Genomic DNA, 461373 nt, shown 5'->3' on the forward strand with positions numbered 1-461373 from the left:
AAGCGGTTTGCCTTCGCTGAATTCCTGTTCGAATATTTTACCTTCGCGGTGTACTTCGGCGCGCAGATGGATCGATAGCGCGTTCACGCAGGATACACCTACCCCGTGCAAACCACCGGAAACCTTATAAGTATCTTTGTCAAATTTACCACCGGCGTGGAGAACTGTCAGTACAACCTCCAAAGCAGATTTATTCTCTTTGGGGTGCATTCCGGTGGGGATACCGCGACCGTTGTCTTTAACGGTGATGGAATTATTTTTTTCTATCGTAACATTGATGGTATCGCAGTAACCTGCCATCGCCTCATCAATGGAGTTGTCAACAACCTCCCAAATCAAGTGGTGCACCCCTTTGAAGCCAGTGTCACCGATATACATCGCCGGACGTTTACGAACGGCCTCTAAACCTTCAAGAACCTGGATATTTTCAGCCGAATAGCTGTTTACTTCTAGCACTGCTTCGTTTGACATATAGTTTGTTTTACACTTGGATAAAAAGAACCATTATCTGGCTTTTTAAGCACGTAAAGATACGAATTTTTTATGGTTTTACCTAGCAGAACCCATCGCAAACCTGCCATTTTACATGCCTTTCGAGGCAAATCACAGCCAGGAGGCGCCGGACGCCGAAATATGACATTTCTGTGTTATTGAATAAGGGCCCAAAGATAACATCGTCTATTATCCTGCGCCTGGGGCGGGTTAATATCCGGTTCCTGAAAGCTATTTCAATGCGTATCCGTGGGCGGTACAAACGAGTTGCCTGCCAATCCGGTAGAATGTCTTCTGCCCGGCGCCCGAGACATCCAGAATGCCCAGATCGTAGATACCCGGGTCCAGATCTTTTTCGCGCAGCAAAGTATTGAAACCGTTTTTGTAGTAATTACCGGTTGTGACAATGTTTTTCCGCGTCTCCGTTTTCGGATTGCCGTTCATGAGGGATATGGAGCCGGTTGACGTATCCTTAATAACAAGGAAACGGTCGTCCCAAAAGTGTTTTCGCCTGGGAGACGCATTACTGGAAACAAAGTAGAAGATAATGTCGTCGTTGCCTTCCCGCAGGACACGGTGAATGTCCCAAGTTTCAATGTACAGTCCCTTATCGACCACCGGCCCTTTTGCCGCAAACATCGAATCCAGTTCCTTTTTCTCTACGACGGATTCGGGAACCCAGAAGTAACCCTTTTCATAGGCCGGAAACAGGTAAAATCCTCCATAATTGACAATAGACCTCTCCACAGAATACATGCTGCGGTTATTACGCCAGTTATAGATGTCGGCTAGATAAGTCGTTTTCTTCGCTGCGACCGTCCCTGTAAATCGGTAGTGCGAATAGCCCCAGTAAAAAACACTCAACGCCAGAACGGCTGTATAAACCCATTTTTTACGAAAGAAATCGGTATAGAATACCAGAAACAGGTAGAAAATAGCGGTCGAAAGTGAGGCATAAAGCTGAAAGCGGCTCGCTACGGTCGTGCCGGCCCAGGACCTGAACACGGCGATTACCGTACTGGAAATAAAAATGAATGCAAAAAGCGTGAGTAATTCGATCGTGCCTGGCTTGATCGCCGCGGGCTTTTTGAAATAAACACTTGCAACACGAAATGTTACCAGCACCATGCAAACCACAATCACGAATCCCCAAACGGCCGAGGAAAGCTCCGGCATAGCCCAAAGCGACATCGCAGACCCCACAAAACCGAAGAGAGACGAAAAGAATTGAACCGCATTTTTGGGCAAATTACCAGCCTGCCCCGGCTCGTAACCCGCGAGATAAATGCCGAGACATAGAAACATAAAAACGCCCGTCAGAATTGCCTTGCGGAAATCTTTATAGCACAGGAAGAAGAATATGATCGCCGGAAAGGAAAGAATCCCGTTACCATGGGTAAAAGTGGCCAGAAAACAGCACAGCATCGCTCCGTAAAACGCAGGTTTCGTACCGCGGGAAACGAGGATAATGGCCGTCACCGTAAAAGCTGTCAGATACGAATGCTGCATCCCGGTGAGCGCCCAGCCGGACACTTCGTGATACAGCGGATGAAAGAACAGAAAAGGAACCGGGAGGAAATAATAGAGCGGCAGCTTCGCCTTGCAAAAATTGAGGTAAAGAAAATAGAAGATATAAGTTAAGTTGAGCGACACCAGCACGATATAAAAACGAAGGTGCAGACGGCCGGTCAGCCAGTAGTCAAGCAGGGAAATAAACCTGGGCACCACCGCCTTATGATCATTGAAAGTGCGGAACATTTCCTGGATCAAACCTGCAAAACCTACTTTGCCGTCAGAAATGGCATGAATAAATTGAACGAATAAAAAATCGTCCTGGAAAGGAAAATCGACGGAAAAATGGAAATTATAAAGAAAGAATAACAGGATGACGGTACAAATGGCGACAATTGGTAAAAATCGAAGCATGATTCGGGTTGTAACGTATAGTTATGTAGTAGATTTAGGATTCAGGATGGCGGGTAATGGTTGTAAAATACAAAGAGCGGAAGAAAAATCACCCGCTCTTTACTAAATAATATTCAAACTACTCCTCTCAGGCTCACCTCTTTTCCATAGGATGGTCTTTCAGAAGCTGCTCGGGTGAGTAAAAATCTTGCTTGCTTTCGGTAGCAGCACGGACCTGCTTCACTTTTTCAGGCGAGATCGCCGGCCCCTTGTTTCCAAACGAATTTCGTACATAGGTGAGTACCGCAGCTACTTCGTCGTCCTTCAACAAACCTGCGAACGGCGTCATCGGAACCTGGCCGGGGTATTTCTTGCCGTTTACTTCAATCGGCCCGAGTAATCCTTTCAGGGCGATCTTGATCAGCCGCTCGTCGCTTCCAGTAATCCATGGTCCCGAAAGTGGCGGAAAACCGGATGCTTCCAAACCTTTACCGTCGGGCTGGTGGCAGGTAGTGCAATACCCTTCCTTGGCATAAATCTGCCGGCCCTGGTTGAAAAGGATCAGATCATTGCCTTTCAGGCTCGTGGCAACGACAGCCTGTTTTTCCCTTTTTACATTCTCCCCCTTCAAATGCGCCTCGGCCGCTTCGAACGCGTGGATTGTCCAGTCGTCAAGTTCCATTTTTTTGGCTTCCGCTAAAATCGGCAATCCTTTTTCTTTACCGATCCACGATGCTGCTACAATGGCCATCAACCGCACGCGGCTATTCTCGTCACGCGCCGCCTGCATCAGCAGATCGGCCTGATCGGGCACCTGGTGGCCTGTGTAGCGCACCACCTGCACCGCCGCGGCACGTGCGTGGTAGTCTTTTGCTTTCAATACCTGCTTCAACAACTTCTGATCTACTTTGTCCATACCCCAGCTCACCCAAAGACCTTCCAGCAAATGGTGCTCGTAACGCGGGTCTTTTTTGTCCAGACCAGCCACCCAGGTATTCAGTTTGGCCAAAACCTGCGACGCGTCGCGCCCGCGCAATTCGCGGCGGGTGCGGTAGCGGGTGCGGTATTCCGGAAGTTTAAGGTTATTCAACAGTTCATCGATACTCGCCCCATCGACCTTCGCGGGCGTCACGAGCGGGCGCGAAGGGTAGGTAATGCGGTAGATACGCCCGTGAGAGTGGTCACGCAACGGGTCACGCGCATTGTGCTGCATGTGGCCTATGAGGATATTATGCCAGTCGATCACGTACAATGAGCCATCGGGGGCAAATTCCATATCCACCGGGCGGAAATTGCGGTCTTCGCTGACCACCAGGTCCTGGCGATGATGGCTCTTGTAACCGGTACCTTCGTCGGTAAGGGTATGTTCTTTTGTTCCAAGAAAACCGATCGTATTGTTGATCAGGAAATCACCCTGGATATCATCCGGGAAATGACGGCTCGACACGAATTCGAGACCCGATGTCGGACGAACGCGGTGTTTGTCCTCCACCAGCTGCACCGATTTGTGCGTTGCTTCACCGTAACGCGGCAAAACACTGCCAGGTAGCATCCAGCGAACGTCCGGGCTTGATGTTTCAGCGAAAAATGGCTGTCCCCAATCATCGAAAGCGATACCCCACGGGTTCGGGATCGAAAGCTGGGCAGTCCGTTCCAGTTTTTTCAATTGCGGTGCATAACGGTAGAAACCGCCATTGGTTGCACGTACTGGTCCGTAAGACGTCTCTACATTGGTATGCAGGAAAACACCTTCACCGGAGTAGATAGCACCCGATGGGTCCACCGTAAATGCATGGCTGTTGTGGTGCGTATCGTGGTCGTCGAAACCGCTCAGCAGGATTTCTTCCTTGTCGGCCTTTCCATCGCCATTTGTATCGGTCAGCAGTTTCAGGTTGGTACCCTGCGAGACGTAAACACCTTCTTTGGCAATTTCAAAACCCAATGGCAAATGCAGGCCATCTGCGAAGACGGTTTGCTTGTCGGCTTTACCGTCGTTATTGGTATCCTCAAAAATGATAATCTTGTCGTTCGGCTTCGAATCGCCGGGTTTATAATGCGGGTAACTAGGCATCGTAGCAACCCAAAGGCGGCCCTTATTATCGAACGACATCTGCATCGGTTTCGCCAGGTCAGGGAATTCCTGCTCCGAGGCAAAAAGCTCGATTTTATAGCCTTCCGGCACTTTCAACTTCGCCAATGCCTCATTTCCGTACAAATAAGTGAGGCTACCATTTTTTTCAGGGTTAAAATTGGTTTTTACCTGAGGCAATGTCCTGGTATTTTTATCAGCCGCAGCCAGATCCGTTTTCTCGCCCTTTGAAGCAGCAAGCCAGATTGCCTGGTCACGAATGTCGGTCAACTGGCGGATTTTCTCAATTTCGGCAGGATAGTTATCCGGTCCGAAGGGATTGTACCGGCGGCCATAGACGTGTACCCCGTTCGGGATTTTGAAGTCGTTGTGCCACATCCAGTTTTTTTCGTCCACGGCGGCATGCACCAGCTCTCTGTTTTTGGCTTTTTCAGCGGCTTTTCCAAAGATTTTATCAACCAGTAAAACACCCAGTTTCTTATAACCTTCCGCGTTCAGCTGAGAACCGTCGATCGTGAGGTCCTCTTTCGTTTCGGCATACCACTTTTGAGAAGGGGCGAATGCGTCAACGAAAAGAACTTTATTCTGGTCGGCCACTTCCTTCATTGCTTTGGTATACAAAAGGAGATTTTCGTTCTCCTTCTTGCCATTCGGCAGATCATATTTAGCAGAAAGGTCTTCAAAAGCGATCGGCGAGACGACCACCAGTTGAGGTGCCGAGGTGCCGTTATACTTCTGCTGTAATGTCCATTTAATGAAAGCATCCAGCTCTGCCTTGTAGTTGGCCAGGCCGGCTTTCCCTTCAAAAGATTCATTATACCCGAAAAAGGAAATAATAACGTCCGTTTTTAAGCGGGTGAGCCATTGATCGGGCGTTTCCAGGTGGCCCTCACTTTGCGAAGGATTGGCAAGTTCGGTCTGGAATTTCTCAGCTCCGGGGAACGCCCACGGCGTGTTGCGGCTCGCATGCGGGCGGAAGCCGGGCGTATCGCCCCCGTCACACATATTGCGGATAACAAGGTTATCGTCCGGGTAACGCATATACAATTCCGTTTCGAAATTGTCATAATTCATCATCCGGGAACCGAGGTTATTACCTATCAGGGAAATGTGCGTTCCCTTGCCGATTTTGACCGGCGCGGGCTGATTCAACTGGAACGCGCTGAATGCAATAACTGCCAGTCCAAATGCAATAAGCAAAAAATAAACGCTGATTTTTTTGGGTTTAGACATTTGAAAAGATTTTAGGTTGGGTTCTGGTAGCGTTATTTGAAAGTTACTTGGCTTCGCGATATGGGACCTGGATATTCATTTTCCCTTTCCATTCTTTCGGAATTTTCAGGCCCAGTTCATAGTGGATGGCATTGATAATGAGCCGCTGGAATGGTTCGAGCTGAAAATCTTCCGGGTGCCCGAGCGTTGTCATGAACACTTTGCCGCCAAACGAGTTAGTACCCGTCCAGGCAACGGGATTTTCGATCGCCTCTTTATCAGGGTCCACCGATTTACCCATCAACAACCAGGTCGAACCTTTGGTAGGATAGTCGGGCAGCACGCGGTACAACCACGAGCGGGCGTGGAACGGACCTTTTACGCCGGTCAGGATTGGATTTTTGGCTTGCTCAGGAATCACGGTCACGTCCGTGCTGCTCTTATGCCCATAATGCGTATGTTTGGCCGCTCCGCCCCATCCCGGAGGGGCATTCAAAGCAAACTCGCCGAATGCATTCCATTTTTCGCTTTCATGTCCTTTCGGGAAGTTGAATGCATGGGTGGTTGTGCGGAAGCCCATCACAGGCTTGCCGGTTTTTAGATATGCTTCGATAAGCGCAAGCTGATCGGGCGGCAACTGACGCCAGCGGAGGTAAAAAACCGCCAAATCCGCATCCTTCAATGCTTCGAGGCCCGGTATGTTCTTCTCGCTGTTATGATCGGGATAGGCTTTGAGGACGATCGTGCGCATGCCGTAGTTCTTTTCGAGCTCGGCCGCCACGATCGGCAGCGTTTCTTCGCCACTGTATTCATGATCGCCCGTGACGAACACAACCAGCGGAGCTTTTTTGTCTTTTTTAGAGGATTGCGCGATCGACAAATGTGCACTGACCATCACTGCAAATGCTGCCAGAACAGCGCAAATGCAGAATTGTTTCAATTTCATGGTGAAAGGATTAAGGTTCAAGCTTTATGAGCAAAGGGGTATATTGAGAAGACTGTTTAGTGCAAATTTTCCCCTAGTTAATGATAAATGAAATATAACGTATCCTGTGTTGTCCTGCTTTGGGTAATACCAATGGCACATCACAGCTTTCAGATGACCAATTTGTCCTTTTCGGTCGGTGTGAAGTATCGTTTACGGACGTCATCGAAAATGAACAAGATGAGAAACAGATGTTTGTAAAGAGCTACTTTCTCCTCGTCTCCGGCCCATTCTTCAAGCCTGGCCTTCAATTCCCTGAAATTTAATTGACTGAGTTCGGGGAATTCCGAGGCAATTTTAAGCAGTTTGTCACGCTGCTGCTGCAACGTTTGAACCTGTTGTTCTGTATCCTCAAACGACTGTTCACCACTTTTATGTCTTTTAATTGGTGGGCAGAAATAGACTGAACACGTGTGAGGGCGGGGTTTATCATAAATCGTGCAACATGTCGAAAAATGGTGGCACGGGAGGTTGAAAAACAATGTTTCCTTAATTTTCAAAGTGACCATTCCGCAATCATCGGCCACTTTCCTATCCGCTTCATCCCGAACGAAGCCTCTCGCAAACAACGTACCATCACAGCACATTCCGCAGCTCACACACAACTCCGAAACCTCCTTTTCGCTATTCGACATATCAAGTTAGAATGAAGACCGGTAATTTTAGCGATAATACTTCAAAACTCCAATCCGCTCAGTATTGTCCTTTCGACACCAGGCATTCAGGAATGGATGCTTGGTTTGGTTGATAATGATATCTCAATCCAAATTGGTACATTTTCGCCAAACTATCACATTGGAACAATCTTAAACAATCTATTATTCCTGAAGATCAATTCATACCGTTGCAACACAACAGTATCGCCCGAAAAATCCACGTATTCAAAAAAAGGATGCTGCCGAACGCATTTCTCAATCTGCCTCTTCGAGAAATTAGTGGTGTTCACAATGCAGACAATCGCTGCCAGCTCTTCTTCTGTCCTTTTGTAACCATCCTGCATGTAGGTAATCGTGAATGCCTGATCTGTAACGATGTACCCGGCACCTGCAATCGCGACCATCAGCACAAGTCCGGCCAAAAAACCAAAAATTGATTTCTGCTTTTTGCTAAAAGGCATTTTGACAAGTATCAAAAAAGTTGAAGGCTAGTTTGCTTGGCACCTATCGAAATGATGAAGCTGTTGCATTGATCATCCTTGTAAATGCTCTTTCAATTCTTCTTTCAGTGCATAATAGTATCTCAATTTATGCACAATAATATCCTTCTCCGTGATTCGCGGCCGGGTGTTTCGCGGCGGATCGTAATCACCTCCGACCACGGTTATCTGGATCGTATCGCCGGGTCGTAACTCCGTTTTTAGCCAGTCCACATGTACGTCGTCAACACTGTCGAGCCCACTTATCGTAATGTCTAGCTCCTCCTCAAAACTATCTCTCCGCAGTACAGCATTTAAAATACAGGTTACGACATAGTTTTCTGCACCTAAACCCGCCCGAATCGGCTGTTCATCGTTTATCTTAACTTCAAAACCGTGCCCCATTTTTGTATTAATCAAATTCTTAACAAACGTTTGGTCTTGCTGAATGCTTGAAGGAGCTTATGATTACTTCGTGGATCTGGAAAATCCCCAAAGGACCGTTGCTTGGGATACCCGTTTCGAATCTCAAAATTATTCAACGCTGGCACTTCAATCGTCAGGAAATCACAAGCATACGATGAATAGGTTCTCCAAAAATAGCCTTCCGGAACCGGCCTTAAATCCATTTAAGCATCCTGCCAAAAGTAAAATAACCGAATCCACCTCCCTAAAAGGCGATACTTGCAACGGAAATTACTTTATGAGGAAGACAATTCGTCGGAGAAATGAATCGCTATACAGGCTAAGTTACCTATCGGATCACAAAAACCGAAACCCAAGCGTGACCGAGAACCGTGAAAGGTCCACACTGTCATCCTTCGACAAATGCAATGTCTCCGTGCTGAACTCGGTTTTGCGTTGAAGGCGGTAGATGGCGCCCATCATGGCGGTTCCGGTGAGGTTGAGGGCGAATTTGGGACTAATGGGTTGCTCAATTCCTACGCTGACGCCCCAATTCATCGTTTTGCCTGAGAATGTGAGCGGCTGGGCGAGCACGACACTTCTATTTTCGTACGGTTGATAGCCGAGCAGCAATGAGGTGAGGATAGCTGTTTTGCCGTTTTTTAGAAACGACCGGTGGATCAACGCGCCACTCAGGTGCTGGATAGTTACCTTTTCGCTTTGTACGCTGTCCATTTTAGCATTACCCTTGTACATTTCATAACGCAAACCAAGGCCGACGTGCTTCCAGGGGAAATAAGCGATATCGCCGCCGAATGCGATGCCGGATTTGAGGTCTTTGATGTATTCCTGCTCGTCGTGGCTGAATACCATTCCTGCGCGGAACAAGCGGTAGGCATAGCCGCCATTCAGGCCGAAACTCCAACGCGGAATGTTGTTTTCCTTCGTTACCTTTTTCCGTATGGCCGGTTTTACAGGCTTATCCATCACCTCTTCCCGGTCCTTCCTCCATTCGGTGATGGAGGCTTCCTGGGCGCTGGCACTTTGGCCGAGCATACCCAAAACCATTAACAAAGCGGCAAACGATCTGACCATTACTTGCGGAACGCGGCGATTTTAAGAACCCAAAACTACTATTTTCGGGTCATATTCAGCCTTCCGATTCTCAGAAATTGTCATATTGCGGGTTTCACACCGGCCTTTTTGAGTTTTTCAAGGATGAATGTGCCAATGGCCCTGCCTTGCTCCTGGCCGTTTTCGATGGCATCGCGGAAATGGATCCCGCCGTAAAGACGCGAAACCGCAGCCTCCTCCGAGGCCTGGCGGAATGATTTAAAATCCCTTACCGGCAACTCGAATATGACTTCGGTGTCGTCCCGGAAAGTGAAATTATCGCCCAGCAAAAAGGTGAGTGTTTCTGCAACAGCTGTCGAAACTACGCTATGCCCGCTGGTGTATTCGGGGAAGGGCGGGGTTTGCAACAGCGGCTGCCACTGCGGATCGAAGAGCCGGTTGATAACCGTCTCAGGCCTTACCCGGTTGCTGCGGTACTTCTCGTCCCAGCAACTGATGAACGCGTCCATGAGTGTTGCGGCCACGAGCGAATGTACCATAATGCCTTTATCGAGATCGAGTTTGGCTTTGGAGCTGGCAATGCCGGTAATGTTCATCCAGTGACCGCCCGGGCTGATTTTCTTGAACCCGATATTCATGTGCCCCGAAGTATTGATCGCAAACGGGTTACAATCCCAGTACGAAGCAATGAAGCGTTGCTGCTCCGTCAGGTTTTTGCCTACCTCATAAACCTCTTTTGCCAACTTGTAAAAAGCACTGCTACTATCCTTACTGAATTCCACCGGCCGCTTTGGAACGAACTGGCCGCAGGAATCTATCAGTACCGGGCGAATCGTTTTCCAATGCGGCTCTACGCCCTCGATATAACCTGGCGGGGTCGGGTACCAGTATGCGTCCCCTTTCTTCGGACGGTACCGCAGGCGCGTGCTGAGTTTGAGATAACCATCCGTAGAGGCGTCGGCGGCGACTTTTTTTGCCACCTCCTGTGCCACGGCGATCGATTTGTCGATCGTCGCCTGCGAATGCCCTTCCCGCAGCAGCGCGATGATCAGCTTTTTCTGGTCCTCTTCGAGCATATAGCCGGATGGGATAATAATCCGCCCCGTTTCGAGAATGCAATACAGTGCCGCGATCCGGTAATCATAATCCTTCGTGCCGATTGCAACAGGGTTAATGCTTTTTGTAAAATTAGTAGGAGCTATAATCTGCTTGTTGTTCCGGGCTACGATCTCGTGCGCGCCCAGGAGACAATAGGTGTAAAAACGGCTCGCCGCGGGCGGGTTCACCACATCGTGGATCATCACCATAGTTACCGAAAACACAGCCGGCTGCAAATGCTTACGCAGCTCCTCTCCGGCTGGTTTGGCAAAAACAGATTGGCTAAATATCAAAAGGAAGAGCAGGGTCCGGCGCATCACTTTCTGGAATTTTTATAAAACTGCAATGGCTCATTGAATGCCCCGATAACTATAAAAGGCTGGCCTCCGATATTCACCTGCACAGCCGATTTCACGTCGCCGGTTACGGATAATCCTGTGTTAGATTGTTCCACGAACCGGAAGCCGTCTTTGCCATCGCCCGCGAAAAGACTACCGTAGTTGGCGTCCATACTGCCCAATTTGAGCCGGTTATCCGTTTTGTTCCCCAAAAGAAGCAAGTCTTTCCGCCCGTCGTGGTCGAAGTCGCCGGTGAGGATCGTGCATACGGGCCCGAACTGTGCGCGGGCGGGCATTGCGAATTTTTCAAACTGGCCGTTCCGATTCATAAAGCACAGGCTCCGAAGTTCGCGTGCTTCGAGTCTGCCGGCTTTGGCAAGCTCTGCGGCGGGGATAATGTCGGGCATCGTTGCATTGGCATAGTCGCGGTAGAACGAAAACTTCTTGCGCATCGGGTAAATCTGATCGTTCAGTTCATCCCGGCTTACGAACGGATAGGATTTACCTTGTACATAAAAGTTAAAAAATGGGTCAATGGAGCCATTCTTGTCAAAATCTGCGAAATACAGCTCCGCGGGCTCCTTTTCCGAGGCTTTGATCTGCGAGTTCTGTCCGAGGTTACCGGCCAGTATATCAGGCCTTCCGTCGCCGTCCAGATCTTCTATTTGAATGGTATTCCAAAAACCGCTCTCCTCGCTTTTGAAATAATCGGCTGTTTTGTCTTCAAAGTCCTTTCCATTATAGGTAAAAACCTTCACAGGCATCATTTCGCCCACAATCACTATTTCTGCTTTGCCATCACCATTCAAATCACCCCACTGGGCGTCGGTAACCATCCCGATTTTAAAAAACGGTGATTCACGCACTTCGAAACGGCCTTTTCCATCATTTACCAATAAGAAAGACGCAGGTGATTCCGGGTAACGGCCAGGGATAATGCGGCCGCCCACGAACAGGTCGAGGTCGCTGTCTTTATCAAAATCAAATGGACGGACACACGACTTACTGCTGGCCTTCATATTTGGTAGCGAGAGTACCGACAAGCTCAGCCCGCCCCTGCCGTCGCTAAGGTAAACCTCGTCTTGCAGCGACACGGTATTGGGCTCAAAAAGCGAGTAGCCGCCTTTCGCGATGTACAAATCATCAAAACCGTCACCGTTGGCGTCAAAAAATACAGCGGCCGAAATCGCGGACGTATTCTCATCCCCGATCGCAAAACCGGGCATTTCGCGAAATGCGCCGTCTTTCTGTTGCAACCATATTTTCGCCTGCTTGTTCTGGTCGCCACTGACGAAAATATCGTCCAGGCCATCCTTATTCAGATCACCTTTCGCCACCACGGGGCCTGTTTGCGAATACATCGAGAGCATCAGCGGCTGGCGTTTGAAATCATTTTCGCTGAACCCTTCGTGCTGGTAGGTAATGGCAGGGGTTTCTTTCTGGAATAGTGTCTTTGAAATGCGCTCCTTACCGGCTTTGTCAGTCTTTTTCCCGCTTTTTTCAACTACCAGCAGCTGATTCCCCTTCACATTCTCGAAAATCTGGGTAGTACCATCCGGCCATAGGATTTGTACTGTATCTGCTGCCGTCGCTTCTCCGAGCCCGAAATGCAGGCGCAATGGTGTGCATGAGAGATAACCGCGGTTCGGGCTCACCTCCTGGTATTGAAGTGCTCCTTTGGTCCTGAGATAAACCCTCGCCCCTATTCCACCTGCATTCGCGCCGTTCTGTTTCAGTTTCAATTGAAGCCAGTTGACATTCTTTGCCTCACTGGCCGTGTTTTGGTAGACAAATGCGGGTTCATTGATATTGTTTACAACCAGGTCAAGGTCGCCATCGTTGTCCAGGTCCGCGTACACGGCACCACTGGATACCGACGCATGTTCGAGTCCCCAGGGCTGCTGCATCTTCGAGAAGGTCAGGTCGCCGTTGTTTTTGAAAATATAGTTGGCCAACGCCGTGGAGGGCATTGCCTTCACGAGGTCCATCAATTGGAAAGGCTCTTTATCGACGGCCCTTTTAATCTTATAATCGCCCCAGTATTTTAAAAAATCCTTGTTGGTATAATCCCTCAGATAGCCGTTTGAAACAAACAGATCCTTGAAACCGTCGTTATCGAAATCGGCGAAAAGCGGTGTCCAGCTCCAATCGGTGTTGGAAACGCCGGCATATTGCGCTATCTCACTGAATGTGCCGTCACCGTTGTTGAGCTGCAACATATTGCGCATGTATTGCTTTTGCAGATCCTGACGCACCATGAGCTCAAACGACTCATAGTTTTCCTGCAATTGAAGGAGCTTTTGCCGCTGGTTGTCCTCCGGCAACATGTCGAGCGACATAATGTCGGGTAGGCCGTCGTTGTTGAAATCGGCGATATCAATGCCCATCGAAAACTGCGCCAGATGCCGGAAAGACTGCCTGGTCACGTCCTTGAACGTGCCGTCGTGGTTGTTAATGTATAGGTAATCGGGCTCGTTGTAGTCGTTGGTCACATAAATGTCCTGCCAGCCGTCCTGGTTCACGTCCGCAATGGCAATGCCCAGGCCGAATGTGAGGGGATACTGATGAATGCCGGCCTTTTGGGTGACTTCTACAAAATGATTTTTCTGGTTTTCAAAAAGCTTGTTGCCTGCGAGCTCGTCCGTCTGCGTACGGAACTTGGCAAGCTCCATATTGTCGATCTTCTTCGTGGTATGGTTGAGCAACATCATATCCAGATCGCCATCGTTGTCGTAATCGAAGAAAGCGGCCTGGGTGCTGTATGAGATATTGTCCAACCCATATTCCTTCGCCTGCTCGACGAACCTGAGGTTGCCCTGATTGATAAAAAGCTGGTTTTTACGGTCTTCGTCCTTCACTTTGCCCGAATAACAGATATGGATGTCAAGCAAGCCGTCGCCGTTTACATCGGCCATGGTCACGCCCGTTTTCCAGCCACCCTTCCTGCCTTCGAGTCCCTTACCCGCCGACGAAGTAATGTCTTTGAACTTCATCTTCTCCCCTTTCGCGCCCAGGTTTAGGTAGAGCTTGTTGGAACCCATATTCGACGTAAAAAACAGATCGTCGAAACCGTCACTATTGATATCGCCCACCGCTACGCCACCGCCATTGTAATAATATTCGTAAGACATCACATTCTGATTCTCCGTTTCGCTGATGGGATTCACGAAATCGATCCCTGTCTGCTTGCCTTCGAGCAGGCGGAACAACCTGCTCTGCGCCTTGACGCTGGTGAAATGTAATGTCAGCAGTAAAATGGAAAGCAGGTAAAAGAGGCGACCCTTATGATTCATTGATAGTGCAGTACCGATTTAGAGAGGAAGAATTACTGCTAAAATAAAAAACTCCAACCAAAAGTTGAAGTTAAGATTATGCCCTACAATAAAAAATTGGGATGGCAGATTGCCATCCCAATTTTAAAAGACATTGCAGTTTAAATATTAAAAGTTTGCAGCTTTCCCGGTATCCCACCACAGACGAGTAGCGATATCATCTTTCGCACCCGTACCCATTTTTGACACTGCATCCGCAACAGCAGCCGTATTACCAGTTCTTTCTGCATTAACAAACGGCATTCTTTTGATCCATTCGTTCGCCGTAATTACCCCCCAATCGCCATTGCTATCGTTTTTAGCCACAGGCGGAATTTTGGGATAACCTGTACGTCTGAAATCCACCCATGCCTCCTGCGTATTGGTGAAGGTATTCAGGTATTTCTGGGTAATGATCTTTTCCAGTTTCAACTCGTTCGAATCCGCATTGTTCCAGGCCACGGTGATGGTGGAAGCAGCAGTAAAGTTGTTGCGGGCGTCGATCGGATCCACATAGCTGATCGGCTTGCTGGTAGCATCGGCGAGGTAGGCATCTACGCCACCCGCTCCCCAATCGGCAAACGACAGCTTGATACCTTCCTCATAGTTAGTTTTAGGATCACCGGCACCTGTCCAGCCTCTCAATCCGGCTTCGGCTTTCAGGAACGCTACTTCTGCTGCGGTGAAGTTCCTTCTGGTTTGGACAGTCTGGAAATCTTCACTCACTTTCGAGAAAGGAACGTGGTCCGCTTTTGCTTTAATATAAGCACCATTTCGAACACCTTTGTAAGGAACAGAAGGGTGATCCGCATACAAAGCCGCGTTGGTCATGGGGGCAAAATACTTGGAAATCCGGCCGTCTTTCAAGCCCACCAGAAACGATTCCATCACGGCGCCCATACGGGTATCATCCCATTCATAGCAAATCTGGGCAACAGGTATCTTATTACCATTCAATGAATTGATAAAGTTATCAGCATTGGTGGTAATCAAACCGGCAGGGTCGGCTAATGCTTTTTCACCCTGGGTTTTGGCCATGGCGGGATCCACTTTTGAAATACGCATAGCCAATCTCAGACGCAACGAGTTCACCAGTTTCTGCCACCGAGGAATGCTACCACCATACTGTGACGGATCGAATTTTTTGTACCCAGTATACTCCTTATTAGCGTTAAAATCTGTCTGGATAGAATCAAGCTGTTTGAAGAAAAGCGGATAAAGGTCCGACTCCTTGTCATACGCGATGGAGTTGGCCGTGGTACCATACTGCGAATAAATAACCGGCCCGTGTACACCTGTCAATTTGGATACAGCGAAAATACGGATCAACTTGGCCCAGGTCGCAAACATGGGCAGATTGTTGTCTTTGGCCAGCTGGATCACCTGTTTCGAGGGTGACATAACACTGCCATACACACGGTTCCAATAGGTATTCCAACGGATATAGTAAGTAGTGTTATTTACGTTACCCACAAAGTCCGTCGGCGTACCCATGTACCCCATCCAGTTATCGGAACAAAGGTCCTCTTCGATCTGGTGACCGTTGAGGTTGAAGATCATATTCGAAAAAGGGGAGCCTACGAGGTTAAAGTCCTGCTTGAGAAGCTCGTCTGAAATCTGATACGGATTCTGGTTTGTCTCAATAAAATTATCAGTACAAGCCGCGAATGCGATCAGGGTTACCAATGCTATTACTATTTTTTTCATGTCAATAACTTTAGAGTTTTTAGAAAGAAACCTTCAGGTTCAACCCGTAAGATCTTGTAGATGGCAAACCAAACACGTCGGTCGATTGCAAACTGTTGTTGGTACTCATAGCTTGCTCAGGATCGAAAGGCGCTTTTTTGTAGAAGAAGAACAAGTTCCTTCCTACGAAAGAAATAGAAGCATCTTTAAACACGGTGCCTTTGCTCTTAAAGTTGTAGCCCAGAACCAGCTGGCCTAACCTCACATTTGTTCTTGAATACACATAAGGTTCCATGATCTTGTTTCTGTCGCCCACAGCAGAGTAATAAGTGTAAGGGGCAATAGAAGTAACGGCTGTTCCCTCGGGTGTAACCGCATTGATAGAAACTGACCCCGCATCCCTTGCTTTCGCTGTTTCTTCACTCACACCATAGGAATCCAGGAATGCTTGCGTTTTGGAGAATGCAACCCCACCGAATTTACCGTTTACGAGCACGCTCGCAAAGAAGTTACGATAGTTAAAATTGTTACTCCATCCGAGCAAAAGCTTAGGGTTTACGTTACCCACTTTGGTTTGCGTAGCCGCCTTGGTTGGAACGCCGTTTTTATCCAGGAGGATCTGCCCTGCGTCGTTGCGTGCGAAATGATAAATAAAAACGTCATTGAATGAACCACCCGCTTTGATGATCGATGCAAAACCCTCGTCGTCGCCGCCCACCTGATAGTTAGGATTTGATGCAATCAGCTCTACGATTTTGTTTTTGTTCTGAGAGGCGTTAATCGTCGTATTCCAGCTGAAATGATCCGTACGGAAAGGCTCCGCATTAAGCGTAAGCTCAAATCCGCTGTTTTCAATCCTTCCCGCATTCACATAATAGGTTGTATAGCCCGAGCCCGAAGGTGCTGCCAGTGAAAGGAACTGGTTGGTGCTGACGCCATTGTAATAGGTAAAGTCAAGTCCCAACTTGTTGTGGAAGAACTTCGATTCCAGACCGTACTCATTGGCTACGATTTTTTCAGGCTTCAAATTCGTAAAAGGTACCTGCGTAGGTCTGTTGATACCACCGATACCGCTTGGGCCACCGGCGCCGCCGATCGTACTCAATGGAAGAACCCTGTTATAAGGCACTTCGTTAGCCGTTTGCGAGAACGATGCCCGTACTTTCAGCAGTGAAATCGCCTGGGGCAAATCAAACATCTGGCTGATCACAGCAGATCCACCGATGGATGGGTAGAAGTAAGACTGGTTACCGGTAAGGGCCAGTGTAGAAGCCCAGTCGTTACGTCCAGCCAGATCCAGGAAAAGGTAATCTCTGAACCCGAGAGACAAGTTGGCAAATGCACCTTGCTTGATGGTATTGCTATAATTCGGGTGGTTATTGAAAATCACGTTGTAAGGCATGTTCGAAAACGTGAATACATTGGGATACTGCAACGATACCGTTCCGTTGTTCACGGTCATTCCATCGTAGTATTTGTTTTTCTGGTAACTAAGACCCGCCAATGCATTCAAACTGAAATCACCCAGGCTCTTGTTATACGTAAGAATACCATCCGTATATATGGACTGATCTGTATATTTGGCGTAGTTCCAAGTGCCGTTCGGGCTTACACTTACGGAGTTTCCACCTGCCGCGTAGCGCTTGTCGTCCAACACATCGTTATAGTCAATGTTAGCCCTCACCTCAAATCTAAGATTCTCTACAATATCGTACGCGAGCTTTACATTGGCGATGAGTCTTTTGTAGGACTGCAGTTTTGGGTCCTTGTAAAGTTCCCAGTACGGGTTGTTCTGCTTCTCTTCGGTGGAATACCAGTTCATTTTGTCCATATTCCGCTCCTTATTAAACACCGCGTAATTGTCTTTGTAGCTTTGGAAGTCGCGGTCCCTGGCGAACAGGTACAAACCGGTCAACGGGTTGTTGTAGTAGCCCGCACCCGGACGGTTCTTAGAGACTTCCGAAGACAGGATTACACCAGAGCTGATGGTGATCTTGTCTTTCAGCATTTTGGTGCTTTGTCTGAACGAGAAGTTGTTTTTCCGGTAGGTATTGGTTGGCATGATACCTTTGGAAGAAACATTTGCATAGGAGAAATAAACATTCGTTTTCGCGTTCCCGCCTGTGATAGCCACCGAGTTGGTAAAGGTAGCACCGGTCTGGAAGAAGTCTTTGATGTAATCTTTCTGATAATTGCTTCCTTTAACCTCCGCAGTTCCGGTGGGAGTCCAGCTGTAATCGCCGCCCACAGTTCCATAGCGAAACTGAAAATCGGGAAGACCGGATACTTTTTCTAAAACGGCGCTCGAGTTGAAATCCACGGACAGCTTGCCTTCCTTACCCTTTTTAGTAGTAATCAAAATTACACCATTGGCTCCCTGGCTACCATAAAGGATAGAAGCGTTAGCCCCCCTCAATATGCTGATACTTTCGATATCATTAGGGTTAATCGAGGAAAGACCGTCTCCACCGTCCGTTCCACCATAAGAACCCGGTTGGCCGCCTTTGTTGTTAACCATCGGAATACCATCGATTACATAAAGTGCCTCACTCGACCCCTGCAGCGATTTGTTCCCCCTAAGTACAGCCCTGGTAGAACCACCTGCACCTGAGCTACTCACTTTGATATCGATACCCGCTGCCTTACCATTCAGCGCGTCGACGAAGTTGGTGTTCGCCGCTTGCCGCAATTCTTGTCCTCCGATTTGCTGCGTAGCATAGGTCAACGCCTTCTTGTCACGCTGGATACCCAAAGCTGTTACGACAACCTCTGCAAGATTGGCAGCATCGGGTAGCATTTTTACGTCCATCGAGGTGCGGCCGCCCACAGTCAGTTCTTGCTTTACATAACCAATGGAGCTGAACATGAGAATATCGCTGTCCTTCAAACTTGATAGTGAGAATTTACCCTCCGCATCCGCGGTCGTTCCTTTTGTTGTGCCTTTCACCGTCACTGAGACACCAGGCAGGCCCTGGTCTTTTTCATCTGTTATCTTGCCGGTTACTGTCCTTTCCTGAGCAGAGGCGGATAACGATGTTAAAAGCAAAATAAGCCCGAGCGGGATCATTCCTTTCCCTAAGGCTTTAAGTAATTTTTCTTTCATAATTTAACAAATTAGTAAATTAAAAATTGGTTAAAATTGGTATCGACCGAATAACTGCTAAGCAATTATCCGAGCACAGCAAATATCCTAAAATATCGATAATTAACTATTGATAATTAAAAAATTTTAAAAACCAGCGGATTTATTTACTCCGATACCGGCATTTTGGATGTGTAGCCGACCAGCGGCAAGGTCATGTTCCGGCATCGTTGGCCCCGGGAAGCCCGACACCACCGTCCTCGCTCACTCTCCCTATGACCTTTCGGTACCGGGTGTGAAATGTGTTAATAGATAGCACCGCAGACTGAGGCGTCGACAGCACAAACTGAAAGGTTCTGCGCATAGATACGTTGGGTTTATTTGGATTTCGTAGAAATTTAAATCTATTAACTCAGATAAGCAATTTATTCGGCCGATTTTAATTGCACTAAACTAATATTCCACTTGTAGCGCATTTAAAAGTATTTAAAACATGTATTTCACATCATGGTGAAATATTATTTGTTCAAAATACAATTATAAAAACACATAGGATTTGGTTGCGTGCTCGAAACACAAATGTATATTCGGCGTTTTTACTTTTTCACGAACCATCTTGGAAGAGCGTAACAAAATCTACAAAAGGCGAGAATTACCACGACAAAAAAGTACTACGCAGCGACGGTGACACCGGACGCCAACTAGTATAAAAGTAAGATTGGAAATAGAGAAGCTACTCGTATTTGCGCCACGCGCCGAGGATCGCACCCGTGAGTGAATATACGATCACGCTTACGCCGCCATTGATGAGCGACAGGGCCAATGCTCTCATCGAAAACATGTCTTTGACGATCGTTTCAAACAATACGAAGACGATGCCGAACAAAAGCCCGATGAGAAAGCCCATGACCAGTGACTTGACAGGGACTTTGGTGAATATCCAGGCCATGGTGTAGGCCATGAAGGAAGTGGAGACAATGCTGGCAAGGTAAGGGACCGGACTGGTGGCCGACTTGATCTGCTCCATCGTGAAGCCATTCAAAGCCATCCATTGTTCTGAAAAAATGCCGTACCACAACGCTGGTACTATCTGACCTATCACTACACATACTAGCACGGCCCAAAGATTGACAGATTGTTTTCTCATTGTATTGAGTATTTTATTCAGTCATCGAAAGGTACTCCCAGCCCAAATATAAGAGGTTTCAGATATAATTGTGCTTTTTATTCATCGGATATAACAAATTCGATATTACGCTTTAAACCGGCATATTTGGCCCTTTTCACGGGCGATCTTCGGAATATTTCGCGAAATACTTCTTCTGTGATTTCCCGCCAGTCGCCATTTGAAAACCCGGCAAGCTCCTGGGGTAAATTGAATTGCGGTGTCGTGTGCGGGCGCGCGAAACGGTTCCAGGGACAAACGTCCTGGCAGACGTCGCAACCGAAAATCCAGTTGTTGAATTTACCTCTTACTTCTTCGGGTATCGCGCCCTTCAATTCGATCGTATAATAACTGATGCATTTACTGCCATCTACTACAAAAGGCCCGGTAATAGCATCAGTCGGGCAGGCATCGATACATTTGGTGCAAGTGCCGCAATAATCTCCGGTCGCACTGTCGGGCGCCAGGTCCAGGTCACATATGATCTCGCCGATAAAGAAAAAACTGCCCATTTCGCGGTTCAGCAAATTGGAATGTTTTCCGATCCATCCCAAACCGCTTTTTGCAGCCCATACCTTATCCATTACTGGCGCCGAATCGACGAAAATGCGGCCATTTACCTCTCCTACTTCTTCCTGAATGGCCGTCAGCAATGCACCGAGCTTTTCCTTTAATATATAATGGTAATCGGTACCGTAGGCATATTTGGAAAGTTTGAGGTCGTCGTCGCCTTCCGGGAGGCGCTCTTCGGGATAATAGTTAAGCAGGACGGAGATTACACTTTTCGCGCCTTCTACCAGTTTGGTGGGATCGAGGCGCTTGTCGAAGTGGTTGGCCATGTAAGCCATAGCCCCGTGGTGGTTGAGCGAAAGCCACTTATCGAGTCGCGGAGCTTCGCTTTCTAGGAATTCCGCTTTTGAGATACCACAAAAATCAAAGCCGCATTCAAGCGCCTTCGTCTTAACAAACCGACTTCTCTCCTGCCTTACGATATCTGCTGCCGTCATACTGCAAAGTTACAAATTGATTGTAAAATGCCATCTTGTCAGTAATTTAGCCGTGGCAAAGTAATTTAGGAGAATAATGGCTGTTGCAAAAGTCACGTAACTGCGAAGAACCATGCCGGAAAATACAGAATTCAACATAGATCAAGACAAAAATTACGAAATGAACGAGGATAAAGCTTCATTGGAAACTGACAATCTGGTAAACGAAGAAAATTCCGAAATTTCCAACAATGTGCCTCTGGACAATGCAGGGCAGGAAATTACAGGGGAGGCACCCTCCGGTGAGGCACCCAAAGCCGACCCACTCGATGCTGCAAAGGCCGAAATCGCCGAGTTGAAAGACAAATATCTGCGTCTTTACGCGGATTTTGAAAACTTCCGCCGCCGCACCGCCAAGGAGAAACTGGAAATGATCTCGGGAGCAAGCGCCGACACGGTGAAACTCATTCTGCCGATCGTCGACGATTTCGAACGCGCCAAAGTTTCTTTTGATTCTTCTACTGAAATAGATGCGCTGAAAGAAGGGGTGGACCTGATTTACACCAAACTTTACAAAGCCCTGGAATCCAAAGGCCTGAAAGCCATGGAATCCAAAGGCGCCGATTTCGACGCGGAAATCCATGAGTCCATCGCGCAGTTCCCGGCACCGTCGGAAGACCTGAAAGGAAAGGTGATCGATGAAATTGAAAAAGGATATTACCTGAACGACAAGGTCATTCGCTACGCCAAAGTAATCGTAGGCGCTTAATGCACTCAACCTTCCTTACGGGATACATCAGTAATTAAAAATGGCAAAAAAAAGAGATTATTACGAAGTCCTTGGCGTGGACCGCGGCGCTTCCGCGGATGAAATCAAGAAGGCTTACCGCAAGCTTGCGATCAAGTTTCACCCGGACAAGAATCCCGATGATCCTACTGCGGAAGACAAGTTCAAAGAAGCGGCAGAGGCTTACAGCATCCTGAGCGACGAGAACAAACGCCAGCGCTACGATCAGTTCGGGCACGCCGGTGTAGGCGGCGCTTCCGGCGGCGGAGCAGGTGGTTTCGGCGGCGGCTTCACGATGGACGATATTTTCTCGCAATTCGGTGATATTTTCGGGGATAGCAGCCCATTTGGTGACATTTTCGGTCGCCAGGGTGGAAATGGCCGTCGCGTTCGCAGAGGCTCCGACCTTCGGATCAAACTGAAACTGAACCTCGAAGAAGTTGCCAATGGCGTTGAGAAAAAAATAAAGGTAAAAAGACATGTTACCTGTAACACCTGCGGTGGCAATGGTGCTAAAAACGGCACGTCGCTGACTAACTGTAACGGCTGTAACGGAACCGGACAGGTACGTAAAGTGGTGAGTACCATGCTCGGCCAAATGGTTTCGACTGCCACTTGCCCTACTTGTAATGGTGATGGCAAGATTATCAGCGAACGCTGCGACTCCTGTGCCGGCGAAGGACGCCTGCTGCAAGACGACCTGATCACGCTGAACATCCCGGGTGGTGTGGCGGAAGGCATGCAACTCTCGATGTCCGGCAAAGGAAATGTCCCTGCGCGCGGAGGCGTGGCGGGCGACCTACTGATCGTCATCGAAGAAGAAGAGGACTCATTGTTGAAAAGAGACGGCAATAATGTAATATTCGATATGCATTTGAGCTTTATAGATGCCGCGCTTGGAACGTCGGTCGAAATACCCACCATCGACGGCAAAGCACGCATTACGATCGAGTCGGGAACGCAAGCCGGCAAGATATTGCGCCTCAAAGGCAAGGGTATCAAAGACCTGAATGGCTATGGGAAGGGCGACCAATTGGTACATATCAATGTATGGACGCCACAGCAACTGACTTCCGACGAGCGCTCTACCCTCGAATCGCTCCGTCACTCGCCGAACTTCCAGCCGAAACCTGGCAAGAACGAAAAAGGCTTTTTCGATAAAATGAAAGATTTCTTCCATTGATCATGCCTGTTCAATAAATATTACAAAAGAGCTGCTTCATTACCGGAGCGGCTCTTTTTGCTTGACACCAATAGCGGCCCGCCGCAACTCATCATCGATCATTAAACAACCAAAAACATTTTCTCAATGAAATCTCTGATGCTTACCGGCGCATTACTTTGTCAGGGGCTAGCCAGCCCCGGATTGCTCGTGGCGCAAACCGAATCCGTGCCCCCTTCTACTGTTACATTTGCCACTTACAATGTGAGTATGGAGGCCGAAAACTACTTCCCACGCGGCACTCCCGGCAATTCCGAAAAGGTATTGATTAAAGAACTGGCTTCCGGCTCCAACCAGCAGATCAAAAACATCGCGCAAATCATCAAGACCGTGCGTCCTGGTGTGATTCTCCTGAATGAGTTCGATTATATCAAAAACCCGCAGGAAGGAGTAGTCCAGTTTGTAAAGGCCTATTTAAAAGAGGATTCGAATGGGGTGAAAGGCATCGATTACCCCTACTATTATTATTCCACCGTCAACACCGGCCAGCCGACTCCATATGACCTCGACAGAAACGGCAAAACGGAACAATACGGCTCCGATGCCTGGGGGTTCGGCAACTACCCGGGCCAATACGGAATGGTGCTCCTCTCCCGCTTTCCAATCGATACCAAGGCTGTCCGTACGTTCCAGCATTTCAAATGGAAGGACATGCCTAATGCATTAAAAACCACTACCGAGGACGGCTCCGCCTGGTACGCCCCGGAAGCCTGGACTCAATTCCCGCTTTCGTCCAAATCGCATTGGGACATACCCGTAAAAGTCGGCAACAAAACCATCCACGTTCTGGCCAGCCATCCTACCCCACCCTCATTCGACGGCAAGGAAGACCGCAACGGCAAGCGCAACCACGACGAAATCCGTTTCTGGAACGACTATATCACCGAAGGTAAAAGCAGCTACATTTACGATGATAATGGCAAAAAAGGTGGTCTCACCGCAAATGCCTCGTTCGTTATCCTCGGCGACCAAAATGCCTCACCTGACGAAGGCAGCGCCATCGCCGACGGTATTCGCCAGCTCATCGCCAACCCGGCCGTAAATGGCGGCACTGCCCCGGCCAGCAAAGGTGGCTCCGAACATTCACCGAGCAATGCATTTGCTAAAAACCACACTGCATTCTGGCGTATGCGCGCGGATTACGTACTACCGTCGCGCAAAGGATTTCAAATTATCGATAGCGGCGTTTTCTGGCCTGCGAAGGGCGAGCCCCTGGCCGAGCTGGTGGAGAAACGTGAGTCGAGCTCGGATCATAGGTTGGTTTGGGTTAAGTTGAAGGTTAAGTAATGCACCCCTTATTAAAAAAGAAAGCGGCCCCGGAAATCCGGGACCGCTTTCTTTTTTAATAAACTAATATTACTGCCCTCCGCCATACATATTAAACGCAGCCAGATGCTTCTGGAAAATCGCTTCGTATTTCTTCGCAGCAGCTTCCTGCTTCGCGTCGCGGCATTCCTGGACGATCACTTGCATAATGTACAGATAAACGTTGCTGTCGCGGCGGCGCGTGGTAGCGTTGTTCTTGGCCCAGGTCAGTACTTCGTCGGCGCGTTTGGCCATTGTTTCGGCGATTTCCAGGGCTCTTTTGTTTTCGCCCAGGTCGAACAATGGGCCGATGAAGTTGGCCGAGAATTGGTCGTATGGAATGCTCTTATCCGGCATCGTCGTCAGTGAGCGTTCGATGGCTTTCTTCGCTTCTTCCTTGCGGCCATCGGCAATCAGCTGGCCTGTGAGGCGAAGGAATGCGATGCGCGCGGTTGCTACCGGTGAGCCCAGGTAGGTATTGTCATAATAAGTGTTCGGATTGTCGAGCTCACGCCAGAACATCTTCGTCATCAGATTATTGTACATCACATCCGCATTCACATATCCATCGCTTGCACCGGGTACCTTGACTGGCAACAGGCGGTATGCGTAGCCTTCGAGCTGCATGTACTCTTTCAGGTTCAAGTAGCTCGATCCGCCCAGGGTCGATGAGAAGTAAATAGGACGTTTCCAGTCGTTGGATGCGATGATATCGAGCATGATCAGGTCTGATTTATACAAATCTCCCTTACCGATCGTCCAGCTGATAGAATCGCTCACGAATGGAACGAGGTCGCTTTTAATGATATTCATCTTCTTCACGGCCTCCGCATCCACCGGCAGGAACAATACCGAAGACGGCAGAATAGACGTCATATCGCCGCTCGTCAATGGCACCTGAATAGCCTTGTTTTCCTGTTTTACCAGTCCAAGGTATTCTTTCAGGTTGATACCTGCTTTCACGCTTGGTATTTCATAGAAAGGCACGATATCGTTCTTTCCGAATGCATAGTTGTTCTTGTCGAGCGAAATCGGTAATGCTTCCGACAGGTAAGTCTTGCGCTTCATCTGGTCGATGTACCAGTCTGTCCCCAGAAGGCTCAGGTTACATACACGCACGTCCGTACGGAATCCCTCCACTTCCTGCACATACCACAAGGGGAATGTATCGTTATCACCTCCAGTAAAGAGGATCGCATTCGGTGCACACGAGTTCAGGAGGTTTTTAGCAAAATCAACCGAGTGGTAACGGTGGTCGCGGTTATGGTTATCCCAACCTTTGGTACCCATAATCGCCGGGGCAACCAGGCCGAGGGCCGTAGCAACACCCGCACGGGCCGTACCGCTTTTTACAAACTTGCTGATCGCATCTGCAATGGCAATGACGCCGTAGCCGATCCAGATACAGAAAATATAGAATGAACCCACATAAATGTAGTCACGCTCGCGTGGCTCGGTGGGCGGGGAGTTGAGATAAACCACCAGAGCTACACCGGTCAGGAGAAACAAGAGTCCCAATACCAGCAAATCGCGTTTCTGGCGGAAGTAGCAGATGACAATACCGAACAATCCGAGCAGGAATGGCAGCATAAAATAGTTGTCGTGTGCTTTGTTTTTCGCAATCGGCTCGGGATATTTTGTAGAAACATCCCACGGAGTCATATTGCCTGCACCTTCCTCGTCGCTTTCGCGTCCCACGAAATTCCACAGGAAATAGCGCCAATACATGTGCCCGATCTGGTACGAGAACATAAACGAAAGGTTATGCGACATGGTCGGTTTCTGGCCTTCAGCCAGCCCGGTCATTTGCATATACAACTGCGGGTGACCCGGCTGCGTGCTGTACATACGCGGAAGCAACATATTCGCGCCAGGCTCATATTCGTACTCCGGACGGTAATCGTAAATAGCATACTTGCCATCCTGCTTGCGGTACATCGGCGCGCCGCGTTTCTGACTCACCGGACGCGATACGAACGACGGTCCGTACAGCAACGGACGGCTACCATACTGCTCACGTTTCAGGTAGGAAACGAAGCTCAGGACGTCGTTAGGGTTGTTCTCGTTAATCGGCGGGTTGTATTCGGCCCGTACCAGTACCATCAGGTAGCTGGCATATCCGATCAATACAAATGCCAGTGAAAGCAAGCTGGTATTCAGCAGCACATTGCCTTTCTTTTGAGAGTAACGAATCCCCCAGATCAGCGCCCCGATAAACAATATGATAAAGAAGATCACCCCTGATTTGTAAGGCAATCCCAATGTATTAACAAAGAATATCTCAAATTTACCCGCCATGCTCGGCAAGCCAGGAATGATACCCGAGTTGATGATCCCCAAAACGACCAGACCGCCAACAAAGGCCAGAATACCGCCTAACACGCTGGTTTTCTCGTATTTTTTAAAATAATAAACCAATGCAAGTGCAGGAATCGTAACAAGGTTCAGCAAGTGAACACCGATAGAAAGTCCCACGAGATAGGCGATCAGGATGAGCCAGCGGTTTTCAGCCGCAGGATCCTGGATACGCTCCCATTTGAATACAGCCCAGATCACGATAGCTGTAAAGAAGGATGACAACCCGTAAACCTCAGCCTCCACAGCCGAGAACCAGAACGAATCCGACCAGGTATAAGCGAGTGCGCCAACTATACCGGCACCCATTACCAGCAGTGTATCTGCCTGAGTAAGCTCTTCATCGTTTTTGGCAACCAGTTTGCGAACCAGCAAGGTAATGGTCCAGAACAGGAACAGGATCGTAAATGCGCTGCTCAACACGGACACCATGTTGATCCAGTAAGCCACTTGCAACAAATCGCCTAATGCGAAAAGGGAGAAAATACGGCCGATCAGCAGGAAGAAAGGTGCGCCGGGAGGGTGAGGGACCTGCAATTTGAATGCACAGGCTATGAATTCCCCGCAATCCCAAAAACTGGCAGTACGTTCGACTGTAAGGGCATATGTGATGAATGCAATAGCAAAGACAATCCAACCCGTAAGGTTGTTGGTACGGTTGAAACGGGTCATCTGAAAGACGGTAAATTTGAAAAAGTTATATGCACAATGCGCAAAGATGACGACTCTTTTTGAGCAGTTCTATCATTGATCGGCCAAAATTAGCAAAATAACCACAACGGCAACGGTTTGGGAATCTTAAAAAACGTTAAAGGGCAGGGCCGCGACCCGACAGCCGACAATAGACCGCCGACCGCTCACTTATAAAATATCCACTTCACCAGCTCCTTATAACTAACCTTCTTCCCGTACATGAGGATACCGACGCGGTAGATGCGGGCGGCGATCCAGGTGGTGCCCATGAAGCCTAATATGAGCAGCACCATCGATAGCGCGATTTCCCAGGCCGGCACGCCGAACGGAATGCGGACCATCATGATGATCGGCGAGGTGAACGGGATAATCGACGTCCAGAATGCGAGCGTGCCATCCGGGTCCCGGAGGACGAATTGGGCAAAAACGAAGGAGAAAATAATGGGTAATGTAATGGGAAGCATGAATTGCTGGGTGTCGGCGTCGTTGTCGACAGCCGCTCCTACCGCGCCGAACAATGCACTGTAGAGCAAATAGCCGCCCAGGTAGTAGAACAGGAAGCAGCCGATGATCAGGGGGATATTCAGACTGGCTACTGCGCCGAGCACTTCGGTTACAGGATTATCGACGTTGCCGCCGGGCATTCCCTGGCCAGGTACCTGCGCTTTGTTCATCTCTTTTGCCACCTGAACCGATTCCTTGGATAACTGGCTGCCTATTATGGCCGACGTTGCGCTCGTCAATGCCGTGGTAAGCAGTATCCAGAGTACGAATTGCGTTAAGCCAACCAATGCCACACCGATGATCTTGCCAAGCATCAGGTGGAATGGTTTGACGGACGAAATGATCACTTCCACGATCCGGCTCGTCTTTTCCTCGGTGATCCCCCGCATGACCTGGGTGCCGTAAATAAATACCGACATATAAATCAGGAAAGCACAAATTCCCCCGATGACCGTGGCCGCGCCTGAACTGCTCGTTTTCTCGCCTTCTTCGCTCAGGCTTATCGTTTCGGAATTGATATTGACCCGGGAATCTTCCAAAATTTTATGCGTAATGCCTGCCTCTGCGAGTTTGATATCTTCAATTTCTTTCTCGATTACCTTTTCAATATCCGATTTCAAATCCAGGCTTACATTTTTGGCCGCGTAAATGCGGACGCTCTTCGGGGCTTTGATCACATTGGCGGGAATGTAAACCAGCGCATTGGCCTCGCTGCTCGGGAATGCGGCTTTGGCAGAATCGATACTCTTGTCCGTGAACACGAATTTCAGGGTTTCCGAGTCCTTGAATTTGTTACGGAACAAGCCGCTTTCGTCGAGCACCTGTACGGTTTTGGTATCTACCGAGCTTGCAGCAGCCCAGAATACCGTCCCATAGAAAGCTACAAAAAGTAGCGGTCCCAGCACGGTCATCACCAGAAACGACTTCTTTTTGACCCTTACCAGGTATTCTCTTCTAATGACCAGAAATATATTTCGCATGGGTTTCGGATTAATAACGGTAAATGGAATGCGCCCCGGTTACGCTTCGGGAACTTCATTAACGGCCTTCATAAAAATATCGCTCATGCTCGGGATGTTTTCACCGAACGCACGGATCTCCACTTTCGACAGCAGATTGAGCAGCAACGCATTGGCATTTGTCTCTCCCCCCAGATGAATATCCGAACGGAAGTAGCCGTCTTCGGTTACTCTCCGGTCGAGTATCTGGTAAATGGGGTCCAGTTCGTCGAGATGGCCTTTGTATTCGACGAAATAGGTATGCGTCTTGAACTGCTCCTTGATCTCCTTTTTGGGGCCGTCGAGTACTTTCCTCGACTTGTGGATCAATGCAATATGGTCGCAAAGCTCCTCTACGGTTTCCATTCTGTGGGTGGAGAAAATAATGGTGCTTCCCTTCTGTTTAAGTTCCAGAATTTCATCACGGATGAGATTGGCGTTAATCGGGTCGAATCCGGAGAATGGTTCGTCGAGAATGATCAGATCGGGCTCGTGCAGGACGGTAGAAACGAACTGTACTTTTTGCTGCATTCCCTTGGAGAGGTCGCCGATCGTTTTGTCCCACCAGGTTTTGATATCGAACTTAATGAACCAGGTTTTCAGCTTTTCCATCGCCTCCTTTTGCGAAAGGCCTTTTAGCTGCGCCAGGTAAAGCAACTGCTCCCCTACTTTCATCTTTTTGTAAAGCCCGCGTTCCTCCGGCAGGTATCCGATCCTCGAAATATGATTGGGGTTAAGCGGCACGCCGTCGAACAACACTTCTCCGCTGTCGGGACCGGTGATCTGGTTGATAATGCGGATCAGCGACGTCTTCCCTGCACCATTCGGCCCCAACAGCCCGAAAATACAACCTTTCGGAATGGATAAACTGACGTTATCCAGGGCTGTATGGCTGGAATATTCCTTCGTTACATTCCTTACCTCTATGATGTTCATAATCTCTAAACGGTGTAACCGCAAATATGCGAAGTAATTTCCCGGGTCGCGGTAACCACAGGTACAAAAGCCTCATTTGGCTGATCAATGGCAAAAATAAAAAGCGGGCGGAATAATCCGCCCGCTTTGCCCGGCACATGTCCGTTAATATTATGCGTATTTTTCGCGGATCTGGAACAATACCCAGAAACCGATAATTCCTCCAATGATGAAACCGAGAATACTCAACTGGATAAGGTTACTGATCAGGCCAACCAGCAGCGCATAATAGAGCAGGTTCCATCCAGCTCTTTTGCGTGCTTTGAGCGGCGAAAAGGCCATCAGGTACATGACCAACGTAACGATACCGAGTGCGATCCCGACGTAAGCATTGAACGCAAGACCTGCCGAAAGCCCCCCAGCCCCTAAAACCGCGCCACCTACGCCCAACGCCGTGACCAGGCCCAATACCCCGAGAACAGAGAGCACAAGGATAATGTAAGGGCCATATTGTACGAGAAATTCTTTAACACTCTCTGAAAACGGCGGAAATTTTTGAAGGAAAATTGGTTCGAGTTCCTTCTCGAGAAGTAGTTTAGATTCCATAGACGGGGGATTTTTTTAGCTGAGTTTCAAATTATTAATTTATAAAACTAAAACAAAATCCGGGAACCCGATCCCCACAATCTAGTAAGCGTTCCAACTGTTTATTTAGCGGCCTGTCAGCAATTTTCAATCGACATCCAGCCGCTAATCTTCGGGATAAGGCACATATACGAAACCCGAAAACTCGCCTATCAATGCAAACAGACAGCAGAACTCTTCCGGATTCTTGTAATTTTCCGTAAAAAGCAGCACCGATTCCGGTGCGATAAGATTGCGGTCGACAAACTCCTGCATATACGACGCCTTGTAAACATAATTGTTGGCCAACTCCGTCGAATCGATCAGCAGTACGCCGAGATCGACCTCATTGTTGGTAACGGCAAAGATCGGGTATTCCGAAAACCCGCGTTTACGTATCTGGTAAGAGGCTTCTTTGAGTTGGTCGGCGACCTTGATAAAATCCTGCGATATGTATCCCATCAATTTCTGATTCAAATCCGGAGAATTTGCATCATCCATCAGGGCATTTTCATTACTATTGTTGATCATATGGTACTTCGGCCTTTGGCTATCGGCCGTCGGCTTTTTTGTTAAATACTAGAAATTCAAAAGGCCGACAGCTAAAAGCCGACAGCCGGAAGCTCTCACATTCTCGCCGCTAACAACAACGTCAAATCCTTATAACGCATATTAAAGCTGCGGGCGATGTGTGAATTGGTTAGGGTGCCCTTGTGACAATACACTCCCTTCATAAACCAACGATTGGCATAAATCATTTCCTCGATGCCTCCGATTGTCCCGGTTTGAAGCAAAAACGGCAAAAATACGTTACTGAGAGCCGTGCTCGCCGTGTGCGCCACGCGCGACGGGATGTTGGGTACGCAGTAATGAATGACCTCACTGTATTTGAAAATCGGGTTTTTGTGCGTCGTCATCCGTGACGTTTCGAAGGACCCGCCCTGGTCGATGCTCACATCGATGATCACCGAGCCCGGTTTCAGCTTCGATACCATTTCCCGCGTTACCACCATCGGGCTCAGGCCATTTTCGGCCCGCATCGTGCCGATCACCACATCTGCACGGCCGATCGCCTCTGCCAGCGTTTCGGAGTCGATAATGGAAGTGTACAGGTTTTGCCCGATCGAGTATTTCAACCTTTGCAGGCGGTAAATATGTTTGTCAAAAACCTTTACGTCGGCGCCCAGGCTCAGGGCCGCGCGTGTGGCATATTCGGCTACGGTACCGGCGCCAAGGATCACGATCTTCGTCGGCGGCACACCGGTAATACCACCGAGGATCACGCCCCGCCCGCCGTTTGGCGTGGAAAGGTATTCAGCGGCGATCAGCAGCACGGTGCTGCCGGCGATCTCGCCCATCGCCCGGATAATCGGCTTTCCCCCTACCTTATCCTCGATCAGTTCGTAGCCGATGCCGGTTATTTTCAGCTCATTCAGTTTCTCAAAATATTGCTTTTCCAAAGCGGGCAGATTGAGGGCCGAAATCAACGTCGTTCCGGCTTTCACATAACCGAACTCCTCTTCCACCAGCGGCTCCACTTTCAGGATTACATTGGCCTGGTAAACTTCCTTGGGGCTGCTGACGATCTTCGCACCGGCTTCGCTGTATTCATGGTCCGACAGGTTGGCTCCTTTGCCGGCATCCTTTTCTACCCACACTTCGTGCCCGTTCCTAACCAGGATCCCGACCGCGTCGGGTGTGAGCGCGATGCGGTTTTCCTGTAACGAAACCTCTCTCGGCAGGCCTATATGCAGTGAATTCTGGTCCTTTCGGACGGCCATTAACGATTCCTGGGGGTACAGCACCGACTGCTTGGCGAGCTCTTCAAAACCGGTAATCTGAGGTTGTGCCATTGACTAGCAAAATGAAAGTGAAACTGTAACTAACTAAATGTGACCTCTTATACCCTGGTGACTTCCAATATTCTCATGCCACTTTCATCCGCTTCCAGATGAAGTTGCATATAATTCAGCGGCCAAAGGCTCTCAACCTTCCCCGGCCACTCGACAAAGCAGAAATCCCCCGAATCGAAATACTCCTCCACGCCCATGTCCAGGGCTTCTGTTTCGTCCTTAATCCTGTAAAAATCAAAATGGTAGATTGTTTTGCCGCCCGCGTCATATTCATTCACCAGGGAGAAAGTGGGGCTTTGCACGTGCGTTGTAACCCCGAGATGGCCGCACAATGCCTTGATGAGCGTCGTTTTACCGGCTCCCATCTGACCTTCGAAGAGCCAGACGGGCGTCTCCGCGCCAAGCCTCAGCAGCGCTTCGGATACATTTGCAAGCTCGTCGAGTTCTTTAAAACGAATAACCGTGGGCTGTCCAATCATGTTGCAAAAATACACAATTTGGAAAAACCCGTGACAATTTTATGCCTTCCGGCGCGTCATACTTTCCATTCTTTTCGCATCGACCGGCCCAACAGCTCGTTCGCCTTTTTATCTCCTTCAAATTGTTCCTTCACCGGGTCCCATTTCAGCGAACGCTCCAAGCCGTACGCGATGTTGCCGATATTGCAAACCGACGCCGTCCGATGCCCGGTTTCGACATCGCAAATCGGCGGTTTCCTTGTCCGGATCGCATTCAGAAAGTCTTTATAATGGTTGGTACTGACATAAACGCCGGCATCACCCGCATTGACGGTCTTGTCTTTCAATGGCTCGGGCGTCGTTTTCAGCTCTCCGCGGGCTACAAATACTTCGCCGTCGGTGCCTACAAAATGGCAATGCTGCTTGCCTTCCATTGGTCGGTGGATTACCTCTACGCCGTTGGCGTATTTGTAAACCAACCCTTTTCCAGGTTCTGAATAAACCAATTCAGTAGGTCCGCTCGCGTCCATATTCAGGCCCCATTGCGCAATGTCGAACATGTGTGCGCCCCAGTCGGTCATGCCGCCGCCGCCGAATTCGACGTAATCGCGCCATTTAGGCCAGAATTTAGCATCCATAGCCGGGGCGAGTTCATTGTTATAAGGTCTTTCAATCGTATTTGGACCCATCCATAGGTCCCAGTCGAGACCTTCCGGCTTGGTTTCGCCTTGCAGATCCCACACTTTCGGCGGGCCACCTACATTGACATATACTTTTTTCACAGTTCCGATAGCCCCGCTGCGTACCAGCTGCACGGCTTTTGTGAATTCAGGCGCCGAGCGCTGCATACTTCCGGTTTGGAAAACCCGGTTATGATTTCGAGCCGCATTTACCATTGCCCGGCCTTCCTTAACCGTCAGGGAAAGTGGTTTTTCACAATAAATATCCTTTCCTGCCTCGGCAGCACGGACGGCCATGGCAGCGTGCCAGTGGTCGGGTGCAGCTATCACCACCGCGTCAATATCTTTGCTCGAAAGCAACTCCCGGAAATCCTTCATGCCGACAGCCGCCTTGTAAGTGCCCTGACCCAGCTTTTCGGAATACCATTTATTGGCCGCATTCACAAATGCCTCCTGCTTGACCGCATACACATCCGAGGCTGCGACAATGCGTGTTTCCTGCGTATCCAGAAATCGGTTACGCAAGCCTCCGCTCTGCCGCCCGCAGCCGATGAAGCCCAGGGCAATCATGTCGCTCGGCGCTTTGTAACCACGCCCGAGCACATGCCGCGGCACGATCATAAAGGAAGAGATAACAGCACCTGCTTTCAGGAAATCGCGGCGGTTCAGACGTTCGGCATTCATATTTTTTCAGGAATTTGTACTAATTGAATTTAAATTAAAGGCCGAAGTAAGTGATTCTACTGAATATTGGAGTCTTATAGTTAGGCTACATTCAACTTCCTAAACCACAGCCGTTATGATCAGACTACTACTGGCGTTTGCCCTGGCGATAGCATTGTCCGGGGGCGCCCAGCCTGCGGGCGCACAAGTCACCCAGCGAAACATTCTCGCCCGGAAGTACAGCCAGAGCGCATTCAGCGAAGCACTCATTCCGCTTGATCAATGGGCACCCTACCCCAAAACACCCGAAGAATGGCGCAGCAAAACCGACCCGGCCGAACTCGCGAAAATCATCAAAGCAGGTGAAGAGGCCTTGGAAAAGCCTATTCCAATGGTTACGGCAAGCCTTTTGCTCGATTTTACCCGCAGCGGCGACCGCGAGCGACACGCAGCCGCGTCGTTCGGGCGTAGAAACCAGTTGATGAGCCTCGTGCTCGCCGAGGCTGTGGAGGGCAAAGACCGTTTCATGGAAGCCATTCTGAACTCGGTATGGGCTATTTGTGAAGAAACCTACTGGGGTGTACCGGCGCATTTGAGCGTGCAAAAAGCCAAAAACGGCCTGCCCGACGTACAGGATCCGACCGTCGACCTTTTCGGCGCCGAAACCGCAGGCGTATTGGCACTTACTGATTATTTCCTGGGAGCGAAACTGGATAAAATGTCCCCCCTCATCAGGCCGCGCATTTACTTTGAAACCAATAAAAAGATATTCGAACCGCTGAAAGACGCCAAACGCTACGGCTGGCTAAGCACTACCAATCCCGTGAACAACTGGAACCCGTGGATCGTATCCAACCTGCTGATTGCCGATTTGCTATTGGAAAAAGACGCCCAAAAACGCAGCGATAATGCGTATCAGTATATGGTGTTCCTCGACCGGTATTTCAATAGTCTAGGCGACGACGGTGGTTGTGACGAAGGCCCCAGCTACTGGTTTGCCGCCGGTGCCAGCGCCTATGATGCACTCGCGATTCTGGAAAGCGCTACCAGTGGAAAAATCAATATTTATGACAATGATCTGATCCGCAAAATGGCGGCTTACGTTTACAAAGTGCATATTGCGAACGATTACTTCGTCAACTTCGCCGATGCCGACCCGAAGCTGAAACCGGACGGGTTAATGCTCTACCGCTTTGGAAAGGCCGTTCAGGACCCGGAACTGACTGCGCTAGGCGAATGGGCTTACGGCCAGTTCGGCGCGATTACCGGCGGCAATGGTTACCAGCGCCCCAGAAAAGTATGGAACCTTCTCACAACCTCCGAATTGAAGCCAGATCAATCCAAAACTTACAAGCAAGTAGCACAATCATGGCTTTCCGACATTGAAGTGCTAACCGCCCGCTCCGACAACGGCCTGTACCTGGCCACACACGCCGGCCACAATGCCGAAAGCCATAACCATAATGATGTCGGCGATTTTATTGTGTATGCCGATGGCGAGCCCGTGATCGTCGATGCCGGCCGCGGTAACTATACGGCGCGGACGTTTTCTTCCAAAAGGTACGAGCTTTGGTTTACCCAATCCAAATACCATAATCTGCCGGTCATTAATGGGTTCGGACAGCCGGCCGGTAAGCAGTTTAATGCGAGGAACGTTAAAAGCAATATTTCTGAAAAGGAAGTTTCGCTGGCAATGGACATCGCTCCGGCCTATCCGCAGGAGGCTGGCATACAAAAGTGGAACAGGCTGGTAAAGCTCAATCGCAGTAAAAATGCGGTCGAAATCTCCGATGATTACACCCTGAAACAGAAACCGGACTCATTACAGCAAATATTCATGACCGTCTGCAAAGTCGATACCGGCACACCCGGCAAAATCATCCTGACGACCTCCGGTAAAAAAACCGTTTCGCTCACTTATGACCCGAAGACCTGGACCGTTTCCACCGAATTACCATCCACCGAAGGTATGGAATATAATAGTTTCAAAACCAAATGGGACGGCAATCCGGTTACCCGCATTGTACTCACCAGCAAGGCATTAAAGCCAAAAGGCAAACACATTTTCATCATTACCAAATCCTGAACAAGCCCATGAGCCTATCCCGCAGAGAATTCCTCATCAATAGCACCCTCGCCGGCACCGTCATTCCTTCGCTGGCACAAGAATCGTTTGCAAACCCGGCCAATAGGGCGGCGGATGATTTGAAAGTCAATATATTTTCCAAACACCTGCAATTCCTGAACTACCAGGATATGGCCGAGGTGGCCAAAGAGCTCGGTTTTGACGGTATTGACCTGACGGTGCGCCCGAAAGGCCACGTATTGCCCGAAAAAGTGGAAACAGACCTTCCGCTTGCCGTGGAAGCGATGAAAAAAGTAGGGCTTGCCCCGCAGATGTTTTGTACGGCCGTCGAGGACGCCGCAAATCCCGTTGATAAAAAACTGCTGGAAACGGCGGCTAAGCTGGGTTTCAAGTATTACCGCATGAACTGGTACCGATACAATGAGCAAAAAGCGATTCCTGAGCAGCTTGGGGAGTTTGGCACCAAAATGGCTGGGTTGAGTCAATTGAATGATAAACTGGGCATCCATGGTTGCTACCAGAACCATTCGGGCCGGATGGTGGGCGCCTCGATGTTCGAGATCTGGCAAATACTTCAAAAAGCTAATCCAAAAACCATGGGTGCGCAATACGACATCCGCCATGCCACTGTCGAAGGCGGCCTTTCCTGGCAGACGGGCTTCAACCTGATCCGTCCGCATATCAAGACGATCGTGATCAAGGATTTTTATTGGGACAAAAACAGCAGTGGTAAATGGGCGGTGAAAAGCGTGCCGCTGGGCGAAGGAATGGTGGATTTCAAAACCTATTTCAAACTGCTGAAAGACCTGAAAGTGGATGTGCCGATCTGCCTTCACCTCGAATACCCGCTGGGAGGTGCCGATCAGGGTGCATATGAAATTACGGTAGATAAAAAAGTGGTCTTCGACGCGATGAAGCGCGATTTGCAAAAACTGAAAGAACTCTGGGCAGCCGCTTAACAACCAGCCGCATTCCATGAAACCAAACCCCGTTCTTCTGTCGGCATCGTTTGCTGCGCTATGCGGTTTTGTGATCAGCACCCATTCTTCCGACCAGAACTGGCCGGAGTATAACGGTAACGGCGCGCGTAGCCATTACTCTGCCCTGAACCAGATCACGAAGGAAAATGTAGCGCAACTCAAAGTCGCGTGGACGTACGCGTCCGGCGGTGCCGATACGGCGCGCAACCGTACGCAAATGCAATGCAACCCGATCGTGATCGACGGCATTCTGTACGGCGTCTCGGCAGGGACGCAGGCATTCGCATTGAATGCCGCGACCGGACAGCAAATCTGGAAAACCGATATTGCCGACAATGGCGGCACGACGAGCCGTGGCGTTACCTATTGGTCGGGTGGTAACGAAAAGCGCATTTTCTTCGGGGCCGGGAAATGGATTTATGCATTGAATGCGAACGACGGGTCATTGATCACCAGCTTTGGTGAAAATGGCCGCATTAATCTAAAAACCGGTCTCGAACGCCCTGGCGCGGATGATTACATTACGCCGAATACCCCCAATACGATTTACAAAAATCTGCTGATAACCGGTGCCCGTGTCAATGAAAACGAAACCGCGCTGCTCGGGGACGTGCGTGCGTATGATGCGCGTACGGGAAAGCTGGCCTGGACGTTCAGGACAATACCAGCGAAAGGCGAATATGGTGCCGAAACCTGGCCTGTGAACGCGCGCCAGAATTTCGGGGGAGCAAATGCGTGGGCCGGTATGGCCATCGACCGGGACCGCGGGATCGTCTACATTCCGACGGGATCGGCGGCATACGATTTTTACGGAGGCAACCGGCCAGGCAACAACCTCTTTGCCAATTGCCTCCTCGCCCTGGACGCCGCAACAGGAAAACGCCTGTGGCATTACCAACTCGTGCATCACGACATCTGGGACCGCGACCCGCCCTGCCCTCCAAACCTGGTGACCGTCACGCACAAGGGTAAGCGTGTCGATGCCGTAGTGCAGGTCACAAAGCAAGGTTATGTATTCGTCCTCGACCGCGTTACCGGCAAACCGCTGTTTCCAATCAAGGAAACCCCATTCAATTTCCCGGGCATTGAAGGTGAAAAAGTAAGCGCTACGCAGCCTATTCCCACATTACCGGCCCCATTTGCGCGCCAGACATTCAACGCAGGTGATTTCAATGCATTCGTAGCCGACCGCGATTCGCTCGTGGATGTGCTTTCCAAAGCCAAAACCGGCAGCGCCTACATTCCGATCACTTCCAGCATGACCGTCTTCTATCCCGGCACCGATGGCGGCGCACAGTGGGGCGGCGCGGCTACCGACCCCAGTGGCGTCATGTACGTTCCAGCCAAGGAAATACCAGTTTATACTTCACTGATTAAAAAAGAAATCCCTAAAAACACGGCCGGCGTAACCGGCGCTCAGTTATATCAAATAAATTGCGCCGCCTGCCATGGAGCCGATAAGATGGGCAACCACGACGGCTCCTACCCCTCGCTCGCTAACCTCGAAAAACGCCTCAAACCTGCGCAAGTAGAGACAATTCTGCAAAACGGACGCGGCATGATGCCATCTTTCACGCACATCTCGGACGCCGAACGAAAGTCGATCATCGCCTATCTCAGCAACCAGGAAAATAAGGAAAGCGTTAAAATCGATTCCAAAACGCAGGTTCCTTATCAGCACACCGGGTATAACCGCTGGTACGACCGGAATGGCTATCCGGTAAGCCAGCCGCCCTGGGGCACTTTAACGGCTATCGACCTTAATACCGGTCGGAGGAAATGGCAGGTACCGCTCGGCGAATACAAGGAGTTAACAGCCAAAGGCATTCCCCCAACCGGTACTGACAATTATGGCGGCCCATTAGTCACTGCCAGCGGTTTGATCTTCATCGCAGCCAGCCGCGACGAGCAGTTCCGCGCATTCGACAAGGAGACTGGTAAAATTTTATGGCAAACGGCATTGCCTGCTGCGGGATACGCCTCGGCAAGCACCTATTCAGTGAATGGCAAGCAATATGTCGTCATAGCCTGTGGTGGCGGTAAGCTGAATACGAAGTCGGGTGACAAGTATGTGGCGTTTTCATTGCCTTGATGCACATTTTACTTCGCCATTTTAAATGTAAGACTAACTTTGTGAGCATTAGGATAAGCTCATTACCTTTTTCAATCTAAAACTATGCCTTCAAAAATTCTCAATGTTGGTTTAATCGGTTTCGGTTTGTCGGGGCGGTATTTTCATTCGCCATTCCTGAGTACTAACCCGAATTTCAAGATCAAGACCGTGGTCGAAAGGTCCAAAAACGAGGCGCAGGAGTTTGACCCGACGATCGGCAATGCGCGGTCCGTGGAAGAATTGCTCAGCGACGAGGAAATCGACCTGGTTTTTATATGCACGCCCAACGATACGCATTTCGAGTACGCGATGGACGCGCTTGAAAACGGCAAGCACGTAGTGATCGAGAAACCTTTCTCCGCTACTGCCGACGAAGCCCGTCAGCTGGTGAAACTGGCAAAAGAAAAAGGCCTGGTACTGACAGCATATCAAAACCGCCGCTGGGACTCCGACTTCCTTACTATTCAGAAATTGCTTGAAGAAGGAAAGTTGGGCGATATTATCGAATACGAATGCCGGTATGACCGCTATCGTGAGGCGGTGGCCGGTTCATGGAAAGAACGCGCAGTGCCGGTGGGCGGCAATGTTTATAACCTCGGCCCGCATTTGATCGACCAGGCATTGGTATTGTTCGGCGAGCCGGAAACCGTGACCGCGGATATCCGTATCGTCCGCCCGAACAGCGAAATCGACGATTATTTCGACATTCGCCTAGGTTATGCCGATAAATCGGTAATCGTGAAATCGAGCCTGATGGTGTATGAAAACCACCTGCGCTATGTCCTGCACGGAACAAAAGGCTCGTTCATCAAAGGAGGCCTCGACCCACAGGAAGAGACTTTGCGCAAGAATGTCCTGCCAAGCGAAAAGCCTTGGGGCGTGGAGCCGGAAGACCGCTGGGGTAAGCTGTACAGCGAAGCGTACACGGGCATTGTAGCGAGTGAAGCGGGCGATTATATGCCGTTCTACCAGAATGTTTACGACGCCATTGTTCACGGCGCCGAGCTGGCGGTGAAGCCCGAGGAGGTGTTGCGCACCTGCCGTGTCATCGACCTGGCATTCCAGAGCAGCAACGAAAAGAAAGTGTTGGCTTACTAAAAGCCGCCATAAATAGCAAAAGGCAGTCCGGAATATCCTGACTGCCTTTTTTCATGCCCTAAGGGCTTGTATTATTTGATAACTGCTGTTACCTGACGTTTTGTTTCAGTCGAGATCGCGAATGGCTTTGTAGAGATTTCGCTGCCATTGTTGATGATGAAGCTGTAATTTCCGTCAGCCAGGTTCGACAGGTCGAAGATCTTAGTGTAGTTTTCAGACTTAGGGATCGAAGTGCTGTAAACGATTGTTCCTGTGTAGTCTTTGATAACGAGTGAAGATCTTTCTTTTACGTTTTCAAGGGACAATTTGAATTTCAATTCTGCACCGGAAACAAGCTCGATAGATGCGTTGTTTTCTTTTACTTTATCAGCAGCGATTGAAAGATTTGCAGTTGATACTCCCACCAAAACTGCGATTGCCAAGATAGTTTTTTTCATTTTATTCTTAATGTTTAAAGTCTGATTCAATGTTACCAATTTGTACTTTTCAGGCTTTTACCTGATCAAGCTCTCGAAGCATTCTCTCTTTTTAGATTTTTGCTCTTTGGACATTACAAAGGTACCCAACATTGTGATTAAAAGTCAATAAGGGCAATTTCGAATAGTGAAAGTTCTTTTTAGTGCAGTATATAAATATTGAAATAATTATATGTTTCTACAAAAAGTACAGCAAGTCGTTTGAAATTTGACAGTATTGTTAGAAAAGTACAAATGACCATTTGTTGTACTTTTTAAATATTTTTGAATAGTATACTGGGTTAATGGATTTTACGACGAAGGCACGATTACCCACAAAGCCTTTGATTTCCTGCTCCTTCGCGGTCCACTACTGCGGTGCTTTTGTGACAGAAAAATCTTGTTACCCGTTAAAGTATTTCCGAAAGTCAGCCGTCTGCTAACCTGTAATAGTTTAAAAGTCCGTTTGTCGCAGAAAAAGCCAAATATCATCCAAACCGTCGCATCCTATGGCAAGCAGTTGCTGGGGTTCATCCGGCAACGCGTCAATACCGACGAGGATGCAGAAGATATTTTGCAGGACGTATGGTACCAGCTGAGCACAGTTCCGGAGATAGAGGCGATCGAACAGATGAGCAGCTGGTTGTACCGCGTGGCACGCAACCGGATCATCGACAAATACCGCAAACAGAAGCCGGAATCGCTCGAAGATTTCAGCTACGAAGATGAGGATGGTGAATTTCATTTCAAGGACATTCTCCTCGCCGACGACAATACACCTGAAACCGCTTATTTGAAGGATCTTTTCTGGGAGCAGTTGAATATTGCCCTGGACGAGCTCCCGGAGAACCAGCGGCAGGTGTTTATCTGGAACGAACTCGAAGACCAGACTTTCCAGGAGATCGCCGATCGCACCGGGGAGAATATCAAAACCTTAATTTCCCGCAAGCGCTACGCTGTCCGTCATCTTCGTGAACGGCTCGAAAGCGTGTACCGGGAGTTTGTAAATTATTAAATTTGTCGACCATGATGAACCCGCAAAACAGAGGTAGAAGATTTCGGCTTGCGCTGCCGGTTTTTGTCCTGATCGCAGCATTCGCATTCGGAGCAGTTGTGCAATGGCTCTGGAATGCCATTTTGCCCGCTGCTGCCAACTTTAATCCTATCAGCTACTGGCAGGGAGTAGGCCTGTTCATTTTATGCAAAGTACTCTTCGGAGGTTTCAGAGGGCCGGATCATCACCGGCATCATAACAAATGGGAGCGATTCAACCGACGTTTCGGTCGCGGGCACCGCGAAGAGATGCTCGCCTGGAAAAACAAATGGATGCATATGACCGACGAGGAACGCAGCAAGTTTCGGCAGGAAATGCGGAACCGGTGGAGGAAGCCACCTGAGCATATGTAATGTATAACAAACCCGGCCCCGGCAGCCGGGTTTTATTTTTGACACATTTAAAGTAATTTCTTTAATCAGACGTCTGCAATGATGTAGGCGCAAATGGCGCACAATTATTCATCAAAAACCAGACAAGATCATGTTCATCGTCATTCTAAAATCCATAGGGGCCGCGGTTCTGGCAGGTTTGTTCCTGTTTGCACTCCCATTCCTGATATTCAAGGCTATATTTTTCTTCCTCTTCCTTGGGCTGATTTTCAGGCTCATTGCCGGAAGAAGGCGCTACCGTAGATGGCGGCATTACCATTCGGGCTTTTACGGTTATCCTAATGCCGATTTCGGCGGACATCAGCGCGAATACCTGGCCGACCCGATAGACCCAATGCCTCAAAAAGTTTAAAACAATTCATTCATCAATAAACAATCAAAAACTATGTGTGATAACAGATTCGGACGTCGTGGTTTTGGAATGCGCCACGAGCATTATGGCAGACATTTCGGGCCGCAACGAGAATTCCGGGTGCCGGTCAACATTGTCAAGCACGATGAGAGCTACGAAATGCTCATTTTCGCGCCCGACCGCAATAAGGAAGATTTCAAAATCAATGTGCAAGGGTTGGAGCTCACAATTTCCTATGAAGTGAAAGACAACCTCAATGAGAAGCGCAACTGGATACGGCAGGAATTCAGCAAAAGCTCGTTCCATCGGACATTCATGATAGACAATACCGTCGATACCGAAAACATCAGCGCTCAATATAACAATGGCATCCTCCAACTGATGCTGCCGATCGTACCGGGCTCGGAGAAGCCTGCGCAGGAAATCAACGTAAATTAGGGTTATCCCAAAAACTTCATCAACTAAGAAAGCCCCCGCATTTTCGCAGGGGCTTTTCTGATTACAAACGCTTAACAAATACTGGTTCTAACTAACCAAATCATTTATACGCAGGGTCTTGTGTGAGCGTAGCTGCTCCGGCTTTGTACGACCGGTCGATCGCTTCCTGTGGAATCGGGAAAAACTCGTTCTTACCTTTTGTAAACACTGCACCCTTTTTGTAAACTCTTTTATTGGCTTCGACAGCCACATAGGCATTCAATACCTCTGCCGCAATTCCCCAGCGTTGCAGGTCGAAGAAACGGTGGCCTTCCATCGCAAATTCTAGGCGGCTTTCGAAACGAACGGCTTTGCGTGCAGTAGCTGCATCTGTCCATGCCTGGTCATAAGTTTTAATCACATAGTTTGCCGCCGGCTCATTCATGACGGTATAGTCATCCCTCGATTTAGAGCCCTGAACGGCTTTTTTCACAAAACCCGCAGGATTAGCAGCACGTGTACGGATTTGGTTCACAAGCTTCCTTGCATTTTCCAGGTTACCCAATTCCACGTCGCATTCGGCAAGCCAGAGCAGTATCATACCGTATCGCATAATGCGGTAATTATTGCTGGAAAGGTTACCCCAGCCATTGATACCAAAGCCCGCTTTCTCGGAAATGTGCTTTTTAGGAGAATAGGGCCCTGCGTAAGTCTGGTCGCGGATGAAGTCGCTGCCGTGGATCTTGAAATCCTTGAAAAGAATGCCGCGACGGCCAACGGTCTGATCCAGACGCGGATCGAGCGTTCCTGTGTAAGGTTCGAAAGGATCGCTGTATTTCAAACCCTGGTCATTTTTCACATCGCTGTCATTGAAATTATCCAGCATCGGCAAACCGGTAGCAGTCGTTTTAAATGCATTCACGAGGTTTTGTGAAGGCTGGTAAAATCCGCAGCAGCCCCACGGGTCGATGTACGGGTGCGCCAAACCTACACCCGCGTCAGCCGCGTCACCCGACGCGCTCGAAACGGCATACTGGATCTCGAAAATCGATTCGGCATTATTGCGGGTCGCGATCAGGAAGTTATCCTCAAACTTGGGAGCCAGCGAAAACTTGCCCGAAGCAATGATCTGTTCCAGAATTGGTTTCGCTTTTTGCAAAACAGCCACATTGGCCGCACCGGTAGAAATATTCCAACCCTGGTACATGTAAGCCTTGGCCAGAAAAGCCAGCGCTGCCCATTTGGTAGGCCGTCCTACCTGCGATTGTGCTTCGGGAAGTCCCTCCGACGCCGCTTTAAAATCAGCTTCGATCATCGGCCATATGTCCTTGTCGTTCGGAATTTTGGTACTTTCCAAATCATCGAGTTTGTAAATGGTCTCGTCGATATAAGGGACTGTTTTCCACATTTTCTTGGCTTCGAAGTGAAACAATCCGCGCAGGAAGCGTGCTTCGGCAATAATCTGCTTTCTGCGCGCGTCGGCAACTTCCGGCACTTCCGCCAGGGTGTTGATCACGTCGTTGGTACGGGCAATGCCTTTATACAATCCGCGCCATTTGTTTTTGATGTGGTTGTTGGTAGGCTGAAAGTCCCATTTCTCGATGAACGATTCTTCGGGCTGGTCACCGGCGTCGGTACCTTTATAGGAATCATCAGAGGCAATCCCGCCGAAAACCCAGCTCTGGATGTCGTTGTTCCACGGATCCTGACCGTCGAGGCCCTGCCCGTCGATCATCGCGTAGGCGCCTACAAGCAAGCCTTCGACACCGGAAGGTGTTTTGAGGGCCGTAGGGCTATATTGTCCTTGCGGATCGCGGCTCAGGAATGAGTCTTTACAAGCCGAGACAATCCCGATTGCCAGACCCACCGATAGCATGTATTTTACAAGTCTTGAATTCATATATATCGAATTTTTAAGATCAGAGAAAAACCGGTTGTCAGAATGATACGTTAAGGCCGAGCAGGAATGTCCGGGACACCGGCATATAACCCCCGTCAAAGCCGAGCGTACGGTCCTCGCCAGTCTGGATTTCGGGGTTCAAACCAGTGTATTTGCTGACTGTGAACATATTCTGTCCCTGTATGTAGATCTGCGCATTGCTGAAACCGATCTTGGCGGCAATCGGCTTGGGCAAAGAGTAAGTAAGCTGCACGTTTTTCAAACGGAAGTAGGTGCCTTTTTCGACAAAATAGCTGGAAGGGCGGCTACTGATCTGGTCATCCGCATCCATAATGGGCACGGTACCTTCTTTGTGAGTCGGCTGCCATGCATCATACAACGCACGTTTGGCGCGGTTACCCTGGAAGGTGTTGAAGTCGGTAAAATAACGGAGGTAGCTGAATATTTCGTTACCCACCACGCCATTACCAAAAACAGTCAGATCGAAGGCTTTATAGCCGATATTCACGTTCAAGCCATAAACAAAATCGGGGTGCGGGTTACCGATAACGGTCCGGTCGTCGTCAGTAATTTTGCCGTCGTTATTAATGTCCGCGATTTTGAATTTACCTGCCTTATTATAGGAACCATATGGCGCCCAGGCTTTGGCTTCCTCGTCGGACTGGAAGATCCCCAATACTTTATAACCATAGTAAGACGAGATCGGCAGTCCTGCTTGCGTAAGCGTCACCGCAGGTACGCGAGATCCTGCACCGAAGTATTTGGTATTCTCGCTTTCGTCGAGCTTATCTACGGTGTTACGGTACATCGAGTAGTTGAACGACGCTCCATAGCGCAACTCGCCTTTCATTGCGGTGTTACGATACGAAATACCAAGGTCGATACCCTTGTTCGTCATCTGGCCTACGTTGAAAGAAGGGGCATTCGCGTCACCCGCCGTAAATGTGATCGGCGTCGAGAAAAGCATATCGGTGGTTTTGCGGTTCCAGAAATCGAGTTCGAGGGTCAATGCGTCGTTCAGGAATGTCGCATCGAGACCGATGTTATTGGAAGTCGTAGTTTCCCATTTCGCATTGGGGTTACCAAACGAAGAGGCGTCATAACCGATCGTTGGCTGGCTTCCCGAACCATCGATAGGATAACCTGCATGGAAAATGTCCGCCCGGTAAGTGGTGTAGGCATTGTAGTCCCCGATTTTCTGGTTACCTGTTTTACCCCAGCCGTAACGAAGTTTCATGTCGTTGATAAAACTCACCGATTTCATGAAGTTTTCGTCCGACAAACGCCAGCCCAAACTAAATGCAGGGAATACGGCATTTCTGGAAGCCTGCTGGAAACGGGAGGAGGCATCGTTACGCAAAATAAACTGGAACAGGTACTTATCCGCAAAAGCGTAGTTAACTTTTCCAAATTGCGAATAAAGGCTGTAATCCCGGTTCACGCCACCGTAGTTGGTCGCTTTGGTAGCGTCTCCAAGATTCAGGTAGTTGATAATGGAAGGTATTTCAAATGCATAACCTGAGCGGGAAGCACCAAACTCTTCGGCAAATTCCCGGATGGCTTCAACCCCAATGTACGCATCCACTTTATGATTTGTACCAAAATTGCGAGAGTAGCTCAAAGTGTTCGTCCAAACCCATTGATAGGAATAATAATCGGTGGCAGTGGAGCCGTTGTTGAAGCTACCTTCCACATATTCGGGGTTGGCGCGACCGATGTAGCGGCCCCGCTGGCTTACCCCATCGATACCAAGGCTCGTCTTAACGGTTAGGTTTGGAATAATGTCGAACTCCCCGTATACGTTACCGAATGCGCGCAAGCGATAAGTGCGGTTATCTTTTTCACGAAACAGCGTCGCGTAAGGATTGGAGTTATTTCCGAGGTTCAACCCGCGGGAACCGGCAAAATTTCCTTTGATATCATAAATAGGAAGCAACGGGTGGTGCTTGTAAGCACCCGATACCGCATTTTGTTCCTGGTTATTACCAAACCCCCCTTTTCTGTTATCAAAAGACACCGCAAGGTTCTCCCCTACGCGGAACCGTTTGTTAGGGGTAGAGAATTCGGTGTTCGCCCGAACGGTGTAACGGTCGTAACCGATGAATTTCACGACCCCGTCCTGGCTGAAATACCCAACGGACAGTGCATATCGGCTGTTCTCAGTACCGCCACTCGCCGATAGCTGGTAATTTTGAATGGGTGCTGAGGAAGTAAGTTCTTTCCACCAGTTGGTGTCGGCTGCTTTGGTAATGGCATAGATATTTCCCGGCACGAGCGAGTATTTCGCAGGGTCGACGTCCGGTGTTCCCTCTTTTCCTTTGCTTGGGAATACGTAATCAGGCAATGTAATCTCTCCATTGGGCCCGTAGGTGTACTGGCCGTGTGAAGGGGTTTTACCTGCATATTTATCTGCCAGATAGAGGTATTCACCCAGTTCCCTGGCATTTAATGCTTCTACGTCCTTATATGCTTTCTGCGTTCCGTAATAAGCATTGAAGGAAATCACCGGCTTACCGATCTTTCCTCTTTTGGTAGTGATGATCACAACCCCGTTTGCCGCCCGCGAACCGTAAATGGAGGCCGACGAAGCGTCTTTCAGGATTTGGATTGTTTCGATGTCATTCGGGTTAAGGTTACCCTGGTTTTCAGTCGGCACGCCGTCGATGATAAACAGCGGGTCATTGTTACCAATCGTACCGAAACCCCGTATACGTACAGTTGCGTTTCCACCCGGCGTAGCATCGTTTACAATATTCAAACCCGACGCACGGCCTTGCAATTGCTGTGCGAAAGTGGTTGCCGGAACAGATTGAAGATCTTTCGCATTTACGGTAGTTACCGAGCCGGTAATATCACGCCGCGACTGCGAACCGTAACCGGTCACAATCACTTCTTCGAGCGCGCTGACGTCGCTTGTCATTGACACGTCTATAACCGTTCGATTGCCAATCGCCACATCCTTGGCACTGTAACCGATAAATGAAAATACCAGAACCTGGGCGCTGGAAGGCACTTTAATGGAATATTTGCCGTCCGCGTCCGTAGTGACGCCAATGGTCGTCGAACCTTTTAGTGTGACCGAAGCTCCCGGCAAGCTCGAACCGGATTGTTCATCCATGACCTTTCCGGTGATGGTGATATCCTGAGAAAAAGCTGTGAGGGAGATGAGGAAGAGAAGCATGCAAAAAACCGGCCGGCTTCCCAGGCGAAGGTAGTTTTGTTTCATCGTATTTAGTTAGGTTAATATAGATTCTACCCAAAAATATTCAATTGAAATCATTAAATAATCTAATATAAGTAAAATATATTCAATCTAATATAGAATTGTATTATTTTATCATACAACCCAGACAGGAATTGATCTTTTCTAAGAAATAGCGCTCTTTTGAAATGAATTTTAATCTAATTTTAATCTCCATTAAATTAAGTGTCAACCCTACAAATAACACAAAATCAATACTTTAAAGTAAATGATCAGTTACAAAACGTGTTACTTGCTAATGCTAGAAAAAGATAAAATATCTATATTGAGGTGGTAGAGGCAATGCGACGCTATATCCAATTTAATTTATATAATTAAATTAAATATCTCAATTTTCAGGCGAGATAAAAAGCACCACAAATTGGAAAATTTATATTTCAACAAAAAGGCCGCTGTGACCTCGAATCCGGGCAAATGCCCGTCGGTCACAGCGGCCTGCTTTTGTTAATAAGGTCATTTCAACTCTCTTTTGTTTCCTTTGGAGTCAATGGCGGTGATCGCCGAAACATAATCGGGCAACAACAGTGCGTGGCTCGATTGCGACAGGAACGACGAGCCGTAACCGGGTTCGTCCCGCCTTGATTTTCCATTCTTCAAATGCAGCACTACGGATGTTTCGCCGGCTGCGAGCGCCACTTTCCGCATCGGACGGTTAGCTTTGTGGAAGCGCAACAGTTCGCGGTTCTGTGAGGTAACCGAAAGCCACTTGCCGTCGGATGAAGCAAGGCGCACCAAGCCTTTCATATTGCCGTTAGCCATATAGCCACTTTCGGAAATACTGAGCGGGCGAAAACCGCCTTTGCCGTCGCCTTTCAGCACAAGCCCATACATGGCGTCGTACCGCCCTACCGACACTTCTGAGCCGTAATCATTTCCCGACAGCATCAGGTCGAGATTGCCATCCTGATCAAAATCGTCCGCTATCATTCCAAAAAGCGGAGCAAACTGCGCCTGAACTGGCAACTCACGGATTGCAAACTTGCCCCCGCCCTGATTTTCGATATAACTGCTTTTCAACCAGGTGGCCGACAAATGCAATGCATCTTTCAACTCTTCCGGTTTCAGAATATCCGGTAAACCCGACTCGGCAAACTTCCCATATTCCTGGAACCGCTGCCGCACCTGGATCACCTGCTTGCCCATGTCGTCGCGCGTGTTGTAGGGAAACTCCTTGTAAGTATCATCCTGGGCCTTGTAAAAGACCGTCGGTATCGCATCGAAATAGCCGTCATTATTAAAATCCTTCGCATACACGCTCACAGGACGACTTTCAGAAGCTCTGCTGAGCGTATTTGTTCCAAGGTTCCCACCGATATAATCCATATCACCGTCGTTATCAAAATCCCCCGCGACGAGGCTTCCCCACCATCCTTTCTTCGCTTCCAGCCCGGTAGTAACCTTTTTGAATTTGCCTTTCTCATTTTTCAGGAATGTCAATGGCATCCATTCTCCCGCCAGCAAGAGGTCTGTCCAACCATCATTGTCGTAATCGGTCCAGAGCGCATCGCAAACCAGCCCGATTCCCGCCAGTTCGGGCGCCACAGATGTTGTGACATTTGAGAAACGTACTGTGCCGCCATTAGAATCGTTGCGCAATAGGTAGCTAGAAACCGGTTTAGGGTACTTACCAGATTCCACCCTGCCGCCAACAAACAGGTCCAGGTCGCCGTCGCGGTCGAAATCAACCGCTTTTACGCACGAGCCATTCACCAGAAATCCGGGCAGTGCAGCCATATCGTGTGTAAAGTGCCCTTTTCCATCATTGAGATACAATGCATTCTTCAACGCATCCGAGCCTTCCTTGATTTCGTAGCTGCCACTGACAATATATAGATCCAGGTCCTGGTCACGGTCTGCGTCGAAAAGCAGTACCCCCATATCCTCGGATGTTTTTTCAAATCCTTCCGGACCGGGCAGTAAATCCGCAACCGTAAATTTACCATCAGGCCGTTGCAGCAAAAACCGGCCTTTATGCAAATAGGCACCGCCTACAAATACGTCGTCCAACCCGTCGCCATTCACATCTCCTGCCGCAAGCGCCGGTCCGAACTGCGACATTTTGTGTGGTAACAGCTTTTGAATGTTAAAATCGATAATATCCATTTCCTCGTGGCGATAGGACACACTTAGATCGGCCGTAATATCGGTAAAAAGCTGCGTAACTGGCGCTCCGGCGGGCGTCGGAACCATCGCGGCATCCTTCTCGCTCACAACCAGCAACTGATTGGCGTTAATGTTTTTCAATACCTGGCTTTTTCCGCCCGGCCATGTGACTTTCACCTCTTTCAGGGCCTTCTCCGTCCCTAATCCGAAATGCAAAACCGGCTCCACCGTCGACAGATAGCCGCGATAAGGTGAGTTTTCTCCAATCTGCTTTCTCCCGTCTGCATAAGTAATTTCCGCAATAGCGCCGATTCCGGCATTGTTGTAACGATCCCCTTTAAACGCAATGCGCAAATAATTACTTTCCGTCGGCCTCAGCTGAATGCTATTATTGCGATAGACCATTGCCGAGTCGTTGATGTTATTAACGACATAATCAAGATCTCCGTCGTTGTCCAGGTCGGCATACGCAGCCCCACTCGAAAACCCCGGAGTTTCGATGCCCCAATCACTGGTCACGTCGTCGAAAGCGAGGTTGCCTTTATTCTTGAATGCAAAATTCCTGATCCGCACGCTTGGAATGTAATCCAGCATCATCATCGGTGCCATAATGCTCGATACCTCGTTGCGATAAGCGATGAAGTCGAGGTCGGTAATGTCCCTCGGAAAACCATTTGTAATAATAATATCACGAAGACCGTCATTATCGAAGTCGGTCACCATCGGCGTCCAGCTCCAATCCGTCTCGGCAACACCGCTAAGCAGTCCTATTTCGCTAAAAACGGGCGATTTGCTGTCTTTCGAAGCACTTCCCATGTTGAGTTGCAAAGTATTTCTGGCCACCTGGTACTGATAACCGAACAGGTCATTGTTCTGGTATGTCACGTAACTGTTGGCAGGCGTCATCATTTTCTTTCGGCGGTTTGTCGCCGGCATCATGTCCACGGCCAGCACGTCCACCAGGCCGTCATTATTGAGATCGGCCACGTCATTGCCCATCGCCGAATGCGAAGTGTGTTTGAAATAGGTGGCAGCCTGGTCTGTGAAAGTACCATTGCCGTTATTGATATAGAGAAGGTCGTTGGTGAGGTAATCGTTCGTGATATACACGTCCTTCCAGCCATCCTGATTTACATCCGTCACATTGATCCCCAGGCTGTACCCTTCAATCAGAATGCCCGCTTCTTTGGATACATTGGTAAAAACCGGGTGATTCGACTTCGCGTCCCAGTCGTTCCGGTACAGCCGGTCGGTGCGACGAGAGGAGCCGTCGACGATCTTTTTGTGGTATTTATTTGGAAAATTATTGTCATCCATTTCATTGACGATCAGGAACAAATCCAGGTCACCGTCATTGTCATAATCGAAAAACGCGGCATTCGTCGTGTGCGTTGTATCCGCGATGCCATACTCCTTCGCCATTTCCTTAAAAACCGGCACTTTGTCCTTGCCCAGCCCCTGGTTTACATACAGCAGGTTCTCGCGTTGCTGCGGCACCTCACGCACGGACGCGCACACGTAAATGTCCAGCAGTTTGTCATTGTTAATGTCCACCAGAGCTACGCCGGTCGACCATTTATTTTCAGGTGCGACACCAGCCTTTTTGGTCACATCCTCGAATTTAAAATCCCCCTTGTTTAAGTACAGCTTGTTCGGAACTGTGTTACCTGTGAAGTACACATCTGGCAGGCTATCGTTGTTGAAGTCGCCCAGTGCCACGCCTCCTCCATTGTAGACATATTCAAATGCCAGGATATTCATCGTATCGTTTTCAGCGATGCGATTGGAGAAGCGGATGCCTGTTTCACCGGCAGGTAATTCGGTAAACGTTTTGAGATCTTTTTTGCAGGATACAAGCAGGGCAGTTCCTACTAATAAAGGAAGTAAGTGCTTCACGAACATTTGCCAGGTGCAATAAGTTGACAGAATCAGGATATTTCGAAATTAAGAAAAGGAGATGGTAAATACATACCATCTCCCCGGGAAATTAGTCAGGTTTGAAATGCTTAGAAACCAGGGTTCTGTTTCAGGACATCCGCGCCCTGAAGGTCAATCTGGCCTTGCGGTATCGGTAATAATTCATATTTGGTTGCAAACTTGGCATTACCTAATGCCCCGGTCAGCTTTTTCGATTCATAAGTGAGATATGCATTGAGTTCCTTGTCGGCAACGCCCCAACGCACGAGGTCATAGAACCGGTGGCCTTCCAGGTTAAGTTCGAGCTTTCTTTCGAAACGAACCGCCGTTCGTGCAGCCTCTTTATCCGTCCATGCGGTTTTATAAGTACCAATCACGTATTGCGCCGCAGGAGCACCGCCTTTCTTCACAAAACCATCGGGATTTGCCGCGCGGGTGCGCACCATATTCACATACTCCCGGGCCTTTTCCAGGGTTCCGGCTTCCACTTCGGCCTCAGCAGCCATCAGGAGCACATCTGCAAAGCGGATCACCGTGTAGTTGATCGCCGTATAGCCTGGGGTCCAGGAGCTGTTATCCTGCAAAGAACCCACATCTGTTTTGTAATAAGCATACTTTTTGGGGCTATACGGACCGCCATTTGCCTGGTTACGGATCCAGTCGGCACCGGGGTGATCGATCCAGTCAAGGAATGGGATTCCGCGACGGCCTACCGAGTGATCGAGGCGTGGATCGAGGTTACCGGCGTCAGGGGTGAATTTATCCTTTGACAGCAAACCCATATCCGATACCACCGCATTCTTGTCCGAATTGTAAGACCCATCGAGCAATGGCAGGCCACTGGCATCTGTACGGTGGGAGTTCACCATTTCGAAGCTGGGTTGGAAGAACCCGCAGCAGTTACCCGGGCCGTTGGCACCTGTATTATAAGGCCAGTTAAGGTCAAATTCGGGGTTTGCATTGTTTACGCTACCTGTATTGGCTGCGGCTTGTACTGCGAATACAGATTCCGTGTTGTTGTCATTCGAAGCGCGGAACACGTCGGCGTATTTCGGCACAAGCGCATATTTTTTACCGTTGGTCGTCTGTCCGCTGGCGATGATCTGATCGAAAAGCGTTTTGGCCTCAGGAAATTTTTTCTGATAGAGATACGCCTTGGCCAGGTAGGACGCGGCTGCCCATTTATTGGCGCGGCCCACTGCATCCTGGCTTACAGGTAAGTTATCAAATGCAAATTTGAAGTCCGCCTCGATCTTCGGCCAAAGGTCCGCATCGTTTTTTACCTTTTCGATGCCCGAGCCGTAATCCACCGATTCATCCACATAAGGAGTGTTTCCAAATGTCTTTTTCAGCTCGAAATAGTAATGTCCGCGCAGAAAACGTGCCTCCGCGATGATCCGCGTCTTGGTCGCGTCCGTAACCTCGGCATCGGCCTTCGCGACAAGGCGAAGTACGGCATTGGCGCGTGACACACCTTCGTAATTGCCGGCCCATTTTTCAGAAATAACACCTTGCGTGCTCAGGTATTCGTAGCGCTGTATCGGGTTGATGTCGCTGTAATCACCGGGGTCGGTACCTTTGTTGGCATCACCTCCGCGGATACTTCCCCAAACCCAGTTGCTGGGACTTGCCATCCTACCCCCGGCACCCTTGCCGTTGATCTGCCCATAGACGGCGATCAGCGCACCTTCAAGCCCCTTTGTAGAAGTAAGAAGCCCCTCGCTCACCGCGCCCGTCGCCGGTTTTTCCAAAAAACTCTCTTTGCAGGAGAAGAACACCGTCATCAGAACGGTGATGATCGCCATACTATTAGTGAATATCTTTTTCATCGATTCAGAATATTAATGATTCATTCAATGTAGAAACAGCCTGATTAAAGATTAAAAACCGAGGTTTAGACCGAAAACCCAGCTTCTTGTTACAGGATAGTTACCTACATCAATCCCGAATTGCGTGTCGGCATTACCACCTACACCGGGGTCAAGTCCCTGATATTTGGAAATCGTGAAAATATTGTTGGCTGAGGCGTAGAGTCTCAGTTTTTGCATTTTCAGTTTGGCCAGCAATGTTTTGGGCAGGTTATAGCCCAGTGAAATGTTCTGCATTCTCACATAATTGCCGTTTTCCACATAGAAAGAGTTGGCTTGTGTGTTGGTACTGAAATTAGAAGCGCTTTCAAAAATGGGTATGGTAGCGCCTGTGTTCGATGGCGACCATGAATCTTTCACCCTTTCGCTGATGGCTGCGCCTGCAAACGAAGGATAGAAGTCAGTAAACCATTTCGAAGCGTTAAATATCTTGTTACCAACCGAGGTGTACATATAAGTTTCCAGCTCGAAGTTCAGGTAAGTCAGTTTCAGATTCAAACCGCCTGTGAATTTTGGAACCGGGCTACCCAGGTACGTACGGTCATCGGCATTGATGAGGTTGTCGCCATTGATATCCTCATAGCGGAAGCGGCCGATCCCTTTTCCATCCTGTGCCGGCGCGCGGTCCACTTCTTCCTGAGTCTGGAAGAGGCCAGTTACCTTATAGCCATAGAATGCCGAAAGCGAATAGCCGAGTTGGTTGCGGATAGGTTGCAAACCACGGTACCCCGGGTTGATGCCGGCCAGGTATTTGTCACCGCCAAGATCACCAATCTCGTTTTTGAGGATACCCCCCGTTACGTTCAGCTCGTAGCCCAGCTTGCTGCCGACTTTGCCTTTGGTGATGATCTGGAAGTCGATACCCTTGTTGGTAATCGTTCCCGCATTCACGTACGGAGGCGTTGCTCCTGAGCCCACAACGGCTGGGACACCTTTCTGGAACAGAAGGTCTTTGGAATCTTTCTGCCACAAATCGAGGATCACGTCCAACTTACCATTGAAAAATGTCGCATCGAAACCGATGTTTTTGGTAATGCTGGTTTCCCATTTGGCATCGGCATTCCCGAGCTTGCTGCGGTAATAACCTTCCGCAGCACTGGTATTGGAGCCGGTAATATCATAGGCCGATGTTCCGATACCTGCCGAGTAGAGGCTGTACTGGTTGTCGGGACGTACCGCGTTGGAGTTACCCATTGTACCGTAACCTCCGCGGATTTTCAAGTCGCTCAGGAAGGTAACGCCTTTCATGAAGTTTTCGGAAGTAACGCGCCATGCTACCGATACCGCCGGGAATACCCCATAACGGTTGGCCGCACCGAAGCGCGAAGAACCGTCGCGACGTAACACCCCGGATACAATGTACCGGTCATTAAATATGTAGTTCAAACGACCGAACAGAGAGTAGAACGTCACCCCATTGCTGAGCTGGCTGTTGGTTACTTTCGACGACACGTTCGACATGTTTACATAGTTGATGTCGTTCGAAAACGGGTTCAGACCGGATGCCTGCAAATCGCGGCTCACGCCCGTATTCAATGCTTCCTGGCCTACCAAAACATCCAGATTGTGCAAACCGAATGTCTTCCGGTATTGTGCCGTGTTGGTAAATGTCCAGGCGAAGCGGTATCCCGAACCTTCGCCATAACCTACCGCAGAGTTGTTTTCCGAGTTTTCGTACTGACGGCGTGAATAGTTCCAGTAGGTATAGTTGTTATACTGGCCTCCAAGGCTCGACCGCAAGGTCAGATTCTCGATCGGATCGAATTCCAGATAGACGTTACCGAAACCGTTGGCGTTGAATGCATTATTATTTTTCATGCCGTCACGGGTAGCTACCGGGTTTCTTGGGTTGTTGAAACCTTTTGCCGCTGTTCCCGCATAGCCGCCAAATTCGTCATAAACCGGAATGATGGAAGGCATACGGAATGCGCTCAGGATATCGTTTTCGTCGTTTGCTACACCCTGACCGTTGTTAGCTCCTCCGATACCCAGCACCTGGCGGTATGTACCCTGGATATTCTCTCCGAATCGCAGATTTTTGAGGATATTAAACTCGGTGTTAACCCGGAAAGAGTAACGTTTGAAGCTGTTGTTCAAAAGAATACCTTGCTGGTCCTGCAAGCCTAAGCCAACAAAATAACGGCCGTTTTCACCGCCCCCTGAAAAGCCCAGCGAGTGCCGGGTCACGGGCGCCGTTCTGGTGATCGCGTCGTACCAGTCGGTGCCGGCGCGATTGGCCCTTACCACCTGATAAACCGACCCTGCAGTAGGGTCAACGTTGTATTTTTTACGTTCTGCTGCCAGATCGACATTGCCGGTAACACCATAGGTACCACCCACCATGAGGTAGTCGGGGATCACGGGTTGTGCACCTGTGCCGAATTGTGGGTGTGTCCAGTTCTGATCGCCCGGTTTCCAGCCCGAATTCCGGAATGCATTCCAGGTCCAATCGGCAAAGTCCGTCGGGTTCATCATTTTCTGGCCATTACCCGGGGTTGTAAAACCGACCAGGCCATCATAAGTCACGCTCAGCTTTCTGTTGCGGGTACCTTTCTTGGTTGTATAAACGACCACACCCGCCGCGGCGCGCGCTCCATAGATAGATGCTGCGGCTGCATCCTTCAACACAGTGGTCTGGTCGATATCATCGGGGTTAAGAAAGTCGGTCGAACCCACAGGCACCCCGTCCACGATATACAACGGTTCGTTGGCTTCGAAAGAGCCGAAACCACGAACGCGAATCTGGCTGTTGGTACCGGGCTGGCCGTTGGTGATCACCGTCACACCCGCCACGCGTCCCTGCAACTGCTGTTCCACGTTTCCGGACGGAACCGCCGTCAGGTCTTTTGCTTTTACGAGCGCTACCGACCCGGAAGTTTCGCGGCGTTTGTCGGTCGTATAACCGGTCACAACTACTTCTTCCAGCGCCGCTACGTCGTCTTCCATTTTCACATCGATCACCGACTGGTTACCCACGATGATCTCCCTTGTTTTGTAGCCGACAAAGCTGATCACAAGCACATCTTTGTCTGATCTGACATTCACGGCAAAACGCCCGTCGGCGTCCGTGTTCGACCCGATCTGCGTACCCTTGATCAGAATGGTAGCTCCGGGGATTCCTGTGCCAGCGGGATCAGACACAACGCCAGTCACCCTTCGATCCTGTGCAATAGCTGAAAAAATGGTCAGAAACAGAAGGAGGAAAGTGAGCCAATCCCGCATGGGATTCTTGTAGATTATTTTCATATTCCTTAGCTAGGTTAATATTTATTAGGCATAGTAAATTTATCATTATTTTATCAAATAATTACATCTATAAAAGTATTGCTTTTATTTTTTGACAGAATAGTGCTAAAAATGGATAAAATAGTGTCACTAAATGTCTCCATTGGTTACTTAATATTTTTGCATCCTAAAAGCACCTTAATCGTTTAAGGAGTGAGTATTGTACGATATTACCCCATTTTCAGTTATAACAAGGTGACAAAGCCGCCAGCACCAGCCGTATTTCTTCCACGCTGCTATGGCTGCTCAGCGAGTGGCGGTATCTGCAAACATTTTACGGGAACTATATACGCAAAGTAATGCGGTGATCACTCGTCACGTTTCCAGTCGGCGGGCAGAAGGTTGGAGAAACGATCGTTGCCCAGGTCGCCGGCGATCTCGAAACCCATCGGCATTACTACCCATCCTTGCGGAGTGGTGACCATATAGCCTTGCGGAAGGGTGATCTGGGTATAAGCATAAGGCATATCGGCATAGGGCGACCTGCCATTTCTATTCATATTAAATACTTCCAGCTGTGTGCGCGACACCACCAGCCGCTCGGTAGGCAATTCACCCGGGCGTACCAACCGCATACCGCGCACAGGTTCTATCCGGTTGTGAACGTGGTTCGCAATAGTATTATATCCATTAACGCTCCTCACAGATTTGAAAATGCGGAGTGAATCGGGAATAACCTGAAATACCTTGAAACCCTGTTCCTGCAAGCTATCCGCCACCATGCTCGTCAGCAAATGTTTAAGTGAACCTTTATAAGCTTCTTTTTGATTGGCCCGCCACAACTTGCGTTGCGCATCATCCTTGGGTACAAGTAGTTCAAAGCGCGTGGCTCCGCCATAGTAAACTTTTCCATTGAAATAATCAAAGTCATCGAGGTCCTGGTGAATGCGGTAACCCAACGCGTAGTTCTCAATGACCAGCGGCTTGGTGGTCTGTGCGCCAAGATGCCCGTCGTCGTCTTCCGAAATCCGCAACGCCTCGGGGTTCAGCACTTTACACAGCTTGCTGAATTTACCTCTCCCCAACAGTTCCCGGATAATGATCTTCAAATGCTTCTCACGCTTCTTATTCTTTTTGGCTACAATAGTAACTCCTTTCAGCTCCTGCCCTTCCCGTAGCTTAAATACGACCGTCCTGGTGCCCGGCTGTTCAAAGCGGAGTGTTTGCTTCACAGTTTCATAGCCCAAAAACGACACCACGAGTTCCAGGTTACCGACCGCCAGATTCGGCAAACGGTAGTTCCCGTTTTCGTCGGAATTGGTCCCAATTGTTGAATTATTAATAAAAACATTAGCAAACGGGAGCGGTTTACCGGTTTTTTCGTCGGTAACCTTGCCAATAAGGGTAACGGTTGCCGCCTGCTGCGCGTACGTTCCTGTACGCGCGAGTACGGCCAGGATTAATATCAGTAAGCAACGGGTAAGGGATATGCAGTTCAAAACAGGGCGCATCAATATTCAAAGCTTTAAACCTCAAAGATAAATGAGGAGTTTGTAAACGTTGCATATCCCTTTCACTTACGGCTTCGTTTTGAGCGTGGCGCTCTTCCTGGACGAGGCTAATGCATTCTCCGCAATGACCTCCGCAAAAATCACCGAAGTAATGTTCTTCCCTTTCGGCGCCGTGATGGGCACTTTCATGACGTAATTCCGGAGTTCTGCATCATATTTCTGCGCTCCCGCAGGTACGGTCGCAAGAAGCGTCTGCGAGCCCGAGGCAGTCGGTGCCGAGTAAAATTTAAACTCCTTCACGGCAACTTCCGAGGTATATTCAATATTCACGTTCACCGTGCTGAGCGAATCCACCGTAGTCGTGGTCTGCAACACGCCAGCCGCATTATAAACCTTCGAGTCGCCCAGCCAGACTACGGCTATTTGGGCCACTTTCCCATTACTGACCAGCAGGTCTTCAAACAGATCCGGCTCTTCATAGCAGCTTGTGAGCAGCAACGTGGCAGTCAGGCTGGAAAGCATATATGTTAATATCAGTTTCATAATTTCTCAGTTTGATAGGTAAAAGCTACTTGGTGATCAGCCACATGGCCACTCCGGGGTCTTTCTGGTTGGCCAGCACGGTTTTGGAGTTGCGGGTGATTTCCGAATCGGGATATTTCATACGCTGGATCCGTTTGCCCTGCAAATCGGGGTTAGGGTTGGCGGGCATTGGGAAATCAAGGTAGTCGTATTTACGGATGTCCGTCCAGATGTCGCCGATCAGCAGCATGGATTTGAATTTCTCCGTAATGATTTGCTTCGCAGTCAGTTTCGAAGCACCTACGTTGATCCGCGTGTCTTTCAGGAATTTGTCAATCTCCGCGCCCTCAACACCGACTTTCTTCATATTGGCAGACATCATTTCCTGATAAGCCGCATATCCGGCTGCCGACGTGCCTGTGCCGCCATGCTGGGCCAGCCTCGCCTCCGCCTCTATACCTTTCAATTCAGAGTAAGTCATCATCGTCAGCGGCGAGTTGATGTTCGAATGCCATGCTTTGTTATTCAAATCGACCGTCGAGCCGCTGCCCGAGCCCGGTATTACTCCGGAATAGACGGTCTGGTTACTCTTTATACCTATCACTTTCGACAAACGCGGGTCGGCAACGCCTTGTGTGGCACCATTAAAAAGATCTACGATCGTGTTCGTAAACGTGACCGAGAGATTACCGGTAGTATTGGGGATCGCAACTTTGCTGTACCACGGACTCAGGTTTTTGGAATTGTACTGTAATTGAAAATCATCCTCATTGCCTTTCATGCCCTTTTCCAGCGCGGCAAGCGCGCCTTCCGCGGCTTGCTGGGGATTCCGCAACGAGCCATGCCACAGGTAGCGGGCACGCAGCGAATAGGCCAACCGGGCCCATTTGCTTAGGTCACCCTGATAAATGAGGTCGTCCTGGCCGGGTTTTGCGCCCGTGCCGGCAGCGAGTTCCGTCACCGCCTCGTCGAGCAATTTGAGAATAGTTGCGTACACCTGTTCCTGCGTGTCGTAGGCGGGTGAAAAATTATTCTGATCGGCTTTGCTGTAAGGCACATTCTCCCAATTTACTGTCGCTAGGCCCAGGTTATAGGCGGTCAACACCTTGGCAATGCCCATATAAGCCGGCGAGACTTCCTCCTGCCCTTTCTTAATGATCGTATTGAGTTGCGGCAAAGCATACAGGTAAAGGTTCGACCAACCCAGCGTATTGTCGGTTTCGGCATATGTATCGATCCCGTTGGCACCTAGCGCGCTGCCCAGCTGCTGCGCATATTGGCAGGCGACGTAAGCCTGCTGGAAACTCGCCTCGGCTGTGTAAAACTGCGCAGTAGGAAGCAATTCCTGCATTGTTGCATCGCCTTTGAGGGTCCCATCCGTATTGACGTCCAAGAACTTATCGCAGGCCGTCAGCAGCAGACCCAGCAAAGGCAGTATTTGGAATATATATCTGATATTTTTCATGTTCCTAAAAATTGACATTAATACCCAATTGAAAACTGCGTGTTGCCGGATTGTTCCGCCCGACAAAACCGATGATATTCGTGCCGGAACCAAATGTGAGCGCTTCCGGATCATACCCGCGGAACGGCGTGTTCAGAAACAGGTTGGTACCCGTAAAATTGAACCGCACACCGCCTTTGAAAACCGACTTAGCCAATGCCGCCTTGGGGATCGCATAGGAAAGGCCCAACGTCCGTAGCCGCAACCAAGAGCCATCCTGAATGTTGAACTGCGCCGAATTGCCCATGTAGCGTGCCGTGGACGGGTTGTAGAAGGAATCATCGAGGATAACCGCTTTGGTGTTGGGCACGTACGTTACCGAATTATCCGCACCCGTTTGCTCAACCACCCCTTTAAATACGACCTGCTCATAGCGCCGTCCGGTAATCGCGATCGACCCGGCCCGGAACGCATTACGCTCACCGAGATCTACCACATCGCCTCCCTGCCGCCATTCGAGCAGGAAAGAAAGACCTATTCCCCGGTAATTGAAGGTATTGGTTAAACCGGCTGTCCAGTCGGGCAATGCATTGCCCCAGGGTACGGTCACCTGGCTCGTAAGCGGCAAGCCGTTTGCTTGGATGAGCAGCTGTCCGTCCGGCGCGCGCAGGTAATCGAGCCCCCAGAGTTCACCGAGCTTGCTGCCTTCCCTCACTTTCAAAACGCCCCGGCTGCCGTTATCGAAATAGGCGATTTCTTCCAGCTCATCAGGCATTTCAATCACTCTGCCAGACATTTTTGTAAAATTCAATGACATATCCCACGTAAACCGCGCCGTGGTCACCGGCTTGAAAGTGGCTAGTAATTCGACACCCCTGTTACGTATCAAACCGATATTGGTATAGTAAAATGAATAACCCGAGACATTGGACACCGGAGCGCGGACGATCTGATCTTTGCTATCCATGGTAAAATAGGTAGCATCGAGCATCAGGCGGTTCCTGAAAAAGCGCAGCTCCGTACCGAATTCAATGGAAGTTGTCCGCTCCGGTTTGAGATTATCCGCAGCCGTAGTGGAGCGGCGAACATAACCAGGTACCGTATTCCCGAACGGGAAGTTATCGGCCAACTCATAATACACGCCTATCACGTACGGGTCGGTGCCCTTGCCCACCTGCGCCCACGAGGCGCGGAGCTTTCCGTAACTGAGAATATTGTTTTGGGGAAGATTTTCCGTGAATATGTACCCGGCGCTAAATGAAGGATAAAAGAACGAGTTGTTTGCCTTGGGAAGCGTCGAAACGATGTCGTTCCGGCCTGTTGCATTCAGGTAGAGCATTTCCTTGTAGCTCAGTTTGGCGTCTGCGAAGAAGCTCACGATCCGGTATTGCAAGGGGGAGTAAAAGCGCTTTTGGACATTGCGGTAACTGCTCATCTCGTCGGTAAATGGTGCTTTCCAGCCTTCGCCTCGCTCATAATAACTGTCGGGGCGCTTGCTGCCTACTACCGAGTTACCCACCAGCAGGGAGCCGTTCCAGTTTTCATTGAACTGCTTTGTGGCAGTCAGATATAAATTGGAGTTGATCTCGCGATAATTGATGTTTTCTTTGATCAGAAAGCCCTTCACTGCCGTCCCAACATCGAAAGTACTATCGACCTGCCGCATCCGCCGCTCGTTGAAAGCGTCCATCGTGATCTGGTATTTAGCAGTAAGCCAGTCGGTAATATTGTAGTTCAATGTAAGATCGGCGATGTAGCGGTTCACGGCGTCGACTCGCGGGCTCTTTTTGACCAGGTAAACTGGATTATCGGTAAAACCCGGCAGCAGGTTCTTGTAAGATCCGTCGGGATTCAGGTAGTCGTTGACGTCGTAGGTATTCGGCCAATACGATAATGCGCTGAATACTGATTTATCGCCGGCAGGCGGGCGCTTGCCGCCGGAGCGGATGTAGTTGAATGAACCGGAGGCCGAAAAGCGCCTGGTGAAATTGTACGTACCGGCGATCTTGGCAGAAATCCTCTCGAAATAGGTGGCAGGCACGATCCCCTGCTGATAGTTATGGCCTGCCGAGACGTAAATATTACCTTTTTCACTTCCTTTGGTCAGGGTGATATTGTTGTTGGTGCGAAAACCAGTTTGATAAAACCCGCGAAAATTGTCGTAAATGCGGTCGGTAGTGTTGCCGATAACCGATGGCCCGAACGATTGATAGGGCGTCCGCTGGCGCACTTCGGTAGGCGAAATAAATTCTCCGAAACGCCCTTGCAGGAAGCGCGTTTGAATATCCGGAGATTTGCCCAGTATGTCTACGCCCCCCGACAGCGAAACCGATACATTCAGCTTACCCGTTTTACCACGTTTGGTAGTGATGATAATCGCCCCATTGGAAGCGCGCAGCCCATAAAGTGCCGTCGCGGCGGGGCCTTTCAGGACCGATATACTTTCCACGTCGTCGGGATTAATATCCGCTGCGCGGTTGGTATTCGCAAATTGTTCCGAAGCTCCCGGAGAAGCAGACCCTGCGCTGGGCAGCGGATTCCCGGCGGTGGTAGCATTACTGATGACAATACCGTCGATCACAAACAGCGGCTGGTTATCGGCGCTGCCGCTGAGCGAGGTAATGCCCCTGAGGATAATATTCACCCCGGCACCGGGCGCCCCGCCCGAACCGGTGATCACCGCTCCCGCAATCTTGCCCTGCAATGCGCCTACCATATTGGGGTTCCCCGATTCCCTGAGCTCGTCGGATCGGATGGACTGCACCGAATAGCCGATCGCCCGCTTCTCCTGCGTCTGCCCGAGCGCGGTTACTACCACCTCATCGAGCATCGACACATCGGCTTCCATTTGCACGTTGAGTTGCGAGCGTTGATTGCCGAGTAAAAGCTCCTGCTTTTTGAAACCGATAAAACTGAACACGAGCGTCTCGCCAGGTCCCGCCTGAATGGCATACACCCCCTTCTCGTCGGTCAAAGTTCCCTGCGAAGTTCCTTTGATACTTACGCTCACGCCGGGAATTTCAATTCCGTCCTTGTCCGTGACCCTCCCGGATACTGAACCGTTTTGTGCCCGTGCGGCATTCCAGCAAATCGCCAATGCCAAGCACAGCAACAGCAGGTTGTTGTGAAGTAGTTTTTTCATCATTAATTAGCTAGGTGTCGTTATATGATATCTGTAATTTACAATTGGTTCTTTAAAAAGTATCACTTGAAGTCACAATAAGACAACAAAAGGTAACATATCGATTAGCCTGCGGCGGCAAATGATGTCCCTGAGGCTCCATATTTCTTTCAATTTTCACTTAAAAAAATATTACTACTAGAAAAATAGTTTGTTAACTATAAAAATAGTTTTAATATTTGCGACATGGAACTGGAAAAACTCACCAACAAGGAAGAAGAAGTAATGCAGGTTTTATGGAAGCGGGGCGCCGCATTTGTGAAGGACATGCTTCCGCTCTTCACCGGACCAACGCTACATTACAACACTCTTTCGACCATTATCCGGAATTTGGAAGAAAAGGGTTATGTATCGCACCGGCAGTTTGGGAATACATATGAATATTTTCCGGTCGTGAAGCAGGAGGACTACCAGAATCAGTTTGTACTGAGCAAGGTCGTTGGTGGGTATTTCAACGACTCTTATAAAGACCTCGTCGCTTATTTCGCCAAGCAGGAAAAAGTGACGCCGGACGATTTGCGGGCGATCATCCGGATGATCGAAGAAGGAGAATAAGTATTGATGTACCACATTAATCCGCCGACTTTATGCTGATCCCTTACCTTATGAAAGTGAGCCTCGTGCTGGCTCTGCTCACACTGGCCTACCGCTGGCTGATCCAGTTTGAAACATTCTCGAAACTAAACCGTGTACTGCTCTGGCTCAATGTAGCTGCTGCGTGGACATTACCATTGATAAGCCTGCCCAGATGGGGGCCGGTGGAAGTACAAACGAGCTTTCACCACAGCATTCCGAAAGTGGTGGGAAAGCTGCCGATGCTCAGCGAGCCGATCGCAACCATTCAATCACGGCCTTTCACAACTCCGGCGGAAGCCGCGATACCCGAAATGACAGCAATCGACTGGATCAGCACCATTTACCTCGCTGGTATGCTCGCGATGGCGGCCTATTTCCTTTTCCAGATCGGTCGTCTGTTTTTTGTAGTAGCCAAAGGCCGCAATGAAGAACATCAGAACGGCGCTGCCATTGTGCATGTGGCGGGCGCTTCGCCCTACTCTTTCTTCAAATGGATCATTCTGGATTTATCGAAGCATTCCGGCAATGAACTGCATAATATCATCGCGCACGAGGCTGAGCACGCGCGGCAATGGCATAGCGCCGATTTGCTACTGGCGGAAATCCAGAAAATAGGTCTGTGGTTCAACCCGTTTGCGTGGGTCCATCAAAAATTAGTGCAGGAAAACCTCGAATACCTCGCCGACCGTGCTGTGCTGGATAGCGGTTTTGAGAAAAAGCAATATCAGTACAATCTACTGAATGCGGTCCTGCGAACCCGTGAGCTGCCTTTAACCAATTCGTTTGCCCAGTCGCTCCTTAAAAAGCGCATTCAAATGATGAACCGGAAGCCTTCGCATTACCTGGTTTGGGTAAAATATGTAGTGGTGCTTGCATTGGTGTACATTTCATCGGCATTCGTGGCGCCTTATCGCGAGCAGATCGTTGAGCTGACGCCCGCGAAAATCCGGCCATTTGTTCAGCCCCTGATAGGCGAAGTGATGATAACGGTTCCCGCAAAAGACTTAACCGAAAATCAACAGAAGAAGAAACCAAATCGGGAAACAGAACCTATAAAGAAGCAAACAGTTTTAACAGGCGATACCATTCAGACGGTATTAGTCTCCCAACCGAAAGTGAAAGGAATATTGGTGGTTAATCAAACCTTATATTGGGCTATTACGCCACTCACGACCTGGGAAGAGATCAATGAAATTAAAGATGCGGTGCAGAAATTCGGTCAGGATTTTCAGATCAATAAAATACAATTCGATCCTTTGCAACAATATATTACGGCCATATCGGTCCGTGTCAAAACAAAAAGCGGCGGTGGTGGTACGGGAGAAGAGCACGGCAGCACCGAATTTGAGCCCATGAAAGGTTACTCGGGGTACATTACCGGGCAAGGGCATGGAATGGGCCAGATCCCGCCCGACCCGCTCCATAAGGAAATGGAGCAGGATTACGAGAAAGCGCTTGCCATTGCCAGGAAAAATGAAGTTGCCTATTTCGAATACAAGCTCGGCCAGAGCCTGGGAACGCATACCGCCATGACATTCACCCACAAACTCCTGGCCGGGCCAGACGCTGAACAGTTTTATAACAAGACCGGTCTTGGCAAATCAAAGAATAATACCCTGCGAGTCTCGGAATACCACAAAAACGCAACTCTTTACCTGAATACGAACCCATCCACCTTTACCGAACTGAATGATGTCCCGTTTTCAAAAATCGAACGGGTGAGCCTGCTGGAAGATAATGCGAGGCGAAAATACATTGTTGTGTATGCCACATTATAGCAGAAGGCGGCCCGAATGAGCCGCCTTCGCATTTATTTCCCAATCAATAGGTCTTATTTCAAATTCAGCTCCTCGCCGATCGCTTTCACCTTCTCTTTCAAAGAAGCATAAACGCTGTCGAAGTCTTCATTCTTTTCCAGCGCAGCGCGTACGCCCACGTAGAACTTGATCTTCGGCTCGGTACCGGATGGGCGGCAGGTGAATTTCGTACCGTCTTCCGTGAAGAATTGCAGCACATTCGACGATTCGATACCCATTTCACCTGATGGGATAGAAGCCGTATTGCCCGACTTGAAATCGGTCGTGGTCAATGCTTTGTAGTCGTCCATTCGCACAACAGGCGACCCTGCGATGGTCTTCGGCGGGTTAGCGCGGAAATCGGCCATCATTTGCTGGATCTCGTCCGCGCCTGATTTTCCTTTTTTGGTCAATGAGATCAGCCCTTCGTAATAGAAACCAAACTGCTTGTAGATTTCCATCAGCATATCGAAAAGGCTCAGGCCCTTATCCTTCGCATAGGCCGTCAGCTCGGCGATCATCGCGCAGGAGGCAATTGCATCCTTGTCGCGCACCGCGTCGCCGATCAGGTAACCATAACTTTCTTCGCCGCCGCCGATGAACTGTTCCTTGCCTTCTTTCTCGCGGATAACCTGCGCGATATATTTGAAGCCGGTGAGCGTGTTGTAGCATTTCACGTCGTAAGCCGCCGCCATTTTATCAATCAGGTCGGTGGTAACGATGGTCTTGCACACGAACTGGGTTCCGGTAAGTTTGCCTGCGTCTTTCCATGCATTCAGGAGATAGTAAATGAGTACGCTGGCCGTCTGGTTTCCGTTCAGCAGCTGAATTTCGCCATGGTGATTTTTCACCGCGATACCCACGCGGTCCGAATCGGGATCGGTACCCATTACCAGATCCGCATCAATCTGTTTCGCCTTTTCGACGGCCTTGGACATTGCTTCGCTTTCCTCGGGGTTAGGATAAACCACGGTCGGAAACTGGCCATTACCTTTCGGCTCCGCTTGCTCTTCGATGATCGTTACCGCTTCAAAACCCATTTTAGCCAGCAATTGCGGCACGAGCGTCACGCCGGTGCCGTGCAACGGCGTATACACGATTTTAAGCCCTTTCTGACGCTCCAATGCACCTTTTGAGATCGAAAGCGACAGAATGTGATTGATATATTTGTCGTCGACTTCCGTTCCGATCTTCGTGATTTTCGAGCTATCGCCGTCAAATTTCACCTCGTCGATCGACTGGATCGCATTTACTTCATTGATAATATTAGTATCGTGCGGCGCCACTACCTGAGAGCCGTCGTCCCAGTAGGCTTTGTAGCCGTTATATTCTTTCGGGTTGTGCGAAGCCGTTACTACCACCCCGCTTTTACAGCCCAGCAAACGGATCGCAAATGAAAGCTCAGGCGTTGGACGCAAGCCTTCGAAAAGGTAGACGGAAATACCATTGGCAGAGAAAATATCCGCGATGATCTTCGCGAACTCGTCCGATTTGATACGGCTATCGTAAGCTACCGCTACGCTTTTCGCTTCGTTCGGGAATGCTTTGTTAAGGTAATTCGCCAAGCCCTGTGTGGCCGTACCTACCGTGTAGCGGTTCATACGGTTGGAACCGATGCCTATCAGCCCTCTCAACCCGCCTGTTCCGAATTCGAGGTCTTTATAAAATGCATCCGTCAGTTCAGTATCGTTGCCTTCATCGATCAGTTGTTGAATGGATTGTTTTGTATCGATATCGTAATCACCGTTGAGCCAGCTGCTCACCTTGGTCATCACATTCGGTTCCAATTTTGCAGTCATAATTAAGTTAAATAGAATTTATTAAGAGAATTTAAAATGTTCACATTGCACCTATTTACTGATCTCCACTTCCTCTTTCTCGATCTCTGAAAAAGATTCCTTCGCGGTTTTATGGATCAGCTCTGCTACCAGACCTGTCCAACCCGTCTGGTGACTTGCGCCACAGCCCCGGCCGTTATCTCCATGGAAATATTCGTAAAAAAGAACGTGGTCGTTGAAATTAGGGTCTTTCTGCATTTTCTCATCCTGACCGTACACTGCACGTCTGCCTTCCGAATCCTTTTTGAAAATATCGATCAGGCGACAGGCAATGGCTAATGCAGCCTCCTTGATCGTCGTAAGGTTACCGGAATTGGTCGGGTACTCGATCATGAAATCCTCGCCGTAATAGCTGTGAAATTTCATTAATGAGTCAAATATGAGATAGTTGAGCGGAAACCAGATCGGCCCGCGCCAGTTGGAGTTACCACCCATAATATCGGTAAGCGCTTCCGCCGGCGTGTAATCCACCTGCAAAACCTCGCCGTTGATATAAAACTTGTAAGGATTCTCTTCGTGGTATTTGGACAATGCCCGCACGCCATAATCCGACAGGAACTCGCTCTCGTCGAGCATCCGTTTCATGATCATCTTCATCCGGTGCCCGCGCAGGATCGACAGCAGCCTGTTTTCCCCTTTCCCCGATTCAAACCAGCGGGAAATCAGCCGCGCGAGGTCGGGGCGATTTGCCAGTACCCATTCGACACGCCGTTTGAAGACAGGTAATTTGTCCAGAATCTGGGGATCAAGGATCTCCACTGCAAAAAGCGGTATTAACCCTACAATCGAGCGAACCTTCAGGAGGATACTCTGGCCGTTGGGAATGTGAATCACATCATAGTAAAACTGATCTTCTTCATCCCAAAGGCTGATCGACGAGCTCTTGCCTCCGATCGACTCCATGGCGCCCGCAATGTGCAGGAAGTGTTCGAAGAATTTAGACGCCATATCCTGGTAAACCCCGTGTACAAGCGCCACTTCGACCGAAATACGAAGCATATTGAGCGTGTACATCGCCATCCAGCCCGTCGCATCCGCCTGTTGCAGCTTCCCGCCGAAAGGCATAGGTGTCGAGCGGTCGAATACCCCGATGTTATCCAGGCCGAGGAAGCCGCCACTGAAAATATTATTGCCGGTGTCATCCTTCTGGTTGACCCACCAGGTAAAGTTCAGGAGCAGTTTGTGGAATATCTTTTCCAAAAATTCAATGTCGCCAACTCCATTGTTCTGCTCCCGGTCGATCTCATAGACTTTCCAGGTCGCCCAACCATGTACCGGCGGATTTACGTCGGAGAAGTTCCACTCGTATGCGGGTATCTGCCCGTTGGGGTGCATGTAATACTCGCGCAGGAGGATTTCGAGCTGCCTTTTGGCAAAACCGGCGTCTACCCTCGCCAACGGCACACAATGAAAAGCCAGGTCCCAGGCTGCAAACCAGGGGTACTCCCATTTATCGGGCATCGAAATGATATTGGCGGCATAAAGATGTTTCCAGCCTGAGTTTCGCCCCCATTTCCGGCCCTGGTTAGGCCCTGGTTGAGCAGGATCACCTTTCAGCCATTCATACACATTATAATAATAGAACTGCTTACTCCAGAGCATTCCGGCATACGATTGCCGCTGGATCGAGCGCAGGTCGCTGTCGGCCACGTCGCGCTGCAGGTCGTCATAAAACTCGTCGGCCTCGCGGATCCTTTTATTGAAAAAGTCTTCAAAACCGCCAAAGGGCTCCGAGATGGAATGGTTCACAAAACGCATGCGAAAAGTAGCGCTCTCGCCCCCCTTGATCGTTTTGGTAAAACGCGCAGCAGCTTTTGTACCGATATTGTTCGGATTGACCGTATTCGTTTTCTGGCCGCTTACAATATAGTCGTTGATCCCGTCTTTCGGATAGGCCGTATTGTTGGCCGTGCCGTAGAGCTTTTTGAAATTCGTCTCATTCTCGCAGAACAGCAGTTCATCCGCGCCGTCGAGGTACAGGTTATATTTCCCGTGCTTCCGGTGGGTTACTTCGATCAACCGGTTGGAGATACCGTTCATGATCGGCTTGTAATTGAAAGCCTCGTAGCCCCATGACCAGGTGTTCCGGAACATGATTTGCGGCAGGACGGTAATGGGTGCCTCATTCGCACCGCGGTTGAAAACCGTCACTTTCATCAGGATATCCTGCTCGTCGGCTTTCGCGTGCTCGATGAAAATATCGAAATACTCGTCGTTGTCGAACACGCCGGTGTCCATGATCTCGTACTCCGGGTCCTGCTTGCCGCGGCGTCCGTTCTCCTGGCGCAGCTTTTCATAGGGAAACGGCTGCTGCGGATATTTATAGAGCATTTTGGTATACGAATGTGTAGGGGTACTATCGAGGTAATAATACATTTCCTTCACATCTTCCCCGTGATTCGACTCCCGGTTGGTAAGACCAAATATCCGTTCTTTCAATATTTTGTCTTTATGGTTCCAGAACCCGAACGAAAGACATATATGTTGCTTGTTATCAGAAAAACCACCGATTCCGTCTTCGCCCCAGCGATATGCTTTCGAAAGGGCCATTTCATGGGTAATATAGTTCCAGGCATCGCCATTTCCACTATAATCCTCCCGTACCGTACCCCATTGGCGCTCCGACAGGTAAGGTCCCCACTTCTTCCATCCCTTATTATCTTTCTGAAGACTTAACCTAACTTTTTCAGCTCCTTGTGCCATTAATCCGTCAATTTTTCGAAAGGAATGAATTTCAATAATTACCCAATTTAGAAAACCGGTTTTCAAAAACACCAGAAACCGGAAGAAAATTGAAAAAATTTAACAATCCGGCAATTGGTAATCGGCGGCTACAAAAGAGTGCATAAACCACTCATAATGAGCCATAATAAGTAACCCGAGAATACTTCCAATTATAGTACCGGATTGTCTATTAAGACAATGTCGTAAGAAACTTCTCCTGCGAAAAAGCGGGTAAGGGCTGTTGCCTTTTGCGAGGTTTCTACCAACAAAGGATGACGCTCCGCATGCAGCAGCTCCTCTACATCCGAAACATATTCCTTGAACATCAATGGATTGGGAAGCTTATAGAACCGGCCGTCGGCGGATTTGAGCACCGGCACCGGGGTCACCTTTCCTCCTGCATTCAGGAGGCCGTAACGGCGCCTCGCTTCTACATATGCCTCGTCGGTAGCGTCAAAAACAATGTTTTCTACCGGTTTCACGGTTGCGATGCCCGCAGCAATCTGACGATCGAGTGTTTCGAGCAATGCGCGAAGTGCCCACGTCTGCTTACCCGAGCGTATGCGCTCGCGAAGCGACTGCCGCACCAGATAGGTCAATGCCTGTGTCACGTTCAGACCTATTTCCGCCATTTGCTTGAAAATGAAAGAGGTGGGCGACATTCCCGGAATCGTATTCGGGTCGTGGAGCAGGATCGTGCCGTCTTCGGTCAGGAAGCCGTCAATCCGCACGCAGGCATTAATGCCCAGTTGCTGGAACGTCGCGGCGATCATTTGCTGGATTTCCTGGTTCTTTTCCAGCGTGGTATCCACGGGAATGCGCTTGCGGCTGGCGCCAGGCTTATATTTTGCATTAAAATCAAAAACCTTCACCATTTTGATCACCTCGCTAGGTGGCAATGCAAGCGGCGAACCGTCGTCGAACTGAATACAGCCGCAAGAAAACTCCTGCCCATTCACAAACTCTTCGACGAGTACCTGGTCTTCGGCATTGGAACTGCTCAGCAGTACCTGGCTATTTCCTTCTGAAAAGTATATTTCCAGCTCGCTGATCAATGTGGTAGGGTGATAGATCGTTTTTCCGTCCAACACAACTGGGAAACCAATACCTTCGTCCAGATTGGCAATTTTCTGCCCCCAGGCCAGTTTTTCGGCCTGGTCAAATTCCTTCCAGGTATCGGCATTCAGCTCGATCTGGAAAAAGCACTGGTTAACGGCGGATACGAATTCTTCCAGCGAATCGTCCTTCACAATAGCAACGCCGATGGAGGAGCCCTGATGCGGCGCTTTGATCACCAACGGCAGCCCCAGATGCTTTTTCAAAACCTGGAAAAGCAATGGGTAATCTTTGGGCACCCACTGGCTGTATTTGAGCGTCCAGCTTTTTTTTTCCTGCCCGTTTACAAGGGCGATCATCTCATTTTGCAGTATTTTATCAATTCCAACAGCAGAACCCATCAAACCAGGACCGCTATATGGGATTTTATACCATTCAAGCAAACCCTGAATCGCCCCGTCCTCGCAATCAGGACCGTGCATGGCCAGAAATACGAAGTCGAAATATTCTTTGAACTCAGAAGGGGCTATTAGCTTTCCGGTGTCGGCAGGCACGTCGGCCACGGCCAGTTCGGGAAAGGATTCGATGTAAGTTTTGAAGCTATCCTTTTGAATGCCAGGAGCGGGGTAAAAATCGCGGATTTCGGTCGAATACATGAGCTCGTTTTGCAGCAGGATAAACCTTCCGAAGCTATCAACAAAAACCGGTACCGGCTCAAAAAGTGACTTATCGAGGTATTCAAATGCTGTTTTACCGCCCGCAAATGATATCTCCCGTTCGCGGGAAGGACCTCCAAAAAAAATTCCGATACGCATATTTGACATTCCTGATTAATGCATTCAATGATGCCCGCAATATAAGCGACTAATCGGGAGGAATCAATTTATGGTTAGTTACCGCGGAGATTAAAAACGCAAAAAGCAGCTGCCCGTACAGGAAACTGCTTTTAACCAATATCTGATATGCGTTTTCCGCTACTATGCCAGTTCAGGCACATTCGAGGAAACAACCTTATTAATGTAGGGCACCGCTTTGCGGATCGATTCTTCGAGACCGGCGCGGAAAGTCATTGCGCTCATCGGGCAGCTCTGGCAAGAACCTTGTAGTTCCAGCTTCACAACCAGGTCGTCCGTCAGCTCCACCAATTTCACATCGCCTCCGTCTGCATGCAAATAAGGACGCACCGTTTCGAGCGCCTGCTCGATCAATTCTATGGTTTTTTCTTTTGAATCCATTTTAAAAAAGTCTGTCTGCTAAGATGCAAGATTATATCCAAAAAATCAAATCATTCAGTTACTAACTACTAAACCTGTATTTCCACAGGTTTGGTTCGCTCACGCGACGCATTGCGGATCGCCACCTGCTGCGCCAATGCCTCCGCCGCATTCAAAAACGCCTCATTGACGATCGGATTGGTATCCATTACCGCCGGCCTTCCGTCGTCGCCCGCCTCGCGAATGCCTTGTACCAACGGGATCTGGCCCAGTAACGGCACTCCGAATTTATCTGCCAGCAATTGTCCGCCACCTTTTCCAAAGATATGGTATTGGTGATCGGGCAACTCTTCCGGGGTGAACCAGGCCATATTTTCGATTACGCCCAAAATCGGCACATTGATCTGCGGCTGTTTGAACATCGATAAGCCTTTGATAGCATCGGCCAGAGCCACTTTCTGCGGTGTCGTTACCACCACTGCGCCCGTTACCGGTACAGTTTGCACGAGCGTCAGGTGAATGTCGCTGGTACCGGGAGGCAAATCGATCAGCAGGTAATCCAGATCGCCCCAGTCGGTATCGCCAAAAAACTGGCGCAGCGCCTGGCTGGCCATCGGTCCTCTCCACACTACCGCGCTATCGGGAGGGGTCAGAAACCCGATCGACATCATTTTAATACCATATTGCCGGATCGGATTGATAAAATTCTTGCCATCCTTCGGAGTGATCGTCGGCTGCATATCCTCCGCACCGAACATCACCGGGATAGAAGGCCCGGAAATATCCGCATCGATAATACCTACTTTCGCACCCGAGCGATGCAATGCCATGGCAAGGTTGGCGGTAACTGTCGATTTCCCTACTCCACCCTTTCCGGAAGAAATCGCAATCACGTTCTTCACGCCGGGAATCAAGGGGCCTGTGTGACGGGTTGTCGTTACGTTTGCAGTGAGCTTGATAATCACCTCCACATCCGGGCTCAGATGCTCATGGATCGCATTCTCGCAATTCTTCTTGATCAGTTCTTTAAGAGGGCAAGCGGGGGTTGTAAGCACTACCGTAAACCGTACCTGGTTTACGCCGATTTCTATATCCTGGATCATACCGAGCGTAACCAGATCCTTTTTAAGATCAGGCTCCTCCACAGTACTCAATGCCTGCAATACTTTTTCTTTATTGATTGTAAATTCTCCCATTATTATGGTTGGTACTTTGACTTGATATTATGCAACACGAAATGACACCAATGAGTTTGTCACATTCCCGGAAATTCTCCGATTCTCCGCTCCACCTCTTCCATTTCCGAAGACACGTCCACGCTTCTTGAAATCGCATTAAGCTTGCTCCACAAAGATTTCAGCATTTTGAGATGCCCGGACGTAAAGCCATGTAATGGCCGGTGTGCCAGGCTATCCCGCACCGACGCCCATTCCTTCATGAATTTCAATGCATCCGGTTCCATATATGTTTGGGCAAATGCATTAAATATGTATTCTTCCGCAACCGCACTGGGGTGGATCAGATCTTCCTTATAGAACCGATAATCCCGCAGTTCGTCGACCATGATCTCGTACGACGGAAAGTAGTCTACGTGCTTGTATTTCTCAGAAAGCCGGTGTGCTACGAGCCGCAAGGTCGATTTACTCACCTGATTAAGCGGGAGCGTATCGCGGGTGTGACGCACGGGGCTAACCGTAAGCATGATGCGCAACTTCCGGTTATAGGGTATCAGTTTTTGTATTAATTGCTCAAATGCGATCATGATCTGATCGAAATGCAGGAGCTCTTTGATGAAACGGTCACTGGGTACTTTATGACAATTGCCCACGATCAGGTTTGTCTTCCGGTGCCGGTATGCATAGGCGGTTCCCAATGTGATTACCAGTAAATCCGTCTCGCTCAGAAATTCTCGGATTTCGTCCAATTTATCCGAAAGCAGGGCATCCAGCGCGCCTTGCCCATGGGCCCATTGCGACGAATGGAAATCGTGGTGCAGCCAGATTTGGTCGGGATTTTGCAGGAACAATGCAGGATTAGGCCTTTTCTCCTCTACCGCGCTATCCAGAATCTTGCAAATAGTTAGCGGGTTGAACACCGTACCCATCGGGTTATTGAGCACATCGAACTTGAAATCACCAAGCTGATTGCCTAGCACCTCAGCAAAACAGGAGCCGATGGTCAGTATTTTAGTGTGGTGATCAATCTTCCAATCGGGGACTTCCTGGGCAACTTCCGTACTCAACTTTATTTCCTTCATTACATTAAAACGACAAGCGGGCTACAAAATTAAGCATGAAAACCACAGGATTTCACTAAATACTGGGGTTTAGCAATTTATAATTTGGGTTAAAAGGAATTTTTATATGTTTGAGAGAGAATATCAGGCACACTATAAGTCGTTAAATGTATGAATGAAAAGGGCTACCCGTTTGAAATCGGCGTTGATGGGTTAATTTATAAGTTTGAGAGTGTTAGTGCGAATAAAAAGATTGTTAAAACTGTCTCATTCGAAAGGCTCGGCAAGGCAGTATTTTCAATCTCGCGTTACTCGATCCGTTAGAAAATGGTGAATTGAGCGATCAGGTGGAAAGCAGGAATGGCGATCTCCAAGTAGTGTTAACCACTGTTTTCCAAATCGTGTGTGACTTTCTGACCAAATCTCCCGATGCGATTGTTGGTTTTCGAGGGAGTGATGCCCGTCGGCACTGATTGTACCGCATTGCCATTTCAAGGGAAGTGAAAAACTTATCTGGACAATATGAGCTATTCGGCATTACAGCTAACGGGGCTGTGGTTTTCCTTGAACCGAATGTAGATTACAACCACTATCTTATCAAAAAAATACAGCTATGAACAAGAAATCAGATTTCACATTGACTCCTGAGCAGCAAAAAGTAGTTGACAAAAAAGTAAGGGATCTTGCAGAAGCCGTCAAAAACATCGACTTCAACAACCTGCCAAAACGAGAAAATCATCCCGAGGCTTCCAAGCCGGTAAGCGGTTCGAACCCTGCGAAAAAAGTATAACATGCGGGCAACTATCACTTCTTTCAATCGACTTACAGCAGCAATTTGTATCAACGCACTGTCTACTGCGGTCGGCTGCGCCCAGCCATCAACAATTCCCAAAGCTGACAAACCACATTACGCCTTCGCCCCCACCCCATCCTGGCAGGACGAGTTCAACTACACCGGCAAACCCGATCCCGCCAAATGGAGCTATGACCTGGGCGATCGTGGCTGGGGTAATAATGAGCTGGAAAATTATACCGACAAAATCGAGAATGCCAAAGTAGAGCATGGCAATCTGGTGATCACTGCTATTAAGGAACCGTCGGGCAAGCAGCAATATAGCTCCACACGGCTGGTTTCGAAGGGTAAGGGAGATTTTACGTATGGCAAATTCGAAATCCGGGCCAAACTGCCAAAAGGACGCGGAACGTGGCCGGCTATCTGGATGTTGGCGAGCGGGAACGAATACGGCAACAAAGGCTGGCCGGATAATGGCGAAATCGATATTATGGAACATGTAGGGTTCGATCAGGACCGGTTGCATGGCAATATCCATACGAAAGCATTCAACCACGCTATCAAGACGAACAAGGGAAACAATGTGGTCGTGAAAGGACTCTCGGAGGATTTTCACGTGTATACGTGCGAATGGACGCCCGAGGCGATCACAATCCTGGTGGATGGAAATGCCTATTTTACGTTCAAAAAGGAGGCTGCCTACCAATGGCCCGAATGGCCCTTCGACAAGCCTTTTCATTTAATTTTAAATATCGCCGTCGGTGGCAATTGGGGTGGGCAAAAGGGCGTGGATGACAGCATTTTCCCGCAAAAAATGGAGGTCGATTACGTGCGTGTTTACCCGCTCGTGACGAAGTAACGGCTTTGAAAATCCAGTGCGCGGAAGTATCTTGCACCATGGATCATTTCGTTGTTTCGGCCAGGAAGTATCGTCCCGTCACCTTTGATTCGGTAGTGGGGCAGTCACACATCACTACCACTTTGAAGAATGCCATTCGTACCAATCACCTCGCGCAAGCTTTCCTTTTCTGCGGCCCCCGCGGTGTAGGTAAAACGACTTGTGCGCGTATTTTGGCCAAAACCATCAACTGCCAGAACCTGGGCGACGATGCGGAGGCTTGCGGCGAATGCGAGTCTTGCGTGAGCTTCCAGAACAACGCTTCTTTCAACATCCACGAGCTCGACGCGGCTTCCAACAACTCGGTGGAGGACATCCGCAACCTGATCGACCAGGTCCGTTATCCGCCCCAGACAGGGAAGTACAAGATCTACATCATCGACGAGGTGCACATGCTTTCGCAGGCTGCATTCAATGCGTTTCTGAAAACATTGGAAGAGCCGCCTTCCTATGCTATTTTCATCCTTGCAACGACAGAAAAGCACAAAATCCTCCCGACGATCCTATCGCGCTGCCAGATTTTCGACTTCAACCGCATTCAGTCGAAGGATATTGCCCACCACCTGGCAGATATTGCCCAAAAGGAAGGCATTCATGCAGAGCACGAAGCCCTCGAACTGATAGGCCAGAAAGCCGACGGGGGTTTGCGGGATGCACTTTCGATGTTCGATTTGAATGTAACGTTTTCCACCAATAACCACCTCACCTACGCGGCGGTGCTGGAAAACCTTCATATTCTCGATTACGACTATTATTTCAAAATCACCGATGCGCTTACTGCGGGCAGTATTGCTCGGTCGCTGGTGCTGTTCGATGAAATATTAAGGAAAGGATTCGATGGACACCTGTTTGTGATTGGTCTTCTGGAACACTTCCGTAACCTGCTTGTCTGTAAAGACCCCTCAACAGTTACGTTGTTACAGGTTTCGGAGTCGGCCGAGCGGAAATACCTGGAACAATCATTAATGGCGGATCTCAGTTTCCTGCTTTCGGCGCTGAGCATTACCGGGCAATGCGATATCAATTATAAATCGGCGAAAAACCAGCGATTGCATGTGGAGATTTGTCTCATGAAACTCGCCAATTTGCCCCAGGTTCTTCAACTTCACTCTCTTGCCGCCGTTGATGAAACGGCAAAAAAAAAAGTTGAGCCCCAACAATCCCTGAATCATACGGCGACTCCGCCACTGGCAACCGCGCCGCAACCTGCCGCGCCTGCGAATGGCCAATCGAACGGAAATGCCTACGCGAACGCGCCTGCACAACCTGCGACCGCGTCACAGCAAGCAAGTCCCCAGCAGTCAGCAGCACTGCAGCAAGCTGCGCCTTCGCGACTAAAAAGTACCGTTTCGCTTACTCAATCGCTGACGCCTCCTGTACAGCAACCTGCCAAGCAAAGCAATGCCGAACCTTCGGCTGATTATGCCACTGTTCCTAATGGTGCAAAAAGAGAAGAATTGACGTTAGCAAATCTGCAACGTTTCTGGTACGAATTTTCTCAAAAACGCCTCCAAGCAGGGAATTCAACAACGGAGCAAATCACATTGAACCGCGAAATTCAACTGAATGGTACCACCATCGAAATTGCGTTGGATAATGATCATCAGCAAGATGCGGTAATGAATATGCGATATGAGTTGCTGGGCTTTCTGAAATCACGGCTCGATGCGCCCAAACTCGACATTAATCCCCGTGTAGCGCCGCAGGAAGTAAACAGGCTGCCTTACACACCTGCCGAGAAATTTAATTTTATGGCAGAAAAAAACCCCTACCTGCTCGAACTAAAACAAGCGTTGGGGTTGGATGTGGATTTTTAATGTCTGGAAGATCTCGCCTTCAGGAAAGTATCATGCAAATGCAGGACTTGTGGTATCAGCTCCGAAGCATCGTCGTTATTCACAATGTAATCAGCTATTTCGCGCCTCGATTCATCCGAAACCTGCCGTTCAATAATTGCCCTGATTTCCTGCTCCGTGCGGTTGTCACGCTGCAATATCCTTTGAACGCGTAATTCGACGGGTGCTTCCACCAAAACGACATAATCCACCGCATTCGCCTGGCCCGCTTTGGCCATAATAGCTGCCTCCTTCACCACATAGGGTGCGCCTGTACGTTGCCCGGCCCACTCTTTCGTATCACGAAGCACGACAGGATGGATAATCGCATTCAACGCTTTCAGTAAAGGCTCATTTTTGAAAACACTGGAAGCGACAAACCGGGTATTGTACAGCCCTTCACGATCATAAGCCTCATTTCCAAGCAATGCAACCACCTTTTCACGAATTTCCGGGTCATTATTCGTCAGCCATTTTGCACGGCTGTCGGCGTAGTAAACGGGGATATCCAGGCACTCAAACAACCTGCAAACCATGCTCTTACCGGAACCTATGCCTCCGGTGACGCCTATCAGAAGTGGAAGTTCCATGGTGTTTCGGTTAAAAGCTATTGCTGCGGTGGCGCACTGAGGAACTGTGCAACTTCGAAGCTCACATACACGTCGCGGTGGCTCACTTCGACAAGCGGGGAAACGGGCAATGGTATAGGCAGGCTTTCGTCGTAATTGTTCTGGATTTTCGGCGTTGGCACCCGCACTTTAATCGTATCCGGATAGGATTTGATCTGCGATACAGGCCCGTCTACCGAAATAAGCGATGGCGATACATTGATAAAACTCGAAATCACGTATCCTTCGCGAATATCGATTCCCGTGCTGTCGACACGAATAGGAATGATTTTCCGGATCTTGGGTTCGAAACTAAGTTCAAAAGTGTCGGCTACGACGTAGTTGACGTGCAGGTTAGGGAACATTTCAGTAATCTGTTCCGTAAGCGTGGTAGAATTGATAAAACTGGCCACAGTCGGATTTTGCACGCGGTATACCACGGGGTTGGCATTGAAATTCAGCCACGACTTTTGAAGCAATGTCCAGCCGTCCCCCGTTACATTCACCGAAATCCTTTTGGGAAGTGGCTGCATCGGCACATAAGCAGAATTATCGTATTCGATCGACAATGGATAATTCAGTTTGAGAGAATAATTGTCCTTATTGAGGACATTCATTAACCAAAAAAAGGATGCCGCAAGCAAGCATCCTATAAATGTTTTGATCCTATTTTGGTTGGGTGGGACTTGACTCACAACAATTTTGAAAATGCATGCATTGGCGCCAATGCATGCCGTTCATGATTAGTTTACCCGGCGATGGTACGCGAAATGGCAGATTTCTCGACCGTCAGCTTGACACCTTTATCCAGCTCAAGCGTAACCGTAGATTCTTCTACCGTGTAGATCCTGGCGTGGATTCCGCCGATTGTCACTACCTGATCGCCCTTTTTCAGGTTAGTAAGCAATTCTTTTTGTTCTTTTTGTTTTTTCTGCTGCGGACGGATCATAAAGAAGTAAAATACCCCGATGATACCAACCCACATTACGACCTGGTAAATCATACCTTGTGAGCCGCCGGCTGCTTGTGCTAAAATAGAAAAATTCATTGTAGTAGATGGGTTGTATAAATGTTACTTCTTCGCAGTTACTGAATCTGCTGCTACCGGCTGAGGAGCTGCATTTACAATACCTTTCAGCCTTATTTCTATATTTGCCGGTTCTGTATTGGCATAAACCGTGATGGTTTTAACCTGCGGCCCGGCCTTATGCTTGCTATCGAAACGAACCTTAATGCTCGAAGTTTGCTTGGGTTCGATCGGATCTTTGGGCCATTCGGGCGTCGTACACCCGCACGAAGAACTGATATTATTGAGGATCAGCGGGTATTCGCCATCATTGCGGAATTTAAATTCGTGCTCCACAATGGCGCCTTCCTGGATCGTCCCGAAGTTATACTCCGTGCTATCGATCAAAGTAAAAACAGGCAGTTTTGAATTTGCCTGTTTTTCTTCGCCTGTCTTTTCATTTTTTGAGCAACCGGAAAAAGCAACCGCAAATCCCAGAATCGCGAAAAGGGCTATTTTTTTCATAAAGGTCATTCGCTGGCCTGGCCCTTGATCTGTGCCATCAGGCGGTCTACATCTTCGAGAAGCTTTTCCGCCTTTTCACGGGCGTCATTCACGACGCGCTCTCCTTCCGTTCGGGAGAAATTATCGGGCTGGTCTTTTTTATCTACCAGATCCTGAATCACTTCTTGCAGTTTTTCCCTGTATTTCGACAGTCTGTATGTGAGTTGTGTCCTCAGAACCTCTCCTTTGTCGGGAGCGTAAAGGATACCCAAAGCTGCGCCGGTGACACAGCCTGTCAGGAATGCGATTAAACTATTACTGGTTTTACTCATGATTTCTGCTGGTTTTTTGCTGCAAACGGGTGTCAGCTCATTTTATTTATAATGGCCTCCAAAAATTGTTCCACTATACCCGGCCCCAATTTCGTCAGCTTTTACTTATTATCAATCAAACCGCGCCCGCTTTTTCTGATCACGCCTTCCTTAGCAAGTTTGACCGAAAGCACGTCCAGGACGCCGTTCACAAACTTACCACTTTTTGGGGTACTGTACCTTTTTGCGATCTCAATAAACTCGTTGATGGTGACTTTCACAGGGATACCCGGAAAATGGATGAGTTCCGCAAGGGCTGTTTTGAGGATAATAAGGTCCACCAGCGCGACCCTTTCAAGCTCCCAGTTTTTCAGCTGGTCTTCCAGGTAAACATCGTACTGATCGCTTTCCTTTACTACGATTTTGCAAAGTTCTTCCACAAATGCCCTGTCCTCTTCCCAATCCTTGGTAAGCGGCGCGAGCTGGAATGTGTGGGCAAAATCGGCAGTACGCAAGGTTTTGATCGCCAGGCTCCGGATCAGTTCGCTGTGGTCTGCCCAATAAAGATCACGTTGCTCGAGGTAGTCGAGCGAAACCTCGTGTTTGAGGATAACCTGGCGCAAGATATGCTGAACAATCTCCTGGTCTTCCTCCGGCGTATGCGACGCCGACCTGCAATAAGCTTCGTAAGTTTCGTCCTTCCGCAATGCCTCCCGGTAAATTTTCCGGATCAGGTTCATTTCGTTGGTCCAGTTGATGCCGCTGCGGATAATCTCCTCTTCAAGCGGTTTATCTTCCTGCAAAACCTTGATCACCCGATTGCTATCCAACCCTGAATCTTTGGGAAATGGTGCCTCCGGATCTTCGTACCTGCGCTCGCGATCGATTTTTGACTGATGCGAAAGTTCGATCAGCATCGACAAGATCCTGATGAAGTCGACGTAAATCGTTTCCGTCTCATTCAGAACCCTTCTAACGAGTTTTTCTCCATCCGTATTAGTCTGCCGGTTGTACGCTTCATAAGCGGTTTGGGCCACTCTCAACACCCGGTCGGGCAATTCTTCATCGCCATTCGGCTTGCCGTTCTTAATGAACTCGTCGAGCGTCATGTTCGCGAGCCGCTTCATGCCCGAGAGTTTTTTCTTGTCCTGAAACTCCATGGAGTTGAGGTCTGGTGCAAATGCCTCTTCAATGCGGTCAAGTGCCAGTAAACGGTTCGCATCTGCTGTGAGCTGCCGCGCATAAAGTGCCTGAACCGCCTTGGTTCTTAGTAATCTTCTATTCAGCATAAGCCGGAATACTATTTGGATAAAAGGTACAGTAAATCAAAGAACGTGTCCGCGTGTATTGCAGGAACATTTCTGTATGTGCCCTGCATTTGGTGTTTTTAAAATTGACCGCAAAATTAGACTATTTTGTTCACAATCGGAAAATTGAGACGCGTCGTTTTAATTTTTGCAACGATTTGGCAAAATAGGATGTTGCTCAGAAAGCGTCCTGCGCCGTCGACAAAAAACTGAACAGGTGAAAGCATTAAAATCCCTAAACAAATATTTGTGGAAGTATAAATGGTACCTCATTCTCGGAATCATTTTTACGATCATATCCAATCTTTTCGGCATTATCCCTGCCCAGCTCGTCCGTTACGCACTCGACCTGGTGATCGAAACGCTCGACATTTACTACCTCTACAATGGCGTATCGCTGCAAAGCGATATGTATGACATTTTCGCGTTCAGCATTCTGCTCTACGGCTTTCTGATCCTGCTCATGGCGCTGCTGAAAGGCATATTCCTGTTCCTGGTAAGGCAGACGATCATCGTCATGTCGCGCCACATCGAATTTGAGCTCAAAAACGATATATACGCACATTACCAGACGCTTCCTGCGGCATTTTTCCGTCGCCACAGCACAGGCGACCTCATGGCGCGCATCTCGGAAGACGTGAGCAATGTCCGCATTTACGTCGGCCCGGCGTTGATGTATGGCATTAACCTGATCGTGTTGTTTTTCCTGGTTATCTCTTACATGATCTCAGTCAGCCCGAAACTGACCCTCTTCGTTTTACTACCCCTACCTGTGCTTTCGATAAGTGTTTACGTGGTGAACAGCATGATCATGAAACGCTCACAGGAGATTCAGAAGCAACTTTCGGCGCTTTCAACTTATGTGCAGGAAGCATTTTCGGGCATACGCGTCATTAAGTCGTTCGTTCAGGAAGACCGGTCTTTTAGTAATTTTCAAAAGGAGGCCGAAGTTTTCAAAACCAAGTCGCTGGGCCTTACCAAAGTAGATGCGTTCTTCTACCCTATTATTCTCCTTTTGATCGGCCTGAGCAACATTCTGGTCATTTTTATTGGCGGTCAGGAAATTATCAATGGCCGCCTCACGCCGGGTAATATCACCGAATTTATACTGTACGTCAATATCCTGACCTGGCCGGTAATGGCTTTGGGGTGGACAACCAGCCAGATCCAGCGTGCAGCCTCGTCGCAGCTCCGGATCAATGAGTTTTTGAATCAGAAAACGACGCTTGTTTCTGAAAAGAATATCAGCAGGGCACTGAATGGCAAAATTACCTTCCGCCATGTGGGTTTTATCTACCCCGATTCGGGCATCAAAGCATTACAGGATTTTGATCTTACAGTTGAAGCAGGTGAATCGGTAGCGATACTGGGAACGACCGGCTCGGGAAAAAGTACATTGGCACATTTGCTATGCCGGCTATACGACCCGACCGAGGGCCAGATATTGATCGACGACATTCCGATGAAGGACTACGATGTAAGCGGGTACCGTCGCCAGATCGGCTACGTGCCGCAGGATGTGTTCCTCTTCTCGGACAGCATTCAGAACAACGTGCGGTTCGGCACCGAGGATATGCCTTTTGAAAGAATTGAGCAAGCTGTGAAGGATGCCGATCTTTACAACAATATCAAAGATTTCCCACAGGGCTACGACACCATGCTCGGCGAAAGGGGTATTACACTCTCCGGCGGCCAGAAACAGCGGCTTTCGATTGCCCGCGCCATCGCCCGCGATCCGAAAATCCTCGTCCTCGACGATTGCCTTTCCGCGGTAGATACCAATACTGAAAACATCATCCTCAACAACATGAAGCGGATCATGGACCAGCGTACCTCGGTGATTATCTCCCACCGTGTCTCTTCCGCCAAACTGGCCGACAGAATCGTAGTCCTCGACGACGGCCATATTGTTGAACAGGGCACACATGCGCAGCTAATGGCACTGAACGGGGCATACAAGGAGCTTTATGAAAAGCAGTTGATTTCGGAAGAGGTGTAGTGTTTTACGCGCTTGCCAAATCCATCCGACCCGCAATAATTAAGTAGCCCTACTGAACCAGCCTCTTCACCTCCTGCCGAAGTTCCCGCATTTCCTGATGCAGGCTCTGTAAGCTGATTTCGGTTTTGTCCGCTTCCAGGTTGAAAGACAATTTACTGTTGACTTGCCAAATTTCGCGGATATCGTTACGGTCGACGCGGATGGGTGCATACTCAGGGTTAAGCGATATAAGGTTTACAAAAGCCGAATCCTTCTCTTTCTTCACTTTCTTTACCAGCACGCTATCGACGGTCACTACCACATACATATTCTTATCACTCAACCCATCCCAATCGTCCACCGCACGGGCCCAGATCCATTCTCCCGACTGTATGGCCGGCGTCATACTGTCGCCATCAACCTGAAACCCCCGGAATGTCGCATTGCGGTATTCGGGCAGCGGGATGGTAAAGGCGGGTAACGCTTCAAACCATTGTGCGTCGCCGATATTGTTGGGATAACCCGCGGCTGCTTTTGCACTCACGAGTACAATGTTATCCTTACCGGACTGATCTACCGTCACGACTTTCGGATGGACAAATACTTTATCCGCATAAAGGTATTTCTGTGCACTGTCCCCAAATAGCCAGAGCGGATTGATGTGGTATTTTTTGAGCAGTTCCTTCACAACCTGCCCGGGTATGCGCGTACGCCCCCGCTCGATATCGGCGGTGGTCGCACTGATTCCCAGTTCCTCGGCAAAGGCCGCCTGGGTGAGATTGAGCTCCTCCCTTATCTGTTTAAAACGTCTGAATTCTTCATCAATCGCCATAAGCATGTTCGATGGGTTGCTGGTTGACCTTGCATTGATATTTCAAACTTACAAAAATTTTGGAATAATTCCTTTTAACAAATGGATATGATCCATATATTTGGAATAAATCCATAATTTTGTAAAAAATCCAAACAGTAGTGGACCGTGCGATATTACATTTTGATTTGGATACCTTTTTCGTATCTGTAGAGCGCAAGCAGGATAGTCGGCTTGAAAAAAAGCCTATTCTCGTCGGCGGAACCGGCGACCGGGGGGTAGTGGCTGCCTGCAGCTACGAAACCAGGCAGTTTGGTGTGCATTCGGGCATGCCGATGAAGATGGCGCGGATGCTGTGTCCGGAGGCGACGGTCATTCGGGGAAACGGGGAAACTTATTCCAAACATTCAAAAGAAGTAAGCGAAATCATCAGCCAAAATGTACCTGTATTTGAGAAGGCAAGTATTGATGAGTTTTATGCGGATTTGTCGGGTATGGACAAATATTTCAATTGCTTTGGAATGGCCAGCGAGCTACGGCAGCGCATTATCAGGGAAACCGGCCTCCCGATTTCGTTCGGGCTGTCAACCAACAAGCTCGTTTCCAAAGTGGCGACCGGGGAGGCGAAGCCTAATAACCAGTTGCAGGTGGAGGCCGGCACCGAAAAAGTCTTTCTCGCCCCAATGGAGGTTCAGAAAATCCCGATGGTAGGCGAGAAAATGAACCAGACGCTCAACAATCTGGGAATCAGATATGTGAAAACGATCCAGGAAATGCCCATGGAAATAATGGGACAGGTTTTAGGCAAAAACGGCGTTGCGCTCTGGAACCGTGCCAACGGACTCGACAACTCTCCCATCATTCCGTTCCACGAGCGCAAATCAATTTCCAGCGAACGGACTTTCGGAAAGGATACGGGCGATGTGCGGAAAATGCGTGAAATGGTGAGAGCGATGGCCGAAACGCTGGCTTTCCAGTTGCGGACGGGGGAAAAGCTCACCTCCTGTGTTTCGGTAAAAATCCGCTATTCCGATTTCAATACATTCTCAAAGCAGCTGAAAATCGCCTATACGTCGGCCGACCATGTGCTTATCCCGCATATCGAAAGGTTGTTTGACCAGCTTTACAACCGGCGTATGATGGTGAGATTGGTCGGAGTCAGTTTCAGCGATCTCGTGACGGGCAACTATCAGATCAACCTCTTTGATGATACCGAGGAGCGGCTGAACCTCTATCAGGCCATGGATTACATTAAAACCAAATACGCCTACAATAAGGACGGCGATCAGATCCTGACCTGGGCCAGCACAATGGGCATCTCGGATATCGGCGCCATGGGAAACCCGTTCAACGGCGAGCCACCCATTATCCCGGCACATCGGAATGCTTAGTAGCTGTCTCAACTCTCTACCGGGCCACGTTAGTAGCGCCAAAGTAAGTACTCCGTTCCGTTCTTTCAAATACTCATGTTACTCAACTGTCACTCTTTTTTCAGCCTTCGCTTCGGGACGATTCCTGAGGATGAACTCCTTGCGCTTTGCAGGGAGAACGGATACGACTGTGTCGCGCTGACGGACATTAACAATACGTCGGGATGTCTGAACTTTATCCGCATGGCGCCCAGGTACGACGTTAAGCCCATTGTCGGGATCGATTTCCGTAATGGTGTGACGCAGCAGTTTGTGGCCCTGGCGAAAAACAACAGAGGCTTTCAAACATTGAATGCCTATTTGTCGGCTCAGAAACTTACGGATGTCCTGTTCCCCGATCGTGCGCCGGAAATGGAGGACGTTGTATTTATCTATCCCTTCGAAAAGCTGAACAAAGAGCGGCGCGAACAGTTCCGGCCGAACGAGTACATCGGCATTTCAATGCAGGACCTTGACAAGCTGCATTACTCGCCGCTCCACCGGTTTATGGATAGGCTCGTTATCCAGCAGCCGGTTACGTTCCGGAACAAAAAGGATTTCAATGCGCACCGGCTGCTGCGGGCTATTGATGGCAATACGCTGCTGAGCAAGCTTTCGGTGTCCGAAACGGGGAAGGAAAACGAACAGATCGTGGCGGCAAAAGTGCTGGAATATCAATTTAAACAAAAAGATTTCCGGGCTATCCTCGAAAACACCCGCAAGCTGATGGATGAATGCAATATCCATTTCAGCTTTGGCGAGGAACGTGAACACCAGAATCTGAAAGTATTTGGCAAAAACGAAGAAGAGGATTTCAAACGGCTAAGGTCGATGAGCTATCAGGCACTTGGCTACCGTTATGGCGATAATATTACCGACGATATTTTCGACCGGATCTCCAAAGAGCTGGAAATGATACGATTACAAAACTTTGTTCCGTTCTTTTTGGTCAACCAGGATATTGTGAACTACGCACGGCAGAAGGGCTATTACTATGTCGGCCGTGGCAGCGGGGCGAATAGCATCATCGCCTATTTGCTCAACATTACCAACGTCGACCCGATCGAGCTGGATTTGTATTTCGAGCGGTTTATCAACCTTCACCGCAAAAATCCGCCCGATTTCGACATCGATTTCTCCTGGCGCGACCGCGAGGATGTGACCAGGTATATTTTCGATACCTACGGAAAAAATGGGCAGGCAGCACTGCTGGCGACGTACAGCACATTCCAGCACAGCTCGGCCGTGCGCGAACTCGGGAAGGTTTTCGGTTTACCGGCCTATGAAATCGACGCATTGAGCAACGGAAAATACGACCCGAAAAAGCTTGACCAGCTCTCAGGGCTGGTGATCCGGTACGCCGACTATTTACAGACCAACAACCAGCCAAACCATTTGAGCATTCATGCGGGCGGTATACTCATTTCGGAACGGCCAATGCACTATTTTACGGCAACGGACGTCCCGCCGAAAGGCTTTCCCACCACGCAATTCGACATGGTCATTGCCGAGGATGTGGGGTTGAACAAATATGACATCCTGGGTCAGAGAGGGCTTGCGAAGATCAAGGAAACACTTGAAATCATTCGTTACAATCGCCCTGAGGCAACCGATTTTGACATTAACGATGTACGGAAATTCAAAACCGACCCGAAAATCAATGATCTGATCAGGCAGGCGCAATGCATTGGCTGTTTCTACGTGGAGTCGCCGGCGATGCGGATGCTGCTGAAAAAACTGGAAGTGGACAACTACCTCGGACTCGTAGCAGCCAGCTCCATTATCCGGCCGGGCGTAGCCAAAAGCGGGATGATGCGGGAATACATCCTGCGCCACCGCCATCCCGAAAAACGGAACGAAGCGCATCCCCGCTTGCTGGAACTGATGGAGGAAACCTACGGCATCATGGTGTACCAGGAAGATGTGATCAAGGTCGCGCATTATTTTGCCGGCCTGACGCTCGGTGAAGCCGATGTGATCCGCCGCGGAATGAGTGGCAAATTCCGTGGGCGCGAGGAGTTTGAGCGGGTGAAAAAGAAGTATTTCAAAAACTGCCGGAGCAAGGGTTACGACGAGACAATGACGATGGAAATCTGGAACCAGATCGCCAGTTTCGCCGGATTTGCCTTCGCCAAGGGGCATTCGGCCTCCTATGCCGTCGAAAGCTATCAGACGTTATTCCTGAAAGCCTATTTCCCGTTGGAATTTATGGTAGCCGTCCTCAACAACGGCGGCGGCTTCTACGCGCCAGAGCTGTACATCCACGAGGCACGGATGCTCGGCGCGCTCGTACATGCACCCTGCGTGAACCATAGCGAAGCGCAGGCGACGATCGAAGGAAGCCAGATTTACCTCGGCATGCAGTTTCTGAATGCGCTGGAAGAGAAAACCATCGAGCGGATACTCAGCGCGCGCAAGCAGGACGGCCCGTTCACATCCCTGAACGACTTTCTCGACCGTGTACCGATTTCGATCGAACAACTCACGATCCTGATCCGGATCGACGCATTCCGGTTTACAGGCATCGGCAAAAAAACGCTGCTTTGGAAAGCACATTTCCGGCTTAGTACTACGCCGGTTAAAGTACCGCAAAAACAGCTGTTCCATACCGAAATCAAGGATTTTGAACTCCCTGAGTTTCATTCGTCCATTCTCGACGATGCCTATGACCAGATCGAGCTCCTCGGCTTTCCGCTTTGCAGCCCGTTCAATCTGCTGAAAAACCCGTTACCCAAAAGCGTGATGTCGCGTGATTTACACAATTATGTGAATCAGGAAGTTGTACAATATGGATATCTGGTCGCGCTCAAAAACACCCGGACAACGCGCGGCGAGTCGATGCAGTTTGGAACCTTCCTGGATTATGAAGGACATTTTATCGATACTGTCCATTTTCCCACGGCGGCCGCGAAAGTGAATGGTTCGATCAAAGGCGTCTACAAGATCCGAGGCGTGGTGACGGAAGAATTCGGGTTTCTGACAGTCGAAGTGGCGGAAATTACGCGGATGGAATCTGCCGCGCGCTGACACCGCGCCTGTTGCGTACGGACGCGATGTCTGAAACCAATTCCCAGAACAGCCATATCAGAAGGCCGTTCCGGATGTTCAGGATAACCACCATCTGCAGTTGCTTTGAAATCAAGCTGTAATAATGTCCCGGGAATATCAAAACAGTCAGCATCAGCACCACTGTGAAGATCAACGACGCCCTGACCCTGCAAAAAGGGATCAGTGGCAACAGCCAGATCAGGTATTGCGGGGAAAGAACCTTGTTGAGCAGGATAAATAAAAGTATCTGTCCCGCGGCCGCCGCGTTCAACCGCCGGAATGTAATGCCACCCGAAGCTTGTGCCCGGTAAAATGTCAGGCATAGAAAGATCATCATCGCCAGGAAACAAGCCGGTATCAAGATGTTGATGCATTGCAAAACAGCACCCGAAAGCGGCGTAACCAGATGCATGGCTCCGAAACTATGCTTAACATCGAGCGTGATCAGCCCGGTTTGTTCCAAAAGCAGTAAAATACCCCCTGCAAGGCTCTCGATTTGAATGCCGCGCAGCATGTGGTAATACATAAAATCGGAAGCAGCGTCCATCCCGATCCAGGCAATGCATCCGAGTATCGCAGCACAAATGCAACAGGCACCGGCCGCCAGCTGAAACAAGCCCCTCCCATTCCGGTTAAAAATACAATACACTCCGAAAACAGGGATCAGAACAATGCTATATAGTTTCGCTGCGATGGAGACCATCAGCGACATTCCCGAAATGAACGGTTGGCGTGAAACGTATGCAATGGCGAGCAACGTAAGCAGCGCCGGAAAGGGATCAAAGCGAAAAAGGAAAATGGGAAGGAAAAACAGCGTCGCTATCAGAAAGCGGGGCAGCGCGCTGCCGCTGGCGTCCAATCGGTTAATAATCCAGGCCATGGCTGCCCCCAGCATCAGGTTTTGCACTATAAACCAGCAAACATAACTTTCGAACGATCCGCCTCCCAGCTGGCTGAGAACACCCGGAAGCAGAATTGGAATAATCGAAAAAAGCGGGTACTCGATGCGAAAATCACGATATGGCACCTGCCCGTTCATTATTTTTAAAGCAACGCTTTGGTACAGCGACAAATCCTGGATGTGACCATGGAAACGGAATAATAAGTAATAGCTTTCCAGAACAAGGTAAACCAGGATCGCCGACAGCACCAGAACATGGCGCGGACTTTTTGTAAGGTACTTTCTTAGAACAGCATTGTCTGCGACAAGCTGCACGCCGGGGATTTTGAATTCAGACATTATCGGGACGGGGGTTTACATCCTTAGGGTATGGGTATGCAAAATTGATAATGCGTCCGGATAACTCTCCGGGTACATTTCCGTTTGTTAGTCTGTTTTTGAAGAAATTATTTAAAACTAGCAACTCCCGTGCATTTTCAAAACAATTAATTTTCGGAGCTGTTGCCATACGGTTGTCAACAGGCGGCTGTTTATTGCATCCATTGTCAACCTGAAACCAACAGAGCTATGGAAAAACTGGATCTTGCCAGGCATTACAAAAGTTACTACACCGCCAAGGGGAAACCTGAGCTGGCTTACATCGAAAAGGCGCAATACCTGTCTATTCAGGGTAAGGGCGACCCTTCGGGCGAGGAGTTCATGCAGAAAATCCAGCTGATATATCCGGTTGCCTATGCATTGAAATTCGCATTCAAAGCACAAGGGAAAGATTTTGTGGTGGCCAAACTGGAAGGTTTGTGGTGGTACGACGAAAACCGTTTCAGGAACGCTACCATCGACAATGCCCCTCAAACCGTTCCCCGTAGTGAATGGGAATACCGGCTGGTGATCCGCATTCCTGAATTTATCGGGAAAGAAGATGTGGAGTCAGCCGTCGCCCAAACGGTGGCAGGAAAGGGATTAACCAAAGCCCGCGAGGTCACTTTTTTTGAAATGGCGGAAGGGAAAGTCGTACAAATGCTCCATACGGGCCCATTCGATAGCGAACCCGAAACACTGGCGAAACTGAACGATTTCATTACGGCCAATGCGTTTGGCCGTAATGGGCTGCACCACGAAATTTACCTGTCCGATTTCCGCAAAACACCCCCGGAGAAGCTTAAAACCATTCTGCGCGAGCCAGTTAAATAGCATATCAGTTGCGCCATTTGAGAAAAACAAACCGCCGGTGTTTCGTTTACGATACCGGCGGTCTTTTTACAAAACATTTCCGCTACACCCTTTGCAATCGCAATCTTTAACAATATATTTCGCCCCTCCTGAATTTTATCAAAATTAAAATTAGCAAAATGAAAAAGGCGTTCATAGCATTATGCTTGGCCGGATGGGGTGTGGTTTCTGTTGCGACAGTGCATGCACAGAACCTGAGCACTCAAAAAATCCCTCTCGATCCCAGTGTAAAGACCGGAAAACTGAAAAACGGAATCACCTATTACATTAAAAAGAACGCCGAACCCAAGAACCGGGCAGAGCTCCGGCTTGCTGTAAAAGCGGGTTCTGTACTGGAAACGGACGCACAGCAAGGGCTGGCGCATTTCATGGAGCATATGAATTTTAATGGGACCACGCATTTTCCGAAGAATGAGCTGGTCAATTTTCTGCAAAAAACCGGCGTGCGTTTTGGTGCCGATTTGAATGCGTATACGGGTTTTGACGAAACCGTTTACATGCTGCCCATTCCAACCGATTCGGCCGGCTTGCTCGAAAAGGGTATCCAGGTGCTCGAAGACTGGGCAAATGGCGCACTACTGGATCCTTCCGAAATTGAAAAGGAGCGCGGTGTGGTTTTGGAAGAATCCCGCATGGGTCGTGGCGCACAGCAGCGCATGCGCGACAAGTTTCTAAAAGTGATCCTCAACAATTCGCGCTATGCCGAGCGGCTGCCGATCGGAAAAGACAGCATTCTGAAAAGTTTCAAACCGGAGACAATCAAGGCATTTTACCAAGACTGGTACCGGCCGGACCTGATGGCCGTGATCGCCGTCGGCGACTTTGATGTTGCGAAAGTCGAGGCCCTTATCTCGCAGAAATTCGGCTCCATTAAGCCGCCTGTCAATCCCAAGAAAAGGACCCGTTATGATATTCCGCTTGACGGATCTACCAAAGTGGCGATTGTAACCGACCCTGAGTACCCGCAGAACCTCATTCAGTTGATCTACAAACAGCCGAATACCAAGGAAAAGTCGTTACAGGATGTGCGGAACAACTTTGCGCAGGAACTGTACAATTCGATGATGGGCCAGCGTATCCAGGAGCTTACCCAAAAGGCCAACCCGCCATTCCTCTACGGGGCGAGCCAGTATGGTGATTTTCTCGGAAACCTGGATTCCTACACTTCCATCGCGCTCGCCAAAGACGCTGCCTCAATGAAAACTGCGTTGACGACACTGCTGGAAGAGAATGCAAGGGTCCAGAAATTCGGTTTTACACAACCTGAACTCGACCGTGCGAAGAAAGACTTTTACAACGCGATAGAGGAGGATTATAAAGAGCGGGACAAAACGAAATCAGCAAACCATGTGCAGGAATACCTGAACCACTTCCTCCATGAAAAGGCATTTATGGGTGCGGAAGCATATTTCGAGTTTGCCAAAAAGCACCTCGAAGGCGTGACGCTGGCGGAGATCAACGGTCTTGCTAAAAAATACATTACTGATAAAAACAGGGCCGTGGTGATCATGGGACCAGAAAAAAGTAAGGATGCACTTCCTACCGAAGCGGAGATCCGTTCCTTGCTCAACGAGGCTGGCAAGGAAGTGACGGCCTATGTGGACGACGTTGTGGACGCACCATTGCTGAAAACCGAACCCACACCCGGCAAGGTCACAGCTGAAAAGACATTGGATAAACTTGGCGTCACAGAGCTCACGTTATCGAACGGCGTGAAAGTGCTTTTGAAACCAACCGATTTCAAAAATGATGAAATCCTGATCAAAGCGACTGCAAAAGGTGGATATTCGCTTTTCGCGGGTGAGCGCGAGACCGGGATTTTCACCAGCTACCTCGTACAATCGGGCGGCGTGGGGCCTTACAACCAGACACAACTGCAAAAATTCCTCGCGGGCAAGACCGCAAGCGCAGGCCCGTACGTGAGCGAGTTGACGGAGGGTATCGGCGGCAATACCAATCCCAAAGATCTGGAAACGACGTTACAACTGATCTACGCCTATTTCACGGAGCCACGTAAAGATGCCGATGTAGTAACCGGCATATTGGCAAACCAGAAAGCTTACCTGGAAAATATGCAAAAAACACTGACTCCGGAGAAAGTGTATTCCGATTCACTGAATGCGGTATTGACGAGCCACAATCCGAAACGTCAGCCTCTGAAACCCGAAAGTATCGACAAAGTGAGCCTCGACCGGGCATTTGAAATTTACAAAAACCGCTTCGCCGACGCGTCAGATTTCGTGTTTACCATTGTTGGCGCTTTCAAACCGGAGACCATTAAGCCGCTGATCGAGAAGTACCTGGGTAGCCTTCCGTCGAGTGATCGCGACGACAGTTTCAAACATCCTGACATTTTTCCACCAAAAGGACGCATCGAAAAGGTGATTTATAAAGGTTTAGAGCCTAAAAGCCGGGTAACATTGGTTTCGAGCGGCGAATACGACTACAACCCTGAGAACAACATCCAGATCGAAGCATTGCAGGAGATTTTACAAATTAAGCTCATCGAATCGCTGCGGGAAGAAGAAAGCGGCGTGTATGGGGTAAGCGTTTCGGAAGGAACTGATAAGTTTCCGACCGGCCACTATCGTTTTTCAATCGGCTTCGGCTGTGCGCCCGAAAATGTAGATAAACTGGTAAAAAGAGCGCAAGAAGAGATCAGCAAGATCAAAACAAACGGCGCGGACCAGAAGGATATCGAGAAATTCGTTGCCGAAACACAGCGAAAAACAGAAACCGCACTCAAAACCAACGGGTTCTGGCTTGATTACCTCGACGACAACACCTTCCTCGGCGACGATCTGAATGAGATTTTCGAGCAGGACAGGCTGCTCAAATCAATAACCGTTGCGAGCACCAAAGCCGCTGCGCAAAAATACTTCAATGACGACAATTTCATCAAAGTGGTGCTGATGCCCGAGAAGAAGTAACAGTATCCCCGACTTTGGCTAAAGCCGGTCATGTGCTATGACGTCTAACCCAGGGCTGAAGCCCTGGGTTAGCATAGATGTTCGAGAGACGCTCGGCATCTCTACCCACCTTATGGATCTGCTATCCCGGGACTGAGCCACGCAATACAACCCACACCCCAGGGCTTCAGCCTTGGGATACAGCCCGTCGCAGGACATCGCAGTCAGCCCCTGACATCCATCCCAAAGCGCTACACGCAACGCCCGGGCACCGCCGCACCATCGCCCACAACCCAAGGCTTCAGCCTTGGGGATACAGCGCCCCGCTACTCAGGACATCGCATACCAACCCCGGACATCCATCCCAAAGCGCTACACGCTACGCCCGGGCACCGCCGCACCATGGTCCACAACCCAAGGCTTCAGCCTTGGTATCACAGCTCCCTCCAGCTACTCGGGACATCGCATATCAACCCCGGTCATCTATCTCAAGCGCTACACACACAACGCCCGTGCACCGCCGCCCCATGGCCACAACCCAGGGCTTCAGCCTTGGGATACAGCGCCCCCGCTACTCAGGACATCGCATATCAACCCCGGTCATCTATCTCAAGCGCTACACACACAACGCCCGTGCACCGCCGCCCCATGGCCACAACCCAAGGCTTCAGCCTTGGTATCACAGCTCCCTCCAGCTACTCGGGACATCGCACACCAGCCCCGGACACCAATCCCAAAGCACTACACGCAACGCCACGGCAGCGCCGCGCAATGGCCACAACCCAGGGCTTCAGCCTTGGGATACAGCGCCCCCGCTACTCAGGACATCGCATATCAACCCCGGTCATCTATCTCAAGCGCTACACACACAACGCCCGTGCACCGCCGCCCCATGGTCCACAACCCAAGGCTTTAGCCTTGGTATACAGCGCCCCTCGCTACGCAGGACATCGCATACCAGCCCCGGACATCTATCCCCACAGCGCTACACACTACGCCCGGGCGCCGCCGCCCCATGGCCCACAACCCAAGGCTTCAGCCTTGGGTCACAGCCGCCCCTGACTCCGGCTTTAGCCAAAGTCCACACCATCGTACCCGATGCCCCTTGCAAAGGCTCCAAACTCCTCCTGAAAGCTGCGCTTTCCATGGTGCACCTGCTGATTGTCGATATACCTTCTCACAAATGGAAGCCTGCTTTCGCTGACGGACGCTGCAAAATATTTGTCAGCCCATTCGAAATTGCCACTCACCAATTTCATTTTGTTAGCCCAAAAGGCACTTTCACCTTTCAGAAGCTGCATTTGTTTGGATATGCCATACTCACTTTTCAGCAGCATCAGCACGTGAATATGATCGTGGTAGCCGTTAATCCGATCAATGTATATCTCCTTGCTCTTCGCGTTTTTCTGGATATGCTGGCAAAATTGCGCCAGAATTGGCGGTTGCAAAACGGGTGATCTGCGTTTGGTCCCCCAAACCGCGTGGATACAGATTTTCACGTAAGACATTAATGTACGGGATGGATAGTGAATCAATAGTTATCATCCCTTTATACGCAAGAATCCAAAACGGTGACACTTTGTAGAATACCGGCGCAATTTGCTTCCTGAGAGCCGGACAGCCTATATACACGCACGCCCCCGGGGCCTTGGCTCCGAGGGCGTGCGTAATACTTGTGTAAAATAAGACTATGCCATTTTTCTCAGCCCCTGAATCAGAGACTCCAACCCATTCATCTTGATTTCCAGCATGGTACCCAGTAACATACCCAGCTTGCCGGACGGGAAACCTTCGCGATAGAACCATTCGAGGTAGGATACCGGGAGGTCCGCGATCACTTGGTCCTTGTATTTACCAAATGGCATTTTGTAGCTGATCAGATCTTTGAGGATCTCACTGTTCGGATGTGTTAACTCTTGCATACTCAGTTATTTCACGCCTCGTTGCCGGCGCGAAGTTTAAAAATCAAGTTGGTTTTTAATTCAAATAAATCCTTTTCAAGCCCTACCGGATAGGTATGCGGGTTTACAAATCGTTTAATTCCCTTATAAAAATGTGCCAGCTGTTCCTGCAAACGCTTGCGCGTGTCATGAACGGACGGCAGTTTGTAGACCAGCCGACCTTGCGCGAAAACGGGGACGAGCAAATCCTCGTGATGCACTGACTCGTCAAACGACCGATTTTTTGTAAAATCATACGGGTCCACCATCGTAGCTTTCCCGATCAGCGGCGTTTCGGTATTAAATATCATATCCGAAACAAAACCGCTCGCATCCCTGAACCGACGAACCTGCTGAATACCAGGCGTAGATACCTTGATTGCCTGCTCCGACAGTTTCAATTTGTAGTCCCACTCGCCCGATTCGCCGCGGATCGCCGCGAGCTTAAAAACACCGCCTAATGCAGGCTGATCATAAGCCGTGACGAGTTTTGTACCGACCCCCCACACATTTATTTTCGCGCCCTGGATCTTCAAACTGTCCATAATGTACTCATCGAGGTCGTTACTGGCCACAATGTTCGTTTTCTCGAAACCAGCCTCGTCCAGGATTTTCCGCGCTTCGATACTCAGGTATGCAAGGTCGCCCGAGTCGAGGCGGATGCCTGCCAGATCATGGCCGTGGGCGCGCAATTGCTTGCCCACCTCTACCGCATGCCGCACGCCATTCAGCGAATCGTAGGTATCCACGAGCAGCGTCACATTGTTCGGCATATGCTTCGCATAGGTTTCAAAAGCTTCCAGTTCGTTATCGAAAGACATAACCCAGCTGTGGGCGTGCGTACCTTTCACAGGAATATCGTGTAGTTTTCCGGCAAGCACGTTAGAGGTAGCGTCGAAACCGCCAATGTAAGCGGCCCGGCTTGCCGTTACGCCCCCGTCAGGTCCTTGTGCCCGGCGGAGGCCAAACTCGAGCAATGCATCGTCTTTCGCGATCAGCCGCATCCGGGCTGCTTTGGTAGCTACCAGCGATTGAAAATTGATCAGGTTCAACAGCGGCGTTTCCAGGAGCTGGCACTGCAATATCGGCCCCTGAATACGAAGGAGCGGCTCGTTAGGGAACACGATCGTTCCTTCCGGGATGGCATCGATGCTGCATTGCAGCTCCATTTTGCGGAGGTAATCAAGAAAGCCTTCATCAAACAGCTTGTTGCCATCGCTGCCCGCGAGCGAGCCGATATAGGCCAGGTCTTCGTCGCTGAAACGGTACTCCTGCAAATATTCGATTACGCTGCTGAGCCCGCAAGCGACCGTAAATCCGCCCTGAAAAGGGTGTTTCCTGAAATAGAGGTTGAAGACCGCCTCCTGTTCTGCCTTACCCGATTTCCAGTAGCCATAAGCCATCGTGAGTTGATACAGATCAGTCAGAAGGCTCATCGAAGTATCGTATAGCTGGTTGATCATCTCTTCTGTGGTTGGTGTCTTAAAGCCGCCTAATTACTAAAAAAACGGCATTATAGCTACCAATAGTGAGTTTGCAGCGCAACCATTGACCGAATGGTAATGGGTTTATTATAAATAACAAAAGCGGGGCCGCTACGAAAGCAACCCCGCTCCTACTATTACTTAAATGAATCAGATCGCTTCGAGAATGCGCTCGATTGCTACCTGATAACCGATCTTCTCTTTCAATTCACTGATGTGGACGCGCTCCTGCTCCATCGAATCGCGGTGGCGGATGGTAACGGTATCATCTTCCATTGTCTGGTAATCCACCACGATGCAGAACGGCGTTCCGATAAGGTCCTGACGGGTGTAGCGCTTACCGATCGCTGCATTGTCGTCGTAGACCGTGCGGAACGACGATTTCAGCGAGTTAGCGAGCATCTGCGCTTTTTCAGCAAGTCCGTCCTTTTTAACCAATGGGAGCACAGCCGCCTTGAATGGCGCCAATGCGGGGTGCAGTTTCAGGAAAGTACGTTCTTTCGCGCTGTCACCTTCGCCTACCGATTCCACCGTGTAAGCATTGCAGAATGTGGCGAGGAACAGACGGTCGGCACCAACGGATGTTTCCACTACGTAAGGAATGTAGTTACCGTACGGCTTGCCATTCTCATCGAGGTCGGCGTCAAAATACTGTTGTTTCTTCTTAGAAAGCTCCTGATGGTTGCGCAAGTCGAAGTCGGAACGGGAGTGGATACCCTCGATTTCGCGGAAACCGAACGGAAATTCGAACTCGATGTCCACGGCTGCTTTCGCATAATGCGCAAGCTTGTCGTGGTCGTGGTATTTCAGTTTTTCAGCGGGCAGACCTATCGCCTGGTGGAATTTCATCCGTCCTTCTTTCCATTTGTCGTACCATTCTTCCTCAGTACCGGGCCGCACGAAGAATTGCATTTCCATTTGTTCGAACTCACGCATACGGAAGATGAACTGCCGCGCCACGATCTCATTACGGAACGCTTTTCCGATTTGTGCGATACCAAAAGGCACCTTCATACGGCCGCTTTTCTGCACATTGAGGAAGTTCACGAAAATTCCCTGCGCGGTTTCAGGGCGAAGATAAATCATACTGGACTCTTCGGCTACCGATCCTACCTGCGTGCTGAACATCAGGTTGAACTGGCGAACTTCCGTCCAGTTGGTTGTACCTGATACCTGGCATTTAATGTCTTCCGCAATGATCAGCTCGCGAACACCATTCAGGTCTTCGGCGCTGAGCAAACGGCCCATTTCGGCTAGCAATGCTTTCGCCTTTTCTGGCTGGCCGTCCTTTTCATATTGCTCTGCCTTGCCTTCCAGGAGTTGGTCTGCGCGGTAGCGTTTTTTGGAATCCTTGTTATCGATCATCGGATCGTTAAAGCCGTCCACATGGCCCGATGCTTTCCAGGTAAGCGGGTGCATAAAAATCGCAGCGTCGATACCGACGATATTGTCGTTCAACTGCGTCATAGCCTTCCACCAGGCGGCTTTCAGGTTATTTTTCAACTCGACGCCGTTCTGACCATAATCGTAAACGGCTTGTAATCCATCATATATTTCGGAAGAAGGGAATACAAAACCGTATTCCTTCGCGTGCCCAACAATGTCTTGCAAAGAGGTAGCAGGTGCCTGGCTCATTCTATTTGTTTAAAATCAATAAGAAAAAAGACTATTAAATCCATCAAAATCATGAATTTGGCAAAATTAGGGATTTTGACGGCATTGCGCATTCATCCCGGGACGGAATTCCGGTGTTAATTTTCCCCTGCCGTGCGTGCGCCGTTGAACAGGAATGTCCGTTAGCGAACATCAATACGCGTATTTTTCAATATAAATCACTAATAATCAAGCACAAACACCATTGGCATATAATTTATTTGTTTAGTAGTACTGACTAACAAACCTGCTTCCCCATGCTCTTCAACTACCTCAAAATATCGATCAGGAACTTCCGCAAGCAGCGGCTGTTCAGCGGGCTGAATATCCTGGGACTCGGGATCGGCATCGCCGCCGTCTGGCTCATGGTGCTGTATGTGGCCGACGAACTGAGTTACGACCGTTTCCACGCCAAAGCCGACCGCATTTACCGCGTGACGCAGGAAGCCGAATGGGCTACCGGGAGTTTCAAACTCGCGCCTACCTCGGCGCCATTTGCGCCGGCATTGCAAAACGAATATCCTGAAATCGAAAAGACGGTCCGAATCAGTGCGGAGGGCGGCGGCAAGATCCGCTTCGGTGAAAAGCAGGTTGATGCGTACGATATTTTTTTCACCGACGGTTCTGTTTTTGACATATTTTCCTACCCATTTCTCTACGGAAACCCGGCAACAGCATTGCGCGAGCCTCAGAAAATCGTTCTGACCAAAACCCTCGCAACCCGCATATTCGGTGATGCTTCAAAAGCAATGGGGCAAACCGTGTTTTTCTCCAATAATTTCCCCAACGTAGTTACAGGTGTAATCGACGACGTACCGGGCAACGCTCACATGAATTTCAGCGCGTTGAGGTCGCTGCCTCCGGATTTTACCGGCGGCTGGCAGGACGGGGACATTTACACTTATTTGTTATTAAAAGAAGGTGCGGACGCAAAGAAGCTCGAAGCCAAATTTCCCGCTTTTTATACTAAATACCTGCAGAAACAAATGGGTGATGCGGATTACCACCTGAATCTGCAACCGCTCACGTCCATTCACTTGCATTCGAACCTGGATTACGAGATCGGTACCAAAGGAAGTATCAAAACGGTTTACATTTTCTCCGCCATTGCATTGCTGATCCTGATCATCGCCTGCATTAACTATATGAACCTTTACACGGCCCGCTCGCTCAAACGCGTACGTGAGGTAGGCGTGCGCAAGGCCATCGGATCGCAGCGTTTCCAGCTCATCGGGCAATTTCTAACGGAGTCGTTCTTGATGACGGTACTAGCCGGGTTTGTAGGTTTTATTCTGGCTAAAGCGGCATTACCGTTCTTCAACCAGCTTGCCGAAAAATCGCTGAACCTGGATTTTCATGACAACAGCATGACCACAGTCGTTATCGGTGCCGCGTTTCTGCTGCTGATCGGGCTGCTCAGCGGGTTGTACCCTGCATTAATGCTCTCGGGTTACCGCCCGGTTATCGCATTGAAAGGGCAGTTGGGCAGCCAGTCGGGCGGCGCGGGATTCCGGCAATCGCTGGTGGTATTCCAATTTGCGGCCACCGTCGTGATGATCGCCTGCTCGGGCATTGTCTACCGGCAGATCCAGTATGTCAATGACAAGGATCTGGGCTTTAATAAAGACCAGGTTCTCACTTTCCATATCGATAAAAACGAGGTTCGCACGCAGGTAAGCGCACTGAAAGAAAAACTGGAACAAAACCCGGTCATCGAGAGCGCCGCATCCGCTAGTAATCCCATCGGCAACAATGCCATCGGCTCGACTGCATTATTCGTAGAAACCAATAATGGCGATATTCCTTCCACCACTCAAATGACGCAGCGCTTCATGGCCGACGCCGATTATCTGCGCACAATGGAAATCAAGCTTTTGCAAGGCCGCGATTTCATTAAAAGCTCGCCCGCCGACCTGGCCGGCTCAGTTCTTGTGAATCAAGCATTAGTCAAGAAACAGGGCTGGACAAACCCTATCGGAAAAAAAATGCGCTACCCTGCGGATAAGGATGGCAATGTACGAGAGCTGACCATTGTGGGTGTAACCAAAGACTTCCACATCTATTCCCTGCAACACAAAATCGAGCCGCTGGTGATCCAGCTCGCTCCTCCGATGGAACAAGATAATATGTATGTGCGCATCAATGCCACCAAAACGTCCGAAGCATTGGCATATATCAGCCAGGTTTACAAGACCTTCGATGCAGATGCCCGCCCCGAGTTTCAGTTTCTGGATGAGAATTTTGCCAAACAATACCAGGCAGAACAGCGCCAGGGCAACGTATTGCTGGCATTTGCCATACTGGCCGTTGTGATCGCCTGCCTCGGCCTGTTTGGCCTGGCGGCATTCGCTGCCGAGGCACGAACCAAGGAAATCGGTGTCCGGAAAGTGCTCGGCGCGAGCGTACAGGACGTGGTACTCATGCTTTCACGCGACTTTGTAAAATTAGTGCTCATCGCGATTGTGATCGGCACGCCCATAGCCTTCTACGCCATGACCCAATGGCTGCAAAACTTCGAATACCGCGAAACATTATCGTGGTGGGTCTTCGCACTGGCAGGCGTCGTCGCAATCGTCATTGCGCTGGTAACGGTAAGTTCGCAGGCGCTGAAATCGGCATTGACTAACCCTGTGAAGGCTTTAAGAGCGGAATAAGCGGAATTAAAGGGAGGATGGTTTTCTTTTCCTTCCTCCCTAAAACAAAAACATTATGCTAAAAAACTACCTGAAAATCGCTATCCGCAACCTCTGGAAGCACAAGCTGTTTTCTTTCATCAACATTACCGGCCTGGGTCTGGCGATGGCGTTCTGCTTTATGCAGCTGATCCAGGTGCAAAGCAGTTTTGAAAAGGACTCCTTCCATCCCTATCCCGACCGCACCTTCCGCATTCTCACCGATGCTACGGATAATGTCGGCGAAAAGCACTCGCTCGCTTCTACTCCGTTTCCGCTGGGTCAGAAGCTGGGCGATGGGCAAAGTGTGATCGAAAAGACGGTGCGCATTAATCGGTCATTCGGTACAAATCTGAGCAATGGCATCAAAACGCTCCGCACTTATGGGCTTTATGTAGAGCCGGGATACTTTGAAATCTTCGGGTTTCCGCTGGAAAAAGGGAAACCAGCCACGGAACCCTGGACGGCCGTGCTTACACACGAGATGGCGGAACGTTTTTTCGGCGACGCCAACCCGATAGGCAAAACACTCACAAACAGTGAGGTAGGCACATTCACTATTACCGGTGTTTTCAAGCCGCTCAAAAAATTCCGGACGCATTTGGATGCTGATATGGCGATATCGATGGCTACCCTGCCGCTCGTACGCAAGGATTTCAAAGCCGACGACTGGCTCAGTTACAATACCTACACATTTGTATTCCTTACCAAAGGCTCCACCCGCGCCGACCTCGACCAGGCACTGGCTCGTGTTTCCGCCGAGAATCAAAAGGCCGTCCGTTTCAAGGACATCAAATCGCATTCATTCCGCAGCCAGGCGTTGTCTGAGATTTCTCCGGACTGGGAAGGGCTGCTGGACAATCCCGATGTTGAGCCGATCTGGAAAATGGGCGTTAGCTTGCTAATTCCGCTTGTAATTATCGTCCTGGCGGGTTTCAACTACATCAACCTCACACTTACACGGTCGCTCAGCCGCGCGCGTGAGGTGGGCGTGCGCAAGGTCGCGGGCGCGAAAAAGTTTCAGCTGATCAGTCAATTCTTGGTCGAAACGGTTGTGATAGCACTGCTCGCTTTCGGGCTCGGGTACCTGGGGCTGTTGCTGCTGAAAGAATATATTCACGTAGGCTGGCTGACATGGGAGGTGAGTGATACGCGCATGCTTTGGGCGATTTTTATCGGTTTTACATTGTTTACCGGCTTTCTGGCGGGCATTTTGCCGGCACGGATACTGTCGTCCTATCAGCCTGTTCAAATCCTGAAAGGCGAATTGGCACCCACGGGTGTCGGTAAATTTGGTTTCCGGAAAACGCTCACTATTATCCAGTTCGTGGTCGCATTGGTTTTCATGACCGGTACCGGCATTATGAACAGCCAGTTTGAGTATATGGCGACCGACAACCAGAATTTCAACCGGAAGAATATCCTGAATATTCCACTGGTGCCCGACAGCGATTTCAAACTTCTGGCCAATGAAATGAGCCGGGAAGCGGGCGTGAAACGTGTAGGACTCACCTCCGCCACGTTGAACGAAGGCGCAGGAAAGGCTAAACTCGCGCCGCTATCACAACAAAACCCCGCCAATTCAGTAGAAACCTACATTTACGCCTCCGACCGGAATTTTATCTACAATATGCGGCTGCAATTCATAGCCGGCGAAAACGTCCCTGCATCCGCCGATACAACCGTCCATTTTGTCGTGTTGAACCAGAAAGCGGCGCAGTCGCTTGGCTGGAAGAATCCAAAGGAGGCAGTGGGGCAAACTATCCTCCTGAATGAAACTCAGGTGATCGTATCGGGGATTGTGAAAAACTTCTGCTTCATGCGCTACGAATTGCCGGTGGTACCACTGATACTGGCATTCGATCCGCGGGAAATAAAGGTCCTTTCGCTGGAAGTTATGGAAGGAACCGACCGTGAACACCTCGCTTCCGTATTGGAAAAAACCTGGAAACGGTATCACCCGCGCGAATCATTTGTGTATTCATGGTATGAAGACCAACTCTATGAGGACTATCTGGAAAATGAAGATCAAAAGATCATGGATTTGTTGGTGTTGGTCGTGTTCACGATCGCGGCGATGGGTTTGCTGGGAATGGTCACCTACTCCACCGCCAAACGCGTGAAAGAAGTGGGCGTGCGCAAAGTAATGGGTGCCAGCACCGCGCAGATCATGCGGCTGCTGTCGGGCTCGTTCGTGAAACTGATGCTGATCGCTGCGATCATCGCAATGCCGATCGGCTACGGACTTGGATCGCTGTTTCTCAACATTTTCACGTACCATCCCCACCTCGGTCCGGGCGTGTTCCTGACCTGCATCGGAAGCCTCGGGCTGATAGGCCTGCTCACCATTGGCATCCAGACCTACAAAGCGGCCGTTACCAACCCCGCCGAGACTCTACGGAATGATTGAAAAGGGAGTTTGCTATCCTCCCCTTCCTCCTTATTCGCTGTTAAAAATAGTTAAACACCCCGCCCCTCAAAATCAGCCATTTAAAAAACGCCTAGCTTTGAAGTATGTTAAAAAACTACTTCAAAATCGCCTGGCGGAACTTGCTGAAACGCCGCTTTTATGCACTGGTGACGATCGTTGGCCTTGCCGTCGGGATGACGTTCACGTTCCTGATGATGAGCTATATCCGGGGCGAACTTGGCGTGAATGCCGATCTCCGGAATGCGAAGAACCAGTACATCATCCGCAGCAAGTGGACCGACCCGAATATGGGTCTGGACCTGACGACCCTCGGGCCGCTTGGGAAAGCATTGAAGACAGATTACCCCAACCTGGTTGCCAATTATTATCGCTACGACGCCATAACCGTAGCCGTATCGCACGGAGACAAGCATTTCAGAGAGGATGTGCAGACGGGCGACTCTACGCTGCCGGCCATGTACGGCTTCCCGCTCCTGCACGGAAATGCGCAAACGGCATTGAATACCCCTAATTCAGTTGTTATTACCGAAAAAAAGGCCATGAAATATTTTGGCCGGACGGACGTCGTGGGCGAGTCGCTTACGCTTCACAATTTCATGGGCGGCAAACAGGAATACCAGATTACCGCCGTGATGAAAAACCCTCCTTTCAATTCGGTCACCCATTTGCTTACCACCGAGACGGAGATCTTCTTTCCGTTTAGCAGCCTGGAAGGCCGCAAAGGCTCGGAGGACAACTGGAATTTTGCCATCATGGTTACCTATATTGAACTGAAAGACGGCGTTACCCCTGCCGATCTTGCCAAGCCGATTGCGCGGGAGCTCGTCACACATGCACCGGAGGCCATCAAAGCTAATCTCAAAGTGTACCTGACCCCGCTCGGCGAGTATTACCGCGAGGCGAACAATGGTGTCGTCAATAAAATGATGCTGACACTTTCGGGCATTACCGTATTTATTTTATTAATGGCAATCGTCAATTTTGTCAACATCTCTATTGGCAGTTCCTCGTCGCGCCTGAAAGAAATAGGTGTACGAAAAGTATTGGGCAGCCTGAAACGGCAGCTCATCGGGCAATTTTTGGCTGAATCCATCCTGCTGTCGCTGTTGGCGATGGTACTTTCGCTGGGAATGTATGAATTGTTACGACCGTTTTTCAGTGATATTTTAGGCAAAGAAGTGGCGTCGCTCTGGTCGCTAATACCTTATGCGCTGGTCGTTCCGATATTGATTGCCCTGCTCGTAGGTATTGTCGCGGGTTTGTATCCGGCCCTGGTACTTTCGCGGATTCCGTCCGTAGAGTCTATGAAGGGAAAACTGAAATCGGTCAGGGATAATATCCTGTTCCGGCGCTCGCTCATTGCAGTCCAGTTTGTGATTGCATTGTTTGTGTTTGCCGGGGCGGGCATTGTGGCGCGGCAGGTCGACTATTTTTTCAATAAAAACCTTGGGTATAACAAAGAATCGCTCGTTACCCTCGGCGTCCCCCGTGACTGGACGCCCGCCGGGGAGGCCAAAATGGAACAGGTACGCGACGGGCTAGCCGGGCTCAAAGAGATTAAGGACATCAGTCTTTCCTATGAGATCCCGAATGGAAATGGGGGTGGCAGCAGCTTCTACAAACCCGGCCAGGATTCCACAGAGGCTGTTCAGGCTACATTGCTGCGCACGGATGTTGCCTATGCAAAAACGTACGATGTAAAATTGCTCGCAGGCGAGTTCCTTCAACCGCCGAACACCGCCTACCAGCCCGACCGCATCGTCATGAACGAAACGGCCGTCAAATCCCTCGGGTACGCAGGTGCGCGCGAGGCGCTTGGGCAACAGGTACGGGTACATGGTTATCCGAAACCGTTGACCATCGTAGGTGTAGCGCAGGATTTCCATTTCGGGTCCATGCACCAGGCGATCAAGCCACTTGTATTTGCCGATGTCCGCGGCACCAACTTTTACCGTTACCTGAGCATCCGCCTGAATCCGGGCAACATTGGTAGTTCCATCGCAGCCATCCAACAGAAATGGCACGAACTCATGCCCGATGCCCCATTTGAATATGTATTCATGGATGAAACCCTGCAAAAACTATATCAGTCTGAAATCCAGCTAAAAAAGGCCTCTCGCGTCGCAACGTTTCTTTCCGTGATCATAGTGTTCCTGGGTATCCTGGGAATGGTTTCGCTCAATGTAACCCGCCGGACCCGGGAAGTGGGCATCCGCAAGGTACTGGGCGCAACCAGCCTGCACGTAGTAATGCTTTTCCTGAAAGAGTTCCTGGCAATCCTCGCCGCGGCCATCCTGATCGCATTTCCATTAGCTATCCTGCTGGGAAATCGATGGTTGAAAACCTATGCTTACCGTGCGGAAATTGGCTGGGAAGTGTTTGCGGGAATAGCGATGCTATTCGGAATGATGATCACTGCGCTGGTTTGCGTACAGACATATAAGGCCGCGATAACCGACCCGGTGAAGAGTTTGAAAAGTGACTAACTCAACTTCACCGAAAACAAATCCTTCGAGCGCAAGTATACCCAGGTCACCACGACGAGCGTGAGGACGCCTCCCATCATGACCGATGGTACCGTCCCGAATGCCTTCGCCATTACGCCGGATTCGAAGGCGCCGAGTTCATTGGAGGAGCTTACGAATATACCATTGACTGCTGCCACCCGGCCTCGCATTTCGTCCGGCGGATAAATTTGAAGGATCGTTTGGCGTATGATAACGCTTACACTATCGAACACGCCGGTCGCAAAGAGGGCTGCACAGGAAAGCATGAAACTGGTGGAAGCGGCAAAAACGAGTGTAAATACCCCGAAACCGGCCACTGCGACCAACATATTGCGCCATGCATTATGTGTGGGCGGGAAATAGGCCATGGCAAACATCGTCAGCATGGAGCCTATGGAGGGCGCCGCGCGCAGCAGGCCGAGCCCTTCCGGACCTACTTTTAGAATGTCTTCCGCAAAAATGGGTAACAAAGCGATGACGCCTCCGAAAAGCACCGAGAACAAATCTAATGTCATGGCATACAGCACAATGCGTGTTTTGAAAACGAATTTAAAGCCCTCTTTCAGGCTTTCCATGATCGGCGTCACGATCTTTGGAAATTCGGGGCGGGTTTTAATCATACCCAGCAAAACCCAGCAGATCAGGAAGATGACTATAACGATCAGCAATGTGTTGGTGAGGCCCAGGTAGGCATATAGAAAACCCGCAGCAGCCGGACCGATAATGGCACCTGCCTGCGAAAAGGAACTGCTCCAGGTCGATGAATTATGGTAGATCGTTCGCGGTACAAGGAAAGGTTTCAGCGAGCTTGCCGCAGGCGAGTAGAAGCCTTTTGCAAAACCTATTAACCCAAAAACAGCATAAATGACCGCCAGGTGCTGCCATTCCGCCAACCTGTTGTAAACTCCTGGCTGGAAAGCCGTATATAATATCCCCGAACCCAGCAAAATCACCACCAGACTAACGTGCATGATCGTGATCTTGTTCTTCTGATCGGCCACATACCCTCCAAACAGCGACGTAATAATGAACGGGATAGCCTCCGCCAAGCCGATGAGTCCCAATGCGAGCGGGTCGTGCGTGGTTTTGTACAGTTCATAGCCCACAATCACTTCCTGAATGCGGATCGTGGCAGAAAAAAGAAAAGAATTGGATACAAAGAACCGGAAATCAGAATAGCGGAGCGCTGCGTACGGGTCGTTGGATGCTACTGTTTTCAAGTGAGCGTTTTAATGATACATGTTTTACATTTTGTTTACAATGTTTTACAGGCATTAGTTCGTAGAGCTGGGCCATGTCGGTATTTTTGACCGAGTTCATTGTATTCACCCAAAACAAAGCGTATATGCATTTCAAAGCCATTAAAATCATCCCTGCTATGGTGTTGTTTTGTTCCTTACAAGCTTCGGTTGCACTACCGAAATCGGCAGGCCCGGCTCATAGCAATCCAGTGCTGTTAAATGGAAAAGTAGTCACCATCGAACAGCTGACTTACGTCACCCGTGGTGTATTGACGCTCATGAAGGGCGACCCGGCTTCGGAACGGAAAACAAATATCCCGTTCCTGATATACCTGAGACGCGGCGGTAAGATCGTGGATGCGCAGGCAGATGCGCACAACCACGCGGTAATGTATTATGAAATCGCCGAAATACTGAAATCCGCCCAAGCCGGCGATCAACTGGTGATCGACCCCGTGCAGCCCAGCGATAAGGCAGCTCAAAAAGTGATTACGATTAAAAGCACGCAAATTGTTCCTCAATTCAATTGGTTTTATGGTTTGAACAAGAAAAAGGACAATTGCTGAAATTCGTTAAATTTGATCATTGGTTACTGGCTGTATGATGGCGTATATGAATGTCATTTTTAGAAGATTTGTGTTGCTGGCTGGCTTTTGTACCGGGCTTTCCGTTACTGCCATGGCCAATAGTGATGCGGTACGTTTTTCTGAAAATGTCAACCTGGCGCTCAGACGAACCGCTGACGTGCTGCTTCGGGCCAATGGCGATTCCCTGTCGGTGATCCCGCCGGTAAAGCAATCGGATGCGAACACCTTTTCGGTCCAAATGGATCGGATGTTCGATTATGACAAACTCCCTGAAACGTTACAACGGTCACTCACCTCCTACCATATTGATCGCCCGTACAGCGTGGCCGTGCTGGACTGCGAAACCGGCGAAGTAAAACTTGGCTATCAGTTCTTCGACCTGAATCAGCCCGACGGCATCCCGTGCAAGGGCCGTTCGCGCGATGAGGGGTGCTACACAGTGCAAATCCGGTTCACACCCGAAGCTCCGAAACCCAAATCTGCCGGCAATACCTGGCTCCTGGTTTCATTTGGCGGTACACTGGCCGGGCTCGGTTTTATCGCCTGGAACCGGGCACGGCATAAAAAAGTGCCCGAAACCAAGCCGCAAGATGTGCCCGCTCCGCATTCCCGGCTTACATTCGGCAATTCGTGGCTCGATACCGCCAACCAGACGCTCTATAACGGTGAATCCATTCAAACGCTGACATTCAGAGAGGCCAAATTGCTGGCCGTATTTGCCAGAAACATCAACCAGGTGCTGGAAAGGGACGCCATTCTGAAATCGGTTTGGGAGGATGAGGGCGTCACGGTCGGCCGGAGTGTCGATGTATTCGTTTCGCGTCTGCGCAAAATGCTGTCTGCCGATCCGCAAGTCAAAATCTCCGCCATACACGGCGTAGGATACAAAATGGAAGTCTATTCCTAACAAAATCCATGTTCAAAATCTTTTTTAAAATCGCAGCGCGTCAGCTCTGGCAGGGGCGGCTGTATGCGATGATCAATGTCGCCGGACTGGCGGTTGGTAGCGCTGGGATGCTGTTCGCGGTGCTCTATATCAGCGACGAAAGCAGTTTCGATCGCTTCCACCGGAATAGTCCTAACCTTTACCGCATCACCAGCACCTACCGCGAGCGGGGCGAAATTATCAGGACCGGCGGTACCGGGCAGGTACAGGGTCCCGCTTTTCAGGCGCGCATGCCCGAGATCACGCATTATGCGCGCGTCATGGGCGGGGATATTTACGGCGATGTACGTTATGGACACAATGCATTTAAGTTACAATTGCTCTTCGTAGATGCTTCCTTTTTTGAAGTCTTTACATTCCCATTGCTGCATGGCGATGGCCGTACCGCGTTGCAGAACGTCAATTCGGTAGTCATTACCCGACGAACAGCCCTCAAATTCTTCAACCGCACCGATGTGGTGGGCGAGCTGCTGCAAATGGATGCCGATCCGTCTGCGATGCGGATCGGGAAGCCGCTGGTCGTTACAGGCGTCGCAGAAGACCCGCCGGCGAACTCCTCTGTTCAGTTCGACATCCTCTTTCCATTCGAGTTCATGAAGGTGTCGTTCGACGATACCAGCTGGCTGAATGCTTACCTGGGCACATTCGTCGTGCTGCGTCCCAATGCCCAGCCCGGCCAGGTAATCGGCAAGTTCAACCGCATTGCGGGCGCATTATCCCAAACCCAGCGCAAAGACCATCCCGAAGCTTCCGCGATTACTTATGGCCTGCAAAAAATGACCGATATTCACCTGAACGGACAGGAAATACCAAATCAGAACGGCGAGTCGGGCATTGTCAATAGCAGCAGGCCGCTTTATTCCTACATTTTCGCCGGTATGGCTGGGTTCATATTGCTAATGGCCAGCATTAATTTTATCAACATCCATATTGCTTCGTCGTTGAGGCGAGCGAAGGAAGTAGGTATCCGAAAGGCTACCGGCAGCGGCACGGCGACCATTATCGTACAGTTCCTCGGAGAATCGGCCCTGCTGATCGCCGTGGCCATGATCATCTCCCTGTTACTCGTGTTTCTGCTCATGCCCGCGTTCAACCATTTGTCGCAAAAAACAATCCAGTTTAGTGCGCTCTTGAATGTCGGCTTGCTTGGTTCCATAATTGGGATATTCCTGATGAATATCGTGTGTGCGGCGCTATATCCGGCCTGGCTGGTTTCCAGGTTGAGCCCGGTTGAAACACTTTATTCAAAAATCAGGCTGGCAGGCAGAAGCCGCATGGGGAATATGCTGATGGTCTTCCAGTTTGCGATGGCCATTCTACTGGGCATTGCGAGTGTGGTATTTTACAGGCAAATGCATTTCATCAGGTCCAAAAACCTTGGTTACAATCCCGATCAGGTGGTCAGAATAGCTATCCAGGGTGTGAGGGATGTGCATCAGGTTCACAAGCGCTTTCAAAACGAGCTGGCAGGTGACCCTGCGTTCGGGGCTATTTCTCTTGCAGGTGAATTTGGGAACCGTGATGTGGTAGTCAACGGCCAAAAAATGCTTGCTAACGTGCGTACGGTTGATGCAGACTATCTGCCGATGTTGGAAATGAAACTGCTGCAAGGCCGTAACTTCTCTCCTGCCTTCCCTTCGGACGAAACGTTCGGTGTGTTAGTAAATGAAGCCTTTGTCAAAAAAGCAGGCATTACCGATCCGATCGGCCAAAGGTTGATGCCCGACGACTATTTCGGCAAGCAAAGTCTAAGCATCCTCGGCGTAGTCGGTGATTTCCATTTCAATTCCCTCAAAGAACGCATCGGGCCGATGATCATGCCAATGAGCACGCATTACGGAGGCGGCGAGCTTTGGATTAAAATCGTCCAAAACAGGGAGCATTATGCGATTGAAAAGCTTCAAAAAACGTTCAAAAAGGTGCTGCCCGATGCCGTTTTCGACTACGCCTTCCTGCACGACGCCAACGCCCGCGCCTATGCGTCAGAGCTGCGCTGGCAACAGATTATCACCATCGCAACCATCGTGGCAGCCATTATTTGCGGCCTGGGCCTATTCGGCCTCGCACACCTTGCCATCTCGCAACGCAGACGCGAGACGGGCATTAGGGTCGTGCTCGGTGCCACCGGTTACGACATTGCGCTTGGCTTTTCCAAAAACTTCGTCCGGATCATTTTCACAGCCATCCTCATCGCATCCGCTGCCGGATATTATCTGATGCATTCCTGGCTCGACCATTTTGCTTACCATGCAGGCTTGCCCTGGTGGGTGTTTGTGTGCTCGGGAGCTGTGGCGCTGTTGCTCGCGCTATTCACAGTATTCGCCCAGGCGTTGCGGGCAGCGGCGGCCGACCCTGTGAAGGTTTTACGGTCCGAATGAGCGCCTTTTTACAGCATTGCAAAGTTTTCGCAACCGCGTCCGATTGCGTACACATTTTGTACGGTATCGGACGCGCCCATATTCGCATCAATTCAAAACCATATGAAAATCAACCAATTACTCTTCTGGCAAGGCTTTTTAAAATAGGACTGGCATAAGAGATGCGGATGTAAGCATTTGTTTTTAAAACAGGTTGTCCGTAATTACATACCAAATCTCAAACTCCCAATTTTTTATGATCCAGTTAGAAAAGATATCCAAATATTACCCGGCAGGTTTTGGCAAAACATACGTGTTGCGCCACATTGATTTGAACATTAAAGAAGGGGAGTTTATTTCGATCATGGGTCCCTCGGGCTCGGGTAAATCCACCCTGTTACATATACTTGGCTTGCTCGAAGAACCCTCCGAAGGCGAGTACCTTTTTCTCGACGAACCGGTTCAGAAATTGACCGAAAAGAAACGCACTGAATTGCACCGTCACCACATCGGTTTTGTGTTCCAGGCCTATCACCTGATCGACGAACTGACGGTTTATGAAAACATCGAAACACCGCTTTTGTACAAAGGCACGTCGTCGTCAGAGCGTAAAAGCCGCGTTGCGGAACTGCTCGACCGCTTCAATATGGTAGCGAAAAAGGATCTGTTCCCACACCAGCTTTCGGGCGGCCAGCAGCAGCTTGTAGGCGTTGCCCGGGCGATCGTGCATAACCCGAAAGTGATTTTCGCCGACGAACCGACCGGTAACCTGCATTCGGAGCAGGCGATCGAGATCATGGAATTATTTCAAAAACTTAACCAGGAAGACAAAGTCACCATCGTTCAGGTAACCCACTCGGAGACGAATGCCAGTTACGGCAACCGCATCGTACGGTTGAAGGACGGCTGGTTGGCATAACCTAACTCAATCTATTAGCCATGAAACGTTTTATTTTACTTTTCTGCCTCCTGCCTTTGCTCGGGCAGGCGCAAACCAAACTGGGCCTGGCCGACTGCGTCGACCTGCTGGCAAAAAACAACCTTATTTACCAGCAGGGAACATTACAGGCAGAAGCAGCACAAGCCCAGCTGCGGCAGACAAAGTCACAAATTTTCCCGCAGATCTACATTACCGCAGATCAAAGCCTTAACCTCGGCCGGAGTATAGACCAATACACCAATGCGTATATAGATCAGCTTTACAGCTACAATTCGATCAGCACCGGTTTTCAAATGCCGGTTTTCCAGGGTGGCAAGCTTGCAAACCAAACGCGCCAGGGCACATTGCTCAAAGAATCGGCGATGGAGAACCGCACCGCCGTATTGAATGCACAAACCATTCTCCTCATGCAAGGCTATGTGAATGTGCTCGCTACCAAGGCATTGCTCGAAGCGGCCGACCAGCAGGTCGCATCGTCGCAGCAGCAGGTTGATAAGGTACAAAAGCAAGTCGACGCCGGAACTGCCGGAAACAACTTGCTGGCTGAGATTAAGGCCCAATTTGCAAACGACAAATTCTTACAGGTAACTGCACTCAGCAATTATCGTACAGCGAGGCTTGCATTGTTTCAGCGGATGAATATCACACCCGACGACAATGTAGAATTTGAACCTTTACTACCTAAGGAAAGCATAGCACCCGCCGCTGCCAATGCATCGGAACTCTATGAAAATGCTTCCAAATCGTTCCCGGAAATCCGCAGCGCGGAGCTCAACCGGCAAAGTTACAAGTACCTGGTCAAGTCGATCAAAGCACTGAATATCCCGTCGCTGAACCTCAGTACCAATGTGCGGGCGTTCTATGCTTCGACCAACGACAACCTCGACTATTTCAAACAGTTGAATGCGACGCGTAACGGATACGTGAACCTTGGCCTGAATATCCCGATCATGGGCCGCTGGGTAACCCGGCCACGCATCGAGCTAGCCAAAGTACAGGAGCGCCAGGCGCAAAACACGCTGGACATTACCAACCAGCAACTCCGCCAGGCCATCGAGACAGCCGTATTGAACCTGAATGCCATGGCCGATAAACATACGGCGGCCGAAGGACAGGTCGAATCGCTGGGAGCGGCATTCGCGGTGGTCGAAAGCAAGTTCAATGCTGGGGTATCAAGCATCTTTGAATACACCCTTTCCAAAGCCAAACTCGCACAGGCACAAGGCATCGCTATTCAGGCAAAATATGATTACCTGATGCAACAGAGATTATTACAATACTATCGCCAGGGCCATTGGCAAGGGGTATTCTAGGCGGCATAAAAAACATTAAAGACTGTTAGGTTAAATTTGGTATCGGTAATTTTTAGAGGCAGCCAGCGCATTGGCTGCCTCTTTTTGTTAAATAAACCTAAATAATTAGGTGGTTACATTATGGTGTGTAAATTAGGTCTCCAAACTAATTTTACGGACCATGAAAAAACTTTTTCTATTGTTACTGCCGGGGATGTTGTTGCTGGCAGGAAGCGCGGAGGCGCAGTTGCAGAAAGGGACTGTCCATTGGGGTACGACAATAACCGCCAATGGGAACAACATGAAAAATGAGGCACCGAATGAATCGGAATCCAAAAGCAGTGTGACCAATATTTATCCTTCGCTGCAAACCGGCTGGTTTACGCGGGACAATTTCATGTTCGGTTTGCGGCTTTCGACTTCACATGCCTTTTTCAAGACTTCCTACGATTATCCCGGCTCGAGTGGGCGGAACAGTGGTAACTCACTTGCGGTGAACCTGACTCCTTTTATACGGAAATATAAGCCTATCAGCCCTAAATGGGCACTGTATCTGCATTCAGGTGTCAACCTTGCCTACCTGCGTTCCAAAATGCCGATGGAAGGCGGAACTAAGTACGATAATGGCTATTCGGGAGGTGTGTATATCAATCCCGGAGTGGTGTTCTGGGTTACCCCGCGTTTTGCTCTCGAATCGGATTTCAACGTGCTTTCGCTTTCAGCAAACTACGTAAGCTTTCGGGACCAGAATCAGTTCAATTTGAATGCAGGCGTGACGTCGTCAATCTCACAATACTTCGGAATCAGGGCAGCCTGGTATTTACAACCCAAATAAGCTCACCGCTATGAAAAACATTACATTTTTGGTCCTGGCTGTGCTGACCTGCGTATCTGGCGGGGCATTCGCTCAATATGAGGGCAAACGGTTTCTTACCGGTAGCCTTTCGCTCGATTTTAACAATACCAATCCGGATATCTCGAAAGCTACACATAGTTATGGTTACAATGTTTCCACCGGCATTGGCCGGTTCAAATCCAACACACGCGCTAATGTATGGAACCTGAGCACATCGCTTCGCGCCGGAAAGGGCTATCTAACCGACAATAGCGGCGAAACGACCACCATTAGCGGAATAAGCAGCGTGGGATTCGGAGTGGGACATGCCTGGCAGTTTTACAAACACTTTAATGATAAGGTCGGCGTATTCGCAAGTCTTGGACCCGACCTATCCTATCTATATGGGAAGCAACGAGAAAATAATGAAAATTATAGCTGGGACGTCAAAAGCCATGCTTTTTCGCTGTCGCTAGGCGTGTCGGCCGGCGCTTATTACCGCCTGGACGAGCGTTGGTGGCTCACGGCTTCCATCGGATTTGCACAGCCGGTAGCAGTGCAATTTACCCGGCGAAATACGCAGGAACGCGCCACGGGCGCCCGTTCCCACAGCAACCAATTGAATTACGGTTTCAGCCCGTCTATCACGCTTCCCAGTGTAGGGCTTGGCTTGCGCTATTTTTTGAAAGACTAGCGCCGCTTTGAAATAGTTAAATCCAAACACATTAAAACCCCCGTGGATATGGCTTTTAAGGCCATATCCACTTTCTATTTATAATGAAAAAACATTTTCTGATTGTCCTTTTCGCTGCACTCAGCGCTTGCCATAAACCACAAACAACCAACCTCGCCGGACCGTGGGAGCCCGATTACGACATTACCCGGTCGGAAAATGCCATTAAGGAATTCGAGAAAAAAGACGTGGAACATATGCCGGCGCCCGGTGGGATAGTTTTCACAGGCAGCTCTTCATTTACCAAATGGCCGAATGCAGTGAACGACCTCGCGCCACTTCCCATTATTAACCGCGGTTTCGGAGGTTCTACATTGCCCGAAGTGATCTATTATTCGGATCGTGCAATTTCCAAATACAAGCCAAAGACAATCGTGATCTATTGCGAGAACGACATGTTCGGCAAAAAACCGAAGTCGCCCGAGCAGGTGCGCGACGCGTACGTGACGCTCGTGAAAAAGCTCCGCGACAAGCAACCCGAAGTCCGTATTTACGGTGTGTCGCTGAAACCCTCGCCGTCGCGCTGGGCGAAGCGCGAGGATGTGATCAAGGCTAACAAACTCATTCAGGATTTCATTAGGAAGGACAAGAACCACCACTACATCGACGTGTGGCCCGTGATGCTCAAAAACGGTCGGCCCGACGGCACTATCTTCGTGAGCGACAGCCTGCATATGAATGAGGAAGGTTACAAAAGATGGACAAAAGTGTTCCGCCCGATACTGGAAAAATCAGTCTGAAAGTATCCTGCACTTTGTGGTTTTTTACAAAGATTTTAAAAGAATAAATAAGGGTATTGGTTTTAACGTAAAGTCACTATATTGACCGAAAAAATACATTTCCGGGTAAAAAAGTGATATTCCAGTAATGAAAGTAACAGCCGTTTTTGATATTGGCAGGACCAATAAGAAGTATGTACTTTTCAACGAAAAGTATGATATCGTTCATGAGTTTTCAGAATCCCTCCCAGAAACAGTTGACGAAGACGGCTTCCCTACCGAAGATTGTGAATTGTTGACCAAATGGGTTCAGGACCGCTGGGCGGAACTTCTGGCCAATCCGGAATTCGACATTAAGGCAGTGAATGTAGCTGGCTACGGTGCAAGCCTGGTACACCTGGATGCCGCAAACCGGCCGCTTACCCCTCTGTATTCGTACCTCAAACCGTTCCCGGAAGATCTTTTAAAGGAATTTTACAGCACCTACGGCGACCCCACGCGCATTTCGCTGCAAACCGGCTCACCGGCAATGGGCATGCTCAACTCGGGTATGCAGCTGTACTGGCTCAAACATACCAAACCGGAGATTTACAGCCAGATCGCCACGACTTTACATTTACCGCAATACATCCTGTACCTGCTTACCGGCCGCAAAGTGAGCGATTATACGTCGCTGGGCTGCCATACCGCATTGTGGAGCTTCGAAATGTGGGATTACCACGAGTGGGTGAAGCAGGAAGCCATTCATAAGAAATTGGCGCCGGTACTGGCGTCGTCGTCGTTCATTTACCGCCATGGCGACAAGGGTATTCAATCGGGCTTCGGCTTGCACGATAGTTCTTCGGCATTGATACCTTACCGCATGGCCGTTAAAAAGCCGTTCGTACTGCTTTCGACCGGCACCTGGTGCATCAACTTCAACTCATTCGCATCGAAACCGCTGACTTCCTACCAGCTCGAACGCGACTGTATGAATTACCTGACCCCCGAGGGCAGCGGCGTTACCGCGTCACGCCTGTTCATGGGTCGCGAACACGATTACCAGGTGGCACGCATTGCTGAATACTTCCAGGTAGCACCCGATTTCTACAAAAAAGTAGCGCTTGACGACGAGATTCTCAAACAGGATACACCTAAATTTTATACTGCCTGTATGACCGGCAATGGTCCTTTCCCTGAGCCAAATACGCAGGAATGGCAGATCAGCGCTTTTGGTTCGGCAGAAGCCGCATACCATCATTTAATAAAAGGACTGGCCGAGTTGCTATTCGTTTCACTGAATCTGGTGAATGTCAACGATGTGCATGCTATTTATGTAGACGGCGGATTTGCCCGGAACGAAATATTCACTAAGCTCCTGGCCCGGAATTATCCAAACCACAAAGTTTACGTGTCCGATCTGCCTTACGCAACCTCGCTCGGTGCAGCATTGCACGTGACGCGCCCGCAGACTTATGAGTTCGCCAATGAGATCCGTGAAATAAAACCTTGATTAACTGATCCGACTCCAGTTGGTTTCTTCCTTGCGCAGGTTTTCAAGATGGCTGCGGATAGGTTGGTAAACCGGCTGGAGTAGGTCGGGATCGGCTGTAAGGATCTCCTCCGCGGAGGCGCGCGCAGCCTTCAATATCTCCCCGTCCTGGGCCAGGTTGGCTACCAATAAATCCACCAATCCGCTTTGCTGCGTTCCTGAAATATCGCCGGGGCCGCGTAATTGCAAATCCACTTCCGCTATTTCAAAACCGTCGTTGGTACGGCACATGGTTTCGATACGCAGCTTGGTATCCTTGCTGAGCTTGTAATCGGTCATTAGAATACAATACGACTGCTCAGCACCTCGCCCTACCCTTCCGCGCAGCTGGTGCAATTGCGACAGCCCGAAGCGCTCCGCATTCTCGATCACCATCACCGATGCATTCGGGACATTCACACCCACTTCGATGACCGTCGTCGCAACCATGATCTTCGTTTCGCCGCGCACGAAACGGCCCATTTCGAAATCCTTGTCCTGCGAACGCATTTTACCGTGCACAATACTCAGCGGCACGCCGGGAAATGCCCTTGCGACGCTTTCATAACCATCCATTAAATCCTTCAAATCCATTTTTTCGGACTCTTCGATCAGCGGATACACCATATAAACCTGCCGTCCCTTCGCAATTTCTTCTTTCAAAAAACCGAAAACCGAAAGCCTGTGCTTATCAAAACGGTGCACTGTTTTAATAGGCTTGCGGCCGGCGGGCAGCTCATTAATAGCCGAAATATCGAGATCGCCGTACAGCGTCATCGCGAGCGTGCGCGGGATGGGTGTGGCCGTCATCACGAGCATATGCGGGTTAATGTGCTTGTTTTTAGCCCAAAGCTTGGCACGTTGCGCTACGCCGAACCGATGCTGCTCATCGATAATGCAAAGGCCGAGGTTTTTGAACTGCACCGCATCCTCGATCAGCGCATGGGTACCGACAATGATATGCAATGTGCCATTCAGCAGCTCACGGTGAATGACGTCCCGCTCCTTCTTTTTGGTAGAACCTGTGAGCTTCGCAATAGTAATCCCGAGCAGGTCCGCAAACTTTTTGAGGCCCTGGTAATGCTGGTCGGTCAGGATTTCTGTCGGCGCCATCAGACAGGCCTGGGCGTCGTTATCCAATGCAAAAAGCATCGTAATGAATGCCACGATCGTCTTTCCGGACCCCACGTCCCCTTGCAGGAGGCGGTTCATTTGCTTTCCGGTTTTCAGGTCTTCGTGGATCTCGTGCAACACACGTATCTGTGCGCCTGTGAGTTTGAAAGGCAAATGCTGCTCGTAAAACTCCTTTACCAGCAAAGTCTTATCAAATATCAGCCCCGGATATTCAGTCTTATGCAGCAGCTTGTTTTTGATCAGCCGGAACTGGTTGTAGAACAGCTCCTCGAATTTCAGGCGTCGCTGAGCCTGGTGCAATGTCCTCGCATCCTGCGGCAAGTGGAAATGCCAGAGCGCCTGTGCCTTGGAAATCAGCCGATATTTTTGGGTGAGCGGCTCGGGCAATGTCTCGCGAATGTGCGTGTGCGAGATTTCCAGCAGACTCCGCACCATCTTGCTGATCGCCTTGCTGTCCAGAAACTTCTTGCGCAGTTTTTCAGTAAGCGGATAAATCGGCTGCCAATAGCCTGCCGTCGCGTTTTCCTGCGTCAGCACCTCTATTTCCGGGTGGGTAATGCTCCACTTTCCGCCGAAAAGCACGGGGTTTCCGTAAACGATATATTCCCCACCTCGTTTCAGCCACTTCTCATACCAGGAAATGCTCTGGAACCACACAAGCTCCAAATAGCCCGTTCCATCCTGAAACTGGCCAACGAGCCTTTTCTTATTACCTTCTCCTATCAACACAAAATCGCGCAAACGTCCTTTTACCTGCGCGGCGGTCATCTGTTCGTTCAGCTCACTTAGCTTGTGGAAAACACTGCGGTCCTCGTGCCGGAAAGGATAATGCTGGATAAGATCGCCAAATGTGAAAATATTTAGCTCCTGATTGAGCAAGGCGGCTTTTTGCGGCCCCACGCCTTTCAGGAATTCGATCTTGGTGTCGAAAAAACGGGTTCTAACGGATGGGTTTGTTTCAGAAGTCATTATTCAAATATAAACTGAAATACCCGAAAACACGGTTTTAACGGCTCAAATGTTAATCTCTGTTAACGGAGTAGCTAATCCGCCAAATTTGGCTACAACCCGCTTGATTCGCAACTTGCGAATGCTTTACTTGCTGCCTTGTATTTCAAAAACCACCAATCAATTACAAAATCTACACGCCTTATGAAAACCACATTGTTATCGCTTTTCCTGACCCTGATCGCATTCACCTGGGCATCCGCGCAAAGCCCGCACGTAACCGCCGACGGCAAGAATTTAAGCGTCAGATACGGCCAACCTTCTAAAAAAGGCCGTGTATTGTTTGGCAAAGCTGGAAGCGGCAGTCTCGAACCATACGGCAAACCATGGCGTATCGGTGCTGACAGCGCTACCACGATTACTTTCAAAAAAGACGCTACATTCGGCGGAAAGGCGATCAAAGCAGGCACTTATACCCTCTTCGCCACACCTAACGAGAAAGAATGGACCATTATTCTGAACAGCCAGCTTGGCCAATGGGGTGCGTACAAATATGACGAGTACAAAAGCAAAGACGTAGCGCACATCACTGTTCCCAACAAGAATTACCCAGCTTCCCAGGAAAAACTGACCTTCACCGTGAAGGATAATTCTTTGGATTTCCAATGGGATAAGGTTGGATTCTCAGTGCCTGTGAAGTAATAAAAGTTAGTCCACGATAAAAGAAACAGGGTGCTTCCAAAAGTAGCACCCTGTTTCTTTTTCGTTCCTCCCTATTCCCTTTCCTCCCTATCACAAATTCTGCCTGATCATATTCTCCAACACCTGTAAATGTTCCGCAAATGCCTTATGCCCGCCGTCGGTAGCCTTGTAGGTCGTAAGCGGCTTTCGGCCGTTGAACTGCTTCTGAAATTCAATGTATTTGATCTCTTCCAAAGCTTTCAAATGCGAGGCGAGGTTGCCGTCGGTAAGCTGTAAAAGCTCTTTCAGTTCATTAAAACTGAGAGAATCGTTTACCACGAGCACGGACATAAGCCCAAGCCTGATCTTGCTTTCGAATACCTTATTAAACTTTTCTAACCACTCCATTACAGGTTCCCTGTGACGCGGACGTCGAGTTTTATTGATTGGCTTCCAGAAACAGCATAGCATCGCGGTTGCGGAGCCACACAGCCTGGTCGCGTTGATTATTGGCGGCCATCGTAAATCCCGAGCCCACAAGGCCTGTTCCTACCGACACCCAGAAAAAGGTTTTCAGATTGTCGCGATTGCCGGTGAGCAACGAGATGATAGAGCCCGCGGAGCCAGCCAGCGATATGACCAGGCCAATGCTGCGCGTTCTTCTGGATTTCAGGTAAAGGCCGAGGCCTTCCGGCGAAACCATAAATTCGTTCCTTAATGCCTTCTGCCCACTATAAACGATATTATTTTTGACAAAACTATTCCCATTTCTCCAATAAATGGTTTCCTTATCGTACCATTTTCTCGCTTTTGAGGCAGTACTGTCCGACGCCACCTGCCCTTGCGCCGAACAAACCGAGCCCGTGACAACCAAAAGCAGTACCACTACAAAGCCCGATTTTCCGCCGATGCGACGGTCGCCGCTGCGACGGTCGCCTGGAACCTCACCGTCTGGCAGCTCGCCGCCTGGCAGCTTCTCTCTTTCGTAGCGATTGTACATGGTGAGGCCGTAAACGATATGCAAAAGACCGAAGCCTATCCCCCAAAATATCAACGAATACCCCGTCAGGAACAGCGCAATGCAGCCGATACCGATTTCAGAAATACCCATATAAAACACTTCCGGGTAGGTAAAGCGGCTTGCATTCACCAGCGCCAGGCCGTAAAACAGCAGCGTCACAGGAAAAACCAGCCAAACGAAGCCGTAATGCAGCATCGCGAGACAAAATATACCGCCGGTCATCAAGGGGATCAGCATGGCGATCAGCAGGCGCTTCGAGCTGCCATTCCATACAGTCAGGCCTTTTTTGCGGCCTCTGCGGACTGTAAGGATAATGCAAACCGCCAGCGAGAACACCAGCACACAAACGCCGTCGACGAGCAGGAACCCGATCACATCGGCACGTGAATGCCCTTTGTAAGTTCCGAGCGGGATCAGGATCTCGGCCAGCCAGTCCGTTTTGAAGCGAATGTATGCGACACCGGCTCCGATGAGCGCGAAAACACCGGCAAATACGCCGCTCAAACCGCTAAGAGATAAGAACTTGGACGACCGCTCCATCAGGTTGCGGATTTCGTTCAAGGTGTGCAAAGAATCCTGATTCGGGTTCATAAGCGTATAAATGTAATGTCAGTCAGTATTTGTCAGAAATAGTCACTTGCGATACTAAAAGAGCAGCAGGATTTTTGGGATAAATACAATTCCTCCCACTATGACCGCCGAAATGGCCAGCAGCAACACGCCGGCGGCTGCGGTATCTTTCACTACTTTAATGACCGGATGATAATCGGCCGAAACGAGGTCGGCCAGCTTTTCAATAGCGGTATTAAATGCCTCCGCTGCCCACACCAGTGCAATCTGGATCACTATAATGCACCATTCGGTAGCCGAGATATGGAAAAATATGCCTGCAATGGCAACTACCACGCAGGCTATCAGGTGAATACGCGCATTGTTTTCGTAACGGAACAGGCTGTAAATCCCCGCACCTGCATAACGGAAGCTTCGGACGGCTTTAAGAATATCGATGGGTCCGTTCATGTTGTTTCAATTCGGCAAAAATATGGAACGCAAAGTACAACAACATGAGCACGAACGAAAACGTAATAGTGTGTTTGATCGCCAGCGGGTCCCTCATGCTGTGGTAGATGCCCTTCGCGAGTGCCCCCGGCTGCGTGACGATGTCCCAGCTGTTCCAGCGGCCGTAACGCCCCAGGAAGATCCCGAAACCGCTCAGTACCATCGAATTCAGGATCGCAAACCATGCCAGGCGTTCATTCCAGCGATGAGCAATAATGCGGTGGACAATGCGGATGCTGTAAAGGCCGGTCATGAAACCTGCCAGGGAGAATGTGAATATCATCAATGCGTCGTACCAGATCATGTTTTCCGGTACAAAACGAAGGTGCTTCAAATCCGTGATGATGTAGGGGGCGTTGGGGAAAAACAGCAGCCAAACCGCTAAATAGATCATCAAAAGACCGAACGGCACCTGCCGGCGCTTTTCCGTTTCCCAAACCCATTTAATGAATAGCAGCGGTACCCACGCAAGGAACAGGTTCCAGGCCAGAAAAATGAAATTCCAGCTTTCCAGGACAATCCTGACAGATAATAGCGCCATCGCCGCGACAGAAACAAATGCAAGGAGTGCCACTTTCAAATTGCTCTCCAGATAGTTGACCAGGTTTCTCAGCATTGTTTAAGTTTGTTTTAAAGTACTTTGAAATACAAAGTTAATATAAAACAACTCAGAACTCCAACAACACCGGCTGGATTTAAATTAAAGAAAGGTTACTTTTAATGGAAGATCACTTTTTATTATTGGCTGTGAATGCTTTCATCATTGCCCATTCCCTGCCGACAGTTTTGGCCTTGAAAGTCTCCAGACAACCCCGATCCTGCAACGTAATGTAGCATGTTTTGCCATTCTTACCTCCGAAACAGATATTCGATACTTTCTTTCCGATTGTGTGAATGGTATGGATCACTTTTCCTTCGGGCGAAAGCACGGCTACCTCGCCTTTGCCGTGACGTGCAATGTAGAGATTACCATGCACATCGCAGCGCATGCCATCCATGCCGCCGTCCTCAAAATGATGCAGTAATTTTTTATTGGACAATGTGCCGTCCGGCGCCAAGTCGAACGCCCATACATTTCGCTGGACACTTTCGTTAACGTACAATTTCTTTTCGTCGGGGCTTATGTCGATGCCGTTGGTGGTTCCCATATTTCCAAAAGCCAGGCTCACTTTTCCTTCGGGCGTAATGTGCCAGATTTGTCCGGTACCCTCTTTCCAGTTCGGATCGGAGGCAAAAATATGGCCGGAGGCAGTTACCGCCAGATCGTTCGGTTGGTTCATTTTCGGCTCGTTGGCAAAAACGGAAACATCTTTGGTGATCATATCCACTTTCAGGATATTATGGCCTGTGAAATCGGCCACGTAAAATGTGTTTTTGTTTACAAACCGGATGCCATTGCCCGTGCTGCCTTTGGGCAAAGTCACGAAAAAACTCGCATTGCCCTTTTTGCTGATCTGGGCGATCGTACCGTCCCGTGCGAAGTTGACGGCGTAGACATTCCCGTCTTCGTCTACGGCAGGGCCTTCGCAGTTGCTTGTGAACTCTCCCTCATTGGAGAATTTTTTGCTTTTAGTCTGCGCCCGGGCGGTTACCGGCAATAAGAATGCAACAGCGAGGAGGAATGTTAAAATTCTGGTCATAGGGTAATGTCTCTTCAAAAATCACTGGTTTTTCCACTTGATGGCGCAGCCCACCGGTTTGGTGATGGTAGTTACCACAGGTTTTCCCCCTGCAAGATTGGTAACCGCCTCGTCGACGTACAATTTAGTCACACCGGAGGCGTCCTGCGGGTTATCGTCGATCATACCCATGTACCGAACCACGAATTGTGTGCCACTTTTTTGCAACACAAATACCTGCGGTGTACGACCGGCCCCGAATTTCCGTGCTACCTGCTGCGTATCGTCTACAAGATAAGGATAACCATAATGCTTGGCAGTAGAACGCTCCTTCATTTTTTCGAAAGTATCGTCCTGATGCGTCCCGGGGTCACTCGGGTTGATTGCTATCACCGGGTACCCCTGGCCGGCAAACTTGCCGTTCAGTGCAATAATCCGGTCTTCGTAAGCTTTTGCAAACGGACAATGATTACTGGTAAAAACCACGATTACGCCCTTCGAACTGGCGAAATCGGAGAGGGAGACCATATTTCCATCGGTGTTTTTCAAACGGAAGGCCGATACGGCATCGCCTACCTGGTATCCTCCCTGCCCCTGAGTGCTGCCTCCATCCCCTGTTCGTGCATAACCGGAGCGCCCGAACAATGTGAGGAACAGGACCACCAAAACCCACCAACTAACTTTTATTTTCATGTTTTCTAAATCTAATATCTCTTAGACCTGAATATCAGGCAAAAGTAAAAGCGCTGCTTGTTAAACTTTGTTAAGGCATTCCATTACGCGCAATGTCTAAACGCGGGAGTTCCCCCGAACCATATAAAGGCAGCTTTTGGCCTATTTTTAACTACATCGGACACATATAGTTCCTATGCTGTCTGCCCCTGTCCATGACAACCAAGTACCGTATAACCCTGAATGCGGTCATGGGAAGTTGCGAGATATTAAAAAAAGAGGAATATTCCGCCTAATGCATTGTGATTCTGCCACTCTCTTTTTATCTTTGCACCTCAAAATTTGAATCCAGTTTAATATAATTATTAACATGTACGCAATCGTAGAAATCGCAGGTCAGCAATTTAAAGTTGAAAAGGGTCGCGAAATCTTCACGCATAGGCTTGAAGGTGACGTGAACGCTGCACTTGTATTTGACAAAGTCCTTCTCGTTGATAACGGAGGCACAGTACAGGTAGGTCTTCCGACAGTAGCAGGTGCTTCTGTAAAAGCAACTGTTCTTGAACACCTCAAAGGTGAGAAAGTGATCGTTTTCAAAAAGAAACGTCGTAAAGGATACCGTGTGAAAAACGGTCACCGTCAGTATCTGACCAAAATCAGCATCGACGAAATCGTTGCATAATTCACCTGGCGGAAGCCGGAATCAGTTCAAACAGGAAATTACAATTTAAGTATAAGATATCATGGCACATAAGAAAGGTGTAGGTAGCTCGAAAAACGGACGTGAATCGGAAAGCAAGCGTCTTGGCGTAAAACTATTCGGTGGCCAGTTGGCAAAAGCAGGTAACATCCTGGTTCGTCAGCGTGGAACCAAGCACAACCCAGGTAAAAACGTTGGTATCGGCCGCGACCACACATTGTTCGCATTGGTTGATGGTAACGTAGTGTTCCGTAAGACCCGTGAAAACAGATCTTACGTTCACATCGAACCGATCGCGGTTGAAGCTGCTGCGGAAGCGTAATCCAACGCAACGACAGCACTTCCCAAAGAAGTAAAGGAACCCGTCAGACACCAGTTTGACGGGTTTTTTATTGGTTAATGCGGAGGCCACCAAACCAAAAGGCCGCATTCGGTGTTCTCTAAGCCGGAAAGTTGTTTTACCCTATCATTATCGACCATCCAATGTTGTCACGACCTATTTTTGTATATACCGAATTGAGCCCCAACCCCAACTCGATGAAGTTCGTCTTGAATTTCGAGCTGGTACCCGACGGGCTTTCTTTTGATTACCCTTCACTGGAAGCAGCGCTGGAAGAAGGCAAGTCATCGCCACTGGCCGCCGACCTGTTCCAGTTCCCGCACGTGAAGCGTGTATTCATAGCTAGCAACTTCATTACCATCACGAAAGGCGACGATATCGCATGGGAAGAGGTTCTGCGCGATACAAAGCAGTTCATCAAGATCTATTTTGAAGAAAATCATCCGGTATTCGAGCAAAAGACAATCGATAGCAATACGCTGATCGTCGATTCGAGGGACTCAGATACCGTGCAAAAGATTAAGGCTGCATTGGATCAATATGTACGCCCTGCGGTTGAATCGGACGGTGGTGCGATCAACTTCCATTCGTTTGATGAAGGTTCGGGCGTAGTGAAAGTGCTTTTGCAAGGCTCTTGCAGCGGCTGCCCGTCGTCGACCCTCACATTGAAGGCTGGTATCGAAAACCTGCTCACCCGCATGGTACCCGATGTGAAAGAAGTGGTTGCAGAAGGCGTTTGATGCCTGAAAGATATGTATGGAAACCCTGTCGGTTCGCGGCAGGGTTTCTTTTTTTGAGGCGTTTTGTTAGTTTCGGCGCATGAAGCCACCGCTGGAAGTATTTATCGACCGCATTGAAGCGTTACAATCGACCGGTAATGCGCTTTTTCCCAAAGGTTTGTTTCCGGCACAACGGTCCAATTCCTTGCTCGGCTACCGGCGGCCCGACACGACGATGTTCTTTTCCGCCATCACCGCATTCACGCTTCAATCTATTCGTAAATATTGCAGCACTGAAAGCCAGTCGCAGATCGACTCGATCCGCCGTCAGGTAACTGCCAATTACCCCGACTTTCAAAATAAGGATGGTCTGAAAACCTACAATTTCTGGAAAACAAAACCCTCGCGCCACTTCCCGAATGGCCGCTGGTTTCACCGCTTCGAGCATTTCCGCATTCCCGACGACATCGACGATACCGCATTTGCCTATCTCACCACCGATCCTTCGCAAGAGGAATTGTTTTGGTTAAAACAAAAACTGACACTCCACGCCAATGGTACCAAACTCTGGATCAGGAATACCTATCCTGAATACCAGCAGCTGCGGGCCTATTCCACGTGGTTTGGCAAGAATATGTATGTAGAGTTCGATGTGAGCGTGCTGAGTAATATGCTGTATTGCATTTTACATTACAACCTACCGCTGAATATGCATGATGAGGCCAGTTTTGAGTATATACGCTCGGTAATCAAAACGCGCCGGTATATCGATGCCCCTTTTCGTTGCGCACATCAATATCCGCGCACGCCTCTGATCATCTACCACGTTTCAAGGCTTATTGCGGCCTTCGATCCGTCTGCATTGCAATCGGTCAAAGCGCAACTGATCAGCGACACCGAAAACCTTTTGAAAAATACCAGCAGCTACATGGACCGGGTTTTGCTAGCGACGTCACTGATGCGATTCGGAAAGCAAACGGAACGTATTCCGGTTGAAACATTCACCGAAAAGGATTTCAAAGGCTTTTACTTTTTTATAGCAGGGTTGCTTACCGCCTATGAAAATCCGGTGCTTTACACACTGTCGGCAACCCCGCTCGTACACATGCACTGGACGTGCGAGGCGCATTGCTGGACGCTTCTGGCCGAATATGAAGCACTTTGGAACCAGCAACAGCCAAATGGCGCTTTACCATTATCCAATCCCAGTTAGGCAATGGCAGACCATACGATATTATTAAAACTCCGCGAAATCATCCGCGAAACCGACGACGCCAAAACCTTCATTTTCGAAACAATCGATGGCAGCGCACTAAACTACAAAGCCGGCCAGTTCCTTACCTTCCTCATCGACATACACGGGCACGAAGTACGCCGCTCCTATTCCATGAGTTCAGCGCCGGATGTGGATGCACTCCCTGCTATAACGGTCAAAAGAGTGCCTAATGGAGAGATTTCGCGGTTCTGGATCGATCTTGTGAAAACGGGCGACACATTCAACGTACTGGCACCTTCGGGCAGGTTTGTGTTGGAAAAAGAAGATGCAGGTGCCCGCGACATCGTGCTCATAGGCGCAGGCAGCGGCATTACCCCGCTATTTTCACTATTAAAACAAACCCTCACACAGGAAACCGAAAGCCAGGTAACGCTCATTTACGCCAGCCGGAACATCCGCAACACGCTTTTTTGGAACGACATTATCCAATGGCAGGCGCGATTTCCCGATCGGTTGCGCGTGATCCACATTCACAGCCAACCTACCGAAGACTGGGCGGGCATTCAGGGGCGCATCAACAACACACGGCTCGAACAGTTGGTAAACCAATCCATCCGTTTCAAACGCGAAGACGCTCGCTTCTTCATTTGCGGGCCGTTCGAACTGATGCGTTCGGCGGGCATTACCCTCCATTTCATGGGCTTCCGGAGCGAACAGATCCGCAAGGAGAACTTTGTAATTCCCACCCCGCCTCCACCGCCCCCCGTTTCGTACCCCCATCGCATTACGCTCGATTTCCGCAGCTCGACATACAACCTTCTCGTGCCGGCACATTCGACCGTGCTGGATGCTGCGCTGGCCGAAGGAATACAGCTCCCGTACAGCTGCAAGGGCGGGCGCTGCGCCTCGTGCGCGGCCGTGTGTACGAGCGGGAAGGTGCATATGAGTGTAAACGAGGTTCTGACTGACCGAGACCTGGCCGAAGGCTGGATACTCACCTGCTCGTCGTACGTCGACAGCGATGACGTATCGATCGAATTCAGACAGGCGTAAAAAACAAAGAAGCGTACAGACGATGCCGTACGCTTCATTTAGGTTTAGGATTAGAGGAATTTCAATGATTGAATTCCTGAAACGGTTAAAGGTTAGGAATATTAAAGAATAAAATTTTCTTTCTTATCTTATTTACAAAATTAGTTGCCAAATTGGTTTTTCCTAACAATATTTAAAAAAAGTGTTCGAGCACGCATTTGGAAAGACTCACCGGGTTCGTACACGATAGTTACCGCAAATAGTAGTTTTTAGTCAGGTAAAACTAAGGAGCAGCATTTAGAATCTCAAATTCATCCTAAAAAAAATTTGAAAAATTTTGTTCAGTATGGTTGTCTTCCACTAGAAACACACTATTTGGCCCATCTTCATAATTACTTGTTAGATTTGCTGAATGGAAGTAAAAAATCCCTGAATAATAGTCGAGTGTGAAAAAGAAAATTGTCAGAATCAAAGATATAGCGGAAAAGGCACAGACCTCCAAAGGCACAGTGGACCGCGTTTTACACAATCGCGGCCGAGTTGCTGACGATGTACGTGAGCGAATCCTGGCCATCATTAAAGAGTTAAACTACGAGCCGAACCTGATTGCCCAATCTCTCAAATCGCAGCGGGCTTTCAACCTCGCAGCCCTCATCCCCGACCCCAACCTCGATTCCTACTGGGAAGCACCACACAACGGTCTTGAAAAGGCAGAAAAAGAGCTCCGGCAATACGGCGTTCACATTACCAAGTTCATATTCAATTCGCATTCCGACACTTCATTTATCGCTAAGGCCAAGGAAGTAGGACGCGAACATCCCGACGGCCTGCTTATTGCACCGATATTCTACAAGGAGGCATTGCCGTTTTTCAAAGAGTGGGCCGACATGGGCATTCCCTACGTGCTTTTCAACACGCAGATCGAACACGTACACCCATTGTGCTACATTGGGCAGGATTCATACCGAAGCGGGTCGCTGGCAGCAAAAATTCTGCGTTTTGGTCTGCACTCCCCTGCTACGGTGCTGGTGGCGCATGTCAATGAGGACATTTCCAACTCGGCGCATTTGATCACCAAGGAAGAAGGTTTCCGCGACTATTTCAAAGGGGAGAAGCTCGACGGCACATTCAAGGTGATCAGCAAGGAAATCAACTTTCCGGAAGAAGAGGGTCCCGATAAGCAACTCGACGAGATACGTAAGCAATATCCTGATCTGGGAGCGGTATACGTTACCAACTCAAAGGCATTTGAAGTAGCCGCTTATCTCGAAAAAAATGCATTGAATGACATCAAACTGGTCGGTTATGACCTGATCGGCCCCAACCAGCAATACCTCAACAAAGGCATCATCGATTTCCTGATCAACCAGAATCCGCTCGGACAAGGTTACTGGGGCATTCACCAGCTGGCGAACTACTTAATTTTCAAAAAGGAAATCCCCGCGATCAAATTCCTGCCGCTCGATATCATTACCAGGGAAAATCTCGACTATTATCTCGATCCCCAGTGACACGGTACTGAAACGTCAGGTGTGGTGAGGAGGAAAAAAGTCATTTGCTGCCCCCCTTTCCGAAGTGTGGTATTGTTACAAATCGCCAAACTGACTATACATTTCTTTCAGTTTCGGTTCGGTTTCCTTGGCGCGGATGTCTTTCCGGAGTGCTGTCACACCTTGAATGTCGGTAAGAAGGCCCAGCGCCTGGAATGCGCCGAAACGGACGAAATACGAAGAATTGTCGCGTGCGAGGCCTTCCAGGACCGGAATACTTTTACGCTGAATGTCCTGCTTCGATTTGATCAGATATTTGCCGAAAACTTGCAGGAAGTTATATTTTTCGCTCGGCTTCATAGCCTTCATTTTGGTAAGGAACCAGTCGAACCGCTCGGGTTGGGCAAGGCCTGCGTAATAGTTACCTACCGCGGTGATAATAGCGTCGTTAGGGGAATTTTCAAACTGCGCGGCTATTTCCGCCGCGTCATTCGGCTGGCTCATGAGGTATTTCTCAATGGCCACCGATGCTACCAGATATGAACTGTCGCTCAATGCAGCCTTGAAAATCGGGTCGCTGTTGTTGTCGCCAAAAGATGCCAGAGTAATGATCGCCTCAGAGCGTACCTGCGGATGCGGGTCGGTCTGCGCGCGGTTCTGAATTACTTTTTCGATATCTGCAAAGCCTTCTCCCGCATATTCTGCGAAGTTACTGATCGCCATCTGGCGTAGTTTCCAGAATGGGTCGTCCATTGCCTTCACCAGGATTTTCCGGGCCGTGGTATCAGCCAATGCGCCTTCCAGTGAGGCCAATGCTTCGTATTTATGCAGAAAACGGTCGGAATGAACATATTGAAACTCCATTTCCGGCCTGTTCTTGTCATGCTCGACAACAGCCAGCAGGTTTGCATCAGCGTCGAATATCACGAGATCCGGCCTTTTCGCCGCGGGGAATTCAAGCGTCTGGGTTACTTTGTCAACTACCACGTCGTAGCGACTCTTTTTACCCGAAACCCAAACATCCACTTTCACCGGCAAGCGATAAACAGTCGTCGCCGTCGTATCCTGTGTTTGCTTTACTTTTAAAACAACCTTCGCCTGCGCAGGCACAAATTGCTGATCGATCTTCAACACAGGATGCCCCGGCTTATGGAACCATTGATCGAAGAACCAGTTCAGGTCCTGACCGGTAATCTTTTCAAACGACATGCGCAGGTCGTCGATTTCGGCAGTACCAAATGCGTGGGATTTGAGATATTGCTGCAATGCGGCAAAAAAGGCATCATCGCCCACCAGGGCTCGCAGCATATGCAGAATGCGGCCTCCTTTTGCATAGGAATGTGCATCGAACATATTCTCGCGGTCTTTATAGAAATAGCGGATCATCGGCACCTGCTTGGTCTCCGATTCGGCCAGGTATTCTTTGGTTTCCTGCAAATTACCCCAGTCGGCTTCGAAGCGGCCATCGTTATATTCGCTCCAAAGGTATTCTGCATAGTTGGCAAACGACTCGTTCAAAGGCAATTGGCCCCATTCTTCGGCAGTCACATAATCGCCGAACCAGTGATGGGCTAGCTCGTGCGCAATCACGGCGTCGGAGTTACCATCCACCAACGAGCGGGCGTCGTTTTGTACGCCTTCTTCATGAACCGTCGCGGTAGTATTTTCCATCGCACCAGCCACAAAATCCCGCACGGCAATTTGCGCATATTTCTCCCACGGATATTCAATGCCGAAGATATTGGTGAAGAAACCCATCATTTCCGGCGTGCGCCCGAAGATCGCATGGGCGTCGGCACCGTATTTCGGCTCTACATAATAGCTCAGTTCGAGGCCATTCGGCATCATATCCTTAGCCACCGCAAAATCGCCCACGGCTATCATGGCGAGATAAGGCGCGTGCGGCCTGGTCTGCTTCCAATGGTCGGTGCGTGTGCCCTTTTTACCTTCCAGTTGCTCCACGAGCAAGCCGTTCGAAAGGGTTTTATAAGTGCTGTCAACGGTAATGTAAATGTCCTGGGTAAACTTCTGGTTCGGCGCGTCGATCGTCGGGAACCAGCAGGAACTGCCCTCCGTCTCTCCTTGCGTCCAGACCTGCCGCGGTTTGCCTTCGTCGAGGCCATCGGCATTGATAAAATAAAGACCTTTGTCGGAAGCGCTGTCGTCTTCCCTGCCTCTCGGCACGTCGTTAGGCTTGGCGATGTACTCGATTTTGACAAAAAGCGTGTCTTTGCGGGTATATTCCTGACCTAATTTAATGATCAGTTTACGTTTGTCGTAGGTGAATTCAAGCTTCTTTTTAACTTTTCCTGTAATCTCCTCATTGGTGAGGTCGCCATATTCGGCGGTCGTATCCAGCATTGAAATGCCCTTTATCTCAAACCCTTTTGCATCGAGTTCGAGGGTATTCTGCGGATAAAAATGGGGTTTGAACTTTAATATGGCGGAGGCAGGCACTTGCTGCTTCACCCAATCCAGCTGCACATCGAGCCGGGTATATAATATGTCGTTCTTGCGGGTCCTTTCAGGGCGGTAAGGCCCCTGCTTGGTTACCGTACCGGGATTTCTTCTGTAAAGTGTGTCAGCATCCGCCCCAGCCATGGCCGGAGCGCTGAATGAAAGAGAAAGTATGCCAAAAAATGTAAAGATCAATCGGTTCAAAGAAGGCCTTTTAAGATCACCGGTCATATCCGCTTTCTGATTGATTGCTAGGAAGTAAGTCAATGTTGAATAAGTTAATAAACGATTCTCTGGTGTTGTCGGGCCAGGTTATACACGCAGCAGCGCACCCGCCTCTGCGGCCCTTCTGGCCGGGATGTACGAAACAACCATAGTTATCATAACGACAATTACGCCCGTGTAGAGTATGTCTTCCCAAATTAATTTAACCGGATAAGCATCCACCAGCGAGGTGGTCATACCCATCGAAACAAATCCGTACCGTATTTGAAGCCAGCAAATTGTGATTCCGCCCAAAAGCCCCGCAATTGCACCCGAAAACGCCACGATCGCCCCTTCTGCTATAAATATCTTCCGGATCAGCGACTGCGTCGCACCCATAGCATACAGCATCGAAACATCCTTCTTTTTCTCGATCGCTAACATACTGAGCGAGAAAAAGATATTGATTGCTGCTACTAAAATAATCAGTGAAAGGGTCACAGCCACAAAAAGCTTTTCCATTTTTATTGCACGGAGCAGATCCGCATTCAGCGAATCCCGGTCTTTCACTACAAAAGCCTTGCCCAGCTTCGCTCCGATCTCTTCGCTCACATCCTTTTCGGTGTATCCCGGGCCGATGAAAACTTCCAGCGCCGAAAGTTCCCCATTGTAACCCATCAAGCCTTCTACCTGCTTTAAGGGGGCGATGATATAATCGTCGTAGCGCGATTCAATGGAAAACACACCACCCGGACGCAGGTTGAGCTGATTGAATGCTTCGGGGGACGTCAGGTTCAGTGTTTTGGAGCCCGTACGCGGATAAAGGAGTTCCAGCGGGGTGAATATATCTTCGAGTGAAATCGATAATGCATTCCGTACACCTTCCGCAATGACGGCATATGGAGTTCCGTTATTTCCGATAAGTTTCAGCGAACCCTCGATCATGGCGGTATCCAGCTGCCCCTGCTGCTCGAAAGTACTGTCGACGCCTTTCAGGCGGATAATGGTTTGCTGGTTCCCATATCGGGCCAGCGCATTGTCTTCCACTACCTTCGTCACCAGCTTCACACCATCCACCGCCTTCAATTCACTCATCAACGACGGTGTCATTTTAAACCGCTTGCCTTCCGCGGGTAGAATGCGCACATCCGAGTCGAATGTCTTGAAAATTTTGCGGTTGAGATCTTCCATTCCGTTGAAGACCGACAATACCACTACCATAGCCATCGTCCCCACGGCCACACCAGCCATGGCAATGCGTGCGATCAGACTGATGAAGCTCCTTTTGTTACGCGAAAAAAAGTAACGAACGGCAATCCGGTAGGAAATGTCCATGATAGCTCGAACTTGATCAGTAGGTATCTTCCTCCTCGTCGGGCTGTGCAGGCGGGATCACCAGATCTGCAAACAACTGATCCATTTTAGCCGCATATTCGGCAGTGTCGTCGATATAAAACTGGAGGTGCGGAACGATCCTCAATTGGTGACGGACGCGTTCTGCGAGTTTCTGGCGGATGAAACGGGTATTTTCCCGGATCGTTTCCAAAAGCATGGTCTTGTTTTTATCCGGCAGGAAGCTCAGGTAAGCCCGGGCAATGCTCAGGTCGGGCGTGACGCGCACGGCTGTGATCGTCACAAACGCGCCGTGCGTAAGGTGCTGAGCATCCTTCTGAAAAATCTCACCCAGGTCCTTCTGTATTTGCCTGCCTACTTTTTGTTGTCTTTTCGATTCCATATCATGAATGTTAATCGGAGGGATTTGGCCGGTCCTGACCGCACATCCTGGTTCACCAGTTAGGATGATGTAAACTTACATCTCCTAAATCATTCCCTCTCTCCTTTCAATAAGTACAAATATCCATACTTATTTTGTTTTTGTAGAACCCGGCATTGTAATTTCGTGAAACTTATTTCCCGTCAGATACCTAATCCACCAGCCGCTTGCTTAGTTTTTTTCGCGTAAATGCACGGTACCAGACCATCAGTTTAGTAGTATTCTTCCTGATGCTCCGTCTCCCTTTTTTCCTGGGTGGCGCGCCTTTGCTGATACCTGAGCTCAGCTGGATGCTGGTAGGCGAGCAAATGGGCCGCGGGTTCATGCTCTACCGCGATGTATGGGACAACGTAAGCCCGTTTTCCGGCCTTACCTACTGGCTCATCGACAGCCTCTTCGGCCGGACGCAATGGGTTTACCAATTGGCTGCTATGGGTGTTTCGCTGGTGCAGATATTGTATTTCAATTACGTAATCCACTCCCGCGACGTTTTTCCCGAGCGCACGTTCCTGCCCGGCGCGTTGTACGCGCTGTTCCTGAATATTTCCTTCGACATGGGGACATTATCACCCATGTTGCTTGCCAATACCTTCCTGCTGTTCGCATTCGGCTCGATTGTTAAAATGCTTGTTAGAAGAGAAGTGACCACTCAGGTTTTCGAGCTGGGACTTTACATCGGGATCGCTACTTTGTTTTATCTGCCGGCGTCACTATTCATGATTTGGGCATTCCTGGCATTGCTGTTTTATACAGGTTCCACATTCCGGCACCACCTGCTGGGGCTGTTCGGTTCTATATTTCCGTTGCTTATGGTCGTGTTGTTTTTCTATCTCAACAATGGAATGGAAAGCCTGAATCGGAACCTGCTGACCTCGGTATTCCAGGTAAAACAATATAACCTGAATGACTTTTCTTCTTTGCTGGCATCGCTATTGCTGCCGCTGGGCTTCGGGATCATGGGCTTTATGCGGATCTTCACAACACTCCGGTTTGTGAATTACCAGACGCGCATTCAGCAGGTGATGGCGCTGTGGTTTATCTCGGCCGTATTTACAATCCCGTTAATGCAGTATCTGGCACCGATGCAATTCGTCATATTCGTCCCTCCGGCGGCATTTTTTGCCACACATTACTTCCAGAGTTTCAAAAAGAACGGCTGGGCGGATGAACTGCAGTTCACACTCATGGGCGCGATGATCGTTTTGATCCAATATCAGGGACTAAGGGGGGTGCTGCCCGGAGTTTCAATGGGCAAGCTGGAAAACCTGCGCGCCAAACCGGCCAATTTGCCGGAACAGATCCGCAGCAAGCGCATTCTCGTTCTCGGACAGAATTCGGGAGAATATATCAACAACTATACGGCCACGCCCTACCTCAACTGGGAACTGGCGGCCTACGATTTGCAGAACCTCGACAATTTCGACAGCGTGATCCACGTCTACGACAACTTCCGCAAAGATCCGCCCGAATATGTAATCGACAAGGTAAATATGATGCCGAAACTCCTGAACCGGGTTCCGGCATTGAAAAAGCAATATATCCAGAGCCCCTGGAAAGGTGTCTACCAAAGGGCCTACTAACAGGAAATCTTATCGACGCGTGTCTGGTGGCGCCCTCCTTCGAACTCGGTGCTTAAAAATGCTTCCAGGCTTGCCAGCGCCGTTTCGAGCTCGATAAACCGCACAGGAAAACAGATTACGTTCGCATCGTTGTGCTGGCGGGCCAAAGGTGCGAGAGGCGTGTCCCACACGAGTGCGGCGCGTACGCCCTGGTGCTTATTTGCGGTAATGCAGACGCCCTGCCCGCTTCCGCAAAGCAATACGCCCTTTTCGAATTCCTTACTTTCCACCCCGCTTGCCACCGGATGTGCAAAATCCGCATAATCCGCCGAATCAGCGCTATATGTTCCGAAATCCTTCACTTCGAAACCGTTGGTGGTAAGCCAGTCGATAACCGGTTGCTTGTAGGGGAAACCTGCGTGGTCGGAGCCGATAGCAATTTTTCTCATTACTTTTTTGTTAATTACAGTCCACCGTTCGTTAACCACAGCGGACATGGTGAAAAGTTTTTATTATTGGTGTTAATGGTGCAAAGTTACCATTATACTTATCAACAACTCAATGGATTTCTAAATATGAGTGAAGAAGTAAAACCCACTAACGGGGAATTAGTTGATGTTTCCCTCCTCAACCCTGCGGTTCCCGAGGATGAGAAAAGGATCAAGGAGGCGTTTGAAGACCGCAACTGGAACGAGATCAAGAGTGCCGACTCATGGGTTGTATTCAAGGTAATGGCCGAATTCGTGGAAGGATTTGACAAACTGGCAAAAATAGGCCCGTGCGTTTCGATTTTCGGTTCTGCCCGCACTTTACCCGACAACCCTCACTATAAAACAGCGGAAGATATCGCAGCAAAACTGGTTCGCCACGGCTACGGCGTGATCACCGGCGGCGGGCCCGGTATTATGGAAGCCGGTAACAAAGGTGCGTTCGAGCAGGGCGGAAAATCGGTCGGACTGAATATTAAACTGCCGTTCGAGCAGCACAGCAACATTTACATCGACCACGACAAGAGCATCAATTTCGACTTCTTCTTCGTGCGTAAGGTAATGTTTGTCAAATACTCGCAGGGCTTCATCGTCATGCCCGGCGGTTTCGGTACGCTCGACGAGCTTTTTGAGGCGATGACATTGATCCAGACCAAAAAAATCGGCCGTTTCCCGATTGTGCTCGTCGGTACCGCCTATTGGTCGGGCCTGTTGGAATGGATCAAAGGGACGATGCTTACGGAGCACAATATCAATCCAGAAGACCTCAAACTAATTAGCCTGGTAGATACGCCCGACGAGGCCGTGAAGGTAATCGACACGTTCTATTCAAAATACCTGTTGAAACCTAACTTCTAGCAACGAAATCATTCAAAGCGAAGTTTGTCCAACGGGGTTCTCCAAACGGGGCCATACCGTCAGAACGACAGGTATGGCCCTATTTTTTGTATGGTCGGGTCGTCCAGCACTTTTACATTTCGAAATTCTTCCAGCGAACGGAACGGACCGTGTTGCGTGCGATAATTGACCAACACCTGAACTTGTTTTCTGTTTCTCAAATAGGGGTGTTTGCCTAGCTCTTCGGCGGTAGCTGTATTTATATTCACCTTTTTAACCGGGCTACTCACCTTCGCATAGCGTTTCAACTCCGCCAGCGCAAGTGAATCCAGCCCGTAAACTTCATGGAACTGGTCAGTCGAACAGAACCCTCCCAGCCCATCCCGGAACTTCAAAATGCGCTGCGCCAGCTTGCTTCCGATCCCTTTCAGGCGGATGAGCGCTGTTGTGTCGCATTGATTAATATCAAATGCCTGCATGCCGGTCTTCGTCTCACCTCGTACACCCGTGTTAGAATAAGTCTTGGAAGAGCTATTTTGTCCGACATCAAAGACTGGGCTCTGATCCGGGATCACAATATACTTTTCCAGGCGCGCATACAGCTGCTGCGGAAAATCGTAAATCTTCAACAAATCCTCTTTCCGTCGGAAGCGCCCTCCCTTGCTCCTGAATTTTTCAATACGCCCGGCTATAAATGCAGGAATACCCACTCCTCTAAGCTCTTTTTCTGAGGCCGTATTTGGATCAAAACGAACCAGTTTGATTGCCTCCGGTACTTGCGTCGTCCCGTACGCGGGCGACCGCTGTTTTTCACGATACGGGTGAGAAACCTGCTGTCTTTCCAATAATAGCGCAATGCTGTCCAGCACCTTCCGCTCGGGCGGCGAGCTGACCGTCGGCACTAAAGGCAAGATCCAGCGCCGGAAAAAAAAGGGCGTCCAAATGACCATTGCGCAGAATAGCATCATCACAAGTGCACCGCGCGCCTCTTTTCGGGATATTCCGAAGAAGTCCTGTAAACTGTTTAAAATTCTCTGATACATACGCCGGGATTGTTTTCTCCCTTTTTACGCTGCATCGACAATTTGGTAACAGGTTTTAAAACACCAATGAGCAGACGGTAAGCCGCCTGCTCATTGAAGTAAGAAATAATGTATGTGTTATTGATTCACATAAACACCACCAGCACTGGCCGACAATGTTACCGGAATACCACCGCCATTCATTTTACCCTGAACACGGTCTTTTTCAGCCGAGCCGTCGAAGTTTTTAAGTGGTATCGACACTTTATTACCTCTCAGATTCAGGTCAACGCCTTTATCCAACGGCATGGTTACCCGTACGCTACCGGCAGATGTGGAAAGATCTACATATTTACCGAGCGATTTCAGTTCCAGCTCGATGCTCCCCGCACTCGTATTTGCCCGGATACTGCCTGAAACATCCGCCAACCGTACAGAACCACCCGACGTACCGGCATCGAGTGAACCGTCGACACCCTCGCCGCGGATGCTTCCACCACTGGTATGTGCCAGAATATCGCCATTGAGTTTATTCAATTCTATGCTTCCGCCGGAAGTTTTCAGCTCGATCTTGCCTTTCAGTTCACTGGCGTTAATACTTCCACCGCTGGTATGGAGGTTGATATCCTTACTGCAATGCGCCACATCGATGCTGCCACCCGAGGTACGGCCACGGATTACCCCGTTCAGGTCGTCGATTTTGAGGCTACCTCCGCTGGTGGAGAAATTTTGTTCGCCGGTCAATGAAGCAATTTTAATGCTTCCTCCACTGGTTTTGAGATTGGTAGCCACATTCCGGGGCGTCGTTACTTTAAATGAGAGGGAAATACTTTTTTTCTCATTCCACTGCAAATTGCTTTTACGCTTTGCCGTCGCGAGCACCTTACCGCCTTCGGTCCCGATCATGATGTCGTAATCTTCCAGGCGTTCCTCGATTTCTTCTTTTGTCAGGTTCTTATTACCGTTCCAGCCATTGCCGCGCACGTACATTTCTACTTTGAAACCATCGGACTGCCCGCCGGTAACCGAAATCGAACCACCGGAAGTCTCTACCTGTAATTCCTTGAGGGCAGAGCCATTGAAGTTTTTGGTAACGTAAGGTTTGTCATCATCGCCTTGCGCGCAAGCACTTACGAAAACGAGTGCGGACAGGACGAAAGCAAGTAGTTGTTTAATTTTCATGGGATTCTTGATTTGTTTGCTCAATGATGCAAATATCCGCAAACAGGTTGCATGGAGTAACTTAAAAGTTCGAAGCCGGTACAGTTTTTGCAATTCAATATTTTAAAACAAAAAAACATGAAAACATACCGCGTAAAAGCCGCCCGCGAATCAGAGGAAAATTTGGTACTGGACATCCTGCAAAACCTGCAAAGAAAGGGTGCGATCGTATTTGAAGAAGAGCTGCCCGACGGAAAAAGCAACCGCCCTAAAGAAGCTACACCTGCCACGGAGGAGCAGGTGCAGGAGATTATTGATGAAGCGGAATTAGGTCCTTATTATTCAGAACAAGAGGCAAAGAACATCCTCCATCTGTGAGCATTATTTTTTGTGAATTTCAATGACTTTGATTTCGTCGTACGTCGCAGTGTGGCCCCAGCCGCATTGAACGGTACTTTTCGCCCCTGTCAGGCTGTATTTCAGGTGAACCGGCGTGAAACTGTAATATTCTTCGATTTTACCCAGCTCCTTCTCTATTTTAGCACGCGATGCTTCGCTGGGCAGCAGCGAAATGGTCGAATCTTTGGCAGTAATAGCGAAATGCCATGAACAGCCATCGGTAGCGAGCATGTTAGTCCAGGTCGCATCTACTTCATAAACTTGTTCGTTGACATCGTCACTTTCGTCGTGGCAGCTGGCCCAGGCCAGCAATCCGAACAAAACAATCAGAACTTTCATGGTTGTAGGGGTTTAATATGACGGGTAGACACGCCCTTTCCCGAATTAGTTGGAAACCATATTATCTTTCTGTTTTTTTAAGGAAGTCGGCAAACCATCTGCCCGACCCCTTCACGATACGCTCCTGGGTTTTAAAATCCACATATACCAGACCAAAGCGTGCGGAATACCCATGTGCCCATTCAAAATTATCCATTAACGTCCACGCGAAATAACCGGTGATGTTTATCCCTTCGTTTTTAGCCCTCAGAACGGCTTCGAGGTAATCGTGGTAATAAGCCTGTCTGGCATCATCTTCCACCTTCCCGTCTTTCAGCGTATCTTTAAATGCCGCCCCATTTTCTGTAATGACCAATTCACGGACGCCTTTGTATCGTTGAAATTGTTTCAATATTTCATACATCCCGGCGGGACTGATCTCCCACCCCAAACCGGTCGTCGGGACATTCCTAAGCGTGGCGGGCACATCTTTCAGCCACATCACCGGTGCCAGGTACGAATGCTGTACCACCACGCTGAAATAGTTTTGTAACCCCCAGAAATCAAAATCGAATTTTAGCCTTTCGCTGTCACCTTCACGCATGAACCTTTTGATATTAGACAGAAAAGGAAATGCGTCTTTGGGATAGCCCAGCCCTAATGCCGGTTCGATGAAAAGCCGGTTCATGAGCGCGTCCGCCCGCCGCGCCGCCCTTATGTCCGCCGACTTCTGACTGTTGGGAATAACATGAGAGCAGGAAATCGCAGTGCCGATGCGCGCGTCGGGCAACAACTTCCGCAATACCCTACCGCCTTCCGCCTGACTCAACGCCAGGTGATGCACTACCGGCAGAAAGTTATGAATGCCCTTGCTCCCGGGCGCGTGCTCGCCCGTGGTGTATCCCAACCCAGCCACGGCCATAGGCTCGTTCAACACAATCCAATGCCGTACCCGGTCGCCAAATGCGTTTGCGCATACTGCCGTATATTCCGCAAACCATTCGACAACGCGTCTGTTCTTCCAGCCGCCGGCTTTTTCCAATATTTGGGGTAAATCCCAGTGATACAGCGTAATCCACGGTTCTATTCCCAAGGCAATACACTTATTTATCAACCTGTTATAGAAATCCAAACCAGCCTGGTTGACGCGCCCGTGGCCATCGGGCAAGATCCGTGACCACGACAGCGAAAATCTGAACTGCCCGAAACCGAGCTCTTTAACCAGTTCCAGGTCTTGCTCATATCGGTTATAGAAATCACAAGCTACCCGCGCATGGTCGCCATTCCGTATCTTGCCTTTTTTCCTCGCAAAAACGTCCCATACACAATCGGTCCGGCCATCCTCATCCACCGCCCCCTCGATCTGGTATGCCGCTGTTGCCACACCCCATTTGAAATCACTTCCAAAATCCTCCCGCGATAAAGGATTTGCCGCTACCGGCCTGTACCCCGATTCTTTATTATGATGATCAATAATTGTTGCCAAGCCAATCCCGGTTACCTTTTGTTCACGAAAGTTAAAACTAATCTATAAACAAAAACCCTTCGTCCTGAAACCGCGGACGAAGGGTTTTCAAAATTACTGCTCCGGTTGCTGCGGAGCCTTTACTCCGGAGCTTATCTTACGACAAGGATTTTGCGCATCAACGGACCGTTGTTGATTTTCACATAGTAAGTTCCCTGCGACAATTTCGTCAGGTCTACTTCATTTGCCGAATCCGGCGTAGTGTTCATTACTAACGCACCTGTCTGAGCGTAAACCTTCACATTTGTGACCTGCTGGTTGCTGGTCACTTTGATACGGTCGACAGTCGGGTTCGGATAAACATTCATCTGCTCCTGGCCATCGAAGTTCAGGCTCTTGATCGCGCTGTAAGCGAATGTTTCATCCAAATCCACCATTTTCAGCCGATAAAGGTTTACTGCAAATGGATTAGTGTGCGTATAGGTGTAAGTTTCGAGTTCCTTGCTTTCTCCTTTCGCCTCTACCTGCGACAGCGCTGTCCAGTTTTTACCATCCTGGCTGTGCTGTACTTCGAAGTAAGCGGAGTTGGTTTCAAAAGTTGTGGCCCAGGCCAATTGAGCTACTGAACCTTCTTTTTTCGCAGAGAATGCTGATAGCGTTACCGGCAATGGCGGGCCTGAGAAAGTAAGACATGCATTGTCGACAACAAAATCATTTCCATTTGACGACAGCAACACACGTACATATTTGGTACCTCCCGGTACTGTTCCGCCTAATGTATATTTTTCGAGGCCCCATGTTCCGCTGTTGAGCTCTTTTGTTACGTCCTTGTTAATCTGACCAAGTTCTACCTGACCTTCGCTGAGGAATACCAGCTGGATTTTCTGGCTATTCGACGCGCTGAATGCCGCATAGATGTTCAGGGCAATCTGGTTTCCGGTTGTCGTTTGCAACTCTACATCCTGCCAGAACTTACCTGCTCCGCTCAATTTCGCCCCGTTTACACCGCAAACCGCGTAGGTAGGCTCAACTGTCAATGTCCCGGTTACATTCCAGTTATTGGTACCATTTTCGAAACTTGGGTTCTGAAGGGTATTACCATTACATTCCTGGCAGGTAACTGGTTGGGTAAGGGTGGTACAAATCGCATCCACTTTGAAATAGTCGCCCGACGAATTAACGGAGAAGCGAACTTTTACGGCTCCCGCCGGCGCAGTTGCAGAGATCGAGAATTGCTTGAGTTTGCTGTCAACGACCTTGTAGTCCATATTGACCACAGCCTCGCCGGTGTTGATTTTATTCCCTGCACCGTCATAGAAAGTGAGTTTGAACGTGTGCGCCACACCAGTGTTGTGTGTACCACCATATGCGGTCACATCCACTTTCGCTCCTGCAACCACATTAATGTCCTGCCAGATAGATCCGGAACCGGTGATCAAACCGTTTTTGCTGCCGCACATGTTGTACGCCTCGTCCGTACCGAAGTTGGTTCCACCGGATTTTGACCAGTCATTGGTTCCGTTTTCGAAACTTGCATTTTTGACATATTGATTCGAGTTTACGCAATCGCAGTCAACCGGATTGGCAGGAGGCGTAACTTTCATACATGCCGCATCCACTTTGAAATAGTTTCCACTGGAATAAAGCAGGAAACGAACTTTCGCCGTGTTTGCCGGCGCTGTTGCCGACATGGTGTACAGTTGCAGCTGGTTACCGCTGCCCACTTCGAAATTCATCGATTTCACGATCGCTTCACCGATCTGGTTGCCGCCCGATGTGTAAAAAATCAGCTTGAACTGATGTGTCTCGTCGTTATTGTGCGTTCCACCATATACGCTCAGATTGACCTGGCTTCCGGCTTCAAGGGTAACATCCTGCCATATCTGGCCGGCACCGGTGATCAAACCGTTCTTACTTCCGCACATATTATATGCACCGTCCGTACCGAAGTTGGTACCGTTAGATTTTGACCAGCCGTTAGTCCCGTCCTCGAAGCTGGCGTTCGTGAGAACGTTGTTGTCACAACCACAGCTGGTCGTGGCATTGGCCTGGAAGGCGAAGCCCAGGCTCAATAGTAAAAGGGTAAAGAGAAACGTAAAATTTTTCATAACGTATTTGATTTGTAATTGATTAGCTGAAACGCTTGTCAACAAAATGTACGTTACAAAGGTAAAAATTAGATCATCCAAAAATAGTACTTTTTTTATATGACAACCACGTAATAATTATGTTTATAACCGATTTTAAATTGTTATTACAGTCCTTTTCAAAAGTTTTTCTACAATTATAAACCTAATTATTTATTAAAAAATATCATTTTGGACCTAAAAAACTTCTTACACAGTTCCAAACTGGTTACATAAGCTCTTTAAATTACTAATATAACTTTTTTAATACTAAGCAATGGGTAACGATCCATCGTGAAGGTATAGCGGTTACATGAAAACCAAAGAAAATTTTGCAGACATCGGTACCACCACTGTGTTTTGTGTGCGTACCCGGCTCTTTTCAGGCCTCAACCCAGAATCATCGTTTAGTCGTAATGACCACGGAAAGGCAAGTAAAACTTCTACGTCAATAAATTACATAAGTGCCGTTTTAAAGGATAAAATACCTGTTTTGCCCAACTAACGGCATTAGCTGAAAATGCTCGGTTCTGTGGATAACACTGAATTTTCACTGAAGAATTTCGACAAAACTTTTTTTGCAAAAAACCCGGCTTCTACAAGATTTATATTGACTGCGAATAGAATGCAGCTATTTTATTACTGTATTACAGCTGTTTAGCTACATTCTATTTGGATTAGCAGACAGCAGCTCCCAAATAAATTTAGATTCAATAAGAATAAGACGATAGAAAATACTGCGAAAGCAGGGCTTCCGCAGAACGTTAACGAAAGGAAACAGGTGTTATGCCAAATAACTCCCGAGTTACATGACATTTTCTTGTGACACATCCGCAACCCTTCCTGATCCTTTATTGCTTTTCGGTGCGGATTTCCGCAATACTGTGTATTTTAAGCACCAATTGGGAGCACGGCCGGGACTCCGGGCCCTTCGGGACACCGTCAGCTACAATTCCCGAACAGGTAATCTATCAGAAAGTCTTGATGTTATGCTTAAAAAATACGTTACAGCGCTGATAATCGCGATACTGGCGACCTCCTGCGCCACGCACGAAAAGACAGCCTCCCCTGCCGATCGCCTCGATAGCGTTGCCCGGGAATATGTCAAACTGGGACTTTCCATTGGCCAGTTCGACGGCGATTTTGTAGACGCTTATTATGGCCCCGACTCGTTGCGGCCCGCCAAAACAGATACTTCACATTTTCCAAAAGAAGCGTTACTGCAAAAAACCTCCGCTTTGAAACACGTCCTGGCGACATTTGCGCCCGATGCAGCGCCCGACACCCTCGCACGCCGTGCCGAATGGCTGACGGCCCAGCTTACCGCATTCGAACGACGGATACAGCTCTTTTCGGGCACGTTGGTACCATTCGACTCCGAATCCAAAGAGCTGTTCGACGCTGTGGCGCCGGTTTATGAAGAACAGTATTTTAAAGACCTTATTGCAAAGCTTGATCGCCTGCTACCCGGCCAGGGCTCCATTCCGGAACGCTACCAGAAACTTGCGAACCATTTCCTGATTCCTCAGAATAAGATCGATACCGTTTTCCGGACTGCCATCGCGGAGGCGCGCAAGCGTACGCTTGCCCACTACACACTACCCGTGGGCGAAGATTTCAAACTTGAATATGTGCGGGACAAACCCTGGTCGGGATATAATTGGTACAAAGGCAACTACAAAAGCGTGATCCAGATCAATATAAGCCAGCCTATCTATATTGAGCGGGCCATCGATCTCGCCTGCCATGAGGGTTATCCCGGTCACCATGTGTACAATGCGCTGCTCGAAAAAAACCTGTTCCGTGGCAAAGGATGGACTGAAATTTCACTTTACCCATTGTTCAGCCCACAGTCTCTGATTGCCGAAGGAAGCGCCAACTATGGTATTTCCATGGCTTTTCCGGGCGATGAGCAGCGGGAATTCTGCAAAAGTGTGTTGATCCCGGTCGCCGGGTTGGATACGGCAATGAGCTATGCGTATTTCAAGGCCCTCACAATCCGTTCGGCATTGAACTACGCCCGCAACGAGGTAGCGCGTGGTTTGCTTGACCACGGTATGAGCGACCGGGAGGCGAAGCGATGGCTAACCGACTACTGCCTGCTGTCCGAAAAAGGTGCCTCGGACTACCTGCGATTCATCCGTAAATACCGGAGCTATGTAATCAACTACAATTACGGGCAGGACATCGTCAAGAAATACATCGAATCCGAGAGCGGAACAACAGCCGACGCCGGCAGAAGATGGAAGCGGTTCGAGGCGTTACTAAGCAATGAAAACAAGGCAAGCGACCTTTTGAAGAAGTAAAATGCATTATATTTATTTCATGCTCGCCGCGATGGCCGGCATCACCACCATCACAGCGCAGGGGCAAACGCGACCAGCTCCCCAAAGCTACATGTGCAATCGGGCCGGAAAGGCTATTTCCATCGACGGAAAACTGAATGAGCGTTCCTGGAAGAAGGCTGCCTGGACGTCATCATTTGTAGATATTGAGGGAGATAAAAAGCCGCTCCCACTGCAAGAGACCCGCGTAAAGATGCTTTGGGACGACCAATACCTTTATATCGCCGCACAAATCGACGAAGAGCATATCTGGGCTTATCAGGACCGGAAAGACCAAATTGTATACTTGGAAAATGATTTCGAAGTATTCATTGATCCGGACGGGGATACTGAAAATTATTACGAGCTGGAAATCAATGCGATCAATAATACCTTCGATCTATTTTTACCCAAAACCTACCGCAAAGGCGGAAAAGCGCAGCTTAAATGGAATATCCAAGGACTGAAATCGGCGGTATCGGTCAATGGTACCCTGAATGACGCGAGGGATAAGGACAAGAGATGGTTTGTAGAAATCGCGATTCCGTTTGAGTCGCTTTCTACCGAGCATGTGAAACCGGTAATCCCGGCCGACGGCTCCGAATGGCGGATCAATTTTTCACGCGTCAATTGGCAACACGACGTCGATCAGCAGGGGCATTATAGCAGGAAACGCAATGCCGAAACCGGCAAAGTAATCCCCGAATACAACTGGGTATGGTCGCCGCAGGGCATTATCAATATGCATTATCCCGAATATTGGGGCAAATTACTTTTCAGAGACGAGGAAGTGGGAAATCGAAGTAACGCTGATAAACCCCGGCAAGTCCAATAGCTTGCCGGGGTTTTGACTTTCAATGTCCTTCGCTGGATTCGAAACCAAGGATGGCCAGACGGTAAGGCGTAGCAGAAACTTTCACCGTATTGGTTTTGGACAAATTCCCCGTGCTGATAACGAGCAGTTCGCCCCTCTTCGGCTGCGTAATATATATGTAGCGCGATGTCGCTTCCAGCTGCGGCTTCTGCGTTTCGTCTTTCGCCGTTGCACCGATCACCGATCCACTCGTTTTCAAAGTATTGGTTTTCAGGTCATAGATCCTCAGTTCCCCGCTGTGCAGCAATACCACGACGTTGTTTCCTGCATAATCGACCTTCGCCTGCATGATATCCGTACTCGCCAGAACCGGCGTGACCGATTTGGCAGCGACATCAATCACATAAACGCCCTTGGCTGCTGTATAGCCTAGAAATTTGCCTGCGCCTTTCACTTCGAGAATAGAGCCGAACCACGCTTCCCCAAAATCGGCAGGATGCGGGATCAGCTGCTGGTTGCCCGTCGGCTCCACAGCCAGAATGCCGCTCGAAGAACCGAATAGTGAAATGCTGCCGTTCGTTGCATTGCCGTGAATGCCCTTGGTTTGAATGGTGGAAGCGAAAAGTGTTTTTCCCGAAACGTCGATGATCTTCACACGCTCCGGCAACGTCCCGGCCACAGAACCGTCCTTCACCGTAATGGCATAGGTGCCGTTGTCAAACTTTGTCATAGCGCCGTGATGTGCCACGTTACCGGCGTCGATAAGTGTCATTTTCTTACCGGCAGTATGGAAATCCGCCTCTTTTGCGATGCTCAGTGTGCCGTCGCCGTCGTTAAAAGTGATGATCTCGTCGCCCTTGCTTTTAAAATGCGTTGGTTTCTTACCATCGCCCGTCAACGCCCCGAACTTAGGCGTCCCTTTCACGTCAACATGGTCGCCATGGCCTTCGAAGCCCGTGTCGAAAAGCTGTACATAGTTGTTGGCACCATTCACAATAGCCCCGAAACGTCCGCCTTGTGTTCCATAAAGCGCCGACTTAGGGAATTGCGCTTCAAATTTCTCAGCCGTAAGCTTCACCGGATCCACGAGCGACAGCTCCTTGGAAGTCTCGTCGTTCACCACCACTCGGATAAACTTGTATTCCGTCTCTCCAATAGGCGCTACGTCGTCTTTTTCCTTGTCGTCGCAAGCTACGAGCAATGCACCGAGTGCCATCGGGAGTAATACTTTGAATAAATGCTTTTTCATAAAAAAATCTTTATATGCAACAATGATGCAAATGTAGTTTCAGGAAAACCACAAATGCAACAATGTTGCATATAAAGATTAAAAAAGAATTAAAACAGCCCCTATCGTCGCCTGTCAGGCAATCGCCTCGCGTAACAAGTTCCTGCTTTCTTTTTTGACAAATGTGATTGGCACAAAATCGTCGTTGGGTGCGCCAATGTAGTAGACGGTCCATTCCGGATCGTGATGCGCCAGCATTTCGCTGATACAGTCGGCGCGGTGCGCAACCGGATTGGTACAATCTTCCCAATAAAACAGCTCGACCCGGTAGAACAGGTTCTGCTTGATGCCGTTGATCGTTACCTCAACTTTGATCTCCTGCTTGCCTTGAAGCGGTGGGATAGGGATTGCAATGTGGCTCATGGGTTTATCTGGTTAAAATTCAATTTATATTTTGGAGGAAGGGGAAGAAGGAGAAAAGGGAGGAAAGGCATTTTCCATCCTCCCTTTCCTCCTTCCTCCTCTTGCTCCCCTCCTCCCTCACTCCGCCCTCAAACTCTTAACGGGATTCGTCAACGCCGCCTTGATACTCTGAAAGCTGATCGTAAACAATGCTACGAACACTGCCAGCGCGCCGGCGACCAGGAACATCCACCATTCGATATCGATGCGGTAAGCAAAGTCGTTCAGCCAGGTCCTCACGGCAAACCAGGCAACCGGCGTGGCGATAAGAATGGCCGTGAAAACGAGTTTAAGAAAATCCCGTGACAGCAAAGCCACAATACCCGCTACCGAAGCGCCCATTACCTTTCTGACACCTATTTCCTTGATCCGCCTTTCTGCTGAATAGGAAGCGAGCCCGAACAGCCCCAGACACGATATGAAAATCGCCAGGCCCGCTAATATGCCCACGATCTCGCTCACCTGACTATCGGCACGGTACATTTCGGCGAAATGCTCGTCGAGAAATGAATAGGTGAATGGCTCGTCAGGAACAAGTTTATTCCAGGTCGATTGTATGGCCGCTATCGACTGCTGCGCATCTTTCCCCTTAATGCGGACCGACATTTCGGAGTATGACCAGTCCTTCTGATTGAACAGGCATAGCGTCTCGATTTTATGGTGCATTGAATTAAAGTTAAAATCCTCTGCCACACCCACGATCGTCGAAAGCGAATCCATTCCCGAAAACCCAAACCGCTTGCCGATCAATGTCTCCATTGTCAAGGTCGGCTCATCCTTCAGAAGCTCTTTCGCCAGCGATTCGTTGATAATGTAGGTTTTTGCATTATCTCCGGCACTGTGCGTGAAATTCCGGCCTGCGATCAGTTTGATTTTGTACAACGACAAGTAATCCGGATCTACCACCACTTGCGAGGAAGTAAGCTCGCGCCTCGCACCCGTACCCTGAAATGCCACACCGGTCTGGTGCAGGTTATTGCCGAGGCGCTGTTGCGAGCCGGTAACCGCCTCAATAAACGAGCTTGTCAGCAACTCCTGTTTCAATGCTTCATATTTCACATCCAACTTCGAGTTCAAAGGCACTATAACCACCTGCTCCTTGTCAAAACCAGGATCCTTATCCACCATATATCGCAACTGCTTCACGGCAAAGCCCGTAGCGATGATCAGAAACACGGCGCTCGTGAACTGTGCGATTACCAATGCATTCCGGAAATTGCTTTTCCCGGCACGGATCGTACCCTTCAACACCTTCACAGGTTCGAAAGCCGACAGAAATGCTGCCGGGTATAACCCAGAAAACAGTCCCACGAGCATTGTTCCCAGTAAAATGACCAGCAACAAGCCCGGGCTTTGAAATATCGAAAATTCGAGCCGGCGCTGGCTGAAATTGGCTACCGAAGGCATTACCAGCTTCACGATAGCCACTGCCAGTACCAGGGCAAACAGCGCCAGCAGCACCGATTCGCCTATAAATTGCCCCGCCAGCTGAAATCGTTGCGCGCCAATCGACTTGCGTATCCCCACTTCCTTCGCCCGACCGGTCGAGCGGGCAGTCGACAGGTTCATAAAATTCACACAGGCGATAATGAGCACAATGGCAGCTATGATCGAGAAAATGTAGGTATATCGCCTATCGAACTTCTGATAATTGACATAGTCGTGCGTAATATCCACCGACTGCGCGTGAACCTCGGTCAGCGGCTGCAAAAACAGCTCGTAAAACTTCCAGCCGCCTTCTTTCATATGTTTTTTGAGGAAAGCGGGAAATTTCTTTTCCATTTTGCCAATGTCCGTCCCGGGCGCAAGTTCCAGGTAAGTCACGAGCCAGTTTCCGCCCCAGTTTTTCATAAAATCGGGCTTTGCGATGGTATTGAAGGAAATGAGCGCATCGAACTGCAAATGCGAGTTCGCAGGAACGTCCTCCATAATACCCGTGACTTTCAGCGTGAGCGTGTCGTTGCCAAAGTGGTTGACGTATTTACCTATCGGATCGATATTACCAAAGATATTTTTGGCACTTTTCTGTGTCAGCACAACGCTGTTGGGCTCTTTCAATACCCGACCTTTGTCGCCTTCAAGCAGCGGATAATCGAAGAGTTGAAAGAAATTGGAATCGGTCAGGAATACCTGTGAAAGTTCGATCCTTTGATCGTGGTAATGCATCGGCAGCTTTCCGGTGGTATTAATTCTGACAAACTGCCGGATTTCCGGAAATTCTTCTTCTAATGTTGGCCCCATCGGGAACATCGAAAGCGCCACTTTTTGCGGAGCCACCATTCCTTCGAACTTCTGTACCTCGTCGAGCCGGTAGATGTTTTTAGCATGCAGCCCGTCGAAGCTGCGTTCGTAGAAAACGAACAGCATGATCACAATGCAGGCCGCCATACTCACGGCCAGGCCCACAATGTTGATAACCGAAAAAACTTTGTTCTTCCAGATGTTCCGGAGAGCGATTTTGAGGTAGTTTTTGAGCATGCCGCAAATTTTTTGACTACGGACCGCCGTCGGCAGTCCTACTTCAACAGGCTTAAGACAGCAATTGCCAGAAAACATAATTCCCTGACAATGACTGCATCAGCTTACGGCAACAAATTTATGCCAGTCCAGTCAACGGATTAAAAATCAGCATTTTAATGAAGAAAAAGACCTAAAAACTGTCCGAATTCGGACAATCTTGTTCATCGATGGACAACGCGGAAAATTCCGCGCCGGGGGCTTTTTACCAGTCCTTACGGAAACCAATATACCCGCCGGTCCTCCGCTTGAAAATTTCGCCCTGGTCGGTAGCAATACGGGCGATAATGCTGGCATTTTTCAGGCCGGGAACGGCATATTGTGCCCCCAATACCGATGAAAACTGCCCTCGCGGTGGGTCGAAGTCAGCGCCCGGCGTTCCGAAATTTTTGCTGTAAGAGACCTTCAATGTAAGCCCCAGCGAACGGCCGACCTTCCCTTGTGCGCCCAGGTAATACATATTCACCCGATTATTAGGAAAAAATCTTTGATTATCGAGTTTCGACTGGTCCATATCCTTGCCGGGAATGATAAACGGCGTGCCTACCGTCCGCCCCTTATACGACCAGCCTTCCGAATACTGAGTATGGTTGAAATAGTTGTCCGCGCCCTGGTATTTGCTCCCGGGAATGTAAAATTCGGAACCGGATTGGTTCTTGGTACTGAGGAATTCCAAGGTCAGATGTGTAAGCGCAAAGCCACTGACCAGGTTTCCGGGCAAGAGTTTCAGGTTAATACCGTAAAGTCCGTCGGGGATATTCTTGAAAAGCATACTTGAAACATCCTCGAACGGATGCTGATGGTATACGAAAAGCCGGTATTTGTTGAGCTTAGTTTCAAAAGCTATGTCGTAGCTACCCAAATGGTTACCGACACGGTAGCTATCGAAAGCCCCGTAACCATTTTTCTCGAACCAGTTTTTGGAAGTAAACGCCAGCACCACGTTCGGGTACACAGACCATGATGACGGCAACTCGCCGTTCACCGCCAGTTCGGGATGCAGTTTGAGGTAATCCGAATGCCCCGCCCACATTACATTGTGGTTCAGCCCGGCATAAAGCTTGCTTTTGCGTTTCCCAAACCTCAGATATACAAACTTCTGATGCAGCCGCACACCCTGGATATAGTCGGTATTAAACCATCCATGCGCAAATCCGGCATGCACAGCCACAAAGTTCCCGGTGAATTTCAGGGGAGAAAAGCCCACCGTCCCGATCTGCACTTTCGGTACCGGTAGCGAGTTCCCCGACACCGCGTAAAAGCCGGACGACATGGTGGTATCGCCCAGTCCCATTACCTCGCGCCTCCGCCCCACCCATAGCTCCATGCGCTTGAACCGCACGCCTGCATGCGCCTCCGGGAGCACAAATTCAAACTTGCTTTCTTTATTATACATCCCTACCGGGCTCACCCCCGCACGCCAATCGAATTTTCGGGGCTTGCCAGCGAGGCTGTCATAAAAAATATAGTTTTTCCGCGCCGTTGCCTGTACAACCCCTGCGGTAGCGCGGTCAGGCACGGTACCGAACTGGTTGGTCCGGAGCCAAAACGGCGTTTCACCATTCGAAGACACATATGCTCCCGCCTCGACACTCGCTTCGAGGTTGGATACAACCATACTTTTCTGGGCAAAAAGCGGCCCCGAAATAATCGCAAAAAATGCAATAACACTGTAAGTAAAGGTTCTACGCAAGTGATTCGGCTCGGTAAAGATTTTCCCTGCAAGATAAAGATGAGCGCGGGAATATTTGTTACCTGGGAATGAATTGTGTAGCGATCTTCCGACGGCAGTCAACGGTCATCCTCACTCCGACCGCAAACTCTTCACAGGATTCATCAATGCCGCCTTAATACTCTGGAAACTGACTGTGAGTAATGCAATACCAATAGCAAACAAGCCCGTAGCCGGGAAAATCCACCATCCGATGCCTACCTGATAGGCGAATCCCTGCAACCACTGCCGCATGCCCAGCCAGGCGACCGGTGTAGCGATCACCAGGGCAACGCATACCAGCGATAGAAATTCGCCGGAAAGCATAGCGACAATACTACCCACGGAAGCGCCCAGTACCTTTCTGACCCCAATTTCCTTCGTCCGCCGTTCAGCCGCGAAAGTGGCCAGCCCGAACAGCCCGAGACAGGCGATCACCACGGCAATGCAGGTGAAATAAAGCACGATAGTACCCGTACGGTGTTCCTTTTCATAATTCTTCTGAAAATCCTGATCGAGGAACGAATAGGAGAACGGAATACCGGGGTTCAGCCGCTTCCAGGCCGCCTCTACCGACGCCAGCGTCCACGCATAATCCCTGGTTTTCAGGTTGCCTATGAAATACTGGTACTTATCGGTAATGCTGGTGGTGAGCGCATAGGGCTTGATCCCTTCATGCAGGCTGCGAAAGTTGAAATCCTTCACGACGCCTACCACCTGCAAGCTCCGTCGCTTGCCCCCCAACTCAAAAAATACATTTTTCCCGATGGCCGAAGCTACATCATAACCCAGTTCCCGCGCGGCTGTTTCGTTCAGGATCACGCTGCTGGAATCACCGCTGAATGCCTTTGTGAAGGAACGCCCCGAGACCATTTGCAAGCCCAACGTTTCCACATAATCGTCCCCAACAGTGGCGAAATGCACGTCGACCGCGTCGTGAATAGTCCGGTTTTCGGTATAAAAAAGCAGGTCTTCGATATTTTCAATGCCGGGATACACCGATCCGCTGGTGGCCGCTGCCACGCCCGGAATGCGTAGAACCTCTTCCTTGAATGCATAGAAATTAGCGGCGGCCTTCTGATTTCTGAACGGCACCACCAGTTTTTGTTCCTTATCAAAACCCAAATTCCGGTTTTGCAGAAAAGACAATTGTTTGCTGATTACGATAGCGCCGAGAATGAGGATAATAGACACTGTAAATTGGAACACCACCAGCCCCTTCCGTAACAAACCGGCCGAAGTTACATTCACCAGACGGCCTTTCAGCACGCTCACCGGTTTGAAGGACGACAAATAGAGCGCAGGGTAAAGCCCGGCAACCAGGCCGGTGAAGAGCGTAATACCAGCCATCCAGTACAGAAATGCGGGATGTGCGGCCATGTCCAGCACTTTGCCGGTCAGGTTGTTGAAATAAGGCAAAAGTACCTGCACCACCACCAACCCGATCGCCAGGGCCATCAGGGCCATTATCATCGACTCTCCGAGGAACTGGCAGATGAGCGAATTCCTGACCGCACCCATCACCTTCCTTACCCCTACTTCCCGCGCCCGCTTTTCGGAGCGAGCCGTGCTGAGGTTCATGAAATTGATGCAGGCTATCAGCAACAGGAACACGGCAATGGATCCGAAAATGTAGAGGTACGTCATGCTGCCATTCGGCGCGATCTCATTGCCAATGGCGGATCTCAGGTAAATGTCCGTTACCGGTTGAATAAATAGTTTTTTCGAAATGCCCAGCGCTTTCAGATCTCTCTCACCATGCCGGTTCATGAACGGCGTCAGTTTGGATGCAAATGCTGCCGGATCTGCGCCGTCGCGTAGTTTGACATAGGTATGAAAAATGTTGTTCATCGCCCAGTTGTTCTGGCTCACGACCCAGCCCCCCATATCACCGTTCTGCATGGACAAAAAATACCTCGCATCGATATGCGACTTCCGACTGTTCCGAAAAACGCCGGATACTGTATAGTCGAAATCTCCGAAAACCAGTCCCACACGGATCACCTTACCCACCGGATCCACATCACCGAACAGTTTTTCAGCGACATTCTCGGAAAGCACCAGCGTGTTGGGGCGGTTCAGTGCATTGCCGGGATTCCCGTATTTGAAATCGTAGGTAAAAACATCAAAAAACGTTGAATCTGCATAATAGCCGTTCGTTTCATAAAACCTCGTGGCCTCTTTCCCATTACGGTTTTCGAGCAACATTCGGTCGATCCCGGAGAATTTCAGCATGCGCGTCACCGATTCAACTTCCGGAAAATCGCTCTTTACACCCGCAGCCAATGGCCCGGGCGTTCCCGCCCATTTCTCGGCAGGCGTTTCCATCGCAATCCGGAAAAGCCGGCTGGCTGAACGGTGATGTTTGTCAACACTCAACTCGTCGGAAATATAAAGCACGATCAGCAGGCAGGTGGCCAGCCCAAGGGCAAGGCCGAAAATATTGATCGCAGTATAGCCCTTGTTATTTAAGAGGTTGCGCAGGGCGATTTTGAGGTAGTTTCTGAGCATAATCTTATTCTGATCTCAACGATTTCACCGGATCCAGCAGCGCCGCCCTGATTGCCTGATAGCTTACCGTTGCCAGCGTCACTACCAGCGCTCCTGCGCCCGCCGCCACGAATATCCACCAGGTGATCTCGGTGCGGTATTCATATTTTTGAAGCCAGTTGTTCAGGAAATACCAGGCGGTAGGTATTGAAATCAGAAAGGAGATGATGACCAGGATCACGAACTCCCGCGACAACAGCGCCCATAGGTTGCCTATGGAAGCGCCCAATACTTTACGTACGCCAATTTCCTTCGTCCGCTGTTCGGCGGTGAACGAGGCAAGCCCGAACAGTCCGAGACAGCTGATAAAAATCGCCAGCCCGGCAAACACGGTCGCCAATGTGGCAATGCGCTCTTCCGCCGCGAATTTCAAGGCATATTCCTGGTCGGTGAATTTGTAATCGAACGGGCTGCCGGGGTTAACTTCTCGGAAAACGGCGGCCACTTTGTCAAGTGACTCCCGTATCGGCAACCCTGGTTTCAGCTTCACGTTGATCACATTCGCCCAGCCGTAGTTGACCATAAACAAAGTGGGATGTACCGGGCTGAACGGAGAGCTCATTACCATATCATGGATCACACCCACTACTTTGTAAGGATTCTCGCCCCATTTCACTGTTTGTCCGATGACCTCCGATGGTTCTTTGAATCCCATGTATTTCAATGCGGATTCATTCATGACCATTCCCAACGAATCGGTAGAGAATTTGCGGGAGAAATCACGGCCTCCGATGAACTGCCAGCCTACGGTTTTCCCGAAATCGTGGCTCACGCCGATCGTCCCGAAATTGTCGTGAAAATTGGGATCCTTTCCCGGCCAGCTGAACCCGCCGTTATTGGAACCGAGGAATGTGGATGGCGACGACGATGTGGACATTTCCACCACTGCGCCGGTTCCGAGCAACTCACTTCTCAGCCTATTATACTGGCTGCTCAACTCGGGCGTATTGATTTCCACGGTAATCAGGCCGTTGCGGTCGTAACCAACCGGTCTGTTCTTCGCGTGCTGGATCTGCTTGTAGACGATCGCCGTACCAATGATCAGCGTCACTGAAACCGTAAATTGCAGCACCACCAAAACCTTCCGCGGCATCGCGGCGAATCGACCTGCATTGAAAGTACCTTTGAGAACCTTCACAGGCTGGAACGATGACAGGTATAACGCCGGATAGCTACCCGACAAAAGACCGGTAAGGAAGCAGAATGCAAATCCAGCCAACCAGAAATAGCCGTTAGTCCACGGAAAAGTCATTTGTTTGCCCGCCAGTTCATTAAAAGCCGGCAATGCAAACGCTACAATGACAATTGCAAAAATGAAAGCCAGGAAGACAACCATGAACGATTCGCTGAAAAACTGGTTAATCAGCTGCGCCCTCAGTGAGCCGATCGCCTTGCGGATACCCACTTCTTTCGCACGTTTTTCAGAGCGGGCCGTGCTCAGGTTCATAAAATTGATCGATGCCAACAGCAACACAAATGCGCCGATAATCCCGAACAGCCACACGTACCGGATACGCCCGTCGGGTTGCCCCCGGTCGTCCCAGGTGCCTTTCAAATGCCATTCCGACATCGGCAGCAGGTAGTTGCGCGGGTTCAGAAACCGGGCTTCCGGAGTGTGCTGCATTTTGATGCTTTTGATTTTTTCGGAAACTCCTTCGAACGTAGCGTTCGGACGGATTTGCACAAGCAACTGCCACGAGTTATTGTTCCATTGCTCCTCGTCGCGCGCGGTTTGCACCCAATTCTGCGTCGCTTCGTACAAATCCCAGGGTGCCAGGAAGGTCAATTCACGAAATTCTGTATTGAAAGGCAAGTCTTCATAAACGCCGGTTACTTTCACATCGAGCCGGTTGTCGAGCTTCACGATCTTGTCCATCGGGTTTTCCTTGCCGAACAGCGCTTTCGCCACCGACTCAGCGATGATGATCGAATTGGGCTCTTTCAGCCCGTCGCGCGTGCCGGACAGCATATGCAGTGTAAACAACCGCGGCGCTTCAGCACTCATGTAGGCGCCATTTTTGGTAAACTTGTTATCCTTGTAAGCCAATATGTGCGCGTCGATCCACGAAGATTGGATCACGTAGTCGAAGTCATCCTTATGATGTTCCCGGAGATATTTCCCCAGCGGGTACGAAGTATGCTCGCCCCCATCATAAACCCTCCCTTCAAAAACCCCTGTTTCAATCACCTTCGCAATGCGATTGTAGTTTTCGTGGTAGCGATTGTATGAAAATTCATCATAAACCCACAATCCAATGATCATAGCCACGGCCATCCCCACAGCCAGCCCGCCGATGTTGATAAACGAGTACCCTTTGCTTTTGACAAGGTTACGGAGTGCGATTTTGAGATAGTTTTTTAGCATCGTTTTAGTTGTTTATTGGGAGGAAAGGGAGGAGGAAGTATTCGTGGTCCCTTTCCTCCTTCCTCCCTTTCCTCCTTTACTCCTTTACTCCCTTTTCAAAATCGTTACAGGATTCAACAGCGCCGCTTTCACTGCCTGATAACCTACCGTTGCGAGCGTCACGAGCGCGAGGCCCATGGCGGCGAACAGGAAAATCCCGGCGTCGAGGTTGATTCGGAATGCGAAGTTGTCGAGCCATTTGTACATTGCCCAGCCAACTAGCGGGAATGCAATCAGCAAGGCGATCAGCAGAAGTTTGATAAAATCCATCGAAAGCATTAATACCACATTGGTAACCGAAGCACCCACCACTTTACGGATACCAATCTCTTTCTGCCGCCGTTGGGCCGTAAATGCGGCCAGCCCGAACAACCCCAGACATGAAATGACGATCGCAAGCCCGGCAAAATAGCGCGATAGCACTCCCACCCGTCGCTCCGACGCGTAAAGCGCTTTGTAATTCTCATCCAGAAACTGGTAATCGAACACCAGCCCCCGGTGATGGTCCTGGAAAAGCTTCCGCACACGGGCGATCGTCTGCTCCTCGGCGCCGCTCTGAATTTTCACCATCACATTGGGCATAATAGGGTACATCTGGAAGAAACAGGGCTTTACAGGCTCGTACAGCGATTCGAAATTGAAATCCTTCACTACGCCCACGATCTGTCGCTCCATCCCCCAGAATTTCACCGTCTTCCCCACCGGGTCTTTCAACCCCATACTTTTTATGGCCGACTCGTTGAATATGATCTCATTGGCCGCATGCTGGTTTTGGGTGAAAAACCGGCCTTCGCGCAACGTCATCCCCACGGTTTCCATGAAATTGTACCCCACTTCCAGGTTCGAAAACTCGATATCCTTTCCGGCAGGCTTACCGGGCCATTCGAAACCGGAAATCGCGCCGTGCTTGCCCGTCAGGTCATGGTAGTAGCTCGATGCATTCACCACCCCGGGGGTGTTTTTAACTTCTCCCAAAAATGCCTCCGCTGCTTTCAGTTTCAGAGAGTCCATTTCAAGGGGTATTTCAAAATGAATAATATGGTCACGATTGTAGCCCAGGTTCCGGTTTTGGATAAACTGGATTTGCCGGTAGACGACGATCACCGAAACGATAAAAATCACCGACACCGCAAACTGGAATACCACCAATCCGCGCCGTACGAGCAATTCCCCCGCTGTGTTTCTCAATTTTCCTTTCAAAACAGACACTGGATCAAATCCGGACAGGTACAATGCCGGGTAGCTCCCCGCCAGCAAGCCGGTGATGAGCGTTATGACCAGGGCAACGGAAACCAACATCGGATCGGGCGAAAGCGCGACCTGCTTGCCGGTAATGCTGTTAAACTCCGGCAACAGGAGCAAAACCATGACCACAGCGACAAGCAATGACACAAATGTCAGCATCAGTGATTCACTCAAATGCTGCATGATCAACGAACTGCGCAGTGCTCCCACTACTTTTTTGATCCCCACTTCCTTCATGCGCCCCGAAGCTTTGGCCGTTGAAAGGTTCATGAAATTGATGCAGGCGATCACCAGAATGAACACCGCGATCACAGCAAACAATCTCACGTACGTAATGCGCCCGCCTGTCTGCACGCCATTCTCGAACTGTCCGTGGAGGTATTTGTCCGAATAGCGGATGGCAAAAAGCTGAAAGTCGTTATCCTTGTTTTTGGATTTCAGGAAATGCCTGATCTTCTCGTTGAAAAGCGGGAGATCGGTGCCGCTTTTGAGGACCACAAACGTATTGGGATCGCTATTACCCCAGTTTTCCATTCCCGGCCGCCGCGCTTTGAACTGCTCAAAGTTGAAGAGTATATCAAACTGGTTGCTTGCATTGCGCGGGTTGCTTTTGAACACACCACCCACGCGGTAAAGCCCGCTAAATTGTCCCTCGTCCCACTTGACGGTTTTTCCAACCACATTTTGTTTTGTCCCAAATAACTTTTCCGCCATTTCCTCCGAAAGCGCCACCGTATTCTTATCGCCTGCCACCGCACCCGCATCGCCCTCCGTGAAGGGGCAGGTAAAAACAGCGAAGTAATCCTTACTCACGAATTGTCCCGCGGCTTTCAATTGCGTTTCTCCGGCCGAAATCACGCCTTTATTCGAAAACCATTCAGCAGGCACGACCGTCGTCGCCAGTTCCACTTCCGGCATTTCCGCTTTCAATGCGTCGGCCAATAGGCCAGGCGTGTGTTCTCCCGTCTTGATCCCATCCTCATGCGGCTGGTTGACCATGATCTGGAACAAATGCACGTCCTTTTCATTGTGCTTATCCACACGCAGCTCATCGACTACCCAAAGATAGATCAGCAACGCACAAGCCAGTCCCGTCGAAAGGCCAAGCAGATTCAGCAGCGTAAATTGCCGATCCTTGATCAGGCTACGCCATGCGATTTTCAGGTAACTCTTGATCATATTAGTATCTTGTTTTTGAGGGAGGAAGGAAGGGGAGGAAGGAGGAAGGGGAAGAAAGGGAGGAAGTATTTCTGGTCCCTTCTCCCTTTTCTCCATCCTCCCCTTCCTCCGCTTCCTCCCTCATTCCCTTTTCAAACTCTTTACAGGATTCACCAGCGCCGCCTTAATGCTCTGAAAGCTAACCGTCAGCATAGCGATACCGACCGCTAGAAAACCTGCCCAGACGAATATCCCCCAGTGGATCTCGATACGGTAGGCGAAATCCTGCAACCAGCGGTGCATAAAATACCAGGCGACCGGGCTTGCGATCACGATCGCGACAAGCACGAGTTTCAGAAAATCCATCGATAGCATGGTTGTAATGCCCGCTACGGAGGCACCTAGTACTTTCCGCACTCCGATTTCTTTCGTCCGCTGCTCGATGGCGAAAATGGCCAACCCGAAAAGCCCGAGGCACGAGAGGCACACCGACAACAGTGCAAAAGTGGTCGTCAGCCGCGTTGCGAGTTCTTCGCGCTGATAGAACTTAGCAAGCTCTTCGTCGTAAAAACTATATTCAAATACATTTTCGGAAAACTGTTTCTGCCATACCGCGCCTATCCGGCTGATTGTCGAGGCATTTACGCGGCTCAACTTCACCCCCGCCCGGCGGTAGCGCGACTGGTCGGCAAAAACGATCGTCGGCTCAATGCCGGTGTAGAGGTCGCCGTTGTTGAAGTCGGATAATACGCCCACGATGGTGCCGGTTTTGCCCGCGTCGCCCACGTGCAGCCGCCGGTTCAATGCCGCTTCGGGCGATTTCAATCCTAATGCCCGCACCAGTTTACGGTTGATCAGCAGCTCGTTGAGCGTGTCCGAATGCGCCGGAACGCGGCCTGCGACGAGTTTCAATCCATAAGTCGTTACAAAATGCTCATCCGCGGCTCTCGACCGAGCCACGAATTTCTCCCAATCACGATTTTCAAATTTGATCGTCCCTCCGCCGCTGACCTGCACCGACGGCGCGCTCCTGAAAAACGAAAGGTCGGTTACCTCGGGCAATGCCGACAACTCGTTACGCAATGCCGTGAGCTTGCTGGTTTCTGTTTCAGGCAAATTCAAATGCAGGATAAGGTCCTTATTCATTCCCAGGTCCTTGTTTTTCAGGAATTGCGATTGGAGGATGATCAGCGTAGATACCGCGATCAGGACGAATGAAATGCTGAATTGTGTCACTACCAGCCCTTTCCTGACCGAGAAAAAGCTTCGGTTATTCTCCTTCAATAAGCCCTTGATGGCTTTCACCGGATTGAACCTGGAAATGACAAACGCCGGATAACCGCCGGCCAACATGACCACAAACACGAACAGTGCCGCGCAGAAAGCCAGCAACTGAGGATCACTGAAAGCATCTACACGCACATTCACGCTCAGCCATTGGCTCAACATCGGCGCAAAAAGCCATGCGAGTAGCAGGGAAATAGCGCTTGCTGCAAAAGTTAGCAATGCGGTTTCCTGTATAAAAAGCCAGAAAACCTGCGCTTGCGAAACGCCCATCACTTTTCTCACGCCTACTTCCTTGCTACGCTTGAAAGCCTGTGCCGTCGAGAGATTAATGAAATTGAAGCAGGCTATGAGAATCAGCAGCATCCCTACGGTCGCCAACACGGTGATCGTGCTGTATTTGATCTTACCGCCGTAGGCAATATTGAAATGCACATCCGACAAGTCTTGCAAATGGTAATGGAAAACTTTGCCGTCGCGGCCATAATATTTGCTCGCAAATGCCGGCATCTGTGCTTCGAATGCAGGCTTGTCTTCCGGCGAGCGAAGTGTAACAAAAGTTTCACGGCTGCCGTCGATCCAGCCCCAATCTTCGTAACCGTACTCCGGAACAATCTTTTTTAAAGTAGGCAGCGAAATGAAAATATCCTGCCTGAAATCGGTTTGCTCGGGGTAGTCTGCAACAACGCCTGCAATCACGAGGTTTTCGCGATTATCGGCGCGGATTACCTTACCCATTGCATTACCGCTCCCGAAATATTTCCGGGCATACCGCTCAGTCACCACGACCTGATTGGGCACAGCCATTGCCGAGCCACTGCCGCTAATCCATTTGTAATCAAATATTTGAAAGAAATCAACATTCGTAAAAACCAGATGATCCTTTTCGAGAAACTTGCGCGAAGTTCCGTCGTTATCGACGCGGATAGTTAACTCCTTATGCGCCACATAAGCGGCGTCGCGGACGAAGCTGAACTCCTTTTTCAATGTTTCATGCAAAACAAAAGCCGAGCCCCGCTCCTGCTCCACGGAGCCGTCTTCAAGATGTAAATCCACCACCACGCGATACGTCCTGTCGGCGTTGTTATGGTACCTGTCCACGCTGAGATGGTACTTCGCCAACTGGAATATCACAATCGCCCCGGCCATCCCAATGGCCAGTCCAATGAGGTTGATACCGGCGTAAATTCTATGCTTAGCCAGACTTCGTATCGCGAATTTCAGATAACTACCAATCATGATTCTATTCCGTTTTCAAACTCGTCACAGGATTCATCACCGCCGCCTTAATTGCCTGATAACTCACCGTCGCGAGCGTGAGCACCAGCGCACCTGCGCCTGCGAGGGCAAATATCCACCAGCTGATTTCGGTACGGTACTGGTAATTTTGGAGCCATTCGCTCATCGAATACCCCGCAAGTGGAACGGCGAGAAGGCTTGAAACAGCCACCAGCGACACAAAATCTTTGGAAAGCATCCCCCACAGTGCCGCTACCGACGCGCCCAGCACCTTGCGGATGCCAATTTCTTTGGTGCGCTGCTCGGCTGTGAAGGAAGCCAATCCGAATAAGCCAAGACAACTGATCACGACAGCCAATGTGGCGAAAAAGCCAGCCAACTTTCCGATTCGCTCCTCCGTCCCGAATTTGGCGTCATACTCCTGGTCGGCAAACTTGTATTCAAACGGCGCTGCCGGTACCAGCTTCCTGAAAACACTTTCAATAGCGGGCAAAGCGGCTACCGAACTTACGTTAGGATGTAGTTTGATATTAATCCAGTTGGGAGAACCGAACAGGAAGAAAACGGTCGGTTTCACGGGCGTAAACGGCGATTCCATCACCATATCCTTCACCACGCCGAGCACTGTGAATGATTTGCGGACATTATCGGTCATCCATTGGCTTTTCCACGAAACGGCCATCCCGACCGGATCATCGACGCTCAGCAACCGGGCCGCCGATTCATTGATCACGAAACCTGACGTGTCGGAAGCGAAGTCTTTCGAAAAATTGCGGCCACTTACAAACTGCCAGCCAACGGTTTTCGCGTATTCCTGGGAGACTGTCAGCGTGGCAAATGTTTCGGTGAAACCTTCCGACATTCCCTTCCAGCTAAAACCTTCGTTGGACGACCACACGCCCGTAATTGGGCTTTGCGATTCGGCTACTTCCTCTACCATGCCTGTATTCTTTAATTCGGTACGGATCATGTCGGTTTTCCCATAAAAATCCTCGGTTTTCATGGGTATCATCAGCAAACCGTCGCGCGAGTAGCCTACGGGCCTTTCCTTGGCGAATTTGATTTGTCGGTACACAATGCTGGTGCAGACAATCAATGAAATGGAGATGGTGAATTGCAATACCACCAGGATCTGACGAGGCGTGTAGGCGAAGCGCCCAAAATACGTCCTTCGCGGCGCACCGGAGCCTTTGAGCACCTTCACAGGCTGGAAGGATGTAAGGTAAATAGCCGGATAACTACCTGCCAGCACGGATGTAAGAAGTATAAAACCCGCGCTGCAAATCCAGAAATAAACATTATCCCACGGAATGACCATTTGCTTCGCGGCCAGATTATTGAACCACGACAGCGATAATGCGACGCCCACCAGCGACACCACAAACGATAGCAGCACTACAAGAAACGATTCACTGAAAAACTGTCCGATGAGCTGTATCCGCATCGAGCCAATTGCTTTACGCACGCCCACTTCACGCGCACGCTTCTCCGACCGCGCGGTGCTCAGGTTCACGAAATTGATACAGGCCAGTAATAACACAAAAAAGCCGATCAGGCCGACCATCCAAATATATTTCACCGGGCCTTCTCCTACTGCGCCATTCCGGAAATCGGAGTACAAATGCCAGTCTTTCATCGGATGTATCCACATTTCCGGGCGGGTGGCGGCCTCCTCTCGCATATCGTCCATTTTCCGGATCGCATTCAGCTCCGAAAGACGGATAGCTTCGCTGGCTGTATGGAAATCGGCATTATCTGTCAGTTGCGTAAAAATCCAGATAGCGTGGTTATCCCATTTCTTGTCCTTCATCCACCTGTTTTTTTCCAGAAAATAGTCCCACGAACCCATGAACTGCACATCGCTGAATCGGGTATTTTGCGGAAAGTCCTCATAAACACCCGTCACTTTCAGGTTCAGATCGGTATCGACCTTCACAAGCTTGTTCATCGGATCGGCGTCGCCGAAAAGTGCGCGGGCGGTCGATCGAGCGAGAATGATCCCTTGCTGATCACCCAGCGCCGACCATGAACCCCGTACCATCCGAAGTGCGAACATTTCCAGCGCCCCTGCTTCAATAAATTGGCCGTTGCGAGACAGTTTGGTTTCACCCACCGTTAGAATATTCTCGCCGGTTTGAGTCGAAGCGACAATACGTTTAAAATTACCTGCATAATGCGTTTTCAACTCTTCCACATAGGGCACAGGCAGCGAGAACGACGTTTTCTTTTCGCCGTGCTCCACCTGGTTTTGCAGCACCTGCCCTATCCGGTCGTAATTTTTGAAATAGCGGTTGAACGAAAGCTCGTCATATATCCAAAGGCCGATCAGCGTTGCCACACCCATCCCGATCGCCAATCCACCGATGTTGATGGCCGAATACCCCTTGTTTTTCCAAAGGTTACGGAGGATGATTTTTAGGTAGTTTTTCAGCATGATCCTTTTTTATTCCGAACGCAACGACTTCACCGGATTGACCAACGCCGCCTTAATGCTCTGAAAACTGACCGTCAACAAAGCTACCCCTACCGCGATTACACCGGCCAGGAGGAATACCCACCATTCGATACTGACCTTGTAGGCAAAATCAGATAGCCATTGGTTCATACCGTACCATGCGAGCGGCGAGGCGATGACAATGGCGATACCCACGAGTTTTATAAAATCTTTGGAGAGTAGTGAGACAATGCTCAACACCGAAGCACCGAGCACTTTACGAACGCCGATTTCCTTGGTACGCTGGATGGTCGTAAATGCGGCCAGTCCGAACAGACCCAGACAAGCGATAACTACGGCAAGCCCGGCGAAAATCCCGAACAGCTTCCCTACCCGCTGCTCCGACTCATACATTTTATTGAAACGTTCGTTTAGAAATGAATAGGAGAAGGGGTTGTCCGATGTAGCTTTCCAGCTCTTTTCCAACGTTTTAAGCAAGCCTGGAATATCGTTTGTTTTGATGCGAAGGGCCATCTGGTACTGGTCGCCCCCGTAGAACATTACCAGCGGCGCAATGCGCTCGTGCATTGAACGGAAATGAAAATCTTTGGTAACCCCCACCACGGTATAGAACTTCTTGCTCTCCGGCGTGCCATTACCAATCGTCCTGAGACGCTTGCCAATCGGGTTTTTCCATCCAAATTGCTTTACAGCCGCCTCGTTGATCAGCACGGATGCGCTGTCACCGCCGAAGGTTTTTGAAAAGTTCCGGCCTGCGACGAGGCCGATGCCCAATGTTTTCAAATAGTCTTCGTCAACCTGGTATGTAGTGAAGCGGTATGGCGTAATGCTATTATCGGCGCTTTCGGGCAGGAAACCGTCCGTGCCGCTGTTGGAGGCGCCCGCTGGAATGTAGCCCGCGAGGGTGACGCTGCTTACTGCCGACAGGTTGCCGAGCGTTTCCTTGAAAGTCTTCGCCTTATCACCCAGTAAATGGGTATCGTGCAGGATCAACACCTGTTCTTTATCAAAACCTACATTCTTATTCTGAATGAAGCGCAGCTGTTGGTAAACGACCATCGTCCCGATGATCATTGCAATGGAAACCACAAACTGAACGGTAACCAGCGTATTGCGGAGCCATCCGCTTTTTATGCCCGCCTGGATGCTCCCTTTCAACACCGCCACCGGCCTGAAAGCCGAAAGAAAAAATGCAGGGTAGCTGCCGGCCAGCAAACCGACAACCAGGCACCCCGCCAATGCATATGCGATCATCCGGACATTCAGAATAGATTGCAGGTCGAATTGCTTGCCGGCCAGGTCATTGAAACCCGGCAATAGCAGTACTACCAATCCAAATGCTGTTAAAAGCGCAAAAAGTGTTACCAGAATCGATTCGATAAGAAACTGCGCCATTAATTGCTGGCGTACCGAGCCCATTACTTTACGAACACCCACCTCCTTGGCCCGCCCCGCCGAACCGGCTGTGGAGAGGTTCATGAAATTGATGCAGGCAATGAGGAGAATGAATGCTGCGATGGCCGTAAAAATGTAAATGTATTTGATGTTGCTGTTGCCTTCCAGCTCGTTTTCAAGGTTGGAGGTGAGGTGAATGTCGGTCAATGGCTGTAAACCGAAGCCGAACCGGTCGCCTTTACGTAAATATTCGTCATAGCTCATTCCCAGAAATTCCTGGATTTCCGGCCCGATGTATTTCCTGACGAGTTGCGGCATCTGAGCCTCGAGTTTTTCAACCGGATAGCCATTGCGCAGCAAAACATAGGTGTGTGCGCCGCTCGAAAGCCATTTCTCTCCCAACTTGATTGATTTCATCGACCCAAAAAAATCATAATGGAAGTGCGAGTTGGAAGGCACATCTTCGCAAACGCCCGTAACCCGAAACAAACCGATATTGCCCATACTGAGGCTCTTCCCGATCGGATCCTCTTTTCCGAAATATTTCAATGCGGTAGATTGGGTCAGAACGACCGTCTGCGGCTCTCTAAGCACGCTATTGGCGTCACCCTTTAACAGTGGTATGGAGAAGAAGTTGAAAAAATTGGAGTCGGCAAAAATGACACGCTCTTCTAAAAAGCGCTTTTCTTCTTTTTTGACTAAAAAAGTACCATTGGTATTGAGCCTCGTATATGCCTCCACGCCCGGGTAGTCGCGCATGAACGCAGGACCCGCAGGAGCGGACGCACCCGCGATGTTGATGTCGTTCCCTCCGATCCGGCCGTGTAATGTGACCCTAAAAATGCGGTCGGCATGCTTGTTGAAGCGGTCGTAACTCAGTTCGTGCTGAACAAAGAGCAGGATCAGCATACAAGTCGCCAATCCGATTGCCAGTCCGAGAATATTAATGGAAGCGAAAGCCTTTTTATTCCAAAGGCTCCGGAGAGCGATTTTCAGATAGCTGGATATCATAACTGCGCCGGTTGCGGGGGTTAACGGATAGATTTCCCTTTTTGACAGTCAAATTATGCACCAGCCAGTAATAATATTACAACTATCTGAAAATCAATTTCTTACTTACAATCAAAACAAATCAGCGGTGTTCAGTATCGGACATATCCCGTTCGATTTGGAACGGGGCCGTGCAGCCAGGCAGGGCATTACTCACTCCGCAAGCTCTTCACCGGGTTCATCACGGCAGCTTTGATACTCTGGAAACTGACCGTAGCGAAAGCAATGGCGGCAGATAGTACCGCGGCAATCGCGAACACCCACCAGTAAATATCCGTGCGGTAGGCAAAGTTTTCCAACCAGCGGTCCATTCCGAAGTAAGCAATAGGCGACGCCACCAGGAATGCAATAAGTACGAGTTTAAGAAAATCCCTGGAAAGCAAACCCACAATACTGGCAATGGATGCACCCATGACCTTCCTCACGCCGATTTCTTTTGTGCGCTGCGTGGTACTGTAAGACGCCAGCCCTAGCAAGCCCAGGCAGGAAATGAATATCGCCAGAACCGCGAAATTGAAAAACAACTTTTCAAAACGCTCTTCGCTGCGGTATTGCCGATCGAAGAATTCGTCCATAAAATAGTAGCTGAACGGCCTGCCGGGAATAGCTTCTTTCCACTTCGCCTCCACCGCAGCAACTGTTTCTTTCAAGCGGTTACCTTCGATTTTGACCGAAACAAGGTTTGCCCCGCCGGGCTCGATGCGCATGGTAAGCGGTTTAATGTTTTCCTGCAATGAGCGAAAATGGAAGTCCTTGATCACCCCCACGATCTTACCCTCGCGTCCCCACTGCTTGAAACGACGTCCCAGCGCATCTTCGGGTTTGGAATACCCCAGCAACTTCACGGCAGCTTCGTTGATCACCATCGCCTGCGTAGTATCAGTCCCAAATTCCCTCGAAAATGGACGACCCGCCGCCATTTTCAGTCCAAATTGCCGGATATAGTCGAAATCTACAAAATAGAGGTCAAGGTTCGCGACCTGCAAGTCGCCGCTCTTGTTCTCGATTTCGGAATATGCGCCCGGATTGGAACTACCGGGCACGCTGGATGATGCCGCCGTAGATTTTACACCCGCCAGTCCCGTCAGCGATTCCTTAAATGCCCAGCGCTTCGGGTCGCCCTCGGTGTTGAGTACCAGCATTTGATCCTTGCTGAAACCGAGATCACGGTTACGCATGTAATTCATTTGAATATAGACGATCATCGTTGCGATGATCAGCGCGATCGAAATGGCAAACTGAACGGTTACCAGCCCTTTTCTCAACAAAATACCTTTGATACTGGTCGTAAACCGTCCTTTCAAGACTGTTACCGGCTCGAAAGACGATAATACCAACGCGGGATAAATCCCGGCCAGGATGCCGATCAGGATCGCCGCCACTAACATGTATACGAGAAATGATGGATCGGCAAATATGCCTGAAACGATCACTTTGCCCGCCAGGTTATTGAACAGCGGCAACAGTGCAGCCGAAAGTGTAATTGAAAATACAAAAGCGATGAGGCAAAGCATCACCGATTCACTCACAAACTGCCTCGCCAGCAACCCCCTGGCCGCCCCTACTACCTTGCGTATCCCCACTTCCTTGGCCCGCTCCGCCGAGCGCGCCGTGGTAAGGTTCACGAAGTTGATGCAGGCGATCAACAGAATGAAAACAGCTACGACGGAGAACACATATACGTTGCTCATGCTGCCCTTTTCGGCGACATCCCGCTCGGAACGCAAATGCACGTCGAGCAGCGGTTCCAGGAAAAGTTTATACGACATTTTCGACTCCTGCATGAGCTTGCCCGCCCGGCGTTCGAGGTAAGCAGGTAACTTCTTTTCCAAAGCTTTGCTATTGGCGCCCGGTTTCAGAAGCAGGTAGGTCGTTGCTCCGAAATTGCCCCATTGCTCGTCGATACCGCGGTTGAAACGTTGCGTCATGGTGGTCATCGAAACGAACATATCACCTTTGATGAGCGAGTTTTCGGGGATGTCTTTCATAACGCCCGTAACTTTCGCCGGAAGGCCTTCGCCCGATAGCAGCAAAGTTTGCCCGACGGGGTCGCTGTCACCAAAATACTTTTTGGCTGCTTTTTCTGTAAATACCAGGCTCAGCGGCTCTTTCAGCGCCGTTTTAGGATCGCCCTGGATCAGTTTAAAATCAAAAACACGGAAAAGCGATGAATCGGCAAACACTGTTCCTTCTTCCTGAAATTTGATATCCCCTTTTCGTACAAGGAAGCTGCCGCCGTTAATGCGCGCATAGGCTTCTACTTCGGGAAAATCCTGCTTGATCGTCGGTCCGAAGGCCCATGATGTAATACCTGCATTGATGGTTTCGGAAGGCGTGATGACATCGGTCACCAACCTGTAAATGCGGTCCGATTTGGAATGAAATGCGTCGTAAGTCAGCTCAAAATTGACATACATAGAAATCAGCAAACAGGCCGACATCCCGACGGTCAGCCCCATAATATTGATCAGTGAAAATACCTTGTGCTTCCAAAGGTTCCGGAAGGCGATTTTGAAATAGTTTTTAAACATGGCTGTCAGGTAAATAAGGCTTTAAAATTGACCTCGCATTAAACGCATACCAGAATTAAAAACCACTGATAATCAATATTATACATTTCCAAACAAAAACTCAGCTGTCCGAAAACGAACAGCTGAGCGGATTGCCGGTATTGGCAGGTCACAAGTTGGTGAAGCGCAATGTTTGCCCGTAAGCTACCGTTCCATTGCTCAAAATTGCGTAAGCACGGTAGTAGTTACTGTTTGTACAAATCTGAGGACCAACCTTTTGTTTAATCCCCGTCGAAAATGGCATGTCGAAGACAATTTTAGGATAGTCTTCTATTGTAGGATTCTCACGGTTCGGCCCGGAGCCGCCGCTAAGGGCTGCGTTGTAGACTATACCGTATTCAGTTACTGGTATGGTACCAATATTAAGCACCTCCAATTCCGTGGTAAACGAGCATTTGCCGTGGATCGAATCGTAAAACAATTCATGTGTACTCAGCAACGGAGGCTCGCCCGGCGGCTGATGGTCCTGGCAAGAATAGCTGAACAGAAATAGCGATAAAAAGACTAATCCGAAAACTGAAAACCGTTTTTTCATAAGACGAGTGGCTTAAAAATTTGTAGTATATAAAATGACTACCTAGTCACTCTTTAGAGACGCCGCCGGGTTGATCATCGCTGCATGTATGGCCTTGAAACCCACGGTCAGAAGTGTCAGGAACAACATCATGAAGACGGTCAGGAAATGCACCCAGAGCGGAAGGCTGATCCGGTAAGCAAAATCCTCCAACCAATGTGACATAAAATACGACGCAAGCGGCATAGCAATAACAGCCGAAACGACTACCAGCCCAATAAACTCTTTCGAAAGCATCCCGACAATACCCGCAGCCGATGCACCCAATACTTTCCGTATACCGATTTCCTTTGTCCGTGTTTCAGTGGTAAAAGTGATGAGCCCGAAAAGTCCCATACAGGCAATGAAAATGGCGAGTACAGTGAAGACCGAGAACATCGCGGAGAGCCTCGTTTCATTTTTAAATGTCTCGTTGAATGCGTCGTCGAGGAAGTAGTATTCAAAAGGGGTTTCTAGGTCGTACTTTTTAAAAAGCAGGCCTATTGCCTTTACGTTCCCTGCAATGTCCGTTTGCGCGTCCATCCGCACATACAGCACGCCCCGTGAAGCGCCGGGCATACGGAGCATATTGGTCGTATCGCTGGCAACCGACAGCATCATCGCCTTGGCGCCGTGCTGCACATCCGTAAAATCGAAGTTTTTTACTATCCCGTCCAGGTTTATACCTTCCCTTATCTGCTGCCCGAGCGGATCGCCTTTGATGCCAAGCTGGGAAACCGCCAGCTCATTCAGCAAAGCTCGATTGCGGCCTGCTCCGGGCACCGGCGGCGTTTTCCATTTAAGCCCCAGGGTTTTCACAAACTGCTCGTCCACCACCATTTGCGAAACCGCAATATCCTTTTTGGTGATTTTGTTTGGAATAAAAAACATATTGTATCCTTTGAAGAGGCCCGCATTCGCAAAAGTGGCGCTCGACACGCCGGTCTGCTGCCGCACTGCGTTGCGGAAAGGAATGTAATTGCCGGCCATCGAAGGCCCGAGGGGAATGCTTAGCACCTGTTCCTTGTTGAGCCCCAATTCTTTCCGCTGCATAAAAGAGAGTTGCTCACGCACGATCAGGCTTCCGACGATCAGCGCCATGGAGACTGCAAACTGAAAAACAGTAAAAACCCGCCTCACACCTACCCCACCGATACTGCCTGTAAACCGGCCCTTTATCACTCCCAAAGGGGCAAAACCCGACAATACAAACGCCGGATAGCTCCCGGCAACCAATGCAGTGAGGGCGAGCAAGCCGCCCAGAAAAGACAAAAAGTAGGGAGATATCACAAAGGAAGTATCGATTTTCAAGCCCAGCAATGCATAAAACGGCTGGCTCAGATAAAAGACCATCAGCAACCCCAACCCAAAGGCCAGCGCACAGACCAACACCGATTCCATATAAAACTGACCGCCCAGGCCCGCACGCGTAGCACCCACTACCTTCCGCACGCCTACCTCACGCGCGCGCTGCGTCGCCCGGGCGGTGGTGAGGCTCATATAGTTGAAAAGCGCGAGCATCAGTACTGCCATGGCCGCAACGGCGAAAATCGGGATCAGTTTGCTGTTTCCGGCATCGTTGAATGCGCCGCCGAGGTGAATGTCGTCCAGGCTTTCCAGCGCGTATTGAGGTTTAAGCTCACCGGCAGCTTCCTTCAATGGTTGAAGTCGGTTGATACCCTGCTCGATCAACGTCTTCGATGCTCCAGCGTTCAGCAGCACATACACATTGAAAATCCCGCCTCCGTTATCCCAATTTTTACGATTGGCCTCGCTCAGTCTCGGATATGTCTCGTTTGAAATAACAAAATCAAAATCCAGTGACGAATTCGATGGCGGGTTTTGAGCAACGCCGGTAATCTGAACGAGGTGCTTTGCTTCATACAACAGCGCCTTTCCGACGACATCGGTACTTCCAAAGTATTTCACCGCCGCCCGCTCCGAAACCACCATCGTGAAGGGCCTCGTTAATGCCCGCGCCGCATTCCCTTTTTCAAGCGGAAAACTAAATACACTGAAAAACGACGGATCGGCGAACATGACATTCTTTTCCAGGATCGCTTCCTCCTTCCGTCCGGGACGCGCCATCGCAACATTCCTGTATGACGGCAAAATCCGGACGTAATCCGCTACCTGCGGCACGCCCTCCAACAGCGTCGGTGCGAAACTGGCGGCAAAAGAATTCATCTGAAATTCATTGTCCCCCATTTTGACTTTGGCAAGCACGCGCTGAATGTCGCCGTGCCGGCTATGAAACCGGTCGTAACTGTGCTCATGGACCACAAACATCAGTATGAGCGTCGAGACGCATATCCCGGCAGCAAGCCCGAGGATATTGATCAGCGAATACGTCTTATGCCTGAAAAGGCTCCGGATGGCGATTTTAAGGTAGTTTTTAAGCATGAGTATGGCGGACACGTTCTGGTTGCTGACTTAAACCAGCCAGGCAACAAATCCGTACCACATGTTAAAACACTCGATTTCAAACATATACAACCAAAACAGTGTTCGAAACCGGACACTACATTTCAATCTGTTTATATCAAATAAAAGTGTATATGAGTAATGGATACTTTTGTCTGATATCAAAATACAGCATTATATTTTTGAATCATAGAACCGAACGATGATCCTAAAAGCTACCATAGCGAGCATTGCCGGGCGCAAAAATCTACTACTTCTGGACGGCATGAAAGTCCATGTCATCCCCGCTCATCAATATCTGGCAGATTAAAAAATGCCGGGCTGTTCGGCCCGGCATTTGCTTTTAGTTGCCGCCATTCTGCACGTCGTCGTTGCGAATACCTCTCTTATTCTTTTTAATACCGTCTTTTAGTTTTCCAAACTTGTAGTTCAGGCTGAAATTGAATGACCGAAAGTAATTCCAGCGGTCGGTGTACTGGTCGAAATCCGGGCCGAATGTCTCGTTGTGGAACCTTCTGAATTTCGTAAACGGATTGCTTACAGCAGCCGAAAGCGATAGTTTGTCCTTAATCACATCCTTATTCACGCTGAATGAGGTACTTTGAATCGAATTCGTGGTGCCTTGCAGGTTCACGCCCGGGCCGTTCGCGTTGAAGTTCGCATTCACACGCCAGTCCTTAGGCAGCTTGTAGCCCGTCGAAAGCGAAAACTGGTACATAACCCCGCTGTTGGTGATCTCGACACCGTTCACAATGCCGGTTACCTTGCCGTGTGCAATGCGGAGATTGGTACTGAAATTCCATTTTTTCGTGAAAGGGTAGTTCGCATTCAGGTTACCGCTGATGAGCCGTGCGCGGCCGGTATTGCCGTAAGAGGTGCGCGTGATCTGCGTCTCCGCGTTGTAAACCGCGATCGGAAAAATCAGGTCTTTAAAATGCGTATAACCTACGCCGAAATTGATATTTCCTTTTTTTGCCTTATTGTAGCTCAATTGCAAATCATTCACATAGGCCGGCCGGAGATCGGGGTTACCAGTCCGCTCATAGCTCGGGTTCGACCGGTCGACGAACGGATTGAGTTGCCAGATACCCGGTCGTTGAATGCGCTGGGTATAGCCAAAGTTGATTCCCGCATTGTTTTTCAGCTTCCGGTTGATCGATACCGACGGAATAAGATTGAAATAGTTTTGCTTCACTTTTGAATCGGTGGAGATAAAATCGGCATCGATGATCGTCTGCTCCACGCGTGCACCCGCCTTCACGCCCCAGTTCTTGAAATTGTATTGATATGTATTGTAAGCACCGAACACATTTTGTTGGTTCTTGTACATATTGCTCATCCCACCATCGACCTCGTAAGATTTTGTTTCAGGATTGAATACCAGGTATTTAAAATCACTTTTGTTGTCCCGCATGATACCCTTCAAACCGGCTTCAATATTCAGTTTTTTGACCGGATATACCAGATCCACCTGGAATGTCTGCTCCGAAAAGCTCTGGTCGTTAATCTGCCGGTAATCGGGACGGTCGTAGTTGATGCGATCGGAGATTTGGAGGTTGCCGTTTTGCTTGTTGTCGTAGCCATAATACCGGTAAGAGAAAGTCAGCAGACGGTTTTTATCCGCTTTGAAACCCTTCTGGTAATTTACTGCCGCGTCACGTCCGTTGCCGCGGTCGGAATTGTCGTTGGTCACATTGTATCGTTCCAGGATTTCAACGCCGGCATTCAGCAGCGACGATTGATACCCATTCGAGCGGTTCCTGCCGCCATTCACATTCAGTTGCGCGCTCAGCAAGTTCAGTGTATCAACTTCGTAGGTGATTTCATAACCGATGTAGCCATTCTTGTTGTTATTCCCGTTCCAGCCGCGCTGGTCGAGCTCCGTAGGACTAGTACCGGTCGTTGTGCGGTTAGACACCGTTTGAGTCGACGGGTTTTTATATTGATTTAAACCCGCATTCAGCGACATTCCGATCTTCCCTAGCTGGGCCGAGAGCGAGCCACCGACTCCCGGTCCACCCGTTGGGAAGCGTTCACTGACATTGATAGTACCATTATACCCATTATCGATTTTCTTGTTGGTAATGATGTTGATAATCCCCGCCAGGCCTTCCGCATCATATTTCGCAGGGGGCGTCGTGATCACCTCGATGCGCACGATAGACGATGCCGGCATGCTACGCAGCACATCCTTATAACTCCGCTCAACCATACTCGACGGTTTGCCGTTGATCAGGATCTTGAAATCGGTATTGCCTTTGAGAGCAATATTATCCTCGGCGTCCAGCGACAGGTACGGCACTTTCCGCATCATTTCGAGCACGCTGTAAACCTTGCTTTCGGGATCGGCTTCGAGGTCGTAGCTGATCCTGTCGACCTCCTGTTTGACGATCGGTTTCAAGGCGGTAACCGTCACTTCTTTAAGCCCTACCACCTGCTGACTAATTGTAATATTGCCCAAATCGACATGCTGACGTGTGCTGTCCGTCAAATCGACGTCGACAGTCTTGCTCTTGTAACCTACTCCAACCAGCACTAGCGCATATTTCATGGGTTTCAGATTTTGGAAAGCGAACGACCCGTCGGCCTTAGAGAAATCGGCTTTCAAGGCGGTATTTTTGTCTTTCATGAGGTTAACGGTGATGAAATCCAACACCTTGCCGGTAGCAGAGTCGGCCACAATGCCTTTGATAGTTGGTCCCTTAGGAGCGTCTTGCGCGAATGAATCCTGGCAGCAGATCAGCCCCGGGATCAGGACGGACATGAGTAATTGGAATAATGTTTTCATGGAAAAAGATTTCATGGCTAATAAATTTTTGAATGGGCAAAGGAATTCCGATAAGAGATTTTGGGCTCTTTCAGACATTGATTAATATATCAATAAATTAAATATAAATATTCTATTGATATACTAATGCAGACTAACCTAAATTTGATACAACAAATGTATTGGAAGGTACTTTGTGATGCAAGGTACTAGGCCTGATTTTTAACACAAAGTGATGAACGGCTAAATAGCGCGGTTGACCGGTAGTACACGGAAGGCTATTCGATAGATCGGGGTTTGTTCAGAAGCCTTTCGACAAGAAAATTGAGAATAAGACTAGTGCCTCCAAAGAGAAACACCATAGCCATATAAGCCACCCCTTTGCTGAAATCATAGGTATTGTCCAGCCAGTTGCCCATTAGAATCCCAAGTGCGATACCTACGAAGAGCATACCAAATTTCAGTGTGGGGTAGTACGCCTGGTTCTTATCCGTAAATATGGACGCGTCGGCGCCCTTCTCGATTAACGCTATACGTTCGCGGTGGCGCGTCATCAGGAATACATATACAATCCCGAAAATGCCCAGAAAAGCTGCAACAGAAACAAGTACACCGTTCATGACTAAAAGATATTTAAATTTCGAATGTTACCCATTGGACAGCGGGGCGGCATTTCCGGTTACAGTTTTGTCAAAAAAAATTCAAAAAAAATATAGCCTCAATATTGTAACCGGCTTGCCCGCTATGCAGTCTAATGAGTAGGCGAGCCATTGAATGCATGAAAAACCACGACGACCGGGTCCATATTGAAAACGTAAAACAGGGTAACCTGGCTTCGTATACTTATCTGGTCGAGAAGTATAAAAACATGGCATTTACCATTGCGATGAAGATCCTGTCGAATGCGCAGGACGCAGAGGACGCGGCACAGGAGAGTTTTGTGAAAGCTTATATGCAAATCGGCAGCTTCGAAGGCAAATCCAAGTTTTCGACATGGCTTTATACCATCGTTTACCGAACGGCCGTTTCGAAATTGCAGCAGCCGCGGCTCGCTTTGCAAAGTATCGACGATGAATTTGAAGAAAATTACCATTACGAACACAGCCCGCCGCCGCTCGAAGGCTTGCAGGCTCGCGAGCGCGAGCAGTTTGTAAAGGAGGCCATCAACCGCCTGCCCAAAATGGAAGCGTTGATCATCACCTTATACTACCTGAATGAAAGCCCTATCGAGGAAATCGAACAGATAACCGGCCTTTCGAACAGTAATATCAAAGTAAAACTGTTCAGGGCCAGAAAAGTACTGGGCAAAGAATTGCAGTTTTTGTTATAATGCGGGAATTATGGAGCCGATAGACGACAAACAGGAAGGGCATTTCAAAAACCTGATCCGGGAAACCGGGGCCGATACGCCTTCGGATGCATTCACGCGGGTGGTCATGCAACACGTGCGCGAGGAAGCAGCGTTTCATGCCCTGGTGCACCAAAATGCTGTGGACTTCGCTCCCAAGGCATTCAGCAGTAAGGTGATGGCACAAATCCAGCCCAGCGCCAAAGTCGCCGTGCAGAAACCAGTCATTTCCCGCCGGACCTGGTACTGGGTAGCAGCCGCCTGGGCAGCGTTGATCGTCGCGTGTTTCTTCCTGCCCGTCAATGAGCCGCAATCTGCTTTTTCCGACAAATTGAATGGATTGACGATATCCAATCAGGTTTTCAACCAGAAATTCTCCACCATTCCGCAACCGGTGATGCTTACGATCATCGGGCTATCGTGCCTGATATTGCTCGACTATTTCCTGCGGAATAAATGGGTGTTATTCAATAAAACGGCCAGGTCCTGAGACCTGGCCGTTTGTTCATGGCTGCCTTTTCAACCGGTTATCCTCTGCGGTTGTAACGGTTTTCAAAACGGTGCTGATAGGCGAACAGACGCTGGCGTTGCGCGGGCGTCAGAACGGCCAGGATTTCCTTTTGCTTCTCCTCTTCCAGTCTCTTCATGCCCTGATAGGTATGGTATCTCTGGTTTCTGCCGGCCAAACGATCATATCTGTTTTCGATCTTTTTGATCTGGTTTTCCTGCTTGCGGCTCAGCTTCACGATCTCGTCCAGCTTGTTGATCTTGAACTCCTCGTTAGCATTGTCGGCGCGGGCGTCGATCACGGCCGGATTGGGTCTGTTATATCGCTGAGCGAAAGAATTTCCGGCTGTCAGGGTAACTATTGCGGCGATGGCGAAAATGATCTTCTTCATGGTTTCCAGTATTTAAATTGTTTGTTTATGTCTTTTAGAGGCACATTTAACCTCCAAGTTTAACGCGCTGGAAACGCAATCTGCGAAATGTCACTGGTAGTAGATGGCAGCGGGGTTTTCATCGACGAATGGGGTTGCCGCTGGCTGGATAGAATTGCTAAAATTTTCTTTTGTTTTTAAATTTGGATAAGGTCAACCATAAAAGAAATGTTAACTACAATTAAAGGGATTTATGAAAACGGCAAGGTGACGCCCATAGGAACGCCACCTGTACAGTCGCGCACGGAAGTCACAGTTACATTCCCGGAAAAAGTGGCAAGCCCGCTTAAAAAACGTCAGGCGGGAGCACTAAAGGGAAGAATTCACATGTCAGATGATTTCAACGAACCACTGGACGATTTGAAAGAATATATGTAGATGAAAGTATTACTAGACACACACTCTCTCATTTGGTTTCTTGAAGACAGCCCCAGACTCTCACGGAAGGCCAAATCTCTCATGGAAGATTTAGGCAATGACGTTTATGTACATGCCATCAGTTGGTTTGAAATGTCAATCAAGGCGAAAATCGGAAAACTTTCGCTGGCGGACCCTATCGATATAGCTTTTACACAAGCTTCGAAAAACGGTATATTGACCATAGATATAAATGCACCACAGCTGAAAGCTTACCAAAGTCTACCATTCATCCACGAACACCGCGATCCGTTCGACCGTTTAATAATTGCAACTGCTTTGCATGAAGGCTTCAATATCATTTCAAATGATCCGAAGTTCTCGCTGTACCCGGCAGCAAAAGTGCTCTGGTAGAATAAATCATTCACTCCTCAAAGACTTCACCGGATTCATCAGCGCCGCCTTGATCGCCTGAAAACTGACCGTCAGCAAGGTAATGGCAACGGCTAGAAAGGCAGCGACGACGAACACGACCCAGCTGAGTTGGATGTGGTATTCGTATTTTTTCAACCAGTCGTGCAGAAAATAGAGCGCGATGGGTGAGGCGATGACACAGGAGATGATGACCAGATACACAAACTCTATGGATAGCATCGCCCACATCTGCGCGACGCTGGCGCCCAACGCTTTGCGAATGCCGATCTCTTTGGTACGTTGCTCGGCCGTATAGGCTGCCAATCCAAACAGGCCAAGACAGGAAATGAAGACCGCCAGCACCGCAAATACCCGTGCCAGTTTCCCTATCCGTTCCTCGGCCCTGAATTTGGCATCATATTCCTCATCGGCAAACTTGAATTCGAATGGCGAATCCGGATCATGTTTACGGAAAACAGCTTCTACCTTCTTCAAGGCCTTATCTACCGGTGCGCCGGGTGTAAGTTTGACGTTGATCAGGTTGGCCCAATCGTAATTCAGCATAAAAATGGTCGGCACCGCCGGCTCGTAGGGCGATTGCATCACCATATCCTTAATCACACCCACAACCTGCCGCGGCTTGCCGTTGTAGCGTATCGTTTTACCTATGATATTTTTCAGACCCGTGAGCTTCACGGCCGATTCGTTCAGTACAAACCCTGCCGTATCGGTCGAGAAATCCCTAGAAAAGTCGCGGCCGTCGATGATTTTCCAGCCTATTGTTTTGCCAAAATCGTGTGTACAGGCGATGGTCCCGAACAGCGGAACAGAGCCAGCTTCCAGCCCCTCCCATTCGAAGCCGATCTGGTTGGAATAAATACCCGTTGTAGGACTCGACGATTCACTCATTTCGTACACACTTCCGGTTTTGAGCAGATCATCGCGCAGCGGATGATATTTACCCCACAAATTAGGTGAAATATTAATTTGCAAAAGCCCCTGACGGTCATAACCAACCGGGCGGTTTTTGGCATGCTGGATCTGCTGAAAGACTATAATCGTGCCGATGATGAGGGTGATGGACACCGTGAACTGTAACACCACCATCACTTTCCGGGGCACTCCCGAGTATTTCCCTACCTTGAATGTACCCTTCAAAACCGATAAGGGGTTAAACGACGACAGATAAAATGCCGGGTAACTGCCCGCCACCAGGCCTGTGAACAATGCGAAAACGATCAGCCCCAGCCAGAACTGCCAGTCGAAGAACGGGAATTTCACGTGCTTACCCGCGAGGTCGTTGAATGCCGGCAGCGAAATGAGCACGATAAGGATCGCCAGTACCAACGCAAACATGACCACCAGGAACGATTCGCTCAAAAACTGTAATACCAACTGGCTTTTAAGCGAACCGATCGACTTACGAATGCCCACTTCCTTGGCCCGCTTTTCCGACCGTGCCGTGCTCAGGTTCATAAAATTGATACATGCCAAAAGCAGTACAAATGCGCCGATAATGCCGAAAAGCCAAACAAACTGAATGCGCCCGCCGACATTCTGCCCGTCTTTGAAATCGGAATACAGGTGCCAGCGGCTCATCGGGTGCAGCAAATATTGCGGCTTGTCGGTTTTGGAGAATGCGTGCGGCATTTCCACGTCCCTGATTTTGCGGGAAACCGTTGCGATCTCTGCATGATCGGCCACCTGTGCGAACCATTGGAATGAGTGGTTACCCCATTGCGTTTGTGATTCCTTCACCCAGCCCTCGGCTTGCAGGTAGTCGTTCCAGGGCAGGATCAGGTACAGCTCATTGAAACTAGAATTGAAGGGAATATCCTCATAAACACCCGTCACTTTCACATCCTTCTTGATGTCGAGTTTGAGTGTTTTGTTCAGAGCATCTGCGTCTCCGAAAAGCGCTTTCGCCAGCGACTCGCAAATCACCACCGACCCGGGATTCTTCAGTGCACTGTAATCGCCCCGGATCATTTTCAGGCCCAGCATTTCCGGAAGGGACGGCTGCGCCCACATGCCAGTCTTGTTGATCTTCTTATTGCCGTTAGCCAGCAAATGCCCGAAGTTCCAGGAGGCCAGCGCAGTGTGTTTGAAATCTGCCGGATACTTGGTCGCCATTTCCGTCACAGACGGTATAGAAACCGCAGTACTGGTTCCGGTTTGGCCATTGAATGTCTGATTGATCCAGGCCTGTACCACGCGGTCGTAGTTTTTGTGGTATTTGTTGTAGGACAATTCATCCCACACCCACAGTCCGATCAGCATTGTGACGGCAATACCTACCGCCAGTCCGACAATGTTAATCAGGGAATAAACTTTGTTTTTACGAAGATTACGGAGTGCGATTAACAGATAATTCTTGATCATGGCCGGAGGCAGATAGAATGAGCGTTTGGAATGTGTTTCGCGAAAGATGTAAAAAGCTGTGCGCCGGTTGCATCTGCGATCGTCTGATTATTCACTTCTTAATGCCTTCACCGGGTTCGTCATCGCAGCCTTGACGCTCTGGAAGCTGATAGTAGCCAACGCGATCAACACCGCCGCGACGCCCGCCACCGCGAAAAGCCACCAGCTGATATGCACTTTATAGCTAAAATCCTGCAACCATTCATTCATGAAATACCAGGCAATAGGCGACGCAATCACCAGCGCAATCACTACCAGTTTGATAAAATCGATTGAAAACAGCCCGAAAATATTCATCGCGGAGGCGCCGATGGCTTTACGGATGCCCATTTCCTTCGTGCGCGATTCGGCCATGAAGGCTACCACGCCATACAAGCCCAGACACCCGATAAAAATCGCGATGAAACTCAGGATTTTAAAGAGCGAAAAGAACTTGGCTTCCTTCTCGTAAAAGCTATCCAGCGTCTGATCGTAGAATGTGTATTTAAACAAATAATCGGGAAAAGCCTCCGTCCATACCTTTTCGATCCGGTCAATCTGTTCCAGCCCGGCATTCTTATCCAGTTTGACGCTTAATGTCCGGTAATTGTCACGCATGGTGGTCATCACGCACGGAATAATCTCCTGGTGAAGTGTGTAGGTATTGAAGTTTTTAACGACACCTACTACCGGAAGCTTCGCATCTCCCCCGCCGATCGTCAGCCGCTTACCGATAATGTCTTCCGGTTTTTTAAAGCCTAGTTTTTGGGCAAATGCCTCGTTCACGACATATTCCCGGATCGTGTCCGCCGACAAATACATTCTTCCCGCAGCCATTTTCAGCCCGTAAGTGTTGAAGTATGCCGTGTCGGCCGGACGCATTACGACGGTAAAATCGAGGTCCTCGGCGTCATTTTCATATCTAAACCCGGTTTGCCAGTTACTTCTCGACATCGGTGTAAACGCACTGTAAGCAATGGATTTCACGCCCGGTATCGCACTAACCTGTTCCCGCAATGCTTCGAGCTTACCCTCCGGTTGGTCGGGGATGGCGATCGTCACAATCTCGTCCTTCTCAAAACCCAGGTCGAGCGTACTAAAATACTTCATCTGACTGTAAGCGATCAGTGTACCGATGAGGATCACCTGCGAAATCGAGAATTGCAGTACGATAAGGCCTTTGCGCAAATTGGATTGCCCCCCTCCGGCAGTACTCATTTTCCCTTTCAGTGCTAAAATCGGCTGATAGCCTGAAACAACCAATGCAGGATAAAACCCAGCCAGGAAAGTGGTAGCAACAGCCAGTATCACACAGCACAGCAAGATGGAAGGGTCCTGGAAAAACACCACATCCCGCGTCTCGATATTGAGAATATTGGCAATGTAAGGCAACAGCAGCTGCGCAGAAACCAACGCAAGGATTACCGAAAATACCGTAATAATCCCGGTTTCCGAGAAATACTGGCGCAACAGCTGTCCGCGGGTACTGCCCAGCACCTTCCGCACGCCCACCTCGCGTGAGCGTCGCAATGCCTGCGCGGTGGCAAGGTTTACAAAATTCACACAAGCGGTGATCAGGATAAATATCCCGACGAGCGACATGGCCCAGATCATTCCCTTACTGATCGAGCGATTGGTGTAATTGCCTGTTTTCGTAGCAAAATGGATATCCTTAACCGGTTGCAGAACAAACTTCACTTTTTCAGCATCCTTCGGCTTTCGGTATTTTTTATTGAATGCTAAGAGCTGCTGCTCAAATTGTGCCTCGCTCACATTTTTGGGTAACATCAGGTACACTTGTCCACCTCCGTAGGTGGAAACCCAGTCGTCCCAGTTCGTAAATGCACCAAACTCTTTCAATGACGCGAATGAAAGCATGGTCGTAAATGGCAGGTTGGTAGTAGCCGGAGGGTCCGCGACCACGCCCGTCACTACAAAATCCATCTGGTTCCTTACCCGGATGCTCTTCCCGATCGGATCGGCATTCCCGAAATACTTCAAAGCTTGGCCCTCGGTCAGAACGACCGAACCAGGATTTTTAAGCGCCTGCGAGGGCGAGCCTTTCAGCCATTTGTAATCGAACATCCGGAAATACTCGGGCCCGATGAATGCGATATTATAGCCGGGATCCGAAAACTTCTTCTTCTCCGTACCCTGCGTAACCGTGATCAACGTCTCGCGCAAGCCATATGTACACGTCACCTGGCCGCGGATCTCGGCGAAATCGTTGCGTAATGCCGCCAATGCAGGAAGCTGAATACCAGCGCTGAAACCTTTTTCCCCATCCTCAATACTATGATTGAGCAGGCGGTAAAGACGGTCGGCATTTGCATGATGGCCGTCAAAACTCAGCTCATACCGGACAGTAAAAAAGATAAGCAAGCAACACGCAAGGCTCAAAGTAAGCCCGGTAATGTTGATCAATGTAAAATTCCAGTTACGGCGAAGGTTTCTGAATGAGGTCGTGAGATAGTTTTTGATCATGGCTAGGTTGATTGGATTCAGGCAATTTTTAGTCTATTCACTCCGCAGCGACTTCACTGGGTTCATCAGCGCGGCTTTGATACTCTGGAAGCTAACGGTTGCCACGGCAACGAGCACCGCCGCGGCACCAACGCCTACGAATACCAACGGACTGATTTCGATGCGGTAGGGATAGTTATCCAGCCAAAGCTGCATGAAATACCAGGCTGCTGGCGTGGCGATCACGATCGCAATGAGGACCAGTTTGACAAAATCTTTCGATAACACGAACACCAGGCTGGCAATGCTCGCACCAAGCACTTTGCGGACGCCGATTTCCTTCGTGCGTTGCTCCATGACGATCAATGCGACAGCGAACAGACCAAGGCAGGACAATATCACGGCAACTGCGGATGCAAGGCTGAAAATCTGTGAAAGCCTTTCTTCCTCTTTATACCAGGCGTTCGTATTTTCATCGATAAATGAGCCGATAAACTCCGATTCCGGCGTAATTTCCTTCCAGATATTTTTCAACTTCTCCATCGACGATGCCAGACCTTGTGGCGTAACCCGTACAAAAATATAGCCTATGCCGTCTGTATGAGAAAGGTACATCGTGATCGGCTTCTTGTCCGTCTTGGAAGAGTAAAGGTTAAAATCGGGGATTACGCCGATGATCTGATGCTTGATGCCCGCAGTATCAGTCTGGAAGAACTTGCCGACAGGGTCTTTTTCTCCAATCGCCTTGGCCATGCTTTCGGTGACGATAACCCTTCCCATCGAGTCGGTCGGATAAGCGGGATTAAACTCCCGTCCGTCGATCAGTTTGATATTGAGTGTTTTGAGGTAGTCGTAGCTGATATGCAGCCAGTCGGTTTCCACTTCGCGTTCTTTGAATGTGAAACCGATGGAGCTGCGCGAAGTGCTTCGGTCGAGGCCCATTCCCAGGTTCACGGCTGAACCGGTGATACTTACAATATTCGGATCGCTGGCGAGGCGGTTACGCATTCTGCGCAACGCAGTCTGGCCATTAACCTTCCTTCCCACGGGAATGCTGATCACCTCCTCTTTCTGGAAGCCCAGCGGCTGTTTCCGTAGATGGTCGACCTGCTGCACTGCGATGATCGTGCAGCAGATCAGCAGGCTCGACAGCGCAAATTGGGCAACAATTAACGAATTACGCAATACACCCGGCTTTTTGAGCGACACCCTCCCTTTCAGAACTTCCACCGCATTGAATTTCGACATCTGCAATGCCGGATAACCGCCAGCAACGAGGGTAACAAACAAAAACAGTCCCACCAGCAATGCAATCTTATCGGGCTCGAAAATGTATTCCAGGGTTAGTTTGGACCTGAATGTCGCATTAAACAATGGCAAAAGCAGCACTGCCAGCACAACGCCCGTCAGGAAGCCGAAGAAGCATATCACACCTGCTTCACCCCAGATCTGGAAGAAAAGCTGTTGTTTCAACGCGCCGAGCGACTTGCGTACACCCACCTCGCGTGCACGTATAAATGAGCGCGCGACATTGAGGTTGATGAAGTTGATGCAGGCGATCAGCAGGATAAAAAGGCCGATACCCATTAATGCGTAGATCAGCGATCCTTCCTTACCGCCGGAAATCTCCCGGTTAAAGTGGACATCTTCCAGTTTTTGAAGGCGGAGCGCATAGAGATCGCCCCTTTCGTCTGGTTTAGCACCTTTCTTTTTAAGCTTCGTGATAGTTTCTGCGAAATATTTGGCCGTGAAAGGTTTCAGCTTCTTTTCAAATGCAAGCTTATCGACTCCTGGTTTTAGTTTTAAGAAAATATTGTGAGAAAATGCGTCCCACTGGTCCTTTTGGTGTTGATAACCGCCCACATTTTCGCTGCGTATAAACGCGTCGAATTGCAGGGATGAGTTTTCAGGAAAATCCGCAAGGACCCCGCTCACTACATATTCCTTCTTGCTTTCCTCTAATCCCAACTGAATGCGCTTGCCCATCGGATCTTCCTCCCCGAAAACGGCTTTGGCCATATGTTCGGTGATGACAATATTGCTAAGGTCCTGCAAAGCGGCTTGCGCGCTGCCCTGGATAAAGGGAAATGAGAAGACCTTGAAAAAATCCGGCTCGGTGAATTTGAAATTTTTGTCGAGGTATTTCCCTTTGTACTCCACCACGTCCGACCCATTGACAACCCGCGCAACGGCTTCGATGTCGGGATATTCGGCCTTCAATGCGGGCGTGATCGGAAACGGCATCGAAGCGGTACGATCTACGCGTTCCGGATCATTGGAGAAGAAATATGGCTCGTAAATGCGGTCTTTGTCGGCGTGAAAACTATCGTACGACAGCGAGAAATAAGCCGTCAGAAACAGAAAAACACTTACGCAAAAAGCGACCGCCAATCCGACGATATTGATAAATGCGTAACCCTTGCTCTTCCAAAGGTTACGCAATGCGATTTTGAGGTAGTTTTTGAACATGGCTTTTATTTATATGGAGGAAAGGAGGAAGGGGAGGATGGAGGAAAGGGGGGATGTAAACTTCTTAATTTTTCCTACCTCCCTTTCTTCCCCTTCCTCCCTTTCTCTCCTATTCCGATTTCAACGATTTCACAGGATTAGTAACAGCCGCTTTAATTGCCTGGGTACTCACTGTCAGCAATGCGATGATCACTGCCAACGCACCTGCCCCGGCGAACATCCACCATTGCAGGCTGATTTTATAGGCAAAATCGTTTAACCAACGGTTCATCAGGTACCAGGTGAGCGGGGTGGCTATGACGATGGAAACAATTACCAGTTTCACAAAATCGCCCGACAACAACCCTACGATGTTGGCCACCGAAGCTCCAAGCACTTTTCGTACGCCTATTTCTTTGATACGCTGCTGAGCGGCAAAGGCAGCCAGGCCAAACAATCCGAGGCTGGAAATCAGGATGGAAACAAGGGTAAATGCATTGACAAGCCTGGAAGTACGCGCATCGGCGGCGTAATTTTTTTGAAAATCCTCATCGAGGAATGTGTAGGCAAAAGGCTCATCGGGCACGAGCGACTTCCATTTGCTTTCTATCAATGGCAGCGCGGAAGCTGCGTCTTTTCCAGCGATATGGGCGATCAGGTAGTTGTAACTGGGGTCCATATTGAGGAAGAAGGCGTAAGGCTCGATGGCTTTGTGCAAATCCTGAAAGTGAAAATCTTTGACGACACCCACGACTTCAACCGAGCCCGGCGTATCCCCGCCGTTGTTGAACAGGAATTTCTGGCCCACTGCCTTGTTCAGTGGAACGTTAAATTTCCTGAGTGTGGCCTCGTTGACAACTATTTTGTAATTGGTATCAGCCGGAAACTCCTTCGAAAACATGCGGCCTACAATCGGTTTGAAACCCATCGTTTCCATGAAATCCGGTGCTACCCAGTTGGTTTTGATCAGATTGTCGTCATTTACCGTCTGTCCGGGCAAATAAACCGACATATCACTCGGATTGATGATACCAGGGTAATAGGCAGTGCCCGACGCCGCTGTGATCCGGCTGTCTTGTAAAAGTTCGTTTTTCAATGCCGTGTAAGCCTGCCGCGCTTCCTGGCTCCGGAAAGGGATCACGATCTGCTGGTCTTTGGTGAAACCGAGCGGCTGCTCCTTCATGAACCGGATCTGCCCCTGAATGACGATCGTAGCAACCACCAGACTAATCGAAATCACAAACTGAAAGACTACCAACCCCCGGCGCAGCGTAGTGGCCGATACGGAATTGACAAACCGTCCCTTGATCACGTCCAGCGGGTTAAATACCGACAAGTAAAACGCCGGGTAACTACCCGCCAGCAAACCGGTAAGCAACGCCAGCAGCACAAACCCACCGACAATTTTCGGTTGCAGGAGGTCATGGACGTCAAGCGATTTGTCGGCCAGCTGATTAAAAAATGGCAGCAGCAGCACTACAAGTAGCACAGCTATCGCCAGCCCGAGAAATGTTAGCACCATCGACTCGCCCAGAAACTGACCGACGAGGCTGCCCTTGCCGGCACCCATGACCTTGCGCATGCCTACCTCAGCCGCCCGTTTCGCAGATCGCGCGGTGGCAAGGTTCATGAAATTGATGCAGGCGATCAGCAATGTAAATACGGCGATACATGCCAGAACGTACAAATAGGTCGAACTTGTGGTGGACGACAGAATGCGGTCGATCCGGCTGAAAAGGTGAATGTCCCGGACAGCGAGCAATGCCAGCTTCTTATCATATCCCGCGATTTTGAGATCCTTTCGTGCATATTTTTCGATGAATGCAGGCAATTTCGCTTCAAACGCTGCGGCATCGGTACCCGGCCTGAGGCGCAGGTAGTGATAAAACATGTTGTTGTTTGTGAAATTGAGATCAGGCTGCCGAAGGTAATCGCCAATCCAGCCTACTTTGAATGACACAAAATAATGGGCGTCTATGTGTGAACGCGCGCTTTCGTCGCGAAATACGCCGGTGACCTTGAAGTTCTCATTATGGCCCGTCTTCCCCCCCACTTTCACCGTGCGGTTCAATGCCGGTTCGCTGCCAAAAAGCTTCTGGGCAAGGACATCGGAAAGGACAATCGAATGCGGATCGTCGAGCGCCGTGCGCTTGTCACCTTGCAGGAATTGATAGGTAAAAACGTCAAAAAACGTCGAATCGACGTGCGTTCCTTTGGTTTCGTAGAACGAGAGCGGATCTTTCCCAGGCTGCTCCACGGTCAGCAATGCCTTGTCTTCCATAAAGTTCTGCCAGACGCGCGTCGCCTGCACCACCTCGGGGTACTCGGCCTTTAATGCAGCCGCATAGGGCGCCGGTGCACGGGGATTGTCCATCTTCTCCCCGTTCGGCTGCACGTTCTCCGAGCGTACCAGATAAAGCTCATTGACATGCTCCTGATGCTTATCGAACGAAATCTCGCTCAGAATGTAAAGCAGCAGGAGCATGCAACACGTCATCCCGACCGAAAGGCCGAAGACGTTGATAACAGAGAACATCTTGTTTTTCAAGACATTTCTCCAAGCAATTTTCAGATAGTTTTTGATCATGGCTGGGTCCTGGATTGCATTCCGACTTTTTGGAATGAATAATTGTACCAACCATCCAACACCTAAGCAATAAGCTCAAAATCAAGCAATTAATCACCAATAAAACAACAAAGAGTGTCCGAAACTGGACACTCTTGTTCGATATTGCAAAGAGAAATTAATTCAGTGGCAACAGCCTGATTTTCGATTTTTGATCAAATAGTGTTATCAAACACCCCAACCCTAAAAAGCTGTCGTATTCGTGGAAGCATTTTAGCACTGTCGGCCCGATGGCCTCAGGTAATAGGTTATGACTACGAATTTGAAAAACACTGGGTGCTTTGGCATTCGTTGCAGCGAGAATTGTACCAAAATCAAGATCGTGCGTGAATACTACAAAGCCATTCTGTTTAGCGTACTCGAAAATTACTTTGTCTGGATCGGTGGCTTTGCCAATTTCAGACCAGTGCTTTGACATCATTGCATTTTCAGCGAAGTACTTCACCCAAACTGGCGACAGATTCATGTCGATCAGTATCTTCATGCAGCCTGGAAAGGAATTTCGATTTCATCTGCACGCCAGGCAGCATAAGCCAGCGCTTCACTTATATCTTCCGCCTCGAGGTATGGATAAAATTCCAGCACTTCATCGAAACTTTTGCCAGACGCGATGAGTCCTACAATCGTTCCGACTGTTACCCGCATTCCTCTGACACAAGGTTTCCCTCCCATGACATTAGGATCAAAAGTGATTCTATTCAGTTCCATAGGTCATTTTTTCTTAAAGTTAAGGAAATACCTCCAATCATGTACACAACTCAGCTACTCCCCCTATTCACTCCGTAGACTCTTCACCGGATCGGCCAATGCCGCCTTGATACCCTGAAACCCGACGGTCAAAATAGTAAGCAGCAATGCACCTATTGCAACGAGCACGAAAACGTACCAGGGCAAATTGACGTGGTATTCGAAACTCGCCAGATACTTGATGACAAAGGTGTAAGCCAGCGGCAGCCCTACGAGCATTGCGATGACTAGCAGAACAATAAAATCGCGGGAAAGCAGCATGGCAATTCCCTGCACACTGGCGCCAAGCACCTTGCGGATACCGATTTCTTTTGTACGCTTGCTGGCAGCAAGCGATATGAGCCCGAAAATACCCGCCAGTGCGATTACTATGGCCAGCAGCGTTACGAAATTGACCATTTTCCAAATACCATCCAGGTCATTGTACTGTCGGCTAAGCTCTTCCTGCATGTAAAAAAACTGGAACGGCCGCCTGGATGGTATTTTCTTCATTGCCTTTTCGAGGCCTGCTAATACACCCTTCGCCTGCGAAATGTCGGTGAATTTCAATGTAAGGTAACTGTTCAGGCTTGGTGGGCCGTTGTACCAGTGCAGCAACGGTTCGATCCGCTCTTTCAGCGGTCCATAATGGAAGTCTTTCATGACGCCCACAACCGTATAAACCTCCGCATTATTACCCTGCCGGAGTCTTTTCCCAATGGCCGTCGTCCACCCGAAAGCCTTGCGGGCCGCCTCGTTGATCACCACGGGATGTTGTTCACCGTTTCTGTCGAGTTCCTCGGAAAAATCCCTCCCTTCCACCATCCGGATATCGTAGGTGGCGGTGTAGTTCGTGCTCGTACCGACATGGCGTAGGCGGATGTTTTTGGAGTCTTCCCCCTCGGGTGTATACACGTTATAGTTACTCCAGTAGCGCGTCGGAACAATGCCCGAGATAGCGATACTTTCGATTTTAGAATTTTGCTTTAAACCATCAAGAATAGGCACAAACTGCTGAACAGCCGCATTCTCGTCTTTATATTGAAGGTCCGACGACACTACTACGATACGCTCCCCTTTGAAACCGGTATCAGCTTGCCGCATGAAATTGATCTGCCAGCGCACCGCTATCGCACCGATTACGAGGACAATGGCAATTACCAGCTGAACCACAATCAAGGTCCCCTGCGTCCAGTTTCCGGATCCGGGTTTGCCCGCCAGCTTTCCTTTCAAGGTGTCCCGCAAGTCAAGCTTGTTCAAATATGTCGCCGGAATGGTACCGGCGATAAATGCGATGACACCGATGATCGCCATCAAAGTCAGGAACGTAGCGGAATCCTGCTGCCAGTTCACCACGAGCTGCATCCTCCCCTGCCTGAATTCGTTGAATTGAGGTACCAGATACAATATCCCAAACACGACGGCAATCAGCAGCGACCCCGCCAATACCAGCGCCGATTCGGTCCAGAACTGCGCCAGTACCTGCCCGAGCGTCGAGCCGGTCACTTTCCTTACGGCCACTTCTTTCACGCGTGTGAACGACATTGCGGTGTTCAGATTAACCATATTAATGCTGATAATCAATATAATAAATACCGCAATGGTTATCGCACCATAAATCATCCAGCGGAAGGTGGGGTTTTCGTAATGGATAAACTCTTCCAGCGGCGCAATGCGGATCTGCCTCTTCTGCCCTTCCGCGTGGAAGTGCGTTTTCACAAAAGCCGGAAACTTCGCTTCGAGCTTGCCTACATCGGCGCCTTTCCGCAATTTGAGATAAACGGCAGCGAAGGTATTGTACCAGTCGGCACCGGAGGCAAAGTCCTTATTGTCTTCGAGATTGGATATAGGAAGCAGCACTTCGAACTGGATCGACGAATTCGCCGGGACCGGTTCGAGCACGCCTGTTACGGTGAAAGTCATAGAATCCTCCACGGTCACGGTTTCGCCAACAGGATTAATATCCCCAAAAAGCGCTTCCGCAGCCTGGTCGCTTAACACGATCGATTGCTTCCGCTTCAATGCAGCAGCGGCATTCCCATATTTCAGCTTAAAGGAAAAAATATCGAAAAAAGCACTGTCCACATACTTCGTCCGTCTTTGCAGGTCTTTGCCATTGTGGTTCAGCCACACATCATTCCAGCCCTGTACATGCGTACCGGTTTCGATCTCCGGAAAGGTTTTAACCATTTGGTCCAGAATCGGATACACTGTCTGGTTATAGCGCGAGGTAGCATCGGCTGTTTGCACAAAATAGATCCGGTCGTTGTCTTTATGGAACGTATCGAACGTAATACCTCTCTGTATAAAAAGGATCAGAACACCCGCGCTGGCCAATCCCAGCGAAAGCCCCAGTACATTGATCGCCGTAAACAGCCGGTTTTTCCACAGCGTACGGAAAGCGATTTTAAAGTAGTTTTTTAGCATGGTGAAAAGGGAGGAAAGGGAGAAAAGGGAGGAAGGGGAGAAAGGAGGAAGGGGAGGGAGATTAGTAGAGAATCAATATCCCCTTCCTCCATCCTCCCCTTCCTCCTTTCCTCCCTTATTCCGTTCTAAGAGATTGAACAGGATTCAGCATTGCTGCCCGGATGCTCTGGTAACTTACTGTAAGCACCGCGATGGCGATTGCTAAGAATGCCGCCACGGCGAAGTATGACCATGACATCGGGATACGATAGGGAAAATCCTGCAACCACATGTTCGCGCCGTAATAGGAAATCGGTAGTGCGATGATGATGGAAATGAGAACGAGTTTGACAAAATCCATCGAAAGCAGCGTGGTAATGCTGGCAACCGACGCGCCCAGTACTTTGCGGATACCGATCTCCTTGACACGCATCTCGGCATTGAATGTCGCCAGGCCAAACAGGCCAATGCAGGAAACAAAAATCGACAATACCGCGGCAAGCGTAATCATCTGCTTCCATTTCGCCTCGGATTCGTACCGTTTCAGGTTTGCCTCGTCTTCGAATTTGTATTCGAAAGGCAGGTTTTTGATATGATTTCTAAAAATCTTCTCGATGGCTTTGATCGTCGCCGGAGTGTCCTTGCTGTCAAGTTTCGCGAAAATGGTACTAATGCGATAGTTCGGGTCCTGGGTCAGTACCAACGGGGCGATGGTATCTTTTAAAGAGGCATAGTGATAGTCGCGGATTACACCGATGATCTTCATTTTTTTGTTTTTCCACTCAAAATTCACCTCCTGCCCGATCGGGTTTTTCAGTCCGGCGCGCTTCACGAATGCCTCGTTGACGACAATCGCTTCCTCGGGATCGGTAGAATAGCTTTTGGAGAAATTCCGGCCTTTCAGCACCGGGATTTGCAGTGTGTTCAGGAATTCGTCGCTCACGCCAATGTAGCCAAAGCCGATCTCATGCCCGTCGATCTTCGCGCCGGTACCATTATAGTTACCATTGAATGCCGCCACCGATGCGATTCCGGCAGTATTCTTCAACTCGTTCTGGACGACTTCCATCACCTCCTTACCAGGCCCGCCGCGGCCCAGACTGAAACTCATCAGGTTTTGGTCGTTATAACCCAGGTCTTTATTCGTCAGATATTCAAATTGAGCGTAAATCACAATGGTACCAATAACCAGGCAAACCGACAATGCAAACTGGAATATGACAAGCCCTTTCGTCAGGTAATTCTTCTGGGTCAGTTTCGTGCGGTTGTACAGCGTCTGCACAGGACTAAAACCCGAAAGTACCAGCGCCGGATACACACCGGCAACGAGGCCCGTCAGGAAAAACAATGCTACATAACCCGACACAAGCCCGGTATCGAGCAAATACGAAAGTGCAAGTTGCTTGTTGGCAAGCTCGTTGAAAAACGGCAATGCCATTTGCGTAAAGACCACGGCCAGCGCAAATGCAAGAAAGGAAAGCAAAAATGATTCGCCCAAAAACTGGTAAATGAGCTGTTTCCGCAAACCGCCCACCACTTTCCGCACACCAATTTCCTTCGCCCGGTTAAGCGAGCGCGCCACCGTGAGGTTTACGAAATTGATACAGGCGATCAGCAAAATGAAAATGGCGATACCCGACAGAATGTAGGAATAAATAGGGCTGCTGGCGTGGTCGAGACCGTTATGTTGTTCGCCACCGCCGCTTTGTAAATGCATATCCAGGAACGGCATCAGCCCAAACACAACAGCGTTACGGTCCTTTTCCTTACCGGGCTCGACCACCGTTTTGGTCCTCGAAACCTGATTCATCTTCCTTATTACCGCATGATAATCAGCCTTTTGATGTAACAAAAGAAAGGTATTCATATAAAAGCCCATCCACTCATTATCCGTCCAGCCTTTTGCTTCCTGATAGGCAAAAGGCAGCACGGCATCAAACTGAATAGACGAGTTTTGCGGGCAGCGTTTTGCTACCCCCGACACGACAAACGGCTCAAACTCATCCCCTATTTTCAGGTTCATCGTCTGCCCTACCGCATTCTTGGAGCCGAAGTATTTTTCAGCTATGTCCTCACTCAGCACAATGGAGTGAATATCCGAAAGAACCTTTTGGGGATCACCAGAAAGCAGCGGCATCGAGAAAACAGAGAAAAATGGCGCGTCGGCGAACAAAATATCCTCTTTCAGCAGCTCATTCCCTTTTTTAATAACAAAAGAATTACTCTGTGCCCGGATCACCTCCCTGATCTCCGGAATGTCCTGCTTGAAAGTCGGTCCGTGGATCGCATTCGTAAATCCGAATGTGCGGGTTTCACGCTCGTCCTTGCTGGTGACCATGACCCTGTACAATTGGTCCCTATTCTCCTGAAAACGGTCGAAACTCACTTCGTCCTTTGTGTAGAGAACGATGAGCATGCAGCAGGTAAGTCCGAGAGATAGCCCTGCAATGTTGATCACCGAGAAAACCTTGTTCCTCGTGAGATTTCGGATGGCGATTTTGAGATAGTTTTTTAGCATGGCTCTATTTATTAGGAGAAAAGGGAAGAAAGGGAGGAAGGGGGCGAAGGAAAATCAACGAGAAAATTACATCCTTCCTTTCCTCCTTCCTCCCTTTTCTCCCTTTTCCCTATTCTGATTTCAACGATTTAACCGGGTTCATCAGCGCGGCCTTGATAGCCTGGAAGCTCACTGTAAACAGCGCGATCAGCAATGCGGCCACACCGGCGACGGCGAAATACCACCATTCCATTTCGATCCGGAAGGCATATTTTTCGAGCCACCCATTCAGGAAATACCACGCAACGGGGAATGCGATAATAGCGGCAATGCCCACCAGTTTCAGGAAATCCGCCGACAGCATTCCTACCAGATTGGAAATACTGGCACCCAGCACCTTGCGTACGCCGATCTCCTTCGTCCGCTGCTCGGCAGTAAATGCGGCCAGACCGAACAATCCCAGACAGGATATAAAAATGGCCAGGAATGCGAAGTAATTGGAGAGCTTCCCGACGACCGTTTCGGCCTTATAGAGGTTGCCAAATTCTTCATCCGCAAAATGATATTTGAAAGGCACACCCGAGTTATACCTTCGAAAAACCTTTTCGAGACTTTCGATGGCCTGCTTGGTTTTCCCCGCCTCTGCACGGACCATACCTACGCCCCAGGCTTCTTTTTTAGGTTGAAGGCTAATAATCAACGGCTCTATCGCCACATGCAGCGAGCCGATGTGAAAGTCCTTCATCAAACCGACGATCTTCCCTTTTTTACCCCACATTGTCAGCTCCTTGCCAACCGGATCTTTATAGCCGATCTTCTTCGCGGCCGCCTCATTCACAAGGTAATTGGACGTATCTGTTCCGAATGAAGGGCTAAAATCACGCCCGTCGAGCAATTTGATACCCATCGTTTCAATAAAATTGAAGCCAACCGGGTTAACGTTGAAAAGCAACTGTTTTGTCGTATCCTTTCCGGGCCAGTACACGCCCATCGTAGAGCTGCCGTACGCTAGCGGGCTCGCTTGTGAGCGCGCCACGGATTTAATGCCTGGCTCAGCTTCGAGCGCACTTTTGAATGCGTCGAAGTTGGTACTCATTGTGTTTTCAATGTCGGGAATGTAAAGCAGATTTTCCTGACTGAAACCGAGGTTTTTATGCTGGATAAAGTCGATCTGCCGGTAAATGACGATCATCGAAAGGATCAGCAGGATCGACAGCCCGAACTGGAAAACCACCAATCCCTGACGGAAATAAGTGGCATTCGGCTTGAACTTCAACGCCCCTTTCAAAATGGTGACGGGGTTGAGCGACGACATAAACAATGCGGGGTAGCTACCGGCAACCAGGCCGGTGATCAAAGTCAGCACCAGGAGCAGGGCCAGGAATGCCGGGTCGAGGAAATCGAGGGAAAGCTGCTTATCGGTCAGCGAGTTGAATCCAGGCAACAATGCGAGCACAATCGCAATGGATACCACCAGCGCAAGCACCGTGATAAGGATCGACTCCCCCATGAACTGCGCGATCAGGCTCGTTTTATAAGCCCCGACTACCTTACGCAAGCCTACCTCTTTCGCGCGTTTCACCGAGCGGGCAGTGGCCAGGTTCATGAAGTTAATGCAGGCAATTATCAAAATGAATATCGCCACGATCGTAAACATCCGCACGTATTCGATGCGGCCGCCATTCTGCTTACCCGCCTCCCAATTTGAGTACAGGTATGATTCCCCATAATTAATCAGGAAAAGGTCGACGTTGCTGTCTTTGTTTTTGGTTTTAATATAATCCTTGATCTTCGCATTGACCTTGTCGATATCGGCATTTTTAGCCAGCAACACCGCGCAGCGCGGACCGTTGTTACCCCATTCTCTCGCCCATTCGGCATTTTTTAGCCAACGGTCGTAGCTCATCATGAAATCGAATTTCATAGACGAATACCGTGAGATTTCTTCCAGTACGCCGGTAACCACCACGTCGTCCTTATTATCGACGCGCATGGCTTTCCCCATCGGGTCCTGGCCTTTGAAGTATTTGTCGGCCAATTTCTGAGAAATCACAATGCCGTCGGGGCGTTTCAGGGCAGTTTTGACATCGCCTTGTTTGAGTTTAAACGAAAACATCGTCAGGAAATCGCCCTGCACATAGCGGCCCTTTTCATTGTCGAACACATTCCCCGCCCGCAAAACCGGCGATTGTTCCCAAAGCACCTGGCTGGCCTTTTCTATTTCCGGAATGTCCTTCACGATATTCTGTGCCAAAATCCCTGGCGTAGCAGCGTACGTGTTGATCTCCCCCGAGTAATGCTGGTTCTCCATGACCGAATAAAGCCTGGCGTCGTTCTCATGGAAACGGTCCATTTTAATCTCGTCCTGCACCCACAGCATAATCAGCAAACTGCAAGCCATCCCTAGTGCCAGTCCAAGGATATTAATTGAACTGAACATCTTGTTTTTCAACAAATTCCGCCAGGCTATTTTCAGATAGTTTTTAAGCATACCGTTTGTTCATTGGTGATGGAATAAATGGTTCGGACAATATGGTACTTCGCATATTTGACTACTACACAATTCAGAAATCATGGAACTGATCCGAGAGATAATTGTCCCGACGGGCGATTGATATTTGCTGACACTGCCGAAAGAAATAGTAGGAAAGCAGATCGAGGTTGCCTGGAATTACGATGAGCTACTCCGATTTCAACGACTTCACCGGGTTCATCAGCGCGGCTTTTACGCTTTGAAAACTTACCGTGAGCAAAGCGATGACGATCGCCAGCAATCCCGCAGCGGCGAACATCCACCAGGCCAGATCAACGTGGTAGGCGAAATCACGAAGCCAGTGGTTCATGCCAAACCATGCGATCGGACTGCCGATGACGATGGCAATGATAATCAGTTTGATAAATTCTTTGGATAGCAAGGCTACGATATTGGCAACGCTCGCCCCAAGGACTTTTCTCACGCCTATTTCCTTCGTGCGACGCTCGGCGGTGAATGCCGACAAACCGAACAGGCCAAGGCAACCGATGATGATGGAGATGGTTGCAAAGGTGATAAATATCTGCCCTACGCGCTGTTCGCTGCGATAGACGTTATCAAAATCCTGGTCCATGAAGCGGTAATTGAATGGCTGCCCGGGCGCCATTTTCTTCCAGAGTGCTTCTACCTGCTCCACTGTGCGCTGAGCGTCATCGCCTTTCATACGGAATACCACCGAACCCGAGCTTTTATAAAGAATCAAACTTAATGCGCCGATATTCTTACGGAGCGATTCGAAGTGAAAGTTTTTAACCACCCCGATGATAGTATAGTCGACCCGCTTCGTTAATGCGGCGTCTTCGTAGCCGAAAATTTTCTTACCGATCGGATCGGCGTAGCCCAGCACTTTTGCAGCGGCCTCGTTAATGACAATGCCCGTGGAGTCGGACGGGAACGCCTGATCGAAAGCGCGTCCACTCGCCATTTGAAGCTCCATTGTTTTCACAAAATCATAGTCCACAGACCACTTCTGCATATTGAGGCCCTTGTCCTGCTGCATTTGTCCGACAGGGAAAAACGTGTGGTCCGTGCGGGAGGAAGGCGTCGGCAGGAAGCTGGTAACAGTAGCATTTTCAATATTAGGGAGTTGCAAGACCTGCTCTTTGAATGCTTTTACCTGATTGTCCAATGCATAAGCATCATTCACGATCAGCATTTGATCTTTATTGAATCCAAGCTTCTTGGTTTGAATGTAGTTGAGCTGGCGGTGAATGACGCCCGTACCGACAATGAGCATTACCGAAATGACGAATTGGAATACCACCAATGCATTGCGCAGAAAACCGCTTCCCTTACCTTCAAGCTCGATCGTGTTTTTCAGGACTTTCAGTGGCTGGAATGATGACAGGAAAAATGCAGGATAACTTCCCGCAAGTACGCCGACAATGCCGCCGGTAAACAGCATGACGGACCAGAACCATACATTCGTGATCGGAAATTGTATTTGCTTACTGGCCAGATTATTGAATAACGGCAAAGCAAGATAAGCGATCAGCATCGCGAGCGCGAGCGAAAAGAAGCTCAGCATCACCGACTCCGTCAGGAACTGGTTCACCAATGACGACCGCTCGGAACCTAGTGCTTTACGGACGCCTACTTCCTTCGCCCGATTAGCCGAGCGCGCCGTGGCGAGGTTCATAAAGTTGACGCAGGCAATGGCAAGCAGGAAAATCGCAACCACCGCAAAAATGTAAACGTACTGGATATTACCGTTTGCGTTGATCTCCGCTGTCCGGTCGGAGTGTAAATGGATATCTGCAAGCGGCATTAATGTGTAAACCAGGTAATTGCCGGACTTCCGGACCTCATCCAACGTCGAACCCAAAAAGGTTTTGATCCATTTGGAAGTGTATTTCTGCAAGACAGTCTCAAAATTTTTCTCAAACTGCTTTGCATTAACTCCTTCGCGGAACAGGATATATGTGTTAAAATTATGGCTACCCCATGCGTTGCTCCTGCTTTCCTCGGTTGAGCTCATGGAAAGAAGCATATTCATATCCCGCATATGCGATTGTGCGGGTATGTCCTGCATGACACCGGTAACCGTATACGTAACATTATTATCCACCGTCAGCGCCTTGCCCATCGGGTTGGCATCACCGAAATATTTCCGGGCATCAGTTTCCGAGATCACGACGGTTTGCGGGTTGCGCAATGCTGTATTCGGATCGCCTTGCAGCAAGGGTACGGAGAAAACTTTGAAGAATGTCGAATCGACGAAGATAACGCGGTCTTCTTTTAAATTATCGGTCGCATCCGTCCTCCGCACAAGCTGGCTGCCGTTTTCACGTAAACGGACAACTTGTTCGACCTGCGGATAGTCCTTTTTCAGCGTGAATGCCAAAGGATCGGGCGCTACTGCGAGCGACATATCAGCTCCTCCGAAACGGATATCTGCATTGACCCGGTAAATACGGTCGGCATGCGCGAATGAGCGGTCATAGCTGAGCTCGTCCAGCACATAAAGGGTAATGAGCAGGCAACTTGCCAGCCCAAGCGACAAACCGAATATGTTCAGAAACGTGTAAAACTTATGTTTACGCAGATTCCGCCAGGCAATTTTCAGATAGTTTTTAAGCATTATTAAAGCATTTACATTTCCATGCCGTTACCCGGCAAGCCCATTTCGCTTTCAAAGTTCTCGATAATCTTTAACCGTTCTTTTTCCGATTTCTCGGCGGCGTTCACGGTTTTTTCATAGATATACTCGTCGCCGTCTTTCATGAACTTGTACTTGATATACATCTCACCCGTTTCGGAGTTGTAGCGTACATGCTTCGAAAGCCCCTTGGCGTCTTTGGAGACGGGCTCTTTGATAAATCCCTTACCCGACGAAATCATCTCGGCATTCATTTCATTGGAGGAGAATGCCATCGGTTCCGGCGAAGGCGCGATAGGCGGTACCGGAGGCTTGGGCGAAACCACGGCGACCGATTCCCTGCCAATTCCTTTCGGAGCGGGTAAGTCGAGGTTACCCTCAGCAATGGACGACAGCACCCGCTCGCGCAATGCTTCACGATCTTCCTTGCTCATCCCGTCCACGTCGAAAGTCTTGTTGATCTCCACTTCTTTTCCGTCCAGCGTACCGGACACTTTGATAGACAGCTTTTTGCCGTCGTCGTCGATGCTTCTGCTCAGGCAAGCCCTTTTCTGGGCAATGGCCAGCGTACTCACGCCGGCCAACAGGATGGTTAAGATTTTCTTCATGGTTAGATTTGGCATATTGTTCACACTAGCTTTGGCTCCGCATCGCATTCCAGAGGGCACGCGCCCCGCATCAAAGGTTCCTGCTATAAGGCCGCGCTAGTCGTCAATAGCCGGAGAATTTCTAAACATGTATTTTTTCGGTCACGATCTTGCCGTCGAAAAGGTTCACCACGCGATGTGCGAAACCAGCATCGTAGGGCGAGTGCGTTACCATGAGGATCGTCGTTCCTGCGCCATTCAGTTGGCTCAACAGGTTCATTACCTCTTCACCATTCTTGGAGTCGAGGTTACCTGTCGGCTCATCGGCCAGGATTGTCTTCGGAGTAGCGACCACCGCGCGGGCAATGGCGGTACGCTGCTGCTGACCACCCGATAGCTGTTGCGGGAAGTGGTTACGGCGGTGCATCATGTTCATGCGCGTAAGTGCAGCTTCCACCTTTTCTTTCCGCTCTGCGGGAGGGGTTTTCAGGTACAGCAATGGCAGCTCCACGTTTTCATAAACCGTCAGCTCGTCGATCAGGTTAAAACTCTGGAACACGAAGCCGATGTTACCCTTGCGGATTTGCGCACGCTGGCGTTCCGACATTTTTGCAACCTCCGTACCGTAAAACTCGTACGACCCTTCACTCGGGTTATCGAGCAATCCGAGGATGTTCAGCAAGGTCGATTTCCCGCAACCGGAAGGGCCCATGATGGCTACAAACTCGCCATCTTTAATTTCCATGTCGATGCCGTTGAGGGCTGTTGTTTCTACTTCCTCGGTAGAAAACACCTTGTGCATGTTGTTAATCTTGATCATTGTCTACTGGCTTTCGGCTTCGGCACTCGGCGCCCGGCGCCCGGCTGTCCGCTGGGTTTATGATAAATTCAGGTATTGACTTATATATTGACGGCCGACCGCCGACTACCGACGGCCGACCGCTGGTTTTCTAAAATTCCAACACTTCATTATCTCCAAAGTTCTCATAGGAGCTGGTAATGACCTTCTCACCGGGTTGCAACCCTTCGAGGACTTCGAAATATTCAGGATTTTTGCGGCCTAACGTGATCTTACGTTTCGCGGCGCGTTTGCCGCCGTCGCTTACCACATACACCCAGTTTCCGCCTGTTTCTGAGAAGAAACCACCCACCGGCAGCAATGTAGCCTGCGAAGGCTGGCCGAGTTGCAAGCGGATCGGAGCCGACTGGCCCCTTTTTACCAGTTCGGGAGCACCGTTATCAAACTTCATATCCACTTCAAATCGTCCGCTCAAAATCTCCGGATATATCTTGATGATCTTCAAACCGTAGTCTTTCGCGTTGAACTCCATGGAACCACTCAGGCCGACGAAGATCCGCGACAAATAGTGCTCATCCACGCTTACACGCATTTTGAAACCATTCAAATCGTCGATCTGGCCAATGTTTTGTCCCTGACTGATGTTGGAACCGACTTCTATGTTCATGGATGACAACAGGCCTGATACCGGTGCTTTCACTACGAGGTTATCGAGGGTCTGGCGCCATAGGCTCACGTTTCTCTGCGTGCTGGCCAACGTTCCTTCCAATTGCGTTATCTGCATTTTGGCGTTTTCTTCCTGGTATTTCTGCGACTCGATCTCAATTTCGCGCTGTCTGACCAGCTTCTCGTAATCGCGTTTGGTTTTCAGGTAATCGGCTTCGGGAATGACTTTGTCTTTGTAAAGCTTCACATTACGGTCGTGTGCGTCTTTCGCCTGATCGAGCTGAAAATCGAGGTCGCTCAATGTCTTTTGGAGTGTAAAACGCGCTACTTTCAAATTCTGACGCGTATTTTGAAGATCGTTTACCAGTCGGCTGGCCTCAGTTTCCGATTGGAGGAAGCTCAGTTTCAGGTTTTGGTTTTCCAAACGAAGCAGCACATCGCCCTGCTTCACCATGTTACCACCTTCGATCAATTTCTCGGTCACATAACCACCCACGATCGCATCGAGCTGGATGGTTTTGAGTGGCTGAACCACCCCGGTTACGACGATAAATTCGTCGAATTTGCCTTTTTGAACCGTCGATATGGTCAGTTTATCCTGCTCCACGTTCAGTTTGCTTCTTTTATCGGCAAATACGAATTGGTAAATCAGGAAAGCTACCAACAAAACGCTCCCGCCGATGATGCTGATGCGCTTCGAATTCCAGAATTTCTTGGGTTTGACTCGGTCCATTGTTGATCCTCCGGAAAATCCGTTGTTGGTGCTTGTCGAGTTAGGTGTCTTAACTTCCATTATATGCTAGTGATTGAGTTCGCCTTTGTATTTGCCTTTTATAATCCAATCACTATGCCAAAGAAAACAATGCTATCTAATCATTTGAAAATCAACACAGTTTAAATTAAGAACAGCAACAATATTGTTCGTTATCGGACAAGTTTGTTCGGGCGCGGACAAGCCGCTTCTACGGCGTTTTTAAGGTAAAATAGTTACATTTTAGCTTGTTAGGAAATAATATTTGAAATTGCGTCCTTATCTTGACAAACAATTGCGTTAAGACCTTATCCGGCAGCATCAACCCGCCTGCGCACCACAAGAAAGAACAGCCATGCTACTATCAGAAGCCAAGATCCTGATTATCGACGACGATGTTGACGTGCTCAGTGCCGCCAAACTTTTACTGAAACGGCACGCCAAAGCGGTCGACATTGAAAAAAATCCCCAAAAACTGCCATTCCTAGTCACCAACGGCGATTATAACCTGATCCTGCTCGACATGAACTTCACCCGCGACGTCAACAGCGGCCGTGAAGGCTTCCATTGGCTCGACCGTATCCTGGATATTAATCCTACCGCGAAGGTGATCATGATCACCGCTTACGGCGACATCGAAATGGCAATCCGCGCTATCAAAGCCGGCGCCATCGACTTTGTGCTGAAACCCTGGGAAAACGACAAATTGCTCGCCACGATCAGCACTGCGCTGGAAGGCGGCAAGGACAAGATTTTGCCTGTCGCGGAAGAGAAATCCAAAGACGATAACAAAAAGAACAACAAGGCCGCACCGGACGCCATCGTAGCGACCAGCGAAAGCATGCGCCAGGTATTACTTACTGCCGAACGTGTGGCGGCAACCGACGCCAATGTACTCATATTAGGAGAAAACGGTACCGGCAAAACGCAACTCGCCAAGCATGTTCACCAGCATTCAAAACGCGCGGATAAGCCGTTCGTGGCCGTCGACCTGGGGGCGATCAGTGAGACGCTGTTTGAAAGCGAGTTGTTCGGTCACGTAAAAGGCGCATTTACGGACGCAAAGGAAGACCGTGCCGGCAGGTTTGAAGAAGCCAAAGGCGGCACCATTTTCCTCGACGAGATCGGCAACCTGACTTTGCCATTGCAGGCCAAGCTGCTCACGGTCATTCAGGAACGCAAGGTGACGCGCGTCGGCTCCAACAAGCCTATTGCACTGGACGTGCGCCTGATGTGCGCTACCAATATGAATATCGAGAAGATGGTAACCGACAAGACATTCCGCCAGGACCTTCTCTACCGGGTCAATACCATCGAACTCGAATTACCCCCTTTGCGCGACAGGCCGGAGGACATCAGCGCATTGGCCGATTATTATCTCAAACTATACGCCAAAAAGTATAACCGTCCCGTTAACGACATCAGCAATGCACTGGTGAAGAAAATGCAGCAGTACAACTGGCCGGGCAACATCCGTGAACTACAACATGCCGTAGAGCGTGCGGTGATCCTTTCGCAGGAAAAAACCTTGCAACCTGATGACCTTTTCCTCAAAAGTTCAGCCGGGCAACCTGCTACCGCCACCGGTTTCGACCTCGAAGACATGGAAAAAACAATGATCATCAAAGCACTGAAGCGTTTCAACGGAAACATCACTGACGCGGCCCGTGAGCTGGGCCTCAGCCGCGCAGCGCTTTACCGGCGTATGGAGAAATACGGTCTCTAACCCTTCCGGACGGCTCGGAAGTACAAACTTGGCATGTTTTTTGGGTCAAAATAAATATAAAAGCTCAACTGCGTTCCAACTTTGTACTTCCGATGACCAAATCGCTTCCGATATTTATCCTTGTTTTTTTCTCCCATTTCCTATTTGCACAAACCGGCGGCATCAAACCCGTACCGTTGAAAAACGTCAAAACCACCAACGGTTTCTGGCACGATCGCGTTGAGCTTGCGCGCGGGGTGACCATTCCGCATGCATTGCACCAAAGCGAAGAATCGGGGCGTTTCGACAACTTTGCCGTCGCCGGCGGGTTGAAGAAAGGGCAGTTCAAAGGTGCCCGTTTCGATGATTCTGATGTATTCAAAGTCGTGGAAGGCGCTTCCTATGTGCTTCAAAATCAATATGATCCTAAACTAGATCATTACCTCGACTCCCTGATCACACTCTTCGCCGCTGCACAGGAGCCGGATGGTTATCTTTACACGATCAGAACCATCAACAAAGACACTACGGGCTCTTACGACTGGATCGCCGGACCTTACCGCTATTCGTTCGAAAACGGCAGCCATGAATTGTATAATGTGGGGCATCTGTACGAGGCCGCTGTGGCGCATTATGAAGCTACGGGCAAAAAAACATTGCTCAATGTAGCCATCAAGAATGCCGACCATTTGGTTAAAACCATTGGCCCTAAACCCGGACAAATGGTGGTGGTACCGGGCCATGAGGAAACCGAACTCGCATTGATCCGCCTTTACCGCGTCACCGGCAAGAAGGAATACCTCGCTCTTTCGAAATTCTTTATCGATATGCGCGGCCGCTCCGACAAACGCACGCTCTTCCTCGACGAGCACAAACTCGGCCCGGCCTACTTCCAGGACCAGGTACCTTTCGTACGCCAGCGCGAGGCAGTAGGGCACGCGGTACGCGCGCAATACCTGTATACGGGCGTAGCCGACCTGCTAAGCCTGCAACCCGACCCGAAAAACGACGCAGCCCTGCACGCGATCTGGGACGATGCGACATTTAAAAAGCAATACCTGACCGGTGGAATGGGTGCCCGGGAGGACGGCGAAGCATTTGATAAACCCTACGTCTTGCCCAACGACAATGCCTACGCCGAAACATGCGCCGCCATTGCGAACATGCTCTGGAATCACAAAATGTACCTGCTCACCGGCGAGGCGAAATATATAGATGTCTTCGAACGGGTACTTTACAATGGTTTTCTGGGAGGAATGGGCGTGAAAGGCAATACATTCTTTTATGTAAACCCGATGTCTTCCAATGGCGTGAACGATTTCAACAAAGGCTCCGGCGCGGTGCGGCACGAATGGTTCGGTACCGCCTGCTGTCCCACCAATGTCTCGCGCTTCCTCCCTTCCATGCCCGCATACATGTACGCGACGCAAGGTAATACATTAGTAATCAACCTTTTCGGAGACACAAAAGCGAATGTTCAACTTCCGAACACGGCGGTTCAAATTACGCAACAGACGCAATACCCATGGCAGGGAAATATCCGCATTGCCGTCGATCCTGAGAAAAGCAGCGCATTCCCGTTGCACATCCGCATTCCGGGCTGGGCAACAGGCCAGGCTATGCCGGGCGACTTGTATAGTTATGAAGATAAGCTGGCAAAACCGGCTGGCGTGACTATCAATGGTAAAAAAACAGAAGCTGCCATTGAAAACGGCTATTTAAAATTGAACCGCACCTGGAAAAAAGGCGATGTGATCGAACTGGTACTGGATATGCCTGTGCGCAAAGTGATGGCCAACGAAAAGCTAAAAAGCAACCAGGGTAAGCTCGCTATCGAGCGCGGGCCGGTGCTTTACTGCGCGGAAGGGCACGATAATGGCGGCAAGGCGCTCGCTATTAAAATATCCGGTACACAGGAATTTATACCCTCGTATCAGAAGGAAATGCTGGGCGGTCTGAATATACTTAAATCCAAAGACCAGAACATCACTTTGATCCCCTACTACGCCTGGGCCAACCGCGGCGCGAGCGAAATGACGATTTGGTTTGATAAGCAATAGGGGTTTATCTGACGGCAGACGGCGTCGGCGTTCCACAGGCTACCTCTTTTTCATATTCTTTTGGAACGCCTCAATGTCTTTCAGTTCCCCGTCCAAAACCAGATTGAGTTCGCTGCCATCGAGCACTTCACTTTCCGATTTGAGCTTGCTTTTGAAATAGAACGTAAACGGCAAATCTTTCCCCTTCCCGATCATCTGCCCCGCCGCTTTGAGCACTTTGCCCAAACTAACTGAAAGCGGGATTTCATAAATCTCCCTGCTTTTGGCTTTTACTTTGGTAATGCCAGTGACTTTTCCCTCAGCAAATCTTTTTTGTTTACCCAAATCCATCACATAAACCGGATTCTGAAACTCGAGGGCAAATGAATTGAGATTTGCTACTTCTATTTTCACGACAATATCCGTTTCCTTCAAACCCAGCTTCTTGACATCGTAACCAGCCATTGTTACTTTTGGCAACCGGTATAGCGGCAACCGCTTATCCATATTCAGGACGAGTGAATCTTTGCCTAAAAACGATTTCTCAAAGTGTAGGATGGTCTTAAAATGATAATCGGCACTGTCCTGGCCCTTGGCGGCGCTCCCGTCACCTTCTGCAAGCACGTTATAAATTTTCACTTTGGCTGGCAATGTGAGCAATGAGCTGTCAGCCGCCTTCACTTCAAGCGGCTTGTCATAATGGTCCTCGACGATCGTCTTGCCATTCATTTTAACGACATAATTGATATTTTTCAAATGCATACCCACCGGTAGCGGGTTATATACAAGTGTTTTAAGCTCTATTTTAACGGTACTGTCTGTAACGTCGCTAATGTGTGCGATGCTCATCTCCACGTGTGGTTTGAGCCCAGTAACAGCATCGGGCTTACTCTTTTTGAAAAAGTACCATATGCCCAGGCCGACGCCGGCGAGCAATAGCATGATGATGATCGATATAACCGGTTTTCGTTTGGTCATGGTGTCAGTTGATTGATATGCCCGCTGTTCAAAAAGCATTCCTGCATTTTTCACACTCCCGCCACACGTATATGGGTAGGAATCTCTTCAAGCTCCGGCCCGGCATTCGTTGCCGAGCCGATTATCGCTTTGGTATGGAATTTTACAAGGAGTGCGTCAATCGGATGGCACTTGCCATTCACTTTCAACAAAACCACGACCATTAAAACTTCATGATCATGAAAGCGACAAAAAGTAAAACAAGTCCCAAGAAAATTACGGAATCGGATAGCACTAAGCTGAAAGAATTATTTGTAGATGGCCTTAAAGACATTTATTGGGCTGAAAAGAACCTGGCTAAGGCACTCACGAAAATGGCCAAAAATACGACTTCCGAAGAGCTGAAAGCCGCATTCGAACAACATACCACCGAAACCGAAGAACATGCAGCACGTGTGGAAGAAATCTTCGGGCTTATCGGCGAAAAAGCGCAGGCCAAAAAATGCGCTGCTATGGAAGGGCTGATCGAAGAAGCGAACGAAATCCTGAGCAGCACCGACAAAGGCACGATGGTACGCGACTGCGGGCTGATCATGGCCGCTCAAAAAGTAGAGCATTACGAAATGGCATCTTACGGCACATTGCGCAATATTGCGCGCACGCTGGGCCACAACGACGTGGCCGATATGCTGCAACTGACGCTTGACCAGGAAGGAGAAACCGACCACAAGCTTACCGAACTGGCAGAGGCCTATGTGAACGAGGAAGCAAGTGTGGAGTAAGGCTTCTGCCTTTTATAAAGCAGAGAGGCGATCGGGAAACCCGACCGCCTCTTTTGCATTCAATATATATACATCTACACCAGATTCAACTTGCCATGATCCCCGCCGTCAGGCGTGCTGCCCGTGATCACCGCTTTGAGCATCGAGAAGAATACGACCATTTTGGAAGAAGTACTATCCCAATATGCAGCTTCTTGTGTGGTAACCCTCAGGACCGCCAGATCGGGGTCATCCTTTCCACCGGGGAACCAGGCTTTCGACATCAGGTTCCATAGTTCATCCTTGCGGCGCTCACTCTCCACGATCGACGCCGTACCCGACACGCTCAGGTAAGTATTGCTTTTCGGGTCTGAGTAAATCAATGTCACCTGATCCCCGCGGCGGGCATTTCCTTGCGGGACATCTTTCACGAGCTCGGCGTGGCGGCTCGTAAAGAACCAGATATTGCCTTCCGCGTCGATGTCCAGCGTCGTCATCGGCCGCGACACGATCCGCCCGTCTTCGTAGGTTGTGTACATGCAGAACCGGATGTCTTCCGCCAGCGATTTCAGTTTCTTAGTGGCCTGATTATCTTCAAAATCCTTTTCCATAACCTTAGTTTTTAGATCTGTTGCTATTTTGGTTTCATCCGGTTCCATAAAACAACTGTTCCAAAGACTCGCTGCATCGTCCGCATGCTTGCGGGTAATTTATCATACCGGAACCCGCCACCAGTGCCTTAAAACTCCAAACGATAATTCAGTATCGGCAACATTCCTGTTTGGGTAATCAGCTTCACACGATCCTCTTTCTTATTGTAATAGCGATCGAATGCGTTAAGCCGGTTGGTCACATTCTGAATGTCGAGCGAAATAGTCGAGGTTGTGCGCTTTTTGTTTTTGGTATAACTCAAACGCAGGTCGGTACGGAAATAAGCAGGCAATTGTTCAGCATAGCTTTTAGACCAATCCCTTTCCGTGCGGCCCTTTTCTCTTGATTTTTCCAGATCGATCGGCGTGGTACGATTCCCACCGGCTGCCAGAAGCTTGATATTCGCTGCAAAAATGTTGGTTTTGCTCTTACCTACACGCCATTCCTTACCCGCAAGGAAGTTCTGCACATATTTGCCGTTAAATCGGCTATCACGCTCGATTCCGTCGCGACCGGTATATTTGGATTGGTATATTGAAGTCGTGCTCATCAGGTAAATGCCCGCGGTGAGCGATTTCTCAACGGTAAGCTCTAAACCGTAACTGCGCCCCTTACCATCGCTCGTCAATGAATCGCTTACAAAACCGCTGATCTCGTTCAACTGCGAATTGTGCAGCAAATAGGGCGTTGTCGTGTTCGCCGGGCCGATGGGAATGTTATAGTGGTGCTGATAATAGGTCTCTGCGAGAACCCGCCAGCTCGCCGACGGCCTGAACTCGTAACCCGCCACCAAATGTGCTGATTTCGTCAGTTTCAGGTTTTTGTTCAGTAAATCGGTTTTGCCGTCTGGCACTTTCACTTGTGCAAAGTAGGTAGAGATCGCCTCTGTTTTGCTGTGCAGCCCCGCCCCGAAACTCACGGTCGAACGCGGTGCCAGCGCCCATCTCACTCCCACGCGAGGTTCGATCGAATACCGGTTGTTCAATGCCAGCAGCATACCATGCAAACCGGCGTTTACGGTAACGGTAGGTGTTAAACGCGACTTCCATTGCGCATAGGCCTGAAACAGCTGGGTATTGCCCTTCCGGTCGACATTAATTTCATAAGGGCCATCTTCATTATCCTTATCATACAGGTTGAAATCCAGATGATTGATGATCACGCCGAGCCGCACCGTGTTACGCGCATTGAGTTTGTAATTATATAATGAAGAGATCCTAAGTGCCTGGTTTACAAATTTCTGCTGATACGTCGCATCGATATTTTTGTCATAGAAATCCCCCGTCTGGCTCGTCGCCGAGTAGGAAACGACACTTTCCATGTAGGATTTGCTGTTGATATAGCGGAGATAATTCACGCCAACCATCCCGCGATTCGACTTGAATTTTTCTTTAAAATCGTCATCGTCAACCTTCGACGTGCTGATTCCACCCATTCCCCAAACGCTCACTACCACTTTGTCGTCGTAAGGGATATATACCTTGAAAGCGCCATCCTGAAAATCAATCGAAGCATCGCCATTAAGATTAACCCCGATCTTATTAAGAACGGAAAGAGTAGAATAGCGGTAATTGGCCAGATAAGAAGCACCGCCCTTCGCGCCAATGGGGCCTTCGGCGGCAAAATCGAGCCCGAGAATACCTGCCTGCATTGCGTATTCACGTTTTTCATTGTTCCCTTTCCTGAGTTTGAGGTCAAAAACACCGGATGTTGCATTACCGTATTCTGCCGGAAAGGCGCCGGTAAGAAAATCGGAATTACCGAGCACATTGGCGCTCAATGCGCTGATCCCCCCGCCGCTTGCGCCTTCCTGCGCAAAGTGGTTCGGATTCGGGATTTCGACGCCTTCCATGCGCCACAACATTCCTTTCGGGCTATTTCCCCTGATAATAAGTTGGTTACTACCATCGTCGGTCGCCGCCACGCCTGCAAACGACATGGCCATCCGCGCCGGGTCGTTCACAGAAGCAGCAAAACGCTTCGTCTGGTCCACCGTAAATGAGCGGCCACTCACGCTTACCATATCGTTCAAAGGCGCTCCATTCTCTTTCTGCGCTTTCACAACCACCTCATTCAAAGACCGAAAGGATTCCGTCAGCTTGACATTCAATTCCACTTCCTTGCCTGACCCCACATTGATTTCCTGTACGAATGCATCGTCATAACCAATGCTCGTTATTTTGAACGAATGGCGGCCGACGGGTACCTTTTCGATGCGAAAATTCCCTTCGGTATCGGTTACACCGCCAAGAATGGGCGTCACGGAAGTTATGATCACATTAGCCCCGATCACAGGTTGCTGTGATTCGGTATCGACGACGCGCCCTTTGACGGTCTGGGCAGGCTGGGCAAAGGCCAGGGCGCTCACCGCCCCGGCCATTAAGGTCAAGATAAATTTTTTCATGGCTGGTTGTTTTGTAATTCTGACAACTCAGCCGGGCGGTACCCTAAAAGTTATTGCAAAAATTTTTGAACGGGGGAGTTTCAGATCGTCACCCATCCATGGTCTATCGAAACTACCTCAAATCGCCCATTGCTCCAACCGATAGGCGCTATCCCAGAACACATATTCCAGCCGCGACGCAGTAACATAAGCCTCCATCATTCTGGCTCGCGTCGTTTCGGAAGCGTTGTCGGCGAGGTGGTCGCAAATAGCCAGTGCCTTCTGCACCGAATGAGCGAAATCTTCGCCAGCGTAAGCATCAATCCAGTTTTGGTAGGGATTTGGAGTGGTTTGGTTGGCGTAAATGTAGTCGCCGATTTGTTTGTAAATCCAAAAGCAGGGAAGCAATGCGGCGACCGTCACTTCGTATGATTCGAATGCGCTCATTGCCATCAGGTAATTCGTATAGGCGAAACAGCCCGGAGCTTTGCCCGATTGGTAGTCGATGACATATTCTTTGAAATACCCCAAATGCAAGGCCCGCTCTACCAGAATGGCATTTTGAGCAAAATGGAGAAAATCCAGCAGCTCGTGGCTGTTACCGGCCTTTGTACCTGCTACCGCCAGCGCCCGTGCAAAATCCGCGAGGTAAAGGGAGTCCTGGTAAATGTAAAATTTAAATTTTTCGAGCGGTAATGTGCCTTCCCTCAGCTCCTGATTAAAAGGATGCAGTTGTATTTTTTCAAAGACCGGTAGCGCTTCCGCCCAGAGCAGGTCGGTAAATTTCATGAAACGATTTGCATTGAAAGTGGTGAAAATGAATGATTCAGCGGGCCGGGACCATGCCCTGTAACGACGTCCTTGCCCTCCCTGATGGCGCCGGCAATATATTCCTTCGCAAAAATGATCGATTCCGCCAGCGAATTGCCCCTGGCCAGGTAGGTAGCAATGGCCGATGACAACGTGCAGCCCGTGCCATGTACGTTCCGGCTTTCGATATAATCCGATTCCAGAATCAGCGGCTCCTGCCCTCTTTGTGCGAGTACGTCGTAAATGGTCGGCGCTACAAGGTGACCGCCTTTGAGCAGCACCGCCTTGCACCCTTTTTCGACCATTTGAATGGCCGCTTCCTTCATGGTTGCCGGGGTTCGGATCCGGCCGCCGATCAGTATTTCGGCTTCGTCCAGGTTAGGCGTAATGAGGTCTGCGCGGGGGAAAAGCTCCTCCCAAAGTACGGCTACCGTTTCGTCCTGAATGAGCTTAGATCCACTGGTAGAAACCATTACCGGATCAAAAACAACAAAACGAGGCCTGAAACGGTCTAGCACATGCGCGATCACGTGTGCTACTTCCACGGTATTGATCATGCCGATTTTAACGGCGTCGACCCTGATATCTTCAAAAACAGCTTCCAACTGTTCCTGCAAAAACGCCGGTGGAACAGGGTGAATGGCCCGCACGCCCTGGGTATTCTGCGCAGTGAGCGCCGTAATGGCCGACATTCCGTATGCACCGAGTGCGGCAATCGTTTTCAGATCGGCCTGGATGCCCGCGCCACCTCCGCTGTCGGATCCGGCGATGGTAAGTACAGTTGGGTAACGATTCATATGGAATGTTTTTGATGGTCAGGAATTGTCAGATGTAGTCAGGAGTTCTTTGTAGCTGGCCACAATATCGACTCCTGAACAATTGTTTTAAGCTCCCGGGCAGCCTCTCGGGGCGATGGCGCGCTGCAAATGGCCGATACTACCGCAATACCGGTCGCGCCGTTCAGTACGGCCTCGCCGGCATTGCCCGGATGAAGCCCGCCGATCACCACCAACGGATGCCGGCTCTGCTGCCGCGCCCATTGCAGCCCGTCGAGTTCCCAGGGCTTTTCGGTGTCGGTTTTGGTAGGCGTATTAAAAAGCGGGCTCACGGCGAGGTACGACAGGTTCCAATGCTCCGCTTCGAGCACGTCGGATTGCTTTTCCGCCGATAATCCAATGATTTTGCCTTCTCCAAGCAACCGATGGGCCATTTGAAAAGGCATATCGCTCTGTCCGATATGCACGCCGTCCGCATCCGCAGCCAATGCTACGTCCACTCGATCGTTAATGATCAACGGGACATTATAAGTTTCCAAAAGGCTTTTCAAGCGTCTCGCGCGATCGATAAATGTCCGGGTAGAAAGCGATTTTTCCCGCAACTGCACCATCGTAACGCCGCCCTTTACCGCCTCTTCCACAACCCAGAAAAAGTCTCGGCCAAGGCATGCGGCCTCGTCGGTCACCAAATACAGTTCGAGATTTGGATTAATATTCATTTCAAAACACAGTTAATCAATTCAAAAATGCCGTCAGGCTTGTAACAACAATACCTATTCAATCCTGATTTTACTTAACTCTGCCAAATGCGCGGGGCTGATGGCCGCTAGGGTGTCCAGAAACGCGATCTGGAACGAACCCGGCAACTTCGCATTCCGGTAGGCCAGCTCTCCGCAGACGCCCATCGTCGCAGCCGCCGACACCGCCGCATCAAACGGATCATTGCAAATTGCCGCAAATGCGCCGGCAATGGCGGACGCTGAGCAACCCATACCCGTCACTTTGGTCATCAATGGCACTCCATTCGAAACCCATCCGGTGCGTGCGCCATGCACGATCACGTCCACTGCGCCGCTCACACTCACAACCGAGCCGAAGCGCGCGCTCAATGCCTGTGCGGCACCAATGCTATCGACGGAATCGGTAGTACTATCGACACCCTTCGTGCGAACGTTTGCGCCAGCTAATGCAAGGATCTCAGAGCCATTCCCCCGGATAATCGTGGGCGGGGCAGTTTCCAGCAACTCAGTAAGCACGTTATTGCGGTAAGGCGTCGCACCTGCGCCCACCGGGTCCAGGATAATGGGTTTGCCCAGTTCGGCAGCCTTTCTCATCGCCAGCTTCATCCCTTCGACCCAATGTGTGGAAAGTGTGCCAATGTTAATCACCAGGGCTCCGGCAATCGCCACCATGTCCTCTACTTCCTCCACGGCGTGCGCCATCACAGGCGACGCCCCCACTGCAAGCAATGCGTTGGCGGTGAAGTTCATCACAACGAAATTGGTAATATTATGCACCAGCGGAGCCGTAGCATGCAGTTTTTCCAGGTTTGCTTCTAATTGAATGACCATCGTTGCTGTTTTTGGGGAGTAAAGGAGAAAAGGGAGGAAGGGGGAAAGGGAAAAAAGAAATGCAGCACTTCCTTCCCTCCTCCCTTTCCTCCCCTTCATCCCTTTTCTCCCTCCACTCCTTCTTCATCACCGACGAATGTAGTAGTTTTGGGTGGTTATCAAAAATTCCCACACTCACCTGATCATGATCAAAGCAGCAATTTTCGACATGGACGGCCTGCTCATAGACTCCGAACCGATGTGGACGGAAGCAGCGCGTTCTGCCATGCAAAAAGTAAATTTTGAAATCACCGACGCACTTCGTCTTCAAAGTACCGGCCTATCCATCAAGCTATTTCTCGATTTTTGTCACAAAATACAGCCATGGAACACACCTTCTTTCGAAGAGCTTGAAATGGAAATACTGGAAAAGGCCCATCACGACATTCTGGCCAATGCCGAAGCTATGCCAGGCGCTATTACATTGATTAAGGAATTGAAAAACCAGGGTCTGAAACTGGCGGTCGCCTCGGCCTCGCACATGGAACTCATCGAGGGCGTATTAAAAAGACTGGAAATTATTGACTATTTTGACACCTGGCATTCCGGTGAGCTGGAAGAACATACCAAGCCGCACCCGGCCGTGTACCTTACTACCGCTAAAAAACTCGGGGTTTTGCCCGAAGAATGCATCGCTTTTGAAGACTCACACGCAGGCCTGCGTTCGGCACACGCGGCGGGCATGGTCACGATCTCGGTACCCGCGGCTGAAGTTTTTGAAGATAAAAAGTTTAATATGGCACATTACAAGATTCCTTCGCTCGAAAAATACATCCTGAGCGAGATGTCCGGTGTGCCGCAAAGTGTGATCGAAAACTAAACCTCGACCCTATCCCGCTTTCCCCGCATGATCGGACTCCGGCATTTCAGTATTATGATTATGATCAGGATAGCAGTGATTGTCCTGAGTGTCGTTGCCCTTGCCTGGCTAGCGTCCAAGCACACCAACGAAACGCTGGTGTACATTCTCGGCACCATATTTATATTCATACAGGGATCGCTGCTGTACCAGTACGTCACGAATGTCAATCGCAAGCTGACCTATTTTCTGGAATCGGTAAGGTATTCGGACTTTACCATCAACTTCCGCTCGGACAATAAGATGGGCCGGACGTTCAAAGAACTTAACCAGCAGTTCAACGAGGTTTTGCTGGCGTTCAGGCAGGCGCGCGCGGAGAAGGAAGCGAATTTGCAATACCTTAATACCATCGTCCAACATATCGGGACTGGCCTTATCACCTTCGACGCCAACGGGCAGGTAAATCTGATCAACAACGCGGCGCTGCGTATGCTGGGTATTTACCGGCTTCATCAACTGGCCGAGCTCAAAGACAAGCACCCGCGTCTCTACGAACTCATTTCGGACCTTGATACCGGCGTACGCGAGCTTTACCGTACGCCCAACGACCAGCCGCTTGCATTGCAGGCAGCCGCCATCCAGCTGCGTGGAATGTGGGTTAAAATTGTGGTTTTGCAAAACATTCAGACCGAGTTGCAGCAACAGGAGGTGGAATCGTGGCAAAACCTTACCCGCGTGCTGCGGCATGAGATCATGAATTCCATGACGCCCATCGTATCCCTTGTGGGCACTATGCGCCTGATCGTGAACGAAGATATCGAACGCTCGACGAGCGACCAGGAGGCGGTAAATGATTTAAAAGAAGCATTATCCACACTCGAAAAGCGCAGCAAAGGCATGATGCAATTTGTAAATGCCTACCGTGACTTTACGACATTACCCAAGCCGGTATTCGCCAACCTGGGCGTAGCAGAGCTGTTGCAGGAAGTTTTACAATTGCTTCAAACCGACCTGACACAATCCGGTGTGATTTGGAAACTGTCTGTAAAACCCGAATTATTGACCGTAAAAGCCGATGCCAGCCAGATTCAGCAGGTATTGATCAACCTTATCAAGAACGCCTCAGAGGCATTTTCGCACCAAACCGAACGGCTCATCACGCTCTCGGCCTACCAGGTTGATGGTACCGTCATAATCGAAGTTGCAGACAATGGAGACGGCATCGAGCCCGAGGCTTTGGAGAACATTTTCATCCCTTTCTACACCACCAAAAAAACAGGCTCAGGCATTGGATTAAGCCTCTCCCGCCAGATTTTACAGCAGCATAACGGCCAGCTCAACGTCGAATCACAGGTTGGAAAAGGAACGGTGTTTACGTTGGAATTTTAGTAGTGCGACGGCTACCGTCGGCGGTCTGAAACGCCCCGTTACAACCATCCCCACCGCCCTGTTGTCCTGCAACAAACCTAAATGAGAACCCGATGAAAAAGTTTGTATTCGTACTCCTGGCCACCATGGCGGTGGCCTGCAAAAGTACCGGTGTGGATAAGAAAGAGCAAGGTATTCAATACAAAGAAACCGTCACACTGAATGACGTTCCAAAGGCTACGCTGACGTTTTTTGAAGTGGAAGACAGCCGTTGCCCGGAAGGTGTGACATGCATTTGGGGCGGCCGGGCGGCAGTTGACCTCCTGCTTGCGGGCGTTACCACCGAGGGGGGAATTAAAGAACACGTCAAAATGTGCCTGGGGACCTGTGACGCCTCAACAGGCTCGGATACGCTGGAAAAGACATTTGCCGGAGAAAAATACAGGCTTGTGCTCGCCGCCGTCAATCCTTACCCGAAGTTCGGTGATTCGACCAGGACCAAAGACAAGTATTCGATACAGCTTAAAATTGAGAAAAAATAGCCAGGCGGCCAAGTGATAACCTAAGCAATCAATGCGAGAAAGGGAAGCCAGCCAGCTTCCCTATTTTTGTGCCAGTTTGCTCTGTTTATATCCATAGCTAAAATAGATCACCAAACCGATCGCCAGCCAGATCACAAATATCAGCCAGTTGGAGGCGCCGAGTTCAGTCATCAGATACAAATTGGTCAGGATTCCGGCCACGGGGAGAGCGGAAAAATTATGCTGATAACTCAATATCGAAAGCGTACACCAGGTGATCCAGAAAATAATCGTGAGTAACTTATGTTCGATAATTTCAGTAAAGCTGAGCATTCTCCATTCAAGAATTATCCCTTGCCCGTAAGTCAGGATTCCCAGTATCGCCAGAAAGAACAATATACCCACCAGGTATTTCCCATTAATATATGGCACGCGGAATTTGGAACGTGCGGAAATGCCTTTATGGTCGAGGTAAAGCACACCGCCACACACGAGGATGAATGCAAAGAAAGTCCCCACGCTCGTCAGGTCGACGAAGAAATCCATTTTGAAAAACAATGCAGGAATACCTACGACAAAACCGGTTACAATTGTTGCGAAAGAAGGCGTCTGATACTTAGGGTGGATTTTGGCGAAACGTTTCCATAGCAGGCCATCGCGGCTCATGGTCATCCAGATCCTCGGCTGGCCCAATTGATAAACCAGCAATGCACTGGTGATGGCGATCACAGAGCTTACCGATATAACGCCGGCCATAAAATCCAGGCCATTCTTTTGGAATACAAATGCCAGCGGGTCGCTCACTTTCAGTTCGGTATAATTCACCATTCCGGTCAGCACGAGCGTGATCAATACATATAATACGGTACAAATGACCAGGCAATAAATCATCGCTTTGGGCATATCCTGCTGCGGGTTACGGCATTCCTCGGCAGTCGTTGAAATTGAATCAAAGCCAATGAACGCGAAGAACACGGCAGCGACGCCACTCAGTACGCCTTTCACGCCGTTAGGGGCAAATGGGGACCAGTTTTCAGGTTTTACATAAAATGCGCCTGCCAGGATTACGAGTAACACGACTGCCACTTTCAACACCACCATGATATTGCTGGCCGTCCGCGATTCGCGTATCCCGATGTAAACCAATGCGGTAATGAGCAGGGTTACCAAACCGGCGGGCAGGTTGAGCAAAATGTGAAAATCACCGATCATCGGGGCTGACTCATAGGCCGCCGCAGCAACACGCTCATAGTCCGACAATTGAGCCGCGCCCGAAACCTGCAATTTCTGAAAGGCCTCCCGCGCCGTTTCACCGTTGATCGTAAGCCAGCCCGGCAATGTAATGCCAAAACCTTTGAGCATACTTACAAAGTACTCCGACCATGAAATGGCCACAACCATATTGGAAACGGCATATTCGAGGATAAGCGCCCAACCGATGATCCACGCGAACAACTCGCCGAAAGCCACGTACGCATAGGTATACGCACTACCTGAAACAGGCACCGTGCTGGCGAACTGCGCGTACGACAGCGCCGTGAATACGCATGCGATGGCCGTAAAAACAAAGAGCAGCGACACCGCCGGTCCGCCATTATAGCTCGCCAGACCAATGGTACTGAAAATCCCCGCGCCCACAATGGCTGCGATACCAAGCGACACCAGGTCGCGCACGCCCAGCACTTTGGCTAAGCCTCCCTCACTTCCCGAATGGGCATCTTTCAGAATCTGGTCAACAGTTTTTTTTCGGAAAAGAGGAGAATTCTGGCTCATGCAGGCGTCAATTATCAGGTATCAGTTTTTAATAAGTAAGGCTAAAAATAATGATATTCTAAAACGATCCGGGCATTGGCCGAAAATTTGTTCCTTTTATCCCAAAAAATCAGTAGAAAATTCTTCGATAGGGAAATCAAACAGGTAACGATTGCGTTATCGAACTAATCTCTTTACTCCGATCCATCTATTTGCCCATGAAAAAAATCACTACATTATTCATCAGCTTCACCCTATCTATTCAATTCATTGCTGCCCAGAGCGTTAAGTCTTATTCTACGGCCCAGGCACATTCCCACAATGACTATGAAAGGGTACGCCCGTTTACGGACGCTTATGAGCAGCAGTTCGGGTCGGTGGAGGCCGATATTTTCCTCGTCAACGACACTCTTTTTGTAGCCCATAACCTGAAAGACATCCGGCCCAATCGTACTTTTAAGGCATTATACCTTCTTCCCATTCTTGAAAAAACCGAACAGAATGGCGGGCGTATTTATTCTCAGGACAATATTCCACTGCAATTGCTGATCGATCTCAAAACAGAAGGCGAACCCACACTGGCAGCGTTGATCAAGGTACTGGAACCGTATAAGAACATCTTTGCACCTGCCGGCAGTGTCAAAGTCGTCGTCAGCGGCAATGTCCCTGATCCGACGCTGTTCGAGCAATACCCTGACTTCATTTATTTCGACGGTCGTCCCGAAAACGCTTATACACCGGCGCAGATGGCACATGTAGGGCTGATCAGCCAGGCATTTCAAAAATATTCCAACTGGAACGGCGAAGGCCCTATTTTGGAGAAGGACAAAAAGAAGATCCAGAAAATGATCACCGAGGTACACGACAAGGGCAAAAAGGTGCGGATATGGGCCACACCCGACAATATCAACTCCTGGAAAACCATGATGGCGCTGGGCGTCGATTACCTCAATACCGACAAAGTCCGCGAACTCGGCGATTACCTTCGCACTGCTCCGAGGTAGTTTTACAAAACAAAATACCGCCCAAGATATTTTTTCAATAGTATCAAATGGCTTTGGGAGAGTTATAGACTATATTGTACTGCCATCAATTAGTCTAACCTGTCCTTCATGTCTGCCGAACAAACCGCCACGCTTAAAAAAGTCCTCAAACCGATCCACCTCTGGGCCATAGCCGTCGGGCTTGTCATTTCAGGCGAATATTTTGGCTGGAATTACGGATGGGGCGTGTCCGGAACCGTTGGCTTTCTCATTGCAACGCTGGTCGTGACAGTGATGTATGTGACGTTTATTTTCAGCTTCACCGAGCTAACGACTTCCATTCCGCAAGCAGGCGGGCCGTTTTCTTATTCCTACCGGGCATTTGGCTGGTGGGGCGGCCTTATAGCAGGCTATGCCACGTTGGTGGAATTTTTGGTAACGCCGCCGGCCATCGCATTCGCGTTGGGCAGCTATACCCATTTTTTGTATCCCAATTTGCAGGTACTGGAAGTCGCGTTCGCTTGCTATGCCATATTCATCCTGATTAACCTGCTTGGAATTAAGGAATCGGCCACTTTTTCACTCGTGGTCACTGTGCTGGCGGTAGTGGAGCTATTGATTTACATCGGCATCGTTGCGCCTCATTTTTCGTATGAGACATTTGTTTCGGAACCGATGCCTTTCGGCTGGGCGGGTGTCTTCGCCGCATTGCCTTTCGCGATCTGGTTCTACCTGGCGATCGAGGGCGTGGCAATGGTTGCCGAAGAGGTAGAAGATCCGAAAAAGACCATTTCACGCGGCTACATTTACGGCATCCTCACGTTGGTGGTGCTCGCACTTGCCGTGATGGTATTCACCGGCGGCGTTGCGCCATGGCAGCAACTCAGCCACATCGACTACCCCCTTCCGGCTGCGCTCGGTATCGTGCTCGGACGTGACAGTGGGCTCACCCAGCTCTTCGCCAGCCTGGGCCTTTTTGGTCTTATCGCCTCCTTTCACGGTACAATTATCGGCTATTCCCGACAAATCTACGCCCTCGCGCGCGAAGGTTACCTGCCTTCGTTCCTTGGAAATGTGAATGCCCGGTTTCAGACGCCGCACTGGGCGCTTCTCGCGGGAGGTATCGCGGGTTGCCTGGCATTGTCGCTCGGTACGACCGACCAGGTGATCATCCTCGCTGCATTAGGCGCGGTGGTAATGTACATCATCAGCATGGTGGCGTTGTTTGCTTTAAGAAATAAAGAACCGGAGCTCGAAAGACCCTTTAAGGTCCCGGCATTCCCCTACTTTCCGGCCATCGCCCTCGCGATTTCCGTGCTCTGCCTGATTGCGATCGTATATTACAACTGGAAACTTAGCCTCTGGTTCTTTGGCGGACTGGCGGTTATCGCAATGCTCTTCGGGCTGACAGGTCGCCACAAAAGCCTGGAAACCGTGCAACGCCCGGAGGAACAGCGTCACCCATAGTCCGAAAAAACAGCGCGTCCGGTGTAAACAGCTATTCTCCACCGGTTTTCGCTTCACCCATCAACAGGCTTTTGGTCGTAAAATGTGTTGCATTCAACAACCCGAAAAACTCCCGAACCACGGTAATTAGAGAATCTAATTATGCAAATATTTAGTTAAATAGACCAAACTTAAAAATTTGGTTTTGTTGAGCCTCATAATAAAACTATTACTACAAACTAACAATCCCTTGTGCAATAAGGCATTTTGCTTTTATTTTAAAGGCGGGATGCGTAAACGGCGGTATCTGATGGATAATTCGATATATTCGGCCAATCCAACGTTATAATTAATTCGTATATTATCCTATTATTTGTACACTAACGGCTCTTTAACCGCGGCTGCTTCAAAACGTAAACCTTTACATTCACATTAAGGCAGGCAAAGGCTGGCTATATCAAAGATGAATATTCTAATCGTTGAAGACGACTTTATCATTGCGAAACATCTCCAATTTTTGCTTAATGGTTTTGGCTACCAGGCAAATGATATTGCGACCGATTACACGACAGCCACTGAACTACTCGACAGCAAGGTTTTTCACCTGGCTCTTCTGGATATCAACCTCAATGGTTATCAAACGGGTATCGACCTGGCGCATTACATACGGGAGAATTTCAAAATCCCTTTTCTGTTTCTCTCGGCCCACGACGACATTGCGGTAGTCAATGCGGCATTGCAGGCTGCACCACACGCATTTTTACAAAAGCCTTTTCAAAAAATCACGGTATATACGGCTGTGAAGCTGGCGCTGAAGAATTACCGCCTGGCCGCGCTCGCTGGTGAAACTACCTCGGAGGAGAAGGAAGACACGACGGTCATCACCGACGCGCTTTTTATCAAGGAAAAGCACATGTTCACCAAAATCATGCTCACGGACATCCTATATATCCGCAGCGATGACAACTACCTGGAGCTCCACACGACAAAGAAAAAATATACCATCCGCGAAACGCTGAAAAACATGCTTCAGCAGCTTCCGACCAACTATTTTTTCCGCGTACACAAGTCGTTTATCATCAATCTCAACGCCATTACGGCCATAGACTATGTACACGTGATGATCAACGACATTGAAATCCCGATCACGAATGATAACCGGACTGAACTCCTCAGTCGAATAAAAACATTCTCCTGATTTTTTGTATTATCAGGAGAAAAAACGGTTACTTACGATTTACAGGATTTCACCCCAAGAAACTTATACTTCACCCCTTTGATTTGTAGAGGAGTTACATGCGAAGTAATTTTATAGCACGTAAACACCCTCTTCTATTATTTCATATATACTTTACCCCGACAGAAGGCCTGGGCTTCAATAAATTTTAAGATTTTTATGAGGTCCAGGCATCTGTTTCACTACAAAAAACGTAATTAGGTCGATTGAGCATTTTTGGCATGATACTGAGCATTATGCACACATTTGTTTCTCAAACGCACACGGCACATACATATATAACCTAAACTAAATCGCTATCAGTTTTAATTAAATATCGTTGAGAATAATTAAACATCCCTGGGAAGTATCCCTGGGATGTTTTGTTTAAAATCTCCTGTATTTGAGCATTTTAAGGATAAATCATATACTTCTTTCGCATCTCCCTGAACTGGCCAAGTCCTGGCTCCCAGCTTTTCCGTATATCGTTTTCCGGTGTTCCGGCGATAATCTGCTTTTTGAGGTTTTCCGTTCCTGACAGCTTGTCAAAATTGCCCATTTGCTTGCTTTGACTCATGTCGAAGAACTTCTCCTTGTCGGGATACGCCTTGTAGAGGTCTATCAGCCATTTCAGATTGAGCTTGCCACTTTTCCGGATTTCTTTCAGGTCATATTTCCGTAAATCGAGTCCGTAGCATTCCTGGTCCTGATGCAATGGCGTTTCGCTCATGCCTTTGATGCTGTGTGGTGTAAAGGAAAAGTCGTACTTACCTTTCAGCAACGGAGCTCCCAACACCGTGAAGGGCATGTAAGTACCACGCCCCTGGCTCAGAATGGTGCCTTCAAACAAGCAAATATGCGGGTACAGCATCACCGATTGCTGCGTATTGAGGTTCGGCGACGGCATCACGGGTAAAACGTAAGGCGTGTCATGCGTATAATCGGCCACTTTGATGATCTTCAACCTGCATTGCATTTTGTTGGGCAACCAACCCTCTCCGTTGATCATCTGCGCAAACTCGGCTATCGTGAGGCCATGCGAGATCGGTATTTTGTACATCCCGATTCCCGAACGCAGGTGATCTTCGAGGATCGGCCCGTCGACCAGGAAGCCGTTCGGGTTCGGGCGGTCAAGAATGAGCATTTCCTTGTTACTCTCCGCACATGCCTCCATTACGTGCCCGAGCGTGTTGATATACGTGTAAAAGCGCGCGCCCACGTCCTGAATGTCGAAGATCATAAGGTCAATGGCCGCCATTTGTTCTTTCGTGGGCTTTTTGAGCTTTCCATAAAGTGAAATGGCAGGGATACCGGTTTTCGGATCAACACTATCGTTCACCTTGTCGCCATTGCTGGCCGTGCCGCGGAAGCCGTGTTCCGGGCCGAAAATGGTAACGATATTCACCCCTAATGCAACCAGGCTGTCCACGATCGGTTTTGTACCAATGATAGAAGTCTGGTTGACTACTATACCGACCTTTTTACCTTTCAAATAATCGAGATATTGCGATACCTGGTCTGCACCGGTGGTCGGGCTTTTCGCTTTGAACAGATCTTCGGGCGCCGCGGAAAGCGAATCCGCCATCTCGGCGCTCTTTTGAGATGTCGAATTGACGCAGTTGCTATTGACAGCTAATGCTGCGCTTAGGCCTACGGCCAATGCCAGTGTTTTCATGTGGTTGGGATTAGGACGACTAAAATAGGTTTTTTAGCTAAAACAACCGCATCTGCCCCGCCCGCATAAACTGGGAAGTATCCAAAGGCGGCAGTTCCCGTCCGGCCAGGTATTTCCTGCACGAATGGTCGTGCAACTGCCGGATGTGCTCCGCGAAGTTGCCTTCTCCTACCATCCTGATCCCAAACCGCGAATCGTTCACCACACCTCCATGGCATTCTTTGATCTGACTTAAAACCTTCGCCGCCCGGTCGGGAAAATGGTGGTGGATCCATTCGTCAAACAATGTCGAAATAGCGCCATTCAGCCGTACCACCGTGTAATGCGACCATAATGCCCCGTTTTCGGCAATCGCTTGTATCAGCGAAGGTATTTCCTGGTCGTTCAGCCCCGGGATGATCGGCGCCGTCATAACGCCCGTCGGAATACCCGCTTCGCTCAATGTTTTCAGCACCTGCAAACGCCTTTTACCGGTAACCGTCCGTGGCTCCAATGCGCTGCGCAATTCTTCATTCAGCGAAGTGATCGAAAGCGCCGCGTGCACGAGGTTGAGTTTCGCCATTTTTTCAAGAACGTCCAGATCGCGAAGTATCAATGCATTTTTGGTCAAAATGCTCACCGGGTTACGGTATCGCAGACATATTTCCAGCAGCTGCCGCGTCAATCGGTATTTCTTTTCTCCCGGCTGATAACAATCTGTGTTACCGGAAATGTGAATCTGGTGCGGTACCCATTTCTTTGAATTAAACAGCTTTTCCAGTAATTGCGGTGCATTCTTTTTCACGACAATCTTAGTCTCGAAATCCAGCCCGGCCGAAAAGCCCCAATACTCGTGTGAGTTTCTTGCGTAGCAATAGATGCAACCATGCTCACAGCCCCGGTAAGGGTTAATGGAGTGAAAATTAGGTAAATCAGGACTGTCCGAAACGCTCATGAGCGTCTTGGATTCCTCTTCGATGAATTGTGTTTTGGGATTTACCTCGGGATCTTCCCACTGCTGCCAGTCTTCGGAGGTGTACTCGATCTCGTGTTTGAAGAATTTGTTGGGCGTGTTGATAGCAGCCCCGCGCCCGCGTGCCCGGTTGTCCATTGTTTTCCAGTAAGTTGATGAAGTTATGAAGTATGCTAACGAAGGTGTGTGTTGCTTTGTCAGGCTGAGCGCAGTCGAAGCCCATGCGATGACGTCGTCGCAAAGACCCTTCGAATACGCTCAGGGTGACATTAACGCATTACTTAATGTACCTGAAATCCTCGTCCCCTTTCAGCGACAGCAGCACGTCGTACATCAGTTGTATTACATTCTGCACGTCCTCCTTGGAAACCATTTCCACGGTGGTATGCATGTATTTCAATGGTAATGAGATCAACGCGGAAGCAATACCTTCTGTGGAGTAGGCAAATGAATCCGTATCCGTACCGGTCGACCGGCTAACCGCCTGGCGCTGGAAAGGAATGTTTTTCTCCTCAGCTACACGGATCAGCAGGTCGCGTACATTGTTCTGTACCGCCGGACCATAACATATCACCGGCCCGCTGCCGCATTTCAGGTCGCCCTGCTCCTTTTTGTTGTACATCGGCGACTGCGTGTCGTGCGTTACGTCCGTACAAATCGCAAGGTCAGGCTTCAAGCGGCGCGAAATCATTTCGGCACCGCGAAGGCCGATTTCCTCCTGCACCGCATTCACCACATATAATGTAAAAGGCAGCTTCACATTGTTCTCGTGCAGCTTACGCGCTACCTCCGCGATCATGTATCCGCCCATGCGGTTGTCGAGCGCGCGGCCGAGGTAATATTTACCGTTCAGTTCATCGAGGCCATCCGCGAATGTCACGACGGTACCTACGTGAATGCCCATTTCAATCACTTCCTCCTTTTTGGCAGCGCCTACATCGATGAAAAGCTCATGTACTTTGGGCACCTGGTCTTTGGCGGTATCGCGTACGTGGATCGCGGGCCAGCCAAAAACGCCTTTCACGACGCCTTTGGCCGTATGCAGGTTCACACGCATCGAAGGCGCGATAGCTGCATCCGAACCGCCGTTGCGGCGAACGTGGATGTAGCCGTCTTCGGAAATGTAGTTCACAAACCACGAAATCTCGTCGGAATGCGCTTCTATCACCACTTTGTAATCCTGGCCGGGACCGATAACCCCCACTGCCGTTCCATACACATCGATAATCTGTTCTTCAATATATGGCTTGATATAGTCGAGCCATATCTGCTGCCCCGTCGATTCGAAGCCGGTTGGCGAAGCATTATTCAGGTACTTATAAAGAAACTCTGTGCTCTGATCTGACATATTTTTAAATTAAATAACGACTGAAACTCCGTTCTTAAAGGTACTTCCACCAGGCCCAGAACCGTCGCCTCCGCAGATACCCGAGGTCGCGCTCGTGGGCGTAGGCCTCCTTTTCAAACGAAATATGAAGATAGGCTAAATAATGATTTCTGAATTGTACGAATCGGATTAAATATTCGACCAAATACCAGATATAAAAGATAACCAGCCCGAGTTCAAGCTGTTGCTTCAAATGAATGCGCTCATGATTGAGTAAATAACGCGAAGGCCCTTTTCGCTTCAATAAAATGAACGGAAACAACGCCATCCCGTCGACGCGGAGGGAGGGAACGGTAAGGAGGAAACCTTTGATGCGCATAGTGGTGTGGGGCTGGGGTTCATCACAAATCTCCACAAAAAAGTTGGGTTGCGAAATGATGTCATTCCGCAACCCAACCCATCAAATCTATAACTTATTATTCGCCTGTGAAACGGCTGATGTCGAGCACTTCAAACTCCATCATACCGGCAGGAACCTTGATTTCCGTTGTTTCTCCTACTTTTTTACCCAGCAACCCCTTGCCGATCGGCGAACCTACCGAGATTTTGCCTGTTTTCAGGTCCGCCTCTTCTTCCGATACCAATGTGTAGGTCACTTCCATTCCATTCTTACGGTTTTTGATCTTCACCTTCGAAAGAACTGAAACCTGAGAAGTGTCCATCGACGACTCGTCGATAACGCGTGCGTTGGACATAATTTCTTCCAGTTTGGCGATTTTCATTTCGTGCATACCCTGCGCGTCTTTCGCCGCATCGTACTCCGCATTTTCACTCAAATCACCTTTATCCCGCGCTTCTGCAATTTGTCGTGCAATCTCCGTGCGGCCTTTGGTTTTCATCTCATTCAGCTCGTTCCTCAGCTTGTTTAGTCCTTCTTCCGTATAGTATGAAATTTTAGCCATGACCTTTAATTTGTTTATAAGTCTTTTGATTTTTGAAATTTTACATAAAAAAAAAGAACGGCTCGAAGACCGCTCTACAGAGTAATGGAAACTCTCGTAGAAGGCTAGAAGACCTTTTCTTTTCGGTTGATATATGATTTTGTGTTCACCATAATTTTCTGTTAAGAACGACAAAATTAACAATATTTGTGAATGGTAGCACCATTTTTATCCAAAAGCGCCATCTGATATGTCAAATCCGTTGAGAATTATTTTCATGGGAACGCCCGAATTTGCGGTCCCGAGTTTACAAAGTCTGGTCGAAAGCAATTCTAATGTTGTGGCCGTCGTAACTGTTCCCGACAAGCCTGCGGGCCGGGGGCAGAAGCAAACGGCATCACCTGTCAAAATATACGCAGAGTCGCAGGGTATACCCGTTTTACAGCCTGAAAAGCTGAAAAACCCGGCCTTTCTGGAAGAACTGAAATCCTACAACGCCGACCTGCAGGTGGTAGTGGCATTCCGGATGCTCCCCGAGGTAGTCTGGAGTATGCCGTCGAAAGGCACATTCAACCTCCACAGCTCCCTACTGCCCCAGTATCGCGGGGCGGCGCCCATCAACTGGGCCGTCATCAATGGCGAAACAGAAACCGGCGTGACGACCTTTTTCATCGAAAAGGACATCGACACCGGCAAGATTATCTTCCAGGACAAAGAGCCCATTTTCCCGGAAGACAATGCGGGCACATTATACGAGCGCCTCATGCGCAAAGGTGCGGACCTGGTTGTGAGAACCGTGCGCGCCATTCAGGAAGGCAGCTACCCGCAGGAGCCGCAATCCGAGCCCGAAGACATTAAAACCGCCCCAAAGATCTTTCGCGAGACCTGTGAGATCGACTGGAACAGGTCGGCAACCGAAATTCATAACTTCGTACGGGGCCTTTCGCCCTATCCGGCCGCCTGGACGACTTTGAACGGCCTTTCCTGTAAGGTTTTTAAAACAAAACCTATTGATTCAGAAGGCAATTCTGAACCGGGCGAATACCACAGCGACGGCAAATCCTACCTGCATTTCCGTACCGGCGATGGCTGGTTAGCCATCGAAGAATTACAAATTGAGGGAAAGAAGCGGATGGCGGTGGGGGATTTTTTGAGGGGATATAAATTGTAAATCAAACAAATGCACATTTCAATCATCGTAGCGGCAGCCGAAAACGGCGCTATCGGTAAGGATAATCAGCTACTCTGGCGACTGCCGGACGATCTTAAACGCTTTAAACAACTTACGCTAGGGCACCCGATGATCATGGGTCGAAAGACGTTCGAGTCGATCGGAAAACCGCTGCCGGGGCGGACATCCATTGTCGTCACGAGGAGCCCCGATTTTGCGTTTGAGGGCGTAATAGTCGCCCATTCATTGCAGGAAGCTTTGAAAAAGGCCGGAGAAATTGACGGAGAGGAAGTTTGCATTGTAGGCGGGGGCGAGATTTACAAACAGTCACAAACGGTTGCCACCCACATTTACCTCACCAAAGTTCATACCGAAATCGAGGGCGATACCTTTTTCGAAATCCTGGAACCCAATGCCTGGATTGAGGCGGGAAGAATCCTTCATGAGCCCGACGACCGTCATATTTTTCGATTTGAGTTTATAAATTATATTAAAAAAGCTGATAAATAAGTACTTTTGCCCCCTCATAACCCGAAGTGACTCAATGAAAGTACCAGAGTAGAATGCAAGTAGAAGTTGACACCCTTACCATTGTATTAAGCACATTACCATTCGATAACCGTCCGGTTTTTGTCACTGGCAATTTTTGCAAGTGGCTCCCCGACCTGGAAGAATACCGCATGACGATGGTGAGCCCGGGCAATTACCGGTATCAATTCCCCGAAGACTCGGAATTACCCGATCCTATTGAATATAAATATACCCGTGGCGGCTGGAACCAGGTAGAGCTCGACCGCGCAGGAAAGCCTTACGGCAACCGCATTATCAAAGCCGGCGAAACGCTGGTAAAGGACAATGTAATCCGCTGGCAAACCGACATTTCGGCCAAAACCGACCTTTCCCCCATCGTTGAAACGGTTTCGGAAGCATTTGAAATCACGCAGTTCAGCCGTACCCGCCGCGTGCGCGTGCTGCTTCCACACGACTACTACGAAAATCCCGACCAGCACTACCCGGTACTTTACATGACCGACGGCCAGAACCTGCTTGGAGAAGGTTCGGAATATGGTAACTGGGAAATAGACAAAAGTCTCGCCACGCTGGCGAAGGAGCACAAGGCCGGCGTGATTGTAGTCGCGGTCGACCATGGCGAAGAGGACCGGGTGCAGGAGCTTTCTCCATACGACAACCCGAAGCTGGGCAAAGGGCACGGAGCCAAATTTCTCCAATTTATTTCAGGACCGCTCAAAACACATATTGATGCCAGGTACCGTACGAAAACCGACCGGCTCAACACGGGCATCGGAGGAAGTTCTGTCGGTGGCCTGCTAAGCATTTATGCAGCCCTGATGTTCCCGCAGACATTCGGAAAGTTCATGGTATTTTCACCGGCGCTGTGGATTTCGGAGAAAGTCCATTTCGATGCCGTCCATTTTTTCGAGCCGTTCGAAACCCGCATTTACCTCTACGCCGGCGGCAAAGAAGGCAGCCACATGATTCCGAACGTGACAAAGCTCCAAGAAACGCTGGAAACACAAAGCTTCGGTTACAGCCGCGTAAAAATCAAATCATCGATAGACACCAAAGGCGAACACGCAGAAAAACAATGGAACAAAGAGTTTCCGAAAGCTTTTGAGTGGTTGTTTTTTGAGTGAAGGAAGAAGGGAGGAAGGTGTTTAAAACTTCCATTCCTCCCCTTCCTCCCCTTCCTCCCCTTCCTCCCTTTCCTCCCTAAAATAAAATTTCGTATCTTTGATTAAGCTCGAAGAATATGGAAACGATTGTGATTGAAGTGGATGACCTTGTAGCCGAGGCATGGCGCAATGCGCCGGAAGCGGCCAGGAAGGCTATTCGCAATAAAATCAACATTTCGCTTGCCGAAGAGCTAATTACGAATCCTACTCAAGAATATACTTCGTTCCTTCAAACTTTAAGATCTGAAATGTCATCGGCCGGCCTGACCCAGGAGGAGCTGGATAACATTATCAGGGATGAGTAGACCACTCATTGTCATCGATACAAATGTGTTCATCAGCGCCCAGCTGATAGAAAACTCTGTAAGCGCGCAAGTCTTCGACAAAGCTCTTCAAATTGGCGGGATAGCGCTTAGTCAAGAACTTCTAAATGAGTACACCCATGTACTTTATCGCAAAAAACTGGATAAATACCTCTCCGAAGATAGACGGCAGGTTATTTTAAGAAAAATCAGGGAAAATTCGATAATGTTTAGCCCAACGATCAAGATCAGCGAATGCCGGGACAAGAAGGACAATATGATCCTGGAACTGGCGCTTACTTGTGATGCCATATGCATTGTAACAGGCGATGCAGACCTAAACGTAATGCACTCATTCCGGTCTATTCCCATTTTGTCAGGAGCAGCGTTTTTAGTAACATTTGCTTAAACAAAAAGGAAGAAAGGGAGAACGGAAGCAATAGAATCCCTTCCTCCATCCTCCCTTTCCTCCTTTTAAAGAATATACTGGCTCAAATCCCTGTTCTTCACCAGTGCCGACAGTCTGTCCAGCACCATTTCGGCGGTAATGGCGATGTGCGAACCGTCGCCGATGACGTCGGGGATATCAAACATAAAATCGTTGAGGAGTGAGCTCATGACAGTCTGAAGGCGGCGGGCACCAATATTTTCGACTTCGCTGTTTACTTCGAACGCAATGCGGGCAATCTCGCGTAATGCGCCGTCTTCAAATTCCAGCTCTACACCCTCGGACTCCATCATGGCGCTGTATTGCTTCGTCAATGCGTTTTTAGGCGCTTTCAGTATCTGGTAAAAATCACCTTCCGTAAGGCTGTTGAGCTCGACACGGATCGGAAAGCGTCCTTGCAGCTCGGGAATCAGGTCCGACGGCTTGGCGACGTGGAATGCGCCCGCAGCGATGAAGAGAATGTGATCGGTCTGGATCACGCCGTGTTTGGTATTGACAGCACTTCCTTCGACAATCGGCAGCAGGTCGCGCTGCACGCCTTCCCGGCTCACGTCCGGACCGCTTCCCCCGGAGCGGCTGGATGCGACCTTGTCGATCTCGTCGATGAAGATAATACCCAGGTTTTCAGCCTTTTGGATGGCTTCCAATTTTACCTCGTCCATATCGATCAGCTTGGAAGCTTCTTCGTCCAGAAGCAGTTTGCGCGCTTCCTCGACGGTCACTTTCCGCTTTTTACCCCGGCGTGGCATCATATTCCCGATCATCTCCTGAATATTCATCATCGAAACATCATCGACTGCCCCACCGATCATGCCCACATTAGGCATTTGGTTTTGCTGAATTTCAATCTCGATTTTGCGGCTGTCGAGCTCGCCGTTCCGTATCTTCTCGCGGAAGCGCTCGCGGGTACGCTGGTTGAGCTCGGCATCGCTCTGGGGCATTTCGTCGGAACCGTTTTCGGTTACCGGCTTTACCGGACCCGACCCGTGAACAGGCGGAATCAGTGCATCAAGGATAATATCTTCCACAACCTGCTCGGCTTTGATCTTCACTTCTTCCTTTTTCTGTGTCCGTACCATGCCTACCGCCTGCTCCACAAGGTCGCGGACCATGCTTTCTACGTCGCGGCCCACGTAACCGACCTCCGTAAATTTGGAAGCTTCCACTTTCACGAACGGAGCATCGGCAATTTTCGCCAGTCGGCGGGCGATTTCCGTTTTACCGACACCCGTGGCTCCTATCATTAATATGTTGTTCGGGATAATTTCCCGTTGAATGTCCTCGGGACTGTTCATTCGCCTCCACCTGTTCCGCAGTGCGATCGCCACATTGCGTTTCGCGTCATTTTGTCCGATGATATATTGGTCAAGCTCGAAAACGATCTGACGCGGTGTAAGACGGTTAAGATGTTCTGTCATTTTGATTGCTATGGGTTCAAAACCCGATTTACCCTACCACATTCTGAAAGAGTGCGATCCGTAGACCAGGAATTTATGTGTAAAGATTTTTTGAAGGCTGTCGGTCGCCTCCGTCCCCTAACGTTAAAAAGAACTATGCCGGTACAAAATGTCAGGAAACCTGCCGTTGGGAAATCTTTGGCCCCTTTACTTTTTGTTCTCTGCCCTTCGATTACTTTTGTCCCTGCATTGCAATTCCCAGATCCAATATAAAAAAGAATTATCCCCAACATGAAAAAACTCCTGTCCTGCCTTTTTACCATCATTACAGCAGTGCAATTATCCTACGGGCAAGGTACTGCTAATCTGGTCGATTACGTAAACCCGCTGATGGGTACGCAATCGAAATTCAGCCTGTCGGCCGGTAACACTTACCCGGCAATTGCCCTGCCCTGGGGAATGAACTTCTGGATGCCCCAAACCGGCAAAATGGGCGACGGATGGGCTTATATGTACGACTCCGAAAAGATCCGTGGCTTCAAACAAACCCACCAGCCCAGCCCGTGGATAAATGATTACGGCCAGTTCGCGATCATGCCGCTTACCGGTAAGCTGAAAATCGACGAAGAAAGCCGCGCAAGCTGGTTTTCGCACAAAGCAGAAACTGTCAAGCCGCATTATTATAAGGTATATCTGGCAGATTACGACGTTACGACCGAAATCGCGCCAACCGAACGCGCCGCACAGTTCCGCATTACTTTTCCGAAAGCCGACACTTCATTTGTACTTCTGGACGCATTCGACAGAGGCTCTTATGTAAAAGTCCTTCCGAAAGAACGCAAGATCATTGGTTATACAACCAAAAACAGCGGCGGTGTACCGGCCAACTTCAAGAATTATTTTGTTTTGATTTTTGATAAACCATTCACATTCTCCTCCGCATTCCACGGCAAAACGCTTGCAAAAGACACCCTCGAACTAAGTGCGGCGCATGTGGGTGCGGTAGTTGGGTTTAAAACCAAAAGAGGCGAGCAGGTTAGTATCAAAGTAGCTTCATCCTTTATCAGCCCTGAACAAGCGGAACTGAACCTGCAACGCGAGCTGGGCAATGATTCTTTTGATGCTACCAAAGCGAAAGGTGAGCAGGCATGGAACACCGAGCTTTCACGCATTAAAGTTGAAGGTGACAATATAGATCAGATCCGTACATTCTACTCTTGCTTGTACCGCGTGCTGCTTTTCCCACGGAAGTTCTATGAAATGGATAAGGCCAACAAAGTAGTACATTATAGCCCTTATAATGGCGAGGTACGCCCAGGTTATATGTTCACCGACAACGGTTTCTGGGATACGTTCCGTGCAGTATTCCCATTCTTCACACTGATGTACCCGACGCTGAACTCGCACATTATGGAAGGCCTTGCCAATGCATACGACGAAAGCGGCTTCCTGCCCGAATGGGCTAGTCCCGGCCACCGCGATTGTATGATTGGCTCGAACTCTGCTTCGCTCATCGCCGATTCGTATGTAAAAGGCATCCGCGGCTATGATATTAATAAACTGTATGAAGCGGTGATTAAAAACACAGAACATGCAGGACCAGTTAGCTCGGTAGGCCGTTTTGGTCATGAATATTACAACGAGCTGGGTTATGTTCCTTATGATGTAAAAATCAATGAGAATGCTGCCCGTACGCTCGAATATGCCTATGCCGATTTCTGTATCGCGCAATTGGGTAAGGAGCTCAAAAAGCCGCAGTCGGAAATCGATCTGTACCTGAAAAGAAGCCAGAACTATAAGAACCTGTTCGACCCCGAAACCAAATGGATGCGCGGCAAGAACAAGGATGGCAAGTTTCAGGCGCCATTCAATCCATTCAAATGGGGCGACGCATTTACGGAAGGCAACAGCATTCACTACACGTGGTCGGTGTTCCAGGATGTGAAAGGACTGATCAACCTCGTGGGCGGCCGTGAGGCATTTGTTCAAAAACTGGATACCGTTTTTACATTACCTCCCGTATTCGACGACAGCTACTATGGCTTCCCGATCCACGAAATCCGCGAAATGCAGATTATGAATATGGGTAACTACGCACACGGCAATCAGCCGATCCAGCACATGATTTACCTGTACAACTACGCGGGCGCGCCCGACAAAGCACAGTACTGGACGCGTCAGGTAATGAAAAGATTGTATCAGGCAACGCCCGACGGCTACTGCGGCGATGAAGATAATGGCCAGACTTCTGCCTGGTACGTATTCTCTTCGCTGGGCTTCTACCCTGCCACCCCAGGCACCACGCAATATGTAATCGGCTCACCGCTATTCAAAAAGGCGACGCTTACCATGGAAGATGGCAAGCAATTCACGGTCGAAGCGCCGGCCAGCAGTGATAGTAACCTGTACATCCAGGGTGCAAAGCTCAATGGAAAGTCGTACGACAGAACTTACCTCGAACACGGCGATATTCAGAAAGGTGGTACCGTGCAGTTCGACCTGACCGGCAAGCCTTCGAAAAGCTGGGGAACGAAACCGGAAGCGGTGCCTTTCTCGCTAACGAAGTAACCATAGTGCGAAGCAGGAGCTTCGCACTATCTTAACCAAACATCACCATGAAACTATTACTAACATTCCTCTCAGCCGCCATCTTCTGCGCCGCGATCCCGCGCATGCAGGACGATGAACTCGCGAAAAGCATCGAGCGAGGCAAAATGATTTACTCCGAAAACTGCATTTCCTGCCATATGGGCACGGGCGAAGGCATTACGGCCACATTCCCGCCGCTCGCAAAATCGGACTACCTGATGAAAACACCCGAAAATGCTATCCAGGCAATCAAGTTCGGGCTGATCGGGAAGGTTACGGTCAATGGCGTATCCTACGACAACATGATGCCCGAACCCGGCCTGGCCAACGAGCAAATCGCCGATGTAATGAATTACATTATGAACTCGTGGGGCAATTCATCGGAGAAAAAGATGATCACTGTCAAAATGGTAGAAGCCGTAAAAGCAGCAGAATAGAAGACTTCCAGCTTGTCGAAGCATTGTGCAGCCGCATTGTTCCAACGAACGATGCGGCTTTTTAATGGCTGACAGTCCTATGTAACAAGGCGTTGACTACTATTTTAAATAAATCTAAATAAAACCTTGCCTCCTAAAAATTCCTAACAGATATTTGCGGCTCGTTAACTATTTAGTCCAATTTTAGATAAATGAAAAGATTTTATATTTTCTTCCTATTCTTGCTGGCAAGCACCTTCGCATTTGCGCAAAACGGCAGAATATCAGGGCAGATACTGAGCTCGGACGGACAACCGGCAGAGCAAGTTTCAGTCGGAATTAAAGGGTCCGCCCGCGGTGCCGTAACAGACAATCAAGGAAAATTCACAATTGAGAGAGTTAAGCCAGGCAGCTACACATTACTCGTGAGCTTCGTAGGACTTGCTACTCAGGAAAAAGAACTGGAAGTAGCAGCCGGCGAAACAGTGAATGTTTCTTTCACCCTCACAGAAAGCGCCAACGAATTGCAGGAGGTGATCGTTAAAAGCGGGACTACCTACAAATCGGACCAGTTTTCATCCAGCATGAAACTCCTGACGCCGATCCTCGAAACTCCTCAGAACGTGCAGGTTGTTACCTCGAAAGTACTGGCCGACCAACAGGTAATCAGCATGAGCGATGGCTTGATCCGCAACGTCAGCGGGGCAGTCCGCCTCGAACACTGGGGCGATATGTATGCCAATATCAGCATGCGCGGCTCGCAAATCCAGGCATTCCGCAACGGTTTCAATGTAGTTAACTCCTATTGGGGGCCATTGACCGAAGATATGAGCTTTGTTGACCACATCGAATTCGTAAAAGGTCCGGCAGGCTTTATGCTCGCGAATGGCGACCCAAGTGGGTTGTACAACGTGGTTACCAAAAAACCTACCGGCCAAACCAAAGGAGAAGTTTCTTTCAACCTGGGCAGCTTCGGCCTCTACCGTGCAACCCTCGACCTCGATGGCAAACTGAGTAAGGATAGCAAATTCCTCTATCGCCTCAATGTCGCGGCCCAGAACAAAGGCTCCTTCCGTCCTTATGAATACAATAACCGTTACAGCATTGCCCCGGTAGTTTCTTACCAAATCGACGAAAAGACTAAGCTGACGGCTGAATACACATTGCAATATGCTAAAATGTCGAACGTAGGGTCATTCTACGTGTTTTCACCTGATGGCTATGGCACTTTGCCACGCGATTTCACGACAATGCCCCAGGGCCTCGCTCCTACAAAAATCAAAGACCAGAGCGTTTTCGTGAATTTACAGCACCATTTCAACGCTGACTGGAAACTGACCGCACAGGTAGGTTATTTCAATTACCAACTGAATGGCAGCAGCATGTGGCCGGATTCTATCAAACCGAACGGTCTCATGTACCGCGGCGTTGGCCTTTGGGATGCGAAAAGCGAAATGACGCTTGGACAGGTGTTTGTAAATGGTGATGTAAAAACCGGCGCTGTACGCCATCGTATTCTGGCTGGTATCGATGTGGGTAGCAAAAATTACTTCGCCGACTGGTCGCAGTCACACGCGCTTGACTCTTTGGGTGCTGAATTCGACCCTAGAAACCCTTATTACGGCACGCCGGTAATGGGTTACCCTAAGTTCGACCGCTCGATGAATCTCGAATCACGTGCGGCCGCAGGCGGTGGTTTGCAGAACCAGGACTACACAGGCATTTACCTGCAAGACGAACTGGGCTTCCTCGATAACAAGATCCGGCTGACTTTAGCCGGTCGGTACACTTATGTGAAACAATCGGCGTATGGTGGCCCGAACAACGAGGCGAAACACTTCACTCCGCGTGTGGGCCTGAGCGTCTCGTTGACTAAGAGTACCTCATTGTATGCATTATACGACCAGGCATTTATCCCACAATCCGGCCGTTTGGTAAGTGGTTCGGTCAAGCCGATCACGGGCAACAACACCGAATTTGGTGTAAAACGAGATTGGGCGGAAGGTCGCTGGAATACCACCCTCGCATTTTATCGGATCCTGAAAAACAACGAGCTGACGGGCGACCCCAACAGTGGCCCCAACTCGGGTTTGAGCATTGTTTTGGGACAGAAAAGAGCGCAAGGTGTTGAGTTCGACCTTCGCGGCACGATCGTGAACGGACTTAATCTGACTGCCAACTACGCCTACACGATTTCGGAAGTGACGAAAGTTGCGGAAGGCGTAACCGACGTGAAAGTGGGCGACCTGATTCCGGGCTATGCCAAACATACGACCAACGCCTGGTTGAGCTACAAAGTGCAGCACGGTTCATTGAAGAATGCCGGTATTTCGGCTGGTTTCACTTACCTAGCCGGCCGCGCTACTACCAACTGGTCGACGTCAAACAGCAGCCTAAACCAGCCCGATTACTTCAAACTGGACGGCGGCGTGTTCTGGGAGAAAAACAATATCCGTTTGACGGCCAATGTCTTTAATATTCTGGACAAATATTTGTACAGTGGCGGATATTACGACTGGTTGAAATCCTACTACTGGCAGGCCGATCCTCCGAGAAACTATCGTTTGAGCGTTACTTATAAGTTTTAAAAAGATAGTTCAATACAAAAAAGGCTTCCCTCCGGAAGCCTTTTTTGTATACCAGCCCGGCACCGCGGGTTATACTGCACGGGCCATCATCAATTGGGCGCCCTTGCTGAACTTTCCAGCCAGCGCATCGTATTGCTCGTGCGTCGTTTTCTGAGGATCAAACTCCTGCCCTACCTGTGTAAATGCAGTCAGTTCCGAAAAATCCTTTACGATACCCAATGCTTTCAATCCCACCATCGCAGCTCCCACCGCGCCGGTTTCGACGGTTTCATTCAGTTTCACTGTTTTGCCAAACACGTCCGAAAGCATTTGTACCCAGATGTTGCTACGGGCGAAGCCTCCATTGGCATAAATGGTATCTATTTCCTGCATTTCCATGAGGATTTTACCAATGCTGTAAAGATTCAGCAAAATGCCTTCCATGACTGCCCGTGCAAAGTGCGCACGTGTATGCGTGATGTCGAGCCCGGTAAAGCCTCCGCGCACGGACGAACTCCACAGCGGTGCGCGCTCGCCAAGCAGATAAGGATAGAACAGGAGCCCCTCAGAACCAGGCTTAACGCCGCCGGCTGCTTTAAAAACTGCGTCGTATTCCTCCTTTTGGAAAAAAGTGTTCATCAGCCATTCGAAAATAACGGCTCCGTTATTCGACGGCCCTCCGATAATGTAGGTTTTCTCATCGAGCACGTAGCAGAATGTCTGCATTAGCGGATCAGAGAACGGCTTGCCGGAACATATCCTCACCGCCGCGCTGGTACCGATCGTGACTGCCATCGAGCCTGTCCTGATCGCGCCGCTGCCGAGGTTGGCCAGGCAGCCGTCGCTTGCGCCCATGATCAGCGGAGTGCCCTCCGGTAATTTCGCAGAATTGCCTTTCGGAATCTTAATAATATGGTAGGGAGATACGGCTTGGGGCAGCTTCTCTACTTTCAATCCCAATTTTTTCAATGTATATGCATCCCATTGCAGCTCGCGGATATTGAACATGCCGGTAGCCGATGCAATGGAATAATCGACCAGGAATTTACCCGTGAGCCTGTATACGATGTATTCCTTCACACCTACAAACTTGCTCGCCTTCCGGTAGATATCGGGCTTATTCTTCCTCATCCACAACAATTTACACACCGGAGTCATCGCATGGATAGGCGTTCCGTTGTTGTTGTAAATCTTCCTACCTACCTGCGACGCCCGCAGTTTGATTGCTACATCGGCGCTGCGGTTATCGGCCCAAATGATCAGGTTTGTGAGCTGCTTTCCGTCTTTATCGAGCGCCAGCACGCCATGCATGGCCGCACTGAAACTGATCCCCACCGGTGCACCGTGCCCCTTGCATTTCGCGGTTACCTTTTTCAGAGTTGTGCAGGCAGCCTGAAAAATCTCTTCCGGATCCTGCTCGCTCCAATCGGGCTGCGGATGCTGCATTTCATAACTTTCACTGTGGGAAGCGAGGATTGTTCCGGAAACGGTATCGAAGGCGACTGATTTGACGTTTGTTGTGCCGATATCACAACCGATAATATAGGGCATTGGCAAGTGTTTTAGAGGCAAACCCGCATTCCCACAAAGTAGAACTACGGCTTGTGATTACTAAAACAAAAGTATGGATTTTGGGATAACGAGCAAGCTTACAAGGACGTGGCCATACGCTGCGTTTTGGTAGCCACCACAAAAGACTGTACGAACTTTTCATTACCATCTGTTAATTCGAAGGTGTATTTGCCGTCTTTCATCACAGATAAATCGAAATTCTTGTGGTAGCGTTTGTAAACCAGTGTCTTTTCGGCGAAAATAATGTTCTGCTCTTCGTCCTTAATACGCACCAACACGCGGTCGGTTTTCGGGTATTTATAGCTGAGTTCGAATTGCATAGGTTTGACCTGCATCACATAAAAATCTGCGAAGTAGGCGTCGTGTTCGACATTTTTAACCATTTGCGCGGAAGCATTAAAGGCACCGAAAAGAAAGACGAATACGAAGGAGTAAAGGATTTTCATAGGAGTGAGGCATTAGGCTTATCGAAATATTTCTATTTTGTCAAATTATACATTTTTGGAATATAATTCCGCAGGTTGACGTTATAAAAATACTTTATATCGAAATGCATTTCAATAGCCAAATACACAGATACTTAAAAGTTATTCAAATAGCCATTTCCAATCTTAGCAGGATACCACAAAAATTCCCAGCACCATGCACTTTATTTAAATAGTACAATTTACTGTTGATACTCAGCGTAATGCATTGAATTTTTCAAATTTGGCTTCTATCCACCCGGCAAAGCAGATGTATGATATCAGGCTAAAAAATACAGGTGAATGCGAGAAACTTAACCCTGATTTATTATTTTCGCAGCATCGAAAGCTATTAATACATTCTGAATATGTCTGAAACATCACATACCGAGTCGACTTCGCTGCCACTCTTTGTTTATATCGCGGCGTTTATTATTCTTTTTACCATTCTGGCAGTGTTTGGCGACTTGTTCGTATTCATTCTCGGAACCATCGGTCTGGTAGTGACTTTCGCAGCGTTTTACAAAGACAACAGCCACGACGATCACCACTGACAACCGGCCCGTGAGGGCACGATTATATTCAGCGAACGGCCAGCTCAGGAAGGACATTCACAACTTCCCAATCGAGCTGGCCGTTTACTTTGTTTACGGTCCAGCTTTCTTCCATCACGCAGGTATCTTCCAGATCGCGGTACTCGGCGATGAGCTTCTCATTGCGCAGCACCACACGCACGAACCCATTGTAACCCAATGCCCGGCCTTTGATTTCCTTTCTGATCCGCGTGTCGTAATAATCGATCTTGTACAGCTCCCCGACATCGGCCGGCCCTACCTCCACAGGAAGCCCGCCGTGCCCGATGCAGCGCCCGTAAGCCTGAGGCCCCTTGCCGTTCCGGTCGAACCGGTATGCAACCAGGCGGTGGTCATGGCCCCAGATCCAGATAACCGGCCTTTGCGCATCGCCCATGAGCGCTTGCAGTTGCTCTCCGGGGCGCGTATATTCCTCCCTGAATGCCGACAAGTAAGGATGGTGGCTTAGAAACACGATGCCACGCGTGTCCAGTGGATCCCCCAGTTTTACCACATCGCGCAGCCATGCCACCTGCTCCTTCCGCAAATGACAGTCCGGCGGAGATAAAATTTCAAAAAAAGGCCTTCCCACCGAAGTATAACCTGTATCGATGCCGATAATACGCCAATAATCGTTTTCCAAACAGAAAAAACCAGCCTGCTGCGTCCTGCGCACCTCGCCCACCTGCGCATACATCGCGGGAAGCAGCTGCTGAAAGAATGCATTGCCGTTGGAGTACATTTCATGGTTTCCCGAGAGCGCCAGACTGCCCGAGGCACCATAATACCAGGAAGCGTAAGGGGCAGTAAAGTTCTCCTCGACCTCCTTGGGCGTTCCAACAAAGTAAATATCTCCCATATGTACCGTATAGTCGGGTGCATGACGTGCAACGAGGTTGGCCACCGCGTCGGATTCGGCCGTGTCGCTTGCCCAATCCGAAAGCAATGCGATGCTGATCTCCTCCCTCGATGCAACGGAAGATTGCAACGGGTAAATACCGGTGTCGTCATTTCGCGGATAGGCCTGATACGGGTGCCGCCCACCAAACCGGCTGCGGAGGTAATGCCAGGCAAAACCGATCAGATTGGTTTTGAAAAATTCGGAAATGGCATTGGTGACCGAAGACGTCTGCTGCACCCGCTTTTCATACAGTTCGAGCTGGGTTTTCGCATGGTTCTCTGCTTCACTGTGGCCTAGATCAAGGTATTTTTGTGCGCGTTCTTCCGAGCTTCCGGGCATAGCAGTCCTTTGTGTAAATGGGTGTGGGTGGTAAATAAAATAATAACCGACTTAACCTCAACTATCGCAGGGCGATTTTCTGAAAGTCAGGCAAAATACAATGTCACCGATCGACACATTACCGTTGCTTAAATATTTGATTACCAAGTTGACAATCGCATTCCTTACCATTACCTTTCGCGAAAATATATCAACCACCAAACACAAAAATCGAATGAAAAGAATCGCTATTATCTGTATGCTTTTAGTGGCGGGCAAATTCGCATCCGCACAAACCATGGTTGACAAACAGGTCAAAGACTGGGAACGCGCGAAAGCTTACACCAAGGAATACCTGGATGCAATGCCGGAAGACGGATACGCATTGAAACCCACGCCTGAAATCCGCTCGTTCGCTCAGCAGATGGACCACATCGGCGATGCCAATTACGCATTTATTTCGGCTGCTACCGGCAAGGCAAAACCCGACGGTTCTCTTGAAAAAATGGCTGACCAATCCAAAACAGCCGTCAGCAAAGCAGTTCTGGACAGCTACGACTACGTAATTGCATCTCTGAAAGGAATGACCGACGCCGATTTCGCGAAGGAAGTGAAGGTATTCGGTATGGACATGAAAGCCGGTACTGCCATTGAAAAAGCATTTGAGCATCAGACCCACCACCGTGGACAATCTACGGTTTACATCCGTTTGAAAGGTGTAAAACCACCACAGGAGAAATTGTTCTAATCCAACAAAAAAGGGCCAGTGGATCTGGCCCTTTTTTGTGATCAGCTTTGCCCCGACAGCTTACTTTTCAGATTGTAGAGATTCAAGGCGAAGTAGCTGTATACCTTCATAAAAAACGGTGGGATAATAAAATCGCGGATCACCTCTTTTTTCCGCTCCGGCGAAGGCTGCGCCATCGAAAGGTATTTCACCGCATATTTGGCCCGCGGCCAGTAAGTCTCGCCGTATTCCCTTGAAAACAGCATTTTATAGTAGTATGTCGCGATATTCTTTGTCAGGCGATCGTGGTATTTGTATTTCAATTCTTTGTCGATATTGGAATACATTTCAATGCGGTTGAAAAGAAAGTCCTTGCCGTAATGGTTATCCGCGAAGCTCGCCCCTCCTCTTTGCTTCCGGTACACCGACATTACTTCATCAATATAGCCGATCGGCCCGCGGGTTGCCAGCATGATATTGCGGGGAATATCGCCGCTGGTCGATTTGTTCGTCCATTCCGGATCGGGATTTCTGGCAAAATCTTCTCTCCTGAACATAAGGGCCGACGTCGCAATGAAGCATAGCTCGTCTTCGCCGATCAGGTCATCGACCGTAAATTCCTTCTTTGTAAGGGTATTCACCAGGTACGGCGGCGCGGCATTGTCGTCGAAAACCACCTTCGCATTATGGAAACAAGCTGAATAATGTGGATTGGCATCCATCATTTCAACCTGCTTTTGCAGTTTGTCCGTAACCAGCAGATAGTCGTCGCCGTCAAACTGGGCAATATATTCGCCTTTTGCCGCGGCGAACGTTGCCAGTGCATTGAACTTTCCATTAAGGCCCATGTTTTTCGGATGTAACAAAAGCCTGATCTTGTCGGGGAAACGTTGCTGGTATTCGGTTAATATCGCCCGGGTGTTGTCTTTGGAATAATCATCCCCTACCACGATCTCGAAATCAAATGTAGTCTGCTGCATCAGGATTGAATCCAGCATTTTTGCTACAAATTTTTCGTGGTTGTAGGTAACTACACACACGCTCACTTTTATCATAGTCACTGTTTCATTGAATAAGCGGAGTCGCTCGGCACAAATTTAGTTGAATTCTCCTCAAAATCTGAGCCCGGCTACTTTACGGTTTTTTACCGGACAACTTCCGGGCACATAACGGCGATACTTTAAAATAAATTCGGTCCGAAATGAATCCCGTGCCGCGATCGTTTAATTTTGGTACCGTTTTCCATTAATACCAGAAGCATGCTTGCGTCCCCCACAAACGACAAAAACCCGATATTTCGCAAACCACAGCTATTTAATCAATTCCCCGAACTGGTTGCCGCCGAAAGTACGCGCCACGGCGGTGTGAGCACAGGCCATTATGCTTCATTGAACCTTGGTGGTTCGCAAGACAGCCCAGAAAATATCCTGCAAAATAACCTGATCTTTTTTGGAGCGCTTGGTATCCCGTTCGAAACCGTCGCCAAGGCGCATCAGGTTCATGGCACCGACATTATGACCGTAACCAAAGCCGACCGGTTCGAGGGCTTCGACGCCCTTGTGACCAATGTGCCCGGCATTCAACTCGCGGTAACCGTTGCCGACTGCACGCCGATACTGATTTATGACCCTGAGAAGGGTGCCGTAGCAGCCATTCATGCAGGATGGCGCGGAACAGTAGGCCGGATCGTCGAAAAGACCTTAGCTACAATGCAGGCAAATTATGGCACCCGGCCCGCAGACTGCTTTGGCTATGTTGGCACATGCATTGATGAATGCAGTTTCGAAGTTGGCGACGACGTGAGCCGGCATTTTGCGGCAGCCTACAAGCGGTGGGATGAAAGTGCAGGAAAGTTTTTTGTAGACTTGAAAACCTCCAACCGCGATCAGTTGGTCGTAGGCGGTCTAAAACCTGAAAATATAGAGGTATCCCCCTACTCGACGGTTCTTCACAACGATGACTATTTTTCGCACCGCGCCGAAAAGGGACTTACGGGTCGCCTGCTCGTAACCATAGGGCGCACTCGCTGATAACAAAAGAAATGACCAGCAACGGTATGCCGCTGCTGGTCATTTTTAATATTTTCCCGACAATTATGCTTTCTCCGCTGCTGGTGCAGGCGCTTCCGTTTTCGGAGCGGTTGCCGGTTTTGCAGGCGTAACTTTCGGAGCAGCCGCCTTTGCAGCAGGTTTGGGAGCACTCGCTTCCTTGCCTACGGTTGGCTTGGCAGGAGCTGCCACGGGTACTTTAGAAGAAGCTGCCGCCACCAGGGCCGCGACTTTTTCTTTTTTCTGCTCCTTCGTTTTCTTGCCCTCTTTCTTGTCCTTTACCTTTTTCTCCGCATTCTTGGCCTCTTTGGCTTTTTTCTTGAGAGTTTCCTTTTCAAACTTGGCAACTTTCTTAGCAAGTTTGGCAGCTGCTTTCTCGATCGATTTTTTTATTTTTTTCGAGCCGGCAGTGACTGCTTCAATTTTTCCGGAAAGTGTCTCAGCAATCTCTGTCGATAACTTCTTGGTAGCGGATTTCATAAATCTGATATTAAGAATTTCATTAATGATACATGAAGCCAGGCTCCCGAGAGGAGCCACAAAGCGTCAAAATTGCCATCAGACAATAACCTACAAATACCCATTATTAATTTATAAATAACAAATTTTTGGTGTTATTTTTATGTTATCTTTCTTCTCAAAAAATCCCACAATACGATTCCCGCAGATACTGATACGTTGAAAGAATGCTTGGTACCAAACTGCGGGATTTCCAGGCAGCCGTCGGATGCCGCTATCGCCGCGTCATCTACACCTTCCACCTCATTTCCAAATACAAATGCATAGGGTGCTTCCGGCACAGGCTCGAAATTTTGCAGCAGCACACTTCCTTCGGCCTGTTCCACGCACCATACCTTATAACCCTGGGATTTCAGCATTTTCACGGCCTCCACAGCGCTCGGGCATTTTTCCCACGCCACCGACGTCTCAGCGCCCAGGGCGCTACGCGTGATCTCGCGGTGGGGCGGCTGTTGCGTATAGCCGCAAAGCAATATTTTCTCAGCCCGCAACGCATCCGCCGTCCGAAAAAACGACCCGATGTTGTTCAGGCTTCTGATATTGTCTAGTACAATCACAAACGGAAATTTTTCCGATTCTTTAAACTCATCGACCGACATCCGGTCCATTTCATCTACGCTCAGCTTACGCATGAATTTTACTCGATTGATTTCATAAAAAAAGGTTTCTGCACCTGGTACAGAAACCTTCCTTCGGTATGGTAAGAATTAATTACTTGATCTTGGTGATCAGCTCCACGATGTTCTTCACGCCCAGCTTTTCGAAAATACGGGCTTTGTAAGTACTTACGGTAGAGAGCTGCAAGTTCAGCTTTTCTGCAATTTTTGCGGTCCCCAAGCCTTCCTTCAAAAGATTCATCACGTCGGTCTCACGAGGCGAAAGGCTCACGATCGGATCCGGCATGTATTCTTTCGGATTGATGAGACGGTTGATATTCATCTGCTGCATATCTTCGCTCATGTACTTCTTGTTGTTCAGGACGCTCATAACGGCGGTTTTGAACTCTTCTTCCGGCGCATCTTTCGACAGGTAACCGTCGGCCCCTGCTTGGAGGTACATCAGACCGTAGAGTTGCTCGTCATAGCTCGAAAACATCAGGATCCTGACCCCTGGCGACTTGGCGCGGATGGTTTCCACCATCTTTGTGGTGTTACCACCCGGAATATTGATGTCCAGGATCAGGAGGTCATAAGCCTTTGTCTCGAGTTCCTGAAGAATTTTATCAAAATCGTCAACGTCCGAAATTGTTGAATCCGGAATTAGTGATTTGAGGAGGTGTTTGGTACCGATTCTTACCACGGCGTGGTCTTCGGCAATCAGTATGTGTTTCATGGATGGGTTGGGTCCAATGGATGTAAAAAACTACTGGTGTCAAATTAATCCGGTCAATCAGTTTCAGCCTGATGATTGTCCTTGAACTGAAAATCCTGATTACCAACCAGTACAATTTCTGTACATTCTAATTGAACTGATTTGATGAATTAACAAAAATAGTAATCAGCATTGTATTAAACATAAAAAATATCAAATTAGTATATCAATTATTTATCAAAATCCTTGATCTGAGCACATTCAACACACATCCTATAACTTTTGGGTCCTATAAGTACTATTTTTACACACACGCCTCTTCGCTCCTGGACCAACAACGACGCCGTCGTGGAGGTATTTCCAATGCCCGAAGCGCCCTTTCCTACTACCATCCCCTGGCTGTTTTTTCGTAGGGAACAACTCGCTGTCCAGACTTCTGACCTAATTTATTCATTTATTCTTATATCTAAGGAATCCGGTGATATTTTGTCACTGTTTCATTGCCTGCCAGGCTTTCACGACTGGATATCACCACCTTTGGCCCCTTTTGGAGGCATTATGCCGGTAGCTCATTGCCGCGGGGATCAGCTGACATTCCTCCTTACGTGCATCCGCGAATGGGTAATCTACCATGGCGGGAAAGCACTAACGATCAAAACTGCCCCCTCCTGTTACGACCCGATCACCCACCAACTTTGCCATCACAGCTACCTCGCCGCCGGTTTTTTACCCAATCATACTTATTCTAACGCTTATATTCCTATTGGAGGGGAAGGTTTTGATCGAATTATTGAGCCATCGGAGCGGCGTCGCTTATCTAACGGGAAAAAACGCGGGTTGCAGGTGACGATGAAACAGGGTGTCTTTGATAAAACGACAGAAGATTTTTTGCATCGCTGCTACCAGGTGCACGGCTATCAGCTACCGGTTCCACCGGATCGGCTCGCCCTGCTTCCCGGTACTTGTCCTGAAAATTATCTGGTTTTCACAAACCGGTTCGAGGAGGAACCGGTCGCGGTGGCGGTGATGGTGCGGGTAGGCGACCGCATTCTATACCATTTTATGTCCGGTTACCTACCCGAATACCGTACACTGAGCCCGTCAGTCATGCTTTTCGAAGCTGCTTTTGAATATTGCCGGAGCAAAGAAATAGCTATACTCGACCTGGGCATTTGCATCGACCATTTCGGTAACCCGAAGCCCTCGCTAAGCCGGTTCAAAGCAAACATAGGCGGGCTGGAATGCGAGAAGATCGTTTACAAGGCCTTTTTCTGATCAGATACCGAGGCAATTGCCGTCGCGATAGAAAACGCTGGTGCAGGTTTCGATGCCCACAATCGGCGCCATTCCTATGAAGTCGAGCCGACGAAATCCTTTCGCGGCGAGGTATTCCTTCGCGCCGGTGTACCATTCGCGTTCTGAATTGTCCAGGATCAGGACGCCGTCGGGTGTCAGAAAGTCGACCGCATATTTGGCGCATTTAACCCTGTTACGGCCATCGACTACGATGATATGGTATCGCGCCCCCGTCGATTGCACCGATTTCACGTAGTTATCTCCCAGCGGTCGTTCCAATACTTCGGTGTTCGCAGGTAGCTTCGGTTTGATCAGTGCAATCCACTCACGATCGTGCTCGACCGCCGTAATGTGTTCCACCCGCGCGGCATACCAGCGTGTAGAGTTGCCGGAACCGTATTCAAAAACCTGGAAACCGGGCTTCAAACGCGGTTTCAAAAAAAGGATAAAGGGATAGGTATACCAGGGTAGCGGATTGCCATTGATATCAATCGATTGTTTGGCATGAAAGCTCTTGAACCATCCGTATTGTTTCAGTGCGCCATCCAGGTACAGCTGAACGCTACCACCGAGACCAGTCTGGTTGAGCAGGCCCCAGGCGGCACTTTTTATCCTTTTAAGCATTGTAAATCCGAAGCGTGAGTCATCTATCCCACAAACCTACGAATTAATGTATTTTTCTCTCAAAATATTCACGATGCGTTGCGCTGAATTTCCGTCCCAAAGCGGCGGAATTGCCAGGTCTTCTGGGTTTCTGCCAAGTAATGCTTCAACGGTATTCCAAACCTTCTGTGCATCAAAATCAGGCACCAGATAATTGGTGCCGTGCGTAACGGTCGCCGGGCGCTCGGTGTTGTTCCTCAGTGTAATGCAGGGAATGCCCAGATGCGTGGTCTCTTCCTGTATACCACCCGAATCGGTTATAACGGCCGCGGCATGCCGCACGAGGGTTAAAAACTCCAAATATCCCTGTGCCGGCAACACTTTTACATTGACCGACTCCAAAAATTCCTTTTCCAGTCCGAAGCGGGCGATATTGCGGGCCGTGCGCGGGTGCATGACGAAAAGAATCTTCCAGCGCATTCCCAGCCTTTCCAGCACTCCGGCTATCTTCCGCAAATTAACCTCGTCGTCGACGTTGGCAGGGCGGTGCATCGTTACGAGCAAATACCGTTCACTTTCAATCGGCAAATGCCCGCAATGCGAAAAATCCTCGATCTGCGCACGAACGCTCACCAGCGAATCAATCATCACGTTACCCACCAGATGAATGCGCAACGGGTCGATGTTTTCCCGAAGCAAATTATCGGCCGCCGCCTGTTCCGTTACGAACAGCTGGTCCGAGAGTGCGTCCGTTAGTATCCGGTTTACCTCCTCGGGCATCGTACGGTCTCTGCTGCGCAGGCCCGCTTCCACGTGTGCGAGCGGGACGTGCATTTGCACGGCCGCGAGCGCGCAGGCAAGCGTGGAGGTTACGTCGCCCACCACCAGCACCAAGTCCGGCATTTCAGCACGTAATACCCTTTCGAATGCGCACATTATTTCCGCCGTCTGGGTCGTAGCCGATCCCTGCCCGACCCCCAGAAAATGATCCGGCTTGGGAATTTTAAGCTGTTCAAAAAAAATCCCTGACATCAGGAAGTCGTAATGTTGCCCCGTGTGGACAATTTGCGGATGCATATCGGAGTATTGCAGGAATGCGCGGTGCAGGGGTGCAATTTTTACGAAGTTGGGCCTGGCTCCCGCTACTTGGAGTATCTTCATAATAGTAGTATGTGTTAGGCTATCTGGCGCTTTTTCTCGTACTTCGCCCCTGTAATCAAGTGTTGCCTCAATGGGGATTATTGTACGTCAGGGATTTAAGAGTTCCATTGTGTCTTACGTCGGTGTTGTCATCGGCATTTTCAACATCCTCATCCTTTACAACCAGTACATGACCCAGGAACAGCTGGGTTTGTACGCTTCCACCCTGCTTACCTTCCCGGTCATTTACATGTCGTTCGCATTGCTTGGCGTGCCGTCGGTGGCTGTCAGGTTTCATAGCAGGTTCCAGGACGATCATTCCCGAAGGCAGCTTTTCACGTTCATTATCATTACTCCGCTCATTGGCCTCACTGCCTTTGCATTGCTGTACCTGCTTCTCAAACCATTATACCTCAAATTCTACCTCGACCACTCCCCGATGCTGGTCAGGTACTATTACGTTTTTATTCCGCTGACCATCGGAATGGTGTATTTGCTGGCGCTCGAATCCTATTCGAGGATCAATCTGCGCATTGCGGTACCATCGCTGATCCGGGAAGTCGGGCTACGGCTTGCCAACAGCTTGCTGGTGATTCTTTTCGGGTTTAAAATCATCACTTTTGATACGATGGTCAACCTCACCGTGGTCAGCTACGCGGTAGCTATTGTGGCCATGCTGATCTATCTCCGCATTCAGAACCGCCTGTTCACTTCGCTTGATTTTGGCTTTATCAGACATCCCGCATTCAAGGAAATGTACCGGTATGGCCTGTGGGTGCTGCTGGGCGGTGCGAGCGCAGCATTGCTTCCGCATATCGAAAAAGTGCTTTTGCCTGCATTCGAAGGAGGTTTGGGCAGCACGGCGATCTTCGACATCGCATCCCGCATTGCATTGGTCATTTCCATTCCCAGAAACGCGATCGTGATGATCAGCGCCCCGATTATTTCCGAGGCTTATGCTAAAAACGATATCCCGCATATCGATACCATTTATAAAAAATCATCCCTCAACCTTTTCATTATCGGCACCCTGCTTTTTCTTGGGATCTGGTGCAATATTGACGCCATTTTCAGCCTTATTCCTAAATCCGACATTTACTCGCAAGGCAAATGGGTAGTGCTGATGGTGGGTGTCTCGCGCATTGCCGATATGATGACGGGCCTGAATTCCGAAATCCTGACGAACTCGCGCTACTACCGCTTCGACATCGTCTTTATGCTTTTTTTCACCGTATTAATCCTCGGCGCCAGCCAGTTTTTGATCCCGCTTTATGGCTATAACGGCGCCGCCGCAGCCGCTCTCTTCGCGACGGTGACTTACAATCTCGTCAAGCTATTTTTCATTAAAAGCAAAATGGGCATCCAACCTTTCACTACCGGTACGCTTAAAGTTTTCCTATTGGCAGCGCTCGCTTATTTCGCGGTATATTTCATCCCTGCTCCCAGCTCGCACAAACTCGGCCCGGTGCTAATCGACATGGCAATCCGGTCGGTGATTGTTACGACCATTTTCGGAGGTGGCATTCTGCTATGGAAGGTTTCGGAGGATATTTCTGCGGGCTTCAGCTCGGGATGGTCGATGGTCAGGTCAGGTATTTTAAACAAAAAATAGATTGCCCGGAGGCAAAGCCGGCCAATAGGCATGCCCACGGGCGAGTGTCATTTCAACTTTTGCTATCTTTGACGAAGCAATCATTGCCGCAACGGCCAAAATTCCAGGATTACCGATGTCTTTAAAACAAAAAATAGTCGCAGGCCTTCTGAAAGAACCTTACAGCAAGTACCAGCTGATCAGTTACGACCGCAACAAGCCTGTCAAACTGGTGGTCGGCGCGATGTACTCGCTTTACAAAGGCTGGATTCATTCCGATATCGAGACATTGGACCTGCTGAAAAAGAGTGATTGGGAGCGCTATTTCTCCGAAGATTCGATCGACAGAATATTGGCGGAGCACGTTTGGGAGCATTTGACACCAGAACAGGGCCAGCTGGCATTCAAAAATTGCTACACGTTCCTGAAACCGGGTGGTGTTTTGCGGGTGGCCGTACCCGACGGTTTCAACCCCAGCGAGGAATATATCGAATATGTAAAACCGGGTGGCACCGGCAATGGCGCCGACGATCACAAACTTTTGTATAATTATAAACTGATGTCCGGCTTTCTGGAAAATGTGGGTTTCAAAGTAAACCTGCTCGAATACTTCGATGAAAACGGTCAGTTTCATAAATCTCCGTGGAGCCCTGAGGATGGTATGATCCGACGCTCAGCCGACCACGACGAGCGTAACCAGAACGGAAAACTCGGTTACACCTCGCTGATCATAGACGCAATCAAAAGCTGAAATGGGTTTGTCCGGCACACTCGCACCCATTGTTTTATTTTGCTATAACCGCCCTTGGCATTTGCAGCAAACAGTAGAAAGCTTGCAAAGAAATACGCTCGCGTCAAAAAGTGAGTTGTTCGTATATTCCGACGGTCCCAAAAGTGAGCACGATAGCCCTCAGGTCAGAAAAGTCAGGGAGTATCTTTCGCAGGTCACCGGATTTCACGCTATTCACATTCAGGAAGCTGAAAAGAACAAAGGGCTTGCGGCATCTGTAATCGATGGAGTAAGTCATGTCCTTTCCAAATATCAGAAGGTCATTGTTCTCGAAGACGACATGCTCAGCGCGACGGATTTTCTCTCCTTCATGAACGAGGCGCTCGACGTTTATTTCGATAGAGCGGACATTTTTTCCGTAACAGGTTACACACCGCCCATTACTTTTCCTGCCAATTACCCGCACGACCTGTATCTCGTACCACGGGCCAGCTCATGGGGCTGGGGCACGTGGTCGCACAAATGGTCGAAGGCCGACTGGCAGGTGAAGGATTTCCCGGTTTTGAAAAGCAACGCAGACATTCGCCTGGAATTTAATAAAGGCGGCGACGATCTCTGGCCCATGCTCGCCAAGCAGCAGCAGGGCGTGATCGACTCGTGGGCCATTCGCTGGACTTATTCGCAGTTTCAAAACAAGGCATACGGGCTCTACCCCATTCATTCCAAAATCAGAAATATCGGAACGGACGGCAGCGGCACTAATTTTACATTCAAATCGGGAGAATACGGCCAGGAGATGGCTGAGGGGCGCGTGCAAATGCCTGCCGACCTGGTCCCCGATGAAAAAATGGTTCGGGCATTCGGGGAGTATTACCGGTTGCCATTTCTCTTAAAAGTTAAAAACCGGGTCAAATACGGCATTTGACCTACTATTCATATGTACTGGCTACGCTACCTGCTTAAAGAACCTTATCATGCGCTCGGCTCCGCGAGGAATCGGGAGTTTATGGCGTTGCTACTCAAATACGGCAACAGCACCCGTTACAAGCTGACCGACGTGGCTTTCGGCGGGTTCAAACTGAGAGTTCCCGACACGATGTCGTTTCTCTGGCAGCACAAGGAAATCTTTGCGGATGAATTCTACTATTTCGAAAGCAACCAAGCTCAACCCGTCATTTTCGATTGCGGTGCGAATATTGGAATGAGCGTTCTGTATTTCAAAAAGTTATTCCCCAAAGCCAGGGTACTTGCATTCGAAGCCGAACCGGCGATCGCATCGCTGCTGCGCCAAAACCTGGAAAGCAATGGCGTACATGATGTCGAGATTATCGACAAGGCTGTTTGGACCAATGAGGATGGCATTTGGTTTGGCAGTGAATCGGCGGATTCTTCTTCAATTTATTCAACTTCCCAAAAGCGAAAAGTTGATTCCATACGTCTGAAAGACTTTTTAGAAAAGGAAAGCCGCATTGATTTTCTAAAAATCGATATTGAAGGTGCCGAGATAGAAGTGCTTCATGATTGCCGCGGGTCACTCGCGCATGTACAGAACCTTTTTGTAGAATTTCACTCATACATTGGCAATGCACAAGGTCTTGCGGATGTAGTGAAGGTTTTTGAGGAAAATGGATTTCGCTACTATGTGGATACCAATCAGCACAGGCTCCGCCCGTTTGTGAACCATCGCTACCGCGGCAACGATGTGATGGACCTGCAATTGAATATTTTCGGCTGGCGGGAATAGTTGGCTGTCAGAGCCGGGAATCGACCATGGCCTTCGGCAACACCGATTTCAAATCGAATATTACCGAATCAGATGCAGTAAACTCACTGAACTCCATTGCCTGAAATTCCTGGTGCGCCACGGTCAATATCACAGCCTCGTAAGTCCCCACTGGCTTGTCCAGTAATGCAATATTGTACTCGCTCAATACCTGCTCACCCGATGCCCAGGGATCGTGTACTTCCACTTGCATTCCAAAATCAGTCAGTTCACGGTATACATCGATCACGCGCGTATTGCGGATATCGGGGCAATTTTCTTTAAAAGTAATGCCCAGGATCAGCACGCGGCTCCCTTCAATCTTGTGTCCTTTGCGGATCATGAGCTTTACGAGCTTGTTAGCTACAAACACTCCCATCATATCATTTACCCTGCGGCCGGATAAAATTACCTGTGGGTAATACCCCAAAGATTCAGCCTTGTACGCCAGATAATACGGATCCACGCCAATGCAATGCCCGCCCACAAGGCCTGGCTTGTATTTCAGGAAATTCCATTTCGTGGCAGCGGCTTCCAGCACTTCGGTGGTATCGATATTCATTCGGTCGAAAATCAGCGCCAGCTCGTTCACAAACGAGATATTCACGTCCCGCTGCGCGTTTTCGATAGCCTTCGAAGCCTCAGCTACCTTAATGCTGGACGCCAGATGCGTCCCCGCTTCGATCACCGACGCGTACAAATTATCCACAAAGCGCGCCGTTTCCGGTGTAGAGCCCGACGTCACTTTTTTGATTTTCGTGAAGGTATTGACCTTGTCTCCCGGATTAATGCGTTCAGGCGAATAGCCGCAAAAAAAACCTTCATTGAATTTCAAACCACTTTCGAGTTCGAGAACCGGCACACAATCGTCTTCGGTACAGCCAGGATATACCGTCGATTCATAGATCACCACATCGCCCTGTTTCAGCACTTGTCCGATCATCGTGCTGGCTTTCAGCAAATGGGTGAGGTTAGGCTTTTTGTAGTCGTCCACCGGTGTTGGCACCGTTACAATAAAAACGTTGCATTCCTTCAATGTAGCTACGTCCCATGAGAATGAGAGATCAGCCGCCTCCCGTAAATCTTGCCGCGAGATTTCCTTAGTCGTATCATAGGCATCTTTCAGCTCCTGAATGCGCCTTTTATTGATATCGAAGCCAGCAACCGGGTACTTTTTGCTAAATGCCACAGCCAGCGGTAAACCGACATAACCAAGTCCGATAACGGCAATTCTGACATCTGATCCGGGTAACATGGAAGGTACTATATTAAATGTTCGGGCATAAAACTAGGCATATTTCGCCCGACCAAAAAATTCCCGACGATTGTGTTACCAAAGTCAGATATGAGCGTATTTGATTAAGGTGGCGATCAAACTAGTCTTATAGAAATGGATCTATTAGTTATTCAGAACAAAGTATTTACGATTCGTGGATACAAAGTCATGTTGGATTTCGACTTGGCAGAACTTTATGAAATTGAGACAAGAACATTAAAACAGGCAGTCAGGAGAAATATGGAGCGGTTCCCCGAAGACTTTATGTTCGAGCTGACTGCGGACGAGCTTACTTCTTTAAGATCACAAATTGTGATCTTAAAGAAAGGTCGGGGTGGGCATTCCAAATACCTTCCTTTCGCTTTTACGGAGCAGGGAGTAGCCATGCTGTCCAGCGTTCTGAATAGCTACAAGGCCATACAGGTCAATATCACGATCATGCGGGCATTTGTGAGCATTCGACAGCACTACCTGGATTCCAGGGAACTTAAAGCGCGGATCGATCGACTGGAAGACGAAATGCAGGTTAAGTTCAACGACATCCACCAGGCACTCAGCTACCTTCTCGAACCTCCTCAAAAGGAAAGAAAGCCCCTGGGTTTCAAGCAGAAAAACACTCGCCAAAATTAATGCGCATACGGATTCGGCGGAAAAATGTGCACCTGAAATCCTTCCTGCTGCATTGCCTTCATCACCTGCTCCGAAGGCATTTTCTTGAAAATGACCGCGCACAACACCTGCGATGGCATTAATGAAGCTTTCACCAGAAAATCGTGTAATGCAAGCTTCCGCTTGATCTTCCGGAACGCCGCGGACGAGTCATCGGCTTTTTCCTGCGCGTAGGAAGGATGATAGTAGTTATTGTTAATACCCTTGAAAGCAACTGCGGGCAATCCCATTCCATTCGCGAGCTTGTCCATTTCCCGCTCAGAGAGTTTAAAAACGTAGTTCCCCACCGTTTCAAACGAATATCTGTTCTTCCAGTATTTCTGCAATGCTCTGGTATCGAAACGGTCGAAAATATTCCTTAATGCAAGCAAAAAAGGCATTTTCGAGATCGGGTCATGCGGCTCGACCAGGATAACCGCTTCGCGCGCGACGCGCACCATCTCGTATACACCCAGGTACGGGCGTGGGAAGTGATGATATGCCTCTTTGCAGAAAACATAGTCATAACTGTTATCCGCGAAGGTTAAATGCTCTACATTTTCAATGGCATATTTTTCAATAAACCCTCTTTCTTTTGACAGCGGCAAAAATGTACCAGCAATATCGCTGGCGGTCGAATCCAGCCCTTTTGCGAAAAAATAATTAGCATCGAACCCATAACCATCTCCCACCGTCAGCCACGATTTCTTTTCCCGGACAAAAGGGGCCGTCAGTTCGAGCTGCCGCTTGTGGATCCAGTTGTTAATGGTCTGATGCGCATTGTCATACTCCCACAATTCGATGGCTTTATTTTTTGCCTCCTGTGTAGCATATTGCAATTCATACCATTCCGAATGCGCTTCGTGACTTTTCTTTTCGCTTGACATGTTGTCGGGTTACTGATTTGGTGATAAAGATAGTTTCATCGAATAAAAATTATTTAAAGGCAGAACTATTAATTTTACCCACCTAAGAAGATTCTCTTACTAAAACACGAATTATCGATAGCGATCAAATGGTGCTTCAACTGAGTACTTTTCACTGGGAAGGTGGTGCCGGGGTCGCTGCGGCAAGGTTGCACCAGGCATTGCTTCATGCTGGTGTCGATTCGCATCTGATGGTTTCGCAAATCTCCCGGCCCGGTCCGCAAACGACCGCGTGGGCGGATAGTCCGTGGAAGTCAAAAAAAGCATGGGGAAATTTCGTGCTGGAAAGGCTCAGTTTTCTGCCTTATGAAAAAGACAAATCAGTCCGGTTTGCGTTTTCTCCCGCAACTGCCGGTGCCGATATTACCGACCACCCGCTCGTAAAGCAGGCCAGTATTATTCATTTGCATTGGATCAATTTCGGGTTCCTTTCGCTGAAATCGCTGGAAAAACTCTTCGCGCTCGGAAAACCGATCGTCTGGACATTGCATGATATGTGGACGTTCACTGGCGGTTGCCACTACAACCGGGGTTGTGAGCGCTACCTTTCGCATTGCTGTTATTGCCCCTATCTCAAAAAGCCCGGCGAATATGATATCGCTTTTGCGCAATTCGAGAAAAAGTTAGCGCTCTATCAAAACACTCCCCTTACGCTCATTTCTCCCAGCCGATGGCTGGATGACCTGGTTCAAAAAGCGGTATTGACGAGCGGAAAGCCCTCGCAGGCAATCCCTAACTGCATCGACACCGACTTTTTTAAGCCCGGTAACCGTGCCGAGGCGCGGAAGGCGTTGGGACTGCCTGCCGACAAAAAGCTACTCCTTTTTGCAGGCGCCAACACACAAGACCCGCGTAAAGGATTTACCTACTTTCAGGAAGCCATGCGTGCACCCGGCCTGGCCGATGCCGAAGTGATGATATTAGGTAAAGGGAAGGCCGAAAACTTTGCGCATTTGCCCGTAAAAGCGCATTTCCTCGGTAAGATATCAGATGCAAACCAAATGGTACAAGCATACAATGCCGCCGATGTGCTCATTGTACCGTCGCTGGAAGACAACCTGCCCAACACCATTATGGAGGCGATGGCATGCGGCACACCAGCTGTAGGGTTCGACACCGGCGGTATTCCCGAAATGATCGGACATTTGGAAAGCGGCTTTATAGCGCTGTCTAAATCTGCCTCTACGCTCTCGGAAGGTATCATGTGGGTGTTGAAACACAATGCGGACGGCGCTGTTTCAGAAAATGCACGCAACAAAGTTCTGCAATTGTATTCCGAAGAAGTGATAGCCAGGCAGTATTCCAAACTTTACGACTCCCTGCTCCATGGACAGTAGCCCATTGCTAACGATCATCACCATAACCTTCCAGGCTGAAAAATTTCTCGGCCGAACACTGGGCAGCGTGGAACGAGCTTTGACCCATGTGAAGAATCCCGCGCAATTGGAATACCTGATCATCGACGGCGGTTCGAACGACCGGACGCTCAGCATTGCGGGTCAGTATAACCGTTTCGTCTCCAAAGTTATATCCGAAAAAGACAGAGGCTTATACGATGCTATGAACAAGGGTTTGCGACTTGCTTCCGGTAAATACGTCTGGTTTCTGAATGCGGGAGATGAAGCTTACGATGATCAGACCCTGAAGAACCTGCTATCATCATTTGAAACCGGGGCAGCGGTATATTACAGCGACGCGATGATGGTTCGCGAAGATGGCACCGAAGTGGGTCTGCGCAGTCGTTTTACACCGCATAATTTACCTCAAAACCTTCGCTGGCAAGATTTCGCGCTCGGCATGAAAGTATGTCACCAGGCATTCATCGCCCGGAAAGACATTGCGCCGCTTTACGAATTCGAAAATCTCAGCGCCGACATTGATTGGGAGATCGAATGCCTGAAACGGGCCGAAAGCGTACAATTTCTCGCGTTCGTTCTCTGCCGCTACCTTTTGGGCGGGCTGTCGGTCACGAACCACCGCCGTTCACTTACCGACCGGTATAAAGTATTAAGAAAACATTTCGGGCTTATACCAACGCTGTTCAATCACCTGCGCATATTCTGGCGGGGATATTGGTTCGCCAAAAAGAACGGGAAATACTGGTAAGCGTGCATTCATCTGCTACTGCCAGGTAATCCACGACTTCGCATCTTTTGCACTCACCATGTCATAGGTCTCATCGGATGTCTGGATAAGGTAAAAGCCGCTGGCGTCATACAAAAGCTTCGCCGATTCAATCGCCGGGCCGCTCGTCGGGAGCGTACCGTACCTGCCAGCATCCGTAAATATCGCCCGCCCATCGGCTGTAAAGGTAGGCGTGGCCGGTGCGTGACCGTAATCGAGGAATATGTTCTTTCCATCATAAAAGATCGGTGCGAACAGGTCATTTCGGGATGAAGCACCGGGCTGATAGATGTAGAATGCAAATATCGACTCGCCGGATTTGAGGTCGGCTACTTTGAATGCATCGTCGACTCCGTTGACGTGAAACCCGGTCGCCGATCGCCAGTCACCACCCGATTCTATCGGAGATTGCCACCATCTTCTTGCCGCTGCCAGATCCACCGATATCGGTTTGATCGCACTCACAATCGTCCCATTTGCGCCGCCGCCGGAAAGACCCACCTGGGTCGTGGTGGCATTCCAGGTAATGTTGCTGAAACCCGTGATAGTCTGTGAGCCGTTCACGAGCGGGGAAACGAATGCGAGGCCCGCGGGTGTAAAATAGTAACTGGTTGTAAATGTCTTCGGCGTACTCCCGTTCAGCCAGGTAAGCTTGATACTCCTCGTGGTCTGGTTAACCGTAATTTCGTAAGTATTTGCCCCGAGTGTAACGCGCTTAAAATAAGGCTGATATTTGGCAATATTATTGAAAGCCAACCCTTTGGCCATGTCGCCGTTCGCATATGCGGTTGCCTGTGCCTGCGACGCCTTCGTGAGCACGAGACGGCTCTGGTTTTTACGGCCAACCAATGTAATCACATCCGTTTTCACGGAATCGGGGAAAATGCTGAATTCGAAATCGGATTTAAGCCCTTCACCACGAACACCGTTGTTAACATCTTCGTCGGGGTCAGCCAAAACGTGCAGATAAGAGTAGGTATCAAAGACCAGCACGGGTGTTTGCAGGGCCGACAACCGGTAACTGCTTTCCTTGGATTTAGCGGCCGCTGCATCCGAAAAGTCCGAAAGCATGGTCACCCGGTTCTTGTTATCAAATTTAAAATAAAAGCCATAGCTGCCTCCACCGCCCGGATAAACAACTGCATTCCAGCCGTAGGGTGCCTCCACAAGTTGTTTTTCGTATGAAGCCAACGCTGCGTTCAGACGCACATCCGCAGACTCCTCAAAAACCTTGTCGTCGCTGTTTTCACATGAAAAGAAAACAGTTGTCAGAAACAGCAGGTATAAAAAAGATCTCTTCATCTGGCATTAAAAAAGTTTATTCATCGAAGTCCGCACTCTTTTTTGCAGACTGTAAAAATCAATTTTCCAGGTGTTCTTATAATAGGCTACAATAATAGCCTCTTTTTGCCGCAATGCGGCCTGTGCCTGTGCCTTTGTTACTCCATGAGAGCTTGTTCCCTCGGGAATGGAGTCTACAAGTTTATCAAAGCCTACCTTTCCTTCTGTAAGCATCATTGCAATCATTTCCACAAAATCTTCATCAAAAGCCGAAGAACTGTAAGCAGTAATGAAACCATCGCGTCGTGCGTCGGCGTCATTCCAGTTGATCCAGTTTCCACCCTGGTAGTAGGACTTGGAAATGTTCTTGTACTCTACCGGGTACAGTACTGTTTGGTGCAGAATATGGCCAAATTCGTGGTGGATCGTGTGCAGGAACCAGTCCTTTACAAAAGAAGAGTCTCTTCCCGGGTCATAACCCGTCATTCCCTTGATCTTGAAAAGGTTTACACCATACAAAATCACTTTCCGGCCCCCTTCGGCAGTTCCAAGCGTAATGGAACCCTCCGAGTTGTACTCGTTACTACCAGAGAGGATAAAAAATTTGGGTGAATATTTGTTATAAAACACCTTACCCGCTTCTTCAACATACGGGTTGGTCCATGCTTTTTTGATCGTACTTAGGAGAGGTACCACCTGTGTCTCGTCGGGCGGGACGAGATTTTTGGTGATGTTTCCAAATTCGAACTGGTCCCATTTGTACTGGGCCGAAATATTGTAGGGAGTTACCAGACTATCCTTAATCCATTGATCGATAGGACCTTTCACCCAATCGATACCGCCAAGGCCAGGAATATCGTCCACCTCGCCGATCGAATCCTCTTTACAGGACGTCAACGTTGTGCTAAACAACATGGCAGCGACAACGTAGTATGAAAAATGTTTGATTATGATTTTCATGGTTAAATAGTTTTTACCTTGGATTCTGTGCTATACCTGAAAGTGAAGCCGTCTGTGGGATCTGCAATACCCGGCGGTTATCGCCCGCAGGAACAGCAATCACCACCCCTCCCCTTGTTGTATGTGTTACCGGAGCATTATAGCGTTGAAGGTCAAACCAGCGCATACCTTCCTGTACGAATTCAACCCGTTTGAATGAAAGGACAGTGTTGATGATATTATTCCGCAGATTGCTAGACCCAAAATAGCTCGTCATGCTGCTCGCCGTCACTTTATGCCTGGACGCGTCGTAATTACTGACGCGCTTGCTAATGTATCTGTTCAGGTCGGTAAGGCATGCGGCTGTGTTGTTTAGGTATGCATTCGCTTCGATCCGGTTGAAAAGAACTTCCTCAACAGTAAATATCGGCAGCATCACATAAGGGAAGCCAATCTCTGCATTCACCGATTCACGCACGAAGTATTCGGTCAGTTTTGGGACAAAGTAATTGTTGTCGCCACGATAATAAAGCGGAAATGCCCAACTGCCTCCTCCACTGATGATATTTTCGCTCCCCGAGATTTCCTGCCATTTTGCGTACGTCATTCCGTAACGATAGGTGGCTAAAAATCGTCCATAGTTGGAAGCGGTCTCAACCAGCAGCAAATTGGCGTTCTCGGTTGCGCGCGAGTAGGTATTGAATAGTTCTGCTGGCGACATACTCGAATATGTAGTATTCCAGGGACGCATGTTTTCCACAAAATTATTGCTCGGAAAAGCGGCATTAGCATATTGCAGGACCTTCTGATAATCCTTCTTCACCAGATAGAAACGGCTCGCAAATGCGTTCGCAGCCGCCAGGTTAAAGTGGTATTTGGGGACGGTATAGGCACCGTCGCTGATCAATGGCAGCCCTTCAAGCAAATCCTGCTCAATTTTTTGGTACACACCTGCAACGGTACCGCGTTCGTATTGTTTGATCACCACGTCCTCTGGTACTGTCACATAAGGAATACCCGGACTGTCGTTGGTTTGTTGCGGGTCGAAAAATTTGCAGTAATGGTTCACCAGCATGAAATGTGCATAGGCTCTGGCCAACAATGCTTCTCCACGCTGCGCATTGTAATTTTCAGGGTCCGAAACCTTACTGATAATATCCAACGCCTCGTTTGCAACCGAAACGGCACGATAACATTCGGCCCAGTACGAGTCGGGGGAATCCTGTTCATCGACGGTTGCCTCCACTACTTCAAAGAGGAATGATCCTCGATTTGTCTTATCATCCTCACCTACTCCTTTATCGGCCACATTATCGCTCATACTCTCAGAAAACACAACATAACCTGCCTGAGGATAAGCGGTAGTGAGGAGTTGGGAAACCTTTTTGGGCGTGTTGATGATCGCCCGCGTGCTGTCCGGCTCTTTCGAAAGAAAGTCCTCGCAACCGGCCAGTGCCAGCAGCGGGAGGATCAGCATTATTTTGTTAAAATTTTTGATGGTAGCCATGTCTTCAAAATGAATCGTCCTCAAACCTTTACAATGTCAGTTTCAATGCAACCGTGAACTGCTTCTGAATCGGTTGTGCAACACCACCGGAGTTAAAGAACTCAGGATCCTGACCTTTCAGCTTCTTATCCGAATAAATCAGCCACGGGTTAATCGAAGAAACCTGAATGCTAGCCGCCTTAAAACCGTAACGTGAAATAACCTGCAATGGTAGCTTATATGCCAGTGATACTGATTTCAACCGCACAAAATCGCCTTTCGCCACACGCTCGGTCGAGTAGTTATAGATGTTGTAAGGATAGGTACCTTGCAGATAGAGCAATTCGAGCTGATCGGAAATGGATGGTGTCGCCGGAACTTTTTCATCGCCTGGCATCACCCAACGGTCCAGAAACTCCCTCGGCATCGCATCCAGGTCACTGAATGTACTTTTATACAATGGATTAAGGCGGATCTTGTTGCCTGCCTGATAGGTAAAAAACACGTTCAGCGAAAGCCCCTTGTAAGCGAGCGTGTTGTTAAAACCACCGGTAAAAGGCGGATCAACCGGCCCTTCATATTTGAGATACTTGATATTCTGGTCCTGCAAATACACATCGGAGCTCACCTCTCCGTTCTCGTTAAGGAAAATAGGCACGCCGGTTTTAGGGTTCAAAGCGCGGTAGTCAATTGAGAAAAGGCTACGCACAGGCTTGCCCTGCACATTGGCTCCTTCTGCTTTCACTAGGTCAAAAATACCTGGGCTGTTATCCACATTCGTGATGAGCGTGTGCGAATAGCCAAACGTAATGCGCGAGCGGAAATCCCAGTCACTGGTTTTGAACAATACCCCATCCACAGAAAAGTCGGCGCCGTACGATTCCATATCGGCATAGTTGGCAACCTTGTAGATCTGTCCACCGATGCCCGAAGTCTTAATTTGGTCGATCAGGTCGAAGCTATTACGGATGTAGCCATCGAGCGTAAAATTGATCCGGTTGGCAAACAAACCCACATCCAAACCGACATTACCGCTGTACAACTTTTCCCAGGTCAGCTCGGTATTTTGCAATGCCGCAAGCTGTATCGCCGATTCTTTTTCATCCACATAAGGCCGACGGGTGATGATGCTTTGAAACAATACCGCGGCATTGGTGGCCGGGCCAGTATCTGCCGAAAGCCCGTAACTCAACCGCAGGCGGCCCATGCTAAGCCATTTCAGGTTTTTGAAGAAATTTTCACGGTCGAAATTCCAGGAACCCGCAATCGTGTACGTAGGCAGCCATCGCGCAATAGCCGACTTCCCAAAGCGGTTCGAACCGTCGTATCGCACGTATCCTGTGACGTTATACTTCCCATCCAACGTGTACCCGAGACTTCCATAGAATGCTGCAAAACGCTCGTAGTCCATTTGCATTCCGTAATACTGGAAGTTGGTTTCGATGGTTTGTTTCAAAATGCGGTAATCCACGAAAGGCGTCCCGCCCTGGTCGTACTGGAAGCCGTAGCCCGTATTGTTGGAATTCTGGCGGTTCGTAAATTTCACTTCCTGACCCACTAATGCATTCGCTTCGTGCCGCTCTCCGAATTTCTTGTTGTATCGCAGGTTGTTTCTGATGTTATAGAACAGCATCTGATCCTCGTTACGGTTGTAGAAACCACCGCTGGGCAACACTACCACCGGGTAGGCGTTTGGTACATCGGGGTCAGTGTAGAGATATTTATTGGCCAGTGCGATCGTGGAGTTATCGGCTGCCCGGTATGCATTGGCCATGTTACTGTGCTCGGTAATGGTATGCTCCCGGCCGGTCTGAATGTATCGCAACGCGCCAAGGAAGTCGTAGCTAAGGTTGTCGGTGATTTTGTAGGATAGATTTCCTTGTAGCTTAATATCAGCCAATGTCAGATTGATTCTGTTGTTCGCCAACTCCGAAATAATATTGAACGGCGCGAAATTCCTGCGGAAGTATTCAAGATCGCCGTTCTGGTCGTAAGCGGTGAGCGTCCGGCTGGTATTCAATGCGTAGCTGAACGGGTTAATATCAAAATCGCGGTCGTACTTGCCTTCTACAGGATTGCTTCTTCTGCTCAGCGAACCCGGTGCCTGTTGTCGTCTTACAGAAGCAAGCGTGGTAAGGCCGATGCTCAGGCGGTCGGAGAGCTGGTATGTATTGTTAAAATTGAGGGTGTACCTTTTTACTTTATCGGCAATCGTCCACCCATTGTCATCCAGGTAACTAACCGATGCATACGAACTCGACTTTTCTGTTCCGAACGAAACGCTGAGCGAGTGCTCGTGAATGAAGTTTTGTTTAAAAAGTACATCAAACCAGTCGGTATTCGACTTGGCATAGCCCATTAAAAAATTTCGTTTAGCCTCCGTCGAGTTTTCCAATGGGAAATTACCCTGGCTGTCGCCTGTCATCAGGTTATACATTTTTCCGTAAACCCCGTAATCCGGCTTCGAAAGAATGCCCGAGTTGAGATAGCCCTTTCTTTCCAGCTCGCCCAGCACCGACATTTGCTGCGCCGAGTTCATAATGTTGAAGTTTCGATAGGAAGGAACCAGCTGCGTACTGAAATTGCCGGAATAAGTAATGACCGGTTTGCCGCTCTTTCCTTTTTTGGTCGTAATTACAATCACTCCGTTCATTGCGCGGGCACCGTACAATGCCGCCGCAGCGGCATCTTTCAATATATCGAAAGTCTCGATATCGTTCGGGTTTAGCCCTGCTACCGCCGAGCCGAGCAGCGTCGTAGGGTCGCCGCTGGAAAGCTGGTCGTTTGAAATATTCACAATATCTTCCTGCACAACGCCGTCGATAACCCAAAGCGGCTTGTTGGCACCGTTGAGAGAAGTGGCGCCGCGGATGCGGATTTTGGGTGCGGCCCCGAAAGTTCCGGAGACGTTCTGGATCGAAACACCGGCTGCACGGCCTTCCAGCATCCGGCTGACGTCGGGCAGACCGTCGATCTTCACATCGTCGGTTTTCAGCGTTACGGCCGAACCTGTGAATTTGTCCTTGTTAATCTGCTGAAAACCGGTCACTACCACATCCTGCAAGCCCACCGCATCTTCTGCTAGTTCGATCGTCAGATTCCGGGCCGCCTTCACCTCTTTGGATAAAAAGCCAATCATTGAAATCACAAGGGTTGCATTGTCGTTTACACCCTGCAACACAAATTCCCCTTTTTCATTGGTAACCGTTCCTTTCTGCAAGCCTTTCACCCTCACGGTCGACCCAATTAACGGTTCGCCGGTAGTGCTTTTCACGACACCTTTGACGTCGATATCGGCGGCAAATGCAAAGGAAGAAAACGGAGAAGTGCAAACGGACAGAAAGAAGACACCCAGGAGCAACGCAATAAGCCGACTCAGGCCACTGATCCGATAGAAAAGATTCATATAAATAAGTATAAGTCTAACCCCAAATAACTGTCCGTCCGCCCAAAGCGGGTTTAAAAATTAATAGATTCAATAATACGTATTATCGCACGAAAAGCGAAAACATTCCACCACTGGCGGTGACAAAATTTAAAGTGATTTGATGTGCAGGATCAAAAGAATATATTCAATACGCACAAATTACCGATACTGTGGAGATGCTCAACGTGATTTCAACAAATTATATTTCTAAAAACACTGCAAAATCGCATTTTATTGTACCGATAACGTGATTTAAGCGGCATTAGGAGGCATCTTTTTTCTTTTCAGTCAAAACCGAAGTAATTCGGTTCAGTTCGTCGACCTTGGAAGCAAAATCACCTTTCAGCATATCGCGCACCGCTTTGAGCTGCTCCATGGCCGTTTCGAGGTTGTCGGGGAGCGCTTCTCCGAGTACTTCTTTCAGTCGTTTGGCAAATGTCGGGGACATGCCGTTCGTGGAAATAGCCACTTTTAAGTTACCCTTTCTGACTACCGACGAGAGGTAAAAGTCGCATATATCCGGCGTATCCGCCACATTCGTGAGCATATGCCTGGCACGGGCTGTCTCCGAGATCCGTTTATTCTCTTGCTTGTCGTTCGTGGCGACGATCACCAGGTCCTTTTCCAGCAGGTCTTCCTCCTCAAACTTTCGTACAATTAGATTTATTCGGGAATTGGTGGATGCAATCTCAGTTATTTCCCCCCGGATTTCAGGCGACACGAGCGTTACGCGTGCAAGCGGGGAGTTGTCGAGAACAGCAGTAATTTTTTCCAAACCTACGTAGCCTCCGCCCACAATGAGCGTGTGCAGGTTTTCGAGTTTCAGGAATATCGGGAAGAGATTGTTCATTGATCAAATTTACATAAATAACCCATTCATAACTAAACCCCGAATGCCTTTATAACTATTCCAACATCACGCTTTTTCTATCTGCTTCTTTCCCCGTACCTTTGCACCATGATCGCGATTACGAACCTCAGCTATTTCCTGGGCGACCGTGCATTATACGACGGCGCCTCACTACATATCAAGCCAAAACAAAAGATTGGACTCATCGGACTGAACGGTACCGGGAAGTCTACCCTATTGCGCATGATAAACGGAGAATTCCAGCCCGACGCTGGCTCGATCTCCAAGGCTGGCGACTGCACAATCGGCTTCCTCAATCAGGATTTGCTTTCATACCAAACCGAGGATTCAATCCTTTCGGTGGCAATGCAAGCATTTGAAAGACAAAATGTTCTCCAAGTGCAAATGGATAAGATCCTGCACGACATGGAACACAATTATACCGATGAACTTGTCGATAAGCTTGCACGTGTGCAGGATGAATTCGAGGCATTGGATGGCTATTCGGTACAATCGAAGGCAGAAGCTATCCTGGAAGGTCTGGGCTTCTCGACCGCCGATCTAAACCTGCCGCTGCGCCAGTTCTCAGGAGGATGGCGGATGCGCGTAATGCTCGCGAAGTTGCTTTTGCAAAAGCCGTCGCTCTTAATGCTCGATGAGCCAACCAACCACCTGGACCTTCCATCGATTCAATGGGTGGAGAAATATACCCAGAGCTACGAAGGGGCGGTGATCGTTGTTTCCCACGACAGACAGTTCCTCGACAATACCATTGATACGACCGTGGAAGTAGCAGGCGGGAAACTGAATTACTACGCGGGTAACTATTCCTATTATCTCGAAGAAAAATCGTTGCGTAACGACATTCAGCGTGGCGCTTACGAAAACCAGCAAGCCAAGATCCGCCAGACTGAGCGCTTTATCGAGCGGTTCAAGGCGAAAGCGACCAAATCACGTCAGGTGCAAAGCCGCGTAAAGGCATTGGACCGGATGGACGTCGTCGATCAGGTTATCGATGAGAATGCAAAAGTGCATTTCCGCTTCCAATTTACCACTCAGCCCGGCCGTCACGTATTCCAGCTGGAAGATGCGTCCAAAGCCTATGGTGAAAAAGTGATCCTCGACGCAACCAATGTCAGCATGGAACGCGGCGACAAGATCGCGCTGATCGGCGCTAACGGTCGCGGTAAATCAACAGTGCTCCGGATTGTGGCCGGTACCGAGCCTATTGAAGGAAAAAGAAGGCTGGGACACAATGTTTCGTTTACATTCTACGCCCAGCACCAGCTCGAATCCCTCAACGTTGCGCATAATCTGATCGAGGAATTGAAATATGCCAACCCGACCAAGACCGAAACCGAACTCCGGACCGTGTTGGGATGCTTCCTGTTTACGGGTGATGATGTATTCAAGAAGATCAAGGTACTTTCAGGAGGGGAGAAATCGCGAGTTGCATTGGCTAAGGTATTGCTGTCACAGGCGAACTTCCTGCTGCTCGATGAACCTACCAACCACCTGGATATGCAATCGGTGAATATCCTGATCCAGGCGTTGCAGCAATATGAGGGCAGTTATATCGTCGTTTCCCACGACCGTTATTTTGTTGAGAACATCGCTAACAAGATCTGGTATATTGAAGACCATCAGATCAAGGAATATCCGGGTACTTATGAAGAATATGAAATTTGGGTGGAAGAGCGTGGATTGCAGTCGGCTGTAAGCGAAAAAGTACAGGTAAGCAGCGCGCCGCCGCAAAAAGGCCAGCCTGCATCTGCCAATCCAAATAAAAACAATGGCAAACCCCAATCGAACGAAGATGCTCAGAAGCTAAAAAAAGCGAGAAAGCAGATCGAAGAGCTGGAAGATACAATCAATAATCTCGAAGTAAGAAAAGTAGAGACCGAAGGCAAACTAGCCGATCCGAAGATTTACAACGATTCTGTTGCATTAGCTGAACTGAACCGGTTTTATGCCGACATCAAGCAAAAGCTGGAACAGAGCACGGATGATTGGGAGAATTTAATGCTGGAAGTAGAGGAACTTTCGGGGAAATAGAATAATGTGAAAGGGGGTGAAAAGACTCCCTTTCACATTTTACATCAAGCTTATCGTTTGCCCGTAAATGGTCGTCATTTGTAACGCGAGGCCAATATGGCCGATTTTAATAGTCCCACCAATGTCATAGGCAGCCGACGAAACAAACCACACGCCATCATCGCTTTTGCGGTAAACCTGTGCCCCTACCTGCTGGGAATCAACCAGGACATATTCTGTCAAAGATTTCAGACTTTGATATAAGTAAAACTTTTTTCCCTGATCATAACTCCCGGTACTTGGCGATAACACTTCGACAATCACGGAAGGATTGAGTAGCGTATCCAGATGATCGTCAAGAAATTCTGGCTTACCGCAAACTATTAGGAGATCTGGGTAGGTATATAAAGTGTTCTCGGGGATATGGACACGCATGTCGCTGGATAAGCTTTCACAGTTCTTCCCTTTGAGAAAACCACCTATCTCGATGGAAAGGTTCTCCTTAATCCGATTGTGATTAAATCTCGCTCCCGACATCGCAAATATCTCCCCCCGATAGTACTCGCTTTTGTACTCGGCGGCGCGTTCCAGTTCAAGATATTCTTCTTGCGTGTACATTTTGATCGCTACTGCAGTCATCCTTTCTAATCAAAAATAGTTAATAATCTTCAAATCACCTTTTCCAAACTATATGTACCTTACCGTAAAAAGTATCGTTAGTCATTTAAAAATCCCGAAATGCGTTTAGTCCTATCGATAGTCCTTTTTCTCTTTTGCACACACGCTTACGCGCAGCCGCAGGGGCTTCGCCTGGAAGATTTTATTTATCAGGACAAGATCAAAACCGTGCTTTTGTACCCGGCTCTCGACGATCCTGAAACGCCTACCCGCCTGCTTACGCCACCTATCACGCCATTAAATAACCCCGCGCCGCTGGTACTCGAATTCGACGATCTGACCGGCCAGCCCGAGGGTTATCGCGCCAAAATCATCCATTGCAATGCAGATTGGACCAAGTCCAACCTGAACGATATTGAATTCACTTACGAATTCAATGAATATCCTGTCATTAGATACGATCAGTCGTTCAGCACGAAGGTTCCTTACACGCATTACCGTTTCGAATTGCCTAAATTGAAGCTCCCGGGCAATTATGTAGTCTATGTGTTTTCCGACCGGGACAGAAAACTAATGTTCAGCCGGCGGTTTATGCATTATCAACCGCGCGTAAGCATTAGCGCGCAAGCCCGCTTTTCGCAGGGTATCGAACAGCAGTTCTCGGATCAGCAGATCGATTTCTCAGTTGATTACAAAGGTTACCAGCTCGTTGCGCCACAAACAGATCTGAAGGTGGTGATTCGTAAGAACTTCCGCTGGGACCAGGCGAAGACAAACTACAAGCCAACCAATGTGCGGCCATTTGACCAGAAGCTGGAATACACTTTTTTTGACCTTGAAAACACATTCCAGGGCGGAAACGAATTCAGGTATTTCGATAGCCGCTCGCTTACCGGCCGTGGATATGGTGTAAACGAGATCGAACGAACGGACGAGTTCACAAAGCTATTCCTCTTTCCCGATAAGCCACGAGCGCACGTCCCCTATGTGCAAATAGATGACTTTAATGGCCAGTATATTGTCGATCAGCGCGAATCGGGGCGCGGAAGTGTAGAGGCCGATTATACGCCCGTGGTATTTACATTAAAAACAGAGGAAGATCCTGGCGCGATATTTTATGTAAATGGCGCTTTCAACCTCTGGCAACTCACCGACCATAACAAAATGACATATGACGCCACCGCACAGGCTTATCAGGTCGAAATGATGGTTAAGCAGGGTGTGATCAACTATAACTACACCATGGTCAGAGGCAATCAGAAGCCGGATGAGTCTTACATTGAAGGAAATTTCGCCGCTACCGAAAACGACTATGACATATTGATCTATCACCGCCCGCCTGCCAGCCGGGCCGATCTGCTCGTCGGCTACCGCACCGTGGAATGGAACCGGCGGCGTTAACTACTTAACGTTATGAAATCATCAGCAAACAGCGTCTACCTCACATCGAACCTCTCGATCACCAACGACGAGAATTACATCATCGACTGCCTGGTCGATCACGATGAAATGCCTGCCAATTTCGAGGCCAGTCATGTCATCAGTTTCTATGTGCAGACAGAGCTTTGCCTGGTGCTCTATTTCCCCCAGTTAGACGACCGAGGTTTTCAGATGTATATCGTAGAAGATTTCTCACAGAATATCGACGATCTTGTCTTTCTGCGGGAGATGTTCATGCAGCTGGTCAATGAAGGGCATAATCCGGAGATTTTCAAAAAAGCACATTACAAGGTGGATAGCATTCTGCATATGGCCAAAACGCTTCGAGCGGTGATCCATAAGGACGCTCCGGATTATTATGAAGATTAATAGGTAAAAAAAACAAAGAGCGGCACATGGCCGCTCTTTGAATATCTCAATGAATTTAAAAACTATACGTTGAAACGGAAGTGCATAATATCGCCATCCGCCACGATATATTCCTTGCCTTCCACCGCCATTTTACCAGCCTCTTTTACGGCAGGTTCCGTCTTGTAATGCTCATAATCGGCAATTTTAATTACCTCAGCACGAATGAAGCCTTTTTCAAAGTCGCTGTGGATTACTCCGGCGGCTTGTGGTGCTTTCCAACCCTTCACGATCGTCCAGGCGCGAACTTCCTTCACACCCGCAGTGAAATAGGTAATGAGGTTCAAAAGTGCATAAGAAGCCTTAATCAGCTTACTTAAACCTGATTCCGTCAATCCATATTCGCTCAGGAACATCTCGTGTTCTTCGGGATCTTCGATTTCGGAGATCTGGGATTCGATAGCCGCGCAAAGTACGATCACATCCGCACCTTCATGTTTTACAGCCTCTCTCAGTTTTTCAGAATATTCGTTTCCGGTAAGCATCGAGCCTTCGTCCACATTCGCCACATATAGCACAGGTTTTGCAGTCAGCAATTGCAAATCGCCGATAACCGATTCCTTGGTCTCCGCATCGATTTCAACACTTCTCGCATTCTTTCCTTCTTCGAGCGTCGATTTATACTTTTTCAACCATTCCAATTCGGCCTTCGCCTTGGCGTCGCCTGCGCGAGCCCCTTTTTCCGTCTTCTGGATCTTCTTCTCGATCGATTCCAGGTCTTTCAGCTGCAACTCGGCATCGATAATTTCCTTGTCGAAAACCGGGTCTACGCGGCCTTCCACGTGCACAACGTTGTCGTCGGCAAAACAGCGTACCACGTGTACGATCGCATCCACTTCACGAATATTAGCCAAAAACTTGTTGCCTAATCCCGCCCCCTGGCTCGCGCCTTTCACCAGACCCGCGATGTCCACAAATTCAATGATCGTCGGGATCACCTTTTGAGGACTAACCAGCTTGGTAAGGGTGTCCAGGCGTTCGTCCGGAACGGTCACAACGCCCACATTGGGCTCTATGGTGCAAAAAGGGTAATTGGCAGCTTCGGCTTTGCCGGTAGAAATGGCATTAAAAAGGGTGGATTTCCCAACGTTCGGCAATCCGACAATCCCACATTGAAGACTCATATATGAATGGTAAGCAGTGAACGGCGGCCTCATACCTGCCTGGAAAGCAAAGCATGCCCGCCTGCTGAATAATAATTTTCGCAAAATTACTATTTAGCAGGTACAAAAACCAAAAGCCTTCGTAATCAATTGCGAAGGCTTCTATTCAATATCTTAATTTCTTAATCCCACTTCAGGTCCGACTCTCCTACTACGTCTACCTCGTCTGCTTTGGATTCAAATTGCGAGAAGTCAACCTCCGGCATCAACTCTGTTTTCACGTGATCAACCGCTTCTTTCAATGCCTCCACGAACTTGTCAAAGTCCTCCTTGTACAAAAACATCTTGTGTTTCTCGTACGTAAATCCGTCTCCCTGAGGGTGGCGACGGCTTTCTGTGATGGTAAGATAGTAATCGTTAGATCGCGTAGAGCGAACATCGAAGAAGTAAGTCCGTTTTCCCGCCCTGACCCTTTTGGAGTAGATTTGCTCTCTGTCTTCCACTATGTTTAGTTTTAAATAGGTTTCCAAACGCTAAAATATAAAGTTTATTGCTGCTTCCAAAAAAACCGGAACATATTAGCGATTTGCCGGTTGAGGGTTACAAGCTTAGCTGCTAACCGCGATCAAATTAACTGAAACTTTGCTGGTTTGTTTCGAACTTTTTACTAGTTTTGAAATTCGTGGGTTTTAAAATTGATCTGAAACACCAAAGGAAGATATGAGATAAGGAACTTTTACCTTATTATGTTTCACCTAATACCAGAAAAATGACTTATCGTCGAATTCTGATTCTCACCATGTTAGCGTTTGTCGCGCTGTTACCGGAAGCCATCGCTCAGGTAAAACTCGGCAAAACGGAAACCGGAAATGCCTCCTACTACTCGGCGCGGTTTCACGGCAGGAAAACCTCTTTCGGGGAAGTACATAAAAGCAGTGAATTGCTGGCCGCCCATCGGAGCTATCCGCTCAATACCATGCTAGAAGTGACGAATCTGGAAAACGACGAAAAAGTGATCGTGAGAGTCAACGACCGCGGGCCGTTTTCAAAGCACCGTGTGATCGACCTCAGTAAGGAAGCAGCCCGCCTGCTGGGCATTCTTGCCAAAGGTGTTGCCAACGTTTCGATCAGGGTTGTGGGAATGGAAGGAATGGTGCTCTTGTCACCCAACGAAGAAATCGACCCCAAATCGGGCAAAGTTATTTCCATGAGAAGTAAGCCTTGACGCAATAATGAGTGTCCGCCAACTGGATCTGGCCAAGGTCAGAGAATTCGGAAACCTGGAATTTCTTGCAAAACAGTTGGTAGAAGGTTTTATCACCGGCCTTCACAAGTCCCCGTTTCACGGCTTTTCAGTCGAATTTGCCGAACATCAACTTTACAACACCGGCGAATCCACGCGGAATATCGACTGGAAGGTATTTGCTAAAACGGACCGGCTCTACGTAAAGCGTTACGAAGAAGAAACTAACCTGCGTTGCCATATTTTGCTCGATACGTCGTCTTCGATGTATTATCCGGAAGACAATTATGGCAAAATGACGTTCAGCGTCATGGCTGCGGCAAGCCTGACCTATTTGCTGCAACGGCAGAAAGACGCCGTGAGTCTCTGCACATTTGCTGAACAGATCGAAGTACAAACGGCGGTAAAATCCACGCCCTCGCATGTACATAAGATCATGCTCGAACTGGAACAACAGCTGCAAACCAACCGTCCGCTCCTCAAAACTTCGGTATCCGATGTCCTGCATCAGATTGCCGAAAAAATCCATAAACGGTCGCTGGTGGTCATTTTCAGCGACATGTTTGATAATCTGGAAGAAGCGGAAAAGATCTTCTCTGCATTGCAGCACTTACGGCATAACCTCCACGAGGTGCTGCTTTTCCACGTCACTGATCGTAAAACGGAGGAGAATTTCGCCTTCGAAAACCGGCCTTACGAGTTCGTCGACCTCGAAACAGGTGAAAAAATCAAAGTCCAGCCTGAACAGGTACGCGAATCTTACCAACAGTTTGTGGGCGATTTTTACCAGAAGCTGAAACTGAAATGCGGGCAATATAAGATCGACTTCATCGAAGCGGATATTGCCAAAGGCTTCGATCCTGTATTACTCGCTTATTTAGTGAAGCATTCCAAAATGCGGTAAATCTTCCTGAATGCCGGATACTCAAAGCTATTGATTCAGAAAGAGTGACATAAAAAGCTCGTCGAGATGCGCCACGGGAATGATCTCGATTTTCCCACGTTTCAAATCCAGGCCTTTGCTGTTGTATTTTGAGATGTAAATCTTCTTAAAACCTAGTTTTTCAGACTCGGAAATACGGTTCTCAATTCGGTTCACAGCCCTTACTTCTCCGCCCAGTCCGACTTCCGCCGCAAAACATACGGATGGAGGAATGAATTTATCCTCGTAGGAAGAAACCAGCGACGCCACTACAGCCAAATCAATCGCGGGATCTTCTACTTTCAAACCGCCCGCGACATTTAGGAAAACATCCTGCACACCCAGCCTGAAACCTCCCCTTTTTTCCAAAACAGCCAGCAACATTTGCAAGCGTTTCGCATCAAAGCCGGTACTGCTCCGCTGCGGGGTTCCGTAGGTCGCGACGCTCACCAGTGATTGTATCTCCACCAGCAATGGGCGGTTCCCCTCCATCATCGAACCAATCGCGATGCCGCTAACGGGCTCATCGCGCTGCGAGATCAGGATTTCGGAAGGATTGCTTACCTGGCGAAGGCCCGTTCCCTGCATTTCATATATACCGAGCTCAGAAGTGCTACCGAAACGGTTCTTCATGGTGCGTAAAATCCGGTAAGTATTGTGCCGGTCGCCTTCGAATTGGAGCACGGTGTCTACCATGTGTTCCAGTACTTTCGGTCCGGCCAGCGAGCCGTCTTTGGTAATATGGCCTATCAGGAACACTGGCACACCCATTTCCTTCGCGTACTTCATAAACTCGGCCGTGCATTCACGCACCTGCGACACACTGCCCGCGCCCGACTCGATGTAAGTCGACTGCATGGTTTGAATAGAATCAACAATGAGTATTTCAGGTTGAAAATCTTCTATCTGCCTGAAAATATTCTGAGTTTGGGTGTCAGTGAGGATAAAGCAATTGTCGCTTTTGGCTGTCATGCGCTCAGCCCGCATCTTGATCTGCGCCTCCGATTCCTCACCCGATACGTACAGCACCTTTTTATTTGAAAGCGTCAGCGCGATTTGCAGCATGAGGGTCGACTTTCCGATTCCCGGCTCCCCGCCGATCAGTACCAGAGAGCCTGGCACGATACCTCCACCGAGTACACGGTTCAGTTCCTCATCGAATGTGCGGATACGCGGCTCATTTTCGTAGACAATTTCGGCAATCGCCCGCGGACGACTTGCCAGATTTACCGATTTCCAGGAAACCGCTGTTTTCTTGTCGTCTTTTTCAATAACTTCCTGTACGAACGTATTCCACTCGCCGCACGACGGACATCTGCCGACCCATTTTGGCGAATTATACCCACATTCCTGACAAAAATATGCTGTTTTGGCTTTGGCCATAATAGAATAGTCTAATTTATATCCTCTTGGTGACTAACGTAATTCGGATGATATTAATCCAATATTTGCATGTTTCGGCCACAAAATCAAAAAAAATATAGGATAGGTATAGTTTTTTGCAAATTGGCGTTATTAACCTGTTTTACTTAAAAAATCATATTATCCATGGACATCCTAACAAAAGTAGCCTGTGCCTGTTTGCTCTGCATTTTCACATTCTCAAATGTGCAGGCCCAGAAAAAAGGTTTTGCGTTTGGTATCAAGGGAGGGGTGAACTTGTCGCGGCTTTCAATGGGCGATGTTTTCACGACACGCTACGATGATCAGGGAAATCCATATCTCGGATATGATGGAAAAGAGGTACGGGATAACCTGAAAGAAAGTTTCAATACCAGGACGGGCGCGGTAGGCGGCATCTGGATGCGCTTTGGTAAAACGTTGTTCATTCAACCTGAGGTACTGGTATCAACCAAAGGTGGCTCGTTCAAAATAATCCAGCATGACCAGGAAACACCGGTTGAAAAAACGATCAATGTCAAATACAGCAATATCGACGTCCCATTACTGATCGGTTTGAAAGGGGGCCCATTCCGGATTCTTGCAGGGCCGGTTACTTCGTTCCGCATCGGCGACAACCAGCGGCTGCGCGATGCGTTCAAATACTACACTTCCGATTTAAACAATGCAATGTCGCAAGCGACTTTCGGTTACCAGCTCGGCGCGGGTCTTGACCTTGGCAATTTTAGTCTGGATGTAAGAAAAGAAGGTTCCTTCACCAACCTGGCATCATTTCAGGTAAGCGGCCAGCAGGCAACAGGCGGCTCCGTGAAGCAGAAAGTAAGTTCCTGGCAGGTGACGTTGGGGTTGAAGATTTTTTAATTTTGAATGAGTGAATGACTCATCCCCCAAAAACAAAACGAGCAGCCTTCGATCGAGCGATGGCTGCTGTTTTTATGAATAACCCACTAATTTAATTCACCAAAATATCTTCTTATGCACTGATGCGAATGAGGTTGGTGTGATCCAGAAGACCGGACACCTCTTTAATTTTTCTGCGTGATACCACTACTTCTTTGCCGCATGAGAGTTTCAGCATGCGATCGTCTTCCAGACGCTCTACCACGTAGTCGGCATTCACGAGGTATGATTTATGAACGCGTAGAAATTTATCGCTTAACTGCTCTGCCAGAGATTTCAACGTTTTTGACACCAGGTACTTCTTACCGTTATTCGTATATATGAATGTATAGTTACCTTCACCTTCAAGGAAAGTGATTACGTCGGGTGTCAAGAAGATCGTTCTGCCCATTGATTGGACTGAGATATAAGAACGGCTGTCGCTGTATGATCTCTCTGACAGGTTGGGGCGAGTAAAGCTTGGAAAATTTTTCATGGTAACTACGCTGATATTGTTGTGATTTCTTGTTTCAAAATTAGCACATCGTGTAGTGTTCATGAAATACGTAAAAGTACGCATAGCAACCAAAGTGATTGATAATCAGGTATTTAAATAAAGTGAGATTTGTAAAATGACGTAAGCGACCTTAGTAAAATACGTAATTTTACGTAGTACTTGAAACGTGGACTTTTATCATAAACCGTCCCTATAAACGTTTCAGCGCTATTTCATTTCTGCCCGCGAGTGAACTTTCGTTATCTTTGCAGAAATTCAGGGGCCCCCGAAAAGGGCCTCCCGCCACAATAGCGGCGGCCCAACTCACCAATAACAACAAGCTTTTATGATTACCGAGCGGGTAAAGGAGTTAGTTTCTGAAATCGAACAGGCAGCGGTTAGCAACAAAGAACAGCTGGAAGCTTTCAGGTTAAAATATATCAGTAAAAAAGGCGCAGTAACAGAGCTTTTTGATAACCTCAAAAACATCCCTCAGGAAGACCGGCGCGCAGTTGGGCAGGAATTGAATACGCTCAAAAACCTCGCGCAAACGCGTTTCCTGGATTTTCAAACGGCACTCGAAAACTCTACGGACAGCAACCCCGAAATGCTGATCGACCTCACTTTGCCAGTAACTCCAAACTTGCAGGGAAGCCTCCATCCGCTAACCATTGTTCGTCGGAGGATCATCGAGATCTTCGAACGCATGGGCTTCAACGTGTCTTACGGGCCAGAAATCGAGAAGGATTGGTACAATTTCAGTGCATTGAACTTCGCCGACAACCACCCGGCGCGTGAAATGCAGGATACATTCTTTATTTCCAAAAGCGAGGGCGATGTAAAAGACGACATCCTGCTGCGTACGCACACGTCCAACGTGCAGGTACGCCTGATGGAGCGCCAAAAGCCGCCGATCCGTTCCATTATGCCGGGTCGTGTGTTCCGTAACGAAGCGATTTCAGCTCGTGCGCATTGCGTTTTCCACCAGGTAGAGGGCCTTTATGTGGATAAGAACGTAAGCTTCAAAGACCTCAAGGATACATTGTATCACTTTGCGAAAGAAATGTTCGGAAAGGATTCCAGGATCCGCCTCCGTCCGTCTTACTTCCCGTTTACCGAGCCTAGCGCCGAAATCGATGTTTCCTGCTTTATCTGCGGGGGAAAAGGCTGCAATGTTTGCAAGCACACCGGCTGGGTCGAAATCGCCGGTTCAGGAATGGTAGATCCGAACGTGTTGGAAAACTGCGGCATCGACAGTGAAGAATACACCGGTTTCGCATTCGGGATGGGTATCGAGCGCATCACTATGTTGCGTTACGGCATCAACGACCTCCGCTTGTTTACAGAAAACGACGTCAGGTTCCTGCGGCAATTCGAAGGCGCGTGATTTGAAATACTTTAAAAGCAAATGCCCTGGAATGTGAGTATTTCAGGGCATTTGCTTTTAGTATATTGTATCAAAACCTGGTTTCCAGATAGTAAGGAAGCATTTTCTTCCAGGCCCACCAGTCGTGAGGGATGTCGCTTCCCCAGATATCCAGCTCATGCGGCACGTTTTTCGAAGCCAGGATCGAGGAAATGTGTCTCGAATAATCCGGCACCTCATAGGCACCGGAGCCAGTGATGAAATGGATATGGCGGCTATCGCGGTACATCTGCAAATGCCACTCCGCTTTCAAATTGGGCAGGTAATGCACCGGCGAGTTGAAATATACATTATCATCGTAATAACCGTCGGTATAAACGCTCAGGTCGTAACAGCCGCTCATCGCGATCACTCCGTGGATGTAATCGGGATGCTTGAAAAACAGGTTGGCCGCATGCAACGCGCCGAACGAGGCACCCGCCGCAATGATCTCATTATCCGGGCTGGTGTCCTGCTTGATAAACGGCACCACCTCCTTGATCACGTAATCGTTAAACGCCTGGTGCCGGACAGCTTTGTCGTAGCCATGCATATGTGGATTCAGCCAGCTCTCGGCGTTGATACTGTTAATGCAATACACCTTCACCTTACCGGTATAAATATAAGGCTCGATGCTCTCGATCAACCCGTTCCGTTCATATTCCAGGAAATCCGATGCTGCCGTTGGGATGAGCAGCAGCGCAATTCCATAGTGCCCGTAAACGGCAATTTCCATTTCCTTGTTAAGCGCCGGACTAAACCATCCGGTTATATGGCGTTGCATTGTTTAATCATTTAAGTTACTGACTATTCCAAAAGGCAGTTCAAACAAGTTTATCAAAAAATATAAACCGTTATCATGAACAGCCTGCCAGTAACTGTTAATGATAACTTAATACAATACCCAGGTGTCTTTTCCGCCGCCACCCTGCGACGAGTTCACCACTAGCGATCCCTTACGCAACGCTACGCGGGTAAGTCCACCCGGGATCACGCTCACGTCATCGCCATATAATATGTAAGGCCGGAGGTCGACGTGCCGTCCTTCGGCGTGTCCCTCGACCATGCAAGGCACCCTTGATAGTGAAATCGTTGGCTGGGCAATATAATTCCGCGGATTGTCCTTTATTTTCTGACGAAAAAGTTCGTGTTCTTCTTCGGTCGCCTTAGGGCCGATGAGCATTCCGTACCCTCCGGCTTCATTGGCTTCTTTTACAACCAGTTCTGAAATATTCTCAAGAACGTAGTTCATATCATCCTCTTCGCCGCAGATGTAGGTCTTTACGTTCGGAATAATCGCTTCTTCGCCCAGGTAATACTTGATAATGCGCGGCACGTATGCGTACACCACCTTATCATCGGCCACGCCCGTTCCCGGCGCGTTGGCCAGTGCCACGCGTCCTTTTTTATACACCTCAAATATGCCGGGAATACCGATCAGCGAATCCTCCCGGAATGATTCCGGGTCCATGAAAGTATCGTCGATCCGGCGATAAATCACATCCACGATCTGCAAGCCATTGGTTGTCCGCATTTTGACATAACCATCCGACACCACGAGGTCGCGCGCATCCACAAGTTCCACTCCCATCTGCTGTGCCAGATACGAATGTTCGAAATAGGCCGAATTATAGATACCTGGTGTTAACACGGCCACAGTCGGATTAGGACGGTCGGCCAGGTGTTGCAGCATTTGCAGCAGGCGGGTCGGATAATCAGACACCGGTCGCACACCCGTGCGGGCCAAAACGTCAGGGAAAATCTGTTTCGACAACTCCCTGTTTTCCAGCATATAAGAAACTCCCGACGGGCAACGCAGGTTATCTTCCAAAACCATGAACGTCCCGTCATCGCCTTTGATAAGGTCGGTACCGGTAATATGGCACCAGATTCCCTTCGGCGGTTTCAGGCCAATGCAAGGTTTGAGAAAGCATTTACTCGACTCGATCAGCTCGCGTGGCACCACGCCGTCATTCAATATATTCTGTTCGTTGTACACGTCGTCAATGAACATATTTAATGCCTTGATCCGCTGTTTCAGACCTTTTTCAAGCCATTCCCACTCCGCATTCGACAGCACACGAGGAATGATGTCGATAGGCATAATGCGCTCGGTGCCCTCACCTTCCGAATACACATTAAAAGTGATGCCCATCGATAACAGCGCGCGCTCGGTAGCTAGCTGGCGGTTGGTAAGATCTTCGTGCGTCAGATTTTCAAATTTGTTCTTCAAATGCTCATAGCCCTGACGTATTTCTCCCTCCGGGGTAAACATTTCATCGAAAAAATTTTCTATTTGATAATTTGAAAATGAAAAATTCATACAATTCAAAATTTGAATAAGTCAATACCGATAGTTCACAGAACAATATATGGTCAATGTATGAATTACCAAAACAAATACCAACAGGCATCGACTCACCGGCTTACCCTGCACTTCCCGGAAAAAGCCAAAAAGCGCCTAATCCATTGAGGGTGACAAGTTACCAAGGAGCAACCGTTTGCGCATTTCCTCCGTATTAAAATCGTGCCGCCAAGCGTTATGGAATATTATTTACGCATTCAGTAAACAATGTTGCAAGTCAGTGCCGTTAGCATTTTATTTGTAACCTGATAAATGTCGGCCACCCCTACCGAATTACGTTCCTTATGCAAAAAAGCTGGTTATCCATATTAGGACTGGTGTGCGGATTAACCATCAACGCCCAAGCCCAGCATTTGCCGGGCACGGCCATGAGCAATTTTGCCGGAACGAACGCATTGTACCATAATCCGGCATTTGTGGCCGACAGCCGTTACAGTATCTATGTAAACCTGGTCGGTACACAATTTTACACCGCAAACAACCACGTCAAATACGAAGCACCATACTCGTTCCTGAGCCTGATTACCAACACTGTTCCTGCCAAATACCATAATGAAAGGGGCATGTTACTTTTCCCCCGCTCCTACCTGGGTGAAAAGCTGAACGGCAACAAGAAGTATCTGAACGCGGGCGGCGACACGCGCCTGCCCTCGGTTATGTTCAATATGTTTAAAGGGCGGATCGGCGTGGGAATTTCAACACGGGTTCGTTATATCCTCAACACCTCGCAGGTAACCGAGCCACTTGCCCGCCTGATCAGCAAGACCACACAGTTCAAGGATTTGCAGGAGCAGGTATATGAGCACCAATCAGGCCGGTTACATCTGAATGGCCTTGGTGAGGTGGCATTTACGCTGGGCGGCACCGTTTTCGATGATGAAACGGATTACCTTAAAGTAGGTATAACAATCAAAAGGCTGCTGGGCCTTTACAATGCCCACGCCATTATCGACAATTCGTCGTACGACATCCAGCCGGACGCCACCTGGGAAAACAAGCGGCAGTATATTAATGTAAACGAAATCAATGTGCGCTATGCGCTCACGCGTGACGAAGGTTTTCAGAATGTGAAACCCTCGCCCGCCTGGCTTTTCGGGGGCGCACCTCCCGGAAGTGGCTGGGGTTTCGATCTCGGGGCTGTTTACGAATACCGGCCCGACGTTCATAAGGTCACCTATCGTGAAAGGGGTGAGCGCAAACGTGACGCATCGAAGAACAAATACCTGTACCGGATTGCCGTGTCCCTGACCGATATCGGCCGTGTCCATTTCAAAAACCCGGCCTACATTCTGCAACAGGAGACGCACACCACCAATAAGGAATTCCGCTACGACACCTTCCAGAAGCTCAAAGGCTCTGAGGGCATTTTCAACGCGATCAACTCATCGTTGGATGGCGGCGAACCGCTTGCGCCCAATTTCAAATCGGTATTACCGATGGCATTTCAGGCAAGTGTGGATTATAATGTAAAACCGAATGTGTATGTCAATGGACTCTGGGTGCAGAATCTGATAACGCAGGGCGCATTTGGAATGAAAGCAGAGTCCTACATCGGCGTTACGCCCCGCTACGAACACAAATGGTACGAAATATCGGTCCCACTGTCGCTCATGAACCGTTACCGTTCACCGGCTATCGGGCTCGCGGGCCGCATAGGCCCCCTCTGGGTCGGCACCGACCATCTCACAGGGCTCTTGAACATCGGTAATCCCAGAGCATTCAATTTATATTTCGGCATTTCGGGCGGATTATTCAGGAGACCGCCAGAGTCGCAGAACCAATGCTGGCCGCCACAGGATTCATGGCTTCGCCGCATTTTTTCTAAACGATAAATTTCGCTTCAACGTTATCAATGGATATGGTACGATTTCCACCATTCCTAAAAAATAAATCCATGAGAGAAGTACAAAAGACCAGGGAAGAATGGCAGCAGGAGCTTACCGGCCAGCAATGCTTCGTTCTGTTTGAGAAAGGTACAGAACGCCCTTTTTCACATCCTTATAATGACAATAAAGAAGAAGGAACCTACGTGTGCGCCGCTTGCGGGACACCCCTTTTCAGTTCCGAAGCAAAATACGATTCGGGTTCGGGCTGGCCGAGCTTCTTTATGCCGGTGGCCAAGGAAAACGTAGAAGAAATTGTGGATAAAACGCACGGCATGGTACGCACCGAAGTGGTTTGCAGAACGTGTGGCGGGCACCTCGGGCACGTTTTCAATGACGGTCCAAAACCCACAGGACTTCGTTACTGCATGAACGGAGCCGCATTGAAATTTCACAAAGCTGAATAGAATAAATCCCAGAAAAAGCCGGATCGAATCATATCTATCCGGCTTTTCTTATCTTTGACACATTACGAACCAAAACGTTTGATGGAAGTTATCCGATCGTTTTTTACCACAATCAGAACGCTGTTCCGGACATTCCGGTCGCGCCTCGCCACACTCATCAACAGGATTGCTTATAGAATTACTTCCCTTGTAACCGGCAAGCCGAAAGCCGACGAGCTCTTTCATTCCTACCGGCAGAACAAAAAGTCGCTGCGCGGCTGGTGGGAGGACAAGGTGGATGTCAATGCTACCTATTATCGACCCATTGTAACGGTCTGGAAGACCATCGTTTACGGTATCGTAGCATTTGGTCTTTATATTTTCTGTGTTGAAACAAACTTCCTCTGGCTCATGGGCAGCATGCCAAGCGTGGAAGATCTGCAAAACCCGAAAGTGGCGCAATCGTCGGAGATTTATACCGCCGACGGGGTAATGATCGGGAAATTTTACACTGAGAACAGGACACCCGTTCCCTACAAGCAAATTTCTCCCAACCTTGTAAAAGCATTGATCGCTACGGAGGATGCCCGTTTTTACAAGCACTCGGGTATCGACTACAAAGCCATGGCCAGCGTAGCCTGGGGCATCGTTACCGGCGCGACCGACCGCGGGGGTGGTAGTACCATCACCCAGCAGCTTGCAAAAAAGCTATTTAAAACCCGCAAATCCGGTGCGCGAGGCGTACTTGGCTACGTTCCAGGCCTTAGTACATTGATTTACAAAACCAAAGAATGGCTCACGGCCATCAAACTCGAAAGGAATTTCACCAAAGAGGAAATTCTGACGATGTATTTCAACACGGTGGACTACGGGAATAATACTTATGGCATCAACACGGCTGCCAAGTCGTATTTCAGCAAATCTCCGGACAGCCTCAATGTTCAGGAATCAGCCGTACTCGTTGGTTTACAAAAAGCGACTACCACCTACAATCCGATCCGGAACATGAAGCGCTCGCTCGAACGCCGCAATGTGGTGATCGATCAAATGCGCAAATATGGTTACCTGAGCGCCAAACAGGCCGACTCGATCAGTGCATTACCTATTGAACTGAAGACCAAATTCGAAACGCCTTACGACGGCAATGCCAACTATTTCAAGAATGCGGTAGTTGATTTTGTCAAAAAATGGGGTGATGAGAACGGTTACGACCTTTATACCGATGGCTTGAAAATCTACACGACCATCGACTCGCGCATGCAAGAAGATGCGGAAGAAGCCATGACTCAGAAAATGAAGCAGTTGCAACGTGTTTTCGAAGATCACTGGCGCAACCAGAACCCCTGGCGCGACGAAGACGGCAACGAGATCACCGATTTCCTGCCGAACGTCGTGAAACGTACCAGCAAATACAAGGCGCTTGCAGCCAAATTCCCGAACAGCCCCGACAGCGTGACCTATTACCTCAATAAAAAGGACACGATGACGGTATACGACTGGAAAAACAGCGGAGAAATGACCAAGTACTGGAGCTCCATGGATTCCCTCGATTACTACAAGCGCATTCTCCGCGCCGGTATGATGGCTATGAACCCGCAAACCGGGCAAATCAAAGCCTGGGTAGGCGGTCTGGACTACAATTATTTCAAATATGATGCGGTCAAGCAGGGCAAAAGACAACCCGGCTCGACATTCAAGCCCTTCGTTTACACGACCGCGATCGACGATTCGTCATTCAATATGACCCCTTGTGATGAGATCGTGGACAAGCCGTTTGAGAAAACATACGAGGAAGATGGTGAGGAGAAAATATGGAAACCCAGAAACGCGACCGGATCGTACACGTATGCACCCATGACGCTCCGCAGGGCACTGGCACAATCCATCAACTCGGTAACGGCTGAACTTACCGACCAGGTCGGTGCGGCAAATGTGGTTCGTTACGCTAAAAAAATGGGTATTACCACGCCCTTAAAGCCTGTTCCATCCATCGGTTTGGGGCCGTTCGACGTGTCGCTTTATGATATGGTGGCAGCATATGGTGTTTTTGCCAACAATGGTACTTACACCCAGCCTATCCTTGTGACAAAGATTGAGGACAGTAATGGTAAGGTAATTGAAGAATTCCAGCCCGAGCACCGTCAGGCGATCAGCGAAGAATCTGCGTTTCTGATGTTGCAGATGCTGCGCGCAGGCGTGGAGGAAGGCGGTGGTACCTCGGGAAGTATCCGATGGAGGTTCAATGTGACACTGAACGGCAATGAACTGGGAGGTAAAACAGGCACAACCTCCAACAACTCCGACGGCTGGTTCATGTGCGTCACGCGTGACCTCGTGGTGGGCGCATGGGTAGGCGGCGACGACCGTAGTATCCACTTCCGGACGACCAACCTCGGCGAAGGCGCTAAAACCGCATTGCCGCTCGTTGGAGCATTCCTCGAAAAGGTTTATAAAGACAAATCCGCCGAGCCCGGACCATTCCCGAAACCAAGCTTTAAGATATCCAAGACATACAATTGCCCTACGCGATGGGCACCAGCCGAAAGCGACTCGCTCGGCGTTGAAGGCGATAGCACGCCTGCCAAACGGAATGAAGAAGATGATTTCCTGATAGGCCCTCCACCGATTCCTTTGGATACCGGCAAGAGGAATTAAAAAAGAAGTTGTATCAAAAAGAGTAAAATCACACTTCGTCGTCACCCTGAGTGTAATCGAAGGGCAAATGCGTGATGCAAATGCCCTTCGACTGCGCTCAGGTTGACAGCTTAATCACATTTTATACAACCTCTTTTGATTTACGATGTTCTGATGCTCTACAACGTACCAATTTTATGCACCTCCTTATATTGTATCCGGTACAAGTTTGCATAAGCGCCATCCTTTTCGAGCAATTGTTCGTGGTTACCTTCCTCCACGATCCGCCCTTTATCTACCACAATAATCTTATCAGCTTCCTGAATCGTCGATAACCGGTGCGCAATCACGATCGCTGTTCGGCCGTGCATCAGGTTTTCGATTGCATGCTGGATAAGCTCTTCCGTTTCGCTATCGACAGACGAGGTAGCCTCATCGAGCACGATGATCTTTGGTTCGTGCACCATTGCGCGTACGAAGGAAATGAGCTGCCGTTGACCTACCGAGAGTGTCGCGCCGCGTTCCATTACATTATAGGTGTAACCTCCCGGCAGCCGCTCAATAAAATCGTGTACGCCAACCAGTTTCGCCGCTTCGACGATTTTCTCGTGAGTAATGCTTTCGTCGCCGAGCCGGATATTGTTTTCAATCGTATCCGAGAAAAGGAAGACATCCTGCAACACCACCCCAATATGCCTGCGCAATGCATTCAGTTCGTAATCGTGCACTTCGATGCCATCGACGTAGATGTTTCCCTTGTTAATATCGTAAAAACGCGTTAACAGGTTGATGATCGAGGATTTTCCCGCCCCGGTGGCGCCCACAAAGGCGATGGTCTCACCTTCTTTTACTTTAAAATTAATATCCCTTAAAACGTATTCCTCGTCATTATAGGCAAACCACACGTTCCTGAATTCCACATTACCTTTAATGGATGCCGGTGCAAATGTGCCTTCATTGGAAGTATATTCATCGCTGTCGAGCAATTTCAGGATGCGGTCGGTGCTGACGATCCCCATCTGCAGCGTGTTGAAACGGTCTGCGAGCTGTCGGATCGGACGAAAGAAGAGGTTGATAAACATCACAAACGCCGTAACCGTACCAAACGTAATTTCAGCACCCAGAATCTGCTTTGAACCGTACCATACCACCAGACCGGTACCTGCCGCCGCGATTACGTCCGCCACGGGGTAATAAACGGAATAGTAAAGGATAGACCGGATGTTCGCATTACGGTGTACCTTGTTAATCTCCCTGAATTTCTTATATTCAATATCTTCGCTGCTGAAAATCTGCACGATACCCATTCCGGTAATGTGCTCTTGTACAAATGCATTAAGATTAGAAACGGCAGCGCGTACCTCGTTAAAGGAGTCCTTGATCTTCTCTTTGAAAACGTAAGTACAGAAAAGCATGAGCGGGATCATGGAAAGGCTGATGATCGAGAGCTTCCAGTCGGTGTAAAACATCACGGCGATGATCAGCACCAGTTGCAGAATGTCCCCGGCGATGGCGGCCATACCGTCGCTGAATACGTTGGAAAGTGTTTCTACATCGGAAATCGTACGTGTCACCAGCCGGCCGATGGGCGTGTTATCAAAGAATTTGAGCCTCAAACCAATGATTTTCTGGTACAACTGCACGCGGATGTCGCGTATAATGTACTGCCCGAGCCAGCCCGACATGTACGTATTCCAAAACTGTGCGATACCCTGAAAAACGGTAACGACCAGCATGGCAACGAGCATTACGGTGAGTTGCACATAATCTCCGCTAGCGATCGGCGTGTCGATGGTATATTTGATCAGCAGGGGCATTAGTGGCGCCAGCACCGCATTGAGCAATATAATGGCTATGAGCAGGTAAAACTGCTTTTGATAAGGACGAACGAATGCATATAGACGCCTTAAGGTAGGAAGATCGAATATCTGGCCGCTTTTGGTTTCCTGGTTCACCTGGTAGCTTTTAAATTACAGTGGTTGTTCTGGATCAACAATGCAAAAGTAGAAAATGTCACAAAGCCGATAAAAATTCTGGCAAGCGGCGTATATCTTTTTCAAATACACTACATTAACGTTTTAAAGCCTGGATATAGTCAATATGGAGCTGTTTCTGAGTTTATGTTTAGGAATAGGCCTGAGCGCAAGTTGCGGTTTCAGGATATTTCTGCCGATGCTGGTCGCGAATATCGCCGCCATGAACGGGTGGATCACTCCCGGGGAACAATTCGGGTGGCTATCCTCCTGGACGGCCTTTTTGGCCTTGGGAACAGCTACATTACTCGAAATAGCGGGGTATTACATTCCATTTGTCGACAACCTGCTGGATACCGTCACTACGCCCGCAGCCGTGGTTGCCGGGACATTGCTCACCACTTCGTTCATCGAAATCGACAATCCGATGCTGCATTGGGGGCTCGGGCTGATCCTTGGGGGCGGAACGGCCGGGCTTGTCCAGGCTGGTACGGGTATCCTGCGGTTACTTTCGTCTAAGACAACGGCAGGCATCGGCAATCCGGTGGTTTCGACCGTGGAAAACGTTGCGTCATTCGGGCTGTCGGGCCTTGCGGTGTTTCTGCCGGTGATTGCGTTGGTGCTGGTAGTATTGTTGGTTCTCTGGCTTTTGAAACGATTAATGAATTTGAAAAAGTCTTAATGCATGGTTTTCGTGTCTGATGCTATCCCCGTCCATTCCCTCCCAAAAACGCCCAGCCAGGTACCTGCATTAAAAATTTTCAGGTTTAAAAACAGCCTTGACGTCCAGAAGGACGGGCCTATCCAGTCGGAGCCTATCCAGTCGGGGCCTATCCAGTCGGGGCCCATATCCCTGCCCATTACCCCACTCCCGACCGACGCGCCTCACCGGCATACCTATTACGAGATCCTCTTTATTGAAGAAGGGCAGGGTTTTCACGAGATCGACTTTCATTCCTATAATATCCAGGGAGCGGGACTTCATTTCCTGACGCCGGGGCAGGTGCATTTACTCACCTTTTCAACTTCTTTCCAGGGCTATATTGTCGCGTTTTCCGAAGATTTCTATACTTTTTATAACCCCGTCAATCCCTCGCTTTCGCAGTTGCCATTCTTCCAGCCCGCGCGCAGGCAGCCTATTCTTACGCTATCCGAAAGTGACAAGCATTATTTCCACAACATCCTCGAAAACATGGTCACCGACCATTTGAATGCTGAAACAGACCAGACGCTCATTGGACGGTATTTGGGATTGTTATTACAAAAATGTGCCTTCCTCACGCAGCACAATGCACAGTCGGCCGAGTCTTCCGCACTTTCCGTACCCGAGCTGGCAGGCCGGTTTCAGGAGTTGGTCGAAAAAAACTTCCGGCAAATGCATGAAGTGCAGCAATATGCCAGTCAGCTGTCTGTCACACCCGATTATTTAAGCAAAATCATCAAAAAAGCCCTTGGTGTGTCGTGCCAGGAATACATCCTCGACAAGCTGCTCCTCGAAGCCAAGCGGCTCCTCGTTTTCAGCAACCTGAGCAGCAAGGAAATCGCCTACCATATCCAGATGGACGACCCGTCCTATTTCAGCCGCATCTTCAAAAAGAAAACCGGCCTTACCCCGAACGAGTACCGCGAACATGTTCGGAAAAGTACCATTTAATAGCAAATTTGTACCTTGCTATCCCTTTTCACTGCGAATATCTTTGTATTATCCAAAATTTAAATGGCTAAATAATACTATTGATATAAGTTATGCAGATAAAAAACGAACTGACGGCGGCTTCACTCCAACCCAAGATCGACCGGCTCTGGGCGCTCTCCGGCGAGAAAATCAAGCTCATCAATAAAGAGTACGACAATTCGAAAGGAACGCCCGTTTTCACCGTAAATGGCAAATATACCCTTCGCGGCTGGACGGAATGGACACAGGGTTTCCAGTATGGCGCGGAGGTTTTGCAATTCGACGCAACCGGCGACGAAAGCTACCTCGCGAGTGCCCGTAAGAACACCGTCGAGTCTATGGCTTCCCATGTGGGACATTTTGGCGTGCACGATCATGGCTTCAACAATGTGAGCACGTATGGCAATCTGCTGCGTCTGATGAACGAAGGTGTGATTCCCGAAAACAAATGGGAACGCAACTTTTACGAAATCGCGCTGAAAGTATCCGGGGCCGTACAGGCGCGCCGCTGGACAGGCATTAAGAATGGTCAGGGCTTCATTCACTCGTTCAACGGCCCACACTCGTTGTTCGTTGATACGATCCGTTCGGTAAGGGCTCTGATGGTTTCACATTTGCTCGGCCATAGCTATATGGGTGAGAATGATTTGAAAACCAGCCTGCTCGAACGTGGAACGCTGCACTCGATTGCTACTGCCAATTATTCGGTTTACTACGGCGAAGGCCGCGACAGCTACGACCTTTGGGGCCGTACCGCCCATGAAAGCGTGTTCAACACCAACGACGGAAATTACCGCTGCCCCAACTCGCAGCAAGGCTTCTCGGGCTTCACCACCTGGACACGCGGCCTCGCATGGGCAATGGTAGGGTTCGCCGAACAGCTCGAGTCGCTGGCCAGCTTCTCCGACGAAGAACTGGCACCGCTCGGCGGACGCGCTGAAATCGAGCGCATTTACCTGAAGGCGGCACAGGCTACCTGCGATTTTTACATTGCCAATACTGCTTCCGACGGCATTCCTTACTGGGATACCGGCGCTCCGCAAATACACAAACTGGGTGATTATACTTCCAGAGTTTCCGATCCTTACAACGAATTCGAGCCGATCGACAGCTCTGCAACGGCCATCGGCGCACAAGGATTGCTTCGCCTCGGCAAATACCTGAAAGACAAAGGACAATCCGATGCCGGGAACCGTTACTGGCAAGCCGGTCTGACAGCCGTGGATTCGCTTTTTGCAGAGCCATACCTTTCAACTGATCCTACACACCAGGGTTTGATTCTGCATTCGATCTACCACCGTCCGAATGGCTGGGATAATGTGCCGGCCGGCCAGAAGATTCCATGCGGCGAATCGAGTATGTGGGGCGATTACCATGCACGCGAACTGGCACTTTACCTGCACCGGATCAATAAGGGGTTGCCTTATTACTCATATTTGGGCGCAGTGAAATAACGCTACTGTCAGCCTGGTGCTAGCGTTGTGTCATCCTGAGCGGAGTCGAAGGATAATTGCGGCGTCGCCAAAACCCTTCGACTGCGCTCAGGGTGACATGAACGAATCGAACCAAGTCTATTTAAAACAAATTACCGAATTGGAAAACATAACACTCAACCGGTGCTGTATCCACACCATTACAACGAAGCCCTGGGGACTTTCGGAGGCGGTGGAAAACTATGCTGCCGCCGGCGTGAAAGGCATTAGCATATGGCAGAATGCTATTGAGGGTATCGGGCCGCACCGTGCAGGCGAAATCATCCGCGGTGCCGGACTGGAAATTGTCTCTTACGTACGCGGCGGGTTTTTCCCGCATACCAGCAGCGCCGGACGTGCACAGGCGATCGACCATAACCGCAAGCTTCTCGAAGAGGCCGCAGCTTTGAGCGCGCCGATGATCGTCCTGGTATGCGGTGCATCACCCGACCAGTCGCTGGAAACATCGCGTGACCAGATTCGCGAGGGGATTGCTGCCATTCTGCCGCTGGCGGAAAAACTGGGCGTAAAACTGGCCATCGAGCCACTGCACCCGATGTATGCCGCCGACCGCTCGGCGATCAACACCATGGCGCAGGCGAATGACATGGCCGAGTATTTCAAATCACCCTTCGTGGGCGTGGCCGTGGACGTGTACCATTTGTGGTGGGATGCTGATCTGGAAAAAGAGATTGCCCGCTGCGGAGCCAATGGTAATCTGCTCGCTTACCACGTCTGCGACTGGAAGGTAAACACCCTCGATCTTTTGAACGACCGCGGTTTAATGGGTGAAGGGTGTATTGATTTGAAAAAGATCCGCGGCTGGGTGGAAGCGACGGGCTTCAACGGCTTTTGCGAGGTGGAGATCTTCTCGAATATCCATTGGGCTAAGGACCAGCATTTGTTTTTGAGTGAGATAACTGAGGCATTTCTTAAAACTGTATAAACAACAATGACAACACATACCATTGGCATTATCATGAACGGCGTAACCGGCCGTATGGGTACGAACCAGCATTTGTTACGTTCTATCAAAGCCATTATCGAGCAAGGCGGCGTTAAAATCTCTTCCGACGAGGTGATCATGCCTGACCCGATCCTCGTGGGCCGCAACGAGGCAAAACTGCAAGCGCTTTGCAAGCAATCGGGCGTGCAGAAATACACGACCGACCTCGACTCGGTCATGTCCGATCCGCATTATCAGATCTATTTCGATGCGCAGGTAACCGGCCGTCGTGCAGCTGCTGTGAAGAAGGCCATTAAAGCCGGAAAGCACATTTATTGTGAAAAACCAACCGGTACCACCACCGAAGAGGCATTGGAGCTTTACGACCTTGCTACCAAGGCTGGTTTGAAAAACGGCGTGGTACAGGATAAGCTCTGGCTACCTGGAATGGTCAAATTGAAACGATTGATGGAATCCGGTTTCTTCGGAAAGATCCTTTCGGTAAGAGGCGAGTTTGGTTACTGGGTATTCGAAGGTACGAGTATTCCTGCGCAACGCCCTTCGTGGAACTACCGCAAAGAAGACGATGGTGGTATCATCGTGGATATGCTTTGCCACTGGCGGTATGTACTGGATAACCTGTTTGGAAATGTAAAAGCCGTTTCCTGCCTGGGCGCAACGCACATTCCCGAGCGTATTGACGAAAATGGTAATACTTATAAATGTACTGCCGACGACGCCTGCTACGCCACATTCGAACTCGAAGGTGATGTAATCGCCCATTTCAATTCGTCATGGACCGTACGAGTACGCCGCGACGACCTGCTGACGCTGCAAGTTGACGGAACACACGGCTCGGCTGTTGCTGGTCTGCGCGATTGTTACATACAGCATTATGGCAATACGCCAAAACCGGTATGGAACCCCGATATCGCCCAGCCAATCCCATTCTTCGACGGCTGGTCGAAAGTGCCTGAGCAAGAGATCTACGACAATGCATTCAAGGTGCAGTGGGAGCTGTTCCTGAAACATATTGTAAAAGACGAGCCATTCCCCTGGGATTTGAAAGCCGGTGCGCGTGGTGTGCAGCTCGCCGAAAAAGGCCTCGAAAGCTGGGAAAAACGCCAATGGGTTGACGTGCAGGAGTTATGAAAAAGACCGCATTAATCACCGGTGGAAGTCGCGGCATCGGTTTTGGCATTGCCAAAGCCCTTGCCAAAGAGGGATATAACCTGGCGATCAACGGCGTCCGCGACGAAGCGGGCGCTGCCGATGCCCTCAACGAATTGCGCGAACTGGGCGCCGAAGTAGCCTATTGCCAGGGAAGTATCGCCAGCGCCGCCGATCGGGAAGCTATTGTTGAAAAAGCATATTCCGTTTTCGGGCAGATCAACCTGCTCGTCAACAATGCCGGGATTGCGCCTCGCGTGCGGCTTGACCTTCTCGAAACGACTGTCGAGAATTACCAGGAAGTAATGACGACCAACCTCGAAGGCCCTTTCTTTTTTACCCAGGCCATCGGCAAACGCATGGCTGCTGCCAAACAGGATAACCACGCATTTGAGGCTGCGATCATTTTCGTGACGTCCATTTCTGCGACGGTAGCCTCCATCAATCGCGGTGAATATTGTATTTCAAAAGCCGGGCTTGCCATGACTAACCTGCTTTTCGCGGTGAGAATGGCAGAATTCAATATTCCGGTTTATGAGATCCGGCCGGGTATTATTGCCACCGACATGACTTCCAAAGTACAGGAAAAATATGACAACCTGTTCCAGAGCGGCATTGCTTTACAGCCACGCTGGGGCACACCAGAGGACGTCGGCAAGGCAGTAGCGTCGCTAACGAGAGGCGACTTCCCGTACTCCACAGGCCAGGTAATAGGCGTGGACGGCGGAATGCTGATCGACAGGTTGTAATTTCTCCATCAAAAACCCTAGCCCTATGTCAACAACAACAAACAATACCCAACCTTCGCTGCTTTCGCAGTTGTTGCAAGTGCCAGTAATAGTGGCTGCATTGGGCTACCTGGTCGATATGTACGACCTCTTTTTGTTCAGTGTAGTGCGGGTACCGAGTCTCAAAGCGCTGAACGTCGCCGACGATCAGCTGCTCAACGAGGGCATCAATTTATTGAATTACCAAATGGCAGGAATGCTGATCGGCGGCGTGTTGTGGGGTGTGATAGCGGATAAAAGAGGTCGGCTTTCTGTGCTTTTCGGGTCGATAATCATGTATTCACTCGCCAATATCGGCAACGGATTTGTTACATCGCTTGATCAATATGCAATCCTTCGCTTTATTGCGGGCGTGGGCCTGGCCGGTGAGCTTGGAGCCGGGATTACGCTTGTTACCGAAGTCCTGCCGAAAGAAATACGGGGCTATGGCACCACACTGGTAGCCACATTGGGTGTTTTAGGAGCTATTTTGGCTTATTTCGTAGCCGATTTGTTTGCCTGGCGCATATCTTATTTTGTAGGAGGCGGCATGGGTTTGTTGCTTTTGGTATTGCGCTTCAATGTTTTCGAATCGGGAATGTTTAAGCACGCTAAGGAACGATCGGTTGACCGCGGTAATATTTTCATGATCCTCACAAATGGCAAGCGCCTGGGCAAGTACCTGATGGCGATCCTGGTAGGGCTACCGATTTGGTTTGTGGTGGGGATTCTCATTACTTTTTCACCCGAATTCGGGGCTGCGAAGGGTATCGAGGGGATCAATGCGGGCAAAGCAGTGATGCTGGCTTTTTCAGGGCAGGTTGGAGGAGACATCGTCAGTGGTTTACTTAGTCAGTACATGCGGAGCAGGAAGAAGGTCATCAGACTTTTTATTGTACTGTCGCTTGCAATGGTGATCGGCTATTTGCTAATTCCGATGCAGGATTTGTTCTCCTTCTACTTGCTTTGTACCTTGCTCGGATTCTGCAATGGCTACTGGACATTGTTCATTACTATTGCGGCAGAGTTGTTCGGTACGAACCTGCGGGCGACTGTGGCGACGACAGTACCCAATTTTGTGCGCGGCGCGACGATTCCGCTGGCAGCATTGTTTGTTCGTTTCAGACCCGACCTGGGCGTAGTCCAGAGTGGGTTGGTAATAGGTGTGGCAACGTCCGTAGTAGCATTGCTGGCCTTATATTTCCTTGAAGAGACATTTACAAAGGATATGGACTTTGTAGAAAAAGAATAGTTTCGGTTTTAGTTTTAGTTAAAAGCGGCCCCCACAGATGGAGGGCCGTTTTTTTTAACAGTTATTAACACTTTTCCAAGCAACACTCCCGTAACAATCTCAGTCTCTTGGTTACAAATTCAAAAATAGCCATGAGATACCGTTCAATTGCTTATGCTGGGAATCAACCACTTGTCCCACCCGAAATTCCGCTCGTGTACTTTGATTCCGAAGCTACAAGAAGCCGGTCTTACCTTTGTCGTGTTCTTAAAATAGAACAAAATTTATAGCCATAAAAATAAAACAGCCATGAAAACAACAGTTAAAACCTTCATCTGCGCATTTGCGCTTGCAGCCGCTTCTTTCACTGCCCAGGCAGCCGACAAAGGAGCACACAAAGCATCCACTTTCGGAACTGGCATTTATGCCACCAAAACCGGTAAAATCAACGTTCTCGTCGACAAAGGCAGCACTGACACCAAAACAATATTGTTGCTCAAAGACGCCGAAGGAACCGTCGTATACCGCGAAACAGTGTCGAGAGAAAACAAAAAATTCGGACGTACTTTGAACCTCGATGCCATGGAGCCGGGCAAGTACAAGCTGGACATTATCAGCGGCAACGAAGTCCAAACAAAAACTTTCGAGCTGACCGATCAAAAAGTAGAACGTATTCTGACAGTTAAGTAAGGTTCAAATACATAGTATCCGGGCGGCACCTTCCCATTGCGGGAGGTGCCGCTTTTTTGTTACGACGCATGCTGATTCTCACAAAGCTGCAAGAGCTTTCGCTAAAACAAAAATTGACACTTTCAAATAAATGAGTTACAAAATTGCAAGGAGATCAACGACATAGCTCACTTTTTGCCTTTTAATAGTCACTGAAAATCACTCTTCAATATGGATACCCGTCGAGATTTCCTGCAAAAACTGACATTAGGCGTCGGCGTAACAGCGTTGAGCGACCTCCCTGCTTCTGCGCGTGAGCTGTACTCCGGCCCGAAGGCCGACAAACAATTGCGCGTGGCATTAATGGGGTTGGGCAGCTATGCAACCCGTGTGGCCGAAGCGATGAAGGATTGCAAAATGGCAACGCTCGTGGGAGCTGTTTCGGGGACGCCCTCGAAGCTCGAAACCTGGAAGCAGAAATATAATATCCCGGAGAAAAACACTTACAATTACGAGACGGTTAGCAAAATCAAGGATAACCCGGACATCGACATTGTATACATTACCACGCCGAATTCCCTGCATCACAAGCACGTCCTGCAAATTGCCGCGGCCGGCAAGCATGTGATTTGCGAAAAACCAGTTGCCGACAATGCACAGCAAACGCGGGAAATGATCGCCGCTTGTAAAAAGGCGGGCGTAAGGTTTTATATAGGCTACCGGATGCATTTCGAGCCTCATACGCGTGAGCTTATACGTATGCGTGAGGCGGGCGAGCTCGGCAAGATCATGCATGTGAACAACTATATGGGTTTCAAATCCGGCGACCCAAACCAATGGCGGTTGAAAAAGGCCCTCGCAGGCGGCGGCGCGATGATGGACGTGGGCATTTACGCGCTTAACGGCGCCCGGTACGCCACGGGTGAGGAGCCTATCTGGGTTACTGCGCAGGAAACGAAAACCGATCCGGTGAAATTTAAGGAAGTCGACGAGACGATTATGTTCCAGCTGGGCTTCCCGAGCGGCATTGTCGCGAGCTGTGGAACCACTTATGCATTCAATAACTACGAGCGGCTATATGTCGTTGGTGAAAAAGGATTTGTAGAGTTAAGTCCTGCTTTTGGCTACGGCCCTATCAAAGGCCGTACGCATCTCGGCCCGATGAACCAGCCCGTAGTCACGCATCAGACACTTCAAATGGACGGCATTGCCGATATCATCCTCAACAACAAGCCCGATCCGAATGTGACCGGAGAGGAAGGATTGAAGGACATGATCGTTGTCGACGCGGTGTATGAATCTATCCGCAAAGGCGGGGCGAAGATTATGCTGGCTGGGAAATAGCACCGACATCGTCGCAGACTGCCCAAAATCCTCACTACCAAAATCAACACTTTACTGGAAACGCAATAGCAGCCTAAAAAAAATTTCAGGCTGCTATTGCGCAACCGATTAATTGCGCATATATTTGCAATCGATCGATTGCGCAATTAATCAGAATGAAATGAGACGAGATGTTTTTCAGGCCATTGCAGACCCTACAAGAAGGGATATCATTGGCCTCATCGCGAAAAAACCGATGACCCCCAATGCAGTGGCAGAATCCTTCGGTGTGAGCCGTCAGGCGATTTCGAAGCATATACAAATCCTGCTCGAATGTGGCCTGCTCGGTATCAATCCACAGGGACGTGAACGCTATTACACGGTGCAGCCCAAAAAGCTGGCGGAAGTGGCCGACTGGATCGACCCGTTCCGCAAAATGTGGGAAGGCCGGTTTGAGAAACTGGACGACATTATAAACACTTTAAAAAACGAACAACATGGCAACGAAAAATGAAACCAAAATCATTGCAGAAGAAGGCAAACAGGAGCTATTTATCATCCGCGAATTCGAAGCGCCGCGAGAGATTGTCTTCCGTGCATTCAGCGAAGAGGATTTGCTCACACAATGGGCAGGGGGGCCAAACGATATGACGGTGCGTTATGAGAAATTCGAACCCTACGCAGGCGGCTCCTACCGTTTCATCAACACAATTCCCGGCAATGCAATGGAATTCGCATTCCACGGCGTATGCCACGAGCATACAGCACCTGAGCGGATCATTCAGACATTTGAATTTGAAGGCCTGCCCGAAAAAGGCCACGTGATACTGGAAACGTCCCGCTTTGAAGACTTACCCGGCGGTCGGTCACGTCTCACCGTTCAGTCTGTATTCCAGTCCGTTGCCGACCGCGACGGGATGGTGCAGGCAGGAATGGAACGCGGGGTAGTGGATTCGTATACGCGGCTTGATGAACTACTGGAAAAAGTGGCTGTCTAATACCGAAATGAGTATCGATAAAAGGCAACTGGCAATGACCGGTTGCCTTTTAAGTCGTATTACCCTATTATTACACACAACATATCCAAACCATCCAGCCATGAAAGACTACCCGCAATCCGTCCGGAGAAAAGACCGGCAAGAGACCGACACTTCTTTCCTCCACGAAATACTCGACAATGCCGTTTCCTGTTCGATTGCCATTGAAAAAGAGGGTTATCCGTTGATCCACGTCGCGTTTTATCATTTCGACGCGGCCAATAATGATATCATCTTCCATTTTTCCAAGCACGGACACGCAGGCGATGAAATTACCGATGGCAAAAAAGCGAGCATTTCAATATACAAATATGGGAGACTCTACACCGCTGCCAAAGCCGTTGATTTTGGTTGCGAATATCAAAGCGTGATCATTTACGGCACAATCAGGATTATCGAGGGAGAGCAAGAAAGAATGCAAGCGATGAGCGATTTCTTCGATCGCTATTTTGCGCACATTCCCGACAGCAGTTACGAGGCATTCACCGCTGCACAGAGCAAGCCTATCCACGTAGCTAAGCTCCGAATCGAACAATGGTTTGGCAAAGAACACGCGCTGCCTGCAATTGCAACAGACGCATTTTTCCCTGCTTTCCCATCAGTAATGCAACCCCGCGAAGCGTAACACCTTCGACTTTCAAAACAGTAAAGCAGCCCCCTATTCCGACTTTAATACACTGACCCGGTTCGAACCAACGCCGGGCACGGTATTACCATGCAAAAATCTAAAATCATTATTCCGGTGCTGGCTGGCATTGCCGCGCTGTTTTACCCCGTTTTACTATCTGCACAAATCATGGATTCGAAATCAATTGTCGCGCCGGGAGCGCAGGTCGAGAAGCTGGGTGATGGATACAAATTTACCGAAGGACCGGTACCTGATAAGGACGGCAATGTGTTTTTCACCGATCAGCCTAACAATAAGATCATCCGCTGGGACGCCGAAACGGGCGCTTTCAGTACGTTTTCCGACAAAGCAGGCCGCGCCAATGGCATGTATTTCGACAAAAAAGGGAACCTTATAGCATGCTCTGACGAGGATAATCAGGTTTGGTCATTTGACAAGAAAGGCAATCCGACAGTACTTGTGAAGGACTACGAAGGCAAGCTGCTCAACGGCCCCAACGACCTCTGGATTGACGCCAAAGGCGGCATTTACCTCACCGACCCCCTCTACAAACGCGACTACTGGAAACGTGACCCCGCCATGCAGCAGGATGGTCAACATGTTTATTACCTCAGTCCCGACCGCAAAAAATTCACCCGGGTTGATGAAAAGTTGAAAAAACCCAATGGCATTATAGGCACCCCGGACGGCAAGAAACTCTATGTAGCAGACATCGGTGACAGCAAAACGTATGTTTACGATATTCAAAAAGATGGCACACTGACCAACCGGCAACTATTCGTTTCCAAAGGTTCCGACGGGATGATCCTCGACGAAGAGGGCAATCTATATATCACCGGCGACGGTGTCACGATTTTTGATAAAACAGGTACGCAAATCGCGCATTTTCCGGTGCATAAAGGATGGACGGCTAATGTCTGCTTTGGCGGCAAGAAACGCGATATGCTGTTTATCACTGCTGAAACAGCGGTGTATGGCTTAAAAATGCGGGTAAAAGGCGTAAAGTAACCTTACAGAACTCCTGCAATGGCGGAATTTCCCGATTGAAAGGGAAACTCCGCCATTCTTTTTGATCTGCTGCAACGGTTTGAGTGTATATGTCGTCATGGTCAAATACAATATTCCATACTAGATTACCACTAGGCTCGTTACTCAAACTAACCCGTACTTTCTTCTATGCGACTGACTTTTACGGCTTTTCTCTTCCTTTCCCACATTATTTCTTTTGCTCAGAATCGCGTTACTATCAGTGGTTTTGTGAGGGAAAAAGGCAGCCAGGAGCAGCTTCCGGGAGTGAATGTGTATATCGATAACACCCCATACGGCGCAGTGACGAATACCTACGGTTTTTACTCCCTCACATTGCCGGCATCTGATTCCGCGACTGTCTCATTCTCCTTTGTAGGTTATGAAAAACAGCTGAAACGAGTGTCGCTCCAGAACAATACCGAACTGAATATTTTTCTTCCCGCCATTACACAACTCGAAGAAGTGGTCGTGTCGGCCCGCAAGCAGGACGACTATGTGAGCCGGACGGTGCAAATGAGCAAAGTCGAAATCCCGATCCAGCAGTTGAAGAAAATACCGGCATTCTTCGGCGAGAAGGACGTGTTGCGGGTCTTACAGCTTATGCCGGGTGTGCAAAAGGGTACCGAAGGGCAAACGGGCTTGTATGTACGCGGGGGCGGACCCGACCAGAACCTCATTATCCTCGACGACGCGGTGGTTTACAATGCCAATCACCTCTTTGGTTTTTTCTCGATCTTCAATTCTGACGCGCTTAGGAGTGTGGAATTGACCAAAGGCGGCTTTCCGGCCCGATATGGTGGCAGGCTGTCGTCGGTATTGGAAATGAACATGAAGGAAGGCAGCAAAGAGAAACTGCATGGCGAGGGCGGAATAGGCCTGATCTCCTCGCGGTTAACGCTCGAAGGGCCTATTTCGAAGGGAAAATCTTCTTTCCTGATTTCCGGCCGGCGCACATACATCGATTTTCTCGCAAAGCCGCTGATCGCCCGGCAGCAGCGGGGCGCCGACAGTCAGGTGAAGCCCGGTTATTACTTTTATGATCTGAATGCCAAGATGAATTACGACCTTGGCAGTAAAGACAAATTGTACATCAGCGGCTATTTCGGCCGCGACAAGTTCCACGCCAACGAAAAAAGCAGCACTTCCGAAACCCGGGCCGGCCTCGACTGGGGCAATGCAACGGCTACCGTTCGCTGGAACCATGTATTGAACCAGAAACTGTTTGTCAATACCTCCTTCATTTTCAGTAATTTCAAATTTGGAGTTTCCAGTTATTCCAAAGATTTGAATAGTGATGGTTCCCTGGACGACGAGTTCAGTCTTGAATACGATTCGAGGATCCGCGATCTCGGCGTGAAAACGGATTTTGATTTTTATCCTTCGGCAAAGCACGCGGTGAAATTCGGTGGGCAGGCCACTTTTCACAAATTTGTCCCATCGGCGCTTGCAATCTCCGGTTCATTTATCACTAATCCGATTGAACGATCGGTGAAGCCGGTTTACTCGCTCGAATCGGGGCTTTATATCGAAGATACCTGGCAGGCCTTAGATGCATTGAAGATCAATGCAGGGCTAAGGGTAAGCACATTTCAGACCGAGGTTAAAACTTACGTACGACCCGAGCCGCGCATTTCGGCTGCATTACGCCTGGCAGAGAACCTTTCGTTCAAGGCATCGTACGCGCGCATGAACCAATATGTGCATTTGCTTTCAAATACCGGCCTCGGCCTTCCGACCGACCTTTGGGTCCCTACTACCGCACGCGTAGCGCCTCAGCAATCCGAACAAGTGGCGGCGGGCTTTGCCAAAGACTTTGAACGCCCGGCGCTCACGGTTACGCTCGAAGGCTATTATAAAAAAATGAACAACATCCTGAACTACAAGGAAGGCTCGTCTTTCCTAAGTATCAACGGCGAGAATGCGAACGAGCTCAGCTGGGAAGATAATGTTACCGCGGGTAAGGGATGGTCGTATGGGGGTGAGTTTCTGGTTCAAAAGAAAACCGGACGATTCTCCGGCTGGATCGGTTACACATTGTCGTGGACCTATTGGAAATTCCCCGAACTGAATTTCGGCAAAACGTTCTTCCCGCGTTACGACCGCCGTCACGATCTTTCTGTGGTGGGAATCTATGAGCTGAGCAAAAGAATTACGGTGTCGGCCACATGGGTGTATGGCACCGGCAATGCATTGACACTCCCCGTGTCGAGCTATCGCGCGGCGACCGACAACTTCTTAACCCGCCTTACTTCCGACGGCAAACCTGCGATCAACTGGTTCGGCCCGACAGTCAGCGAATATGGCCAGAAAAACAGCTACCGCGCCGAGCCGTTCCACAGGATGGATGTCGCCATTCAATTCCACAAAAAGAAAAAGCGGCATGAGCGTACTTGGGAGTTCGGCGTCTACAATGCCTATAACCGCAGGAATCCGTTTTTCTACAATATCGACGAGGAAATCATCATTCTTCCCAATGTAATGCCTGCTACACCGGTTCCCAAATACACGTTGAAGCGCTATTCGCTGTTTCCGGTACTGCCCTATTTCAGCTATAACTTTAAATTCTAAAAGCGGCTATGCTTCCCAGATATATCATTTTACTGTCTCTGACATTCCTGCTGGCAGCATGCGAATCGCTTGTGACGGATGTCGATCAGGCCAACCTACCCCAAGTGGAATCGAAATTGGTGGTGCAATGCTTTATTTCTCCGCAAGCCGCCCGCATCAATGTGGTCGTAACAGAATCCATTCCGCTGTTTACCGAGCCGGATCTGAAAGGCGGTGTAATCCCCAATGCCGTCGTGAAATTATCCGACGGAGCGCGGGAAATCGTCATTCCGTTCGATACAACCAACCAGCTCTACTCGATCGATAAATCGGCCCTCAGCATTTCACCGGGGAAAACCTATTTTCTTTCGGTAACGAATGGTGTGCGATCGGTAAGCGCAAGCTGCACGGTTCCGGCAAGCGCGGTGGTTCCGAAAACCTATGAAATCGACACCGCTTCTTCCGGCGATATTTCGGCTCGGGATACTTCACTAACCGTTAAGTACACCTGGAACGACATTGCCGGGCAGGCCAACTATTATCGGGTGCGCGCATCGCTCGACCTGGAATATAGCGTGCCGGAAGGCGTTACTTCCAATCAGGGACAACTCATAGAAAAAAGGGTCCGCAACCGGTTCAATTTCAACTGGGACGACGCGATTGGCAGAAACGATTTCCGCAACGACATAAACCTGGACGGGACCGATTTCAATTCACCCATCGGCCGGGTAAAACTGCCAAAGCCGCTTAGTTACACTGGCAACGACGGCACGGTGTACCTCTCCTTTCCAAAAAGCAAGATCATATCGGTCACGATGGAAGTGTACAATACCGACGAACATTATTTCAAATACCATCGCTCGGTACAAACGCGGGGCGATTCGGATAACCCATTCGTAGAACCGTCGCTGATCTACACCAATATCGAGGGTGGTTTGGGATGTTTCGGGTCGTACAACTCGGGGCAGTTGATTTATCGTCCCAAATAATCCCGGTTAATTCCTATTCCCGTTCTACAAATTCTGGCATATTGAGGTCAAAGTACCTCAATATGTACATCGCCGATTTGCCTTTTCCTGGCGAAAAACGACTGTACAGCAAGGCATACTTTTTTCCCGGATGATGATCAAACCGCTATCAATTGTTCAATCAATCAGATCGTCAATCTTAAAATAAAATATTATGGACTTGCAAGGATCAGACCAGGACAAGGTTAAGAAACCGCATCCTTCCAATAAAAACATGAGTGAGCCCGATACGCTCATCGAAACGCTTGAAGATTTGCAGGAGCAAGGCTATACCTATGATTTTAACCTCACAGCCCATGCCCTGGAAATACATCAGGACGACGGCATTTGCCTGACGTTGTCACCCGAAGATTTCGACATTGTACAGGTTTACCGGTTCGAAGGGATGACCAACCCGTCGGATATGTCGATTTTATATGCCATCGAGTCGAAAGACGGATTGAAAGGAACACTTGTGAGCAGCTATGGTGTGTATGCCGACGCGATGTCCAATGAAATGATCAAAAAACTGGATACGCGTAGCTCATTGATCGTCCATCATCCCGAAGATGACGATATGGCCCATTGATTTTCCTGATATGATTAACCTTAGATAAATGTTGCTTTGGCGATCGGCAAAGCAACATTTTTGATAAAAAGCGAACTGACCATGGAAATGATCGAACTGACCGAAGAACTTATTGAATCAGCCGAGCAACGGGCTGCCGGCCAGCCATACCCGCAATTTGTCAAGAACCTGAAAGCCCTCGGGGTTGACAACTATGAGGTGAAGGTAAAGAACCGTAAACGTACTTATACGTCCGTTCAGGGCGACAAGCTGATCATAGCCGGCGATTTGCCAGAATTTGAATGCGCAGAAACATTTGAGATGGAAGAGGTGAAGGCGGCCATCAAACGCACCCAGGATGGCATTACCGACTACCCCACTTTCCTACGCGAGATCGGCGCTGCGGGCATACACACATACGTAGCCGACCTCACAGGCATGAAAGTGATTTACCAGGGACCAAATTCCGAATACGAGTATGAGGAATTGATCCCTGATGTTTAAAAGTTGTTCAGCCTGCCGCTCAACATTTCGAGCTGATCATCGGTAAAATCGAGGTGCGTTACAAATCTGACCAGCCCCTTGCCGAACGTCACAGCCAGAATTCCGGCCTCGGCAAGGCGGCTTACATATTCTTTTTCTGTAATTCCGTCGTTCAGCCGGATGATGACAATGTTGGTATCGACCGGAAAGATCTCGGCCACCTCGGGCCTTGCAGCAAACAGCTGCCCTATTGCTCTGGCTCGGCTGTGATCTTCCTTCAACCGATCAATGTTGTGATCGAGTGCATAAATGCCTGCTGCGGCCAGAAACCCCGCCTGCCGCCAGCCACCGCCCATTACCTTACGGAAACGGCGCGCCTCACGAACCATTTCATGCGTTCCCAGAAGCAACGAACCCACAGGACAGCCCAGGCCTTTGGAGAGACAAATGCTGATGCTGTCAAATACCTGCCCGTATTGAACCGGCGTCTCGCCCGTTTCGACCAGTGCATTAAAAAGCCTCGCGCCATCCAGGTGCAACGGAATGTTACGTTCCCGGCAAACATCGCGGATCGCTTCGATTTCCTTCAAATCATAGTAGCACCCGCCACCTTTGTTCATAGTGTTTTCGAGCGAAATTAGCCTCGTAACGGTCGAGTGGACGTCGTTCTCCGGACTGATCGCTTCACTGACCTGCTGTGCCGAGATTCTTCCGCGATCGCCGTCCAGCAGTTTCACGGACGAAAAGGCGTTCAGCATAATGCCCCCGCCTTCGTACAGGTAAATGTGCGAATGTTTGTCGCAGATCACGTCACTGCCCGGACGGGTGTGGACGCGGATCGCCAGTTGGTTTGTCATGGTGCCGGAAGGGCAAAAAAGTGCATCTTCCATTCCGAAGAGTCTCGCAGCCTTTTCCTGCAATGCATTCACGGTCGGATCGTCACCAAAAACATCGTCGCCTACTTCCGCGCTCCACATGGCTTCCTGCATTTCCTGAGTAGGCCTGGTAATGGTGTCGCTGCGGAGGTCTATTTTCATTTCAAAAACATTCATGGGGTATTCGTTGCAATTTCGCGCCAAATTAATGCTTAAAGCTGATTTCCGGGCAGGCATTGCTTACTTTAAACGGGTATATTGCAGGCAAAATCATGCAATATGGAATTCCAGGAATATCTGAAATCAAAAAAAATAGATGCGGAAGCGTTCAGGAAAGGCGATGTTTTGCGCTACCAGGAATGGAGCACGCTTTTTGAAACCATGCATCCGGAAAGTTTCACAGGCCATAAAAAATTCCTTATCAACGAGATCCGCCGGCGTTATCTTCTCAAAGAGGATTAACCTCGCATTTCCTCCATCAGTTTCATCAATATCCCGACGGTCTTCTCGGTTTGCTCCTTGCTCGGTGTCGTGTCCCAATTGCCTACGATCCCATTGCTGCCGATGTAAATACCGTCTTTCCGGGCAATGAAATTGGCACCTTGCGTATACAGCTTGTAATTCACGTCACCTTGGGGAATAAGGCAGGAAAGCTGGCCGGAAACAGGCGTCAGTTCGCTGTCGTTGAATACCGGTTTTGCACCCAGTCCCATACAATTCACGACCACTTTTTCGGGCAATGCGTCGATATCTTCCAGCTTTTTGATCTCGTGGATTTTCACCTTTCCTCCGAACATCGTGAAATCCTGCAACTGGTGGCGCAAATAAGTCGGAATATTAAACATGATATTGGTCCTGCGTGTCACGTGGTCGGCTTTGAAAGGGTGTTCCTTCTTTTCCAGCCGCACGCGTTCCGGTAACAGACCATGTATTTCAAAATCCTCACCGCCTGCACCAGGTGTATAAACAGGTGCCTCCCTGAAAACGCCATATTCCTCTGCCCAGCTGGCAATATCATTCATTCCCAACAAAAATTGAAACCGGCGAAATGAGAACCGCGTCGCTTCTTCCCATATCGCCTCGAACCCGGGCTTCACGATTTTTTTGTCACAAACCCTCGACGCCGGCGACCAGGTGCCGGTCGCAAGGTTGCTCGTCACATTCGGCGGCACGTCTTTGGTGTAAATGGTCACCTCACAGCCGCTTTCCTGCAACAGCCGGGCCGTCGCTATCCCTACCGTCCCGCAGCCCAGCACGGCAACTTTCTGCTCGCCCGTAGCCAGTACATTCTTGCGCGCAATGTTGCCCGTGCCCCACGACAACGACCAGCCGCTGCCTCCATGGCCATAGTTGTGGACGATCGTCTTGTTTCCGATCTGCTCCACATCCAGCCGAGGCCCCGAGGCACGGAATGGCCGTAAACCGACCGTTTCTTTGACAATACGGTCCATCGAAAGGCGTAATTTGGGGATTTGATGGTAACCCCGGCTGATGTGAAAATGTTTGTCGGGATACCTCAACTCGGCTCTTGGCGCACAGGAAGTTGCAACGGCACCTAATGCGAAGCTGGCCGGAATGGCCTTTTCAAAGAAATTTCTGCGGTTCATTGGGTTGGGAGTGAATAGTAATGGAATTATGGAATTTAGCCACCAACCGCTGCGAATGCAAATTTTATATCGTTGTATTGAAAACTATCAAAACATTCTTTCCTGAAACATATTTTTCTCCATCCCGACACCGCTCTTAAATGCCAGTCAGTTTTTGGAAAGTGAAAAAGGCATATCCGCTTCCTGCGTGCCCCACTGCTTATTAGGTTTATCCCCCATTTGCAGCACCAGCGTTCCGCCTTTCAGGAGTTCTGAGTGGGTAATGTAAGTCCGGGTGAAAGGCTTGCCATTTAACGTCGCCGATTGAATGTATCGCGCATTGTCGGAAACGCCTTTTGCCTTTACGGTAAATTTGCGGTTCTTGCCCGTTTCTATTGAAATTTCTTCAAAAACCGGGCTTCCGAGCACATATTGGTCTGTTCCCGGTGCTACGGGGTAAAAGCCCATCATACTGAAAGCCAGCCAGGCCGACATTTGCCCTCCGTCCTCGTTGCCGCTCAGCCCTCCAACACTCGTATCATATTCACTTCTGATGATTGTCCGCGCCCACTGCTGTGTCTTCCAGGGCTGCCCGGCAAATGCATAGAGATACGCAATCTGGTGATTAGGTTCGTTGCCATGCCAGTAATGCCCCTGGTCGAACAGCGTGTCGAGCTTGGCGATGAAACGGCTTTTGCCGCCCATGATTTTTTGGAGCCCCGTAACATCCTGCGGCACAAACCAGGTGTATTGCGCGGGGGAGCCTTCGGTAATGAAGCTGGCACGTTTGGCAAACGGGTCAAAATCGGCAATCCAGCGGCCGTCGGCATACCGTCCACGCGCATAACCTGTCGACGGGTCGATCACATGCCGGTAATTAAGCGCCCGGTTGCGCAGCTGATCCGCATCTTCCTTTTTGCCCAGGCTAGTCGCCAGGGTCGATAAGCAAAAATCATCGTACGCGTATTCGAGCGTGCGCGACACCTGCTCGCGCTTGTGAAATGCCTGCCAAACGCTGTCTTCCAGCGGCACGTAACCATATTGCAGGTAGGATTTCAATGCCCGGCGTCCCTGCCCTGCTTCATAGCTTTTGGCATTGGTATTCACTTCGAATGCATTTTTACGGAGGAAGTTGTAGGCGCTGTTCACATCGAAGTTCCGGACGTTCTTTGTATAAGCATCTGCGATCACCGACAATGCGTGGTCGCCCACCATCGCCGCCGTATAGTGGTTCCAGCAGGGGAAAATCGGCATCCACCCTCCCTGCTCGGCCTTTTTCACGAGTGATTGCATCATATCGCCCGCACGTTTGGGTTCAAGCAATATTTCCAGCGGCATTGCGGCCCGGAAGCTATCCCACATACTGAAATCGCAATAATATTCGAAACCTTCGGCTTTTTGGAGCGGGGTACCGCCTGCAAACGAGGGATAGCTGCCGTCGACATCCGAGAAGAGCCTTGGTGAAAGTTTAGTCCTGTATAATGCACTGTAAAAAAGCGCCTTATCATTTTCACTACCAATAGCCGCTACTTTCCCCAAAGCCTCATTCCACGCATCGTGCGACGCTTTGCGGACAGCTTCGAATGATTTCGTACCTAATTCTTTTTCAAGATTCGCGCGTGCACCCTCAATGCTCGTGAATGACGTGCCTATGCGGACCGTTATCACCTGTTTCTCGTCACCGAACCCCACATACGCTCCGAGCCTTTCCCGGTTTCCTTTGCCGGTAAGTATCCTTCCCATTGGTGTAATGGTATCGCCCAACCACACACCCGACTGCATAAATTTCTGATCGAATTTCATCACAAAATACCCGCTGATACCGGCCGGCTGGCCCGCTCCCTGGTAAATACGGTGTACGGGGTTATAACCCACTATCTCCCCTCGCTCCCGGAGCACCTCCACAAAACCTTCCCCTTCGTCGCTATTGGGCTCTACTATGATAAATGACTCCTCCCCGCTCCCGAACTTGAAGCGCATAATCGCCGTCCGCGCCAGTGCAGTTACTTCCGCATGGATCTGATGATCCTGCAACCACACCCCATAATAATCGGGCGTACTTTCCTCTTTGTCGTGACTGAACACGCTGGCTCTTTTTTGGGGATCGGTAGTGAGCTCGCCCGACAGCGGCATCACGGTGACGGAGCCATAATCCTGTACGCACGAGCCATTGAGCCAATGCGTGCCGCGAAACCCCTGAAATTTATTATCGTTGTAGTAAAACGGCGCAATGCATTTGGTTTCTGTCGCGCGCGTTTGGGGCGTCCACTGGGTCATGCCATTGGGCACGCCCACAGCGGGGATGGTTTGTCCTTTCAGCTCGCTTCCTGCCTCGCTGTGTGCTTTGGCGCTTTCCGTTGCCGACGGGGCGGTACCGATCATCGTGGCCACGTAGTCGACGGGCTTTTTTTGTGCACAGGATTGATTATCAACAAAAAACGTCGACAATAGCATTAAACTGACTGGAAGGAACGGTACGCGCATGATTAGGCTTGTTATGTATTGAGGGCGGAAGATCGAAAAAATAATGGTATGTTAGGTCGATAGAATGTTGATATTCCACTGATTTAGACGATTAAAATCTCAAAAACCCTATGAAAATCCATATCATCGAAACCGGTTTTTTCAAGCTCGATGGCGGGGCGATGTTCGGCGTGGTCCCAAAAGTGCTTTGGAATAAACACAATCCTGCCGATGACAAAAATCTGTGCTCCTGGGCTATGCGATGCCTGCTGATTGAGGATGGTGCAAAACTAATACTGGTCGACACTGGAATGGGTAACAAACAGGATGACAAATTCTTTGGTTATTACGACCTCCACGGCAACGCGACTTTGCATTCCTCCATCGCCGAAAAAGGTTTCAGCCCTGCGGACGTTACCGACGTGCTGCTAACCCACCTGCATTTCGATCACGTCGGCGGCGCCGTACAGTTCAGCCGCGACGGCTCCCGTCTCGAACCGACCTTCGCAAACGCCACCTACTGGTCGAACGAAGCGCATTGGCAGTGGGCTACCAATCCTAACCCGCGTGAGAAAGCATCGTTTTTAAAGGAAAATATACTTCCCTTACAGGAATCGGGCCAACTACAATTTATTCAGATCGGTCAGTCGCCGTTTGAAAACATCAACCTCATCAACGTCGACGGGCATACCGAGCAAATGATGCTGCCGGTGATTCAATACAAAAACCAGAAGATCATTTACTGCGCCGACCTCTTTCCTTCGTCCTATCACGTCCCCATTCCGTGGATCATGAGTTATGACATGCGGCCGCTGCAAACGATGGAAGAAAAGCAGAGCGTTCTCCGACAAGCCGTAGATGAGGAATGTATATTGCTTTTCGAGCATGATCCTGTTTATGAGGCTGCATTGGTGGAAAATACGGAGAAGGGAATCAGGATTCGGGAGCGGGGAATGTTGGGGGATTTCCTGGTTGAGTAGTGTAAAAATTTAACTATATTTGAATATGCACACTCAAAAAGACATCCAATTCGATCATCTGATATCCCAGGTAAAACGTTTGTCAGACGTTCAGCGCAAAATACTAAAAGCTGAACTGGATCGCCTTGAAGCAAATTCTGATGACAACTCACTTGAAGAATTCTTGCTGTCAGCCCCAACGTTCTCTGAAAATCAAATAAAAACGATTGAAGAAACGAGAAAGGCAATTGACCAATGGCGAAAAAATTAGTGCTTGTTGACACCTCCGTGCTCATCGACTTTTTCCGTAAATCCAACAAAGCAAATTCCCGGCTACTGAAAATGGTGAGAGACGATTTCAGTTATTGCATTTCGGCGCTAACCGAATTCGAAATTTACACCGGCACTACCCCAAATCAGACAGCGTATTGGGAGGACTTTTTGTTCAGAACTCAGGTCTTGGCATTCGACAAAGAGATTGCTCGTACGGCTGTCGATATCAGTAAGGCACTCAAGAAACAAAGTAAACTTATCGGCATGGCAGATCTCTTTATCGCTGCCACGGCGGTGCATTACAGCTTGCCACTGGCAACGTTGAATGTGAAGCATTTCGAACGAGTCGATGAGTTAATACTCCTTCCCTAACCCATGAAAACAGCACTAATCCTCTCAGGCGGGGGCGCGCGGGGGATCGCGCATGTGGGCGTGGCGCAGGCATTGTGGGAGCGTGGCATACGGCCCGATGTGATCAGCGCTACGAGCTCAGGGGCATTTGTGGGTGCATTGCTGGCCCACGGTTACGACCCGTCTGAGATTCTCAAAATCATTCGCGACACTAGTTTTTATCCCTATTTAAGATTCGGGATAGGCGCTAATGGCTTGCTGCACATGCGGAAAATGGAAGATATTTTCCGCAAATTCATTCCAGAAAACACATTCGAATCGCTCAAAACACCGCTAGTGGTGACTGCTACCGACATTGTTTCGGGAGAAGAAGTACGTTTCCGCAGCAGAGAATTGGCATTGCCCGTCCTAGCGTCATGCTGCATTCCCGGGCTTTTCAGTCCGATGCATTATAATGGCTACGACCTGGTCGACGGAGGTGTTTTGAACAACCTACCTGTCGAACCGGTGCTCGACGAGGCAGATTATATTGTTGGCAGCCACTGCAATCCGTTCAATCTGGATAAGCCGCTCAAACGGACCACCGAGATCGTCTACCGCAGCCTTATTCTGGCGATGCATACTAAAACCAGGGCCCGCTTAGCGAAATGCAACTTGCAGATAGAGCCGCCTGCATTGAGCCGGTTCAGCATTTTCGATTTCCGGAAGGCCGATCAGTTGTTTGAGGTGGGTTACAGATTTACAAAGACGCTGCTTAATGAGTCGCAAATGCTACTTCCCTGATGCCACCGCTTTGGTTTCAAGCTTTTTAACCACCCATTCTCCAACTTGCTTCCCTTGCTTCTGCCCGTTCTCGATCGCGTCCATGAAGTGAATACCACCGTAAAACCGCGACATGCCGGATTCTTCTGACGCCGCCAGGAACGATTTGAACGGGCGGGCTTTGAGATTGAAACGCTCCTCGACGGTGTCGGTATAAGCAAAATCATCCCCGAAATAATGGGTAAGGATAACCGCAGCCGCTGTCGATATGACCGAGTGACCGCTGAGGTATTCGGGAAATGGCGGAGTTTGCAGGAATGGCTTCCAGGTTGGGTCGATATACTTACGGATGGCCGTTTCGGGGCGGAGGCGGTTGCTGCGGTATTTCTCGTCCCAGCAAGTCATAAAGCCGTCCATAAGCCCGATCGCCACCGAAGCGTTGATCAGCATGGTTTTAGAAAAATCGGTTTTTGCTTTCCGGCAGGCAATGTCCGTAATTCCCATCCAATGCGCACCCGGAGAGATTTTCTTCATCCCTACCAATAAATGGCCTTTGTTTTCCAACGCAAACGGATTACAATCCCAGAAGGCGGCGATCGTACGATGCTCCTGCGCTTTTTGATCGTCGTCGTAATTGAGCTTCATCAGTTTGTAAAACTCCGAATCTTTTGCTTCGGAGAAGGCGATCGGGGGCGCCGGGCGGAACTGTGAGGCCGAATCCAGTGTAAACGGACGCACCGTTTTGAAATAAGGTTCTACCGGCGGAAAATAACCCGGAGGTGTCGGATACCACGTTCCCGGGCCGCCGTGCGGCTCATACCGAGGAAAGTTGCTGATCTTGTTGTAACGGTCGCCTTTGGCATACTTCAAAATCTGCTTACTTACTGCCAACGCATACTCCTGCGAGCCGGCTATTACCTCGTCTGTAAACCCGATTTTCTTGCAGGAATCTATCAGGCTTTGCTGGTATTTTTTGAGCAGCATATCGCCCGAAGGCTGCATTTTTTTCGCCGTTTCCAGCATTGCCAAGGCGGAAGCGAGCTGGTAGGAATATTCCTCCACTTTCGGCTTTTCGATTTCCGGAAAATCGTTCAGCACGCCGTGCATGGTAGGATATGCCTTGTCGCTCTGAGCAACCACTTCATAGCCCGCCAGACAGGCATAAGCGTAAAACCTGGCTCCCAGCGGCGGGTTCGTGACGTCATGCACCATTACGTCGGTCATTTGCAACGTTACCTGCCCTATTACAGTCGGATCGATCTCCTTTTTAGATTCACTTTTCTTGCAGGCCGTCCACATGACGGCCAACAGCAATACGAGGAGAAGGTTATTGAACTTTGCCAATTTGATATGCTTTTACTTCCTGTTGATTAATTCCGAACAACAACTTATTTCCAAGCGGCAGTACACTTCTCACATCCCCTTTCAGCCCAAAGCCTGATTTATCCTGATGTACGTATTCGAACTGCCCTTTCCCATTTCCTTGCAATAGAATACCATAATTGGCATCGTATTTCCCGAAGCGAAGCCGGGCCTTGCTGACATTACCGCAAAGGAGCAAATCCTTTTTACCATCTGCGTTGTAATCGAGCGAAGTAATGGTGTAAACCGGCGATACCTGAACTTGCAACGGCAATGCCTTCTCTGTAAATTTGCCGTTCCCTGCTCTTTCGAAATAGGCCGTTTTCAAATAGTTCGCTTTCAGCTCTTTCGCTCCTTCTAGTTCTTCTTTTGTAAAAATTTCTTTCACGGTCAGGTCCGCGTAACTTTTATAGTCTTGAAAACGGGTACGCATAATGCTCATCTGATCCAGCATTTCGTCGCGGGTTACGTACGGGTAGCTTTTTCCCTGAATATAGAAGCTCATGATCGGGTCAACGGAGCCATTGTCGTCGAAATCCTTATAAACCATTTCTACGGGCTCGGCATCGCTGGCTTTGCATTGGGTGTTGGTACCCATGTTGCCAATCACGAGGTCGTCCTTACCGTCGCCATTCAGGTCTTCGACGAGGATTTTGTTCCACCAACCATTGTAAGGTTTGTCAAAATAGTCGGTGGTCTTGTTTTCGAGTTTACCATTCGTATTGACAAACACAGTAACCGGCATCCATTCCCCTACCACGATCAGATCGGCTTTTTTGTCGCCGTTCAAATCCGTCCACGCAGCATCGGTAACAAGGCCAATGCGTTCCAGTTCTTTCGACAATGCTGCCGTCTGGTCAGTGAATTTACCCTTTCCATCATTAATGAGCACATAGCTGCGCGGCGTTTCAGGATAGCGGCCTGGTATCACGCGACCGCCTACGAAAAGGTCGGGCTTGCCATCTCCATTGATGTCTGTCGCACGTACACAGCTCGCGCTCGTAAGCATTGCAGGCAACGCGTTGGTACTTTTGGTAAAGTTGCCTTTGCCGTCGTTGACATACAGCCGGCTTTGCAGCAAGGGATCTTCGGGCATAAAGCTCGCGTAACCGCCGCTGGCAACGAAGATATCCTGCGTGCCATCGCCGTTCGCGTCAAAAAACAATGCATCCGTATCTTCACTTTGTTTATCCGCTTCAAACGCAGGCACCGGTTTCAAACTGAACGTCCCGCCTTTTTGCTGAATGTACAATCTGGCTACTTCACCGGACGTACCGCCGATAAACACATCCTCCAAGCCATCGCCATTCACATCGCCTTTTCTCATACACGGATTCGTGAAGGAAATCGGGTTGATCAGCAGCGGCTGGCGTTTGAAATCATTCAGCTTCACCGCAGGGCTCTTGAATGTAATCGGTGAAGCTATTTGTGCAAACAACGGCGTGACAGCTTTGTCAGCTTTCGCCTTCTCCTTAGCATTTGCCTCGGAGAGCGCCAGCGTTGCATTCGTTTTCGGGTTAATAACCTTTTCCTGTTTGCCATTGAGCCAGGTTACCACCAGCGAATCGACAGACCCTTCCTTACCCAATCCGAAATGCAGCACCGGCGACACACTCGACTGGTAACCGCGTGTCGGCATTTGTTCGAGGTATTGTTGCTGCCCCTTCTGATAAATCGTCACCTTCGCACCAATCCCGAGCGTGTTTTGGCCGGCTCCGGTGAGTTTCACTTTGAGATAATTGTTTTTCAAATGCTTATCGCCATCGTTCTGGTAAATGAATGCAGGCTTGTTGATGTTGTTGACAACGAGGTCGAGGTCGCCATCGTTATCAAGGTCGGCGTAGGCTGCGCCGCCGGAGTTAGAGATCTCACCCAGGCCCCAGCTGTCGGCTACGTTGGTAAATGTCAGGTCTTTCTTATTTTGAAAAAGGTAGTTCTTCATATTGGAAGAAGGCATTTGGTACACCAGTTGCAGCACGTCTTCCCGTTTTACCTGTCCTTCGATGCGCTTCAAGTGGTCGCCCATAAACTTCACAAAATCCATATTCGTGAAGTCGCGCAGGTTACCGTTTGTGATGAAAAGGTCTTTCCAGCCGTCGTTATCATAGTCGGCAAATAGCGACGCCCAGCTCCAATCGGTATTGGAAACCCCCGAAAGCTGGCCGATTTCGGAGAATACAGGTTGTTTTGTACCCTTGCCCAAGCCTTCGTTCAGTTGCAGCATATTGCGCATATACTGGTGATGGAAACCCATTTTGACGTTGAAATCAAACAATTCGTAGTTATCCAGGCCCGTCAGCAGCTTTTGGCGGCGGTTATCTTCCGGAAGCATATCGAGCGTGAAAATATCGGGCAGGCCGTCGTTATTGAAATCGGCGATGTCGTTGCCCATCGAGGAATGCGACGTGTGGCCGATGCTGGCATCGAGCGCGTCGGTGAAGGTGCCGTTGCCATTATTAATATATAAAAAGTCGGGAACGGAGTAATCGTTGGAAATGTACATATCCTGCCAGCCGTCCTGGTTAACGTCGGCAATGCCGATACCAAGGCCGTAGGTCAGTTGTGAGCTGTGAATGCCCGCTTTCTTCGTAATATCTGTAAAATGTGGTGCGCCGTTTTGCGGGTCGTTGCGGAAAAGCCTCACGCCGGTAACCGGGTCTTCTTTTTTCAGGATATCCGCCGTACTTGCCTCGTCGAGGATCGGGAGGGCTTTCGGGTTATGGTTGAGCAGGAACATATCGAGGTCCCCATCTTTGTCAAAATCGAAAAATGCCGCTTGTGTGCTGTTGCTTAAAACGCCCAGACCGTATTGCTCCGCCATTTCTTCAAATTGCGGCACCCCCTGGGCATTGTTTCCTTTGTTGATGAATAACTGGTCTTTCAGGCTCTCGGGCGAAACCGCACCGGAGTAGCAAACATAAATATCCAGTTTACCATCTCCATTTACATCCGCCATGGTGACGCCTGTCTTCCACGGGCGCTCACGCCCTCCTACCTGCGCAATGCCGGTGATGTCCTCGAATATCATCTTACCCTTGTTCAGGTAAAGCTTGTTGGGCACCATGTTGCCGGTGAAGTAAATATCGTCGAGTCCGTCGCTATTCAGATCGCCTACTGCTACTCCCCCGCCGTTATAGAAGTATTCATACATCAGCACATTGGTGTTCAACCCCTCGGTCAATGTATTGGAGAAATCTACTTTTGTTTGTTCGGGGCTCAGCAACGTAAAGAGTTTGGGGCCCTCAGGGCCTTTCTTTTCTTCTTTGGAATCGGAGGATTTGTCACAACCGGAAAGTACCAGTCCAGCGACCAGAACAATGCTGCCTGCTTTCCAGGGCCATATTTGCTTCATGACAGGAATGAAGAGTTTTGAAGGAGTAAAAAAAGAAACTATGCCTTGTAAGCCAAGGCATAGTTTCAGTAAAATTAGTCAATAAAATATAACTATTTATCGTAACCCGGGTTTTGTACCAGTTTTGCGTTACGGTTGATTTCGTCGCGGCTAAACGGACGGAAATACATCTTATCGACCCACGTACGGTTTTCGTGCGATTTCTCTTCTACCGGAGTATAAGTATAATCGTAAACCGTTGGATCATAGTGATATGGCTCCTTCATTGATTTACCTGGCTTGAATTTACCGATCACGTTGATGTATTGCAACGAACGGCCCAATGTGGTCGGAGCGATCATCCAGCGACGTGCATCGTGGTAACGCTGTTCCTCGTAAGCCATTTCAATGCGCTTCTCGTGACGATAAGCCTCCTTCAAAGCAGCACCTGAAACTTTCAATGCAGGCATACCCGCACGGAAGCGGATCTTGTTCAGCCATTCCAATGCAACGGCTTCTTCGCCTACTTCAATGCTCGCCTCAATGTAGTTGAACACGTTTTCAGTCACACGCATGAACGGCCATGGGATGTTCTGGCGATCGGTGTTGTCGTACAACGACGGGTTCGGATCGATGAACTTACGCATGTAGTAACCAGTACGGCTTCCGTTCCAGTCTTCGATAGAGCTGCTGCGGGTATCCAATCCTTTGCGGTTGATCAGCGCACCTTTGTCGTCCAGAAGGTCATAAGCACCGGTCTGAATCTGGTTAGCAGGGTCTTTCGCATCCGAAGGACGTGGTTTCCAGGTAGCACCGTCGTACATTACCGTTGCATAGAAGCGTGGGTCGCGATTTGTGTACGGGCTTGCTTTATGGGCAGGGTTAGTCCATGAGAACGAAGTACCGTCCATCATTTCGTAATCATCTACAAGCGTTCCGATCGGCGTGTTACCAGCCCAGTTGTGGTAGCCGTTAGGACCATTGTTCAAACCGGTCTGACGTGCGCCTTCGTTCTGGCTTGGCGTAAAGTAACGCCCGAAAATAATATCGTTCGCCGAAGCATCCAGGGACTTGTCCGCGCTGGCACCCGCCATCGCCAACGAAATGTAGTTGAGACGTCCCTGCTCCTGGGTTACCGGAGCTGTCAGGTTCAGTTTGTAACCTGCGCCACCTGCATCCAGGGCAGCTTTTGCAGCCGCCTGTGCAGCGGTCCAGCGAGCCTTGCGGTCACCTGAGGTATATCCCAGGAACTCAGGGTTGGGGAAAGCGGAGATCACAGCCGATTTTGCCTTCGCAGTTGGGATGTCATGCAAGTCGCTCGCAGCGTACAGTAATATCCTTGCTTTCAATGCGAGCGCGGCAGCTTTGGTGGCGCGGCCTTTTACCAGCGATTTTCCGTCCAGCAACAATGCAGAGCTGTCGGCATCACTTACAATCGACTTCACGCACTCATCAAAAGTAGCGCGGGCAACGGAGTAATCTTCGTTCAGCGCGTATACTTTCTTGATGAGGGGCACAGCACCATAATAGCGCACCAATTGCTGATAGTAGTAAGCACGCAAGAAGTATGCTTCACCTTTCAGTCGCGCTTTCAAGGTTTCATCCGTAAATGTCGCAACACCCAGGTTTGAAATGGCGATGTTAGTTGCACGAATGTACTGGAACATCTGGCTCCAACCGTAGGTCGCGTCCACCCAACCGAGGTTAGAAGGGCTCAAACTACCTTCATTCACGGTATTGATGTTACGGCCTGTGTGAGTAAATACAGCTTCATCGGTGAGTGAAGCGAGCATCTGCTCACTGAAACCTCCCTGCTGAAGACCTGCATAAACCCCGGTCACAAAACCTTCGGCCAATGCGCCGTCCTTCCACACTGCGTCCGTAGGGATTTCGGTAGGCGGCGTTACATCCAGAAAGTCTGTATCGCACGACGAAAGTCCCCCCGCCAGTAATGCTATTAACAATAGACTTTTATATTTCAATTTCATGTTTCTTATTCGTTAAAATGCTACACGTACTCCTGCGCTGAGAACTCTTGACTGCGGATAGTACTGACCGCTCGTAGTGGTTGCTTCCGGATCCCATACTTTGATCTTGTCGAAAGTGATGAAGTTCAAGCCGTTCACATAGATCCTGAAATTGGTCATTCCGATTTTCGAACCGACTTCAGATGGCAGGTTATACCCAATTTCGACGTTTTTCAAACGCAGGTAATTGTTGCTTTTCAGGAAGTAGTTGTTGAAACCAGCCTGGCCCGTGTTGGTGTAGTAACGGTTGTTCCGGTTGGTCAGACGTGGGTATTTGTCAGTCGGGTTGTCAATCGTCCAGCGGTGATCAAAGTCGTATTTCAGGTAATTACCGATGTCACCCGACTCGGTCAGACCTACAAGTTGAAGACCGCCCAGCGCTCCCTGGAACAACATAGCCAAGTCGAATTGTTTGTAGCCAAGGTTGATCGACGCACCACCTGTAAACCATGGACGCTGCACTTTTTCGGAACGGATACGGTCGTCACCATTGATTTTGCCATCATTGTTAACGTCTTTGAACTTCATGTCACCAGGACGAAGGTTACCCGTGATCGGGCTGTAATCAAGCTTGTTGGCATCGATCTCCTCCTGGCTCTTGAATGCACCGTCGAACTGGTACACAAGGAATGAGTTGAAAGGCATTCCGGTCGTTTTTTGGTAAGAAGGAGCACCTGGCGTTTCATCCCAGTACTTGATCTTGTTTTTGGCATAACCACCATTCACGCTCACAGAATACGAGAAGTCGCCTGCATTGCCGTCGTAGCTCAGTTTGAACTCCCATCCTTTGTTTTGTAGTTTACCAAGGTTTTGGGGAGGAAGTTTTCCGTCGATACCCGCGGTTGAAGGTGTGGACCCTGCTTTTGGGATCAGCGTTTTCGAGCGGTTGTTTACGAAATAGTCAAACTCGAATGAAAGCTTGTCGTTGAACAAAGTACCTTCAATACCGAAGTTGGTGTTGTTGGCAACCTCCCAGGTGAAGGTCGGGTTAGCCACGCGGCTTTCGAGCAATGTTTTGGCAACCTGATCATTGATAATGTAGCTACCAAAGCCCATGGTCGACAGATACTGGTATTCAGCCAATGTCTCTGTATTCAGGAGGTAGGGTTCAGCGCCCATTTGTCCCCATGAGGCACGTAGCTTCACGTTGTTGACATAGCGGGAAATGTTGTTTTTCCAGAAGCCTTCTTCCGAAATACGCCATCCGGCAGATACCCCGGGGAAGAAACCGAAACGGCCTTCTTTCGGGAATACATAGGAACCGTCTACACGCCACAGGAATTCAGCCAGGTATTTTTCCTTGAAGTTGTAACCCGCACGACCGTAGTAGCTCAACCGCGCACGTCTGTAAAGGTCACCATTGTTGGTACCTGAGTTACCGATGTTCTGCTCAGGCGTACCACCCGCAAAAAGTTGATCCACAACCGGCGAAATGTAGTAGCGGCGGAATGCAAAGAAACCATCTGCATCCACTTTCTCGCGCTGCGCACCAGCCATTATGTTGAAGTTATGGCCATCGATCGATTTTTCGTAAGAAACCTGGCCCGTCAACTGTACCGACAACTCCTGTGCCGAAGTTTCAGTCAGACGCGGATCTTTAAACGTAGAGCGCACTGTTCCTGTCAGGAATGGTGTTTTGCCGTCGGCCTCATACGTTTTCTTATCCCAGAAATACAATGTCCAGGGTGTTTCGAAGTTTTTCACGCGGCGTAGTTGCTTGTCAATCGCAGCCATCGCATTGACTTTCAATCCCGGAACGCCCGGTATCTGAATTTCCAATCCACCGTTAGTTTGGATGTAGTCTCTCTTGTCGTTGTTATAACCGGTAGTATTGGTGGTGATCACGGCAGGGTTCTGTCCGTTTTCGATATCCGGTCCTGGACGTCCGTCCGGCCAGATCGCGATTTCGGTTGGTTTACCACGCATCAGCATACGGAAGATGGCGCCGGCACTATTACCACCACTTGGGAAGTGACGGAACTCTTCACGCAAAGTCACCCCCAGGTTTGCTGAGATATATTTGTTGATTTTCGTATCCAGGTTCACACGCATGTCATACTGCTTGTAACCGGTCGCCGAGTTGATATAGTAACCATCCTGATTGATATGGCCGATCGATGCGAGGTATTTAACGTTCTCGCTGCCACCGGTCAACTGGAGGTTGTGGCGTTGCTGAGGTGCCCAGTTGCGGATCACCGAGCCGTACCAGTCGGTATTCGGGTGCAGGAAAGGATCTGAACCGTCACGGAATTTCTTCATGTCGTCGGGCGTAAACACCGCTGCCATCACGTTTCCGTTATCAGTTCTGGTATACGAGCCGTTGGTGTTGAAACCCTGCAACGCACCTTGCCACTGTCCTACGGGCAAGTTGTCATAGATCTGCAATTCATTACGGATAGTCGCATACTCGGCTGCATTCGACATTTTCGGCGTACGTGTTGGTTGTGATACACCGAGGTTCAGGTCATAAGAAATCTGTGGTTTACCCGTTTTACCGCGTTTGGTCGTAATGAGGATTACCCCGTTACCTGCACGTGATCCGTAAATTGCCGCAGCCGCATCTTTCAGTACCGAAATACTTTCGATATCGGCAGGGTTGATACGGTCGAGACCACCTGAACGGTTAGGAACACCGTCCACAACGATCAGCGCGTTACTGTTACCCAATGAGTTGGTACCGCGAATACGAATAGCTGAACCATCATAGCCAGGCTCACCGCTTGATTGTACCGCCGAAATACCAGGCAGACGACCACCCAATGTGTTGGACAAGTTAGCAGCAGGTGCTTTTTGAAGTTCTGCGCCTTTCACCGCTGTTACCGAGCCGGTCAGGGTAGCTTTTTTGGCAGTACCATAACCCACGACAACCACTTCTTCAAGTGCTTTGGTGTCGGCGAGCAAGGTTACATCGATGATGCTTTTACCACCAACGGAAACCTCTTGTGTCAGGTATCCGATAAAAGAGTAGACCAGTGTGCCGTTTCTTTCCGCGTTCACTGTATAAAGCCCCTCATTATCCGTTACTGTGCCTGCGGTGGTTCCTTTCACGACAACGCTAACGCCAGGCAGCGGTTGTCCCTGTTCATCTTTGATCTTACCCTTGATGGTATTCTGGGCGAATGCGCCCACGACCGTCACCAGGGCCAGACAAAGAGAAAAAACACTTCGTGATACAGCACGAGGCGTCCATCCAGTAGAAAATCTCATAGATTAAAAGTTAGATTAAAATTTATTGTAGTAAGAATGTTTGCTTAACCGTATAAGCACGGAACGTAGAGTCGGACTATGATTTTCATTCCGAAAATCTGTCGCGGCGGATGAATTAAAGTGTAGCTAGGAGAAGTCTCTACATAGTATAATTTTAGTGATTAGGGTGAGTAATTTTCATCGACCAGAGTTCAGGCACTCAAACAGTGTATATGTTACACAATCTCATCTGGATACTCCTGACGTTTACTTGAGAAGTATCCGTGGGGCGTGTTACACTCGTTTGATTGTACAAAAAGATATTATTTTTTTTACAAAAAAAAGGTTTCCTGGTTAATGAATATGCATTCTTAAAAAATAACAATAAATAGTAGCATGAATCAAACATTTCTTATGATTTGGTGATATATAAGTTACAATTAATCATTCTTTTGTACAGAATTATCACCAAATTCCTATTTCTTGCTATATTCGTAAAGCAGTCCAGTTACAAAACTCCCCATCGAAATCGAATGAATTTCCGTTTACTCTCCCTGTTATTTCTCTGCTTCTTATACGGGTGTAAAAAAGAGTCTTTGCCCGAAGAGTACAATATGAAGGCGGCCGATCCGAAGCTCTTCCACGAGACGGCTACACACCTTACCGATGTGATCATCCACGATATTTTCAAGCCGCCAGTCGCCAGCCGCATATATGGGTACTCGTTCCTTGCTGCGTATGAGGCGCTTGCACCTGGCAATCGGGAGTACCAGTCACTTGGAAACCAGCTTGTTAAATTCAACTCTCCACCAAAACCTGACACAGCGCTGGCATATTGCTTTCCCCTTGCGAGCATTAAGGCATTTATGGTGGTAGGCAGGACTCTCACATTCTCCGGAAACATGTGGGACAGCTATGAAAAGGGGCTTCTCAAACAATTTCAGGCAATGGGGATTCCCGAAGAGGTGTATGAACGCTCCATCGCATACGGCGATACGGTAGCCAAGCATGTACTGGCATATTCGGCCAAAGATCACTATAAAGAAATACGCGGGTACCGCTATACGGTGACCAACAAACCAGGGACTTGGGTCCCTACCCCACCTGCCTACGCCGACGCGTGCGAACCCATGTGGAATACCGTCAGAACCTTTGCGATGGATTCGGTGACGCAGTTCCGCTGCCCGCCGCCCGCAAAATACGACCTGGCCAAAGACAGCAAATTTATGCAGCTAGCAATGGAGGTTTACAATACCGGCAACAACCTCACCGACGACCAGAAAGCGACTGCCTACTTCTGGGACGACAATGCATTTGTGACCAATGTAGTAGGGCATGCTATGTTTGCCAATAAAAAAATGACCCCGGCCGGTCACTGGATGGCGATCGTACGAACCGTAGCGTTGGACAAAAAACTGGACCTGATGCAATCGGTAGAAGCATATACGCTGGGAGCCCTGTCGATCTACGACGCATTCATTGCCTGCTGGGATGAAAAATACCGCACAGTCCGCATCCGGCCCGAAACCGTCATCAACAGTAACTGGGACCCCAATTGGCGCCCGTTCCTGGAAACTCCTGCGTTCCCGGAGTATGTCAGCGGGCATAGCTCCATTTCAGCTGCCTGCGGCGTAGTACTGACACATCTGATAGGGAATAATGTAGCTTTTACCGACTCGACCGAGAAAAAATACGGACATGGCGTCAAATCGTTCAAATCTTTCGAAGAGGCCTATTGGGATGCTTCCATCAGTCGTGTATACGGTGGGATTCACTACCGCGACGGCGTCGAGGAAGGAACGCACCTGGGCCAGAAAGTCGGGGAGAATATATGGCAGCGGGCCATCACCCGCCGCAGCCGGAACATGCTCGCCCAAAACCCGAAGCCCTAGGCGTGTACGTGATCGGCGTTATAATGCAGCCCGATGTTCTCGCGCCGGGCCATTGCCATTTTAATGATCAGATAAGAAACCGAAATCATATTGCGCAGCTCGCATATGGCTACCGACACCTTGGATTCGCGGTATAAATCTTCATGCTCCTGATGCAGGAGTTCGAGTCGGTCGTATGCGCGTTTCAGACGGCGATCGGTGCGCACGATGCCCACGTAGTTGGACATGATGCTATTAAGCTCGCGGGTCATTTCTGTCACAAGCACCTGCTCCTCCGGATGCGTAGTGCCTGAGTCGTCCCATTCAGGGATATTCTGTGGGATAACCGCATTCTCAAAATTGGCAACCGTGCTTTCATAGGCCCGGTGCCCGAAGACAACGGCTTCCAGCAGGGAATTGGATGCCAGCCGGTTTGACCCGTGCAGGCCGGTGCATGCACACTCTCCCACCGCATACAAAAATTCGATATTGGTCTTCCCCCATTCATTCACGCGCACGCCTCCGCACATGTAATGCTGCGCAGGTACGACGGGAATCATGTCTTTACGCACATCCACGCCCTGGCGCAGACAGTACTCGGTGATATTCGGGAAATGTTCTACAAATTTATCGTAATCGCAATGCCGGACATCGAGGTAGACGTGATCGACCCCGTTTTTCTTCATTTCCGAGTCGATCGCACGGGCTACGATATCGCGCGGGGCGAGCGACAGCCGGCTGTCATAGTTTTCCATGAATGTGCTTCCATCAGCTCTTTTTAGCACCCCTCCGAAACCACGCACCGCTTCTGATATAAGGAACGAAGGTTTTTCGCCGGGTTGGTGGAAGCTCGTGGGATGGAACTGGATAAATTCCATGTTATCACAAATGCCTTTGGCCCGGTAGGCCATCGCAATTCCGTCTCCTGTCGCGATGGTAGGATTGGTGGTGCTTTGGTAGATATTGCCGATGCCACCCGTTGCGAGCAAGGTGGTTTTGGCCAAAAACTTCTCCACTTCTCCTGTCCGGCGGTTCAAGACATAGGAGCCGAAGCATTTGATATCTTCCCGATAGCGGTATACGGTTTCGCCCAGATGGTGCTGGGTGATCAGTTCCACCGCGTAGTAATGCGTAAAAATCTGGATGCATTTATGGCGGTTCACCTCTTCCAGCAAAGCCCGCTCGATTTCTGCTCCTGTAATGTCCTTGAAATGCAGGATCCGGTGATCGGAATGCCCGCCTTCCTTCGCCAGATCATATTCGCCTCCCTTTTCTTTATCAAAACGAGTCCCGTAGTCGATCAGCTCCTGAATCCGTTCGGGCGCTTCGCGTACCACGATCTCGACGATATTCCTTTTATTAACTTCATCCCCCGCATCCATTGTATCCTGAATATGCTTTTCGAACGAGTCGGACTCCGCCCAAACGACCGCAATACCTCCCTGGGCATATTTGGTGTTCGTTTCATCGGCCTGAACCTTGGTGATCACGGCGATGGAAACTTCCTCTTTCAATTTGTCGAAATGGCGGGCTAATTTGGCTGCGTAGCTAAGTCCGGCAATTCCCGAACCGATAATCAGAAAATCAAACTGGGGCATAATTTCAGGAATAGGGTTAAATCGGGAGTCAGATGCCTTTGCTCAGTTCCAGCATACGCGCTACGGATTCATAAGCTTTGAGGCGGATATCCTCTGGAACAAAGATCTCCGGCTGCTCATAGTAAAGCGCATTATAGACCTTTTCGAGGGTATTCATTTTCATATAAGGGCATTCCGAGCATGCGCAGGTATTGTTATCGGAGCCGGGAGCCGGGATCAGCTTTTTATCGGGCACCGATTGCTTCATTTTGTGCAAAATACCTGCCTCGGTAGCTACGATAAATTTATCATGGCTCGATTCCTTCACGAATTTCAACAAACCGGTTGTCGAGCTCACATAATCGGCCTGTTTCAAAATATCTTCCTTGCATTCCGGGTGGGCGATCAGCAGCGCGTCGGGATTTTCCGTACGAAGCTGTGCGAGTTTCTCACGTGAAATATCGATATGCACAATACAGGCACCATCCCAGAGCACCATATCACGGCCGGTTTTGTGTGCCACATAGCGCCCCAGGTTCGCATCCGGTGCGAATATGATCTTCTGATCTTTTGGCAGACTTTCTACAATCTGCAATGCATTTGAAGAAGTGCAGACAATGTCGGTCAATGCCTTGATCTCCGCCGAGCAGTTGATATAACTGATGACAATATGATCGGGATACTGCGCTTTGAAAGCGGCAAACTTATCTGCAGGCGCCGAGTCTGCCAGCGAGCATCCTGCATTCAGATCGGGAATTACTACCTTTTTATTGGGGCTGAGGATCTTGGCCGTTTCTCCCATGAAGTGCACGCCGCAGAAAACGATCATGTCGGCTTCGGTAGCGGCCGCCTGTTGCGAAAGCCCGAGGCTGTCGCCAATATAGTCGGCCAGGTCCTGGATTTCCGCGTCCACGTAATAATGCGCGAGAATTACCGCATTCTTTTCTTTTTTCAGGCGGTTGATCTCCGCAACCAGATCGATATCTTCCGCGATCGCCTCCGTCACATAACCGTAGCGGTTAACCTGCGCTTCAATTGTAGTCATTATGGTGAATAATTGGCTTTTATTTAATACTAAAATCCATGCCGAATTTACGATATTAAACCAATGAAAAGCAAAGAAAGTGCAGCCGGTGCATTAAAACGAAAGCCGCCGGGAACGGTCCCGACGGCTTTTTGATACCTGTATGAATGAATATCCTATAACACCCACCGGAAAAAAGCGTACAGCGTGCCCGAAAGCAACATGGTCACGGGCAATGTCAGTACCCACGCAATCACGATGTTACGGATTGTACCGCCTTGCAGGTTTTTCACCCCTTTGCTGGCCACCATCGAACCCGCGATACCCGACGAAAGCACGTGCGTGGTACTTACAGGCAGGCCCAGGTAAGACGATACGCCGATCGTACTAGCCGCGACAAGCTCGGCCGAAGCACCTTGTGCGTAGGTCAAATGCTGCTTACCAATTTTTTCACCGATCGTCACTACAATCCGCTTCCAGCCTACCATCGTTCCGAGTCCGAGAGAAAGTGAAATCATCAGGATTACCCAATCGGGGGCATAATCCGTATATCTTCTGATACCGTGTTCGCTGCCCGATTGTTTCTTCAATAATGCGAAGTCGGTTGAATTCAGGTTGGCCTGACCGTTGTCGAGGATCGTTTTGATATTGCGGCTGATGAGCAATAGGGAGCGGCGCGCTTCCATACGCTCTTCTTTCGGAAGGCGGTGTTCAGGTAACGGATGATTTATCTGCACCTGCAAACGTGTTAGCTCCCCCTTTATGGTGTGCAAATGCTCACGGTCCGAAATCGAAAGACGCGTCGAATCGATACGGTTCACCGCTTGCTCGATACCGATCAGATCGGCCTTCATTTCAATAGGATCCTTAGAATTATCCAATGCAAAATGTGCAGGAACAATCCCGATCAGGATCAGCATGACAAGCCCTACGCCCTTCTGCCCGTCGTTGGAGCCGTGGAAGAAACTCACCAATGTACAAGTAGTAATCAGGATGGCGCGGATCCAGATCGGCGGCGCCTCGTTTTTCTTAGGTTCGCTGAATACAATCTCGCGGAGAGGCTTGGACAACGACCTTCTCAAAATAAACATAATAATGATCGCCATGGCGAAACCGAAGATCGGGGAGCTCAGGAGTGACATGAACAACTCTTGTGCTTTCGACCAGTTGACGCCGGTCCCCTGGGTATTTTCAGGCATTAATGTAAATGCAAGACCCACGCCGAGGATCGAGCCGATGAGCGTATGGGAGCTGGAACTCGGCAAGCCGAAATACCAGGTGCCCAGGTTCCAGATGATAGCGCTGAAAAGTAATGCGAAGACCATCGCGGCGCTGTGATAGACGTTCTGATCGATCAGAAGCTCTACGGGAAGCAGGTTCACAATCCCCATGGCCACGGCAATCCCACCAAAGAATACGCCGCAAAAGTTCATGAAACCCGACCATACCACCGCCACATTCGGTTTCAGGGAATTGGTATAAATAACCGTCGCTACCGCATTGGCGGTATCGTGAAAACCGTTGACAAATTCGAATGCGCAGGCCGCTAAAATACTAAATGCGAGGAGGATGAAAATGTCGGTTTCAAGACCAAACATAAAAGAAGTTGATAGGTTGAATTATTGACGCAAAACTACTTATAAACGACCGACCCAATGTTAAGAAATTGTTAAGTCAGACTTACCTCAGTTTGTTTCTTTGTTAGCCAACTGCCCGCAAGCAGCATCGATATCCTTGCCCCGGCTCCTTCTCACGTGCACCGAAACCCCTCTATCTTCCAGGAAAGCGGCAAATTTATCCAACCGGTCGGCCTCAGTATTCTTAAAATCTGCCTCTGCGATCGGGTTATATTCAATGATGTTCACACGGGCCGGAACGCGTTTGGTAAACTCCCAAAGCTCTTTGGCATCCTGCAAAGTGTCGTTGAAATTGTTGAAAACAATATATTCGAAAGTAATGCGGTTGCCCGTCTTCTTATAGAAATAGTTCAATGCCTCGGCCAGGTTGTCGAGCGAGTTCGACTCGTTGATCGGCATAATCTGGTTGCGTTTCTCGTCATTGGCCGCATGGAGCGACAATGCCAGTCTGAACCGCACCTCGTCGTCCCCCAGCTTTTTGATCATCTTCGCAATCCCAGCCGTGGAAACGGTGATGCGTTTGGGTGACATATTCAGTCCTTCCGGCGAAGTAATGTATTCAATGGACTGGAGCACATTGGCGTAGTTCAGCAATGGCTCTCCCATTCCCATATATACAATGTTGGTCAACGGCGCATTGAACGTCTTTTCGGCCTGCTGTGCAATCGCCACCACCTGATCATAGATTTCCCCGGCTTCGAGGTTACGCTTACGGTCCATATAACCCGTCGCGCAGAACTTGCATGTGAGCGAGCACCCTACCTGGCTGCTCACGCAGGCGGTCATGCGGTCGGCGGCGGGGATGAGCACGCCCTCCACGAGGTTACCGTCGAAAAGTTTGAATGCGGATTTGATCGTGCCGTCGTTGCTGTGCTGCTTTTTGGCAACATCGAGCGAGTGGATCACGAAATGCTCGTTCATCAGCTGGCGTGTGGCTAGCGAGAGGTTCGTCATTTCATCGAATGAATGGGCCGATTTTTTCCAGATCCATTCATATATCTGTTTTGCCCTGAAAGCCTTTTCCCCGTGTTCGGTCATCCAGGTTTTGATCTGGCCGACGTTGAGTTTACGGATGTCCTGCTTTTGCTCTGTTGTAGTCATTTTAATCTGTCATCTGTCAAACACACAGGGCATTCAACTGTAATTTTCTGCAAAGGTACTGAAAGTCAATAATGAATGCTTAACCGACGCGGAAATTTGAAAGTTCAATCTTCAAGGTAATCGCGCTTCCAGTCGCGGATAATGTCGGTGCCCTGGGGCATCAGCGACAATCCCTTGGTAATTACCGTGGGAGCTACCGGCACAACCAGCGGGTACAGGTAAGTATCGTCCGTGCGGTGCGCGGGGATCTTCACGCCGATCGCGTCCACCAGCCAGAAAAACACGCTGATACCGAAAACCCACGTAAAAACGCCCACCATCGCACCGGCAAAACTATCGAACGTACCCAGAATAGAGTACCGCAGCGACCGCCGGATGGTGTAGCCGAATTGATTCAGAAGAAAAATAGTAGGAAAGAAAATCGCCGAAAAACCCACATAAGGCAGGATTTTCCGTGCGACGCCCTCGCTGAAATAGGGCGTGAGGATCTCCATCCCCAAGCCCAGGAATTTGAAACCCAAAACCATGGCTACCACCATACCCAGAATCCCGATAATCTCGATCAGCAGGCCTTTGCGGTAACCATGTAATGCGCCCCATAACAGGGGAAGAAGGATGAGAACATCCAGTAATTTCATGCGAGCAATGCCTTAACCAGCGTGGAAACGACCCGGCCGTCGGCCTGGCCGGCAAGTTCTTTGGTAGCTACGCCCATTACCTTGCCCATATCCGATGGTCCGGCGGCACCTACCCGGGCGATGATTTCCTGCAATTTGGCTTTCACTTCGTCCTCGGTCAACTGCTTTGGCAGGAATTGCTCGATCACGGCCAATTCTGCTTCTTCCTTTTCCAAAAGGTCGGCGCGGCCTTGCGTCTTGTAAATATCGGCCGATTCTCGACGTTGCTTGGCAGCTTTGGTGAGCAGTTTCAGTTCGTCGTCGACAGAAAGCTCGCCGCTGGCGCCGCCTTTGGTTTCTTCCAACAAGATCAACGACTTAATCGCGCGCAAAGCACGTAATGTATCCTGATCCTTGGCACGCATCGCGTCTTTGATACCGGATTCAACTTGGGATTTTAGTGACATCGTTACTTTAATTTTGAATGATTGAATGATCGACCGGGTCGCCGGAGCGATGCCTGAGTATTTAGTCAGGTATTGTCATTCGGTCATTTGTTGTTTTTTATATTGATTAAGGCTAAAATTTAGCTTTGAAGGTGTTTTTAAACACTCGAATGCTAAATTTGTAACAGACCGGCAAAGTTAGTAATTCACTTGAAAACTCATCTCAAAGAATCAAAACTCACACTTCGCTCCGGCGATCCGGCCACACACCAATGACCTTCTGACCATACCTGGCTTTTTAAATTCATAAATTCACATATTAGCTAAGCACACATTCAATCATCGCGCCGGCGACCCGGTCAGTCATTCAGTCATTCAGTCATTCAATCATTCAATCATTCAGTCATTCAATCATTAAATTCCCATGACCCGTCTAAGCGTCAACATCAACAAGATCGCCACCCTTCGCAATTCCCGTGGCGGTGACAATCCTAATGTATTGAAAGTAGCGCTGGACTGCGAGCGGTTCGGGGCGCAAGGCATAACCGTACACCCCCGGCCCGACGAGCGACACATTCGTTACCAGGATGTATACGACCTTCGCGAACTGGTTACCACCGAGTTCAATATCGAAGGCAACCCGTCGGAAAAGAAATTCGTGGAGCTGGTTCTGGCCAACAAGCCGGATCAGGTAACGCTCGTTCCGGACGCATTGGGTGCTATCACTTCCAATGCAGGCTGGGATACCATCACCCACCGTTCCATTCTGACCGACCTGATAGGCACATTCAAATCGGCCGGAATCCGTGTGTCTGTTTTCGTCGATCCGGATGAAAGAATGGTGGAAGGTGCAAAAATCTGCGGCGCCGATCGCGTGGAGCTCTATACCGAGCCCTTTGCAGCCGGTTATTTTGAAAACCGCCAGAAAGCTGTGCTGCCATTTGTAAAAGCTGCTGAAAAAGCCCGCGAAGTAGGTTTAGGCTTAAATGCCGGCCACGACCTTAGCCTCGACAACCTGCATTTCCTCAAACAAAGTATTCCCTGGATGGACGAAGTTTCCATTGGGCACGCTTTGATCTGCGATGCATTATATATAGGACTGGAAAATACGATCCAGATGTATCTGCGGGAATTGGAGTTGTAATGCGTTTTGTCACCCTGAGCGGACGGGGCCGCCCAGGGTGACAATGCCGTTTCCACACAAAAATCACCTACCACCCCGTCCGATACTCCCTCTTCACAAACCGGTTCGCCACATCAAAGTTGGTGATCTTCATATTAGCGCCATCCCACATCAAGCGTTGGCGACCAGGGAATGTGAAACCTTTACCATCCGCTTTGGCTTCGCGGTGCAGGTAGGAACGCACGGCCAGGTTACCCATGAGCACAATCTCCGTCAATGGCCCCGACTGGTCGAATGACGAGCTGGTATAAGTCCCGTAACCTTTTTTACAAGCCTGAACGAATTGCTGCTGATGCCCTTCCCAGCCGCCCGACACCAATGCACGGGGCTTAGTAGCGATCCGGACGTTCGCAAATTTCTTCTCAGGCCATAGTATGGGATTTTCCCCGAACATTTCCGCACTGATAATGCCTTTTGTACCAATAAACAATATCCCTCCATCAACACTGCCAAAAACAGTATTGTAGTCACAGCCGTCAGGGAGCTGCGGACGCATTCCGCCGTCATACCAGTTCAGGTTGATTTCTTTGCCCGGTGTTTTGGAAGGGAATTTTAAATGGATATTGGCCGAAGGCGGCGCCACGTCATCGAAAAATGCCTGCTGGAAGAAATCAGCATAAACGGAGCCGACGCTGCATTCCACGGACGTCGGGTAACCGAGCTTCAATGCGCGGAAAGGCACGTCGAGGAAATGGCAGCCCATGTCGCCCAGTGCGCCGGTGCCGAAGTCCCAGTAGCCACGCCAGCGGAACGGCATGTAGGCTTCGTGATAATCGCGTTTTGGTGCGGTACCAAGCCACAAATCCCAGTCGACGCCGGCAGGAACCGGTTGCGACTCTCCCTTGTCTTTCGGCGATTTCACGCCCTGCGGCCAAACGGGCCTGTCGGTCCATACCTCGATCGTATGCACATCGCCGATCGCACCCGATTGCACGAGCGCTTCGGTATTGCGGGTACCATCGCTGCTGCTGCCCTGGTTGCCCATTTGGGTTACCACCTTGTATTTTTTGGCGGCTTCTGTAAGCATCCGGGCTTCCCAAATGTCTTTGGTCAAAGGCTTTTCAACATAAACATGCTTCCCCAGCTCCATCGCGGCAATCGCGACAGGGTAATGCATGTGATCGGGCGTGGTGACGATGACGGCATCGAATGTCTTCGCCTCTTTCTCGAACATCTTGCGGTAATCCTTATAATAAGGGGCGTTGGGGAATTGCTTGCGGTACTTTTCGGATTGGCGGTCGTCGACATCGCAAAGCGCGACGATATTTTCGGTACCATTATTAAATGCCTGCTTGATATTGAAGTCGGCTTTACCGCCGCAACCGACGGCCGCGATGTTAAGCTTGTCGCTCGGAGGGACGAAGCCCCGCCCCAGCACATGGCGTGGGACGATCATAATACCGCCCGCGGCCAATGCGCTGGCTTTTATAAAATCCCTTCTTTTAGTAGCAATTCCGGATACCTTTTCCTGATTGTCCATGCTCGTGTGATCGTTTGTTGAAAACAGATGGTATCGAAGAAAAGGCACCCGGCTTGAAAGCCTACTATCGGCGTCCGAAGGTTTCTGCGATCTTCATGGCAACGCCCATATCGCCATCTATTTTCAACTTACCGGTCATGAGGGCCATCATCGCATTCAGGTCGCCGTCAATGAGCTTCAACGCATTTTTCACCGAAACTTCGAAAGTACAATCGGCTTCACCATCGGTGTTGGAAACGCTGTTGGGCACAGATTTTCCATCGACAAACAGGACTCCTTCGTCGGTTACAAATTTGGCTGTGGCATCCAGTCCGCTTTCGGTTCCCAGGATATTTTCAATGCGTTCAGTCAGAATTTGAAGGCTCATAGGTACTGTTTGTTAGAAAGTTTGAGTTTTAATTGGATTAAAAAATGACAAATGTAGGCCGACAGGAAGAATATTCAAATGCCTTTGGTGTTTTCACTGAAAACGACAAATTTTACATCCTTCATCAGAAAACCTGCTGATCTGTATCCAACTGAATGAGTGCACCTGTGAATCGTCCCACGTTCCTTACCGTTTTGTGTTTCCTTACTTTTATGAGTGCCGTTTCGGGCCTTTGGACCCAGTCCGAAAGGCTCTGGAACCCGGGCATAACTGCCGACAAAACCCGCGAAACGTTTGAGGCTGTCCGTGAAAACCTGGAACGCCAGGGCAATACCGCCGAAGCCAAGACGATGGACAAGATGTTTGAAGCGGTCATCGAGCAGACTACGGCTGAGAATATCAAAACCGGTGCCATTATCATGCTCATTTTCGAATCCCTTTCGCTTTACGCGGCCTATCTGATGTGGAACCTTCAACGGAGGGGTTTTTACCTGTATCTGGGCGGCATGGCCGTCGCATTTGCTGCGCCGTTACTGATGATCGGGGGCTGGATGGGCGTCATTGCCGCCATGGCCGGAGTATTTTTCAGTATTTTTATGGCGATCCTCTACGCTTTCAATCTGAAACACATGCATTAAAGCTTAAAAACCGCTCTCTTGCTCATTCCGGCCCGTCGCGCAACGTCCGGATGTTGCCAATAATTGCAAATAGGAATGTAAGCTCTTGCATTCCATCAAGAAAACTTTTTATTTTGCGCACTAATTTGAATCGAGAAAATGGCTTTAATTAACAAAATCAGAGAAAAATCCGGGATAGCTGTCACGGTTATCGCTATCAGTTTAATTCTTTTTATGGTTGGAGGCGATTTGCTGGGCCCTAATTCCCTCTTGGGCGGCAACGACAACCAAACAGTGGGAGAGATTGCCGGGAAAGAAATTAATATCAAAGATTTTCAAAGCCGGGTGGATGGGTTTCGTCAAAACTACGAAGCACAGTCGGGCCGCAGCCTGAACGAAGGTGAGCTGGCTTCTTTGAGAGATCAGGCCTGGAATCAGTTCGTGGTGGATATTGCTTACAAAAAGCAGTACGACAAACTGGGACTGGCTGTAACTGACGAAGAACTGTACGATATGGTACAGGGCAACCACATCAGCCCATCGATTCTGCAAGCATTTTCCGACCCTACTACCGGCCGTTTCGACAAGAACGCGGTGATCAATTACCTGAAAAACCTCAAAACACTTCCTTTGGAACAACAAAAATCCTGGGAGAATTTTGAGAAAAGCCTTCGCGAAGAGCGTACCCGTGCGAAATATGAAAATATGCTTCGCCTATCGACGTACATTCCGAAAGCACAATCTGAAAAAGAGTACGTAGCGCAAAATACCAAAGCCAATCTCCGCTACCTGTATGTACCCTATTTCTCGGTTGTAGATACTACCGTTAAAGTAACCGACGCACAGCTCGAAGAATACCTGAGCGCGCACAAGAAAGAATATAAAGGAACAGACACCCGCTCTATCGAGTACGTAACGTTCCCGGTTCAGCCTGCGAAAGACGACAGCGCAGCCTTGTATACCGAGATCAAAGAACTTGCACGCGGCCTTGCCACTGCACAAAGCGACTCTGCATTTGCCGCGATGAACAGCGATATCCCGACGCCGATCAACCAGTCGTACGCTACCATGAGCGACCAGTTGAAAGAAGCGGTGAAGACATTTGTACCGGGTGGTGTTTACGGACCTTACCGCGAAGGAAATACCTATTATATCTACAAATACGGCGGAACCCGTTCCGATACCGTTGCTTCTGCCAAAGCAAGCCACATCCTGATCCGTGCTGAAAACCAGTCGGACTCAGCGAAAACGGCTGCACGTGTGAAAGCGGAAGGCATCCTTGCGCAGATTAAAGCAGGTGCTAACTTCGAAGCATTGGCTGCTACTTCCAGCGCTGATCCCGGTTCGGCACAACGCGGCGGCGACCTGGGTTACTTCCAGAACAACGGCGCAATGGTGAAGCCATTTGAAGAAGCTGTGTTCTCGGCAAGTGCTCCCGGCCTGATCCCGCATCTGGTAGAAAGCCAGTTTGGTTTCCACATTATCAAGGTTACTGCCCCTAAATCAAATACACTGTACCGCATTGCGACAATTGGCAAGACCATTGCTCCAAGCCAGGCTACACGTGACGAAGCATACAGAAGAGCCGACGAATTTGCGAATGCTGTGAAAAGCCGCGAGCAGTTCGAAGAAGCTGTTAAGAAAAACAAAGCCCTTGTCCTTGCCAATGCAAACCGCATTCCTGAGTCTGCTACGAACATCAACGCGATCCAGAATGCACGCGATATCGTAAGATGGGCGTTCAAAACCGACACCAAGCCTTCGAATGTGTCGCCGGTGTTCGAAACCGAAGAGCAATATGTGGTGGCTGTTCTGACAGGCAAATCGGATGCCAAAGATGTAAAAGTGGACGATTTCCGCGACGAACTGACGACCAAAGTACGCAACCAGATCAAGGCTGAGCAGATTACTGCGAAGTTGAAAGGTGCGACCGGATCACTCGAAGACATCGCGAAAAAATACGGTGCTGGTGCATTGGTTGAATCGGCCAACGACATTTCACTGGCAACAGGCTTCCTGACCAGCGCAGGTTTCGATCCTATCGCGCTTGGAAAAGCATTCGGTTTGAAAGCCGGGCAGAAATCGGGCGTATTCACAGGAGAAAACGGCGTATTCATTATGGAACTGGTTAATAAAACCGATGCTCCTAAAATCGCCGACTTCACGCAGTACAAAACACAGCTGACCCAATCTCTGGAAAGCCGCATGTCGTACCTGGTGAACGAAGCCATTCGCGAGAACGCGAAAATCGAAGATCACCGCGCGAAATTCTTCTGATCAGATCGATTAAAAATTTCATTTCAGGAGGAGCAGAAATTAAATCTGCTCCTCTTTTTTGTGGGTGCTGCAAATTTTTCAGAAAAAAGTGATAGTATTGCAGTATGAAATGTCAATTCTACACTTATTAAATTATTAAGGTAGAAAGGAGGATGGAGGAATGGGAGGATGCTGTTCTCCCCGGATTGCATCAGCCGGTTTGTTAAAGCATTAGAAAAACGATTAACTACATTAAAATGAGCATTCTACTCGGAGAACAGGAGTATTTTAAGGGTATCGGAAAGATCTCTTTCGAAGGCCCGGAAAGCGACAACCCACTGGCTTACCGCTGGTATGACGAAAATCGCGTTATCGCCGGCAAAACAATGAAGGAGCACCTGCGCTTTGCGGTGGCTTACTGGCATACATTCTGCGGTGCTGGTCTGGACCCATTTGGCGGACCAACGCTTTTCTACCCATGGGACAAAAAACCTGACGCGGTAGACCGTGCAAAAGACAAGGCTGATGCGGCATTCGAATTCATTACCAAGCTGGGCCTGCCTTACTACTGCTTCCACGATGTAGACGTGGTGGATTACGCCGACGATGTGCGTACCAACGAAAAGCGCCTGCAAGCTTTGACAGCCTATTTGGGTGAAAAACAAAAAGCTTCCGGTGTGAAACTCCTTTGGGGAACTGCTAACCTTTTCAGTCACCACCGCTATATGAACGGCGCTTCCACCAACCCTGACTTCGACGTGGTTGCTCACGCTGGTGCTCAGGTAAAAATGGCTTTGGACGCTACCATCGCATTGGGCGGCGAAAACTACGTCTTCTGGGGCGGTCGCGAAGGCTATATGAGCCTTTTGAACACCGACATGAAACGCGAGCAGGAGCACTTCGCACAAATGCTGAAAATATCCGTAACCTATGCCCGTGCAAATGGTTTCAAAGGTAAATTCTTCATCGAACCGAAACCTTGCGAGCCTACCAAGCACCAATATGACTACGATGCAGCAACCGTGATCGGTTTCCTTCGTCAGCACGATTTGTTGGCCGATTTCAGCCTGAACCTTGAAGTAAACCACGCTACATTGGCGGGTCACACGTTCGAGCACGAATTGCAGGTAGCCGCCGACGCAGGTATCCTGGGGTCGATCGACGCCAACCGTGGCGATTACCAGAACGGCTGGGACACCGACCAGTTCCCGAACGACATCGCCGAATGGACCCGCGCATTGATCGTAATCCTGAATGCAGGCGGATTGCAGGGTGGTGGTATCAACTTCGACGCGAAACGTCGTCGCAACTCAACCGATGTAGATGATGTATTCCACGCACACATCGGCGGTATCGACACGGTTGCCCGTGCATTGGTGATAGCAGACAAGATCATTCAAAACGGGGACTACGACAAGATCCGCAAGAATCGCTACGCAAGCTTCGATAGCGGCAAAGGTGCAGATTTCGAAAAAGGTGCCCTGAAACTGGAAGACCTTTTCGATCTGGCTGCTACCAAAGGCGAGCCTGCGACGACTTCCGGCAAACAGGAATACCTGGAAAACCTGATCAACCGGTTCATCTGAGACTAACACTCATGTTACCTCAATATTAATTTTCAAAAGCCATTGATGTATTTCAATGGCTTTTGGCATTCATGCAGGTACGCCGCCGTAAATTGCATGAAATTAACCAGCGCTTTCTGCCATGCAAACCGGCCGCGCCAAGAAGCATTCGCCCCCTCCCATCCCGCCCCGTATTATCCTGCTTTTGTTCTGGATAACCGCGATATCCTGCACGTTTGTTAAAAACGGACTTGCTCAAACCGGTTTCAGGGAGCCCGACTATAACGTTTATGCAGGTCCTCGAAATCCGGATTCGTTGCTGATTGGTTTGAAGGCAAGCTACCATGCCGCCGTGAGGAAAAATAACGAGATGGAAGCCGCTGGCTACTTACAGCAAATCGGCAGGCTGCTTTTCATCTCGGGGCATTACCCGCAGTCGCTCGACTATCTGCTTCAAGCCGAGAAGATATTCCGCACCCGCGACCAGCAAAAGATGCTGGCCGGGAACCTGAATATGCTGGGAGAGCTCTATTACCGGACCCGCAGGCCCCAACTGGCCCGGAAGCAGTATGATGAGGCATTGATCATTTATCAAAAACTCAAACAAGAATCCGGTAAGGCGGAAATTTACGGGCGGATTGGCCATCTTTACGAAAAGCGGGAAATGTATGACAGCGCGTTCTATTTCCAGCACAAGGCCCTGCAATCCTACCAGCTCGACCGCCAAACCGACGGCGCCGCGAAGATTTACGAGAACATTGGCAGCATTTACGAAGACCTCGAAAAATACGACTCCGCCTATTTTTATTTCAACAAAGCCTACACGCTCAACACGCAGACGCGTAACACCCGTGCGCAGGTGGAGGTGGTCAACAACCTGGGCGATGTACTTCGTAAAACCGGCCGGTTCCGGGAAGGACTATCTTATAGTATGCAAAGTTTGAAACTCGCCCAAACCAGCGGCGAGCGTTACCAGATTTCGAGCGCGTATAATGATATTGCCAAAGCCTATAACCTCCTCGCCCGCAACGACAGCGCATTTCACTACCTCACGCTTAGCCGCAGCCTGCTCAATGATATTTACTCCGAAGAAAGCAACAAGCAGCTCGCTTTGCTGCAAACGCTGTATGAAATTGAGAAGAAGGACAATGAAATTGAACAACTGACCCAGGCCCGGCGCATCGACACGCTGATTTCCATTGCTACGGGCATTGTAGTCATATTGGTTATCGCAGTAGCTGTATTGATTATCAGCCGGCAACGCCTTAAAATCCGGAACGAACAAAAGCTCCGCGCCCAGCACAAGCAGGTGTACGAGGCGCAAAACCAGTTGATGGAAGTTGAATTAAAGAACAAGAAACTGGAAGAAGAGCACCTTAAACAACAGCTCGAAACCAAAACACAGGAGTTGAGCAGCTATACCCTGCACGTGATCCGCAAAAACCAGCTCCTGGAAGACCTCCGAACAAAGCTCGACGAGATGATCAAAGACGACAAGCGCGACCAGCGGAAGCAGATCAAAGCGCTGTCAGAACAGATCGGCGAGGGCTTGCAGGACGACCAGCATTGGGAAGAATTCCGGGGCATATTCGAGCAGGTGCACCAGTCGTTTTTTGACCGGCTCCAACAGCAAACCGGCCCACTTACCGCCAACGACCTGCGACTGATTGCATTGATCAAAATGAACCTTACTTCTACCGACATCGCCACGCTCCTAGGCATTTCGCAGGACAGCCTGCGCGTGATCCGCCACCGCCTGCGCAAGAAACTGAACCTCGCCGCAGGGGACAATCTTTCGGCCTATATTCAGTCAATATAGCCGGTTAACGATTTCTTAACAGTGCGGTAATGCAATCATAATGCCATTAATATTGGATTTAAATACCTGATTATTAATACATTATGATCAATTTCTCACACTTGTTGCCTTGATGTAACGCACCGTTGCCCTTTTGTTAACGGGGCTGATTTGGATCGCTGATATTGTTCTGCACACCTTCGCATCGTCAACCGGAACGACCGCCGACGGCCGACCGCCGGCACTTACTCAGACTTTTGATGCGATGATCCGTTACTACCTCCATATCCTTCCGATCCTTTTTACCATCACCAGCTATGCCGGGACACTTAAAGGCAAGCTGCTTGAAGCATCCACCGGCGAGCCCGCATTGGGTGTGGTGATCTACGTTGAAGGCACCAACCTGCATGATATTTCAGGGCTTGATGGTTCGTTCTCCATTTCCAATCTCCAAAAAGGTTCTTACCGGCTCAGCATCCGGCATATTTCCTATGCACCGATGCAAAAGGAATTTGCGATCGACGGCAATGAGACAGTGCGGCTGGATTTAACACTCGAAGCTGCGGAGAGCCTTAAACTCGACGAAGTGGCCGTCACCGGCAAGCGCGATGGCGCGAGCGACAACACCGCCCGCCTCATGGAGCGCAATGCGAGCCAGGTCATGAATATCGTTTCCGGCAAAACCATCCAGATTTCCCCTGACCTCACCGTTGCAAACGTGATTCAGCGTATTTCCGGCATTTCCATCGAACGCAACAGCAATGGTGACGGCCAATACGCGATCCTGCGCGGTATGGACAAACGCTACAATTACACGCTTGTGAATGGGGTAAAGATCCCAAGCCCGGACAACAAATACCGCTATGTGCCGCTGGATATTTTTCCCTCAGACCTTCTCGACCGGCTTGAAGTTTACAAGGCCCTGACACCTGCCATGGAAGGCGACGCGATCGGCGGAGCCGTGAATATGGTGATGAAAGACGCACCGGACCAGTTTACTTTCTCGGCAAACGTCTCGACCGGCTATAACGAGCTGTTTATGGACCGGAAATTCATGGGTTACGAATTTCGGAGCATCCAGTCGAAATCCCCTTACGAGCGGAATGGCAACCAGTACAATGCAACCCCAGCCGATTTTTCGACGGCGGCTGTTAATTACAAGCTCAAAACACCCGCTCCCAACCTGCTGGGAAGCATTGCGATCGGGAACCGCTTTTTAAAAGACAAGCTGGGTGTCCTGCTCGCCGGAAGCTACCAAAACACCCACCGCGGCAGCAACAGTCTCTTTTTCGATTCGGAGACCGTCGATACCCTGCGCGGCGAAGCGCTCACCAAAATGAGCGAGCGGAAATATTCGGAGCAGCAGATCCGGTATGGTTTGCATTCTAAAATAGATTACCGGGTGAATGAGAGGCATAAAATCCAGTTCTACAATGCGTTCATGAACCTCACGAATGTACAGGTACGGGATGTAAAATCCACCCAACTGACCATCGGTGGCTACGATCCGGTGGTGGGCAATGCGACACTCAGCTATTCAACCCGCTCCCGGCTGACCAGACAGCAGATATTCAACAGCACATTACAAGGCAAGCACCAGCTGGCCGATGCGCTCGCATTGCAATGGTCGGCGGTGTATTCCAAAGCCATCAATGAGGTTCCCGACAATGTTACCGTGCCGCTGACAGGCGTTATGCAGCATTTTCAGGAAAGAAAAACAACCGTAGGCGATGCATCGCGCCGGTGGGAGCACAACTCCGACCGTGACCTATCGGGCTACCTGAATTTAACCTACAACACAACCATAGGCGCAACACAAGTAGAATGGACAGCCGGCGGCTTGTTCCGCGACAAATCCCGCTCCAACTTTTACAACAACTACCAACTCCGTCCTGCCGACCCGTTTGCGGAATACGGAAAGGATTTCACCGATTATACACAGATCCGCTGGACGATCCAGAACCCGCGCGGATCGGTAGGGAGTGCATTGACCTACGATGCGAGCGAACAGATCAAAGCGGGTTTTATACAATTTAAAGCTGAAACAAAAAACCTGGAAATGCTCGGTGGCGTGCGTGCGGAGAACACCAACCAGGGTTATTCGATGCTCTTCCCGATCGGTGAAGACCGGCCGAATGGCAACCAGAAATACACGGATATTCTTCCAAGCCTGCATTTGAAATACAAACCCGAGGAACATATTAACCTGCGGGCCTCGTACTTCCGTTCGATCAACCGCCCGGGTTTCTTCGAAATCGTACCCTACCGCATTGTAAACGAAGAGTACCAAGAACGTGGCAATCCCGGCCTGAAACGCGCAGTTGCCGACAATATCGATCTGCGCTACGAGCTCTTTCCACGCGCTTCGGAGCAGTTTATGGTGGGTGTTTTTTACAAAATGATCAAAGACCCGATTGAATATACCCTCCAACGCGACGCTGTGCGCGGACAGGACATTTATTACTCGCCGGGCAATTTCGGGAATGCCAGGAACTACGGGCTGGAAATCGATTATATCAAATATGTGAAGCAGTTCGGGATCAAAGCCAACTACACCTACACGCATTCGCGCATTACCACGCCCAAATCCAAGCGCATACGCAACGAGAGCGGCGACCTGGAAACGATCAACGTTGAGCAAACGCGGCCGCTTTACGGACAATCGGCGCATGTGGCCAACCTTTCGATACTCTATAAAAGCCAGAAAAACGGCATCGACGCGCAGCTGGCGGGCGGCTACACAGGCGACCGGATCAATACGGTTTCACAGTTTATCGACAATGACCTTTGGCAGAAAGGCTTCGTTCAAATGGATGCTTCCGTTGAAAAGACATTCCGTAATGGCCTCGGTGTGTTCCTGAAAGCCAATAATCTCCTCGACACGCCGATGGAAGTTTTCATGAAGAATACCAGCGCTTCCAATGCCAATATCCCGAATCAAGACCTGCCCGGTAAGACGCTCATCCGCCGCGACCGTTACCAGCGCTCCTACCTCCTCGGCGTACGATACAAGTTTTAATCAGTCATCAAAATTTTAAATCTCATGAACCAATCCAAAATGAAACAGCTATTCATGCTTTCTGCGCTTGCCGCATTCCTGATCACCGGTTGCAGCGACGACAAATCGGAGCCCACTCCTATCGACAACAAGCCGACCGAAGAATCGGTATCCGGAGAAGTTTCCGGCACCTGGACCAAAGGCAATACCTACAAAGTGACCGGCCACATTCAAATCCCGGAAGGCAAATCGCTCACCATTGAAGAAGGCGTGACGGTACTTTTCAGCGACTCGGTGATCAAGCCGGAAGTGGTGGTAAAAGGCAACCTGTACAGCCTCGGAACTGCCGCAGCGCCCGTGAAATTCACCGTGCCCGATGCATGGAAAACCACTGGAAACCTCTTCGGCAACCTTTGGGGCGGACTAATCGCCGCTCCCACTTCGGCTGAATTCGTCATGAGCAACACTATCCTCGAATACGGTGGTGCGGTAACGACGGACGAATCTCCATCCGTTAAAGCAAAATTGTACAAAGCACTTCCCGGTGAGCACGTGCCGGTTATTTACTATTCCAATATCAGTGGCAAGCTGGTGGTTGTGAACAGCACTATCCGCAATTTTAATGAAGACGGTTTTTATATCGAGGGTGGAAAGGTGATCATCGCCAACAATACCTTCAATACGACTGGCGTATCGGGCGGCGACGCGATCAATATTAAATCGGGTGTGCAGGCCGATGTCGCTTTCAATGTGGTGTACAGCCCCAATACCAACGCATTGAAACTCTCGAACTCGGGTGATCGCACGCCGCAGGCCTATGTCGTGGGTTATAACAACACGATCATTAATGCAGGTTGGAGAAGACCTACTACCAAAGGCGGTTCAATATGGCTGGAAAAAGGTGTTCGCGCTGATCTTTATAACAACCTGCTTGCCAACGACCGCTTTGGAATCAAGAAAGAGAATGTAGATAAGTCGGTGGACAACCGTTCGGTGATTAACAACACGTTGTATTATGGTGCAACCGAAGAAGGCGTAAAGCAATTCCAGCCGTCGGTAGAAATTCTGAAAGGCTCGAATGACCTCATTTCGGTGAAAGTAGGCGATAATGATCCTAAATTCGTGAACTACCCATTGACCACCGACAACAAAAACGCCACTTTCAACAGCGCGTGGGACTTCCACTTGCAAGCCGGTTCACCTGCTCTCGGCAAAGGAAAAACCAGTTTCACCCGCCTCTACGCAGAAGGCCTCGTCATCAACGGTGTAACCTACAAATCCCCCGCTCCTGCCGACTACATCGGGGCATTGGGGACTAAGTAATTTCATTCAGATAAGTGTACCAGGCATAACGGCATTGTCGGCCTGAGCGCGCGTGACAGTATTGTCAGCCTGAGCGAACCGGGCCGCCGGGCGGTCGAAGGCATCACGCACGATGTTTCGACTTCGCTCAACATGACATCGCGTAAATCAATTCTAAACCAGTGAAAACATTCTTTCTCCCGGCCATCGGCCTGGCCGTATCACTTGTGGCCTGCCAATCCAACAACAGCACGCCGATCCAATCCGCCAAGGCGGACACTATCAGCTCGATCATCCAGCCGGTTTTCATCACCGACACGGTTGCGCATGATACCGACGACCCCGCGATCTGGATCAACCCTGCCGACGCGGCCCAAAGCCTGATTATAGGCACAGATAAAGACCAGGACGGCGGCTTGTACGTCTTCGACCTGCAAGGCAAGATACAACGTGACAAAAGCGTAACCGGCCTCAAACGCCCGGATAATGTGGATATTGAATACGGCCTGAGCCTTAGCGGAAAGCCTACGGATATTGCCGTTACCACCGAGCGCTTCACCCACAAGCTCCGCATTTACAGCGTGCCTGATATGAAACCCATCGACGACGGCGGCATAGAGGTTTTTGTAGGAGAAACAGGCGAAAATGTGCGTGATTTGATGGGTATCGCTCTTTACAAAAACAAATCAGGCAAAATTTACGCTATTGTGGGCCGCAAATCGGGACCCACCGATGGGACTTACCTTTGGCAATACCGGCTGGAAGACGACGGAAAGGGCCAGGTCAAAGCATCGCTCGTCCGTAAATTCGGGAAATACAGTGGTTTGAAAGAGATCGAAGCCATCGCCGTCGACGACCAGCTGGGCTATGTGTATTATTCCGATGAAGGCAGTGGCGTCCGCAAATACTATGCCGATCCTGAAAAAGGTAATGAAGAGCTGGCGCTGTTTGCTACCACCGGTTTTACGGAAGACCATGAAGGCATTTCCATTTACCAGCTTACCGACAGCACCGGCTACATCCTCGTTTCGGACCAGGGTGCCAACAGCTTCCAGATCTTTCCGAGGGAAGGGACATCCGGCAAACCCAACGAACATCCATTGTTAAGAAAAGTAACCGTCAAAGCCAGTCACAGCGACGGCTCCGACGTTGTTTCCCTTCCCCTCAATGCTCAATTCCGCAACGGCCTGTTCGTAGCCATGAGCGACGATAAGACGTTCCATCTCTACCGCTGGGAAGATATTGCGGGAAAGGATTTGAAATCAATTAAATAACCCAAAATATCTATCATGCAAATAGGCCGCCGGAAATCTCCGGCGGCCTATCTTGTTTACTATCTACTATTAAACTAACTGAGTTTAATGGTTAACCTGTTCTGCTAATATCCTTTGTTCTGATCCAGATTCGTATTATTCCGTATTTCGGCCGTTGGAATAGGGAAGAGCAATTCGCGCTCCGTCAACGTAGGTCCGTAAGAGAACTTGTGCCCCACGTAGTTATCAAACTTCTTGGTGGTAACATTGTACGCCTTACGTAGACGCGCCATATCGAACCAGGTGATATTCTCGAAGCACAACTCATGCCAGCGTTCTGCCCACACCGCCTCGCGGAATGTGTCTTTGGTAAGACCGGCGAGCGCAGGCAGCTCCGCACGGGTACGGATCGCGTTCACCGCCTCATAAGCTTTGGCAGAGGGGCCTCCAACCTCATTGGACGCTTCCGCGTACATCAGAAGTACATCGGCATAACGGATCACCGGCCAGTTGAGATCGCTGTTCGCACTGCTGGTTTGGGCTACGTTATCAAAGTGTTTGTAAATAAAATAACCTCCAAGATCCACCACCTTGTTACGATCGCTTTCATTGGTGAATTTGGTGAAAAAGAATTGCTTCTCCTTTGCCCGCAAATCGCCCGCTTCGAAAGACTTCACAAAATCGCCCGTCGCGTAAATACCGCCTGTTTCATCGGAATAGGCAGAGATATTTTTGTTATAAGGGATAATGGAAACCTGCCAGTTGGAAGGGATCAGCTGGGTTTTGTACTGGATCATGAAGATATTCTCTTCAATGTTCTTCTTGGCCGGGTTATGCAGGTCGTCGTAGGTGGTAAACAATTTGAATGCCTTCGAATCGATCACTTCCTCTGCTTTCTTAGCGGCCAGATCATAATACGCAGCGCCTTTTTGCAACGGATACCCTGCCATGGTGAGATACACCTTCGCCAACAGCGATTTTACAGCGCCGAGCGTCACCTTACCACTGTTTTCGGTCATCGGAAGCCCGGATGCCTCCGCTGCTTTCAAATCCTCCACGATCTGGTTGTAAACCGCCTCCGGCGTGGCCGCTGCGGGACGCAATTGATCGGATTGCAGGTTAACCGGCGCCGTCACAAGCGGGATGTTTCCGAACATCTGCACGAGCTGAAAGTAATAGAATGCACGGAGGAAATAAGCCTCACCAAGCACCTTCTTCATTTCGGCAGCATCCATGGTAATGCCGGGGATCTTCGCAAGCGACAGGTTAGCACCGGCAATACCTTTGTAATATTGGGTCCAGTACGTTTGCCCGTAGCCATTATCGGAAGTATTCCGGAGATCTTTGATAAAATAGCTGTTCACTGCCTGGCCAAGGTCGGTACCGGCCAAACCAGTCCCGAATTCGGGCATCATCCACGCACCGCCGCCGAAACCGCTGTTCATAGGCTCGCGCAAAGGCGTGTAGATTGCATTTACGGAGCTGCGTGCGTGCGCAGGCTGGGTGAAATAGTTCTCTTCGGTAAAGTTACTGGGATCCGACTCTTCCAGGAAGTCGGAACATCCCGTCGCCCCAAATAAGCTCAGCATAGCGAGCAAGCCGATTTTCTTTGATATGATTGTCATTGTTACTTTCGGTAAGAGTCAATATTGTTATAAACCGATGTTCAGGCCGAGCATGAATACTCTTGGCTTCGGATAGTCATACAAACCAAATCCCTGGTCGAAAGGCGATCCGGAGTTCGAAACCTCAGGGTCATAACCTTTGTATTTGGTTGTTACAAAGAAGTTCTGAACGGATGCATAAGCCCTCAAACGTTCCAGTTTCATTTTCGATGCGATGTGCGACGGGAACACATAAGCCAGCAACAGGTTGCGCCCGCGGATAAACGATGCGTCAGTTACCTTGTGGCTGTCGTTGTTGGTCGTGTAGTAAGCATTGATCGGGCGGATCTGCGCGATTGTTGTGTTCTGGTTGGTTTCTGTCCAGGCATTCAACACGGTTTTATAGCTGTTCGCAATACCCTGGCGATCCTCAGCCGAGTGGATACTTCTGTCGAGCACATCGTTGCCGTACATGTATTGCAAATCAACCGTCAATGACCATTGTTTGAAGTTGAATGTGTTGAGGAATGTACCGAAGCCATCAGGAATACCTTTACCAATGATTGTACGGTCGTTATCGTTGATCGTGCCGTCGTTGTTCAGGTCTTTGTACTTCACGTCACCAGGCAGCATATTGTATTTTTTCGCCTGCTCAGCCTCAGCTGTTGACCAGATACCTTCGTGTACCCGTCCGAACATCGAACCCACCGGCTCGCCTACGCGGATTACCGTAGCCCCGGAGAAGATATCGCTACCACCCGACAGCGCCAGTACCTTGTTTTTGTTTACCGAAATGTTGAATGTAGTGCTCCAAGAGAAATCACCCGCTTTGATATTGGTAGAGTTGACCGCAAACTCGAAGCCTTTGTTTTCCATGCTGCCAATATTGGTAAAGATGCTTGCATAGCCGCTGCTCAAAGGAAGCGGTGCATCCAGCAACATCTCGTTCACTTTCCTGCGATACAGGTCCAATTCGAAGCTGATGCGGTTCTGGAACAAGCCCAGCTCTATACCCAAATCCACCTGTTGTGTTTTCTCCCATTGCAGGTTGGAGTTGGACATCCGGCCTACACCGATACCGATGTTACGGGTTCCTCCGAAGATGACATCAGAGCTTGCCAAACCTGCAAGCGCGCGGTAGGCGGGAATTTCCGAGTTACCGGTAGCACCGTAGCTCGCACGGATTTTCAGGTTGGAAATCGAATTTGAATTTTTCAGGAATTCTTCTTCGTTCACACGCCATGCCAACGCCGCGGAAGGAAAGAACGCGTACCGGTTGGCATCCCCGAATTTCGACGAGCCATCAAGACGGCCTGTGAATGTAACCAGGTACTTGTTCATCAGGCTGTAATTGATCCTCGCGAAGTAGGAGTTCAGACCGTAAGCCGTTGCGGCCGAGCTGGGCGCGAGCGCCGTTGCTCCCGCGCCGAGGTTGTTATATTGGAAATAAGTGTCCGTAAAAACCTGGCTGCGGGCTACGTTATCGAAACGATCCACGTGCTGCCACGACAACCCGAGCATCGCGTTAATCGAATGGATCTTGCCAAAGTCTTTGAAGTAGGTGAGGTAATTCTCAAACTGCCATGAATTGTACCGGCTACTGCTCACCGACGCGTCGCCATTGCTGGAAATGTATTGAAGTCCGGCTGCTGCGAAGTAATCATTACGTTGGTTGATCACGTTCGCGCCTACGGTAGAACGTAATTCCAGCCCGTCGGCAAGGCGGATGTTGGCATACATATTACCCAACATGGTTTGTGTTTTCAGGAAATAGAGGCGTTCGGCCACCACGCGGAGCGGACTGTCGCCACCTTCCATTCCTGGGTAATCGCGGTTACTGGCCCATTTGCCGTCGGGATATTTTACCGGGATGATCGGCAATGCTTCCAGCACCTGGCGCATAGCTGTAATACCCCCGCCGCCAAGTTGATCAATTTGCTTCTCGTTCTGGTCGGTGTAGCCCAGCGTACCGCCCACTTTCAGCCAGCTTTTGATTTGTGAATCAAATACAAAACGGCCCGCGAAACGTTTCTGCCACGAATCCTTGATAATACCGTCCTCATTACGATAGTTCAGGAATGCTCCGAAGCTGCCCTTTTCGTTACCCCCTGTGAAACCAAGCTGATGGTTTTGGGTAAATGCCTTTTGGAAAGTCTCTTTCTGCCAATCGGTGTCGTACAATGGGTTGCCGTTCGAGTCAAAAAGCAACGGGTTAGTCCGTTTCAGCTTGGGATCGGTGTATTTGGTTCCGGTTGCCCAACCTACGGGGTCATATTTGGCCGCATTGGCGTAAATGGTTTCCTCCACCTGCAAAAACTCTTTCGAATTCAATACAGGCAGTTTTTTGGGGGCTATACCAATACTGAAATCCGTGTCATAGGTAACTTTTCCGCCCCCGGCTGTGCCGCGTTTGGTCGTAACAAGGATAACCCCGTTGGCACCACGCGCACCGTAGATCGCCGTGGAAGACGCATCTTTCAGGACTTCGATGGATGCAATGTCGTTCGGGTTCAGATAATCGATTGGCGTACTACCGTTTGCCAGTTCTACGGCATTCAGGATTACCCCATCGATCACGTAAAGGGGATTGTTGGAAACACTGATAGAGCTGGCTCCTCGAATGCGGATATTGGCACGACCACCCGGACGGCCCGAGTTCGACGACACGTTCACCCCGGTAATGCGCCCGGAAAGTCCCTGGTTCAGCGAAGAAGCCGGGCGTTCCTGCAATACATCGGCCTTGATCGTACCGACTGCGCCTGTAAGGTCAGATTTTTTAACCGTACCATAGCCCACTACCACCACCTCTTCCAGTGCATTTTCATCCGGCCCCAGATTTACCGTCAGCGCCGATTGGTTTCCCACCGCCACCTCCTGCGATTTGTAGCCTACAAAACTAAAAACCAGTACGGGCTGACCGCCATCCGGAATTTCCAGACTGAAATCACCGGCCGCGCCGGTGGAAGTTCCGCGTTGGGTACCTTTCAGGACCACGCTCACGCCCGGGAGTGAAGCTCCTTTTTCGTCCGAAACAGTCCCTTTGATCGTCCTGTCAACGGCCGCCTGGGTTACCAGTGCCGGTGCGGTCAGGTTTTCCTGGATCATCTGCCCCTCCGGCAGCGCCATCGCCTCGTCCTTGCTTTCCCTCACCGGCGTCGCTTCCTTTGATTTGCTTTCCGTAATGACGAATGTGTTTTTTCTTGTCTTTTTATATTTCAGACCGTTCTGCCGCAACAGCACATCGAGGTTTTTCTCGATCGGCTGGTTAAAATCCAGGTTGCTGGAAGCGACATTCACCGAGCCTACCAGGCGGTCTTCGAAAATGATTTCTACCCCATAGTGTCTCTGAAGATCCAGCAAAACATTCTTGAGCTTCATTTCCTGACCTAGCGAAGTATGCTGCTTGGCCGGCATCGACGCAAATGCAATGACCTGTGAATGCACGATCCGCGAGGATTGCGTCATCAACACAATCCCGATCGCCACCCATTGCTTGGCTGATAGCGTTAGATTCATAATCAAATGGTTTGGAATAATTAATTGTTCGTTAAAAGGATGCTAGCGCCGTTTTGCTCGACCCTGAGGTCAAGCACTTCCGAAATCGTCTTCAAAAGTTCTTCCGCGTTTTTGGTCTTAAAATTGCCCGTAATTGATCGCTGGGCGATACTGGAATCAGAAAGATTTACCTTCTGGCCGAAATTCTCCTCGATCATCGCGATTATTTCTTTGACAGGTGTCGCGTTGAACACATAACGTTGCTCAGTCCATGGAGCGAAAGTTTTGATATCCTGCTTTCTTTCCAGCTGTACCGCGCCCTCGTGATCGAGAAAAGCAAGGTCGCCCGGCTCCATCATGACCTCGCGACGCTGGTTGTTCTGCGAATAGTCGATCCGCACGCTGCCGGATTTCAACGCTACTTTGGTGCCCCTCGGCCGCGCAAAGACGGAGAATGTAGTACCCAGCACTTCCACCTGGAATTTTTTCGATGTTTTGACCACAAATCGCTTGTGATCAATGGTATGGCTTACCGAAAACTCCGCCTCACCTTCCAGTGCCACTTCGCGCACATCGCCCCAGAAACCGAGCCTGGGTACTTTCAGCTTGGAATTGGAATTCAATGCTACGCGGCTTCCGTCTTCGAGGTACACGTCAGTAGTTTGGCCGTAGGCTGTCTGGTACGACTTGTATTGTATCGGCTCACGAAACCACCATCCGCAGCTCACCAGCAATGTTACCGATGCTGCCACCATCCAAAACCGGTTGCTCCGTTGCCAAAGCCAGGAAGGAGCACGCTCTTCCTCCCCTTCCTCCTTCCTCCAATCTCCCTCATATTCCATCGCCGAGTTCAGCCGGAGAAGCAGATTTTCAAGCGCAGCGTCCTGATCGGGAATGAACTGCGGTGATTTGGTTTCATATTCCAGCAGCCACCGATGGAACGTTTCGGCATTCTCCTTCTGCACGATCCATTCCTCCACCAGCTGCCTTTCGAGCGGATTCGAGCGCCCGCTCAGGTACTCGAAAAGCGTATATTTCGATATAGTTTTTTCCATTTTCGTTCGGTTTACACGTTGACAACACCCGTTGCAGCGGGTCTTCCGGCGGGGTTTTCAGGCCAGGCCTTCCAGGCCGGGCTTCCCAGACGGGGTATTAGAGGATATTCAAAATGGCAAGGCAGAGCGAGATCATCCATTCGCCATGCAAAGCGGAACGGAGATGCTTCAAGGCCTTGGAGATATGTACTTCGACGGTTTTGGGCGATATATGAAGCTCGTCGGCTATTTCATGGTATTTTTTGTTCTCGAAACGGCTTAGTAGAAACACCTTCTGGCACTGCATAGGGAGCCGCGCGATCACCTCGTTTACTTTCAGGAAAAGGTTATTGTAATGAATTTCCGCGTCAGGCTGCTGATGATACGTAGAAATCGAATGCTCCTCGTTCATTTCGAGGCTGTCCATCTTACCGAACTCTCTGCGCATATACGTATAGCATTCGTTTCGTACTGAGCGGAATAGATAACTCGTGTAGGATGTCGTGATGTTCTCGTAAGCTTTCGTGCGGTAAAATTGGAAGAACACTTCGCTCACCAAGTCTTCAGCGATCTGTTTGGAATAGACAAAACGCACTGCGTGGCTGCAAAGCGGGTTATAATACCGCTTGAACAGCAGTTCCAGTCCCTTCCCCGGATTCTGCTCGAAAGCCGATTTGAGGAATGTTGCAGAATCTATTTCACTCACGGGGGCCTTGCCTTCGTGTGCAGGGGACACAAACGGCCCAGGGCGCTTCGTTTCCGGGTTAAGCAAAGGATCGTGCATTGAGTATCTGTTCGTATGTAATAATTAAAAGACTTTTTTGTATTTAAAATCCCTTACCCTTGATTTAAAAAAACTAAAACTTTTTTTAATTATATCCTAAACTAAATATCCAGGGACGAAAAAAAGCCGCTACCCCGTGGGATAGCGGCCATTAGCTTCAAAAGGCAATAAATGGTTACAAATTCTTCGCTTTGCTTTGCTTCACAGCGTAATCCACCGCACGGGCAGAAAGGGCCATGTAGGTAAGCGACGGATTCTGGGTAGACGTCGAGGTCATACAGGCGCCGTCGGTCACGAATACGTTCTTGCAATGGTGCAACTGGTTCCATTTGTTGAGCAGCGACGTCTTAGGGTCCTTGCCCATGCGCGCACCGCCCATTTCGTGGATGTCATTGCCCGGATTGCGGTGGTTATCGTGCGTTCTGACATTGGCAAAGCCCGCTTTGGTAAACATCTCGCTCACCTGCTCCATATAATCCTTGATCATCTTCTCGTCGTTATCGTCGTAATCGACGGAGATTCTCATTTTAGGCATTCCAAACGGATCCTTTTCGGTTTTATCGAGCGCCACGTAATTGCTTTCTTTCGGGATCGTCTCGCCCATCATGTGCGAACCTACGCTCCAATTACCATATTTGGTTTCGTGCAAACCGGCTTTGAGCGATTCGCCGAGGCCGTTGCGGTCATTGTAAGTATTGCGGTTCGCACCGAAACCGGCCGCATAACCACGCAAAAAGTCGGTTTCCTGCTTGTACACATTGCGGAAACGAGGAATGTAACCGCTATTGGGACGTTTTCCATCGGTCGTCGAATCGAGGAAGCCCTCGTATTCGCCCGAAACCGTTGCGCGGTAGTTGTGGAATGCCACGTACTTGCCCAGCAGGCCGCTATCATTGCCCAATCCGTTCGGGAAGCGGCTGGATACCGAGTTCAGCAATACCAGGTTCGAGTTCAGTGCAGCTGCATTCAGGAAGATAATGTCGGCGTAAAATTCGATCATCTGCTTCGTATTCGCGTCGATCACGCGCACGCCGGAGGCTTTTTGCTTCTTGTCGTCGTAAATGATCGAATGCACTACCGAATGCGGACGGAGCGTCATATTGCCTGTTTTCATCGCCCAGGGAATGGTGGACGCATTGCTGCTGAAATATCCTCCGAACGGACACCCGCGCTCGCACATCACACGGTGCTGGCATTTGGCACGGCCCTGATCGAGGTGGATCTGCTGCGGCTCGGTAATATGGGCTGCGCGACCGATGATAATGTGGCGGTCTTTATATTGTTTCGAAACCTGCTCTTTGAAATACTTCTCCACACAGTTCAAATCGTGCGGGGGCAGGAACTCACCATCGGGCAATGCGTCGATACCGTCCTTGTTGCCAGTGATACCCGCAAACTTCTCCACGTGACTATACCAGGGCGCCAGGTCGTCGTACCCGATCGGCCATTCCACGGCGAATTGATCACGTGCCGGGCCTTCAAAATCGTATTTGCTCCAACGCTGCGTCTGCCGCGCCCATAGCAGCGACTTTCCGCCCACCTGGTAACCTCTCAGCCAGTCGAAAGGCTTCTCCTGAATGTAGGGATGCTCGTTATCCTTCGCAAAAAAGTGCATCGACGATTCCTTGAAGTTGTAGCAACGTGCCGCAATAGGATTAGCATCGGCGATTTCCTTGGTAAGCCGCTCACGGTGCTCAAACTCCCACGGCATCATGTTCGTCGTAGGGTAGTCCTTGATATGCTGTACATCGCGCCCGCGTTCCAGCACGAGGGTTTTCAGGCCTTTTTCGGTCAGCTCCTTCGCCGACCAGCCGCCGCTAATCCCCGAGCCGATCACAATGGCATCGTAGGTACGGGCTTTTTTACTATCAATATTAAAATTTGCCATAGTCTATTTTGTGGGAGGAAAGGGAGGAAACGGAGGATGGAGGAAGGGGAAGAAAGGGGGAAAAACTTCCCTCTCCTCCCTTTCTTCCTTCCTCCCCTTCCTCCATCTAACCTTTTTTAACAGGTACACACCCATGGTAACGGGCGGGGATCATTTCGTAATGGGTAATGTTGGTCATCACGTATTCGGACGTCATGTAGCCCTGGATTGTAAGGTTTTTGACCATGCTGAAAAAGCCCTTCTGTACCGCGTCGCTGCCTTTCTCGATTTCCGACAGGATTTGCAGACGCTGCTCCTTGCTCGCATCCGTAAACGACTTGCCGAAACGCTGAATGCTCTGCTCGTCGATATTTGAAACGCCGCTTGCGAGGCTTGCCTGCGCTTTGGCGTCGTAGCAATCCTTCACCATTTTCTGAACAAAATCACCTACCCCCAATTCCCCCGCGCCCGGAGTGTCGGTTTTGGGGATAATGGTTTCGACGATCATCGTAAGATTTTTGGATTGGTCCGCCGAGAGCAACCTTCCTTTCGCCACTGCACTCTTGTTCCAACCGGATGCCCAGGAAGGCAAACCCGCCATGGCGCCCATGGCTACGGCCATGCTTTTTAGCGCTACGCGTCTCTCCATCTTCATTTATGTTTAAAACGTTGTTACTGTAATTTTGTCAAGGATTGTTATTTATTGAAATTTATGAGAAAGTTCTCCTCTCTCTGACTATTCTTGACCAACCCGTCACTCTTCCAGAAAGTCGAGATCGCGGCCGTGCGTTTCGGGGATCGTCAGGATGCAGAAAATACCGATCGCAAAACAGATCACCCCTACCAGTGCACCAGCCTGAATAACGGTGAAAGAACCTTTAAAAATAGCAAATAATGTAGTCATTCCCACTACCGTTCCCCTTACCATGTTGGGAACGGTGGTAGCAGCCGTGGCGCGCAGGTTGGTACCGAATTGTTCCGCGCCGATGGTCACGAACATGGCCCAGTAACCGATCCCGAAGCCCAGCAACGTGGCAACGGTGTAGAAAAGCGAGACCGATTTGATGCCCGCAAAGAGGTATACCAGGCTGCATATCAATGTAAATAGCATGAGGTAGAAGACCGCCTTCTTGCGCGATTCGAGCCAGTGACTGATGAAACCGCTGCAAAGGTCGCCTACCGAAAGGCCAACGTAGCACCACATAATGGAAAGCCCTGGTTTGATGGGCTCGTTGATTCCCAATGCTTTTCCGAATTCATTGCTGAATGTGGCGAGAATACCGATCACAAACCACGTCGGGAGCCCGATACCAATGCATTTGAGATACCTGCTAAGCCTGTCTTTGTTATTGAACAACGCAAAAAAGTTGCCTTTCTCGACATGCTTTTGGTCTTTGATATCCTTGAAAATACCCGACTCAAAAACACCGATCCGAAGCAAAAGCAACGAAATCCCCAGCCCGCCGCCGATGAAATAGGCATAGCGCCAATCGAAAAACTCTACCGTAAAATAGGCCACAACAGCACCCAGTAAACCAATACCCGCGACCAGCGAAGTACCAATGGCGCGCAGATGTTTGGGAAGTATCTCCGACACCAGCGTAATACCCGCGCCCAGCTCACCGGCCAGACCGATACCCGCAACGAAGCGAAGCAGTTTATAAACCGTAACGTCCTGCACAAAACCGCAGGCGATATTGGCAAGCGAATACGTGATAATAGAGCCAAAAAGTACGGAAAGACGCCCCTTTTTGTCCCCCAGCACACCCCAGAGTATCCCGCCGATGAGCAGCCCGGTCATTTGCCAGTTCAGAATACTAGCGCCGGTAACGGAAATATCTGCCTCGGAAAGGCCCAATGCTGCCAGACTCGGCAGGCGGACGATCCCGAAAAGGAGCAAATCATAAATATCTACAAAGTAACCAAGGGCAGCGACAATTACGGGAGCACTGAAAAGGTAGGAAGCGTCTGAGCGCGTTGCTGTGACGGTTGACATTTGTTTTTGTATGGGTTTCATCGGAATAACTTGCAATATTATGCAAATAGCCGGACATAAGCCCGGCTATTCGTTGGTAAATTAATAAAATTTAAAGAGAAAGTTTTGTTTGAATCATACTGACTTTCTCTTGCTTCCATTGTCTAACTCTTCTTGAATACGATGGTAATTTTGTATTTGACGCCGTCTTCTTCCTCCGTGCTCGACCATTTCATTTCGTTCGCACCGGTTTCAAGGTCGAACTCAGTAACATCAGAGCCTTCGGTGAGCACTATTTTCTTGTCTTTAACCGCCCATTTCGAAGCGTCGTCGACAACATCGGCCTGGTCCAGAATGTCGTCGCAGCCGATGGGCACTTTGGCGCCCACTGTGCCATTGCTTTTGAAAGTAAGCTCGGTTTCCGACAAACATTTCTTCCCGGTAAGCGCCTCGAAGTATGCAAGCACGTCGGTAATGCCGTTTTGTGCCGGATCGACGTTCATCGCCTTAATTTTCCAGGTGCCTTCCACGGCATTGCCGGAGGGCGTTTCGGGAGTCGGGTCGTCGGAATCTTTGCTACACGCCAGCATCGCTGCCGCGAACACAAATAGCATCAGGTAATTTGCCAGATTTTTCATGGATGGAGTTTTCATGGTTGCCTATTTTTTTGATTAATAAGCACGAAATTAAACTGCCATTTTTCCAGCCGGGCATATTACCGAGTGACCGGTAGGTCGACTGAGTGACCGGTTGCCCCGTCTCAGAGTTCCAGCTTTTGCTTGTCTTTCAGCAACTGCTCTTTCAGTTTACCATAATCCACATCCTGCACCGCCACCTTGCCGTCGATCGCCTGTACCGCAGCGGTTGCCGCGCTCTGCCCGAGGATCATGAACACCGGCTCCATCCGGATAGAACCATAGGCAATATGCGACGCCGAAACGCACACGGGCACCAGCAAGTTTTCACATTCGGCCTTTTTGGGGATAATAGAGCCATATGAAATACCATAAGGTGTTTTTGGATGCACGCCAATGTCTCCCTCATTCTGCACGAAACCGTCTTCCTTCACGTAGCGCTGCGCATTGTGCGCGTCGAGCGAGTAGGAACCCATTCCAACCGATTGTTCAACAGCTTTTTTGCCTAATGTTTCATTTTCGGTCATCACGCTCTTGCCCAGCATACGGCGGGCTTCCCGGACGTATATCTGGTGCGGCCAACCGCCATTATCTTTGAATTCGTCCTTGGGCAAACCCCATTCCCCTACCTTGGCGCGGACGTCAGCAGGTACTGCGGCGTCGTTAGCAAGGAAATACATCAGCCCTTTTTGGTACAACTCGTGTTCCTTAATGATCTGCTTACGGCGCTCATAAGTAGCATCGGGATAGTCGTAGTTCTGGCCGATGAAGTCGGTGCTGAACGGACCATGGTTGTTGGTGTCCGTTTTACGGTTGGGAATGGGGTCGTATTTGTCGAAAGTTTCGGTCCAGCCGGCCTTGTACACCCGTGCGAGCAGCGCGTATTTACCCGGGTCGTAACCAGCCGGTTTCGCGAAAGGAATGCGGTTGTCGGGGTGCGACGACAGGCACATACGGAAGCAATAGGCCTGGATTTTGTGATCTCCCTCCCCATTTTTGCCGATTTTCTCCGCTGTCACATAAGGCAGCAAGCCGCTTTTGGGATCGCCTTCCACTTTATAAGGACTGATATTCTTCGCGAAATAATGTCTGTGCTGGAATACACCCGCCTGAATGCCGTTCCATTCTTCATTGTAAACACTATTGGCCTCGCGGCCTACGTGGTATTTCACACCGGCAGCGGCCATCAAATCGCCTTCGTAAGTGGCGTCGATGAACATTTTGCCTTTGAAAGTCTTGCCGCTTAAAGTTTTAAAAGAGGTAATGCGGCCGTTGCTCTTCTGCACACCGCTTTTGCCGCGGTCGAGCCATTCGCCGCGGTAGATTTTGATATTGTTTTCTTTCACAAAATCCTCAAAAACCTGCTCGGCCACGTGCGGCTCGAAGATCCACATCGTGCGCTCGGCGCCGTCCATAGCCACGGTGCCCTGACCTTTGTTACCGTATTCTTCTTTTTTCTGCCAATGCCAGCCTTCGGGTTTATCGTAATGCAGGTAAACGCGGTGGTAAAACTCGCGCGCAAGGCCACCGATCACCGATTTGTTGCCGGTATCGGTAAAGCCCAGCCCACCGGAGGAAAGCCCTCCCAAATGCTTGTCGGGTGAGACAACGAGCACTGTTTTGCCGGATTTAACGACCTGCACCGCGGCCGTGACCGCCGCACAAGTGCCGCCGTATACAATCACGTCCGCTTCGTACGACTGCGCTAATGCAGCCCGCGTCGTGACCTGTGAAATGAGGAATGCAATCAGTAAGAGTAATTTTTTCATTAAATGTCTGATTTGGAATTTGAAATGGGTTGACGGCTGACCATGGCCGCCCGACTACCGAATTATTTTGATTCTGGCACAAATAGTACGGCGTCGGCGGCAACGGCTCCCGAGGCTCCTTCCGATGAGATATTCACGGAAGATGTATTGCCTTTGGGCAAGTTGAACTTGCCTACATGGTACCATTCGCCGGAAGTTTGGCCTTCTACCACAATGTCTTTTTCAAGCACTGAAATCGCTTTGACTTCGCTTCCGGCTTTCACAGAGAGCTTAATTTCCGAAGCTGGTTTGGCTACTTTCGGGAAGTAAGCGTATATCTGATAATTCCCCGCAGCAGCTATTTCAGGTGTAAAAGTCACCGAGCCGCCTTTCTTATCGCTTTCAGAAGTAGCCAGAAACGATGGGCCATAACCTCCTTTTTTGACCGGCTCCCAGCTTCCTTTGACGGAAACGTGCTTGCTATCTTCATTATCTACGAGAATTTCAGGCGTTCTGCCGTTCACGAGCGGATCGGTTTTCAGTTTCGCCTGCAATTTGGCAACGTCGATCTGCTGCACGCTCTTCTTCGAATCGATCGCCATCACGGCCGCAATCGCCGACGACTGGGCGAGCACCATGAACACTGGCTCCATGCGGATTGAGCCATAGGCGATGTGCGTGGCAGAAAGGCAAACGGGTACCAGCAGGTTGGTACATTCCTTCTCCTTAGGCACCAGCGAACGGTACGCGATCGGGTAAGGTCCGGAGGCGCTTACCTCCACATTCCCCTCATTTTTGGCCATTCCATTCACAACAATGCGCTGAATATTGTGCGAATCCATTTGGTAAGCCGCCATACCCACACCATCCGTTACCACTTCCTTCAAGTCGCAGTGGGCCTGGGTCATCACGTAGCTTCCGACCATTCTCCTGGCCTCGCGTATATAAAGTTGTGGCGACCAGTTGCCGGTTTCCACGTACTCATCTTTGGGATACCCCCATTTCAGCATTGCCTCTCGAAGCTCCGCAGGTACGCGCGCGTCGTGCCCGAAGAAATAAAGCAACCCTTTGGTGTACGCTTCATGCGCTTTGACGATCTCCCCGCGCTTTTTGTAATCGGCATCGGGGTAATCATGGTTCATGCCGATCATGTCCGTAGAGAAGCCGTTGCGGTTGTTGATATCCGTTTTGCTGTTCGGCATCTTACTCCATATAAAGTAGTCGTTCAGCGTTTTGCGTTGTGGCTGTTTGGCAATAAGCCGGGCAAGGAGTTCATAGCGAACGGGATCATAGTCCGCCGGCTGGGTAATAGGCACCATATTGGCCGGGTCCGACGTGAGGCAAATGCGATAGTTATAGGCCTGCACCTTCTTGTCGCCCGTGCCGTTCGGTTCCAGTTTGGATGGTGAAACACCCCACAACAGGCCGCTTTCTGGTTTTCCCTCAGTTTTGTAGGGATCGATACCATCGGGAAGCTGGTGGCCGTGCATTAGCTGCACGCCATTGATCGTCTCGTTGTACGCGCTATTCGCTTCACGGCCCACCATATAGGAAACGCCCGCTTTCGCCATCAGGTCACCTTCGTAGGTGCAGTCGAGGAAAACCTTCGCTGAAACGGTCTGATTGGTTTTAGTATCAGGTTTAATACTGTTTTCCAAAACGATGGATTTGATCTCCGCTCCCGATTTACTGGCACTGATCACCCTGCTTTGGTAAACCACTTTGATACCCGCTTCATCCAGGTATTGCTGCAAATACTGCTTCGCCACACGCGGCTCGAATGTCCATTGCTCGAATTTGCCATAATGCTTGCCAATGCGACGGTAGAAGTCACGGGAAAGGCCGGTAATGGCATATTTGTTACCAATATCCGTGTAGCCGAGGCCGCCGGAGGTCATGCCGCCCAAATGCCCGCCCGGCTCGATGAGCATCACTGTTTTACCCATTTTCTTCGCCGTATATGCCGCGATTACGCCGGCAGAGGTGGCGCCATAAATGCATATATCCACCTGCGTGGCCGCCGCTTCTGTTCTCGGGGAACCGCTTTGGAAGCGGAACCCAGAAAATAGGAATGCAGCGAAACAGGCCAAATGCGTTATTGCTATCCTTTTTCTCATTGTTTTTAAATGATTATGAAATGCTTAGTAACCTGGATTCTGGTCTTTGGCAGTAATTGCCTTGTTATACAAAATCTCGGAATTCGGGATCGGCCATAGCATGTGCTTTTCGGCTACCACGATATTCTTTACTTCCAGAATGCGCTGTTTGGCTATCCCAAGGCGTTTCAGGTCGTTCCAACGCTTGCCTTCGTACATGGTTTCATAGCCCCGCTCCTGCACCACCTTGTCGATAAAGGTTTGCAATGTGAAATCAGCGAGTTTGAAATCGACCGTTGATACAGCATCCGCTGGCTTGCCGTAGGCGCGGCGGTGTACTTTGTTCAAGCTTTCAAGGGCTTCCGCCGTGGGTTTCCCGTTCGCGCGGGCGTCGGCTTCGGCGTGGAAAAGGAGCAAGTCGGCATAGCGGTACCACGGGTAGTCGTTACCCGCGCCGCCGGTTGCCAACGGATCGCGGTATTTGCGGAACAACATAGAAGTAGTACCAAGGCCAATATCCACATTGTAAAGGATATGGTTTTTACGCAAATCCTTGAAATCCCAGTTTTTGATCACAGGATTGGAAACCGAATCGGTATACTGGGCGTACACACCGCCCGGGCCGTAGTAATTGTACTGACCGATTTTGCGGTGGGCATAACTCACCAGCCCGAAACCCTGCTGACGCGAGTATTTGAAATAGAAAATCTCCTCGCTCGTATTCACGACCTCCGGACCGTAGATCTTCTGAAAATCCTCGGAAGTGGAGACCGCCACCAGCGAATACTTTTTGGAATCAATCACTTCCTTCGCCTTCGCGCTCGATGGCTGCCATTGTGCGAGGTACATATAAACTTCCGAAAGCAGCGTTTTAGCGGCCCATTTGGTAGGGCGGCCTATTTCCGACGGGTTATCCGGCAGCCCGCTTTCAGCCACCAATGCATCCGCAACGATCAGTTTGTACACATCATCGACGCTCGACCTTGGAATGTCGGGCTCGGTCATATTCTCTTCCGTGCGCAACGGCACGCCCGCCCAGTTGCGCACGAGCGCGAAGTAAATGAGCGCACGCATATATTTGGCTTCCGCCACAAATGAAGCCTTTTCCGCATCCGTCATGCCCGTTCCTTTCGGCACATTGGCGATGACCAGATTCGCATTCCGGATCGACTGGTAGAAGTTGTCCCAGATCGTCGCGACGCGGTTGATGTTCGTATTATCCAGCCCCTGATACAAGCTCACAGGCGTCTGGGTACCTCTCGAATTACCATAATCGGCCAACCCTTCCAGCTGGGCAGGATAGTTGGTCGACAATGCAGGGTCCGTTCGCATCGGGCCGTAGATGGCGTTAACCGCAGCCTTGGCTTCCGCGGCGGTATTATAAAAATTCTCGGAGGCAAGCGACTTTGGTTTTTCTTCGAGAATATCCGAGCAAGCCATGCAAACCGCCGCCAAAAACAAACTGGTGAATATCTTTTTCATAATGATGATTTCTTTAACCGGTGATTAAACTGACCCTTAAAACCCAATTCTGAGCCCTACCGTGGTGGTTTTGGCAACAGGGTAAACGTAGTGGTCTACGCCCTGCACAATCGAATTGCCGCCTCCGTAAGAGTTGACCTCCGGATCGTACCACGAGTATTTGGTCAATGTGATCAGGTTCTGACCGCTCACATACAGTTGCCCGTATTTCATCCATTTGATATGCAGCTTGGCTACCGGCAGATTGTAGCTCAGCTGAATGTTTTTGAAGCGGAGATACGAGCCATCCTCCACAAAACGGTTCGACATTTGCGCCTGTGAGGAGGTTTTGATGATCGGGTATTTGGCGTTGGTGTTCTGCGGCGTCCAGTGGTTGAGGTACACTTCGCGTGGCATATTGAGCGCCTGCCCGTAGTCGTAACCTTGTCCCTGGGCACTGAGGTTAAAGATGTCGTTCCCCTGCGATCCCTGGACGAAGAATGTCAGTTCAAAGTTTTTGAATGACATATTCGAGTTGAAACCGTAGGTAAACTTGGGGTTCGGGTTACCGATGATCCGCTTGTCTCCGGCGTCGCGGCTGCCGCTGTTATTGTAATCTTCGTAGGCGATGAAACCCTTTTCGTCATACCCTTTTTCCACATAACCATAGAACGACCCGAGCGGGTAACCTTCACGAAGGATATTCACATTATCGTTCACAGCCGCACCGATTGTCTGCCCAAGGATGTCATTTCCGCCATAGAGCTTCATAACTTTGTTTCTGTTAATGGACAAATTGGTCGACACATTCCACTTAAATGCGCCTTCCAGCACAGTCGCATTCACACCGAATTCGAAACCCTTGTTTTGAATTTTTCCGATATTCTGAATGGTAAATGTGTATCCGAGCGATGACGGCAGCGCCACGTTATTCAGCAAGTCGCGGGTGTTTTTGATATAATAATCGGCCGTGACATTGACGCGGTTATTCCAAAGCCCGAGGTCGATACCGAAGTCAGTCTGGGCCGTGGTCTCCCATTTCAAAGATCCCGCGAGCCGGGTTCCGGGCGCATAGGAAGTCATGAATGCATCGCCAAACACGACCTGCCCCGAAGCAAGCTGGTTCAATGTAAAGTAGGGCTGAATGGACGTGTTACCCGTTTCTCCATATCCAACCCGGAGTTTCAAATCAGAGATAAAAGGAATGTTTTTGATAAATTCTTCCTCAGACATACGCCATGCAAGCGCTCCCGACGGAAAAAAGCCCCATTTCTGCCCGGCGCTGTACCGCGACGACCCGTCCGCACGAAAGCTGGCCGTTGCCAATATTTTGCTGTTAAAAGTGTAGTTAACACGCGCCAAGTAGGAAAGCAATGACCATTTCAAGTAGGAAGTGCTTGGTACTGTTTGCGTGGCAGCTGCACCGATATCGTAAGTTTCCTGATTATCGCTTATAAAACCGCTGCCGGAGGCATTCAGCGAATTGGAAGTATAATCCTGGTAAGTAAAACCTGCCACGGCCGAAACGCTGTGCTTGCCAAAGTCTTTGAGATAGCTCACGGTATTTTCACTCAAAAGACTTGTCACGCGTTGCGTGCCCACCGCTGCGGTGCCTTTCGAGTTTACAAACTTGGTGGTCGTGTAAGTATCGGTACGGTCATCGGTGCTTTCGATACCGGCCATTGTTTTGATCACCAGACCTTTAACCGGCTCAAATGTAATGGCGCCGTTGGTCAGCACTTTGTTGGACCGGATTACGTCCGAATACTGATAGAGATAATTCAAAGGGTTGGTAATCACATTAGAGCCCCAGGCATAAGCCTCGGCCAGTTTCGAATAGCTACCATCGGGAAGCGTGGAAGTGATGGTAGGGTAGCCGGAGAGCATAGCCGACATGAGCGTTCCGCCGCGGTTTCCTCTTTCGGAATTCTTACGGTCGGAATCGATGCGGCTTAGCAGGGAGCTGAGGTCGAATTTGAACTTCTTGCCGATGTCCGAGCTGAGGTTTATGCGCAATGCATTGCGCACATAGTCACTGCCGATCACGATCCCGTCTTGGCTGAAATTACTGGCTGCTACCGAGAAACGGGTCTTTTCGTTACCGCCGCTCACCGTCAGCGCATGGTTTTGAACGGGTGCTTTTTGGAACACCAAATCCTGCCAATCCGTACCTTTCCCGAACCCTGCGATCTGGTCGGGCGTGAAATGCGGTGCCAGTCCGTCGTTGGCCGCCTGCTCATTGTAAAAGTTGGCATATTCGGTTGCATTCATCAAATCCAGCTTTTTACGGATGGTTTGCACGCCGTAATAACCGTCATAGTCTACGCTCACGCGACCAGCCTTGCCTTTTTTAGTAGAAATGAGCACCACGCCATTAGCCCCGCGCGAACCGTAAATAGCAGTTGCCGAAGCATCTTTTAAAACTTCAATCGATTCAATATCAGCATTATTCAGCAATGTCGGATTACCTGAATAGGGAAAACCGTCCACTACATACAAAGGCTCATTGCTACCCTGGATGGAGTTCGTGCCCCGCACACGCACGCTGATAGAACTGCCCGGAGCGCCCGTATTCTGCGACACATACACACCCGCCGCGCGCCCCGCGAGCGATTGCACGAGGTTGGTAGCCGGGTAGGCATTTAGTTCCGATGATTTGATGGAAGCAACAGAGCCGGTAAGGTCGCTTTTCTTGATCTGGCCATAACCGATCACGACAATTTCCTGCAATGATTTGTCTTCCAGAACCATACTGATCGTCAGTTCCGTCTGGCTTCCGAGTACTATTTCCTGCGATTTATAACCTACAAAACTGAAAACCAGTACCGAATTAGGCGCGCTCGTTTCGGGAAGTTCGAGCTGAAAATTCCCCTCGGGGTTGGTGGTCGTTCCAGTTTGTGTTCCTTTCAGGACAATACTCACCCCGGGTAGCCCCGTATTCGAATCGCCATCGAGCACTTTGCCTGAAACCGCCCGTTTAGGTGCATTAGCCGGTAATGGCTGCGCGGCCGGCGCATCGGGCGAGGTAGTTTCTATTCTTCTGAGGATGATGATCTTGCCCGATACTTCGTAATCGAGCCCTAGCGGCGTCAGAATATGGTCGAGCGCCTCGTAAAGGGGTTTATCTTTGAGGGAAACAGTCACTTTCCGGGCCGATTTGATCAGTTTGGAACTGAAAACAAACCGTACGTCCACCTGCTTTTCCACCTGGCTGAGTACCTTCTTCACTTCACTGCCGTTCGCTGTCACCGACACTTTCTGGCTTAGAAGGGATTGCGCACTACCTTCACGTGCATAACCCGCGACGATAAACACCAAGGCAAGCATGAGTTGAGTAGCTGTCATTCGCATGGTCCACAGTAATACCCTACGGTACTTTAAAGGTTTTTTCATAGATTTGATTGTTTTGTAGAATGAGAAATTTGGCAAAACGCTCCCTGCCTCCTTCGGGAGGAAAATGGCGACCAACCTGTCAGGGAATTTTCGGAGCCGGTGATGCGGGAACATTGCCGGCTCTTCTTTTGGGATAAACTTTCTGTTTCTTCTGTTCTGTTTTAAAGGGTTACGTGATTGTTCTTGTTAATTCCGGCATCCTTTGCTGTGGATGATCACCTGGCCGTCGACGATCTCGTAACTGGATTCTACGGCCTTGCAAATAATGTTGAGCTTGTCGTGCAGTGTCTGGTTGTCGAGGTGTGCCGTGAGCGGGCAATCTTTCAATAATGCCTCGTCATAAATAATATCGATCCCATAGGCCCTGGCGATGGTATTGAAAACGTCGCTGGCAGGTGTATCTTCAAATTCAAACTGGGGTATTTCGGCTTTGGAAACTACCATTTCAGGTTTTTCGACCAACGTTTTCACCATTTTGACCTCGTTGCGGGCGTAGATGATCTTCTGGTTCGGGGTAAGCACTACTCCCTGCAACTGCTTGTCGGCCACTTTCTCTTTCAAATGCGGGTCCGACTGAGCAAATACGGCAACTTTTCCGGTTTTCACCTCTACGGTCACTTCCCGGGAATCGCCATAAGCTTTAATGCGAAAACTGGTACCCAAAACTTTCGTAACCAATCCATTGGCATAAACAAGAAACGGGTGGTCAGTATCTTTGGCGATGTCGAAAAACGCTTCTCCTTCCAAAAAAACTTCCCGCCGCTCTCCGTCGAACTGTTCGGGGTAGCGAATGCGGCCTTTCGGCGCGAGGCTGATCTTACTGCCGTCCGCTAATGCAATCTCAATAGTTTGGGAACTCGAATTGATTTTTTCCGTTAATGCGTCGCTATGCTCGATCATGCCGTTCTGCTGCCCGAGCTGCGGTTTTTCATCCGGCCTGATCGTCACAGAATACACCGCCCAGCCCAACAACACGATCAATGCCACAGAAGCCGCAAACTGCATCCAGGGAATGGAAAATGCCGGTATCAACCGACGCGAAGTCCGGGCGGACTCGTCACCGGCTTCGGTAATGCGGCCAAGCGTCTGTTTCACGACCTGATTAATTTCCGCATCGCCGATCTCAGGCTCGTGCAGACGCAGGGAAAGCACAATGGCCTTGGCTTGCTCCACTTTTTCGAGCATTTCGGGATTGGCGTCAATCCAGTCGTCCCAAAGCGCATCGGTTTCAGGGGTGGGCGACAATGTCCATTGGCGAAAGAAATCATCCCAGACAAAGTCTTCAACAGAAAAATCGTTGTAGCGGTCCATACCAGTTCATTGTGTCTAAATGTGTATAGACAAGGTCGGGCGCCAGATACCAACAATTTTTAAATTATTTCTTCAAAAAAGAATAAAAACAGATAAGGCAGCTGTTGATCCGCGGATTAGAATAGAAAATGCAGTAGAAAAAATATAAGAAATTCCGCTTTCCAATGTGCTTTCAGATGCCGGATTGCAATTTGGAGCAGGTTAGAAACCGTCTGCGGCGACACGGCCATCACCTCGGCGATCTGGTCCCGGCTGAGCTCCTGGAAAAATTTGAGGTATACCACTTCCTTTTGCCGCCGGGGCAATGCGTTCAGCAATTTCTGCAATTGGAGCGTTCGGGTGTTAGTCGCTTCGTTGCGGATGTAGTCGTCTTCCACCGAAAATTCGATCTCGAAATAATCGTCCTCGTCCTGCAATGCCTCCCCGCCCACCCAGGTGCGCGACGATACCTGCCGATGCATCAGCCGCCGGAGCGACGCCATCAGATAGGGCTTCACAGCCGCGTCGGGACTAAGGTTATCTCTCTTTTCCCACAATATCATAAAGAGGTCCTGAATACTGTCCTTTACGAGTTCGCGGTCTTTGGAAAACTTGCTTCCGTAGCGGAAAAGCAGGCGAAAATTATCGGACATCAGCTTTTCGAACGCGCGCACCTCCCCCGCCAGGAAATCCTGCCAGAGCACGCGATCTTCCGGAAAAGAGGACTTTGAATTCATAACTTGTTGAAAGGGACGACTAAATAAGTCAAACTTAACCGCAAACTCAATTTATTTTACAAGATTAGTTTAATTGAATCAGGTTATCGTCCTATCGCAACTACTACTCGATCATCACTTTAAGTGCCTGGTTTTTACCATTCTGACTTTGAAATTGCAAAATGTAAATACCGGAGGCGGGTGGGCTCAGCAGTTTCAGGCTTAATTTATCCGGGCCTTCGGTTACCGTTTTTAAAGGTAGCACCTTCCCATTTACGCCGATCAGACGAATTGAGGCCGCATTTACCCCTTTGGCCGAAAGTGTGATATGATCTCTCCTAGCCGGATTGGGAGCGATGAATGTATGATGCGCAATCGGTTCCGGTTTCCCGTTATCAATCGATATTCCATCGATACGAACCTTGCCCACTCCATTTCGGAAGCGTATTTCGAAATTCGAAAGTTTGGTTTCGGAATAGGGCGATGTGCCGGGATAGGCTTTCGTGTTTCGCGAGATGGGTTCGTCGTTTACCCAAAGATCGTAGGTGCCCGGCTGCGCGGTTTCTTCGGCGGAAGCGGCATTGACATGATATACGAAAGGTTTTCCCGAGTTATTCAGGGCCCAGGTGAGTGTAACCTGCTTTTTCTCCGGATAAGTTTTGCTAACCTGCCGCGTTTCGAGATCCTTGATATTGAAGCCATCTTCCAGAAAGTTCACCGAGCATTTGGCAAACATCAGCCCATTGCCGGGAAATGAATTGTTGACAGGATTGAAATCTTCACCGACGTAAAAATACAACGCATTCAATGCCGGAGCCTGAATGCCCTCAACACTGAATGTGATCCGAACGATCAGCGTTTCGGGGTTGGGACTGAATGGCGTGGCTCGCATAGCACGTATAATCCCCCCCGTTGCCGAATCCAGCCGGCTGCGGGTGAGCTCCATGTAGCCTTTGTGGAATTTGTGGTAGGACAGCGCCGGAGCGGTAAGAATGACGTGGCTGAACTGACCGGTATCAGGCTGTGGGTTGATCAGGCCCGTAGTTTGGTCGAAATCCTGATGGAAGTAGATGGTTTGGGCGCTGCCGGCTATTGATGCCAGCAGCGCGAATACGGAGGTAAAGTATTTTTTTAGCATAAACCGGTTAGGAGTTTATGCATTTAGACGTTGAAGGTTTGAAATGGTAACAGGTTGTAGAAGTAAATTTTTCAATGGCTCCTTCCAGCCTCCCGAACTTTTTCAAGCTCCGCGGCCATAGCCTTCACTTTCGCGGGATACTTGTCGGCCACATTGTTTTTCTCCCCAATATCCTTACTCAAATCATACAACTGAGGTTTCGGATTAGCCCCCGTCTCGATATTCGTAAGCTCGGCAACCGCCTTACCTTCACGCGGCTCGATGTACTTCCAATTTCCCTGGGTAATCGAAAGTGCCCCACCCTGCTTGATCAACCAGCTACGTCCCGTCTGGCTTTTGCCCAACATGGCATCCATTACGTTAAAGCTATCGACAGCCTCCTCGCTTTCCGTTTTCTGCTGAAAAAAATGCGCGAACGAAGCCATCATATCGATCTGGCAGATCAACGCATCCGAAACCGTACCCGGCTTGATCGCCTGTGGCCAGCGCGCGAGCCAGGGCACGCGGGTACCACCCTCGAATGCGCTGTACTTGCCTCCACGCAGCGGGCCAGCCGCGCTGTGGCCTTTCGCCAGTTCTACGGCACGGTCGGCATAGCCATCGTCCAGTACCGGACCATTGTCGCTTGAAAAGATGATCAGCGTGTTATCTGCGATTTTAAGTTCGTCGAGTTTCTTCAAAATCTCGCCTACAGTCCAGTCCATTTGCAGGATCACATCACCTCGCAGTCCCATTTTGCTTTTGCCTTTAAATTGCGTGCTCGGCATTCGTGGAACGTGAATGTCGTTGAGCGAAAAATAGAGAAAAAACGGGCTTTTGCGGTTGTCTTCAATGAATTGTTCGGCCTTGCTTAGGAATACGTGTGCGACTTCTTCGTCGGTCCAGCGGGCCTGCTTACCGCCCGTCATCCAGCCGATCCGACCGATACCGTTCACAATAGTATTATTATGTCCATGATTTGGCGAAGCGGGCAATTTCAACAATTCAGGATTTTCGAGACCTGTCGGCTCACTGCCGATCTTTTTGGAATAATCAACCTCAATAGGGTCGGTCGGATCGAGGTCCTGCACGTCGTGGTTTTCAACAAAAACCGTCGGAACGCGGTCCGAGGTTGCGGGAAAGAAGAACGCATAATCAAAGCCCACTTCATTCGGGCCTTTGGTAATGGGCTTATTCCAATTGATTTGCCTGTTGGTTTCGCCCAGGCCAAGATGCCACTTGCCGACCGAGGCGGTTTTATAGCCTGCATTCTGAAAGATCGTCGGTAATGTCAGCTGGTTGGTCGGGATGATCAGCGAAGCATCGCCGGGAAGCACGCCCGTACCCTTTTGCCGCCAGGGATATTTGCCCGTCATGAGCGCGAAGCGCGAGGGCGTACACGTGGCCGAGCTCGCATGCGCGTTCGTGAAGCGGATGCCTTCCTTCGCAATGCGGTCAAGGTTAGGCGTACTGATTTTGGTAGCGCCATATGCACTGAGGTCGCCGTAACCGACATCGTCGGCGTAGATAAAAATGACATTGGGTTTGGATTGCTTTTTCTGCGCCTTTACCGCAAGCGGCAAAAGCATGACCGCCGCCAGTAGCCACGACGTCATCCGGGAATGTGTTAATTTCATAAGATGGGGTTAAGAATTCAGGCCGTGAAGATATTCATTCGGAACGATTCCGCCGGTTGAAAAGCGAAAGTTTACCCTTGCCGGCGTTTTCGAAAATAAAGTAACCGCCTGATAAACGGATTTGGAGAGCGTTTTAAGAAAGTTGTATCCTTGCGGATATTACACCACTATGTTATGGATCAACCTGTTTATGATGTCAAAGTTCTTGAAGAGGGCTGCCGATTTGACTTTCTGAGTATTGGATATACCGCGACCCATAAAGCGATACTTTACAAAGAGACCGAGATTCCCTTTTTGTATTCCCTGACGTTAGCAGAAGTCCAGTGGGACGGGAAACTCTCGGCGCGTATCAATAATAGCAATGCGGACGTGAAACCTACCATGGCAACTGTATTTAACACAATCGAAACTTTTACGACGGCTAACCCGAGGGCTATTGTTGGTTTTACGGGAAATACCGATGCTAAGACCCGATTGTACAGAATTGCGATCTCACGAGATCTCGATAAGTTTTTGGGAAAATACATGATCTGGGGAGTCAGAAGCGATAACGGAAAGCGCGAGCCTTTTGAACCGAATCAGCCCTATCAATTTTTCTTCGTTACCAGTCGATTTTTAATTTAAACATGATCAAGATGAAGACACAAGCAAAGAAAACACACGACTTCAAACCGCAGCCACTCAAAGGTTTATATGCCAATTCAGAAGAACTAGGCAAGGATGTGAATAGGTTCTTCATGGAGACCCTTTTGGAATCGGCTTACAATCAAATACGAAATAAACAGGAACAATAATGAAAACAGCCCGGAATCACTTCCGGGCTGTTTTCATTATTAACTACTAGCTCTTCTTCTCACTGGTCAACTTCTTAATCAAATCAACCTCAGCCTGCTTGTAAGGCGTTCCGTCTTTTCTGAAAATATCGTGGAACCACAAGTCCGGCTCTTTGGTATAGGTCTTTTTCCAGCTGTCCCAGGGGTAAATGGTTTGTGATTTACCGTCCACGAGGCCCCAGTTAATGGCACCTACATTGTATTTTTTGGCAACCGGGAGCGAACCTTCAAAAAAGCTGCCGTTCCCACGCGACATGTACTCGGTACAGATCATCGGGCGGTCGTATTGCTGCAACCACTTGATGCGCTTCTCAAATTCCTGCGCGTTTTCGTAATTATGGAACGTAATCACATCCGACTGCTCGATCTGCGCTTTTTCGATCGGCTTCAAAGTCTGCGGAGTCGACCAGTCGCCAGCCCATACACCCGATGAGAGCGGCTGCGACGGGTTCACCGAACGTGCCCATTCGAAAGATTTTACCATAAGCGGCAACACGTAATCCACTTTGTTGGGCAGTTCTACTTTACCGTACGAGCTGTTGTTGGTGTTATCAGGCTCGTTCCAGATATCCCACATCAACACCCGGTCGTCGTTCGCGAATGCGGCAACGGTGCCTTTCACATATCTTTCCAGACGCGGGTATTGTGTGCTGTCCTTCAATGCATCGAAACCTGGGTTTTGTACCCAGCCCGAGTTGTGAACACCCGGTTTAGGATCGCGCTGCTTGCCCAGTTTCGGGAACGGGTCCCAGCAAGAATCAAACAGCACCAGCACAGGTTTGATATTGTGTTTTTTGGTAATGTTCAGGAATGTGTCAAGCCGTTTGATAAATCCTGCGGAATCCTGCTGATAGAGCAGGTCGTGCAGGTACACACGCATGGTGTTCATGCCAATGTTCTGTGCCCAGCCAAGTTCCTTATCAATGGTAGCAGTGTCGAAAGATTCCGCCTGGAACATTTCGAGCTGGTTGATGGCCGTACTAGGCAGGAAATCGGCGCCTACAAGCCAGCCTTGTTTGGCATACCATTCCTTGGCTTGCTCTTTGGTCCATATTTCGCGACCGGCGGCGGTTTGCTCCTGTGCTGGGGCTTCTTCTCTCTTCTCGTCTGCCTTCTTGGCGCAGTTCTGCAACATGAGGCAGGCCGCAAGAGCCCAGATCGTCGTTTTTAACAATTTCATCAGGTATAAGAATTGGTTTTGTTATTTAAAAAGAGGTGCAGGCCGATTTTCTAAGCTTGGCTCCGCATTGGAAATTTCAGGCCAGCCATTTTTCCAGGTCAGTTTGTCCAGCATCAGTACCCTACGATTGGCACCAGTGGATACCCTTGGCTGAGCTTTACTAATGGCATGATAAAGCAGCCAGTCGTTGCCGGCATCGTCGGTTACCCATCTTGCATTGTGCCCCGGACCCGCATATTGATCGTTGCCGTGGAGCAGAATGGTACCCGTGCCGCGTTCTTTCAAGTCTTTCCCTTCCTGGTCCAGAAATGGGCCAAAAATACTTTTGGAACGCCCTACCCGGATATGATATTTGCTATTCTCGAATTCACAACAGCTTTCCTTCGAACCAAAAAAATAGTAGTACTCGCCTTTTTTCTGGATCATTACGGCCTCGAAATCACCCGCCGCCACTTTAAATTTCCTGGAAAGGTCAGGTACCGATTTGCCGTCGGCCGACAATTCCACCCCATAAGTACCCTGCGTAGGCTTATCGCTAAAACTGCCCCAGAAAACATACTTTTTACCGTCAGCTTCGAGGTAAAACGGATCAATCGAATTTGGAACTTCTACATCTGCGCTATTGAACAGTTTCCCCTGATCCATAAACGGGCCTGTTGGCGAATCTGCAATCGCGAGTCCCACACCCGGATTGACATCGCCCCAAGTCGAATAGGCGTAGTACATGAGGTACTTGCCATTCACTTTCACTACATCCGGTGCCCAGATGCCTCCTTTTTCCTTCCAGGCAGGCTTTGCAACAAATGCTTCTTTGACATAATCCCAATGCACAAGGTCTTTGGACCGGACAATCGGAATCAGACGGGAGCCGTTGCCATCGCCCCAATCGTCCTGCGTACCATAGGCGTAAAACCAGCCGTCGTCCGCCTTCACGACCGTCGGATCGGCCAGAATGGGTTCAAAAACCGGGTTCTTGTACTCCTTATCGCCAGGCCTGGGGCCGGTCAGCAAAAAGGAAATAAGTAGTGATAAGAGTGGTCTGATCATTTCAGATTTGGTTTAATATCGTTATTCCAGCCAGATAATCTGGGTAAATGCGCCATTGGCCGCCACATCCCAGAGTTCTACCCTTAGCCATTTCCGGCCTTTCAGGTTTTGGGTAAATTTAAAGCTCTTCTGACCGAATGCCTGTGTGTCGTTCAAATTAATCATGTCGTGAAAAACTTCTTTGCCATCGCCTGAAATCACCTCGGCACGGTTAAGCGGGAAAGTCCATTTGGCATCCAGGCTGATCTCTACATTCCCTTTCGCGTCCGGCTTAGCCATTTCGCCTACCACGGCATTGTTTACTCTAAATGCCGGAATCAGCACCTCTCCCGTCGTCACGAAAAACTTCCCTTTCCGCATGGCGTCGAGTACAGGCTGCCAGCCGTCTTCGAAGCGCGGGAGCTGGTCGAGTTGGAGGTAATTGACATTTAAATGGCCATACAATTCGTAATTAGGCTCAATGCGGAAAAGATCCGCTTCGGCCAGCACATTCTTTTTGTAACCCCAGTTCGCCATATCGTCCATCAGGTCGAGCACGCGTTTGCCCAATTTCGGTTGCGACAAATCGGCCGGCATTGCTTTCCACGCCGCGCCGAGAAAACGATCGGATTTGAAGAATGCCTCGTCCTTATGCTTGTCGGGGAAGCCGGTGGAGCCTTTCGTGCGCGCGTGTGCCGTCCAGGCTAGGCCGTTTTCCATTTCCAGTAATTTCAGCATTTCGTCTTTGCTACCGATGCGGTAGACTTTGCCATATTCCGGATGGTCTTCCACAAAAGGCTGATCCTTTTCTCTCGACATGAGCCAGTACACCGGTTTTGGAAAGATATTCATCCAGTGCCCTCCGAAAAAATTGTTCGGCTCCTCGCCCGGCAGTAACAGGAAATTTCCTCCCGAAAGTCGTGCGCATTCCGCGAACATCATTTTCAGCTCCGGCCAGCGCTTAGCCTCCGGTCCGCGTGGGCTACCCGGCCCGTGGAACTCGGCCAAATGCACAATGTTTACACCCGTATTCCTGAATGCTTTTACAAAACCAGGCATATCCGGCAAAGGCTTACGCGTGAGCACATCGTCCACATGCTCCTGATGGAAATGGCTAGACATCGTGTAGTAGCCTGGAAGCGGCTCGTATTTGTCCGAATGCGTGAAAGCTTTTACATTTTCCAGCACTTTACCATCCTTCTCCCGGCTTAGCAAGCAGAAGAAATTGTACCGTTGCTGCGTTCCCGGCGGTGCGTTGAACCACGGCACCCAGCGACGGTCGCCGAGCAAATCATGACGAATGCCGATCCCAAAACCCGGAAGCAGATTGCGATAATTCTCGCCATACCAGATGTGTTCAAGGTTATAGCAATTATCCAGCGGATAAAAATACTGGTGTGGTGCCGGGAAAACGGCCAGGTTGCCTTCCTTACCCTGCCCGATGATCGTCCGGTATTTCACGGCCATCATTTCAACGGTATCCATTTTGGCAACCGCCACATTCCGCATGTAATCCTCTGTATCGGCCCAGAAAAGCTTCTCCCAGGGCGTGTCGCGGGATGTTAGGCCGATATCGTAAATCACAGCCAGCGAATCGACGTTCGTCGACATTACCGCGGCCACATTCATCAACGGGCTGCCATTGTATAATGTAAATTGAATGGAACCGGAGAACGGGCCGGCTTTGGCACCGTTGACGGTAATTTCGGTTCGCGAGCCGCTACTGACCACTTTTACGTCGGTTTTTTCGAGCTTAACGGCATAGCTCTGGTATTTCTGGTAAGCTGTTTTATCGAAGAAAATATTCCAGCCATTTTGCGAAACAAGGTCGCGCTTGCCTACCGTGAGGATAATGGCCGGATCGAGGTTGCGGGCGATGGTGTATTGTTTTTCTTTGGTACCAACGCCCAAGCTGCCGATCAGCGGGTTTGTTTTGTTCAAATCAATGGAAACCTTTGCGGTCTCCGCATTGCCAGCGGGCCATTCGATACTCAGCATAGCTTCGCCGACGGTCGCCTGGACGCCGCTTTTCTTGTCAAAACCTTTTAAATCTACGGGAACCTGTGCTTGCAGGTTTACCGCAGCCATTGACAAGAAAAAAAACAGGATCTTACGCATTGACGATGGAATGTGTTGGAACAAAAAGTTTCTTGTAAAAAGCGAGCCCTTCTTCGGCCAGCTCATCGGCGCTGTTGGCCAAGGGTCGCCAGATGCAGGCTGCACGCGCGAGTTCTTTGGAGGGTTGTCCGAAGGTTTCGATCACTACCGCGCCGTCGTAGCCAATATCGGCAAGCGCTCCCTGAATGCCATGCCACTCCAAATGGCCGGTGCCTGGCGTGCCGCGGTCGCTTTCGTTCCCTTGTACATGACAAAGCAGATCTTTCCCGATTTTCCTGATCGAAGCGGGAATATCTTTTTCCTCTATATTGGAATGGAAGGTATCGAGCACGATTTTCAGATTTGGATTTCCTACTTCTTCCAAAATCGACAGCGCCTGATCGACCGTATTGATCATGTCGGTTTCAAAGCGGTTCAAGGGTTCCAAGCCGAGCGTTACCCCGCAATCGCCTGCGATTTGGCTTACTTCTTTTAAAATATCCACACACCACGCCCGCTCCTGTTTTTTCTGTTCTTCCGAAACAATGCGCGTCTTGCCGACGGCCGAATATACCGGCCCGCCAAATACGGGACTGCCCATTTGCTGAGCAATGCGGATGCAGTCGATAATGTACTGCTTTCCGATCTCACGGAATGCGGGATTGGTACTGGAAATGTCCCGTTCCGGCCCGAATGCACCGCTGATGGCGATTTTCAGGTCGAGGTCGCGGGCGGCGTCCTTGATGAGTTTCCAGTCGATAATGCGGGTATCTTCCACGGCTATTTCTACAATGTCATAACCCATGTTTTTGACCTTAGTGAGCAGGTCGATATTTGCAGTCGAAAACGGGGATACCCAGATAAATGTGCTGGCTCCGAATAACATAAGGGTTCAGGTTTAGCCAAAAGCCAGGTTTTTAGGCCTGGCTTTTTATTTAAGGTTAATTATTCATCAAAACTCGGCACGTCCACACGAATCCCGCCCTTCATGGCCGACTCATGCGCACAAATGCCCGCGCAGGTGTAGTTAGCGGCCAATGCCGCGTCCACCGCCGAATCGCGGCCTTCGACAATCGCCGCCACGAATTCCTGCACCAAATGCGGGTGCGAGCCGCCGTGTCCAGCACCTTGGAGGAACGAGACGTGGTTCGGGTCGTCGATCTTCTCGCGTTTGGTAAAATGTTTGATAGGTTCGATCAGGAGCTCATCCGTATCCGGCACATTGATGCGCGACGCGTTTTCGCCGCCATCGAACACCACATGCTCCTCGTCCTGTAACTGCTCCCATTCGAACGACATTTTGGTGCCATACACATCGTAGCTCTCGCGGTACTGGCGCACCACATCGAAGAGCGAGCGGGTCGCTTCGGCCACCACGTCGCTACCACGCAATGTAAAGGTGGCTGTTTCAACGGCAAATGGTGATCCATAGCGACTGGCAAGGTCGTCGCTCAACCGACCCGAGCCATGGCAAACCACGGTTTCAGCAATGGTATTGTTGATTTTCAAAAGCGGGGAAATGGCGTGGGTACCATTCAGCATTGGCGGGTATCCTTTCCAATATTCGCCCCAGCCTTCCATGCTCATATCCTGGATGTGCGAGCCGCGCACGAACTGAATGCGGCCGAGCTGGCCGGTTTGCGCGAGGTTCAATCCATAGAGGAATTCGCGGGTATAGAGCGCGGTTTCCATCATCATATATACTTTGCCCGAGCGGCGTTTGGCCTCCACAATCGCTTTGCAATCCTCGACGGTCATCGCCATCGGGATCGTGCAGGCGGTGTGCTTGTTAGCATTAAGGGATGCGAGCGTCATGCGTGCGTGGTCGGGCACAGGCGTTACCACGTGTATCGCGTCCACGTCGTCGCGCTTGGGAACGTCTTCGAAATGCTCGAAAACCAGGTTAGGGTCGAGATTGAACTTGGCAGTCAGCTCGTCGCGGGTTTGTTTGCTGCGGGTACAGATCCCCACCGCCTTGATGTTCGGGTGGCTTTGATAGATGGGGATAAACTCCTTCCCGAAACCCATACCCACGATAACTACTGTGATTTGCTTGTCGCTCATTGCTGTTTTGTTTAAAGGCCCCAGGCTGAAGCCTGGGGTTAAGAAATGGATTGATTTGTTTCTTTTTGAGCCTGCGGCGCCGGGTTCCTCCTCACGTGCTCAGTGGCCGGCCGCCCATTCTACGGCATTGCGCAGGATGGTTTGGTATGGCTCGATGGTATGTGACTTGGCATCATGCCCTAATGCGATCCCGACTATCCTTCCTTTTGGATATTTCACAATAAAAATGCTTGGGAAAACTTTGTCGGAAGTTTCAGCCTTGGCCGTCGCGAGCACTTCAATGGGCGTTCCGGCTGCATCGGGTTTGAAATAATACAGCTCATCGTCCAGCTTGAAGCTTGTTGGAACGCCTTTCGTTACCGGGTGTTTCTGCGTAATGGTTACCTCGAACGGCCCATATTTATCATGGCCTTTGGAGCCACCACCTACCAACTTCTGGTTGTATTCCGGCCAGTCGGCCCAGTTGTACCAAAGCGCGGGATGCGCCAGTACCAGGCCATTACCGGCATCCACAAATGCAAAAATGGCTTTGCGGGTGGCTTCGTCGGCAATGGGCTGGTTGTTGCTCAGGTAAAGCACGTCGATGTCTTTCAGCTTCGCCAGGATAGTCGACGGATCGCTGGTGTATTCCACCGTTGCGAGGCCACCTTTCCGGAGTGTTTGCACATCTTCCTGTTTGTACCACCGGTCGAAATCGTGGGAGGCGCCGCCGCCTACGAGCAACACGCGGATCGCCTTTTTCTTTCCAGGGCTTTCCGCCATTGCATTACTGGAAATCATGGCTAACAGAAGCAATAATGCGGCAATGGTTTTCAAGGTTGAACGGGCCATTTCGAGTCTATGTGTTAAAATTTATGAGTTTTAAATTTATGCGCGGCGGGTCGTAGCGGTTCAAAATCACTGATCACTTCGTCACGCGCAGGATGCCGTTCATGCCGCGCCAGTGGCCGGGGAATGTGCACACATACGGATAATCGCCCGGCTCGTTTGGCACAGTGAATTCCAGCGTAATGGTTTCACCCGAATTGACCAATCTTGTCGAAAACAGTACTTCCGGGATTTTCGGAACATATTGCATTTCAGCGGCTTTCGGATTAGTGAGAAGTTCGTCCGCGGCCTTACCTACTTTCTGCAACGTACCCGGTTTGACGATCAGCAAGTTATGCTGCATTCCGTCCGGGTTTTCAAGGTTAATCACCACTTTCTGCCCCGCCTTTACGGTAATCAGCTTTTTGTCATATTGCATGATCTCCTTTTCGACTTTCAGCTCGATTACGGTGGCACTGGAAGCGCCCGTTTTCGAAACCAATTTGGCAGAAGTAACGGCATTGCTGCCACCCTCGTTCGGTCGGTTCAGTTCGAGGGATGCTTTTTGAAAATTACCCACAAACCCGAACCGGCCTTCATAATCCCCTATCCTGTCTTCACCTTCCATATCCTCGCCGGAGCGCACCGAATTGCTTAGCGGTGCATTGAAGAGCATGTGCGCTTTGCCCGTCGCAGCTTCTTTTCCGTCGATTTCGATGCGCATGTTACCGCCTTGCGTAAGACTTGCTACTACATCAAACTTGTCGGGCAATGTGCCGGTGGTGGTCGCCTGGCTCAGCATTCCGTGTTGTTTTACGGCCATGATCAGCTTTCCATCCTGAATGTACAATGCATAACCGCCGTCCTTTCCGCCCTGCCCTGCGATGAAGCCTTGCAATGCACGATCGCGGCCTTTGGTAATGGTAGCGCGGATGGTGATTTCCTTGCCTGAAACATCCGGAGGGAATTGCAGCGTGTTCCTTCGTCCTAATGGATAAACTTCTCTGCTTAGCGCCTCGGTGACCTGCGCAGTCAATGCGGATGGCTGCGATTGCTTGCCTGCTGCTGCCAGGAAGCCTTTTTCGTGTTGAATGGCCGCGGCAAGAATGGCCCGTGAAAGCCATGGATCTTTGGCATTCTGCTCATCGAGGGATGCCTGGTAAATGGCGGCGCCTGCTTTTTCGGAGGACGGCAGCTCCGCTATGGCTACAAATACGCCCAGCCGGGTATTCAGGTTGGCATCCTTCATGCTTTTTTCGAGTATTTCGAAACTCTGCTCCTGCTTCGGCAGCACACTTGCCGCCGCTTTGCGCACACCCGCTGCCGGGTGGCTCAGCGCTTTGCTTACCACTTGCAACGCCTCCGTATTCGACCCATCCAATACGCCGAGGCCATGCAATGTCCATAATGCATGTACAGCGGGGCTGTTCAATCCAATTTCATCGACTTTTGGATTATTAATGATCTTGTACAAATCCGGCAGCGCCGATAGCTTCTTCGATTCCACGAGCAAGCGTTGCGCGGTCATTCGCCAGAACATATTGTCGTTTTCCAATGCGGCCACCAATCCCGGCAGATCATCTTTGGAGAGTTTTATTGCCGGCGATTTTTGGCCGTTTTTATAGACAATCCTGTAAATACGGCCATGGTTCAAATCGCGCATGGGGCTGCTGAATGCATTGCCGGGGCCGTGCGGTTGTTCTTCGAACGGCAGGATGAATTTCGAAGGCGATTGCGCCGGCACGAAAACATTGTGCTGGATGATGAAGTTGTACCAGTCGGCCACCCAAACCGCGCCGTCGGGACCTACCTCTGCTTGCACGGGTCCGAACCATTCGTCGGAACTGGCCATGAAGTTCCAGCCATCTTTTTCCTTGAAACCGGCACCATCCGGTTCGAGATTAGCCTTGTGTACCAAACGGATCGTCGGCTCGGCGACGAACGCAGTGCGGTTCCAGTATTCTTTCGGATAATTTCTGGCTGTGTAAAAATGGTGGCCTGCCGCGGAAGTGAAACCTCCTACCACGTCGACCTGGCGAAGGTTAGGCGTAACGGCGTGCGCATCATAATGCCCGTCGATTTTCTGAATGGCTTGCACCGAAGGTTGCTCTTCGCCTAATGTGCGTTGCATTAATCTCCCCGGCATCGAAAAGAATGCGCTGTGCGTGTTGTTGGCAGTTGACAGGAATACGTTGTTATCCTCTGTAAAGCCCAGCCCCCAGGTGTTGTTGCTGCTACTCCCGAGGTATTCAAACTCTTTCCCATCCGGCTTGAAATGATAAAGGCCCTGTGAGAAGCTCATCTTCTTGCCATCGATGGTTCCATTGAATGCGGAAAAGCCCAGAACGCCCCAGATTTTGTTATCAAAACCATATTGGAGATTCGACGGCCCCGCGTGGGTGTCGTTCTTGCCCCAGCCGGTCATGATTACCTCGCGCGCGTCGGCCACGTCGTCGCCGTTGGTGTCTTTCAGGAACACAAAATCCGGTGCCATGGATACGATCACGCCGCCATTGGAAAATACCATGCTGGTAGGAATGTTCAGCTTGTCGGCGAAGACGGTAAACTTATCGGCCTTGCCGTCGCCATTAGTATCCTCACAAATTTTAATACGGTCGTTGGAAGCACCGTCGGTTTCCTTGAATGTGTTGGGATAATCGACTGATTCCACTACCCAGAGCCGCCCGCGCTCGTCCCACGACATCGCGATCGGGTTGGTAATGTCGGGTTCGGAGGCAAAAAGTTGTATTTCAAAATCAGGTGGGATCTGCGTCAGCTTGTTGGATTCGGCCGGCGAAAGCGATTCCTGCATTTTAGGCACCACGTGCCGTTTAGTGTAATGCGAAATAGTGTCGGAGTTGTAAATGTCCACCTCTGGCAGGTTTAACGCCGCGATTTGCGCTTGTACCTGGTCGTCGATCGCCCACAAGACCCCGTTTCTGACGAGGTCGAGGAAGCCTTTGTTTGTCCAGGTACTGTCCTCGTGGCCGTAGGCAGTGTAAAACACGCGGCCTTTGCCCTCGTTGCGCACCCACGTGTAAGGCTCGTGCACGTCGCCATCCACGCGCTCGCCCAGGACGGTTTTGTCGGGGTTCAGGTTTTTATGGACGTAAGTTTCATCCCAGGTCTGAAAGGCGGTAATGCCTTTCATGACCTGGTGTTCCGGTTTTAGAATAGTATTTTTAAATGAATCCGTTTTATGGGAGGCGAACTGGCCGCCTATTGTTTTGATATACCAGGAAGAATTCCTGAAACAGCCGGAAGCCGAATGGATCGGGATGAGGCCCTTTCCACCTTCCACGAACGCTTTCATCGCGCTTTCCTGCGAGGGCGAAAGCGAATCGTGGTTGGCGTAGATGATCAGTCCGTCGTATTTAGCCAGGTTTTCTGGATTAATATCGTTGGGATCGGTCGTGTACGACATGTTAACGCCGCTTTTGAACAGCTTGATGGACAGCCAGGGCGCATACTTGCCCGAATCGTGGTGCTTGCTGTTGTGCCCCAGGAACAATACTTCGGCCCTGCGGCCTTTGGAAGCGCCGGCCTTAACAGCGGCCGGCGTCCGGGAGGCCGGCCCCGCCGGCTTACTCTTTGCACATGCCAGCGCGATAAGCCCGACAAGCAGGAGTGCAATGTAATTCCTCATTCAAATTGGTTTTAAAGAAAAGTTTCGGTTTTAGTATTAGAATCAATGCTTACAAATTGACTTTCTGGACCGGCGAGAAAACCATGTCCTCTACATCTTTGATCTTCACACCTACCCTGGCAAACACGTAGTTCTGGGCGGGTGAAAGCGCAGGTACAGTAGCTGTGAGGTTGATCGCGTTCAGGTCTTTGATGTCGGCTCCGGGCACGTCGGTCACTGCCACATTCGTAGCCCGTGCCACGAAATCGGTTTTACTTACATATAATGAGACCCTTTCGATGTCTTTGCCCTCGGCACCGGTCAGGGTTTTTTCGAGTTTAAGCGAAACATTCACCTTGCTCTCGCCGCCCGAAAACTGCGGCGTGCGGATCATGTAGTAAGGCATTACTTCCACGTCAAGTGCCTGGTTGCCTGCGAGCTTCACAAAAACCGTGTCCTTGGCAGCGGCGTCTTTCACAATGGTTTTGAACGGCCCGCGGTTCTTGGGAAAAACCAGTTTATAGCTTCCGTCAAACAAAAGAGCCGAATAGGAACCGTCCTGCGAAATGGGTGCGTCGATGGCCGCCAGCTTACCAAAACCCGGCTGCCAGAGTTGTAACCGCACTTGCCCTGCCTCCACACCTACCGGCTCACCTTTGTACACGATCCTGCCCGAAAGCATTGATTTAGGTTCAGTATAGTTATCTTTTTCGCAAGCCGACAGGAGCGCAACCATCGCGACAAGCGGCATAATATGAAATCTGATCTTCATGATATCGTATCGTTTGAATGTGATGGCTATTGGTTCGGGTTTCTGACGAGCTTGGGATTGTTGCTGATAATGGCATCGTCGATATACGAATAGTAGTTTCCAAGCTGGAAGCGGTCGGCACCGGTAACACGGCTTAGTTTAACCTGCTTGTAAATCCATTTGCCATTGTTAGCCGAACCCGGATCGTAGATTTTGTACGGCCACAATCCCCATGGCTGCGTATTACGTTTGGTGGCTTTGCCCAGATCTTTCGAAAGCTCCGCCGCGGTGATCGCATTGCCGTCCAGGATCTGATGCGCAATGCGCCATCTTTTCATGTCGAAGAAAAGGTGTCCTTCAAATGCAAACTCCACGCGGCGCTCATGCACGAGTCGGTCGAAATTAATTTCGGAGGCTTTCAAAGGCGTTACCAACCCGGCGCGTGCCCGGACCTGATTCATATAACCTGCTGCTTCTGCCGCCTGGCCCAATTCAAATGCGGCCTCTGCTGCATTCAAAAGCACTTCGGCGTAACGATAGCGAACGAGCCACACCTCGCTGTTCACCCCGCGCTGGCCTGAACCTACGACCGGATCAAGGTATTTGCGGAGGTAGAATCCGGTTTGGGCAGTGAATTCGAAGCCGTCGATAGGGCCGTCGAAACCAACAACTTGCTCGGGTACTGTTTTGCCTGGAAGTGTTTTCTGGGCACCGCGGTCGTCGCCGCTAATGATCGTGCCGTTGGCTAGCTGGTAGCCAGCCCAAATGTCGACTTTACGGCCTTTGAATGTAGTTCCGGGGAGCATTACCGTTCCGGCCATGCGTGCATCACGACCTTTGAAAATGTCGGTTTGATCGGTGTAGTAGATCGGTGTGCCGTTTGCATTGGCGGTCGGGATGGGCGCGAAGGTGTTGTCGAGTTTTTCAAATGCCTCCACGAAGTTCAGCGACGGATTAATGCGGCCTCCTTCTTCCTCCTCTGCACCGTAGCGCGGCTGGTTCCAGCCGGTGAAATAATGCACCTTTCCGCTTTGCAGTTTGAAATCCTCTACAAAAATGACTTCGGAGTTGTTGGCCTTGTCATAGAAAATGCTGGCAAAGTTTTCGGAGAGATCGGGCTTTTTGGTATACAATGCATAAGCACCCGCATTACCGGAAATGATCTCTTTCGCAGCCGCCAACGCTTTGGTATAATAGCCATTTGCAGCGCTGGAAGGAATGCCTACCTCACCGCCCGGTAATGCGACGCTGGGCGTATTTACGCCATATTTCGCGATAGAACCCGCATAAAGCGCCGCTCTCACCTCCATAGCCAGCGCCGCAGCCTTGGTAGCACGCGATTTCTCGCCCACACTCGCCGGCAGTTTGTCCTTGATTTCTTCGGCTTCTTTAATTACAAAATCATAAATCTCCGATTCCTTGGCGCGTGCGTGTTGCAGGTACGAAGGATCGCCGCTGAAATCGTACACCATCGGTTCGAGGATCAACGGCACGCCGCCCATTCTTTTCACGAGTTCAAAATAGTAGGAGGCCCTCAAAAAGCGCGCTTCGGCCAGGTAACGTTCGCGGACAGCCGGTGCCAGCTTGTCGGCAGCCGTACATTTTTGGATAAACAGGTTCATTTCGCGGATGTAGCCATAATCCCACGCGCCCCACGCGCCAAAGCCCCAGCCGTTGTTCTGGAAGTTCCCGTAACGGCCCGCTTCCGACCAGAATGCTTCGTTGAAGTCGCTGACGGTCGTCCAGCCTGGAACGTCGTTGATCGTTTTGAAGGTCGAAAGATCGACGTAACGGTTGTACAAATCGCCCAGTACCGAAAGTACCTGGCCTTCGTCGTTCCATATCTGCTCTTCCGAGAGTTGCCCGGTTGGCGGACGGTTCAGGAAATCGTCGTCGTTACAGCTCCAACCTAGCGTCAATACAGCGATCGATAGTATTTGAAATATCTTTTTCATGTTGAGTTCCAATCGGTTTAAATAGATAGGTTGATGCCTACGTTCACGAACTTGTTCTGCGGATACTGCAATCCGTTGTCATTCTCGATTTCGGGGTCAACACCAAACTTTTTCACGTTGTCGATAGAAAACAGGTTATAACCGTTGATATAGAATCTGGCACGTGAGAGTTTTAGTTTTTCCAGCACCGATTTAGGCAGTGAGTAGCTGAGCTCGATGGTCCGGGCGCGGATATATTTCACATTATGCAACCAGAATGTCGAGTTTCTGTAATTGCTATGGCCTCCGTCGTTGTAGCGTAGTGCCGGGTACTTGCCCGAAATCCATTGGCTGTTCACATCGAACGGATCGGCGCGGTGCCACCTGTCGAGGAAAATGCTGTTCAAAGCACCTTCGTTCTGGTATGGCCAGCGCTGTTCGTAGTTCTGGTTCCATGAGTACATGGCACCTCCCGAGAAATCAGCCACGAAGCCTATGCCTTTCCAGCTTACGGAGAAGTTTAACCCGAAATTGACGTTCGGCTGGCCGGTAGCATTGTAGCCGATAGGCCGCTGGTCGTATCCGTCGATCACATTATCTCCGTTCAGGTCTTTGTAAATCAAATCACCCGGCAGCAATGTACGGTTTCCTTGCCCATCGATATTGACAGGGTATTCGGCAATCTGCTGCTGCGACTGGAACTGGCCGATCGATTCGAGACCCCAGAAAATACCGGTGTAACGTCCTTCTCCGGAAGCCCGGTAACGGTCCAACGAGTTATTGAAAATAGGTTTGTAGGACGATACGAACTTGCTCCGCGCGAATGACACGTTTCCACCCACGGAGTAATTGATGTTTCCTGCTTTGCCATTGTAGGTAAGCGCTCCTTCCCATCCCTGCTGCGAATCGCTGTTCACGTTTTCATCAGGCAACGCATAACCCAATTCGCTCGGAACGAGGATGTCGTATTTTCGGCCCAGCAACCCGGTGCGCAAGCGGTAGAAATAGTCGACGCTACCGGTAATTTTTGTTCCGAGGAAAGAGAAATCGGCACCAATGTCCGTGATCTTGCTTTTGAACCAGGAGATATTGTTGATGATCTGGCCTTTATCGCGGCTCGTAACCACCGCATTACCACTCAAAATCACATTGCCTTTGTTGTAGTCGTAGCCGGGCAAGTAGGCGTATGGGCTCAGCGGTCTGTTAGGATCATTGTTGAAAAGAATGTTATCGTCTCCAAGGATACCATACGACCCTCTGAATTTCAGGTCATCCAGAATGCTGCGCTCGCCGATGAACTTTTTAAAGAACCCTTCTTCCGAAATCCTCCAACCCACGGAAGCCGACGGGAAATAGCCTACTCGACGGTCCGGTGCGAATTTCCAGGAAGCGTCCCTGCGAGCCGAAAGCTCGACATAATATTTGCCGCCGTAGTCGTAATTTACTCTACCGATATACCCTATACGTGCAAGTTCCGTATCGCTGTCATTGTAGGTATCCACAGTCGGGAAGTAGATCAACGGAAGCACGTTAGTCTTGGGAACTGCGTGTACCCACTGGTCCTGCACGCGCTCATCCTGCCATTCCGATACGAATGTGGCACCTACCGTGTGCTTGCCAAAAGTGTTGTTGTAAGCCAATTGCCCCTGGTAAACATTGCGCATTACCTTGCGGGTACCACGCTCGCGCCATGGGTTGGTACTGCCACCGGTTACGGCGTAGGTATCGTCGTTCGGGTTATAGGTATAGGCTTTGTAGGTGTACTCGTGGCCGTTCATGACACGGTCGGCTATGTAGTAGGAGTACATTCCACGGGCCGTCAGGCCTTTTACACCCGGAATCTGGTATTCGGCCGAGAAGTTGGTTTGCAAAACACGCCAGTATTCGGTCCAGTAGCCGCCTAATTTCTTGTTGTTATAGGCCCAGTTGGTCTCGTTGTGCTTGATATCGTTCAGATACTCAGGGTTGTCGTTCGCGTAGGGCCGCTCGAACGGGCGGTTACGCATGATCGCGAAACGGGGTAGCCAGTAGTCGTCGCCCCCGGGAATGCCGGGCTGGTCGCGTTTCTCGATCCGGCCGTTGATCTGTACCCCGAGTTTCAGGCGGTCGGTGATTTTCGCATCTACATTGCTTTGGATATTGGTTCGGTCAAATGTAAACTCACGGCCCAGCACCGAGTTCTGGTGTAATCTTGTTGCCGAAATGTAATAGTTGATCTTGCCGGAACCGCCGGTCATGTTGAGGTTCACCGAGTTGAGCGGGGAATTTTTTTGAATAATGAAGTCTTTCCAGTTAAATGTCTGATACCCGCGCTCGGTACCAGCACGGTATTTTTCAAGTTCAGCCTGTGTGATCGACGTTTTGCCATACTGGTTCATTTCCGCTTCGGCTTTGCCCAGCATCCACTGATAAGAATCATTCACCACATTCGGAAACCGCGACCAGTTTTGCCAGCCCGTGTAGGCATCCAGGCTTACCGTATTTTTGGCACCCATTTTACCACGTTTGGTAGTAACCACCACTACCCCATTTGCCGCACGAACCCCATAAATAGCGGCAGAAGCGTCTTTTAGTACGGAAATACTTTCGATATCGTTAGGAGAAATGTTGTTGAACTGGCCTGCATCCTGCTGGATTCCGTCGATTACGAACAGCGGGTTACCCATGTTGCGGATTTGAATATTGGCACTCGCACCCGGGCGGCCGTCTGGCATCCTGAAAGTCACACCGGGGATTTTACCGGCCAATCCGGAGCTCACCGTGGAGCCCCCATGCACCCGTTCGAGATCCTTACTGGTCACCGTAGCGATCGCTCCCGTCAACGACTCTTTTCTTTGCGTACCATAACCTACCACGACCACCTCTTCCAAAGCCTTGTCATCCACTTTCAGTGTAATATCCAACGCACTCTGGCCGGATGGTACCACCAGTTCCTGGGACAGAAAGCCTACGAACGAGAATATCAGCGTGTGGTTACCGTCCGGGACTGTGATAGAATATTTACCTTTTTCGTCGGTGAGCGTACCGGTTTGCGTGCCTTTTAATACAACACTCACACCCGGTAACCCGGCACCGGTTTCATCTTTCACTACCCCCGCAATAGCCTTATCCACCGTAGCGGAACTGAACTCCACCACTGGAATATCTTCCGAAACCGGCTCCGCAGCTTGCGCAGGATGGTCGGGTTTGATCACGATCAGGTCGCCGTTGATTCGGTAATGCAGTTCCAGCGGTTTCAGCAAAGCGTCCAAAACGGCCGATAATGAGCCATTTTTAACCTTAACCGAAGCCCGGCGGTCGGATTGGATCAATTTTGAGCTGAATATAAACCTCGCATTGGTTTGCTTTTCCAGCTGCGCGAAGATCGTTTTGATCTGCTCGTTCCGGATATCAACGGTAACCTTCTGGCTCAATGCGGATTGAGCCCTCCCGTCGTTCGCCCACGTGAGGCCCGCGAACAGGCCAGCCAGGATACATTGCATTAATGTGATTCGCATGAGCTTGATGAGAAAGTCTTCAGGTCGTCGAACTTTTTTCATATTTTTGAATGAATTTGTTGTTTAAGGAGATTATTCAACGAAATCTTCCCCGGCTCATCCATTGTCCAAATGGATGTACAGTAATGTCCGTTACTGGTGGGGAACCCGGATCAGTCATGCTGGAACATGGCTGGTCTTTTTTATTTTTGGGCAATAGGGTAGCGTTACGTCATAGGCGGCGTGCGGGGTAAAATGTTGATATGTCGGGTCTAAAACTACTTACATCCTTTTCCCAGGATCGTTATCTGGTTATCGGCCACTTCGTACTGCGCGTCGAGCGCATTGCAGATCACTTCGAGCTTTTCCTTCAGAGGCTGCCCGATTAAAGTCGCATTCAGCGGGCAAGTACCCATCTTTTCCCGGTCGTAAACGATCCGGACATTGTAGGCGCTTTCCAGTATCCGGAACACTTCTGAAACCGGGGTTTCATCAAATACAAAATGTTGTTTTGAGACGTCCTTGTCCTCAGGCTCCGCCACCGCGGCAGGCAATGGGATAATCTTGCCGCTCTCTTTCGAGAATGCAATCCGCTGATCGTGATTGAGCGTCACCCCCTCCAATTCAGGCTTATCCAGCACGGCCTCTTTTTGATTATTATCCAGATTATTAATGGAAAAAACCGAAACCGTACCTGTTCGCACCTCTACTTTGATTTCCTTGCTTTCGGAAGAAGCGTCGATCGTAAAACTGGTACCAAGCACTTTGGTAGCCAGGCCATAACTATACACCAGAAATGGCTTCTGCTTGTTTTTTACTATTTCAAAAAACGCTTTTCCCGTGAGTGTAACCTCCCTCCGCTTCCTGTTAACCCCTTCCGAATAGCTGAGCCTGCCGCCCGGTTGCAATACAACCGAACTACCGTCTTGCAGCAGCACGGTCATCGGCTTGTCTGTATCATTATATTTCTGAATCGTGTTGGGTATCTCGGCTTCGTCCTGCACCGCTACCTCCCGCAGAGGGGCATCAGCTTTTTTGTAATAGAACCAGTAACTCACCGAGCCGATGCTCAGGATCAGCGCTGCCGATGCTGCAACGCGTGCCCAGCGCCACCCCTGCCCGCGGCTTGTCTTGAAAATGGTCACCGGTTCCTGCTCCGGCGTTTTGGGGACATCGTCATGCATATGACTTTCGACGATGCTCCACATTCTGTCGCTCTGTTTCTGGGTAGGCTGGTGCCTGCCTGTGTCCTTCGCCAACAAAATAACGTACTCCCGGGCAGACTCAACGGTTTTGCGTTTCCTGGGATGTTCTTCCAGGAATGTCCGCCATTTGCGGTCGCTGAGCTCGTCGGGATGCATTACCCAGGCGATAAATTCTTCATTTCTGATCAGCTCGGTCAGAGAATAAGGATCATGCTTCATGTTTCGCGGGATGCAGTTATCGTCGTTCAATAGTACAGAGCGACGAAACGCGGATTTGACCTCTCCAAAATGAAATTTTTTGAAGAAAAATTTTAAAAAAATAGTAACATCCAGAAAATCAGGGAAGAAATCAACAGAATTTCCCGACTCTGGCGAAGGGAAGTAAGTGCTTTGTAAATAAAATTCCGGACAGATTTTTCATTGACGCTCATGATCTCCGCTATTTCTTCGATGCTAAAATCATCGAAATAACGCAGCGTAAGTGCTTCAACCTGCCGTTCGGGTAATTGTGCGAGCAATTCCTGAATGCGTTGGGCGCGCGCAGAGGAGGATTCCATTTCGATCAGGATCGCTTCCGAATGGGTATGATTTGCAGGCATGTCTTCATCGTCCAGCTCGCTGATTTCTTCCATGGAAGGAAACTTATCGAGCGCGACATGAATTCGCCTTCGCAATGCGCGGTAGAGATAAAATTTAACTGACGTAACGTTTTCGGTAAGGTTATGCCGCAACCGCCAGATATCGATGAACACATCCTGAACCGCATCCTCTACCAATGAAGAATTGGTCGAAAGCTTGCTGCCGTAATTGTAGAGTGTGCGGTGGTATTTCTCGAAAATCGCAGTAAAGGCTTGCTCATCGCCCAGGCGAATCCTTTGCCATAGATCATGATCTTTGTTTTCCCCCGTTGAGGTAGCAATCCTAATCACTGCTTCTGTCTGTTTTCGTAAGAAAGCATAAAGCTAAAAATTTATCCTTAAAATACTATTAGCAATCGACTATCGTACTTCGGCTGTCGGCTATTTATGCAAAAAGCTGCCTTCTCGGGCAGCTTCCTTATTAATCAGATTCCGGCCATGTGCCTTGCACAAAGCCCTCGACGCTTCATTTCGAAAAAGAAAAGGGTGCCCAAACGTACAAATGTTCGGGCACCCCTTTGGTAACACTATTCTACAAGCTATTTTTCAGAGCTTTCCTAGCTCGTGGATCAGCTTTTCGGTTTCTTCCAAAGACGTTGCCGGGAAGTTGGCGATACGGAGCTGAGTAGCTTTGCCAGCACCGTAACCGCTTCCTATGACCATGCCTGTTTCTTTAATACGCTTGATAATGTCGGCAGAAGGAGCTTCTGTGTCCGTTACGATCACAGTCTGCGAACGGAAAGCTTTCTCTTTCACGAATGCTGAAAACCCTGCCGTCTTCTCAATAAATTTGTAAAGCAAACCTGCCTTGTGTTCAGTCTCTTTGCGGATATTCTGGACACCGATGCGGTTGAAGTCCTCCGCGATCTTACCGAGCAGGTATATGCCCATCACGTTCGGGGTTGCAGGGGTTTCGTTGTTCTGCGCATTCTTCCAAAGTGTAACCAAATCGTTGTGGGCGCCGATAGAATAGGTGTTGCGAATGCTTTCCGCTTTTTCCAGACAGCGCTCGCTTACGATCCACACACCTAACCCGGCCGGCAAACCGAATGCTTTTTGCACCGAGAAAAATGCGGTGTCTACAATGCTGTAATCCAATTCCGGGTACGGAGCCGATGATACCATGTCCACCGCAATAAACTTCGACGGGTGCTTCTGTTTTAGTTTATGGATCTCTGCAACGGGCATCTGCACACCCGAACTGGTTTCGTTATGCGTGGTTGCGATCAATTCGGCGTACTCCGGTACCTCCACATCAATCGCCAGAAATCCCTCGCCCATTGGTTTTTCAAACTTGTGGGCATATTTGTTCAACGCATTCGAATAGTCGTAAAACTTCTTGGAAAACGAGCCGTTCACGAGGTGGAAGCTTTCCAACTCCACGGTGCTGAACAGAATGCGTTCCCATGCTTCCGAAGCAGAACCCAAAAACAGGATCGCGTGCGTATCAGGCACATTCAGGAGCGTACGAAGCTGGTCGACGGTGAATTTGTGCAAATCGCGGTACTGCTGGCTCCGGTGCGAAATCGAGCCAAGCTGCTTTTCGACGAATGTTTTCAAATGCTGCTCGAACGTCGGGTATAGAGCCGCTGGCCCGGGAGTGAAAAATGTTAATGACATTGGTGAGTTATAGACTTGGTGAATAGGCGAAGAACAGTCCTGAAACTTAAATGGTCAGCCTCAAACCGGCTGACCATTTAAATCAATTTTAGTATAGCATCCGGAAACGGATCGTTCCTTCTACCTCTTTCACTTCTTGAATAAATTCTTCTGTATAATCTTTGGCGATATCCACGATCACATAACCAATATGCTCGTTGGTTTTGAGGTACTGACCGGTAATGTTGATATTGTTTTTCGCAAAAATCTGGTTCAGCTTTGCCAGCACACCCGGTACGTTCGCATGGATATGCAGCAGGCGGTGCGAGTCTTTCAGCTTCGGCAATTGTACCTCTGGAAAGTTCACGCTGCCGTAAGAGCTACCGTTGTTCATGAATTCCAGCAATTTGGAAGGCACAAAATGACCGATATTCTCCTGCGCTTCCTCGGTGCTACCACCGATATGGGGTGTCAGGATCACGTTGGGCAAGCCCAGCAGCTCGCTTTCAAACATTTCATCGTTGGTTTTAGGCTCTTTCGGGAATACGTCCACACCTGCACCGGCCACTTTACCGCTCTTCACGGCGTCTGCCAATGCTTTAATGTCGACCACGTGTCCGCGTGAGAGGTTCAGGAAGATCACTCCGTCTTTCATCAGATCAAACTCGCGTTTGCCGATCATGTTCGTGTTCTCTTTGCGGCCGTCTACGTGCAAGCTCAGTACGTCGGACATGGCAAGCAATTCTTCGAGTGAACCTACTTTCTTGGCATTTCCGATTGAGAGTTTTTCAACTGCGTCATAGAAATACACATCCATACCCAGTGCTTCCGCAACTACTGAAAGCTGTGTTCCGATGCTGCCATAACCTACCATGCCGAGTTTCTTGCCTCGAACTTCGAAGCTGCCGTTTGCTGATTTATCCCAGATACCTTTGTGCATGGAATTGCTCTTGCCAACGATATTACGGATCAACATGATCATTTCACCCACCGCCAGTTCAACTACCGAACGCGTGTTGCTGTAAGGCGCATTGAATACCGCGATCCCTTTTTTAGCCGCTTCGTCGAGGTCGATCTGATTGGTTCCGATACAGAATGCACCGATCGCCATCAGACGGTTTGCATTTTCAAGAACACGCTTGGTAATAGTAGTCTTAGAACGGATACCGATGATGGAAACATCCTTGATACGCTCGCAAAGTTCATCCTCATCGAGGGCGCCTTTCACGAACTCCACATTGAAACCTTCATCTTCAAACGCCTTCCGGGCAACAGGGTGCACGTTTTCAAGGAGTAATACCTTGATCCGGCTCTTCGGGAAAGACTGGCTTCTGCTGAATTTGTTATCGTAAAGAAAGTCGTCGAAAGAAGTAGCGATGTGGTCAGCCACTGCCGTTACTCTCGGACGTTCGACGTTTTCTGTAAATGCATAGAAACGATTGGCAAGGCCGGACGCCTTTAATTCATAATCCGTATAGCCATCACCGATAGCATAAACATCGCCCGACAAGTTCAATGCAGAAAGTATCTTGATCTTTCCACCATCCATAGACAATACGTTTTCCTCGTCGATTCCGACAATATTTCCTTCCTCGTCAAACAGGAACTCATTGGCATACACGTGGTCGGCCAATATGCCGAGTTCTGTGGCCACAGGAACTATAAATTCCTTAAATCCGCTGGAAACGATAAAAATCTGCTCCGCATTCTCCGTCAAAAACTGCGTATTCCGCTTAAACGAATCCGAAACCTTGGTTCTCAGGAAAGAAACCAGCTCTTCGATGTGCGAGCGGCTTGCTTTCAGTAAGGCGATTCGCTGGCGCAGACCATCCGCAAACGACATTTCGCCATTCATACCCTTATTGGTCAGATCTGAAATCTTCTGAACAATCTGATCACGCTCCGGATGGCCTTTGAGGGCGATCGCGGCCAATTCGTCGAGCCCTTCCACCTTCGTGAATGTGCTGTCGAAATCAATGATAATGTACGGTGCTGGATTGAGTGTTAATGTGGACATGAAGCAGGAAATAACTGAAAAATGATCGAGTTAACGTAATTTTTATCTCTAAGGGTCCGACCTGTTTGAAACAGGCCACAAAATTACCAAAATCTATTGGTATATGGAGCTAACAAAATAATGTTTGGAACAGTTTTCTTCTTCGGCGAAGTGCGCGCGAATGTGTAAGTGACGGGAGGCAATGGTCAGGGGATGGTCGGGAAGTAGTCAGGGGTAGTCAGGAAATGGAGGGCTTGTTTTTCCGACCAATAAAATTCATCGGTGAGCCGGGCCGGGCGGAAGCCGCAATGGCCGCCGTCTTTCGTTGCGAGTAAAGTTACATGGGAATGCGACTGCAAGGCATCGATTGGCAGGCTTTCGAATGGTACGATCGGGTCGTTTTCAGCATTCACAATCATAGTCGGTATCGCGATCGGTTCGATGAAATGCATAGAGCTACATTCGGCATAGTAATGATCGGCCCCATTGTAGCCATGAAGCGGCGCGGTGTAAATATGATCGAAATCGTAAAGTGTTTTTACCATTGCATGGTCTTTCAAATCTATTCGCTGAGGGTAAAGGCCTGCTTTTTCTACCACTTTCGGTTTCAGCGAATTCAGGAACCGATGCATATAAATCTGGTTGCGGGGTTCTATGATCGCCAGGCTGCACGCTTTCAGATCCATTGGTACGCTGAACACAATAGAACTTTTGATACGCCTGTCAATCGCGACGCCCGATTCGCCGAGGTATTTCAAAGTCAGGTTTCCTCCCAAACTAAAACCGACCAGCCGCACATCGGAATACCCTTTTTCAAACGCATATTTCACCACCGCGTCCAGATCTTCCGTGGCGCCGCTGTGATAAAACCGGGCGGTCTGGTTCATTTCGCCGCCGCAGCTCCGGAAATTCCAGGCAAGGCAGTCGAACCCATGCTGGTTCAGAAGCTTAACCATCCCGGTTATATATTGGCGTGTGCTGTTGCCTTCGAGGCCGTGCGAGAGGATTACGAGGGGTTTTGGCCCGTCGCCTCCGGCATACGACCAGTCGATATTCAGGAAATCCTCATCGGGAGTTACAATTTTTTCACGGAAATATTTTATGCCATCTATTCGCCGGAAAAGTGCGGGGTAAATACTCTGAAAATGTCCGTTTGGGAGCCAGTAAGGGGATATTCTTGATTTGAGGCGAGTTAGCGGCATGATATAAGGCGCATTCTGGTATTTTGGAAGAATTCTAAGTTACAGAAACTTTATATTGCAAATTTGCTTTTTATATCTAAATTTGGTCATTACAAATAATAAGATCAATTCTAATGGCAGAAGGTACAGTAAAGTTTTTTAATGAATCAAAAGGATACGGATTCATTCAACCATCATCAGGAGAGAAAGACATTTTCGTTCATGTTTCAGGTCTTCAGGACGATATCCGTGAAAACGACAAAGTGTCTTACGAAGTAGAAAATGGAAAAAAAGGCCTAAACGCAATTAACGTTCGCGTTATCTAAGGTTAGTCCATAATAAAGACATTTCGAAAGCACGTTCTCGACAGAGCGTGCTTTTTTACGCCCTATTTTTTACTTTTCGTCAAAGCTTCGAAAGCTTGCTGCGCTTCTTTGTCCGACGGTTCGGTACGCATGAACGAACGCCGCCGATCTGTATCTTTAATCCATCTGTAAAGCCAGGAAAAGCCCCAGTTTCCATGATAATACAACGGCAACTGATAAGCCGGGTCATCCATAGCCTCCGACAGGCTTATCAACCGGTATTTTCTTTCTTTTAGCTTTTGAATCAAGACGGGCAGATAATCGGTGTTGAGCTGATTATCGTGGCACAGGTAAATCTGCTTTAACCGCTTCCCTGTCACTTTCAACGCCACATCATCGAAATAGTCGAAAAGTTGCAAACTAAGTTCGACATAGCGGTTACCGATGGCCTTCGCCTCTTCCGGTTTGCCTTCATTCAATGCCTTTTCATAAAGCTGTGTGTAAAGCCAGTCTTCACTTTCGACCGTAAATGGCGTTGAAATGTAATGATGCTCATTCAGGAACTGTCTCATTTGCAACTGTTCCGCACTATCCTTACCCATTGCGTTGAAAGGAAAGCGGAAATACTCCAACTTCTTGCCCGCATGCTCAGCCATTTTCCGCGACAGTTCCTCTCCTTTCAAAACTTCATCCTTAAATGCCTCAAAGCCTACTTCTCCGTAATTCGGATGCGAATAGCTGTGATTGCCGACGGTAATGTAAGGCTTCGAAATCCAGCTTTGGAGCAGCTTTTTATTTTGGTCAAAGGCGTTGTTCCGCTTCAAATTTGCTTCGTTAATAAAAATCGCAACAGGCAGATTTAACGAATCCAGCTTTCTCAGCAGCCCGGATGAATTGCCATTTGCTGCATACAAATGAACATTCGGAACGTCGTCGATGGTAATCGAAACGCTGAGGTCCTGCGCGAACGCGGATAATGTGACGAGCGAAAAAAGGAAGAGGCAACAGTGCTTTCTCATGGTCATTCAAACAAATCCTCCGACCGCTCCAACATCAGTATCGACGACTGCGGAACGATCACGTACTTCTGACCGTCGTATTCGAGGTCGATGGCATTGCGCTGGAGGTATATAGCCAGGTCGCCTTCCTTGGATTGGAGAGGCATATATTTTACTTTTTCTTCGGTCTCTTTCCACGGCTCATCTTCCGCAGCTACGGGAATCGGGTAACCCGGCCCTACTTTGATCACATAGCCACTCTGAACCTGTTCTCTTTCGGTGACGGTCGGAGGCAGATAGAGGCCACTGTTGGTGCGGTCGCTGGGACTTTTGGGGCGGATCAAAACCCTGTCCCCTACTACGATCAGGCTTTTGAGCCTGTTGTCGGATGTTACTTCGTACATGGTAATTAATACTTGATCGGTAATAAGAACGTTGATAGTCCTTCGAAAATGAGGTAACAAATAATTAAGGGCAAATGTTTGCTCCGGCCTCTCGCCATTTTCAAAACTGGAAGTAGATGAACTGGTTTTCGGAAACTACCCCCAGCAGGAAGTTCGCCAGCAGGATCAGCGGGAACAGGATGAAGAATACGGTCGTGTTCCGTGTCGGTATTTTCAGGTAATAGTGCTCCTTAATCATCAGGAAAACAATCAGGAACAGGCAGAACCACATTTCTACTTGGTTCATCGGCGTTTGCAGCGGCTCCGAGAATGAGAAACCGGCCATCTTTTCGAGAATCAGGAACGAGCGGCTTACCGGCGCTTTGTGGTTGCGGAAGAATACCCAGGTGATGGTTACGAGAACAAAGGTAAATACCATGTTCAGGACATCCATAAAGGCATTTTTGGGCATTTCGACACCGGCTTGCTTCAACCATTTGTCGCGCAATGAAGCCGCTACCTGGTAAAAACCGTGCAATGCGCCCCATATCACGTAGTTCCAGCTGGCACCATGCCATAGCCCGCTCACAAGGAACACAATGAACTGGTTGCGGTATTTGATCCATTCGCCCTTCCTGTTTCCGCCCAATGGAATATAGAGGTAATCTTTAAACCACGACGAAAGCGAAATGTGCCATCTGCCCCAGAATTCCGAAATGGATTTGGAAATATAGGGCGTCTTAAAGTTGTCCATCAAAGTAAAGCCCATTACACGGGCCGCTCCGATGGCGATATCCGAATATCCAGAAAAGTCGCAATAGATCCGAAATGCAAAGAATACGGTGGCCACGATGAGCGTCAGCCCATTATGCTCGGTAGGCTTGTCATAGGCATAATCGACGAGCATGACGAGGCGGTCGGCGATCACCATTTTCTTGAAAAAACCGAAAGCCATCTGCATCAGCCCCTCCTTTACCTGCTCGAAATCGTATTTGAAAAACGAGTGGAACTGGAAAAGCATATTCTGCGGCCGCTCGATCGGCCCCGCCACGAGCTGCGGATAGAACATCACATACAATGCATAAATCCCGAAATGCTTCTCGGCCGCCTGGTTGCCACGGTACACCTCGATGGTGTAGCTCATGGCCTGAAATGTATGGAATGATAGACCAATGGGTAGAAGCAATGCACCGCTTCCGGTAGTCATCCATTCGGCGATCGGGCCGGGGATTAGCCGCGTGAATGCGGGGAATGCAGGCCTTAAATGCAGGTTGGAGAGAATCGTATTGACCGATTCCTGCACGAAATCGTAGTATTTGAAGAATGCGAGGATACCGATGTTGGAAATCAGGCTGATGACCAGCAGGAGCTTTCTCTGTCGTTGCGCCTGCGACTTTTCAATCCAGATCCCCGCATAATAGTCGATAATAATGGTTCCGAACAGGATCAGGATGAAAACCGGTTTGAAAACCATGTAAAAATAGCAGCTGGTAGCGAGCAAAAGCATCCAACGGCCTTTCCACGACAGGCTGAAATACGCCAGCGTGACTACTATAAAGAAAACTGCAAATTGAATCGAATGAAAATCCATCAGGTCAAATGTACTCCCGGTTGACTATTTCCTCTTTGATAATGAACAGGGGACGGTTTTTGGATTGAAAAAAAATCCGGAGCACATATTCTCCAATAATACCCAGCGCCAGCAATTGCACCCCGCTGAACAGGATGATCACAAAAAGCAGCGCGGCGAAACCCTCGATAACATGGGCAAAAAATAACTTTTTGAGCACGACTGTCGCAAAATACACCAGTGATATGACAATGGCCGTCATGCCCACCCGGCTCATGAACTTGATGGGAAACTCGCTGAAATTGAAAATACCATTGTAAGCGAGCTTGAAAAGCTGTTTAAAGGAGTATTTCGACTCCCCTGCCGCGCGCGCGTCACGCTCGTACTCGTACCCGACCTGCTTGAAACCGATCCATGAGCGCATTCCGCGCAGGTAACGGCTTTCCTCGGGCATTTTATTTAAAACATCGACTACCCTGCGGCTGATCAACGCAAAATCCCCGCTGTCAAGCGGAATATCCACATAGGAAATCGAGCGGAGAATACGGTAAAACCAATAGTATCCCATTCTTTTCACGAAACCCTCTTTTCTTTTCTTACGCACAGCGTAAACTACGTCGTTACCGTCTTTCAGTAATTTGTAAAATTCCGGCAAAAGCTCCGGCGGGTCCTGCAAATCGCCGTCGATCACGAAGAGTGCTTCGGTGCCGCGCGCTGCGGAAATACCGGCTGTCAATGCGAGCTGGTGGCCGTGATTACGTGAAAGGAAAACGCCATGATAGCGTTCATCCATCAACGCCACCTGCCTGATTTTGAGCGCTGTATCATCCCTACTCCCGTCATCGATCAGTACCACTTCAATGGATAGCGGGCTGGCATCCATTAATGCGTTGATACGTTGCACCAGTAGCGGAAATGTCTCAGATTCATTATATAGCGGCGCGACGATTGAAATTTGAGGAGTTTTCAATATGCTGAGTTTTTCAATGACCAATGGAGGCAAAAATACACCTTTCGGGCTATTATCGAAACATTCTGTTATTTAAGGTATTGTCACTTTTCCAAGAACGCCGCCTTTAAGCGCAGCTCCTTCGATATTCACGATTCCCAGGTCGTAAGTTCCGGGCAGCAGGGATGAATGCGGTATTACAATGTCAAAACCCTTGTCGTACTGCTTAAAGAAGTTGCGTCCGACATACTTATGCGGCTCCATTTTGAAGAAATACAGGCGTTGCCCGTTCCGCGCAAATGCATATTCCCCATTCGAACGCAGGGGGGAAATCGTCCCTTCCGGGTCGTTCACATAGATGCCCTTGTCACGATGCTCAACTGTCACCTGTCGTTCTAATGGAAATGCGGTCGTAAGCGCATTGACCTGCCGTCCCAACTCGTTCCCTTCTTTGGGATAGCTGTAAACACCTGTTTTGACAAGGTATTTCATCACATTATCGACGTACCGAGCTCCTTCCGAATAAGGCACGTGGCCCAATCCGAAACCATTGTGTTCCTGGTTGTAGCCATTGACCATATAATACTTGCGGCGCTCTGAAATAACCGGCAGATATGTGCAGATCGAAATGCCCCAGATTATCAGCGCTACCAATGCACCCCCTTGTAATGCCCGTTTCCGCAGGTTTTGATTTTGAGTTGATACAATAAAAGACAAATAGGTAACCGTAAGAAACAGGGCCGGATAAATCTTATAATTGCTCACTATCATCACAAAAAAACCGAATCTAGGCCGCAGCAGGCCTATTACCAGCGCTTCGACCAGCAAGAAGCTTAGAATACCCAGCAAAAAAGCATTCAGATTAACGGCGCGTTCGGTTTCGAGCGGTGCGGGATCGTTTTTGAATAGGCCGAATGTCCGTGCCAGCCACGGCGTAAGCTGCCGCCAGAGCCAAACCACGACCCAAATCATTGCAATGAAAGCCATCAGCACCGGCAATGCCGAGCGTACCACAATGTCTTTCTCCGGAAAGAAATCGAACAGCCCGCCAAGGAATGCGAAAAAGCCCAGTACCGATAAATGCGGATATTTGGCAAAAAACGCGAAACTCGATTCGTTACCCTGCGCCGACATGCCGTAGAAATAGAAGCCTACCGCCAATGCCCCCACTGCGATCCAGGCCGTTAACTGCTTGTATTGCGACCGTAACAAAAGTACTGCAACGCCCGCAGGCCAGACAAATATCCCGCTGCTCATCGCATACGTAGCGCACACACCCGCGAGCAACGCACCCGTGAAACGCTTTCCCGATAGCAAAAACATGGATAGTACCACAAAGAAAACCACCGGCTCGTGCTGCCAGCCGCAGATCGCCCAAAGGAAAATGAGGTGGTATTGCAGCTGGAAGAGCAGGAAAGGAACGGGCAGAAAGTACCAGGCGCTCAGATCCGAGCGCTTGAATGCCTGCCAGAAGACCGCCAATGTGCCTAGCGTAAAAAATGCGGCACCAATGTGCAGAAATGTGAAGTTGAGATGCCCCGTGACCCAGTAATAGCCCAGCGTCGCCAGCTTGCCTACAACCATCCGGTGCTCGTTATTAGGCTGGAAAAGGAGTGTCAAACGTTCCGGTAATGAATCGCTCGTGATCCATTTATGCAGGAAATCGGGGAAAGGGTCGAAATCGTCGTACCAGGGCAGATTCACCGAATAGTAAAGGACCACTGCCACCCACAACACCACGGGTACTGCCATTACCAGGAAGATAAGCGGCTTTTTATTGCTGTTGTCCACCTTCGGTATCTTTCATGTAAATGGCTTCCTTGCCAAAATAGCCTGCCGCGCACTTGTTCCACCAGTGGTTGCGGTCGGTTTTAATATCGTCGTCGAGGAAAATGGTCATGGGTTTCGAACGGACGGGCGGCAGGTACAATATATCCTCCTGTGAATTCTTGATCAAAGCATAGCGCTGGTACATCTCCTTATCGAATGCGGCGGCTTTGCCTTTCAGCAGGTCCGAATACATTGTTTTAACATTGCTGCTACGCAAAAAAGACATTCCTACCGACACCAGCAGCACTGCATAGACGATTCCATACCGCGCGGTCGTAAAATGCAGGAAAGTAAATTTTCTCTTTTTGAAGTAGTGAAAAAGTACGCCGACTACATAAAACCAGCCGATCAGAAAGAAGAATAAAACGCAATTGATCACACGCGGCGTAGGCTCTATTCCCACTCCATAATAAGAAGGGAACAGCTGTGCAGATAGCACGCCGATAAACAGCAGCACCGCATACCAGACCGGAATCGAGAAATAATTCCGGGCTCCGTCAGAAAGCCTTGAAAGTACAAACAGCCAGGCCAGGGTAAAGAATACCAGCGGCGTACGAAAGACCCAGTCGTAACCGAGATAAGCCAGCTTTTTAAACGACGAAATAACCGAGAACGAAACATTACCACCCAGCGGGTTGCCGCCGATTCGCGCCGCATTACCCGGGGAAGCGAAATAGAAGTAGCAGGAAGCCGCCGTCACCACTGCCATCGCGATCATGAATGCATCGACTTTCCGGTTGAAAAGTACCCGGTAAGCCAGCCAGGCGCCAACCAATAGCACCATGATCAGCAGGTTCGTTTCGCTGCTTCCGATTACGGCGAATATCAAAAAACCCGAAAGCACACCGACAAACAGCTTCGCCGGCTGGGTATCCTGCCGGTACCACCGCAGTACCAGCACGATCCAAAACAATGTGAGGATATTCGGAACAGTGTAGGTTACAAATGCGGCCATCCAGTAAAATGCTTCCGAAATACTCATCATTTTGAGTATATAGAGGAAGAAAACCACCCCTGCAAAACCGACGTGTGCCAATCTCGACAAGGTGGGTGTCAGGTGCCGGAAGAGGCTGTATAACGCAAATACCATCCCGAGCAACAAAATGACCGGCAATACTTTGAAACCGGCAATTGAATGGAACAATAGCGGGCTCGAATGGTTCAGGAAAATACCGAAATAGCGGCCGGTCCATTCCGTATAATAGAGCTTCATGGCTTCGAACCAGCCGATTTTGAACACAGTAAAAATGTAACAGAAATCGTCCGCCGGCGACGGATGGTTGAAGTACGAAAGCGCCAGCAGCGGCACCAGTACGGTCAGCATCAGCAGAATGTTGATCCAGTTGCCTACAACCCGGTATTTTCTATAAAATCTATTCATTGACAATTTTTTCTATGATATAGCGTGGACGGCCTTTTACTTCTTCATAAATCTTACCGATATATTCCCCGATCAGGCCAAGTGCCATCATATTAAATCCGCTGAAAAAAGTTAGCGGCAGCATGGTGGACGTCCAGCCAGGCACGGTATGGCCGATGATATAAGACGAGAGAATGTATATCACGATCAGCATCGCGATAACGAAATTCGCAAACCCGAAATACAGCACCAGCCGCATCGGGAAGGTAGAAAACGAGGTGATGCCGTTCCATGCGAAAAGCAGCATCTTGTTGAGCGGATATTTGGTTTCGCCTGCCTCGCGTTCAAGACGGCTGTAAAATACCTTTTCGTTTTTAAAACCGATGAGCGGCACAATGCCGCGGAGAAACATATTTATCTCACGGAAGTTACCGAGTTCTTTCAGTACCCGCTGATCCATCAAGCGGAAGTCGGCGTGGTTGAAGACCACCGGAACGCCCATTTTTTGCATTAATACATAAAAACCCTCGGCAGTGGACCGCTTGAACCAGGAGTCGGAGCTGCGGTCGGAGCGCACGCCGTACACGATCATTGCACCCTCACGATGCTTTTCAATCATGGCGGTTATGGCATTGATATCGTCCTGAAGGTCGGCGTCGATCGTGATGAAGCAGTCGAAATCGTTAACATGCTGCTCCAAGCCAGCCATAATGGCGCTCTGGTGACCGAAATTCCGCGATAGCCCTACTCCAATGATATTCTGGTCTTTGTGGCAAAGATCTTCGATGATCGACCAGGTATTATCCCGGCTGCCGTCGTTCACAAAGCAGATCCGACTGTCTGCCGCGATGAGGCCCTGCTCCTTGATGCCGTTGTAGTAGGTGTTTAATTTAGCATACGTCCGGTACAAGATCGCCTCTTCATTGTAGCATGGTATAACTAAAAGTAAACGAGCTGGATTCATATGTCACCCTGTTGGTTGAATCGACAAAAATAGCAGTAATAAGTTAATAAGCTCCTCTTCATGCCCACCGGCCGATCAATATGACCTATTTACCGGCTTCAATTATCTTTCGGTTACGCTTCCTAAGGACGGTGCTCGTTAGCAGCGGATAAAGGAGTACTGCGAGCAATATCAGCACCGTACCCATGTAGAAACCCTGGGTCATACGCTCCTTTTCGCCAAAAATAAAAAAGGCCAGCGCAATACCGTAAACAGGCTCTAGGTTGATGGTCAGGTTAATGAGATAGGCAGAAAACTGCTTCATGAGCTGCGTAGCCATGGTGCTCGCGTACACGGTACACACGAATGCGAGGAACAATATCCAGATCCAGTCGCCCGTCGCCGGAACGAACGGCGCGCCGCCGTTCCAGTTTTTGTTTTCTGAAATCGCCAGAAACAGCAGCGAAAATAATGTAGCGCCTACCATTTCATAGAATGTGATTACCCAGGCGTCGATCCGCTGCACAAGCCGGCTGTTCGCTACCGTAAATGTCGCTGCGAGCATTGCAGAGGCCAACGCCAGCACGAGGCCCAATGCGTGGTCGAACTCGAACCTGAATACCACGTACAAGCCCGCGAACGCCAGAATACCCAGCCCTACTTCAAGCGGCCTGATTTTTCTTTTATTGACCAATGGCTCCAAAAGACTCGTCCAGAGCGAAGTCGTAGCCATTCCTGCCAGGCACACCGACGCGGTAGAAACCCGTGCCGATGCAAAAAACAGCATCCAATGCGCCGAAAGCACAAAGCCGACCGCCAGCATTTTGACCACATCGCGACTGGCTGCGGCGAAGCTCTTTTTAAATGATAGAATCACAATGCCTAATCCAATCGCCGCAAAGAGCGTCCTGTATAAAACCAACGCAACGGGCGAGATCGTCACCATCAGCCCCACAATAGCTGTAAAGCCCCAGATCATCACCAGGAAATGCAGATGCAGGTAAGAGCGCACGGAAGTGGACGATAGCATATTTACCTCGGTAATGTTTTATAAAGCAACACCCCGATCAGCGAAAAGACGATATTGGGCAACCATACGGCAAAAAGCGTGTTGATCGTACCCGCCTCCGCCACACCCTTGGATAACAAAAAGAAAAGGATGTAAATGAATGCCAGCATAAAGCCCAGCGCTATCTGCCAGCCTACCCCCCGGCGGCTTTTTCTTGCCGAAACGATCACACCGATGGCCGTCAGGATCAGGATCGCGAACGGTTGGGTGAAGCGGATATATTTTTCAATAAGATACACCTCCAAACCATCGGCACCGCGGCTTTTCAGCAGCTCTATGTAAGCATTGAGTTCAGGTAGTGTAAAAGTTTCGTAGAGGTTGTAATCGCTTTCGAAATCCTTAGGGGAAAGGTTAATGGTCGTATCGATCTCCGTTCCCCGGCTCAACCGTTCGCCAAGGCTGTCGAGCGTTCGCACTTGGTAATTTTGCAGCGTCCATTTATTCTTTTTCGGCTGCCAGACGATCTTCTCGGCATAAAACTTTTGAAGCAGTTTGGTCCCCTTGATCGTCTCCATCGTAAACTTGTTGCCGGTTTGCGTGGTGGTATTGTAGCTTTCCAGGTAGGCGTACACATCCGGTGCGATGGTGATATGCACATTATGCCCGCTGAAATAGAACTCGTTTTTTACATAAGTTTTTTCAAATCCGTTACGGATCTTGTTGGCTTTGGGCAACACCCAGCCTACCTGGATGAACGTCAGGACACCCAAAACGACCGCGCCGGCCATGTAGGGCATCAGCATTCGTGTGAAACTGATCCCGCTGCTGAGCATCGCGATGATCTCCGTACGCGCGGCAATGCGCGAAGTGAAGAACACCGTGGCGATGAATACCATCAGCGGACTGATGTAGTTGATCCAGTAAGGGATCAGATTAAGGTAATAGTCGATGATGATCTCCCTGAGTGGTGCTTTTTTGTCTAAAAAGTCGTCTACCTTTTCCGTGTAGTCGATCATACAAATAATCAGTACAATGACGAACGCCACGAACACGTAGGTAATCAGGAAGTTTTTGATCAGGTAACGATCGAGGATTTTGAAGTTCATGGCTGGTTATAGTCTCATCGGCGCTGTACCAGCAGGTTTTTGGACACTTCGAGACTGATAAACAACGTAGGCCCGCCGTTAATCCGTACAGAGGCCGACTTGTCGTATTCATTAATTTCCTGCACTTCCAATACCGCACCCAGTGTAATCCCTGACCTATCAAGGTGTTGCAGAAAAGAAGGTGCATGATCGAGCACGCCCATCATTAACACTTTTTCACCAATATGCACGTCCGTAAGGATCAGGTAATCCGGTTCAGTAAGGTTTCCTTTGGCATCTGGAATAGGATCGCCATGCGGATCGAACTTCGGATGCCCCAGAAACGCATCGAGCTTTTCAACAAGGACTTCGGAGGGAATATGTTCCAGTTCTTCGGCAATATCATGCACCTCGTCCCAGCCGAAACCCAGCTTTTCAACGAGAAAAACCTCCCAGAGACGGTGCTTACGGATCACCTTGATCGCCACTTTCTCTCCGCTGTCCGTGAGTGTCACACCCTGGTATTTTTTGTAGTGGATCAATCCCTTCTCCGCCAGCTTACGCAACATATCGGTTACTGACGCCGCGCGTGTCGATGTGCTCTCTGCGAGTGCGTTCGTAGTCACCTCTACCCCGTCGCGTCCGGAAAGCGCATGGATGATCTTTAAATAATTTTCTTCTGTGAAGGAGTTCTGCATGCCCAATAAGCCCCGGTTACCAATCTATACTATCCGGCAAAAGTACGATTTACTATCTGTAAATTAAAAAATTTAGACTAACCTAAAAATATATTAAGAATTTCCTTATCTTTGTTTTAAGAGAACTAAATTGTTTATTTCGGAGAGTAAGGAAATGATTGACGGTTTAAAAATAGATAAGTCTTTGCAAGAGAAAACACCGGAACATAGTGACCAGCTCCGCTCACTATCCGAAGTTCACTCCTCGATTTCCGTGCCCGAGGGGGCTGGCTTTTGGAAAAAAATGGCCGCATTCACCGGCCCCGGGCTGATGGTGGCGGTTGGTTATATCGATCCGGGCAACTGGGCTACCGATATCGAAGGCGGCTCGCGGTTTGGCTACACATTGCTTTCCGTAATCCTGATTTCGAACCTTTTTGCGATGCTTTTGCAGCATTTATCGCTGAAACTCGGGATCGCCACCGGCCGCGATCTTGCGCAGGCCTGCCGTGATTATTACTCGCGTCCCGTTTCTTTTGTGCTGTGGGTACTCTCCGAGATTGCCATTGCCGCTACCGACCTTGCCGAGGTAATCGGCTCCGCCATCGCATTGAACCTGCTTTTCGGGCTACCGCTGCCCATTGGCGTGCTGTTCACCGCCTTCGATGTACTGGTCGTTTTGTATTTCCAGCAAAAAGGCTTCCGCATCATCGAAAGCATCGTAGCCGGGCTTATGAGCATTATTCTGCTTAGCTTTTTGTATGAAATGATCGTTTCTCAGCCTTCACTGGCCGGCATGATGGGCGGGCTAATCCCCAAAAAGGAGATCATTACCGACTCGGGAATGCTCTACATTGCCATAGGTATCCTCGGCGCCACCGTCATGCCGCATAACCTCTACCTGCATTCCAGCATCGTCCAAACCCGTAATTTCAAAAAAGACGAGCCCGGCAAACGTTCCGCAATCCGCTTCGCGACGATCGATTCCACCGTTTCCCTGGCACTGGCTTTCTTTATCAATGCCTCCATCCTGATCCTTGCCGCCTCTGCATTCCACGCCAACGGCCATTTTGAAATCGCCGATATTACCGATGCCTACCACCTGCTCGACCCGGTGTTGGGTGTGAGCCTGGCAGGCATATTCTTCGCTCTGGCATTGCTCGCATCCGGCCAGAGCTCCACGCTCACCGGTACGCTCGCAGGGCAGATCGTCATGGAAGGCTTTCTCAACATCCGCCTGAAACCCTGGGCGCGCCGTCTGCTCACCCGCGGCATCGCCATCATTCCGGCGTTGATCGTGTCGTATTTGTATGGAGAACGCGGGACCGCTGAACTGCTCGTTTTCAGCCAGGTGATTCTTTCCCTCCAATTGAGTTTTGCTGTCGTACCCCTCGTATTCTTCACTTCCAACAGCAAAATCATGGGCCGGTTCGCCAATTCCCGGCCGGTTATATTGCTTAGCTGGGTGATTGCGGCGATCATTATCGGGCTAAATGGCTTTTTATTGTGGAAGACATTTATTTAAACTGAAAATTTTAATGCCCGCCCCGGAACCTTTTTCTCCGTCGTTTCCTAACTTTCGCCGTTTTTCATAAAAGGTGGATGGAATCAAAACACAAAGTTGACAAGGTAACGGCTGCCGGGCTACTGGTGGCGTTCGGCATTATATATGGCGATATCGGTACGTCGCCACTCTATGTAATGCAGGCGATTATCGGAAGTGAGATTATATCCGAAGAGATTATCTATGGTGCGCTATCCTGCATATTCTGGACGCTCACCCTCCAAACGACCGTCAAATACGTTATTTTGATTCTCCGGGCCGATAACCGTGGCGAGGGAGGCATTTTCGCTTTGTACGCATTGGTAAGAAAGCATGCCAGATGGCTGACAGTTCCCGCAATTATCGGAGGAAGCACCCTGCTGGCCGACGGCATCATTACCCCCCCGATTTCCGTTGCGTCTGCTGTGGAAGGTTTGAGATTGTTGTATCCGAATATCCAGACCATTCCGATTGTACTCGGCATTCTGACGGCGATTTTCCTGATCCAGGCATTTGGTACAAAAATCGTCGGGCGCACATTTGGGCCTTTAATGGTGACATGGTTCGTGATGCTTGGTGTTCTGGGGCTTTATCAGATTTTAGAACACCCGGGTATCTTCAAAGCATTCAACCCATATTATGGATATCAATTACTGACGCAGCATCCCGGCGGATTTTGGATGCTTGGTGCGGTTTTCCTATGTACAACGGGAGCCGAAGCACTTTACACCGATTTAGGGCACTGTGGTCGGGGAAATATCCGGGTAAGCTGGATATTCGTCAAATCCTGCCTCATTCTCAATTATTTCGGCCAGGGAGCCTGGCTACTCTCCGAAACGGGCAATTTGCTGGATGGACGCAAGCCATTCTACGAAATCATGCCGGAATGGTGGCTCTTACCCGGCATCGTCATTGCAACTTCCGCTGCAATCATCGCGAGCCAGGCATTAATATCCGGATCGTTTACACTGATTTCAGAAGCGATAAGACTCAACTTTTGGCCAAAGGTCCGCCTTATCTATCCCAGTGACCAAAAAGGCCAGCTTTATGTTCCAAGTATCAACTGGCTGCTATTGCTGGGATGTGTGTCAGTAGTCCTATACTTCAAAGAATCGGCCAATATGGAGGCTGCGTACGGGTTGGCAATAACCCTAACGATGATTATGACCACTATCCTGATGTCGTATTACCTATACGTAAAAAGGGTGAATTTATGGATCGTCATCATGTTTATGCTGTTATACCTTTCCATTGAGGGAGCTTTTCTCGGGGCTAACCTGCTCAAATTTACCCATGGGGGCTGGTTTACGATCATGGTCGGGACATTAGTAGCCGGGCTGATGGCCGTATGGCTCAAAGCATTTTACATCAAACTCCGGCTCACCGAATATACCAAGCTGGAAAAATACCTACCGGCATTGCACGAGCTGAGCCGCGATATCAGCATTCCAAAATATACGACCCACCTCGTGTTCATGACCAACGCCTCACGTGCAACCGAAATCGAGACCAAGGTCATTTACTCCATTTTCCAGAAACGGCCCAAACGAGCGGACGTGTACTGGTTTATCCACGTCGACATTACGGATGATCCTTACACGATGGAATACAAGGTGCTGTCGGACGAAGACAATCATGATAACGTCATCAAAATCAACTTCCGGCTTGGTTTCCGCGTCGATCAACGGATCAATATGTTCTTCCGCAAGGTGGTAGAGGATATGGTTTTAAACAAAGAAGTTGATATTACCAGCCGTTACGAATCACTGAGCAAACAGAACATTACCGGGGATTTCCGGTTCGTAGTGCTGGAAAGGTTCCTTTCGTTTGAAAACGACCTGCCATTGCTCGAACAGCTCGTTATGAAGACCTATTTCTTCGTGAAGGATTTCACGACACCGGAGGATAAATGGTTCGGACTCGATAGCAGCTCTGTTAAAATCGAAAAAGTACCGCTGATTATCCGGCCGGTCGAGAATGTAAAACTGCGCCGGGTATTCTCTTAATATCGTCTTCAAGCCTTTCAAAGGATCAATTTTGCCAAGTAACATTGCCAATTTTGATCCTTTTTCTTTTTCAAACTATCCCCTTTAATGTTCCAATGAATCTTCTCCGGCGCACTGCCTTTCCCCTGTTGCTGCTTGTCCTGCACGCATTCTGTTCAGCAGCCCAGACAAAGGTTACCATTCCCATCGAAACCGCTCAAAATGCCCTGGTGCTGCAAACCGATCAGGACAAACATCTCTCGATCATTTACTTTGGCAAAAAACTGGCCCAGGCCTCCGAATACGACCTCGTAAGCGCCCAAAGCCGCCAGCGCGATGGTAATGCAGGCATTTACAACTCCGCCTACACGCCCGCAGGCTCGTGGAGTATTTCGGAGCCGGCTTTGCAGGTGACACATGCCGATGGTAACAAATCGACCGATCTTGTTTACGTAAACCACCAAACCACGCGCGAAGGCGACAATGTGGCCGTCACAAGCATTCAACTCAAAGATCCCGCCTACGCTGTGGAAGTCACATTGTTTTATAAAACCTACTCCCGTGAGAACGTGGTTGAACAATGGAGCTTGATCAAAAGCGCAGAAAAAGGAGAGATTACATTGAACAAATATGCCTCCGCCAACCTCTATTTCCCTGGCAAAGATTTCTATCTGACGCATTATAACGGTACTTGGGCGCGCGAGATGAACCCGGAAGAAGAACAACTTACGGCCGGTATCCGCGTGCTGGATTCTAAGCTCGGAACGCGCGCCAACCTGTTCCAGCCACCCAGCTTCCAACTTTCGTTCGACAACCCCGCAACTGAAACCGAGGGGAAAGTACTGCTCGGAACATTGGCTTGGTCGGGTAACTTCCGTATGGATTTCGAGGTGGATTCCTACCATAATCTCCGGCTGATAGCGGGCATTAACAACTACGCTTCCGAATATCCGCTGGGCCCGGGCAAAGATTTCAAAACACCTTCTTTCATTTACACATTTTCGGAAAACGGAAAGGGCGAAGCGAGCCGCAACCTCCACAATTGGGCCCGCAAATACCGGATCCTCGATGGTGAAGGCTCTCGGCTCACGCTACTGAACAACTGGGAAGCCACCTATTTCGATTTCAACGAGGAAAAACTGTCGGGACTTTTTAAAGACGGCAAGAAACTCGGTGTCGACCTCTTCCTGCTCGACGACGGCTGGTTTGCCAACAAATATCCCCGTAACGACGACCGCGCAGGCCTCGGCGACTGGCAGGAAAACGTCAAAAAACTACCGCACGGAATCGGATACCTCGTTAAAGAAGCCAAAAATGCGGGCATTAAATTCGGGATTTGGGTAGAACCGGAAATGGTGAACCCCAAAAGCGAGCTTTACGAAAAACATCCCGACTGGGTGATCCGTCAGCCGCAGCGACCCGAGCATTATATGCGCAACCAGTTGCCGCTCGATTTGTCGAATCCCGAAGTTCAAAACTTTGTCTTTGGCATTCTGGACAAGCTTTTTACGGAGAATCCCGACATTGCCTACATTAAATGGGATTGTAACGCCATTACTTTCAATGCGCATTCAGCCTATCTCGAAAAGAACAAGCAAAAGCAGTCGCAGCTATATGTGGATTATGTGAGAGGCCTGTACAAAGTCCTCGAAAAGCTCCGCGCCAAATATCCGAAAGTACCTATGATGCTCTGCTCGGGCGGCGGCGGCCGGGTCGATTACGAGGCATTGAAATATTTCACCGAGTTCTGGCCCAGCGACAACACCGACCCGCTCGAACGGGTTTTCATGCAGTGGGAATACTCCTACTTCTTCCCCGCCCTCACGCAAAGCGCACACGTGACCGACTGGGGCAAGCAGCCGCTGAAATTCCGCACCGACGTGGCGATGATGGGCAAGCTTGGGTACGATATTGTGGTGAGTCATTTGAATGAAAAAGACCTGCAATTCAGTCAGCAATCCGTCGCCACTTACAATGCGATCAAGGATGTTGTATGGCACGGCGACCTTTACCGGCTGATCGATCCGAAGAAGAACGATTTCGCCTCCCTGCTTTTTGCTACCAAAAACAAGGACCGGGCCATTGTGTTCTCCTATCTGGTAAGCAATCGGAACGGTGCCGGCTCGGACATGGCCGTTCGTTTACAGGGGCTGGATGCCGGTAAAAAATACAAAGTGAAGGAATTGAACCTCTATCCTGATTCCAAATCACCGGTCCGGGAAGATCAGGTTTATTCAGGGGATTTTCTGATGACTGCTGGTTTTAACCCGGTGGTAAATGCGCGGCGGGCTAGTGTGATTTTGGAAATCCTGGAAATAAAATAGAACTGCGGCGAAATCAAAGCACCAGGAAGGCTCCACAGCGGTGCCTTCCTGGAAAATGCTATTTCAAATAAACGCCCTCTTCCTCCTCCCGGCTCAGTACCACTTCCACGTGCTCTGTAAGTGTGGTACTCAGCGAATATCCGACATAGTGCGCATGAATGGGGAATTTGTGGTGGCTACGATCGACGATCACCGCTACCTGTACCTTTTTCATCGGTACTTTCAGGAACGGTTCCAACGCAAAAGCAAGCGTACGGCCCGTATTCAGTACATCGTCCGCGACAATCACAACCTTGTTTTCGATATTCAGTTCACGATCGAACAGGATCGGGCTCTGCTGATGGATATTTTTGTCAAAACGCAGTTCGATCAGCTGGATGTCCAACGGGGAGATTTCGGTCAATGCTGCCGTAAGTCTTTTGGCGAAAGCAAAACCTTCCCCGGCGATACCGGCGATGATAATGCCCTTTTCCTCAAAATTCTGCTCATATATTTCAAAAGCGATCCTGCGTATTTTCTGGCCCGTCTGGTGGGCACTTAAAATCTGACGCCTGGATACCGTACTGTTCTCGGTCATTGCGGCTATGGGTAAGTTAAAATCTTAGCAACGGTAAAAATAGCAAACCGAAATGCCACTTCATAGCGCAGCGAAATTCTTTAACCAATTCGCAAAGGTCAGCTCATGTACCGGCAATTCCAGGCTCACGATGCCCATTTCCACCTTCGCTTGACCAATGCGCTCGGTGCGGATTTCCATTAGTGCCTTTTCGTAAGGTTTCGTAAACTCGGGGTGCGCCTGTATTCCTACCATGTGCTCACCTACCCTGAACATCCCGACCGGGCAGTCCTGGGTTTCGGCCAGCAGCGTGCTGTCAGGCGGCAGTTCCATTACCTGGTCCTGGCACATCATCAGCAGACTGAACGATTGCCGTGACGGCAACATCCATTCTTCCTGACTTAATACCTGAAAGTTATGCACTCCGACGCACCATCCGACGGTCGATTTCTGCACCTTCCCGCCAAGCGCTTCGGCCAGCATCTGATGCCCAAAGCAAATGCCAAGATATTTTCTCCCCGAGTTATGAATTTCCTTGACAAACGCTCTCAACCGATGAATCCAGGGTTCGTCGTCATAGACCGATGACTTGGAGCCGGTGCAAACATATACCTCACATTCATCTGCCGACGCCGGGAAATGGCCGTTGCAAACATCATAAAATGTAAACGCCCAATCCGGCGCTACCTGCGTGAATAATGCGGGAAACATTTCGCGATAGTCACCTGCGATCGGCAGCAGTTCTTCGCGCACGTGGTCACATTCCAGTAAACCGACTTTTGTCATTTCTACCCTATTTTCAAATGAAAAGACTTAGGCCTGGTAAGCGCCTCGTACCCGACGGTCGAAAGCGTGCAACCACGCCCCGAATTCTTGACGCCCGTCCAAGCTAATGCAGGATCAAGGTAGTCGCAACGGTTCATGAACCAGGTCCCGGTCTCGACTTGTTCGCCGATCTGCAATGCTGCGTCCACGTCCGAAGTCCAAATCGAAGCCGTAAGACCGTATTGGCTGTCGTTCATCAGGCGAATAGCCTCCTCGTCGCCGGAAACGGGCATTATGCCGACTACGGGCGCGAAAGTTTCCTCCGTCATGATGTCCATGGAATGGTTTACATTCACAAGCACCTGTGGAGCAAGGTAAGGTGTTCCCGTCTGATGTGCTGGAAACAGTGCAGGATCAATTAATGCGGTAGCACCCTGTGCAATGGCGTCATCAATTTGCTTTTGCGCAAAATTGGCCGCGGAGGTTCTCACCATCGGACCAAGTGTCGTTTCTGAATCCAGCGGATCGCCCAGAACATAAGTCTTAGTCAGTTCCTCAAATCCTTTAACAAATTCATCATAAACAGCCTGATGCACGTAAATACGCTCGATGCCGCAGCACGACTGGCCCGAATTGAAGAAAGAGCCATCCACAAGATTTTCCACGGCATCGGCGAGGTTCGCATCCGCGCGTACATATGCCGGGTCCTTACCGCCCAATTCGAGGCCTCCAATAATAAAACGCTCATTGATAGCCTTCTGAACTGCATGACCACCCTCCACAGAGCCGGTAAACGCCACGTAGTCTACTCGCCCGTCACCAATCACCTGTGCTACCTGATCGTGGCTCAAATGCAAGTACTGAAACACGCCCTCGGGCAGTCCCGCGTATTCGAACGCAGCGGCATAGCGCTCCGCACAAAGCGGTGTCTGCTGTGCATGCTTCAATAGCACCGCATTGCCCGACAAAATCGCAGGTATCACTGAGTTTACCGAGGTGAGGTATGGATAATTCCATGGAGCGACCACGAATACTACGCCCAGCGGCTCTCTTTTTACAAATCTCTTAAAGCCCGGAATTTCATCAACTTCTACATCAGCGAGCGCTTTTTCAGCAACCGAAATCATATAATTAGCTCTTTCCTGGAAACCGCGACGGATCTCATTTGCCGTATAACGAACCGGCCGCCCCATTTGCCGGGTCAATTCGAGACCGATTTCATCGGCATTGTTCAGAAAGTATTCGACTGCCTTGCGACAAATTGCCTCCCGCTCGGCCAGCGTCGTTTTTTTCCACTCCTTTTGTGCGGCAATCGCATTTTCCAAAGCAGCCTCCACAGCCGCCGCATTCGCCAGTTCGCGCTCCACATACACAGAGCCATCGATAGGGCTTATTGTTTTTTGAATCATTTTTTGAAAGTGAGAAAGGGGAGGAAAGGGGGGAAGGAGGAAAGGATCAGAAATAGGAAACTTCTTCCATCCTCCCCTTCCTCCCTCCTCCCTTTCCTCCTATTTACAATGGAGTTACATAAGCCGAAGTAATTCCGCCGTCGACCAGGAAGTCGGTACCGGTAACGAAAGACGCCTCATCCGAAGCGAGGAACAATGCGGCATAGGCCATTTCCTTGGCTTCACCGAAGCGGCCCATGGGAATATGTACGAGGCGGCGCTGTTTCTTTTCTTCGGTATTCAAAAACTTCATGAGCAGCTCCGTACGCAGCGGGCCGGGGCATAATGCGTTCACACGGATATTCTCGCGCGCATGTATGACCGCAAGCTCGCGTGTGAGCGCCAGTACCGCGCCTTTACTCGCCGTGTAGGCCACCTGCGGCGTGGCTGCGCCCAAGATTGCGACAAATGATGCAGTATTAATAATAGAACCTCCCCCGGCGCGCTGCAATGCCGGTATACCGTATTTGCATCCCAGAAAAACACCTTTCGCATTGATATTCATCGTAAGGTCCCAGATAGCCTCCTCGGTGGTAACGGCATTGTCGTCATCGCTGTGCATGATGCCGGCGTTATTGAAAATAATGTTCAACTTCCCGAATTTCTCTTCCGTGAAAGCCACCGCAGCCTCACAATCAGCGGCTTTGGACACGTCAGAATGCAGAAAATAGGCTTCGCCACCATTTCTGACAATTTCATCGGCTGTCTCCTGACCAGCCGCGTCATTCACATCGGTTACGACAATTTTAGCTCCTTCTTTGGCAAACAAAATGGCCGTTTCCCGACCGATCCCGCCGCTCCCACCTGTAATGAGGGCGACCTTGTTTTCTAAGCGCATGGGGTTGGATTTTAATGTTATGGTTTAATAAATAGTAATTGAGTCTAAATCTGTTCAAAATACCGCTTCCGCTCCCAATCCGTTACGGAAGTGTCGTATGCGTGCTGTTCCGTTTTGAAAAAATGGGTGTAATGTTCCACGACCTCTGCGCCGAAAGCTTCTTTCGCAAACGAACTGTTTTCAAATAATGCAATGGATTCCGCTAACGTATAAGGCACACGAGGCAAATGCGCGGCTGCGTAAATGTCTCCAACGAAGCACTCCGGCGGTTCGATACGGTTTCTGATGCCATCCAACCCGGAGGCCAGCGATGCTGCAAATGCGAGGTAAGGGTTGCAATCCGCACCCGGAATACGGCATTCGATACGCAGGCTTGGGCCACTGCCTACCACCCGGAAACCAGCCGTGCGGTTGTCGTAACTCCATGCCAGCCGAGTAGGCGCCCAGGAGCCATCTACGAAACGTTTGTAGGAATTGACGGTCGGGGCGTAGAACGGCATTACATCGGGCACGTGTTTGATCCAGCCACCCAGGAACCAGCGGAAAATATCCGAGCCTTTTACAGGACCGAATTGCTGGTCCCCGTCGAAGATATTTTTGCCATTTTTCCACAAACTCATGTGAATATGACTACTCGAACCCGCCTGATCCGTCGCAAACTTTGCCATGAATGTCACCGAAAGACCCATGGCGTCGGCTACTTCTTTCAGGCATTGCTTGTAAACGACATGGTTATCGGCCATCGAGAGTACGTCGGCATATTTCACGTTTAGTTCGTGCTGCCCCAGGCCCCATTCGCCCTTCGAAGTCTCGACTGCTATGCCTGAATTTTTCAAATGCCTGCGCGCTGCCGATGTGAATTTTTCGTTCCGCGTGCCTTGCATGATATGATAATCTTCCAGGTAATATCCCGCCGGGCTCAGGTTCTGGTAGTTTTGCTGAAATGCCTGCTTATAGCTGTTTTCGAGCAGGTAATATTCCAGCTCGGAAGCGGCAAAGCATTCCATTCCGTCGCCGGAGAGGGCATCCAGTTGCTTTTTCAAAACAGACCTGGGGGCAATGGATTCCAGCCGATGCGATTTATCGTTATGAACGTCACAGATCACCAGCGCCGTTTTTTCGAGCCAGTCAGCAACCCGTAATGTCGATAAATCCGGTACCATGTGAAAATCGCCGTAGCCCAGCTCCCAGTTGGCGTAGCGGTAACCCGGCACCGGATCCATGGCCATGTCGGTTGTAAGCAGGTAGTTGCAACCGTGCGTACCCGATTTGGAAACCGAATCGAGAAAAAAATCGGCGTCGACGCGCTTCCCCATCAGACGGCCGTAATGGTCCGTAAATGCTACAACAATTGTTTCGATCTCCCCTCCCCCAATCTTGCCCGAAAGTTCATCCAGCGTCAAAAATCCTTTTTTACTCATCAGAAAGGGTTGGTTTAGCGCATTGATATTATCGCAACTTGTCTACTTTGGCATTCATTGGAAATTTAAGCACCACCTTTTTACCCGAAGCTTTTTCAAGCATTGGGGTCAATATCTTTTGGGCATTCTCCTTGGTCTGATCCAGGATACCCATGTCGAGGGCCGATTTTTGGATCTGCTTTTCGGCTTGTTTGTAAGCCTCCTGCACCAGCTTCGCCTCGTCGGTAAATGCATATTCCGTATTGTAAACCTTTGATTTACTATGGTCTATTTTAAAAACACAAAGCTCCGGCTCGGGCATATTGATCACCAGCGTTTCGGCGTCGGAGCTAATATCTTCCATTGAAATCTTAGCCAGGTCCACACAACCAATTGCTTCGCCCTGCACGATCAGGATCGCTTTGGCATTAGGCAGCCACATTTTTACAATTTCCTGCTCCACTACGTCCTTGAAATTGTATTTCACTACTTCCAGCTTGCCCATCGAGCTGATTTCCTGCAAAACCACCGTATGCATTGTTTCGACCTTATCCTCCCCGCCGAGCCATTCGGGGAGCCAGGGGCCGGTCCGGAAACCCGACCATAATGCATTGATCCCCGCCAAAAGTAAAATCAGTACTACCAGCCGCACCAGCCACGATATGATCCGCATACATTATTTTTTAAGTACAAAATCCTCCGCTACTTCAAGTTCCCGGGCTACCCGCTGTGCAATGATGCTCGCTGCGATCAGTTGTAAAGCATGGTAAAGCATGATCGGCAGGAGCATTAAGCCCGCTTCCGGCCCCGCGAACAGCACTTTCGACATCACCGCACCCTGCACCAGCGATTTTTTGGAACCACAGAATACCGCGGTAACCTTATCTTCCCGGTTGAAATGCAGCAAACCGCTGATGAACGTCAGCAGAAAATAGATCCCGAAAAACAGCGCGAGCATTCCTATCCCTAAAAATACAATTTCTTTTATTCCAAGCGAATCGAATAGGTGCTCTCCGAACGATTCGCAAAAAGAAGTGTAAACGATCAGCAAAATCGACGACTGATCGAAATAGCGGATGTACTTTTTGTGGCGCTCCGCGAAATGGCCCCAACGCTTGTTGAGCACAATTCCGGCAAATACCGGCAATAATACTTGTATGGACAGCTTTCCGACTACCGAAAGGAGATCAAAATGTCCGGCGCTGGCTTGCCCTGAGCCAGATTCCAGCACGAGGCCCATCCATAGCGGCGTGATGAAAACGCCGATAAGGCTCGAAATACTGGCATTGAATATCGCCGCCGGGACATTACCGCGCGCAATAGACACCATTACTACCGACGACGAAACGGTGGACGGGAGGACCGTCAGAAAAAAGATCGCCAGCCACATGGTTTGCCCTTCCCCATTCTGAAAAAACGGTCTGAATGCCAGTGCAAGCACGGGAAAAAGTACAAATGTCGACAAGTGTACCATCACGTGCAGCCGCCAGTTCACGAGTCCGGCTTTCAGCTTTTCGGGACTGAGACGGAGGCCATAAAAGAAGAATATGACTGAAACGGCATAGGTAGAAACCGTAGAGAGATGAAGCGGGCTGTGCTGCATACCCGGTGCGGGCCAGAGCCACGCGAGCAGGATCATGCTGAGCAATGCGAGCATAAAACCGTCCAGGCCGGCTTTTTTGGCAGTATCAATGAATTTACGCATATCAAAAATAACGTCAGCCGACAAAAGCGGCGGCAAACGGTTGCTTACAAGAAAAAGGAAAACCGTCAGAAATAAAAACCCGGCACGGCGATTAATAGTGTCAATTCTTTTCAAATTGCCATTTCGGGTAAATGAGCGGCTCCCGCCACTTTCCCAGATAACATCAAGGAACAACAACCGACTACCAATGACTACTCCTGATAAACTGCTTCTGACGATCATCATGGCTCTCATCACACTGACGCCGACCACAGCCCAATACAAGCTAATATGGGCCGACGAATTCGACTACGACGGCGCACCCGACCCGAATGTGTGGCAGCCCGAAAAAGGTTTTACCCGAAACCACGAAGACCAGTGGTACCAGGGTGATAATGCCTATTGTAAAGGCGGTTACCTGATTATCGAGGCAAAAAAAGAGCGTGTCAAAAACCCCAATTACAAGCCGGGCAGCAATAACTGGAAAGAAAGTCGCGAATATGCCGAATACACCTCGGCCAGCATCATTACCCGCGGCAAAAAGAGCTTTCAATACGGCCGTTTCGAAATGCGCGCCAAAATCGACACGCGCTCAGGGATTTGGCCCGCTTTCTGGACGCTGGGCGATCAGGGCGAATGGCCGGATAACGGCGAGATCGATATTATGGAGTTTTACAGGGGCATGTTGCTCGCTAACCTCGCCTGGGGCTCGAATGAGCGCTATAAACCTGTTTGGAATACCAATAAAAAACAGATCAGCACGTTCGGGGATCCGGATTGGTCGTCGAAATTCCACGTCTGGCGTATGGATTGGGACGAGCATTCAATCAAAATCTATGTGGATGACATGCTGATGGCCTCACAGGACCAGGCAAAGGCTGTTAATGCTAAAAACAAAGACATTACGCCGTTTAAACAGCCGCATTACATCCTGCTGGGCATGGCATTGGGGGGCGACAACGGCGGCGATTTGTCCAAAACAGAATTCCCTGCCCGGTTTGAAGTGGATTATGTAAGAATTTACCAAAAGCAGTAGACCATTCCGGCGGCGGAATCTGGGCGATCCCATCACACTGCCGTTTTCATCACTGGAACGCTCTTCCTTACCTTTTTTGGAGCCTTCTTCCTTCTGCCCCACCAGATCACAAAGCCGGTAACGGGTAATGAAGCGCAGATCAGGCTGGCAAAGAATACGAGAATCTTGCCCGGCAACCCAAGGATAGCGCCCGTGTGGATGTCGTAATTCATCCGGCGGAGTGTGTTTGCGAAGTTGGCCTCGCTGTATTTGCCGGTATAAGGGCCAGTTGCCTGAATTTTTTTGACCGAATATTGATCGAAATAATTATAATCGACATTGTAGTAAGTGCCTTCCCGGAAGTTCACATAAGAGAAAATCGACTCTGCTTTCTCGGTAGGGAAGGAAATATTGAGGGTCGAATATTTGGGATATTCGTTTTGTAATTGCAACCATGCCTTGTCCACAGCCTGCATCGGGCCGGTTACCTGCGTGGTTGAAATAGTGTCGGAAGTCGGGTTGTAATATATATCCGATCCCTGCCCGCCTGTGACTTTATAAAGTCCTTGCGAAAACCACTGGAAGCCCCAAACAAGCCCGGTTAAGGCCAGAATCACGCCGATTGACATGATATAGAAGCCCAAAACATTATGCAAATCGTAGTTTTTCCGTCGCCACGCCGCATTCCATTTGATCGAAAAACGCTGTCTGGCGGCAGATTTGTTTTTGGGCCACCAAAGCACCATCCCGCTGATCATCATGAAAAAGAAAACGAGCGTAGCCGAAGCAGTTACCGGCTGGCCGATCTTTTCAGGCAACCATAGGTAATAATGCCCGTGGAGAATGAAATGGAAGAAATCGTCGTCCTCATTCCAGACGTGCTCCAATTTCCCGGTGTATTGGTTGATATAGGCGACGTAATAATATTCGGGATCGAGGTTGTAAAAACCTACCTGTGCATTGCGATCGGGCGTATCGTAAAGCACCCCTTTGGCCACCTTGCCGGGCAGCGCCTTTTTAGCGATCTCTGCGAGCTCCGACGGAGGCAGCACCTTCCCGCCTGTCGGGCCTTTTACAAACATATAGGGCTGCGTAATGCTTTTGATTTCCTGCTCAAATGCCAGGATACACCCCGTGATGGAAATGATGAACACCATAATGCCGGAGATAAGTCCCAGGTACAGATGGAGTTTTCCAATCAGTTTCTTCATCGATTCGTCGCCAGTTATCTTATTTAGACTCAATTAAGACTACGAATATAGGGCGAACGATGTGAACTACCAAAAAGGGAGGAAACGGATGAAAGGGAGGATGGGGAGGATGGAAGAAGGAGGAAGAAAAGCCTCACTCCTCATTTTCCCTCCTCCCTTTCCTCCTTCCTCCCTTTCCTCCCACAAAAAAATCAGAAATCGTAACGATAAATCCCCTCCACCTTCGTATTCGGCGGCATATGGGCCAGGGTTTTCAAAAGTCCGTCGTGCAGGCCGAACACCCAGCCGTGGAGGTGCAGCTCCTGTCCCTGGTGCCACGCCCCCTGTACAATGCTCGTCTGCGCAAGGTTGTGCACCTGCTGGATTACATTCAGTTCCACCAGACGGTCGAAACGCTTTTTCTCGTCCTCGATCGCATCCAGCTCGGTGGCGAACTTGTCGTACACATCTTTGATATTATGAAGCCAGCGATTGATCAGGCCCAGGTCCTTGTGCATCATCGACGCTTTCACGCCGCCACATTGGTAATGCCCGACAACCAATATATGCCTCACTTTCAACACCTCCACGGCATATTGCAACACGCTGAGCATGTTCATATCCGTATGTACCACCAGGTTGGCTACGTTGCGGTGTACAAACATTTCACCGGGCTGCGAACCTGTCAGGTCTTCGGCAGGTACGCGGCTGTCGGAACATCCGATCCAGAGAAAATCCGGTTTCTGGTCTTTGGCCAGGTTATCAAAATATGTTTCGTCAACTTCGAGTTGCCTGGCGGCCCAGGTTTTATTGGCTGATAACAGGGTGTTGATAAGTTCCATTTCGCGATTGATGATTGAGGCACCAAAATAATACAATCTCCGTCAGATTCATTCAAAAGCGTACATCCTTTTAGCGGAAAAAAATCCGTAATTTTGCACTCTTAAAATCCGGAGAGGGTTATAAATAGTGCTATTTACATGACCAGCCAGGGCAAACGCCCGACGCTAACAACCCATATGAAATACAACGAATATAAAAATCTGAGTTACCCGCAAATCGGGGACGAAGTACTGAAATTCTGGAAAGACAAGAAGATCTTTGAAGCATCGGTAGAAACTCGCGAGGGCTCCCCTACTTTCACATTTTATGAAGGACCGCCGTCGGCCAACGGTACGCCGGGCATTCACCACGTAATGGCGCGGGCGATCAAGGATATTTTCTGCCGTTACAAAACTTTGCAGGGCTTTCAGGTGAAGCGTAAAGGCGGCTGGGACACGCACGGTCTGCCGGTCGAGCTACAAGTGGAAAAAGAACTCGGCATTATCAAGGACGATATCGGAAAGAAGATTTCGGTAGCGGATTATAACGAAAAATGCCGCCAGACGGTCATGAAATTCACCGACCAGTGGAATGACCTGACCGAGAAAATGGGTTACTGGGTTGACCTCGACAATCCTTATATTACCTACAAAAGCGAATATATCGAAAGCCTCTGGCATCTGCTCAAAAAGCTATATGACAAAGGTTTACTCTACAAAGGCTATACGATCCAGCCATATTCACCGGCTGCCGGAACGGGTCTGTCGTCGCACGAACTGAACATGCCCGGCACGTATAAAGACGTGAAGGATACTACCATTGTGGCCATGTTTAAGGTCAAAGATGCTGCTAAATGGGAAGCATTGGCGGGTTCCGCCGACCTGGATATCCGCATTCTGGCCTGGACGACCACGCCCTGGACGCTTCCTGCGAACTCCGCATTGACCGTGGGTGGCAATATTGATTATGTGTTGGTTAAAACCTTTAATCCTTACACGCACGAGCCTGTGGCCGTTGTGCTTGCGAAGGATCTGGTAGGCAAATATTTCTCCGAAAAAGGCCACAACGGCGATTTCGAAGGCTATGCGGCCAGTGATAAAAAGCTGCTTCCCTGGACAGTTTTAAATGAGTTCAAAGGCAAAGCCCTGGAAGGCATCGAGTACGAGCAACTGCTGCCTTACATTCAACCGGAGACTCCCGCTTTCCGTGTCATCCTCGGCGATTTCGTAACTACCGAAGATGGTACCGGCGTAGTGCACACCTCTCCTACCTTCGGCGCGGACGACTTCCGGGTTGCACAGGCAAATGGTATCCCGCCCATTATGGTGAAGGACGAAAACGGCAAAGAAGTGCCTATCGTAGATCGCCAGGGCCGTTTTGTGAAAGAAATCACGGATTACGCAGGCCGTTTTGTAAAACCTGAATATTACTCCCAGGCCGAACAGGACGATCCCGAGTTCCGCCCGACCGACGTGCTGATCGCCATCAAACTGAAAGAAGAAGGCAAAGCATTTAAAGTCGAGAAATACGAACACCCCTACCCGCATTGCTGGCGTACGGACAAGCCGGTGCTTTACTACCCGCTCGACAGCTGGTTTATCCGCACCACTGCTGTGAAAGACCGGTTGGTAGAACTGAATAAAAGCATCAACTGGAAACCCGAAAGTACCGGTACCGGCCGCTTTGGCAACTGGCTTGAAAACCTGGTTGACTGGAACCTCTCGCGCTCGCGCTACTGGGGCACGCCGCTGCCGATCTGGCGGAACGATTATGGCGATGAGGTATGCATCGGCTCGATCGAAGAACTGAAAGACAAGCTGGAAGAAGCCATTATTTCCGGCCACCTTACCCGCGAGCAGGCATTGCACAACTCGGATTATCTGCAAAAACTGGAACATGGCGACTACGACCTGCACCGTCCATATGTGGATGATGTAGTGCTGATAGGTAAAACAGGCCACATCATGCACCGCGAACCGGACCTGATCGACGTTTGGTTCGACTCCGGCGCGATGCCATACGCACAATGGCATTATCCGTTTGAAAACCAGGAAGTCTTCAACCAAGCCTACCCTGCCGACTTTATTTCGGAAGGTGTAGACCAAACCCGCGGTTGGTTTTTCACATTGCACGCCATTGCGGGAATGCTGTTCGACTCGGTTGCGTTCAAGAATGTGGTCTCGACCGGCCTGGTACTTGATAAGAACGGCAACAAAATGTCGAAACGTCTTGGCAATGCCGTCGACCCGTTTGCGACCCTGGCACAATATGGCCCAGATGCGACACGCTGGTATATGATCACCAATGCGGAGCCGTGGGATAACCTGAAATTCAATATCGACGGCATCGGCGAGGTACAGCGCAAGTTCTTCGGAACGTTGGTGAATACCTACAATTTCTTTGCATTGTATGCGAATCTCGACGGTTACGAGTTCCACGAAGCGAATTCTGTACCTATCGAAAAGCGCACTGAGCTCGACCGCTGGATTTTATCGAAGCTGAATACATTGATCAAGGAAGTTGGCGAGCAATTCGACGATTACAATCCGACCAAAGCGGGCCGCCTCGTGCAGGATTTCGTTACCGACCAGCTTTCAAACTGGTATATCCGCCTCAACCGCCGCCGCTTCTGGAACCCATCGGCTGAGCAAGGCGAAGGTTTGACCAACGACAAAGCAGCTGCCTACGAGACATTGCACCATTGTTTGGCAACCGTTTCGCAGCTTATGTCGCCCATCGCACCTTTCTTTGGAGAATGGTTATATAAAAACCTGACGGACAGCGATCGCGAAGCGTCTATTCAGCACAATGCGCCATTCAAATACGACTCGGTGCATTTGACATACTGGCCGAAAATCGAGGCAGAAGTAGTCGATACCGACCTGGAAGAGGCAATGGACCTCGCGCAGCGCATTAGCTCGCTTGTTCACTCGATCAGGAAAGGACATAAGCTGAAAGTACGTCAGCCATTGTCCAAAATCCTGATCCCTGTTCTAAGTGATAAAACGAAACGTCAGATCGAGCAGGTAGCTTACATTATCCTTTCGGAAGTGAATGTGAAGCACATCGAGTTCGTACACGACGACAGCGGCATTTTGAAAAAGAAAATCAAACCTAACTTCAAAACACTCGGACCTAAATTCGGACCGAAAATGAAGGAGGTAGCCGCGGCCATTTCCGCGATGGATGAAATTCAAATCCGTGAAATCGAAGCCAGCACCGCCATTACGCTGCCATCTACCAGCGGGCCTATCGAAATCGCATTAACGGACGTGGAAATCATCGCCGAAGACGTTCCAGGCTGGCTTGTTGCGAGCGAAGGCGGCCTGACCGTTGCCCTCGACATTACCGTTACCGAAGACCTGCGCCTGGAAGGTATCGCCCGTGATTTCGTAAATCGTGTGCAGAATCTCCGCAAAGACAGCGGTTTTGAAGTAACCGACAAGATCCGCATTACCTTACAAGACAACAACGGCCTGCTCGCCAGCGCAGTAACCGCTAATAAAGACTACATCTGCCAGGAAGTACAAGCCCTGGACCTCAACCTAGTCGGCGACCTTAATGGAGAAGCGACGGAAATCGAGATGGATGAGTTTTTGTTGAAGGTGAAGATTGAGGTTGTGTAGATGAAACTTCCGTTTCAATGATAATAAAAAGGCGTCCCACGAGTGTGACGCCTTTTTTACGCATATATAAATTGTCACAATTTTTGGGAAGTCAGCACAAAAATCTTAGTTTTATCCAATATGCAATTCCAAACCTCCACAGCCCTCATCACCGGCGGCGCCTCCGGCCTTGGAGAAGCGACTGCACGGCTATTCATAAGTCAGGGAGCCAAAGTTGTTGTCCTGGACTTACATGAAACGGCTGGACAAGCGCTGGAAAACGAATTTCCAGGCCTGCTTAAATTCATCAGAACCGACGTAACCAGCGAAAGCGAAGTCCAGAATGCGCTGGACATTGCCCTGCAAACCTTTGACGGTATTCAAATCGTGGTCAACTGCGCCGGCATCGCTCCCGCGCGCAAGATCGTAGGCAAAGCGGATGGCATTTACGGCCCGCATTCTTTTGAGCTTTTTGAAAAAACGATTCGTATTAATCTCATCGGCACATTCAATGTAATGCGGCTGGCTGCATTTGCAATGGAGAAGAATGAGCCAAATGCGGAAGGTGAGCGCGGCGTAATCATCAATACGGCTTCCGTGGCAGCCTATGACGGCCAAATGGGGCAGGTAGCTTATGCCGCGAGCAAAGGCGGGATTGTGAGTATGACGCTACCCGTTGCGCGGGATCTTGCAAAATCCGGCATTCGCGTAATGGCCATCGCACCGGGACTTTTTGAAACACCTTTACTAATGGGATTGCCGGAAGAAGCCCGCATTTCATTAGGACAACAGATTCCGTTTCCCTCGCGACTTGGAAAGCCTTCCGAATATGCATTACTTGCTAAATCCATTGTGGAAAATCCGATGCTGAACGGCGAGGTAATTCGTTTGGACGGGGCCATCAGAATGGCTCCCAGATAGTTAAAATCAACCGATAATGAGAGGACGCTACTTCTTAAAATGGTTATTCCTGACAGTTTTGTCTGTCAGTACCCTCCATTTTAGGGAGATCGCAGGTGTTGGCCCCTATAAAACTGAGCAAGTCTATGCTGTTCAGCGCGTTAGTCAATGGCAAAGCCTATTCAGCCTTAAAAACCTCAAACCCGCTGGAAACCGGCCCTTTGCTTTTACCTGTTTTAAAAACCAGCAACACGCACATCTTACTTACCTTTCGAATAAGCTAAGTAGCTCCATCACGCAGCATCCCGATTTCCACTTCACCCGGGTGCCTGGCTGCGTTCACATTCAAAATCAGCATTTCCGGAGCCGTACGCGCTCGGCTGACCCCCATTCCATTTTCCTATCGTAATCCGGCGTCCCGCATTTCGCGGATGCCTCTAACGATGCGCCCGGGGCGCATTTGGGCCAGGCTATGAGCTTAGCCTGGCATTTCATTTAAATCGATTGGAAAATGGGAATCAAACGAACCGTATTCTTCCTGCGGAAATGGCTTCTCAGGATGGCTATTTCGTTTATGCTCGGGTTTTCGAATGCCATTAATCAGGACACGAAGAGCATCGACGATACTTCTTTTAAAATTGAAGAAACTACTAAAAAATAAACGGCGCCCGGGAATCAGACTAAACTGATTCCCAGCTTCCGGTAAATATTAAACTCTTCGTTTTCAGCCTCTTTATCAGTAATAATCATGGATAACCGTTCTGTCGGACAAACATAGTAGGCCTCGGCAGTACCCAGCTTTTCAGTAGTTGCTAATGCAATTACTTCCTTCGACGATTCAATCATAGTCCTCTTCACTTCGCTTTCCTCGAAATCAGGGCCGGTGACGCCCAGCTCGGTGTGAATGCTGCAAATGCCGAGCAGACAAATATCTGCCCGGAACTTTTTGAAAAACTGCATTGCATCATTGCCGATCGTGACAAACGAGTCTTTGAGCAAACGCCCTCCGGCAAACAGCACTTCAACGTGCTCATGCTCTTCCAGAATCGAGGCAATAGGGAAACTATTAGTGATAACCGTCAGTTTCAGGTCTTTCGGAAGCATTTGGGCGATCAGCATTGCTGAAGTACCGCCGTCGAAGATTACTACCTGGCCGTCTTTGAGAAACTGTAACGCCTTTTTTGCAATAATCTGCTTTTGATCATTGTCATATTTGACCCTATCGCGGAAATGGTGCGGGCCTGGTGAATGCGGCACTGCACCCCCTCGTACCGATTTGAGCAAGCCCTGGTCGGCCAGCTCCTTGATATCCCGCCTGACAGTGTCCTCTGACACATTCAAAAGTGTGCTCAGATGCCCCAGATAGACTTTCTGATCATGCCCCAACTGATCCAGTATGATCTGGAAACGTTCTTCTTTTAACATAGGTACCCCAATTATGTTTGCAAATTTAACAAACATTTCAAATTTAATGTTGCAAAATATTGCATAGTAATTTTATATTTGTTGCAAATAATTGCAAATACTAATTTCTTTCGTCATGAAAAAATCGATTGCGGTGGATATGGATAATGTCATCGTCGACATTGAAGCTAACTGGATCAACTGGTACGCAGACGCTTTTGGGATAAGAATTACGAAACAGGATATGCACGGCATTCCCGAAGACCAGGCCTTTCCGGACCCGTTAGCCGCGCGGAGCCTGATTTACAAACCTGGATTTTTCCGTAATGCACCCGTCATTCCCGGATCGCAGGAGGCCATCATCAAATTGCAAGAAAACTACGAAGTCTACATCGTATCCGCTGCCATGGAGTTCCCAAATTCTCTGTCTGAAAAACACGACTGGCTAGCCGAACACTTTCCCTCGATCCATTGGAGAAACATCATTTTCTGCGGAGACAAAAGTGTGATCAACACCGATTACCTCATCGACGATCACTTTAAAAACCTCGATTTTCACAAAGGAAAGCCTATTCTATTCACCGCAGGGCACAACAGGGGAATCAATAGGCATACCCGGGTGAATAGTTGGGAAGAGGTGTTGGAGCTGCTGGAACATTTGGAAGAACGTCAGCAGATTACCGAATAATCTTAATGATCGTCTGAGTAACATCATTGATTATCTCCGTCTTGACCAATCCAGCTCTACGGACAACGATATTTCTATCAGCCGTGAATAGGCGAGTGGGTCTGATAAAACTGTTAACCGGGAGCGACCCATTCATAAAATCTATTACCAGCAATGGGATTGCGTAAATATCTTTGGAGCTCTGTGAAGTAATCTGGCATAGCAGGAGATCATCGCCCGGCAAATCGGCAACGACTAGCGCAGGGCGCCTTTTAGAACCAGACAAGTCGGAGAATGGAAAGGGGATAACTACAACTTCACCTTTTACAAATTTTGCCATGCTTCATCTTCTTCCTCGGTCAGCCAGTCTTTTTCAAGGGTTTTCTGGCTGGCATAGTGTGTTAAAATTAGGTCTTGCTCAACACCTTCCTCCACAAAATCACTGACCGTGAACGCGATCACCTCTACCTGCTTTCCGACAAATGAAGCAGGAACTTCCAGCAAGATGTTGGTATTTTCCGGTGTAATCAGTGTTCTGATCATGAGATAGTTGATAGACGCCTGATAAATTTAAGCAATTATCCGCATTTCACAATTTTGCGGCGCGGGTCACCCCTGCTCCTGCACCCGCGCCTTCAATTGCAGCAGTTCATCCCGCAACCGTGCAGCTTCCAGAAAGTCCAGATCCTTCGCGGCGGCTTCCATTTTACGCTGGGTTTCGGCAACGAGTTTTTGTAAATCGGTTTTACCCATGTATTGAACGACAGGATCAGCTGCAATGCGGACTTCATCCGGCTCAACGTATATTTTGCGAACCTTGGAATCGGCCACAGAAGTCTGCTCCATAATGGCCTCTTTGGATTTCCGAACGGTTCTTGGCGTGATGCCGTTCTCCATATTGTAATCCATTTGAATGCTCCGGCGACGATTTGTTTCATCGATCGCAAGCTGCATTGAGCCGGTGATGGTATCCGCATACATAATCACCTTCCCGCGGTCGTTACGCGCCGCGCGGCCGATGGTCTGGATCATGGAGCGGGTATCACGGAGGAAACCCTCTTTGTCTGCATCCATAATGGCCACGAGCGATACTTCGGGCAAGTCGAGCCCCTCGCGGAGGAGGTTTACGCCCACCAGCACATCAAATATGCCAAGGCGCAATTCCCGTAATATTTCCACGCGGTCCAATGTCTTCACTTCCGAGTGAATATAGCGACATTTGATACCGACGCGGTCGAGGTATTTGCTCAGCTCTTCGGCCATCCGTTTCGTCAAAGTGGTTATCAGAACGCGGTCGCCCAACTTAATGCGTTCATTTATTTCTTCCAGCAGGTCGTCGATCTGGTTCAGGCTTGGCCTCACTTCAATTTCGGGATCCAGCAGACCGGTAGGACGTATAATCTGCTCAACGACAACACCTTCCGACTTTCTCAGTTCATAATCCGCAGGCGTGGCGCTTACAAAAATGGTTTGCGGCGTCATGTCTTCGAACTCCTGGAATGTCAGCGGCCGGTTATCCAGTGCCGATGGCAGCCGAAAACCGTATTCCACCAAAGCCTCTTTACGCGAGCGGTCGCCGCCCCACATGGCGCGGATCTGCGGCATCGTCACGTGGCTTTCGTCGACCACCATCAAAAAATCCTCAGGAAAATAGTCGAGCAGACAGAATGGGCGTTGCCCGGGCATTCGACGATCGAAATAGCGGGAATAGTTCTCGATGCCGGAGCAATAGCCCAGTTCGCGCATCATCTCCATATCAAACTCGGTACGCTCTTTCACGCGTTCGGCCTCCGCAAGCCTTCCTTCGGCAATAAAATACTTGATCTGATTTTGCAGATCGTCCTGTATTTCTTTAATGGATTGGTTCAGAACATCGCGACCGGTAACGAACAGGTTTGCCGGAAAAATGGCGATCGCTTTTTCAGAAGACAGCTTCTTACCTGTCTCGGGCTCGATGCGCTGGATCTCCTCGATTTCATCCCCGAAAAAGATAAAACGGTAAGCAAAATCCGCATAACCCGGAAAAACATCGACCGTATCGCCTTTTACGCGGAAAGTCCCGCGATTGAATTCTACTTCCGTCCGGCTATAAAGGATTTCCACAAGCCTGAACAGAAACTGGTTGCGGCTTACCACATCGCCGAGCTTGGCGCTCACGATGCTTTTTTTGTATTCCAAAGGGTTTCCCGCACCATAAATACAAGAAACCGACGCCACCACGATCACATCCCGGCGCCCGCTCATGAGCGACGAGACAGTGTGCAAACGCAGCTTTTCGATCTCCTGATTGATCATCAGGTCCTTTTCAATGTAGGTATTGGTGGTGGAAATGAATGCCTCAGGCTGGTAATAGTCGTAGTAGCTGATAAAATACTCGACGGCATTGGTGGGAAAAAACTGCTTGAACTCGCCGTAAAGCTGGGCTGCCAGCGTTTTATTGTGGCTCAGTACGAGGGTCGGCTTGTTCACGTGCGATACCACATTGGCCACCGTGAATGTCTTCCCTGAACCCGTCACCCCAAGTAAGGTCTGGGCAGGTTCTCCGTTTTCAATTCCTTGTATTAGTTGTTTGATCGCCTCCGGCTGATCGCCCGTTGGCTGGTATTCTGAAGTGAGTTCGAAGTTCATAGCTAGTCGTAAGGCAATATCAAGGGAACGCATTTCAAAGATAGATTAGTTTCCTTGAAATGCGTCGCCGGGCGTCGATCCGCGCCTTATTACCTTATGCTTGCTTTTGCACCAATTCCTGTGCGTTTTCGACTGCTTTCTTTTCTTTCCAATGCTGCCAGTCGATACCGAGGAGTTTAGTCATGCTTTTATCTACAAAAGTATGACGAACCAGGTTCATGCCACCCCGGACTGCCGTGAAAATGGAATTGTTCGCGCGCAATGCGAGGCTGAAACCGCCATCCACATAGCGGATATAATGCCACCAGAGCGAAGGAATGAAGATCGTCTCCCCATGATGAAGAATTGTTTCGTAACCGGTTGCGCCCTTCAATGCCGGGAACTTCTCGTAATCCGGATCAAGCGGGTTCACCTTGCTCATGACAGTGAACGGGTGGTGGTAAAGCCTGCGGCTTTCTTCGGGAGAGAATAAAATAACCTGCTTGCGGGTCTGGAACTGCGTCAGGAACACATTTGAGCAGTCCATATCGTAGTGCAGGTTCGTAATCGAACCTTCTCCACCAAAAAATACAAATTTGTAAGATTTCAGAAAGCCATCCATGATCGTCGGAAAACGGATATCGTCCGCGAGCTCAGGGATTTTTTTAAAAATGTCGAAAAGGAAAATCCGGAGATCGGTCGGGCCTTTTTCTATGAGGCTCAGGTAATCGCCGAATTTCATCGTTTTGGCAATCTGGAAATATTTGTCGGCGTCGTGGATGTGGTTATCTACCAGGGGAACATCCAGGCTCCCGTGGTTTTCCCGAAGCCATTCGAAAGTCCATTTCTGAACCGCCGGCCAATCTTTCGCCAGGTCGGTAAACACCACCGGGCGGCTTGGTTTTAAGTAATTCTCGATGAATTCTTCGCGCGTAAGTCCGGTGCGCTTCTCTATGGGCACTAATTTCATAGCAAGAAACTGAGTAGGTAATCGACTATTTATTGAATACCGTTACATTTTCAACTATAACGGGAGGATAACCGCCAGGGTTTCAAACCGGCCAAAATATCCGGTCAAATGTATTAAAGAGATTTCAAAAATATAAATTTCGTAGAATATAATAAAAGAATGCCCTTAACGCAGATAGACTAAATAGGCTAGTTCATGAAATATTTCACAATACTCCCGCCAGCCGACCTTGCTCGGTACGTCCGCTTCTTCTGGGTCCTGGAACACGACCTCGCCGACGCCGAAGCCTACTTCCACCGGACTATGGCCGACGGATGCGCGGAAATGGTATTTCATTTCAAAGGCCGTTTCGACGAACTCTTGAAAACCGACCAGTCGGAGCTTTCCTTCCGCTCGGGCATTCATGGGCAATCACAATCCTTCCGGCGATTCCGGATTGGCGAGGATTTCGGGATCTTCGGGGTATACCTCTACCCTTTCGCTATTCCAGCGCTTTTCGGCATCCCCGCGGCGGAACTAAGCAATCAGATGCCCGACCTAGCCACGTTCTTAGGTAATGCGGGAATCGAACTCGAAGAACGTGTCATGCTCGCGACCGATCATCCCGAGCGCGTTCATATTGTCGCAGAGTTTCTGAGGAAACGCATTCGCAGCCACGAGGTGCATGAACCGGCGGTTTTTTCGGTGATCAGCAGCGTGATCCGTTCCAACGGGCTGGCCAAAATCCCGGAGCTTGCGGCGCAAAGTTTTCTGTCTACCCGGCAATTCGAACGAAAATTTCTGGCATTCTCAGGTTTCAATCCGAAGCTGTTCAGCCGGATTATCCGGTTCCACTCGGCCCTTAATGAATACGGCAATAAGGAAAAATCACTCACGGAAATCGCCTACGAATGCGGCTATTACGACCAATCGCATTTCATTCACGACTTCAAGGCATTCTCCGGAGAGCACCCAAAAACCTATTTCTCCGGCAACGCGGAAGGGACAGGTTACCGCGATGCATGATGTCGTATTTTTCCAATTTCAGGGCCGGCAGCCCGGCTACTTTTGTTTAAATCAAAAACAAAAATCATGAGCAATGTAAAAATCCCGAACGGCCACCAGGCCGTAATCCCTTATCTGATGCTGGACGGCGCCGCCAGATTTAAAGAATTTACCACCAATGTATTTGATGGCACAGTATCCGCCACGCACTACCAGGAAGATGCGCCCGAGATGATCAAACACGCAGAAGTTTCCATCAGCGGCAGTGTCATCATGTTCTGCGATGCACGCGCCGAATGGCCCGCGCAACCCGCAAACCTGTTCGTTTATGTGGAGAATGCCGACACCAGCTACGAGAAAGCCCTGCAATCCGGCGGCACAAGCATTATGCCACCCGCCGATCAGGAGTATGGCCGGAGCTGCGGCGTATCCGACCCGTGTGGCAATACATGGTGGATCACCTCCGTTCTTTGATCGAAATGCCGTCTTAATACCTATATTTGGCGCATTAAGACGGCAATTCCCTATGATCAATTATAACAACAAAGTATTCGTCCCATTGTCCAATTCCGAAAACGGTGAGGTAGATCTGGGCATGCAATTTGTGTATCAACAATCGGGCAATATAGTGACCTCTACGTACGCAGGCGGGCGCATTCGCAGCGGGCATCTGATCGCACTCGTAGACGAGCACGGAAACCTGGATATGCGCTATCACCAGGTGAATGACAAGGGCGAGATCACGACGGGCATTTGTAAATCGACGCCTGAGCAACTTCCGAACGGTAAAATCCGTATGCATGAAAAATGGCAATGGACTTCCGGCGACCGCTCAGAAGGCGAATCCTTGCTGGAAGAACTCTGATATGCATCCAAACTAAAACTTACATGCGACTCCTACTTACATTATGCGTCATGGCCACGGTTTTTGCCGGCCATGTTTCCGCTCAAACGACCAAAATCGTTTCCGGTTCCACCAAGTTCAGCGTGAAGTTCATCCTCGGCACCTGCAACGGCACATTCGACGCGCCGCGCGGGGAGGCTGTTTTCAATGAGAAAAACCCGGAAAATGCTTCGTTCGATGTCAAAATTGCTGCTGGCACGTTCAAAACCAACAACAACTCGCGGGATAAAGATTTGAAGGGCGACAAATATTTCTGGGTCGAGAAATATCCCGATATCCATTTCAAATCTTCCAAAGTCGAGAAGAAAGGCGATAAGTACCAGGCCACCGGCACCCTGACGATGCGCGATGTTTCCAAAACCGTCGCGCTTCCCTTCGATGCTAAAAAGAATGCCGACGGCAGCTATTCCCTCACAAGTTCCTTCGACATCAACCGCCTCGATTACAAAATCGGCGAAAAGGACTGGAAACTGAAAGACATTGTCACGGTCAATCTCCAAGCGACGATCAAGTAACAATCTGTCGCATTATTAATCCCCGTTCCGGAGTATCAATTTCTTATTCACAAAAAATATTTCATTGTAATTGTAATTAGTCTAAATAATATTTTCCTTTGCAATTATAATTAGTCTAAATTAATCTTCCGTGAAATATTATTTTACCGTCACTTTGATATTGCTGGTAATCAGTAGTCTGATGGCTCAGGAGGGAAGTGGCGTTCCTACGTCCAGAGTCGACGCTACAAAGGCCTCGGATACAACACGATCTTTGAATGAGGTCGTAATTACCGGGCAATCTGAACCGCAATCGCTACGAAACTCGGTGTACCAGGTGCGCACGATCGACAGCGAGCGCATTCGCCTGCGAGGCGCGACCAATTTGCAGACTATCCTCAATACCGAGCTTGGAATACGGTTTTCCAATGATCTAACCCTTGGCACCAGCGATATTCAACTGATGGGCATCACGGGCCGCGGTATCAAAATCCTCCTCGACGGCATTCCGCTCACCGACCGGGGCGATAGCCGCGAAAGTCTGGGGCAGGTGGACATCAACACCATTGAAAAAATCGAAATCGTCGAAGGCCCGATGTCGGTCATATACGGAACAGATGCATTGGCGGGAGTGATCAATATCATCACCAAAAAGGCGCAAGACGGTTCTTCGATCACCGTGAATGCGCGGTTACAGGAAGAGACAGCGGGCGATGAATACAACGCATTAACCAAAAAAGGAACTCATAACCAAGGCGTCGGCGTCACCTGGCAGAATGCCTATTTGCAGCTATCCGGCAATGTGACCCGAAATAACTTTGGCGGGTGGCAAGGTGCCTCCACAGGACGTGCCCAAGCCTGGAAGCCCAAAGACCAGATGCTCTACACCGCGGGCACCCGGTTTACAGGCAAGCAATGGAACGTCTGGTATCGCTTCAACGGCACCGACGAAACCATCACAAGCCTGGGCAACTTAAACCTCTTAAAAGAAGCTGGTGATCAAGAATATATCAGCAAACGCTGGCTCCATCAGGTGCAGTCGGAATGGAAGGTCAATGAGAAATTGAGCCTTACGGCTGTCGGCTCCTATACCGACTATTCGCGCAGGACTTTAAGCACGAAGATCGATTCAACCGGCCGGCGTACATTGTCCCTCGAACCCGGCTCGCAGGACAAATCTATTTTCACCACTGCATTTTTCCGTGGAACGGCCTTTTACAAAGCCGGCGATCATCTTTCGGTATTAGCCGGAATCGATTTTTCGAACAATAATGCCTCCGGCGCGCGCGTCAATGGCACGCCTACCATTAATGAATATGCGCTGTTTGTAGCTCCTGAGATCCGTTTCGGGCAGTTTTTCAAACTTACACCCGGTTTACGGTTCCTGAAAAATTCGATTTATGATGCTCCGCCCGTAATCCCGTCGCTGAACGGTAAACTTATATTGAGCAAATCGCTGGATTTCCGTTTCGGGTATGCACGCGGGTTTCGCTCTCCTGCGCTACGCGAGCTGTATTTTGATTTTCATGACGCATCACATTCCATTAATGGTAATGTCAACTTGAAAGCCGAATACTCCAACAGTTTCAACTCCTTCCTCGTCTGGCAGGCCGTCAGCCGCGAAGAGCTCCGCATTAACTCCACATTAGGCGGGTTTTACAATGTTTTCCACGACCTTATCGACACCGCCATCGATCCGAACGACCGGACGCAGACAACCTATCTGAATATCCATTTATTCAAGACCACAGGGTTTTCGTTCGATAACAAGCTATTCTGGAAAAACCTGCAAGCGACAGTCGGGGCAACTTATATTGGCCGATACAATGAATTTTCGGCATCGCCGCAAGATTTCGGCTCGCTGCCCGAGTTTGTCTGGTCAACGGAAATTAACGCAAACCTGCTTTATACTTTCAAAAAAGCGGGTGCGAGTATTAATCTATTCTACAAATTCTCCGGCAAGCGCCCCATCTACGAGACCGCCGACCAGGTCAATATTCATCTGGCCGAAACCGAAGGCTTTCACATGGCCGACCTGACGTTTAGCAAGACACTGGGCCAGTACGTCAATCTGCTGGGGGGGATTAAGAACCTTTTCGACGTGACCAACCTGCAAAACACCTCAACCGACACCGGCGGCGCACATAGCACGGGCGGCGCGGTACCGATGTCATTCGGTCGGTCGTATTTCCTCGGCCTCGTTTTTCAATGGACAAAGCATTAACAATCAATTACCCTTTCATTATAACTCCAATACATTATGAAGAAAATAGTCCGGTCGCTATTACTGGTTGCATTTCTGGGAACATTCAACGCTTGCAGCGACGACGAGCCGCCACTACCGGATAACCTGGTGGCTTTCGAGGCCGCCGACAAGGGTTTTGAAGGGGAAGAAACCGAGATTAAAATCACGCTTACGAGGGCTGTGGACGCAGCAACGCCCGTTTCAGTGACATTGACCCCGACACAACTTACCTACGACACGGAGTTTACCACTACTCCCGCTACCGCAAACAACACGATCACACTGTCGGTACCCGCAGGGCAGTCGTCGGTTTCTTTCAAAGTAAGCAAGAAAACGGGCGTCTTGCTGGATGGTGACGAGAGCATTGCATTCAAAATTGCCTCGGTAGGCGCGCCGGTATTGGTTGGCACCACCTCAGCTTTGAAACTGAGCTTCAAAGCGATCATTTCCGATGGTACCAGCATTCAACTGAACGGTATCGCCGGCAACGAACCCGGAAGCAGCGCCGCCAATTCGGTATTCCTTGACCTGAGCGCCAACGTGCAAACGCCCGTTCTCCGCAGCAGCTGGGATCTCGGCTTTTTCAATGGTACCGATTTCCGAGTAACCATCAATGCAACGAATGGTGCATCGGCACTGGCGATTAACAAGACAGACATTAACGCGGTTTCCGACAAGGATTTCAAACCGGATTCATTGGCTGTCGGCCAGGGCGTGGGTAAACTCTCCCTCGTAGACGACGCTGCCGGAGACCTCACTAAAACAGTAATCGCGGCAGTCTCGGCCACCGACGCTGAGAATAAAGTTTACATTCTTAACCGAAAAGGCGGGTCGATGGACGTCCTTCCGGTGGCTGATTTATACAAGATCCGCATTCTACGTAAGGGAACCGGTTACACATTGCAGTACGCCAAAGTGAATGAAACAACCTTCAAAACCCTGGATATCACTAAAAATGCTGCTTACAACTTCGATTTTGTTTCGCTTGAAAAAGGCGCGACTGTCGGCGTAGAACCTGCGAAAGACCGCTGGGACCTGAAATGGGGTTACAGCATGTATTTCACCAATTTCGGCTCCGGGTTGATCCCTTACGGCTTCTCCGACCTGGTGTTCACCAACAATCTCGGGGGTGTGGAAGCTGTGGAAGTCCTCACCAGCACAGCAACTTACGACGCATTTGCCGAAAGTAATCTGACCGGCATTACATTCAGCAAAGCTGCGGATGTCATTGGCTCAAAATGGCGTGTCACGCAAGGCACCATCGGTGTTAAAACGGATCGTTTCTACCTCATCAAAGATCCGGCCGGCAACATTTACAAACTTCGTTTCGTGAGCTTCCATTCCAGCGATGGCGGCGAGCGCGGGAAGCCGAAATTGGAATACAAACTGGTTAAAAAGGGAGCCTGAATATGATATTGAAATCCATCATCCTTTCCATTTTTGCATTGGCCGCAATGCCGGAGACCGCGCCTGTAAAAACAGGAGCACAAATTCTGGCACAGGCAAAGCCGGAAATCATGGTCATTAAAGACCTGAATGCAAATACCAAGTCCTACATCTATTTCAGCCTCGCTACCGGCAAGGAAGTGCCTGGTACCGATGCGAAGACGAAAAACTGGGACATTGCATTCAGCAAAACCACCATTGCCACCAACAGCGGCACCAGCGGCCCTGGCGGGGGCGGCGCTATCGTTTTGGAAAAGCCCTTCGACCAGGTAAGCGAAGCACCCAAAGATGGCTACAAAACCGACGGTGATGCTGGCTTCGCCATTCCGGGCGGAAGCGGCAATAGCTGGTACAAATACGATATGAGCGTCCACGCTATCCTGCCGATTCCGGGAAGGACACTTTTGGTCAGAACTGCCAACGGGAAAGTGGCCAAATTGGAAATAATCAGCTACTACAAAGGCGCGCCGGAAGATGTGCCTACGGAAGAATCAAGCTACTACACTTTCAGATACACGATTGCGGGAGAGGATGGCAGGTTTTAATGGACACCCAAATGGTGAAATTCAAAAATCCCGGATCGCTCCGGGATTTTTGAATTATCTGACGTACTTCCAGTTCCGTACCTTCCCTTCTGCCAGCCATTCCAGCGCCTGCGCAATGCGTTTTTCACGCGTGGCCTCGGTTTTAGCATCCTCAAACCATTCCACATATTCTTTTTTATTTGAATAGCTGAATCCCTCAAAAACCTTCTTTGCCGCCGCGTTATCTTCTAATGCCTGGGTAAGATAAGTAGGAACCACCAGTTCCTTCGTTTCCTTTGGCTTATCATCCTTTTTCTGCTTTACACCGCTATCGATCAGGTGCATTGCTTCTACTATAAACCCTCTCAAATGCTCCTCCGCCGGAAGGTCTTCGATATTTGAAATTTTCCCAAGACTTCCCATTCCAACCCGCTCGCCGTTGACTGCGAGTAAATTATGGGGGTCGCTTAGCCTCGATTCCAGCCAGAAGCCGAAGGAACAGTGCTGTTTAAAAGATGCCATACTACACAGGATAGCACCTTTGTATTCGAAATGCGGGAAACTCCATTTCATGGTTTCCTTCGCTTCCGGGCATGCCTCATGTACGAGCGCGCGCAGGTATTCGAGTATGGGAATGGCAAAACTGGCCGATTTGACAATGTAAGCGTCAATGCGCGGATCGGTGGCACTCATTGCTTTTCCAGTATTCCTTTGAGATTGGTTAGTCCGTCCTGAAAATCCTTTCCGATTGATTCTTCCATATTCATGAAAGGGAGCATCACGTTCATTGGGATAGGCATTTTGCCGGTAAAACCCCAGCGGACGCGGGTGGACGTCGAATCGATCCCTTCCGTGATCATATAAGCGTCGCTGGTACTTTCAAACGGTTTCATGAAACGCAGCTGGGTATCAATCCGCCGGCCTTCGTCAATTTTGGTAATTTCCTGCTCGCCTTTCCCGACCTCGTCATTCCCTTCCCACATCGACACAAAGCCAACGGTTCCGTCGTTGCCCGAGAAGGTTTTGACCATGTTGGGATCACGACGTCCCCAAACACTCCAATCGTTCTGGCTCTTTAAAGATTTCAGGTATTCAAAAACCTCCGCTTTGGGTTTGTTCACGACGATTTCACGCTCGACGGCGTAGTCTTTTGGCATAATGAAAGCAGCAATGAGGGCCAGCGCAACAAGTCCCAGGATAATGTAGAGTACTTTTTTCATAGGGAAGGTGTTTTTGGGTGAATAATTGAACCTGTACTTCACTTCATCAAGATCTTCGATCAATTCGGTATTGATCATTCCAGCCTTTTCCAACACGCGGATAGAGGCAATGTTATTGACATTCACAAATGCGATCACATCCCTGGCATGCAGCACATTTTTGGAAAACCTGATCAGCCCCGTCGCAATTTCCGTAGCTACCCCCTTCCCCCAGAACTCCTCCATGACCCGGTAGCCGATCTCTATCGCCGATCCTACCCTATCCAGCTTGGCCGCCCCTATCAATTCCCCCGAATGCCTGTCTTCGATAAGATACCTCCCGAGATACGTGTCCATACCATATTCTTCCAGGAAACTTTTGAGCATGTTATCCGACTCCTCGCGGTTCAGCGAATAGCCCGTAACGTATTTCATCACATTGGCATTGTTGCTCAGTCTGAAATATTTGTCGCCGTCTCCGGCCGTCATTTTGGTCAGTACAAAATGTTCGGTGTAAATAGGGGTGACAGCCATTGTCTAGGGCATTGAGCGTTTCGCGAAAAATCGAATAGCCTGGTCAATATACGCTTTTCTATCAAAAAGTTACAGCGTTTTCCACTTTCGGTTTCCATGAGGTCAAGTTCCCTGTTTAAGTGGAAAAACACAAGTTCAAAAATTACTTTCCATGGCCTGTTCCGTCACAGAAATGAACGTTCCGCATTCAATACCAGTCAAATATTTCTCGTTAACGTTCATTAACAATGCCTGAGGTTTGCAATCTACATTTGAAACGTTATATTTGAATTATTGCCCGTTTGTATCACAATTCCGTTCCAATAGTTCCAATCATTCTTGAATTCATTATAAAAGTATGAATTTTCAATGACCTGATCCTTATCAGCATCATGACAAAAAGAACTTTTGTATTGTTTTTCTGGCTCGCTCAATTCGCCGTTTCATTGCTCCTGGGGCAACAGAAGGCTATTGCGTGCAAGATTGATATCGGAACCGGGGCTTTCTCTCCCTTCGAAATTCAGGAAAGGCCCGGCAGCAAGGATATTGTGTTAATCGATGATACAATCTGCCAAAACGAGACGATCGTCAGGGCCGATGAAACAAAATGGAAGGAATCTCTTTCCAAGCTTTTCAACCGCCGGCACTCTACCTACCGCTTCCTGACGCTGATCTCGCAAGCAATACCCCAGTGCGAAATTACCAGGCCTTCCAAAGTTATTAGGGAGTCTGTTCAACTGCTTTTCGTTAGCAATGGAGAAATTACGCTGCCCGACTATTACAGCTTCCTCCATCGCCTTTGCCCTTTTTGAACTCGCCGCAAGCGTTCTTTAATCCAACATTTTCGTAGCTGACGGACCGTCTGGTTGTGCCCATTCGCGCATATACTGGCCGTTCCGGGCATTCATGCTATTCTTTTTGCTGCACGGTATTCCCGCGCGGCCAAAAGGCTATTCCTATTCCCTTGCCCCAACCAATTTATACAAACGCATCATGATGAAAGACCTAAAATGGCCGCTGCTTTTGCTTGTCAGCATTTTCACCTACGGCTGCGCTTCGAAAAGTGAAACTTTATCGGAGACAAAAGACAGCGTTCCGACCATCCCCGTAACGGAACTCAGGCCTCAGAAAACCGAACTACACCGCGAATACGTAGGCAACATCCACGCCCTGCGGAACGTGGAAATATACGCCCGCGTGAAGGGTTACCTCGAAGAAGTGTATGTGGACGAGGGTAAGGAAGTCAGAAAAGGACAGACTTTGTTCCGCATTAATAATGAAGAATATGAAGCGCAGCTGGCCAAAGCGAAGGCCAACCTGCAAAGCGCGATCGCCGACGCAAAAGGCGCCGAGCTGGAAGTAAAGCGCGTAAAGCTGCTGGTGGATAAGAATGTCGTGGCGAAAAGCGAGCTGGAAGTAGCGCAGGCGAAACTGGCTGCTGCTAATGCGAAAATTGAGGAAGCGAAATCCGAGAAATCGAATGCGGCCATACAGCTGGCGCACACCGTAATTAAAGCACCATTCGACGGCGTGATCGACCGCCTTCCTACGAAAATGGGCAGCCTGATCGACGAAGGCACGTTGTTGACCACGCTGTCAGACATCAAAACCGTTTATGCCTATTTCAATGTGTCTGAAAACGAATACCTGGAATACGTCAAAGCCCGTGACAAGGCCGCGACCAAACAAGCCGTGGTAGAACTGGAACTGGCCGACGGCTCCTTTTTCAAACATAAAGGCATTATCGAGACCATGGAAGGTGCGTTCGACGAGGGTACCGGCTCCATTGCCTTCCGCGCACGGTTTTCAAACCCTGAAAAACTGCTGAAACATGGCTCTACGGGCACGATCCGCCTTACCAACACGGTGGACAATGCGATCCTCATTCCGCAACAAGCCGCTTTCGAAATTCAGGACAAAAACTTCGTGTATGTACTTGGCAAGGACAACAAGATCAAGACGCGCAGCTTTGTGCCGCAATCACGGTTATCTACTTTCTATGTCGTAAAATCAGGTCTCGAATCAGGCGAAACGATTGTTTGCGAAGGGCTTCAATCCCTGCGTGACGGCGTGACGATTAACCCGAAAACGGTATCTACCGACACCGTGTCAGCCGAAAAAATCGAGCTTACCGCGCGGTAGCATTCTTCTATCACCTGAATTGTAGATCATGTTTCAAAAATTCATTGAGCGACCGGTTTTATCGCTGGTCATCTCCATATTTATTACCCTGCTCGGTGTTCTGGCGGTGCTGGAATTACCTGTTTCCCAATTTCCCGACATTGTTCCGCCGTCGGTTGTCGTAACGGCTACCTATACCGGCGCCAACGCGGAAGTGTGCGTCGATGCCGTAGCCGTACCGCTCGAAAAGGCGATCAACGGGGTGCCCGGCATGACCTATATGACGAGCGTTTCCGGCAACGATGGCGTGACGACGATCAATATCTCCTTCAATGTGGGCGTAGACCCCGACCTCGCGGCGGTGAACGTACAAAACCGGGTACAAACTGTTATCGACGAGCTCCCGGAGGAAGTAATCAAAGCCGGCGTAACCACCGAAAAAGAGGTGAACAGCATGCTTATGTACCTCGATATCATGAGCTCCGATTCTACGGTGGGCGAGGATTTCGTGTACAACTTCGCCGATATTAATATTCTTAAAGAGCTGAAAAGGATCGACGGCGTAGGCCGCGCGCAGATCATGGGTAGCAAAGACTACTCTATGCGCGTATGGCTGCAACCCGACCGCATGAACAGCTATAATGTCTCCGCAGACGAGGTAATCCAGGCCATTCGCGACCAGAACGTGGTCGCTGCGCCGGGTAAGACGGGCGTCAGCTCTGGCCGTGAAAAGAATGTATTACAATATGTATTGAAATATACCGGAAAGCTCTTCGAACCCGCGCAATACGAAAACATCGTGCTGCGCTCCAATCCCGACGGCTCCATTCTGAAACTGAAAGACGTCGCCAAGATCGAGTTTGGTACGCTGGAATACGATATGGCTTCCAAATCGAACGGACGGCCTTCCGCTTCGATTATGATCAAGCAGCGCCCCGGCTCTAATGCGCAGGAGGTTATTCAGAACATTAAAACCAAAGTTGCAGAGCTTAAAACGACCACATTCCCACCTGGAATGGACTATTTTGTGTCTTACGACGTCTCTCGCTTTCTCGACGCCTCCATTCACGAGGTAATCCGCACGCTCATCGAGGCATTCATACTCGTGATCCTGATCGTTTACCTGTTCTTGCAGGACTTCCGTTCTACCCTTATTCCGGCCCTTGCGGTGCCGGTGGCGCTCGTCGGTACGTTTGCGTTCATGCAAATGTTCGGGTTTTCCATCAACCTGCTGACGCTTTTCGCATTGGTACTGGCGATCGGTATCGTGGTCGATAATGCGATTGTGGTCGTTGAGGCGGTGCACGCCAAGATGGCCGAAAAGCATCTCGACGCCAAAACGGCAACCATTGAATCGATGAAAGAAATGAGCGGCGCGATCATCGCGATCACGCTGGTCATGTCGGCAGTATTTGTGCCGGTTGCATTCATGTCGGGGCCAGTCGGGATTTTCTACCGGCAGTTTTCCATTACCCTTGCTATTTCCATTGTCATTTCGGGTATCAACGCGCTTACGCTCACGCCGGCTTTATGCGCGTTGATGTTGAAAAACACACACGGACAGCCTGTCAAAAAGAATCCGCTTACAAGGTTTTTTGATGGTTTCAACAAAGGTTATGATGGTTTGCAAAACGGTTATCGGAAACTGCTTTCGTCGATTGTGAGCCGCAGAATGATTACGATCGGACTGTTGATCGGCTTCTGTGTCGCCACCTTTGGTATTAACAGCATTCTCCCAAGCGGCTTTATCCCAACCGAAGACCAGGGAGTAATCAACGTGAACGTCACCACGCCGGTAGGTGCTACTGTCGAAAGGACGGAAGTCGTATTGGATCAGATTCAAAAAGTAGCTGAAAGTCTCGAACCGGTAGAATCTGTTTCTTCACTTTCCGGTTACAGCTTGCTCACCGAATCGGCGGGCTCGTCGTACGGGATGGCGATGATCAACCTGAAACCCTGGGACCAGCGGAAAGCTTCGGTACAGGACATTATCAAGGAAATGGAGGCTAAAACGAAGCACATTACCGATGCAGAAATCCAGTTCTTCCCTCCTCCTACCGTGCCTGGCTTTGGTAATTCCAGTGGCTTCGAACTAAGGGTTCAGGACCGTTCAGGCAATGAAGATCTGCAAAAAACAGCCGCGGTTACCAACCAATTTATCAAAGACCTCACGGCTACACCCGAGATCGCCGCTGCATTCAGCAGCTTCGACGCGAGTTTTCCTCAATATATGATCCACGTCGATTCGGACATTGCCGCCAAAAAGGGAGTATCGATCGACATCGCGATGAGCACGCTCCAAACCATGATCGGTAGCTATTACGCTTCCAACTTCATCCGTTTCGGGCAGATGTACAAGGTAATGGTGCAGGCGGATGCCAGCTTCCGCAAGAACCCCGAGGACATTCTCAAATTGTATGTCAAAAACAACCGGGGCGAAATGGTGCCGTTCTCAACTTTTATCAAACTTGAAAGGGTGTACGGCCCCGAATTGCTGACGCGCTATAATATGTATACGTCAGCGATGGTCAATGGCGACGCGGCCCCTGGTTACAGCAGCGGAGACGCAATCAAGGCCGTCGAACGCGTGGCGGCGACCAGTTTGCCGAAAGGCTACACCTACGACTGGTCGGGTATGACGCGTGAGGAGATCCTTTCAGGAAACCAGGCCATTTTCATATTCGGAATCTGTCTGGTGTTCGTGTACCTGCTGCTTGCGGCGCAATATGAAAGCTTCCTGCTGCCGTTACCGGTAATCCTTTCGCTGCCTACCGGTGTTTTCGGGGCATTCCTTGCATTGAAGTTAATGGGACTGGAAAACAACATTTACGCACAGGTTTCGCTCGTCATGCTCATCGGTCTTTTGGGTAAAAACGCGATCCTGATCGTGGAATATGCCATTATCCGCCAAAAAGAAGGCCGTACCGTCATTGAAGCCGTGCTGGAAGGTGCCACTGAGCGTCTCCGCCCGATTTTGATGACTTCATTCGCATTTGTCGCGGGACTTATCCCGCTGGTAATGGCATCCGGTGCCGGGGCGATCGGCAACCGGTCGATCGGCGCCGCGGCGGCGGGCGGGATGCTCATTGGTACCATTTTCGGGGTGGTCATTATTCCTGGCCTGTACGTCTTATTTGCGAGCATGGTCAAAAAGAAAAAAACACCTCCTCCGGTAGTGGCTACGGAAGAAGCATTGCTGCATTAAGCCCCCTCGAATCCAGTTTCGGCCGCGGGGCGAGTCCCCGCGGCCTTTCAAATCAGATTTTATATTGATGAAAAGACATAAAAAGTACGCTTCCGGCCTGCTGTTTGCCGCAATGCTGATCTCGGTATCAGGCTGTAAAATGATGCAGCCCGTGGAGCAGCGTGCGCAAATCAAAACCCCGGCAACATTCGCAGGCCAGGCCGATTCCGCTGGTATCGGGTCGCTGCAATGGAAAAGCTTCTTCAACGACCGGTACCTCGTCGCGCTGATCGACACAGCATTGCAAAACAACCTCGACCTGAAAATGGCCGTTCAGCGCATCGAAATGGCCCGGACCAATATCATGGCGGCCCACGGGGCTATGCTGCCCGTCGTGTCAGGCGATGTGTCCGGTGGCGGCCGCAAATTCGGTGATTACACGATGGACGGCGTGGGTAATTACGATACCAACTTCTCAGGAAACATCGACGAAGATCGCCGCCTTCCAGCCCCTTTTATGCCCGATTACTTCGTCGGCCTGCGCAGTTCTTGGGAAATAGATATTTGGGGTAAACTTAAAAATCAGAAAAAGGCTGCTTACACCCGCTTTTTGGCGAGCGAAAAAGGTCGTCAGGCGATCATCACCGGCCTCATCGCCGAAATAGCACGTTCCTATTATGAACTTTTGGCGCTCGACACCGAGCTCGACATTATCCGGAAAAACATCGCATTGCAGGAATCGGCGGTGGAAACGATTAAAATACAAAAGGAAGCAGGCCGCGCCAACGAACTCGGCGTGCGGCAGCTCACAGCTCAGTTGCTCAACACCCGCAGCCTCGAATTTGAAGTACAGCAGAAAGTCATTGAAATCGAGAACAATGTAAACCTCCTCACAGGCCGTTTCCCTGGGCCCATTGCCAGAGGCACTACGTCGGAACAAGCAATGCCGCAGGTCATCAGCGCCGGCGTACCTGTGCAAATGCTTCGCAGAAGACCCGACATCCAGCAGGCCCAACTGGACTTGCTCGCTAATTATTCCGAACAACAGGCCGCACAACTGGCATTTCTGCCTTCGTTGAATATCACGGCATTCCTGGGATTTAATGCCTTTAAAAGCAACCTGCTCTTCTCGTCGGGCTCACTCGCATATAACGCGCTTGGCGGCCTTACAGCCCCGCTCGTGAACCGGAAAGCGTTGAAAGCAAACCAGAAACGTGCAGAAGCCGCGAGCCTGGAAGCACTATATGCTTACAACAAATCAGTTTTGAACGGGTTCAGGGAGGTCAGTACAAGCCTCAAAAAGCTGGAAAATACGCGCCAGATCGGCGATTTGAAAAAACAGGAAGTAGAAGTACTCCAACAAGCCGTAGCAACCTCTAAAGACCTGTTTTTGACTGGCTACGCTTCCTACCTCGAAGTAATCACCGCGCAACGGGGTGTTTTGCAGGAGGAACTTAACCTAACCAATGTGCAGAAAGAACAGTTTCTTGCATTGGTTGAGCTGTACCGGGCGTTGGGTGGCGGCTGGGAATAACCATCAACCTACGATTATGCAAAGAGAGCACCGACCTCGCGATCGGTGCTCTCTTTGCATATCCTTGTTTAGATAACTACTTCTTCTTAGTTTAGATAACTACTTCTTCTTAGTCCCAGCCAGACTCGGCTCTTTCGAGATTACGATCAGGTCGGCCAGAATACGGCCGGTTTCAGTGAGATAGATATCCTTTTTCTTCTTCACGTCTTTGGGCGCCTCGGCAACTTTTGAATCGGTTTCCTCTTCGTCGTCACCGTCGACATTGTCCTCGCCAAGCTGCTTCATCGCCGCGCGCTTTTTCTCAGCTTCGTCGCGCTCTGCTTTCCGTTTAGATTCCTGCAAGGACACCACCTTGTTCTCACGCGCCTGCTTGAAATCGTCCAGCGTTTTTACAAGCGTTTTCAGCTCCTCGTCGGATTTGAGACGGTGTTTGTGCTTATCGCGGATTTGATCTACGATTTTAGGATTGATATTGCTGGTAACCTCATAACGCGAGGAAGGGATTTGATCCCACGGCAATGCGCTTGGCTGCGAGCCTTCGCCATATTCATTTACTTTAAATGCGGTAGGCAGTTCCAAATCGGGTGTCACACCTTTCAACTGTGTGCTGCTGCCGTTAATGCGATAGAATTTCGCAACGGTCAGTTTCACCTGGCCGAGCTGGTCTTGCTCTTTTGGCACCCATTGATTCAGGTCGATCAGCGTTTGAACGGTTCCTTTACCATAAGTTTGCTCACCCACGATCAAACCGCGCTTGTAATCCTGGATCGCAGCCGCGAAGATTTCGGAAGCTGATGCGCTGAATCGGTTGACCATTACAGCCAGCGGCCCATCATAGGCAATTGCAGGGTCGTTGTCCGATTGTACTTCTATTTCGCCCTGGCTTTCTTTCACCTGAACTACCGGTCCGCGGTTGATGAACAAGCCGGTCAGTGAAACGGCCTCCGTCAGCGAACCACCACCGTTATTACGAAGGTCGATCACGACACCATCCACGTTCGCAGCCTGCAAGTCGGTAATCAGTTTCTGAACGTCGCGGGTTGTACTTGAAAATTCTTTCTCGCGGTGTTGCGCACCTTCGAAGTCGCGGTAGAATAGCGGGATATCGATCACCCCTATTTTATAGTCCTTATTACCATTGTTAATAGAGACGATCTCGCTCTTCGCACGCTGCTCTTCCAGCTTGATCTTCTCGCGAACAAGGCGATATTCCTTCGGAGCCGAGCCCGGCAATGCGTCGGCAGAGATGATCTGCAAGCGCACCACAGTAGATTTCGGGCCTTTGATCAGTTTCACGGCGTCATCCACAAACCAGCCGACGATGTCCACAAACTTGCCTTCGTCTCCCTGTGCTACCGCTACGATTTTATCCTCCTTTTTAAGTTGCTTGCCTTTGAATGCAGGTCCACCGGGGATGACCTCTACGATTTTGATATAATTATCTTCCTCACGAAGCAATGCACCGATACCTTCCAGCGACTGGCTCATTTCCTGTTTGAAACGGTCAGCCGAAGTAGGCGCCATGTAGCTCGTATGCGGGTCGAGTGACTCTGCATACGCATTCATGAACATCTGGAAAACTTGTTCGGTACGGATGCGTCCCAGTGCACGGTCGCGGCTTTTGTAGCGGTCGCGCAGGGTACTTACCACTGCTGTGTCCGCTTTACCCGACAGTTTGAGGTCTAATGCCTCGCTTTTCAGGTATTTCCGCCACGTGTCGTTCAGTTCGTCGGTGTTTTTGGCCCAAGCCGCTTTTTCGCGGTCGGTATTCATCGACTCGTCCTGTGTGAAATCGAAAGGCTTCGATTCTTTCAGCAACGTCTGAATGTACTCGCTTCTTTCTTTGTAGCGCTTTCTGAAGACATTATAGATCTGGAAAGGAACATCCAGCTCCCTTTTCTGCAAATAGTCGTCGAAAGAGTTCTTATACTGCTCGAATTCCGCGACATCGGTAGCCAGGTAGTAAAGTTTTCCGTGGTCTATCGCATCCAGGTATTTATCAAACATCGCTGCCGAAAGGGAATCGTTCAGCTTTGTTTTTCTATAATGATAACTGGATAAGATCCTGGTAGTAAGCTCCTCCGCCTTGTATTGCGCCGGAATCGGCTTGATATCTTCATCCATGGAGGCGGCTGCTGGTGCCGTCACCCCCACTCGTTCCTGAACAGGGCCCCGCTGCCAACCCAGCAACACAACCGGAATAAGAGTGATAAGATACTTTTTCATTTGCACGTTTGCTATTTTACGATTTCCAATAATTCAACCTCAAATACGAGGGCTGAATAAGCCGGTATCTGAGGACCTGCCGCACGCTCACCGTAAGCCAGCTGATATGGAATGAAAAGCTTCCATTTCGATCCGACAGGCATTAACTGAAGCGCTTCGGTCCATCCTTTAATCACGCCATTGACCGGAAACTCAACCGGCTCGCCTCTGTCGACCGAGCTGTCAAAAACCGTTCCATTGGTCAATGTGCCATGATAGTGTGTCTTAACCTTATCAGTCGCCGCCGGTTTTGGACCGTCGCCTGTTTTGATGATCTGGTATTGCAAGCCGCTCTCGGTAGTCACCACGCCTTGCTTCTTCTTGTTTTCTTCCAAAAACTTCTCCCCTTCCTTGCGCACAACCGCTCCTTTTTCTTCCATCATCTTGGTGAAGTAACCTTGTATAAACAAATTGGCTTCATCCGCCGAAAAAGCCGTTTTTTCACCTTTAAGAGCTGCTTTAACGGTTTGTGTAAGCAACTCGCTGTTGATATCGCTGATACCTTGTGACGATAACGAATTTGCGAAGCTAACTCCAATGGCTGCTGACAAAGAGTCGGCGCTTGTTTTCAATGTTGCAGGAGCTGCTAATGTTTTTGCAGGTGTTGCCGCTGATTTCTTTACAGTTGCAGCGGGTTTAGTGGTTTTCTTGATAGTCTGTGCTGTGCTTTCCGCGGTTACCAATACTCCAAATGCCAGGGCTGCTAAAACGGTTTTTTCTAATTTGTACATTATACTGAAAGACGGTCGAAAAGATTAGAATTTAATATATAAGAGGTATTAACGATCTCAATTACAACAAAAACACAATCAGTACCTAAAAAAGTTTTAAAAATGTTATTAGAAGCTGATAAACGGTAAATTTGCCTCCGGCGGTACACTTCCGCCCATATCCTTGGAAAAATCTAATTTTATATCACAGGTTTTAGTTAAATCATTCTGTTTTTACCAAAATAAAACTCTACCTTTGCGGCAGTTTTCAGAAAACTTACTACTATACTCTAAATAAGTCAATTATACTATGGTATCTGTTAGACCGGATGAAGTTTCGGCCATCCTGCGCGAACAACTTGCAGGCGCTCGATCAGAAGCAGAACTCGAAGAAGTAGGAACAGTCCTTCAGGTTGGTGACGGTGTTGCCCGCATTTATGGTCTTTCCCAGGTACAGGCAGGTGAGCTGCTTGTTTTCGAGAACGGCCTTAAGGCCCTCGCTCTTAACCTCGAGGAAGACAATGTGGGAGCCGTATTACTAGGGGATTTCAGTGACATCAAAGAAGGTGCTACTGTAAAACGTACCAAAGAAATCGCTTCCGTGAAAGTGGGTGACGGAATCATCGGCCGTGTGGTTAACACTCTGGCTGAGCCGATCGACGGAAACGGACCAATTACGGGTGAGACGTTTGAAATGCCTATCGAGCGCAAAGCTCCGGGTGTTATCTATCGCCAGCCGGTAACTGAGCCGCTTCAAACGGGTATCAAAGCGATCGACGCCATGATCCCCATCGGACGCGGACAACGCGAATTGATCATCGGTGACCGCCAGACAGGTAAAACTGCGGTTGCGATCGATACAATTATTAACCAGAAGGAGTTCTACGACAAGGGAGAGCCCGTATTTTGTATCTACGTTGCCTGCGGACAGAAAGCTTCGACTATCAAGTCGATCGAAGCTACCCTTCGCAGATACGGCGCGATGGATTACACGGTAATCGTGGCAGCTGGTGCTTCCGATCCTTCTCCGATGCAATTCTACGCACCATTTACAGGTGCTGCGATCGGTGAATACTTCCGCGACACCGGCCGTCCTGCTCTCGTAATCTACGATGACCTTTCGAAACAAGCGGTATCTTACCGTGAGGTGTCCCTGCTACTCCGTCGTCCTCCGGGCCGCGAAGCTTACCCAGGTGACGTATTCTACCTCCACAGCCGTCTTTTGGAACGTGCTGCGAAAATCATCGCTGATGATACCATCGCTGCCAACATGAACGACCTTCCGCCTTCATTGAAAGGTAAAGTAAAAGGTGGTGGTTCACTGACAGCCCTTCCGATCATCGAAACACAGGCTGGTGACGTTTCGGCTTACATTCCTACGAACGTAATCTCGATCACCGACGGTCAGATCTTCCTTGAATCCAACCTGTTCAACTCTGGTATCCGTCCTGCGATCAACGTAGGTATCTCGGTATCCCGTGTGGGTGGTAACGCGCAGATCAAATCGATGAAGAAAGTTTCGGGTACCCTGAAACTCGATCAGGCGCAGTTCCGCGAACTGGAAGCATTTGCGAAATTCGGTTCCGACCTCGATGCCGCTACAAAGCTGGCGATCGACCGGGGACGCCGCAACCAGGAAGTTTTGAAACAAGCACAATACGCGCCGGTTCCTGTTGAATTGCAGGTAGCGACTGTTTACGCTTCCACCAAAGGCTTGCTGGATACCGTAGACGTAGCACGTGTGAAGGAATTCGAAAAGGATTTCACCACCGTATTGGCTGGACAATATAAAGAAGCACTTGCTGCTTTGCGTGCCGGAAAACTGGACAACAGCGTAACAGACGTTATCGAGAAAGTAGCTAAAGAAGTTGCTGTAAAATATCGTTAACACCGGTAAAAATGCCGGAGCGGAACACGTCCCGGCATTTTCCTAGTACATATATAATAGGATCACCGGATCGCTTAAAACACCCAGAGAATGGCAAGCTTAAAAGAAGTACGTAACCGTATTGTTTCGGTTAATTCCACACAGCAGATCACCAAAGCCATGAAAATGGTGGCGGCAGCCAAGCTGCGTCGTGCACAGGACAGCATTTTGCAAATGCGCCCTTACGCACAGAAGCTTGGAGAAATGCTTCTGACAGTTTCGTCAGCATCGGAAAGCGCTGCCGACAGCCCTTTGAAAGCCGTTCGCGCGGTGGAAAAGGTGCTGATCATCGTCGTAACTTCCGATCGTGGATTGTGCGGAGCATTCAATACCAATGTTATCAAAGCTACAATCCAGCTGATCGAGTCGAAATATGCGGCTCAGGCAGCGAAAGGAAATGTAGAGATTTTTGCCATCGGTAAAAAAGGCGCAGAGTCGCTCGTACGCCGCGGCTTTACCGTGAACACAGCTTACACCGATCTTTTCGGCCGTCTGAGCTTTGTAAACGCGAAAAGCGCCGCCGAAGAAATCATGAAGGATTTCTCTGATGGCCGTTACGACGCGGTGGATATCGTGTACAACGAATTCAAAAACGTAGCTACACAAATCATCCACACCGATCCCTATTTGCCGATCGTAGCTGAAAACAAATCGACCAAGTCGAAAAAGACCGAGGTTAACTATATTTTTGAACCGACCGAAGAAGAAATCCTTGCGGAACTGATCCCTAAGTCGCTGAAAATCCAGTTGTACCGCGCCGTTCTCGAATCCAATGCATCGGAGCAGGGAGCGCGTATGACGGCGATGGACAAAGCCACTGAAAACGCCCAGGAGCTTCTCAAAGAACTCCGCCTTGTGTACAACCGTACACGTCAGGCAGCGATCACGAAGGAAATCCTCGAAATCGTAGGTGGTGCCGAAGCATTGAAAAACTAAGGTTACCTCAAACCATATTACAACGGCCGGATTGCAACAATCCGGCCGTTTTTTTGTTTATTTATTGATATAGTCTGTCATTTAAATGAATATACCATGGCTGATTTGATTGAGAGGATTACCGTCAATCCCGACTTATGTAACGGGAAATCATCTTACCATTGTTATCCGCGATGCTGACTTTTCCATTCGTATCAGCACAAGTGAACCTCCACCCCGGATCATTCATTTTCACCTTGGAAATATCAAGGCTTCAGAACTTTTTCAATTATTATACAAAAATTGGTATAATATTACCGACCTCAGCAAAGAATATAAACTAGTTACAGTTTTTCGAGACAGAATAGAAGTTTTGTCGTGACGAACCCAAACCAACAACCACACCTTATGCAACATTCCAAAAGTCTTTTCAAACTACTCACATTCCTCATCATCGCCTGCATCGGTAATGCCGCATTTGCGCAAAACGTCGACGACATTATTGCTAAACATGTCAAAGCCATGGGCGGTGAAAAGCTGGGTAAGTTGCAAAGCATGAAGATCGCCGCCGAAATGGATATTATGAATATGAAAGTCCCCATTACCACGATCATTGTGCAAAATAAAGGTTTCAGAAGCGAGAGCACTGTGCAGGGCATGACCGTCGTGCAGGCTGTGAGCGGCAATACCGGCTGGACCATTAACCCAATGACCGGCAATACGAAAGCAACGGCGCTTCCTGAGGACGCCATAAAATCACTCGCAAACGAAACCGATTTGACCGGCCTCTACAACTATAAGGAGAAAGGCTACAAAGTGACACTGGATGGCGAGGAGGACCTGGCAGGCGCGAAGGTTTACAAGGTAACCATGACTTTGCCAGGCGGCGTTCGCCGTGTTAACTACATTTCCAAAGACACTTTCTATATTCTGAAAATCGTCGCTCAGACGAAAGTTAACGGACAAGACATCATGTCCGAAAACATCCAGTCAGACTTCCGTGCGGTGGATGGCATTTACTACCCTTTCACTTCCGAAGTTACTACCTCCGCAATGCCAGGCACGAAAATGGGGCTAAAAATCACAGCACTCGAAGTGAACCCAAAAGTCGATCCGAAAATTTTTGAAATGCCTCAATAGAAGCGCTAAATGCAGTTTTTGAAATCCCGGAATAATTTTCCGGGATTTTTTTATCCTTTTTGAAACTAATATTTGCAAATAGATGTATATACATTAAATGTAAATACACATAAAAACAACATAGACATGACTACTACTAAATGGGTAATCGACCCAACACATTCAGAAATACAGTTCAAAGTGAAACACCTTGTGATTTCCACTGTAACCGGTGCATTCAACACATTCGAAGGCGGTGTTGAAACTACCAGTGAAGACTTCGACGGTGCTACCGTCCATTTTTCTGCCGATGTAGACAGTATTGATACTAAACAGGAGCAACGTGACCAGCACCTTAAATCAGCCGATTTTTTCGATGCTGAGAATCACCCAAAATTGTCGTTCACAGGTAAACTGGCTAAAAAAGGTGGTGACAACTACAACCTTACAGGCTCTCTGACCGTAAAAGGCGTGACCAAAACGGTTGATTTCGCTGCGGAGTTCGGCGGTAACATGACAGACTTCTATGGCAACAACAAATCAGGCTTCGAGATCAGCGGTAAAATCAACCGCAAAGAGTTCGGCCTCGAATGGAGTGCGGTAACTGAAGCGGGTGGTGTGGTTGTAGGTGACGAAGTGAAACTGATCGCGAATGTTCAGGTCGTAAGACAATAATATCAATAAACCGTTCCTCTTAAGAAATGCGTGGATATTTTTATCCTCGCATTTTTTGTTTCCAGCCCGTTCATTAATAGATTTCACCTCGCATTGGGTAAAATTTCGAAATACCGGCTTATAAGGGCAAAATGGTATTTTATCGTCCCCATATTATTACTTCCGGTTAAACACGCTTTACATTGATCATTGAAACACGCGCCTATGCCCGTGCGGGGCTTTTAGGCAATCCTTCTGATGGTTTTTTCGGCAAAACGATCTCCATATCTGTAAGAAATTTTGGCGCTTCCATTTCGCTCTACGAATCGCCCGAGCTACATATTGAACCTCAGCCGCAGGATCTGAACACATTCCGGAGCATTTTCCATCTGCGCGATTCGGTGAATATGCTGGGTTACAATGGCGGTATACCCCTTATTAAGGCCGGCATTAAGAAGTTTGGAGACTATTGCGAGGAAAACAGCATCAAACTTCCCAACAAAAACTTCACGGTGCGTTACCGCTCTTCGATCCCGCGCCAGGTAGGGATGTCGGGCTCCAGTGCAATCATCGTAGCATTGTTCCGGGCGCTGATGCAGTTTTACAAAGTCGAGATACCCATTGAAATATTACCACAACTGGTGATGGTGACGGAAACCGAAGAACTGGGTATTACCGCCGGCTTGCAGGACCGTGTGATCCAGTGTTATGAGGGATGTGTGTATATGGATTTTGATAAAACCTTAATCCAAACGCAGGGCCACGGCCGCTACGAGCGCATTAACCCCGAATTACTGCCAAAACTTTACGTAGCGTATAATACCAACCTCAGTAAAGTGTCGGGTAAGGTGCATAACGACGTGCGCACGCGCTACGATCGCGGGGAGCAAGATGTAATCGATGTCCTTGGCCAGATCGCCCAAAAAGCAGAAGACGCCCGCACCGCATTGCTCGAAGGCCGTCCCGGCGATTTGCATTCACTGATGAACGAAAATTTCGACCTGCGCTGTAAGATCTACAATGTCCCTGAATCGAATAAAAAGCTGATCAATGCGGCGCGCGCCTGCGGTGCATCCGCTAAATTCGCAGGCTCGGGCGGCACCATTATCGGAATTTACAAGGACGACGATATGCTGAACCAACTCTTCGTACAATTAAAGAAGTTCAATGCGCGGGTGATCCGGCCGTTTGTGGTTTGAGTTAGGAGTGGTCAGAGGAAGTCGTTAATAGTCATTTTTATACTCAACTATATTTAAAATTTCAACAAATGCTGACGGCGACATTGCCGTTGGCCGATAGCCAAAACTATGATTCGCAAAGCCGTTATACCTGCCGCCGGGCTTGGGACCCGATTCCTGCCCGCAACCAAATCGATGCCCAAGGAAATGCTTCCGATTATCGACATTCCTACCATTCAATATGTGGTCCAGGAGGCCGTGGATTCGGGTATCGAAGATATTCTGATCATTTCCGGAAAAGGCAAGCGCGCCATCGAGGACCATTTCGACCGGAATGTGGAGCTCGAAAGCCGGTTGGAAGAAAAGGAAGATCTGCTGTGGTTCAATGAAATGCGGCGCCTCGCCGACATGGCCAACGTACATTTCGTACGTCAGAAAGAAGCCAACGGCCTCGGCGACGCGATTTATTATGCACGCCACCACGTTGGTAACGAGCCATTTGCAGTTTTGCTCGGTGACACGATCATGGATTCCGTGATCCCGGTAACGCAGCAATTGATGGACACCTACGAACAATACGGTGGCTCGGTGATCGCCGTGGAAGAAGTCCCGGCCAACAAGGTCAACCGTTATGGTATCGTCGGCGGAAACTCGCTGAGCGACACGATTCTGGAACTAAGCACGCTGGTGGAAAAGCCGGCTATTGATAAAGCGCCTTCCAACCTCGCCATTGCCGGTCGTTACATTCTAACCCCTGAAATTTTCAACACCATCGAGCAAACGCCGAAAGGTAAAAACAACGAAATCCAGCTCACAGACTCGCTTTTGCTCCTTTTGAAACGCGAGAATATATTTGCCCACCATATCGAAGGCAAGCGCCACGATATCGGCGACAAGTTGGATTACCTCAAAACAACCGTCGAGTTTGCATTGAAAAGAAAAGAATTTGCTGAACCTTTCCGGCAATTCCTGGTTGATATTCTAAATAAATAAGCACTAAACAAGCCATAACCATGCCCAAACAAATCATCGTCAGCGGAGCCACCGGAAACCTGGGTAAAGACGTTGTCAAAAAACTCACAGCGCTTGGTTATGGCTTACATATTAATGTCCGCGAAGGCAAAACGGACGCCTACGCCGACAATGCGAACGTCTCCAACTACCTCGCCGAACTTTCCAACGCCGAACAGGCGGGGCATTTTGTTGCCGAAGCCATTATCAATGCGGGCAAAATTGAAGCGGGTGTATTGCTCGCCGGCGGTTTCGCGATGGCTAAACTGACCGACACCAGCGATGCCGATATCGAGCAAATGCTGACGATGAATTTCAAAACGGCATTTCACGTCGTGAAGCCATTGATGAAGCATTTCGAAGCAAACGGAGGCGGGCAGTTCATCTTCATAGGCGCACGCCCGGCGCTGGTACCCGAGGCGGGCACGGGAAGTTTCGCCTACACGCTTTCCAAAACGCTTATTTTCCAAATGGCGGACCTCATTAATGCAGAAGGAAAATCGAAGAACATCACAGCCACGGTGATCGTCCCAAGCATTATCGACACACCCGATAACCGCGCTGCAATGCCGAATTCAGATTTCAGCAAATGGATTCCCGCCACGGATATGGCCGAAGGCATTGCATTTGTATTAAGTGATACCGGTAAAAAATTACGGCAGACAGTTTTGAAGCTATATAACGAGGCTTGACGGCGGTCAAAACCTTCCACTAGCTTTCCAGCACCGCTATCTTCACCTGGGAGACAGTGCTGCGCTGTTTTTTAAGTATGGTAAATTCGTAATGCTTCGTTCTGAATTTCTCACCGACAGCCGGAATGCGGCCGAATTTCCAGATCAGATAACCGGCCAGCGTTTCATAATCCGGGCGTTTGGTGATGTCGTGGGGTAATTTGTCATTCAGATCAGCGATCGACGCTGCTCCCTGCACCGTATAAGTATTATCTGCTTCGTTTTTCACGATCGGCAATTCGTTGTCATACTCATCCTGAATCTCTCCGACGAGCTCTTCCAGGATGTCCTCCATCGTCACAATACCGTCCACGCCGCCATATTCATCAATAATCACTGCCATTTGCTGGCGATTGACCTGAAACTCGCGCAGCAATGCACCGATCGGTTTAGAACCGTGCACCGTCGCAATCGGCCTGATCAGCTCCCGCAAGACGATATCCTTGCCTTGCCGCATTTTCAACAACAAATCTTTTAAATGTAAAACACCGACCACCTGATCGAGCGTATCCTCATACACCGGCATTCTGGAATAACCTTCTTCTATCACTTTTTCAAGTTTGGCTTCTGAAAAATCATTCACGTCGATACCGACCACCTGCGGACGCGGGATCATGATTTGCCGCGCTACACGCTCCGAAAAGTCGAATGCATTTTTGATCAGGTCATAATCCGCCGCTTCAATCATGCCGCTATCTTTTTGTTGCAGAACCAGATAGCGCAATTCATCGCTGCTATGCACCTCGCTGCCATGCGATGGTGTAATGCCTACTCCTTTCAAAATCACATTGGCAATACCGTTCAGCATCCATACTACCGGCCTGAACACCAGGAAAAAGGCGTGCAGCGGATAGGACAAAGCCAATGTCGTCGATTCCGGGCGCTGGATCGCGATCGATTTTGGAGCGAGCTCGCCAAATACGATATGCAAAACAGTGATAATCGCAAATGCGGTAGGCAATGCAATATGGTGCGCCAGTTCCGGATCAACGGAAAGGCCTACCAGATCCATGGCGCCAATGATCATTTTCGAGACGACCGGCTCCCCTATCCAACCCAAGCCAAGGCTTGCAAGCGTAATACCGAACTGGGTAGCAGCCAGGTAGCCATCGAGATTCGATACGATTTGTTTGGAAAGAATGGCCATCCGGTTCCCTTCCTGGGCTTTCTGTTCAAGCTGCGAGGCGCGGATCTTGACGATAGCAAACTCGGCAGCGACGAAAAACCCATTCAGCAGAACGAGCACAAGGGTAATGATAACCTGTAAAACCATGGAGGCCAGCGGATCAGTTTTGAGATGAAAATGCGTTTTAAAGCTGCATTTTAACAAAAAATCATACCATTGAGAAACCAAGACCGGCATTAATGCATTTCCGGTTACCAGTAGCTACCCCGAATTTTCGTAAATTAGAATCCCCGATGGAATCCCTTATGAAAAGTGGTCACGCCGATTTACCCCTGCATTACGGGAAAGTACCCGTCTGGCTCGCGCAGCGCATGAGCGCGCTCGGCGGCGCCATCGTGGAGGCGATCGTGATGGAATATGGACGGGATGGATTACTCCAAAAAATGAGCGACCCGTTCTGGTTTCAGTCGCTCGGATGTGTGCTCGGAATGGACTGGCACTCGTCGGGCATTACCACGTCGGTAATGGGCGCATTGAAGCAATCAGTCAACCGCAGATCGTCGGATCTGGGCATTTACATTTGCGGCGGACGAGGGAAATATTCAAGGCAGACGCCCGCTGAACTGCTGGCAATCGCCGACAAAACCGGTCTCGACGGTCATCTGCTCGTGCAACATAGCAAGTTGTCGGCAAAAGTCGACAATACGGCTATTCAGGATGGTTTTCAATTGTATTTGCATTCATTTGTTCTTTCCAAAGAAGGCAATTGGGCGGTGATCCAGCAGGGTATGAACACCGAAGAACGGCTTGCCCGCCGCTACCACTGGCATTCTCCTAGTATTCAATCGTTCATCGAAGAGCCCCATACATTCATTTATGGGCAAAATCAGGGCAATATCCTTAACCTGACGGCCAAAGCCGCCGCTCCGACCCGCACCGGTATTCTCGACCTTACGAAGGAAAATCCCGATAAGATCATGCGGGAAGTTTCGAAGCTCATCATGCCCGATCACCATGACGTCCGTGTCGAAGATGTGAACCTGAAAAGGCTCGGCGCGGTACTCGCATTGGCGCACGACAACCCGGTCGACAACATGGAATCGCTGCTTATGCTCGAAGGCGTAGGCCCGCGCACGATCCAGTCGCTGACGCTCGTGAGCGAGATCATCCACGGCACGCCGTCGCGTTTCAGCGATCCGGCCCGCTTCTCGTTCGCGCACGGCGGCAAGGACGGCCACCCGTTCCCCGTACCCATCACGGTATACGACGAGTCGATACTGACGCTCGACCGTGCCATTCAACTTGCCAAAATGGGTGATAAGGACAAATCCGACGCTTTGAAAAATCTCTCAAAAGTCTCCGCGCAGCTCGAAAAGGATTTTGAACCCAATAACCGCTTCAACGACATCGTGCAACACGAACGCGACACTTCCTGGAAATATCAGGGCCGCACAGTGAAAGGCAAAGCACAGAAGCCGAAGGGCTGGGACGGGCAGTTGGAGTTGTTTTGATACAGAAAACTGATTCGCTAATTTTAGCAAGTGTCTTTGTAACTGAATTTCAAGTACTCTTTACCACTCACGTTCCAATCTGCTCTTAAACAACTTAGGTACTTCGCAGAGTATATACTACTTTTGGAACGGCTATGATCAATAGTTTCAAGCATAAAGGCTTGCGATTGTTTTTTGAAACTGACAATCCTGCCCGATTGCAACCACACCACGTTGAGAAAATAAGAAGAATTTTATACCGATTGGACGAAGCCCACACGCTGGAACAGCTTGACATTGTCGGCTGGAATCTCCATCCACTGAAAGGTGCGTTCAAAAACCATTGGTCAGTTAAAGTGAATGGAAATTACCGGATTACATTCAGGTTTGAGCATGGGCAAGTGTTCGATGTTGACTATTTAGATTATCACTGATATGAAACGAGGAATGATGCCTCCGCACCCGGGCTCGATGATCCGGGATATGATGGAGGGTATAAAAGAAGAAACAGGCAATGATCTGACCATTCGACAGGTCGCAGAGGGATTAAGAATTTCGGCTAAAACACTTTCCAATATTTTGAATGGCCATCAAGGCGTAAGTTCCGAAATGGCTGTCAGACTGTCTGAGGCCTTTGGTTCAAGTCCGGAATTCTGGTTGAAACTCCAACGTGACTATGAGCTCTGGCACGCCGAGCAAAAAGTCAACAGGTCTAGCATCCAGCATTTTGTTCAAAAGCGCGGTTTGCAATCGGTTTAGCGACGGCTTCCTATCACAGAATCTTTGTTAATACCAAATACTCAATGATCTCCAAAAAACATCTCAAAACACCTCTAACCCTGATGGCGGCTACCACTATCGCGGTAGTGTCGTGTATGAAAATGGCCCCCATGTCGTCGGGACCGGTCGTGAAGACCAACAGCACCAAAGTGGTCGTCAAAGAAGACGCTGCGACTGGCAAGGCAAGGGCCAAAGAAATACGCGAAAAAACGGTTGTTAAACTCGCCGACGGGTTAAAACTAGACCTCTGGGCATCCGACTCCCTCGCTCCTGACCCCGTTGCGATTGCAATGGACGATGCAGGAAGAGTTTATCTCAACCGGACCAACCGCCAGAAAAACTCTGAATTCGACATCCGCGGCCACCGCAACTGGATCACCGAATCCATTGCATTGCAGACGGTGGAAGACCGTCGCAAGTTTCTGCATAAGACATTCGCGCCTGAAAAAAGCAAGGAAAACAACTGGTTAAAAGATCTCAATGGCGACGGTTCGCACGACTGGAAGGACCTTGCCGTGGAGAAAGACGAAGTTTGGCGCATTGAAGATACCGACAACGATGGG

Annotated in this window: 362 protein-coding genes and 1 pseudogene (2 of these 363 cut by a window edge); 153 read left to right on the forward strand and 210 right to left on the reverse strand. The window is 49.5% G+C overall.

The annotated features are described in order from the left end of the window. From gyrB to queG, 15 genes are all read right to left on the reverse strand, one after another. Positions 1-471, reverse strand: the 5' end (the start) of a protein-coding gene (gyrB, locus tag IEY24_RS15845) for a DNA topoisomerase (ATP-hydrolyzing) subunit B (RefSeq protein WP_188933769.1). Its footprint begins 1485 nt before the window's first position; the window shows 471 of its 1956 coding nt (coding positions 1-471); its start codon is at positions 469-471; its stop codon lies off the left edge, out of view. A 252-nt stretch (positions 472-723) separates the two neighbouring features. Beyond that, a complete protein-coding gene (locus tag IEY24_RS15850; RefSeq protein ID WP_188933771.1) occupies positions 724-2418 on the reverse strand; it encodes a hypothetical protein in 1695 nt (564 codons plus the stop codon). Positions 2419-2551: 133 nt separating this feature from the next. Beyond that, a complete protein-coding gene (locus tag IEY24_RS15855; protein WP_188933773.1) occupies positions 2552-5719 on the reverse strand; it encodes a PVC-type heme-binding CxxCH protein in 3168 nt (1055 codons plus the stop codon). A gap of 43 nt (positions 5720-5762) precedes the next feature. Beyond that, complete coding sequence (locus IEY24_RS15860; protein ID WP_188933775.1) at positions 5763-6644, reverse strand: ThuA domain-containing protein; 882 nt, start codon at positions 6642-6644, stop codon at positions 5763-5765. A gap of 149 nt (positions 6645-6793) precedes the next feature. Then, positions 6794-7318, reverse strand: a complete 525-nt coding sequence (locus tag IEY24_RS15865; RefSeq protein ID WP_188933777.1) for a hypothetical protein — start codon at positions 7316-7318, stop codon at positions 6794-6796. A 155-nt stretch (positions 7319-7473) separates the two neighbouring features. Then, positions 7474-7800, reverse strand: a complete 327-nt coding sequence (locus IEY24_RS15870) for a hypothetical protein (protein ID WP_229222389.1) — start codon at positions 7798-7800, stop codon at positions 7474-7476. Positions 7801-7872: 72 nt separating this feature from the next. Next, positions 7873-8238 carry a hypothetical protein gene (locus IEY24_RS15875; protein WP_188933781.1) on the reverse strand — a complete coding sequence of 122 codons (366 nt, stop codon included), beginning with the start codon at positions 8236-8238 and terminating at the stop codon, positions 7873-7875. 342 nt (positions 8239-8580) lie between these two features. Then, on the reverse strand, positions 8581-9279 hold the full coding sequence (locus tag IEY24_RS15880) for a hypothetical protein (protein WP_229222396.1): 699 nt from the start codon (positions 9277-9279) through the stop codon (positions 8581-8583). Positions 9280-9398: 119 nt separating this feature from the next. Continuing rightward, a complete protein-coding gene (locus IEY24_RS15885) occupies positions 9399-10712 on the reverse strand; it encodes a vanadium-dependent haloperoxidase (RefSeq protein WP_188933785.1) in 1314 nt (437 codons plus the stop codon). Next, positions 10712-14026, reverse strand: coding sequence for a VCBS repeat-containing protein (locus IEY24_RS15890; protein WP_188933787.1), 3315 nt, complete (start codon positions 14024-14026; stop codon positions 10712-10714). The genes IEY24_RS15885 and IEY24_RS15890 overlap by 1 nt, the downstream gene beginning before the upstream one ends. Before the next feature lie 147 nt (positions 14027-14173). Continuing rightward, a complete protein-coding gene (locus IEY24_RS15895) occupies positions 14174-15751 on the reverse strand; it encodes a SusD/RagB family nutrient-binding outer membrane lipoprotein (RefSeq protein WP_188933789.1) in 1578 nt (525 codons plus the stop codon). A 19-nt stretch (positions 15752-15770) separates the two neighbouring features. Next, on the reverse strand, positions 15771-18833 hold the full coding sequence (locus IEY24_RS15900; RefSeq protein ID WP_229222409.1) for a SusC/RagA family TonB-linked outer membrane protein: 3063 nt from the start codon (positions 18831-18833) through the stop codon (positions 15771-15773). A gap of 193 nt (positions 18834-19026) precedes the next feature. Beyond that, positions 19027-19176 carry a hypothetical protein gene (locus IEY24_RS15905; protein ID WP_188933791.1) on the reverse strand — a complete coding sequence of 50 codons (150 nt, stop codon included), beginning with the start codon at positions 19174-19176 and terminating at the stop codon, positions 19027-19029. A 369-nt stretch (positions 19177-19545) separates the two neighbouring features. Then, complete coding sequence (locus IEY24_RS15910; protein ID WP_188933793.1) at positions 19546-19959, reverse strand: DUF1761 domain-containing protein; 414 nt, start codon at positions 19957-19959, stop codon at positions 19546-19548. Between the two features lie 77 nt (positions 19960-20036). After that, on the reverse strand, positions 20037-20984 hold the full coding sequence (gene queG, locus IEY24_RS15915; protein WP_188933795.1) for a tRNA epoxyqueuosine(34) reductase QueG: 948 nt from the start codon (positions 20982-20984) through the stop codon (positions 20037-20039). 160 nt (positions 20985-21144) lie between these two features. On the opposite strand from queG, the gene IEY24_RS15920 reads away from it, so the two are divergent. The 3 genes from IEY24_RS15920 to IEY24_RS15930 all read left to right on the forward strand — a co-directional run bounded on the left by IEY24_RS15920 (position 21145) and on the right by IEY24_RS15930 (position 24259). After that, positions 21145-21732 carry a nucleotide exchange factor GrpE gene (locus IEY24_RS15920; protein ID WP_426293155.1) on the forward strand — a complete coding sequence of 196 codons (588 nt, stop codon included), beginning with the start codon at positions 21145-21147 and terminating at the stop codon, positions 21730-21732. Positions 21733-21772: 40 nt separating this feature from the next. Beyond that, entirely contained in the window at positions 21773-22933 is a 1161-nt protein-coding gene (dnaJ, locus tag IEY24_RS15925; protein WP_188933799.1) for a molecular chaperone DnaJ, read from the forward strand. Positions 22934-23059: 126 nt separating this feature from the next. Further along, positions 23060-24259: an endonuclease/exonuclease/phosphatase family protein gene (locus IEY24_RS15930; protein WP_188933801.1), complete on the forward strand. Its 1200-nt coding sequence runs from the start codon at positions 23060-23062 to the stop codon at positions 24257-24259. Between the two features lie 69 nt (positions 24260-24328). Here the strand turns inward: IEY24_RS15930 and IEY24_RS15935 are convergent, their stop codons facing one another. The 8 genes from IEY24_RS15935 to IEY24_RS15970 form a co-directional block, all read right to left on the reverse strand. Continuing rightward, complete coding sequence (locus tag IEY24_RS15935) at positions 24329-27304, reverse strand: glycosyltransferase family 117 protein (protein ID WP_188933804.1); 2976 nt, start codon at positions 27302-27304, stop codon at positions 24329-24331. Between the two features lie 185 nt (positions 27305-27489). Then, a complete protein-coding gene (locus IEY24_RS15940; RefSeq protein WP_188933806.1) occupies positions 27490-28809 on the reverse strand; it encodes an ABC transporter permease in 1320 nt (439 codons plus the stop codon). Between the two features lie 39 nt (positions 28810-28848). Continuing rightward, the gene (locus tag IEY24_RS15945; RefSeq protein ID WP_188933807.1) at positions 28849-29763 is read right to left on the reverse strand and encodes an ABC transporter ATP-binding protein; all 915 of its coding nucleotides are present in this window, start codon (positions 29761-29763) and stop codon (positions 28849-28851) included. A gap of 150 nt (positions 29764-29913) precedes the next feature. After that, a complete protein-coding gene (locus tag IEY24_RS15950; protein ID WP_188933808.1) occupies positions 29914-30348 on the reverse strand; it encodes a hypothetical protein in 435 nt (144 codons plus the stop codon). Between the two features lie 144 nt (positions 30349-30492). Next, positions 30493-30897: a hypothetical protein gene (locus IEY24_RS15955; RefSeq protein ID WP_188933809.1), complete on the reverse strand. Its 405-nt coding sequence runs from the start codon at positions 30895-30897 to the stop codon at positions 30493-30495. A gap of 95 nt (positions 30898-30992) precedes the next feature. Further along, a complete protein-coding gene (locus IEY24_RS15960) occupies positions 30993-32219 on the reverse strand; it encodes an alanine dehydrogenase (RefSeq protein ID WP_188933810.1) in 1227 nt (408 codons plus the stop codon). A 47-nt stretch (positions 32220-32266) separates the two neighbouring features. After that, complete coding sequence (tsaE, locus tag IEY24_RS15965; protein WP_188933812.1) at positions 32267-32698, reverse strand: tRNA (adenosine(37)-N6)-threonylcarbamoyltransferase complex ATPase subunit type 1 TsaE; 432 nt, start codon at positions 32696-32698, stop codon at positions 32267-32269. Between the two features lie 56 nt (positions 32699-32754). After that, complete coding sequence (locus IEY24_RS15970) at positions 32755-34041, reverse strand: Gfo/Idh/MocA family protein (protein WP_188933814.1); 1287 nt, start codon at positions 34039-34041, stop codon at positions 32755-32757. 115 nt (positions 34042-34156) lie between these two features. Here IEY24_RS15970 and IEY24_RS15975 point away from each other — a divergent pair, with 115 nt between their 5' ends. The 4 genes from IEY24_RS15975 (at position 34157) to IEY24_RS15990 (ending at position 40297) form a co-directional block, all read left to right on the forward strand. Next, entirely contained in the window at positions 34157-36106 is a 1950-nt protein-coding gene (locus tag IEY24_RS15975) for a heparinase II/III domain-containing protein (protein WP_188933816.1), read from the forward strand. A gap of 8 nt (positions 36107-36114) precedes the next feature. Further along, positions 36115-37065: a sugar phosphate isomerase/epimerase family protein gene (locus IEY24_RS15980; RefSeq protein WP_188933818.1), complete on the forward strand. Its 951-nt coding sequence runs from the start codon at positions 36115-36117 to the stop codon at positions 37063-37065. 16 nt (positions 37066-37081) lie between these two features. Further along, positions 37082-39178, forward strand: coding sequence for an outer membrane protein assembly factor BamB family protein (locus IEY24_RS15985; protein ID WP_188933820.1), 2097 nt, complete (start codon positions 37082-37084; stop codon positions 39176-39178). Between the two features lie 84 nt (positions 39179-39262). Continuing rightward, entirely contained in the window at positions 39263-40297 is a 1035-nt protein-coding gene (locus IEY24_RS15990) for a Gfo/Idh/MocA family oxidoreductase (RefSeq protein WP_188933822.1), read from the forward strand. Between the two features lie 71 nt (positions 40298-40368). Here IEY24_RS15990 and IEY24_RS15995 read toward each other — a convergent pair whose 3' ends face one another. Next, a complete protein-coding gene (locus IEY24_RS15995; RefSeq protein WP_188933824.1) occupies positions 40369-40734 on the reverse strand; it encodes a T9SS type A sorting domain-containing protein in 366 nt (121 codons plus the stop codon). Between the two features lie 484 nt (positions 40735-41218). On the opposite strand from IEY24_RS15995, the gene IEY24_RS16000 reads away from it, so the two are divergent. The 4 genes from IEY24_RS16000 to IEY24_RS16015 all read left to right on the forward strand — a co-directional run bounded on the left by IEY24_RS16000 (position 41219) and on the right by IEY24_RS16015 (position 42988). Then, positions 41219-41767, forward strand: coding sequence for an RNA polymerase sigma factor (locus tag IEY24_RS16000; RefSeq protein ID WP_188933826.1), 549 nt, complete (start codon positions 41219-41221; stop codon positions 41765-41767). 11 nt (positions 41768-41778) lie between these two features. Next, positions 41779-42159 (forward strand): hypothetical protein, encoded by a 381-nt coding sequence (locus IEY24_RS16005; RefSeq protein ID WP_188933828.1) that lies wholly within the window; start codon positions 41779-41781, stop codon positions 42157-42159. Positions 42160-42289: 130 nt separating this feature from the next. Beyond that, positions 42290-42550 carry a hypothetical protein gene (locus IEY24_RS16010; RefSeq protein WP_188933830.1) on the forward strand — a complete coding sequence of 87 codons (261 nt, stop codon included), beginning with the start codon at positions 42290-42292 and terminating at the stop codon, positions 42548-42550. 33 nt (positions 42551-42583) lie between these two features. Then, positions 42584-42988 carry an Hsp20/alpha crystallin family protein gene (locus IEY24_RS16015; RefSeq protein WP_188933832.1) on the forward strand — a complete coding sequence of 135 codons (405 nt, stop codon included), beginning with the start codon at positions 42584-42586 and terminating at the stop codon, positions 42986-42988. A 100-nt stretch (positions 42989-43088) separates the two neighbouring features. Here the strand turns inward: IEY24_RS16015 and IEY24_RS16020 are convergent, their stop codons facing one another. The 9 genes from IEY24_RS16020 to IEY24_RS16060 form a co-directional block, all read right to left on the reverse strand. Continuing rightward, positions 43089-44867, reverse strand: coding sequence for a RagB/SusD family nutrient uptake outer membrane protein (locus tag IEY24_RS16020; protein WP_188933834.1), 1779 nt, complete (start codon positions 44865-44867; stop codon positions 43089-43091). Between the two features lie 37 nt (positions 44868-44904). Next, on the reverse strand, positions 44905-48093 hold the full coding sequence (locus IEY24_RS16025; RefSeq protein WP_188933836.1) for a SusC/RagA family TonB-linked outer membrane protein: 3189 nt from the start codon (positions 48091-48093) through the stop codon (positions 44905-44907). Positions 48094-48582: 489 nt separating this feature from the next. Then, complete coding sequence (locus tag IEY24_RS16030; RefSeq protein ID WP_188933838.1) at positions 48583-52134, reverse strand: VCBS repeat-containing protein; 3552 nt, start codon at positions 52132-52134, stop codon at positions 48583-48585. 104 nt (positions 52135-52238) lie between these two features. Next, positions 52239-53978: a RagB/SusD family nutrient uptake outer membrane protein gene (locus tag IEY24_RS16035; RefSeq protein WP_188933840.1), complete on the reverse strand. Its 1740-nt coding sequence runs from the start codon at positions 53976-53978 to the stop codon at positions 52239-52241. A 51-nt stretch (positions 53979-54029) separates the two neighbouring features. After that, positions 54030-57263: a SusC/RagA family TonB-linked outer membrane protein gene (locus tag IEY24_RS16040; protein WP_188933842.1), complete on the reverse strand. Its 3234-nt coding sequence runs from the start codon at positions 57261-57263 to the stop codon at positions 54030-54032. A 347-nt stretch (positions 57264-57610) separates the two neighbouring features. Then, positions 57611-58753: a carboxypeptidase-like regulatory domain-containing protein gene (locus IEY24_RS16045; RefSeq protein WP_188933844.1), complete on the reverse strand. Its 1143-nt coding sequence runs from the start codon at positions 58751-58753 to the stop codon at positions 57611-57613. A 66-nt stretch (positions 58754-58819) separates the two neighbouring features. Further along, positions 58820-59296, reverse strand: a complete 477-nt coding sequence (locus IEY24_RS16050) for a hypothetical protein (protein ID WP_188933846.1) — start codon at positions 59294-59296, stop codon at positions 58820-58822. A 25-nt stretch (positions 59297-59321) separates the two neighbouring features. Beyond that, positions 59322-60740, reverse strand: a complete 1419-nt coding sequence (locus IEY24_RS16055) for a SusD/RagB family nutrient-binding outer membrane lipoprotein (RefSeq protein ID WP_188933848.1) — start codon at positions 60738-60740, stop codon at positions 59322-59324. 4 nt (positions 60741-60744) lie between these two features. Then, positions 60745-63864, reverse strand: coding sequence for a SusC/RagA family TonB-linked outer membrane protein (locus IEY24_RS16060; protein ID WP_188933850.1), 3120 nt, complete (start codon positions 63862-63864; stop codon positions 60745-60747). A 222-nt stretch (positions 63865-64086) separates the two neighbouring features. On the opposite strand from IEY24_RS16060, the gene IEY24_RS16065 reads away from it, so the two are divergent. Together IEY24_RS16065 and IEY24_RS16070 are read left to right on the forward strand one after the other, a co-directional pair. Continuing rightward, complete coding sequence (locus tag IEY24_RS16065; protein WP_229222411.1) at positions 64087-64455, forward strand: BlaI/MecI/CopY family transcriptional regulator; 369 nt, start codon at positions 64087-64089, stop codon at positions 64453-64455. A 32-nt stretch (positions 64456-64487) separates the two neighbouring features. Next, positions 64488-66254 carry a M56 family metallopeptidase gene (locus IEY24_RS16070; RefSeq protein ID WP_188933852.1) on the forward strand — a complete coding sequence of 589 codons (1767 nt, stop codon included), beginning with the start codon at positions 64488-64490 and terminating at the stop codon, positions 66252-66254. Positions 66255-66307: 53 nt separating this feature from the next. Here the strand turns inward: IEY24_RS16070 and IEY24_RS16075 are convergent, their stop codons facing one another. The 6 genes from IEY24_RS16075 to IEY24_RS16100 all read right to left on the reverse strand — a co-directional run bounded on the left by IEY24_RS16075 (position 66308) and on the right by IEY24_RS16100 (position 75361). Beyond that, the gene (locus tag IEY24_RS16075; protein WP_188933854.1) at positions 66308-68071 is read right to left on the reverse strand and encodes a phospho-sugar mutase; all 1764 of its coding nucleotides are present in this window, start codon (positions 68069-68071) and stop codon (positions 66308-66310) included. A 51-nt stretch (positions 68072-68122) separates the two neighbouring features. Next, the gene (locus tag IEY24_RS16080; protein ID WP_188933856.1) at positions 68123-70813 is read right to left on the reverse strand and encodes an MGH1-like glycoside hydrolase domain-containing protein; all 2691 of its coding nucleotides are present in this window, start codon (positions 70811-70813) and stop codon (positions 68123-68125) included. A 191-nt stretch (positions 70814-71004) separates the two neighbouring features. Continuing rightward, positions 71005-72705, reverse strand: coding sequence for a D-alanine--D-alanine ligase family protein (locus IEY24_RS16085; RefSeq protein WP_188933858.1), 1701 nt, complete (start codon positions 72703-72705; stop codon positions 71005-71007). Positions 72706-72867: 162 nt separating this feature from the next. Continuing rightward, a complete protein-coding gene (locus IEY24_RS16090; RefSeq protein WP_188933860.1) occupies positions 72868-73125 on the reverse strand; it encodes a NifU family protein in 258 nt (85 codons plus the stop codon). A 68-nt stretch (positions 73126-73193) separates the two neighbouring features. After that, entirely contained in the window at positions 73194-74300 is a 1107-nt protein-coding gene (locus tag IEY24_RS16095; RefSeq protein ID WP_188933862.1) for an Mrp/NBP35 family ATP-binding protein, read from the reverse strand. Positions 74301-74359: 59 nt separating this feature from the next. Then, entirely contained in the window at positions 74360-75361 is a 1002-nt protein-coding gene (locus tag IEY24_RS16100; protein WP_188933864.1) for a GSCFA domain-containing protein, read from the reverse strand. Between the two features lie 272 nt (positions 75362-75633). Here IEY24_RS16100 and IEY24_RS33245 point away from each other — a divergent pair. The 4 genes and pseudogenes from IEY24_RS33245 to IEY24_RS16115 all read left to right on the forward strand — a co-directional run bounded on the left by IEY24_RS33245 (position 75634) and on the right by IEY24_RS16115 (position 78848). Further along, positions 75634-75957, forward strand: a pseudogene (locus IEY24_RS33245) (DUF6934 family protein). Then, positions 75954-76130, forward strand: coding sequence for a hypothetical protein (locus IEY24_RS16105; protein WP_188933866.1), 177 nt, complete (start codon positions 75954-75956; stop codon positions 76128-76130). Before IEY24_RS33245 ends, IEY24_RS16105 begins: the two are co-directional and overlap by 4 nt. 1 nt (position 76131) lies before the next feature. Then, positions 76132-76992 carry a glycoside hydrolase family 16 protein gene (locus tag IEY24_RS16110; RefSeq protein WP_188933868.1) on the forward strand — a complete coding sequence of 287 codons (861 nt, stop codon included), beginning with the start codon at positions 76132-76134 and terminating at the stop codon, positions 76990-76992. A 38-nt stretch (positions 76993-77030) separates the two neighbouring features. Beyond that, a complete protein-coding gene (locus IEY24_RS16115; protein ID WP_188933870.1) occupies positions 77031-78848 on the forward strand; it encodes a DNA polymerase III subunit gamma/tau in 1818 nt (605 codons plus the stop codon). Here the strand turns inward: IEY24_RS16115 and coaE are convergent. The 6 genes from coaE to nusB form a co-directional block, all read right to left on the reverse strand. Continuing rightward, on the reverse strand, positions 78845-79456 hold the full coding sequence (gene coaE, locus IEY24_RS16120) for a dephospho-CoA kinase (protein WP_188933872.1): 612 nt from the start codon (positions 79454-79456) through the stop codon (positions 78845-78847). The two genes, IEY24_RS16115 and coaE, sit on opposite strands and share 4 nt — an antisense overlap. A 17-nt stretch (positions 79457-79473) precedes the next feature. Next, positions 79474-80091: a YbbR-like domain-containing protein gene (locus IEY24_RS16125; protein WP_188933874.1), complete on the reverse strand. Its 618-nt coding sequence runs from the start codon at positions 80089-80091 to the stop codon at positions 79474-79476. Positions 80092-80222: 131 nt separating this feature from the next. Beyond that, positions 80223-80522: a preprotein translocase subunit YajC gene (gene yajC / locus IEY24_RS16130; RefSeq protein WP_188933876.1), complete on the reverse strand. Its 300-nt coding sequence runs from the start codon at positions 80520-80522 to the stop codon at positions 80223-80225. 24 nt (positions 80523-80546) lie between these two features. Continuing rightward, the gene (locus IEY24_RS16135; RefSeq protein ID WP_229222413.1) at positions 80547-81005 is read right to left on the reverse strand and encodes a DUF1573 domain-containing protein; all 459 of its coding nucleotides are present in this window, start codon (positions 81003-81005) and stop codon (positions 80547-80549) included. Positions 81006-81010: 5 nt separating this feature from the next. Next, a complete protein-coding gene (locus IEY24_RS16140; RefSeq protein ID WP_188933880.1) occupies positions 81011-81316 on the reverse strand; it encodes a YtxH domain-containing protein in 306 nt (101 codons plus the stop codon). Positions 81317-81417: 101 nt separating this feature from the next. Then, positions 81418-82584 (reverse strand): transcription antitermination factor NusB, encoded by a 1167-nt coding sequence (gene nusB / locus IEY24_RS16145; RefSeq protein WP_188933882.1) that lies wholly within the window; start codon positions 82582-82584, stop codon positions 81418-81420. Between the two features lie 235 nt (positions 82585-82819). On the opposite strand from nusB, the gene IEY24_RS16150 reads away from it, so the two are divergent. Next, the gene (locus IEY24_RS16150; RefSeq protein WP_188933884.1) at positions 82820-84601 is read left to right on the forward strand and encodes an ABC transporter ATP-binding protein; all 1782 of its coding nucleotides are present in this window, start codon (positions 82820-82822) and stop codon (positions 84599-84601) included. Between the two features lie 49 nt (positions 84602-84650). Here the strand turns inward: IEY24_RS16150 and IEY24_RS16155 are convergent, their stop codons facing one another. After that, positions 84651-85418 carry a LexA family transcriptional regulator gene (locus tag IEY24_RS16155; RefSeq protein ID WP_229222415.1) on the reverse strand — a complete coding sequence of 256 codons (768 nt, stop codon included), beginning with the start codon at positions 85416-85418 and terminating at the stop codon, positions 84651-84653. 134 nt (positions 85419-85552) lie between these two features. Here IEY24_RS16155 and dinB point away from each other — a divergent pair, with 134 nt between their 5' ends. Together dinB and IEY24_RS16165 are read left to right on the forward strand one after the other, a co-directional pair. Next, complete coding sequence (gene dinB, locus IEY24_RS16160; RefSeq protein ID WP_188933886.1) at positions 85553-86782, forward strand: DNA polymerase IV; 1230 nt, start codon at positions 85553-85555, stop codon at positions 86780-86782. Positions 86783-86857: 75 nt separating this feature from the next. Continuing rightward, complete coding sequence (locus IEY24_RS16165) at positions 86858-89827, forward strand: DNA polymerase III subunit alpha (protein WP_188933888.1); 2970 nt, start codon at positions 86858-86860, stop codon at positions 89825-89827. On the opposite strand, the gene IEY24_RS16170 is transcribed toward IEY24_RS16165, so the two are convergent. Continuing rightward, positions 89799-91088, reverse strand: coding sequence for a glycosyltransferase family protein (locus IEY24_RS16170; RefSeq protein ID WP_188933889.1), 1290 nt, complete (start codon positions 91086-91088; stop codon positions 89799-89801). The two genes, IEY24_RS16165 and IEY24_RS16170, sit on opposite strands and share 29 nt — an antisense overlap. A 228-nt stretch (positions 91089-91316) precedes the next feature. Between IEY24_RS16170 and IEY24_RS16175 the strand changes: the two genes are divergently transcribed. Together IEY24_RS16175 and IEY24_RS16180 are read left to right on the forward strand one after the other, a co-directional pair. Continuing rightward, positions 91317-91940, forward strand: a complete 624-nt coding sequence (locus tag IEY24_RS16175) for a GyrI-like domain-containing protein (RefSeq protein WP_188933890.1) — start codon at positions 91317-91319, stop codon at positions 91938-91940. Between the two features lie 158 nt (positions 91941-92098). Further along, complete coding sequence (locus IEY24_RS16180) at positions 92099-94909, forward strand: M16 family metallopeptidase (protein ID WP_188933891.1); 2811 nt, start codon at positions 92099-92101, stop codon at positions 94907-94909. Positions 94910-95958: 1049 nt separating this feature from the next. Here IEY24_RS16180 and tnpA read toward each other — a convergent pair. The 4 genes from tnpA to IEY24_RS16200 form a co-directional block, all read right to left on the reverse strand. Then, positions 95959-96396 (reverse strand): IS200/IS605 family transposase, encoded by a 438-nt coding sequence (gene tnpA / locus IEY24_RS16185; RefSeq protein ID WP_188933892.1) that lies wholly within the window; start codon positions 96394-96396, stop codon positions 95959-95961. 180 nt (positions 96397-96576) lie between these two features. Next, positions 96577-96810 (reverse strand): DUF3820 family protein, encoded by a 234-nt coding sequence (locus IEY24_RS16190; protein ID WP_188933893.1) that lies wholly within the window; start codon positions 96808-96810, stop codon positions 96577-96579. Positions 96811-96821: 11 nt separating this feature from the next. Continuing rightward, positions 96822-98291, reverse strand: a complete 1470-nt coding sequence (locus IEY24_RS16195) for a nicotinate phosphoribosyltransferase (RefSeq protein WP_188933895.1) — start codon at positions 98289-98291, stop codon at positions 96822-96824. Between the two features lie 171 nt (positions 98292-98462). After that, complete coding sequence (locus tag IEY24_RS16200; protein WP_188933896.1) at positions 98463-99947, reverse strand: glycine--tRNA ligase; 1485 nt, start codon at positions 99945-99947, stop codon at positions 98463-98465. A gap of 275 nt (positions 99948-100222) precedes the next feature. Here IEY24_RS16200 and IEY24_RS16205 point away from each other — a divergent pair, with 275 nt between their 5' ends. The 3 genes from IEY24_RS16205 to IEY24_RS16215 all read left to right on the forward strand — a co-directional run bounded on the left by IEY24_RS16205 (position 100223) and on the right by IEY24_RS16215 (position 107554). Continuing rightward, the gene (locus IEY24_RS16205; protein ID WP_188933897.1) at positions 100223-102619 is read left to right on the forward strand and encodes an ABC transporter permease; all 2397 of its coding nucleotides are present in this window, start codon (positions 100223-100225) and stop codon (positions 102617-102619) included. Between the two features lie 55 nt (positions 102620-102674). Then, positions 102675-105047, forward strand: a complete 2373-nt coding sequence (locus IEY24_RS16210) for an ABC transporter permease (RefSeq protein WP_188933898.1) — start codon at positions 102675-102677, stop codon at positions 105045-105047. A 104-nt stretch (positions 105048-105151) separates the two neighbouring features. After that, on the forward strand, positions 105152-107554 hold the full coding sequence (locus IEY24_RS16215; protein ID WP_188933899.1) for an ABC transporter permease: 2403 nt from the start codon (positions 105152-105154) through the stop codon (positions 107552-107554). Here IEY24_RS16215 and IEY24_RS16220 read toward each other — a convergent pair. Continuing rightward, positions 107551-108795, reverse strand: coding sequence for an MFS transporter (locus IEY24_RS16220; RefSeq protein WP_188933900.1), 1245 nt, complete (start codon positions 108793-108795; stop codon positions 107551-107553). The two genes, IEY24_RS16215 and IEY24_RS16220, sit on opposite strands and share 4 nt — an antisense overlap. Before the next feature lie 125 nt (positions 108796-108920). On the opposite strand from IEY24_RS16220, the gene IEY24_RS16225 reads away from it, so the two are divergent. The 9 genes from IEY24_RS16225 (at position 108921) to IEY24_RS16265 (ending at position 118717) form a co-directional block, all read left to right on the forward strand. Beyond that, positions 108921-109382: a hypothetical protein gene (locus IEY24_RS16225; protein ID WP_188933902.1), complete on the forward strand. Its 462-nt coding sequence runs from the start codon at positions 108921-108923 to the stop codon at positions 109380-109382. 46 nt (positions 109383-109428) lie between these two features. Further along, positions 109429-110310, forward strand: a complete 882-nt coding sequence (locus IEY24_RS16230) for a winged helix-turn-helix domain-containing protein (protein WP_229222426.1) — start codon at positions 109429-109431, stop codon at positions 110308-110310. 8 nt (positions 110311-110318) lie between these two features. Then, positions 110319-112727 (forward strand): ABC transporter permease, encoded by a 2409-nt coding sequence (locus IEY24_RS16235; protein WP_188933904.1) that lies wholly within the window; start codon positions 110319-110321, stop codon positions 112725-112727. Between the two features lie 235 nt (positions 112728-112962). After that, on the forward strand, positions 112963-113625 hold the full coding sequence (locus IEY24_RS16240; RefSeq protein WP_188933906.1) for an ABC transporter ATP-binding protein: 663 nt from the start codon (positions 112963-112965) through the stop codon (positions 113623-113625). A 20-nt stretch (positions 113626-113645) separates the two neighbouring features. Further along, entirely contained in the window at positions 113646-114959 is a 1314-nt protein-coding gene (locus IEY24_RS16245; protein ID WP_188933908.1) for a TolC family protein, read from the forward strand. A 160-nt stretch (positions 114960-115119) separates the two neighbouring features. Next, positions 115120-115773, forward strand: a complete 654-nt coding sequence (locus IEY24_RS16250) for a hypothetical protein (protein ID WP_188933910.1) — start codon at positions 115120-115122, stop codon at positions 115771-115773. A gap of 10 nt (positions 115774-115783) precedes the next feature. Beyond that, positions 115784-116467, forward strand: a complete 684-nt coding sequence (locus IEY24_RS16255; protein ID WP_188933911.1) for an outer membrane beta-barrel protein — start codon at positions 115784-115786, stop codon at positions 116465-116467. Between the two features lie 83 nt (positions 116468-116550). Beyond that, entirely contained in the window at positions 116551-117246 is a 696-nt protein-coding gene (locus IEY24_RS16260; RefSeq protein WP_188933912.1) for a GDSL-type esterase/lipase family protein, read from the forward strand. 127 nt (positions 117247-117373) lie between these two features. Beyond that, entirely contained in the window at positions 117374-118717 is a 1344-nt protein-coding gene (locus IEY24_RS16265; protein WP_188933913.1) for an FGGY-family carbohydrate kinase, read from the forward strand. On the opposite strand, the gene recG is transcribed toward IEY24_RS16265, so the two are convergent. Further along, entirely contained in the window at positions 118718-120838 is a 2121-nt protein-coding gene (recG, locus tag IEY24_RS16270) for an ATP-dependent DNA helicase RecG (RefSeq protein ID WP_188933915.1), read from the reverse strand. It lies immediately after the preceding gene. A 183-nt stretch (positions 120839-121021) separates the two neighbouring features. Between recG and IEY24_RS16275 the strand changes: the two genes are divergently transcribed. After that, entirely contained in the window at positions 121022-121519 is a 498-nt protein-coding gene (locus IEY24_RS16275) for a DUF2911 domain-containing protein (protein WP_188933917.1), read from the forward strand. 90 nt (positions 121520-121609) lie between these two features. Here IEY24_RS16275 and IEY24_RS16280 read toward each other — a convergent pair whose 3' ends face one another. The 6 genes from IEY24_RS16280 to IEY24_RS16305 all read right to left on the reverse strand — a co-directional run bounded on the left by IEY24_RS16280 (position 121610) and on the right by IEY24_RS16305 (position 125890). Continuing rightward, positions 121610-121906, reverse strand: coding sequence for a winged helix-turn-helix domain-containing protein (locus IEY24_RS16280; protein WP_188933919.1), 297 nt, complete (start codon positions 121904-121906; stop codon positions 121610-121612). A gap of 31 nt (positions 121907-121937) precedes the next feature. Continuing rightward, positions 121938-123110, reverse strand: coding sequence for a hypothetical protein (locus IEY24_RS33015; protein WP_188933921.1), 1173 nt, complete (start codon positions 123108-123110; stop codon positions 121938-121940). Between the two features lie 54 nt (positions 123111-123164). Then, complete coding sequence (locus IEY24_RS16290; RefSeq protein WP_188933923.1) at positions 123165-123539, reverse strand: diacylglycerol kinase family protein; 375 nt, start codon at positions 123537-123539, stop codon at positions 123165-123167. After that, positions 123514-124194 carry a DUF1361 domain-containing protein gene (locus tag IEY24_RS16295; RefSeq protein WP_188933925.1) on the reverse strand — a complete coding sequence of 227 codons (681 nt, stop codon included), beginning with the start codon at positions 124192-124194 and terminating at the stop codon, positions 123514-123516. Before IEY24_RS16295 ends, IEY24_RS16290 begins: the two co-directional genes overlap by 26 nt. Before the next feature lie 112 nt (positions 124195-124306). Continuing rightward, on the reverse strand, positions 124307-125218 hold the full coding sequence (locus IEY24_RS16300) for an SMP-30/gluconolactonase/LRE family protein (RefSeq protein WP_188933926.1): 912 nt from the start codon (positions 125216-125218) through the stop codon (positions 124307-124309). A gap of 21 nt (positions 125219-125239) precedes the next feature. Beyond that, positions 125240-125890 carry a thioredoxin family protein gene (locus IEY24_RS16305; RefSeq protein ID WP_188933928.1) on the reverse strand — a complete coding sequence of 217 codons (651 nt, stop codon included), beginning with the start codon at positions 125888-125890 and terminating at the stop codon, positions 125240-125242. Positions 125891-126239: 349 nt separating this feature from the next. Here IEY24_RS16305 and rplU point away from each other — a divergent pair, with 349 nt between their 5' ends. From rplU to IEY24_RS16335, 6 genes are all read left to right on the forward strand, one after another. Then, the gene (gene rplU, locus IEY24_RS16310) at positions 126240-126551 is read left to right on the forward strand and encodes a 50S ribosomal protein L21 (protein ID WP_015814326.1); all 312 of its coding nucleotides are present in this window, start codon (positions 126240-126242) and stop codon (positions 126549-126551) included. Positions 126552-126612: 61 nt separating this feature from the next. Further along, a complete protein-coding gene (rpmA, locus tag IEY24_RS16315; RefSeq protein ID WP_015814325.1) occupies positions 126613-126891 on the forward strand; it encodes a 50S ribosomal protein L27 in 279 nt (92 codons plus the stop codon). A 161-nt stretch (positions 126892-127052) separates the two neighbouring features. After that, a complete protein-coding gene (locus IEY24_RS16320) occupies positions 127053-127649 on the forward strand; it encodes a NifU family protein (protein ID WP_188933930.1) in 597 nt (198 codons plus the stop codon). Positions 127650-127728: 79 nt separating this feature from the next. Beyond that, the gene (locus IEY24_RS16325; RefSeq protein WP_188933932.1) at positions 127729-128841 is read left to right on the forward strand and encodes a hypothetical protein; all 1113 of its coding nucleotides are present in this window, start codon (positions 127729-127731) and stop codon (positions 128839-128841) included. A gap of 3 nt (positions 128842-128844) precedes the next feature. After that, positions 128845-129897: a ferredoxin--NADP reductase gene (locus IEY24_RS16330; protein ID WP_188933933.1), complete on the forward strand. Its 1053-nt coding sequence runs from the start codon at positions 128845-128847 to the stop codon at positions 129895-129897. A gap of 425 nt (positions 129898-130322) precedes the next feature. Further along, on the forward strand, positions 130323-131387 hold the full coding sequence (locus IEY24_RS16335; RefSeq protein ID WP_188933935.1) for a LacI family DNA-binding transcriptional regulator: 1065 nt from the start codon (positions 130323-130325) through the stop codon (positions 131385-131387). Positions 131388-131462: 75 nt separating this feature from the next. Here the strand turns inward: IEY24_RS16335 and IEY24_RS16340 are convergent, their stop codons facing one another. Genes IEY24_RS16340 through rbfA form a run of 3 tightly spaced genes read right to left on the reverse strand, consistent with a single transcriptional unit; the run spans position 131463 to position 135762 of the window. Then, positions 131463-134090 carry a M1 family aminopeptidase gene (locus tag IEY24_RS16340; RefSeq protein WP_229222430.1) on the reverse strand — a complete coding sequence of 876 codons (2628 nt, stop codon included), beginning with the start codon at positions 134088-134090 and terminating at the stop codon, positions 131463-131465. 45 nt (positions 134091-134135) lie between these two features. After that, the gene (locus IEY24_RS16345) at positions 134136-135362 is read right to left on the reverse strand and encodes an FtsX-like permease family protein (protein ID WP_188933937.1); all 1227 of its coding nucleotides are present in this window, start codon (positions 135360-135362) and stop codon (positions 134136-134138) included. Positions 135363-135378: 16 nt separating this feature from the next. After that, positions 135379-135762: a 30S ribosome-binding factor RbfA gene (gene rbfA, locus IEY24_RS16350; protein WP_188933939.1), complete on the reverse strand. Its 384-nt coding sequence runs from the start codon at positions 135760-135762 to the stop codon at positions 135379-135381. Positions 135763-135968: 206 nt separating this feature from the next. Between rbfA and IEY24_RS16355 the strand changes: the two genes are divergently transcribed. Continuing rightward, a complete protein-coding gene (locus IEY24_RS16355; RefSeq protein ID WP_188933941.1) occupies positions 135969-137381 on the forward strand; it encodes a hypothetical protein in 1413 nt (470 codons plus the stop codon). Here IEY24_RS16355 and rpiB read toward each other — a convergent pair. Further along, complete coding sequence (gene rpiB / locus IEY24_RS16360; protein ID WP_188933944.1) at positions 137378-137809, reverse strand: ribose 5-phosphate isomerase B; 432 nt, start codon at positions 137807-137809, stop codon at positions 137378-137380. The genes IEY24_RS16355 and rpiB overlap by 4 nt on opposite strands. Positions 137810-137935: 126 nt before the next feature. Between rpiB and IEY24_RS16365 the strand changes: the two genes are divergently transcribed. After that, entirely contained in the window at positions 137936-138706 is a 771-nt protein-coding gene (locus tag IEY24_RS16365) for an LOG family protein (RefSeq protein ID WP_188933946.1), read from the forward strand. A 59-nt stretch (positions 138707-138765) separates the two neighbouring features. Here IEY24_RS16365 and IEY24_RS16370 read toward each other — a convergent pair whose 3' ends face one another. Continuing rightward, complete coding sequence (locus IEY24_RS16370) at positions 138766-139728, reverse strand: ComEA family DNA-binding protein (protein ID WP_188933949.1); 963 nt, start codon at positions 139726-139728, stop codon at positions 138766-138768. Positions 139729-139845: 117 nt separating this feature from the next. After that, positions 139846-140889, reverse strand: coding sequence for a DUF4097 family beta strand repeat-containing protein (locus IEY24_RS16375; RefSeq protein ID WP_188933951.1), 1044 nt, complete (start codon positions 140887-140889; stop codon positions 139846-139848). Positions 140890-141006: 117 nt separating this feature from the next. On the opposite strand from IEY24_RS16375, the gene IEY24_RS16380 reads away from it, so the two are divergent. After that, positions 141007-141246 (forward strand): hypothetical protein, encoded by a 240-nt coding sequence (locus tag IEY24_RS16380; RefSeq protein WP_188933953.1) that lies wholly within the window; start codon positions 141007-141009, stop codon positions 141244-141246. Between the two features lie 3 nt (positions 141247-141249). On the opposite strand, the gene IEY24_RS16385 is transcribed toward IEY24_RS16380, so the two are convergent. The 3 genes from IEY24_RS16385 to IEY24_RS16395 all read right to left on the reverse strand — a co-directional run bounded on the left by IEY24_RS16385 (position 141250) and on the right by IEY24_RS16395 (position 145158). Then, entirely contained in the window at positions 141250-141606 is a 357-nt protein-coding gene (locus IEY24_RS16385; RefSeq protein WP_188933955.1) for a hypothetical protein, read from the reverse strand. Positions 141607-141667: 61 nt separating this feature from the next. Then, the gene (locus IEY24_RS16390) at positions 141668-143071 is read right to left on the reverse strand and encodes a GH1 family beta-glucosidase (protein WP_188933957.1); all 1404 of its coding nucleotides are present in this window, start codon (positions 143069-143071) and stop codon (positions 141668-141670) included. A 131-nt stretch (positions 143072-143202) separates the two neighbouring features. Next, positions 143203-145158 carry a T9SS type A sorting domain-containing protein gene (locus IEY24_RS16395; protein WP_188933959.1) on the reverse strand — a complete coding sequence of 652 codons (1956 nt, stop codon included), beginning with the start codon at positions 145156-145158 and terminating at the stop codon, positions 143203-143205. Positions 145159-146165: 1007 nt separating this feature from the next. Between IEY24_RS16395 and IEY24_RS16400 the strand changes: the two genes are divergently transcribed. Together IEY24_RS16400 and IEY24_RS16405 are read left to right on the forward strand one after the other, a co-directional pair. Continuing rightward, positions 146166-147482, forward strand: a complete 1317-nt coding sequence (locus IEY24_RS16400) for a hypothetical protein (RefSeq protein WP_188933961.1) — start codon at positions 146166-146168, stop codon at positions 147480-147482. Position 147483: 1 nt separating this feature from the next. After that, positions 147484-148335 (forward strand): carbohydrate-binding family 9-like protein, encoded by an 852-nt coding sequence (locus tag IEY24_RS16405; protein WP_229222432.1) that lies wholly within the window; start codon positions 147484-147486, stop codon positions 148333-148335. A 19-nt stretch (positions 148336-148354) separates the two neighbouring features. Here the strand turns inward: IEY24_RS16405 and IEY24_RS16410 are convergent, their stop codons facing one another. From IEY24_RS16410 to IEY24_RS16480, 15 genes are all read right to left on the reverse strand, one after another. Continuing rightward, positions 148355-149563 carry a hypothetical protein gene (locus tag IEY24_RS16410; protein ID WP_188933963.1) on the reverse strand — a complete coding sequence of 403 codons (1209 nt, stop codon included), beginning with the start codon at positions 149561-149563 and terminating at the stop codon, positions 148355-148357. 114 nt (positions 149564-149677) lie between these two features. Continuing rightward, positions 149678-149965 carry a hypothetical protein gene (locus IEY24_RS16415; RefSeq protein WP_188933965.1) on the reverse strand — a complete coding sequence of 96 codons (288 nt, stop codon included), beginning with the start codon at positions 149963-149965 and terminating at the stop codon, positions 149678-149680. A gap of 117 nt (positions 149966-150082) precedes the next feature. Continuing rightward, a complete protein-coding gene (locus IEY24_RS16420; RefSeq protein WP_188933967.1) occupies positions 150083-152482 on the reverse strand; it encodes an ABC transporter permease in 2400 nt (799 codons plus the stop codon). 244 nt (positions 152483-152726) lie between these two features. Then, positions 152727-154214 (reverse strand): capsule assembly Wzi family protein, encoded by a 1488-nt coding sequence (locus IEY24_RS16425; RefSeq protein WP_229222440.1) that lies wholly within the window; start codon positions 154212-154214, stop codon positions 152727-152729. Between the two features lie 111 nt (positions 154215-154325). Then, on the reverse strand, positions 154326-156743 hold the full coding sequence (locus IEY24_RS16430; RefSeq protein WP_188933969.1) for an ABC transporter permease: 2418 nt from the start codon (positions 156741-156743) through the stop codon (positions 154326-154328). 4 nt (positions 156744-156747) lie between these two features. Then, positions 156748-159147 (reverse strand): ABC transporter permease, encoded by a 2400-nt coding sequence (locus tag IEY24_RS16435; RefSeq protein WP_188933971.1) that lies wholly within the window; start codon positions 159145-159147, stop codon positions 156748-156750. Positions 159148-159231: 84 nt separating this feature from the next. Then, on the reverse strand, positions 159232-161610 hold the full coding sequence (locus tag IEY24_RS16440; protein ID WP_188933973.1) for an ABC transporter permease: 2379 nt from the start codon (positions 161608-161610) through the stop codon (positions 159232-159234). Positions 161611-161730: 120 nt separating this feature from the next. Beyond that, entirely contained in the window at positions 161731-164112 is a 2382-nt protein-coding gene (locus IEY24_RS16445) for an ABC transporter permease (RefSeq protein WP_188933975.1), read from the reverse strand. A gap of 4 nt (positions 164113-164116) precedes the next feature. Further along, positions 164117-166546, reverse strand: a complete 2430-nt coding sequence (locus tag IEY24_RS16450) for an ABC transporter permease (RefSeq protein ID WP_188933977.1) — start codon at positions 166544-166546, stop codon at positions 164117-164119. A gap of 9 nt (positions 166547-166555) precedes the next feature. Beyond that, on the reverse strand, positions 166556-168973 hold the full coding sequence (locus IEY24_RS16455) for an ABC transporter permease (RefSeq protein ID WP_188933979.1): 2418 nt from the start codon (positions 168971-168973) through the stop codon (positions 166556-166558). Between the two features lie 188 nt (positions 168974-169161). Further along, positions 169162-171543, reverse strand: a complete 2382-nt coding sequence (locus IEY24_RS16460; RefSeq protein ID WP_188933981.1) for an ABC transporter permease — start codon at positions 171541-171543, stop codon at positions 169162-169164. Positions 171544-171691: 148 nt separating this feature from the next. Next, positions 171692-172117, reverse strand: coding sequence for a hypothetical protein (locus IEY24_RS16465; protein ID WP_188933984.1), 426 nt, complete (start codon positions 172115-172117; stop codon positions 171692-171694). 42 nt (positions 172118-172159) lie between these two features. Continuing rightward, complete coding sequence (locus tag IEY24_RS16470; RefSeq protein WP_188933985.1) at positions 172160-174538, reverse strand: ABC transporter permease; 2379 nt, start codon at positions 174536-174538, stop codon at positions 172160-172162. 364 nt (positions 174539-174902) lie between these two features. Further along, entirely contained in the window at positions 174903-177347 is a 2445-nt protein-coding gene (locus IEY24_RS16475; RefSeq protein WP_229222448.1) for an outer membrane beta-barrel family protein, read from the reverse strand. A 257-nt stretch (positions 177348-177604) separates the two neighbouring features. Further along, the gene (locus tag IEY24_RS16480) at positions 177605-177946 is read right to left on the reverse strand and encodes a DUF6249 domain-containing protein (protein ID WP_188933989.1); all 342 of its coding nucleotides are present in this window, start codon (positions 177944-177946) and stop codon (positions 177605-177607) included. 158 nt (positions 177947-178104) lie between these two features. On the opposite strand from IEY24_RS16480, the gene IEY24_RS16485 reads away from it, so the two are divergent. Further along, positions 178105-178656 (forward strand): RNA polymerase sigma factor, encoded by a 552-nt coding sequence (locus IEY24_RS16485; RefSeq protein ID WP_188933991.1) that lies wholly within the window; start codon positions 178105-178107, stop codon positions 178654-178656. Positions 178657-178666: 10 nt separating this feature from the next. Then, complete coding sequence (locus IEY24_RS16490) at positions 178667-179164, forward strand: hypothetical protein (RefSeq protein WP_188933993.1); 498 nt, start codon at positions 178667-178669, stop codon at positions 179162-179164. A 37-nt stretch (positions 179165-179201) separates the two neighbouring features. Here the strand turns inward: IEY24_RS16490 and IEY24_RS16495 are convergent, their stop codons facing one another. Next, positions 179202-179573, reverse strand: a complete 372-nt coding sequence (locus IEY24_RS16495; protein ID WP_188933995.1) for a hypothetical protein — start codon at positions 179571-179573, stop codon at positions 179202-179204. 207 nt (positions 179574-179780) lie between these two features. Here IEY24_RS16495 and IEY24_RS16500 point away from each other — a divergent pair, with 207 nt between their 5' ends. Together IEY24_RS16500 and IEY24_RS16505 are read left to right on the forward strand one after the other, a co-directional pair. Then, on the forward strand, positions 179781-179990 hold the full coding sequence (locus tag IEY24_RS16500; protein ID WP_188933997.1) for a DUF2281 domain-containing protein: 210 nt from the start codon (positions 179781-179783) through the stop codon (positions 179988-179990). Next, complete coding sequence (locus IEY24_RS16505; RefSeq protein WP_188933999.1) at positions 179991-180383, forward strand: type II toxin-antitoxin system VapC family toxin; 393 nt, start codon at positions 179991-179993, stop codon at positions 180381-180383. A gap of 6 nt (positions 180384-180389) precedes the next feature. Here IEY24_RS16505 and IEY24_RS16510 read toward each other — a convergent pair whose 3' ends face one another. The 13 genes from IEY24_RS16510 to IEY24_RS16570 all read right to left on the reverse strand — a co-directional run bounded on the left by IEY24_RS16510 (position 180390) and on the right by IEY24_RS16570 (position 203866). Further along, positions 180390-182765 (reverse strand): ABC transporter permease, encoded by a 2376-nt coding sequence (locus IEY24_RS16510; protein WP_188934001.1) that lies wholly within the window; start codon positions 182763-182765, stop codon positions 180390-180392. Between the two features lie 87 nt (positions 182766-182852). Beyond that, positions 182853-185267, reverse strand: a complete 2415-nt coding sequence (locus tag IEY24_RS16515) for an ABC transporter permease (protein WP_188934003.1) — start codon at positions 185265-185267, stop codon at positions 182853-182855. Positions 185268-185300: 33 nt separating this feature from the next. Next, the gene (locus tag IEY24_RS16520; protein ID WP_188934006.1) at positions 185301-187715 is read right to left on the reverse strand and encodes an ABC transporter permease; all 2415 of its coding nucleotides are present in this window, start codon (positions 187713-187715) and stop codon (positions 185301-185303) included. A 109-nt stretch (positions 187716-187824) separates the two neighbouring features. Continuing rightward, complete coding sequence (locus IEY24_RS16525) at positions 187825-190281, reverse strand: ABC transporter permease (RefSeq protein ID WP_188934008.1); 2457 nt, start codon at positions 190279-190281, stop codon at positions 187825-187827. A gap of 157 nt (positions 190282-190438) precedes the next feature. After that, a complete protein-coding gene (locus tag IEY24_RS16530; RefSeq protein WP_188934010.1) occupies positions 190439-190804 on the reverse strand; it encodes a DUF5615 family PIN-like protein in 366 nt (121 codons plus the stop codon). After that, entirely contained in the window at positions 190801-191028 is a 228-nt protein-coding gene (locus IEY24_RS16535; protein ID WP_188934011.1) for a DUF433 domain-containing protein, read from the reverse strand. Before IEY24_RS16535 ends, IEY24_RS16530 begins: the two co-directional genes overlap by 4 nt. Positions 191029-191091: 63 nt before the next feature. Beyond that, complete coding sequence (locus IEY24_RS16540) at positions 191092-193473, reverse strand: ABC transporter permease (RefSeq protein WP_188934013.1); 2382 nt, start codon at positions 193471-193473, stop codon at positions 191092-191094. Between the two features lie 115 nt (positions 193474-193588). Further along, positions 193589-195970: an ABC transporter permease gene (locus IEY24_RS16545; RefSeq protein WP_188934015.1), complete on the reverse strand. Its 2382-nt coding sequence runs from the start codon at positions 195968-195970 to the stop codon at positions 193589-193591. Between the two features lie 109 nt (positions 195971-196079). Next, positions 196080-198440 (reverse strand): ABC transporter permease, encoded by a 2361-nt coding sequence (locus tag IEY24_RS16550; protein ID WP_188934017.1) that lies wholly within the window; start codon positions 198438-198440, stop codon positions 196080-196082. A gap of 190 nt (positions 198441-198630) precedes the next feature. Next, entirely contained in the window at positions 198631-201063 is a 2433-nt protein-coding gene (locus IEY24_RS16555; RefSeq protein WP_188934019.1) for an ABC transporter permease, read from the reverse strand. A gap of 11 nt (positions 201064-201074) precedes the next feature. Next, complete coding sequence (locus IEY24_RS16560; RefSeq protein ID WP_188934021.1) at positions 201075-201689, reverse strand: hypothetical protein; 615 nt, start codon at positions 201687-201689, stop codon at positions 201075-201077. A gap of 121 nt (positions 201690-201810) precedes the next feature. Next, positions 201811-202488, reverse strand: a complete 678-nt coding sequence (locus IEY24_RS16565; protein WP_090373885.1) for an ABC transporter ATP-binding protein — start codon at positions 202486-202488, stop codon at positions 201811-201813. 130 nt (positions 202489-202618) lie between these two features. Next, entirely contained in the window at positions 202619-203866 is a 1248-nt protein-coding gene (locus tag IEY24_RS16570) for an efflux RND transporter periplasmic adaptor subunit (protein WP_188935214.1), read from the reverse strand. A 373-nt stretch (positions 203867-204239) separates the two neighbouring features. On the opposite strand from IEY24_RS16570, the gene IEY24_RS16575 reads away from it, so the two are divergent. Beyond that, positions 204240-205610, forward strand: coding sequence for a sigma-54-dependent transcriptional regulator (locus tag IEY24_RS16575; RefSeq protein WP_188934024.1), 1371 nt, complete (start codon positions 204240-204242; stop codon positions 205608-205610). A 92-nt stretch (positions 205611-205702) separates the two neighbouring features. Further along, positions 205703-207649: a glycoside hydrolase family 127 protein gene (locus IEY24_RS16580; RefSeq protein ID WP_188934026.1), complete on the forward strand. Its 1947-nt coding sequence runs from the start codon at positions 205703-205705 to the stop codon at positions 207647-207649. Positions 207650-207688: 39 nt separating this feature from the next. Here IEY24_RS16580 and IEY24_RS16585 read toward each other — a convergent pair whose 3' ends face one another. Continuing rightward, entirely contained in the window at positions 207689-208606 is a 918-nt protein-coding gene (locus IEY24_RS16585) for an LEA type 2 family protein (RefSeq protein ID WP_188934029.1), read from the reverse strand. Positions 208607-208824: 218 nt separating this feature from the next. On the opposite strand from IEY24_RS16585, the gene IEY24_RS16590 reads away from it, so the two are divergent. Further along, on the forward strand, positions 208825-209367 hold the full coding sequence (locus tag IEY24_RS16590) for a YciE/YciF ferroxidase family protein (protein ID WP_188934031.1): 543 nt from the start codon (positions 208825-208827) through the stop codon (positions 209365-209367). Between the two features lie 74 nt (positions 209368-209441). Here IEY24_RS16590 and IEY24_RS16595 read toward each other — a convergent pair whose 3' ends face one another. The 6 genes from IEY24_RS16595 to thiM form a co-directional block, all read right to left on the reverse strand. After that, the gene (locus IEY24_RS16595) at positions 209442-209957 is read right to left on the reverse strand and encodes a pyridoxamine 5'-phosphate oxidase family protein (protein WP_188934033.1); all 516 of its coding nucleotides are present in this window, start codon (positions 209955-209957) and stop codon (positions 209442-209444) included. Positions 209958-210085: 128 nt separating this feature from the next. Then, positions 210086-212401 carry a TonB-dependent receptor gene (locus IEY24_RS16600; protein ID WP_188934035.1) on the reverse strand — a complete coding sequence of 772 codons (2316 nt, stop codon included), beginning with the start codon at positions 212399-212401 and terminating at the stop codon, positions 210086-210088. Between the two features lie 117 nt (positions 212402-212518). Then, positions 212519-213169 carry a thiaminase II gene (tenA, locus tag IEY24_RS16605; protein ID WP_188934037.1) on the reverse strand — a complete coding sequence of 217 codons (651 nt, stop codon included), beginning with the start codon at positions 213167-213169 and terminating at the stop codon, positions 212519-212521. Beyond that, positions 213166-213987, reverse strand: a complete 822-nt coding sequence (gene thiD / locus IEY24_RS16610; RefSeq protein ID WP_188934039.1) for a bifunctional hydroxymethylpyrimidine kinase/phosphomethylpyrimidine kinase — start codon at positions 213985-213987, stop codon at positions 213166-213168. The genes tenA and thiD overlap by 4 nt, the downstream gene beginning before the upstream one ends. A 38-nt stretch (positions 213988-214025) precedes the next feature. Continuing rightward, positions 214026-214685: a thiamine phosphate synthase gene (thiE, locus tag IEY24_RS16615; protein ID WP_188934041.1), complete on the reverse strand. Its 660-nt coding sequence runs from the start codon at positions 214683-214685 to the stop codon at positions 214026-214028. Between the two features lie 54 nt (positions 214686-214739). Further along, positions 214740-215537 carry a hydroxyethylthiazole kinase gene (gene thiM / locus IEY24_RS16620; protein ID WP_188934043.1) on the reverse strand — a complete coding sequence of 266 codons (798 nt, stop codon included), beginning with the start codon at positions 215535-215537 and terminating at the stop codon, positions 214740-214742. Between the two features lie 184 nt (positions 215538-215721). Here thiM and hxpB point away from each other — a divergent pair, with 184 nt between their 5' ends. The 3 genes from hxpB (at position 215722) to IEY24_RS16635 (ending at position 218285) form a co-directional block, all read left to right on the forward strand. Further along, positions 215722-216396 (forward strand): hexitol phosphatase HxpB, encoded by a 675-nt coding sequence (hxpB, locus tag IEY24_RS16625; protein ID WP_188934045.1) that lies wholly within the window; start codon positions 215722-215724, stop codon positions 216394-216396. A gap of 54 nt (positions 216397-216450) precedes the next feature. After that, complete coding sequence (locus IEY24_RS16630) at positions 216451-217764, forward strand: sensor histidine kinase (RefSeq protein WP_229222707.1); 1314 nt, start codon at positions 216451-216453, stop codon at positions 217762-217764. Between the two features lie 92 nt (positions 217765-217856). Then, a complete protein-coding gene (locus IEY24_RS16635) occupies positions 217857-218285 on the forward strand; it encodes a hypothetical protein (protein ID WP_188934049.1) in 429 nt (142 codons plus the stop codon). Positions 218286-218345: 60 nt separating this feature from the next. On the opposite strand, the gene IEY24_RS16640 is transcribed toward IEY24_RS16635, so the two are convergent. Continuing rightward, positions 218346-220037: an amino acid permease gene (locus tag IEY24_RS16640; protein ID WP_188934051.1), complete on the reverse strand. Its 1692-nt coding sequence runs from the start codon at positions 220035-220037 to the stop codon at positions 218346-218348. Between the two features lie 197 nt (positions 220038-220234). Between IEY24_RS16640 and IEY24_RS16645 the strand changes: the two genes are divergently transcribed. From IEY24_RS16645 to IEY24_RS16655, 3 genes are all read left to right on the forward strand, one after another. After that, on the forward strand, positions 220235-221020 hold the full coding sequence (locus IEY24_RS16645; RefSeq protein ID WP_188934053.1) for a phosphatidylinositol-specific phospholipase C/glycerophosphodiester phosphodiesterase family protein: 786 nt from the start codon (positions 220235-220237) through the stop codon (positions 221018-221020). A gap of 108 nt (positions 221021-221128) precedes the next feature. Beyond that, positions 221129-222466, forward strand: coding sequence for an ethanolamine permease (eat, locus tag IEY24_RS16650; protein WP_188934055.1), 1338 nt, complete (start codon positions 221129-221131; stop codon positions 222464-222466). Between the two features lie 442 nt (positions 222467-222908). After that, the gene (locus IEY24_RS16655) at positions 222909-223643 is read left to right on the forward strand and encodes a LytR/AlgR family response regulator transcription factor (protein ID WP_188934057.1); all 735 of its coding nucleotides are present in this window, start codon (positions 222909-222911) and stop codon (positions 223641-223643) included. Between the two features lie 430 nt (positions 223644-224073). Here the strand turns inward: IEY24_RS16655 and IEY24_RS16660 are convergent, their stop codons facing one another. The 5 genes from IEY24_RS16660 to greA form a co-directional block, all read right to left on the reverse strand. Beyond that, positions 224074-225336 (reverse strand): exo-beta-N-acetylmuramidase NamZ family protein, encoded by a 1263-nt coding sequence (locus IEY24_RS16660; protein ID WP_188934059.1) that lies wholly within the window; start codon positions 225334-225336, stop codon positions 224074-224076. A gap of 37 nt (positions 225337-225373) precedes the next feature. Then, on the reverse strand, positions 225374-226426 hold the full coding sequence (locus tag IEY24_RS16665; RefSeq protein ID WP_188934061.1) for a PA0069 family radical SAM protein: 1053 nt from the start codon (positions 226424-226426) through the stop codon (positions 225374-225376). 139 nt (positions 226427-226565) lie between these two features. Further along, on the reverse strand, positions 226566-227636 hold the full coding sequence (locus IEY24_RS16670; RefSeq protein ID WP_188934063.1) for a M42 family metallopeptidase: 1071 nt from the start codon (positions 227634-227636) through the stop codon (positions 226566-226568). A 34-nt stretch (positions 227637-227670) separates the two neighbouring features. Then, the gene (locus IEY24_RS16675) at positions 227671-227994 is read right to left on the reverse strand and encodes a hypothetical protein (RefSeq protein WP_188934065.1); all 324 of its coding nucleotides are present in this window, start codon (positions 227992-227994) and stop codon (positions 227671-227673) included. A 97-nt stretch (positions 227995-228091) separates the two neighbouring features. Beyond that, a complete protein-coding gene (greA, locus tag IEY24_RS16680; RefSeq protein ID WP_188934067.1) occupies positions 228092-228577 on the reverse strand; it encodes a transcription elongation factor GreA in 486 nt (161 codons plus the stop codon). A 229-nt stretch (positions 228578-228806) separates the two neighbouring features. On the opposite strand from greA, the gene fmt reads away from it, so the two are divergent. From fmt to IEY24_RS16705, 5 genes are all read left to right on the forward strand, one after another. Continuing rightward, positions 228807-229727, forward strand: coding sequence for a methionyl-tRNA formyltransferase (gene fmt, locus IEY24_RS16685; RefSeq protein WP_229222450.1), 921 nt, complete (start codon positions 228807-228809; stop codon positions 229725-229727). Between the two features lie 9 nt (positions 229728-229736). After that, positions 229737-230237 carry a dihydrofolate reductase gene (locus tag IEY24_RS16690; RefSeq protein ID WP_188934069.1) on the forward strand — a complete coding sequence of 167 codons (501 nt, stop codon included), beginning with the start codon at positions 229737-229739 and terminating at the stop codon, positions 230235-230237. Between the two features lie 53 nt (positions 230238-230290). Then, positions 230291-231382 carry an alpha/beta hydrolase gene (locus IEY24_RS16695; protein WP_188934071.1) on the forward strand — a complete coding sequence of 364 codons (1092 nt, stop codon included), beginning with the start codon at positions 230291-230293 and terminating at the stop codon, positions 231380-231382. A gap of 116 nt (positions 231383-231498) precedes the next feature. Beyond that, positions 231499-231726, forward strand: a complete 228-nt coding sequence (locus tag IEY24_RS16700) for a hypothetical protein (RefSeq protein WP_188934073.1) — start codon at positions 231499-231501, stop codon at positions 231724-231726. After that, positions 231719-232132, forward strand: coding sequence for a putative toxin-antitoxin system toxin component, PIN family (locus tag IEY24_RS16705; RefSeq protein WP_188934075.1), 414 nt, complete (start codon positions 231719-231721; stop codon positions 232130-232132). The genes IEY24_RS16700 and IEY24_RS16705 overlap by 8 nt, the downstream gene beginning before the upstream one ends. Positions 232133-232197: 65 nt before the next feature. Here the strand turns inward: IEY24_RS16705 and hslU are convergent, their stop codons facing one another. Beyond that, positions 232198-233589, reverse strand: a complete 1392-nt coding sequence (hslU, locus tag IEY24_RS16710) for an ATP-dependent protease ATPase subunit HslU (protein WP_188934078.1) — start codon at positions 233587-233589, stop codon at positions 232198-232200. A gap of 270 nt (positions 233590-233859) precedes the next feature. On the opposite strand from hslU, the gene IEY24_RS16715 reads away from it, so the two are divergent. The 3 genes from IEY24_RS16715 (at position 233860) to IEY24_RS16725 (ending at position 239161) form a co-directional block, all read left to right on the forward strand. Further along, positions 233860-236136: a GH92 family glycosyl hydrolase gene (locus IEY24_RS16715; protein ID WP_188934080.1), complete on the forward strand. Its 2277-nt coding sequence runs from the start codon at positions 233860-233862 to the stop codon at positions 236134-236136. 47 nt (positions 236137-236183) lie between these two features. Beyond that, entirely contained in the window at positions 236184-236594 is a 411-nt protein-coding gene (locus tag IEY24_RS16720) for a c-type cytochrome (protein ID WP_188934082.1), read from the forward strand. Positions 236595-236785: 191 nt separating this feature from the next. Beyond that, positions 236786-239161 (forward strand): TonB-dependent receptor, encoded by a 2376-nt coding sequence (locus tag IEY24_RS16725; protein WP_188934084.1) that lies wholly within the window; start codon positions 236786-236788, stop codon positions 239159-239161. 69 nt (positions 239162-239230) lie between these two features. Here IEY24_RS16725 and IEY24_RS16730 read toward each other — a convergent pair whose 3' ends face one another. Both IEY24_RS16730 and IEY24_RS16735 read right to left on the reverse strand, forming a co-directional pair. After that, complete coding sequence (locus IEY24_RS16730) at positions 239231-240691, reverse strand: gluconokinase (protein WP_188934086.1); 1461 nt, start codon at positions 240689-240691, stop codon at positions 239231-239233. Between the two features lie 98 nt (positions 240692-240789). After that, complete coding sequence (locus IEY24_RS16735; RefSeq protein WP_188934088.1) at positions 240790-241158, reverse strand: hypothetical protein; 369 nt, start codon at positions 241156-241158, stop codon at positions 240790-240792. Between the two features lie 386 nt (positions 241159-241544). On the opposite strand from IEY24_RS16735, the gene IEY24_RS16740 reads away from it, so the two are divergent. Next, positions 241545-241730, forward strand: a complete 186-nt coding sequence (locus tag IEY24_RS16740) for a hypothetical protein (protein ID WP_188934090.1) — start codon at positions 241545-241547, stop codon at positions 241728-241730. A gap of 28 nt (positions 241731-241758) precedes the next feature. Here IEY24_RS16740 and IEY24_RS16745 read toward each other — a convergent pair whose 3' ends face one another. Then, on the reverse strand, positions 241759-242988 hold the full coding sequence (locus IEY24_RS16745) for a metallophosphoesterase family protein (protein WP_188934092.1): 1230 nt from the start codon (positions 242986-242988) through the stop codon (positions 241759-241761). Positions 242989-243202: 214 nt separating this feature from the next. Between IEY24_RS16745 and IEY24_RS16750 the strand changes: the two genes are divergently transcribed. Continuing rightward, positions 243203-243715 carry a DinB family protein gene (locus IEY24_RS16750; RefSeq protein ID WP_188934094.1) on the forward strand — a complete coding sequence of 171 codons (513 nt, stop codon included), beginning with the start codon at positions 243203-243205 and terminating at the stop codon, positions 243713-243715. A 41-nt stretch (positions 243716-243756) separates the two neighbouring features. Here IEY24_RS16750 and IEY24_RS16755 read toward each other — a convergent pair whose 3' ends face one another. Then, positions 243757-244749, reverse strand: coding sequence for a glycosyltransferase family 2 protein (locus tag IEY24_RS16755; RefSeq protein ID WP_188934096.1), 993 nt, complete (start codon positions 244747-244749; stop codon positions 243757-243759). Between the two features lie 204 nt (positions 244750-244953). Here IEY24_RS16755 and pgeF point away from each other — a divergent pair, with 204 nt between their 5' ends. Next, positions 244954-245724, forward strand: coding sequence for a peptidoglycan editing factor PgeF (gene pgeF, locus IEY24_RS16760; protein ID WP_188934098.1), 771 nt, complete (start codon positions 244954-244956; stop codon positions 245722-245724). Positions 245725-245787: 63 nt separating this feature from the next. On the opposite strand, the gene IEY24_RS16765 is transcribed toward pgeF, so the two are convergent. The 3 genes from IEY24_RS16765 to IEY24_RS16775 form a co-directional block, all read right to left on the reverse strand. Then, positions 245788-246222, reverse strand: a complete 435-nt coding sequence (locus IEY24_RS16765; RefSeq protein WP_188934100.1) for a histone H1/H5 family protein, HCT subfamily — start codon at positions 246220-246222, stop codon at positions 245788-245790. A 140-nt stretch (positions 246223-246362) separates the two neighbouring features. Beyond that, the gene (locus IEY24_RS16770; RefSeq protein ID WP_188934102.1) at positions 246363-246893 is read right to left on the reverse strand and encodes an RNA methyltransferase; all 531 of its coding nucleotides are present in this window, start codon (positions 246891-246893) and stop codon (positions 246363-246365) included. Positions 246894-246972: 79 nt separating this feature from the next. Next, complete coding sequence (locus IEY24_RS16775; RefSeq protein ID WP_106599727.1) at positions 246973-247593, reverse strand: response regulator transcription factor; 621 nt, start codon at positions 247591-247593, stop codon at positions 246973-246975. 261 nt (positions 247594-247854) lie between these two features. Here IEY24_RS16775 and IEY24_RS16780 point away from each other — a divergent pair, with 261 nt between their 5' ends. Next, positions 247855-248847 (forward strand): GNAT family N-acetyltransferase, encoded by a 993-nt coding sequence (locus IEY24_RS16780; RefSeq protein ID WP_188934104.1) that lies wholly within the window; start codon positions 247855-247857, stop codon positions 248845-248847. Here IEY24_RS16780 and IEY24_RS16785 read toward each other — a convergent pair whose 3' ends face one another. Further along, positions 248848-249492 carry a class I SAM-dependent methyltransferase gene (locus IEY24_RS16785; RefSeq protein WP_188934106.1) on the reverse strand — a complete coding sequence of 215 codons (645 nt, stop codon included), beginning with the start codon at positions 249490-249492 and terminating at the stop codon, positions 248848-248850. Between the two features lie 36 nt (positions 249493-249528). Continuing rightward, positions 249529-250632 carry a non-hydrolyzing UDP-N-acetylglucosamine 2-epimerase gene (gene wecB / locus IEY24_RS16790; protein WP_188934108.1) on the reverse strand — a complete coding sequence of 368 codons (1104 nt, stop codon included), beginning with the start codon at positions 250630-250632 and terminating at the stop codon, positions 249529-249531. 70 nt (positions 250633-250702) lie between these two features. On the opposite strand from wecB, the gene IEY24_RS16795 reads away from it, so the two are divergent. The 4 genes from IEY24_RS16795 to IEY24_RS16810 all read left to right on the forward strand — a co-directional run bounded on the left by IEY24_RS16795 (position 250703) and on the right by IEY24_RS16810 (position 254676). After that, positions 250703-252223, forward strand: coding sequence for a lipopolysaccharide biosynthesis protein (locus tag IEY24_RS16795; RefSeq protein ID WP_188934110.1), 1521 nt, complete (start codon positions 250703-250705; stop codon positions 252221-252223). A gap of 115 nt (positions 252224-252338) precedes the next feature. Then, positions 252339-252953 (forward strand): class I SAM-dependent methyltransferase, encoded by a 615-nt coding sequence (locus tag IEY24_RS16800; RefSeq protein ID WP_188934112.1) that lies wholly within the window; start codon positions 252339-252341, stop codon positions 252951-252953. Between the two features lies 1 nt (position 252954). Then, positions 252955-253857 (forward strand): glycosyltransferase, encoded by a 903-nt coding sequence (locus IEY24_RS16805; protein ID WP_188934114.1) that lies wholly within the window; start codon positions 252955-252957, stop codon positions 253855-253857. A gap of 12 nt (positions 253858-253869) precedes the next feature. Beyond that, complete coding sequence (locus IEY24_RS16810; RefSeq protein WP_188934116.1) at positions 253870-254676, forward strand: FkbM family methyltransferase; 807 nt, start codon at positions 253870-253872, stop codon at positions 254674-254676. A 7-nt stretch (positions 254677-254683) separates the two neighbouring features. On the opposite strand, the gene IEY24_RS16815 is transcribed toward IEY24_RS16810, so the two are convergent. Further along, complete coding sequence (locus IEY24_RS16815; protein ID WP_188934118.1) at positions 254684-255949, reverse strand: nucleotide sugar dehydrogenase; 1266 nt, start codon at positions 255947-255949, stop codon at positions 254684-254686. A gap of 135 nt (positions 255950-256084) precedes the next feature. On the opposite strand from IEY24_RS16815, the gene IEY24_RS16820 reads away from it, so the two are divergent. Beyond that, positions 256085-256600 (forward strand): ORF6N domain-containing protein, encoded by a 516-nt coding sequence (locus IEY24_RS16820; RefSeq protein WP_188934120.1) that lies wholly within the window; start codon positions 256085-256087, stop codon positions 256598-256600. Here the strand turns inward: IEY24_RS16820 and IEY24_RS16825 are convergent. Beyond that, a complete protein-coding gene (locus IEY24_RS16825; RefSeq protein WP_188934122.1) occupies positions 256597-257505 on the reverse strand; it encodes a class I SAM-dependent methyltransferase in 909 nt (302 codons plus the stop codon). The genes IEY24_RS16820 and IEY24_RS16825 overlap by 4 nt on opposite strands. A 128-nt stretch (positions 257506-257633) precedes the next feature. Here IEY24_RS16825 and IEY24_RS16830 point away from each other — a divergent pair, with 128 nt between their 5' ends. Beyond that, positions 257634-258881, forward strand: coding sequence for a glycosyltransferase family 4 protein (locus IEY24_RS16830; RefSeq protein ID WP_188934125.1), 1248 nt, complete (start codon positions 257634-257636; stop codon positions 258879-258881). Continuing rightward, a complete protein-coding gene (locus tag IEY24_RS16835) occupies positions 258871-259650 on the forward strand; it encodes a glycosyltransferase family 2 protein (RefSeq protein WP_188934127.1) in 780 nt (259 codons plus the stop codon). Before IEY24_RS16830 ends, IEY24_RS16835 begins: the two co-directional genes overlap by 11 nt. Before the next feature lie 15 nt (positions 259651-259665). On the opposite strand, the gene IEY24_RS16840 is transcribed toward IEY24_RS16835, so the two are convergent. From IEY24_RS16840 to IEY24_RS16860, 5 genes are all read right to left on the reverse strand, one after another. Continuing rightward, positions 259666-260970, reverse strand: a complete 1305-nt coding sequence (locus tag IEY24_RS16840; protein WP_188934129.1) for a DUF4302 domain-containing protein — start codon at positions 260968-260970, stop codon at positions 259666-259668. A 6-nt stretch (positions 260971-260976) separates the two neighbouring features. Then, positions 260977-261909, reverse strand: a complete 933-nt coding sequence (locus IEY24_RS16845; protein ID WP_188934131.1) for a zinc-binding metallopeptidase — start codon at positions 261907-261909, stop codon at positions 260977-260979. Positions 261910-261922: 13 nt separating this feature from the next. After that, on the reverse strand, positions 261923-263395 hold the full coding sequence (locus tag IEY24_RS16850) for a RagB/SusD family nutrient uptake outer membrane protein (protein ID WP_188934133.1): 1473 nt from the start codon (positions 263393-263395) through the stop codon (positions 261923-261925). A 28-nt stretch (positions 263396-263423) separates the two neighbouring features. Next, positions 263424-266780 carry a SusC/RagA family TonB-linked outer membrane protein gene (locus IEY24_RS16855; protein WP_188934136.1) on the reverse strand — a complete coding sequence of 1119 codons (3357 nt, stop codon included), beginning with the start codon at positions 266778-266780 and terminating at the stop codon, positions 263424-263426. A gap of 283 nt (positions 266781-267063) precedes the next feature. Continuing rightward, the gene (locus IEY24_RS16860; protein WP_188934138.1) at positions 267064-267651 is read right to left on the reverse strand and encodes a precorrin-2 dehydrogenase/sirohydrochlorin ferrochelatase family protein; all 588 of its coding nucleotides are present in this window, start codon (positions 267649-267651) and stop codon (positions 267064-267066) included. Positions 267652-267759: 108 nt separating this feature from the next. On the opposite strand from IEY24_RS16860, the gene IEY24_RS16865 reads away from it, so the two are divergent. Next, entirely contained in the window at positions 267760-269706 is a 1947-nt protein-coding gene (locus IEY24_RS16865) for an ABC-F family ATP-binding cassette domain-containing protein (protein ID WP_188934139.1), read from the forward strand. Positions 269707-269745: 39 nt separating this feature from the next. Here the strand turns inward: IEY24_RS16865 and IEY24_RS16870 are convergent, their stop codons facing one another. Continuing rightward, entirely contained in the window at positions 269746-270324 is a 579-nt protein-coding gene (locus tag IEY24_RS16870; RefSeq protein WP_188934141.1) for a Uma2 family endonuclease, read from the reverse strand. 99 nt (positions 270325-270423) lie between these two features. Here IEY24_RS16870 and IEY24_RS16875 point away from each other — a divergent pair, with 99 nt between their 5' ends. Continuing rightward, on the forward strand, positions 270424-271704 hold the full coding sequence (locus IEY24_RS16875) for a type IX secretion system plug protein (protein WP_188934144.1): 1281 nt from the start codon (positions 270424-270426) through the stop codon (positions 271702-271704). Positions 271705-271716: 12 nt separating this feature from the next. Continuing rightward, positions 271717-272112: a hypothetical protein gene (locus tag IEY24_RS16880; protein WP_188934146.1), complete on the forward strand. Its 396-nt coding sequence runs from the start codon at positions 271717-271719 to the stop codon at positions 272110-272112. A 62-nt stretch (positions 272113-272174) separates the two neighbouring features. On the opposite strand, the gene ychF is transcribed toward IEY24_RS16880, so the two are convergent. Together ychF and IEY24_RS16890 are read right to left on the reverse strand one after the other, a co-directional pair. Next, positions 272175-273275, reverse strand: a complete 1101-nt coding sequence (ychF, locus tag IEY24_RS16885; RefSeq protein ID WP_188934148.1) for a redox-regulated ATPase YchF — start codon at positions 273273-273275, stop codon at positions 272175-272177. 161 nt (positions 273276-273436) lie between these two features. Next, positions 273437-273784, reverse strand: a complete 348-nt coding sequence (locus tag IEY24_RS16890; protein WP_188934150.1) for a DUF3276 family protein — start codon at positions 273782-273784, stop codon at positions 273437-273439. 239 nt (positions 273785-274023) lie between these two features. On the opposite strand from IEY24_RS16890, the gene IEY24_RS16895 reads away from it, so the two are divergent. Further along, positions 274024-274479, forward strand: a complete 456-nt coding sequence (locus tag IEY24_RS16895) for a septal ring lytic transglycosylase RlpA family protein (RefSeq protein ID WP_188934152.1) — start codon at positions 274024-274026, stop codon at positions 274477-274479. Between the two features lie 7 nt (positions 274480-274486). After that, positions 274487-275401 carry a DUF58 domain-containing protein gene (locus IEY24_RS16900; RefSeq protein WP_188934154.1) on the forward strand — a complete coding sequence of 305 codons (915 nt, stop codon included), beginning with the start codon at positions 274487-274489 and terminating at the stop codon, positions 275399-275401. A gap of 27 nt (positions 275402-275428) precedes the next feature. Here IEY24_RS16900 and radA read toward each other — a convergent pair whose 3' ends face one another. Then, on the reverse strand, positions 275429-276802 hold the full coding sequence (gene radA / locus IEY24_RS16905) for a DNA repair protein RadA (RefSeq protein ID WP_188934156.1): 1374 nt from the start codon (positions 276800-276802) through the stop codon (positions 275429-275431). A gap of 165 nt (positions 276803-276967) precedes the next feature. On the opposite strand from radA, the gene IEY24_RS16910 reads away from it, so the two are divergent. Continuing rightward, on the forward strand, positions 276968-277681 hold the full coding sequence (locus tag IEY24_RS16910; protein WP_188934158.1) for a porin family protein: 714 nt from the start codon (positions 276968-276970) through the stop codon (positions 277679-277681). Positions 277682-277793: 112 nt separating this feature from the next. Here IEY24_RS16910 and IEY24_RS16915 read toward each other — a convergent pair whose 3' ends face one another. After that, entirely contained in the window at positions 277794-278111 is a 318-nt protein-coding gene (locus IEY24_RS16915) for a LytR/AlgR family response regulator transcription factor (RefSeq protein WP_188934160.1), read from the reverse strand. A gap of 430 nt (positions 278112-278541) precedes the next feature. Between IEY24_RS16915 and pheS the strand changes: the two genes are divergently transcribed. Then, a complete protein-coding gene (pheS, locus tag IEY24_RS16920; RefSeq protein ID WP_188934162.1) occupies positions 278542-279582 on the forward strand; it encodes a phenylalanine--tRNA ligase subunit alpha in 1041 nt (346 codons plus the stop codon). Between the two features lie 70 nt (positions 279583-279652). On the opposite strand, the gene IEY24_RS16925 is transcribed toward pheS, so the two are convergent. Together IEY24_RS16925 and IEY24_RS16930 are read right to left on the reverse strand one after the other, a co-directional pair. Then, a complete protein-coding gene (locus IEY24_RS16925) occupies positions 279653-280384 on the reverse strand; it encodes an esterase family protein (RefSeq protein WP_188934164.1) in 732 nt (243 codons plus the stop codon). 108 nt (positions 280385-280492) lie between these two features. Further along, positions 280493-281923, reverse strand: coding sequence for a circularly permuted type 2 ATP-grasp protein (locus IEY24_RS16930; protein WP_188934166.1), 1431 nt, complete (start codon positions 281921-281923; stop codon positions 280493-280495). Positions 281924-282249: 326 nt separating this feature from the next. On the opposite strand from IEY24_RS16930, the gene IEY24_RS16935 reads away from it, so the two are divergent. The 3 genes from IEY24_RS16935 to IEY24_RS16945 all read left to right on the forward strand — a co-directional run bounded on the left by IEY24_RS16935 (position 282250) and on the right by IEY24_RS16945 (position 286889). Continuing rightward, entirely contained in the window at positions 282250-283797 is a 1548-nt protein-coding gene (locus IEY24_RS16935) for a DUF5723 family protein (protein WP_188934168.1), read from the forward strand. Positions 283798-283859: 62 nt separating this feature from the next. Beyond that, positions 283860-284255 carry a peptide-methionine (R)-S-oxide reductase MsrB gene (gene msrB, locus IEY24_RS16940; RefSeq protein WP_188934170.1) on the forward strand — a complete coding sequence of 132 codons (396 nt, stop codon included), beginning with the start codon at positions 283860-283862 and terminating at the stop codon, positions 284253-284255. Between the two features lie 81 nt (positions 284256-284336). Further along, positions 284337-286889, forward strand: coding sequence for a penicillin-binding protein 1A (locus IEY24_RS16945; RefSeq protein ID WP_188934172.1), 2553 nt, complete (start codon positions 284337-284339; stop codon positions 286887-286889). 158 nt (positions 286890-287047) lie between these two features. Here the strand turns inward: IEY24_RS16945 and IEY24_RS16950 are convergent, their stop codons facing one another. Next, on the reverse strand, positions 287048-288823 hold the full coding sequence (locus tag IEY24_RS16950) for an ABC transporter ATP-binding protein (protein ID WP_188934174.1): 1776 nt from the start codon (positions 288821-288823) through the stop codon (positions 287048-287050). A gap of 145 nt (positions 288824-288968) precedes the next feature. Here IEY24_RS16950 and IEY24_RS16955 point away from each other — a divergent pair, with 145 nt between their 5' ends. The 17 genes from IEY24_RS16955 (at position 288969) to IEY24_RS17035 (ending at position 305414) form a co-directional block, all read left to right on the forward strand. Continuing rightward, entirely contained in the window at positions 288969-289523 is a 555-nt protein-coding gene (locus tag IEY24_RS16955; RefSeq protein WP_188934176.1) for a DUF4126 domain-containing protein, read from the forward strand. A gap of 3 nt (positions 289524-289526) precedes the next feature. Beyond that, the gene (locus IEY24_RS16960; RefSeq protein ID WP_188934178.1) at positions 289527-290495 is read left to right on the forward strand and encodes a helix-turn-helix domain-containing protein; all 969 of its coding nucleotides are present in this window, start codon (positions 289527-289529) and stop codon (positions 290493-290495) included. Between the two features lie 92 nt (positions 290496-290587). Further along, positions 290588-291970 (forward strand): glycoside hydrolase family 88 protein, encoded by a 1383-nt coding sequence (locus tag IEY24_RS16965; RefSeq protein ID WP_188934181.1) that lies wholly within the window; start codon positions 290588-290590, stop codon positions 291968-291970. A 139-nt stretch (positions 291971-292109) separates the two neighbouring features. Further along, complete coding sequence (locus IEY24_RS16970; protein WP_229222477.1) at positions 292110-292934, forward strand: sugar phosphate isomerase/epimerase family protein; 825 nt, start codon at positions 292110-292112, stop codon at positions 292932-292934. A gap of 6 nt (positions 292935-292940) precedes the next feature. Continuing rightward, complete coding sequence (locus IEY24_RS16975) at positions 292941-294086, forward strand: Gfo/Idh/MocA family protein (RefSeq protein WP_188934185.1); 1146 nt, start codon at positions 292941-292943, stop codon at positions 294084-294086. Beyond that, the gene (locus tag IEY24_RS16980) at positions 294083-294853 is read left to right on the forward strand and encodes a 3-ketoacyl-ACP reductase (RefSeq protein ID WP_188934187.1); all 771 of its coding nucleotides are present in this window, start codon (positions 294083-294085) and stop codon (positions 294851-294853) included. Before IEY24_RS16975 ends, IEY24_RS16980 begins: the two co-directional genes overlap by 4 nt. A 25-nt stretch (positions 294854-294878) precedes the next feature. After that, the gene (locus IEY24_RS16985) at positions 294879-296123 is read left to right on the forward strand and encodes an MFS transporter (protein ID WP_188934189.1); all 1245 of its coding nucleotides are present in this window, start codon (positions 294879-294881) and stop codon (positions 296121-296123) included. A 288-nt stretch (positions 296124-296411) separates the two neighbouring features. Further along, positions 296412-296792 (forward strand): T9SS type A sorting domain-containing protein, encoded by a 381-nt coding sequence (locus IEY24_RS16990; protein WP_188934191.1) that lies wholly within the window; start codon positions 296412-296414, stop codon positions 296790-296792. Positions 296793-297002: 210 nt separating this feature from the next. Next, positions 297003-298115 (forward strand): Gfo/Idh/MocA family protein, encoded by a 1113-nt coding sequence (locus IEY24_RS16995; protein ID WP_188934193.1) that lies wholly within the window; start codon positions 297003-297005, stop codon positions 298113-298115. 160 nt (positions 298116-298275) lie between these two features. Beyond that, on the forward strand, positions 298276-298608 hold the full coding sequence (locus IEY24_RS17000; protein ID WP_188934195.1) for an ArsR/SmtB family transcription factor: 333 nt from the start codon (positions 298276-298278) through the stop codon (positions 298606-298608). Further along, positions 298592-299092 (forward strand): SRPBCC family protein, encoded by a 501-nt coding sequence (locus IEY24_RS17005; RefSeq protein ID WP_188934197.1) that lies wholly within the window; start codon positions 298592-298594, stop codon positions 299090-299092. The genes IEY24_RS17000 and IEY24_RS17005 overlap by 17 nt, the downstream gene beginning before the upstream one ends. A 100-nt stretch (positions 299093-299192) precedes the next feature. Next, the gene (locus IEY24_RS17010; RefSeq protein WP_188934199.1) at positions 299193-299756 is read left to right on the forward strand and encodes a pyridoxamine 5'-phosphate oxidase family protein; all 564 of its coding nucleotides are present in this window, start codon (positions 299193-299195) and stop codon (positions 299754-299756) included. A gap of 90 nt (positions 299757-299846) precedes the next feature. Beyond that, positions 299847-300767 (forward strand): SMP-30/gluconolactonase/LRE family protein, encoded by a 921-nt coding sequence (locus IEY24_RS17015; RefSeq protein WP_188934200.1) that lies wholly within the window; start codon positions 299847-299849, stop codon positions 300765-300767. Positions 300768-300935: 168 nt separating this feature from the next. Further along, positions 300936-303356 (forward strand): TonB-dependent receptor, encoded by a 2421-nt coding sequence (locus tag IEY24_RS17020; protein ID WP_188934202.1) that lies wholly within the window; start codon positions 300936-300938, stop codon positions 303354-303356. An 8-nt stretch (positions 303357-303364) separates the two neighbouring features. Further along, the gene (locus tag IEY24_RS17025; protein WP_188934204.1) at positions 303365-304324 is read left to right on the forward strand and encodes a DUF4249 domain-containing protein; all 960 of its coding nucleotides are present in this window, start codon (positions 303365-303367) and stop codon (positions 304322-304324) included. A gap of 193 nt (positions 304325-304517) precedes the next feature. Further along, positions 304518-304931 (forward strand): hypothetical protein, encoded by a 414-nt coding sequence (locus IEY24_RS17030; protein ID WP_188934206.1) that lies wholly within the window; start codon positions 304518-304520, stop codon positions 304929-304931. Positions 304932-305012: 81 nt separating this feature from the next. Then, a complete protein-coding gene (locus IEY24_RS17035) occupies positions 305013-305414 on the forward strand; it encodes a DUF1398 domain-containing protein (protein ID WP_188934208.1) in 402 nt (133 codons plus the stop codon). On the opposite strand, the gene IEY24_RS17040 is transcribed toward IEY24_RS17035, so the two are convergent. Then, positions 305411-306430: a threonine aldolase family protein gene (locus IEY24_RS17040; protein ID WP_188934210.1), complete on the reverse strand. Its 1020-nt coding sequence runs from the start codon at positions 306428-306430 to the stop codon at positions 305411-305413. The two genes, IEY24_RS17035 and IEY24_RS17040, sit on opposite strands and share 4 nt — an antisense overlap. A gap of 117 nt (positions 306431-306547) precedes the next feature. Here IEY24_RS17040 and IEY24_RS17045 point away from each other — a divergent pair, with 117 nt between their 5' ends. After that, complete coding sequence (locus tag IEY24_RS17045; protein WP_188934212.1) at positions 306548-306730, forward strand: hypothetical protein; 183 nt, start codon at positions 306548-306550, stop codon at positions 306728-306730. Here the strand turns inward: IEY24_RS17045 and IEY24_RS17050 are convergent. Together IEY24_RS17050 and IEY24_RS17055 are read right to left on the reverse strand one after the other, a co-directional pair. After that, positions 306727-307875 (reverse strand): FAD-dependent oxidoreductase, encoded by a 1149-nt coding sequence (locus IEY24_RS17050; RefSeq protein ID WP_188934214.1) that lies wholly within the window; start codon positions 307873-307875, stop codon positions 306727-306729. The two genes, IEY24_RS17045 and IEY24_RS17050, sit on opposite strands and share 4 nt — an antisense overlap. 147 nt (positions 307876-308022) lie before the next feature. Beyond that, the gene (locus IEY24_RS17055) at positions 308023-310338 is read right to left on the reverse strand and encodes a GH92 family glycosyl hydrolase (RefSeq protein ID WP_188934217.1); all 2316 of its coding nucleotides are present in this window, start codon (positions 310336-310338) and stop codon (positions 308023-308025) included. Between the two features lie 110 nt (positions 310339-310448). Between IEY24_RS17055 and IEY24_RS17060 the strand changes: the two genes are divergently transcribed. From IEY24_RS17060 to IEY24_RS17075, 4 genes are read left to right on the forward strand one after another with little or no spacing between them, the layout of a single operon-like run. Beyond that, the gene (locus tag IEY24_RS17060) at positions 310449-311297 is read left to right on the forward strand and encodes an MBL fold metallo-hydrolase (RefSeq protein ID WP_188934219.1); all 849 of its coding nucleotides are present in this window, start codon (positions 310449-310451) and stop codon (positions 311295-311297) included. Between the two features lie 25 nt (positions 311298-311322). After that, positions 311323-311547: a hypothetical protein gene (locus IEY24_RS17065; protein WP_188934221.1), complete on the forward strand. Its 225-nt coding sequence runs from the start codon at positions 311323-311325 to the stop codon at positions 311545-311547. Further along, complete coding sequence (locus IEY24_RS17070) at positions 311532-311921, forward strand: type II toxin-antitoxin system VapC family toxin (protein WP_188934223.1); 390 nt, start codon at positions 311532-311534, stop codon at positions 311919-311921. Before IEY24_RS17065 ends, IEY24_RS17070 begins: the two co-directional genes overlap by 16 nt. A 3-nt stretch (positions 311922-311924) precedes the next feature. After that, positions 311925-312683 carry a patatin-like phospholipase family protein gene (locus tag IEY24_RS17075; RefSeq protein ID WP_188934225.1) on the forward strand — a complete coding sequence of 253 codons (759 nt, stop codon included), beginning with the start codon at positions 311925-311927 and terminating at the stop codon, positions 312681-312683. Here the strand turns inward: IEY24_RS17075 and IEY24_RS17080 are convergent. The 4 genes from IEY24_RS17080 to IEY24_RS17095 form a co-directional block, all read right to left on the reverse strand. Then, entirely contained in the window at positions 312672-313976 is a 1305-nt protein-coding gene (locus tag IEY24_RS17080) for a vanadium-dependent haloperoxidase (RefSeq protein ID WP_188935219.1), read from the reverse strand. The genes IEY24_RS17075 and IEY24_RS17080 overlap by 12 nt on opposite strands. A 13-nt stretch (positions 313977-313989) precedes the next feature. Further along, entirely contained in the window at positions 313990-317376 is a 3387-nt protein-coding gene (locus tag IEY24_RS17085; RefSeq protein WP_188934228.1) for a VCBS repeat-containing protein, read from the reverse strand. Between the two features lie 92 nt (positions 317377-317468). Continuing rightward, on the reverse strand, positions 317469-319343 hold the full coding sequence (locus IEY24_RS17090) for a RagB/SusD family nutrient uptake outer membrane protein (RefSeq protein ID WP_188934229.1): 1875 nt from the start codon (positions 319341-319343) through the stop codon (positions 317469-317471). A 12-nt stretch (positions 319344-319355) separates the two neighbouring features. Then, on the reverse strand, positions 319356-322589 hold the full coding sequence (locus IEY24_RS17095) for a SusC/RagA family TonB-linked outer membrane protein (protein WP_229222479.1): 3234 nt from the start codon (positions 322587-322589) through the stop codon (positions 319356-319358). Between the two features lie 512 nt (positions 322590-323101). On the opposite strand from IEY24_RS17095, the gene IEY24_RS17100 reads away from it, so the two are divergent. After that, a complete protein-coding gene (locus tag IEY24_RS17100; protein WP_188934231.1) occupies positions 323102-324460 on the forward strand; it encodes a vanadium-dependent haloperoxidase in 1359 nt (452 codons plus the stop codon). Here IEY24_RS17100 and nadB read toward each other — a convergent pair. The 6 genes from nadB to IEY24_RS17130 all read right to left on the reverse strand — a co-directional run bounded on the left by nadB (position 324457) and on the right by IEY24_RS17130 (position 330862). Continuing rightward, positions 324457-326037 (reverse strand): L-aspartate oxidase, encoded by a 1581-nt coding sequence (gene nadB, locus IEY24_RS17105; RefSeq protein WP_188934233.1) that lies wholly within the window; start codon positions 326035-326037, stop codon positions 324457-324459. The genes IEY24_RS17100 and nadB overlap by 4 nt on opposite strands. Before the next feature lie 28 nt (positions 326038-326065). Further along, positions 326066-327061, reverse strand: a complete 996-nt coding sequence (gene nadA / locus IEY24_RS17110) for a quinolinate synthase NadA (RefSeq protein WP_188934235.1) — start codon at positions 327059-327061, stop codon at positions 326066-326068. A 155-nt stretch (positions 327062-327216) separates the two neighbouring features. Beyond that, the gene (locus tag IEY24_RS17115) at positions 327217-328638 is read right to left on the reverse strand and encodes an inorganic phosphate transporter (RefSeq protein WP_188934237.1); all 1422 of its coding nucleotides are present in this window, start codon (positions 328636-328638) and stop codon (positions 327217-327219) included. Between the two features lie 87 nt (positions 328639-328725). Beyond that, positions 328726-329778, reverse strand: coding sequence for a dual-specificity RNA methyltransferase RlmN (gene rlmN / locus IEY24_RS17120; protein WP_188934239.1), 1053 nt, complete (start codon positions 329776-329778; stop codon positions 328726-328728). 104 nt (positions 329779-329882) lie between these two features. Then, the gene (locus IEY24_RS17125; RefSeq protein WP_188934241.1) at positions 329883-330416 is read right to left on the reverse strand and encodes a CvpA family protein; all 534 of its coding nucleotides are present in this window, start codon (positions 330414-330416) and stop codon (positions 329883-329885) included. Beyond that, positions 330413-330862: a GatB/YqeY domain-containing protein gene (locus tag IEY24_RS17130; RefSeq protein WP_188934243.1), complete on the reverse strand. Its 450-nt coding sequence runs from the start codon at positions 330860-330862 to the stop codon at positions 330413-330415. Before IEY24_RS17130 ends, IEY24_RS17125 begins: the two co-directional genes overlap by 4 nt. Positions 330863-331265: 403 nt before the next feature. Between IEY24_RS17130 and IEY24_RS17135 the strand changes: the two genes are divergently transcribed. Further along, entirely contained in the window at positions 331266-331985 is a 720-nt protein-coding gene (locus IEY24_RS17135) for a pyridoxine 5'-phosphate synthase (RefSeq protein ID WP_188934245.1), read from the forward strand. Between the two features lie 67 nt (positions 331986-332052). On the opposite strand, the gene IEY24_RS17140 is transcribed toward IEY24_RS17135, so the two are convergent. Together IEY24_RS17140 and IEY24_RS17145 are read right to left on the reverse strand one after the other, a co-directional pair. Beyond that, on the reverse strand, positions 332053-333504 hold the full coding sequence (locus IEY24_RS17140; protein ID WP_188934247.1) for a Gfo/Idh/MocA family protein: 1452 nt from the start codon (positions 333502-333504) through the stop codon (positions 332053-332055). Between the two features lie 64 nt (positions 333505-333568). After that, the gene (locus IEY24_RS17145; protein ID WP_188934249.1) at positions 333569-333871 is read right to left on the reverse strand and encodes an SCP2 sterol-binding domain-containing protein; all 303 of its coding nucleotides are present in this window, start codon (positions 333869-333871) and stop codon (positions 333569-333571) included. A 155-nt stretch (positions 333872-334026) separates the two neighbouring features. Between IEY24_RS17145 and IEY24_RS17150 the strand changes: the two genes are divergently transcribed. From IEY24_RS17150 to IEY24_RS17180, 7 genes are all read left to right on the forward strand, one after another. Beyond that, entirely contained in the window at positions 334027-334509 is a 483-nt protein-coding gene (locus tag IEY24_RS17150; RefSeq protein ID WP_229222486.1) for a hypothetical protein, read from the forward strand. Between the two features lie 138 nt (positions 334510-334647). Next, entirely contained in the window at positions 334648-336765 is a 2118-nt protein-coding gene (locus IEY24_RS17155; protein ID WP_188934251.1) for a peptidylprolyl isomerase, read from the forward strand. Positions 336766-337001: 236 nt separating this feature from the next. Next, positions 337002-338330, forward strand: a complete 1329-nt coding sequence (xylA, locus tag IEY24_RS17160; RefSeq protein ID WP_188934253.1) for a xylose isomerase — start codon at positions 337002-337004, stop codon at positions 338328-338330. A 121-nt stretch (positions 338331-338451) separates the two neighbouring features. Next, positions 338452-340128, forward strand: coding sequence for a tetratricopeptide repeat protein (locus IEY24_RS17165; RefSeq protein WP_188934255.1), 1677 nt, complete (start codon positions 338452-338454; stop codon positions 340126-340128). A gap of 244 nt (positions 340129-340372) precedes the next feature. Next, the gene (locus IEY24_RS17170; protein WP_188934257.1) at positions 340373-343126 is read left to right on the forward strand and encodes a TonB-dependent receptor; all 2754 of its coding nucleotides are present in this window, start codon (positions 340373-340375) and stop codon (positions 343124-343126) included. Between the two features lie 39 nt (positions 343127-343165). Continuing rightward, complete coding sequence (locus tag IEY24_RS17175) at positions 343166-344428, forward strand: right-handed parallel beta-helix repeat-containing protein (protein ID WP_188935225.1); 1263 nt, start codon at positions 343166-343168, stop codon at positions 344426-344428. Between the two features lie 161 nt (positions 344429-344589). Further along, a complete protein-coding gene (locus IEY24_RS17180; protein WP_188934259.1) occupies positions 344590-345681 on the forward strand; it encodes a phytase in 1092 nt (363 codons plus the stop codon). 104 nt (positions 345682-345785) lie between these two features. On the opposite strand, the gene IEY24_RS17185 is transcribed toward IEY24_RS17180, so the two are convergent. The 16 genes from IEY24_RS17185 to IEY24_RS17260 form a co-directional block, all read right to left on the reverse strand. Beyond that, entirely contained in the window at positions 345786-347285 is a 1500-nt protein-coding gene (locus IEY24_RS17185; protein ID WP_188934261.1) for a RagB/SusD family nutrient uptake outer membrane protein, read from the reverse strand. Between the two features lie 27 nt (positions 347286-347312). Next, a complete protein-coding gene (locus IEY24_RS17190; RefSeq protein ID WP_188934263.1) occupies positions 347313-350780 on the reverse strand; it encodes a SusC/RagA family TonB-linked outer membrane protein in 3468 nt (1155 codons plus the stop codon). Between the two features lie 20 nt (positions 350781-350800). Then, positions 350801-351814 carry a FecR family protein gene (locus IEY24_RS17195; RefSeq protein WP_188934265.1) on the reverse strand — a complete coding sequence of 338 codons (1014 nt, stop codon included), beginning with the start codon at positions 351812-351814 and terminating at the stop codon, positions 350801-350803. Between the two features lie 97 nt (positions 351815-351911). Then, positions 351912-352577 (reverse strand): RNA polymerase sigma-70 factor, encoded by a 666-nt coding sequence (locus tag IEY24_RS17200; protein ID WP_188934267.1) that lies wholly within the window; start codon positions 352575-352577, stop codon positions 351912-351914. Positions 352578-352752: 175 nt separating this feature from the next. Further along, positions 352753-354465 (reverse strand): GMC oxidoreductase, encoded by a 1713-nt coding sequence (locus IEY24_RS17205; protein WP_188934269.1) that lies wholly within the window; start codon positions 354463-354465, stop codon positions 352753-352755. Positions 354466-354571: 106 nt separating this feature from the next. After that, entirely contained in the window at positions 354572-355093 is a 522-nt protein-coding gene (locus tag IEY24_RS17210) for a gluconate 2-dehydrogenase subunit 3 family protein (protein ID WP_229222488.1), read from the reverse strand. A 105-nt stretch (positions 355094-355198) separates the two neighbouring features. Then, entirely contained in the window at positions 355199-356440 is a 1242-nt protein-coding gene (locus IEY24_RS17215) for an MFS transporter (protein WP_229222490.1), read from the reverse strand. A 143-nt stretch (positions 356441-356583) separates the two neighbouring features. Further along, on the reverse strand, positions 356584-357057 hold the full coding sequence (locus tag IEY24_RS17220; protein WP_188934273.1) for a lipocalin family protein: 474 nt from the start codon (positions 357055-357057) through the stop codon (positions 356584-356586). A 122-nt stretch (positions 357058-357179) separates the two neighbouring features. Beyond that, complete coding sequence (locus IEY24_RS17225) at positions 357180-358823, reverse strand: FAD-dependent oxidoreductase (protein WP_188934275.1); 1644 nt, start codon at positions 358821-358823, stop codon at positions 357180-357182. 62 nt (positions 358824-358885) lie between these two features. Next, complete coding sequence (locus IEY24_RS17230; RefSeq protein WP_188934277.1) at positions 358886-360919, reverse strand: FAD-dependent oxidoreductase; 2034 nt, start codon at positions 360917-360919, stop codon at positions 358886-358888. A gap of 24 nt (positions 360920-360943) precedes the next feature. Next, complete coding sequence (locus IEY24_RS17235) at positions 360944-362380, reverse strand: RagB/SusD family nutrient uptake outer membrane protein (protein WP_188934279.1); 1437 nt, start codon at positions 362378-362380, stop codon at positions 360944-360946. A 36-nt stretch (positions 362381-362416) separates the two neighbouring features. Continuing rightward, a complete protein-coding gene (locus IEY24_RS17240; protein ID WP_308420605.1) occupies positions 362417-365752 on the reverse strand; it encodes a TonB-dependent receptor in 3336 nt (1111 codons plus the stop codon). Between the two features lie 186 nt (positions 365753-365938). Beyond that, entirely contained in the window at positions 365939-367063 is a 1125-nt protein-coding gene (locus tag IEY24_RS17245; RefSeq protein ID WP_188934280.1) for a FecR family protein, read from the reverse strand. Between the two features lie 116 nt (positions 367064-367179). Next, positions 367180-367779: an RNA polymerase sigma factor gene (locus IEY24_RS17250; RefSeq protein ID WP_188934282.1), complete on the reverse strand. Its 600-nt coding sequence runs from the start codon at positions 367777-367779 to the stop codon at positions 367180-367182. A 103-nt stretch (positions 367780-367882) separates the two neighbouring features. After that, a complete protein-coding gene (locus IEY24_RS17255; protein WP_188934284.1) occupies positions 367883-368896 on the reverse strand; it encodes a T9SS type A sorting domain-containing protein in 1014 nt (337 codons plus the stop codon). A gap of 71 nt (positions 368897-368967) precedes the next feature. Continuing rightward, entirely contained in the window at positions 368968-370512 is a 1545-nt protein-coding gene (locus IEY24_RS17260; RefSeq protein ID WP_188934286.1) for a sulfatase family protein, read from the reverse strand. 174 nt (positions 370513-370686) lie between these two features. Here IEY24_RS17260 and IEY24_RS17265 point away from each other — a divergent pair, with 174 nt between their 5' ends. Further along, the gene (locus IEY24_RS17265) at positions 370687-371136 is read left to right on the forward strand and encodes a DUF6934 family protein (RefSeq protein ID WP_188934288.1); all 450 of its coding nucleotides are present in this window, start codon (positions 370687-370689) and stop codon (positions 371134-371136) included. An 11-nt stretch (positions 371137-371147) separates the two neighbouring features. After that, positions 371148-371306, forward strand: a complete 159-nt coding sequence (locus tag IEY24_RS17270; RefSeq protein WP_188934290.1) for a hypothetical protein — start codon at positions 371148-371150, stop codon at positions 371304-371306. A gap of 46 nt (positions 371307-371352) precedes the next feature. Here the strand turns inward: IEY24_RS17270 and IEY24_RS17275 are convergent, their stop codons facing one another. The 15 genes from IEY24_RS17275 to IEY24_RS17345 form a co-directional block, all read right to left on the reverse strand. Further along, positions 371353-372525, reverse strand: coding sequence for a cellulase family glycosylhydrolase (locus IEY24_RS17275; RefSeq protein ID WP_188934292.1), 1173 nt, complete (start codon positions 372523-372525; stop codon positions 371353-371355). A gap of 21 nt (positions 372526-372546) precedes the next feature. Further along, positions 372547-373572: a family 43 glycosylhydrolase gene (locus tag IEY24_RS17280; RefSeq protein WP_188934294.1), complete on the reverse strand. Its 1026-nt coding sequence runs from the start codon at positions 373570-373572 to the stop codon at positions 372547-372549. A 21-nt stretch (positions 373573-373593) separates the two neighbouring features. Continuing rightward, on the reverse strand, positions 373594-375669 hold the full coding sequence (locus IEY24_RS17285) for a CehA/McbA family metallohydrolase domain-containing protein (RefSeq protein WP_188934296.1): 2076 nt from the start codon (positions 375667-375669) through the stop codon (positions 373594-373596). Continuing rightward, positions 375662-376534, reverse strand: a complete 873-nt coding sequence (locus tag IEY24_RS17290) for a sugar phosphate isomerase/epimerase family protein (RefSeq protein WP_188934298.1) — start codon at positions 376532-376534, stop codon at positions 375662-375664. Before IEY24_RS17290 ends, IEY24_RS17285 begins: the two co-directional genes overlap by 8 nt. A 59-nt stretch (positions 376535-376593) precedes the next feature. Then, the gene (locus IEY24_RS17295; protein WP_188934301.1) at positions 376594-377712 is read right to left on the reverse strand and encodes a Gfo/Idh/MocA family protein; all 1119 of its coding nucleotides are present in this window, start codon (positions 377710-377712) and stop codon (positions 376594-376596) included. Between the two features lie 99 nt (positions 377713-377811). Beyond that, positions 377812-378543, reverse strand: a complete 732-nt coding sequence (locus IEY24_RS17300; RefSeq protein WP_188934303.1) for a ThuA domain-containing protein — start codon at positions 378541-378543, stop codon at positions 377812-377814. A 73-nt stretch (positions 378544-378616) separates the two neighbouring features. Continuing rightward, positions 378617-382165: a PVC-type heme-binding CxxCH protein gene (locus IEY24_RS17305; RefSeq protein WP_188934305.1), complete on the reverse strand. Its 3549-nt coding sequence runs from the start codon at positions 382163-382165 to the stop codon at positions 378617-378619. A 49-nt stretch (positions 382166-382214) separates the two neighbouring features. After that, entirely contained in the window at positions 382215-382916 is a 702-nt protein-coding gene (locus IEY24_RS17310; protein WP_229222492.1) for a DUF3823 domain-containing protein, read from the reverse strand. Positions 382917-382942: 26 nt separating this feature from the next. Further along, positions 382943-384850: a RagB/SusD family nutrient uptake outer membrane protein gene (locus tag IEY24_RS17315; protein ID WP_188934307.1), complete on the reverse strand. Its 1908-nt coding sequence runs from the start codon at positions 384848-384850 to the stop codon at positions 382943-382945. Between the two features lie 17 nt (positions 384851-384867). Further along, positions 384868-388368, reverse strand: a complete 3501-nt coding sequence (locus tag IEY24_RS17320) for a TonB-dependent receptor (RefSeq protein ID WP_229222500.1) — start codon at positions 388366-388368, stop codon at positions 384868-384870. A gap of 215 nt (positions 388369-388583) precedes the next feature. Beyond that, entirely contained in the window at positions 388584-389729 is a 1146-nt protein-coding gene (locus IEY24_RS17325; protein WP_188934308.1) for a FecR family protein, read from the reverse strand. A gap of 92 nt (positions 389730-389821) precedes the next feature. Further along, positions 389822-390439, reverse strand: coding sequence for an RNA polymerase sigma factor (locus tag IEY24_RS17330; protein WP_229222502.1), 618 nt, complete (start codon positions 390437-390439; stop codon positions 389822-389824). A 255-nt stretch (positions 390440-390694) separates the two neighbouring features. Further along, complete coding sequence (locus IEY24_RS17335) at positions 390695-391768, reverse strand: aminotransferase class V-fold PLP-dependent enzyme (RefSeq protein WP_188934310.1); 1074 nt, start codon at positions 391766-391768, stop codon at positions 390695-390697. An 88-nt stretch (positions 391769-391856) separates the two neighbouring features. After that, the gene (gene serA / locus IEY24_RS17340) at positions 391857-393764 is read right to left on the reverse strand and encodes a phosphoglycerate dehydrogenase (RefSeq protein ID WP_188934312.1); all 1908 of its coding nucleotides are present in this window, start codon (positions 393762-393764) and stop codon (positions 391857-391859) included. 185 nt (positions 393765-393949) lie between these two features. Then, entirely contained in the window at positions 393950-394945 is a 996-nt protein-coding gene (locus IEY24_RS17345; RefSeq protein WP_188934314.1) for a YheT family hydrolase, read from the reverse strand. Positions 394946-395058: 113 nt separating this feature from the next. Here IEY24_RS17345 and IEY24_RS17350 point away from each other — a divergent pair, with 113 nt between their 5' ends. Continuing rightward, positions 395059-395250 carry a cold-shock protein gene (locus IEY24_RS17350; protein WP_188934316.1) on the forward strand — a complete coding sequence of 64 codons (192 nt, stop codon included), beginning with the start codon at positions 395059-395061 and terminating at the stop codon, positions 395248-395250. Positions 395251-395312: 62 nt separating this feature from the next. Here the strand turns inward: IEY24_RS17350 and IEY24_RS17355 are convergent, their stop codons facing one another. From IEY24_RS17355 to IEY24_RS17400, 10 genes are all read right to left on the reverse strand, one after another. Next, entirely contained in the window at positions 395313-396248 is a 936-nt protein-coding gene (locus tag IEY24_RS17355; protein ID WP_229222510.1) for a polysaccharide deacetylase family protein, read from the reverse strand. Positions 396249-396250: 2 nt separating this feature from the next. Then, entirely contained in the window at positions 396251-396631 is a 381-nt protein-coding gene (locus IEY24_RS17360) for a co-chaperone GroES (RefSeq protein ID WP_188934320.1), read from the reverse strand. A gap of 100 nt (positions 396632-396731) precedes the next feature. Next, positions 396732-398201, reverse strand: coding sequence for an MBOAT family O-acyltransferase (locus IEY24_RS17365; RefSeq protein WP_188934321.1), 1470 nt, complete (start codon positions 398199-398201; stop codon positions 396732-396734). 4 nt (positions 398202-398205) lie between these two features. Next, entirely contained in the window at positions 398206-399150 is a 945-nt protein-coding gene (locus IEY24_RS17370) for a glycosyltransferase family 2 protein (protein ID WP_188934323.1), read from the reverse strand. A 72-nt stretch (positions 399151-399222) separates the two neighbouring features. Beyond that, a complete protein-coding gene (locus IEY24_RS17375; protein ID WP_229222512.1) occupies positions 399223-400920 on the reverse strand; it encodes a glycosyltransferase family protein in 1698 nt (565 codons plus the stop codon). Continuing rightward, entirely contained in the window at positions 400904-402340 is a 1437-nt protein-coding gene (locus IEY24_RS17380) for a DUF6056 family protein (protein WP_188934325.1), read from the reverse strand. The genes IEY24_RS17375 and IEY24_RS17380 overlap by 17 nt, the downstream gene beginning before the upstream one ends. After that, positions 402333-403283 (reverse strand): glycosyltransferase family 2 protein, encoded by a 951-nt coding sequence (locus IEY24_RS17385; RefSeq protein ID WP_188934327.1) that lies wholly within the window; start codon positions 403281-403283, stop codon positions 402333-402335. The genes IEY24_RS17380 and IEY24_RS17385 overlap by 8 nt, the downstream gene beginning before the upstream one ends. Positions 403284-403368: 85 nt before the next feature. Further along, positions 403369-404292 carry a DMT family transporter gene (locus tag IEY24_RS17390; RefSeq protein WP_188934329.1) on the reverse strand — a complete coding sequence of 308 codons (924 nt, stop codon included), beginning with the start codon at positions 404290-404292 and terminating at the stop codon, positions 403369-403371. Between the two features lie 2 nt (positions 404293-404294). Then, on the reverse strand, positions 404295-405377 hold the full coding sequence (locus tag IEY24_RS17395) for an LptF/LptG family permease (protein ID WP_188934331.1): 1083 nt from the start codon (positions 405375-405377) through the stop codon (positions 404295-404297). A gap of 14 nt (positions 405378-405391) precedes the next feature. Then, the gene (locus tag IEY24_RS17400) at positions 405392-406054 is read right to left on the reverse strand and encodes a metal-dependent transcriptional regulator (protein WP_188934333.1); all 663 of its coding nucleotides are present in this window, start codon (positions 406052-406054) and stop codon (positions 405392-405394) included. 154 nt (positions 406055-406208) lie between these two features. Between IEY24_RS17400 and IEY24_RS17405 the strand changes: the two genes are divergently transcribed. From IEY24_RS17405 to IEY24_RS17415, 3 genes are all read left to right on the forward strand, one after another. Beyond that, positions 406209-407558, forward strand: a complete 1350-nt coding sequence (locus tag IEY24_RS17405; RefSeq protein ID WP_188934335.1) for an Nramp family divalent metal transporter — start codon at positions 406209-406211, stop codon at positions 407556-407558. Between the two features lie 77 nt (positions 407559-407635). Then, a complete protein-coding gene (locus IEY24_RS17410) occupies positions 407636-409582 on the forward strand; it encodes a KUP/HAK/KT family potassium transporter (RefSeq protein WP_188934337.1) in 1947 nt (648 codons plus the stop codon). Between the two features lie 95 nt (positions 409583-409677). Next, positions 409678-411885, forward strand: coding sequence for an alpha-galactosidase (locus IEY24_RS17415; protein ID WP_188934339.1), 2208 nt, complete (start codon positions 409678-409680; stop codon positions 411883-411885). Positions 411886-411943: 58 nt separating this feature from the next. Here IEY24_RS17415 and IEY24_RS17420 read toward each other — a convergent pair whose 3' ends face one another. The 7 genes from IEY24_RS17420 to IEY24_RS17450 all read right to left on the reverse strand — a co-directional run bounded on the left by IEY24_RS17420 (position 411944) and on the right by IEY24_RS17450 (position 418597). Then, entirely contained in the window at positions 411944-412462 is a 519-nt protein-coding gene (locus IEY24_RS17420) for a phosphoribosyltransferase family protein (RefSeq protein ID WP_188934341.1), read from the reverse strand. Positions 412463-412522: 60 nt separating this feature from the next. After that, the gene (locus tag IEY24_RS17425) at positions 412523-413227 is read right to left on the reverse strand and encodes a glutamine amidotransferase-related protein (protein ID WP_188934343.1); all 705 of its coding nucleotides are present in this window, start codon (positions 413225-413227) and stop codon (positions 412523-412525) included. Between the two features lie 2 nt (positions 413228-413229). Continuing rightward, the gene (locus tag IEY24_RS17430; protein ID WP_188934345.1) at positions 413230-414615 is read right to left on the reverse strand and encodes an aldehyde dehydrogenase family protein; all 1386 of its coding nucleotides are present in this window, start codon (positions 414613-414615) and stop codon (positions 413230-413232) included. A gap of 103 nt (positions 414616-414718) precedes the next feature. Next, entirely contained in the window at positions 414719-415492 is a 774-nt protein-coding gene (locus IEY24_RS17435; RefSeq protein WP_188934346.1) for a glucose 1-dehydrogenase, read from the reverse strand. 44 nt (positions 415493-415536) lie between these two features. Then, positions 415537-416913, reverse strand: a complete 1377-nt coding sequence (locus IEY24_RS17440; protein ID WP_188934348.1) for a glutamine synthetase family protein — start codon at positions 416911-416913, stop codon at positions 415537-415539. A gap of 28 nt (positions 416914-416941) precedes the next feature. Beyond that, on the reverse strand, positions 416942-417565 hold the full coding sequence (locus tag IEY24_RS17445; RefSeq protein WP_188934350.1) for a DUF4230 domain-containing protein: 624 nt from the start codon (positions 417563-417565) through the stop codon (positions 416942-416944). Positions 417566-417568: 3 nt separating this feature from the next. Then, positions 417569-418597: a bile acid:sodium symporter family protein gene (locus IEY24_RS17450; protein WP_188934352.1), complete on the reverse strand. Its 1029-nt coding sequence runs from the start codon at positions 418595-418597 to the stop codon at positions 417569-417571. A 187-nt stretch (positions 418598-418784) separates the two neighbouring features. Between IEY24_RS17450 and IEY24_RS17455 the strand changes: the two genes are divergently transcribed. Beyond that, on the forward strand, positions 418785-419612 hold the full coding sequence (locus IEY24_RS17455) for a glycoside hydrolase family 16 protein (RefSeq protein ID WP_188934354.1): 828 nt from the start codon (positions 418785-418787) through the stop codon (positions 419610-419612). A gap of 32 nt (positions 419613-419644) precedes the next feature. Here IEY24_RS17455 and IEY24_RS17460 read toward each other — a convergent pair whose 3' ends face one another. Next, on the reverse strand, positions 419645-420802 hold the full coding sequence (locus tag IEY24_RS17460; RefSeq protein WP_188934356.1) for a PepSY-associated TM helix domain-containing protein: 1158 nt from the start codon (positions 420800-420802) through the stop codon (positions 419645-419647). 191 nt (positions 420803-420993) lie between these two features. After that, positions 420994-421623, reverse strand: a complete 630-nt coding sequence (gene can, locus IEY24_RS17465; RefSeq protein ID WP_188934358.1) for a carbonate dehydratase — start codon at positions 421621-421623, stop codon at positions 420994-420996. 177 nt (positions 421624-421800) lie between these two features. Here can and ileS point away from each other — a divergent pair, with 177 nt between their 5' ends. From ileS to IEY24_RS17480, 3 genes are all read left to right on the forward strand, one after another. After that, positions 421801-425229, forward strand: coding sequence for an isoleucine--tRNA ligase (ileS, locus tag IEY24_RS17470; RefSeq protein ID WP_188934360.1), 3429 nt, complete (start codon positions 421801-421803; stop codon positions 425227-425229). 120 nt (positions 425230-425349) lie between these two features. Further along, positions 425350-426129: a 3-hydroxyacyl-CoA dehydrogenase gene (locus tag IEY24_RS17475; protein ID WP_188934362.1), complete on the forward strand. Its 780-nt coding sequence runs from the start codon at positions 425350-425352 to the stop codon at positions 426127-426129. A 490-nt stretch (positions 426130-426619) separates the two neighbouring features. Next, positions 426620-426769 (forward strand): hypothetical protein, encoded by a 150-nt coding sequence (locus tag IEY24_RS17480; protein WP_188934364.1) that lies wholly within the window; start codon positions 426620-426622, stop codon positions 426767-426769. A gap of 14 nt (positions 426770-426783) precedes the next feature. Here IEY24_RS17480 and IEY24_RS17485 read toward each other — a convergent pair whose 3' ends face one another. Then, positions 426784-427533 carry a DeoR/GlpR family DNA-binding transcription regulator gene (locus IEY24_RS17485; protein ID WP_229222515.1) on the reverse strand — a complete coding sequence of 250 codons (750 nt, stop codon included), beginning with the start codon at positions 427531-427533 and terminating at the stop codon, positions 426784-426786. Positions 427534-427648: 115 nt separating this feature from the next. Here IEY24_RS17485 and IEY24_RS17490 point away from each other — a divergent pair, with 115 nt between their 5' ends. Further along, positions 427649-428200 (forward strand): 5' nucleotidase, NT5C type, encoded by a 552-nt coding sequence (locus IEY24_RS17490; RefSeq protein WP_188934369.1) that lies wholly within the window; start codon positions 427649-427651, stop codon positions 428198-428200. Here IEY24_RS17490 and IEY24_RS33100 read toward each other — a convergent pair. The 4 genes from IEY24_RS33100 to IEY24_RS17510 form a co-directional block, all read right to left on the reverse strand. Then, entirely contained in the window at positions 428190-428519 is a 330-nt protein-coding gene (locus IEY24_RS33100; RefSeq protein WP_188934371.1) for a type II toxin-antitoxin system PemK/MazF family toxin, read from the reverse strand. The two genes, IEY24_RS17490 and IEY24_RS33100, sit on opposite strands and share 11 nt — an antisense overlap. Beyond that, positions 428504-428722, reverse strand: coding sequence for a hypothetical protein (locus IEY24_RS17500; protein WP_188934373.1), 219 nt, complete (start codon positions 428720-428722; stop codon positions 428504-428506). Before IEY24_RS17500 ends, IEY24_RS33100 begins: the two co-directional genes overlap by 16 nt. A 66-nt stretch (positions 428723-428788) precedes the next feature. Next, on the reverse strand, positions 428789-430807 hold the full coding sequence (gene uvrB, locus IEY24_RS17505) for an excinuclease ABC subunit UvrB (protein WP_188935238.1): 2019 nt from the start codon (positions 430805-430807) through the stop codon (positions 428789-428791). A gap of 94 nt (positions 430808-430901) precedes the next feature. After that, on the reverse strand, positions 430902-431756 hold the full coding sequence (locus IEY24_RS17510; RefSeq protein ID WP_188934375.1) for a cupin-like domain-containing protein: 855 nt from the start codon (positions 431754-431756) through the stop codon (positions 430902-430904). 195 nt (positions 431757-431951) lie between these two features. Between IEY24_RS17510 and IEY24_RS17515 the strand changes: the two genes are divergently transcribed. From IEY24_RS17515 to IEY24_RS17545, 7 genes are all read left to right on the forward strand, one after another. Next, on the forward strand, positions 431952-432761 hold the full coding sequence (locus IEY24_RS17515; protein WP_188934376.1) for a helix-turn-helix domain-containing protein: 810 nt from the start codon (positions 431952-431954) through the stop codon (positions 432759-432761). Between the two features lie 66 nt (positions 432762-432827). After that, complete coding sequence (locus IEY24_RS17520; RefSeq protein ID WP_188934378.1) at positions 432828-433214, forward strand: VOC family protein; 387 nt, start codon at positions 432828-432830, stop codon at positions 433212-433214. Positions 433215-433266: 52 nt separating this feature from the next. Next, positions 433267-433605: an avidin-fold protein gene (locus IEY24_RS17525; RefSeq protein WP_188934380.1), complete on the forward strand. Its 339-nt coding sequence runs from the start codon at positions 433267-433269 to the stop codon at positions 433603-433605. Between the two features lie 23 nt (positions 433606-433628). After that, positions 433629-434159 (forward strand): YceI family protein, encoded by a 531-nt coding sequence (locus IEY24_RS17530; protein ID WP_188934382.1) that lies wholly within the window; start codon positions 433629-433631, stop codon positions 434157-434159. Between the two features lie 130 nt (positions 434160-434289). After that, the gene (locus tag IEY24_RS17535) at positions 434290-436362 is read left to right on the forward strand and encodes a TonB-dependent receptor plug domain-containing protein (protein ID WP_229222526.1); all 2073 of its coding nucleotides are present in this window, start codon (positions 434290-434292) and stop codon (positions 436360-436362) included. A 36-nt stretch (positions 436363-436398) separates the two neighbouring features. Beyond that, positions 436399-437790, forward strand: a complete 1392-nt coding sequence (locus IEY24_RS17540) for an HmuY family protein (protein WP_188934384.1) — start codon at positions 436399-436401, stop codon at positions 437788-437790. Between the two features lie 2 nt (positions 437791-437792). Next, a complete protein-coding gene (locus IEY24_RS17545; RefSeq protein WP_188934386.1) occupies positions 437793-438374 on the forward strand; it encodes an HmuY family protein in 582 nt (193 codons plus the stop codon). 54 nt (positions 438375-438428) lie between these two features. On the opposite strand, the gene IEY24_RS17550 is transcribed toward IEY24_RS17545, so the two are convergent. After that, positions 438429-439046, reverse strand: a complete 618-nt coding sequence (locus tag IEY24_RS17550) for a YdeI/OmpD-associated family protein (RefSeq protein WP_188934388.1) — start codon at positions 439044-439046, stop codon at positions 438429-438431. After that, positions 439043-440086: a GNAT family N-acetyltransferase gene (locus tag IEY24_RS17555; RefSeq protein ID WP_188934390.1), complete on the reverse strand. Its 1044-nt coding sequence runs from the start codon at positions 440084-440086 to the stop codon at positions 439043-439045. The genes IEY24_RS17550 and IEY24_RS17555 overlap by 4 nt, the downstream gene beginning before the upstream one ends. A gap of 371 nt (positions 440087-440457) precedes the next feature. On the opposite strand from IEY24_RS17555, the gene IEY24_RS17560 reads away from it, so the two are divergent. The 4 genes from IEY24_RS17560 (at position 440458) to IEY24_RS17575 (ending at position 446904) form a co-directional block, all read left to right on the forward strand. Further along, positions 440458-440877 carry a hypothetical protein gene (locus IEY24_RS17560; RefSeq protein ID WP_188934392.1) on the forward strand — a complete coding sequence of 140 codons (420 nt, stop codon included), beginning with the start codon at positions 440458-440460 and terminating at the stop codon, positions 440875-440877. A gap of 184 nt (positions 440878-441061) precedes the next feature. Continuing rightward, positions 441062-442207: an efflux RND transporter periplasmic adaptor subunit gene (locus tag IEY24_RS17565; RefSeq protein ID WP_188935241.1), complete on the forward strand. Its 1146-nt coding sequence runs from the start codon at positions 441062-441064 to the stop codon at positions 442205-442207. A gap of 28 nt (positions 442208-442235) precedes the next feature. Beyond that, the gene (locus IEY24_RS17570) at positions 442236-445391 is read left to right on the forward strand and encodes an efflux RND transporter permease subunit (RefSeq protein ID WP_188934394.1); all 3156 of its coding nucleotides are present in this window, start codon (positions 442236-442238) and stop codon (positions 445389-445391) included. Positions 445392-445458: 67 nt separating this feature from the next. Next, positions 445459-446904 carry an efflux transporter outer membrane subunit gene (locus tag IEY24_RS17575; protein ID WP_188934396.1) on the forward strand — a complete coding sequence of 482 codons (1446 nt, stop codon included), beginning with the start codon at positions 445459-445461 and terminating at the stop codon, positions 446902-446904. A gap of 99 nt (positions 446905-447003) precedes the next feature. Here the strand turns inward: IEY24_RS17575 and IEY24_RS17580 are convergent, their stop codons facing one another. Continuing rightward, a complete protein-coding gene (locus tag IEY24_RS17580) occupies positions 447004-449130 on the reverse strand; it encodes a carboxy terminal-processing peptidase (RefSeq protein ID WP_188934398.1) in 2127 nt (708 codons plus the stop codon). Between the two features lie 11 nt (positions 449131-449141). Further along, complete coding sequence (gene bamJ, locus IEY24_RS17585) at positions 449142-449900, reverse strand: BamJ family beta-barrel-assembly machinery protein (protein WP_188934400.1); 759 nt, start codon at positions 449898-449900, stop codon at positions 449142-449144. A 289-nt stretch (positions 449901-450189) separates the two neighbouring features. Between bamJ and atpA the strand changes: the two genes are divergently transcribed. The 8 genes from atpA to IEY24_RS17620 all read left to right on the forward strand — a co-directional run bounded on the left by atpA (position 450190) and on the right by IEY24_RS17620 (position 457375). Further along, positions 450190-451767, forward strand: a complete 1578-nt coding sequence (atpA, locus tag IEY24_RS17590; protein ID WP_188934402.1) for a F0F1 ATP synthase subunit alpha — start codon at positions 450190-450192, stop codon at positions 451765-451767. Between the two features lie 90 nt (positions 451768-451857). After that, positions 451858-452742, forward strand: coding sequence for an ATP synthase F1 subunit gamma (atpG, locus tag IEY24_RS17595; protein WP_188934404.1), 885 nt, complete (start codon positions 451858-451860; stop codon positions 452740-452742). Between the two features lie 109 nt (positions 452743-452851). Next, positions 452852-453103, forward strand: coding sequence for a DUF5615 family PIN-like protein (locus IEY24_RS33105; protein WP_369009291.1), 252 nt, complete (start codon positions 452852-452854; stop codon positions 453101-453103). Between the two features lie 26 nt (positions 453104-453129). Then, a complete protein-coding gene (locus tag IEY24_RS17600) occupies positions 453130-453861 on the forward strand; it encodes a LolA-like protein (protein WP_188934406.1) in 732 nt (243 codons plus the stop codon). Positions 453862-453987: 126 nt separating this feature from the next. Continuing rightward, entirely contained in the window at positions 453988-454515 is a 528-nt protein-coding gene (locus tag IEY24_RS17605) for a YceI family protein (RefSeq protein ID WP_188934408.1), read from the forward strand. A 182-nt stretch (positions 454516-454697) separates the two neighbouring features. Next, a complete protein-coding gene (locus IEY24_RS17610; RefSeq protein WP_188934410.1) occupies positions 454698-455693 on the forward strand; it encodes a mevalonate kinase family protein in 996 nt (331 codons plus the stop codon). Between the two features lie 108 nt (positions 455694-455801). Beyond that, positions 455802-456665: a UTP--glucose-1-phosphate uridylyltransferase GalU gene (galU, locus tag IEY24_RS17615; RefSeq protein WP_188934412.1), complete on the forward strand. Its 864-nt coding sequence runs from the start codon at positions 455802-455804 to the stop codon at positions 456663-456665. Positions 456666-456685: 20 nt separating this feature from the next. Next, positions 456686-457375: an SDR family NAD(P)-dependent oxidoreductase gene (locus IEY24_RS17620; RefSeq protein ID WP_188934414.1), complete on the forward strand. Its 690-nt coding sequence runs from the start codon at positions 456686-456688 to the stop codon at positions 457373-457375. A gap of 19 nt (positions 457376-457394) precedes the next feature. Here the strand turns inward: IEY24_RS17620 and IEY24_RS17625 are convergent, their stop codons facing one another. Then, on the reverse strand, positions 457395-458687 hold the full coding sequence (locus IEY24_RS17625) for a hemolysin family protein (RefSeq protein WP_188934416.1): 1293 nt from the start codon (positions 458685-458687) through the stop codon (positions 457395-457397). Between the two features lie 146 nt (positions 458688-458833). Here IEY24_RS17625 and IEY24_RS17630 point away from each other — a divergent pair, with 146 nt between their 5' ends. The 4 genes from IEY24_RS17630 to IEY24_RS17645 form a co-directional block, all read left to right on the forward strand. Further along, positions 458834-460051: a DUF763 domain-containing protein gene (locus tag IEY24_RS17630; protein ID WP_229222528.1), complete on the forward strand. Its 1218-nt coding sequence runs from the start codon at positions 458834-458836 to the stop codon at positions 460049-460051. Positions 460052-460185: 134 nt separating this feature from the next. Continuing rightward, positions 460186-460464, forward strand: coding sequence for a type II toxin-antitoxin system RelE/ParE family toxin (locus IEY24_RS17635; RefSeq protein ID WP_188934418.1), 279 nt, complete (start codon positions 460186-460188; stop codon positions 460462-460464). Between the two features lies 1 nt (position 460465). Next, a complete protein-coding gene (locus tag IEY24_RS17640; RefSeq protein WP_188934420.1) occupies positions 460466-460789 on the forward strand; it encodes a HigA family addiction module antitoxin in 324 nt (107 codons plus the stop codon). A 44-nt stretch (positions 460790-460833) separates the two neighbouring features. Beyond that, positions 460834-461373, forward strand: partial view of a DUF7133 domain-containing protein gene (locus IEY24_RS17645; protein WP_188934422.1) — the beginning only. Its footprint extends 2892 nt past the window's final position; the window shows 540 of its 3432 coding nt (coding positions 1-540); its start codon is at positions 460834-460836; its stop codon lies beyond the right edge, outside the window.

This window comes from Dyadobacter endophyticus (assembly GCF_014641595.1).
Classification (GTDB): domain Bacteria; phylum Bacteroidota; class Bacteroidia; order Cytophagales; family Spirosomataceae; genus Dyadobacter; species Dyadobacter endophyticus.

Excerpts from the sequence above, each read along its gene's own strand:
- IEY24_RS17365 (WP_188934321.1), bottom strand. The coding sequence starts at position 398,201 with ATGGATTTTCATTCGATTCAATTTGCAGTTTTCTTTATAGTAGTCACG.
- IEY24_RS16240 (WP_188933906.1), top strand. The coding sequence starts at position 112,963 with ATGATCCAGTTAGAAAAGATATCCAAATATTACCCGGCAGGTTTTGGC.
- IEY24_RS16635 (WP_188934049.1), top strand. The coding sequence starts at position 217,857 with ATGAAAAAGTTTGTATTCGTACTCCTGGCCACCATGGCGGTGGCCTGC.
- IEY24_RS16585 (WP_188934029.1), bottom strand. The coding sequence starts at position 208,606 with ATGACCAAACGAAAACCGGTTATATCGATCATCATCATGCTATTGCTC.
- IEY24_RS15990 (WP_188933822.1), top strand. The coding sequence starts at position 39,263 with ATGCCTTCAAAAATTCTCAATGTTGGTTTAATCGGTTTCGGTTTGTCG.
- IEY24_RS17575 (WP_188934396.1), top strand. The coding sequence starts at position 445,459 with ATGAAAAGACATAAAAAGTACGCTTCCGGCCTGCTGTTTGCCGCAATG.
- IEY24_RS16770 (WP_188934102.1), bottom strand. The coding sequence starts at position 246,893 with ATGCGTAAGCTGAGCGTAGATGAAATGGACCGGATGTCGGTCGATGAG.
- IEY24_RS16865 (WP_188934139.1), top strand. The coding sequence starts at position 267,760 with ATGATCGCGATTACGAACCTCAGCTATTTCCTGGGCGACCGTGCATTA.
- IEY24_RS17550 (WP_188934388.1), bottom strand. The coding sequence starts at position 439,046 with ATGAGTGCCACCGATCCGCGCATTGACGCTTACATTGTCAAATCGGCC.
- IEY24_RS17580 (WP_188934398.1), bottom strand. The coding sequence starts at position 449,130 with ATGAAAAAGTATCTTATCACTCTTATTCCGGTTGTGTTGCTGGGTTGG.
- IEY24_RS16655 (WP_188934057.1), top strand. The coding sequence starts at position 222,909 with ATGAATATTCTAATCGTTGAAGACGACTTTATCATTGCGAAACATCTC.
- IEY24_RS16210 (WP_188933898.1), top strand. The coding sequence starts at position 102,675 with ATGCTAAAAAACTACCTGAAAATCGCTATCCGCAACCTCTGGAAGCAC.
- IEY24_RS16025 (WP_188933836.1), bottom strand. The coding sequence starts at position 48,093 with ATGAAACAAAACTACCTTCGCCTGGGAAGCCGGCCGGTTTTTTGCATG.
- IEY24_RS16140 (WP_188933880.1), bottom strand. The coding sequence starts at position 81,316 with ATGAGTAAAACCAGTAATAGTTTAATCGCATTCCTGACAGGCTGTGTC.
- IEY24_RS17525 (WP_188934380.1), top strand. The coding sequence starts at position 433,267 with ATGATCAATTATAACAACAAAGTATTCGTCCCATTGTCCAATTCCGAA.
- IEY24_RS16590 (WP_188934031.1), top strand. The coding sequence starts at position 208,825 with ATGAAAGCGACAAAAAGTAAAACAAGTCCCAAGAAAATTACGGAATCG.
- IEY24_RS16525 (WP_188934008.1), bottom strand. The coding sequence starts at position 190,281 with ATGATCAAAAACTATCTGAAAATTGCTTGGAGAAATGTCTTGAAAAAC.
- wecB (WP_188934108.1), bottom strand. The coding sequence starts at position 250,632 with ATGAAGATACTCCAAGTAGCGGGAGCCAGGCCCAACTTCGTAAAAATT.
- IEY24_RS16870 (WP_188934141.1), bottom strand. The coding sequence starts at position 270,324 with ATGACTGCAGTAGCGATCAAAATGTACACGCAAGAAGAATATCTTGAA.
- IEY24_RS16820 (WP_188934120.1), top strand. The coding sequence starts at position 256,085 with ATGGATCTATTAGTTATTCAGAACAAAGTATTTACGATTCGTGGATAC.
- hxpB (WP_188934045.1), top strand. The coding sequence starts at position 215,722 with ATGATCAAAGCAGCAATTTTCGACATGGACGGCCTGCTCATAGACTCC.
- IEY24_RS16020 (WP_188933834.1), bottom strand. The coding sequence starts at position 44,867 with ATGAATTCAAGACTTGTAAAATACATGCTATCGGTGGGTCTGGCAATC.
- IEY24_RS16965 (WP_188934181.1), top strand. The coding sequence starts at position 290,588 with ATGCAGATAAAAAACGAACTGACGGCGGCTTCACTCCAACCCAAGATC.
- IEY24_RS17315 (WP_188934307.1), bottom strand. The coding sequence starts at position 384,850 with ATGAAAAAGATATTTCAAATACTATCGATCGCTGTATTGACGCTAGGT.
- IEY24_RS17190 (WP_188934263.1), bottom strand. The coding sequence starts at position 350,780 with ATGAATCTAACGCTATCAGCCAAGCAATGGGTGGCGATCGGGATTGTG.
- uvrB (WP_188935238.1), bottom strand. The coding sequence starts at position 430,807 with ATGAACTTCGAACTCACTTCAGAATACCAGCCAACGGGCGATCAGCCG.
- IEY24_RS17255 (WP_188934284.1), bottom strand. The coding sequence starts at position 368,896 with ATGCTAAAAAAATACTTTACCTCCGTATTCGCGCTGCTGGCATCAATA.
- IEY24_RS17450 (WP_188934352.1), bottom strand. The coding sequence starts at position 418,597 with ATGCGTAAATTCATTGATACTGCCAAAAAAGCCGGCCTGGACGGTTTT.
- IEY24_RS16775 (WP_106599727.1), bottom strand. The coding sequence starts at position 247,593 with ATGAAACACATACTGATTGCCGAAGACCACGCCGTGGTAAGAATCGGT.
- ileS (WP_188934360.1), top strand. The coding sequence starts at position 421,801 with ATGAAATACAACGAATATAAAAATCTGAGTTACCCGCAAATCGGGGAC.
- IEY24_RS17345 (WP_188934314.1), bottom strand. The coding sequence starts at position 394,945 with ATGCCGCTAACTCGCCTCAAATCAAGAATATCCCCTTACTGGCTCCCA.
- IEY24_RS16305 (WP_188933928.1), bottom strand. The coding sequence starts at position 125,890 with ATGAAAATAAAAGTTAGTTGGTGGGTTTTGGTGGTCCTGTTCCTCACA.
- IEY24_RS16670 (WP_188934063.1), bottom strand. The coding sequence starts at position 227,636 with ATGTCAGATCAGAGCACAGAGTTTCTTTATAAGTACCTGAATAATGCT.
- IEY24_RS16765 (WP_188934100.1), bottom strand. The coding sequence starts at position 246,222 with ATGAAATCCGCTACCAAGAAGTTATCGACAGAGATTGCTGAGACACTT.
- IEY24_RS16895 (WP_188934152.1), top strand. The coding sequence starts at position 274,024 with ATGACTTATCGTCGAATTCTGATTCTCACCATGTTAGCGTTTGTCGCG.
- IEY24_RS16195 (WP_188933895.1), bottom strand. The coding sequence starts at position 98,291 with ATGATCAACCAGCTATACGATACTTCGATGAGCCTTCTGACTGATCTG.
- IEY24_RS16060 (WP_188933850.1), bottom strand. The coding sequence starts at position 63,864 with ATGATGAAAAAACTACTTCACAACAACCTGCTGTTGCTGTGCTTGGCA.
- atpA (WP_188934402.1), top strand. The coding sequence starts at position 450,190 with ATGGTATCTGTTAGACCGGATGAAGTTTCGGCCATCCTGCGCGAACAA.
- IEY24_RS17445 (WP_188934350.1), bottom strand. The coding sequence starts at position 417,565 with ATGCGGATCATATCGTGGCTGGTGCGGCTGGTAGTACTGATTTTACTT.
- IEY24_RS17260 (WP_188934286.1), bottom strand. The coding sequence starts at position 370,512 with ATGAAATTAACACATTCCCGGATGACGTCGTGGCTACTGGCGGCGGTC.
- greA (WP_188934067.1), bottom strand. The coding sequence starts at position 228,577 with ATGGCTAAAATTTCATACTATACGGAAGAAGGACTAAACAAGCTGAGG.
- IEY24_RS16985 (WP_188934189.1), top strand. The coding sequence starts at position 294,879 with ATGTCAACAACAACAAACAATACCCAACCTTCGCTGCTTTCGCAGTTG.
- yajC (WP_188933876.1), bottom strand. The coding sequence starts at position 80,522 with ATGAATTTTTCTATTTTAGCACAAGCAGCCGGCGGCTCACAAGGTATG.
- IEY24_RS16100 (WP_188933864.1), bottom strand. The coding sequence starts at position 75,361 with ATGAAGGAAATAAAGTTGAGTACGGAAGTTGCCCAGGAAGTCCCCGAT.
- IEY24_RS16455 (WP_188933979.1), bottom strand. The coding sequence starts at position 168,973 with ATGATATCCAGCTATCTGAAAATCGCTCTCCGGAGCCTTTGGAATAAA.
- IEY24_RS15935 (WP_188933804.1), bottom strand. The coding sequence starts at position 27,304 with ATGACCCGTTTCAACCGTACCAACAACCTTACGGGTTGGATTGTCTTT.
- IEY24_RS16415 (WP_188933965.1), bottom strand. The coding sequence starts at position 149,965 with ATGAGCCACATTGCAATCCCTATCCCACCGCTTCAAGGCAAGCAGGAG.
- IEY24_RS16815 (WP_188934118.1), bottom strand. The coding sequence starts at position 255,949 with ATGTTACCCGGATCAGATGTCAGAATTGCCGTTATCGGACTTGGTTAT.
- IEY24_RS16720 (WP_188934082.1), top strand. The coding sequence starts at position 236,184 with ATGAAACTATTACTAACATTCCTCTCAGCCGCCATCTTCTGCGCCGCG.
- IEY24_RS17545 (WP_188934386.1), top strand. The coding sequence starts at position 437,793 with ATGATATTGAAATCCATCATCCTTTCCATTTTTGCATTGGCCGCAATG.
- IEY24_RS16280 (WP_188933919.1), bottom strand. The coding sequence starts at position 121,906 with ATGGAGTGGTTAGAAAAGTTTAATAAGGTATTCGAAAGCAAGATCAGG.
- IEY24_RS16040 (WP_188933842.1), bottom strand. The coding sequence starts at position 57,263 with ATGAAAATAATCTACAAGAATCCCATGCGGGATTGGCTCACTTTCCTC.
- IEY24_RS17440 (WP_188934348.1), bottom strand. The coding sequence starts at position 416,913 with ATGAGTAAAAAAGGATTTTTGACGCTGGATGAACTTTCGGGCAAGATT.
- IEY24_RS16550 (WP_188934017.1), bottom strand. The coding sequence starts at position 198,440 with ATGCTTAAAAACTATCTGAAAATAGCCTGGCGGAATTTGTTGAAAAAC.
- IEY24_RS17475 (WP_188934362.1), top strand. The coding sequence starts at position 425,350 with ATGCAATTCCAAACCTCCACAGCCCTCATCACCGGCGGCGCCTCCGGC.
- fmt (WP_229222450.1), top strand. The coding sequence starts at position 228,807 with ATGTCAAATCCGTTGAGAATTATTTTCATGGGAACGCCCGAATTTGCG.
- thiM (WP_188934043.1), bottom strand. The coding sequence starts at position 215,537 with ATGGTCATTCAATTAGAAGCAAACCTGGAAAAACTGCATGCTACGGCT.
- IEY24_RS16595 (WP_188934033.1), bottom strand. The coding sequence starts at position 209,957 with ATGGAAAAGGATTTTGAAGATAATCAGGCCACTAAGAAACTGAAATCG.
- IEY24_RS15920 (WP_426293155.1), top strand. The coding sequence starts at position 21,145 with ATGAACGAGGATAAAGCTTCATTGGAAACTGACAATCTGGTAAACGAA.
- ychF (WP_188934148.1), bottom strand. The coding sequence starts at position 273,275 with ATGAGTCTTCAATGTGGGATTGTCGGATTGCCGAACGTTGGGAAATCC.
- IEY24_RS15995 (WP_188933824.1), bottom strand. The coding sequence starts at position 40,734 with ATGAAAAAAACTATCTTGGCAATCGCAGTTTTGGTGGGAGTATCAACT.
- IEY24_RS16575 (WP_188934024.1), top strand. The coding sequence starts at position 204,240 with ATGCTACTATCAGAAGCCAAGATCCTGATTATCGACGACGATGTTGAC.
- IEY24_RS17025 (WP_188934204.1), top strand. The coding sequence starts at position 303,365 with ATGCTTCCCAGATATATCATTTTACTGTCTCTGACATTCCTGCTGGCA.
- IEY24_RS17030 (WP_188934206.1), top strand. The coding sequence starts at position 304,518 with ATGGACTTGCAAGGATCAGACCAGGACAAGGTTAAGAAACCGCATCCT.
- IEY24_RS17490 (WP_188934369.1), top strand. The coding sequence starts at position 427,649 with ATGAAAAAATCGATTGCGGTGGATATGGATAATGTCATCGTCGACATT.
- IEY24_RS16490 (WP_188933993.1), top strand. The coding sequence starts at position 178,667 with ATGGAGCCGATAGACGACAAACAGGAAGGGCATTTCAAAAACCTGATC.
- IEY24_RS15865 (WP_188933777.1), bottom strand. The coding sequence starts at position 7,318 with ATGTCGAATAGCGAAAAGGAGGTTTCGGAGTTGTGTGTGAGCTGCGGA.
- IEY24_RS17520 (WP_188934378.1), top strand. The coding sequence starts at position 432,828 with ATGAGCAATGTAAAAATCCCGAACGGCCACCAGGCCGTAATCCCTTAT.
- IEY24_RS17425 (WP_188934343.1), bottom strand. The coding sequence starts at position 413,227 with ATGACAAAAGTCGGTTTACTGGAATGTGACCACGTGCGCGAAGAACTG.
- IEY24_RS16990 (WP_188934191.1), top strand. The coding sequence starts at position 296,412 with ATGAAAACAACAGTTAAAACCTTCATCTGCGCATTTGCGCTTGCAGCC.
- IEY24_RS17175 (WP_188935225.1), top strand. The coding sequence starts at position 343,166 with ATGAAACAGCTATTCATGCTTTCTGCGCTTGCCGCATTCCTGATCACC.
- IEY24_RS16935 (WP_188934168.1), top strand. The coding sequence starts at position 282,250 with ATGCAAAAAAGCTGGTTATCCATATTAGGACTGGTGTGCGGATTAACC.
- rplU (WP_015814326.1), top strand. The coding sequence starts at position 126,240 with ATGTACGCAATCGTAGAAATCGCAGGTCAGCAATTTAAAGTTGAAAAG.
- IEY24_RS16095 (WP_188933862.1), bottom strand. The coding sequence starts at position 74,300 with ATGGGAGAATTTACAATCAATAAAGAAAAAGTATTGCAGGCATTGAGT.
- IEY24_RS16565 (WP_090373885.1), bottom strand. The coding sequence starts at position 202,488 with ATGATCAAGATTAACAACATGCACAAGGTGTTTTCTACCGAGGAAGTA.
- IEY24_RS17250 (WP_188934282.1), bottom strand. The coding sequence starts at position 367,779 with ATGAATTCAAAGTCCTCTTTTCCGGAAGATCGCGTGCTCTGGCAGGAT.
- IEY24_RS16560 (WP_188934021.1), bottom strand. The coding sequence starts at position 201,689 with ATGAAGAAAATCTTAACCATCCTGTTGGCCGGCGTGAGTACGCTGGCC.
- IEY24_RS16915 (WP_188934160.1), bottom strand. The coding sequence starts at position 278,111 with ATGGGCAGAACGATCTTCTTGACACCCGACGTAATCACTTTCCTTGAA.
- IEY24_RS17055 (WP_188934217.1), bottom strand. The coding sequence starts at position 310,338 with ATGCGCGTACCGTTCCTTCCAGTCAGTTTAATGCTATTGTCGACGTTT.
- IEY24_RS16945 (WP_188934172.1), top strand. The coding sequence starts at position 284,337 with ATGGAAGTTATCCGATCGTTTTTTACCACAATCAGAACGCTGTTCCGG.
- IEY24_RS15960 (WP_188933810.1), bottom strand. The coding sequence starts at position 32,219 with ATGGCACAACCTCAGATTACCGGTTTTGAAGAGCTCGCCAAGCAGTCG.
- IEY24_RS17530 (WP_188934382.1), top strand. The coding sequence starts at position 433,629 with ATGCGACTCCTACTTACATTATGCGTCATGGCCACGGTTTTTGCCGGC.
- IEY24_RS16380 (WP_188933953.1), top strand. The coding sequence starts at position 141,007 with ATGAAAACATACCGCGTAAAAGCCGCCCGCGAATCAGAGGAAAATTTG.
- IEY24_RS15940 (WP_188933806.1), bottom strand. The coding sequence starts at position 28,809 with ATGCGAAATATATTTCTGGTCATTAGAAGAGAATACCTGGTAAGGGTC.
- IEY24_RS17565 (WP_188935241.1), top strand. The coding sequence starts at position 441,062 with ATGAAAGACCTAAAATGGCCGCTGCTTTTGCTTGTCAGCATTTTCACC.
- IEY24_RS16050 (WP_188933846.1), bottom strand. The coding sequence starts at position 59,296 with ATGAAACTGATATTAACATATATGCTTTCCAGCCTGACTGCCACGTTG.
- IEY24_RS17095 (WP_229222479.1), bottom strand. The coding sequence starts at position 322,589 with ATGAGATTTTCTACTGGATGGACGCCTCGTGCTGTATCACGAAGTGTT.
- IEY24_RS17385 (WP_188934327.1), bottom strand. The coding sequence starts at position 403,283 with ATGAATCCAGCTCGTTTACTTTTAGTTATACCATGCTACAATGAAGAG.
- IEY24_RS16785 (WP_188934106.1), bottom strand. The coding sequence starts at position 249,492 with ATGCTTAAAAGGATAAAAAGTGCCGCCTGGGGCCTGCTCAACCAGACT.
- IEY24_RS17335 (WP_188934310.1), bottom strand. The coding sequence starts at position 391,768 with ATGTCATTAACATTTTTCACTCCCGGGCCAGCGGCTCTATACCCGACG.
- IEY24_RS16735 (WP_188934088.1), bottom strand. The coding sequence starts at position 241,158 with ATGAAAATCCTTTACTCCTTCGTATTCGTCTTTCTTTTCGGTGCCTTT.
- IEY24_RS17515 (WP_188934376.1), top strand. The coding sequence starts at position 431,952 with ATGAAATATTTCACAATACTCCCGCCAGCCGACCTTGCTCGGTACGTC.
- IEY24_RS15980 (WP_188933818.1), top strand. The coding sequence starts at position 36,115 with ATGAGCCTATCCCGCAGAGAATTCCTCATCAATAGCACCCTCGCCGGC.
- IEY24_RS17000 (WP_188934195.1), top strand. The coding sequence starts at position 298,276 with ATGAGACGAGATGTTTTTCAGGCCATTGCAGACCCTACAAGAAGGGAT.
- IEY24_RS15945 (WP_188933807.1), bottom strand. The coding sequence starts at position 29,763 with ATGAACATCATAGAGGTAAGGAATGTAACGAAGGAATATTCCAGCCAT.
- IEY24_RS17060 (WP_188934219.1), top strand. The coding sequence starts at position 310,449 with ATGAAAATCCATATCATCGAAACCGGTTTTTTCAAGCTCGATGGCGGG.
- IEY24_RS33100 (WP_188934371.1), bottom strand. The coding sequence starts at position 428,519 with ATGGCAAAATTTGTAAAAGGTGAAGTTGTAGTTATCCCCTTTCCATTC.
- recG (WP_188933915.1), bottom strand. The coding sequence starts at position 120,838 with ATGACTTCTGAAACAAACCCATCCGTTAGAACCCGTTTTTTCGACACC.
- IEY24_RS16980 (WP_188934187.1), top strand. The coding sequence starts at position 294,083 with ATGAAAAAGACCGCATTAATCACCGGTGGAAGTCGCGGCATCGGTTTT.
- IEY24_RS17115 (WP_188934237.1), bottom strand. The coding sequence starts at position 328,638 with ATGTTTGGTCTTGAAACCGACATTTTCATCCTCCTCGCATTTAGTATT.
- IEY24_RS17090 (WP_188934229.1), bottom strand. The coding sequence starts at position 319,343 with ATGAAATTGAAATATAAAAGTCTATTGTTAATAGCATTACTGGCGGGG.
- IEY24_RS16260 (WP_188933912.1), top strand. The coding sequence starts at position 116,551 with ATGAAAAAACATTTTCTGATTGTCCTTTTCGCTGCACTCAGCGCTTGC.
- IEY24_RS17145 (WP_188934249.1), bottom strand. The coding sequence starts at position 333,871 with ATGAGCCTTCAAATTCTGACTGAACGCATTGAAAATATCCTGGGAACC.
- hslU (WP_188934078.1), bottom strand. The coding sequence starts at position 233,589 with ATGACAGAACATCTTAACCGTCTTACACCGCGTCAGATCGTTTTCGAG.
- IEY24_RS16845 (WP_188934131.1), bottom strand. The coding sequence starts at position 261,909 with ATGAAAATCATAATCAAACATTTTTCATACTACGTTGTCGCTGCCATG.
- xylA (WP_188934253.1), top strand. The coding sequence starts at position 337,002 with ATGAGCATTCTACTCGGAGAACAGGAGTATTTTAAGGGTATCGGAAAG.
- IEY24_RS16875 (WP_188934144.1), top strand. The coding sequence starts at position 270,424 with ATGCGTTTAGTCCTATCGATAGTCCTTTTTCTCTTTTGCACACACGCT.
- IEY24_RS17020 (WP_188934202.1), top strand. The coding sequence starts at position 300,936 with ATGCGACTGACTTTTACGGCTTTTCTCTTCCTTTCCCACATTATTTCT.
- IEY24_RS17320 (WP_229222500.1), bottom strand. The coding sequence starts at position 388,368 with ATGAAAAAAGTTCGACGACCTGAAGACTTTCTCATCAAGCTCATGCGA.
- IEY24_RS16290 (WP_188933923.1), bottom strand. The coding sequence starts at position 123,539 with ATGAACGGACCCATCGATATTCTTAAAGCCGTCCGAAGCTTCCGTTAT.
- IEY24_RS17540 (WP_188934384.1), top strand. The coding sequence starts at position 436,399 with ATGAAGAAAATAGTCCGGTCGCTATTACTGGTTGCATTTCTGGGAACA.
- IEY24_RS17570 (WP_188934394.1), top strand. The coding sequence starts at position 442,236 with ATGTTTCAAAAATTCATTGAGCGACCGGTTTTATCGCTGGTCATCTCC.
- IEY24_RS33015 (WP_188933921.1), bottom strand. The coding sequence starts at position 123,110 with ATGAACCCGAATCAGGATTCTTTGCACACCTTGAACGAAATCCGCAAC.
- IEY24_RS17150 (WP_229222486.1), top strand. The coding sequence starts at position 334,027 with ATGAGTGCACCTGTGAATCGTCCCACGTTCCTTACCGTTTTGTGTTTC.
- IEY24_RS16535 (WP_188934011.1), bottom strand. The coding sequence starts at position 191,028 with ATGGAACTGAATAGAATCACTTTTGATCCTAATGTCATGGGAGGGAAA.
- IEY24_RS16555 (WP_188934019.1), bottom strand. The coding sequence starts at position 201,063 with ATGCTTAAAAACTATCTGAAAATTGCCTGGCGGAATCTGCGTAAACAT.
- IEY24_RS17635 (WP_188934418.1), top strand. The coding sequence starts at position 460,186 with ATGATCAATAGTTTCAAGCATAAAGGCTTGCGATTGTTTTTTGAAACT.
- IEY24_RS17155 (WP_188934251.1), top strand. The coding sequence starts at position 334,648 with ATGGCTTTAATTAACAAAATCAGAGAAAAATCCGGGATAGCTGTCACG.
- msrB (WP_188934170.1), top strand. The coding sequence starts at position 283,860 with ATGAGAGAAGTACAAAAGACCAGGGAAGAATGGCAGCAGGAGCTTACC.
- IEY24_RS16995 (WP_188934193.1), top strand. The coding sequence starts at position 297,003 with ATGGATACCCGTCGAGATTTCCTGCAAAAACTGACATTAGGCGTCGGC.
- queG (WP_188933795.1), bottom strand. The coding sequence starts at position 20,984 with ATGACGGCAGCAGATATCGTAAGGCAGGAGAGAAGTCGGTTTGTTAAG.
- IEY24_RS17010 (WP_188934199.1), top strand. The coding sequence starts at position 299,193 with ATGAAAGACTACCCGCAATCCGTCCGGAGAAAAGACCGGCAAGAGACC.
- IEY24_RS16730 (WP_188934086.1), bottom strand. The coding sequence starts at position 240,691 with ATGCCCTATATTATCGGTTGTGATATCGGCACAACAAACGTCAAATCA.
- IEY24_RS17485 (WP_229222515.1), bottom strand. The coding sequence starts at position 427,533 with ATGTTAAAAGAAGAACGTTTCCAGATCATACTGGATCAGTTGGGGCAT.
- IEY24_RS16860 (WP_188934138.1), bottom strand. The coding sequence starts at position 267,651 with ATGAACAATCTCTTCCCGATATTCCTGAAACTCGAAAACCTGCACACG.
- IEY24_RS17415 (WP_188934339.1), top strand. The coding sequence starts at position 409,678 with ATGAATCTTCTCCGGCGCACTGCCTTTCCCCTGTTGCTGCTTGTCCTG.
- IEY24_RS17360 (WP_188934320.1), bottom strand. The coding sequence starts at position 396,631 with ATGTACGAAGTAACATCCGACAACAGGCTCAAAAGCCTGATCGTAGTA.
- IEY24_RS16910 (WP_188934158.1), top strand. The coding sequence starts at position 276,968 with ATGGACATCCTAACAAAAGTAGCCTGTGCCTGTTTGCTCTGCATTTTC.
- IEY24_RS17215 (WP_229222490.1), bottom strand. The coding sequence starts at position 356,440 with ATGTCAACCGTCACAGCAACGCGCTCAGACGCTTCCTACCTTTTCAGT.
- IEY24_RS17265 (WP_188934288.1), top strand. The coding sequence starts at position 370,687 with ATGGATCAACCTGTTTATGATGTCAAAGTTCTTGAAGAGGGCTGCCGA.
- IEY24_RS16715 (WP_188934080.1), top strand. The coding sequence starts at position 233,860 with ATGAAAAAACTCCTGTCCTGCCTTTTTACCATCATTACAGCAGTGCAA.
- IEY24_RS17510 (WP_188934375.1), bottom strand. The coding sequence starts at position 431,756 with ATGAAATTAGTGCCCATAGAGAAGCGCACCGGACTTACGCGCGAAGAA.
- IEY24_RS16840 (WP_188934129.1), bottom strand. The coding sequence starts at position 260,970 with ATGAAGAGATCTTTTTTATACCTGCTGTTTCTGACAACTGTTTTCTTT.
- IEY24_RS17350 (WP_188934316.1), top strand. The coding sequence starts at position 395,059 with ATGGCAGAAGGTACAGTAAAGTTTTTTAATGAATCAAAAGGATACGGA.
- IEY24_RS16810 (WP_188934116.1), top strand. The coding sequence starts at position 253,870 with ATGTACTGGCTACGCTACCTGCTTAAAGAACCTTATCATGCGCTCGGC.
- IEY24_RS17640 (WP_188934420.1), top strand. The coding sequence starts at position 460,466 with ATGAAACGAGGAATGATGCCTCCGCACCCGGGCTCGATGATCCGGGAT.
- IEY24_RS17500 (WP_188934373.1), bottom strand. The coding sequence starts at position 428,722 with ATGATCAGAACACTGATTACACCGGAAAATACCAACATCTTGCTGGAA.
- IEY24_RS16370 (WP_188933949.1), bottom strand. The coding sequence starts at position 139,728 with ATGTATCAGAGAATTTTAAACAGTTTACAGGACTTCTTCGGAATATCC.
- IEY24_RS16745 (WP_188934092.1), bottom strand. The coding sequence starts at position 242,988 with ATGCCCGGAAGCTCGGAAGAACGCGCACAAAAATACCTTGATCTAGGC.
- IEY24_RS17325 (WP_188934308.1), bottom strand. The coding sequence starts at position 389,729 with ATGAAGCATGATCCTTATTCTCTGACCGAGCTGATCAGAAATGAAGAA.
- IEY24_RS17280 (WP_188934294.1), bottom strand. The coding sequence starts at position 373,572 with ATGATCAGACCACTCTTATCACTACTTATTTCCTTTTTGCTGACCGGC.
- IEY24_RS17165 (WP_188934255.1), top strand. The coding sequence starts at position 338,452 with ATGCAAACCGGCCGCGCCAAGAAGCATTCGCCCCCTCCCATCCCGCCC.
- nadB (WP_188934233.1), bottom strand. The coding sequence starts at position 326,037 with ATGCCCCAGTTTGATTTTCTGATTATCGGTTCGGGAATTGCCGGACTT.
- IEY24_RS16830 (WP_188934125.1), top strand. The coding sequence starts at position 257,634 with ATGGTGCTTCAACTGAGTACTTTTCACTGGGAAGGTGGTGCCGGGGTC.
- IEY24_RS16265 (WP_188933913.1), top strand. The coding sequence starts at position 117,374 with ATGAAAGTAACAGCCGTTTTTGATATTGGCAGGACCAATAAGAAGTAT.
- IEY24_RS17605 (WP_188934408.1), top strand. The coding sequence starts at position 453,988 with ATGACTACTACTAAATGGGTAATCGACCCAACACATTCAGAAATACAG.
- rpiB (WP_188933944.1), bottom strand. The coding sequence starts at position 137,809 with ATGAGAAAAATTGCTATCGGCTCCGACCACGCAGGTTTCCCCTACAAG.
- IEY24_RS17555 (WP_188934390.1), bottom strand. The coding sequence starts at position 440,086 with ATGGCTGTCACCCCTATTTACACCGAACATTTTGTACTGACCAAAATG.
- IEY24_RS16420 (WP_188933967.1), bottom strand. The coding sequence starts at position 152,482 with ATGCTCAAAAACTACCTCAAAATCGCTCTCCGGAACATCTGGAAGAAC.
- IEY24_RS16800 (WP_188934112.1), top strand. The coding sequence starts at position 252,339 with ATGTCTTTAAAACAAAAAATAGTCGCAGGCCTTCTGAAAGAACCTTAC.
- IEY24_RS16375 (WP_188933951.1), bottom strand. The coding sequence starts at position 140,889 with ATGAAAATTAAACAACTACTTGCTTTCGTCCTGTCCGCACTCGTTTTC.
- IEY24_RS16700 (WP_188934073.1), top strand. The coding sequence starts at position 231,499 with ATGGAAACGATTGTGATTGAAGTGGATGACCTTGTAGCCGAGGCATGG.
- IEY24_RS16480 (WP_188933989.1), bottom strand. The coding sequence starts at position 177,946 with ATGAACGGTGTACTTGTTTCTGTTGCAGCTTTTCTGGGCATTTTCGGG.
- IEY24_RS16750 (WP_188934094.1), top strand. The coding sequence starts at position 243,203 with ATGAAAAGAATCGCTATTATCTGTATGCTTTTAGTGGCGGGCAAATTC.
- IEY24_RS17240 (WP_308420605.1), bottom strand. The coding sequence starts at position 365,752 with ATGAAAAAACCTTTAAAGTACCGTAGGGTATTACTGTGGACCATGCGA.
- IEY24_RS16705 (WP_188934075.1), top strand. The coding sequence starts at position 231,719 with ATGAGTAGACCACTCATTGTCATCGATACAAATGTGTTCATCAGCGCC.
- IEY24_RS16540 (WP_188934013.1), bottom strand. The coding sequence starts at position 193,473 with ATGCTAAAAAACTACTTTAAAATCGCTTTCCGTACGCTGTGGAAAAAC.
- IEY24_RS16930 (WP_188934166.1), bottom strand. The coding sequence starts at position 281,923 with ATGAATTTTTCATTTTCAAATTATCAAATAGAAAATTTTTTCGATGAA.
- IEY24_RS15950 (WP_188933808.1), bottom strand. The coding sequence starts at position 30,348 with ATGGAATCTAAACTACTTCTCGAGAAGGAACTCGAACCAATTTTCCTT.
- IEY24_RS16085 (WP_188933858.1), bottom strand. The coding sequence starts at position 72,705 with ATGCGTATCGGAATTTTTTTTGGAGGTCCTTCCCGCGAACGGGAGATA.
- IEY24_RS16090 (WP_188933860.1), bottom strand. The coding sequence starts at position 73,125 with ATGGATTCAAAAGAAAAAACCATAGAATTGATCGAGCAGGCGCTCGAA.
- serA (WP_188934312.1), bottom strand. The coding sequence starts at position 393,764 with ATGTCCACATTAACACTCAATCCAGCACCGTACATTATCATTGATTTC.
- IEY24_RS16385 (WP_188933955.1), bottom strand. The coding sequence starts at position 141,606 with ATGAAAGTTCTGATTGTTTTGTTCGGATTGCTGGCCTGGGCCAGCTGC.
- IEY24_RS17100 (WP_188934231.1), top strand. The coding sequence starts at position 323,102 with ATGAATTTCCGTTTACTCTCCCTGTTATTTCTCTGCTTCTTATACGGG.
- IEY24_RS16825 (WP_188934122.1), bottom strand. The coding sequence starts at position 257,505 with ATGTCAAGCGAAAAGAAAAGTCACGAAGCGCATTCGGAATGGTATGAA.
- IEY24_RS16295 (WP_188933925.1), bottom strand. The coding sequence starts at position 124,194 with ATGCTGAGAAACCTGGTCAACTATCTGGAGAGCAATTTGAAAGTGGCA.
- IEY24_RS15985 (WP_188933820.1), top strand. The coding sequence starts at position 37,082 with ATGAAACCAAACCCCGTTCTTCTGTCGGCATCGTTTGCTGCGCTATGC.
- IEY24_RS16955 (WP_188934176.1), top strand. The coding sequence starts at position 288,969 with ATGGAGCTGTTTCTGAGTTTATGTTTAGGAATAGGCCTGAGCGCAAGT.
- IEY24_RS16070 (WP_188933852.1), top strand. The coding sequence starts at position 64,488 with ATGCTGATCCCTTACCTTATGAAAGTGAGCCTCGTGCTGGCTCTGCTC.
- IEY24_RS16030 (WP_188933838.1), bottom strand. The coding sequence starts at position 52,134 with ATGTTCGTGAAGCACTTACTTCCTTTATTAGTAGGAACTGCCCTGCTT.
- IEY24_RS16510 (WP_188934001.1), bottom strand. The coding sequence starts at position 182,765 with ATGATCAAGAATTATCTGTTAATCGCACTCCGTAATCTTCGTAAAAAC.
- IEY24_RS17210 (WP_229222488.1), bottom strand. The coding sequence starts at position 355,093 with ATGGAGAGACGCGTAGCGCTAAAAAGCATGGCCGTAGCCATGGGCGCC.
- IEY24_RS17355 (WP_229222510.1), bottom strand. The coding sequence starts at position 396,248 with ATGAGAAAGCACTGTTGCCTCTTCCTTTTTTCGCTCGTCACATTATCC.
- IEY24_RS17075 (WP_188934225.1), top strand. The coding sequence starts at position 311,925 with ATGAAAACAGCACTAATCCTCTCAGGCGGGGGCGCGCGGGGGATCGCG.
- IEY24_RS17285 (WP_188934296.1), bottom strand. The coding sequence starts at position 375,669 with ATGCGTAAGATCCTGTTTTTTTTCTTGTCAATGGCTGCGGTAAACCTG.
- IEY24_RS16215 (WP_188933899.1), top strand. The coding sequence starts at position 105,152 with ATGTTAAAAAACTACTTCAAAATCGCCTGGCGGAACTTGCTGAAACGC.
- IEY24_RS16470 (WP_188933985.1), bottom strand. The coding sequence starts at position 174,538 with ATGCTTAAAAACTACCTTAAAATCGCCATCCGGAGCCTTTTCAGGCAT.
- IEY24_RS16110 (WP_188933868.1), top strand. The coding sequence starts at position 76,132 with ATGCGGGCAACTATCACTTCTTTCAATCGACTTACAGCAGCAATTTGT.
- IEY24_RS17275 (WP_188934292.1), bottom strand. The coding sequence starts at position 372,525 with ATGAAATTGTTAAAAACGACGATCTGGGCTCTTGCGGCCTGCCTCATG.
- pheS (WP_188934162.1), top strand. The coding sequence starts at position 278,542 with ATGATTACCGAGCGGGTAAAGGAGTTAGTTTCTGAAATCGAACAGGCA.
- IEY24_RS16065 (WP_229222411.1), top strand. The coding sequence starts at position 64,087 with ATGGAACTGGAAAAACTCACCAACAAGGAAGAAGAAGTAATGCAGGTT.
- IEY24_RS16740 (WP_188934090.1), top strand. The coding sequence starts at position 241,545 with ATGTCTGAAACATCACATACCGAGTCGACTTCGCTGCCACTCTTTGTT.
- IEY24_RS15855 (WP_188933773.1), bottom strand. The coding sequence starts at position 5,719 with ATGTCTAAACCCAAAAAAATCAGCGTTTATTTTTTGCTTATTGCATTT.
- IEY24_RS16395 (WP_188933959.1), bottom strand. The coding sequence starts at position 145,158 with ATGAAAAATTTTACGTTTCTCTTTACCCTTTTACTATTGAGCCTGGGC.
- IEY24_RS17305 (WP_188934305.1), bottom strand. The coding sequence starts at position 382,165 with ATGAGGAATTACATTGCACTCCTGCTTGTCGGGCTTATCGCGCTGGCA.
- IEY24_RS15880 (WP_229222396.1), bottom strand. The coding sequence starts at position 9,279 with ATGCTCGGCCAAAGTGCCAGCGCCCAGGAAGCCTCCATCACCGAATGG.
- IEY24_RS15910 (WP_188933793.1), bottom strand. The coding sequence starts at position 19,959 with ATGAGAAAACAATCTGTCAATCTTTGGGCCGTGCTAGTATGTGTAGTG.
- IEY24_RS16275 (WP_188933917.1), top strand. The coding sequence starts at position 121,022 with ATGAAAACCACATTGTTATCGCTTTTCCTGACCCTGATCGCATTCACC.
- rbfA (WP_188933939.1), bottom strand. The coding sequence starts at position 135,762 with ATGGAATCGAAAAGACAACAAAAAGTAGGCAGGCAAATACAGAAGGAC.
- IEY24_RS16365 (WP_188933946.1), top strand. The coding sequence starts at position 137,936 with ATGAGTGAAGAAGTAAAACCCACTAACGGGGAATTAGTTGATGTTTCC.
- IEY24_RS16155 (WP_229222415.1), bottom strand. The coding sequence starts at position 85,418 with ATGCTTATGGCGATTGATGAAGAATTCAGACGTTTTAAACAGATAAGG.
- IEY24_RS16690 (WP_188934069.1), top strand. The coding sequence starts at position 229,737 with ATGCACATTTCAATCATCGTAGCGGCAGCCGAAAACGGCGCTATCGGT.
- IEY24_RS16505 (WP_188933999.1), top strand. The coding sequence starts at position 179,991 with ATGAAAGTATTACTAGACACACACTCTCTCATTTGGTTTCTTGAAGAC.
- IEY24_RS16520 (WP_188934006.1), bottom strand. The coding sequence starts at position 187,715 with ATGTTCAAAAACTACCTCAAAATCGCATTGCGTAACCTTTGGAAGAGC.
- IEY24_RS16230 (WP_229222426.1), top strand. The coding sequence starts at position 109,429 with ATGAATGTCATTTTTAGAAGATTTGTGTTGCTGGCTGGCTTTTGTACC.
- IEY24_RS17625 (WP_188934416.1), bottom strand. The coding sequence starts at position 458,687 with ATGGTTTTACAGGTTATCATTACCCTTGTGCTCGTTCTGCTGAATGGG.
- IEY24_RS15955 (WP_188933809.1), bottom strand. The coding sequence starts at position 30,897 with ATGATCAACAATAGTAATGAAAATGCCCTGATGGATGATGCAAATTCT.
- IEY24_RS16135 (WP_229222413.1), bottom strand. The coding sequence starts at position 81,005 with ATGAAAAAAATAGCCCTTTTCGCGATTCTGGGATTTGCGGTTGCTTTT.
- IEY24_RS17455 (WP_188934354.1), top strand. The coding sequence starts at position 418,785 with ATGACTACTCCTGATAAACTGCTTCTGACGATCATCATGGCTCTCATC.
- IEY24_RS16925 (WP_188934164.1), bottom strand. The coding sequence starts at position 280,384 with ATGCAACGCCATATAACCGGATGGTTTAGTCCGGCGCTTAACAAGGAA.
- IEY24_RS16165 (WP_188933888.1), top strand. The coding sequence starts at position 86,858 with ATGTTACTCAACTGTCACTCTTTTTTCAGCCTTCGCTTCGGGACGATT.
- IEY24_RS17420 (WP_188934341.1), bottom strand. The coding sequence starts at position 412,462 with ATGACCGAGAACAGTACGGTATCCAGGCGTCAGATTTTAAGTGCCCAC.
- eat (WP_188934055.1), top strand. The coding sequence starts at position 221,129 with ATGTCTGCCGAACAAACCGCCACGCTTAAAAAAGTCCTCAAACCGATC.
- IEY24_RS16190 (WP_188933893.1), bottom strand. The coding sequence starts at position 96,810 with ATGCAAGAGTTAACACATCCGAACAGTGAGATCCTCAAAGATCTGATC.
- IEY24_RS16645 (WP_188934053.1), top strand. The coding sequence starts at position 220,235 with ATGAAAAAAATCACTACATTATTCATCAGCTTCACCCTATCTATTCAA.
- IEY24_RS16445 (WP_188933975.1), bottom strand. The coding sequence starts at position 164,112 with ATGATTGGTAGTTATCTGAAATTCGCGATACGAAGTCTGGCTAAGCAT.
- IEY24_RS17410 (WP_188934337.1), top strand. The coding sequence starts at position 407,636 with ATGGAATCAAAACACAAAGTTGACAAGGTAACGGCTGCCGGGCTACTG.
- coaE (WP_188933872.1), bottom strand. The coding sequence starts at position 79,456 with ATGGAACTTCCACTTCTGATAGGCGTCACCGGAGGCATAGGTTCCGGT.
- IEY24_RS15885 (WP_188933785.1), bottom strand. The coding sequence starts at position 10,712 with ATGCGCCGGACCCTGCTCTTCCTTTTGATATTTAGCCAATCTGTTTTT.
- IEY24_RS16465 (WP_188933984.1), bottom strand. The coding sequence starts at position 172,117 with ATGAAAAAACGGTTTTCAGTTTTCGGATTAGTCTTTTTATCGCTATTT.
- IEY24_RS16015 (WP_188933832.1), top strand. The coding sequence starts at position 42,584 with ATGTGTGATAACAGATTCGGACGTCGTGGTTTTGGAATGCGCCACGAG.
- IEY24_RS16175 (WP_188933890.1), top strand. The coding sequence starts at position 91,317 with ATGGAAAAACTGGATCTTGCCAGGCATTACAAAAGTTACTACACCGCC.
- IEY24_RS17390 (WP_188934329.1), bottom strand. The coding sequence starts at position 404,292 with ATGCTATCGTCCACTTCCGTGCGCTCTTACCTGCATCTGCATTTCCTG.
- IEY24_RS16695 (WP_188934071.1), top strand. The coding sequence starts at position 230,291 with ATGCAAGTAGAAGTTGACACCCTTACCATTGTATTAAGCACATTACCA.
- IEY24_RS16570 (WP_188935214.1), bottom strand. The coding sequence starts at position 203,866 with ATGGACCGAGTCAAACCCAAGAAATTCTGGAATTCGAAGCGCATCAGC.
- IEY24_RS16430 (WP_188933969.1), bottom strand. The coding sequence starts at position 156,743 with ATGCTCAGAAACTACCTCAAAATCGCCCTGCGCAACCTCTTAAATAAC.
- IEY24_RS17290 (WP_188934298.1), bottom strand. The coding sequence starts at position 376,534 with ATGTTATTCGGAGCCAGCACATTTATCTGGGTATCCCCGTTTTCGACT.
- IEY24_RS16400 (WP_188933961.1), top strand. The coding sequence starts at position 146,166 with ATGCTTAAAAAATACGTTACAGCGCTGATAATCGCGATACTGGCGACC.
- IEY24_RS17140 (WP_188934247.1), bottom strand. The coding sequence starts at position 333,504 with ATGGACAATCAGGAAAAGGTATCCGGAATTGCTACTAAAAGAAGGGAT.
- IEY24_RS16245 (WP_188933908.1), top strand. The coding sequence starts at position 113,646 with ATGAAACGTTTTATTTTACTTTTCTGCCTCCTGCCTTTGCTCGGGCAG.
- IEY24_RS16545 (WP_188934015.1), bottom strand. The coding sequence starts at position 195,970 with ATGCTAAAAAACTATCTCAAAATCGCCATCCGAAATCTCACGAGGAAC.
- IEY24_RS17085 (WP_188934228.1), bottom strand. The coding sequence starts at position 317,376 with ATGAAGCAAATATGGCCCTGGAAAGCAGGCAGCATTGTTCTGGTCGCT.
- IEY24_RS16675 (WP_188934065.1), bottom strand. The coding sequence starts at position 227,994 with ATGCGCATCAAAGGTTTCCTCCTTACCGTTCCCTCCCTCCGCGTCGAC.
- IEY24_RS15905 (WP_188933791.1), bottom strand. The coding sequence starts at position 19,176 with ATGCGCAGAACCTTTCAGTTTGTGCTGTCGACGCCTCAGTCTGCGGTG.
- thiD (WP_188934039.1), bottom strand. The coding sequence starts at position 213,987 with ATGAATCGTTACCCAACTGTACTTACCATCGCCGGATCCGACAGCGGA.
- tsaE (WP_188933812.1), bottom strand. The coding sequence starts at position 32,698 with ATGATTGGACAGCCCACGGTTATTCGTTTTAAAGAACTCGACGAGCTT.
- IEY24_RS16835 (WP_188934127.1), top strand. The coding sequence starts at position 258,871 with ATGGACAGTAGCCCATTGCTAACGATCATCACCATAACCTTCCAGGCT.
- IEY24_RS17205 (WP_188934269.1), bottom strand. The coding sequence starts at position 354,465 with ATGGCAAATTTTAATATTGATAGTAAAAAAGCCCGTACCTACGATGCC.
- IEY24_RS16640 (WP_188934051.1), bottom strand. The coding sequence starts at position 220,037 with ATGAGCCAGAATTCTCCTCTTTTCCGAAAAAAAACTGTTGACCAGATT.
- IEY24_RS16960 (WP_188934178.1), top strand. The coding sequence starts at position 289,527 with ATGGTTTTCGTGTCTGATGCTATCCCCGTCCATTCCCTCCCAAAAACG.
- tnpA (WP_188933892.1), bottom strand. The coding sequence starts at position 96,396 with ATGTCTTACGTGAAAATCTGTATCCACGCGGTTTGGGGGACCAAACGC.
- IEY24_RS16055 (WP_188933848.1), bottom strand. The coding sequence starts at position 60,740 with ATGAAAAATATCAGATATATATTCCAAATACTGCCTTTGCTGGGTCTG.
- IEY24_RS15850 (WP_188933771.1), bottom strand. The coding sequence starts at position 2,418 with ATGCTTCGATTTTTACCAATTGTCGCCATTTGTACCGTCATCCTGTTA.
- IEY24_RS17185 (WP_188934261.1), bottom strand. The coding sequence starts at position 347,285 with ATGACAATCATATCAAAGAAAATCGGCTTGCTCGCTATGCTGAGCTTA.
- IEY24_RS16345 (WP_188933937.1), bottom strand. The coding sequence starts at position 135,362 with ATGGACATTTCCTACCGGATTGCCGTTCGTTACTTTTTTTCGCGTAAC.
- IEY24_RS17395 (WP_188934331.1), bottom strand. The coding sequence starts at position 405,377 with ATGAACTTCAAAATCCTCGATCGTTACCTGATCAAAAACTTCCTGATT.
- IEY24_RS16205 (WP_188933897.1), top strand. The coding sequence starts at position 100,223 with ATGCTCTTCAACTACCTCAAAATATCGATCAGGAACTTCCGCAAGCAG.
- radA (WP_188934156.1), bottom strand. The coding sequence starts at position 276,802 with ATGGCCAAAGCCAAAACAGCATATTTTTGTCAGGAATGTGGGTATAAT.
- IEY24_RS17630 (WP_229222528.1), top strand. The coding sequence starts at position 458,834 with ATGGAATCCCTTATGAAAAGTGGTCACGCCGATTTACCCCTGCATTAC.
- rpmA (WP_015814325.1), top strand. The coding sequence starts at position 126,613 with ATGGCACATAAGAAAGGTGTAGGTAGCTCGAAAAACGGACGTGAATCG.
- IEY24_RS17050 (WP_188934214.1), bottom strand. The coding sequence starts at position 307,875 with ATGAACCGCAGAAATTTCTTTGAAAAGGCCATTCCGGCCAGCTTCGCA.
- IEY24_RS16900 (WP_188934154.1), top strand. The coding sequence starts at position 274,487 with ATGAGTGTCCGCCAACTGGATCTGGCCAAGGTCAGAGAATTCGGAAAC.
- IEY24_RS17600 (WP_188934406.1), top strand. The coding sequence starts at position 453,130 with ATGCAACATTCCAAAAGTCTTTTCAAACTACTCACATTCCTCATCATC.
- IEY24_RS16010 (WP_188933830.1), top strand. The coding sequence starts at position 42,290 with ATGTTCATCGTCATTCTAAAATCCATAGGGGCCGCGGTTCTGGCAGGT.
- IEY24_RS17235 (WP_188934279.1), bottom strand. The coding sequence starts at position 362,380 with ATGAAAAAGATATTCACCAGTTTGTTTTTGGCGGCGGTTTGCATGGCT.
- IEY24_RS16405 (WP_229222432.1), top strand. The coding sequence starts at position 147,484 with ATGCATTATATTTATTTCATGCTCGCCGCGATGGCCGGCATCACCACC.
- IEY24_RS17035 (WP_188934208.1), top strand. The coding sequence starts at position 305,013 with ATGGAAATGATCGAACTGACCGAAGAACTTATTGAATCAGCCGAGCAA.
- IEY24_RS16440 (WP_188933973.1), bottom strand. The coding sequence starts at position 161,610 with ATGATCAAGAGTTACCTGAAAATCGCATGGCGTAGCCTGATCAAGGAT.
- pgeF (WP_188934098.1), top strand. The coding sequence starts at position 244,954 with ATGCTTGCGTCCCCCACAAACGACAAAAACCCGATATTTCGCAAACCA.
- IEY24_RS17195 (WP_188934265.1), bottom strand. The coding sequence starts at position 351,814 with ATGGAAAAAACTATATCGAAATATACGCTTTTCGAGTACCTGAGCGGG.
- IEY24_RS16170 (WP_188933889.1), bottom strand. The coding sequence starts at position 91,088 with ATGTCTGAATTCAAAATCCCCGGCGTGCAGCTTGTCGCAGACAATGCT.
- IEY24_RS16805 (WP_188934114.1), top strand. The coding sequence starts at position 252,955 with ATGGGTTTGTCCGGCACACTCGCACCCATTGTTTTATTTTGCTATAAC.
- can (WP_188934358.1), bottom strand. The coding sequence starts at position 421,623 with ATGGAACTTATCAACACCCTGTTATCAGCCAATAAAACCTGGGCCGCC.
- IEY24_RS16665 (WP_188934061.1), bottom strand. The coding sequence starts at position 226,426 with ATGGACAACCGGGCACGCGGGCGCGGGGCTGCTATCAACACGCCCAAC.
- IEY24_RS17480 (WP_188934364.1), top strand. The coding sequence starts at position 426,620 with ATGGGAATCAAACGAACCGTATTCTTCCTGCGGAAATGGCTTCTCAGG.
- IEY24_RS15900 (WP_229222409.1), bottom strand. The coding sequence starts at position 18,833 with ATGAAAGAAAAATTACTTAAAGCCTTAGGGAAAGGAATGATCCCGCTC.
- IEY24_RS16880 (WP_188934146.1), top strand. The coding sequence starts at position 271,717 with ATGAAATCATCAGCAAACAGCGTCTACCTCACATCGAACCTCTCGATC.
- galU (WP_188934412.1), top strand. The coding sequence starts at position 455,802 with ATGATTCGCAAAGCCGTTATACCTGCCGCCGGGCTTGGGACCCGATTC.
- IEY24_RS16410 (WP_188933963.1), bottom strand. The coding sequence starts at position 149,563 with ATGAAAAAGCATTTATTCAAAGTATTACTCCCGATGGCACTCGGTGCA.
- bamJ (WP_188934400.1), bottom strand. The coding sequence starts at position 449,900 with ATGTACAAATTAGAAAAAACCGTTTTAGCAGCCCTGGCATTTGGAGTA.
- IEY24_RS17560 (WP_188934392.1), top strand. The coding sequence starts at position 440,458 with ATGACAAAAAGAACTTTTGTATTGTTTTTCTGGCTCGCTCAATTCGCC.
- IEY24_RS16250 (WP_188933910.1), top strand. The coding sequence starts at position 115,120 with ATGAAAAAACTTTTTCTATTGTTACTGCCGGGGATGTTGTTGCTGGCA.
- IEY24_RS16600 (WP_188934035.1), bottom strand. The coding sequence starts at position 212,401 with ATGAAAAAATTTATCTTGACCTTAATGGCCGGGGCGGTGAGCGCCCTG.
- atpG (WP_188934404.1), top strand. The coding sequence starts at position 451,858 with ATGGCAAGCTTAAAAGAAGTACGTAACCGTATTGTTTCGGTTAATTCC.
- tenA (WP_188934037.1), bottom strand. The coding sequence starts at position 213,169 with ATGAAATTTACCGACCTGCTCTGGGCGGAAGCGCTACCGGTCTTTGAA.
- IEY24_RS17070 (WP_188934223.1), top strand. The coding sequence starts at position 311,532 with ATGGCGAAAAAATTAGTGCTTGTTGACACCTCCGTGCTCATCGACTTT.
- IEY24_RS16200 (WP_188933896.1), bottom strand. The coding sequence starts at position 99,947 with ATGAGCCAGGCACCTGCTACCTCTTTGCAAGACATTGTTGGGCACGCG.
- nadA (WP_188934235.1), bottom strand. The coding sequence starts at position 327,061 with ATGACTACAATTGAAGCGCAGGTTAACCGCTACGGTTATGTGACGGAG.
- IEY24_RS15970 (WP_188933814.1), bottom strand. The coding sequence starts at position 34,041 with ATGAATGCCGAACGTCTGAACCGCCGCGATTTCCTGAAAGCAGGTGCT.
- IEY24_RS15930 (WP_188933801.1), top strand. The coding sequence starts at position 23,060 with ATGAAATCTCTGATGCTTACCGGCGCATTACTTTGTCAGGGGCTAGCC.
- IEY24_RS17310 (WP_229222492.1), bottom strand. The coding sequence starts at position 382,916 with ATGAAGATCAGATTTCATATTATGCCGCTTGTCGCGATGGTTGCGCTC.
- IEY24_RS17220 (WP_188934273.1), bottom strand. The coding sequence starts at position 357,057 with ATGAAAAATCTGGCAAATTACCTGATGCTATTTGTGTTCGCGGCAGCG.
- IEY24_RS16580 (WP_188934026.1), top strand. The coding sequence starts at position 205,703 with ATGACCAAATCGCTTCCGATATTTATCCTTGTTTTTTTCTCCCATTTC.
- IEY24_RS16975 (WP_188934185.1), top strand. The coding sequence starts at position 292,941 with ATGACAACACATACCATTGGCATTATCATGAACGGCGTAACCGGCCGT.
- nusB (WP_188933882.1), bottom strand. The coding sequence starts at position 82,584 with ATGCTGAATAGAAGATTACTAAGAACCAAGGCGGTTCAGGCACTTTAT.
- IEY24_RS16300 (WP_188933926.1), bottom strand. The coding sequence starts at position 125,218 with ATGACCAGAATTTTAACATTCCTCCTCGCTGTTGCATTCTTATTGCCG.
- IEY24_RS16035 (WP_188933840.1), bottom strand. The coding sequence starts at position 53,978 with ATGAAAAAGATATTCACTAATAGTATGGCGATCATCACCGTTCTGATG.
- IEY24_RS16755 (WP_188934096.1), bottom strand. The coding sequence starts at position 244,749 with ATGATAAAAGTGAGCGTGTGTGTAGTTACCTACAACCACGAAAAATTT.
- IEY24_RS16475 (WP_229222448.1), bottom strand. The coding sequence starts at position 177,347 with ATGAAAACATTATTCCAATTACTCATGTCCGTCCTGATCCCGGGGCTG.
- IEY24_RS17045 (WP_188934212.1), top strand. The coding sequence starts at position 306,548 with ATGGAATTCCAGGAATATCTGAAATCAAAAAAAATAGATGCGGAAGCG.
- IEY24_RS16320 (WP_188933930.1), top strand. The coding sequence starts at position 127,053 with ATGTTGTCACGACCTATTTTTGTATATACCGAATTGAGCCCCAACCCC.
- IEY24_RS16495 (WP_188933995.1), bottom strand. The coding sequence starts at position 179,573 with ATGAAGAAGATCATTTTCGCCATCGCCGCAATAGTTACCCTGACAGCC.
- IEY24_RS16255 (WP_188933911.1), top strand. The coding sequence starts at position 115,784 with ATGAAAAACATTACATTTTTGGTCCTGGCTGTGCTGACCTGCGTATCT.
- IEY24_RS17125 (WP_188934241.1), bottom strand. The coding sequence starts at position 330,416 with ATGAAATTACTGGATGTTCTCATCCTTCTTCCCCTGTTATGGGGCGCA.
- IEY24_RS17170 (WP_188934257.1), top strand. The coding sequence starts at position 340,373 with ATGATCCGTTACTACCTCCATATCCTTCCGATCCTTTTTACCATCACC.
- IEY24_RS16515 (WP_188934003.1), bottom strand. The coding sequence starts at position 185,267 with ATGATCAAAAACTATCTCACGACCTCATTCAGAAACCTTCGCCGTAAC.
- IEY24_RS16125 (WP_188933874.1), bottom strand. The coding sequence starts at position 80,091 with ATGAATGTCCTCAATAAGGACAATTATTCTCTCAAACTGAATTATCCA.
- IEY24_RS17245 (WP_188934280.1), bottom strand. The coding sequence starts at position 367,063 with ATGGACCGCTACAACGATTTTTCTGTTGAAGACTTTGTCTGGGATGAT.
- IEY24_RS16080 (WP_188933856.1), bottom strand. The coding sequence starts at position 70,813 with ATGGCACAAGGAGCTGAAAAAGTTAGGTTAAGTCTTCAGAAAGATAAT.
- dnaJ (WP_188933799.1), top strand. The coding sequence starts at position 21,773 with ATGGCAAAAAAAAGAGATTATTACGAAGTCCTTGGCGTGGACCGCGGC.
- IEY24_RS16460 (WP_188933981.1), bottom strand. The coding sequence starts at position 171,543 with ATGTTTAAAAACTATTTCAAAATCGCCTTCCGGAACCTTTGGAAGCAC.
- IEY24_RS15870 (WP_229222389.1), bottom strand. The coding sequence starts at position 7,800 with ATGCCTTTTAGCAAAAAGCAGAAATCAATTTTTGGTTTTTTGGCCGGA.
- IEY24_RS16795 (WP_188934110.1), top strand. The coding sequence starts at position 250,703 with ATGGGGATTATTGTACGTCAGGGATTTAAGAGTTCCATTGTGTCTTAC.
- IEY24_RS17400 (WP_188934333.1), bottom strand. The coding sequence starts at position 406,054 with ATGCAGAACTCCTTCACAGAAGAAAATTATTTAAAGATCATCCATGCG.
- IEY24_RS17200 (WP_188934267.1), bottom strand. The coding sequence starts at position 352,577 with ATGCACGATCCTTTGCTTAACCCGGAAACGAAGCGCCCTGGGCCGTTT.
- IEY24_RS16485 (WP_188933991.1), top strand. The coding sequence starts at position 178,105 with ATGAAAAACCACGACGACCGGGTCCATATTGAAAACGTAAAACAGGGT.
- IEY24_RS16855 (WP_188934136.1), bottom strand. The coding sequence starts at position 266,780 with ATGAATCTTTTCTATCGGATCAGTGGCCTGAGTCGGCTTATTGCGTTG.
- rlmN (WP_188934239.1), bottom strand. The coding sequence starts at position 329,778 with ATGACTACAACAGAGCAAAAGCAGGACATCCGTAAACTCAACGTCGGC.
- IEY24_RS16500 (WP_188933997.1), top strand. The coding sequence starts at position 179,781 with ATGTTAACTACAATTAAAGGGATTTATGAAAACGGCAAGGTGACGCCC.
- IEY24_RS17015 (WP_188934200.1), top strand. The coding sequence starts at position 299,847 with ATGCAAAAATCTAAAATCATTATTCCGGTGCTGGCTGGCATTGCCGCG.
- IEY24_RS17405 (WP_188934335.1), top strand. The coding sequence starts at position 406,209 with ATGATTGACGGTTTAAAAATAGATAAGTCTTTGCAAGAGAAAACACCG.
- IEY24_RS17005 (WP_188934197.1), top strand. The coding sequence starts at position 298,592 with ATGGCAACGAAAAATGAAACCAAAATCATTGCAGAAGAAGGCAAACAG.
- IEY24_RS17230 (WP_188934277.1), bottom strand. The coding sequence starts at position 360,919 with ATGAGAAAAAGGATAGCAATAACGCATTTGGCCTGTTTCGCTGCATTC.
- IEY24_RS16180 (WP_188933891.1), top strand. The coding sequence starts at position 92,099 with ATGAAAAAGGCGTTCATAGCATTATGCTTGGCCGGATGGGGTGTGGTT.
- IEY24_RS16235 (WP_188933904.1), top strand. The coding sequence starts at position 110,319 with ATGTTCAAAATCTTTTTTAAAATCGCAGCGCGTCAGCTCTGGCAGGGG.
- IEY24_RS15975 (WP_188933816.1), top strand. The coding sequence starts at position 34,157 with ATGATCAGACTACTACTGGCGTTTGCCCTGGCGATAGCATTGTCCGGG.
- IEY24_RS16075 (WP_188933854.1), bottom strand. The coding sequence starts at position 68,071 with ATGACTGCAAAATTGGAACCGAATGTGATGACCAAGGTGAGCAGCTGG.
- IEY24_RS17435 (WP_188934346.1), bottom strand. The coding sequence starts at position 415,492 with ATGCGCTTAGAAAACAAGGTCGCCCTCATTACAGGTGGGAGCGGCGGG.
- IEY24_RS16630 (WP_229222707.1), top strand. The coding sequence starts at position 216,451 with ATGATTATGATCAGGATAGCAGTGATTGTCCTGAGTGTCGTTGCCCTT.
- IEY24_RS17225 (WP_188934275.1), bottom strand. The coding sequence starts at position 358,823 with ATGAAAAAATTACTCTTACTGATTGCATTCCTCATTTCACAGGTCACG.
- IEY24_RS15895 (WP_188933789.1), bottom strand. The coding sequence starts at position 15,751 with ATGAAAAAAATAGTAATAGCATTGGTAACCCTGATCGCATTCGCGGCT.
- IEY24_RS16330 (WP_188933933.1), top strand. The coding sequence starts at position 128,845 with ATGGCAGACCATACGATATTATTAAAACTCCGCGAAATCATCCGCGAA.
- IEY24_RS17300 (WP_188934303.1), bottom strand. The coding sequence starts at position 378,543 with ATGGCCCGTTCAACCTTGAAAACCATTGCCGCATTATTGCTTCTGTTA.
- IEY24_RS17620 (WP_188934414.1), top strand. The coding sequence starts at position 456,686 with ATGCCCAAACAAATCATCGTCAGCGGAGCCACCGGAAACCTGGGTAAA.
- IEY24_RS15860 (WP_188933775.1), bottom strand. The coding sequence starts at position 6,644 with ATGAAATTGAAACAATTCTGCATTTGCGCTGTTCTGGCAGCATTTGCA.
- IEY24_RS17430 (WP_188934345.1), bottom strand. The coding sequence starts at position 414,615 with ATGATTCAAAAAACAATAAGCCCTATCGATGGCTCTGTGTATGTGGAG.
- IEY24_RS16450 (WP_188933977.1), bottom strand. The coding sequence starts at position 166,546 with ATGCTGAAAAACTACCTAAAAATCATCCTCCGTAACCTTTGGAAAAAC.
- IEY24_RS16045 (WP_188933844.1), bottom strand. The coding sequence starts at position 58,753 with ATGCGCCCTGTTTTGAACTGCATATCCCTTACCCGTTGCTTACTGATA.
- IEY24_RS16005 (WP_188933828.1), top strand. The coding sequence starts at position 41,779 with ATGATGAACCCGCAAAACAGAGGTAGAAGATTTCGGCTTGCGCTGCCG.
- IEY24_RS16725 (WP_188934084.1), top strand. The coding sequence starts at position 236,786 with ATGAAAAGATTTTATATTTTCTTCCTATTCTTGCTGGCAAGCACCTTC.
- IEY24_RS16325 (WP_188933932.1), top strand. The coding sequence starts at position 127,729 with ATGAAGCCACCGCTGGAAGTATTTATCGACCGCATTGAAGCGTTACAA.
- IEY24_RS16530 (WP_188934010.1), bottom strand. The coding sequence starts at position 190,804 with ATGAAGATACTGATCGACATGAATCTGTCGCCAGTTTGGGTGAAGTAC.
- IEY24_RS17065 (WP_188934221.1), top strand. The coding sequence starts at position 311,323 with ATGCACACTCAAAAAGACATCCAATTCGATCATCTGATATCCCAGGTA.
- IEY24_RS16435 (WP_188933971.1), bottom strand. The coding sequence starts at position 159,147 with ATGCTAAAAAACTATCTCAAAATCGCACTCCGTAACCTTGTCAAAAGC.
- IEY24_RS17135 (WP_188934245.1), top strand. The coding sequence starts at position 331,266 with ATGACCCGTCTAAGCGTCAACATCAACAAGATCGCCACCCTTCGCAAT.
- IEY24_RS17040 (WP_188934210.1), bottom strand. The coding sequence starts at position 306,430 with ATGAAAATAGACCTCCGCAGCGACACCATTACCAGGCCTACTCAGGAA.
- IEY24_RS16225 (WP_188933902.1), top strand. The coding sequence starts at position 108,921 with ATGCATTTCAAAGCCATTAAAATCATCCCTGCTATGGTGTTGTTTTGT.
- IEY24_RS16105 (WP_188933866.1), top strand. The coding sequence starts at position 75,954 with ATGAACAAGAAATCAGATTTCACATTGACTCCTGAGCAGCAAAAAGTA.
- IEY24_RS17270 (WP_188934290.1), top strand. The coding sequence starts at position 371,148 with ATGAAGACACAAGCAAAGAAAACACACGACTTCAAACCGCAGCCACTC.
- IEY24_RS16115 (WP_188933870.1), top strand. The coding sequence starts at position 77,031 with ATGGATCATTTCGTTGTTTCGGCCAGGAAGTATCGTCCCGTCACCTTT.
- IEY24_RS17380 (WP_188934325.1), bottom strand. The coding sequence starts at position 402,340 with ATGAATAGATTTTATAGAAAATACCGGGTTGTAGGCAACTGGATCAAC.
- IEY24_RS15890 (WP_188933787.1), bottom strand. The coding sequence starts at position 14,026 with ATGAATCATAAGGGTCGCCTCTTTTACCTGCTTTCCATTTTACTGCTG.
- IEY24_RS17295 (WP_188934301.1), bottom strand. The coding sequence starts at position 377,712 with ATGAGCGACAAGCAAATCACAGTAGTTATCGTGGGTATGGGTTTCGGG.
- IEY24_RS16850 (WP_188934133.1), bottom strand. The coding sequence starts at position 263,395 with ATGGCTACCATCAAAAATTTTAACAAAATAATGCTGATCCTCCCGCTG.
- IEY24_RS17460 (WP_188934356.1), bottom strand. The coding sequence starts at position 420,802 with ATGAAGAAACTGATTGGAAAACTCCATCTGTACCTGGGACTTATCTCC.
- IEY24_RS16660 (WP_188934059.1), bottom strand. The coding sequence starts at position 225,336 with ATGAAAACACTGGCATTGGCCGTAGGCCTAAGCGCAGCATTAGCTGTC.
- thiE (WP_188934041.1), bottom strand. The coding sequence starts at position 214,685 with ATGAATATTAATCCAAATCTCGAACTGTATTTGGTGACCGACGAGGCC.
- IEY24_RS17130 (WP_188934243.1), bottom strand. The coding sequence starts at position 330,862 with ATGTCACTAAAATCCCAAGTTGAATCCGGTATCAAAGACGCGATGCGT.